388 protein-coding genes, 9 tRNA genes, 3 rRNA genes, 5 pseudogenes, 1 CRISPR repeat array and 2 riboswitches (2 of these 408 cut by a window edge) are annotated in these 461,373 nt (G+C 25.0%); of the genes and pseudogenes, 68 read left to right on the forward strand and 337 right to left on the reverse strand.

What is annotated here, in order from left to right:
• The 7 genes from SGLAD_RS02920 to SGLAD_RS02950 all read right to left on the reverse strand — a co-directional run.
• On the reverse strand, positions 1-577 hold the 5' portion of the coding sequence (locus SGLAD_RS02920; RefSeq protein WP_134297549.1) for a PfkB family carbohydrate kinase. Its footprint begins 275 nt before the window's first position; 577 of the gene's 852 nt are visible here — the first part of the coding sequence; its start codon is at positions 575-577; the stop codon falls past the left edge of the window.
• Positions 578-652: 75 nt separating this feature from the next.
• Complete coding sequence (locus SGLAD_RS02925; protein ID WP_134297550.1) at positions 653-1,426, reverse strand: hypothetical protein; 774 nt, start codon at positions 1,424-1,426, stop codon at positions 653-655.
• Between the two features lie 15 nt (positions 1,427-1,441).
• Entirely contained in the window at positions 1,442-1,957 is a 516-nt protein-coding gene (locus tag SGLAD_RS02930) for a hypothetical protein (protein WP_134297551.1), read from the reverse strand.
• A 100-nt stretch (positions 1,958-2,057) separates the two neighbouring features.
• Positions 2,058-2,849: a Pr6Pr family membrane protein gene (locus tag SGLAD_RS02935; protein WP_134297552.1), complete on the reverse strand. Its 792-nt coding sequence runs from the start codon at positions 2,847-2,849 to the stop codon at positions 2,058-2,060.
• Positions 2,850-3,092: 243 nt separating this feature from the next.
• Positions 3,093-3,323, reverse strand: a complete 231-nt coding sequence (locus SGLAD_RS02940; RefSeq protein ID WP_134297553.1) for a S1 RNA-binding domain-containing protein — start codon at positions 3,321-3,323, stop codon at positions 3,093-3,095.
• Positions 3,324-3,741: 418 nt separating this feature from the next.
• Positions 3,742-4,194, reverse strand: a complete 453-nt coding sequence (locus SGLAD_RS02945; RefSeq protein ID WP_243831609.1) for a dual specificity protein phosphatase family protein — start codon at positions 4,192-4,194, stop codon at positions 3,742-3,744.
• A gap of 58 nt (positions 4,195-4,252) precedes the next feature.
• Positions 4,253-5,650, reverse strand: a complete 1,398-nt coding sequence (locus SGLAD_RS02950) for a glycoside hydrolase family 1 protein (protein WP_134297554.1) — start codon at positions 5,648-5,650, stop codon at positions 4,253-4,255.
• 203 nt (positions 5,651-5,853) lie between these two features.
• Between SGLAD_RS02950 and SGLAD_RS02955 the strand changes: the two genes are divergently transcribed.
• The gene (locus tag SGLAD_RS02955) at positions 5,854-7,089 is read left to right on the forward strand and encodes a DUF2130 domain-containing protein (protein WP_134297555.1); all 1,236 of its coding nucleotides are present in this window, start codon (positions 5,854-5,856) and stop codon (positions 7,087-7,089) included.
• Between the two features lie 32 nt (positions 7,090-7,121).
• Here SGLAD_RS02955 and SGLAD_RS02960 read toward each other — a convergent pair whose 3' ends face one another.
• From SGLAD_RS02960 to SGLAD_RS02975, 4 genes are all read right to left on the reverse strand, one after another.
• A complete protein-coding gene (locus SGLAD_RS02960) occupies positions 7,122-7,895 on the reverse strand; it encodes an SDR family NAD(P)-dependent oxidoreductase (protein ID WP_134297556.1) in 774 nt (257 codons plus the stop codon).
• A gap of 15 nt (positions 7,896-7,910) precedes the next feature.
• Positions 7,911-9,332, reverse strand: coding sequence for a glycoside hydrolase family 1 protein (locus tag SGLAD_RS02965; RefSeq protein ID WP_134297557.1), 1,422 nt, complete (start codon positions 9,330-9,332; stop codon positions 7,911-7,913).
• Positions 9,333-9,420: 88 nt separating this feature from the next.
• Positions 9,421-10,206 (reverse strand): MurR/RpiR family transcriptional regulator, encoded by a 786-nt coding sequence (locus SGLAD_RS02970; RefSeq protein ID WP_134297558.1) that lies wholly within the window; start codon positions 10,204-10,206, stop codon positions 9,421-9,423.
• A gap of 256 nt (positions 10,207-10,462) precedes the next feature.
• A complete protein-coding gene (locus SGLAD_RS02975; protein ID WP_134297559.1) occupies positions 10,463-12,595 on the reverse strand; it encodes a PTS sugar transporter subunit IIC in 2,133 nt (710 codons plus the stop codon).
• Positions 12,596-12,785: 190 nt separating this feature from the next.
• Here SGLAD_RS02975 and SGLAD_RS02980 point away from each other — a divergent pair, with 190 nt between their 5' ends.
• The gene (locus tag SGLAD_RS02980) at positions 12,786-13,607 is read left to right on the forward strand and encodes an HAD family hydrolase (protein ID WP_134297560.1); all 822 of its coding nucleotides are present in this window, start codon (positions 12,786-12,788) and stop codon (positions 13,605-13,607) included.
• Between the two features lie 121 nt (positions 13,608-13,728).
• On the opposite strand, the gene SGLAD_RS02985 is transcribed toward SGLAD_RS02980, so the two are convergent.
• From SGLAD_RS02985 to SGLAD_RS03105, 25 genes are all read right to left on the reverse strand, one after another.
• Positions 13,729-14,397 (reverse strand): hypothetical protein, encoded by a 669-nt coding sequence (locus tag SGLAD_RS02985; RefSeq protein ID WP_134297561.1) that lies wholly within the window; start codon positions 14,395-14,397, stop codon positions 13,729-13,731.
• Between the two features lie 2 nt (positions 14,398-14,399).
• The gene (locus SGLAD_RS02990; RefSeq protein WP_134297562.1) at positions 14,400-14,609 is read right to left on the reverse strand and encodes a hypothetical protein; all 210 of its coding nucleotides are present in this window, start codon (positions 14,607-14,609) and stop codon (positions 14,400-14,402) included.
• Between the two features lie 61 nt (positions 14,610-14,670).
• Positions 14,671-16,440, reverse strand: a complete 1,770-nt coding sequence (locus SGLAD_RS02995) for a PTS transporter subunit EIIC (RefSeq protein WP_134297563.1) — start codon at positions 16,438-16,440, stop codon at positions 14,671-14,673.
• A gap of 106 nt (positions 16,441-16,546) precedes the next feature.
• Entirely contained in the window at positions 16,547-16,834 is a 288-nt protein-coding gene (locus SGLAD_RS03000) for a hypothetical protein (protein WP_134297564.1), read from the reverse strand.
• 9 nt (positions 16,835-16,843) lie between these two features.
• Positions 16,844-17,836: an NAD(P)-dependent oxidoreductase gene (locus SGLAD_RS03005; RefSeq protein WP_134297565.1), complete on the reverse strand. Its 993-nt coding sequence runs from the start codon at positions 17,834-17,836 to the stop codon at positions 16,844-16,846.
• Between the two features lie 13 nt (positions 17,837-17,849).
• Positions 17,850-18,983 (reverse strand): AEC family transporter, encoded by a 1,134-nt coding sequence (locus tag SGLAD_RS03010; RefSeq protein WP_134297566.1) that lies wholly within the window; start codon positions 18,981-18,983, stop codon positions 17,850-17,852.
• 83 nt (positions 18,984-19,066) lie between these two features.
• Entirely contained in the window at positions 19,067-20,551 is a 1,485-nt protein-coding gene (locus SGLAD_RS03015; RefSeq protein WP_134297567.1) for an Hsp70 family protein, read from the reverse strand.
• A gap of 3 nt (positions 20,552-20,554) precedes the next feature.
• Positions 20,555-22,078 (reverse strand): hypothetical protein, encoded by a 1,524-nt coding sequence (locus tag SGLAD_RS03020; RefSeq protein WP_134297568.1) that lies wholly within the window; start codon positions 22,076-22,078, stop codon positions 20,555-20,557.
• Between the two features lie 83 nt (positions 22,079-22,161).
• Positions 22,162-23,301, reverse strand: coding sequence for an AEC family transporter (locus SGLAD_RS03025; RefSeq protein ID WP_134297569.1), 1,140 nt, complete (start codon positions 23,299-23,301; stop codon positions 22,162-22,164).
• A gap of 2 nt (positions 23,302-23,303) precedes the next feature.
• Positions 23,304-23,918, reverse strand: coding sequence for an orotate phosphoribosyltransferase (gene pyrE, locus SGLAD_RS03030; protein ID WP_134297570.1), 615 nt, complete (start codon positions 23,916-23,918; stop codon positions 23,304-23,306).
• Positions 23,905-24,606, reverse strand: a complete 702-nt coding sequence (gene pyrF, locus SGLAD_RS03035; protein ID WP_134297571.1) for an orotidine-5'-phosphate decarboxylase — start codon at positions 24,604-24,606, stop codon at positions 23,905-23,907. The genes pyrE and pyrF overlap by 14 nt, the downstream gene beginning before the upstream one ends.
• A gap of 21 nt (positions 24,607-24,627) precedes the next feature.
• Positions 24,628-27,813, reverse strand: a complete 3,186-nt coding sequence (gene carB / locus SGLAD_RS03040) for a carbamoyl-phosphate synthase large subunit (protein ID WP_134297572.1) — start codon at positions 27,811-27,813, stop codon at positions 24,628-24,630.
• 1 nt (position 27,814) lies between these two features.
• Positions 27,815-28,891 (reverse strand): carbamoyl phosphate synthase small subunit, encoded by a 1,077-nt coding sequence (locus SGLAD_RS03045; protein ID WP_134297573.1) that lies wholly within the window; start codon positions 28,889-28,891, stop codon positions 27,815-27,817.
• A complete protein-coding gene (locus tag SGLAD_RS03050; protein WP_134297574.1) occupies positions 28,876-30,147 on the reverse strand; it encodes a dihydroorotase in 1,272 nt (423 codons plus the stop codon). The genes SGLAD_RS03045 and SGLAD_RS03050 overlap by 16 nt, the downstream gene beginning before the upstream one ends.
• Positions 30,147-31,043 carry an aspartate carbamoyltransferase catalytic subunit gene (locus tag SGLAD_RS03055; RefSeq protein WP_134297575.1) on the reverse strand — a complete coding sequence of 299 codons (897 nt, stop codon included), beginning with the start codon at positions 31,041-31,043 and terminating at the stop codon, positions 30,147-30,149. Before SGLAD_RS03055 ends, SGLAD_RS03050 begins: the two co-directional genes overlap by 1 nt.
• 12 nt (positions 31,044-31,055) lie before the next feature.
• Positions 31,056-32,006, reverse strand: a complete 951-nt coding sequence (locus SGLAD_RS03060; protein WP_134297576.1) for a dihydroorotate dehydrogenase — start codon at positions 32,004-32,006, stop codon at positions 31,056-31,058.
• Positions 32,007-32,041: 35 nt separating this feature from the next.
• Complete coding sequence (locus SGLAD_RS03065; RefSeq protein WP_134297577.1) at positions 32,042-32,359, reverse strand: hypothetical protein; 318 nt, start codon at positions 32,357-32,359, stop codon at positions 32,042-32,044.
• Between the two features lie 283 nt (positions 32,360-32,642).
• Positions 32,643-33,872 (reverse strand): serine hydroxymethyltransferase, encoded by a 1,230-nt coding sequence (locus tag SGLAD_RS03070; RefSeq protein WP_134297578.1) that lies wholly within the window; start codon positions 33,870-33,872, stop codon positions 32,643-32,645.
• Between the two features lie 104 nt (positions 33,873-33,976).
• A CRISPR array of direct repeats spans positions 33,977-40,351; the repeat unit is 36 nt; unit sequence GTTCTACTACTACATAATTTTACAGGGTACCATAAC.
• A 27-nt stretch (positions 40,352-40,378) separates the two neighbouring features.
• Positions 40,379-41,308, reverse strand: coding sequence for a hypothetical protein (locus SGLAD_RS03075; protein ID WP_134297579.1), 930 nt, complete (start codon positions 41,306-41,308; stop codon positions 40,379-40,381).
• Positions 41,308-41,631, reverse strand: a complete 324-nt coding sequence (cas2, locus tag SGLAD_RS03080; protein WP_243831610.1) for a CRISPR-associated endonuclease Cas2 — start codon at positions 41,629-41,631, stop codon at positions 41,308-41,310. Before cas2 ends, SGLAD_RS03075 begins: the two co-directional genes overlap by 1 nt.
• Positions 41,621-42,526: a type II CRISPR-associated endonuclease Cas1 gene (gene cas1, locus SGLAD_RS03085; RefSeq protein ID WP_134297580.1), complete on the reverse strand. Its 906-nt coding sequence runs from the start codon at positions 42,524-42,526 to the stop codon at positions 41,621-41,623. The genes cas2 and cas1 overlap by 11 nt, the downstream gene beginning before the upstream one ends.
• Before the next feature lie 125 nt (positions 42,527-42,651).
• A complete protein-coding gene (gene cas9, locus SGLAD_RS03090; protein WP_134297581.1) occupies positions 42,652-45,861 on the reverse strand; it encodes a type II CRISPR RNA-guided endonuclease Cas9 in 3,210 nt (1,069 codons plus the stop codon).
• A 280-nt stretch (positions 45,862-46,141) separates the two neighbouring features.
• Entirely contained in the window at positions 46,142-46,636 is a 495-nt protein-coding gene (locus SGLAD_RS05465; RefSeq protein WP_134297582.1) for a DUF7788 domain-containing protein, read from the reverse strand.
• Positions 46,600-47,163, reverse strand: a complete 564-nt coding sequence (locus SGLAD_RS05470) for a DUF2828 family protein (RefSeq protein ID WP_134297583.1) — start codon at positions 47,161-47,163, stop codon at positions 46,600-46,602. Before SGLAD_RS05470 ends, SGLAD_RS05465 begins: the two co-directional genes overlap by 37 nt.
• A gap of 91 nt (positions 47,164-47,254) precedes the next feature.
• Positions 47,255-47,515, reverse strand: a complete 261-nt coding sequence (locus SGLAD_RS03105) for a hypothetical protein (protein ID WP_134297584.1) — start codon at positions 47,513-47,515, stop codon at positions 47,255-47,257.
• 226 nt (positions 47,516-47,741) lie between these two features.
• On the opposite strand from SGLAD_RS03105, the gene SGLAD_RS03110 reads away from it, so the two are divergent.
• Positions 47,742-49,181, forward strand: coding sequence for a sulfite exporter TauE/SafE family protein (locus SGLAD_RS03110; RefSeq protein WP_134297585.1), 1,440 nt, complete (start codon positions 47,742-47,744; stop codon positions 49,179-49,181).
• Between the two features lie 50 nt (positions 49,182-49,231).
• On the opposite strand, the gene SGLAD_RS03115 is transcribed toward SGLAD_RS03110, so the two are convergent.
• Together SGLAD_RS03115 and SGLAD_RS03120 are read right to left on the reverse strand one after the other, a co-directional pair.
• Complete coding sequence (locus tag SGLAD_RS03115; RefSeq protein ID WP_134297586.1) at positions 49,232-50,884, reverse strand: PTS transporter subunit EIIC; 1,653 nt, start codon at positions 50,882-50,884, stop codon at positions 49,232-49,234.
• Between the two features lie 4 nt (positions 50,885-50,888).
• Positions 50,889-52,250, reverse strand: coding sequence for a glycoside hydrolase family 1 protein (locus SGLAD_RS03120; RefSeq protein ID WP_134297587.1), 1,362 nt, complete (start codon positions 52,248-52,250; stop codon positions 50,889-50,891).
• Between the two features lie 120 nt (positions 52,251-52,370).
• Between SGLAD_RS03120 and SGLAD_RS03125 the strand changes: the two genes are divergently transcribed.
• Positions 52,371-53,132: a MurR/RpiR family transcriptional regulator gene (locus SGLAD_RS03125; protein ID WP_134297588.1), complete on the forward strand. Its 762-nt coding sequence runs from the start codon at positions 52,371-52,373 to the stop codon at positions 53,130-53,132.
• Between the two features lie 1,537 nt (positions 53,133-54,669).
• Here SGLAD_RS03125 and SGLAD_RS05475 read toward each other — a convergent pair.
• From SGLAD_RS05475 to dndC, 8 genes are all read right to left on the reverse strand, one after another.
• Positions 54,670-54,798 carry a hypothetical protein gene (locus tag SGLAD_RS05475; RefSeq protein ID WP_279585899.1) on the reverse strand — a complete coding sequence of 43 codons (129 nt, stop codon included), beginning with the start codon at positions 54,796-54,798 and terminating at the stop codon, positions 54,670-54,672.
• 113 nt (positions 54,799-54,911) lie between these two features.
• Positions 54,912-58,340, reverse strand: a complete 3,429-nt coding sequence (locus tag SGLAD_RS03135) for an AAA domain-containing protein (RefSeq protein ID WP_134297590.1) — start codon at positions 58,338-58,340, stop codon at positions 54,912-54,914.
• A 167-nt stretch (positions 58,341-58,507) separates the two neighbouring features.
• The gene (locus SGLAD_RS03140) at positions 58,508-58,807 is read right to left on the reverse strand and encodes a hypothetical protein (RefSeq protein ID WP_134297591.1); all 300 of its coding nucleotides are present in this window, start codon (positions 58,805-58,807) and stop codon (positions 58,508-58,510) included.
• Between the two features lie 611 nt (positions 58,808-59,418).
• Positions 59,419-60,078: a hypothetical protein gene (locus tag SGLAD_RS03145; RefSeq protein WP_134297592.1), complete on the reverse strand. Its 660-nt coding sequence runs from the start codon at positions 60,076-60,078 to the stop codon at positions 59,419-59,421.
• 412 nt (positions 60,079-60,490) lie between these two features.
• Positions 60,491-61,435: a hypothetical protein gene (locus SGLAD_RS03150; protein ID WP_134297593.1), complete on the reverse strand. Its 945-nt coding sequence runs from the start codon at positions 61,433-61,435 to the stop codon at positions 60,491-60,493.
• A 5-nt stretch (positions 61,436-61,440) separates the two neighbouring features.
• On the reverse strand, positions 61,441-62,865 hold the full coding sequence (locus SGLAD_RS03155) for a Z1 domain-containing protein (RefSeq protein ID WP_134297594.1): 1,425 nt from the start codon (positions 62,863-62,865) through the stop codon (positions 61,441-61,443).
• Complete coding sequence (locus SGLAD_RS03160) at positions 62,855-64,636, reverse strand: ATP-binding protein (RefSeq protein ID WP_134297595.1); 1,782 nt, start codon at positions 64,634-64,636, stop codon at positions 62,855-62,857. Before SGLAD_RS03160 ends, SGLAD_RS03155 begins: the two co-directional genes overlap by 11 nt.
• The gene (dndC, locus tag SGLAD_RS03165; RefSeq protein ID WP_134297596.1) at positions 64,623-66,071 is read right to left on the reverse strand and encodes a DNA phosphorothioation system sulfurtransferase DndC; all 1,449 of its coding nucleotides are present in this window, start codon (positions 66,069-66,071) and stop codon (positions 64,623-64,625) included. Before dndC ends, SGLAD_RS03160 begins: the two co-directional genes overlap by 14 nt.
• 183 nt (positions 66,072-66,254) lie before the next feature.
• On the opposite strand from dndC, the gene SGLAD_RS03170 reads away from it, so the two are divergent.
• From SGLAD_RS03170 to SGLAD_RS03180, 3 genes are read left to right on the forward strand one after another with little or no spacing between them, the layout of a single operon-like run.
• Entirely contained in the window at positions 66,255-66,959 is a 705-nt protein-coding gene (locus SGLAD_RS03170) for a DNA-methyltransferase (protein ID WP_134297597.1), read from the forward strand.
• Positions 66,943-67,833 carry a DNA adenine methylase gene (locus SGLAD_RS03175; RefSeq protein WP_134297598.1) on the forward strand — a complete coding sequence of 297 codons (891 nt, stop codon included), beginning with the start codon at positions 66,943-66,945 and terminating at the stop codon, positions 67,831-67,833. The genes SGLAD_RS03170 and SGLAD_RS03175 overlap by 17 nt, the downstream gene beginning before the upstream one ends.
• Before the next feature lie 14 nt (positions 67,834-67,847).
• Complete coding sequence (locus tag SGLAD_RS03180) at positions 67,848-69,569, forward strand: hypothetical protein (RefSeq protein ID WP_134297599.1); 1,722 nt, start codon at positions 67,848-67,850, stop codon at positions 69,567-69,569.
• Positions 69,570-69,927: 358 nt separating this feature from the next.
• On the opposite strand, the gene SGLAD_RS03185 is transcribed toward SGLAD_RS03180, so the two are convergent.
• The 11 genes from SGLAD_RS03185 to SGLAD_RS03240 all read right to left on the reverse strand — a co-directional run bounded on the left by SGLAD_RS03185 (position 69,928) and on the right by SGLAD_RS03240 (position 83,164).
• Entirely contained in the window at positions 69,928-70,695 is a 768-nt protein-coding gene (locus SGLAD_RS03185; RefSeq protein ID WP_134297600.1) for an IS3 family transposase, read from the reverse strand.
• A 218-nt stretch (positions 70,696-70,913) separates the two neighbouring features.
• Positions 70,914-71,183: a hypothetical protein gene (locus SGLAD_RS03190; protein WP_134297601.1), complete on the reverse strand. Its 270-nt coding sequence runs from the start codon at positions 71,181-71,183 to the stop codon at positions 70,914-70,916.
• A 138-nt stretch (positions 71,184-71,321) separates the two neighbouring features.
• A complete protein-coding gene (locus SGLAD_RS03195; protein WP_134297602.1) occupies positions 71,322-72,320 on the reverse strand; it encodes a hypothetical protein in 999 nt (332 codons plus the stop codon).
• A gap of 202 nt (positions 72,321-72,522) precedes the next feature.
• Positions 72,523-73,266 carry a hypothetical protein gene (locus SGLAD_RS03200; RefSeq protein ID WP_134297603.1) on the reverse strand — a complete coding sequence of 248 codons (744 nt, stop codon included), beginning with the start codon at positions 73,264-73,266 and terminating at the stop codon, positions 72,523-72,525.
• A gap of 307 nt (positions 73,267-73,573) precedes the next feature.
• The gene (locus tag SGLAD_RS03205; protein ID WP_134297604.1) at positions 73,574-75,019 is read right to left on the reverse strand and encodes a hypothetical protein; all 1,446 of its coding nucleotides are present in this window, start codon (positions 75,017-75,019) and stop codon (positions 73,574-73,576) included.
• Entirely contained in the window at positions 74,979-77,522 is a 2,544-nt protein-coding gene (locus SGLAD_RS03210; protein ID WP_134297605.1) for a DEAD/DEAH box helicase, read from the reverse strand. Before SGLAD_RS03210 ends, SGLAD_RS03205 begins: the two co-directional genes overlap by 41 nt.
• Before the next feature lie 1,413 nt (positions 77,523-78,935).
• A complete protein-coding gene (locus SGLAD_RS03220) occupies positions 78,936-79,214 on the reverse strand; it encodes a hypothetical protein (protein ID WP_134297607.1) in 279 nt (92 codons plus the stop codon).
• An 80-nt stretch (positions 79,215-79,294) separates the two neighbouring features.
• Positions 79,295-80,092: a hypothetical protein gene (locus tag SGLAD_RS03225; RefSeq protein ID WP_134297608.1), complete on the reverse strand. Its 798-nt coding sequence runs from the start codon at positions 80,090-80,092 to the stop codon at positions 79,295-79,297.
• 1,101 nt (positions 80,093-81,193) lie between these two features.
• A complete protein-coding gene (locus tag SGLAD_RS03230; protein ID WP_134297609.1) occupies positions 81,194-81,463 on the reverse strand; it encodes a hypothetical protein in 270 nt (89 codons plus the stop codon).
• A 269-nt stretch (positions 81,464-81,732) separates the two neighbouring features.
• On the reverse strand, positions 81,733-82,446 hold the full coding sequence (locus SGLAD_RS03235; RefSeq protein WP_134297610.1) for a hypothetical protein: 714 nt from the start codon (positions 82,444-82,446) through the stop codon (positions 81,733-81,735).
• 265 nt (positions 82,447-82,711) lie between these two features.
• A complete protein-coding gene (locus SGLAD_RS03240) occupies positions 82,712-83,164 on the reverse strand; it encodes a lipoprotein (RefSeq protein ID WP_134297611.1) in 453 nt (150 codons plus the stop codon).
• Between the two features lie 493 nt (positions 83,165-83,657).
• On the opposite strand from SGLAD_RS03240, the gene SGLAD_RS03245 reads away from it, so the two are divergent.
• Positions 83,658-83,987 carry a hypothetical protein gene (locus tag SGLAD_RS03245; RefSeq protein ID WP_134297612.1) on the forward strand — a complete coding sequence of 110 codons (330 nt, stop codon included), beginning with the start codon at positions 83,658-83,660 and terminating at the stop codon, positions 83,985-83,987.
• A gap of 253 nt (positions 83,988-84,240) precedes the next feature.
• Here SGLAD_RS03245 and SGLAD_RS03250 read toward each other — a convergent pair whose 3' ends face one another.
• The 10 genes from SGLAD_RS03250 to SGLAD_RS03295 all read right to left on the reverse strand — a co-directional run bounded on the left by SGLAD_RS03250 (position 84,241) and on the right by SGLAD_RS03295 (position 99,214).
• A complete protein-coding gene (locus SGLAD_RS03250; RefSeq protein WP_134297613.1) occupies positions 84,241-84,549 on the reverse strand; it encodes a hypothetical protein in 309 nt (102 codons plus the stop codon).
• A gap of 109 nt (positions 84,550-84,658) precedes the next feature.
• The gene (locus SGLAD_RS03255; RefSeq protein ID WP_134297614.1) at positions 84,659-84,925 is read right to left on the reverse strand and encodes a hypothetical protein; all 267 of its coding nucleotides are present in this window, start codon (positions 84,923-84,925) and stop codon (positions 84,659-84,661) included.
• Positions 84,926-85,061: 136 nt separating this feature from the next.
• Positions 85,062-86,462 (reverse strand): glycoside hydrolase family 1 protein, encoded by a 1,401-nt coding sequence (locus SGLAD_RS03260; protein ID WP_134297615.1) that lies wholly within the window; start codon positions 86,460-86,462, stop codon positions 85,062-85,064.
• The gene (locus SGLAD_RS03265) at positions 86,440-88,950 is read right to left on the reverse strand and encodes a glucose PTS transporter subunit IIA (protein ID WP_166739169.1); all 2,511 of its coding nucleotides are present in this window, start codon (positions 88,948-88,950) and stop codon (positions 86,440-86,442) included. The genes SGLAD_RS03260 and SGLAD_RS03265 overlap by 23 nt, the downstream gene beginning before the upstream one ends.
• Before the next feature lie 87 nt (positions 88,951-89,037).
• Positions 89,038-89,817 carry a MurR/RpiR family transcriptional regulator gene (locus tag SGLAD_RS03270; RefSeq protein ID WP_134297617.1) on the reverse strand — a complete coding sequence of 260 codons (780 nt, stop codon included), beginning with the start codon at positions 89,815-89,817 and terminating at the stop codon, positions 89,038-89,040.
• 460 nt (positions 89,818-90,277) lie between these two features.
• Positions 90,278-91,054 carry a MurR/RpiR family transcriptional regulator gene (locus tag SGLAD_RS03275; RefSeq protein ID WP_134297618.1) on the reverse strand — a complete coding sequence of 259 codons (777 nt, stop codon included), beginning with the start codon at positions 91,052-91,054 and terminating at the stop codon, positions 90,278-90,280.
• Positions 91,055-91,176: 122 nt separating this feature from the next.
• Entirely contained in the window at positions 91,177-92,613 is a 1,437-nt protein-coding gene (locus tag SGLAD_RS03280; protein WP_134297619.1) for a glycoside hydrolase family 1 protein, read from the reverse strand.
• Entirely contained in the window at positions 92,603-95,032 is a 2,430-nt protein-coding gene (locus SGLAD_RS03285; RefSeq protein ID WP_134297620.1) for a glucose PTS transporter subunit IIA, read from the reverse strand. Before SGLAD_RS03285 ends, SGLAD_RS03280 begins: the two co-directional genes overlap by 11 nt.
• Positions 95,033-95,119: 87 nt before the next feature.
• Positions 95,120-95,854: a MurR/RpiR family transcriptional regulator gene (locus tag SGLAD_RS03290; RefSeq protein WP_134297621.1), complete on the reverse strand. Its 735-nt coding sequence runs from the start codon at positions 95,852-95,854 to the stop codon at positions 95,120-95,122.
• A gap of 1,353 nt (positions 95,855-97,207) precedes the next feature.
• The gene (locus tag SGLAD_RS03295) at positions 97,208-99,214 is read right to left on the reverse strand and encodes a hypothetical protein (RefSeq protein WP_134297622.1); all 2,007 of its coding nucleotides are present in this window, start codon (positions 99,212-99,214) and stop codon (positions 97,208-97,210) included.
• 958 nt (positions 99,215-100,172) lie between these two features.
• Here SGLAD_RS03295 and SGLAD_RS03300 point away from each other — a divergent pair.
• Positions 100,173-100,949 (forward strand): DDE-type integrase/transposase/recombinase, encoded by a 777-nt coding sequence (locus tag SGLAD_RS03300; RefSeq protein ID WP_134297623.1) that lies wholly within the window; start codon positions 100,173-100,175, stop codon positions 100,947-100,949.
• A 116-nt stretch (positions 100,950-101,065) separates the two neighbouring features.
• Here the strand turns inward: SGLAD_RS03300 and SGLAD_RS03305 are convergent, their stop codons facing one another.
• The 9 genes from SGLAD_RS03305 to SGLAD_RS03345 form a co-directional block, all read right to left on the reverse strand.
• Entirely contained in the window at positions 101,066-102,748 is a 1,683-nt protein-coding gene (locus SGLAD_RS03305) for a hypothetical protein (RefSeq protein WP_134297624.1), read from the reverse strand.
• 11 nt (positions 102,749-102,759) lie between these two features.
• Positions 102,760-104,484 (reverse strand): hypothetical protein, encoded by a 1,725-nt coding sequence (locus tag SGLAD_RS03310; RefSeq protein WP_134297625.1) that lies wholly within the window; start codon positions 104,482-104,484, stop codon positions 102,760-102,762.
• Positions 104,485-104,577: 93 nt separating this feature from the next.
• Positions 104,578-105,264, reverse strand: a complete 687-nt coding sequence (locus SGLAD_RS03315; protein WP_134297626.1) for a hypothetical protein — start codon at positions 105,262-105,264, stop codon at positions 104,578-104,580.
• A 489-nt stretch (positions 105,265-105,753) separates the two neighbouring features.
• The gene (locus SGLAD_RS03320; RefSeq protein ID WP_134297627.1) at positions 105,754-106,092 is read right to left on the reverse strand and encodes a hypothetical protein; all 339 of its coding nucleotides are present in this window, start codon (positions 106,090-106,092) and stop codon (positions 105,754-105,756) included.
• A gap of 75 nt (positions 106,093-106,167) precedes the next feature.
• On the reverse strand, positions 106,168-107,409 hold the full coding sequence (locus SGLAD_RS03325; protein WP_134297628.1) for an OLD family protein: 1,242 nt from the start codon (positions 107,407-107,409) through the stop codon (positions 106,168-106,170).
• Positions 107,410-107,519: 110 nt separating this feature from the next.
• Positions 107,520-108,920, reverse strand: coding sequence for an ATP-dependent DNA helicase (locus SGLAD_RS03330; RefSeq protein ID WP_134297629.1), 1,401 nt, complete (start codon positions 108,918-108,920; stop codon positions 107,520-107,522).
• Complete coding sequence (locus tag SGLAD_RS03335; protein WP_134297630.1) at positions 108,878-109,816, reverse strand: hypothetical protein; 939 nt, start codon at positions 109,814-109,816, stop codon at positions 108,878-108,880. Before SGLAD_RS03335 ends, SGLAD_RS03330 begins: the two co-directional genes overlap by 43 nt.
• A 178-nt stretch (positions 109,817-109,994) precedes the next feature.
• The gene (locus tag SGLAD_RS03340) at positions 109,995-111,134 is read right to left on the reverse strand and encodes a ComEC/Rec2 family competence protein (protein WP_134297631.1); all 1,140 of its coding nucleotides are present in this window, start codon (positions 111,132-111,134) and stop codon (positions 109,995-109,997) included.
• A gap of 16 nt (positions 111,135-111,150) precedes the next feature.
• Positions 111,151-112,521 carry an ISNCY family transposase gene (locus tag SGLAD_RS03345; RefSeq protein WP_134297632.1) on the reverse strand — a complete coding sequence of 457 codons (1,371 nt, stop codon included), beginning with the start codon at positions 112,519-112,521 and terminating at the stop codon, positions 111,151-111,153.
• Positions 112,522-112,842: 321 nt separating this feature from the next.
• Between SGLAD_RS03345 and SGLAD_RS03350 the strand changes: the two genes are divergently transcribed.
• Together SGLAD_RS03350 and SGLAD_RS03355 are read left to right on the forward strand one after the other, a co-directional pair.
• Entirely contained in the window at positions 112,843-113,877 is a 1,035-nt protein-coding gene (locus tag SGLAD_RS03350) for an alpha/beta hydrolase (protein WP_134297633.1), read from the forward strand.
• Positions 113,867-115,261 carry an amino acid permease gene (locus SGLAD_RS03355; protein WP_134297634.1) on the forward strand — a complete coding sequence of 465 codons (1,395 nt, stop codon included), beginning with the start codon at positions 113,867-113,869 and terminating at the stop codon, positions 115,259-115,261. Before SGLAD_RS03350 ends, SGLAD_RS03355 begins: the two co-directional genes overlap by 11 nt.
• A 28-nt stretch (positions 115,262-115,289) precedes the next feature.
• On the opposite strand, the gene SGLAD_RS03360 is transcribed toward SGLAD_RS03355, so the two are convergent.
• From SGLAD_RS03360 to SGLAD_RS03395, 8 genes and pseudogenes are all read right to left on the reverse strand, one after another.
• Entirely contained in the window at positions 115,290-116,546 is a 1,257-nt protein-coding gene (locus tag SGLAD_RS03360; protein WP_166739170.1) for an FtsX-like permease family protein, read from the reverse strand.
• Positions 116,547-116,616: 70 nt separating this feature from the next.
• Positions 116,617-117,327 (reverse strand): ABC transporter ATP-binding protein, encoded by a 711-nt coding sequence (locus tag SGLAD_RS03365; protein WP_134297636.1) that lies wholly within the window; start codon positions 117,325-117,327, stop codon positions 116,617-116,619.
• Between the two features lie 389 nt (positions 117,328-117,716).
• On the reverse strand, positions 117,717-119,027 hold the full coding sequence (locus SGLAD_RS03370) for a 3'-5' exonuclease (protein ID WP_134297637.1): 1,311 nt from the start codon (positions 119,025-119,027) through the stop codon (positions 117,717-117,719).
• A gap of 21 nt (positions 119,028-119,048) precedes the next feature.
• Positions 119,049-119,270: pseudogene (locus tag SGLAD_RS05550) on the reverse strand (UvrD-helicase domain-containing protein); the annotation flags it as partial.
• Positions 119,271-119,279: 9 nt separating this feature from the next.
• On the reverse strand, positions 119,280-119,543 hold the full coding sequence (locus tag SGLAD_RS03380) for a UvrD-helicase domain-containing protein (RefSeq protein ID WP_134297638.1): 264 nt from the start codon (positions 119,541-119,543) through the stop codon (positions 119,280-119,282).
• Positions 119,544-120,261: 718 nt separating this feature from the next.
• Positions 120,262-121,203, reverse strand: a complete 942-nt coding sequence (locus SGLAD_RS03385) for a 1-phosphofructokinase family hexose kinase (RefSeq protein ID WP_134297639.1) — start codon at positions 121,201-121,203, stop codon at positions 120,262-120,264.
• A gap of 18 nt (positions 121,204-121,221) precedes the next feature.
• The gene (locus SGLAD_RS03390) at positions 121,222-123,435 is read right to left on the reverse strand and encodes a PTS transporter subunit EIIC (RefSeq protein ID WP_134297640.1); all 2,214 of its coding nucleotides are present in this window, start codon (positions 123,433-123,435) and stop codon (positions 121,222-121,224) included.
• A gap of 51 nt (positions 123,436-123,486) precedes the next feature.
• Positions 123,487-124,221: a DeoR/GlpR family DNA-binding transcription regulator gene (locus SGLAD_RS03395; protein ID WP_134297641.1), complete on the reverse strand. Its 735-nt coding sequence runs from the start codon at positions 124,219-124,221 to the stop codon at positions 123,487-123,489.
• Positions 124,222-124,358: 137 nt separating this feature from the next.
• On the opposite strand from SGLAD_RS03395, the gene SGLAD_RS03400 reads away from it, so the two are divergent.
• Positions 124,359-125,207 carry a class II fructose-bisphosphate aldolase gene (locus SGLAD_RS03400; RefSeq protein ID WP_134297642.1) on the forward strand — a complete coding sequence of 283 codons (849 nt, stop codon included), beginning with the start codon at positions 124,359-124,361 and terminating at the stop codon, positions 125,205-125,207.
• 120 nt (positions 125,208-125,327) lie between these two features.
• Here the strand turns inward: SGLAD_RS03400 and SGLAD_RS03405 are convergent, their stop codons facing one another.
• From SGLAD_RS03405 to SGLAD_RS03430, 6 genes are all read right to left on the reverse strand, one after another.
• Positions 125,328-126,569 (reverse strand): PhnD/SsuA/transferrin family substrate-binding protein, encoded by a 1,242-nt coding sequence (locus tag SGLAD_RS03405; RefSeq protein ID WP_134297643.1) that lies wholly within the window; start codon positions 126,567-126,569, stop codon positions 125,328-125,330.
• 72 nt (positions 126,570-126,641) lie between these two features.
• Positions 126,642-129,257: a PhnE/PtxC family ABC transporter permease gene (locus SGLAD_RS03410; protein WP_134297644.1), complete on the reverse strand. Its 2,616-nt coding sequence runs from the start codon at positions 129,255-129,257 to the stop codon at positions 126,642-126,644.
• Between the two features lie 2 nt (positions 129,258-129,259).
• Positions 129,260-130,021, reverse strand: coding sequence for a phosphonate ABC transporter ATP-binding protein (gene phnC, locus SGLAD_RS03415; RefSeq protein ID WP_134297645.1), 762 nt, complete (start codon positions 130,019-130,021; stop codon positions 129,260-129,262).
• Between the two features lie 145 nt (positions 130,022-130,166).
• Positions 130,167-131,549: a lipoprotein gene (locus tag SGLAD_RS03420; RefSeq protein WP_134297646.1), complete on the reverse strand. Its 1,383-nt coding sequence runs from the start codon at positions 131,547-131,549 to the stop codon at positions 130,167-130,169.
• A gap of 39 nt (positions 131,550-131,588) precedes the next feature.
• On the reverse strand, positions 131,589-132,293 hold the full coding sequence (locus SGLAD_RS03425; protein ID WP_134297647.1) for a hypothetical protein: 705 nt from the start codon (positions 132,291-132,293) through the stop codon (positions 131,589-131,591).
• Between the two features lie 66 nt (positions 132,294-132,359).
• Complete coding sequence (locus SGLAD_RS03430; protein ID WP_134297648.1) at positions 132,360-133,142, reverse strand: hypothetical protein; 783 nt, start codon at positions 133,140-133,142, stop codon at positions 132,360-132,362.
• A 165-nt stretch (positions 133,143-133,307) separates the two neighbouring features.
• On the opposite strand from SGLAD_RS03430, the gene SGLAD_RS03435 reads away from it, so the two are divergent.
• Positions 133,308-134,780: a lipoprotein gene (locus tag SGLAD_RS03435; RefSeq protein WP_134297649.1), complete on the forward strand. Its 1,473-nt coding sequence runs from the start codon at positions 133,308-133,310 to the stop codon at positions 134,778-134,780.
• Positions 134,781-134,834: 54 nt separating this feature from the next.
• Here the strand turns inward: SGLAD_RS03435 and SGLAD_RS03440 are convergent, their stop codons facing one another.
• On the reverse strand, positions 134,835-140,294 hold the full coding sequence (locus tag SGLAD_RS03440) for an ABC transporter permease (protein ID WP_134297650.1): 5,460 nt from the start codon (positions 140,292-140,294) through the stop codon (positions 134,835-134,837).
• Between the two features lie 133 nt (positions 140,295-140,427).
• Between SGLAD_RS03440 and SGLAD_RS03445 the strand changes: the two genes are divergently transcribed.
• Complete coding sequence (locus tag SGLAD_RS03445; protein WP_134297651.1) at positions 140,428-143,016, forward strand: hypothetical protein; 2,589 nt, start codon at positions 140,428-140,430, stop codon at positions 143,014-143,016.
• Positions 143,017-143,042: 26 nt separating this feature from the next.
• Here the strand turns inward: SGLAD_RS03445 and SGLAD_RS03450 are convergent, their stop codons facing one another.
• From SGLAD_RS03450 to SGLAD_RS03525, 16 genes are all read right to left on the reverse strand, one after another.
• Complete coding sequence (locus SGLAD_RS03450) at positions 143,043-143,987, reverse strand: alpha/beta fold hydrolase (RefSeq protein ID WP_134297652.1); 945 nt, start codon at positions 143,985-143,987, stop codon at positions 143,043-143,045.
• 75 nt (positions 143,988-144,062) lie between these two features.
• Positions 144,063-146,180 carry a Vmc-like lipoprotein signal peptide domain-containing protein gene (locus tag SGLAD_RS03455; protein ID WP_134297653.1) on the reverse strand — a complete coding sequence of 706 codons (2,118 nt, stop codon included), beginning with the start codon at positions 146,178-146,180 and terminating at the stop codon, positions 144,063-144,065.
• 15 nt (positions 146,181-146,195) lie between these two features.
• Entirely contained in the window at positions 146,196-147,356 is a 1,161-nt protein-coding gene (locus SGLAD_RS03460) for an SGNH/GDSL hydrolase family protein (protein WP_134297654.1), read from the reverse strand.
• Positions 147,356-148,282 carry a hypothetical protein gene (locus tag SGLAD_RS03465; RefSeq protein ID WP_134297655.1) on the reverse strand — a complete coding sequence of 309 codons (927 nt, stop codon included), beginning with the start codon at positions 148,280-148,282 and terminating at the stop codon, positions 147,356-147,358. The genes SGLAD_RS03460 and SGLAD_RS03465 overlap by 1 nt, the downstream gene beginning before the upstream one ends.
• A gap of 181 nt (positions 148,283-148,463) precedes the next feature.
• Positions 148,464-149,531 (reverse strand): hypothetical protein, encoded by a 1,068-nt coding sequence (locus SGLAD_RS03470; protein ID WP_134297656.1) that lies wholly within the window; start codon positions 149,529-149,531, stop codon positions 148,464-148,466.
• Between the two features lie 246 nt (positions 149,532-149,777).
• Complete coding sequence (locus tag SGLAD_RS03475) at positions 149,778-151,802, reverse strand: ABC transporter ATP-binding protein (RefSeq protein WP_134297657.1); 2,025 nt, start codon at positions 151,800-151,802, stop codon at positions 149,778-149,780.
• Positions 151,803-151,837: 35 nt separating this feature from the next.
• Complete coding sequence (locus SGLAD_RS03480) at positions 151,838-152,482, reverse strand: hypothetical protein (RefSeq protein WP_134297658.1); 645 nt, start codon at positions 152,480-152,482, stop codon at positions 151,838-151,840.
• Between the two features lie 62 nt (positions 152,483-152,544).
• On the reverse strand, positions 152,545-153,843 hold the full coding sequence (locus tag SGLAD_RS03485; RefSeq protein WP_134297659.1) for a hypothetical protein: 1,299 nt from the start codon (positions 153,841-153,843) through the stop codon (positions 152,545-152,547).
• Positions 153,844-153,919: 76 nt separating this feature from the next.
• Complete coding sequence (locus SGLAD_RS03490; protein WP_134297660.1) at positions 153,920-154,657, reverse strand: class I SAM-dependent methyltransferase; 738 nt, start codon at positions 154,655-154,657, stop codon at positions 153,920-153,922.
• 73 nt (positions 154,658-154,730) lie between these two features.
• Positions 154,731-155,411, reverse strand: a complete 681-nt coding sequence (gene mtnN, locus SGLAD_RS03495; protein WP_134297661.1) for a 5'-methylthioadenosine/S-adenosylhomocysteine nucleosidase — start codon at positions 155,409-155,411, stop codon at positions 154,731-154,733.
• Entirely contained in the window at positions 155,404-156,519 is a 1,116-nt protein-coding gene (locus SGLAD_RS03500; RefSeq protein WP_134297662.1) for a nicotinate-nucleotide adenylyltransferase, read from the reverse strand. The genes mtnN and SGLAD_RS03500 overlap by 8 nt, the downstream gene beginning before the upstream one ends.
• Positions 156,516-157,373, reverse strand: a complete 858-nt coding sequence (locus SGLAD_RS03505) for a Cof-type HAD-IIB family hydrolase (RefSeq protein ID WP_134297663.1) — start codon at positions 157,371-157,373, stop codon at positions 156,516-156,518. The genes SGLAD_RS03500 and SGLAD_RS03505 overlap by 4 nt, the downstream gene beginning before the upstream one ends.
• Before the next feature lie 84 nt (positions 157,374-157,457).
• Positions 157,458-159,185, reverse strand: coding sequence for a hypothetical protein (locus SGLAD_RS03510; protein ID WP_134297664.1), 1,728 nt, complete (start codon positions 159,183-159,185; stop codon positions 157,458-157,460).
• A gap of 91 nt (positions 159,186-159,276) precedes the next feature.
• Complete coding sequence (locus SGLAD_RS03515; protein WP_134297665.1) at positions 159,277-160,647, reverse strand: ISNCY family transposase; 1,371 nt, start codon at positions 160,645-160,647, stop codon at positions 159,277-159,279.
• Positions 160,648-161,105: 458 nt separating this feature from the next.
• Positions 161,106-163,667, reverse strand: coding sequence for a hypothetical protein (locus SGLAD_RS03520; RefSeq protein WP_134297666.1), 2,562 nt, complete (start codon positions 163,665-163,667; stop codon positions 161,106-161,108).
• A gap of 145 nt (positions 163,668-163,812) precedes the next feature.
• Positions 163,813-164,532 carry a hypothetical protein gene (locus tag SGLAD_RS03525; RefSeq protein WP_134297667.1) on the reverse strand — a complete coding sequence of 240 codons (720 nt, stop codon included), beginning with the start codon at positions 164,530-164,532 and terminating at the stop codon, positions 163,813-163,815.
• A gap of 100 nt (positions 164,533-164,632) precedes the next feature.
• Here SGLAD_RS03525 and ispH point away from each other — a divergent pair, with 100 nt between their 5' ends.
• Positions 164,633-165,502 carry a 4-hydroxy-3-methylbut-2-enyl diphosphate reductase gene (gene ispH, locus SGLAD_RS03530; protein ID WP_134297668.1) on the forward strand — a complete coding sequence of 290 codons (870 nt, stop codon included), beginning with the start codon at positions 164,633-164,635 and terminating at the stop codon, positions 165,500-165,502.
• Between the two features lie 69 nt (positions 165,503-165,571).
• Here ispH and SGLAD_RS03535 read toward each other — a convergent pair whose 3' ends face one another.
• The 24 genes from SGLAD_RS03535 to rpmG all read right to left on the reverse strand — a co-directional run bounded on the left by SGLAD_RS03535 (position 165,572) and on the right by rpmG (position 191,146).
• On the reverse strand, positions 165,572-166,012 hold the full coding sequence (locus SGLAD_RS03535) for a GNAT family N-acetyltransferase (protein WP_134297669.1): 441 nt from the start codon (positions 166,010-166,012) through the stop codon (positions 165,572-165,574).
• Between the two features lie 68 nt (positions 166,013-166,080).
• Entirely contained in the window at positions 166,081-166,875 is a 795-nt protein-coding gene (locus SGLAD_RS03540) for a Nif3-like dinuclear metal center hexameric protein (protein ID WP_134297670.1), read from the reverse strand.
• Positions 166,862-167,563 (reverse strand): tRNA (adenine(22)-N(1))-methyltransferase, encoded by a 702-nt coding sequence (locus SGLAD_RS03545; RefSeq protein WP_134297671.1) that lies wholly within the window; start codon positions 167,561-167,563, stop codon positions 166,862-166,864. Before SGLAD_RS03545 ends, SGLAD_RS03540 begins: the two co-directional genes overlap by 14 nt.
• A 1-nt stretch (position 167,564) precedes the next feature.
• Positions 167,565-168,983, reverse strand: a complete 1,419-nt coding sequence (locus SGLAD_RS03550) for a sigma-70 family RNA polymerase sigma factor (protein ID WP_134297672.1) — start codon at positions 168,981-168,983, stop codon at positions 167,565-167,567.
• A gap of 1 nt (position 168,984) precedes the next feature.
• Positions 168,985-170,922, reverse strand: a complete 1,938-nt coding sequence (gene dnaG, locus SGLAD_RS03555; RefSeq protein WP_134297673.1) for a DNA primase — start codon at positions 170,920-170,922, stop codon at positions 168,985-168,987.
• Positions 170,923-170,937: 15 nt separating this feature from the next.
• Positions 170,938-172,311: a glycine--tRNA ligase gene (locus tag SGLAD_RS03560; RefSeq protein ID WP_134297674.1), complete on the reverse strand. Its 1,374-nt coding sequence runs from the start codon at positions 172,309-172,311 to the stop codon at positions 170,938-170,940.
• A gap of 108 nt (positions 172,312-172,419) precedes the next feature.
• Entirely contained in the window at positions 172,420-173,202 is a 783-nt protein-coding gene (recO, locus tag SGLAD_RS03565) for a DNA repair protein RecO (RefSeq protein WP_134297675.1), read from the reverse strand.
• 8 nt (positions 173,203-173,210) lie between these two features.
• Positions 173,211-174,113: a GTPase Era gene (gene era, locus SGLAD_RS03570; RefSeq protein WP_134297676.1), complete on the reverse strand. Its 903-nt coding sequence runs from the start codon at positions 174,111-174,113 to the stop codon at positions 173,211-173,213.
• A gap of 13 nt (positions 174,114-174,126) precedes the next feature.
• Entirely contained in the window at positions 174,127-175,314 is a 1,188-nt protein-coding gene (locus SGLAD_RS03575; protein ID WP_134297677.1) for a hypothetical protein, read from the reverse strand.
• A 14-nt stretch (positions 175,315-175,328) separates the two neighbouring features.
• Positions 175,329-176,000, reverse strand: coding sequence for a hypothetical protein (locus tag SGLAD_RS03580; protein ID WP_134297678.1), 672 nt, complete (start codon positions 175,998-176,000; stop codon positions 175,329-175,331).
• A 105-nt stretch (positions 176,001-176,105) separates the two neighbouring features.
• Positions 176,106-176,843, reverse strand: coding sequence for a hypothetical protein (locus SGLAD_RS03585; protein WP_134297679.1), 738 nt, complete (start codon positions 176,841-176,843; stop codon positions 176,106-176,108).
• 35 nt (positions 176,844-176,878) lie between these two features.
• A complete protein-coding gene (gene cdd, locus SGLAD_RS03590) occupies positions 176,879-177,289 on the reverse strand; it encodes a cytidine deaminase (protein WP_208338080.1) in 411 nt (136 codons plus the stop codon).
• Between the two features lie 8 nt (positions 177,290-177,297).
• Positions 177,298-177,702 (reverse strand): diacylglycerol kinase family protein, encoded by a 405-nt coding sequence (locus tag SGLAD_RS03595; protein WP_134297681.1) that lies wholly within the window; start codon positions 177,700-177,702, stop codon positions 177,298-177,300.
• A gap of 23 nt (positions 177,703-177,725) precedes the next feature.
• Entirely contained in the window at positions 177,726-178,190 is a 465-nt protein-coding gene (gene ybeY, locus SGLAD_RS03600; protein WP_134297682.1) for an rRNA maturation RNase YbeY, read from the reverse strand.
• Positions 178,191-178,218: 28 nt separating this feature from the next.
• Positions 178,219-178,596 (reverse strand): hypothetical protein, encoded by a 378-nt coding sequence (locus SGLAD_RS03605; RefSeq protein ID WP_134297683.1) that lies wholly within the window; start codon positions 178,594-178,596, stop codon positions 178,219-178,221.
• A gap of 1 nt (position 178,597) precedes the next feature.
• Complete coding sequence (locus SGLAD_RS03610) at positions 178,598-180,619, reverse strand: cysteine peptidase family C39 domain-containing protein (RefSeq protein WP_134297684.1); 2,022 nt, start codon at positions 180,617-180,619, stop codon at positions 178,598-178,600.
• Between the two features lie 68 nt (positions 180,620-180,687).
• Positions 180,688-181,179 (reverse strand): LSm family protein, encoded by a 492-nt coding sequence (locus SGLAD_RS03615; protein WP_134297685.1) that lies wholly within the window; start codon positions 181,177-181,179, stop codon positions 180,688-180,690.
• Positions 181,180-181,275: 96 nt separating this feature from the next.
• Complete coding sequence (locus SGLAD_RS03620; protein ID WP_134297686.1) at positions 181,276-185,709, reverse strand: PolC-type DNA polymerase III; 4,434 nt, start codon at positions 185,707-185,709, stop codon at positions 181,276-181,278.
• Between the two features lie 13 nt (positions 185,710-185,722).
• A complete protein-coding gene (rseP, locus tag SGLAD_RS03625; RefSeq protein ID WP_134297687.1) occupies positions 185,723-186,964 on the reverse strand; it encodes an RIP metalloprotease RseP in 1,242 nt (413 codons plus the stop codon).
• Positions 186,964-188,097 carry a 1-deoxy-D-xylulose-5-phosphate reductoisomerase gene (gene dxr, locus SGLAD_RS03630; RefSeq protein WP_134297688.1) on the reverse strand — a complete coding sequence of 378 codons (1,134 nt, stop codon included), beginning with the start codon at positions 188,095-188,097 and terminating at the stop codon, positions 186,964-186,966. The genes rseP and dxr overlap by 1 nt, the downstream gene beginning before the upstream one ends.
• A 3-nt stretch (positions 188,098-188,100) precedes the next feature.
• Positions 188,101-189,153, reverse strand: a complete 1,053-nt coding sequence (locus tag SGLAD_RS03635; RefSeq protein WP_134297689.1) for a phosphatidate cytidylyltransferase — start codon at positions 189,151-189,153, stop codon at positions 188,101-188,103.
• Positions 189,154-189,155: 2 nt separating this feature from the next.
• Entirely contained in the window at positions 189,156-189,863 is a 708-nt protein-coding gene (gene uppS, locus SGLAD_RS03640) for a polyprenyl diphosphate synthase (protein ID WP_134297691.1), read from the reverse strand.
• 19 nt (positions 189,864-189,882) lie between these two features.
• Positions 189,883-190,953, reverse strand: a complete 1,071-nt coding sequence (locus SGLAD_RS03645; protein WP_134297693.1) for an aminopeptidase P family protein — start codon at positions 190,951-190,953, stop codon at positions 189,883-189,885.
• A 49-nt stretch (positions 190,954-191,002) separates the two neighbouring features.
• Positions 191,003-191,146 carry a 50S ribosomal protein L33 gene (rpmG, locus tag SGLAD_RS03650; RefSeq protein ID WP_134297695.1) on the reverse strand — a complete coding sequence of 48 codons (144 nt, stop codon included), beginning with the start codon at positions 191,144-191,146 and terminating at the stop codon, positions 191,003-191,005.
• A gap of 152 nt (positions 191,147-191,298) precedes the next feature.
• Between rpmG and SGLAD_RS03655 the strand changes: the two genes are divergently transcribed.
• Complete coding sequence (locus tag SGLAD_RS03655) at positions 191,299-192,114, forward strand: lipoprotein (protein ID WP_134297696.1); 816 nt, start codon at positions 191,299-191,301, stop codon at positions 192,112-192,114.
• Between the two features lie 91 nt (positions 192,115-192,205).
• On the opposite strand, the gene SGLAD_RS03660 is transcribed toward SGLAD_RS03655, so the two are convergent.
• From SGLAD_RS03660 to SGLAD_RS03680, 5 genes are all read right to left on the reverse strand, one after another.
• A tRNA-Leu gene (locus SGLAD_RS03660) sits at positions 192,206-192,294 on the reverse strand.
• A 16-nt stretch (positions 192,295-192,310) separates the two neighbouring features.
• A tRNA-Lys gene (locus SGLAD_RS03665) sits at positions 192,311-192,386 on the reverse strand.
• 11 nt (positions 192,387-192,397) lie between these two features.
• Positions 192,398-192,472: transfer RNA gene (locus tag SGLAD_RS03670), tRNA-Gln, on the reverse strand.
• Between the two features lie 5 nt (positions 192,473-192,477).
• Positions 192,478-192,561, reverse strand: a tRNA-Tyr gene (locus SGLAD_RS03675).
• A 10-nt stretch (positions 192,562-192,571) separates the two neighbouring features.
• A tRNA-Thr gene (locus SGLAD_RS03680) sits at positions 192,572-192,647 on the reverse strand.
• A gap of 165 nt (positions 192,648-192,812) precedes the next feature.
• On the opposite strand from SGLAD_RS03680, the gene SGLAD_RS03685 reads away from it, so the two are divergent.
• Positions 192,813-193,643 (forward strand): hypothetical protein, encoded by an 831-nt coding sequence (locus SGLAD_RS03685; protein ID WP_134297698.1) that lies wholly within the window; start codon positions 192,813-192,815, stop codon positions 193,641-193,643.
• A gap of 461 nt (positions 193,644-194,104) precedes the next feature.
• Here SGLAD_RS03685 and SGLAD_RS03690 read toward each other — a convergent pair whose 3' ends face one another.
• The 9 genes from SGLAD_RS03690 to SGLAD_RS03725 all read right to left on the reverse strand — a co-directional run bounded on the left by SGLAD_RS03690 (position 194,105) and on the right by SGLAD_RS03725 (position 202,249).
• Complete coding sequence (locus SGLAD_RS03690; protein WP_134297700.1) at positions 194,105-194,386, reverse strand: hypothetical protein; 282 nt, start codon at positions 194,384-194,386, stop codon at positions 194,105-194,107.
• A 38-nt stretch (positions 194,387-194,424) separates the two neighbouring features.
• Positions 194,425-194,547: a hypothetical protein gene (locus tag SGLAD_RS05480; RefSeq protein ID WP_279585900.1), complete on the reverse strand. Its 123-nt coding sequence runs from the start codon at positions 194,545-194,547 to the stop codon at positions 194,425-194,427.
• A gap of 15 nt (positions 194,548-194,562) precedes the next feature.
• Entirely contained in the window at positions 194,563-196,431 is a 1,869-nt protein-coding gene (locus tag SGLAD_RS03695; protein ID WP_134297702.1) for an ABC transporter ATP-binding protein, read from the reverse strand.
• 245 nt (positions 196,432-196,676) lie between these two features.
• Positions 196,677-197,981, reverse strand: coding sequence for a thymidine phosphorylase (locus SGLAD_RS03700; RefSeq protein ID WP_134297704.1), 1,305 nt, complete (start codon positions 197,979-197,981; stop codon positions 196,677-196,679).
• An 18-nt stretch (positions 197,982-197,999) separates the two neighbouring features.
• The gene (locus tag SGLAD_RS03705) at positions 198,000-198,920 is read right to left on the reverse strand and encodes a lysophospholipid acyltransferase family protein (protein ID WP_134297706.1); all 921 of its coding nucleotides are present in this window, start codon (positions 198,918-198,920) and stop codon (positions 198,000-198,002) included.
• Positions 198,920-199,393 carry a dihydrofolate reductase gene (locus SGLAD_RS03710; RefSeq protein ID WP_134297708.1) on the reverse strand — a complete coding sequence of 158 codons (474 nt, stop codon included), beginning with the start codon at positions 199,391-199,393 and terminating at the stop codon, positions 198,920-198,922. The genes SGLAD_RS03705 and SGLAD_RS03710 overlap by 1 nt, the downstream gene beginning before the upstream one ends.
• Positions 199,393-200,262: a thymidylate synthase gene (locus tag SGLAD_RS03715; protein WP_134297710.1), complete on the reverse strand. Its 870-nt coding sequence runs from the start codon at positions 200,260-200,262 to the stop codon at positions 199,393-199,395. Before SGLAD_RS03715 ends, SGLAD_RS03710 begins: the two co-directional genes overlap by 1 nt.
• Before the next feature lie 11 nt (positions 200,263-200,273).
• The gene (locus tag SGLAD_RS03720; protein WP_134297712.1) at positions 200,274-200,594 is read right to left on the reverse strand and encodes a holo-ACP synthase; all 321 of its coding nucleotides are present in this window, start codon (positions 200,592-200,594) and stop codon (positions 200,274-200,276) included.
• A gap of 2 nt (positions 200,595-200,596) precedes the next feature.
• Positions 200,597-202,249, reverse strand: coding sequence for a hypothetical protein (locus SGLAD_RS03725; RefSeq protein ID WP_134297714.1), 1,653 nt, complete (start codon positions 202,247-202,249; stop codon positions 200,597-200,599).
• A 96-nt stretch (positions 202,250-202,345) separates the two neighbouring features.
• Here SGLAD_RS03725 and rnhC point away from each other — a divergent pair, with 96 nt between their 5' ends.
• Positions 202,346-203,248, forward strand: coding sequence for a ribonuclease HIII (gene rnhC, locus SGLAD_RS03730; protein WP_134297716.1), 903 nt, complete (start codon positions 202,346-202,348; stop codon positions 203,246-203,248).
• A 20-nt stretch (positions 203,249-203,268) separates the two neighbouring features.
• Here the strand turns inward: rnhC and add are convergent, their stop codons facing one another.
• The 21 genes from add to oppB all read right to left on the reverse strand — a co-directional run bounded on the left by add (position 203,269) and on the right by oppB (position 233,810).
• Entirely contained in the window at positions 203,269-204,279 is a 1,011-nt protein-coding gene (gene add / locus SGLAD_RS03735) for an adenosine deaminase (RefSeq protein WP_134297718.1), read from the reverse strand.
• An 18-nt stretch (positions 204,280-204,297) separates the two neighbouring features.
• Positions 204,298-205,785, reverse strand: a complete 1,488-nt coding sequence (locus tag SGLAD_RS03740) for an NCS2 family permease (protein ID WP_134297719.1) — start codon at positions 205,783-205,785, stop codon at positions 204,298-204,300.
• 220 nt (positions 205,786-206,005) lie between these two features.
• A complete protein-coding gene (locus SGLAD_RS03745; protein WP_243831611.1) occupies positions 206,006-206,503 on the reverse strand; it encodes a deoxycytidylate deaminase in 498 nt (165 codons plus the stop codon).
• Positions 206,481-207,815, reverse strand: a complete 1,335-nt coding sequence (locus SGLAD_RS03750) for a rhomboid family intramembrane serine protease (protein ID WP_134297720.1) — start codon at positions 207,813-207,815, stop codon at positions 206,481-206,483. The genes SGLAD_RS03745 and SGLAD_RS03750 overlap by 23 nt, the downstream gene beginning before the upstream one ends.
• A 9-nt stretch (positions 207,816-207,824) precedes the next feature.
• Positions 207,825-208,739 carry an RluA family pseudouridine synthase gene (locus SGLAD_RS03755; RefSeq protein ID WP_134297721.1) on the reverse strand — a complete coding sequence of 305 codons (915 nt, stop codon included), beginning with the start codon at positions 208,737-208,739 and terminating at the stop codon, positions 207,825-207,827.
• Positions 208,740-208,741: 2 nt separating this feature from the next.
• Complete coding sequence (locus SGLAD_RS03760) at positions 208,742-209,527, reverse strand: signal peptidase II (RefSeq protein WP_134297722.1); 786 nt, start codon at positions 209,525-209,527, stop codon at positions 208,742-208,744.
• An 11-nt stretch (positions 209,528-209,538) separates the two neighbouring features.
• The gene (ileS, locus tag SGLAD_RS03765; RefSeq protein ID WP_134297723.1) at positions 209,539-212,247 is read right to left on the reverse strand and encodes an isoleucine--tRNA ligase; all 2,709 of its coding nucleotides are present in this window, start codon (positions 212,245-212,247) and stop codon (positions 209,539-209,541) included.
• A gap of 293 nt (positions 212,248-212,540) precedes the next feature.
• Complete coding sequence (locus SGLAD_RS03770; RefSeq protein ID WP_134297724.1) at positions 212,541-212,882, reverse strand: hypothetical protein; 342 nt, start codon at positions 212,880-212,882, stop codon at positions 212,541-212,543.
• 1 nt (position 212,883) lies between these two features.
• The gene (locus SGLAD_RS03775) at positions 212,884-213,738 is read right to left on the reverse strand and encodes a MurR/RpiR family transcriptional regulator (RefSeq protein WP_134297726.1); all 855 of its coding nucleotides are present in this window, start codon (positions 213,736-213,738) and stop codon (positions 212,884-212,886) included.
• A 17-nt stretch (positions 213,739-213,755) separates the two neighbouring features.
• Entirely contained in the window at positions 213,756-214,805 is a 1,050-nt protein-coding gene (locus SGLAD_RS03780) for an ABC-2 transporter permease (RefSeq protein WP_134297728.1), read from the reverse strand.
• A complete protein-coding gene (locus tag SGLAD_RS03785) occupies positions 214,768-215,811 on the reverse strand; it encodes an ABC transporter permease (RefSeq protein WP_134297730.1) in 1,044 nt (347 codons plus the stop codon). The genes SGLAD_RS03780 and SGLAD_RS03785 overlap by 38 nt, the downstream gene beginning before the upstream one ends.
• Before the next feature lie 4 nt (positions 215,812-215,815).
• On the reverse strand, positions 215,816-217,195 hold the full coding sequence (locus tag SGLAD_RS03790; protein ID WP_134297732.1) for an ATP-binding cassette domain-containing protein: 1,380 nt from the start codon (positions 217,193-217,195) through the stop codon (positions 215,816-215,818).
• A gap of 15 nt (positions 217,196-217,210) precedes the next feature.
• On the reverse strand, positions 217,211-218,140 hold the full coding sequence (locus tag SGLAD_RS03795; protein WP_134297734.1) for an alpha/beta hydrolase: 930 nt from the start codon (positions 218,138-218,140) through the stop codon (positions 217,211-217,213).
• A 154-nt stretch (positions 218,141-218,294) separates the two neighbouring features.
• Positions 218,295-220,544 carry an ABC transporter substrate-binding protein gene (locus SGLAD_RS03800; RefSeq protein ID WP_134297736.1) on the reverse strand — a complete coding sequence of 750 codons (2,250 nt, stop codon included), beginning with the start codon at positions 220,542-220,544 and terminating at the stop codon, positions 218,295-218,297.
• Between the two features lie 31 nt (positions 220,545-220,575).
• Positions 220,576-222,807 carry an ABC transporter substrate-binding protein gene (locus SGLAD_RS03805; RefSeq protein WP_166739171.1) on the reverse strand — a complete coding sequence of 744 codons (2,232 nt, stop codon included), beginning with the start codon at positions 222,805-222,807 and terminating at the stop codon, positions 220,576-220,578.
• Positions 222,808-222,854: 47 nt separating this feature from the next.
• Positions 222,855-225,089 (reverse strand): ABC transporter substrate-binding protein, encoded by a 2,235-nt coding sequence (locus SGLAD_RS03810; RefSeq protein WP_134297739.1) that lies wholly within the window; start codon positions 225,087-225,089, stop codon positions 222,855-222,857.
• Between the two features lie 41 nt (positions 225,090-225,130).
• Positions 225,131-227,434, reverse strand: coding sequence for an ABC transporter substrate-binding protein (locus SGLAD_RS03815; protein ID WP_134297741.1), 2,304 nt, complete (start codon positions 227,432-227,434; stop codon positions 225,131-225,133).
• A 20-nt stretch (positions 227,435-227,454) separates the two neighbouring features.
• Entirely contained in the window at positions 227,455-229,623 is a 2,169-nt protein-coding gene (gene oppF / locus SGLAD_RS05485; protein ID WP_134297743.1) for an oligopeptide ABC transporter ATP-binding protein OppF, read from the reverse strand.
• A 15-nt stretch (positions 229,624-229,638) separates the two neighbouring features.
• On the reverse strand, positions 229,639-231,570 hold the full coding sequence (locus tag SGLAD_RS05490) for an oligopeptide/dipeptide ABC transporter ATP-binding protein (RefSeq protein ID WP_166739172.1): 1,932 nt from the start codon (positions 231,568-231,570) through the stop codon (positions 229,639-229,641).
• Positions 231,571-231,580: 10 nt separating this feature from the next.
• Positions 231,581-232,549: an oligopeptide ABC transporter permease OppC gene (gene oppC / locus SGLAD_RS03835; RefSeq protein WP_134297745.1), complete on the reverse strand. Its 969-nt coding sequence runs from the start codon at positions 232,547-232,549 to the stop codon at positions 231,581-231,583.
• 16 nt (positions 232,550-232,565) lie between these two features.
• A complete protein-coding gene (gene oppB / locus SGLAD_RS03840; protein WP_134297746.1) occupies positions 232,566-233,810 on the reverse strand; it encodes an oligopeptide ABC transporter permease OppB in 1,245 nt (414 codons plus the stop codon).
• 418 nt (positions 233,811-234,228) lie between these two features.
• On the opposite strand from oppB, the pseudogene SGLAD_RS05555 reads away from it, so the two are divergent.
• Both SGLAD_RS05555 and SGLAD_RS03855 read left to right on the forward strand, forming a co-directional pair.
• A pseudogene (locus tag SGLAD_RS05555) lies at positions 234,229-235,496 on the forward strand (transposase family protein).
• 111 nt (positions 235,497-235,607) lie between these two features.
• Positions 235,608-236,084: a hypothetical protein gene (locus tag SGLAD_RS03855; protein ID WP_134297749.1), complete on the forward strand. Its 477-nt coding sequence runs from the start codon at positions 235,608-235,610 to the stop codon at positions 236,082-236,084.
• Between the two features lie 8 nt (positions 236,085-236,092).
• On the opposite strand, the gene SGLAD_RS03860 is transcribed toward SGLAD_RS03855, so the two are convergent.
• The gene (locus SGLAD_RS03860; protein ID WP_134297751.1) at positions 236,093-237,349 is read right to left on the reverse strand and encodes a hypothetical protein; all 1,257 of its coding nucleotides are present in this window, start codon (positions 237,347-237,349) and stop codon (positions 236,093-236,095) included.
• A 204-nt stretch (positions 237,350-237,553) separates the two neighbouring features.
• On the opposite strand from SGLAD_RS03860, the gene SGLAD_RS03865 reads away from it, so the two are divergent.
• From SGLAD_RS03865 to SGLAD_RS05340, 3 genes are all read left to right on the forward strand, one after another.
• A complete protein-coding gene (locus SGLAD_RS03865; RefSeq protein WP_134297753.1) occupies positions 237,554-237,775 on the forward strand; it encodes a hypothetical protein in 222 nt (73 codons plus the stop codon).
• A gap of 252 nt (positions 237,776-238,027) precedes the next feature.
• Positions 238,028-238,237, forward strand: a complete 210-nt coding sequence (locus SGLAD_RS03870) for a hypothetical protein (RefSeq protein WP_134297755.1) — start codon at positions 238,028-238,030, stop codon at positions 238,235-238,237.
• 303 nt (positions 238,238-238,540) lie between these two features.
• A complete protein-coding gene (locus SGLAD_RS05340) occupies positions 238,541-238,693 on the forward strand; it encodes a hypothetical protein (RefSeq protein ID WP_166739173.1) in 153 nt (50 codons plus the stop codon).
• A gap of 466 nt (positions 238,694-239,159) precedes the next feature.
• Here SGLAD_RS05340 and SGLAD_RS03875 read toward each other — a convergent pair whose 3' ends face one another.
• From SGLAD_RS03875 to SGLAD_RS04000, 26 genes are all read right to left on the reverse strand, one after another.
• On the reverse strand, positions 239,160-240,611 hold the full coding sequence (locus SGLAD_RS03875; protein ID WP_134297756.1) for a glycoside hydrolase family 32 protein: 1,452 nt from the start codon (positions 240,609-240,611) through the stop codon (positions 239,160-239,162).
• 12 nt (positions 240,612-240,623) lie between these two features.
• A complete protein-coding gene (locus SGLAD_RS03880; RefSeq protein WP_134297758.1) occupies positions 240,624-242,264 on the reverse strand; it encodes a PTS transporter subunit EIIB in 1,641 nt (546 codons plus the stop codon).
• A gap of 123 nt (positions 242,265-242,387) precedes the next feature.
• Positions 242,388-242,789 carry a cell division protein SepF gene (gene sepF / locus SGLAD_RS03885; protein WP_134297761.1) on the reverse strand — a complete coding sequence of 134 codons (402 nt, stop codon included), beginning with the start codon at positions 242,787-242,789 and terminating at the stop codon, positions 242,388-242,390.
• Between the two features lie 3 nt (positions 242,790-242,792).
• Positions 242,793-244,076, reverse strand: coding sequence for a cell division protein FtsZ (gene ftsZ, locus SGLAD_RS03890; protein WP_134297764.1), 1,284 nt, complete (start codon positions 244,074-244,076; stop codon positions 242,793-242,795).
• Positions 244,077-244,097: 21 nt separating this feature from the next.
• Positions 244,098-245,528 carry a cell division protein FtsA gene (locus SGLAD_RS03895; RefSeq protein ID WP_134297766.1) on the reverse strand — a complete coding sequence of 477 codons (1,431 nt, stop codon included), beginning with the start codon at positions 245,526-245,528 and terminating at the stop codon, positions 244,098-244,100.
• A 1-nt stretch (position 245,529) separates the two neighbouring features.
• Positions 245,530-246,474, reverse strand: a complete 945-nt coding sequence (rsmH, locus tag SGLAD_RS03900; RefSeq protein ID WP_134297768.1) for a 16S rRNA (cytosine(1402)-N(4))-methyltransferase RsmH — start codon at positions 246,472-246,474, stop codon at positions 245,530-245,532.
• On the reverse strand, positions 246,474-246,905 hold the full coding sequence (gene mraZ / locus SGLAD_RS03905; protein ID WP_134297771.1) for a division/cell wall cluster transcriptional repressor MraZ: 432 nt from the start codon (positions 246,903-246,905) through the stop codon (positions 246,474-246,476). The genes rsmH and mraZ overlap by 1 nt, the downstream gene beginning before the upstream one ends.
• Positions 246,906-247,041: 136 nt before the next feature.
• On the reverse strand, positions 247,042-247,347 hold the full coding sequence (locus SGLAD_RS03910; protein WP_134297773.1) for a hypothetical protein: 306 nt from the start codon (positions 247,345-247,347) through the stop codon (positions 247,042-247,044).
• A gap of 98 nt (positions 247,348-247,445) precedes the next feature.
• Complete coding sequence (rpmF, locus tag SGLAD_RS03915; RefSeq protein WP_134297776.1) at positions 247,446-247,622, reverse strand: 50S ribosomal protein L32; 177 nt, start codon at positions 247,620-247,622, stop codon at positions 247,446-247,448.
• Between the two features lie 15 nt (positions 247,623-247,637).
• On the reverse strand, positions 247,638-248,141 hold the full coding sequence (locus tag SGLAD_RS03920) for a YceD family protein (protein WP_134297779.1): 504 nt from the start codon (positions 248,139-248,141) through the stop codon (positions 247,638-247,640).
• Entirely contained in the window at positions 248,142-250,559 is a 2,418-nt protein-coding gene (gene pheT / locus SGLAD_RS03925) for a phenylalanine--tRNA ligase subunit beta (protein ID WP_134297780.1), read from the reverse strand.
• A gap of 10 nt (positions 250,560-250,569) precedes the next feature.
• The gene (gene pheS, locus SGLAD_RS03930) at positions 250,570-251,622 is read right to left on the reverse strand and encodes a phenylalanine--tRNA ligase subunit alpha (RefSeq protein ID WP_134297783.1); all 1,053 of its coding nucleotides are present in this window, start codon (positions 251,620-251,622) and stop codon (positions 250,570-250,572) included.
• Positions 251,623-251,655: 33 nt separating this feature from the next.
• On the reverse strand, positions 251,656-252,240 hold the full coding sequence (locus tag SGLAD_RS03935; protein ID WP_134297786.1) for a hypothetical protein: 585 nt from the start codon (positions 252,238-252,240) through the stop codon (positions 251,656-251,658).
• Between the two features lie 112 nt (positions 252,241-252,352).
• Positions 252,353-252,458, reverse strand: a 5S ribosomal RNA gene (gene rrf, locus SGLAD_RS03940).
• Between the two features lie 107 nt (positions 252,459-252,565).
• Positions 252,566-255,474: ribosomal RNA gene (locus SGLAD_RS03945) — 23S ribosomal RNA — on the reverse strand.
• Between the two features lie 284 nt (positions 255,475-255,758).
• Positions 255,759-257,279, reverse strand: a 16S ribosomal RNA gene (locus SGLAD_RS03950).
• The 16S, 23S and 5S rRNA genes sit together here, the layout of an rRNA operon.
• A 390-nt stretch (positions 257,280-257,669) precedes the next feature.
• Positions 257,670-258,920, reverse strand: coding sequence for a polysaccharide biosynthesis protein (locus SGLAD_RS03955; RefSeq protein ID WP_134297788.1), 1,251 nt, complete (start codon positions 258,918-258,920; stop codon positions 257,670-257,672).
• A gap of 92 nt (positions 258,921-259,012) precedes the next feature.
• Positions 259,013-260,428, reverse strand: coding sequence for an NADP-dependent glyceraldehyde-3-phosphate dehydrogenase (locus SGLAD_RS03960; protein ID WP_134297791.1), 1,416 nt, complete (start codon positions 260,426-260,428; stop codon positions 259,013-259,015).
• A gap of 43 nt (positions 260,429-260,471) precedes the next feature.
• Entirely contained in the window at positions 260,472-261,215 is a 744-nt protein-coding gene (locus SGLAD_RS03965; protein ID WP_134297794.1) for a TrmH family RNA methyltransferase, read from the reverse strand.
• Between the two features lie 17 nt (positions 261,216-261,232).
• Positions 261,233-262,348: a hypothetical protein gene (locus tag SGLAD_RS03970; RefSeq protein WP_134297796.1), complete on the reverse strand. Its 1,116-nt coding sequence runs from the start codon at positions 262,346-262,348 to the stop codon at positions 261,233-261,235.
• 19 nt (positions 262,349-262,367) lie between these two features.
• Entirely contained in the window at positions 262,368-262,868 is a 501-nt protein-coding gene (locus SGLAD_RS03975) for a dUTP diphosphatase (protein WP_134297798.1), read from the reverse strand.
• Between the two features lie 99 nt (positions 262,869-262,967).
• Positions 262,968-264,524, reverse strand: coding sequence for a glycoside hydrolase family 32 protein (locus tag SGLAD_RS03980; protein WP_134297801.1), 1,557 nt, complete (start codon positions 264,522-264,524; stop codon positions 262,968-262,970).
• Between the two features lie 17 nt (positions 264,525-264,541).
• Positions 264,542-266,143 carry a glycoside hydrolase family 32 protein gene (locus SGLAD_RS03985; protein ID WP_134297804.1) on the reverse strand — a complete coding sequence of 534 codons (1,602 nt, stop codon included), beginning with the start codon at positions 266,141-266,143 and terminating at the stop codon, positions 264,542-264,544.
• Positions 266,144-266,163: 20 nt separating this feature from the next.
• On the reverse strand, positions 266,164-267,831 hold the full coding sequence (locus tag SGLAD_RS03990) for a glycoside hydrolase family 32 protein (protein ID WP_166739174.1): 1,668 nt from the start codon (positions 267,829-267,831) through the stop codon (positions 266,164-266,166).
• A gap of 119 nt (positions 267,832-267,950) precedes the next feature.
• Positions 267,951-269,231, reverse strand: a complete 1,281-nt coding sequence (locus tag SGLAD_RS03995) for a glucose-6-phosphate isomerase (RefSeq protein WP_134297811.1) — start codon at positions 269,229-269,231, stop codon at positions 267,951-267,953.
• Positions 269,232-269,251: 20 nt separating this feature from the next.
• Complete coding sequence (locus SGLAD_RS04000; protein ID WP_134297814.1) at positions 269,252-269,578, reverse strand: S1 RNA-binding domain-containing protein; 327 nt, start codon at positions 269,576-269,578, stop codon at positions 269,252-269,254.
• Positions 269,579-269,669: 91 nt separating this feature from the next.
• Here SGLAD_RS04000 and SGLAD_RS04005 point away from each other — a divergent pair, with 91 nt between their 5' ends.
• Entirely contained in the window at positions 269,670-269,909 is a 240-nt protein-coding gene (locus SGLAD_RS04005) for a NifU family protein (protein ID WP_243831612.1), read from the forward strand.
• A gap of 13 nt (positions 269,910-269,922) precedes the next feature.
• Positions 269,923-270,405 carry a hypothetical protein gene (locus SGLAD_RS04010; protein ID WP_134297817.1) on the forward strand — a complete coding sequence of 161 codons (483 nt, stop codon included), beginning with the start codon at positions 269,923-269,925 and terminating at the stop codon, positions 270,403-270,405.
• A 27-nt stretch (positions 270,406-270,432) separates the two neighbouring features.
• On the opposite strand, the gene SGLAD_RS04015 is transcribed toward SGLAD_RS04010, so the two are convergent.
• From SGLAD_RS04015 to sufC, 9 genes are all read right to left on the reverse strand, one after another.
• Positions 270,433-271,260: a lipoprotein gene (locus tag SGLAD_RS04015; RefSeq protein ID WP_134297820.1), complete on the reverse strand. Its 828-nt coding sequence runs from the start codon at positions 271,258-271,260 to the stop codon at positions 270,433-270,435.
• 31 nt (positions 271,261-271,291) lie between these two features.
• Positions 271,292-272,134: a hypothetical protein gene (locus SGLAD_RS04020; RefSeq protein WP_134297823.1), complete on the reverse strand. Its 843-nt coding sequence runs from the start codon at positions 272,132-272,134 to the stop codon at positions 271,292-271,294.
• Positions 272,103-272,897: a hypothetical protein gene (locus SGLAD_RS04025; RefSeq protein ID WP_134297825.1), complete on the reverse strand. Its 795-nt coding sequence runs from the start codon at positions 272,895-272,897 to the stop codon at positions 272,103-272,105. Before SGLAD_RS04025 ends, SGLAD_RS04020 begins: the two co-directional genes overlap by 32 nt.
• A 182-nt stretch (positions 272,898-273,079) precedes the next feature.
• Positions 273,080-273,838, reverse strand: a complete 759-nt coding sequence (locus tag SGLAD_RS04030; RefSeq protein ID WP_134297826.1) for a J domain-containing protein — start codon at positions 273,836-273,838, stop codon at positions 273,080-273,082.
• Between the two features lie 34 nt (positions 273,839-273,872).
• A complete protein-coding gene (gene sufB / locus SGLAD_RS04035) occupies positions 273,873-275,285 on the reverse strand; it encodes a Fe-S cluster assembly protein SufB (RefSeq protein ID WP_134297829.1) in 1,413 nt (470 codons plus the stop codon).
• Between the two features lies 1 nt (position 275,286).
• Entirely contained in the window at positions 275,287-275,724 is a 438-nt protein-coding gene (sufU, locus tag SGLAD_RS04040; RefSeq protein WP_134297832.1) for a Fe-S cluster assembly sulfur transfer protein SufU, read from the reverse strand.
• Positions 275,725-275,736: 12 nt separating this feature from the next.
• A complete protein-coding gene (locus SGLAD_RS04045; protein ID WP_134297835.1) occupies positions 275,737-276,951 on the reverse strand; it encodes an aminotransferase class V-fold PLP-dependent enzyme in 1,215 nt (404 codons plus the stop codon).
• Between the two features lies 1 nt (position 276,952).
• Positions 276,953-277,720 carry a SufB/SufD family protein gene (locus SGLAD_RS04050; RefSeq protein WP_134297838.1) on the reverse strand — a complete coding sequence of 256 codons (768 nt, stop codon included), beginning with the start codon at positions 277,718-277,720 and terminating at the stop codon, positions 276,953-276,955.
• The gene (sufC, locus tag SGLAD_RS04055; RefSeq protein WP_134297841.1) at positions 277,720-278,460 is read right to left on the reverse strand and encodes a Fe-S cluster assembly ATPase SufC; all 741 of its coding nucleotides are present in this window, start codon (positions 278,458-278,460) and stop codon (positions 277,720-277,722) included. Before sufC ends, SGLAD_RS04050 begins: the two co-directional genes overlap by 1 nt.
• A 157-nt stretch (positions 278,461-278,617) precedes the next feature.
• Between sufC and SGLAD_RS04060 the strand changes: the two genes are divergently transcribed.
• The 3 genes from SGLAD_RS04060 (at position 278,618) to SGLAD_RS04070 (ending at position 283,060) form a co-directional block, all read left to right on the forward strand.
• The gene (locus SGLAD_RS04060; RefSeq protein ID WP_134297844.1) at positions 278,618-280,846 is read left to right on the forward strand and encodes a lipoprotein; all 2,229 of its coding nucleotides are present in this window, start codon (positions 278,618-278,620) and stop codon (positions 280,844-280,846) included.
• On the forward strand, positions 280,846-282,552 hold the full coding sequence (locus tag SGLAD_RS04065; protein ID WP_134297847.1) for a lipoprotein: 1,707 nt from the start codon (positions 280,846-280,848) through the stop codon (positions 282,550-282,552). Before SGLAD_RS04060 ends, SGLAD_RS04065 begins: the two co-directional genes overlap by 1 nt.
• A 97-nt stretch (positions 282,553-282,649) precedes the next feature.
• Positions 282,650-283,060, forward strand: coding sequence for an HIT family protein (locus tag SGLAD_RS04070; RefSeq protein WP_134297849.1), 411 nt, complete (start codon positions 282,650-282,652; stop codon positions 283,058-283,060).
• A 36-nt stretch (positions 283,061-283,096) separates the two neighbouring features.
• Here SGLAD_RS04070 and SGLAD_RS04075 read toward each other — a convergent pair whose 3' ends face one another.
• The 9 genes from SGLAD_RS04075 to ftsY form a co-directional block, all read right to left on the reverse strand.
• Positions 283,097-284,062 (reverse strand): 3'-5' exoribonuclease YhaM family protein, encoded by a 966-nt coding sequence (locus SGLAD_RS04075; protein WP_134297851.1) that lies wholly within the window; start codon positions 284,060-284,062, stop codon positions 283,097-283,099.
• Between the two features lie 46 nt (positions 284,063-284,108).
• Positions 284,109-285,974 carry a biotin/lipoyl-containing protein gene (locus SGLAD_RS04080; protein WP_134297852.1) on the reverse strand — a complete coding sequence of 622 codons (1,866 nt, stop codon included), beginning with the start codon at positions 285,972-285,974 and terminating at the stop codon, positions 284,109-284,111.
• Between the two features lie 80 nt (positions 285,975-286,054).
• Complete coding sequence (trmFO, locus tag SGLAD_RS04085) at positions 286,055-287,347, reverse strand: methylenetetrahydrofolate--tRNA-(uracil(54)-C(5))-methyltransferase (FADH(2)-oxidizing) TrmFO (RefSeq protein ID WP_134297854.1); 1,293 nt, start codon at positions 287,345-287,347, stop codon at positions 286,055-286,057.
• A gap of 49 nt (positions 287,348-287,396) precedes the next feature.
• A complete protein-coding gene (metK, locus tag SGLAD_RS04090; protein WP_134297857.1) occupies positions 287,397-288,533 on the reverse strand; it encodes a methionine adenosyltransferase in 1,137 nt (378 codons plus the stop codon).
• A 63-nt stretch (positions 288,534-288,596) separates the two neighbouring features.
• Positions 288,597-288,689, reverse strand: a riboswitch (SAM riboswitch).
• A gap of 26 nt (positions 288,690-288,715) precedes the next feature.
• Entirely contained in the window at positions 288,716-289,672 is a 957-nt protein-coding gene (locus tag SGLAD_RS04095; RefSeq protein WP_134297860.1) for an alpha/beta fold hydrolase, read from the reverse strand.
• Positions 289,673-289,736: 64 nt separating this feature from the next.
• Positions 289,737-290,102, reverse strand: a complete 366-nt coding sequence (locus tag SGLAD_RS04100; RefSeq protein WP_134297862.1) for a hypothetical protein — start codon at positions 290,100-290,102, stop codon at positions 289,737-289,739.
• A gap of 97 nt (positions 290,103-290,199) precedes the next feature.
• On the reverse strand, positions 290,200-290,961 hold the full coding sequence (locus SGLAD_RS04105; protein WP_134297865.1) for a TIGR00282 family metallophosphoesterase: 762 nt from the start codon (positions 290,959-290,961) through the stop codon (positions 290,200-290,202).
• On the reverse strand, positions 290,961-291,278 hold the full coding sequence (gene ylxM / locus SGLAD_RS04110; RefSeq protein ID WP_134297867.1) for a YlxM family DNA-binding protein: 318 nt from the start codon (positions 291,276-291,278) through the stop codon (positions 290,961-290,963). The genes SGLAD_RS04105 and ylxM overlap by 1 nt, the downstream gene beginning before the upstream one ends.
• Positions 291,271-292,257, reverse strand: a complete 987-nt coding sequence (gene ftsY, locus SGLAD_RS04115) for a signal recognition particle-docking protein FtsY (protein WP_134297870.1) — start codon at positions 292,255-292,257, stop codon at positions 291,271-291,273. The genes ylxM and ftsY overlap by 8 nt, the downstream gene beginning before the upstream one ends.
• A 223-nt stretch (positions 292,258-292,480) precedes the next feature.
• On the opposite strand from ftsY, the gene SGLAD_RS04120 reads away from it, so the two are divergent.
• Complete coding sequence (locus SGLAD_RS04120; RefSeq protein WP_134297872.1) at positions 292,481-293,119, forward strand: hypothetical protein; 639 nt, start codon at positions 292,481-292,483, stop codon at positions 293,117-293,119.
• A gap of 35 nt (positions 293,120-293,154) precedes the next feature.
• On the opposite strand, the gene phoU is transcribed toward SGLAD_RS04120, so the two are convergent.
• From phoU to plsX, 8 genes are all read right to left on the reverse strand, one after another.
• Positions 293,155-293,856 carry a phosphate signaling complex protein PhoU gene (phoU, locus tag SGLAD_RS04125; RefSeq protein ID WP_166739175.1) on the reverse strand — a complete coding sequence of 234 codons (702 nt, stop codon included), beginning with the start codon at positions 293,854-293,856 and terminating at the stop codon, positions 293,155-293,157.
• A gap of 10 nt (positions 293,857-293,866) precedes the next feature.
• Positions 293,867-294,733, reverse strand: a complete 867-nt coding sequence (gene pstB / locus SGLAD_RS04130; RefSeq protein ID WP_134297877.1) for a phosphate ABC transporter ATP-binding protein PstB — start codon at positions 294,731-294,733, stop codon at positions 293,867-293,869.
• Positions 294,702-296,855, reverse strand: coding sequence for a phosphate ABC transporter permease PstA (gene pstA / locus SGLAD_RS04135; protein ID WP_134297879.1), 2,154 nt, complete (start codon positions 296,853-296,855; stop codon positions 294,702-294,704). Before pstA ends, pstB begins: the two co-directional genes overlap by 32 nt.
• Entirely contained in the window at positions 296,842-297,993 is a 1,152-nt protein-coding gene (gene ptsS / locus SGLAD_RS04140) for a phosphate ABC transporter substrate-binding protein (RefSeq protein ID WP_134297881.1), read from the reverse strand. The genes pstA and ptsS overlap by 14 nt, the downstream gene beginning before the upstream one ends.
• A gap of 27 nt (positions 297,994-298,020) precedes the next feature.
• The gene (locus tag SGLAD_RS04145; protein WP_134297883.1) at positions 298,021-300,972 is read right to left on the reverse strand and encodes an AAA family ATPase; all 2,952 of its coding nucleotides are present in this window, start codon (positions 300,970-300,972) and stop codon (positions 298,021-298,023) included.
• 134 nt (positions 300,973-301,106) lie between these two features.
• Positions 301,107-302,912: an ABC transporter permease gene (locus tag SGLAD_RS04150; protein WP_134297885.1), complete on the reverse strand. Its 1,806-nt coding sequence runs from the start codon at positions 302,910-302,912 to the stop codon at positions 301,107-301,109.
• 69 nt (positions 302,913-302,981) lie between these two features.
• Complete coding sequence (gene rnc, locus SGLAD_RS04155; protein WP_243831613.1) at positions 302,982-303,674, reverse strand: ribonuclease III; 693 nt, start codon at positions 303,672-303,674, stop codon at positions 302,982-302,984.
• Positions 303,674-304,681 (reverse strand): phosphate acyltransferase PlsX, encoded by a 1,008-nt coding sequence (plsX, locus tag SGLAD_RS04160; protein WP_134297891.1) that lies wholly within the window; start codon positions 304,679-304,681, stop codon positions 303,674-303,676. Before plsX ends, rnc begins: the two co-directional genes overlap by 1 nt.
• Positions 304,682-304,958: 277 nt before the next feature.
• On the opposite strand from plsX, the gene SGLAD_RS04165 reads away from it, so the two are divergent.
• Entirely contained in the window at positions 304,959-305,969 is a 1,011-nt protein-coding gene (locus SGLAD_RS04165) for an ATP-binding cassette domain-containing protein (RefSeq protein ID WP_166739176.1), read from the forward strand.
• Positions 305,970-306,000: 31 nt separating this feature from the next.
• Positions 306,001-306,876, forward strand: a complete 876-nt coding sequence (locus SGLAD_RS04170) for a hypothetical protein (protein ID WP_134297896.1) — start codon at positions 306,001-306,003, stop codon at positions 306,874-306,876.
• Between the two features lie 42 nt (positions 306,877-306,918).
• On the opposite strand, the gene SGLAD_RS04175 is transcribed toward SGLAD_RS04170, so the two are convergent.
• The gene (locus SGLAD_RS04175) at positions 306,919-307,134 is read right to left on the reverse strand and encodes a hypothetical protein (RefSeq protein WP_134297898.1); all 216 of its coding nucleotides are present in this window, start codon (positions 307,132-307,134) and stop codon (positions 306,919-306,921) included.
• 40 nt (positions 307,135-307,174) lie between these two features.
• Entirely contained in the window at positions 307,175-311,068 is a 3,894-nt protein-coding gene (locus tag SGLAD_RS04180; protein ID WP_166739177.1) for an FtsX-like permease family protein, read from the reverse strand.
• Positions 311,069-311,208: 140 nt separating this feature from the next.
• On the opposite strand from SGLAD_RS04180, the gene SGLAD_RS04185 reads away from it, so the two are divergent.
• Both SGLAD_RS04185 and rpmB read left to right on the forward strand, forming a co-directional pair.
• The gene (locus tag SGLAD_RS04185) at positions 311,209-311,709 is read left to right on the forward strand and encodes a hypothetical protein (protein ID WP_134297903.1); all 501 of its coding nucleotides are present in this window, start codon (positions 311,209-311,211) and stop codon (positions 311,707-311,709) included.
• A gap of 76 nt (positions 311,710-311,785) precedes the next feature.
• Positions 311,786-311,986 (forward strand): 50S ribosomal protein L28, encoded by a 201-nt coding sequence (gene rpmB, locus SGLAD_RS04190; protein ID WP_134297906.1) that lies wholly within the window; start codon positions 311,786-311,788, stop codon positions 311,984-311,986.
• A 68-nt stretch (positions 311,987-312,054) separates the two neighbouring features.
• Here rpmB and SGLAD_RS04195 read toward each other — a convergent pair whose 3' ends face one another.
• Together SGLAD_RS04195 and SGLAD_RS04200 are read right to left on the reverse strand one after the other, a co-directional pair.
• Positions 312,055-313,704, reverse strand: a complete 1,650-nt coding sequence (locus tag SGLAD_RS04195) for a DAK2 domain-containing protein (RefSeq protein ID WP_134297908.1) — start codon at positions 313,702-313,704, stop codon at positions 312,055-312,057.
• Positions 313,705-313,791: 87 nt separating this feature from the next.
• Positions 313,792-314,103, reverse strand: a complete 312-nt coding sequence (locus tag SGLAD_RS04200; RefSeq protein WP_243831614.1) for an Asp23/Gls24 family envelope stress response protein — start codon at positions 314,101-314,103, stop codon at positions 313,792-313,794.
• Positions 314,104-314,309: 206 nt separating this feature from the next.
• On the opposite strand from SGLAD_RS04200, the gene SGLAD_RS04205 reads away from it, so the two are divergent.
• Positions 314,310-314,394, forward strand: a tRNA-Leu gene (locus SGLAD_RS04205).
• 68 nt (positions 314,395-314,462) lie between these two features.
• On the opposite strand, the gene SGLAD_RS04210 is transcribed toward SGLAD_RS04205, so the two are convergent.
• The 10 genes from SGLAD_RS04210 to SGLAD_RS04255 form a co-directional block, all read right to left on the reverse strand.
• Entirely contained in the window at positions 314,463-315,080 is a 618-nt protein-coding gene (locus SGLAD_RS04210; RefSeq protein ID WP_166739178.1) for a thiamine diphosphokinase, read from the reverse strand.
• Complete coding sequence (gene rpe, locus SGLAD_RS04215) at positions 315,070-315,747, reverse strand: ribulose-phosphate 3-epimerase (protein ID WP_134297913.1); 678 nt, start codon at positions 315,745-315,747, stop codon at positions 315,070-315,072. Before rpe ends, SGLAD_RS04210 begins: the two co-directional genes overlap by 11 nt.
• Positions 315,747-316,643 (reverse strand): ribosome small subunit-dependent GTPase A, encoded by an 897-nt coding sequence (rsgA, locus tag SGLAD_RS04220; RefSeq protein WP_243831615.1) that lies wholly within the window; start codon positions 316,641-316,643, stop codon positions 315,747-315,749. Before rsgA ends, rpe begins: the two co-directional genes overlap by 1 nt.
• Before the next feature lie 2 nt (positions 316,644-316,645).
• A complete protein-coding gene (locus SGLAD_RS04225) occupies positions 316,646-317,659 on the reverse strand; it encodes a serine/threonine protein kinase (protein WP_134297921.1) in 1,014 nt (337 codons plus the stop codon).
• A gap of 52 nt (positions 317,660-317,711) precedes the next feature.
• Complete coding sequence (locus tag SGLAD_RS04230) at positions 317,712-318,470, reverse strand: PP2C family protein-serine/threonine phosphatase (protein WP_134297923.1); 759 nt, start codon at positions 318,468-318,470, stop codon at positions 317,712-317,714.
• Entirely contained in the window at positions 318,460-319,533 is a 1,074-nt protein-coding gene (rlmN, locus tag SGLAD_RS04235; RefSeq protein ID WP_134297925.1) for a dual-specificity RNA methyltransferase RlmN, read from the reverse strand. Before rlmN ends, SGLAD_RS04230 begins: the two co-directional genes overlap by 11 nt.
• A gap of 63 nt (positions 319,534-319,596) precedes the next feature.
• Positions 319,597-322,134, reverse strand: a complete 2,538-nt coding sequence (locus SGLAD_RS04240) for a hypothetical protein (protein ID WP_134297928.1) — start codon at positions 322,132-322,134, stop codon at positions 319,597-319,599.
• Positions 322,135-322,227: 93 nt separating this feature from the next.
• The gene (gene rsmB, locus SGLAD_RS04245) at positions 322,228-323,475 is read right to left on the reverse strand and encodes a 16S rRNA (cytosine(967)-C(5))-methyltransferase RsmB (protein WP_134297930.1); all 1,248 of its coding nucleotides are present in this window, start codon (positions 323,473-323,475) and stop codon (positions 322,228-322,230) included.
• Positions 323,475-324,359, reverse strand: a complete 885-nt coding sequence (gene gmk, locus SGLAD_RS04250; protein ID WP_134297933.1) for a guanylate kinase — start codon at positions 324,357-324,359, stop codon at positions 323,475-323,477. Before gmk ends, rsmB begins: the two co-directional genes overlap by 1 nt.
• A gap of 3 nt (positions 324,360-324,362) precedes the next feature.
• Entirely contained in the window at positions 324,363-324,929 is a 567-nt protein-coding gene (locus SGLAD_RS04255) for an RsmD family RNA methyltransferase (protein WP_134297936.1), read from the reverse strand.
• Between the two features lie 79 nt (positions 324,930-325,008).
• On the opposite strand from SGLAD_RS04255, the gene def reads away from it, so the two are divergent.
• Positions 325,009-325,617, forward strand: a complete 609-nt coding sequence (gene def / locus SGLAD_RS04260) for a peptide deformylase (RefSeq protein WP_134297938.1) — start codon at positions 325,009-325,011, stop codon at positions 325,615-325,617.
• Here the strand turns inward: def and SGLAD_RS04265 are convergent.
• Positions 325,612-326,058 (reverse strand): hypothetical protein, encoded by a 447-nt coding sequence (locus SGLAD_RS04265; RefSeq protein WP_134297940.1) that lies wholly within the window; start codon positions 326,056-326,058, stop codon positions 325,612-325,614. The genes def and SGLAD_RS04265 overlap by 6 nt on opposite strands.
• 334 nt (positions 326,059-326,392) lie before the next feature.
• Between SGLAD_RS04265 and SGLAD_RS04270 the strand changes: the two genes are divergently transcribed.
• From SGLAD_RS04270 to SGLAD_RS04300, 7 genes are all read left to right on the forward strand, one after another.
• Positions 326,393-327,124 carry a hypothetical protein gene (locus SGLAD_RS04270; protein WP_134297943.1) on the forward strand — a complete coding sequence of 244 codons (732 nt, stop codon included), beginning with the start codon at positions 326,393-326,395 and terminating at the stop codon, positions 327,122-327,124.
• Positions 327,125-327,630: 506 nt separating this feature from the next.
• Positions 327,631-328,350 (forward strand): ABC transporter ATP-binding protein, encoded by a 720-nt coding sequence (locus SGLAD_RS04275; protein ID WP_134297945.1) that lies wholly within the window; start codon positions 327,631-327,633, stop codon positions 328,348-328,350.
• On the forward strand, positions 328,325-329,194 hold the full coding sequence (locus SGLAD_RS04280) for an ABC transporter permease (protein ID WP_134297948.1): 870 nt from the start codon (positions 328,325-328,327) through the stop codon (positions 329,192-329,194). Before SGLAD_RS04275 ends, SGLAD_RS04280 begins: the two co-directional genes overlap by 26 nt.
• 190 nt (positions 329,195-329,384) lie before the next feature.
• On the forward strand, positions 329,385-331,172 hold the full coding sequence (locus SGLAD_RS04285; protein WP_134297950.1) for a ribonuclease J: 1,788 nt from the start codon (positions 329,385-329,387) through the stop codon (positions 331,170-331,172).
• 13 nt (positions 331,173-331,185) lie between these two features.
• Positions 331,186-332,730 carry an APC family permease gene (locus SGLAD_RS04290; protein ID WP_134297953.1) on the forward strand — a complete coding sequence of 515 codons (1,545 nt, stop codon included), beginning with the start codon at positions 331,186-331,188 and terminating at the stop codon, positions 332,728-332,730.
• 58 nt (positions 332,731-332,788) lie between these two features.
• A complete protein-coding gene (locus SGLAD_RS04295; RefSeq protein ID WP_134297955.1) occupies positions 332,789-334,099 on the forward strand; it encodes a hypothetical protein in 1,311 nt (436 codons plus the stop codon).
• 74 nt (positions 334,100-334,173) lie between these two features.
• On the forward strand, positions 334,174-335,064 hold the full coding sequence (locus tag SGLAD_RS04300; protein ID WP_134297958.1) for a hypothetical protein: 891 nt from the start codon (positions 334,174-334,176) through the stop codon (positions 335,062-335,064).
• Positions 335,065-335,099: 35 nt separating this feature from the next.
• Here SGLAD_RS04300 and SGLAD_RS04305 read toward each other — a convergent pair whose 3' ends face one another.
• Both SGLAD_RS04305 and SGLAD_RS04310 read right to left on the reverse strand, forming a co-directional pair.
• The gene (locus SGLAD_RS04305; protein ID WP_134297960.1) at positions 335,100-335,810 is read right to left on the reverse strand and encodes a hypothetical protein; all 711 of its coding nucleotides are present in this window, start codon (positions 335,808-335,810) and stop codon (positions 335,100-335,102) included.
• A 13-nt stretch (positions 335,811-335,823) separates the two neighbouring features.
• The gene (locus tag SGLAD_RS04310) at positions 335,824-336,630 is read right to left on the reverse strand and encodes a hypothetical protein (RefSeq protein ID WP_134297963.1); all 807 of its coding nucleotides are present in this window, start codon (positions 336,628-336,630) and stop codon (positions 335,824-335,826) included.
• Positions 336,631-336,748: 118 nt separating this feature from the next.
• Here SGLAD_RS04310 and SGLAD_RS04315 point away from each other — a divergent pair, with 118 nt between their 5' ends.
• Positions 336,749-337,159, forward strand: coding sequence for a hypothetical protein (locus tag SGLAD_RS04315; protein ID WP_134297966.1), 411 nt, complete (start codon positions 336,749-336,751; stop codon positions 337,157-337,159).
• Positions 337,160-337,199: 40 nt separating this feature from the next.
• Here SGLAD_RS04315 and SGLAD_RS04320 read toward each other — a convergent pair whose 3' ends face one another.
• The 17 genes from SGLAD_RS04320 to purE all read right to left on the reverse strand — a co-directional run bounded on the left by SGLAD_RS04320 (position 337,200) and on the right by purE (position 360,787).
• Positions 337,200-338,396: a phosphoglycerate kinase gene (locus SGLAD_RS04320; RefSeq protein WP_134297968.1), complete on the reverse strand. Its 1,197-nt coding sequence runs from the start codon at positions 338,394-338,396 to the stop codon at positions 337,200-337,202.
• 38 nt (positions 338,397-338,434) lie between these two features.
• Entirely contained in the window at positions 338,435-338,935 is a 501-nt protein-coding gene (locus SGLAD_RS04325) for a type II toxin-antitoxin system antitoxin SocA domain-containing protein (protein ID WP_134297971.1), read from the reverse strand.
• Positions 338,936-338,996: 61 nt separating this feature from the next.
• On the reverse strand, positions 338,997-340,010 hold the full coding sequence (gene gap / locus SGLAD_RS04330; protein WP_134297973.1) for a type I glyceraldehyde-3-phosphate dehydrogenase: 1,014 nt from the start codon (positions 340,008-340,010) through the stop codon (positions 338,997-338,999).
• A 119-nt stretch (positions 340,011-340,129) separates the two neighbouring features.
• Positions 340,130-341,032, reverse strand: a complete 903-nt coding sequence (locus tag SGLAD_RS04335) for a DnaA ATPase domain-containing protein (RefSeq protein WP_166739179.1) — start codon at positions 341,030-341,032, stop codon at positions 340,130-340,132.
• Positions 341,032-342,297 (reverse strand): DnaD domain protein, encoded by a 1,266-nt coding sequence (locus SGLAD_RS04340; RefSeq protein WP_134297976.1) that lies wholly within the window; start codon positions 342,295-342,297, stop codon positions 341,032-341,034. Before SGLAD_RS04340 ends, SGLAD_RS04335 begins: the two co-directional genes overlap by 1 nt.
• Before the next feature lie 151 nt (positions 342,298-342,448).
• Entirely contained in the window at positions 342,449-343,276 is an 828-nt protein-coding gene (gene mutM, locus SGLAD_RS04345) for a DNA-formamidopyrimidine glycosylase (RefSeq protein ID WP_134297979.1), read from the reverse strand.
• A gap of 13 nt (positions 343,277-343,289) precedes the next feature.
• Positions 343,290-345,989 carry a DNA polymerase I gene (polA, locus tag SGLAD_RS04350; protein WP_134297982.1) on the reverse strand — a complete coding sequence of 900 codons (2,700 nt, stop codon included), beginning with the start codon at positions 345,987-345,989 and terminating at the stop codon, positions 343,290-343,292.
• An 18-nt stretch (positions 345,990-346,007) separates the two neighbouring features.
• Complete coding sequence (dnaE, locus tag SGLAD_RS04355; RefSeq protein ID WP_134297985.1) at positions 346,008-348,986, reverse strand: DNA polymerase III subunit alpha; 2,979 nt, start codon at positions 348,984-348,986, stop codon at positions 346,008-346,010.
• An 82-nt stretch (positions 348,987-349,068) separates the two neighbouring features.
• Positions 349,069-350,355, reverse strand: coding sequence for a phosphoribosylamine--glycine ligase (gene purD / locus SGLAD_RS04360; protein ID WP_134297988.1), 1,287 nt, complete (start codon positions 350,353-350,355; stop codon positions 349,069-349,071).
• Positions 350,333-351,874 carry a bifunctional phosphoribosylaminoimidazolecarboxamide formyltransferase/IMP cyclohydrolase gene (gene purH / locus SGLAD_RS04365; protein WP_134297990.1) on the reverse strand — a complete coding sequence of 514 codons (1,542 nt, stop codon included), beginning with the start codon at positions 351,872-351,874 and terminating at the stop codon, positions 350,333-350,335. Before purH ends, purD begins: the two co-directional genes overlap by 23 nt.
• A gap of 1 nt (position 351,875) precedes the next feature.
• A complete protein-coding gene (gene purN, locus SGLAD_RS04370; protein WP_134297993.1) occupies positions 351,876-352,448 on the reverse strand; it encodes a phosphoribosylglycinamide formyltransferase in 573 nt (190 codons plus the stop codon).
• Positions 352,441-353,487 (reverse strand): phosphoribosylformylglycinamidine cyclo-ligase, encoded by a 1,047-nt coding sequence (purM, locus tag SGLAD_RS04375; protein WP_134297995.1) that lies wholly within the window; start codon positions 353,485-353,487, stop codon positions 352,441-352,443. The genes purN and purM overlap by 8 nt, the downstream gene beginning before the upstream one ends.
• Before the next feature lies 1 nt (position 353,488).
• Positions 353,489-354,868: an amidophosphoribosyltransferase gene (gene purF, locus SGLAD_RS04380; RefSeq protein WP_134297998.1), complete on the reverse strand. Its 1,380-nt coding sequence runs from the start codon at positions 354,866-354,868 to the stop codon at positions 353,489-353,491.
• A 1-nt stretch (position 354,869) separates the two neighbouring features.
• A complete protein-coding gene (purC, locus tag SGLAD_RS04385; RefSeq protein ID WP_134298000.1) occupies positions 354,870-355,574 on the reverse strand; it encodes a phosphoribosylaminoimidazolesuccinocarboxamide synthase in 705 nt (234 codons plus the stop codon).
• 1 nt (position 355,575) lies between these two features.
• Entirely contained in the window at positions 355,576-359,232 is a 3,657-nt protein-coding gene (locus tag SGLAD_RS04390; RefSeq protein ID WP_134298002.1) for a phosphoribosylformylglycinamidine synthase, read from the reverse strand.
• A complete protein-coding gene (locus SGLAD_RS04395) occupies positions 359,225-360,307 on the reverse strand; it encodes an ATP-grasp domain-containing protein (RefSeq protein WP_134298005.1) in 1,083 nt (360 codons plus the stop codon). The genes SGLAD_RS04390 and SGLAD_RS04395 overlap by 8 nt, the downstream gene beginning before the upstream one ends.
• On the reverse strand, positions 360,308-360,787 hold the full coding sequence (gene purE, locus SGLAD_RS04400; RefSeq protein ID WP_134298007.1) for a 5-(carboxyamino)imidazole ribonucleotide mutase: 480 nt from the start codon (positions 360,785-360,787) through the stop codon (positions 360,308-360,310). It abuts the gene before it with no gap.
• Between the two features lie 68 nt (positions 360,788-360,855).
• Positions 360,856-360,953, reverse strand: a riboswitch (purine riboswitch).
• 134 nt (positions 360,954-361,087) lie between these two features.
• Between purE and SGLAD_RS04405 the strand changes: the two genes are divergently transcribed.
• Entirely contained in the window at positions 361,088-361,753 is a 666-nt protein-coding gene (locus SGLAD_RS04405) for a copper homeostasis protein CutC (protein WP_134298010.1), read from the forward strand.
• 52 nt (positions 361,754-361,805) lie between these two features.
• Here SGLAD_RS04405 and SGLAD_RS04410 read toward each other — a convergent pair whose 3' ends face one another.
• On the reverse strand, positions 361,806-362,645 hold the full coding sequence (locus tag SGLAD_RS04410; RefSeq protein WP_134298012.1) for an aldose epimerase family protein: 840 nt from the start codon (positions 362,643-362,645) through the stop codon (positions 361,806-361,808).
• A gap of 118 nt (positions 362,646-362,763) precedes the next feature.
• On the opposite strand from SGLAD_RS04410, the gene SGLAD_RS04415 reads away from it, so the two are divergent.
• Positions 362,764-363,663, forward strand: coding sequence for a hypothetical protein (locus SGLAD_RS04415; RefSeq protein ID WP_134298015.1), 900 nt, complete (start codon positions 362,764-362,766; stop codon positions 363,661-363,663).
• 21 nt (positions 363,664-363,684) lie between these two features.
• Here SGLAD_RS04415 and SGLAD_RS04420 read toward each other — a convergent pair whose 3' ends face one another.
• Positions 363,685-364,128 (reverse strand): GNAT family N-acetyltransferase, encoded by a 444-nt coding sequence (locus SGLAD_RS04420; protein ID WP_134298017.1) that lies wholly within the window; start codon positions 364,126-364,128, stop codon positions 363,685-363,687.
• A gap of 102 nt (positions 364,129-364,230) precedes the next feature.
• Here SGLAD_RS04420 and SGLAD_RS04425 point away from each other — a divergent pair, with 102 nt between their 5' ends.
• Positions 364,231-364,572 carry a lipoprotein gene (locus tag SGLAD_RS04425; RefSeq protein ID WP_134298021.1) on the forward strand — a complete coding sequence of 114 codons (342 nt, stop codon included), beginning with the start codon at positions 364,231-364,233 and terminating at the stop codon, positions 364,570-364,572.
• A 35-nt stretch (positions 364,573-364,607) separates the two neighbouring features.
• On the forward strand, positions 364,608-365,084 hold the full coding sequence (locus SGLAD_RS04430; protein WP_134298024.1) for a hypothetical protein: 477 nt from the start codon (positions 364,608-364,610) through the stop codon (positions 365,082-365,084).
• 32 nt (positions 365,085-365,116) lie between these two features.
• On the opposite strand, the gene SGLAD_RS04435 is transcribed toward SGLAD_RS04430, so the two are convergent.
• Genes SGLAD_RS04435 through SGLAD_RS04450 form a run of 4 tightly spaced genes read right to left on the reverse strand, consistent with a single transcriptional unit; the run spans position 365,117 to position 368,780 of the window.
• A complete protein-coding gene (locus SGLAD_RS04435) occupies positions 365,117-365,509 on the reverse strand; it encodes a DnaJ domain-containing protein (protein ID WP_134298026.1) in 393 nt (130 codons plus the stop codon).
• Positions 365,510-365,530: 21 nt separating this feature from the next.
• Entirely contained in the window at positions 365,531-365,839 is a 309-nt protein-coding gene (locus SGLAD_RS04440) for a hypothetical protein (RefSeq protein ID WP_134298029.1), read from the reverse strand.
• Complete coding sequence (gene thiI / locus SGLAD_RS04445) at positions 365,793-367,013, reverse strand: tRNA uracil 4-sulfurtransferase ThiI (RefSeq protein ID WP_134298032.1); 1,221 nt, start codon at positions 367,011-367,013, stop codon at positions 365,793-365,795. Before thiI ends, SGLAD_RS04440 begins: the two co-directional genes overlap by 47 nt.
• A 9-nt stretch (positions 367,014-367,022) precedes the next feature.
• A complete protein-coding gene (locus tag SGLAD_RS04450) occupies positions 367,023-368,780 on the reverse strand; it encodes a septation ring formation regulator EzrA (protein WP_166739180.1) in 1,758 nt (585 codons plus the stop codon).
• Positions 368,781-369,053: 273 nt separating this feature from the next.
• Here SGLAD_RS04450 and rpsD point away from each other — a divergent pair, with 273 nt between their 5' ends.
• Positions 369,054-369,671 (forward strand): 30S ribosomal protein S4, encoded by a 618-nt coding sequence (gene rpsD, locus SGLAD_RS04455; RefSeq protein WP_134298038.1) that lies wholly within the window; start codon positions 369,054-369,056, stop codon positions 369,669-369,671.
• A gap of 84 nt (positions 369,672-369,755) precedes the next feature.
• On the opposite strand, the gene SGLAD_RS04460 is transcribed toward rpsD, so the two are convergent.
• The 3 genes from SGLAD_RS04460 to SGLAD_RS04470 all read right to left on the reverse strand — a co-directional run bounded on the left by SGLAD_RS04460 (position 369,756) and on the right by SGLAD_RS04470 (position 373,736).
• The gene (locus SGLAD_RS04460; protein ID WP_134298041.1) at positions 369,756-371,333 is read right to left on the reverse strand and encodes an ATP-binding cassette domain-containing protein; all 1,578 of its coding nucleotides are present in this window, start codon (positions 371,331-371,333) and stop codon (positions 369,756-369,758) included.
• A 43-nt stretch (positions 371,334-371,376) separates the two neighbouring features.
• Positions 371,377-371,997, reverse strand: coding sequence for a hypothetical protein (locus tag SGLAD_RS04465; protein WP_134298044.1), 621 nt, complete (start codon positions 371,995-371,997; stop codon positions 371,377-371,379).
• Between the two features lie 86 nt (positions 371,998-372,083).
• Positions 372,084-373,736, reverse strand: coding sequence for a dicarboxylate/amino acid:cation symporter (locus SGLAD_RS04470; RefSeq protein WP_134298047.1), 1,653 nt, complete (start codon positions 373,734-373,736; stop codon positions 372,084-372,086).
• A 260-nt stretch (positions 373,737-373,996) separates the two neighbouring features.
• On the opposite strand from SGLAD_RS04470, the gene SGLAD_RS04475 reads away from it, so the two are divergent.
• A complete protein-coding gene (locus SGLAD_RS04475; RefSeq protein ID WP_134298050.1) occupies positions 373,997-374,557 on the forward strand; it encodes a DNA-3-methyladenine glycosylase I in 561 nt (186 codons plus the stop codon).
• Positions 374,558-374,560: 3 nt separating this feature from the next.
• On the opposite strand, the gene SGLAD_RS04480 is transcribed toward SGLAD_RS04475, so the two are convergent.
• The 10 genes from SGLAD_RS04480 to ytpR all read right to left on the reverse strand — a co-directional run bounded on the left by SGLAD_RS04480 (position 374,561) and on the right by ytpR (position 382,333).
• The gene (locus SGLAD_RS04480; protein ID WP_134298053.1) at positions 374,561-375,364 is read right to left on the reverse strand and encodes an SDR family NAD(P)-dependent oxidoreductase; all 804 of its coding nucleotides are present in this window, start codon (positions 375,362-375,364) and stop codon (positions 374,561-374,563) included.
• Between the two features lie 8 nt (positions 375,365-375,372).
• A complete protein-coding gene (pgsA, locus tag SGLAD_RS04485) occupies positions 375,373-376,032 on the reverse strand; it encodes a CDP-diacylglycerol--glycerol-3-phosphate 3-phosphatidyltransferase (RefSeq protein ID WP_134298056.1) in 660 nt (219 codons plus the stop codon).
• Positions 376,033-376,089: 57 nt separating this feature from the next.
• Entirely contained in the window at positions 376,090-376,827 is a 738-nt protein-coding gene (locus SGLAD_RS04490; protein ID WP_134298058.1) for a hypothetical protein, read from the reverse strand.
• A gap of 16 nt (positions 376,828-376,843) precedes the next feature.
• Positions 376,844-378,088 (reverse strand): tyrosine--tRNA ligase, encoded by a 1,245-nt coding sequence (gene tyrS / locus SGLAD_RS04495; protein WP_134298061.1) that lies wholly within the window; start codon positions 378,086-378,088, stop codon positions 376,844-376,846.
• Position 378,089: 1 nt separating this feature from the next.
• Positions 378,090-378,587: a hypothetical protein gene (locus SGLAD_RS04500; RefSeq protein WP_134298063.1), complete on the reverse strand. Its 498-nt coding sequence runs from the start codon at positions 378,585-378,587 to the stop codon at positions 378,090-378,092.
• 17 nt (positions 378,588-378,604) lie between these two features.
• Positions 378,605-378,955, reverse strand: a complete 351-nt coding sequence (locus SGLAD_RS04505) for a hypothetical protein (protein WP_134298066.1) — start codon at positions 378,953-378,955, stop codon at positions 378,605-378,607.
• 116 nt (positions 378,956-379,071) lie between these two features.
• Complete coding sequence (locus SGLAD_RS04510) at positions 379,072-379,809, reverse strand: hypothetical protein (protein ID WP_134298068.1); 738 nt, start codon at positions 379,807-379,809, stop codon at positions 379,072-379,074.
• Between the two features lie 27 nt (positions 379,810-379,836).
• Complete coding sequence (locus tag SGLAD_RS04515) at positions 379,837-380,688, reverse strand: hypothetical protein (RefSeq protein WP_134298071.1); 852 nt, start codon at positions 380,686-380,688, stop codon at positions 379,837-379,839.
• 20 nt (positions 380,689-380,708) lie between these two features.
• Positions 380,709-381,752, reverse strand: a complete 1,044-nt coding sequence (locus SGLAD_RS04520; RefSeq protein WP_134298073.1) for a nicotinate phosphoribosyltransferase — start codon at positions 381,750-381,752, stop codon at positions 380,709-380,711.
• The gene (gene ytpR, locus SGLAD_RS04525) at positions 381,752-382,333 is read right to left on the reverse strand and encodes a YtpR family tRNA-binding protein (RefSeq protein WP_134298076.1); all 582 of its coding nucleotides are present in this window, start codon (positions 382,331-382,333) and stop codon (positions 381,752-381,754) included. The genes SGLAD_RS04520 and ytpR overlap by 1 nt, the downstream gene beginning before the upstream one ends.
• A 131-nt stretch (positions 382,334-382,464) precedes the next feature.
• On the opposite strand from ytpR, the gene SGLAD_RS04530 reads away from it, so the two are divergent.
• Together SGLAD_RS04530 and SGLAD_RS04535 are read left to right on the forward strand one after the other, a co-directional pair.
• Positions 382,465-383,307, forward strand: coding sequence for a DegV family protein (locus SGLAD_RS04530; protein WP_134298078.1), 843 nt, complete (start codon positions 382,465-382,467; stop codon positions 383,305-383,307).
• Between the two features lie 19 nt (positions 383,308-383,326).
• The gene (locus SGLAD_RS04535; RefSeq protein ID WP_134298081.1) at positions 383,327-384,190 is read left to right on the forward strand and encodes a DegV family protein; all 864 of its coding nucleotides are present in this window, start codon (positions 383,327-383,329) and stop codon (positions 384,188-384,190) included.
• A gap of 29 nt (positions 384,191-384,219) precedes the next feature.
• Here SGLAD_RS04535 and SGLAD_RS04540 read toward each other — a convergent pair.
• From SGLAD_RS04540 to SGLAD_RS04585, 10 genes are all read right to left on the reverse strand, one after another.
• Positions 384,220-384,295, reverse strand: a tRNA-Trp gene (locus SGLAD_RS04540).
• A gap of 41 nt (positions 384,296-384,336) precedes the next feature.
• Positions 384,337-384,412: transfer RNA gene (locus tag SGLAD_RS04545), tRNA-Trp, on the reverse strand.
• Between the two features lie 49 nt (positions 384,413-384,461).
• Positions 384,462-384,896: a transcriptional repressor gene (locus SGLAD_RS04550; protein ID WP_134298083.1), complete on the reverse strand. Its 435-nt coding sequence runs from the start codon at positions 384,894-384,896 to the stop codon at positions 384,462-384,464.
• Between the two features lie 2 nt (positions 384,897-384,898).
• On the reverse strand, positions 384,899-385,126 hold the full coding sequence (locus tag SGLAD_RS04555) for an acyl carrier protein (RefSeq protein WP_134298087.1): 228 nt from the start codon (positions 385,124-385,126) through the stop codon (positions 384,899-384,901).
• 18 nt (positions 385,127-385,144) lie between these two features.
• Positions 385,145-385,618 (reverse strand): hypothetical protein, encoded by a 474-nt coding sequence (locus tag SGLAD_RS04560; protein ID WP_134298090.1) that lies wholly within the window; start codon positions 385,616-385,618, stop codon positions 385,145-385,147.
• The gene (locus SGLAD_RS04565) at positions 385,590-386,846 is read right to left on the reverse strand and encodes a hypothetical protein (protein ID WP_134298092.1); all 1,257 of its coding nucleotides are present in this window, start codon (positions 386,844-386,846) and stop codon (positions 385,590-385,592) included. The genes SGLAD_RS04560 and SGLAD_RS04565 overlap by 29 nt, the downstream gene beginning before the upstream one ends.
• Positions 386,847-386,922: 76 nt before the next feature.
• Complete coding sequence (gene guaB, locus SGLAD_RS04570) at positions 386,923-388,392, reverse strand: IMP dehydrogenase (RefSeq protein ID WP_134298095.1); 1,470 nt, start codon at positions 388,390-388,392, stop codon at positions 386,923-386,925.
• A gap of 19 nt (positions 388,393-388,411) precedes the next feature.
• Positions 388,412-389,953 (reverse strand): glutamine-hydrolyzing GMP synthase, encoded by a 1,542-nt coding sequence (gene guaA, locus SGLAD_RS04575; protein ID WP_134298098.1) that lies wholly within the window; start codon positions 389,951-389,953, stop codon positions 388,412-388,414.
• Between the two features lie 82 nt (positions 389,954-390,035).
• Positions 390,036-390,111 (reverse strand) — tRNA-His (locus tag SGLAD_RS04580).
• Positions 390,112-391,008: 897 nt separating this feature from the next.
• Positions 391,009-393,999 (reverse strand): 2-oxo acid dehydrogenase subunit E2, encoded by a 2,991-nt coding sequence (locus SGLAD_RS04585; protein WP_134298101.1) that lies wholly within the window; start codon positions 393,997-393,999, stop codon positions 391,009-391,011.
• 134 nt (positions 394,000-394,133) lie between these two features.
• Between SGLAD_RS04585 and SGLAD_RS04590 the strand changes: the two genes are divergently transcribed.
• On the forward strand, positions 394,134-396,038 hold the full coding sequence (locus SGLAD_RS04590; RefSeq protein ID WP_134298104.1) for a M13 family metallopeptidase: 1,905 nt from the start codon (positions 394,134-394,136) through the stop codon (positions 396,036-396,038).
• 25 nt (positions 396,039-396,063) lie between these two features.
• Here SGLAD_RS04590 and SGLAD_RS04595 read toward each other — a convergent pair whose 3' ends face one another.
• Genes SGLAD_RS04595 through coaD form a run of 4 tightly spaced genes read right to left on the reverse strand, consistent with a single transcriptional unit; the run spans position 396,064 to position 400,000 of the window.
• A complete protein-coding gene (locus SGLAD_RS04595) occupies positions 396,064-397,347 on the reverse strand; it encodes a hypothetical protein (protein ID WP_134298106.1) in 1,284 nt (427 codons plus the stop codon).
• A 48-nt stretch (positions 397,348-397,395) separates the two neighbouring features.
• Positions 397,396-398,586 carry an acetate kinase gene (locus tag SGLAD_RS04600; protein WP_134298109.1) on the reverse strand — a complete coding sequence of 397 codons (1,191 nt, stop codon included), beginning with the start codon at positions 398,584-398,586 and terminating at the stop codon, positions 397,396-397,398.
• Positions 398,587-399,573: a phosphate acetyltransferase gene (gene pta / locus SGLAD_RS04605; RefSeq protein ID WP_134298112.1), complete on the reverse strand. Its 987-nt coding sequence runs from the start codon at positions 399,571-399,573 to the stop codon at positions 398,587-398,589.
• A gap of 1 nt (position 399,574) precedes the next feature.
• Positions 399,575-400,000 carry a pantetheine-phosphate adenylyltransferase gene (coaD, locus tag SGLAD_RS04610; RefSeq protein WP_134298114.1) on the reverse strand — a complete coding sequence of 142 codons (426 nt, stop codon included), beginning with the start codon at positions 399,998-400,000 and terminating at the stop codon, positions 399,575-399,577.
• A gap of 741 nt (positions 400,001-400,741) precedes the next feature.
• Between coaD and SGLAD_RS05560 the strand changes: the two are divergent.
• The 3 genes and pseudogenes from SGLAD_RS05560 to SGLAD_RS05565 form a co-directional block, all read left to right on the forward strand.
• Positions 400,742-401,161 (forward strand): annotated as a pseudogene (locus tag SGLAD_RS05560) (ABC transporter ATP-binding protein); the annotation flags it as partial.
• An 18-nt stretch (positions 401,162-401,179) separates the two neighbouring features.
• A complete protein-coding gene (locus tag SGLAD_RS05430; RefSeq protein WP_243831616.1) occupies positions 401,180-401,386 on the forward strand; it encodes a P-loop NTPase family protein in 207 nt (68 codons plus the stop codon).
• A 220-nt stretch (positions 401,387-401,606) separates the two neighbouring features.
• The gene (locus SGLAD_RS05565) at positions 401,607-402,020 is read left to right on the forward strand and encodes an FtsX-like permease family protein (RefSeq protein WP_134298117.1); all 414 of its coding nucleotides are present in this window, start codon (positions 401,607-401,609) and stop codon (positions 402,018-402,020) included.
• A gap of 698 nt (positions 402,021-402,718) precedes the next feature.
• On the opposite strand, the gene glnA is transcribed toward SGLAD_RS05565, so the two are convergent.
• The gene (gene glnA / locus SGLAD_RS04625; RefSeq protein ID WP_134298119.1) at positions 402,719-404,053 is read right to left on the reverse strand and encodes a type I glutamate--ammonia ligase; all 1,335 of its coding nucleotides are present in this window, start codon (positions 404,051-404,053) and stop codon (positions 402,719-402,721) included.
• Positions 404,054-404,360: 307 nt separating this feature from the next.
• Here glnA and SGLAD_RS04630 point away from each other — a divergent pair, with 307 nt between their 5' ends.
• Entirely contained in the window at positions 404,361-405,128 is a 768-nt protein-coding gene (locus SGLAD_RS04630; protein ID WP_134298122.1) for a type III pantothenate kinase, read from the forward strand.
• Here the strand turns inward: SGLAD_RS04630 and pflA are convergent.
• From pflA to rplM, 5 genes and pseudogenes are all read right to left on the reverse strand, one after another.
• Positions 405,125-405,895, reverse strand: coding sequence for a pyruvate formate-lyase-activating protein (pflA, locus tag SGLAD_RS04635; protein WP_134298124.1), 771 nt, complete (start codon positions 405,893-405,895; stop codon positions 405,125-405,127). The two genes, SGLAD_RS04630 and pflA, sit on opposite strands and share 4 nt — an antisense overlap.
• A 57-nt stretch (positions 405,896-405,952) precedes the next feature.
• A pseudogene (gene pflB, locus SGLAD_RS04645) lies at positions 405,953-408,328 on the reverse strand (formate C-acetyltransferase).
• Between the two features lie 80 nt (positions 408,329-408,408).
• The gene (gene adhE / locus SGLAD_RS04650; protein ID WP_134298132.1) at positions 408,409-411,012 is read right to left on the reverse strand and encodes a bifunctional acetaldehyde-CoA/alcohol dehydrogenase; all 2,604 of its coding nucleotides are present in this window, start codon (positions 411,010-411,012) and stop codon (positions 408,409-408,411) included.
• 133 nt (positions 411,013-411,145) lie between these two features.
• Complete coding sequence (gene rpsI, locus SGLAD_RS04655; RefSeq protein ID WP_166739181.1) at positions 411,146-411,553, reverse strand: 30S ribosomal protein S9; 408 nt, start codon at positions 411,551-411,553, stop codon at positions 411,146-411,148.
• Positions 411,553-412,005 carry a 50S ribosomal protein L13 gene (gene rplM / locus SGLAD_RS04660; protein WP_134298427.1) on the reverse strand — a complete coding sequence of 151 codons (453 nt, stop codon included), beginning with the start codon at positions 412,003-412,005 and terminating at the stop codon, positions 411,553-411,555. The genes rpsI and rplM overlap by 1 nt, the downstream gene beginning before the upstream one ends.
• A 195-nt stretch (positions 412,006-412,200) precedes the next feature.
• Between rplM and SGLAD_RS04665 the strand changes: the two genes are divergently transcribed.
• Genes SGLAD_RS04665 through SGLAD_RS04675 form a run of 3 tightly spaced genes read left to right on the forward strand, consistent with a single transcriptional unit; the run spans position 412,201 to position 416,718 of the window.
• Positions 412,201-413,757 carry a PTS transporter subunit EIIC gene (locus SGLAD_RS04665; protein WP_134298134.1) on the forward strand — a complete coding sequence of 519 codons (1,557 nt, stop codon included), beginning with the start codon at positions 412,201-412,203 and terminating at the stop codon, positions 413,755-413,757.
• Positions 413,735-415,600 (forward strand): PTS sugar transporter subunit IIA, encoded by a 1,866-nt coding sequence (locus SGLAD_RS04670; protein ID WP_134298137.1) that lies wholly within the window; start codon positions 413,735-413,737, stop codon positions 415,598-415,600. Before SGLAD_RS04665 ends, SGLAD_RS04670 begins: the two co-directional genes overlap by 23 nt.
• Positions 415,600-416,718, forward strand: a complete 1,119-nt coding sequence (locus SGLAD_RS04675; protein WP_134298139.1) for a mannitol dehydrogenase family protein — start codon at positions 415,600-415,602, stop codon at positions 416,716-416,718. Before SGLAD_RS04670 ends, SGLAD_RS04675 begins: the two co-directional genes overlap by 1 nt.
• 182 nt (positions 416,719-416,900) lie before the next feature.
• On the opposite strand, the gene truA is transcribed toward SGLAD_RS04675, so the two are convergent.
• The 38 genes and pseudogenes from truA to SGLAD_RS04865 all read right to left on the reverse strand — a co-directional run bounded on the left by truA (position 416,901) and on the right by SGLAD_RS04865 (position 445,997).
• Entirely contained in the window at positions 416,901-417,650 is a 750-nt protein-coding gene (gene truA, locus SGLAD_RS04680) for a tRNA pseudouridine(38-40) synthase TruA (protein WP_134298142.1), read from the reverse strand.
• The gene (locus SGLAD_RS04685) at positions 417,650-418,564 is read right to left on the reverse strand and encodes an energy-coupling factor transporter transmembrane component T family protein (RefSeq protein WP_134298145.1); all 915 of its coding nucleotides are present in this window, start codon (positions 418,562-418,564) and stop codon (positions 417,650-417,652) included. Before SGLAD_RS04685 ends, truA begins: the two co-directional genes overlap by 1 nt.
• Before the next feature lie 10 nt (positions 418,565-418,574).
• Positions 418,575-419,477 carry an energy-coupling factor transporter ATPase gene (locus SGLAD_RS04690; protein WP_425057122.1) on the reverse strand — a complete coding sequence of 301 codons (903 nt, stop codon included), beginning with the start codon at positions 419,475-419,477 and terminating at the stop codon, positions 418,575-418,577.
• Positions 419,478-419,782: 305 nt separating this feature from the next.
• Positions 419,783-420,985: an energy-coupling factor transporter ATPase gene (locus SGLAD_RS04695; RefSeq protein ID WP_134298150.1), complete on the reverse strand. Its 1,203-nt coding sequence runs from the start codon at positions 420,983-420,985 to the stop codon at positions 419,783-419,785.
• Between the two features lie 1,167 nt (positions 420,986-422,152).
• Complete coding sequence (rplQ, locus tag SGLAD_RS04700) at positions 422,153-422,512, reverse strand: 50S ribosomal protein L17 (protein ID WP_134298153.1); 360 nt, start codon at positions 422,510-422,512, stop codon at positions 422,153-422,155.
• 16 nt (positions 422,513-422,528) lie between these two features.
• Complete coding sequence (locus tag SGLAD_RS04705) at positions 422,529-423,482, reverse strand: DNA-directed RNA polymerase subunit alpha (protein ID WP_134298156.1); 954 nt, start codon at positions 423,480-423,482, stop codon at positions 422,529-422,531.
• A gap of 4 nt (positions 423,483-423,486) precedes the next feature.
• On the reverse strand, positions 423,487-423,879 hold the full coding sequence (gene rpsK / locus SGLAD_RS04710; protein ID WP_134298158.1) for a 30S ribosomal protein S11: 393 nt from the start codon (positions 423,877-423,879) through the stop codon (positions 423,487-423,489).
• Positions 423,880-423,899: 20 nt separating this feature from the next.
• Positions 423,900-424,265: a 30S ribosomal protein S13 gene (gene rpsM, locus SGLAD_RS04715; protein ID WP_134298161.1), complete on the reverse strand. Its 366-nt coding sequence runs from the start codon at positions 424,263-424,265 to the stop codon at positions 423,900-423,902.
• Between the two features lie 52 nt (positions 424,266-424,317).
• Positions 424,318-424,431: a 50S ribosomal protein L36 gene (gene rpmJ, locus SGLAD_RS04720; protein ID WP_020834730.1), complete on the reverse strand. Its 114-nt coding sequence runs from the start codon at positions 424,429-424,431 to the stop codon at positions 424,318-424,320.
• A 46-nt stretch (positions 424,432-424,477) separates the two neighbouring features.
• Positions 424,478-424,705: a translation initiation factor IF-1 gene (gene infA, locus SGLAD_RS04725; protein WP_134298164.1), complete on the reverse strand. Its 228-nt coding sequence runs from the start codon at positions 424,703-424,705 to the stop codon at positions 424,478-424,480.
• A 3-nt stretch (positions 424,706-424,708) separates the two neighbouring features.
• The gene (gene map / locus SGLAD_RS04730) at positions 424,709-425,479 is read right to left on the reverse strand and encodes a type I methionyl aminopeptidase (RefSeq protein WP_134298166.1); all 771 of its coding nucleotides are present in this window, start codon (positions 425,477-425,479) and stop codon (positions 424,709-424,711) included.
• The gene (locus SGLAD_RS04735; RefSeq protein WP_134298168.1) at positions 425,479-426,120 is read right to left on the reverse strand and encodes an adenylate kinase; all 642 of its coding nucleotides are present in this window, start codon (positions 426,118-426,120) and stop codon (positions 425,479-425,481) included. The genes map and SGLAD_RS04735 overlap by 1 nt, the downstream gene beginning before the upstream one ends.
• Positions 426,121-426,139: 19 nt before the next feature.
• Positions 426,140-427,564, reverse strand: a complete 1,425-nt coding sequence (gene secY / locus SGLAD_RS04740; RefSeq protein WP_134298428.1) for a preprotein translocase subunit SecY — start codon at positions 427,562-427,564, stop codon at positions 426,140-426,142.
• A gap of 13 nt (positions 427,565-427,577) precedes the next feature.
• Positions 427,578-428,015, reverse strand: coding sequence for a 50S ribosomal protein L15 (rplO, locus tag SGLAD_RS04745; protein ID WP_134298171.1), 438 nt, complete (start codon positions 428,013-428,015; stop codon positions 427,578-427,580).
• A gap of 16 nt (positions 428,016-428,031) precedes the next feature.
• Positions 428,032-428,727: a 30S ribosomal protein S5 gene (gene rpsE / locus SGLAD_RS04750; RefSeq protein ID WP_425057105.1), complete on the reverse strand. Its 696-nt coding sequence runs from the start codon at positions 428,725-428,727 to the stop codon at positions 428,032-428,034.
• A 19-nt stretch (positions 428,728-428,746) separates the two neighbouring features.
• Entirely contained in the window at positions 428,747-429,091 is a 345-nt protein-coding gene (gene rplR / locus SGLAD_RS04755) for a 50S ribosomal protein L18 (RefSeq protein WP_134298174.1), read from the reverse strand.
• A gap of 23 nt (positions 429,092-429,114) precedes the next feature.
• Positions 429,115-429,654 (reverse strand): 50S ribosomal protein L6, encoded by a 540-nt coding sequence (gene rplF / locus SGLAD_RS04760; protein ID WP_134298177.1) that lies wholly within the window; start codon positions 429,652-429,654, stop codon positions 429,115-429,117.
• Positions 429,655-429,669: 15 nt separating this feature from the next.
• Positions 429,670-430,059, reverse strand: a complete 390-nt coding sequence (gene rpsH, locus SGLAD_RS04765; RefSeq protein WP_134298179.1) for a 30S ribosomal protein S8 — start codon at positions 430,057-430,059, stop codon at positions 429,670-429,672.
• Between the two features lie 19 nt (positions 430,060-430,078).
• A complete protein-coding gene (locus tag SGLAD_RS04770; protein ID WP_134298182.1) occupies positions 430,079-430,264 on the reverse strand; it encodes a type Z 30S ribosomal protein S14 in 186 nt (61 codons plus the stop codon).
• A 14-nt stretch (positions 430,265-430,278) separates the two neighbouring features.
• Positions 430,279-430,836, reverse strand: coding sequence for a 50S ribosomal protein L5 (gene rplE / locus SGLAD_RS04775; protein ID WP_134298185.1), 558 nt, complete (start codon positions 430,834-430,836; stop codon positions 430,279-430,281).
• Positions 430,837-430,855: 19 nt separating this feature from the next.
• Complete coding sequence (gene rplX, locus SGLAD_RS04780) at positions 430,856-431,173, reverse strand: 50S ribosomal protein L24 (RefSeq protein ID WP_134298188.1); 318 nt, start codon at positions 431,171-431,173, stop codon at positions 430,856-430,858.
• 10 nt (positions 431,174-431,183) lie between these two features.
• Positions 431,184-431,552, reverse strand: a complete 369-nt coding sequence (gene rplN, locus SGLAD_RS04785; protein WP_134298191.1) for a 50S ribosomal protein L14 — start codon at positions 431,550-431,552, stop codon at positions 431,184-431,186.
• 19 nt (positions 431,553-431,571) lie between these two features.
• A complete protein-coding gene (rpsQ, locus tag SGLAD_RS04790) occupies positions 431,572-431,829 on the reverse strand; it encodes a 30S ribosomal protein S17 (RefSeq protein ID WP_134298193.1) in 258 nt (85 codons plus the stop codon).
• Positions 431,830-432,512: 683 nt separating this feature from the next.
• Positions 432,513-432,896, reverse strand: a pseudogene (gene rpmC, locus SGLAD_RS05570) (50S ribosomal protein L29); the annotation flags it as partial.
• On the reverse strand, positions 432,896-433,309 hold the full coding sequence (gene rplP / locus SGLAD_RS04800) for a 50S ribosomal protein L16 (protein WP_134298199.1): 414 nt from the start codon (positions 433,307-433,309) through the stop codon (positions 432,896-432,898). The gene rplP and the pseudogene rpmC, both read right to left, overlap by 1 nt.
• A 2-nt stretch (positions 433,310-433,311) precedes the next feature.
• Complete coding sequence (gene rpsC / locus SGLAD_RS04805; protein ID WP_134298202.1) at positions 433,312-434,031, reverse strand: 30S ribosomal protein S3; 720 nt, start codon at positions 434,029-434,031, stop codon at positions 433,312-433,314.
• 14 nt (positions 434,032-434,045) lie between these two features.
• Positions 434,046-434,381: a 50S ribosomal protein L22 gene (rplV, locus tag SGLAD_RS04810; protein ID WP_134298205.1), complete on the reverse strand. Its 336-nt coding sequence runs from the start codon at positions 434,379-434,381 to the stop codon at positions 434,046-434,048.
• Positions 434,382-434,409: 28 nt separating this feature from the next.
• On the reverse strand, positions 434,410-434,679 hold the full coding sequence (rpsS, locus tag SGLAD_RS04815; protein WP_134298208.1) for a 30S ribosomal protein S19: 270 nt from the start codon (positions 434,677-434,679) through the stop codon (positions 434,410-434,412).
• A gap of 16 nt (positions 434,680-434,695) precedes the next feature.
• Positions 434,696-435,538, reverse strand: a complete 843-nt coding sequence (rplB, locus tag SGLAD_RS04820) for a 50S ribosomal protein L2 (protein WP_134298211.1) — start codon at positions 435,536-435,538, stop codon at positions 434,696-434,698.
• Between the two features lie 58 nt (positions 435,539-435,596).
• Positions 435,597-435,881, reverse strand: a complete 285-nt coding sequence (gene rplW / locus SGLAD_RS04825) for a 50S ribosomal protein L23 (protein WP_134298214.1) — start codon at positions 435,879-435,881, stop codon at positions 435,597-435,599.
• Positions 435,881-436,507 (reverse strand): 50S ribosomal protein L4, encoded by a 627-nt coding sequence (gene rplD, locus SGLAD_RS04830; protein ID WP_134298217.1) that lies wholly within the window; start codon positions 436,505-436,507, stop codon positions 435,881-435,883. The genes rplW and rplD overlap by 1 nt, the downstream gene beginning before the upstream one ends.
• Positions 436,508-436,523: 16 nt before the next feature.
• Entirely contained in the window at positions 436,524-437,234 is a 711-nt protein-coding gene (gene rplC, locus SGLAD_RS04835) for a 50S ribosomal protein L3 (RefSeq protein WP_134298220.1), read from the reverse strand.
• Positions 437,235-437,293: 59 nt separating this feature from the next.
• Entirely contained in the window at positions 437,294-437,602 is a 309-nt protein-coding gene (gene rpsJ / locus SGLAD_RS04840; RefSeq protein WP_020834754.1) for a 30S ribosomal protein S10, read from the reverse strand.
• A 192-nt stretch (positions 437,603-437,794) separates the two neighbouring features.
• Positions 437,795-439,072, reverse strand: coding sequence for a Vmc-like lipoprotein signal peptide domain-containing protein (locus SGLAD_RS04845; protein ID WP_134298222.1), 1,278 nt, complete (start codon positions 439,070-439,072; stop codon positions 437,795-437,797).
• 38 nt (positions 439,073-439,110) lie between these two features.
• The gene (locus SGLAD_RS04850) at positions 439,111-439,809 is read right to left on the reverse strand and encodes a hypothetical protein (RefSeq protein WP_134298225.1); all 699 of its coding nucleotides are present in this window, start codon (positions 439,807-439,809) and stop codon (positions 439,111-439,113) included.
• Positions 439,810-439,919: 110 nt separating this feature from the next.
• On the reverse strand, positions 439,920-441,230 hold the full coding sequence (locus tag SGLAD_RS04855; protein WP_134298228.1) for a phosphatase PAP2 family protein: 1,311 nt from the start codon (positions 441,228-441,230) through the stop codon (positions 439,920-439,922).
• A 17-nt stretch (positions 441,231-441,247) separates the two neighbouring features.
• The gene (gene alaS, locus SGLAD_RS04860) at positions 441,248-443,920 is read right to left on the reverse strand and encodes an alanine--tRNA ligase (protein WP_134298231.1); all 2,673 of its coding nucleotides are present in this window, start codon (positions 443,918-443,920) and stop codon (positions 441,248-441,250) included.
• A gap of 97 nt (positions 443,921-444,017) precedes the next feature.
• Positions 444,018-445,997, reverse strand: a complete 1,980-nt coding sequence (locus tag SGLAD_RS04865; protein ID WP_134298234.1) for an ABC transporter ATP-binding protein — start codon at positions 445,995-445,997, stop codon at positions 444,018-444,020.
• Positions 445,998-446,141: 144 nt separating this feature from the next.
• On the opposite strand from SGLAD_RS04865, the gene SGLAD_RS04870 reads away from it, so the two are divergent.
• From SGLAD_RS04870 to SGLAD_RS05580, 6 genes are all read left to right on the forward strand, one after another.
• Positions 446,142-447,014, forward strand: a complete 873-nt coding sequence (locus SGLAD_RS04870) for a Cof-type HAD-IIB family hydrolase (protein ID WP_134298237.1) — start codon at positions 446,142-446,144, stop codon at positions 447,012-447,014.
• Positions 447,015-447,043: 29 nt separating this feature from the next.
• Entirely contained in the window at positions 447,044-447,484 is a 441-nt protein-coding gene (locus tag SGLAD_RS04875) for a peroxiredoxin (protein WP_134298239.1), read from the forward strand.
• Positions 447,485-447,637: 153 nt separating this feature from the next.
• Complete coding sequence (locus SGLAD_RS04880) at positions 447,638-447,988, forward strand: hypothetical protein (protein WP_134298241.1); 351 nt, start codon at positions 447,638-447,640, stop codon at positions 447,986-447,988.
• On the forward strand, positions 447,919-448,434 hold the full coding sequence (locus SGLAD_RS04885; RefSeq protein ID WP_134298243.1) for an IS3 family transposase: 516 nt from the start codon (positions 447,919-447,921) through the stop codon (positions 448,432-448,434). Before SGLAD_RS04880 ends, SGLAD_RS04885 begins: the two co-directional genes overlap by 70 nt.
• A gap of 29 nt (positions 448,435-448,463) precedes the next feature.
• On the forward strand, positions 448,464-448,715 hold the full coding sequence (locus SGLAD_RS05575) for a hypothetical protein (RefSeq protein ID WP_425057123.1): 252 nt from the start codon (positions 448,464-448,466) through the stop codon (positions 448,713-448,715).
• Positions 448,716-448,742: 27 nt separating this feature from the next.
• On the forward strand, positions 448,743-448,868 hold the full coding sequence (locus SGLAD_RS05580) for an IS3 family transposase (RefSeq protein WP_425057124.1): 126 nt from the start codon (positions 448,743-448,745) through the stop codon (positions 448,866-448,868).
• An 88-nt stretch (positions 448,869-448,956) separates the two neighbouring features.
• Here SGLAD_RS05580 and SGLAD_RS04900 read toward each other — a convergent pair whose 3' ends face one another.
• The 4 genes from SGLAD_RS04900 to pepF all read right to left on the reverse strand — a co-directional run bounded on the left by SGLAD_RS04900 (position 448,957) and on the right by pepF (position 452,748).
• Positions 448,957-449,283 (reverse strand): hypothetical protein, encoded by a 327-nt coding sequence (locus tag SGLAD_RS04900; RefSeq protein WP_134298245.1) that lies wholly within the window; start codon positions 449,281-449,283, stop codon positions 448,957-448,959.
• Between the two features lie 53 nt (positions 449,284-449,336).
• A complete protein-coding gene (locus tag SGLAD_RS04905; RefSeq protein ID WP_134298246.1) occupies positions 449,337-449,795 on the reverse strand; it encodes a lipoprotein in 459 nt (152 codons plus the stop codon).
• A 119-nt stretch (positions 449,796-449,914) separates the two neighbouring features.
• Positions 449,915-450,961, reverse strand: a complete 1,047-nt coding sequence (locus SGLAD_RS04910; protein ID WP_134298247.1) for an aminotransferase class V-fold PLP-dependent enzyme — start codon at positions 450,959-450,961, stop codon at positions 449,915-449,917.
• Positions 450,962-450,972: 11 nt separating this feature from the next.
• On the reverse strand, positions 450,973-452,748 hold the full coding sequence (pepF, locus tag SGLAD_RS04915; protein WP_134298249.1) for an oligoendopeptidase F: 1,776 nt from the start codon (positions 452,746-452,748) through the stop codon (positions 450,973-450,975).
• A gap of 178 nt (positions 452,749-452,926) precedes the next feature.
• Between pepF and SGLAD_RS04920 the strand changes: the two genes are divergently transcribed.
• On the forward strand, positions 452,927-454,741 hold the full coding sequence (locus tag SGLAD_RS04920) for a hypothetical protein (protein ID WP_134298251.1): 1,815 nt from the start codon (positions 452,927-452,929) through the stop codon (positions 454,739-454,741).
• A gap of 35 nt (positions 454,742-454,776) precedes the next feature.
• Here SGLAD_RS04920 and SGLAD_RS04925 read toward each other — a convergent pair whose 3' ends face one another.
• Complete coding sequence (locus tag SGLAD_RS04925) at positions 454,777-456,114, reverse strand: M17 family metallopeptidase (RefSeq protein WP_134298253.1); 1,338 nt, start codon at positions 456,112-456,114, stop codon at positions 454,777-454,779.
• Between the two features lie 161 nt (positions 456,115-456,275).
• On the opposite strand from SGLAD_RS04925, the gene SGLAD_RS04930 reads away from it, so the two are divergent.
• Positions 456,276-457,598 (forward strand): CoA-disulfide reductase, encoded by a 1,323-nt coding sequence (locus SGLAD_RS04930; protein ID WP_134298255.1) that lies wholly within the window; start codon positions 456,276-456,278, stop codon positions 457,596-457,598.
• 14 nt (positions 457,599-457,612) lie between these two features.
• Positions 457,613-459,280, forward strand: coding sequence for a dicarboxylate/amino acid:cation symporter (locus SGLAD_RS04935; protein WP_134298257.1), 1,668 nt, complete (start codon positions 457,613-457,615; stop codon positions 459,278-459,280).
• Positions 459,281-459,318: 38 nt separating this feature from the next.
• Here the strand turns inward: SGLAD_RS04935 and SGLAD_RS04940 are convergent, their stop codons facing one another.
• Positions 459,319-460,656, reverse strand: a complete 1,338-nt coding sequence (locus tag SGLAD_RS04940; RefSeq protein WP_134298259.1) for a M17 family metallopeptidase — start codon at positions 460,654-460,656, stop codon at positions 459,319-459,321.
• Between the two features lie 19 nt (positions 460,657-460,675).
• Positions 460,676-461,373: the 3' portion of a M17 family metallopeptidase gene (locus SGLAD_RS04945; protein ID WP_134298262.1), read on the reverse strand. Its footprint extends 646 nt past the window's final position; only the last 698 of its 1,344 coding nucleotides appear in the window; its start codon lies beyond the right edge, outside the window — the gene reads right to left on this strand; its stop codon occupies positions 460,676-460,678.

Below are 461,373 nucleotides of genomic sequence, written 5' to 3' on the forward strand. Positions count from 1 at the left end.
TTTTATATTTGTTTAATATTAAAAACTCTTCTTCACTAAGTTTAACAATTGAAGCATACTCAATAACTTCAAAAGTTTTTTTAGCAAATTCTTCTTCACTCGATCATAAATCATCACGATAATTTGGATCAAAAACAACAGTTTTATTTGCTAAAAATAATTCTTTCATAATATCAATATAATTTGGATAGCAATCGTTTAACATTCCAAATGCTGAACCAAAATGAGCTAAATCAATTTTACTAATATCAACATTAACTTTATTTCTCATATCCATTTTAATATCAAACTTAAAATTTCTTTCTCCACTTGGTTCTAAACTAACAACAGCTGTTGAAAGATTTGTATCATTGATAGTTGTTACAAAATCAGCTTTAATATCTTGTTGAGTTAAAAAATCTTTAATTATTAATGAGTTCTTATCATCTCCGACATTTGAACCAAAATAAACAGTATTATTAGAATTATATTTAATTGCAACAGCTGCATTAAGTGGTGCTCCACCAATTTTTGCACTTTCTTTGTCACCATCTTTAAAAACATCCATTAATGCTTCACCAATACATATTATATTCATACAATTTCTCCTCTAATCTAAAATTATTTTACACTTATTTTTGGAAAAAAATTTCAAAAAAAAAATTAAAACTTATTAAATTTCCATTTCATAAGCTCTAATTCTTGATGGTTTTATTCTTTTGTTATTTCTTGCTTCTAAATATGGAACAACAATATTTTTATATTTTAAACTAACTTCGTTAGTAATTTGTTGATAAATCATATCAAATGCAAGTGAATTATAATTAAAATGATTTAACAAAATATTTGTATAACATCTTTGAAATTCTTTATCTTTTGCTCTTTCAATAATTTTATAACTATATTTAATCGTTTTAAGTCCATAAATATTTGCAAAAATATTTACAAAATCAAAGTATTTATTTAGCTTTTGAAGTTTTATATTCATATCCACTTTATCTTCTTTTAATTTAAGCATTTTATTCATTATTGGCATAATAAAGTACATAATATATCTAAATCAGTCTTTAAAGTTTTTCATTTTTACAAAACCTAAAAAAAATATAATTTCAATTTTTTGATTAAATAAATTGATTTCTCTTAATTCTTCAACAGACATTTCTCTAATGTTTTGATTATCTAAATGAATTGGTTGGTTATAATTTATTACTAGAGAGGTTTCAAACTCACCTTTTCATTTCGTTTTAGCATTAATACTTATTTCAAAAAGTGGATGACTCATTTTAAAATTATTTGATTGGATATCTTTTGCTAAACATTTTAGTTGTGAATAAACAACTTCTTTAATTGTTTTTCTTGGTAAAAATCAATTAATTTTTATAACTACCCATGCTTCTCTTGGATCTATGGCTTCTTTGCATAGGATGCAACTTTTTTCTTCATACATATTTTTTTAACTCCTTTATAAAAATAACGGCAAGAATTCAGATAAGAACTTTTTAAAATTATTGAAATACATATAATCTGCTATTGTTGTTGATTGTTCAACAAGATTTTCATATTTTAAAATCTCTACATAAATATTAATTTCATTTTCATCTAAAGAATCTATGAATCGAATTGGATTTGATTGCATAGAATTTTTCATCATAGTAAGACCCATATTACTTTCTTTAGTTGAATAAAAATCAATTAAATCTTCTATTTCTCTTGAGTCTTTATTTGTAACATCAATTTCTCATGATTTTGTTTTTTTATTATCTACTTTATATAAAAACTCATTTTTATTAAACACAATAAAAAAGTTTATAGTTTTGTAATTATTATTAATATAACTTATTTTATAAACATCATTAATAATTCTTGTTTCATTTTTTGCTCTAAAAATTCCTTCTTGAGGTTCATAAAACTCAATTTGATCACATTCAGATTCTGAAAGTAATTTGTAGATTGATTTTAACATATTTTTTATATCCACATTCTCACTCCCTTAATAAAATAATTTTAACATTTTAATAGATTAAATATAACTACTAAATAAAAAAACAATTTATTATTAAAAATAAATTGTTTTAAAATTAGCGATTTAAATTTTTATAATAGTTTTTTTGAATAATAAGATTGCTAGAAAAGTTGTATAAATAACTTAAACCAATCATTAGACCAAGAATTCCAACAAAAGTCATAAAGAAAATTGCTATACCAGGAATTCCACCCACTCCTTTTTTATCATGAACATTTAAAAAGAAATAAGGATAGAAAAAGTTTTTCTCTTTTAATTCTCCATTAACCATCTCATAATATTTGTAAATTCCATTATTTTCAGATTGATATCTTAATTCTCCTCTGATTAATGCAAATATACAATATATAAAAATAATTAAAAATTGAATATAAAATTTTTTTAAAAAGAATTGATTTAATTCAACTTCTTTTTTTCTAGGCATTAAGAATAATACATAAACTATAAATCCAATTGGCATAAATACGTGGTTATAAATATTCGAAAGCTGAGGAATAACTCCTGTTGGAAACCCTGAAATTGGAATTAAAACTGCATTATAAACTAACATTGTAACAGTTATACAAGTTAATAAAGTACTTGCAGTTGTATAGCTTGTTGCTTTTGTTAGTCCTTCTCTTTTGTATTGAATTGCAGCAATTATAAATCACACTTGACAAAATACATTTGAAAGTAAAGTAAAAGTTGTAAAATGTTCTATTGTTAATAATTCAATGCTTCCATGATATTTATTGTTTAAATCAGCTTTATCAATTAATCTTCAGATTCAATATCCATAAATACTTAAAAATGAAAGAATGATAAATACCATTTTATAACTAAATAATATTTTTTCATATTTTTTCATTATAAATCTCCTTTAAAAGTTATTATAAATAATTTTTAATAAAAATAACTATACTCTAAAATTTTTTTATAATTTAAATAAAATTTTACAAAAAAAATATCTATTACTAGATACTTTTTTACTTCCAAAATTTTTCGCTATATTGATATGATTTATAATTTAAATTTTGCTACTGGTTTTATAAAAGTAACATTCTTTTAAATTTTATTTTTTATAATATATTGAAAAGTTATTTAGTTTAAACTAAGCTTTTTTCAAAGAAATTTTAGCTTGTCCTTTTTCATCATCAACTGACATTACATATCCATCAACTGATTGACCGATAGATAAGTGGTTACTTACGTTTGATACGTAACCATCAGTAATTTCTGAAATGTGAATTAACCCTTTGTATGTTTTTCCATTAAGATCAACATCACAAAAAGCGCCAAAGTTAACGATATTTGTTATTGTTACTTTTACAATTTGTCCCATTTAAAATTTAAACTCCTTTACATAAATACTATATAGTAAAAAGATGAAATAATAAATAGATTTTTGATTACAATTTAAAATTTTTTTAATTCATTTTAAGTTAATAACATAAATTGTAGTTTACATATATTATGTATAATCCTACAAAAAATAAGGTTTAACAGTTTTTGATATAAATAATTATCTAAGAGAACAAATTTTTAGTAATTATAGTAATAGCAAATTATCGTAACATTCAACTTGATTTAAAATAATTTATTAAAAAAATAGTTATTTATATTTATTAGCAAGCATGAATGTAAATAATTTTTATTTTAAGTATAAATTAAAAAATATTATGGCTTATTGCAATATTGTTTTAACCACTAAATGTAATAAGTAGTCCTACTAAATATATCGATTACATAAAGATTTTAAATTAGTTTTTTTTAAAATTATAAGGAAATTGATTTATTAAAAATTCTTGTCATCCAGGATTAGCACGATGATAAGGATAGATTTTTCAAAATTGACTTTGACATTCTTCATATGTATTTCCATTTAAAAGCTTATTTCTAACCATATACATAAACACAATTGAAGGACTTCGATTTATTCCTCAAACACAATGTACATAAATTACTTTATTATTAATATTATTTTCGATAGTTTTTAAAGCATCATCCACTAAATCAATATCAATGTCTTCATATATTGGAAAATCCTCAAAATTATAGTATTTAATGTCATTTTTTGCATCAAAACTAACTTGTAAGTTAGAGTTTTTAATATACTTTTTAAAAATTTCTTGAGCACAACTAATTCTTAATTGTGTTTCTTTAGGAGCACTTTTTTTATCTCCTAAAAATAAGTTATTCATTATTTTTCTCATATTTTTCTCCTTAAAAGTATTGTATCTAAAAAAACCCATTATAAATGGGTTTTTTAGTTTAAAAATCACTTCCATTGTTTTCAATTAAAGTTTTATATCAAAAGAAACTATCTTTTGGATAACGTTTTAAATCTTTTAAATCAAATTCATCACGATTTACATAAATAAATCCGTATCGTTTTGAAATACCTTCATGAGTTGAAACCAAATCAACAGCACTTCAAGGACAATATCCAAGCATCTCAACTCCATCATCAATTGCTTTTGCCATTTCTGAAATATGCTGATTATAGTATTCAATTCGATAATCATCATGAATTTTAAAATCACTAGTTAATACATCTCTTGCTCCAATTCCGTTTTCAGAAATCAATAATGGTAAATTGTAGCGATCATATAATTCTTTTAAAGTATTTTTTAACCCTATCGGATCAATTTCTCAACCAAATTGAGTTTTTAATAAATTTGGATTTTGTACTGTTTTTCCATAACCAGGAATTTCATACCCTTTTTGTTGATCGTTTAAATTAGTATTTTTTTCATCAATTCCCATATGTTCAACAGTCGATGATGAATAATAGTTAAATGATATAAAATCTGGTTTTGCGCTTCTTAAAATAGCTAAATCTTCTTGACTTGGATTAAAGTTATATCCTTGTTTTTTTAAAAAATTTAAATAAAACGGGTTATAACTTCCACGACAAATTACATCTAAAAATGTTCAATTCCTTAACATAGAAAAGTTAAATTTGGCATTTTGATCTTCTGGTTTTGAACTTGCAGGATAAACAGCGCTGATATTAGGAGCTGGACCAATTTTACCATTAGGAACAATATCTCTAAAAAGATTAATTACTTTTGCTTGTGCCATATTTAAATTATGTAAAACATCAAATTTAATACGATTTCATTCTTCTAAGTCATCAACCATATTTATAACATGACCTGATAAAATCATGACATTTAATTCGTTTATAGTAATTCAATATTTAACTTTATCTTTAAAACTAGTAAAAATAGCTTTTGCAAATTTTAAAAATCCTTCTGTTGTTTCTTTTGCTTTTCAACCACCAATTTTATTTAAATTATCAGGTAAATCAAAATGATACATTGTTACAATTGGTTCTATATTGTATTTGATTAACTCATCAATTAAATTGTTATAAAATTCTATTCCTTTTTGGTTAATTTCGCCATTACCATCAGGAATTATTCTTGTTCAAGCAATTGAAAATCTATATGCTTTTAACCCCATTTTTGCCATCATTTCAACATCTTCTTTATAGCGATGATAATGATCAGAAGTTACTTTAAAATCTGTTATGTCTTTTGGGTAGTGTTTACCAATAAAATCCTGAACACTTAACCCTTTTCCATCAACATTATATGCTCCTTCAAATTGATAGGCACTTGTTGAAGCACCTCACAAAAAATCTTTTGGAAATTTTGAAATCATATTTATTCCTCTTTTCTTAACAATATTATTATCTAATATTTTTTTTAAAAAATACTTTCATTATTAGAAAAAATTTTCATTTTTTAATGTTATTATAATCTTGTATTTATGCAAAAAACAAATAATTAGTTAAGTTACAATTGGTTATTACATTTAGCTTATTTACAAAAAAAAAAAAAAAATTAAAGAAAGGAGTTTCAAATATGGAACTTAATTTTACATGTCCAAAATGTCACCAAACTATTACAGAAAAAGATTTTAACGGGAGCGAGACTAGTTTAAAAAATTTACATGATTTTTTAGAATCTAAAAAACATGAATATCTTGAAGAACTAAAAAAAGAACTAAAAAGTCATTATGATAATCAAAAAAATGCAGAAATTACAGCTGCTCTTGCTAAACAAAGTCAAGAATTTCAAACAGAAAAAAATAAATTAGAATTGTTTATCAATGATTTAAAATCAAAAAATGATATAGAAATACAAAAAGTCAGAAATGAATTAGATGTTGAAAATGCTAAATTAAAAGAACAAATTCGAAATTTTGATGAGAAATTAGCAAGTGAAAAAGAGCAAGCAAAAATAATTGCTATGCAATCATTTCAAAAAGTTAAAGATGACTTAAATACAGATATATCTTTAAAAAATGAAAGGATTACAAGTTTAGAAGCTAACTTAAAAATTATAGAAGCTAACAAAAAACAAGAAATTTTAGAAGAAAAAGAAAACTTACGATCACTTTTTGAAGTTCAAATAAGAGATTTGAATGATCAAATTTCAACTTTAAAAGAAGCTAATTTACAATATAAAGTTATTCAAAATAAAACTAAAGGAGAAAACTTTGAACATGACGTTGAAGGAGAATTAAGAAAAGTATTTCCAGATGATGTTATTTCAAAAATTACAAGTCAATCTCAAAAAGCAGATTATCTTCAATCTGTTAAAGATAACGATGTAATTGTTGGAAAAATTGTTTATGAAGTAAAAAATGCTTCATGAAGTAAAACATGAGAAAAAAAATTAATAGAAGACACAGTTAAAGAAGGAGCGAAATACGGAATTCTAGTTGCAACCAGTTTCAATGATCAATATCGAAACATTCCTTTTAAAGTATCTGATGAAAATCCTAATATTTTTTTAACAGATGCAGATAGTTTTGCTTTTGTAGGACATATTTTAAGAATTTTAATAAAAACTGAAGCGAAGTTAAAAGAAAAATATACAAATGAAAATAACAATGAAAGAGTTGAAGCTTTTAATACTTGAAAAACAACATCTTTTGTTACAGTTTCTAAACTTTTTGAAGATCAATTTAAAAGAATTGAAGATTCAGAAAATGCAATAACTAATAAAATAAATGAAATAAGGATAGCTAGAGAAAAATTGTTTGGTAATTGAAAAACAGTTATAAAAAGTTTTATTGAAGGTTTAAATTTATAATAATAAAATCACAAGTAATATTACTTGTGATTTTATTTGTCTTTTTGCATTCTATAGATATGACTTAATATTATTTTTTGAGGAATTATTTTTACTAATAATTTATTAAATTTATTAACTATACCTGTTAATAAAAAATCTTTTGAATTAGTTTTAAGAGCTTTTTTTAAAGTTTTATTGACATATTTTTCAACTCTCATCCCGTGTGATTTATTTATATTTTTATAATCACTTCTTAACCAAAAATCAGTCTTAATAGGACCAGGACAAATTGTAACTACTCGTACTTTTGATTTTAGTTTTTTAAATTCTGTATTTATTGCTATACCTAAATTTAAAACATAAGCTTTTGATGCAAAATAACTCGAAAACATTGGTCCCGGTTGAAAAGCAGCAACACTTGCCACATTTATAATTCTTCCTAAATTATTTTTATAAAAATTTTTAGCAAAATGCTTTGTTATATAATGAAGTGATTTAATATTTAAATCAATCATATTTAATTCTTTTTCTAAACTTGTTTTTAAAAAACTCCCTCAAACTCCATAACCTTCATTATTAATTACTAATTGAATATCAAAATTTTTACAATTCTCAATCATATTTTTAACTTGATTTAAATCACTTAAATCATAATTTCATTTTTCAAGAATTATGTTTGTAAAATTTTTATTTAAATTATCAAGAGTTTGAGTATTTCTTGAAACTGCAATAACTTTATAGTTTTTAGCAAGCAAGTATTTTACAATTTCATACCCTATTCCCTTACTTGCTCCTGTAACTAATGCATAACCTTGTTTTTTCATAAATTTATTTTAATACTATTTTGAAATAAATTCTTTATAAATTAATTTATTTAATTCGATTTCGTTATCTTTTTCAATAGTATTTTTTATTCAATAACCAGATTTTTTAATTTTTCTTTCTAAATTATTTAAATTGATAGCAACAAAACCATAGCGATTTTTATATGCATTATTTCAACTCCAACAATCTGTAAAACTTCAAAGGTGATAACCGAAGCAATTAGAACCTTCTTCAATAGATTTGTGCAATCAATAAAGATGTTCTGAAATAAATCTTATTCTATAATCATCTTCAATATAAATTGATTTATTAGCAATACTTGATTCTTCTTGAACTCCCATACCGTTTTCAGAAACTAATCATTTAATATTATTATAATTATTCTTTAAGTTAATTGCAATATCATATAGTGCTTTTGGATATATTTCTCAACCTCTAGATTCATTCATAATTCTTTCTTTTCATATATAATTTTCAAAAAATTTTTCTAAACCATCACTTTCATTATTAGTTGGTTTTTTGAATCTTCTAGGTTGATAATAATTTACACCTAAGTAGTCAACCGTGTTGTTTTTAATATCCACAATTTCTTTAATTTTATAATGAGGTGATAAATTGTTATTATTCAATAATTTTAAAAATTCTTTGTTATATTCACCTTTTACAGATGGATCTAAAAAGGATTTGTTATAAAAATAATCTGCGATTTTAGATGCTTTTAAATCTTCTTCGTTATTACTAGAACTATAACAAGGAGTCAAATTTAAAATAACACCAATTTTTTTTTCTTTCTTATCTTTGAAAATTTTTTTGAACTCTTTTATTGCTCTAGCGGATGCTACTGTAATATTAAAACCAACTTGTATAGCTCTTTTTAAATTTTTTATATGTGGATAATGATTTCCCTCATAATAACCACACTCAGAATGAACTATAGGTTCATTGAAAGATGCTCAATAATCAACTAAATCCCCAAATTCTAAAAAACAAGCTTTTGCATATTTTCTAAATTCTTCAATTGTATCTTTATTTTCTCATCCACCTTGATCTTGTAAAGGCATTGGTAAATCGAAATGATAAAGATTTACAATTACTTTAATATTTTTTTCTTTTAAATAAGTGAAATATTTTTTATAAAAATCAACACCTTCTTGGTCTAATTTTTCAAAAGGGAATTTATTAACTAAACGTGTTCATTGTATTGAAGTTCTAAAACTATTAAGTTTTAGATAACTCATTATATCTATATCTTCTTTAAATTTAAGATACATATCATTAGCTACATCATTTCCAACTTTTTCAAAAAATTGTTCTGGTTCTTTTTTGAATCATTCATCCATTAAACTATATGATTTTTTATTTGTTCATCCTTCTGTTTGAGGTCCGCTTGTTGCTGTACCTCATCAAAAATCTTTTTTAAATTTAAAATTAATCATTTTCTTCCTCCAAAAAAATATTAACATTAGAAAAAAAATAATTACTATATTAATGTTTTTAAAAAATATTTACAAGTGATGAAAATATTTACTTTTCTTTTATTAACAAATAGAGAGCATTTGTAAAAAATATTTCGGAAGCTAAAAAATTTACTCTATTTTTTATATTTATTTCAGAATTGTAAGCAAAAATAACTACATCAAATTTATCTAAATATTTTGATTCATCATTTCCTGTTAAACAAACAATTTTTTGCTTATTATCAAGTGATATTTGAATTAATTCATCTAAATAAAAAGAAGAGTTAAGTGTATAAGAAAAAACAATGTTTACTGCTTTTTTATTTTTACTTTGTTTTATAAAAAAACGATTAGTATCTAATTCCGATGAATAGACAATATGTATATTATCGTTTAATGTTGAAAATAAGTAAGCAAAATATTTTTGAGCAATTGTATTTGTACCAAATCCGATTAAATTTATCTGTTCAATATTAAAAAAAATATCCTTCAATTTTGATTTATTTTGTAATAATTGTTCCATTATATCGTTAATATTAACAGTTAATAAATTTTTTAAAATATCAATATTTTCAGAAAAATTAAAATCATCAAGTTTTTCATTTGATGAACTATTTTTATTACACAATAATTTGCTAAACTTTTTTAGTTCAAATTGAAATTCTTTATAACCTTCAAAACCAACTGTTTTACAAAATCTATTTATAGTTGTAGGAGATACAAAAGTTTCTTTAGAAAGATTCGTAATCGACATATTAGAAACTAAAAATATATTATCTAAAATAAACTTTGCTATAAATGAATTTGTATTTTTTTGAGATCTTAATTGCTCTAACCTACTAATTAATTCCATACTTTTCCTTTCAAAAAAAAAAAAAAAAACACTTTTTATAATTTTAACAATTAATTAGCGTTTTTAAAATAATTAATAAATTACTATAAGTGTTATGATTATTGCTATTGCAATAATATAACAAGGTATAAAAGATAAATATATTAGCTTTTTCTTACAATTAATATATTTATTATAAACTTTTTTTAAAAATTCTAAAACAAATCATATTAGAAAAGGTAAAGTGAGAAATAATCCAGAAATCATGACTAAAATGCTAAACATTTTTACTTATTTTTTTGTTTTCTTTTTGTTGTTTTTTAAGATTTATTTTATTTCATTTATCTTTTTTACTTTCAATAATTTTATTTGCATAAATTTCATATTTAGCCTTTTTAATAATTAATTTATTTAAAAATTCTTTTAATTTACTTATACTTTTTTCTTTTTTTGAAGCTTTTTTGAACTCTTTTGATTTTAATTCATCAATTTTACTTTTTGTATCATATATATAGTCTTCTAAATGATACAATTTCTCGTTTTTATTAGTTATAAATTTATACTCTGGATTACTCCAATACTTTTTAACTTCATTATATTTATCTATATCATCTTTTTTTAATTTTTTCATATACAAGATATTATCCAAAAATACAAATGGTAAATAAATACCAAAAGATAATCCCAAGGTTATTGTTGTAGGAATGATTTGTTTTCAATCCGTTGATGTTATTATTGCTCCTAACATCCAAGGGGTTGTTCAAGGAACTGTTATGTAAGAATACTTAACTCAACCTAAAGTTGTAAATAGATAACCAGTAACTATTGATAGTATAGGCACCAAAAATCAAGGAGCGGCATACACAGGGTTTAAAACTATTGGAAATCCAAATACAACAGGCTCATTAATTTGAAATATACCACTAGGAGCAGCGTATTTAGCTATTTCTCTTAATTCTCTTCTTCTTGAAAACATTAACGTTCCTATAATTAAGCCTAATGTACATCCACTTCCACCAATCATATAATAAGATTGAACAAATGAATATGTAAATATACCTAAATCACCTGTTTGTGCTGCTAAATCATAACCTAATTTTGAAATTAATGTTACATTAATTCCGGCTATCATATATCAAATTGGTTCAAAAATTCCAGCTAGTAAATTAGAACCATGAATTCCAAAAAATCAAAAGAAACTTACAAAAAATACATAAACAATAGCTAATGCAAGTCCCCCATTACCTTTTGCAAAGCCTTCAAATCAACTACCAAAGAATTTATATATTCCAGCTCCAACTCCAAAAAACTCAGAACCAATTGATACAATTTGATATTTTACATTCATTAATAAAACTCCATCAGTTTCAACAAACGAGATTTTACCTCCACTTGTGATTGAATAAAGTTCATTTTCAATGTTATTTAAATAAGCAATTGCATTAGCAATTACACTTTTATCACTTTCATTACTTAATTCATAAAAAGATTTAATGTTTTCAAAAAACTCTTTACTATTTTTAGAATTTTTTAAAATATCAGCAACTTTATTAACCACTTCAGAATGATCTATAAAGTTTTGATTATTCATGATTTTGGCAACTATGTCTTCTGCACTCATATCTTTATATGTGTTTAAGATTTCTTGTATTTTTTCCTCAGTAAGTGTTGAATAATCTCCTTTACCCACACTCATATTAGTTAATAAAGCTGGTGTTAAAAAACACAAATTAATTAATACAAATACACCGAAAGTTAATATTGCAGGTATTAATATAGCAAATGATTTACCAACATTAGGAGGTACTCCTGCTGGTAATTTAATTTCAAATTTTTTAACATTTGATAACTTTATAAAAATTTCAACACCAACTATACTTGAAAAAATAGCGATAATTAGTCCTGTAGCACCCATAAAATAACTAACTTGACCCATTATACAAACAATAAATAGAGCAACTGACATTGTTGCAGCTAATAATGGTGATTTAAAATTTCTAGATTTAGCAATGAAAAAACCATATATAAATGCGAAATATAAAGACATAGAACCTATTGTTGCTGTATTTAAAACACCAAATGCTTGACCCGCTATTTGTTGTATTTTATATCATGAAGTATAACCACTAACATTAGTTGTTATAACTTTATGAACAAAATCTCATGATTCATTGGTTGCAAATTTACAAATTACTCCTAATAAAGATACTCTTCCACTACCAGCACCACCAAAAATAATTGCTTGAATTAGTAATCCGATTGAACCGGCTATTATTATTGCTAGCATTGTTCCAAAGGTATCTTTTAGTGCAGAGATGTGTCTTTCATTTCCCACCTTAGTTAAAGCAGGAACAAACTTGCTATTAAATCAATTTTTGAAGCTTTTTTTAACATTTTTTTCCTTATTCATTTTTTTTCCTCCATTAAGATTTTATATGGAAATTTTTACCAACTTATTATTAAAAATAAGTTGTAAATTTTTACAAATCATAAAAATATTAACTATAGATTAATGTTAAAAGTTATATTATTTGTTATTAAATTAAAATATATTATAATAATAAAAACTATAAATTATATCTTATGAAAAGGAAGAAATTATGAAAAATATTAAAGTTATTGTTAGTGATTTAGATGGAACTCTATTATTTAACAATAAATATTCAAGCGAACAACAAATTCAATATTTAAAAGAATTACAAAATAAAGGTATTATGTTAATAATATCAACTGGTAGAAGTTGAAATGAAACAGTAAAAATTGCAAAAGATTTAGAAATTGATAAACATTTAAATTATGTAGTTTGTGAAAATGGTAGTTATGTTTCAAAAGTTAGTGAATTTAATCCATTAATGGTAGAAACAATTGATAAAGATATTGTTAAAGAAATATATGAAACTTTAAACAATCAAAATTATAGTTTTTATTTTAAAAAATATACAGAGCAAAATGTTTATTATACAAACGAACTAGGAATGTCAAAAACTTTTTATACAAGGTCAAATAAATTAATTGATAAAAATAATGATCAACATTTTGAAAATATAAGTTATGGTTTTGCTCAATTTTCTTTTCAAAATAACGCTGATAAAATATTTTCGATGTTAGATGAAAAATATAAAGATAAATTATCAATCATTTGAGATGCAGATGATGAAAAAACTAAAATGCATTATATAGTTTCTTCAAAAAACTCAAATAAAGGAGCAAAAACTTTAGAGTTACTAAAAAATTTAGGATATACAAATGAAGAAGCAATTTTTTTTGGAGACAGTGGAAATGATATTCCTGCATTAGAAGCTTTTAAAAATAGTGTTGTTATGAAAAACGCAACAGAACAAGTAAAAAAAGCCGCTAAGTTTGTCACAAAACATTGCTTAGAAGATGGTGTTATGCATTTTCTAATGGAAAATAATATATAAATTTATAAAAAAAATTAATAATTTAAGTGATTTTAGTTTGTTAACAAACTATTGAGTTAGATATTAAGTTATAAAAAGATAGAAACAATGATTAGCTTATTAACATTGTTTCTATCTTTTTTTATTTTGTAAATTTTTTTAAGTCACTAATTTCAGGTTCTTCTCTTGAAAAGTTTCTTGTTAAATTATTTTCTTTACAAAAAATATCAAGTTTTTCAATAGCTTTATTTAAGTCTTCAATAGAAACTGATTTTGAGTTCTTATTCTCTAAATCGTATTTTATATTTCTTATATTATTTTCTAATTTAAATTGTTCTAAAATTAATTGATGAAATTTTATTTGTTCTTCTTGAGTAAAAAACTTGTCTTTTAATTCAGTGTCACCTGGATAATAATCAATATCTTTATGGGTACATCCTAAGTGATGATAGCCATTAGAAATAGCTTCTGCCATTGTTAAATAATTTTTATCGATAACTTCTAATGATAAAACTGTATTTTCATATTTTATGCATAATTCACAACTATTTTCTTTTGGTTCTACATATACCAATTTTTTCATTCTTACAGATTCACTCTTACCAATTGAGTTATAAATCCCCATAAAGTTAGGAATAATACTTTCAGAATTATTTTTATTTTTTTCGTCAATTGGTTTATTTATAAGATCTGATTTTTGTTGTTTTCTATTCTTAACTTTTTGTCAAGGAAAAAATAAAGATATTGCTAAAACTATTACTAAAATAATTACTATTACTACTCAACTAACATTTGTTCCAAATCAATTCATATTTATTTATTATTATCATTTAAATGACAATAATACTCCCTTGCCTCTTCTAAATTTATATTTTGACAATTTTTACAACTTATACAAAGTGCTTTTTGTTTTTTCGCTTTAAAAAAATTAATTGGTTTATCAAAAATGAATTTTTTATAGTCTCAACAACTTTTACAAAATGTAAAAATTCAATCAGTATCTTTATCAAAATTAAAGCTCATAGTTTTCTCCTGTTAAAAAAAATAAAATGGTTGTCCATTTTATTTTATTGTAAATTTTAAATTATTTTGCAATTTTTTGTAATTCTCTTGCAACATGTTCAACATCAGGTCCAATAACTATTTGAACACTTTCTGCTCCTAATAATTTAGTTCCAAATGCTCCTGCTGCTTTTACTCTTTTTTGATCTATTAAAGAATTATCTTTAACTTGCAATCTTAGTCTTGTTGCACAATTATCAATTAACACTAAGTTATCTTTTCCAATTGCTTCAAGAATTTCTGCTGCCATATTAATATATTTTTCACTACCTTTTGCTGGTTTTGATTTAGCTGTTGAAGATGAGTTTGCAACTGCATTTTCATCTACAGCCTCTCTACCAGGTGTTAATACATTCATTTTTACAATTACAAAATAGAATGTAAAGTAGTAAATAACTCCAGCAGCAACCGTTAAGACAAGTACCATTAATGGGTTACTTATAATTGACCATACCCCGCTTGATTCTCCACTATGTTTTGCTAATCCTCATGATTGAGCAAATGATATTGCATAATCAATAAATCCAGCACTAAATCCAAATCCAATTTGAATTTTCATAGCAGTTGATATCCCGACAAATATTGAAGTTAACACTGAGTGAATTCCTAACAATAATGGTGAGATAAATACAAATGAGAATTCTAGAGGTTCAGTTATTCCTGAAAGGAATGAAACTCCCGCAACTCCTCCAAGAAACCCTGCTACTTCTTTTCTTTTTTCTTTTTTAGTTGCAAAAATCATTGCAACTGCTGCAAGTGGCAATCCACCCATCATTATTGGGAAGAATCCTGATTGGAATAATCCGGAATTTGAAATTCCTGCTGTAAATGCATTAATATCTCCATTTACAATTTGGCTATTTCCTAAAACAGCTCCTGTAAGTGGTGCGATTTTATCTCCACTTATAGGCATTTGGAATCAAAAGAATGTGTTTAAAACTTGGTGTAAACCAAATGGTAATAACAATCTATTTAATAATCCATAAACCATTGTTCCAGGTATTGCTACTGCTGGATTGTCTGGTGTAATAACTTTTCCAAATGAAATCAATCCAAACTGAATTCATGGTCAAATTATTGCAAAAATTAACGCTAATGGAATAGATGAAGCCAATGCAACCATTGGAACAAATCTTCTTCCTCCGAAGAATGATAATGCTATTGGAAGTTTAATTTCTGATAGTCGATTATATAACCATGCAGATAAACATCCAGCAACAATACCTCCTAAAACTCCTATATTCAGAACATATTCTCCACCCTCAATAACATCGGTTGTATCCTTTGCTATTTTTGGAACATACAATAATTTTGAGAATACATTACTTTTAATATCTTCAAAAGTAAACACTTTACCATATAACATTTGTGGAATTGTTCCTTCAGATGTTAATGCAGTTAGTGATAAGTATAATACTGCACTTACAAGTGTTACTTCCCCTCTATGATCTTTTGCAAGACCAAAAGCGGTACCTAATGCAAAAAATAAAGGAAGATTATCGAATGGTACACCACCAGGTTTTTGGAATATTAAAGATATATAATATCCAATGTAGTTTGTTATAACAGTTTCGCCATTTTCAACAACACTTGTTAAAGACATTCCTAATGCACCAAAACGATTTAAAATTGCAGCGAATGGTAATATTGCAATTGGAAATTGTAATGCTTTACCTAATTCTTGAAGTTTATTCAAGAATGTATTTCACGAATTACCTTTACCACTACTTGTTTTTTGTTTTTTTTCAAGTAATTTTTCGCCTTTGCTTAATTTAATTTTAGCTTCTGACATATTTTTTCTACTTTCTATGAGTTTTTCTCATAAGTATTATAAACTAATTGGAAAAAAATTTTAAAATATTTTAAAAAATAAAATAAAATTTTTAAAAAAAGTAAATCTAAGAATTACTAATTAAAGGTGGCAATGATACAGCTAGTAAAACAATCGCTCCAACATAACCGACCAATGCAACAATAACAATTACATAGAATTGTCAAAATCTAAAAATTTTAAAAATACCTGTAACAACTTCAAAACTATCTTTTGCATTTTTTTTAGCATTTTTAAATCTTATAAAAAACCAAGTTGCAACGATTGCCATAACTAATAATGCAATTGCAATTGCAAATAATACTCATAAAGTGTTAGTTGATAATTTATTTGTGCTTTGAGCTAAAAAAGTCATATTTCTCCTTTATTTTATTTCATTTTTACAAGTGTTATTTTGAATATAACTTTTTAAATTTTCAAAACTTGTTTCTACCATATTTTTTACAGCTTCATCTGTATAACTACCTAAATGAGGCGTAAAAAGCACTCTTGGTTTTAAATCATATAACTTTTGATAAATTTCTATTTCAAAATTACTTTCATGTTTTTTAAAAAATATTTTTGCTTCATTTTCTAAAGTATCTAATGCAACTTGTTTGATTTTATTATTCAACATATATTCGTATAAATCATTATAGTCAATTAATTCCCCTCTTGCCGCATTAACTATTATAGTTTGATTTTTTATTTTTGAAAATAATGTTTTATTGATAAATTTATCATTTTGGCCTTTAATATAAGGACAATGTAAAGAAATTAAATCACAGTTTTTGAAAATATAATCTAAAGTTTGATATTCTAATAAATCATTTAAATCATTTCTAGGAAATACATCATATCCAAAAACTTGAGCACCCATTCCTTTTCATGATTTTGCACACTCAATTCCTATTCTTCCTGTTCCAATAATTCCTATTTTTGAGTTTCTAACTTCTTTTGCAAAAGAATATTGATCAACTCTAAAATCATTTTGATTCATTTTATCATACATATAAATTATATTTCTAAACATTGCTAAACCAGATGCAAAAGCTAACTCACTAACTGCATTTGGAGAATAAAACGGTACATAACCCATTTTAAATCCTAATTTTTTTGCATAATCAATATCAATATGATTTGTTCCAACAGTTCTTGTTAATAAGTAATTTACTCCATAACTTTTTATTATGTCTAAATTTTTTTTATCTGCAATACAGTTGGCTCTTAAAAGCACAGCATCATGACCGTTGATTTTTTCTACATTATCATGATTTAATAATTCGTCAAGTAAAGTTAATTCAAAATTAAAGTTTTTATTTACTTCATTAAAAATATCAACTTCAACATTTCTTACTCCAAAACATATAACTTTCATAAATTTTCCTTTCTTAAGAAAACATTGGTAATGCACCAATTGCTGTTGTAACAATTACTCATAAAGGTAATGTTATAATTGATAAAAATGTTGATAATGTTGTTAGATTACTTGCTATCATTGGCGCTTTATTATATGAAATTGCATAAGCAACAACAACATTTGCTGGTGGAGCTGCTGTCATTATCACCATTGCTGCTAGTGAAGTTACTTTAATTGAATAACTATTTGTATAATGACCAATACTTGCAAAACCAATAACCAACAATAAAATTATTGTTGGTGCAATAATTATTTTTAAAAAAGAAGCATATCATAAAGTTTTATCTTTCATAGCTGCTTTTAAATTCCCTTTATTCATTGTCATACCAATTGCTAATCATGCTAATGGTGTACAAATTGCTTGTAAAGTTGTTAATATTTTATCAATTGGTGGAAATAATAAATCAAATCTTAATGGTGAGAACTTTTTAGATCCATCGTAATCAACACATTGAATTCCTGGTATAAGTTGAGTTACTCAAATAATAAATCCTAAAAATGTTGCAATTAAAATTGGGTTAACAAAAATGTTTTTTAAAGTTTGTTTTTTGATTTTTTTTGCTTCAATAATTTCTTCTTCACTTAATTGTGCTTTTGTTTTTTTAACTGTTTTTGATAAAGTTTTTTTACTCATAATAATAAAAGCAAAAGAGTATAAAAAGATTCTATAAGGAATGTTAAACATATTTGCTGTATTTTGACTATCTGAATAAATTGCTGTAACAATAGGAATACCAAAAAATGTTGTTGAAGCAAGTGCTACACACATTGCTAATGTATCTTGAATATCTTTTTCGTATTTGTAAAAAAAATATTTTGACACAAACATCATAATTGCATAAAATAAAAATCCGATTAGTAAAACTACAAGTTCTGATTTAACTCCATCAACTGAAGCGTCAGATAAAAAGCCCTTTAACGCAAGAGTTGGCAATCCAACAACCATAACGATTTTTATCATAACTTTTTCTCATTCTTGCTTAAATATTTTTTTATAAGCTAATAAGTAACCTAAAAAAATAACTACAATAGTTGCTATTATTGCAGATCACATTTTTCAAGATACTAAAGTTTTTGTTAATGCATCTGTAATTGCTGTATACATAGTCCCTCCATATTCTCTTTAATAATATAGTTTTTTTATTAATAAATAAATAAAAAAATAAATAATAATTTTGTAAAAAAATATTATTTATTTTTCGAAAAATCTTTTATTAATGATTTTTTTTCATTTTCATCGATGTCTAAGTAATTTTCAACAACAATTGTTTTAGAAGCATTTGTACTTAAATCTGTTGCACTCGCATGTAATATTCCATCAACATCAATTTTAAATGTACATGAAATTTTTGGTGTACCTGATTCTGCTTTTTGAATTTTTTTCAAAGCAAAGTGTGCTATTAATTTATTGTTACTTGCTATTTGATCTTCACCTTGCCTAATATCAATTTCAATTTCATCCATAAAATCTTTAGCAGTAGTATATTCTTTTGTTATTGAAATCGGTATTGAAGTATTTTTAGGAATTAATATATCATATTTATCTTCAGCTAAACTTGTTCCCAAACTAATCGGAGTAACATCCATTAACATTATTTCAGAGCTACTTTTTTCATTATAAATACTGTCTCCAAGAATTGCAGCACCAATCGAGATAGCTTCATCAACATTTAATGAAAATGAAATTTTTTCACGTCCAAAAAATTTTTCTAAAAAATCTTTTACCATTACCATTCTAGTTGATCCACCAGCTAAAACAACTTTATCAATTGATTCAGTTGTTTTTTTAGATTCTTTTAAAACTTCAATTAATATTTGTTCTACTTTTTTCATAAGTTCAAAAGATAATTTTTCAAAAGTTGATCTTTCTAAATCATAATCAATATGAACAGGTTCGTTATTTACAATGGCTATAAAAGGAACATTTATTTTTGTTGATAAGCTTGAACTTAATTCTTTTTTAGCTTTTTCTGCTGCAACTTTTAATCTAACTTGCATTGATCTATCAATTTTTTCAATTTTTAATTCTTCTAGACAATGTTTTTTCAATATTTCAACAATAACATTATCTCAGTCATCTCCACCTAGTGAATTATCCCCTCCAGTTGCAATAACTTCAAAATCATTATTATCAACTTCTAAAATAGAAATATCAAAAGTTCCTCCGCCTAAGTCAAATACTAAAATATTTTGACCTTTATTATCTGGTTTTATTCCATAAGAAAGTGCTGCAGCAGTTGGTTCATTTACAAGTCTTAAAACTCTTAATCCAGCAATTTCTCCAGCAAGTTTTGTTGCTTTACGTTGACGGTCGTTAAAGTGAGCTGGTACAGTGATAATTACATCAATTATATTTTCTTTTAATTTTTTATTAGCAAAACTTGTTAAGTATTTTAAAATTTTAGCACTAATAAATTCAGGACGATATTCTTTGCCTTCTAATTCTACTTTTGCATCACTCCCTATTAATCGTTTAATACTTAGGACAGTATTTTTATTTGCTTCTAATTGTCTTTTTGCAACATCACCAATTAATCATTCTTTGTTTCTTACAGATACTACACTTGGTGTAGTTTTTAATCCTTCTTCATTTTCTAAAACATTAACTTCACCATTCTCACAAACAGATATACATGAATTAGTTGTCCCTAAATCTATTCCAAAAATTTTCATTACCTATTCATCTCCTTTAAAGTATTTATCTAAGATTAGCTTATATTTATTTACAATAAGCATTTGATTATCCTTTTTCTTGTTTAAATTATCTGGGTGAAATTTTCTTGCTAATAATCGATAAGATTTTTTATAGTCTTCATAATTTGAATATTTTGTTAAATTAAAATATTTTAATGCTACTTCTAACTCATCTAAGTCACCATCATAATTACGGTTAACATTTTTATTTGTTGTTTTATCATTTTTTGAATAATTATTCATATCTAAAACAATTATTTCATCAAACAATTCTTCAAGTTTTGCTTGATAACTATAAGCAGTACTTTGATTGCATTCAATTAAATCAACATAACTATCTAAATCTTTTTCATCTTCTTCTAAAAAATCTTTAAAAGTTTCAATGATGTTATTTAAAGCTATTGAAATAAATAATTTAGCATCATTTTGTAATCGATTAGATAACAAATTATCTTCAAATAAATTAAAATGAATAAACTTCTCAATTTTTTCAAGGTTTTTCGATAAACTTAATGAACAAATTCTTGCAAATTTATAAAAAGCACTTAAAAGCAAAACTACTTCATTATGTTTAGTTGTATATTGACTAAACATATTTCTTAATTCGTCTTTTTGAATAATAAAAGGTTTTAAAGCAAATGAAAAATACGAATTTTTAAAATAGTAATGATCTGTAAAAAATTCTTGATTTTTCATTAGATAATCAATATCTTCTTTTATATAATGTTGTTTATATAATTTTGTTGAGTTACCTTTTATTAAAAATTCACTATTTAAATCTTGTTTGATTCACTCAAAATATTCAAAATAATCTTTTTCAGAATAAGTTGAATAATTTAAACTATCTTTTGGCTTTTTATAAAAATTAAAATAGTCATAATAATTATTATTTTTTAATTTTTTAAACAGCATAACTTTTTTAAACTTAATCATTTCAATTGTAAAAACTAAAATAACAAAAAATACTGATAAGTAAAAAACTAAAGTTAAATCGTTTAAATACTTATAAAAATTTATATTCATATTAAATTTAACAAAATCACTAATATTTTGATTAGAAGAAGTTTTATTAATTTCTTCATTTAATAAGTATTTAACATCAAAACCTATTGATGAACTAAAACTTGCAAAAACTTTTAATATTTCAATTAAAAATCAAAATATTAAAATTGAAACTATAAATATTATGCTTGTGTATACTATTTTTAATATCAATGTTGATTTATTTTTAATTTTAAATTTTATTTTGATTGAATAAATATTATAAACAACAAGTAATCAAATCATTATTATTAATGTAAATATCAATGCAATACTAATAGTAAATAAACTTTTTGTACTAAAATTAATTATTGGTAATAATAATGAATTTTTTCCAATTCCATATAAATAATTAAAAAAATTAACTAATGAATGTGTTTCACCAAATAATGGCGATATTAAATAAATAGAGAAGTATAAGCATAAAAATGTCACTAATAAAGATAATCCCTTATAAATTTTCATCGTATTCATAGTGTCCTCACATATTTATTATACAAAATTAATTTTTATTTTAATAGTACTTCAGTACCTTAATAGTTGTTTTTTTAAACAAACATATCCATTGAACCAATTGCAGTAACAATAATAACTCAAATTGGTATTGCAAAAATAGCAAAGAAAGTTGATAAAGTAGTTAAGTTACTTGCAATCATTGGTGCTTTATTATAAGAAATTGAATATGCAACAATTACACTTGCTGGAGGAGTTGCTATCATTATTACCATTGATGCTAATGCTACTTTTTTAACACTAAATCAACTTGAATAATAACCAATCGCTGCAAATCCAAATGTTAATATTAAAACAAGTAATGGTGCTACAAAAATTTTGATAAATGATGCGTATCATATTGTTTTATCTTTTATAGCCTCTTTTAAATTACCACGATTCATTGTCATACCAATCGCTAATCATGCTAATGGAGTACATAAAGCTTGTAAAGTAATTAAAATTGTATTAAATGGAGGAAATAAAAGGTCAAATCTTAATGGAGAGAATTTTTTTGTTTCACCATTAATACTTAAACAATTAATTCCAGGAATTAATTGTGTTATTCATATAAAAAATCCGATTAGAGTCGCAATTACGATTGGGTTTACAAAAATATTTTTTAAGATTTGTTTTCTTAATTTTTTTGCTTCAATAATTTCTTCATTGCTATATTCTTTTTTAGCTTTCTTAATAGTTTTATCAATATTACTTTTGCTCATAATTATAAAAGCAACACCATACAAAAAGACACGATAAGAAATATTGAACATATTAGTTGAATTAATACTATCTGAATAAATAGATATTAAAATTGGTATTCCCATAAAAGTAGTTGATGCAAGTGTTACACTCATTGTTAAAGTATCTCTTATGTCTTTATCATATTTATAAAACATATACTTTCCAACAAAGGTCATAACTGCATGGAATAAAAATCCTATTAATAATGTAACTAGTTCTGATTTTACATCTTCAACAGAGGTATTAGATAAAAATCCTTTCAATGCAAGCGCTGGAATCCCAACAACTAAGACTATTTTTATCATTACTATTTCTCATTCTTGTTTAAATATTTTTTTATATGCCAAAAAATATCCTAAAAATATTATTATAATTGATGCAACTATTGCAGATCATAACCCTCATGATTTTAAAGTGCTAACTAATGCATCAGAAACGTTTGAAAAAATCATTATTAACCTAATGAATTAAAAAATAGATTTAAATCATCAATATTTTCTAAAGAATAATTTTGGCTTGATTTCATACTTTCAATTAAATCTTGACGATTTGCTAAAGTTTTTAGTTCAACATTTTCATTTGCAAAATTATTTGTAGCTTTTGAAAGTTGATAAGTAAATATTGCTTGAACACCTAAAACTTCAACACTTTCTTCTCTTAAAGCGTTACATACATTTAAAACACTTTGTCCAGTTGAAATTAAATCTTCAATAACAACTACTTTTTGATTTTTACTAAATTTTCCTTCTATTTGAGAGTTTTTCCCGTGATTTTTTGATTGTGATCTGACATAAATCATTGGTAAATTCATTTTTTGACTTATCATTGCTGCAAATCCAATACCAGAAGTTGCAACTCCTGCAATTAATTCAACATCTGGATAATTTAATTTAATATTTTCTACAAAAGCATCAATTATTACTTCTCTTTGCTTTACAAAGCTTAATAAAATTCTATTATCACAATAAATTGGACTTATAATTCCACTTGCTCATTTAAATTTTTGATCAAAGTTTAGTGATATAGCGTTTGTTTCGATTAATAAATCTGTAATTTTAGTTTTTTGCATTTTGTCATTCCCCTTTTATTTCTAAATATGTTTTATATGGTTCTTTTGCTGTAGTAATTTCTCTTCCTACAACAATATAATTTGATTTTGATTTTCTAGCAAGTTCAACACTTGCTACTCTTTTTTGATCACTACTTTGAACTTTATTTCTTATTCCTGGTGTTAAACAAATAAAATCTTTAGAAATATTTGTTTTTATTTTTTCTACTTCAAATACAGAACATACAACACCATCGATTTTATTTTGATTTGCTAGTTTAGCTAAATTCAACGCTGCTTGTTCAATAGATAGTTCAATTTTTAACTCATCATTTAATATTTTTTTATCAATTGAAGTCAAACAAGTTATAGCTAATATTTTTGTATCACTATTTAATTCTTTTTTTGCTTTATAAGCGTACTCTAACATTTCACTTCCACCAGATGCATGAACTGTAATTATTTTAGGATTTAAAGCTAAAATATTTTTTGTAGCTTTATAAACTGTATTTGGAATATCATGAAGTTTTAAATCTATAAAAACATCATGATTTTGTTTTTGAATTTTTTTAACAATACTTGGTCCATATTTATAAAATAATTCCATTCCGATTTTTACAAATAGTTTTTCTTTTTTAAAATTTTTTAAAAAGTTTTTTACTTCTTTATAGTTTGAAAAATCTAAAGCAATTATTGGTTTTGTTTGCATATTTTTTTTCCTGTTCTATTTTTATATTGTATTTAATGAAAAGTTTCTATATTCTAAAACTTCTAAGATAGCTTCAACTGTATCAAAAGAAGTAAACAATGGAGTTTGAGATTCAATTGCAGTTCTTCTAATAATTAAATCATCTTGACTATAAAGTTTTGATTGATCTTTATTTTTTGTATTAATTACTATGTTTATTTCTTTTGATTTTAATAAAGTTATGATATTATTTTCAACTTTTTTTTCTTCAATTTTACTAACAACACTTACTTCCAAATTATTATCTTGAAATTTTTTAGCAGTTCCTTTTGTAGCATAAAGTTTAAATCCTAAGTTTTTAAATCTTTTTGCAAGTTCAAGTGCATTATCTTTATCATCACCAATTGTAAATAAAATATTTCCGTGTTGTGATATTGATATTCCTGTTGCTTCAATTGCTTTATATAATGCTTTAAAATAATTTTTATCTCAACCCATTACTTCACCTGTTGATTTCATTTCTGGTCCTAAGTCAACATCAACTTCTTTTAGTTTTAAAAATGAAAACACTGGAGCTTTAATATAAATATTATTTAAAGGATTTTTATTTTTAATTTTTTCTTCTAAATCTTTTAAAGTTTTTTCAAACATTACACAAGTTGCTAAATTAACTAAATTAACATTTGTAATTTTACTCATAAACGGAACTGTACGACTAGATCTAGGGTTAACTTCGATTACAAATAAATCATTATCTTTAATAATAAATTGAATATTAATAATTCCTACAACTTTTAATTCTAAAGCAATTTTTTTTGAAGTAGTTAGTATTTTTTCTTCCATTTCTTTTGACAGATATTGAGGAGGATAAACTGCCATAGAGTCTCCAGAGTGAACTCCTGCTTTTTCAATATGTTCCATAATTCCAGGAATATAAACTTCTTTTCCATCACTAACTAAATCAATTTCATATTCTTTTCCTTGAATATATTTATCAATTAAAACTCCATTATTATTACTTTCATAAATTGCATTATCTATATAAGAGTAAAACTCACTTTGGTTATTTACAATATGCATAGCTTGTCCTCCAAGCACATAACTTGGTCTTAACAAAATTGGATAACCAATTTTTTCTGCAATTTTTAAAGCACTTTCTTTATCAAAAACTGTTTTTCCCATTGGTTGAAGTATATCTAATTTTTTTAATAAGTTTTCAAATTTTTCTCTACTTTCTGCTGCATCTAAACTTGCTAATGAAGTTCCTAAAATTTTTACATTTTTTTGGTCAAGTTGTTTTGCTAAATTAATTGCTGTTTGTCCTCCAAATTGTAAAATAACTCCAACAGGTTTTTCATTATTTATTACATTCATTACATCTTCAATTGTTAAAGGTTCAAAAAATAATTTATCTGAAATTGAAAAGTCAGTAGAAACAGTTTCTGGATTTGAATTAATTACAATCGCTTTATAACCATGTTCTTGAATTGCTTTTATACATTGTACTGTTGCATAATCAAATTCAATACCTTGTCCAATTCTAATTGGACCAGATCCAATCACTACAACTGCTTTACTATCAAATGCCATACTTTCATTTTCAATTTCATAGCTACTATAAAAATAAGGTGTACTAGATTCAAACTCTCCTGAGCAAGTATCAATCATTTTAAAAACAGGTGTTATATTATTTTTTAATCTTAAATTATATATTTCCTCTTCTGTTTTATTTCAAAGTTTTGCAATAATATAATCTGAAAAACCTTTTTTCTTGGCTTCTAACAAATTTTCTAAATTATTTTGATTATTTTTAAGTTCATTTTCTAATTCAATGATGTTTACTAATTTTTGTAAAAAGAATAAATCAATTTTAGTTATTTCATTAATTTTTTCTATTGAAGTATTTCTTTTTATTAATTCTGCTAAAATAAATAATCGATTGTGATTTGGAATTGCAATAAGTTTTAATAATTCATTTGTATTAAAGTTTGTAAATTCATTTGACTCTAAATGATATTTTTTTATTTCTAAAGATCTTATTGCTTTTAAAAGTGCTTCTTCAATATTTCTACCAATAGCCATTACTTCTCCAGTTGATTTCATTTGTGAAGTTAATCTAAAATCAGCTTTTAAAAATTTATCAAATGGTCATCTAGGAATTTTTGCAACAACATAATCTAAGGTTGGTTCAAAAAAAGCATAAGTAGATTTAGTTACAGGATTAATTATTTCATCAAGATTTAATCCAACTGAAATTTTTGCAGATATTTTTGCAATGGGATAACCTGTTGCTTTACTTGCTAAAGCAGAAGATCTACTTACTCTTGGATTAACTTCAATTACATAATATTGAAATGAATTTGGATCTAAGGCAAATTGAATATTACATCCACCCTCAATTTTTAAAGCTTTAATTATTTTTAAAGAAGAATTTCTTAACATTTGATTATCTTGGTCACTTAATGTTTGAGTTGGTGCAAAAACAATTGAGTCACCAGTATGAACTCCAACAGGATCAAAATTTTCCATGTTACAAACTATAATTGTATTATCACTTGCATCTCTTACAACTTCATATTCTATTTCTTTAAAACCTAATAAACTTTTTTCTAATAAAACATTTTTTAAAGGAGATTCTTGAATACCTTGAAGAACAATTTTTTTAAGCTCTTCATCGTTATTACAAATTCCACCACCTCCTCCACCAAGTGTAAATGAAGGTCTAATAATTAAAGGATAACCAATTTCGTTTGCAACTTTTAAAGCTTCTTGATAAGAGTTAACAACTTTACTTGGTGCAACTGGTTCATTTAGTTCTAACATTAATTCTTTAAATAATTCTCTATCTTCTGCTTGTTTAATCGCTTCAAGTTTTGTTCCTAATACTTCAATATTTAACTTGTTTAGTATTCCAGTTTTTTCAATTTCAACAACCAAGTTTAATGCAGTTTGTCCTCCAAGTGTAGGAAGTATTGCATCAGGATTTTCTTTTATAATAATTTTTTCAACAAATTCAACTGTTAAAGGTTCAATATAAATTTTATGTGCAATTTGTTTTTCTGTCATAATTGTTGCTGGATTAGAATTAATCAAAACAACTTCAAATCCTTCTTCTTTTAACGACATACAAGCTTGTGTTCCTGAATAATCAAACTCTGCTGCTTGTCCAATAACAATTGGTCCAGACCCTATTACTAATATTTTTTTAATATCATTTCTTTTTGCCATATTAATCTTGTGTTCCTTTCTTTACTATTTTTATAAAATTATCAAATAAATAGAATGAATCACTTGTACCAGGACATGAATCAGGATGAAACTGAACTGAGAATGCATTTAAACTTTGATATTTTAATCCTTCAATATCATTGTCGTTTAAACTTCTGTGAGTAATGATTGCTTTTTTTAGATCAACTGTATTTTCATCAACAACATATCCATGATTTTGAGAAGTTATACAAGATTTATTGTTTATTAAATCTTTCACAGGATGATTAATACCTCTATGCCCAAATTTCATTTTTTTAGTTTTAAAATCATTTGCTAAAGCTAATAGTTGGTGACCTAAACAAATTCCAAAAATTGGAACTTTTCCCATAATTTCTTTAATGACTTGTATTTGTTCTGTTAAAACTTCAGGATCACCAGGACCATTACTTAATAAAACTCCATCAACATTCATTTCTAAAATCTCTTTTGAAGAAATATTATAAGGAGCAACGATTATATTACAATTTCTTTTAAGTAATTCTTTTGTTATTGAAATTTTTAAACCATAATCAATTAATAAAATATTTCACTTTCCTCCATAAATATAATATTTATTTTTTGTTGAAACTTGTTCGACACTATTTGAAGGAATATTATAATCTTTTATTTTTTGTATATAAATTTGTAAATCTTTTTTGTTACAAACAATTGCAGCTTCCATAACTCCATGTTGTCTTATTTTTTTTGTTAACATTCTTGTATCTATATCACAAATTCCTGTGATGTTTTTTAATTTTAAAAATTCATCTAATGAAAGATTATTTCTAAAGTTAGATCCTTGTTTTGCGAATTCTTTTACAACAACTCCGTTACACTTTGGAGTTAAAGATTCATTATCTTCTAAATTGACTCCATAATTTCCAATTAATGGATATGTAAAAGTTATTATTTGATTATTAAAACTTTGATCTGTAATTGATTCTTGATAACCTGTCATAGCTGTTGAAAATACTAATTCTGCAATTACATCATTATTAGCACCAAGTTGTTTTCCTTCTAAAATTGTATTATCAGATAATACTAATCATCTTTTCATTTGACTTCTCCTTCAAAAATTGTTAATAAGTTTTTTGCAAATAATTCTTTATTTAAAAATGGTGTGTTTTTTGATTTAGATTTTATATTTTCTTTGTTTAAAACGTAACTACTTTCTAAATCTCATACTACTAAGTTTGCAATATGATTTTCTTTTATCTCATTTTGATTTAACTGAAATATTTTGTTTGGATTAGTGTGCATTTTTTTTATAACTTCTTTTAAAGATAAAATATTTTTTTTAACTAACTCTGTATAAATTAAATTAAAACTAAAATCCAATCCAATCATTCCAAAATTTGCTTTTTTAAAACTTATTTTTTTTTCATCTCAATGATGAGGTGCGTGATCTGTTGCAATACAATCAATTGTTCCATCTTGTAATCCTTTAATTAAAGCTAGTCTATCTTTTTCTTTTCTAATTGGAGGATTAATTTTATACAAACCATTATCTTCTTTAAAATCATTTGATTGTAAAAATAAATGATTAGGTGTGACTTCACAAGTTATGTTTAAGTTTTTTTTATACTTTCTAATTAAATCAACAGATTTTTTTGTAGTTAAATGTCCTACATGATACTTACAATTAATTTTTTTTAAAAGTTTTATATCTCTTTTTAATTGATTAACTTCTGATTTTTGACTAAATCATTTTAATTTTTTTTCTTTTGCTAACAAACATTTATCGATGTACTTATTTTTTTTTATTTTTTCTGTTTCAAGATGAATTGAAATTAATAAATCATATTTTTTTATTTGTTCTAAAACTTTTTTCATAGTTTTTTTATTTTGAATTCCATAACCATCATTAGAAAAATATTTTGCACCCGCTAATGAAAGTTTTTCAAAATCAACTAACTCATTTGTATTTAAATTTTTTGTAACTGCACACATTTGTTTTATGTTTAAAAAACTTTTTTCTTTTATTAATTTTTTTATATTTTCATAACTTTGTACATTATCTGGAACAGGATTTAAATTTGCCATTGCACAAAATGTTGTTACTCCACCTTTTAAAGCACTATTTGTAACACTAATTAAATCTTCTTTGTAATCATAACCAGGTTCTCTTGTGTGAACATGCACATCAATTAATCCTGGAGTTACAAAATTATTTTTTGCATCATACATTTCAAAACTATTATCATGTTTAATATTATTCTCAATTTTTATAATTTTTTTATTTTTTATTAAAATATCTTTTACAACTAAATTATCATTTTCAAAAAACTTTGCATTTTTAATTAATAAGCTCATTAAAATTTTTCCTTTAAGATTTCTTTTAAAATCGCCATACGCATATATAAACCATTATTCATTTGATCTAAAATTTTTGATTTTTGAGATTCTACTAAACATGATTCAATTTCAACATCTCGATTAACAGGACAAGGATGCATAATAATTGCTTTATCATTTAGTTGTTGATATCTTTTTTGATTTAATCCATATTTATTTAAATAATCAATTTCAATTTTATCTTCTTGTGATTGTCTTTCGTTTTGAATTCTTAATAACATTAAGACATCAATTTGTGAAATAATTTCATCAATATTTTTATACTCTCCATAAATTTGATACTCACTTTTATATCATTTTTTTGGACCAAAAAAGTATATTTTTGCACCCAGTGATTTTAATATTTTCATATTTGAATGTGCTACTCTAGAATATTTTAAATCTCCTAAGATTGCAATTTTTAAGTTTTTAAAATTTTTAAAATTTTCATAAATTGTCATTAAGTCTAACAAAGATTGAGTTGGATGTTCTCCTTCTCCATCTCCTCCATTAATAATTGAACAATTAATATTTTTACTTTCAATTAATTTTTCATAATATTTTTTTTGTTGATGTCTAATTACTAAACAATCAACTTCTAAACAACTAAAAGTTAAAACCGTATCATATAAAGTTTCTCCTTTATTAATTGAACTAGTTTGTGAATTAAAATTTATAACATCCATATTTAATTTTTTTTGAGCTATTTCAAAACTTTTATGAGTTCTTGTACTATCTTCAAAAAATAAATTTGCAACAATTGTTTTTTGTTTAACTCCAATTATATTTTTTGTAGCTTTTAATTCTAAAGCGGTTTTAATTAAGTTCAAGATTTGTTCTTCATTTAAATCACCAATTTGCAATAAATGTTTCATATCTTCTCCTTGTTATTTAATTTTTTGACTTTCAATATATCACTGTCTAGTTTGTTTAACTTTTAAAATTATTTCTTCTACTGAATTGTAATTATATTTTTGTAAGTCTTTTTCTAGATTAATAACCATTTTATATGCAGCTAATGGATCTCACATTATTGCACTTCCTATTCCTACAGCACTTGCTCCAGCTAAAAGCATTTCAATAACATCATCAGTATTTGAAATTCCTCCCACTCCAATTATTGGTATATCGACTGCATTTGAAACTTGATCAACAACTTTTAAAGCAACTGGTTTTAAAATTTTTCCACTCATTCCCCCGTATTGTCTTGGCAAGTTTGATTGACCAGAATTTAGATTTAAACTCATTCCCGAAGGAGAGTTTAATAATACAACTGCATCAATATTTTGTTCTTTACAAATTTTTGCAGTAGTAACAACATCAGCATTATTATTAGATATTTTTACAAATAAAGGTTTTTTACATACATTTCTTATTGATTTTAGTAAATCACCAAAACCTTCTACATCAGATTCAAAAATAATACTTTTATTTTGTACATTTGGACATGAAACATTTATTTCAATTGCACTGACACATTCAATTGGATTTAGCATTTCTACCATTCGTACATATTCTTCTTTTGATTCTCCTGCAATACTTACAATTGTTGGAACATTCATTTCTTCTATAAAAGGTATTTTCATTTCAATAAATCTTTTAATACCAACATTTTTTAATCCAACTGAATTAATATATCCGTTTTCAATTTCAACTAATCTAGGACTTTGGTTTCCTTTTCTTGGATTAAATGTTACAGTTTTTGTTGTAATTGCTCCTAAAATATCTAAATCATGAAAAGTTTCTAAATATTCTCCATGAACAAATGGTCCAGAAGCTATTGTTATAGGGTTTTTTAAGAATAATTGTGCTACTTTTGTTTTTAATTTTGTATCCATTTTTTTCTCCTTCTTATAAAAAAAGAACTAATTAATTAGTGAATATAAAAGTTCAAATGTAAAACATAAAAATATGTATTACTTAAACATTTATTTACTAATAAATTAGTTCTTATATTATTTAAATTGTTGTTTTGTTGCTCAGAAGTATAATCAACTAATGATCGTATTCTTTTAAGATAAGTTCTATTTTTAAAGTTAATATCAAAAATATCATTAGATTTTGCAAATAGTAACTTATAGCACTGATAAATACTATTTAAATATGCAAATTCAAGTTGATGAGAAATTAAAAAAGAATAATTGTTTGTAATTTTATTAGGATCTAAACCTTTTTTTATTATATTTCTCATAACAAATTCCTCAAAGCGAAAATATTTCATAACAAACTAGTTGTAAGTTATTATTTTCAAATAAGATAATAACTTATTATATTATCATTGTCAAACTTATTTTAAATTTAATTAAAATAAGTGTAGTTATACTAAATATATGATTTTTAATAAAAAAAGAAGGTTTTTCCTTCCCTGCATAGATATGTCCGTACTATTATTACGGTTAAGCTTTGCTACAAACTTCTATGTCTTACATAAAAATATTAACATTTTTTATGTAAGAATTAAATAAGTTTGATTTTTAGTATTTAATATTTTCATAAATAGGAAATTTATCACATAAATTTTTAACTTCGTTTTTTAATACTTCTAAATCTTTATTTTGATTTAAAGCATCAACAATTATACGACCTACTTCTTTAAACTCATTTTCTTTAAACCCTCTTGTAGTCATTGCTGCACTTCCAACTCTTAACCCTGAAGTATTAACTGATGATTCAGTATCAAAAGGTAGTAATTCTTTATTACATACAATTCCAATTGACTCTAAAATTGCTTCTGCTTGTTTTCCTGTAATATTAAATTTTGATTTAACTTCAAAATTAATTAAATGATTATCTGTACCATTAGTTAATACAAAAATGTCATTTTCTATTAAAACTTCACATAAAGCTTTAGCATTTTTAATAACTTGATTTGCATAATCTACAAAACTTTGATCGCTTGCTTCAATTAAAGCTTGAGTTTTTCCTGCAATTAAATGTTCTAAAGGTCCTCCTTGAGTTCCAGGAAATACTGCACTATCAACTTTTTTAGCATATTTTGCTTTACACAAAATCATTCCCCCTCTTGCACCTCTTAAAGTTTTATGTGTTGTTGTTGTAACAACATCTGCTACTAAACAAGGGTTTGGATGTGCTTTTGCTGCAACTAATCCTGCAATATGAGCCATATCTACCATTAAATATGCTCCTACTTCATCTGCAATTTTTCTAAATTTAACAAAATCTATTTCTCTAGAATAAGCACTTGCTCCAGCTAAGATTAAGTTGGGTTTAAATTCTAATGCTTTTTTTCTAACTTCTTCAAAATCAATATAATAAGTATCTTTATTTACTCCATAAAATTCAAAATTATATATTTCTCCTGAAAAATTTAGTTCAAATCCATGAGTTAAATGTCCTCCAGCTTTTAAATCCATTGCTAAAACTTTATCATTAGGTTTTAAAAATGCTTTATAAGCTGCTGCATTTGCTTGACTACCAGAATGAGGTTGAATATTGACATGTTCTGCTTCAAATAGTTTTTTTGCAGTTTCAATTCCTAAAGTTTCAACTTGATCTACAAATTTACATCCTCCATAATATCTTCTGTTAGGATAACCTTCTGCGTATTTATTTGTAAAAATTGATCCATTTGCAATTAATACTGCTTCAGATACATAATTTTCACTAGCAATTAATTCAATGTGGTTTTGTTGACGATTTAATTCATCGTTTAAAGATTGTTTGATAATTTCATTTAGTTTCATCTATTACTCCTATTACTATATAAAAATATTAACATATAAATAAAATAACTTATATTTGAAAATATTTTAAGTATATTTTGCTGTTTATTTTTTATTGAAACTTTGTTCTACTACTACATAATTTTACAGGGTACCATAACAGATGGAAGTTATGCAACAAGAACACTTACGTTCTACTACTACATAATTTTACAGGGTACCATAACTACCACCTCTTTTAGAAAATATGCCAAGTTGTTCTACTACTACATAATTTTACAGGGTACCATAACTCTTCCCTTGTTTCTGATTAACAGATCTATTGTTCTACTACTACATAATTTTACAGGAAACCATAACTACGGATTTGTTCCATTTGTCAACCATTAAGTTCTACTACTACATAATTTTATAGGGTACCATAACAAGGAGAAATATATGTTTAAAGCTTTATTAGTTCTACTACTACATAATTTTACAGGGTACCATAACCACTTTTAATAAATTCTTCTTTTTGATTTTGTTCTACTACTACATAATTTTACAGGGTACCATAACTAGAAGAATTAGACAAACAAGATGCTATTAGTTCTACTACTACATAATTTTACAGGGTACCATAACTTGTAAACTTGCATTTTTATATAGTCATTAGTTCTACTACTACATAATTTTACAGGGTACCATAACAATGAGCTACGTCAAGATGGTGGACAAATGGTTCTACTACTACATAATTTTACAGGGTACCATAACAACGAATATATTGCTAGTTTGATATTTGTTGTTCTACTACTACATAATTTTACAGGGTACCATAACTAATGAAAGATTGTGATTTATGTATAGAATGTTCTACTACTACATAATTTTACAGGGTACCATAACCATCCTTCTTAGTTCTTTCTAGTTTTTTGAGTTCTACTACTACATAATTTTACAGGGTACCATAACATGGGTCACAATGAAAAGTTATGAGTGTTTGTTCTACTACTACATAATTTTACAGGGTACCATAACTCTGTAAGTTACTTGCCTTACATTTATATAGTTCTACTACTACATAATTTTACAGGGTACCATAACATGGATATGTTTAAAACCAATTCTGTTGATGTTCTACTACTACATAATTTTACAGGGTACCATAACTAGTTTGCATTTCATTGTTGTCTCATTGTGGTTCTACTACTACATAATTTTACAGGGTACCATAACAATTTCTTTGTTAAATGCCTTTCATCTAAAGTTCTACTACTACATAATTTTACAGGGTACCATAACAACCTTTTTCAAATTTTCGATCTAGTCAAAGTTCTACTACTACATAATTTTACAGGGTACCATAACTCTGCAAGGAGTGAGTGACAATATTTTTATGTTCTACTACTACATAATTTTACAGGGTACCATAACTCTTGTTTTCAATTAAAATTTTTATTAATAGTTCTACTACTACATAATTTTACAGGGTACCATAACAATAAGTGGTGAAACTTATATTGATTTTTTGTTCTACTACTACATAATTTTACAGGGTACCATAACATGAAGATAGATTTAGAAAAAGATTTACAAGTTCTACTACTACATAATTTTACAGGGTACCATAACGCACTTGGAATATCGTTAATGTCAATTGTTGTTCTACTACTACATAATTTTACAGGGTACCATAACCTGTTGTGATTAAATTAAATGTATATACTTGTTCTACTACTACATAATTTTACAGGGTACCATAACTATTAAAAGAGTGAACATTCATTTTTTTAATGTTCTACTACTACATAATTTTACAGGGTACCATAACCTGTTTCTTTATTTTCTATTGATATTAATAGTTCTACTACTACATAATTTTACAGGGTACCATAACAATAAGTGGTGAAACTTATATTGATTTTTTGTTCTACTACTACATAATTTTACAGGGTACCATAACTAGCCTTTTGTTCTTCAAATTCTTTTCAATGTTCTACTACTACATAATTTTACAGGGTACCATAACTACACAAACTTTAAGATTAACCCATTTGTAGTTCTACTACTACATAATTTTACAGGGTACCATAACGAAGGAGCAATTTTAAGAATTGACGGAGAAGTTCTACTACTACATAATTTTACAGGGTACCATAACTATAACTTATATTAAAAACAACATTTTTTAGTTCTACTACTACATAATTTTACAGGGTACCATAACCCTCATTCGCTTCTTCTCAACTATCTTCGTGTTCTACTACTACATAATTTTACAGGGTACCATAACTTAATTTATATCTAATTTTAAACATTTTTAGTTCTACTACTACATAATTTTACAGGGTACCATAACAACACCTTGAGTTTTAATATAAGGTATATTGTTCTACTACTACATAATTTTACAGGGTACCATAACGTTGATTTAGCAGATAAATTAAAAGATTTTGTTCTACTACTACATAATTTTACAGGGTACCATAACTCTGTAAAGTACTTGCCTTACATATATATAGTTCTACTACTACATAATTTTACAGGGTACCATAACGCAAACGAGTTGGACAATGAAGTAAAGATAGTTCTACTACTACATAATTTTACAGGGTACCATAACTCACTAGAAATATTGTAATCAATTCCTTCGGTTCTACTACTACATAATTTTACAGGGTACCATAACTATCAAATATAATTTTTCTTCCTATGAACCGTTCTACTACTACATAATTTTACAGGGTACCATAACACTACAATTATGTTGTTTTACATAAAACTTGTTCTACTACTACATAATTTTACAGGGTACCATAACTCATTAATGTTTAACCTTTTTACTCTCTTTTGTTCTACTACTACATAATTTTACAGGGTACCATAACAAAGGCTTACTAATGTTTAAGGTATCTAACGTTCTACTACTACATAATTTTACAGGGTACCATAACTAAGAAATCAAATGGTTGCAAAGTCAATCGGTTCTACTACTACATAATTTTACAGGGTACCATAACAATAAACTCATTTGAAAACAAATTTGTCTTGTTCTACTACTACATAATTTTACAGGGTACCATAACGGCAAATTTAAATATGTTGGATTAGATAGCGTTCTACTACTACATAATTTTACAGGGTACCATAACAACAATACCCTAAATTTTTTTTGCTTAATAGTTCTACTACTACATAATTTTACAGGGTACCATAACTTGTAAGTCTTGGTGGAAACCCACTTGTTTGTTCTACTACTACATAATTTTACAGGGTACCATAACATGACTTTGTTGATTGTCATTGTGTATAATGTTCTACTACTACATAATTTTACAGGGTACCATAACTATCTCCCATTATATTTTATAATTTGCAATGTTCTACTACTACATAATTTTACAGGGTACCATAACATAAGTAGTATTTAGGCATAGTTTCTTGTAGTTCTACTACTACATAATTTTACAGGGTACCATAACAAGTGAAGAATTTTACCTTGATTAGGTTTAGTTCTACTACTACATAATTTTACAGGGTACCATAACTAGTTAAAGTCTTAATAACAGATTGAGCATGTTCTACTACTACATAATTTTACAGGGTACCATAACCAAACAACATATGTTTTGGCAAAAAGATAAGTTCTACTACTACATAATTTTACAGGGTACCATAACATCTAGTTGCAAAACTTTTTAAATTACAAGGTTCTACTACTACATAATTTTACAGGGTACCATAACTGAATAACAACTCATACTTTTAATTTTTTTGTTCTACTACTACATAATTTTACAGGGTACCATAACGTTTTTGGGTCAATATAAAAATAAACTCAAGTTCTACTACTACATAATTTTACAGGGTACCATAACTTATCTGATGATCGATTAGTATTTTCACAAGTTCTACTACTACATAATTTTACAGGGTACCATAACATACTATCAATAAAAGTTTCTTTTAGTTCTGTTCTACTACTACATAATTTTACAGGGTACCATAACGTATAAATATGTATATTTCTTTTTATATCAGTTCTACTACTACATAATTTTACAGGGTACCATAACCACTAGTTGGTGGTGAAATTGCTGCTAAAAGTTCTACTACTACATAATTTTACAGGGTACCATAACTGGTTTTGTATAAATCATAAAGCAAATATCGTTCTACTACTACATAATTTTACAGGGTACCATAACACATAACAACATCTAATAACTCAGTTAAAAGTTCTACTACTACATAATTTTACAGGGTACCATAACATAAAAACATATGTAATACACTATTTTTATGTTCTACTACTACATAATTTTACAGGGTACCATAACTATGAGATGATATTAATTGATAGGAGAAAAGTTCTACTACTACATAATTTTACAGGGTACCATAACCAAGGACATTAATTAGTTAATGTTCCTTACGTTCTACTACTACATAATTTTACAGGGTACCATAACTTTTATAATGAATTAGATAATTTTAAAAAAGTTCTACTACTACATAATTTTACAGGGTACCATAACCATCACTGTCTTCATCTATTACAATGCAGTGTTCTACTACTACATAATTTTACAGGGTACCATAACTATCTCATCAACCTAATTTGTAGTGATTGAGTTCTACTACTACATAATTTTACAGGGTACCATAACATAAAATGTTTTCATAAGCATCTCTTTATCGTTCTACTACTACATAATTTTACAGGGTACCATAACTTAGAAATAGTAAACACATGCAAAGAAAATGTTCTACTACTACATAATTTTACAGGGTACCATAACTAGTTGATATTAAAACCAATCGTGTATTAGGTTCTACTACTACATAATTTTACAGGGTACCATAACGGAAGGCCATAATATCAAGGAATAGCTTTTGTTCTACTACTACATAATTTTACAGGGTACCATAACTTAAAAAAGATGAAGATGACTTTGAATTTGGTTCTACTACTACATAATTTTACAGGGTACCATAACTCAATTTGTAGTTGGTTTGCTTTAATAAAAGTTCTACTACTACATAATTTTACAGGGTACCATAACAGAACAATTACAAAATATATTAGATATATTGTTCTACTACTACATAATTTTACAGGGTACCATAACTATTTTGATATTTTTTTACATTTAATTTTTGTTCTACTACTACATAATTTTACAGGGTACCATAACAACGAGCTACGTCAAGATGGTGGACAAATGGTTCTACTACTACATAATTTTACAGGGTACCATAACGTCCTGGCGAAGGTTATGCAATCCCAAAAAGTTCTACTACTACATAATTTTACAGGGTACCATAACTATCTCCCATTATATTTTACAATTTGCAATGTTCTACTACTACATAATTTTACAGGGTACCATAACTGTAGCAATTTTCTATACAATTGCTACATAGTTCTACTACTACATAATTTTACAGGGTACCATAACACAAAAGAGCAATTAATAGAAGCATTAACAGTTCTACTACTACATAATTTTACAGGGTACCATAACCCAACGAGCAAAGCCAAAATTTTTGAAAAAGTTCTACTACTACATAATTTTACAGGGTACCATAACTTGATATATGGTTGCTAAAAATAATAACGAGTTCTACTACTACATAATTTTACAGGGTACCATAACGATTGTATTTTTTGTTTAATGAATAAACAAGTTCAACTACTACATAATTTTACAGGGTACCATAACGATTTATATCATTTCTAATTGCTACTAAAAGTTCTACTACTACATAATTTTACAGGGTACCATAACAGATTGTAAAGTAACTTGATAGACTATCTCGTTCTACTACTACATAATTTTACAGGGTACCATAACAAACAAGGGATGAGTGAGTTTTAAACTTATGTTCTACTACTACATAATTTTACAGGGTACCATAACTTGTAATATATTGTTTTGCTAAAACTCCCAGTTCTACTACTACATAATTTTACAGGGTACCATAACAACAATGAAAAGGTAACAATCAAGGTATGGGTTCTACTACTACATAATTTTACAGGGTACCATAACACTCCACCATACAAATAAAAAGACTTGATTGTTCTACTACTACATAATTTTACAGGGTACCATAACAATCAACAATTTCCAGATTTTGATATTTTTGTTCTACTACTACATAATTTTACAGGGTACCATAACACCATTGTACTATCAATCATTAATGTTTTAGTTCTACTACTACATAATTTTACAGGGTACCATAACTAGCGAATGTACTTACAAATTAGTTATAACGTTCTACTACTACATAATTTTACAGGGTACCATAACACATTGTTTCATAATCTTCTGTTAAATCTAGTTCTACTACTACATAATTTTACAGGGTACCATAACGGTCAATGTATTGTAATATTTTCTTTGTTTGTTCTACTACTACATAATTTTACAGGGTACCATAACATGTTAATTCAACTGCTCATTCCATTTCATGTTCTACTACTACATAATTTTACAGGGTACCATAACCTCAAATCAAGTGTTTTTAAAAAATAATTATAAGTTTAAAAGGTAATGGAAAACAGGATAATTTATTTCTAAATTTTTACTATTATAACTACTTATTAAGTTTTTAGTATTTAAAAGTAGCTCATTATAAAAGTCATTTTCTAAAGTACAATTTGAAAAATTCATATAAAACTTTAAATTATCAATAATAACTGATAAATCTAGAAACTTATTATCTATTCATATTTTTAAATTTTCTAGATTTAAATCATCTTCATAAATAAACTTGTCACTAACAATTGTAAATTTTTTTAATTCTTTTATTTCATCAAAAAACTCTTTTATTTCTGTATAATTTAGCCCAAAAAATGGATTTACAAATAAAAAATGTAAATTTTTATCATCAATTATTAATAAATTTTTTAATATTTCAATATATATTATTCTTAACTTAGCTTGATTTAAATAAGTGTTGGTTTCATTATCATCATTATTTTGTAACTTTAAAATTGTTTGATCACAAATATAGTTTATGATTTGATCTTGAATCTCTATAGTTATTTTTAAACCTAATTTAGATTCTAAATTAGTAATTAAATTTTCAATTATTTTGAGTTCAGTTAAATCAATTGTATTAATAAACCCAAATAAAGTTGATAAACTTTGAGAAGAAAAAGCATCATAAGTTATACAAAGATTTAATAATTCTTTTAAAATAGTTTTACTTCCTCCACAAATACTTTTAGAAAAATCCATAAAGTTGGGTACCTTTATTAATTTAGTTGTTGATTTATCTATCATAATATCATTTTCTTGCATTTTAATTTCATAATCTGGACTTGAAAATTTGTTTAAAAAACTTAAATTTAAAGCTAGTTCTAAATCATTTATAGTATCTAAATTATTTATAATAAATACATTATTGTTTGTAAAATTAAAGTTAATACTTTTATTACTATTTTTATTTAAAATTTTCATTATATTTCTATAAGCCTCCTATCATCATTTATTAATTCATTATTATTTTTTTTACCAACAACAATCTTAATATTTTGATATTGTTTTTCTGTAATAATTAGAAACCTTACATTACCAAGCTTAGGTAAAAATTTATTAATTCTTTTAATAACAAAATCAACACTTTCTTTGTTGTAACAAATTTTTGAATAAATTGAATATTGCATCATGTGAAACCCTTCTTTAAATAAGTTATTTCTAAATTTATTATAAGATCTTACATTTTCTTTAGAATCAAAAGGTAAATCGTAAAATACCATTAATCTCATAAATCTATAGCTCATAATATTCTACTGATGAACTTATAGGATAAATTATATGATTATTGTATTTATCTTCAAAAAAGTTTAAAACCATATCAACATATTTATCAATAGCATTTGTTAAATAGATTTTATTATTACCATAAATAACTTTAGAGTTTAAAATATTTATTAATTCTAATTTTGTAGATCTAGAAAAATAATCAATTTGTGTTACATATTTATAAACATAATTATCAACAATTGGGCGAAATGGTTCCATTAAATCATCTGCAAGAGCAAAAGCATTGTACATATTATGATGAAATAAGGCTATGCTTGGATGAAGCCCTTTTGAAGTAATTGATCTGATAAATGCATTTCTTATAATTGTATAACCAAAGTTTAAAGCTGCATTTATGTGATTTTCTTTTTCTCTTGTAAAAGTGTTTCCAAATAGTTCTTTAAAATAAACCTTAGCAGCATGTCCTTCTCTATTTGTTGAATCACTAAATTTCATTTCTTCAATATATTTGTATAACAAGTTAACTTTTTCTAGACTTTTTAAGTTAACTTTTAATATATCAATTTGTGCTTCAATTTTTTGTTTTACAATTTGTGTTCATAAATATAATTTATCTTCTTTTTTTCAATTTAATTGATTATTAATAATTTTTAATTGTAAGTGATTTGCTTCAATTGGTTGAATAATCGATATTGGTTTTAACTCTACATCACAAATTAAAGTTAAAATCTTTTTTTGAGCAAGTTTATTAATAATTCTTGTAGTAACAACAGTTTTATAATTTTCAAATAATATCGCATTAATATCATCAAGTGGGATATGATACTTAACATTTGCACTTTCAACAACTAAATTATTTAAAAATAAATTTATTCTTTCTCCGTCTTTAATAATTATTGTTTTTCAAGACATTTTTTAATAAAAAAAGAGGAATAAATTCCTCAGTTACGGCATTAAAGCCTTATATATGATAGTCCTGTAAAATTATGTAGTAGTAGAACTCATATACATAATTAATATATCACATAATATTTTAATTAGTCAAGATATTTTATTTTTGTTCTTGTTAAATTTGATGTAACAAGTCTGATTTTTTTCATTTTCTTAATAGTCTTGAAAATTCTTTTACCTTTTTCAACACTTTTATTTAAAAATTTGAACTCAAAACTTTCTGAATTCTTATTAAATCCCACAACGATATAATTTAAAATTTCACCATCATATTCAAACATCAATTCATTATTTTTAAATAATGTGAATTTTTTCTTATATGTTTCATCAATTTTATATAATAATTTTTCTTGCTCATACTCTTTTGTTTTAAAATTAATATTTGAGTTATTTTTATTACTTACAAAATATGCTACTTTATGAGTAATTGGTAAAACTTTATACAAATTATATTGTTGTGAATAAAATAAGTCTCAACCTAAAGTATTTGATCCTGTCATTACAATTTCTTTACCTTTTTTAATATTTTTAAATTTATGAGTAATTTTTGTATATTGATTAACAACTCCATTATTGTATTTTAAATATCTTATGTTTGGTGGATTTTTTTCATTGGATTGTTTTAAAATCTTTTCATTTAATTCATAAACAAAATGATGAAATGGGTTTTTAACTGGTTTATTATCTTTATCAACATCATTTATATAAGTATCATATATTTTTTTTAAATGATTAAATGTTTTTGGATCTGACTCATAAACTAATAAATCTTTATAATCTATGGTAAATAACTTATTAATTTTTTTTATTTTTTCTGAATCTTTTGATAATAAATCTATTTTTTCAATTTTATATAGATTATTGTCAATTACTTTGCAACTATAAATAGTTTCATTAAACATCATTTTGTTTGAACTTTTTTCTATCTTTTTAGTAAATTTATAATCAAAACTATTAATGTCATTAACGATTAAGTTTATTTCTTCTCTTTTAATAATTTCTTTTTCATCTAATTCTCCAATTATTTTATTCATAGTTCTTCCATCATAAATATCAATAATTGGAGCTAATGCACAAATTGTTGCATCCACTGCATGATGTTTAAAATCATCACGATCTTTTTTAGGTAAATATAAGAAGTTATTTCTTATATAATTTGTAAATCCCCCATTAATTGTTTTAATTGAATAAGGTTTTTTTAATTCTTTTTTAAAAAAAGTTAAATAGTTTTTTACTTCTAAAGTTGCATATCTAGTATCATTTAAGTTTCTATTAATAAAACTTTTTTTAACTTCTGTGTCATTTATATCTTGTTCAAATATTAAATTTTGATACTTATTATAACCATACTTTCCAAATTTTTTACTTCCAACATAATTTATATACATTAATGATTTAAATTGTTCTCAATCACGATGTATTTCTCTAAAGTATTCATATGGTGTTTTTTTACCCTTTTGTTGATTTTCATTTTGTAATACCAATACTTTATTGGTTCTAGAATCGTCTAATGACACTGAAAAAGGAATAATATGATCAATTTCACAATAATTTGGATCATTAAAAAGTCTAGTTATATCTATTTTTTCACCAGAATACACACATTTACCATCTTGTTCATTTAATAAAGTTAATTTTAATCTTGTTTTAAAATCAATTCTTTTAGTGTTTTGATTATAATTTTTTTCAATTTCAGTTCTTTCTTTTTCATTTTTCTTTTGAATTTCATTAATATATTTTTTTCTATCTTCTGAATTTGATTCTCTTGCTAATTCAATTACAATATCTTTAATTTCAATATCAGACATTTTTTCAATTTCTTTAATGATTTTTAAACTTTCAATTAAAGATCTTTTAACAACTGGAGATATATACATCTCTGAAATTTTTTGTCTTAAAACAGGCATTTTTGTAAATTTTCTATCTATTTTGATGTTGTAATCTGGTTTTATATTATTTTCAGAAAAAATTTGCATGTGATTTTTATTTTCATATCACATTTCTTCAATAGCAATATTCATAGTTTTTGCACTTAGACTATGAGTACCTGTTAAACTTATTAAACTAATTGCTTCAATTTGTTTATCATCTAATAAATTGCTATTTATTTTTAAAAGTTGTTCTTTTCTAGAATCTGAACTTTGAAAAACAGTTAGTATTTCTACAATTTTATCTAATAAATCAATATTTTTTAAACTTATAAAATCATACTTTAAATTTGAACTTATTAAAATACTTCTAATTTTATTAATAGATTCAAATTTTGTGAAATTTGGTTTTTCATCTTTATCGATTCGATAACCAGTAATATCACTTTCTTTTACTTTTAATAACTTTGCAATAATTTTTAAAGTAATATTTTTACTTTTAGTACCATCATGGTTTATTACAGATTCAATTACTTCATACTTTTGATCATAAGTTAAACCGTTTTCAACACCATTAATCTTTAAATTACATAAATCATTTAAAATATTAAATAAGTATGAAGTCATTGAATGTTTTGGTGCTCTTTTTTCTTTACTATTATATGTATCATAACCAGAAAGACGTTCAAAAAATTCTGATTCATCTTTTCAGCCATACTCACTTTTAGTTGTTTTTGAACTAGTAGTTCATCCAGGACCATCAAAATATTGTCTTTTTCTTTCGTATAATTTTATAAAACTTTCTTTAAATTCTTCATTTATTAAACCATTAGCTATTTGTGTATCTAATATTTTTTCGACTTCTTTTTTATATCAATCATGAGCAATTAATGCATCTTCTGCTTTTAATCCTCGATACTTACCAAATGTTTTAAAATTGTTTGCTTGAATATCAACAGGAAGTTTATCTTGTTTTGCATTAATTTCATCTAAACTAACATCTTCTTTTTTTTCTTTTTTTAATTCCATTAAATCGTCTTTATAATTAAAACTTCCTCTTTTTTTAGTGTAATTATAAAGTATTAACATTAATTCTTGTAAACTTATATTATTTTCAAGTGATTTTTTTCTAACTTCTAAATAGTCAATATTAAAATCAAGTTTATAAAAATCTTCATAACTATTTAAAAAATCAAACTTTACAAATAAATTTAGTAAATCTCTTTTTCTTAAAACTTTTCTTCTTAGATTTCTTCTTCTTCCTCTTTGCATTCTTCTATCAGAAGTAGTAGAAGTTTTTTGACCTCCAGCATTTGCTTCACTAAATAAACGTGATCCTGCATTTATGATTTTTTTATTTTCTATATCATAAATTGATCATCCAACTGAAGCTATACCTATATCTAATCCTACATTTACTTTTTTCATACCATTACTCCTTTTATTCTTAAATATTTAACTATAAACTTATCTTATATTCAAGTTAAAAACAAAAAAACAACTCTTAAGAGTTGTTTTTTAAACGAGTTATTAATAATATAACAAGGTTCAAATAAATCGCTTTTACAGAATAAAATTCTGTCTCAACAATTATTTGTGTTTTTTTGCTGTATGAACCTTTAATGTAATTAATATATACCAAATAAACTCAAATAGTTTTCATAATTTTTAAAAGTTTCAATCATAAATATTTCTGGTGTAAATTCATTTAACTTTCTATGTTAAATAAATCTTTTAAAATATGTGTTGAAAATCCACTAATTAAAACTACATTTTTTTCATTTTTAACCACTGGAAAACTTTGATCAATATCAAAGTCAACATTTCAAAAAATAATTTTTGGCAACTCAAGATTATAACTTTTAAATTCGTTTTTTCAATGTTCAAAGTTACTATCTTGATTATTTGATGTAGCTTGGTTAAACTCCATATCACTAATAATTAAAATATATTTTGGATTATCAGAGAAATTATTATTATTTTTCATAGATAATATTATTTTTTTAAATACTAGATCGATATTAGTCGTGCCAATTGCATCATGCGTTTTTAAAATATTAAAATCATCAATAAAATTACCTTTTAATTTAATAAATTTAGGTTGACTTTCAAATTCAATCAAAACATTTTTAAATACGCCTTGATTTTGATGTGCTAAAAACATTCCTAAACCCATTGAATTGTATAAAGGCAACCCTTCCATAGAACCACTAAAATCACACACTGGTAAAATATTTGTGTTTTCTGAACTACAATTTTTTTCATATTAATTCAATATGCAGCAGCTTCATTTATATCATAAAAAGCATGTTCGATAATTTCGTATGCAAAAAAGTTATTAGCATTTAAATTATTTGAATCACTAATTGATTTATTTATAAAATCATTGTATTTATCAAAATCATTTCTACTAAAAGCATTTGCATATTTTTTCAAAGATTTACCTGATAAGTTACTATAATTTATACTTTGATAATCTTTGATTCTTAAGTTATTTTCAAAAAGGTTTAATTTAACTCTTAAACTTGTAAGTAATTTACGATATGCTTTGTAATCAAAGTTTTTATCAAAATTTAGTTTAACTAAGTTAACAAATTTTTTAGCTAAAGTTATTTGTTTATAACTTGAAGCGTTGATTGAAGGCATTCATTTTGAAATTAATGAAATACTTTTATCACTTCGATTAACTTCGCTAATTAAAGTTGAATAAATTAATTCAATTAAACGCAAATCTGTTGAATTAATTGCAAGATTAATTGCATAATCATATCTACCTATTTTAAAATAACATCAAATAAAACTTGACGATCAACTTTATTACTTAAAAAATTAATCATCTTTTTGATACTCTTCTTTCTCCTTTTCCTCCTCTTATATCTAAGTAGTTTAAAAAGTTAAGAATAAATAGTTTGTTATTTTCTTCTCAAGCTTCATCAAAAACTTCTTTTAATAATTCGACAGGATAAAATTGTAAATTTTTAGAAAAAAGATCTAAGTTTTTATTTAAAGTAGATAAATAAGCAATAGCATTTTTGGTATTTTTTATTTGGTTAAGTTGATTTTGTAATTCAGTTAAAACCATATAAATACCCCCTAAAAGACACAAAAAAATAATTTTTAAAAAATTAAATATTTTTAAGTTTTTATTATTTTTTACAAAGATTTTTAATACTATTTATAACTCGTTAATTTTTATTATACACTTATTTATGTATAAACATAAAAATAATATTTTTTTTATACATAAATAAAGTTAAAAAATTTTTACTCTTGTAAAGTTGTAAAATATTTATAGGAGGAAAATATAATTGATTAAAAATATTGATGAGTATTTGATTAAAATTGAAAAAGACATTGAAAAAGTCTATGAAATTTCAAATAATTTAATGAGTTTTAAAAAAACAACTAAAGAAATTAAAAAAAGCATAATTAAAGATTGAAAAGATAAAAATATTGATAATAATCAAAAAGTTAATTGCTTAAGTACTTTAAAAAAAAGTTATAAAGAATATTTAAAGATTTTTGATAAAAAGAGTAAAGATAACTTTATAAATTTAAATCAACAATATAATCAATACATTGATACTTACAACAAAGATAAAAAACCTTTAAAAAAGAAAATATCTGTTAAAGCAATGAAAATTTTAGGAATAAGTTTAGTTCCATTAATGATGTTATTAGCTTTATGTATTAGTTATTTATGTGTAAACAAAATTAATTTAACTAATCAAAATTCTATAATTGCATTTAGTTTATCAATGATTATTTTAGTAGTTTGTTTAATATTTTTAGTTTTTATAATCATATTTTCAACTAAAAAATCAGTATTAGATTACAAGAATAAATCTTATATTTGTGCAAGCATTGGATTTACAGCAAGTTTTTTTGATACATTAGGAATTGGTTCATTTGCAACTAACACTGGTCTTTTAAAAGCAACAAAAAGTTTAAAAGATGATAAAAAATTACCAGGAACATTGAATATTGGTATGGCAATTCCAAACTTATTTTCTGGTGTATTATTTATGACAAGTGTTAGTGTTGATTTAACAACTTTAATTACATTTGTATTATCTGCAATTATTGGTTCTTTAATTGGAAGTAGTATTGTTAATAAAATTAATAAAAAACTAATCGCTATTATAATGGGAGTAGTTCTTGCAATTACTTCAATTCTAATGCTTTTAACAGTCAAAGGAATTGAAATATTTCCATCAGGAAGTGCTATGGGAGTTTCAGATGTTTGATGAAAATTATTCTTAGGATGTCTTGCTTTTGTATTTTTAGGAATGATGATGAGTTTTGGAGTTGGTCTATATGCTCCAGCAATGGCAGTTATTTCATTTTTAGGAATTAACTTCTTAGTAGTATTTCCAATAATGACTTGTAGTGCGGGGTTAACAATGCATATAAATGGTTATAAATTTTATTTTAAAAATAACTATATGCCAAAAACAAGCTTTTTTATGACAATGGGAGGTATAATTGGAGTTTTAACTTCTTATACGATTGTATTTTTAGGTTTAATTACTTTATTAAAAGTTGATCAAACTTTAATAACAGATATTTTTAAATGATTAAGTGTTTTTGTTATTGCCTATTCTTCTTATACTTTATTTAGAAGTTATTTTAAACAAAGAAAAGTTGTAATAAGTGCTATACCAAAAATAAGTTATACTATTGATTATTTGGATTTTAACAACTATATTAATAGTTTTTATACAAATACTTTTGTAAAAAATATCTAAAAAAAATGTTTCTTAAATAATTTTTAAGAAACATTTTTTTATTTGGTTTGTTATACTCTATTAGTTTTTATTTTTTTATTTTCTTTATAAGTTTTTTTTAATTCAAATATATCTTCATTAAAATCTTCTAAAAGTAAATTTCTTGTTCTTTGAGAAAAATATTTAACTTTGCCTAAAATTATTGTCATTAAAAACGTTACACAACAACTTACTAAAATTGATATTGCTCCTCATAAAAATCCTCCACCAAATCAAGTTGATACTCCAGTAGCATCTGGTGCTTTATGTTGGAACATTAAATAACCAAATATAGAACTTGCTCCTTGTAAAGCATAAGTGTTAGAAGCAACTAATACAAGACTTCCACAAAATACACCAATCGAACAAGCAATTAAAGGATATAAATGTTTTAAATTAACAGTAAATAATGAAGGTTCAGTTATACCTCCTACTATTGCAGATACACCATTTGATATTCCTAATTCTTTTAACTGTTTAACTTTTCTATTTAAAACTACAAAAGCAATTGTTGCTACTCCTTGCGAAACATTTGAAAGTGTACATAATCCTTGAATGATTGTTGCTCCATACATTGCTTGACCTTGTAAAATAATTGGTGTTAATGAATGGTGTAATCCAGTAATCACTAAAGGACCATATAACGCTCCAATTAAAGGAACTGCTATATATTTTGCAATGTAATTTGTACTTAATCAATTCACTGAAATTGATAAATAATTTGTAAATAACATTCCAATTGGAGCAATAATAAATACTGAAAATAAGAATGTAACTGCAATTATTAATACTGGACTTAAAATGTTTCTAGCAGTAACATTTTTTATTTTAGAAGTTCATCTTTCCATATAAGCTCCAAAAATTGCAACTATAATCATTGGAACCATTAAACCATTAAAGTTGATTTTAAAAGGATAAGTAGTTCCTTCTCCAAATAAAGTTCAACCAGGATATTGACCAAGAATTGTTTGACCTTCTTCAGGTTTTACATCTCCCATATTAATTAAACCCGGAGCAGTTAATACAACTGCAATTAATATTCCGTAAATTGGAGTACATCTCATTGCTTTAAAAACAGTATAACCTACAGCAATTGTTATAAATAATGAAAAAGTACTAGTCAATACATTTAAGATATCTGCAAATTGTCCTAAAAAATGAACACTATCTCCAGCTGAAGTATTAGCTCCATTTCATTCTACAGTTAATAACGATCAAATTGTTAATAAAAGTCCATATCCAATTAAGGGATAAACTATTGGGGAAAAAACTTTACTTATAAAAGATAAACACTTATTAGTAATTCCTTTTACTCGAAATTTACCTTTCATTTTTGATATTTCATCATTTTGTTTAGTAACAAAATTTATATCATCACTTGAGACTTTTATGTTTTTATCAATTATAGTTTTTCCATCAATATCATAGTTATTAATCTTACAAAATGTTTCATAGAAATTTTTAACATCCATCCCAATTATGACTTGATATTCATTTCCTCCAACATTTTTTTTAATACCAGTTGAATAACTTGCTTTTTTTATCTCTTCTTCATTTACTATGTCTCAATTTTTAAGTTGAAATCTCATTCTAGTCATACAGTGCATAAATGAAATGATGTTTTCATAACCACCAAGACTATTAAATAATTCTTGAGCACTGTTAATATAATCTTTTTTAATCATTACTCTATCCTTTCTTAGCTTCAATCATTTGTTTATATCAATATGCTGATTTTTTAAATTTACGACTTTGATCTTTTAAATCAACTTCAATTAATCCATAACGATTTTTAAAAGCATTTCTAAAACTTCAACAATCAAGTGCTGCTCATAAATGATATCCAAAGCAATTTGATCCATCATCAATTGCTTTTTTAATTTGTAGTAAATGATCTGTTAAAAATTCAATTCGATAGTCATCTTCAATCATACCTTGTTGATTTCTATAGCGTTCTTCATTTTCAACTCCCATTCCATTCTCTGCAATATATCAAGGAATGTTATTAAAATCATTTTTTATTTCCATTCCAATTTCATATAATGCTTCAGGATATATTTCTCAACCTCTATGAGGATTAATTTTTGCATTTTCTGGTATTTTTATTTCAAATTTATCCATAACTCATCTATTTAAATTATTTTCTTTACATTTAACTCGACAAGGAAAATAATAATTTATCCCTAAAAAGTCTATTTTAGTTTGTTTAATAATATCAATTTCTTCTTGGGAGTGAGCTGGCAACATATCATATTCTTTTAAAGTTTCTATTAAAATAGGATCAATTTGTCCATTATACATAATTTTTAAAGGTCCTCTATTTACATATGCATCATAAATTCTTGCTGCATCAATATCTTCTTTACTTTGTGAATAAGCATAAGTATAGTTTCAATTAAATACAACTCCAATTTTTGCTTTTAAATTATGTTTTTTGTATTCTAATAAAACTTTTGAATGTGCTAAAAATATTCCAAATGCTTGGTTAACAGCTTGTTTTGGATCATTTAATGCAGGATAATGTTTATCATTTAAATAACCTTCATAAACTGGAACTAAAGGTTCGTTAAATGTAACATAATAATCAACTTCGTCATTAAATTCTTGAAAAACAAAGTTACAGTAGTTTACAAAACTATTAATCACTTCACGTGATTCTCATCCACCCTTTTGATGCGCTCATAAAGGCATATCAAAATGAAATAATGTCATAAATATTTTGATGTTATTTTTTTTATACTCGTTAATATAATCATGATAAAAATTTACAGCTTCATGGTTAAGGTTTTTACCATCAGGAAATAGTCTCGCTCATGAAAAACCAGTTCTTAATGAATCAAATCCAATTTCTTTAAACATTTTTATATCATTTTTATAATGTCTAGTAATGTCACAAGTTATTTCTGGTCCAACACGATCATAAAATAACTCTGGATGTTCTTGAAAGTATTTATCAAAAGTTAAATCCCCAATTTTTGTAATACCCTTTCCTTCTGTTTGCATAGAACTCATAGAAGCTCCAATTTGAAAATCTTTTTTAAATATAATCATATATTATTCCTCCTAATTTGATACTAACTATTAGAATTTTTTTTACAATTAAAATATCATAATAGAGAAATTTTTCATAAATTAAGAAGTTTTTTGTTAATATAAATAAGAGGTAAATTTATGTTTAAAAGTATAAAAGAAAAGCTAACTTTAATTAAAAATAATTTGGAAAATCAAACTCATATTTTAATAGCAAACTATTTATTAGAATGTATTGAAAATAAAAAAACACCCAAAATAAATGAGTGTTCTAAAAAAGCATTTTGTTCTGAATCAGTTATAACTGCTTTTTCAAAAAAATATGGATATGAAGGATTTAAAGAATTAGCTACAAGAATTAAAGTAGAAATTGAATATTATAACTATAATACAAAACATAATAATATTGAAAATGAAAAAAATAAATATTATAAAAAGTTATTACTTAATTCTTTTGAAATGATTGATGATCAATACTTAAAAACTCAAAATATAATTAACTCTATAAAAAATGTTAAACGCATTTTTGTATTTAGTAGTTATCAACAAATGTTTAATGCTGAATTATTTACAAGTGAATTGAATTTATTAGGATATGATGCAAGGTTTAATTTTCAAAGAAAGCTAAATCAAGCATGAATAAATATTATTGATCAAAATGATTTAGTAATAGTTATGGCATTTGGATTAGATAATCAATACTTAGTAAATCATTATGAATTAATTAAAAATAAAACTAAAAACATATTTTTAATAAGCTCTCCTTCTCAAATGCACAAATTTGAAATATATAAAGAATTAATTGTTGTTGATTGTTATGAAAGAGCAAATATAACAGAATCAACTAGAAGTATTTTATTAATGTATTTGTTAAGTCAAATAGTATTTGAATTAAATAGTTAACTATTATATTTATGTAGATAATAGATATATGAAATAAAAAATAATCTTGACTTTAGAACAACTTTTTTAAAAAATAAATTATCTATTTATTATTTAATTGATAAAACATTGTATTTTTATTATATAAAATAATTTACAATAGAAAATAATCATCTAAAATTGATAAATAGTAAAAAATAGATAAACAAAGTTCGTTTATATAGTTTCTTATATTTAATTCTATTTTTCCATCTAAAAAAATAATTTGTGTATTATGGGTGCTTAGATTCCTGATTTCATATAAAAAATTTGTATACAAACCAATTTTGTCAAAATAATCAACATATTTTGATTTTTTAAAACTAATATCTCTAATAAATTTTCTTTTGTCCTTTATATTTAATAATTTTATAAAGTCATTATTATGAGTTTCTATAGTTGTTTTTAAAATGCATTCGGTTATGTCATATCTATTAATAATATTAATTATCAATGTTTCAAGCTCAATTCTTTGTATATCTAAATAAAATAAATCAATATCTTTAATTTCGTAAATTTTTTTAGTTACATATGAATTAAAAAATAATAAGTCAGTTTTTATATGTTCATAATAAACTTTATTATTAATTTGAAAACTAATTTCTTCTATTAAGGATATTAGTGTAAATTTTATGTTTTCAATACTTGTATTAAAGTTTAATAATATATTTAGAAACTTAGATATTTTATCATTTAAATATTGACAAGAAAAAAATTAATTTTTTCTATATTGATATTAGAACTCAATAAAATCTTAAAAAACTTATTAATTTTTTTAAAGCATGCATATTGTTTAACCTCTATTTATTTGTAGAAATAGTTTTTTTATATTTCAATATTAATAAATTTTTAACATATTTTTTAAGATTTAAATATATTATAGTATGCTATAAATTTATTTTCTTATTTTATTTTTTAATTTACAATAATCATTTATAAGTTTTAACTATTATTATTGAAATTTGTTTAATATTTAATTCAAATGATATTTTGTCAATGATTTCTCTACATATATATCTATCTAAATCTTTTATAATTTTTAGATATATTTTCAAGTCATTTTTTTATTTTCTAATATAAAATACTGATTTTTAACCGGTCTGCTTAATTTCTTTATTTTTGGTTTATTGATAAGTTTTGTTATTTGTAAAATTTATAGATTTTATATTATTTATAAGTCTCAATTAAAAATTTAATTGTTTTATGTTCCTTAGCGATTATAAATACTTCAAAAAAATTTATCCGTAACTTTTTAATTAAATATATGTGATATAAGTTTTTTCATAATTAAATTGTTTTTTTCATCATTCCATTTATGTTTAATTAAGAATAAGTATTAACCGGTCCTACTGTTAAACTTATATTTTTAATTCATGAATTTTGTAAATTAAATTTAACTAATTATCCAGGTACTCCAACTATAGCAATATTTTCTGCAATAGATATAATTTTTTTGCCAAATCAAAAGTTTATTTTATGACGATTGCTTAAATAAAAAAGTTTGATTCTTGTTTATATTTTAATTTCATCATTTGTTGATAGCATTATCGCAAATTACACAAATTACATCTATTGGTTTTAAGATTGTTGATTTTTTATTTAAATTTAAAAGTACTTTAAGTTTTTTTGTTAAAACTTTCTGTTTCATACTATCAACCCTTATTGTTTTAATGTTTTTCATTATTTACTTTTAATTAGGAAATGTCTAAGTCATTAAAATATTAATAATATCCAGATATATGAATTTAGTAAATATAAAAATTATATTTCTTTGATAGCTTTTAAAACATTTTTTAAAAATTGTTCTTTGTATTTTTTATCACTACTTCATCAGTGAGTAGATAATATTCTTTCAAACTTTCATCCTCTTTTTTCTAAATAATATTGACGATCAATATCTCTTTTTCTATCAAAATCAGATGAATGATAAGTATAACCATCACACTCTATTGCTAAAGCATATTCTTCTTTTTGCTTATCTAAAATTGTAATATCAATTTTATAACCGCATGCATCTGTTTGATTTCTTAATTCATATCTATCTTTATATGGAGTAATTAATTTATCAATTTCATTAAACACTTCTACTTCAAACTCTGAATCAAATTGTTTTAATTCATTATTTTGATTATCATTGTAATTATTTTTAAAGATTAAAGCATTTGCATCTTTTATAGTTTCACGATTTTGTAGTAACTCTGCAAAACTTAAAAAGTCTCTTAAATCAATTGCTCCTTGTTTATTTGGATTCATTGTTCTTGAATGAATTGATTTAACAATAATCATTTTATGTTTTGCTCTTGTGATTGCTACATTTAAACGTCTTTGTCCACCTTCTAAGTTTAAAGGTCCATAGTTGTTAATAAATTTTCCATCTTTTTTTGGAGCAAAAGCAATTGAAAATATTATTACATCTCTTTCATCACCTTGAACGTTTTCAATGTTTTTAACAAATAACTCATTTCCTTTTTCTAAATTTAATAAGTTTTGAAGTTTAACTGAATTAATTGCTGCTTTATCAATTAAAGAGTCAATTAATTTTTTTTGATCTGCATTGAATGTAATTACTCCAATAGTTTTTCCTTCATAATCAGGATCTTTTAATAATTGTAAAATTAATTTTACAATTATATTTGCTTCTTCAACATTAACTCCATTTTCAAAGTTACCTTCTGCTGAAATTATTTCGATTGGTAAAAAACTTTTTTGATTTTTATTTACAACTTGTAGTTTTGATTCATAATATCTTGAATTAGAAAAATTAATAAGTTCAGTGTAATTGCTTCGATAATGATATTGCAACATACTTTTAGGATATCTTGAATTAGCAAAGTCAATTAAACTTTCTGCTTTTGCTAAATTTAATTTATCAATATCTTCTAATTGATTTTCTAATTCTTCTTCATCTCCTTCTAATTTATCACTAAAGAAATTAGTTGGAGGCAATTGTTTATCATCTCCTACAATAATATATTTTTTAGCTCTAAATAATGCAGGAATACATTTTTCTACAAAGATTTGTGAAGCTTCGTCAAATATTACAAAATCAAATTCTTTTTCATTTAACTTTAAAAAGTTTTGATTTGAAGCATTGTTAGGGTTTGTAATAATTATAGGAAATAATATTTTTAATAGTTCCATATAATTTTTAAAATAAGTTGTAAGTCGGATTTGTTTTCTACTATTAATAGCATTACCTAAACTTTTAAATAATTTAGAATATTTAATTCCTTCATATTCTCTTTTTTTACTTTCAAATAATTTATCAACAACATTATCAATATGTTTATTATAAATTCATTTAACATCATTTAAATATCTTTGGCTTGAGTCTTTTTTAATTAATTCAATTCATTTATTTGCATCTTTTAAGATACTTTGATATTTAATTTTATGATCATTTATATAAACTGCACATAAATAGTCATAGTCATAAATATTAATTTGATTATTATTATTTAATGCTAAAGCATATAAAATTTCAATTATGTTATCATATGTAACATTATTAATTGATTTAACTAAAAAACATAAATTATTATAATTGGTTTGATTAATTTTATCATTTAAAAAGTTTTGAAATTTGTTTTTAGAAAATAATGGCAATTTAGTTTTATATTTATTTTTTATAAATAAATTATAAAAAAATATTTTTCTTTTATTATCATCTAAATAAATTTGAGAAAATATATTTTTTTTATACATAGTTTTTATATCTAAAGTTTTAAATACATTAAACAAACTATTATATTTTTGATTAATATCATATTCATTTAATTCTTGTAACTTTTCAAAACTTGAATATGAAATACTATTTAAAATTATATTTTCATCAAATGTGTAATTATTAATATCATTTTTTAAATACTGAATGATTTTTAAATATATTCTTCCGCTTTGACTTGTAAAGTGTTTTTTATATCTTTTTGCTAAATTAATACTACTATCAATTTTATCTCCATAATTTATAAAAATATTTTTGTTATTATAATTATTTAATCTAGTTTGAGCTCTTAATTCAATTGCGTTATGAATTTTTTTAACTTGTTGATGAAATTGAACTCCTTCACTTTTATTAAATAACATTAAACAAAAATCTTTTAAATCTTTCATACGATCATAAACTACATCAGAAGCAACTTTTTTTTCTGTAATAAATAATGCTCGATTATTATTAAAAATAATATTTGCTAAAAGATTAACTATTGTTTCAGATTTTCCAGTTCCTGGAGGTCCTCAAATAAATTGACTTCTGGATAATGAATTTGCAATTGCAGTTTTTTGAGTAACATCTAAATCTGAAATTTGTACAATTTCTTTTTCATTTCATTCAACATCAGCTTCTAAAGCTGGATCAATATTATTTGTAATAATTTCATCAATAAAATCTACTCTATCATCTTCTTCAATTTTATTATATGCAGAAAGTATTGCAGATGAAGCAATATCATAAAGTCCAAAAGAAATATAATTATTTAAAATTAATTCATTACGATTTACTTTAATAACATTTGTAAAATAATTATATAACTCTTCTTTTGTAAACTGAGTTGCTTCTTTTAAATTATTTATATTAAATTCTTCTAAGTGATTATTTTTAATAAAAAATCCTGTTTTTTTAATTAAACTTAATACATATTCTAAACCATTATCAAAAAAATGTTCATCAACTTCACTAAACTCTCAATTTAAATTATTTTTTGCAGCCATTAATAATAAGATTGAGTTGTTTAATTGTGGTTCATCATAATTAATATTTTTGATTTCAATAACATTACCTTTTATAGAAATATCTGCACGATATAAAATTAAAGGTGCTCTAAATACATTGGATTTATTATTATCTAAAATTCCTTCTATAAAATATGATCCAACAAATAATGAGTGAATATTTTTTTCTTGAATGATTAAATTATTTTTTTTATAAATGCTTGAGAATTGATTTTTTAATAATTTATTGTTGTCTTTTTTATTATCAAGACTTTCAGCTATTTTAAATTCATAATTTTTTTTAACAAAATTAAAACCTTTGTTAGAACAAATAGTTGAACTACAAGCTTTTATAAGATCAATTGAATAAGAATTTTCTTTAAAACTATTATAAAAAACTAATGATCTTTTATTAGTTTGTAATAATCTACTTTTAAATATATTTAAAATTTTATCTTCTTTTTTGTTTAATTCGCTCATAGTTACCTTTCTTTACAATAATTTAATCATAATTTTTATGTTAATTTAAGAATGCTTCATCGTTTTTGTCTAAATTATCTTCTAATTTAAAATATAAAATTTTTTCTAATATTTTTTCAAAATCTGTAATATTTATTTTAATCTCTTCAATTTCTAATTTATTGATATTAAATAAAAAATATGTTTGATTTTATTCCTCTCTTAGTTAAAATATATCAGTTCATAATTAATTCAAAATACATATCATTACTTATCGCTTCATCTAACTTAAAAGATCATAATAATTTAGCTTTTTTATCATAAGCATCAAAAATTCCACTAATAATAATTTCTTCTAAAAAATAATTTTTTTTAAATCTATCAAGAATAGCACAATTCTTAGAACTAATATATAAACCTTCTTTAAAGATTAAACTTTTATTAATATTTATTTCTTCAATTAATTTAATAGAATTATCAATAAACACTTCATCTAATCAACAAAATTTAGAATTTTCTAATCGTGTGTATTTATAATTTCTACCTGAATTAATTGCTTCAATTATACATACAATTTGAGTTAATTCTGTAATGCCACACTTTTTTTATAAAATTTTCTTAATATTTTTTTGAACAAACTAAGAAGTTATTTTTGTCTTCTTCTTCAGAAATCATTATTTCTTTTTCAATTTCACTCAAAATTTTAGCTTTAAAATTTTCATTTTTGAATAAATAACTATATATACTTAAAGAACAGTTTATATTTAATACGTTTTCTTTAATTTTTTTATTTTTATAATCTACTACAATAGTATTAGGAATATATTCAAAACTTACATTACTCTCATTAGAAAAATTATGCTTTACTATACTTAAGGAATTTTTAAAGTCATATATGATATTTGATTCTACATAATCAAATAAGTTTGAAGATTTAAACCTTCTGCTTTTTATATTTGAGATATTTTTTTATTAAGCTGTATTAATTTAAAATTATTAGAAACTATATTGAAAGTTTCTAATAATTGATCTACATCTATAAAACTAGGTACATAATTATTTTTTGGTTGTAAAATTATTACTTTTTTCTTAGCTCTTGTTATTGCGATATAAGTTTATCTCTAACATCATCTGCTTCTTTACTATTTTTTGCTCTACTAAATCAGTAATCATCAAATCCATAAACAATAACTAAATCTGTTTCTCTACCTTTTGTTGAGCAAAAAGTCGTGATATTAATTTTATTATGTTTTAAAGATTTATCACCTCTAGTTTTATCATCTTTAATATAAATATGATATTCATTACTTAAAAAATTAAAAAATTTATTAAATGAGTTATTTTCGTTTTGTACCTTAGTTGAATTCATTGAAACAAAAGTATTTTCATGTCCATATTTTTCAATCTCTTCTAAGATTAAATTTTTAATCAGATATATAACAAAGGGATCAAAAATAATATAATCAATTTTTTCTTCATTTTTTAAATCATATGGGTAAATAAAATCTTTTTTGTAAAAAGAATTATTTAAAAAATTACATACATTTTTTGGAACTCGAAAACTTACTAATAATTTTAACTTTAGCCAAGGCTTTTTTAATTCTATAAACAAAGAATTAGCCATTGTTAAATATCTGCAATCTAAGCCTGGATATTTATTTAATGTTTGCTTTCTATCATCAAATAAACAAATTGAGATATTATCATTATTAAAATCTTTTAATACTTTTTTTATTAATTGATAATACAACATTTTCATATCTTGTACTTCATCTAAAATTAACACATCAGGTTTGTGTCACTACTATAAATAACATTATTTTTAATAGTTCTTATAATACCTTCATCATCAAAAATATCTTCTTCTTTATAAAGTTCTTTTGCTAAGGTATGATAATTTTCAACTTTTAGGTTTTCTAAATTTTGTTCTTCTACTTTTTTTGGGTATCATCTTTTAAATATAAATTGTAAACTACTAGTAAAAACTTTTTTTCAGGATAAAACTTAGCCATTTCAATTGCTTTTGAAGTTTTACCATTTCCAGTAACAGCTTCTACAATTAAATTGTTATTTAAAACTTTTTCAATAATTTCATTTTGTTATCGTGTTAATTTCATATTTTCACCCTTTTTAAAAAACCAAAATATTTAATTTGTTAATAAATAATACAACTAACTAAAAATATCTTCAAGCTTAACTTCTTCAAATGAGAATAAGTTAATTTTATAATTTATATCAGTTATTAAATTTGAATACTCTTTAATGTAAGGAATGTTTTTTGTTTCTATAAATTTTATTACAACATCGGTATTATCAAATTTGATTAAAGTTCTTGGCTCATGCGATTTTTTAATATCTTCTAATATATCTTTGGCTTCATTTGCTAATTGTGGTAATGAAAGATATCACTCTATCAAATCAATTAACGTTTTGCCACCTTTTTTTATAATTTTTATACTAACAGCTGCATAATAATCATTAATATTTTTATTAACTTGGTCATTTTTTAAAGTAAAAAGACCATCTTGACTAGTAGTTGTTTTTACTTCTATATTTATAACTTTATCATTGTTAATGATTTCAAAATCTGTTTTAGATGTCATTTTTTTTTCATTTAAATTTTCAAAATGATATGAATCAAGTAGCTTTTGAAGATACATTTCATTTTTTTGCATTACTAAAAGCTCTCCAATCATACCTATTTGAACTTTTTTATTTAATTTTCAAACTAAACCAAATATGTTCTCTAATTCACAAACAATATCATATATACTTTCTTCTACTGCTTGATGGTAAAAAATTTCAAATACCATTTTTGCCATCTTTTCTGGACAATTTTTTACCAAAAAGATTATTTCAGCATCAAACTCTTCATTATTTATTTCTAATAATAATTCAAGTTTTGGAAATCCTATAGTTTTTTCGTCTTCTTTTGATAATTCAGATAAGCCATTTAATGAAGGATAATAAGAAAAATTTGGTTTATTTAAATGTTTTATATTTTTAGGCAATAATGTATGATTGATAATTTTTTTTAAAATGAAATACTGGTTAGTTTCTTTTATCATTCCTCAAACAAAACCGTTTTGTTCTTCTATAATTTTTAAGTTTTCCATAATTTTTAACTCGTTCATTTTAAGCAATGTTCTTTAAACAAGTTTTCTATCCTTTCTTTTTTTATAGTGCTGTGTTCAAAAGATTCCGAATACATTTCTCTTATAGAATTTTCTACATAATAAATTTCTTCATAAAAATTGCTAGCAACATTTGAAACATATATTTTCATATCATTTATGTATGCTTTTCTATAACCAAATCATCTTGCTCTTTGCAATAGAGTATCTGATGATAAGTTCTTAGAAGAACCATGATTAATCATAATTTGAAATAATAAATCATCAAATGTTACACCCCTTGATAGTAAATTACCCCCTATTATTATTTCTGGAACATTTTCTCTAATATAGTCTATACCTTCCATGGTATATTTAACTTTTAAATTATTTATACAAATTCTAAATTCTTTTATTTCTTCTCTTCCAACAAAATTTAATAGAAATTCATCATTTTTGACTTTTAATTTGTTAACAATCAATCTAAAAAAACTTTCTAATCCTTTTATAGTATTAGTACCAGTATCAATATTAATTAAATACTGAAAGTTTTTTGAGTATCTAAAACATTTTAATAAAAACTCCATTATGCTATTTTCTAAAAACTCTTTTAAGTTTTTATCATACACATCTACTTCTTTTAGTGATCTAATTATATCTTCATTTAAAACAAAATATCTTTTTTGATCTTTAAATTCTTTTAGACCACAATAAGCTTTGGCAGATGAAAGTGGAACAAGATAATTTGGTATAAGAAAATCTGTATAACTAATTAGATTTGCATAAGGTGTTGCTGTAACAGAAAAATATATTTTATTTTTGGTTTTATATTTTAAAAGATTTTCTATATTACTATTAATTGTTCTATTTTGTTTATTTTTTTCAGAAGATGCTTCGTCAGATTCATCATCTATTATTGCAATTTTTCAATCTTCAAAATCTGTAGCAGAAAGTTCTTGAAAATTTTTTAATAATTTACTTATATTTTGTTTTATACCGTATAAAAATTGTGTTTCACTAGAATCTCTAAAAAAGTTTTTTTCTTCTCTAAAATCTAAAAAATCACATTCTTTATTAGCTTCTTTAAACCTTTTAACATTTTGAATATTTAAATTATTTTTTGTACCAGTAAGAATTATAAATTTATTAAAACCCATATCTCTTAGCACAGAAGTTAAAAAAATCATATTATTTGTTTTTCCAGACTGAACTTCTCCAAATAATAAGATTTTTTGTAATTCCTCATTTAGATCAATACATTTAACGATTTTTTCCATATTTACTTGTATTACATTATCAATAGTTGAAGTTCCATGAGTTGGATTTTTTTTAATAAACTCTTCTTTTGTTAGGTTAAATATTTTTTCTGGATTAAATTTAGTTTCTGCTTTCTTCTTTTTGTTATATATAAATTTAACAGTATTATTTGACATTATGAAACATATCCACTATATTGTGAATTTTTTCGATTCTTTCTTCATTGTTTTTACAATCAGAAAGAGAACAAAGAATTAAATTAACTATAGGGTTTATTAAAACCAATAAAGCTTCATCTTTTACACCTTTTTTGAATCCATAAAAATCTTTATTTATATTTAATACTAAAAGCTGGCGATTATCTAAAAACTTATTATCAATTTTAAATATTTTTTTATCATCTTCAAATTCAGAGTTATTAATGTTATAAGTTAAACTATAGATATTATCAGAATCTTTTTTATCTTTTATAATAAAAGAAGTTATGGTTCTTTCATCATCAGTACCTGGTTCTATCATAGTTAATTCTTCAGGTTCTATATCGATATTTTCAAGTGTATTATTTTTATTTAAAATTTTAGAAAATCTTTCAATCTCAGTTTTAATTTCTTTATCACTTCTCACTTGTTCATCCTTATGAAAAATTAATTCTAAAAAATTCCTAAATATTTCAGATAAGTTATTTTTAAATGTTTTTTCAATCACATATTCTATATCTTCTTTAACTGTACCGTGAAATCCCATTTTATTATTATCTACACGAAATATTTTTTTATCATTTAGATCAATTTCTCCAATAAATCTATTATTTACATAATGACTTTTACCACTCAGTGCTTTATCGTATTTCATTCAAGTTAAATTAGTTTGAGTTGTATTAGGTCCTGCTATAATTGCTCTATTATCTTGATAAACAGAAAGTCCATTATATTTAAGGAATATATCGTTTTTTCCTATAAACCCAAATGTAAATGGTATTTTAAATTTTTTATATTTATCATCATTTAAAACAATAAAGCAACTAAATTTTAATTCTTTTTGATTTTCAAAGGTTTCAAAAATATCACCATAAGTTAGCCCTTCAAAACCTACATTTTCGTTTAATTTGTTAAAATATTGTTCTTTTAATTTACCAAATATTTCTTTATACTCACGTGTAGAGTTAATATTTTTCCCATTAGAATATTCGTAATCATTTTTATCATAAGGTGAAATATAAGGATTGGGTATCATAGCTTGAGTTATATCAACACTTCTATTATCATTTCCCATTTCTTCTTGTCCTTTTTTGTTAATATAACTTAGGTTTATCGATAACATTCCTTTTCTAATAAATCTAGCGTATCTACATGCAAGTTGTTCTTCTAATGCCTTGCCGTTTTCTTTGCTACCTTTTTTATACATTCTTGACTCATATCTACCTGAGTGAACTGAATTTGTATGTAATTTATCAATTTTTATAATAGTTCCAGAATTATATTCAAATTTAAAACCAGATTCTTTTGACATATCGATATTTTTAATATCAGTAAAATAAAAGTCTTCACCTTCTAATTGATCAACATCTAATTTAATAGAGTACGCAAAATTATCATTTATATGTTTAGTATAAATTGTTAATCTTTTTCCAAATCATATTGCTGCCATTTTCATACCAACACCAAACTTGTTTAATGATTCGCCTTGTTCAAGTTCAGATTTACCATTTTTTATAGCAACATTTCTACTTTCGTACGGAATTCCACATGCATTATCAACTATATATATACATTCTTCTTTCATATTTATAATTACATTAACATTAATATGGTCTTTTTTATAATCTAATGCTGATTGTATAGAATTGTCAATAAATTCAGAGATCATATAAATGTGACTTGTTGTTTTATCTATATAACCTAAAAATTCTCTATTTGTTCTTGGTATTTTATTTTTATTCTCTAGCATCTTTATTCATCTCCATTATTTTTTTAATATCAGTATATTTTTTTATTAAATAATCATTTTTCTCTAATTCTTTTTTTACTAATTCAATAATATCTAATATTTTGATTATTTCTTGTTCTGATATTAGGCTCATATCATATTTTTTCATTTTTTTATTAAGATCGGTAATTCTTTCTAATAAGTTTATTCTATAAGATAGAGTGTAGGGACCCAATCCCATTATAGATAGTTTATTATTATTTAAATTTTTATCTAACTTTACAATAATATCTTTTATTAAGAGTTCATTATTTTCGTGATAAGGATTAATTTTTTTATCATCGATCATTTGTCTTGCTTCAGATTCAGAAAAAATTTTAATTTTCTTGTCTTCATTAATTAAATAATTTTCGTTATTGATTTGTCCAAATATAATTTTTTCTCTAATATCTTTTTTTGGCAAAAAATAAACACCGTCTTTTTCTTTTAAATCCATAAATCTGTACTTAATTAATGTAACTTTTTTACTAGTTTTATTTATTCTAAAAGAAGCATGGTATCTATTTTTAAATAAATCTCTTTCTTTAATTAATTCTTCTCTAAAATCAATTAATGGTTTTAATCAATTATTTCCTGAATTAATAAAACCTTGTAAAGATTTATCTTTAGTTACTACAGGACACAACCAACAACCCCATCGAGAACTTCCACAACCCTTTTGTAATTTATCATCCAAAGATGATGGGCATTCTTCTACACCAGTTGATGAGTCTTCGTATAATAGCGATAACTTCAAATTATTTGCCTTAAAATCAACAAGACTTGACTCGCCTAAATATTTTCAAATGTCAAATAAAGTAAAATCTTCAATTGGAGAAAATATTTTTCCTTTATTAGTAGTATTTTCCCTTAAAAGAGATTCTTCAATTTTGGTATTGTCCAATTTAATATCTCTACTCTTTGACTCTCCTTTTCTTACACCTAAAACAGTCAATATATTTGAACCGTTTTTTTCAATTTCTTCTACATACTTATTCATTGGTTTTATTTTCAATCTGTCAGTACATCATCTAAAACTTTGGTTAGGTAGTGGATATCCTCTTCCTATTAAGTTTACTCAAAATGACTCATCAAGATCTGGTGATACTTTATGAACTTCAATAGGAAGATTATATTTAATTGAGAAATTTTTTAAAAGTTTGAGCGATTTATTCAATTGTTCTAATACAATCGGATTTTCAATTAAAGTATCAGAACTAACAATATGAATTTTTTTATTAAACTCTTTAGTTTTTAATTCTAATAAAGCTTCAATAATTATTTGAACTAATACATTAGAATCTTTACCACCAGAATAACCAATCATTCATGTGTAATCCTTTTCTAAATATATTTTTTTAATATTATTTTTAGCTTCATATACTTTATTTAAGTACTTTTCTTTTACATTCTCCATAATTATTCTTTCTTTTTATACAATACACAATAATGATACATTAAAATTAAATAAAATAAAAATTGTCCTATAAAAGTGGACATCTTAATAGAAGATGAATTTTTAAAAAAAAATTAAATTATATTTGTTTATTTTTCAAGATATTTTAACTTTTTTATTTCATATGTTAGTATAATTAAGAATATGATAAATAAAATATACAATATTTCATGCTTTAATTTATTTGAAAAAATGAAGCATAATAAAGAATATGTTGATCTCATATTGACAGATCCTCCTTACAATATAAGTAAGGAGAACAACTTTACAACAATAGGAAGAAGCGGAATAGATTTTGGTTTGTGAGATTATGGATTTGATCAAAGTACTTGAATAAAAGAAGTAGCCCCCTTAGTCAAAAAAAATGGTTCAATAATAATATTTAATGATTGAAAAAATATGGGTGAAATTGCAAGCACTTTAGAAGAATGTGGTTTTGAAGTTAAAGACTTAATTAGGTGAATAAAAACAAATCCAATGCCAAGAAATACCGAAAGAAGATATGTAACAGATTTTGAATGAGCTATATGAGCAGTTAAAAAAGGTGCTAAATGAACTTTTAATATAGATAAAAATTTTAATAAATATTTAAGACCTGAGTTTAAAACTTCAATACCTGCAGGCGGAACAAAAAGAATTCATCCAACACAAAAGTCTTTAAATCTTATTGAAGATATAATAAAAATTCATTCTAATAAGGGAGATATAGTTTTAGATCCTTTTTCTGGTTCAGGAACAGTTGCTTTAGCCTCTAAGATAAACGAAAGAAACTTTATAGCTTCAGAAATAGATGAAAAATATTATAAAAAATCAGTTTTAAGGTTAAAGAAATATGAAAAAATATTATAAAAGTCCTATTAATTATTTAGGAAATAAATACAGAATATTAGATTCTATATTTAATAACATGCCTGTTTTGAATAAGAAAAAAAACTTTATAGATGTTTTCACAGGTTCAGGAACGGTTGCGATTAACTCGGATTTTGAAAACTTATATGTAAATGATTTTTGTCAAAATATGATCGATTTTTTAAATTTTTTTTATAAAAATAACTATGAATCTATTATAGATAAAATTGAAAAAGTTTTGATTGATTTTAAATTACCCTTTGGAGATAAAACAACATATAATAAAAGTTCAGTTTCTCTTTATTCAAAAAATTATTATAAATTGAGAGAAAGTTATAATAACGATAAAAACTTAACTAAATTATTATGTCTTATTTTTTATTCATTTAATAATCAAATAAGATTTAATTCAAAAGGTTTTTATAATATACCAATTGGAAAAAGTGTTTTTAATCATTTGGTTAAAGAAAAAATAAAATACTTTAATGAAACTTTAAAAGTTAAAAATTTGTTTACATATTCTTATAAATTTATAGATTTTATAGATAAAATATTAGAAAAAAATTTTAATTCTAATGAAACTTTTTTTTATTTTGATCCTCCATATTTAATAACAAATGCTACTTATAATGCAAATTGAAATGAAATTGAAGAAAATAAGTTGTTAAATAAAATATCAGAATTAAATAGTAAGGGGTATAAATTTATATTGTCTAATGTGTTGCAAAGTAATGGTAAAACAAATATTATATTATTAGATTGAGTTAAAAAAAATAACTTTAAAGTTATAAATGTGGATGTTAACTATAATAATTCAAATTATCATAGAAAAAATAAAGATATAACAAGAGAAGTTATTATTTTAAATTACTAATTTAAGGAGAAATTATGCCGATTTTTAGACTTGGAGATACATCCGCTAGAACAAAAAATCAACTAAATCCAAACTTAATGATTTTTGAAAAAATTTACAGCGAAAATGAGCTTAATAGTAAGGATATCTACAATTTCCTTTATAATGATGGCTATAAGAGAAAACCTATCCCTTCAAAAATCACTGACGTAGACCTATTTATGAAAACTTTAAAAAGATTAGATCTAGTCAAAAATAATGGGAATATCTATAATATAACAAATATAGGTACAAATTTTGGTGATAGTGTTTTTAAATTTAATCTTGATAGCAATCAAAAAGATTTTTTAAAATTTATTGGATTTGATTTATCAAGCTATGCTTTTTTGAATGCCTTTTTAAATATGAGCATTAGTAAAGCAGCTGGTTTTATAGAATTAGAAGCGGATTATTCTCCCTTTTCTTCATTGTTAAATCAAATTATTACTTCAAAAGATATAATTAGTTATGAGTGATTTAAGAATTGAATGATGACTTCAACAAAAAGCAATAATAAAATAACAAATAACTATAAAAATTTAACTTTAAATAAATATTCTTTTAGAAAAAAACCTACAAATTTTATATTATTTAAAGAATTAATTGATTCTATATATAGTAAAAACATCAATCAATTTATAATGGTTATTAATAAATTTAGTAAAACAAATTTTAAAAGTAGAGATAAAATATATGAGATTTTAAGATATTTAATTTGTAAATCTTGTAATTTAAAAATGAGTTATTACAATAAGAAAAATTTATTTTTCAAATATATAAACAGCAATATAAATACAGTTTGGCAAAACATAAACCTTATAAACAATTTTGATGAGTATATTTTGATGATTATTGACGAAATTACTATAGATAATGAGTATTTTGATATTAACAAAAGATGAATTGAGGATTTAAATTTAGGTACATTTGTTAATAAAAATTTACATATAAATAAAAATTTACAAATATTTCTTTTAGAAATAAATAAAAAAGAAAATTTTAGTGATAACAAGATTGGAAAAGATATATTCAAGTATTTACTTGATAAAGAATTTTTAATCAGTTTTTTAAATAATAATCCTATTTTAAAAGAAAAAGAAAATAACTCACCATATGAATTAGAAAAATGTTTAGAAGTAATAAATAAATATAATGATTACATTGTGAACAAAACAATAAATAGAGAGTCATTTGAAAATTTTATTATAAATGATTTAAATATAGACCCCACTATTGGTTTTCCTACAATAATTGAATATTTTACTTCTTTATTTATATGACATTTATTAAAGAAAAATAATAAAATAATATCTGATATAAAAAATTCATTAAATACAGCTCTTGATTCTGATTTAAAACCAATTAGGTTTGCAACCGGAGGACAACCAGACGCACAAATAATATTGGAGAATAAAATTTATACTGTTGAAACTACAACGTTAGTTAATTCTAAGGAAATGTTCAAAAATGAAACTTTATCTATATTGGAACACGGATATTTAATTTGAGATAAGTATCAAAAAGATATAGAAGTTTTATTATTTTCTCCTTTCATGGACGAAAATTTTAAAAATTTATTAAATTCAATTTATAACACTGAACTAGAAAAGACAAAAAACGAAGGAAACATATATAAAATAATTTATAGAAATTATATGGATTTAAAATTGAAAACATTTGAAGAATTAATAAAATTTAAACATCAAGTGCTTTTATAAAAATATTTAACAAGATTTAATTTATTAAAAAACCATTAAATCAGAACCTTAAAGTAACTAAGTTATTTATTTTGTTTAAATAGTTTGTTTTTATATACAAAAAATAATAATAAAATACTGTTGTTATATTTCGCCCTTATTTAGATAATTTAATAATAAAAGCTTATGGACATTTCCAATAAAATAAAATTAATAATTAAATATCTTAATTATTAATAAACTATTAAAAAATATAAAAAAATAATAATTTAATAATGATATATAAAAAGTAGGAAAATATAAATTCACCTATTTTTAAATTTTAAATATACTTTGTAGAGTTTAGTAAATATACTTTGTCAAGTATACAAAATGTTTTTTATAAGAATACTTCAAAATTATTTGAAGTATTCTTTTTATGTGAAATAAAACCAATATAAGCATATGCCGGAGGTCCATTATGTTTAATCATTATTCTTGTATAGTTATAAAACTCTACATAATTATCTATTACCTTTTTTAGATTGATAAAACTATTTTGTTTTAATTTAGTTTTTCATTCTTCTTTTAATGAAGAGAAAAAAGTTTCACACATTACATTATCAATAGAGTTACCAGGTCTAGATAATGATATTATCATGTTATTTTTTTTAGCATATTGTCTCGCAAATACAGATGTGTACTGAATTCCATTATCAGAATATATAATTAGTTTTTTAGATATATCTTTTCTATGTAGCGAAGCTTTTTCCTGTGATTTTTTATAAATATCTATATCGTTTTTTAAAGATACTTCATGACCGACTATAAACTCAGTATTTGCATCTTTTATAACACTTAAATATGCAAACTTTTTGTTAAACAGTATATAAGTGACATCTGTAACTCATAACTCATTTTTTGAGTATAAAGATCAATTTCTATTAACATGATTAGGACCGTTTGTTATTTTTTTATCTTCTTTAGGCTTTCTATTCATTTTTTTAATTCTTATAACTGAATATAATTTAAATATTTTCACAATTCTAGCTATCTTAGTTTGACTTGCAACAATGCCACTATTATTTAAAACTATTTTTATTCTTGGCGCCCCATAAATTCCATTATTTTTCATAAAAATCTCTTTTATTTTAGAAGCTAAATTCATATCTACTTTTAAGTTAAATTCTGACTTAATTTTTTCACATCATCGATAATAACTAGCTATGGTTATATTTAATAATTCACATAAAGAAAAAATTGTATATTTATTTTTATATTTATCTATTATTTTGTAATAATTAATTATTCTTTTTCTGAATCCTCCATTAGTTCATTGACTTTTTTAAAACCTCATTCTCCATTTCTAATCATCTTAGTTTTTTGTTAAGTTCAGCGATTTTTTTTATCTTTTGGAACTTTTGAATTAGTTATAATTTTTGCGTTATGTTTGTTATGTTTTCCAGTTTTTGAAATAAGTGATTCATCACCATAAACCACTCAATCTAAAGACATTCTTCTAACTGTTGAATATGATATGTTGTAAGCTTTTGATAAATCTCTAAAAGATAAATTTTGCTTAAAGTATTTATTTATTAATTCTTTTTTAGTATCAAAATCTATAATATTTGATTTGTTTCCTTTTAAATTTGCCATATAAAAAATTCTCCTTGTATAATTTTATGTTTTTTTAACATAATGTATACTTAGAGAATTATATTTAACACCAAAGAATTAAACATTTTTTTATTATCATAAATAGTTTTATACTTGTTTAATTAACAAACATATTAGTTATATAATTTTGTATAAATTAATAAAAGAGTTCAAATCTATTTCAAAATCATTATTTTCAATATCTTTAGAACAATAATAAATAAATTCAGGTTTAGAAAAGTATTTATGTACACTTAATATATACTTTTGAATACTACAATTTATTATTTCAATAATTTCATAGTCTATAATAAAAGCACTAGGTTTATTTTTATTAAATTTATTTTTATTAACGTTTAATTTTTGTATATCAGATTTATTTATATAAATTTTTGTATTAAATATTTGAATAGTTTCACAATTCTTTTTTAATATTTCTTTTTTAAATATAAAAGCTATTTTTTTTTCTATATCAACAAAAATACTATATGTTTTTTTAAGTAGGAATATAATTCCTATAGATGTTAATTCAATAATAACTCCAAAGTCATTTGGTAAAAATATAATAGGATTTGATGAAAAAACAGGTGTTGGATATATTATATTTTGTATATAATATTGATTTCAATCATAATTATATAAATCTTTATTATTTTTAAATTTGTTTTGTCTATAAAACGATAATTTAACATATTCAACTAATATATTAAATTTTTGATAATTTACAGTCCTTTCTATGTTTTTTAAACTTTTTATTAACCCCCCTACTTTTCTATCTATTTCATAAATTTTTTTATCAACAAGATTTTTTTTATTTTTAATATATTCATAATATTTATCATTAAATTTTTTATAATCTTTTATTCAAGAAGATAATTTATCACTTATTATTGATTCAATTTTTGATCATTCTTTTTCATTATAAATTCATTTTTCATTACACGGCACATCTATATAGAAATTATTGTCATTGCTTAAAAAATTATCAATATCTTTTATAAAACTTATATTGTATTTTTTGTTAATAACTATTGAGTCATTTATGCAATGAAGCTTGGTAATTATAAACTTATTTTCTTCCAATAATCCTTCTAAATATTTTTTTATTTCTGCTTTTGATATAAAATGACTTTTCATTATTTAAAATTCCTTTTACCTATTATAACAATATACTAATAATAATTTTACAAAATTGCTATTATATACTTATACATTGTATTGATTTATTTTTTTATAATAAAATGGTATTACATATAAAACCAAAACAAATAAAAATTATTAAGATCATTTTATTTATTTTTCCGCTTTATTTAGTTTATTATTTTATACAAATTAAAATTTATTTATTCTCCAATTTTTGTTTTATATCATCAAAAGCCATTAAACAATACGTTATTAGTTCTGTAATAATGTTATATAGTAATTGATTATTAAGATTTGTTTTCTCAAAACTATTGTAAAAATCATCATAGATTATAGCTTTGTGTACTATTATATTTCTTAATTCTTTTAAAATAAAATTTATATGAGACTTATTAAAATATTTGTCAATTATTGTTTTTCGTTTTAAAAAAAATAATTCATCATTTTCATAAATAAACTCTAAATATTTAGTTTCACTAGTTTCTTTTGTTATTATATTGTAAAACGCATTGTAAAAATATTTGTTAATTAATATTTTAGAACTTTGTTTAATTAATAAAGAAACATTATCATTTAAAATTGAAATTGAATATTCGACGTAACAATAATTTAAAATTGAGTACAATTTTTCAATGAGTATTATTAATGGGTCAAATATATCTATACTTTCTAAACTTTTTTTATAGTTTAAATCTTTATTAGAAATCCTTTCTAAAAAATATTTTAAAGCGTTTTCAAAATAAATTATTGTTCTTTTCGAAGAATCAAACTCACTCTTTACACAATTAAAAAAACACTTATCATTTTTTAATATATATTCTCTAAACTCGCAAAATTTTTTTATAAATTTTGCATATTTTGATTCTTTAACATTTTCAAAACTTTTTTCTAATAAATCATAATTTTTTTTAAAATCATGTTCTATTTTTGTTAAATTCATTTTTATTGATGTATTTTATTTTCAATTTCTTTAATAGTTAATTTACTTTTAAATAATTATTTTTTAAACTTTTCATTGTATAATTTAAAATCCTCTATGAGCTTGTTATTTTTTTCAAAAACGCTTGTATTTTTTGTACTATAAATATGTTTTTTGTATAAAAAAACAAGTTTTCTTATATATCTAATGCATTTATCCATTTTTTTTCTTACTTTCTTTGTTTAAATATCTTTAAAAAAATAAACAGCTAAAATACATTATCAAAATACGTTTTTTGATATATCATTTTTAAAACTGTTTATTATTTTTATTTTTTAATTTTATTTAAATATATATCATGTATTTTTTTATTTTCTTTTATGTAATTTAAAGATTTTAAAAGTTCACTTAAATCAACATTGTTTTTTTTATATTTTTTATGAGCAATATATTTATTATAAAACTTTCTAAGTTTTTTTAATTTTTCATCTTTCATATCTAATTTTTTTATCTCTTCTCTCATTCCGGATTGTGACATTTGTCCAATTAATAAATATATTTCTTCTTTAATTTTAGTTATGTCATTTAATTGTTTATTTAATAAATTTTTATGTTCATTAATTAACAAGTTTTTATCATAGTTATTTAAATCAAATAGTTGTAAAAATGAATAATCTAAATTAGAATTGATTTTATAAAGACTTGCTAGTTCTTTGATATTTTCTAAAATTTTAAACATTTCTTCTAAAGATTTTATATCTCAGTTAATATTTTGAATATTAGTATTTTTAACAATAAACTCTAAACCTAATTTGGCAATTTCAACACTACTTTTAATTGATAAAATCTTATTGATAATATTACCATTTAAAACTAAATCATTACTTATATTTAATAATTTAATTATTGTTTTATTTTTTATTTCATTAAAAAGATTTTTTTCATAAATATTTAATAATAAATTTTCAAATAGCTTTTGATGTATTTTATCACTATAATCAAAGCTTTTATCAATAATTCAATAGTTATTAAACTTTTCATAGATTTTGACTACTTTTACAAAATCATCATATAAAACTATTGAGTTTCCATCAATACTAAATATTAATCTATTTTTTAATGAGTCTAAATCTTTTTGACTTAATAAATTATATTTTTCGTTATCTTCAAATTCATTAATAGTAAATCCACTAATATCAAGGTTTTTATTATTTTCAATACTTTGTTCAAAAGTTTGTTTATCAATTTCAATATATTTATTTTGTCGATTATTAATCCTAATTTTAACAGTACTGTTTTGGATTATAAAATCATAATTATCAACTATTATTTCTACTTCATCAATTCCATCATAATCTGATCTAACATATTCTTCATTCTTAGTAAAAATATTTGATAAAAATTGTTCATCTTTAAATATTTCTCCTTCAAAAATTTCATTATTAAATTCTGTTATATTAAATTTTAAATAGTAATTAAAGGTTAAAGGATGAATCATCTTAACAGGGATTAATGATTGATTTATGATTTTTTGTAAATCTTCTTTTGTATATCTATTTTTCATATCTTTATAAAGGTCTAATAAAAAATAATACATACTTCCCTTCCCAGTTAAAGATTCAATAAAATTATTACTATTTTTTTCATTAGTTTCATTTAATAATAATGAAGCTATTAAGTAAGTATCTAGGCTTGTTTTTTCAAATTTATTTGTAATTATTTTTAATTTTTTATTAGCTTTTTGTAATTCTAATTTCGCTGTCCCTTGTATCATTTAAGATTTCTCCTTCTGTAGTGATTTTTATTTTTAAACCTTTATCTTCAATATAACTAATTATTTCGTTTAGATACTTTCTTTTTGAATTGTTTGGTGATTTCATTTCTAATTTTTTTAGGTTTGTAGAACCAAAAATAAATAATTTATCTCTAGCTCTTGATAAAGCAACATTTATTCTTCTAAAATCAACTAAAAAACTTTTTTTAGTTACATCAACAACAACTGTACTTACAAGCACTATGTCTGTTTCTCTTCCTTGAAATGCATCAACTGTATCGATTTCAAAATTTTTAAAAGATTTTTTAACTTCATTAATTAATTTATTATTTTCTTTAATAAATTTTTTTAATTGATCTTTATAAGAAAAAATAATACATAAACTTACTTCTTTTTTGTTTAAACAACTTTTATAAATCTCTTTTAAGATAATTGCAATTGATTTACATTCTTGCACATTTATTCTTGATGTAGATCCAGGTAAACTAGTGTCAGTTGCATTTAAAGAATCTATAAAAAATATATCTTTATTATTTAAATCAATATTTTTATTATTATCAAAATATACTTTTTTATCTTCAATTCCATTTCTTCTACCTATTAATTCATTGTCATAAAACACGTTGTATGAATTAAATATTTGTGGTGTTGATCTATAATTTTCATTTAACAATACCAATCTTTCACTTTGTTTAGCTTTTAAAATAGTTTTAGAAAAAATTGATTCTTTATAAGTTTTTTCTAATTTATCAAACATATCTTCATCATATGAACTTAAATGTTTTACTTGATCTTTTGAAAATTCTAATAATGGAGCTAATTGATAATCATCTCCCACTAAAATTATTTTATTTACATAAGGTAAGTATCTTAAAACTTCTGTTATTGGACATTTAGATACCTCATCAATTATTAATCAATCATAGCATTCAAATAACTCTAATCCTTTTTTTCCAGATATAGCTGTTGTTGTAGTTGTTGCTCCAGTTACAAAATAATCATTATTATTGTTAATAGTAAAGTTAATAACTTCTTCACCTTTATATTTTTTTATATCTTTTATAATTTTATTGGCTAACAACTTATCATTAGTTTCATTTAATCATTTTAATAAATTTAACCCTCAAGTTCTATATAAAGTTTTATCAATCATTTCTTCGCTATATTTATTTATTTTGTTTGTAATTCTTTTTGGAATTATTGGGTCTTTATTTTGAACTAACTTATCTAATACATTATCAATTGCAACATGCGTTTGAGAAGAAATAATAACTTTTTGTTTTAATTCTTTTGTAATATATTGAACAATTGAGTTAATAACATGGGTTTTTCCAGTTCCTGGAGGTCCTTTTATCAAAGTGATTGGAGAACCATCAATTGCTTTTAAAAAGGCTTGTTTTTGTGAATTGTTTAATTCTTTTGTATATGATAATACTTCATCATTAACTATTAAATTATCATGGTAATTTGGAATTTGACTATCACCAATTAAATATTCAATAAGTTCAATAGCGCTTCCACTATTTCCTTGATTTATTAGCTTTAACGAGTTATTAATTGATTCAATTTTTATTTGTTGTCCTCTGTCATATAAATTAATATATTTATAATTTAATTCTTCTTTAGAAATAATATATATGGTTAAATGTTTTTCTTCTTCTAATATATTTATTACTTCTATTTCCATGATATTTTTATTGTTGATATTATCAATTAATTCTAAATTACTAACAAATAAGTTGTCTTTTTGCTTTGTTAATTTGTTATAAATTTTATTATTATCTAATACTTTAATGCCTAAAATATTTAAAACATTATTTTTTAATTCATTATTTAATCTATCAAAAACATTTTCTGGTATTAAATAACCTATTATTGTTTTTGAGTTATCATAAAAAGGTTTAAACTCATTAAATTTATCTAGTAATTTATTATTATTATCAAAAATTTCTTTATTTTCAATAGAAATAAATTTTAAAGGTTTTGATATAGATTCAATTTTATAATTATCATTATTATTAATTTCATTATATAAAGTTTTATAAAAATCAAATACTTCCATAAATTCAGAAAATTGACCGATATTAAATTCAAACTTATTACTTTTAGATAATCTTGTTAAAAACATTCTTGCTTCTTCTATTGAACTTGGGTTTAAATTGTTAATTGCAATATTTTGTTTTACACCTTTAATTGTATTATAGTCAAGATCTTTTATTAATCTGTATCTATATACAAAAATTTCTGCACCAAATGGTTTTACAAAAGAACATCTAATGTGACAATATAATATAAAAACTCCAAGATTTGTATTTGATATAAGTTCTACATTTTTTATTTCTTTTAATTCTCTTTCATCTCTATTATCAAGTATGATTTCTAACTTTTTTGTTGTTAGTTTAAATTCATTTTCATCTGACTCTTTAATAAAATTTAAATATTGACTAAAAAATCCATCTTCTACAAGTTTTTCTAAAACTTTTAATTTAACTATTAAGCTCATATTTTTGCCTTTCTTTATCCAGTGTTTTTTCAATAATTTTGTTTTTTTTATACTTGTATCATTTTGTACTATTACTTTTTTTATTTATATATATCTTTTTGTTAGTTTTTATTTTTCTAAATCTCGTGTAGTTTGGCTCATCTTCTAATCTCTTTAAAAATAATTCTTTCCTACTTCTTGTTCTTGATTCTGTAAAATAAATATCATTAGTAAATTGATATTCTAATTTACAAAATTCTTCATAACAAATAATTTGGGGAATTTCTAAGCATCAATCTTTGTGATCTTTTTTTATACCTCTTTTTTTTAACGCTAAAGTGCTAGCGTGTTTTTTGTTATAAGCAAAAACAGGTATATAAATAGGTAAAAATTTATCTCTACCAACATGACCAAACTTACATTTAACTTTGTAATATTTTTTTATAAAAATACCTCTTTTTTTAAATAAAACAGGTATTTCAAAAAACTAATTATTGATATTTTATAAGGTGTACAACCTACTAAGATATTTCTACCTTTTTGGATGTATGAACTTATTTAAAAGTTCCTTCGTTTTGCATAAATATAATAACATAAAAAAATAAAAGTAAACTAAAAAGTTTACTTTTTTTCTAAATTAGTGGATGTACACCTTATATTTTGCAAAACGAAGAAGTACACCCGTGGTTTTAACGTTTTGCATAATAATTATATCAAATTATAGTAATTAAAATAATGTTTAAAAATAAACTGATAAAAAGTTATTTTTTAAATATACTTTGTCAAGTATACAAAATGTTTTTTTATAAGAATACGTCAAAATTATTGGAAGTATTTTTTTTATGTGGAATTAAACCGATATAAGCATATGACGGAGGTCCATTATGTTTAATCATTATTTTTGTATATTTATAAAACTTAAATATGCAAACTTTTTGTTAAACGGTATATAAGTGACATCTGTAACTCATAACTCATTTTTTGAGTATAAAGATTAATTTCTATTAACATGATTAGGACCGTGTGTTATTTTTTTGACTTCTTTAGGTTTTCTATTCATTTTTTTTAATTCTTATAACTGAATATAATTTAAATATTTTCATAATTCTAGCTATCTTAGTTTGACTTGCACAATTCCATTATTACTTAAAACTATTTTTATTCTTGGCGACCCATAAATTTCATTATTTTTTATAAAAATCTCTTTTATTTTAGAATCTAAATTCATATCTACTTTTAAGTTAAATTATGACTTATTCTTTTTACAACAGATATAATAAATAGCTCTGATATATTTAATAATTTACATAAAGAAAAAATTGTATATTTATTTTTATATTTATCTATTATTTGTAATAATTAATTATTCTTTTTCTGAATCATCCATTAGTTCATTGAACTTTTTTAAAACCTTATTCTACATTTCTAATCATTTTATTTTTTGTTAAGTTCAGCGATTTTTTTATCTTTTGTATCTTTTGAATTAGTTCTAATTTTTCCGTTATGTTTGTTGCTTTTTCCTGTATTTGAAATAAGTGATTCATCACCATAAACTTCTCAATCTAAATACATTCTTCTAATTGTTGAATATGATATGTTGTAAGTTTTTGATAAATCTCTAAAAGATAAATTTTGCTTAAAGTACTTATTTATTAATTCTTTTTTAGTATCAAAATCTAGTATATTTGATTTGTTTCCTTTTAAATTTGCCATATAAAAAATTCTCCTTGTATAATTTTATGTTTTTTTTAACATAATGTATACTTAGAGAATTATATTTAAAAATATTATATTTAAAATATTTGGTTTAATTCTTCATTTATATAATAGGTTACAACAATAGAATATAGTATAGAATACTTTATATATCGACAAAAATCAAAAGATATTCCAGATAATGATTTTTTTTCAACAATAGTTGCTGCTACTTGATTAAACTGATCTGTGTTGTAAAAATATGTTATCCTACTTCTGTGAGTTATTTCGTTTCTTTTTTCATATAAGTAATATGTATAAAATTCTGAAATATCGTACTTTAATTTAAATTTTTTGTACAGTACTGAATAAAAAGAAAAACTTTTAATTACAGTTTTTTTGTTAGGGTTAAAAAAATAATAAAGATTTTCTTTTTTTACTACATTTTTGTTAACATCATCAAATATTCTTTTTTTATCGTTTTCCAAAGTTTCTAGTATAATTTTGTAGAGAAAAGACATTTTATCTAAATTGTTCAAAATAGATATAAATATATTTTCAAGTTCTATAAAATTATGATTTAAAAAATCTATATTTTTATTAATATCTATAGATTTAAGTTTATTTAATAGTCAATTTAAAAAAGTATAAGTTTCTAGAAATATTAAATTATTTTTATTTTTTTCAAGCGATATAGACCAATGATCGACAAGTTTTACAACATCTATTTCGTAAATGTTGATATTTTTTTCAAATTCTTCTATTGTTTTTAAATATAAGATATATTCGCCGTTATACTCGCCATTTACATCAAATAAATCTTCAATTTTTTTAATTTCGGTATTTAATTTTATACAATAAATAAAATAATCAACAATTTCAGCAGTAATATACATTATTTTTTTCCTTTTAAAATATTATGTTTAATATTTTTTTATATAAATATTATAAATCAAAAATAATTATAATTTCTTTTTTAATCTAAATATACTTTGACAAGTATACAAAATGTTTTTTATAAAAATACTTTAAAATTATTTAAAGTATTTTTTTGTGTGGAATAAAACAGATATAAGCATATGCTGGAAGTCAATTATGTTTAATCATTAATCTTGTATAGTTATAAACTCTACATAATTATTTATTATCTTTTTTAGATTGATAAATTATTTTGTTTTAATTTAGTTTTTTATTCTTCTTTTAATGAAGAGAAAAAGTTTCACACATTGCATTATCAATAGAGTTACCATTTCTAGATAATAATATTATCATATTATTTTTTTAGCATATCGTCTTGCAAATACAAATGTGTACTGAACTCGATTATCAGAATGAATAATTAGTTTTTTAAATATATCTTTTCTATGTAGCGAAGCTTTATCTAGTGATTTTTTATAAATATCTATATTGTTTTTTAAAGATACTTTATGACCGATTATAAATCCAGTATTTGCATCTTTTATAACACTTAAATATGCAAACTTTTTATTAAACTATATATAAGTAACATTTGTAACTCATAACTCATTTTTTGAGTATAAAGCTCAATTTCTATTAACATGATTAGGACCGTGTGTTATTTTTTTGACTTATTTTGGATTTCTTTACATTTTCTTTATTCTTGTAACTAAATATAATTTAAATATTTTAATAATTCTAGCTATCTTAGTTTGACTTACCATATTGCCTTTATTATTTAAAATTATTTTTATTATTAGTTCACTATAAATTCCATTGTGCTCTATAAAAATATCTTTTATTTTATAAGCTAAATTCATATCTAATTTTAATTATTGTATTTTGACTTATTTTTTTGTATCAACGATAATAACTAGCTCTAGTTATATTTAATAATTTACATAAAGAAAAAATTGCATATGTATTTTTATATTTATCTATTGTTTTGTAATAATTAATTATTCCTTTTTTGAACCCTCCGTTAGTTCATTGAACTTTTTAAAACCTCATTCTCTATTTCCAATCATTTTAATTTTTTGTTAAGTTCAGCGATTTTTTTTGTCTTTTAGATCTTTTGAATTAGTTCTAATTTTTCCGTTATGTTTGTTGTGTTTTCCCGTTTTTGAAATAAGTGATTCACCACCATAAACTTCTCAATCTAAACACATACTTCTAACTGTTGAATGTGATATGTTGTAAGTTTTTGATAAATCTCTAAAAGATAAATTTTGCTTAAAGTACTTATTTATTAATTCTTTTTTAGTATCAAAATCTAAAATATTTGACTTGTTTCCTTTTAAATTTGTCATATAAAAAATTCTCCTTGTATAATTTTATGTTTTTTTTAACATAATGTATACTTAGAGAATTATATTTATTTATAATATGAATACTTTTTTATATAAATATCACTTTTTATAATGTAAAACTTTTATTTTTAAATTATTTTCTTTAATATTTTTAGGTATTGTTTTTTTATTGGAGTAATAATAAATTATTTCTAGATTAAATTCCACGTTAAGTAATTTTAGTTCTTTAATTATATGTTGATCATTTTCCAAAGAAATACCAAATAACTCTATAATAATTTTGTTTTTTTTATTATCTTTTTCAAAAGATTTTGCAGCATAATATTTAATTTTTTCAAAAAAATCATTTGTAACTTTTTTTCATATAAATTTACTTGAGGATTTGGAGAATTAGAATTTATCCCTGGACTACCATTGATTTCAAGGTTAATTAAGAATTTAGAATTAGAGTGTAGTGTAACATAAAAACGCATATTTTCTTTTTTCAATATTATATACAAGTAGTGTATTGAATCTGTAAAATTAGTGGTTCCTAATATATTATAATCATTTTCAATTGAGTCATTTTTTATTTTTGAAAAATGACTCTTGATTTTATCATTTTTTAAAAATCTTACTCTTTTGAAATAGGAAAAAGATATAAAATAAATGACGATATCTTTATATTTTTCACTTATATTATCATCTATAAATTTTTTCAAATCATTTAGAAAAAACTCTTCAATATTAATTTTATTTTTTAAAAACTGTGAATTTTTAATAAAATTTATAGATAATTCTATAGATTCTTTAGCATTATAGAAATCAATATCATCGTATTTTCTATTTTGAGAATAAAAAAGTATCGATTCAACTGTTTCATCAAAATTGATTTCATAATTAAAATTTTTAAAATATTTTAATATTTCATCATTATATTTTAAAATTGTTGCATCTATGTTTGCATCAAATCCATTTCCAAATAATAAAACCTTATAATTCATAGTATAATTATAAAACATTTTAAAACAATTATTGTTAATAAAAATTAATTAGTTATTGACAGTTATGAATAACAAGCGATTATGTCACAAGTAAAATATACTTGGAGAAAAAAACTATAGAAATTAAATCTAAGTTTTTATTAAAAAAACTCTTATAATCTTAAATAAACCAGTTATATTAAACTGGTTTATTTGTTATTCTTATTTATTGTAAATAAAAGTCTAAATTGTATTTACAATTAAATCTTTCTTATAAATATAATGACTATTTAGAGTATTTTTTAATAGCTGAGTCCATATATTTTTCAACTAGATCATAAACTGAACTACTAAAATATTCTTTTATATATTCTTTCATCTCTTTTAATCTTTTTACTAAATCATTAGCTGTTTTTATAGCTCTAAAACTATCATAATCAGGTAATAAATTTTCATCAATTTTACATATTTCATAATCCATTACATATAAATCTACTCCTAGTTTTATATAAGATACTACATCAGAATCACTTGCTTCTTTATCGTTAATTTTTTTCAAATAATCATTAAATTTTTTATACTTTTCTTTATATAATTCTACTTTTTCTTTAATATTTTTACTGTTAACTTCAGTTTCTTTTCCAGGACCAGAACTACTTTCTTGATTACATGAAATTACAACACTTGATACTGAAGTCATAAGACTAGTAGATGCTAATAATGTTAATATTTTTTTCATTTATTTTTCTCTTTTTACACATATCAATATAACAAAAAAAAAAAAAAACAAGATTTATTAAATTTAAAGAATAATTATTGTTTACATCATTTTTTTATGTTATTTATTATTTTTAATATTTAGATTATTGATAATATATTTGTAAGTATTGTATACTAATCATTTGCATTAATGGTTTTTTACTTTATATAACCACTTAAAGTGGTATAATCAAAAATAAAGAAAAAGGTGAAATAGTATGGGGTTAAGTGAAGAAATTTTAAAATTTATTAAAGATAATAATATTGATATTAGTGATAACAATTTATGAAGCTTATTTTAAAAAACTAAAAGATAAAGAATTAACAATCTTATTAGTGTATAAAGATCTATTATAATCTTTTGAAAATTGTATTATAAGCAACAAAATTTTTTTAAATATATAAATTTAAAATTTACTTTAAAAAATAAATGAGTACAAAAAAAATAATAACTTTAAATAAGGAGAAAAAATATGAAAGAAAAATGAAAAGGAAAAAGATTAACTGAATTATTAAAAGATAAAGATTTTTTAAATGCTACTGAAGAAGAAATAAAAGAAGTTGCAAATGATAGTGTTCTTTGTAAATTTATTAATGAAGATGTTGAGATAATTTTAAAAGAATCTGATGAGTCAATAAAAAGAACAAAAGAGTTAATAAAAAGTACAAAAGAGTTAATAAAAAGTACAGAAGAATTATTAAAAGAATCAAAACAAAGAAGAATAGAAATGAATTTAGAATGAGATAGATTTTGTAAAAAGTGTGAAAAAATATTTGAAGGTAAAAATTTTTATGATGCTTAGTTTATTGAAAACACTGGTCTGCTCCCCTATTCACTTGTTTAATTGTTATGAATTAGTTATTTAAAGAATTTAATTGATTTTTAAAAATTTGATATAATATAGTTATTAAGAAATAAGGAGAAAAAAATATAACGAAAAATCAGAAAGGAAAAAGTACTTTTATTGTCAAAAATTTATTTTAGACGTTTATATTAATGTATCATTTTTTGTTAACTAATCGCTAACGCTAAATAATGAATAATGATATAAACAATTAATGCTTTATATTTTTAGAATTTTCTAAAATTAATGAAGTTACTATATCGTTAAATTCTTCTTTATTATCTTCTAATCATTTTTCTATTTCTTGTTGTTTTTTTAAAAACTTTTTAGAATGGTATTTACATAATATTTCTTTAAAATTAGTGTAATCTAATAATTCATTATTTTTATTTACTACCTTATATGAAAAGTTTTTACATTTTTTTATAGTGCATTTAAATTTTTTAATAAAAATTTGTTCATCACAATCATCACATTTTACAAATTTATTATTAATATCATTATGTTTACAATTTTTCATATTTTTCTCCTGAATTAATAATACTAAATTTTTATATCGTTAAAAAACATTAAATTAATTTAAATAAATATATTTAAAAAAAATCTAATAAAAACATAATTTATTATGATTATTTAAGTTTATTTTCGGTTAACATGTAGTAATATTTTTTATTAAATCTTTCAAAAAGAAAAACCTCTCCACAATCAAGTATATCTATTTTTCATGTATTTAAAAATTGTTTAAATTTATTGGAGTTTATTTGTTTTAAATTTTCAAATAAATCACTTTTTAAAAAATTATATGCTTTTTCAATACTGTTAAAAATAGAGTCAATAGCTAGACTTATTTTATTATCTTCTTCAATAACAAGAATTCTTAATACATATATATTCATTTAAATCTTCCTATCTTTATTTTTATTTTACTAAAATTAGCGCATATTTGAAGCTTTTTATAAAATAATATACAAAAAAGAAATCACACTAATTTAAAGTGCGATTTAATGTATATTTTATTTTATTAATTTAAATCTATAATTCATTTGCATTATTTTCAATTAAATTTTTATATCAATAAAAACTGTCTTTTTTATATCTTTTACATTCTTTTAAATCAAAATCTTCTCTATCAACATAAATAAAACCATATCTTTTTTTTACCCCTTCATGTGTTGATACTAAATCAAATGCACTTCATGGATTATATCCAATAATATCTATATTATCTTGTAAAATAGCTATTTTCATTTGTTTTATATGTTCTTTATAGTATTTAATTCGATATTGATCATGTATTTGATAATTATTGTCAATTTTATCATAACCACCAATTCCGTTTTCTGTAATTAGCAAGGGTAAGTTGTATCTATCATATAGTTCTCTTAAAGTATTTCTAAATCCTATAGCATCAATTTCTCATCCAAAATCTGTTTTGTTTAAATTATCATTTTTAACTTGTTGATACATACCTTTTACACTTTTGATTTTTTGTTGACTTGGCATTTCATCAAATAACTTATCACTAAATGGAAATATTGCAGTTGATGATGTGTAATAATTAAATGCTATAAAATCTGGTTTTGCACTATTAATTTCATTCATTTCTTCAATTGTATATTCAAACATCGAGTTATTTTCTCTTAAATAGTTTAAAACTAGTTTGTTATATCTACCAAATACACAAGTATCTAAATAAAATCAATTTCTCATAACTTTCATATTAAATGCTGCAAGATTATCAATTGGTTTGCTTGTTCCAGGATATACACAAGCAATATTTGGTGCGGGACCTATTTTTGAATTTGAAAGTGTTTTATGACATAGATTAATAACTTTTGCTTGAGCTACCATCATATTATGATTTATTTGATATAAATATTTTATTTTATTTTCAGTTTCAGGGATTTTAATACCCACTATTTCACCAAATAAAATCATTATATTTTGTTCATTAATTGTTAATCAATGATTGACTCTATCACCAAAGTTTTCAAATAAAATTTTAGAATAATTTAAGAAATCTTCAATAATATTTTTATTATGTCATCCACCATCTTTATCTAATTTATCAGGTAAATCGAAATGATAAATAGTAACAATCGGTGTAATATTATATTTAATAAGTTCATTTATAAGGTTGTTATAAAATTCTAAACCTTTTTTATTAATATCACCTCTTCCATTTGGTAATATTCTTGTCCATGATATTGAGAATCTATATGATTTTAACCCTAACTCTGACATCATTTTTACATCTTCTTTTCACTTATTATAGTGATCTGAAGCTACTTCAAAATTTGTTGTGCCTTCTGGATAGTTATTTCTTACATCTTGTACAGAAAGACCTTTTCTATCAGCATTATAACCACCTTCAAATTGATAAGCACTAGTAGAAGCACCTCATAAAAAATTATCATTTATTTTTTTTGGCATTTTTTAAGTTCTCCTTACTCATTAAGTTAAGATACTCTTTTTTTGAATAATCAATATTCATAGGTTCAGCTATTGCAAATGATATATCAATTGAATATAAAGAGTTTCAATAATTATTATAAAAAGTTTTTAATATAGAATTATCATTCACATTTATTTTGTTAATAAAATTATTAATTTCTAATAAACTATTTTTGTTGAATTCACTTACAATGATTTCTGACATTTTATTTTTTTCTTCTAAAACTTTTATTTGTTGTACTATAATTTCATATTTATCTGATAATTTTAATTTATTATATTTAGTTGCGAGTATATTAAATTTATCAAGATTCTTATATTCGTATTTTTTTGCCTTGTTATACTTTTTTTCTTTTTTATTTTCAAATTTGTTTATCATTAATTGTTTTTTTAATTCTTTTTTTTGCAACTCTATTAATGATTTTTCATATTCTTTGTAACTAGGAATAAATTTTTTAATAACTTCATATTTGTTTTTTAACTCATTTTCATAGTTTTTTAATTCACTATCACTTAAATTTAAGTTTCTTTTTAAAACTTGTAGCAATATTTTGTTATTTTCTTTATATCCAATATGTTCAAATTTTCTATCTTTAAAAAACAATAGTGTAATTAAAAGAGCAAATACTAAAGCTACCAATCCAGAAATAACACCAAACGCTGTACCTCAACCGAGTTCTAGTCCCATATAAGACATAATACCTGTTCCTGTTCTTCTATATTGTTCAACTTTTAAAAATCCCGCTAATATTCCTCCTACTAGTCCACCTAAACAACCATATAAAAAGGGTTTAATTTTGGGTAAATTAACTCCATAAACAATGGGTTCTGTTATTCCAAAAATAGCACCAGGTAAAGCTGCAAAAACCGCTTGTTTAGTTTTTTGATTTTTTGTTAATATAGCAACAGCAATAACAGCTCCAATTTGACCCATTATTCCAATTTGACATGCAGCATACATAGCAGAAGGATCTCCAACGTTCATCGGAAGTGTAATTACAGCTATAACAGCAACATGAGTTCCAGTTAATATTAATGGTTGTCAAATCATTGCAAATATACCCATACCTAATCCAAATGGAATTTTACCTAATAGAATTACAAATTTAGCAATTAGTTGTTCAATAATTCTAAATAATGGTCCTACAGTAAATAACATTGTTACAAAAACTATTAAAAACACTAAGGCTGGTCTAAACACAATATCAACAGATGTTGGCATTCATTTTTTTATTCATTTATCTATAAATACAAGTAAAATACCAGCACATATCATAGGAAGCACTGTTCCCTCATATGTTTTTATAGTGATTGGATTATCAAATATAGTAAATAAAGTTCAACCATTACCAAATAAGTATCTACTAGATAAAGCGATTCCTAATCATATCGCTAGTCAAGGATCGCCTTTAAAGTATTTAACAGTACTAGATAAAAATACAATACCAACTAATTCTATACCTACTTTTGACATTATATACATGAGTGCACTAAATAAGTCTAGCTCCATAATTGATTGACCTTGTGCTGGGTTTACAATTACTTTTGATATAACAAGAATTGCTTGTATACCACTAATTACACCAGTTCCAATTAATATTGGAACTGTAGGAAAAACTATGGCAGTTATAGCACCCATAATTTTCTTTTTAACTGGTGTTTTATTTATTTTTTTTGTACTTTTGATTTCGTTAGTTTCACGATCTTCAATAATTATTTGACATTCATCTTTTACTTTATATACCTCTCCCCCAATAATTATTTGAAGTTCTTCACCATTTCAGTTTATACCTTTAGTAAGTTCTATTTTTTTAATAGCTTTTTCATTTACTAAATTTTTATTTATAATTTTAAATCTTAATCTTGTCATACAATTATGACATAAACTTTGATTACTTCTTCCACCAATAGCTGCTAAATATTCATAAGCAATTGTTTTATATTTACTTTCTCTTTTTTCTAAAATAACTTTCTTATTGTCAATTGGTTTTTGCTCTTTTAATTCATACTCAACTTCATAAATTAACTCACCTTTTTTAACTATTTTATTTATATTTTTATAGGTGATTTTAAAAGTTTTAAAATTACTAGTATCAACTAATATTGGAGTAGATCTACTCATTTTTTTTGAATCTATCAAGTTTCAATCAACATTTATTAATTGTTCATTCAACAAAATTTTTTCACCTTGTTTTTTTAATAATTTAAAAGGTTTACCTTCTAAATTAACAGTTTCTAATCCGATATGCATTAAAACATTAACATTATTACTACTAAAATAAAAAGCATGTAATGTATCTATTATTAATTCTATTTTCGATTCATATAGTGGTGAATAAATCAAATTTGAATTTGGTTCAATAAATACACCTTCACCTAAAGCTTTGCTAGAAAAAGCAGAATCACTTATTTCTTCAATTTTTTTAACATATCCTTCAACAGGTGCATATATCTGTATTTTTTCCATACTTTCTCCTTTCATAGTAGAATTTTTTCTACTATGAGTTAATATTAAAGGAAAAAATTATTTAAAGTATATTTTTGAACTTGTTTATTATTTATAAATATGTTTAGTGATTTTAAGTATTAAATTAGTTAATATGAAATTAATTTGCCCTATTCTTAAAAAACTTCTAACCTCACTATTATATTGAGATAAAGATTTAATAAGTAAAATATTACTGGTGTCATTATTTTTATATTTAATCTTTTCAAAGTGAGAGTCTGTTACTATAAATAATGATCTTAATTTATTTTCAAATGCATAATCAATATTTAATAAAATTTCTTCTATCTCTAACCCAGTTAGTATAAAAAAAGTTAAATCATTTTCTTTTAGTTTTTTAATAAATGTTGATTCGATTTTTCTTTGTTGGAAATAAAAAGTTTTTATATGCATATTTAAATAATTAGCAAATAAACCTATTTGTTTATAGTCATCTTCACTCGAACAAACTATTAAAACTTTTTTAGATATTAAAATTTCTTTTTTGAAAAAGTTTAATTTCTCATTTAATAAATTTATATCAAAAAGAGAATTTATTTTTATTATTTCCTCTACATCATTAATCAAATTTTTGTTTTCATTTTTATTAATGCCATAAAATTCCAACTCAGCCATTAGTGAATGGATCATCTCACCATAACCTTCATAACCGAGTTTTTTTGAAAATAATGTTAAAGTAGATTTTGAAATATTTAATTTAAAAGCAATTTCTTTTGATTTATAAAATATTTTATTTTCAGCGTTTTTCTTAATAAATTCTGCGATATGATAATCTAAGGTTTTTTCTTTTAGCTTGATAATATTTTTTAACTTTTCTCTAATTCTCATATTTAACCTTTCAATTTAGTAAATTCTTATTCAAATTTAATATATGTATTAAAATAAATAAGGAACTACAATTATTTCAAAAAAACTTTTTTATTTAATAGATATACTATTTATTTAAAAATATATGAATAATAACAAGCAATTATGTCACAAGTAAAATATACTTGGAGACAAAATTATAAAAAAATGAAATTAGACATAATAAAGCAAATAAAATTAAAAGCTATAAAAGGTTTAATTTACAACTAACATTTTTATTAAAGGTTACTTGATTTAAAAATTAACTCAATCGTTATTTGATTAGTTGATCTTTTATTTCTATATGTAATTAAAATAAATTTTTATAATAAAATTTTTAGATAATACTTATTTAAAAAATAATAGACCAGTCTTCAACCGGTCTACTTATTTTGATAATATTTCTTATAAAGCTTTAGTTATTTTACTTTTAATAAGAAAATTATTTATATAATTTTTTATTAATTTTTAAATTAAGATAAAAGAATAAATTTATTAGAGCAAAATGTCTTAGAACATGGTGTGAGTCGTCATAATTAAAACTTAATAAATGTTTATTTTGATAATTATTATCATAAATTTTATTAAACTTAAAGTAAGTTGTTATTAAATAAGTATTTTTAATTTTTTTATTTATTATTTTTTTAATATACAAAGAAGCCAAATTTTTAAAATCACTTTCAGATATAATTATTAATTTTATACATTTATTATCATCAAAGTAGGATTCTAAGTCTAAATAATCTAACTCTATTTTAACTACTTGACTGGAGATATTTTGCTCTTGTAATACTTTTTGAAAATAACTTACTGAGTCTAAATTTTGTCAAGAAGATAAAATCTTTATTTTTTTTTGTAATAAAATATTTTTTATTAATGAATCTAAAAAACTTTTACTTTGATTAACTCAATTATTCATACTTTTAATAGTTTCTAATTCTTTATTGATTTTGTTCTTTTTAATTTCTTCTTTTGCTTTTAATATTGTTTTTTCATATTCAAGTTTTAATTTAAAAATAAGTTCACGATAACCACTACATCCAGTTTCTTTTGCAAAACGAGTAACTGTTGCTTCTGAAACAAAACATTCTTTTGAAAAATCTTTTTCGCTTTTAAATTCTCCGGTTAAAAACATATTTAATAATTTTTTACTTATAATATGTTTTATTGTATTTTTTTCATCTTTTGACATTTCATCAATTTTTTCATATATATTCATAAATTTATCCTTCAATTTTTTAATAATATTTTTTTAACTTATCAATATTTGGAAGTAAATTTTAAGTTAATATTTTTATAAATCTATAAATTTTTAATTACAAATCAATTTTGTTTGATAGATTATTGTAAATGGTTTTTTAAATACTTTTGAAATCAATAATAGCTATTTTTTTTATATCTTTTTTTTGAACCATTACCATTATCATCTTGATCAACATATATCAATCCATATCTTTTTGACATTTCATTACTTGCAGATGAAACAACATCGATTGGTGTTCAAGTTATGTATCCAAACACGTTAACTCCATCATTAATTGCATTTTTTAATTCTTTTAAATGTAATTCTAAATAGTTAATTCTTCTATCATCTTTTATTGTTAAATCTTTTTCAAGCTTATCATTTATACCTATTCCATTTTCTGCTATAAACAAAGGTAGTTTGTATCTATCTCACAAATCATTTAATGTTATTCTTAACCCAATTGAATCTATTTGTCATCCTCATTCACTTTCATTTAAATATGGATTTTTTTCAAGTTTAAAAAGATTAGCTTCTGATGTTAAATTTTTATTTAAAGAATTAACTCCACTCATATAATAACTAAATGATATAAAATCAATTTTATTTTCTTTAATCAATTCAAGTTCAGACTCATCAAAAGCAATATTAATGTTATTATCAATAAAATATTTTAACATATAAGTTGGATACTCACCCTTAGCCATTAAATCATAATAAAAATAAACTTTTTTTTCTTGCTCTTTTAAATTATATAAAACATTTTCAGGTTTACAATCTAGTGAATAACAAGTTGCTTGAGCTAACATACAACCCATTTGAAAGTCTTTGTTAATTTTTTTTGCTATTTTAATAGTTTTTGCATTTGCAACAAATTGATTATGTAAAGCTTGATAACAACTTTCTAATAAATTATCTTCTTTGTCTGCAATTATTCCAGCACTTACAAAAGTTGTAAAAATAGTAGCATTGATTTCATTAAATGGTATTCAATATTTTACAAAATCTTTAAGCTCATTTAATACTACACTTGCATATTCAGTAAATAAACTAATAACTTTTTTATTTTTTCATCCTCCATATTTTTGAACAATTTTATAAGGTAAATCAAAATGAGAAATTGTAACAATGGGCTCTAGATTAAATTTTTTACATTCTTTTATAATATTCTTATAAAATTTTATTCCCTTTTGACATACCTTGCCATCATCAATATTTGGAATTATTCTTGATCAAGAAATTGAAAATCTAAAAGCATTCATTCCCATATCTGCAATTAACTTAATATCTTCTTTATATCTATGATAAAAATCTATTCCTTCTCTTTTGGGAAAGTATAAATCTGACTCATTTTGTAAAGCGTAGTCAATTTTTTTTGAACTAGTTGTTTTTAAATTTGTTATATCTTTTCGATTTTTTACATCTTCAAAATATTTTAAATCAGCTACAGTTAAAGATTTTCCATTAATATTATAAGCACCTTCAACTTGTGGCGCAGAAACACCACCTCCAATTAAAAAGTTTTTAGGAAACATGTTCTTTAACCCTCTTTTTATTCAAAGTTAATAAATTATTTTTACACTCAGTTAAATCAAAATGTATATCTAGAGAGTGAATTGAGTTAAAGTAATTGTTCATAATATTTTCAAGATTTTCATTTTTAATAAAGTATTTATTCAACGTATTTTTTATTTTATTAAGCATTAAAACTTGTAAGCCGCTTAATGTTTTTAAAGCTTCTTGATAACTATTTAAAAAGTTTTGCTTAATATTTAAATAATTTTCAAGTTTTGCATCATTTTTAATTTTTTTAATTTTTATTTCTAAATTATTCATTTTAATTGAGTTGTTAATTGCAAAATCTTTTTTGTTTTCTAATTTAATAATATCTTCGTTTTGCTTATCTGTTAAAATATTAATCTTAGAATCCATTCTAGAGTATTTTGATAATTTTTTTTCTATACTTTTAATCAACATTTTATCTTGTTTTGTAAATTTAAACTCTTTGTTTAAATCATTTAATAATTGATTATTTTTATCATTAATTATAATTTTATTTAATTTCATAAATTTTACAAAAATTTTGTTAACTTTTTTAGTTGAATGATTTTCTTCAAGTCTTTCTTTGTACATCAAAAATGTAAAAATATATGAAGCTCCAATAGAAATAAATGAACCTAAAAAGAATATTCCTATTTGATAAGCTCCTCCCGGTAAAAATCTTGTTACACCTAAAAACCCCATTCCTCCAGCTACCGAAGCATTTATTTTTAATAATCCTGTAACTAAACCTGCAAAACCAGCACCTAAACAACCTGAAATAAAAGGTGTTAATCTTGGTAAAGTAATTCCATAGATAATTGGTTCGGTAATTCCGACAAGTGCAGAAGGAATTGTAGAATATGCAATTTCTTTTGTTTTATAATTTGTTGTTCAATTACCTATACAAATAACAGCACCTAATTGTCCAAAGACCCCAAAGACTGTTGCTGCATATAATGGACTTGGTAAATTTTGAATCACAGTCACTATAACAGGTACATGAACACCTGTAAGTACAAGTGGTTGTCATAAAAGTGCAAACAACATAGTACCTATTCCATAAGGGATATTTCCAAGTCAATTGACACTAACACCAACAAAACCTTCTATAATTCCAAGAATTGGTCCTAATACAAACATAACTAGTAGCATTACTGTACTAAATGATATTGCAGTTCTAAAACATATATCTATAGAAGGTGGCATTCATGATTTTACTCATTTATCAATATATACATATAATGATCCTGCAACAACTTGTGGAATTATAGAATTATAATAACCTCCTAATTTAATTTTTAAAAATCCTCATTCGAATAAAGTATAGTTAACCCCTCACATTAAATAAGGACTAGCGATTGCAACTCCAATTAATGCTCCAACAATAATATTTCCTTTAAGATATTTAACAGTACTAATGCATAAAAATATACCTAACATTCCAATACCAACTTCTGATATTATGTATATAAAAGCTGAAAATATTTTTGCATTCTTCATTTGTTCATAATTTTTAATATCATCAATGACATTAAACTGAATTAATAATGATTTTATAGCCATTAATATACCTGCTGCTAAAATAATTGGTATAGTTGGGACTACTACTCCACTTATAAAACCTAATGTTTTATCTTTAAAACTTTTTTTAGTATTTTTAATTTCTATTTTGATATCTTCATTGTTTAGTTTATCGATTTCTTCTTTAACTTTATAAACCTCTCCTCCAATGATAATTTGCAATTCTTGTCCACTTCAGTTGACCCCTTTAACAATTGCTAATTTTTTAATTTTATCTTCTTCAACTAAATTTTTATTGTTTATTGAAAATCTAAGTCTTGTCATGCAATTATAATGGGTTAAAAAATTACTTTTACCCCCTATTAAATTTAATATTTCTTTTGCTGCTTTTAAAAACTTTGTTTCGTTTAGTTCAAATTTAGTTTGTACAATATCATCTTCTATAACTATATAACCTATTAATTCACCTTGTTTTACCTTTCCGCTTTTTTGCAATATAACTTTTTTTATATTTTCAAATACAACAATGGTTTCATTAGATAAGTTATTGTTTTTAATTTGATCATAGTCTATTTTTAAAATAACTTCATTTAATTTGATAAAGTCGTGTTCATTTTTTAAAAAATGAAAAGGTTCTCCCTTTAATTTAACTGTATCAATTCCAATATGAAATAAAGCTTTTGGACCATAAACTGATTTAACAAAAAATGCATGTTTAGTATCAAAAATCATCTCTATACTTGATTCATTAAATACGTTATGCAATTCGGTCCCATCAGGAATTATTAAAAAACCTTCACCCAACATTTTAGATTTGAATGTATTATCACTAGACTGTGTGATGTTTTTTAAATAACCTGAGATTGGTGCATATATTTCTACTTTTTTCATTCATCCTCCTACGAGTATATAATTACAAAATATAGAAATTTATTCTATAAAACCCATTAAATCAAAAACTAGTTTCTAAAAAAGAAACTAGTTGACAATATTTATTATTTGAGCTATTAAATAACCTACTAATACACTTCTCAAATAATAACTAGTTGATGAATTATTTAAATCAAAAATGATTTTAACTTCACATTTATCAATTCTAGTACTTAAAGCAGTACTTGTAAGGAAAATAATATTATTGTTGTATTTTATTTTGTGATAAACATTAAATATACCCCCAACTTCCATTCCTCCTACTAAAAATAAAACTGTAGAGTTTTTTAAATTTATATCTAAATTGTAGTTAGCAACAAGCATTTCTGTAAAAAATACTTTATAACCTTTTTTATTTAAATAAAAATAAAGTATTTTTGCTTGATTAATTAATTGATTAGAAGCAACAATATAAGTATCATTTTTAATAAGTTCAGCAATTGTGAGTAGTTTTTCTTTATAATTATCAAAAAAACTGATACAATTTATAAAATAATTTTTTGTATCATCATATGATTTAATTTCCATTTTATTATCTAGAATATTTAAATAGTTTTCTCTTTCAAATTTAAGTCTACTTACTAATTCTCTATAACCTGTAAAACCAAGTTTATTACAAAACTTAGATATTGCAGATTTACTAACAAAACAATTATTTGAAATTGTTTGAATTGGAAGAAAAATATTTTTATCAAAACATTCTAATAAATTGTTTATTATAACTATTTTTAATTGATTATGAGTTTCTTTTAAAACTAAAATAAGTTTTTCTCTGAGATTCATGTGATTACCTTCTTTTGCATAAGAGTTTATTGCTATTTTTATTTATTTTTAATGCATAAAATATAGACCAAACAAAAAAATATGTTAGTTTAAGTTAATCAGTTAGCATGAAAAACTAATTTGTTTATCTATTTATATTATATTGAAAATTATGATTAAATTACCAAAGTTTGGTTGAATTATTAGATTTTTTTCTAAATATTAAGTAATTAAGCAATAAAGAAAATATACTTTGAAGTAAAACTTTTAGAAAATTGAATTTGACATAATAAGACAAATAAAATTATAAGTTATAGAATATTGATTAAACAAACTTAACATCATAAATCCAAAAACATATTCTTTGTTAATTAAAAATCACACACGTTATAATTGATAAAATTTACAAAAAAATTATTAGGTTATTTTTGTAAACAATAAGCAACATAGTGTCAATATTATATTTACAAAGATCCTTCTACATATTGAATTTTACAAATATTTAACTATATTCAAAAATGTGTATCTCTAAAATAAATATAGACTTTGAAGGGTACGTACTTAATTGCAATTTATTTTTCAATTGTTGAAAATATCATCAAAAACTACCTCTATACCCCAAAAAATCTTTAGTTGAGAGAACTTTTGCTCCCTCCAAATAAAATGGCTAAAAAGAATTCGAACTAAAAAATTTGTTTGTTAAGTTATTAACCTATATTTAAACTAAAAATACAAAAATTATTGCTATGAAAATTTAAGATAAAAAATATTATTGTTTAATTGACAATGATATTTATAATGTAATATAAGTAGACAATCATAAACTTTATGGTAATGAATATACAATTAAAAAAGAATATTTAAAATCAAAAATATAAAATAACAACAAATAAATATAAAAAGCATTTATGAATATATTGTTTTGTGACATAATCGCTTACAATTAAAATTTTGATACATTAGCTTGTTAATTGCAAACATAATCATTAATATTAGTAAAATATTCAAACAGAAAGTTTGTAAGATCTTCTTATAAACATTCAAATAATAGCGTTAATTTATGTTTAATTGCCATAATAACGATTAATTAATCCAAAACAAAATGTAATGTTGTTATCAAAAATTAACCAATATAATAGTTAACAAATTAATAATTAATTACAAAGATTTTTTTGTAAATAATTAATTAATGTATATTCAGTTTGGTAATCTTAATGAAACTAGGCAGCTTAGTACTATTATAAATTTTATAAAGATGTATATTAATTTTTTTAAGCAACTTATATAATTAAATTAAAATAAAAAAACAATCTTTTTTAAGTCTATTATTTAAGACATAATTAAAAATTGCTCTATTATTTTATAAAAATATAATTATTTTTTTCTTGTATTTTCAATAATTGATCTGTCTCTATACATCTCTGATTCACTTTTACGTAATTTTCAAATTCTATCAGTAGTAAATGTAACATTTAAGAAGTTTAACTTGAATCTTATATCAGATGTATCATCTCCATGATAATAAATTGTGTCCATATAAAATCCATTTGTATTATGATTACCATTAATCTCATTTTTCAATATAAAACTTACTAATGTTTCTGTTAAAAATTCTCAATTATATATTGTTTGGTTACCTTCTTTTAATAAAATTTTTCTTGCTGTATCTTGAATTTCAATTCCATTATCATTTCTATTAGAAATATCAAGCGATAAAACTTTACTAATTTTTTTTAAAACAGATTTTCAATACATCATAGCAATGCCTTTATTTTTACCAGTATATATACCAGAAATATAATTTAGATCAAAACTATCTCATAGGTTTTTATCATATATTTCACCACTAAAAGCAGCAATTTTATATTCATCTGATGTATTCTCAATTCCAAAAGTTTTATGATAAGATTCTATTCCTTTTTGTAAGTTCGCAATAATTGATTTAAAAATTACAGAATTTTCATTTAAATCAGAACTTGTAATTTCTTCATCACTAACTTGATATCCTACTGCAATATAAAATTCATTTAAATCAACTGAAAAATTATTGATTTTTAGCTTTAATCCTTTAATATTAAATAATCCCATGTTTGTAGATTTTTTTAAAGCTTTTATGTCTTTTGATTCTTCATCATTTGACACACTTGCATAGTAATCAGCTAATCAAGTTTTGTAATTATTTTTTACATAATCATATAAAGATTTATCATAATTATCTTTTGTTTTTTCTATAGAAATATTTTTGAAAATATAATTATACAACTCTTCATTTTTTATCAAATTTGGAGTTATTGAATAATCATCATTGTTTTTTCATTTAAATTTACTATTAGTTGTAGCTTTTAATGAGTAATCTCAATACTCACCATCAGCATTTAAATTTTCATCATTTAATTCAACAATTTTTTGATTTGGATCATTACTAAAATCAATATTTATATTTTCATTTAAATTTGTATCTTCTTTAATTTTATCAGAAATTGCTTTTTTAAATCCATCCTCACTAAACTTTTCTTCTATTAAACTTTTTACTTCATCTTTATTATTTGTTATAAATTTATCATCATCAACAAAATTTGTTTTCTTAATTAAAGTGTTAAATTTATTAGCACCTAAAAATGCATATTTTAACTCCTTTACTTTTTTGTTTATTAAAGAAGTAAGTGCTTTATTTGAAGTAGAAATAAAATTAAAACCAAAATCTTTAAAAGTTCTATCTTCTTTAATTGACTGTGTTGTATCATTTTCAGAATATCTTAGTATAAAATTAAACTTTACATTTATACTAATATATGATTCCTTAGACTCATTTCTTATTTTAAAAATATTTGAGCTGCCTTGATCTGTTTCAGAAAATTTAATTCCACCCTCTTCATTTGTTAATAATTTATCTTCATCAATTGAAAATAATTCGTTTTCGTTAACATTATTTAACAATATACTATATTTTTCTTTTCATTTTAATTTTATAATACTTTCATTTATTCTTTGATGATTAATTAAACCTTTAAAATCACTTAAGAACTCAACTTTTTTATCATTGTTTTTAGGATTTTCAAAAATATTTTTTAATGATGTTGCTGTATCTTCGTTAATACCATCTATCATTTTAATTACTTTAGGTTTAATAAATAAATAACTAGAGTCATCATTTACTTCTTGAAATCAATTTTCACTTGCACTTTTAATTTCAGAATTAATAATTTCACTTACTTCTTTTAAATAATCTACAAGAGCTAGATCATAATTTGGCAGTTCTGGAAGTTTTTCGCCATCTTGATTGTTTTCATTTTGTGAACTTTTTTTAGGACAAGCAACAACATAAGATACAGTTGCTGCCGTTAAAGTTATAGTAGACAATAAGCATAATATTTTTTTCATTTGTTATCTCCTCTTTTCTAATGTTATTAATATGCATTTATTATATTTTCAATTTAAAAGAAAGTACTTTCACTTTACAAATACTCTTATCAAAATTATGAATAACAATTGATTATGTCGAAGTAAAATATACTTGCACATAAATTGTTTGAGAAATTGAAATAGATATAACTAAACAAATAAAATTAGAAGTTATAAAAGGTTTATCAAATAAACTTCATAATATAAATATAATTGCAGAAATACTTGGTTGATCAAAAAAACATATATATAGAAAGTAAAAAAAGTATAAAAAATATTGAATATAATCTTTTAATCATAAAATCACCTGAGAAATTTAAAAAAATAAAATAGATAATGATATAAAGAAAAATATAATTCTCTAAGTATGCATTATGTTAAAAAAAACATAAAATTATACTAAAGTGTCACCCCAACACATAAAAATTATGTAGTTTGGGGTGATTTTTTTTATGGCAAAAACTATTTTATTTAGTGCTGAATAAAAAAGAAAATAATAGATGAGTTTACAAATACAGATATAAGCGCAAGAAAGTTAGCTTTAAAATTTAATATTAAACAAACATCAACTATTTATATTTGACAAAATCGTTATAAACAAAAAGGAATTGCTGGGCTAATTGATGCAAAGAGAGGTAGAAAACCTAAAATAAATAAAGAAGTTGAGTTTGAAACAATGAAACAAGAGTTGGAACATTTAAGAAGAGAGATGCAAATTAAAGAAAAAGAGAATAAAAAACTAACAAGTAAAGTAGAAGTTATGGAAAAGTATACGTATCTCTAGTAAAGGAATGAAAAAACAAAAAGTAAATATCGAATTGTATAAAATAGCAAAAAATTACGAGCAAAAAATATAGCATTATCATGACTAATTAATCTTTTAAATATTAATCTAAAAGCTTATAATAAATGATTATCAAATGGTTCAAAAGAATATATGACCATAAGAGACACAAGTTATGACTTATTTATAAACCAAGTTTTTTACGATAAATATTCAAAATATGGAACTCATCGAAAATGAGGGCACAAAAAAAATGCACTAAAATTTGGTTTAGGTCGAAAAATGGTCTTGAGTTCTATGAAAACACAAAATCTAGTTACTGAAAATTGTGAAAAAAGTAGAAAATGAAAAGCTTATACTAAAAAAAGCAAAGATCCAATAAATACAGCTCCCAATTTATTAAAAAATCAAGAAACAAATAAAATCGAGTTTATTGCAAATAAAATGTTAGAAAAAATTTTTTTAGATATTTCGGAGTGCAAAATAAAAAACAAAAAAAATTACTTATTTGCTTATATAGATATATATTCTAGACTACCTTTAATAACATATTTTGCAAACAATCAAACAAACGAAGAACTTATTAATAGTATGAAACTTTTAGTTGATGAATATGATGTAAAAAACAGCATTATCCAAATGGATAGAGGATCACAATTTAGGAGCTTAATTATGAAAGAATTTTGTAACAATTACAATATTATTCAAAGCATGACAGATGGATATGCTTCTTGACAAAACTCGATAGTAGAAACATTTTTTAAAAGCATAAAACAAAATCATTATGTAGGTTATAAGTTTGAAGATAATGGAACTTTTATAAATTGAATGAAAGATTATATATGAAATTATTCTAATAATAGAATAATAAACAAATTAAAAAATACTCCCAAAGAAATTTTTGAGAGTAATTTGTTAAAATATATGTAGTTTGGGGTGACCCTTTATTATTCCAATTATATTTTTATATTTTAAAAAATCTTCTTTCGATTTATTATCAAAAATAATCTCAATATTTTTAAATTTCATTTCAATCTTTCCTCAAATTATTTTACATCACTTATGTTTATAGTAATTTTACATACGTTGTCCCCATACCCAAAATGTAATTCGGCAGTTAAATTATCTTCTAAGTAATCTTCTTTAAAACCTACAAAGCTTACTTTAACATCACAATATTGTTTACCCATTTGTTCAATACTAAATGAATAATAGTCTAGTTTTAAATATGTTTCTGATGAATAATATAATTTAATTTCTGAGTTAAATTTTCTATATTCTTCTGTTTTTATTTTTAAAATAAAATATTCTAATTTTGTTTTTACATTAAACACATTATTTGAAAGAGTATAATTTAGCTCTTTATCTTCTGATTCTATTTTAAAGGTATCATCATTAACATTTATGTCGTTTTTATTATACTTTTCTACTTCAAAGTATAAATTTTGCTTTAAATTTTTAGAAATAGTTTTATTGTTAATTAGAGTAAATTCATATTCATAATCTATATTAGCAAGAAAATATCGATTGCTTTTATTATAAATTCAACTGTCAATAATCATTCTATTAGTATTACTAAAGTCAATTACATCATTATTTTTAATTCCGTTTTTAAAAATTAGATAATCTTTATAGTTAGATTCAGTAAAACTTATTTTTTTAGATTTAATTTTTTTATTAAAATCAAAAGAATTATCTTCATTAACTTTTATAAGAACATTATGTTCTTTATAATTATTTAAAATATTTATTTTATTTATTGTAATAAAAACGATTGTTGGAGTAGCTACGTTGCTTGCTGTTATTTTTAAAGCAAATCTTTCATTTTCTAAAAACTTATTCAAATTATCGTCTTTAAAATATAAAGTTGATTTAAAGTTTCCATTTTTAAAATTAATATCATCAGCAAGTTCATAATTATCATACCAGTAAGTAATATTAAGATTTTCATATTTTGTATAGTTCAAAATATTAAAAATAAACTCATCACCTCAATGTAGTTCTGAATTATTATCAAAATCAGTTTCTATTTCACTTTTAAAAGTTTTATCTTTATAATTTATATACACAATAGAATCAGTTCAAGTATTATTTGCTTTAAAATAAATAGTTATATCATTATTTATAGCTTCTATACTAGAATCATATTTCAATTTAACATTAAATATGTTGTTTTTATTTGGATCAAAACCACAACTTTCAACTGCTTGTTTATTTCCATCAATTCTATAACTAATATTTTCTAACTTTTCTAAATTTAATATTTCTATAGAAATATTTTTACTATAAAAATCAGTTTCATAATTATTTTGTTTTACAACAACTTTATCAACGTATTTTAAATTTTCATATGTTTCATCAAAAAAAATATCACTATCTTCTGTAAAAACCCCGTCTTTTTTTATAATTTTTGTAGCATTAATATTAAATTTTATTTTTGAATTTGAATCGTCAATATTATTTAATTTAATTAAATAACCTTCTCTATAAGGATTTATAAAATTATTTATAAAAATATAATCACTATAAATCATAAATAATTGTTCTAGTTCATTTTTTACAGTATCAAATGATCAATAATAAATATCTTTTTTATCAAATTTATCTTTAATCATTTTTATAAGATCATTTTCAGAAATAATATCCCTTCTATTTGAACATGAAACAATTGGTATGGTAATTGATGAAGTTAATGATAAACCTCAAATCAGTTTTAATAATTTATTCATAATATCACCAATTAACTTTCTTTATAATGTATTTCAATTGTAAAACTCTCAAGATTACTATTCCCTTTATTATAAGTTAAAGAAGTTTTACCTACTTTTTTAAACTCTTCAATATTTTTTATTCCTATATCGATTGATTTTAAACTATTGTTAGGTTCTTTATCTTTTGGATAAATATTATACAAGTTAAAACGAGACTGTATAATATTATTATTTTCTACAATTAAAGAGTTAGGTTTATTAATTTTTCTAGAAAACTCACGATCAAAATAAAAACCCATTCTAACTGCATTTGTATATATATGAATAGTATTATTGTTATTATCAAAATCATAATTAAAATATTTTGGAGGACTTGAGGAAGCTTTTAAAGAAATTTGTTTTTCATAAGAAAAAATATCTAAACTTTTATCTCACTCTTTTACTGTAAAAGTCATATTATAATAATTAACTTCTTGATCAAAAATTTCACCATTAATATCAAATTTATAATTAATTAATAACGACGCTTCGAATTTATTTTCTTCACTAGCTTCTCAACCTTTTAATATTATTTGTTCATTTTTTTCATATACAACTTGACTATCATCTTTTATTGATTGTTTGTTTACAAATACAATATTTTCACGATTTAATTTATTCTTTTTTGATTCAGAAAAAGTAACTTTATCAACATTTTTATTTACAATTAATTTTGTTTCTTTTAAAGTTGAAAGATTTACTTCTTTGCTTGAAATATTTTCAAAAACATTCAATTTATTTATATTTATTGTGATTCTTTTTGGAATAAAACTAGTTGAATATAAAAGAATATTTTCAGTAGAATCTGTTAAAAGATAGTTTTCTTTTTCTTTTAAAGCATAACCACTTAATATACCTGTTTTAGAATCATAATTTAGTTTTTTCAAACTAGAATAGTTTTCATATAAAAGATTTTCTATTAAAGAAAAGTTTAATATTTTAATTTCAAATCTTTCTCCTCAATATACATTAATTTCATCAACATTTGTTTTAATAGTTTTATCTGCAGTATACATATTTTTAACAGTTATAATTTGTTTATCATTTGAGTTTGAAGCACTTAGCTCAAATTTGCTAAGTTCGGATTTATTATTTGCAACTTGTTTCATAGAAATACTAACAAAAGTATCGTCTTCATTTTCGCTATTTTCTGAAATATATCATTTATCAAATTGTTCTATATTTTCTATAGGCTTTAAATTAATACTTTCTAGTTTTAAGTAGTTTTTAATATATACTCTTGCATCATTGTATGAATCGCTGTTTGATACATCATTTGAATCTATCATTATTTTTTCGACATTTTCTAATTTTTTAAGAAAAGTAAAATCTGAATCATATGTAGAAATGCTGCTAAATGAGTAACTTGCTTCATGTTTTATTGATTTATAAAAACTTAAAGTTGTTTCAAAACTTTTATTGTTAGTTTTATTGATTTTTATATCAATTAAGATATCATCTTTATTTACATTATCATTTTGCTCAAAAAAAATATTGCTATCATTATTAGTTACTTTTATAATGTTTTTAATAATATCTTCTTTATTTAATGATCTGACTTTTTTATCTATAATTTCATTTTGTATTTTATTAATTGTATTAAAGATTTTATCATTTGAATTATAACTTGGAAATGTATTTCCACAAGCTGATATACTAGAAACAGAAATGAAAGTAAATGAATAAACATTTAAAAAAGCTAATAATTTTTTCATAGATATAATCCTTTCTTTTACTCATATAATTTTATTATATGAGTAAAAGTTATAAAACTAGTTTTGAGTTTATAAAATTAGTTTTATGTATTTTTATTTCATAAAAATAGCTCATATAGAAATTGCTAAGCTAATTACACTTAAAAAGCACGTTGCTAAATATTTCCAATTTCTTGTTCAAAAATTAATATTAATATAATCAATCCCTTTATTTGTTAAATCAACGTCTATTTCATATCAAAAAATTCTAATTACATGATCTTTTTTAATTAAAAGTTCTCTTACTAACCTGTCACTTGTACTAGATATAGAATATGTATTATTAGCTTCATATAATGAGTTAATTTTATCAATTATGTGATTTTCATCTAAATACAACACCCTTTCGATAAAAACGTATTTATTTTCAATAAAATTTTTATTATATAAAAAATTTGAAGTTTTTATACTTTTTAAAAATAAGTTAAAATTTAAGTCATATTCTTTTTCATAACTAACATAATTTTGAATAATATAATTTGAATTAAATTTATGCTGTTTATTTTGGCGTTTTCAATCTTTTTTAAGTTTTTCTAAATTTATTACTATTTTTAAGTCTACTCTACTTTCTTTTATTTTTAGTTCATTTTTACCAAGATGGTTATATAAAAACCTTTCATTATTTATTAATAAATTATTATTATTATTTGTATAACTCAAAGACAATAAAAAAAGACTATTTAAAATAGTATCAGTTTTAATTTTATGAATTTGCTTTAATTTTTTCTTTATAAAACTCATTTATTTTCTCCTAAAATACAATAATAGGTGCTTGCATATTCTTACATATATTATTTAAAATAATTAAACAAACTATATCAATTATTTTATAAAAAACTCTATAAAATAATTTAAAGTTTTAGTTCTCTTTTGATGCAGATAAAGCTATTACACTTCCAACAAAACCTAATATTGAAAAATTTAGTACTGAAATTACTATACCAAGTATTGAGCTGATTAAAATCATTTTATTATTATATTCTCTTAGACCTATAGAACTGAATATAATCACAATTAAAAAAGGTACTGTATTAAATACTATTATTAATGAAAAATATAAGAAAAAAGAAGATAACCTAGTAGCATCCAATTTACTTGAAACAACAGGGTTATTATAAGATAAAGAAGAATAAGGATTGTAAATAGTTAAGAATATAATAATAAATATAAACAGTGTTGCAATTAATGAACCTGATCTCCAACTATTGAAGTTATAAGTCCACCTTTTATTTATTTGTATTTATTAAAATTGACATTTCTTTCTTCTTCGATAAGAAAATTTTGAGATCATCTTTCAGCAAATGTACCTTCTCTAAGAATAACTTTAAAGAAATCTATTATTAAAGGGATTATTAAAATATAAAAAATATTTGCTAAGATTGAAAACCCATACAACGCCCCCATTGCATCAGGGTTTGAATATTTTATTTTTGTAGCTTCCATTCCAACACTTTTTTTACCTTGACAAAAAAACACTATATAAATTATAAAATAAATTCCAAATGTCAAATAAAACAATAAAGTGTCTATAAAATTACTACCAAATCTTCTTCAATAACCAGCTTTCATATTTCTCCTTTATATTTATATAAAACTATTAATTTAAACAAAAATATAATAACTATCTTAGATAATTAGTATTATTTAAATTTCTTTTTTATAAGTTAATCAAGTGAACTCATTAATTTTTTCACCATTATTAATACAAAATTCATAAAATTCGTTAACATCATGTTTGTCAATAGATAGGTTCAGATGTTTTTCAATATTTGGTTGAAATTCAATGTATTCATTACAATTTATTTTGATGTATTCATTTATAAATTTATTTAGATTAGAATCTGAATCACTATCAAACATTACATTTAAAAAAGAACTTTTATGGTTTTTAATCTGATTTACAATTGAAATATAAATTGGCATAACTCATTTACTAAAAGTAGTAATGATTATTTTTTCTGTTTTTTTTGATTGATCTAGTTTTGCTTCTAAAAATATTTTGTCAAATATTCCTTCTACAAGATATATTTTATTAGAAAACAAAATATCAATAAAATCATTTCTTCTTATTTTAAAATAAGTTTTTAATTTATTTAAATCATTCATGTATCTACCAATAATTTCAGCTTCTTTTTTGCCATTGTCAACTAGTAATGAAGAAATCTTTTTGAATTCTTTATCTTCTATAATTTTATTCAATTCTAACTTTTTAAAGTTATTTTGAACTCTTTCACCTTTATCGTTAAGTACAATTTCATTGAAAATAAATATATCTTCATAATTTCAATCTAATAATTTTATTAATTCAGGACTATGTGAAACTAAATATACGTTTTTTCCTTTTTGAAGAAGTTTATTTATTTCGTTAACTATTTCAACAAACAATGATGGATGACAAAATTTTTCTGGTTCATCAATAAAAATTTCTTCTTTAGAACTTATGTTTAATAATTTTAATATGTATAAAGAACCGTGACCTGATCCCATTACATTATCTATAAAATTGTTATTTATTTTTAATAATTTTTTATAAACTTTACTTTTTGAAATTCCTATAACATCTTTATCATATTTAATATCCATTGCTTTAGAAATTTCTTGAACAGTAGTGTTTAAATTATCTATATTTTCTATGACTATTTTATCGACTTTTTTTTCAAAAGCTTCTCTTTCTTGGATACAGTTGGGCATAATTATATCTTCTATTAAAATACTTAATGTTAAAGAACTATCAACTGTATCTTTTGTTTCATTTTTATAAACTATTTCTGATGGGATTAAAATAGAGTTTTTAAAACCTTTCATCTCATTGTATAACTTATTTAAATGATATGTTTTACCATAACCATTTGGTCCAATAAATAATTTTAGTTTTCCTTTTTGCATATTTTTATCTTCCTTTTTATTCAATCAACTTATTATTAAATATGTTCTTATATTATTTAATATTTATTTTTTATTTATATAAAATTATAAATTAGTATTTTTTACTTACACTAATATTCCAATTCATCTTTTAAAAATTCTACTAAACTAGTTTTTGGTTTAACAAAATCATTAGTTAATTGTGTTAAAAATACATCTTTATTACCACATATAATGATTTCTTCTTTTGCTCTAGTTAAAGCTGTATAAACGGTTCTTTTTGTATGAAAATTAGACGGTCTATTTGATCCTGATGCAATATAAATGATTTTCTTATATTCTCCACCTTGTAATTTATGAACACTTACACAAAATCCGCATTCTATTTTTATTTCAATGTTTAATTTATTTTTTAAATAGAATCGATCATCTTTAGAAAGATAACATTCTATGAAATTATTATCGATTAAAATTTTTACTTCTTTTTTATAAATTTTATTTAAATACTTATATTCACTTTTTATATCTTTAATACTACAAATATAACCAATATCACCATTGAAAATATCAAATTTTAAATAAGTATCTTTTTTAAACTTATTTCTTGTAAAAAGAACTCTTTGTTTAAAATAATATTCATTTAAATCCAAGTCATGATTACATAATCTTCTCTTTAAAAAATTATTAATAGTTTTAGTAGAATAAAAATAATCTTTTTCTTCTGTATTTATATTACTAATAATTTGTAAATTTTTTAAATTACAATTTTCATATGAACTTGTTAAATACTCACTTACTAAAAATTCCTTTAAATCATCTGTATTTTTGTTAAATAAAAAATTTATTCCTTTAATTTTATTTTCTTCAATTATTTTTAAAAAATCTTCTTTTGTATAAGTGTTATTATTTTCAATAATGTCATTTGCAAAGCGCAGTAAATCTTCATTTTCATTTTGTCTAAAGTTTTTAGTTAATTTACTAGTTGAGATTATATTACTTTCAATAAGATCTTCAAAAACAATACCAGTAGATATTGGGGGAAGTTGATTGCTATCTCCTACTAAAATTATTTTTTCAATTTTAGTACTAATAGCTTGAAATAAATGATAGAACATTCTCAAATCAATCATTGAACACTCATCAACAATTATAATATCTTTATTTAGTAATATTGTTTCATTATATCTGAATCTTCTTATACCATTTCCATCTAGTAATTTATGAATATTAATTGTTTCAACATTATTTAAATTTAATTTTAAACTATTAGAAATATTTTTAGTCGCCATTCCTGATAAAGCAGTTAAACCAATTTTAATATTAGGATTAACATTGTTTGATATTTTGATTATTGTATCTATTAATTTAGTTTTTCCAGTTCCAGCTTTACCTGTAATAATAGAGATTCTATTTTCAAAACATTTTTTTATAGAGTCTAGTTGTTCAATTGTTAAATTATTTATGTCTGGATTTTCTTTTTCAAGATTACTTAAACATTCGTTGGAAAAGTCACTAAATAATTCATTATTCATAATTTTTTTATTTTAGTAGCTAATTTATATTCATACATATAATACATTCATGGGTACACTTTCATATCTTTAAATTTTAAATATTTTTGTTGCTCACAATAATCAGTTATGTCATCAATATTTTCTATGATATTATTATCATTACAGATACATTTGTATTTTGATAAATTTATATAAGAACTACCATCTTCATCACATTCTTTAAAAATATTTAATAAAAAATATAATGTTTGTAATTCAAAACTATAAATATCTAAATTAAGAGAATTTACACAATCAAATATCGAAGAATAAAATTTGTTAATTGAAGTGAAGTCTTTATCACAATTCATATATTTAAAAATATTATTTACAAATATATCTAAAAAGTTGTCTAAACTATTTATAGTTTTAATTTCAAAAAATTCTTTAAGTAATTCGAAATCTAAATTATTATTAAAAAAGAATTTTATAATTTTTGAAAAACTATTTTCATAAAATGAATAAGTTCTAAAAAATCAATCGAAAATATTTTTTTCTTGTTTATTTGTCTGTTTATATTCATTAATAAAATAAGATTTTGAGTACATTGTATTATCATTATCCTTTTTAATTCTTTCGAATTGTCTACTATTTTTATAGAAAAAATAGTTATAATTTTCAAAAAACAAATCAAACATATAAATTTCAAAATCAATTAAATCATATACTTCAATAATTTTTAAATTAATTTCTTTAATAAATCACTGACTATTTGCTTTAATAACTACATCTATATATAATTTATTTTTAATAATATCGAAGTCTTCTATTTCGATATTATCTTTATTAAATGAATATTGCTTTTCAGGAGTTTGGAACAAAATTTCTTTTTCATCAAATGAAATGAATTGCCCTTTCATATATTGTTTAATCATAATTGTTACCTTTCTTCTTTATTATTTATTATACATTTTTAATTTTTTAAAGTAGTCTATTTTTTATTAATAGTATTTTTTTAAATGTTATTTTTTTAAATTTTATTTTTTAAAATTATTTATTTAAATAAAAAAACTCACACTAAATAATATGAGTTTTAAAAAATACTATATAAATCTATAAACTGTGATCATTTAAATATGTTTCATAATCTGGTTTTTTTGAGTTAATACTACTTAAAAAATTTGGATTGGAAACTGTTGGTTCAAAATAATACTTATTATATGAACCGTTTTTAAAAAATCGATACTCATATGAAGCGTTTTGGTGATCATAATCACTATTTTTTGCACCTTCTGCATTAACAAAATAATCATTTTTTTGCTTATCACTTGAAGAGTTACTTAATACTTTTCCTGTTAAATATCGATTTTGACAGCTTGAAATATTAGAGTAAGCTTTTGCAGTTGGAAAAATATGATCTCCTCCTCATTCTCTATAAGATTTTTCATCCCCATTAGTTCCTGAAACATAACATATACTTGGGTTCACTTTTTTTACAAAGTTATTTGATAATGCATTTTTACTACCATGATGAGGTACTTGATAAATATCAACTTTATAAAAGTTTGATTCTTTGTTTTTTAAAAGTCGATTTCCTAACTCTTGTTCTGCATCACCTGTGATTAAAATTGATTTTGAATTAACTTTAAAATAAATTATTGCTGAAGCGTTATTTTCATCTTTTGAAGATAATCCTTTCATATAATTTAGTTCTGAATAACTTCAATTATAAAAATCTATGTCTAAAAATCTATAAGTTTTTTCAAAATTATATAATTTTGTATTTGAATTTAAATAAATTTTTTCATTAATACTTGTTGATTTTTCACGATTAGATACAAATCTATTTTTTAAACTATTACCATTTAAAGGTAAAACTAGATTATTAATTTTGAAATTTTTTGCAATAGCATCTAAATTTGCATAATGGTCACTGTGATTATGACTTATAAATACAGTTTCAATTTCTTCTACACCAGTTCACTTTAAAAAATTACTAGCAAATTGGTTAGTTTTATGTTTTCTACCTTTTCAAATTGCAAATTGATCTAATCCAATTCCTGCATCAAATAAAATTGCTTTTGATCCAATTTTTAAATATGAAAATAAACCATTTCCAATCGATAAAGTATAGTATGAAATTTGATTTTCTTCAATTGTATTTTCTTGAATTGTTTTATTACATGCAAAAGTATTTGAAAAAGTTATTGAAAATAATGAAATTGTTCCTAAAAATGCAATTATTTTTTTCATATTATCCTGTCAATAACTAATTAATTTTTCCTAAAACTTTATTTTTTGAGTTTTTATAAAAGATTCAATTAGTATACTTTCAAGGACTGCTTGTTTTTATTGGCTTATAAATTTTATTTATCTCAGCCGGGTTTTTATTTTCATACACCTCTTTATAAGTAGAATTTTGTAATACTTCTAATAAAGGCATTCATTCGCTATATGAGTTTGAATATAGTTTTCCGTCAAATGTCTCAACAACCATTATTTTTGTTTTATTTTTATAAAAAACTGGTTCTCCATTTGAATGTGGAATATAGTACTTATTTTGGTATTTTATAGTTGAACCCTTATTTACGGTTCTTTCAAATCTTCTAGATAAATAAAAATCTATATTTTTAGTTTCTTCAAAAAATCTAAAAGAATTAGTGATATTCTCTATTTGAAGGGAAAACTGTGAATTATATTTATCTATATATTCATCTAAAAACAAATTAGCTTGGTTTATAGTTGATATATTATTTTCTTTAAGTTCCTTTGGTAGGCGATCTTGAAGTGTATTTCACAACCTTTCAATACGGCCTTTAGTTTGTGGAACGCTAGATGTTGTTAATTTTATTCCTAAGTTGTGACACAAAAATCCGTATTGTGTTAAGGAGTCAGAATGTAGATCTGACTCCTTTTCTTTTGGACTTCAAAATACCGTTCTTTTGTCTGTCAATATTTCTTTAGGAATCCCATAGTTAAGAAAAACTTTCTTTGTGATATTGTAATAACCCATAAGAGTTTCTTCAGTGTCAAAATATAAAGCCAATATTTTGCCAGTAGCATCATCAATAAAACCATGTAGATATCATTTTTCTTCTTTAATTCAGTAATGTACAGAAGCATCTGTTTGCAACCTTTCTCCAAACTCAGTTTTTCTATGTTGCATTGGATGACTATTTTCAATACTTAATAAAGTATTTAAATATTCTTTTTTTTCTATATTTTTTATATTTTGATTTTTTAAACTGTAAGCTATTTTTTGTTTAATTATTTTTTTAGTTACTTTATGTATTCTTGGAGAATACATGTTATTTTCCTTTAATAAACTAAGTAAATATGTATACGAAACTTTTATATTATAATTTTCTAGCAACTTTTCTTGAAAGTGTTTGTAATTGTAATCACAAAATTCATCTTTATATAATTTAATTATTTTTTGACTAATATCACTGCTTATTCTTCTGCAAGACAATCTGCCAGTGTTCTTATGAATAAAAGCTATGTAACCATTTTTTTTATATTTATTAATTAATATATTTACATTTCTAATTGTTTGACATAACTTTATAGAAGCTGACTCTTTTGTTATTTTTTGATCTATAACGTCTTTGATAATTTCCATTCTCTTTTTTTCATTCATTTTTAAATATCTCCTCATTTTAAACCTCCCAATAAAATAATTATAGTTTGGGAAATTTTAATTTGTTATATATAAGGAAAATATCATATGTTATTGACAAAAAATGCAATTATTTTTTTCATATTATCCTTTCTCTCTTACTATTTTTATTTTAATATTCTTATAAAACTTACTTTATAAGTATTTTATTCTAAAATAATTCATATTTAAAAATTTATTCATAGAGATTAAAAAATATAATAAATTTAATAATGAAAAAAATATTCAAAGACTTTAATTTAAAATTTTTTTGTAGTTTAAAAATGATAGAAAGATAAAGATATGTCAAAAAAAATAAAAAAATATACTTATAACTTATCAAGAATTATTTTGACCATTATTTTATTTCCAATTATTTATTTTAAGTCAAAAAATTGTTTTAACAGCTTTAAAGATTTTTGTTATACTTATCCTCGATTTGGCAAGTATACAGGAGATAGTAAATATTATCAATTAATACCAACCTTAACAAACACTTTAGAATATCATTATTGAGATCTTAAAAAAATGAACTTAAATTTTGAATCTTTTAAAGCAGAAGAAATTGTAGAATATGATATTAAAACTAAAAAAGGAAATATTAGTTGTATTAAAGCAACTGTTGATAACTCTAAAAAATGAGTATTTGGATTACACGGTTGAACAGAAGATAAATTTTTAGGACTAAGATTAGTTAACCATTTTTACAAACAAGGTTATAACATCTTAACATTTGATTCATTTGCTCATGGAAAAAGCTATGGCCAATATACAGATATTGGTTATTCATGTGTTGAAATGATAGATGAAATCATAACCGATTTAAAAAAAGAATATATAATTGAATCAATTGGATTAATCGGAAATAGTATGGGTGCATCTACTTCAGTTTTATATTCTCAATTTGGACGTTATCAAGATTTAATTAAATGAGTAGTTTCAGATTGTGGATTTAGTAGTATTAAACTACAATATCGCTACTATATTCAAAATAACTATTTTAAAAAACCTTGATGATTAGTGAGTTTAGGATATACTAAAAAGTTTAGTAAATTAACAAAAACAAATCAAAACAAATATAATTTATTAAAATATATGAATTTAAATAAAGATATTCCAATATTTTTTGTTCATGGCCAAGGTGATACTTTTATTGATTATCAAATGAGTTGAGATATGTATAATCAAAAAATTAAATTTGAAACTAATAAAAAAAGTGAAATTTGAACACCAGAAGGCTCAGAACATGTTTATATGATAAGTGATTATTATGATCAATATTTATCTAAAACTTTAAACTTTGCAAAAGAAAGTGAGAAAAATATAAATGAAAAATAAAAAGATGGGCTTTTGAACAGTTATAGCAATGACTTTAACTGCAACAATTGGAACTAGTATTATTTTAACTTATGGAAGTGTATTTGCTTTAAGTCAAAACAATCCATTATTAATGATATTTGCATGAATTATTGGAGGAATTATAATTTTACCTGAAACTTTTATAATGGTAGAACCAACAATTTCTTTTAAAGAAAATGGAACAGCATATAGTTGATTAAGAAGAGCGAATTGAAAAGTTATGGCTTTTTGATTAGGATGAGTTTTAATGCTGTTTGTATCAGCTGTTGCAATAGCAACCGCTAGTTTAGCAATTACAAATATTATTAAAGAATTTTCAGGATATGAAAATGAATATGTTTGAAAATTTGTATCAATTTTAATATTATTTACTATTGGAGGTAGTCAAATATTTATTAGAAACTTTAGTTATAATAGTCAAATTGTATTTCTTGTTATTAAAAGTTTACCAATTTTATTTATTTTAATATTAGCTTTAGTTTATGGAGTAAATGATGATTTATTAAGTTCTAATGCTATGAAACAAAACTTAAAAGATGCTTATATTGGAGGATCGCTATTAATTCCTGCAATTACTATGACTATGTTTTCGTATTCAGGAACTGAAATTCCAACTTATGTAGCAGCAGATACAAAAGATCCTGAAAAAACTACTCCAAGAGTTATTTTTGCTGGAGTAATTATAGTTACAGTCGTTTATATAGTTTATGCAGTTGCAATTTTATCAATAAGTAATATTGGAGATAATAAAATATTAAATGTTTTTGCCAATACTCCAAAATGAGCAAAAATTGTATTTAACTCAATTGCAATAATTTTATTTATAGGAGCAATTAACTCTTATTTAGTTTATCAAACAGTTTTAGTTAAAAAAATGGCAGAAGAAAAAGATTTATCTAAACACTTTTTAAAAAATTCAAAATTCTCAGATAAACCACTTAATTCAATGTTACTTTTAATGTTATTAGCAACTGTTTATATTATTTTTAATGATATTAGAGATTTATTAGGGTACTTTTCTCTTGCAGTTAGCGCTTTAAAAACATTAATGACAACAAATGTAATTTATTTAAGAATCAAAGATAAAGAGTATAAAAAAATATATAAAGATTGATTATTTTATACTTTTGCTGCATTTTCTTATTTAGCTTGTATATTAACATTAGTTGGATCGTTTATGTTATTACTTATGGGAATAAAAACAGAAGATATTTGAAAACCAATTGTGATGATTCTAATAGTTATTTTAATTATTCCAGTAGGATTTTTAAAATTTCATATTCAAAAAAAATTAGAAAATAAAAAATTACAACAAGTAGAAAATGATAATAAAAACCAAAAAGAAGTTACAAATAACAAATAAAAAATCATACCTAGTTAGGTATGATTTTTTATTTTACAATTTTATTTTTTAAATCTATTTTAATTAAAAAGTAAGAAAGACTTAATAAGTTCACTAGAACTAAAATTACAAAATTTAATAATAAAAAAGCTTTTATATCTCCATAAAATTTAAAAGTACTAAAATTATTAACACTATACATACAAACAAAAAAACTATAAATAATTAAATTAATTATTAATGTAAAAATTGAAATAAAAAGACTTGTATTAAATAACAATAAAAATATTTTACTTTTTGTATAACCTACTTTTCTTAAAATTATAAATTCTTTTTTTCTTTCAAAAAAATACAGTATTAAAGAATTGGTAAATATTAAAAAACTAAAAGAAAATATTACAACTAATAATAAATAAGATATATAAATAGAGTTATAATTTTCTTTATTACTTTCTGGCATAAAAGTTGTTAATGATACAACATAAGAACTAAACATCAAACAAGTTAACAGTAAAGTAATTGGAAAAATTAATTTATCACAATTCTTTAAAATAGATCCAAAAATTATTTTACAATTATAATTTTTAATCTTTAAATATAAAGTCTTTGTAACAAAACTTAGTAAGTACTTTCCAAAAAAACTAAAACTAATTAAAAAATTAATGATTGCTAAAACTATCAAACCAATTCCTAAGTCCCCTTCCATTGTGTATTGATTCCCAACAATTGCAAAACTTATTAATAAAAAAATAATTGCAAATATACTTTTAAAAACTAGTACTTTTTTATTTTCTTTTGCTTTAAGTTCTTTTTTTAAAGTTATATTTATATTTTTCAAACCTATTGTTGCAAAAAAAGTTATAGCAATGATTACAAATATTGTAATTAAAATATAAACTCATTGAAACTGAAACTCTTTAAATATTTTAAAGTTATTTTCAATCACATTTTTTGATTTTAAAAAATCTAACAATTTATTTGCAATTGGGTTTGCTAAAAATACAGATATAAAAATAGTTATAAATGAAATTATAAATATTTCTAAAAAAATATACATTTTGATTCTTAACGAACTAAATCCAATTATTCTTAATAAAATAAATTCTTTTAATCTTAATTTTATAGAAAGATTAATTATGCTGTACAAAGATAATATTGAAATAAAAAATGTAATTGCTACTAGTCCATTAAAAAATGTTAAAGGTTGAATAGCATCATTAATATTAAGTTTTTCTTTGTTAAAAATAACATAAATACTATTTGATAATAATAAACTAAAAGTAGATGAAAAAATTGATGTTAACATTAAAGCAAAAAACACTCCTATAAAAAATTTAAAATTACTTTTAAATTGTTTAAAAAATATATTTAACATATTAGTTTTTTAAATAACTTTCTAAAATTTTTTTATCTATATTTTTTTCTAAGAGTTTTAGTTTTTTATCTTTTATAAGAATAATTTGATCTGCTTTAAGTGCCACATTTGGATCATGTGTTACTATAAATAAAGTTTTTTCAAAAGCTAATGCATTTTCAATTAATAAATCAATAACATTTTCACTACTCTTAATGTCTAATGCTCCAGTTGGTTCATCTGCAAAAATTATTTGGTTATTTCCAATTAAAGCTCTTGCTATTGCAACTCTTTGTTGTTCTCCTCCAGATAAACTTGTTATATTTTGTTTTTCTAATTTTATTAAATCTAAACTTTTTATTATTTGTTCATACTTTTTATTGTCAATTTTTATTTTATTCAAAGTACTATTTATTAAGATGTTTTCTTTAATGTTTAAATAATCAATTAGATTATATTCTTGAAAAATATATGCAATATTTAAACTTCTAAACTTTGTTAGTTTAGGTTCTTTTAACTTTGTAATATCTGTGCCTTCTATTATTACAGAACCAGAACTTGGTTTATCAAGTCCTGACAAAATATTTAAAAAAGTAGTTTTACCAGATCCTGATAAACCCATTATTACAATTACTTGCTTTTTTTTAAAGCTAATTGAAGTTTCTTCTAAAATCGGTGTATTATTTATTATTTTTTTTACATTAATTAATGTAAAAGAATTATCTTTACTCATATTATTCTCCTTAATTAAATAAAATTTTTAGAAATTAAATTTTAAACCTTTCATTATTAATAAATTCTTTTTAACTGTATTTAGTAAATTATCTTATTTAGTATTTACATTTAAACAATTAATCAGATTAAAGCAGTTATTTACAAAATCATTATCACTAATTTGAATATTCTTTTGTGTTTTAAATTTTATAACTTTTTTTATTAAACTATTTAATGCCTCGTTGTCTAAATGTAATTCATAAATGTATTTATTTTTTAAGTTAAATAAACAAAATTTATAATCTCTATATATCTCATAATCTGAGTTATTATTGATAATAAAATTATAGGTCAAAAGTTGTAAGTAGTGCTCCATTTCTAACTTATCAACATATTTAAATTCTCATACTACTTTTTTTCTATATCAATGCAGTCAATAAATCGACTCAATTCTAATGTATCAGATAAATATGATACGGGAACTTCAAATAAACAATTTTTGCTTAATAATTTTTCAAATATTTTATTGGAAGCATATTTTTGTTCTTCACTAATTCAATTCATATCTTTAATTTGATTAATTCTATAAAACTTACCTTCATTTAATGCGTGTAAAAATACGACTAATTCTAGCAAATTTAATTTTTTATCATCATAAGATTTAATAATATTTTTAATCCTAGTTTTTTGTCTTTTTAATAATTTGATAATATTATTTTCTTCTTTTTTAAGTTCAATTTGCTCATAAAGATCTTTAAAGTAGTTTATTATTTCTTTTATATAACCATTATCATTTTGAAAATATAGTGGGAAAAATATTCCATTAATTGAACTTACATTTTCTAAATATTGAATTTGTTTATCCTTTTTAATTTTTGTAAAATGTACTAAGTTATTTAAACCTTTAATAGTATAATCACATTTTAGATTAGATATATTTTTTTTAATATTTGAAAAATCTTCTAATATATTAATTAAATTAAAATTATTAAATAAAGATGTGACATTTGTTATGATTTTTTCATTGTAGTTTTGAACTAATTGTTTATTAGTTATTTGTTTATTTAATTCAAGTCATAGATTTTTAAAATTTTCATCAACATTAAATTTTAAGTATGAATTGATTTTAGTTTTACTTAAAAAATTAGCTGCTTTATTCTTATAATGATTTATTATAATTGTTTGATGTGTAGCTCTTGATAAAGCAACATAATGTAGGTTAGTTGGTTTATTGCTGTCTTCATTTTTAGCAAAGTAATCAAAATAATCATTATTAAAATTAAATACGATTACAAGTTTTTTTTCTCTACCTTTTGATTTATGAATTGTAGAGACAATTATTTTATTCTTAGATTCTTCTTTGTTAATTTCATTAGACTTAGAATTAGTCATATGAATTAAATGACCTTTATTTGATAAATATCCAATAAACTGATTTAATGGTGAACTTGGACTATTGTTCAAAGTATTTGATAAAATAAATATTTCATCATCTTTATAATTGGAAATATAATTAATTATTGAACTATAAAGTTTTTCTTGTTCGAATACATTACAAACTAAATAAACAAATGAGTCTTTAGATTTTTTTGTACTTTTAATAAAGTTTTTTTCTTTAAAGTAAACATCATTTAAAAATTTTGCATTTTGACTTGTAATTCTATAACTTGTTGAAAGTTTTTTTGTTACTCATTGTCTTTTATTTAAGTTAAATGTCAAGTTTGCAAAACTTAAATATCGATTATCCGATCCTTTATAACCATATATTGCTTGTCGTGAATCTCCTAATATAATTATTTGCGATTCTCTTAGTTTAAAATAAATTATTCTTATTAATATTTCATATAAAACTTTATCTAAGTCTTGTGCTTCATCTATTATAATACAATCATAATTTTCTATATTTCCTACTAACTTATACTCATTATTTATAATTGAATTTAGTTTACTATCATTATTAATTTCTCCAACTTAATTATAGCAATGACCAAAAAAAGAATGAAAAGTGTATGATTTAATATTTGTTAATCCTAGTTTTTCGATTTTATGATTATTATCTGATGATAAATCTTTATTAAAAGTTAAAAGTAAAAATTTCTTATTTAAACAATTTTTTGCTAAATATAAACACGTTGTAGTCTTTCCACTCCCAGCAACTGCTTCTATTTTTAAGTTTTTACCTTCTTTTAAAGACTTTAAAATACTAACTTGTTCATCACTTGGTATAAAACTCATTTTTTTACTCCATTTTATCTTTAAAATTTAAATATTTACTTAAATATTACTATAAAAGAAAAAATAAACCAAATTTATAACTAGATTAAATAGAGCGACATATTAATTATCATTCTGTTTTGTTAAAGTATAAATTTAGTTTATTTTTAACAAAAATATTTTATCATTAACCGGCATTATAATGTAATTGATAGTTGCTAGTTTTATAATGAAATTCTCTGCCATTATCTCATGAAATATAATAGTCAACAAAACCTTGTAATTTAAAATCATAAAGATTATTAATTACTAATTTTCATTCTTTATCAATATACTCAAAACTTCATTTTGATTAAAGAAATATACAGTTGAACTATTATTTACTGAGTTTTGGCTTCTTACAAATTCACATCAATTTTATAGTAATTATTGATTAAGCCTTCATAGTTTTTTGTTTTTAAAATAGAAGCTTGTGTATTATTTTTTGTTATCAACGGACTTGATTGAAAGTATAGTTGGCATTTTTTATTTTAAGTGAACTAATAGCTTTATCAGTTTTTGCATGAAATATCCATACCCTAAACCAAGAGTTGCTAAAAATAATACAAAATAACTTGATACTAAAATAATAATAATTTTATTCATATCTTTTCTCTTTTTTTGATTAACAATACAAAAAATTATAAATATTTTTTAGATAATACTACTATTAGTGTTAAAAAAATAATGAGATTTCTCATTATTTTAATTTAGTAATTACTATTGAGTCCTTTTTTTTACTTAATTCTTCTATTAGTTCAATACTAGCAATCTTATTTGTAAAAGCAGTTGCACTTCCACAAATTATAGACATTATTAAGGATTTTTCAAAGTCATTAGTTTTTATGAATGTATTAACAAACCCCGCTAACATACTATCTCCTGCACCAGCTGCATTAATTAGTTTGTTACTTCAATTACCAATACTTGCCTTAATGATTGTCTCTTCATTTATAAACATTGCGCCATTTTTTCCTAAAGAAACAATTATGTTTTTTGCTCCCATTTTAATTAATTGTTTTGCTGCATTAATACAATCTAATTCAGAACTAATTTTTGTTTTTAAAGTTAAAGCTAACTCATTTTGATTAGGTTTTATTAAAAAAGGTTTTTTATCTAAAGTTAGTAATAGTGATTCTCCAAATGAATCGACTACAAAATTAGCTTTTAATTTATTTGCCAAGCTACATATTTTAGAATAAATATCTTCATTTACATTTTCAGGAATACTACCTGTTGCAATTATATAATCATCTTCATTTACATTTTCTTTCAAATATGAAAACATTTTTTCAAGCTCTAAATTACTAATAGATGGGCTTTTAACGCTACACTCAGTTTGGTTTTGATCTATTAGCTTTAAATTCACTCTTATATTTCCGTTTGATTGAAATTTTTTATAATTAATTTTTAAATCATTTAAACCTTTATAGAAATAATTCTCAAATTCACCACTTGAAAAAACTATTGACTCATTTTTCATACCTAAATTGTTTAACATCATTGAAACGTGAATCCCTTTACCAGCGGGATACATTTCTACATAAGTTGGTCTATTTGTTTGATCTTTTATGAGATTATCGAACTTTAAAATATAATCTATAGAAGGACTAAGAGAAATTACATAAACTTTATTTTTCATATTTTTCCTTTCATTAGTTTAAACGATTCTTGGTTTTAAAAGATTTTCTTTTATTTCTAAACAATGTATATCGTTGTAATATAAATTTTTAAAAATAGTTAGGTCTTTATTTTTAATACTTTCTATTTCTTTAACATATTTTTCAATAACTGAATAATATTTTAAAGTTTCTACAGATAAGTTTTTTCCACTTTCTTGTAAAGCTGTTTGTAATGCTGTAATTTTAGAGTTTAAAATTTCAATTCTTTTTAATTTATATTGATTATTTTTAGATGTATCTAATAATTGATTTGCAGTTTGTTTTTTATCTTTATTATTTGAGCTTAATAATTTTTGAGCTTTATTAAATAAAGATGCATTTTTATCTTCTCTTAATTGAGTAAATCTATTTAAAGAATATTCTAAATTAGATTTTTTTACACTTAAGTTATAATGTTTTTTAGTAACTACATTCAAAAGTTTTAACTCTTTTAAAGAGTTTTTCAATTTAATAATTTTATCATTTAAATTGTTTTGTCTATCTGATGTAATAACTTTTAATTTATTTACAACATTTTTAATTATTTGTTTAGTTAGTTGATCAGATTTAATATATTCAATAACTTTTATAATTTCATTTTCAATATTTACATTAATTTCTTTTAAATCATTTGTAATTGTTTCAATCGATTTAATCAATCATTGTTTATCAATATTTTTTTTATTTGCTTTTTTTAATATAGCAATTAATTCTTGTGCAGAATAATCAGTGTTCCCTTTTAAATGTTCTATTTTAATTAATTTATTTGTTGTTTTTAAAGATAAAGTTTTTTCAGTTTTTTCTTCTTTTCATAAAAAATATGTAATTAAAATTCCTAGTGCTAATGAAGCAATATCAATTAGAATTGCTGCTAGTAAATCATCAGTATAAGCTAAGAAACCAACAATACCACCAAGACCTGCAAGATTATCTAGAGTGACTTTAAAGATTCCAATTAATCATCCTCCAATCCCACCCGCTAAAACTCCAGTTAAGAATGGCATACCTTTTGGTAAATTTACACCATAAATACATGATTCTGTAGGTCCAGATATAACTCCTGGTAATGCTGCTAAAAATGCAGCTGATTTATCGATAGTTTTTTTTGTTTTTAATCCAACAGCAATTGTTGCACCCATTTGTGCTCAAGCAGCTGCAAATGCAGCTGCTAAAAATATTGATGGGTTATTATTAACACTTAAATCAGCAACAGCTGCAAAGAATAAAATGTTGTGTACTCCTAAAACCACCAAAGGTTGTCATGTTAGACCAACTATTAAAGCGCCTAATCCAAACGGCATATTCATAAATCAGTTAAATGCAGTTAATAATGCATTTTCTACAATTCCCATTATAGGCCCCATAACAAAGAATGCTAAAAATCCTCCTACCAAAATTGTTAAAAATGGATTTAATATGAAGTTTGCAACTGGATTAAAGTATTTTTCCATAGTTCTTTGTGAATATGCAATAATAACACCCATAACAATAAATACTAATATTGTTGAATAAAATGGTTTAATTGATATTTGTCAATCTCCTAATTTAAATAAATCTATTCCACTTTCTGGAATAATTGGAGAAATCATTAATAATGCTAAAGCTAAAGCTGTAGGTAATTTACCTCCTAAATATCTAACAACAGATCACATTGCAATTACACCCATCATTTTAAATCCGTTAGATGCAATTACATTTAATAAGTAATCGAAAATATTATAATCAGTTCCTAATACAGCTCCTTCTATAGTTGGATCAGAACCTATTTTTGTTCTTATTAAAAATTGTTGAAATGCCATAATAAGACCAACTCCTATTAAAAAAGGAATTAGTGGTCCAAAAAATGCAGAGACAGATTTAATAAATCTTCTTCATATAGATATATTATTTTCAACTACATTTTTTTTTGTATTAAAATCATTTTTAACAACTTCATTATTTGATACTAGATTTATATTTAATAAAGATTTTTTTAATAATTCTGTAATTTTAGAAACTTCAGCACCAATAATAAGTTGTAATTCACCATTTGATCATAAAGCACCCCTAATATTGGTGATGACTTTCAAATCATTAATTTTTGCTAAATCTGGGTTGATTAAACTTAATCTCATTCTTGTAGCACAATGGTAAACATCTTTTATATTGTCAACACCACCAACTTTTTCAAGAATATTTTGTACCATCACTTCTTGTTTTTCAATTTTACTCATTCATTTAAGCCCTTTCTATCATAAAAGACTTTTTAAAAAAATCTTAAATGACTATGCTAATATTAATTTTCCTTTGTAATTTGAAGGGCTTTCTTCGCTTATTAATGTAGAATTTTTATCAATATCTACTTTTATTCTGTTTTTAAAATTAAATTTACTTGAATCCATAAGTATAAAAGAGTTTTGAGAATTCTTTATTACTTTTTCTTTTATCATAGCTTCTTGTACATTAGTTGTATAAAAATTATTATCTTCAAGACTGTTCATACCTATGAAAGACTTATCAAAATAAAAACTATCAATAAATTTTAATGAAAGTTCACCAACTGTGGCATGTGTTGAAGGTATTATTGTTCCACCAATCAAACACACTTCAAAATCTAACTCAATTAGTTCTAAAGCTATTGAATATCCATTTGTCACTATACTTATTTTTTTGTTTTCTAAATGTTTAATCATTTGTTGAGTAGAAGAACCTGTATCAATAAATATTAGTTCTCCATCTTCTATAAGTTCTGCTGCTTTTTTTGCAATTTGATTTTTAGAATCAATGTTTATTAACTGTTTTTCTTCATCGAAACGTTCTTGCATTGGTTTACTATGAACTTTTAAAGATTTTGCTCCCCCATAAACTTTAATGATTTTACCTTCTTCATGAAGTTCATTAACATCTGTAATAATAGTTGCAATAGTTGAACTAGTTATTTTTGCTAGGGTTATATTTTTTACAAATCCTTTTTCATTTATAATATCTACAATTTTTTGTCTTCTTTCATCCTTAAGCAAAGATATTCCTCCTAACTTGATAATAGCATAACTTTTAAAAAAGTTTATAAAAGTTTATAATTTTTTATAATATATTTTTAAACTTTTATAAACTTTGTTATATTATCTTTATATAATAAGATTATAAGGAGAAAATTATGAAAGCGAGTTTAAAAAAAGAATTAATTAAAGCAAGAAATGGAAAATATGCAGTTCCAGCATTTAACTTTGATAATTTAGAAATGATGAAAGGAATTATTGAAGCTGCAGAAGAAGAAAACTCACCAGTTATACTTATGGTAACTGAGAGTGCAGCATTATATATGGGATTAGATAATGTTTTTGCATTTTCTTTGTCAGCTACAAATAAAGCAAAAATACCTGTTGTATTACATTGAGATCACGGATTTGACATTGAACTAATAAAAAAAGCAATTGATGTAGGTTTTTCAAGTGTAATGTTGGATTCATCTTTAAAACCATTTAATCAAAATGTTAAAGAAACTTTAGAAGTTGTAGAATATGCAAGAAAAAATGGAGTTGAAGTAGAATCAGAAATTGGACACGTTGGAGGTAAAGAAGATGATAGAAACTCTTCTTCCAATGGTTATACAGATATTACAGAAGCATTAGAATTTGAAAAATTGACACAAATTGATGCACTAGCAATAGCAATAGGAACAAGTCATGGTTTATTTAAAGGTGAGATAAAATTGCAGTTTGACCTTTTAGAAGAATTAAATCAAAAAATTAAAACACCTTTAGTTTTACATGGATCAAGTCAGGTTCCTTTAGAAGATTTAAAAAAAGCAATTAGTTTAGGAATCACTAAAATAAATATAGGAACCGATTTGAAGATTGCTTGTGCAAATGGAATTAAAGATTGATTTGAAAAAAATGAGAAAGGTTACGATGCTAGAAAGTATGGTAGAAGTGCAATTGATTTTGTAAAAGCAGAAGCAATAAAAAAAATTAGAGCATTTAATTCAAACAATAAAGGACGTTAAACAAATAACTTATTTGTTAAAAATTATTATAAAAATAACCATCGAAATATTAATGACTAAAAAACAAATACTACACTTTAAATTGGTGTAGTATTTGTTTTACTTATTTAATTAAATTTTTTAAAACTGAGAAACTAGTTCTTTAATTGATTTTATTTTTTCATAGTTTTTAGTTATAATTTCATCATTTGCAATTTCAAATTGATTTGCACTTTGATTTTCTTCTAAACCAATATAATTTGAGTGATTATAAACATCAAACAATTCTTTATTTTCAGATTGTCTTACTAATGAAATAAATGCACTTCTAACAACATTTGCAAAAGTTTCATCCATTCTTTTTCTTGAATACATAATTCCATCGTTCGGAATTCCATATGAAGTACCAATCATTACAGAGTTTTTAAATACACTAGGATTATCTTGTTTATAAATTATTTCTCTCATATCAGATCATCCAAAAACTATATCAAATTGAGGTTCATCATCTGTAACCCCTTTTGCAGCTGCTGCAGAACTTAATGCAATTAATTTATCATCATACATTTTTTTTAATTCTGTATCTTTAAACTGCATTGTGTTTTTTAATCACAACATTGGATATAATAATCCAGCACTTGAAGTTACATTTTCACTTAAAGAAATTCTTTTATTTGCTTGTGCTTGAGTAATTAATTTTTTTACTTCATCATGTTTAAATTCATGATTTAAAGGATCAACACTATTTCCTAAAGTATTTTTTACAAAATTTGAGTTTGCATAAACATATGATCGATAATAACTTACATCACTTTCTTTATTTAAAATAGTATCACTCAGTGCTTGTGCTGATAATTGTTTATCAACAACACTACTACTTATTACTTTGTTATAAGCATTAGCTAAACTAATTCCTGAATCATCTGATGCAAAATCATATTTACTTGCTAACTCATTGCTAAACTTATTATCTTTTTGAAACTTTTCAAAAGTACTTTCTGAACGAATTGATGGTCTAGAAGAAACAGTTATTATTCCTGCATCTTTATAAGTTCCATCATCTTGTTTTTCACCACGATAATTTTCATAAGTGTTTACAGATAAAAATGCTAAATCAGTAGTTCCTGATCTTAATGCTTCTCCTGCTGCTTCATAGTCGCTTGCCATAATTATTTCTACTTTTTTATTGAAACTAGAATCTAATTCTTTTAATTTATTTTCTAATTTTGCTTCTAAAGGTTTAATAGTTGCCATAGTTGCTGTTGGGTCAACTGAAGGTATAAAGTTAATTATTAATTTATTTGAGTTGCTACATGAGCTAACTCCAGATGCTATAGGCATTATCAATGAAATTGTTCCCATTAACATAAGTAATTTTTTCATTCTCTTTTTTATTCTCCTATATGTGAATATTAAATCACACCTTTATTATATAACATTAAAAAATAAATGAACTTATTGTTGATTTTGATTAAAAAATCAGTTTAAATTATTAACTTTATACTTATACATTGTTTTTTGATCAATTTTGCTTCTTTTATATTCTATTTTTAAATCTTTTTGATTCGCTTTTAAGGTTTTGTCTTCTGCATATTTTATATAATTCAAATGATAATTTTTTAAATTATTAGTATAGTTTTTTTTAAGAGTTTTTAAATAATTTTTAAAATGTAATTTTATTAACTTATAAACTTTTAAATATTCTTTTTTAAAATCAGTTAAATTGCTATATTTATTTAAACTAAAAACTTCTTGATACGCTTTTAATAAAGCAGTTTTTTTATTTATTTTATTACTTTTTTTAATAGCAAATAGTTTTTTATTAGTATATGAATATAATGCTTTTGATCGATCAAAACTTAAACCGTCTTTATTAAACAATAAAACTTCATTAGTTTTATATAAAATAAAGTTTTTGTTTTTTAGTTTTAAAATAATTCAATCAATTAAATATGGATTTTTATCATCTTTAATTTTTTGTCTTAAAATATTTGCAAGATACTCAACTAAAAAAGTACATATAATTATTCCAAACATTAATGCTCCAAATTGTTCAAAATAACCATCATTAAAATAAGCTACTAAAACAAATCCCATGTTTCCAGCACCAACAACTCCAAGAATTGTTACTTCTTTAAAATTAATATCAAAACGATAAACTATGTAAGAAATTATTCTACTTGATGTTTGAGGAATTATTCCATATCTAAACTTTTGCAAAAAATTAAAACCTGTTGCTTCTAATTGTGAAACTAATTTTGTATCAATTTCTTCAAATGCTTCACGACTATATTTTGTTAACATTGAAAATGAACCAATTGCTAAAGCAATCGCTCCATTAAATGGTCCTAAACCAATTATTGATACAAAAATTATTGCATATATATAAGTAGGAACAACTCTTATTAAAATTGTAAAACCTTTAAAAACTTTTGCTATATAAAAATTAACAATAGTTTCTGAACTTAATAATGCAAAAATATAAGCAAAAATAGATCCAATAAAAGTTGCTAACATTGCAATTGAGATTGTTTCAAATACTAACTTAATTACAGGAATAGAAACAATATTATTAGTTAAAAATAAAGAAGATAGATCCATATTTAGCATTCTTAAAATATTTTTATTAGTTGAGTTTATAATTGCAAATGGTTCAATATGAAAATCGATTAAAGTCATTGAATATATAAATAATGCTAAAAAAATAATTCCTACAATAACTCTTTTAATATATTTTTTTGGTTCTTTTTGTAAATAATTACTAATTGAAAGATTTTTTTGTAAATTATGTTTGATTTGTTTAATCTCTAAATTTAAATTATTAATATGATTTTTTTTAAGTTCTTGGACCTGAGCATTAAAATTAGTTACAAAAATCTTGTCTCTTCTAACTTTACATTTAAAATAATCATTATAAACAAATCACTTATTAATATTTATATTTTTTTCTTTAAATTCTTTAAAGTCATTTATATCTTTTTTAAGATTATATTTATGATCGTTTTTAAATTTTTTAATTTCTTTTTGCATTGCTAATTTTCGTTCTTTAACTTTAACTTTATTATTTTTATTTTCATTAATTAACTCTAAGTATTTGTTTTTAATGTGACTTTCAATAAAATAACTTTTATTTTTTTTCAAGTTAATGTTTTTAATTTGCTTATTTAGTTTTTCAATTTCTTTATTATCCACAAAAAAATCTTTATCTTTAATTACATATTTTTTTAAAAAATAAATTAGTGCTTCTAAAAATACTATACACAGCATTAAATTAAATAATATAAACCCTACTCTATCATATTTTTGTAAACTTTGATTTTTGCTAATTAATTGTCCAATTCCAATTCTTGAAATCCCTCCAATAATTGCAACATATTTTACATTTGATTCTAAACCATAAAAAAGCAATGACATTATACTTACAGATAATTGAGGTTTAATTCCAGAATTAAATGCGTTTGGTTTTTTTGAACCTGTTGCTATTAAAGTTGAATAAATTTTATAATTAATTTGTTGAAGTCTTTCTAAAAATAATTTACCTGATAAAGCAATACTAAAAATAACAATAGTTAACATAACTGTAAAAGTATTTTGACCAAAATAACCAATTAAGATTAAAACAAATACAAATGAAGGAATCGTTCTAAACATACCTAAAATAAATATACAAAGATTATTAATAAATTTATTTTTTGTTAATTTATTACATGCACAAATTGCTAAAAACAAAGCAATAATTATTCCAATAACAGTACCTGCAAATGACATTAAAAAAGTTTGTAAAAATGAAACAAAAGTTGTATAAATAAAACTTTCTCCAAAAGTGTTTTTTACAAAATAAGATTTTAAGTCTCATGTTAACATTTGTTTTATTCTTAAAAATAATTTTGGAAAACCATTAATTAATTGTTTTCAATCCCCATCAATAAAATAAATACTAAATATTAATAACCCTAAAATTAAACAAAAAAATAAGATTGCAAAATATTTTTTGGGTGATTGAACATAGTCATTATCAATTTTAAAAACATCTTTGCTAAATAAAGCGTTCATTCTTCTTCTATAATTCATTTTTACTCACCATCATAATTATCACCATATATATTTTTTAAATCTTCTTTAGTAATTTGATTTGCCAAACCATCAAAGACAACTTCTCCGTTTTTTAAACCAATAATTCGCTTTGCATATTTCATTGCAAGATCGATATGATGAATATTTATTAATATTGTAATTTTATCTTCTTGATTAATTTTTAAAAAATCTTTCATAACTTGATTTGCCAACATTGGATCTAGTGCAGAAACTGGTTCATCTGCAATAATTAACCTAGGTTCTTGAGCTAAAGTTCTTGCCAAAGCAACTCTTTGTTGTTGTCCACCGCTTAAATTTTCTACTCTTACAAATGCATATTCTAATAAATTAAGCTTTTTTAAATTTTTTAAAGCAATTTCTTTATCTGCTTTTTTAAAAATTCCAAAAAACGACATAAAAAAATTCATTTTAGAAACTCTTGCATTTAAAACATTTCTTATAGTAGTTTGAGTTTCAATATTATTGTATTCTTGAGACATTAATCCAACTTTTTTTCGATATGTTCTTAAAACTTTTCCTTTAATTAAATTTAAATCATAGTTAATATCATCAAATTTAATTTGTATATCTCCTGAATTAATACTAACCAGTTTGTTAAGTGTTTTTATTAAAGTAGTTTTTCCAGCTCCAGATGATCCAACAATTGCAACAAATTCACCTTTATTAATTTTTAAATTAATATCTTTTAAAGCATGATTTCCATTAGATCAGACTTTATTAACATTGTTAAAATTTATCATAAAAAGCTCCTATTTATTAAAAATATTAGTATTTTTAACTTATATTTATATTATCTACTATTTTTTAAATACTATTTAATTAATTGTTATTTCTTGTTTTAAATAAAAATCTACACATTATAATGTGTAGATTTTTATTTTTATATTACTTAATTTGATAGTTTAATTTAATTTCTCCTGAAACTTTATAACCTTTTGCTAAATCTATAATATTATCTTTAACTTTTATATCTATTGTTCCAGTTTTATTGTCAGAATTTTTATTTACAGCAAAATCAAATAAATTTTCTGCATTTTTTAAAAATTCTGAATAACTAAGTGTTCCTTGTTCGAAATTCCCAAATTCACTTTCTTTAGCTTTTTGCGAGTCAAATAAGAATTTATTATTATTTATACCCAATGCTATGTCTTGTTCTCAATAATCAACTAATTCTCCGTCTGTATTTGTTATGTAATCAAATAATTCTTTATAAGTTTCACTACTTAAAATATCTGAAGTTAAACTAACAAATGAGTCTTCTACTAAATAATCAACTATTGTTGTTAAACTCCATTGTATAGATTCATCTGCCAAATTCATTTTAAAAGTCACTTTAATAATTTCTGGAACATAATCTGAATTTATATTAGAAATTATTTCAGCTTCGTAATTTGAATCGTTTTTTTTATATGAATTCACACTAAATTGTTTAAGTTTATTTTGATCAATACCTACTTTAGTAGCAAATGAATTTAAAATAGCACTTTTAATCATATAATCACTATTATCAACAGGTTTTACTTCTCCTAAGTCACTATTTTTTCATCCATCTGGAATGGCGGTTTGTTGTTTTAAAGCAATTTTAGTTGTTCCATAAACATAAACACCTTGAACATCATATCCTTTTCCGTCAATTGAAGTAAATTGTAAAAAGTTTTTATCATTTTCCTTAATAACTTCAATTTTAATTGTTTTTTCTAAATCACTATAATCAATTACTAAGTTGACTAATTTAGCTTTATCTAATAAAGGTACTACAAATCGTTTAAACGCACTAGCTGCAGTATCTAAATTATAATTTTCAACCATTAAATAACCATCATTTCATTCAGGTTTACCAACAGCAGCTATTCCTTTACCGATTATAGCATCACTAAAGAAAGTTACGTTAAATCTAATTCTAAAGTTATAAGTAATTTCAACACTACCTTTAAACTTAGTTGAACTATCTGTAGCTTTTAGTTTTGCTTTTGTATTATTAGAACTTACAAATTGAACATCATCTTCAGTTAATCCATAATCTTTGTTTTTTTCATTAATTGCATTAACCAGATCTTCTAAAGTTAAATTTAAACCAATGTCTTCTTTACTTACAACATCTCCTAATTCTCTAACTTTTAAGTCATTTAAATCAATTTTGTTTTCATTATTATTGTTTTTATCGTCATTATTATTGTTATTTTCACTATTTTTAGGGCATGCAACAACAGTTGTAGAAGTACTTGCAACCATTCCAATCGCTGCTAATAAACTAATTAATTTCTTCATTTTTCATTTCTCCTATTGTTTTTTAAAACTTGTAAAGGTTTATAAAACAATACTAGGAGGAGTTGTTGCCTTCTTTTTATTAGTTAATAAAAGTGAAAAATAAGAGTTAATTTTTAAGTCATTTAATGGTTTTTGATTTAATAAAAAAATTGCAATATTTTTATTAAAAGAAATTTGTAATTCTATTAAATATTCTAAAAAGCTTAAATAATATGGACAATTAATTTGCAAATTGGATTGGAATAAACAAAGTTGTTCGTCTAATTTATTTTCTAAGTTTTTATAATAATTTCTTTTATATAAAAAATAATAATTTAAAAATAAAATATAACTTATAATTGCAAAAAGTAATGAAAAACTAGCAATAGCTATTAAAGAAATTAAGAAGTTATTCGAATTAATTTGTCCTTTATATTCTAAAAATACGCGAATAAGATTTTGTATCTCAATTAACATTAAATAAAATAAAGCTTTTGTTAAATGAATCAAATGAGTTGATTTTATATATCCAACAATTGAAGTGGTTTTTTGATAAGTATTATTATATTTAATAAAATATTTTGAAAACTCATATAACAAAATAAAACTAATTGCAAAAATAGTTAATAATATTAATGTTAAAACTACATTATATAGATTTCTTCCTAAAAAATAATCTAAATTAAAGTTCTTTAATGATAAATAAATCAGAGTTAAAAAGAATGGTAACTTTAAATAATGACTGAACTTAAAGATTAATTTCATATTAACTCCTTTATTCGAAATGAATATAGAAATATTATACAAAATTAATCTTAAAATTACTAATTTTTAATTTTCTTGGTTTTCTTCTTTTTGTAACTGTAATATATTAACTACTTGATTATCATCAAAGTTTGCTAATTGATTAATATAATTTATAAGATCAATGCCCTTTTTTAAATCATTTAAACTGTGCTTTTTAACCAAATCAAAATTTAAATCATCTGCTGGTTTTCCTTTTACTATTTTTTCAAAGTGTTTCATTCCATCTTTTCCAATTTCAAAGTTTTCATATTCATCACCATAATCATTCATTAAATCTTTTATAATATGTTGAGGTTTATATTTATAAGATATTATTTTAAAGTTATTAGCATTAAAAAAATAATCATATAATTCATACCCTTTTAATAGTAAATAATCTTTTAAATTTGATAAACTACTAAATGTTTCAACAAAAAATTCTAAAGCTTTTATTTCTAAAAACTTAGCCATATATAAAAACTTTTCAATATTATTTTCTTTTACATAATTTGCAATAAATATAGCAAATTCTTCAAGTTTTAATAATAACTCATTTTGATTTGATCAATCATCACAAAACTGATAAACAATTTCATTTTCACTTACAAACATATTTAAATTATTATCATAAATTAAGGTATTTAAACATACTGTATAAGGAATATCATTAATTGTAATTTTATCAAACTTTTCTTTTGTTCATTTATGAAATTGAAAAGCTTCAAAATCAATTACACAAAGTCGTTTTGGTTTTAAAAAACCCAATACTTCAATTGCTACTTTTTTGTTAAATGCTAAGTAATACTCATCTTTTTTAATTAAATGCATAAATCTTTCCATTTAATAAGATTATAGAATTAAAATAAAAAAAAGCAAAAAAACTAAATAACATAAAGTTAAATTATAAAAATTTTTTTATAATTTAAAAAATCGTTTATTATTTTTTAAATTATAATTAACTAGTATTTTAATAAATATAAAGGAGAAATAAAAATGAAAAAATTATTAAGTTTATTAGGAGCAATTGGATTAGTTGCTACTGCTTCAAGCACAGTTGTTGCTTGTCCCAAAAAAAGTGAAGAAACTAGTTCATCAATTAAAGATTTAAGTGATTTACCAGTAAAAGAATTGGGGGCAATAAAAGGAACTGGAGACACACCTAGTGTAGTTGATCTTGTTAAAGCAATAAATGCTAAAAATAAAGATTATGGATTAGATGATAAAGATGTAGTTATCGATGGTACTCCAAGCGATAAAACAGCTACCATTAAAGCTAGTGATAAATCAACAAACTTTAAAGGAAGTGTCACATTAACATACACTTATGAAAAAGACACTTCTAAAAGAGAAAAATTTAATTTATCTTTAGTAGAAGATGTTATTAATAAAACAGGACTTGCTGGAGCAGTTAGACCGAATGATTTAAATATAGGTTTTTTAACTACACCTGATTTAAGAAATAAAGAAAAAATTGTATCTTCTGTGAGAGATTTTATAGACGTTGTAGTAGAAGCTGCTAAAGCTTTGTATAATTTAAACACAGAGCAAATAATGGGTATGATTGAAATAGATTATCAAGATAATAATGGTGCTTCAATAGACCCGAATAATGATAATAAAGATACTTATCAAATTATTGGTAGTGTTAAACAAGGTCATGAAAATGATATTGATGGTTTTACAGCCGAAGGAAAAGCGACAATTAAATTAAAACAACAAACTCTAAAATTATCAGATATAGTTAAAACAAAAGCCTTAGGAAAAATAAATATTGATAGCGATGATGCTTATACAATCAAAAATACAATTATGATTGCTGCACAAAATTCAAATTCAGAACTTAAAACATACACTACTTCAATTAATCCTAGTGTTCAAATATTAAATTATGACTTAGATAAGGGTACAGCACGTATTGCTCCAATTATCAATAGTGATTTTATATCAAATGATATAGTAGAAATATCTTATGAGGTTGTTAGGCCAGAAGCAGGTAATTCTTTATTAGATTTCACTGTAATGAGTAATAGTTATGATCCTAATGCAGAATATAATTTGGGTTTACCTTTAGATTTATCTGAAGAACCTAAAGAATCATTAGATTCTTGAGAAGATAGTGATATTGCAAATGTAGTTAATTATTTAACAGAATTAGATGGAACATATATTGAATATTGATCACAATTTTATACTACTAATAAAAGATATTTTTTAGATAGTCAAAAAGATGAAGATAAAACAAAAGCTGAAAACCAATTAGTATCTTATGAACAGTTCAAAAAAGATTTTAAAGATATTTTTGAACTTACTTTAGAAGATTACACATCTTCAGAAGAAAGCGATAATGAAATATCTGGTATTATTACTTTAAAAGTTAAAAATGGTAAAGAAAATATTTACGCATCTCAAAAATTTAGTTTATCAGGTTCAATAAAAGTTTATTATAGTTTAACAGGAGGTTATTAATTTTAAATACAAAATTAAAAATCACTTTCTTTTTATAAAGAAAGTGATTTTTTTTTACATAATTAATAATGTTGGTGATTGAGTTCTTATTTTTCTTGTAGTTATTGATATAGCTACAACATAACAAACAACAACTAATAAAGATGATACTAATGGAGTTCACCAAACAAATCCCATTGGTATTGAAATTACATATAGCGATATAAAGTGCATTGCTAAATAAACTGTTAAATAACTTAAAGCTGTAGCTAATGCAAATAAGATTAACGATCAAATTGTTACAAATTTAAATGTATAAGTTATAACTTCACGATTAGAATATCCAAGCGCTTTCATAACAACCATAAACCGTTTGTATTGATTTACATATATATCTGAAATTAAAATAATTGATAAAGTTGAAACTATTATCATAAAGACAATAAAGAATGTTCCAATTGTAATTACAAGATTCGAAATCTGATTAATCAGATTTTTTTGATCTCCTAAGAATTTATAATCTTTTAATTCTACTGTTGCTAAAAAGTTATTTGGACCATTTACAGAGTAATCTCCTATATTTGGGTCCATTGCAAATGAAGCTTGTGTACTTATAAAGTAAGGTTCAATTGCATTTGAAAAACTTCCATTGTATCACATGTTTGGACGAATTGATTTTTCAAAATCATTATCTCCAAATACTCATTTTTCTTTATTAGCTGGATCGATTTGTGATTCAGGTTTATTTAATTTATAAGTATCAATCATTGTACCATCACCTGCATCATATTGACCACTAGGTTTTGACTTATCTTCATAACTAAATTCAAATGGTATATATCTTGAAACATTATATCCATTTACTAAGTTTACTAAACTTTGATCTGCAATTATAACACTTTCACCATATACTCCAACATTTTCATAGTTTAAAAGACTTATTTCGTTTACATTACCTTTTGAAAGTTTATTTCATTCTATTTCATAATCATTTGTAATTGAAATTGGATTATTTGTTCTTGCAAATGCATATTGAATGAAATTAGTTCTGATTGTTGTTAAATCTTTTGTTTCAGCACCAGTTAAATTTTCTTTTGGTTTTGAATATGTTTTTACTGGTTCGAAATATAGTGAATAAGGTCTAATTCACATAAATTTATTAGAACTATATCCTAAAATACTATTTCAATCTTTTTTAGTATCTTCAGGAACTTTATCACTAGAAACTTCTCCATATCATGCATCACGATTAATTGCATTTCCTTGATTGATTATTTCTTTAAATTCTTCGTATCTTTCCATAGGAATAAATAACATCATATTATCATATTGATAATAAGGTCTTATTTCTGCATTTAGAGTTTCTTGCCCATTAACTACTTTAGATTCTAAATTATAAAATCCATAAGTATTGTCAACCATTTTTTTAGCTGAATTATAACGATCAAATCCTTTTGTATAAAATCCATCCCCTACTTCATTTTCGCTATCACCTCTAAATACAGGTGAATAAGTAAATTTAGAATTACTTAAACTTGCAGGATCTAGTCAACTATTTTCTTTTGTTAATGATTTATTTTTGTATAGTTGATAATCTCTATCATCGTATTTTCAAGCACTATTTGGAATGTTTGCTCCATCTTTTGCTAATGTTAATCTCGTTTGATCTGTTTTTAAGTTTTTAATTTGATTGTCTTCGAATTTATAAATAATATTTGATTCATTGTTTACTAATGCAGGTATTGATATTTTTTTATTTTGAGCATCATAAACTTTAATATTATTTATTACTAAGTCTTCATTTTGAACAACATTACCATATAAAATATCTTGAATTTTTTTAATATCTTCATTTGTAAAGAAAATATTATTTGCTTTTTGAGATATTTTTAAAGCAGTTTGAGTTTTGTCTAAACCTGTAATTGTTGTAGGTTTTAAATTACTTTTCATATTTACTTTTGTATACATTGAATCAACTGTTGGAATGTAACTATTAAAGTTTCAACCAAAACGATATTGATTAATTCGATTTTGTGATTTATTTACATAGTTTCTAACATAAGCTGGAGTTTGAGCTAAAATTACATCAATAATTTTTTGCTTTCATTGTCCATTTGATGATTCAATATCAATACTTGAAAATAAAGTTTTAATAATTGCAGGTAATCCATTCGAAAGTAATGAAGAAAATTGTAATATTTTTTCTTTTCTTGCATCTAAATTTTGATATTTTTCATTATCTGAATGAATTATTCAATCCAGTAATAATTGAATATCTTCAATACTAATACTTTTTCCAATCATTTGAACTAAGTTATTTCCAAAGAATGAAGCTATATAAGAAATAACGTTTGAATCTGCAATTGGATTTCCGCTCTCATCTTTTAAACCTTCAGTAACTACATTATATGCTCAATCATAAGATAATGAATTAGTTTTAGATTCTGAAATTAACACTTTTGGAATGACTGAATGTTCAGAAATTGGTTGTACTGATGAAGTAGTTTTACCAACCATTCCAATATCTGCTTCTAATTTACTTTTTGTATCAATGTATTGATCTTCATAACTTTCAACACCTTTTCAAGCAGATAAACTAGTTTTTGATAATGGAGCATTACCAACAACCCCAATATTATCCATTGAGTTTTGATAATTAACATTTTTATAATATTCAGATAAAGTTTTTTTAACAATTCCAGGAATAGCCATAACCCCAGATATTAAAAATGTATTTAAAAAGATAGTTATTGCTGTTAATAAGGTTTTAGAAAAACCATTAATTGCTAGCTCAGTACTAAATCGACTTGAAAAACTTCTTTTAAACGTTAGTAATTTCTTTAATTTATTTAATATCTTATGCTCTTTTTCTAAACTTGCATCAACTGCAATTTCTAATACAGGTTTTTTAACCAATCGATAAGCAACATAATATGATACTCCAATTGTTAAAACACCAAATATACTAAACGAAGCAAGAATCGCTTCTCAGTCAAATGTAGCCTGCCAATAAGCTCCTCCGGTATACGAAATCAATAATGACACAATTGCTTCTTGACAAAATGCAGAGATAACTCATGCAATTGGTACAATTAAAAAACACGAAATAATACCATAAGAAATGTAAGAAACAGCAATACTTGAACTTCTTGCTCCCATTGCTTTTAATATTGTAATTTCACCAGCATTTAATTGAATAGTTTTTTTAATACCAATTAAAGTTGCTGCCAAAGCTATTAATGCGATGATTGAAGCGGCTGAGTAAGAAAATACTTGAAAGATTTGAGTTATTTTCGGAGCAACTGTTCAGTTATAAGAAAGACTTGAGTCATTAAAGGTGCTAAATTTTTCAAAACCAATATTAAATGAATCAATATAACTTTGTGCATCTTTAAAATCTTTTTTATTATTAGTTTGTTCTGCAACTTTTTGTTTTGCATTGTATGATTGATATAAATAAGATTCATTTGACATCATATTTGAATAATAATTTAACATATCATAACTTGCATTTTTATGCTTTTTATCTTGTTTTGAAGTTACAAACGTATTTAAATATTTTGTTGTAAATTTTCCATAATCACTTGTAATTATTTTTGATAATGTCGACTCTGTTCCGAAGGCAATTAATCCTTTTTTGCTATTTGGAATTGGAACACTAGCATCGGAAACTGGAAAGAAAGTTAATGGATCAACTCCAAAACCACTAATAATAAATGTAGATCCTCCAATTGAAATTGATGATCCTAATTTGATTTTATTTGCTTTAGCATATTGAGGGTTTATTAAAATTTCATTGTCAGCTTTTGGATATGATCCAGATACAACTGTAAGTCTAGATTTTCATAAATCGTCTAAAACAATAAGACGATATTTTTTTTCTTGTTGTGCATCTGAAAAGTTCATTTCTGCACGGTTTTCAACTTTTACATTTGTAGCTTCAGCAGAGATTTGAGATTTTAAATAGAATAATTTTATATCATTAATTGAATTTCTATTTAATTCATTACGGTTTGCGAAACTAAAAAAACCTTTTTCAGAAACAAGATTTTCATTTAAACTTGAACCTCTTTCTTCAAATTTTAATAGTTTTAGTACATCCATTCTACCAACACTACCTGTTGGTTTGTTGTTGTTTAAAGTTACTATAAGTTGGTTTAAACTACCTCTTAATCCTCTTGTAAATTTATCTGTTTTTGAATAACAATAGTAGTTTTGATAGTTTATTGAGTCTTCTTTATGCATTAAATCATAATCTAAATCAATTTGTTGTAAATAAGGCACTTGAAAATTTTGTCCTTCTACATTATATTGCATATTATTAATTTTTTGACTTTGCTCAACTTTTGAACTAGTTTGATTATTATATTTATTTCCAAAAATAAATGTAAATAATGTATTTGCAATTATTTGATTATTTGTTTTATCATAATAATTAAAACCAGAATTATCTTTTTTATTATCTACTATATTAAATTGGTTTTTAAGTAGTTCATTATCAATAATTTTGTCAGCATTAACTTTTGAAACTTCAGAAATTGCTTCATCAATATAATATTGAACATAATCAATTGCAGAGTTAATAATTTGTCCTAATAATGTTGTAAAGGCTGTTTGTAAATATAAGTCGTATTTACTTACACTATCATTTTTTAAAGAATTTGTAGATTTATCAAACAGTGTATCGATGTTATTATCATTGATTATACCAATTTCTCATAATTTATCAAAAGTTGTACCTTTTAAGTAAGATGCTCTGCTCTTTAAATCATTTAAAAAGTTTGATTTTAAAATTTGAATTCCTTTAACAATAAAATTTTCAAAAACTACTTTTTTGAAATTAAAGTTTTCATTATTTGCGATTGTTGAACCATCAACAAAATCAGCATACTTAGTAGTGCTTGATATTTTTAGTTTTTTAAATTTATCATATGTATCTTTATATTCAATTACTCCTGAAAATTGTTGATATTCATAGTGAAAAATAGTTTCTAAAAAGTTATCGCTACTTAATAAATTAAATAACTCACTTCTTAAACTGTCATCTTCAAAAGATTTAGATATAAAAGTTTCTTGATAATTTTTTAAGTATTGTTCTTTTAAACCATCATTAATTTTTTGTAAAGAAAACTTATCTTTTCCTTTTTTAGCTTCTCCTGTTAAATTTGTTGATTCTTTATCTACAGAAATTAAATTAAAATTATATCCAACCCCACTATTTAAATCACTTGTTGCAGGTTGAGTTGAGTATTTTTTAGCTAAAAATTGAAAATCTATAAAATCCATTAATGGAACAGTTTTTGAATCTTTATTATTAACTGTTCCTACCTCTCTTGTAGCAACATAATCAAATTTTTCCATTTTCGGAACAATTTCTTTATAGTTGTTAATTATTCTTGTTGAGGCAGAGAGAGAAATACCTAAAATAAGTGAAGAAATAAAAGTTAATATAACAATTACATAAAATTGTATTTTAAACTTGTAAACTCCTTTTAATCCTTGTTTTAGATATAGTCATAAACTAATCTTTTTCATATAATTCTTCTTCCTATAAACTTTATATTAAAGATTTTATATATAAATACAAGTAAAATATTTTTATATTGCTAAATTTATTTTTATAAATATTTATATATAATCTTACTAAGAATAAAATAAGGAGATTTTTATGAAAAAACTAATTACAATACTAAGTGTTGTATCAATTTCTTCAACAATGGCATCTGTTAGTGCATGTTCACTTGTAAATTATGAAAAACAATATATTAAAAATAAAGTAAATACAATAATGGATGTGGCAAGTGTTGCTTCTAGAAGTGCAATAATTAATGATGTTGAAGGTATTGATGTTGATTATTTAAATAAATACATAGGGAATCAAAAAATTAATAAAACTTTGCCAAAATTTTCTGCTTCTCAACAAACTATTACAAAAAGTGTTGTAGAATCTACTTTTGGTCAACTTTTAGATCGTAAATTCTATGAAGAATTAGATCAAAATAGCGCATATAGTTTAGAAGGTAAAAAAACTGCAGATTCTTATGCAGATTCAATAGTTACAAACGGATCTTTAATACTATCAACTATCAAAACTGCTGGAGGAATTAAACCTTCTTTAGGAGGAGTTATTGAAGGATTAATACCACAACTTTCAAGTTTGCTAAGTAATGTAAGTAATGAGTTTAATATTACAAACAATTATGTAAATAATATAAATAGTTTGGCTCCTTATGGACAATTATTAATAAAAGATTTAGACAATACAAAGTTAGTTTCAACTTTATTAAAACTTATATTAAACATTAATTTTATAAATGATAAAGAAATTGATGATTCAGTAATAAACGGACTATTACCTTTATTAGTAAAAGATAATTCTGGGGATCTTAGTAACACAAAAAATACAACTATTCCTTTAATTTTAGAACATTACATTAATAATGTTATGTTTAAAAATTTTAAAGGTACATATACTAATTCTAATAAAGCACCTGGAAATATAAGTTTAACCCCAAAAGTAGTTCAACAATCAGCTTTGGTAAAGTTAAATAAATTACTGATTCGTCTAAATGGTAAAAAAGATGATAACTCTAAAAAGCAACTATTAAGAGATGATTACGAACCAATCGAGAATGCTAAATGAATTAGAGAAAATATTGGAGAAAATTTAGGTTATTTAATAAATAATTTTAGTAATTTAAACTATGTTGGGATTTTAGAAAGTATTGATGATGTCTTTTATATAATCGGAGCTTTATTAATTAACCTAGGAATATTTGATTTTGAAACGGATTTTAATAAAAATCCAACAGCAAATAATTTATTTAATGATAGTTTGGATAATAAAACTTATTTTAAAAATATGAATAGTCAAGATAGTGACGATAAAATGGTTATAAAGTTTGATTCTCAATTACAACAAAAAAATGGTGTTAAAACAAATGGTGTTAAAAATACAGTTACTTTTAGTTCTTATAAAATGTTAAAAAATTTAACAAAAGCAACAGATCCAAATAATAAAGACGGAAGAGATATGCAAAGAATATTATTCTTGTTATTATATTCAAATTCTCCTCAAAAAGAAGATTATTCTTTAAAAACAGATATGAATATTTTAGACTTACTTCCTTTAGGGAGTTCTAATTCGCAATACGAAGAAAATGATATAGTTGGTGTTGATAGTTTATTAGGAGGAATTGTTCAAGGCTTAGGTTATAAGTTATTTGATATTTTAAAATCAGTGACTTTACCACCTAGTCTTAAAGATATTGCAGGATTAGCAGCGTCAAGATTATTAGGAGTAACTGTTGATTCTATTGCTAATGATAAAAACATTCAAGGCTTAGGTAGTTTATTAAATTCATTAAGCAGTTCGACAGGTTTAAGTATTAGCAAAAACAATATCAAACTACTAGAACATGGTTATCAAGCTTTGTGAGACGAAAAATCAACACTTTTAACAGACTTACTTAATATGAAATTAGGAGATAAACCATTAAATTTGAAAAATTTATTCAGTATGAAATTAACTGCCAGCATAACAATTAATACAGTTTTAAAAATGTTTTCTGAAATATATTCAGATACAAGTAAATTAAGAGCTCAATTTAATAGTAAATTTGAAACTTGAAGTAGTGGTGGTGTAAAAGATGGAATAGCAACTTTATCTAAAAGTCTTGGAGATAAACTAAAAATATATTATAGTGATAAAATCAACAATGATAATGGAGTAGTTAATTCACAACCAGATAAAAACTTAAACGATAAAAATGGAGAGTACAATCGTATAACAACTGCTTTATCTTTAATTAAATATCCAGGATTAGCTTTAAGAGATAGTTCTTATTCATTAGATAATAAAAAAACATATATTGGCACTAAAGGTGTTATGTACTCATTAGGATATGTAGAAGGTCAAGACAAATTTATCGATGAAACACCTTTAAAAGCATTAGAACAAATTTTTGATGATAGTAATTTCAAAAATTTAGAAAATGCTATTATTAATGATTTTAATTATATTGGATCAGTAAAAGAACAATATATTAAAGATAATATAGAAATATTTACAGATTATAAAAACTTTAATACAGAATTAGTTTCTTATTCAAACATTGAAGATGAAAGTAATCCTGGAAAAATAGAATTTAAAATTGAATATATTTCTCCAAAAGATAAATCAAAACATGTATATAATATTAAATTAAGTGAATATGCAAATTTAAAAAATTGAACAATAGAAAGTATTACAAAATAAAATCAGTTTAAGTTAAACTGATTTTTTTATAATTCAATATAATTATTTTTTAATTTTATTTGATTAATAAATTCGATAAAGTCTTTTCAAACCTTTTCTTTTCCAACTTCATTTAGTATTTCATGACGCATATTAAAATATAAGCGCAGTTTAGAATCTAAACCATTTTTTAAATATATTTTTTGTAATTTTTTTGGATCTTTTCCAAATTTACCAACACTATCATTTTCTCCAGACATAATAAAAATTGGTAAGTTTTTTGGAATTCTATCAATTGAATCTTGTTTTTGAATATTTATTAGTCCTGTAAACAAGTCTCTAAATCCAGAACTTGTAAACTTTTGTCCAGTTAAATAATCATCAACAAAATCTTGAACAACTTTACTATCATTACTTAATCATTCTGCACCAGTTTTTCCAAACTTTTTAAATTTAGAATTTAAAGGCTTATAACTTAATTTTCAAATAAATTCATCAATGTTTTTGGGTCCAAATTTTTTAATATTTTTATTTGCAACTCCAAGTCCAAAGTTTAAAACAATATTAGAATAAAGTGCAGTTCCAATTATAAAAGCCCCTTTTACACTGTCTCCATAACTTGAAATATAATGTCTAACCATAAAACTACCCATTGAATGTCCTGCAATTATAATATCAAGACTTTTATATGAGCTTGTTATAAAATCATTTATTACTTTTAAATCTTTAATTATTATATTTCAGCCATCTTTATCAGCAAAATAACCTAATTCATTTTCTTTTAAATTAGCAGTTTTCCCGTGACCTCGATGATCTGCTCCTACAACAATATAATTGTTTTTATTTAAAAATTTTGCAAACTCATTGTATCTTAACATATGCTCTGCACTACCATGAATTAAATGAATAACTCCAATTGGTTTTTTTACATCATCTCAAATATAAGTGTATAGTTGTTTGTTATCAAAACTTTTTATTTCTATTTCTTTCATAAAATTAATCCTTATCTTTTTTTATTTTACATAAAAAAAATACTTTATAAAAATTTATAAAGTATTTTTAAAAAACTATAACTTATCAATTGAACTAATTAGTAAGTAACTTTGTTCACTTGTTAATTTAATTTCAAACTTATTAACTGTATTTGTTTTACTATCAGTAATAGTATAAACAAAGTCATTTGTTTCTTTTAATTCTGTATCAACTTTTAAAGCCTTAAATACATCTATGGAAGCATCTTCTGCTACACTTAATTTTGCTTTAAATTGTTTTAGATTTGTATCTAATGTTTTTATCACAGCATTAATTCAATCAACATTTTCTTGAATAATTACTTGTAGTTGTTCTAAAACAGATCCAGCTTTAATTGTTCCATTGTCTTCTAAACCAAATACTTTCATAAAGTTATTTATATCGCTTGTAGCATTTTTAAAAGTATCATTAGTATATAGTCTTTTAAATATTTCTGCAAATGAATCAAACTTAATAACTGGTTTTTTATCTCCAAGATTGTCACTAATACTATTTACAATATCTTTTAAAGATTTTTCAGTTAAAAATTCCATTCCAAATACTTTTTTATCATCAAAAATATTTGAACTTTCTTTAGTGCTTGATCCAAATAAAGGTAAATTAGCTAAATCTTTTAAAGGATTTTGTAAAAGTTTTTTAATAGATAAACCTAACTTTTCATTTTTATTGTCATATAAATAATCAATTCATTTACCATAAGTTTTAAAATAAGTATCTCAATCATTTTTACTATTACCTTCAGTTGTATTACCAACTATGTTTTGCACTAAGTCTTTTAAAAATCCTGATAATGATTCACTATTATTTGGTATTTGCCCCATAACAATTGTGAATAAAAAATCGTTTTCATATCCGTAATTTATAAAACTTCTTAAAAATGAGTCTATATATATTTTTAATAAAGATGTATCAATAGATTCAGAACCTGCTAATTTTATAGCTAACTTAGAAACTATATTTATTAATCCGTTTTTTCTTCCCTCGTATTTTGAGCTAAAATTTGGATTTTTACCATTTTCATCCTTTGGTGTTACCAATAATAAACCTAAAAGATTTTTAAGAGCTGTGCTTCCTTTTTTATCTGTGTCATTGACAATTACACTTAGAACTTTTATAATTTTTTCAAAATCAAAACTATTACTTGTATTTGATATTTTTTCAATTCTTTTTTTGTTAATCTGATTTAAAGTAAATGTTTTTTCTGTATATTCTTCAAATGAAACTGAGTTTAAATAAACAAGTAAAGTTCTTAAAAAGAATAAAACATCTGGGATACTACTTGCATCAGTAGTAATGTCGAAACTAAATTTCTTACTTCCATCCATTAAACCACTTAAATTATCAGCTATTCTTGATGCTGCTTCATTAATATTTTTATCAATATCAGCACTATTTTTAGCTGATAATTTTTCTTGACTTTCTTCTTTGTTAATGATTTTATCTACTGAATTTGCTAATCCAATAATACTTGCATTCATTGCATCTTCATATGATAAAAATTGACTTTGATCATCTTTGTATGCATCAACACTGAATGCATGTTCAAGGTCTTTTAAAACATCATTAGATAAAATAGTTCCTAATGTTTTTAATAATTCTGGAGAAATAAAGTTTTTAATTTGTCCTTGCAATGCAGCTATAATTGAAGCAAAACTTGCTGGATTTGATAAAGAATTTAAAATACCAGGAATTGATCCCATCAATGAACCAATTGAATTTATTGTTGAATTCATTTCTGGAGTTATAACTTCTCCTTTATAAACACTATCTCCAACTTGTAGTTTATCACTTACAAGTGATTTGTCTTTATTAAAATACTTATTAGAAATGTCACTATATCTACTAAATTCATTTACATCAGCATCTTTAAAGTCTTTTAAACCTAATTCTGTTAATGTATTATTTCTAACATAATTTTCAATCATATAAGATGAACTGTAATGTATTTTTCCTAATCCATCACTTGTTGTATCAATTTCATTTTGATTTAAATATAATGATTTTGCATATTGTGATACTAATTTTGAAATATCTTGTTGTTTGTTAGGGTCATTAAAAGTTGTTTCGTCAGCTTTATTTTTACATGATACAACAACTGCCATTGAAGAGCTAGCTATCGAAACCACTCCTAATAAACTAATTAATCTTTTCATAATAAAATCCCCTTCTTATTCACTTATATAGTTTCAACTAATAAGTAAATCTCATATTTTTTTTGATACAAATTCGTGTCCTGATTTTGTTGGGTGAACATCGTCTATGAAAAAGTAGTTATTTACATTTTCTTCTGTTACTCCATTATCAAGTTCTGCTTTAATTTCAATAGTTCCACCAATATTTAAACCACCTAAGTCGAATGCATTTGATTTACATGCATGATCAGTAATATTGATATTTTTGTTACTACCTTTAAATTCATTTAAAATGTTTTTTAATTCTTGATATAAGTTATAAGTTTTAATAGCGTTATTAAACTTAGAATTTAGTTTTTCAATAACTTTTGTTACTTTATAATCAAATTCCTTACATAATAAATTTACTTTTGCTAAATAGTTTTTATCTCTCTTATTATATCCAGGAGTTAATGTAATGTCAGGAGGACTTGCAAAAACAATTTTTTTTGCTCCATTATTTAGCAAAGTATAAAATGCATTTGAAATATTTTCAATAGCATTATTCATAATTTTTGTTTGTGCATTGACATTATCAACAACTCCTGCTAATGCAAATAAGTCATTTCCACCAATCTCTAAAAAGAATAAGTCATCTTCTTTAATAACTTGTTGTTGCACAAGAGCTTGAGCTTGTTTATAAATTCCTGTGTTTCCCATTAACAGTTTTGCTGCTAATCCATCTGATTCATAAGCAGTTGCTCCACCAACCGAATAATTTCGCCCTCAAACTTTTTGATCTTTATAATCAATATCTGCTTTATGAATTAAATTAGAAGATTTAAAAGTACTATCTTTATCACTAATTCCTTTAAAACCTAATTTTTCGTTAATTATTTCTGCAGTTCTAGGACCGTTAGAAAAACCACCCTTATATTGACCTGTCATTACTACATTAGCATTAAGTTCGTCTTTAGCAATTGTTACAAGTCCACCATTATCACTTAAACTATCGCCAAGTGTATAAAAGTTAGAAACTCCATGATAATTTGAAGGATCAACGCTTGTGTCTTTTGCATTTGATTTGTCAATGTTTTTTCCAACATCTTCACTAAAATCAGTTTTGATATCAGCTTGAGCAGGCATACACGAAACTGCTGAAACACCTGTTGAAGTTGAAATTGATAATACAGAAAGTAAAGTAATCAATTTTTTCATTATCTATTCCCTTTCTTTTTGTTAATTATTAACATTGTTAAAATATAAGTATAACTAGGTAATACTACAATTAAAAATATAAAAAATAATATTACTCCTGCTCTTAAGTTATCTAATGTTTCTGTAAAGTGAGGAGTATAAAGTTCATCAGCTGTAACACTTGTTTTTGGCATATTACTTGCATTTAAAGATTTATCTTTAAAAATACTATGTCCAAATGTATTTAATCCAGATTTTAAACTTTCAATTTGTTTGTTTAAATACCATACTTTATTATTTATAAGTAAAGTACCTAATGAATCATAAACTTCAATTCCACTTATTCCTGATTCTGATGCATTCAATTTAGAATCGTATAATTCTTGATTGATAATTGTTTGATTTCTTAATAAATCATTTCTAATATCTTTTGAAAATATTTCATTTAAACCATTTGAGTTAAACATTCATTGAATTCCAGCATGAACGAATCCATAACTTAAAAATTCAGTTGAAACAGCTTTATCAAACTCGATTAAATCAAGACCTAATTCATATAAGTCTACGTCTTGTTTATTGGTTTTTACTTCTGATCATTTGTTTTCATATCAACGGTTTGCAAAATCTTGATACTCTTGTTTTTTAGTTTTATAATTACTATCCTCATAAGAATTTAATGTTGAAATAGCATCTGCTGAATATGATTTTTTGATAACAGATTCCATTACAACATCATATGTTGGATCAGTTCCATCAACAACATAAACTCCTTTGGGCATAACTTTAGAAATTTGTTTTTCAATACTGTTAATAAATCTTGAAGATTCGAGACCTACTCCTGGAGTTACCATTAGTAAGCTAAATAAAAAATATACTGAAAATACTACTGAAAAAATTATTAATTTCAAATTAACTTTTTTTGAAAAAAAATCTAAAAATTTATTCATTTATAAAGTACCCTTCTATTAATATATAAAAATTAAATGCACAATTTAATTAAAAATTGTACTATTATTTTATATAAAAATTAAGGTATTAAAAAAAATATCATTGATAATAAAAAAATTTTTAAAATATAATAAAATTTTTAAATAAAAAAAATCAACAAATTAATGTTGAAATTTATTGTTATTCAAAATTCTTGATGTAAAGTTCGGATAAATTTACAGAGTTATTATAATAATTATTATTATATGCACTTATCTTAATACTGAAATAATTTTTTAGTTTATTTTCTTTATAAGCCGCTTTAATAGAAATATATGTGGAATTATTTAATCATTGTTCAGACTTATTAGTATCATTCAAATTAAATTCCATAAATTCTTTTGAATCATCAGTTGTAGACTTTCTAAACAATAAACTTACACTTAAATTTTTTAAATTAAAACTATTTATGTGTTCATCATCAAAATATAAAAAGAATTTTTTATAAAAACTATTTACAATATCGTTTACAAATTTTGAAGAACCATCACTTAATTTTTCATAGTCACTTAAATTAACATCTTTTTTATTATTTTCTGGAGTAATTAAATTTCCATTAAGCATAGATAAGTCTTTTTGTTTGTTTAATTTGCTTGAATCTCTTTGTCAAAAAATCATTAGATTGTTTGTAGATAGCTTGCTTAAGTTTAATTCAAATTCTATTGACTCAGGAATAGCAAATAAATTCCTTCCAGTTTCTTGTCCAATATCATAAATTCTATAAAAATCATAATTCATTCCATAATCTTGGTAATAACCTTTAGTTGGTTCTGAAGATTTATATGAAAGTGAAAAGTATTTATCTATATATAGTTCATTTTTTAAAAAATCAGTTAATTCTTTATCACTTTGAGAATCGATAATTTCATAAAAAGATTTTTTAAAAGATTCCTTTGCTTTATCTCAAAACATATTATCTAAAAAACTTTTTCCATAAAATAAATTATCAAGATTTTTTAAAAAGACTTTTTTATCACTTTGGATAAAATCATATCTAAGATAAATAGCTTCTTCATTCTTGCTTAAATAATTCTCAGCATTTTCAGGAATATCAGGTAGTTCGAAATAAGCCATCAATTGATCATCAACTAATTTAAAACTTTTAATAATAATAGCATTAACATCTTTAGAATTTTCATTAGTTACAACCTTAAATTTTGCGTTTTTATTTAATAAATCAGCAATAGATTCTTTGCTTGGTGTACCCAATTCTCTAATATTATAAATATATTTAAATTGACCTATATAATGACTTGGACCTCTAAATTAATTATTACTAGCAGCATTTGGGTCACTACAAGCAATAATAGTACTTATTGGCATAACAAGAGATATAACACTCAATAAACTTAATAATTTTTTCATTATTTACATCCTATCTTTTTCTTTTCGTTAATATATTAGCACAAAAAAAGAGGTAAAAAAATAGGTTAATCTTATCAATTAACCTATTTTTTAATCCATTAATCCAGCTTCATAAAGTTTTTTAAAGTGTCCATCTTGTTTTTTAAGTTCTTCAAATGTTCCAATTTGAACAACTCCTTGGTCTCTTCCTAAAACAATGATTTGATCACAATTTTTTATTGTACTTAATCTATGAGCAATACTAATTGAGGTTCTTCCGACCATTAACTTATCTAATTCTTTTTGAATTTCTTTTTCAACAATATTGTCTAAAGCACTTGTTGCTTCATCAAGAATTAATAGTTCAGGATCTTTTAATATCATTCTTGCTATAACTAATCTTTGTTTTTGGCCACCAGATAACATCATTCCACGTTCTCCTAAAATAGTGTTATATTTTTCAGGTCATGACATAATTATTTCATCAAGATTAGCTTTTTTACATGCATCAATTACTTCTTCATCAGTTGCATCAAATCTTCCGTATTTTACATTGTCAAATACGTTACCATACAAAATTTGGGGTTCTTGTTCAACATAACCAACTTTATCTAGATAACTTGATAAGTTTAAATTTCTTAAATCAGTGTTTCCATTAATTAAAATTTGTCCATTACTTGGATCATAAAATCTTAAAAGCATTTTTGCAATTGTAGATTTTCCAGCACCAGTTTCTCCAACAAATGCATAACTTTTTCCATGTTCAAATTTAAATGAAAATTTAGGTAAGATAACTTTTTCTGGTTTTTCAGGGTAAGCAAATTCAATATCTTTAAAAATAATATCTCCTTTAATTTCTTTAAGTTTTAATCCTGCTTCTTTTTCATAACTTACATCTAAAATTGATTTAGATTTAATAATCTCATTTATTCTAATCGATCCAGCAGAAGCTTGTATTAAACCAATTATTAATCTTGTTATTTGCATAATTGGACCAACCATAGTTCCAATTCCACTTATAAATGAAGATAAAGTAATTGCTAAGTAAGCTGGTGTATCATAATACATAAGTGCAGCTGCAACAACTATAGCAACTTGAATTGAACTAATTCCAACTGTTATTACAGTAATAATACTTGATTGAGTAGCGATTAAAGTTCTTGATTTTTTATTATAATCAATATGAATTTTTTTAAAACGTTCAGTTTCATAATTTTCTGTTCCACTTGCTTTAATTAATCTAATTGTAGCGATTCTATCTGTAACATCACCATTAATATTTGTAATTGATTTTCTTACTCTTAAAGCAATTTTTTTTACAATTCCAAAAGTTGTTATTAAAACTCCAAAAATAGAGATCATTAATAAAACTACAACACCAGTTAATTTTAAATCAATAGTTGATAGAGTTGCTATTGATCCACAAAATGTAAATAATGCCCCCATAAATGTAACTGGCACTTGTTGAGCTTGTTCTCCAATAGTTTGAGTATCAGAAACTATTTTTGTTAAGATTTCTCCTATTTTTTTATCAGAATAATAGCTCATATCTTGTTTAACAAGTCTTTCTAAAGCTTTATTTCTCAAATCAATTTCAATATTTTTGCCCATTATTCCAGCGATAAATTGAGATAAGTAAGTAGTTATACCTAATAAAATAAATAAAGCAATTTGTACATATATTCAATCAACTCAACCTAAATCTAAATTACCTAATGAAGTGAAATAATTTTTTGAATTACTAATTAAACTTTCATCGTTATTAGAAAGTATATAATTTGGGTCACCTTTTAGTTTTACACCTGAGTTTGATTTATCTAATAAATCATTTAAATCTCCAATACTAAAATTACCTTTACTTACATATTGATGAAATAGTAATAATGCACTAGTTGGCACTAATAAGGTTTTCATCATATATTGAATTATTTTTGGTCCTAATACAGAAGTTGCAGAAGATATTGCAGCAATTAAAATTAAAATAATTGCTGTAAAAATATGAGTTTTTAAGTAATTACCAATTATTGCTAAAAAATTACTTTTTGGTTTTTTCTTAAAATATTGTTTTTCTGATTCTTTTGTTTCTTTTAAGTTAGGATCATCTAAACTTTTTTCGTTTATTTCTTTATTTTTCATTTTTCCTCCTTTTTATGTTTGATATTTAAAAAAAATTATTTGTAAATATTTCCTAAATTAAATTTCAACATTTTTAAAAATAATGTTTTAAAGTACTTAATTGATAATTCATTTGTTATTTTATAAAGTTTTATTATATTTTTGATTAAATTTTTAATAACGATTTTAAATAATATTGTTGAGTTAATTGATAATGTAATAAAATTTTTAAAAATTAGTTTAAAAATTTTAATGTTAAATTGTATAAAAGAAATAAAGAACTCCACTATGTTTACATAAATAAAAGCTAAAATAAAAGATAATAAAATTTGATTTAAAACAATCGAATTCAAAAATTGACTTATATTATCATTTGAACTTGTTAAACAAAATATTATTAAAATTGAATACAACAAAACAACATTAATTCTTTTAATTTTATTTTTTTTATTAATAATTTTATTTAAACGAATAAGAGTTTTAATATCACATTTTAAATAATAAATTATTAAATTTATTATAGTGTTAATATGCAAAAATACTGAATTTAAAATAAATAATAAATACATTCAAATTAAAAATAAAATTGCTAAATCATGTTTATAAAAAATAAACAAAATAAATGGTATTATAGAAAGTAGTAAAAGCAAAATAATAAAAATCAATTTTATTATTTTTTTATTATTTTTGTTCACTTTCATAATTTCACCTCTAGATAAACAAAAAATTATATCTTTTGGAGAAATAATTTTTTGTTAGATTGCTATTGAATAATAATTTCATTAATTTTATCACAAAATATATAATAAGCTTCTGAACCAACATCGACTAACGCATCTGTTAATTCATCATCGGTTTTATAACCATTTTTAAAAACTTGTTTAAAGTCAATTACAAATTTTGAAAGACTCTTTTCAAACCCTACTAAAATTTGTTTTTCAATATTAACATCAACTTTACTATCACCAACTAAATTAAGTTTGTAAACAAATCCATTTAATAATTGTAAACAATAAAACTTATACTTAATAATTGCAAATAGTTTGGCTAGCATAATAATTTTTTTAGCTTTAATATTTCCATAAAGTTTTATAAAGTCCATTTCATTAAAGTTAAAAAATAAACTTTCGATTTTAATCAATTGATCGTTAACAGTTAATAGTAAATCTTTTTTTATAAAATTTCTTTCAAGAGTTTCAAGTCAAACTTTAACTACTTTTTTGTTTTTATCGATTTGTTTTTGTAAGTACTCAAATCTACTTTTTTGATTTGTTAAAGAATCAAAACTTCAAAAACAAGTGTTTTCTAATATATTTAGTTTTTTGTTTTTTAAATCAGGAGTAATATTTATAATTGGTTTTAAAGGCACTAAATCATCTTTATTTTTAAAAGTATCATCTGGATTTTGAATTTTTAAATAATCAGTTTTAAATTTTTTTTGTGCTTCAATATTTACACTTGTAAATGATATTGCCAATATTGAAGATAGTAATATACTTACCAATGAAATAAACACTGATATTACTCAAAATGAACTTCAATTTAAACTATGATGATTTCCAATATTATTTCAATAATCTTTTGCAAAACTTATAAGCTCAAAATTTTTTGTAAAGTTATTATATTCAAAAGCTATAGTTGAAAAATATATTATCATTGAAAAGTTAGAAATGATTATAAAAAAGTTCAATATTAAAACTATAATACTTAATATAAAAATTGGATAATCTTTTAATCTCACTTGATTATCTTTTTGATTTGAATATTTAACAATATTACTTATACAAACATATATCATAAATACTGCAACAGCTATTTTAAAAAAATTAATAACTGTGTGTTCATTTATTCCGGATTGAAGTGTAATTTGTTTGTTAATCAAATCTTTTATATTTATATCTTCTAACATATTTACAAAAGAATTATAGTTAAACATCGCTAAATCTTGATACATACAAAAAAGAATTAGAAGTATACTAAAAACTAAAACAATAATATTTTGAGAGTTTTTAACATTAGTTTTTTTTGCACTACTACTTGTTTTTGCAACTAATTTATTCATTCCTTTATATTCCTTACATTCTCATACTATTATTCTAATATATTATTTATTTTATTTAGTTGTTTTTTTAATTAAATTAGTCTTTTTTAGCAATAAAAGTTATTGTTTTTAAGTTTATAAGTTTATTATTGTTGTAATTTTTAATAACATAAACTTCTTTAAAACCAATTTTTTCAAGCATAGATTTAAATTCTTCAACACCATATCAACTTAATTTAACTAATTGAGTTTCTAACAAAGTTTGTCTATCATAATATTCGATTTTATTAATTGTATATTGATAAAATCAATCTATTTCTTGATTGTAATTTTTTACATTTAAATTTAAATTAGGTAAATGATGTTCCATTGAATGAGATGATCCTTTTTTAAATTCAATAGGCAAAATTAAATCTATTGCAATACTTCCTTTTGACTTAAGACTTATAAAAAAATTATGTAAAACTTTTAAAGCGATTTGGCGATTTTCTAATAAGCAAAAACTAGCATTTGGCATAATTATAAATTCATAATATTCAGGTTTAATGAAATGTTCTAAATCTTGATCAATTAAAGTACATTCTAAATCATTAATTGCTAAATTTTTATTACAAATTTCTAGCATTGATTTTGATTTATCAATTCCTTCAATATCAATTTTATATTTTAAAAATGGTATTAATAATCTCCCATTCCCTACTCCAGCTTCTAACACTTTTCCTTCAATAGGCATTAAAAGATTTTTATAAAACTCTAAATCACCATCAATACTTGTTCCTGGTGGTTTTGTAAAATCATATAAAACACTACTATAATTTTCATATTTATTATTCATAAAAAAATCTCCTATAAGTTGTATTTAAACTTCTATAAGAGATTATATTAAATTATTTAAATATTTAAAATATTTACATAGTGTATTTTTTATCTTTTACAAATGTTATTAAATCAATTGCTAATTCTTTTTGAGCTCTATTTAAAATTTCACTAAATTGATACTCGTTTGATTGATTTGACATTGTATCACTTACAATTTTAAATGAAATGATTGGTTTATTTAAGTTATATGCAGCTTGAAAAAAACCAGTACATTCCATATCAACAACATCAATTTTATCTTTTATTTGAAAAATAAATTTTTTAACTTGATCGTTTTTACTAATAAAAATATCACTAGTTGCAATATTTGTGTATTCTACATTAATTAAACTTTTAAATTCACGATTAGCAATTGAATCGCTAGTAAAATATTCTGGCATTTTTGGAATTTGACCATAAGCGTAACCAAAACCAGTTGTATCTGCTGCTCCATAATACGCTTTGCTAACTAATAATTTATCTAAACGTTTAAAATCATCACTAATACATCCAACCAAACCAGAATTAATAAATAAATCAATATCATACTCACTATTGATAAATGTTAAACAACTTGATGCATTTGCAATACCAATTCCACTAATCGAAATTATAACATTGTCTTTTTTGTAAACTAAAAATGGGTCTGAATGAATTTGTTCTGCTTCTAACAAACCTATGAAGCTTTCTGCTTCTTCTTCCATAGCAAATAAAACACAAACTTTACTCACTTTTTAATTCCTCCCTAACTCAAAAATTATATGCATCAATTAATTTTTTACCAATATTTTCAATACCATGAGTTTTTATAGACAAATCGTATTGATTTTTTAATAATGCAATAAATCCTAGTTTTAAATCTTTATACACTAATGTACGTAATTTATCAACACCTTGATATGTTCTTTCTGAAGAAACTTTATCTGCACAAAAAACTATCATATCTAAAGTTGACATTTCTCTATCACCAACTGTGTGTTTGAAAACTGCATTAATAATTTCTTTATCATTAAATAATCAATCTCTTTTTAAATGAAACGCCCCAGCAAATGAATGTCATACTGGTTTTGGTTCACTTAATAAAGTTTTATCATATTGAGATATTATTTCAATTGTTTCTTGTTCGCTTCATCTCTTTGCAATATCATGTAATGTTCCTGCAATTAAAGCTTTTTGTAAATCATAGTTATTTAAATGCGCGATTTTTAATGCTTCTTGTCCAACATTTAAAGAATGAAAGTATCTTTCTTCATCCATTTTAGTTTCTAAACGCTCATATAAATATAGCAATGAGTTATTAATATAATCATTTACGGTTTTTATTTGAAGGTTTAGTTCTTTTAGATTTCTAATTTTAGTAGAACTTAAATAGTTATTGTCAAATTCAAATGTTTCTAGATTGTACTTTTCAATAATTTTATTATTAATGTGATTACAATCCCTTATAAAAACTTTAAATTTTATTAATTTAATTAGGTTTTCAAAATGATCTCATTTTTCAAAAGAATCAAGTTGATCAGATCCCATAATAAATGAAAAATCAAAGTTGGGATAGTTTTTAATATAATGCAAAATAGTATCATAAGTATAACTTCTAACTGTTTTTCTAATTTCAAATTTTTTTACTTTAACATAATCTAAATGTTTAACTGCTAAGTCAATCATTTCAAGACGTTGACTTACACTTGAAGTAGAAACTGTTTTAAATGGGTTTACATATGCTGGTAAAACTCAAATTTCATCAAAATCAAGATTGTATTTACAAGCTTTTATAATATTTACATGATCTGTATGAATTGGGTCAAAAGTACCTCCAAATATAGCGATTTTCTTCATTAATATATATTAATTAGCTCTTTCAAATATTTTCCAACTCCATTTTGATCAATACTATCTAAAACATGTTTTGCAACTTTTTTTAGTGGTTCAACTGCATTGCTAACACAACTTCCGTTATCTGATAATTCTACCATTTCTACATCGTTGTTGTTATCGCCAATTGTATGAATATCTTTAACATTTATTTTGTATAACTCAGCAAATTTTTTTAATCCAAATGCCTTATTAACACCATTATTCATAGCATCAACTAATATTCTATTTTGCATTCTTGTTGTTGGAAATGATAAATTTAATTGACTTAATAAATTATAGGTTTTATTTACTAAGGTTTCATTTCCATTATCTGGAAAAGAAAATAAAAATTTAACAGGTTTAAATTTTTGCTCAATTATTACTTTTTTTAACTCAACTAAGTTTTCAACAAAAACAATATCTGGTTGTAAAGTTTTTTCAAAATTTTTATATAAATTTTGAAAGTATAGTGCTCTTTCTGCGTTTTTTGGTGCTACTAAGTATTGTGCTGAATAAAATAATAAATCCAAATTATTATCAATTGCAAAATCAATAATTTTTTGACTAATACTTTGATTAATTATACTTTCAAATAAAACTTCTTTGGTAATTGGATCTGTAATAGTTGCTCCATTACATCCGATCAAAGGTAAAGTAATGTTTAATTGGGAGATATATACTTTTGTTGTTGCAAAAGTTCTACCTGTAATAATCATAAATTTAGAATCACTTTTTTCTTGATAATTTAGTATATCTTTAATAGTTTCGTTTAAGATAGTAAAATCTTTATGTTGAACAATAGTTCCATCCAAATCACTTGCAACAAAAGGTAATTTCATTTTATCCCCCTATTCTTTTATTATTAGTATTATACCCCATTATCACTTAAAAAATTAATGTTAAAGTCTTTAAGGATAATATCTTTATTTTTTATAAATGAAGCTTGTTAAAAAATATTCTAGAGTTGGATAAGCTACAATAAATAATTTAATATTATTATCTAAAATTACTCTAGGTTCAACTTGCAATAAATCGTTAACAACAAGTACCATTGCGAAATTTGCATTTTTTGGTATTTTTAATTGTTTTATAATTTTTTTATAATCATTAAGTATAATTGATAATTTTGGTTTGACAATTCTATCAATAATATTATTAAGTCCTTTATAAACTTGCAAACCACATTTATAAATATCATACGGTTCAGGAGATTGGTTAAAAAAATTATTTATAAAAAAATAACAAGTATTTATGTTTTTTTCATAAGCAATAGCATCAACATGACTAATTGATGCTTTTGATTTTTTATTATTAGATTTAGGTTCGAATAAAGGAATGTCGTTTGGTTTATATAATTCAATTACAGAGAATCTTTTTTTAACAACCTTTAATGTTTCATACATTAATTCATTAAGTTTTTTATTCATTTGTTGATTGAAATCAGATAAATAAGGTTCTTCAAAATTCATTCAATTTTTATGTGCATAAAAATTCATATAAATCATTTCAGCAAAACCTAATATAAATGAGGTTTTTCTAGAGTCTTTAAAATATAATAAACTTTTTTTATAAACACCATTTTGATAAAAATCTTTATAAATATTTGATTTTTTAGTTTGATCATTAATATAAATCATTTTTTCAATAATAGTTTGAACAAATTCAAAACTAATTTTGTTATGATATTTTTTTAATAAAGTGTCATAAATACCATTAATATAACTTTCATATTCATAAATATTATAGTATTCAAATGAAGACAAAATTATATTTACTATATCTAAATAATCATTTAAAGATAATTCTTTAGTAAAAGCAACAGAATTATAGATATTTTCACGATTATCAACAACACTTTGCTTTAACTCTTGATCCATTCAAATGTTATAATCACTTATAAATTCTGTTTTTTTATAGTTTCTTAGTTCATCTGAACTTCTAAATAAATTACTAAAATCTAAAGGATTTAAAACATTATAATTAACTTTTACAAAAGTTTCACTTTTTTGATCTAAATACAGATTGTAACTATTCATTTCTTTTGCTTGCATTGCATAACTTTGCATTCAAATAAGCATAAATAAGTCTTTATAAGCTTTTAAATCATATATTTTTTGATCAACAAAATTATCCATTTTAGAAAAATATAATAAGTGCTCAAAATCATTCTTAATTATTGCATAACTTCATGAACTTAAAGACTCAAAAAATGTTCTTAAACTTTTTAAATATAGACGATAATTATATTTTTCTTCTCCAAATTTAAAGACTTTTAAATCAACATTAAATTTACTACGATTAACAGTTGTTAATAATACAAATTCTTGAGCTAGTAGTCTTGAACCTAAATAAATCATTGAGCAAATAAAAGCATTTCCTGATTGAATCTTTTTTTGTTCACTTAGTTTAATAAAACCAGATTTTGCATCTCTTATATGTGAACTATAAAATGAAATTCTTTGAAATATTTTTTCTTCTAATTCATAGTAAAATTCTTTAATTCTATACTCATTTTTTTTTAATAGATCAAACATTATTTTAATATCATTATTATCAATCCCAAAATAATCAAAATAGTTTAATTGTGAATTATAATCATAAAAATTTCCTCTTCCAGAAAGTCTTTGATAATATCTTTTTGTTGAGTTCATCTAAACCACCTATTTACTTGTTTTTTTAATTATACATTATTTGTAAATAATATATTTATTTAAACTTTTTATTAAAAAATACTGTCAATAACTAATTAATTTTTCCTAAAACTTTATTTTTTGAGTTTTTATAAAAGATTCAATTAGTATACTTTCAAGGACTGCTTGTTTTTATTGGCTTATAAATTTTATTTATCTCAGCCGGGTTTTTATCTTCATACACCTCTTTATAAGTAGAATTTTGTAATACTTCTAATAAAGGCATTCATTCGCTATATGAGTTTGAATATAGTTTTCCGTCAAATGTCTCAACAACCATTATTTTTGTTTTATTTTTATAAAAAACTGGTTCTCCATTTGAATGTGGAATATAGTACTTATTTTGGTATTTTATAGTTGAACCCTTATTTACGGTTCTTTCAAATCTTCTAGATAAATAAAAATCTATATTTTTAGTTTCTTCAAAAAATCTAAAAGAATTAGTGATATTCTCTATTTGAAGGGAAAACTGTGAATTATATTTATCTATATATTCATCTAAAAACGAATTAGCTTGGTTTATAGTTGATATATTATTTTCTTTAAGTTCCTTTGGTAGGCGATCTTGAAGTGTATTTCACAACCTTTCAATACGGCCTTTAGTTTGTGGAACGCTAGATGTTGTTAATTTTATTCCTAAGTTGTGACACAAAAATCCGTATTGTGTTAAGGAGTCAGAATGTAGATCTGACTCCTTTTCTTTTGGACTTCAAAATACCGTTCTTTTGTCTGTCAATATTTCTTTAGGAATCCCATAGTTAAGAAAAACTTTCTTTGTGATATTGTAATAACCCATAAGAGTTTCTTCAGTGTCAAAATATAAAGCCAATATTTTGCCAGTAGCATCATCAATAAAACCATGTAGATATCATTTTTCTTCTTTAATTCAGTAATGTACAGAAGCATCTGTTTGCAACCTTTCTCCAAACTCAGTTTTTCTATGTTGCATTGGATGACTATTTTCAATACTTAATAAAGTATTTAAATATTCTTTTTTTTCTATATTTTTTATATTTTGATTTTTTAAACTGTAAGCTATTTTTTGTTTAATTATTTTTTTAGTTACTTTATGTATTCTTGGAGAATACATGTTATTTTCCTTTAATAAACTAAGTAAATATGTATACGAAACTTTTATATTATAATTTTCTAGCAACTTTTCTTGAAAGTGTTTGTAATTGTAGTCACAAAATTCATCTTTATATAATTTAATTATTTTTTGACTAATATCACTGCTTATTCTTCTGCAAGACAATCTGCCAGTGTTCTTATGAATAAAAGCTATGTAACCATTTTTTTTATATTTATTAATTAATATATTTACATTTCTAATTGTTTGACATAACTTTATAGAAGCTGACTCTTTTGTTATTTTTTGATCTATAACGTCTTTGATAATTTCCATTCTCTTTTTTTCATTCATATTTAAATATCTCCTCATTTTAAACCTCCCAATAAAATAATTATAGTTTGGGAAATTTTAATTTGTTATATATAAGGAAAATATCATATGTTATTGACAATATTTATTTAAACTTTTTATTAAAAAATACTTGCATATTAAAATAATTAGTGATATATTTATTTTGTCCTTTAGGGCACACTTATGGGGCAAATACTTTAATACATCACTTTCATTTAGTATTTGTTAAACAACATCCTTTCTTTCGACTCGACTTGTATCTCCGTCCATAAGTGTATAGTTGATATAAGTCTTATTCATTACTCATTCATATCTTTTTAATTATTAGTAAATCAACATTTATATTATGTGAAAACATACTAAATAATAAAAAAAAGCGTTCTACTCAAACGCTTTTTTTTTGCCAGAATTCAAAAAAAATAAATTAAAAACCACTATTTAAAGTGGTTTTTAATTTATTAAAGTTTTGGTTTTTTGGAATTTTCATAAGCTTGTTGGTTAAAATCTTTATTTTTATCATTGTATCTTACTAAATTATCTCAGTATGATGAGATTTTTCCATCATCATTCATATATATTTTTAAGTTAAATACAAAATCTGTTTTTTGAATTTTAGGATCTTCACCTTTTCATCAAGTTTTTTTATTTAAATTCTTATAATCTCCATAAATTTCGCCATAGTTATTTAAAATTTTTGAGTTAAACTGAATGGTGATATTAGCGTTAACACTATTATTATTAAATCCACTTAAACCGTCACTATAAATCTTATCATCAAAGTTTGATGCACCACTTCCAATGCTATTTACTAAAGTTGCATGGAAAGGAAGTTCTAAGTTATTATCTTTTAACCTTTTTAAATGTTCTGCAAATGCAATATCATCATCATTATGCTCTGAGATTTTATTAAAAATTGCTTTTTGAATAAAAGGGTCATCTGTTGCATTATAATGTTTCATAATTTTATTTCATATATAATTTCCTTCGCTATCATAAAAATCTGAAGAAAGGTTATATGATCATAAATTCCTATTAATTATTTTATCTCTGGTTGTATCACTATTTTGCAATTGATCGTTTAAACCAACTAATAAAATATTTTCAATTCTATTATCAATTTCATTTGTCATTATATTGTTTAGATGACGTATTCTTAAATTATCACCATTGTTGTCAACATTTTTATTTTTGTTAGTTAATAACTCTAAAAACTCAGATTCGCTATTTACATCACTTCCATCAGTTTTAACAAAAGGATCTACATAGAAATTACCTTCATTTGATGTGTTTTTTGAATCAATTTCTTCTTGATTACTTAGAATAAAATGTTTTAACATAATTGATATCCTTGTATCAATAAATACATTCTTAAACCCAACATCGCTAATAAACTCATTATCATTGATTCAATTTGCAAATTCATTTATATTACTTGAAGGCATTTGTAAAAGTTTTTTTGTATCAGGGTCATATCAATATTTGGCTAGTTGTTCAGTATCATTTAAATCTTCTTTAATAATTGATTTATAGAAGTAATTCATTCTAAATAACGAAGAAAAGTTTAGACCAAAATATTTTAAGTTAGATTCGCTTGATAAGACATTGTCTTTAAATGTTCAATCCTTAGGATCTTTGTTATTTTCAAAATCATCGAAATTAGTTGAAAAATTATGCATAGTAAGTTTGAAGTCAGTTGAAGTGAAGTCTTTTTGCTCTCCACCTTCAGCTTTTAAATCTTTACTTGCTCAAAATACTTCATCCATTTTTTGATCAATATCTTTTATTTCTTCGATTTTTACTAATTTATCACTATTTTTTTTACTAATATCATTGAAGTAATTTGCTAAATCTGTAAATTTATTTTTTGAAGCTTCTTCTGTTTGTTGTCTTGCAATTGATTTTGAGTTTGTTATTAATTGTTCAAAGAAGTAGTTTCACGCTCTTTCGCATTCAATTCTATCTTCATCTAAAATTTCTTCAAACCCTTCAAATTTATTGTTTCTTTTTATTAATTCAATAAATACAACAGAAAACACTTGATTTCTCATTCGATTATTAATATCAATTATATTAGAAGATTCAGACAATATTATTGGTTTATCTTTTAAATTTTGAGAAACTTTATCTTCAATTTCTTGTTTTTTATCTTTTAAAATTTTATTAATTAACAAAGAATTAATTAAAGTATTATTTACAAAATCGCTAATTGAAGGAGAATAACCAATAATTGAAGCAGGTAAACTATTATCTTCTTTATCAAAGATATCTGCTAATCTAATTAGTTGTGAGCAATTTGTAAAACCTTGATAAATCGCTCCGCTGTTTTTTGTGTGTGGGTGAGTTGACGCTTTAATTGGTTCAATTGCTGTTGGTGTTTTTCCAGTTTCTGGATTAGTTCAAATTGCGCCTTTAGTAGATTCACTTTCATCAACACTTGCATCATAGTTAACTGCAATTTTTCGATTAATATTAATTCTTGCAAAATAAGGAGCATCTAACGGGTTAACTCAACCTTCTAACTTATCATCTAAAAAGGTTACAGAAATTGATCATTCATCATTTTCTAATCAACCAGCTGCATTTCTTCCAAATGCTTGCTTTTCGCTGCTTGCTTTTACTAAGTCCTTAACATTTCAACGAGATGATTGTCATTGCAATTTTGAGTTTAATCAATCAAAACCAGGTACTTTTTGAGCAATTTGAGTTAATAGTTGATTTGACATTATGTATGTTCTGATACTTGAAGTCATAATACTTGCTGTAAGTTTATTACCATATTTTATAGCATCATATAAGCCAAGTGCTTTTAACATCAATTCTGCTTTTTCAAAATCAACACCAGAACCAATTTTTACTCCATAATCTACTAGCTTTTGCGTATTTAAAACAGTTAAAGAAAGAATTTTTTGATTATCACTATAATCAAAAGTCATACCAGCTCCACCTTTACATGAAGTTGTTAATGAAACAAAACTTGTAGTTAGTAAAGAAGACATTAATAAACTTAATATTTTTTTCAAAACCAGCACCTATCCTTTCTTAAATTATAACAAAAACAATTTATTAATTTTTTTTTAAATTACACTAAAAATGTTATGTTTCAACATATACATTAAAACCTTTACTTAATTTAATTAGATAATTACTAATTATTTGTAAAGGTTTTTATTTATTTTTTACTTTTTTTTCACCCATTTTTGAGATTTTTTCAGCTCTTCTTTGTTCTTTTTTTTCTTGCATTCCTGCCATAACTTTATTTCATCATTTTATAAATTGAATGTATAGTCATTTAATTCCCATTCCTATTGCTCAAAAAACAACAATTATAGTATAAAAACATCCAACTCCATAATATAAAAATGCAAAAATACCTGCAACGTGTTGAGCATAATTTTCACTAAAAGTTCCGGGAACTGCATAAAATGTTTGATGAGGTAAAATTCCTCCACCACCCATATAGCTCATTAAACCAGGAATTATTATAAAAACTGCTGCAAGAATACAATAATGAAAAAATTTAGATCATTTTAAATATTTATCTTTTGGTACATTGATAAATTTGTCACTTAATCACTCTTCTATAAATCATCTTGCAAAAGTAAAGTATAAAATCGGGATTAAAATAATCATTGGTATAAGCGAAACTCCTGCTGCAAAAATAAAACCATGTGCAGAATTTGGTTCTGAAACACTTTTAGCAAACATTCCTGTAAACCCAAAAAAATAGTAAGTAAATCCAGATTCTGTGTGAGCAACAATAATACTAAAAATTAACATAATTATTTGAAATAAAAATAAACTTAATAAAGAAAATGATAATCAAAATATTTTATATAATCTTTTATATGGTTTAAGTTTAACTATAAAATTTGAAATTTTTTTCATATTTGCTCCTTAACATATTTATTTTAAATTATTTTTGTTAGTTAAAGCAACAAATTATAGATATTTTTAAGTATTATTATCAATAGAGAGGCTAAATAAGATGAATGTTATAAAAGTTACACCAAGAGGATTTTGTTTAGGAGTTGTAAAGTCAATTAAAATGGCAAAAGATGCTTTAAAAACCTATCCAGACAAAAAGATATATATGATTGGATTGTTAGTTCATAATAAAATAATAGTTAAAGAATTAGAAAATATGGGCATAATTGCAATTGACGATTGAAAGAAATCAAGAATGGAAATTATTAATACCATTCAACCAGGAAGCGTTGTTGTATTTTCAGCTCACGGAACAAATAAAGAAGTTATTAAAGCAGCACAATTAAGGGGTTTGATTTGTATTGATACAAAATGCGAATGAGTTTTAGAAACAGAAGAACTTATTATTAAATATCTTTCATTAGGCTATAAAGTAATATTTGTTGGTAAATTAAATCATCCCGAAACTATTGCTTTGTCAACAATTGATACAAAAAATATTACTCTTGTAACTTGTGTTGAAGATGTTGAAAATCTTAATTTAATTACAAAAAAAATTTTAGCAACTAACCAAACAACATTATCAATTATTGATACAGAACTAATTTATCAAGCTATTTCAAAAAAATATCCTTTTGCTTTAATTAAAAATGACATTTGTGAAGCAACTTATATTCGTCAAAAAGCGATAATTGATTTAGACCCAAATTTAATAGATTTATTATATGTTGTTGGTGATCAAAGAAGTAATAATACTTTAAAACTAGTAGAAATTGCTCAAAATAAAAATATTAAAACATTAAGAATAGATTCAAAAGCAGATATTGATTTAAATGATTTAAAAAACGTAAGAAATGTTGCGGTTACAGCTGGAGCTTCAACTAGTAGTATTGTTCAAAATCAGGTTATAAAATTTTTAGAAGAATTTTAAAATAAAAAAATGTAATTCTAAACTATTGAAAAATTACCCAGTTTAACTAATTACATTTTTTTAATATTTTTATATAAGTGATAAATTCATTTCAATATGTTCTATTTCATCTTCAATAAATTTATCTCCACACTCAACAAAACCGATTTTTTTATAAAAATTAGCAGCATAACATTGAGCATGAATATTTACAGTTTTTGCATTCATTTTATTAATAGAGAATTCTTTTAAATAATCAAGTAATATTAATCCTAAATTGTTTTTTCTATAATCTATTTTAACAGCAATTCTACCTCAACGTAAAATTTCATCTTTATAAAATACTCTAGCACAACAAATAACTTCGTTGTTATTGTAACCAACAATATGATAAGCATAATCATCAATTTCATCTTGATCAGGTACGCTATAACATTCTTGTTCAACAACAAAAATATCATATCTTAATTTAATTGCATCATTAAAAACATCATTGTTTTTTCCTTTTTCAATTTTAAAATCTATTTTCATTATATATCTCCTTAAAGAAAACTTTAACAACTTTATTTGTTAGATAAGATTAATACATTTAAATGTATTTAAATGTATTTAAATGTATTTTTTATATCATAAGGAACAACAACAATACTGTCTCCGTATGTTTTGTTAATTTTGCTTGCTATATCATCAATAAAATGGTTTTCCATATAATGACCTAAACCAAGCATTGTATTATCGTTTTGATCTGCATATAGTCATTCATTTCATTTCGCTTCACCAGTGATAAATACTTCGCCGCTTAATTGTTCAAAAATCATGCAACTCGCACCAGCTCCTGGAGTAATATAAAAACGCTTAATCAACTTATCTAGATTTGCATTTCTAGATAATAAACAATTTGGTTTTCCAAAAATGAATTTCATTTTAGCAACAACATCTTCTAAAACCATTTCACTTAATAAAGTAATTTTATAACCTTCATTGACTTCACCAACTTTTTTGTATTTTTCAATGTTAAATTGGCTAAAAATTAAATCCATTAAATTGTTATTATTACTACTGTCATAATTAGTATGAATTGAATAAACTTGAATTTCTTTTTCAATCAATAATTCATACATTGCTTTTTTAGCTGGGTTATTTAATTCTTGTTCTTTTTCATTAAAAATAAAAGGATGTTTTGTAATAATTAAGTTTGCTTTAATTTCAATCGCTTTATTTAAAGCTTCTTTTGTCAAATCTAGACATACCAATATTTTATCTACTGTATCTTGACTTGCAAGACCATAAACTTCTTCAATTTGAAATCCTACTCTGTCTCATTCTGGGATTTCTTCAATTGGAAATAAATCTTTTAAATATTTAACTATGTCTGTCGTTTTAATTTTTGACATTGCTTAAATTCTCCTTTTTTAGCATTTTTGTGATCATTTTTTTTCTTTTCATAAATTTTTTATAATTTTTATCATTTTTTGGTACTTGATTTAGTAATGAAATTATTTTTTGTTCTTCATACATTCATTTTTCAATAAATAATTTTTTTTCTGTTTGTTTAGAAATAATTGGACCAAACATTATATCTTTTGTAGATTTAATTTTGTGACCTGCAAATTTATTAATTTTAAAAATTTCATAAATTATGTCATTATCTTTTATAATATTTTCATTTTCAATAAAATATTTTTTATCTTTAACTCATTGACGAATGTTTTCTGCATTTGTATTAGAAGAAATTACATAACAATCAATATTTTCATTATCATCTTGTAAAATGTTTAGAATTGTATTTGAACCCATTCCTGCAATAATGCATGAAGAAATTTTAATTTCTTTGCTTTTTGTTCAACTTATTCCATTTGCTAAAATGGTTTCAATTTTTTCGCTTACACCAAAACTTGCGATATTATTTTTTGCAACTGATAAAGGTTTTTCTGAAATATCAGTTGCGTATATTTTTTTTGCTTTATTATCTTTTGCTAAGTAAATTGCAATATAACCATGGTCTGTACCAATGTCTGCAACAACTTCACCATCAGAAATCATCTTTGTAATTGCTAATAATCTTGGGGTTAGTATGCTCATATTAACCTTTAAAGAAGTCTCTTAGTACTTTTGCTTTTGGATTAGAAGCTGATGGCTTAAATTTTCTAATTGTTTTCGCTTCAATTTGACGAATTCTTTCTCTAGTAACTTTTAATTCTTTTCCTACTTCTTCTAAAGTTTTTGGTGAATCATATTTAGATAAATGCGATTGAATCATTTTAGTTTTGTATTTTCTTGTTGCTTGAATTTTTTCTATAGTAGTATCGTAATGAATATCTAGTTCGTTGATGCTTTCTTTTAATTCTTCAAAACTTTCATCTTCACATTCTTCTGCAAGTCTAACCAAAGTTCTTAATTTAGTTGGTAAAATTCCAAAACGCATTCTTATAACTTTTTCTTCTCTTGGTTGTAAAATTTCTGCAAAAACATCATCAATAACTTCTCTTAAAGCTTCTTTTTCTGCATACTCATCTGGAGAAGCAATATCTTTGTCTTCTACAAAATCACCAAAGTGAGTATCATCTTCGTCACCAAATGGTTTTTCTAAACTAACTGGTTCTATTGATAATTTTTTAATTTCTATAACTTTTTGTGCAGTAAATCCCTTACCAAATTGTTTAGCAACTTCTTTAGGAGTTGGTTCTCTTCCCAATTCTTGTGTTAATTGTCTTTCAATTCTTGTTAGTTTGTTAATTGTTTCTACCATATGAACTGGAATACGAATAGTTCTAGCTTGGTCAGCAATCGCTCTTGTTATTGCTTGACGTATTCATCAAGTTGCATAAGTTGAAAATTTAAAACCTTTTGTGTAGTCAAATTTATCAACAGCTTTCATTAAACCAATATTTCCTTCTTCAATTAAATCAGCGAAGTCAAGACCTCTATTTAAATGTTTCCTTGCTACTGAAATAACTAATTTTAAGTTAGAAGTAATTAATTTATCTCTTCCTTCTTTTACAATATCTGGATCTTTATCTTCTAACATTTTTGCATACTCTACTTCTTCATCTTTTGTTAAAATTTTTGAATATCCAATTTGATTAAAATATGATTTAATAATATCTTGAATTTTAGTATCGTTACTAATTCCTCCAACACGATATTTTAATTGAGAACTAGCTTGATTACCTTCTTTTAATTTTTTAGACACTTTTTTTCTTTTTTCAAATTCCGCTGCAAGTTCATCAGCTGATTCATCATCATCGCTTTCTACATCTTCAATTTCAGCAAGTTTTTCTAAGTCCTCTTCATCGATTAGTTCATCTGTAAAGACAACATTATTTTTTGAAAGTTCCTCAAATATTGATCCCATTTCTTCTTCTTCAATATTTGGAAACTTTTTATTTACAACAGTGTAAATTTCTTCTTGAGAGATTTCGTTGTCATGTTTTTCTAAATAACTTATTAAGTACTCTTTAAATTCTTCAATTGTTTCAAATTTTTTTGGGTTTAATGCCATTTTAATTACCACCTTTATTGTATGTTTTTCTTGATAAAATGATTAACTTTTCAATTAATTCAGCTAATCTCTTTTTTGTTTCTAAATCTTTTGAATTATGTAATTCTTTATTCAGATTTGATATATCCCTTAAATATTTATATTGTTCAATATTTGAAAACATATCTTTAATTGCTTTTTTAGTTATATTTTTAACTTTATGCAAAAATAATTTATTGTTCATGTTAAATAAAGATTCATAATATTTTTTGTTAATAGAAAAAATTTTATTTGCAATTTGATCAAAACTATTTCCATGATAATTATCACTTCGATATTCATCAATAATTGTTTTTAAAATAGTTTTTACAGCTTGATCATCAATTAAACTAATATCATTTTCAATTTGTTCTAAATGTTCGTCGTTTTTAATTAAACTTAGAACAAGGGAGGCTTCTGCAAAACTCTTAGAAACTTCTGCTTGTTTTAATAAGCGATCAATATAAAACTTTTCATACTTATTAATGTTTTGTGTTTTAACTTCTTCATAAACATTATCTATATAAAAACCATTTTGATTGTTACCATATTGATTATCAAGTGATAAATCTTCGTAGTTTATATTAAAGTTATTATTTTCATACTCTATTGGTACATTTAATTCCCCAAATACTTTTTGAGGTTCTTTAATATATTTTCGAATAACTTCTTTATCTAATTTTGTTAAATCAGATAAAATAGTTAAACTAGATTCTCTAGTAACTTGGTCGCGTTCGTGATTTATTAAGTCTACTATAATTTCAACAAATTCTTTAACCTGACTTGGATTAGAAAAATCATATTGTTCTTTAAAATGATGTATTGCGAATTCTATTGGAGGATAAGCAAGTTTAATCATATCTTTAATTAAATTAACTTCTCCACCAACTACTAGTTCATCTGGATCTTTATTAGTTTTATTTTCTATAATTTTTACATTAATACTTTTATCCATTAAAAACTTAGCAGCTTTTAATGTTGCACTTAACCCAGCTTTATCTCCGTCTAAAAATAATTTAAAGTTTTTTGTATATTTAGACATTAATTTTATGTGATAATCACTAAAACTAGTTCCCATAATTGCAATTGAATTTTCAATACCAATTCTTTCTAGGCTAATCACATCCATAAAACCTTCTAAAATAATTACTTCATCATTAACTCGGATTTGCTTTTTTGCGTTTGCAAAATTATAAGCAAGTTGAGATTTTTTAAATACTAAATTTTCTGAACTATTTTTATATTTTGGTTGGTCTTCTTTTAAATAAGCCCTTCCAGAAAAACCAATAATATTATTATTTTCATCAGCTAATGGAAATATAATTCTATTTTCAAAAACACATCGATTATTAACGCCCTTTTTATAAAATAAATTAGAATTATCAATATCTTTTTTTTCGTAGCCTTTGTTAATTAGAACTTCGTAAAGATCAACATCTCTTGGACAATATCCAATTTCAAATTTAGAAAGTTCAGCATTAGTAATGTATCTTTTTTTTAAATATTGTCTTGCCAATTTTGCATGTTTTGTAATAAACATTCCCATAAAAAATTCTTGTGCAAACTTATTAATATTAAAAATATTTTGAACTTCAGCTGGATATCTTGGTTTAGAATCTCTAATAACAAGACCATCAATTTTAATTTTTAATTTATTTGCTAAAATTGATAGCGCCTTAAAGAAAGTAACATTTTCAAATTCTTGAATAAAACTAATTACGTTTCCCCCAGTCCCACAAACAAAGCATTTGAATATTTTTTTGTCTGGAGAAATATTTAACGAAGGATCAGAGTCGTTATGAAAAGGACAAACTGCTAAATAATTTCTTCCTTTTTTTTGTACAACAATATAGTCATTAATTACATCAACTATGTTTACAGTTTGAATTATATTATCAATTGATTGTTGACTAATAGCCATACACACACCTCCAAATTAACTTAATTGGTTTTTTAAGTAGCTATCAATTTTGTTTATACTTATTCTTTCTTGTTCCATTGTGTCACGATTTCTAATTGTTACACAATTATCAGAATTTGTTTCAAAATCGATTGTTATACAAAATGGTGTTCCAATTGCATCTTGTCTTCGATATCTTTTTCCAATATTACCTTTTTCATCAAAAGTTGAAGAATAACCTAATGTTTTATTTATTAATTCATAAACTTCTAAACTTTTATCAATTTGTTGCTTTTGTAAAGGTAAAATCGCTACTTTATAAGGTGCTAAATTAAAAGGTAATTGCATTAAAATTCTTTCACCATTATCAAGTTTTTCTTCTTTATAACTTTGACAAAAGATTGCTAAAAGTAGTCTTTCAACCCCAACACTAGGTTCGATTACATTTGCTAAATATTTTTCATTGGTAATTGGATCTAAATAAGTTAAATCTTGGCCACTAGTTTTTTGATGTTGACTTAAATCAAAATCACCTCTATTTGCTATTCCTCATAATTCTCCAACTCCAAATGGAAACTTAAATTCAATATCAACTGTTCTTGAAGAGTAATGAGCTAATTCTTCTTTGTCATGTTCTCTAAGAATGTAATTTTCTTTTTTTATTCCTATTACATTTGTTAAAAAATCTTGTACTTGATCTAACCAATATTCAAATCAATCTTTTGTATCATTTGGAGCAAAAAAGAATTCTAACTCCATTTGTTCAAACTCTCTTGTTCTAAAGATAAAATTCCCGGGAGTAATTTCATTTCTAAATGATTTACCAATTTGTCCGATTCCAAAAGGAAGTTGCTTTCTTAATGTTCTTTGAGCATTTTTATATTGAACAAAAATACCTTGTGCAGTTTCTGGTCTCAAATATACAGTTGAACTTGCATCTTCAACTACACCTTGATTTGTTTTAAACATTAAAGCAAACTTTCTAATATTTGTAAAGTTTGTTTTATTACATTTAGGACAAGTTATTTTTTTTTCATTAATAAACTCTTCAAGTTCACTATCTTGTCATCCTCCAACATTTAAATCAATAAATTTTTCTTCAATTAATTTATCAGCTCTTCAACGTGAATTACATTCTTTACAATCTAACAAAGGATCGTTAAAGTTTCCGATGTGTCCACTTGCTTCTCATACTTTTGGATTCATAATTATTGAACTATCAAGTCCGATGTTATAAGGATTTTTTTTAATAAAAAAATCTCATCAAAGTTGTTTTAAATTATTTTTAAGTTCTGCTCCTAAAGGTCCATAATCTCATGAATTAGCAAGACCTCCATAAATTTCTGAGCCTTGAAAAACAAAACCCATTGATTTTAGATGTGAAATTAATTTTTCCATTTCGATTTTCATTGAATATCTCCTACATAAAAATTTTCTAGCACTGACATAAATAGTCAATACTAGAAAAGCATTTTTATTTTGTTCTTTTAATGCTTGTTTGTCAACCCACAATAAGTGTTATTTGTATAGTAAAGCATTTTTGTCACTAATAAAAGTAGTTGCACTACTTTTTAAAAATTTAGCAGCTCCTATAAAAATACCTAAGTCATTTTCTAAATAATCTAGTAAAATTTTGTGCAAAACAACCAAGTCCATAGAATTATATTTTTTTTCAACTAAATAACTAAAGGTGTGTTTATTAAAATTAAACAAAATATTGACAAAAGAAAGTGGTTGAATTATTTCTCCTGGTCATAAGCATTTTTTACAAACTATTGTTTTATCACTATATTCAAAACGTACCATTAAATTTGTTGTACTTTTACATCTAGAACAACGATTTAGGTTAAATTTATAACCTGAATTTTGTACAAAAAATAGCAAAAATATTACATAGTTGTTAAAAGCATTTTTATTATTGTTTAAGTTGTCTAAAAAAGCTTTAAAAGCACTATATATTTTTTGATTACTAAGTCCTGGACTTAATAATTGATCAATTAAAGCAATTGATACACTTGCATAAACATAATTATTATAATATTTTGCAATATTATAAAACTCTTTTTTTAAGTTTCCAGTTTTTAATTTGCTAACTTTATTGTCACTGCTACTTTTAAAAATTTCAAACTCACTTAAACTTAAAGTTTGAACAGAATATTTATTTTTAGATGCTTCTTTATTTACTCCAGGAGCAAAAAATGAAAGTAGACCATATTGTTTTGAAAACACTTTTATTATTTTGGCAAAATCATCATAGTCTGTGTTTGTTAATACAATAGCTTCAATTCTAATAGCACCCATTATATCACCTAATAACTGTCTTTATCGTATCCAAGTTGTTTGATTAATGAAGCAGAGTTTCTTCATTTTTCTTTAACTTTTACAAATAATTCTAAATAAACTTTATTTGAAAATAAATCCTCAATTTTTTCTCTTGATTTAATACCAATTTGTTTAATTTTACTTCCTTTATTACCAATAATAATTCCTTTTTGACTACTTCTTTCACAAACTATTGAAGCAATTATTTTAATAATTTCAGGTTTATCTTCTAACTTATCAATTAAAATCGCCACACTATGAGGGATTTCTTGCTCAGTTTGCAATAAAATTTCTTCTCGAATAATTTCTCGAATAATAAATCTTTCTGGTTGGTCTGTGTATTGATCATCAGGATAAAATTTAATACCAGTTTCAGGTAAAACTTCTTTAATATCTTCAAGTAAACTTGAAATACTTTCTATTGAAGTTGCACTAGTTGTTAAAATTTTTGCAAATTTAAATTCTTGATTTTTTCAGCTTTTTACTTTTGCTTCTAATCCTTCTTGAGATACTAAATCAGATTTTGTAATCACTAAAAATACTGGGATATCTCTTTCTTTTAAGGTATTTAAAATAAATTTATCATTATCTCCAATAAACTCGTTACTTGGAGCTAAAAATAAAATAACATCAACCCCTTTTGTTGATTGAATTGCAATTTTATTCATATAACGATCTAATTCATTTTGTGCTTTATGAACACCTGGTGTATCAACAAATACATATTGACAATCTTGTTTTGTTAAAATTCCACTAATTTTATTTCTTGTAGTTTGAGCTTTTGGTGTAATAATTGATATTTTTTTTTCTAAAATTGTATTTAATAAAGTTGATTTACCAACATTCGGTCTTCCTATTATTGATATAAATCCTGATTTAATTTTTTCCACAAATTATTCTCCACTAAACACTTGTGTGTTCTACTTTTCTATTCTCTTTTCTTTGTTCTAAGAATTTTTCAAAATCATCTTTGTTTTCAAACATATTTAAAACAATTGCTTTAATTTCTTCTGCATCTTTTATTGTTCATGTGTATCTAATTGCTGCTTTTAAACTTATATATCAAGGAAGAATTAATAATGCATAAAAGTACATATATCAATTTCCACTTTGTCAAGCTTGATTTTGAATTAAGTATAATGCATAAATTAGTAGTCCTAATATAAATGTTTGGTTTAACCAAAAGAATATTAAACTTAACTTATTATATGGAACAACATACGCTCCTAAAAATACAATATAACCAAATATTAAAATTATATACTTAGTTGTTTCATAATGAGTTCCTAAAAATACATCAGTAATTTCAAAAACACTAGCTAATATAATAACAAATCAACCAGCTATAATCATTGCCCTTCTTGACTTTATTTCTCCAGGAGTAACTCAAGTTTTAAAAACAAATGCATTCTCTTTATCTTCAGTTTTTCTGTAACGATCAATTCTAATTCATTCTCTGTTTCACATATTAACGTGCTTAAAAATTCTTATTAATGGGCGAAATGATTTTAATAAAAATATAATTCCAATTAACCACATCCACTGAGTTTTTATCATTTCTCAAACATATGAAGCATCCTTAAACTTGTGTAAAATCCCAATTCAATCAAGAATAAAAATAAAACTTCCATATAATAAAATTTCACTAATAAATAAAAAATTATAAATTGCTGTAAAAATTGTTGTGCCTATTCCAAGTGTTTGATTAAGCATTACAATCATTGTTATTGAAAGAAGCAACACATGATATAGTTGAAGCACTACAAATATATTTAATAAGTTTATTTGATCTTTGAATAAATAATTATCTTCTCCAGGTACTACATAAGTTTTTGTTGATTCAATTTGTACAGCAAATCGTGCGTAAATAAAATAAAATACTCATATCAATTGAAAAGGTAAAGAATAAGTAGCGATACATAAACATCTAACTCTAGAAATAAAATCTCCTTCAGAAACCATGTTTACATGCTTAGATTTTAAAAATCTTTTAGTATACATATCACCCATTTTTCCGTGAACTAGTGATTCTTCGAGAGCTCTACCCCCAATTCTCATTGATCTACGATATCTTCTACTTCTCATTGACATTCTATTTTCTCCCTTTAAAATGCTAAATTAATCATTATAAATAAAAATCCAACCACTCCTGGACCAAATGACCCAAAAAATACTATTTTATAGTCTTTTCAAACTTTTTGTTTTTTTGCTAAATTGATTTGTCTAATTTCATCATTGACTACTCTTTTAATTTTTATAAACTCTAAAAATTTATTTAAACCACAAAGCATAAAAGCAAAGATTAATAAAACTCAAATTGAAGTTATTCCTGAGTCTTTTTCCATTGTTTTTTGTTCGAATAATCAGTGAAATATATCTAAATAACTTCCCCCTCCAATTATTAACAAAGTTATTATCATTATAAAAAAGTGAATAGTAGCTTTTTTAAAAATTATACTTTTAATAAACTTTTTAGCATGTAATTCATTAAAATATCAAACTAAATCTCTTGAGTTATATTCCATTGCTCCTTTAAAAATTGTTTTAGCATAATGTACATCTCGATAAAGTCTAACCTTATCAATCCCTGTAATTCTTGGTACTTTTAAATCATATTTAAGTTTTTCAAATAATTTCTCTCCATCAACTTTAGTATGTAGGCGAATATTTAAAACCCTTCTATGCACCGTCGAAAAATAAAGTGGAGTTATCACTATTAATATCATTCCAATTGCAGATAAAATATCAGTAATTATAGTTTTTTCTGAAAATCACATAACTTCACCTCTCACTAGAATAATTATATAAAATAAATAGTTAAAATAAGGTTTTAATTTTAAATAAAAAAATACATATAAAATGCATTTATTGGTTATTCAGTTTTATTTAAAATTTTTATTTTCAAAACTCGCATCACTCAACGATTCACAATTATGAATTCACAACCCTAAATAATATTTAAATGTGGGTAAATTAGATCATTGTGTAAATGGTATATTTGAAACTTCATCAACTAAATTATGATGAACTTTGATAATGTCTTCAATATCTCAAGTTCTTAATTCAAAAGAAATTGGAGCGATATTTTTATAAATTAATAAGCCATTAACAATCATAATTGAAAATACTTCTGTAAAACAACCAAGTGCTTTTTCAACAGATAATCTAATATGTCAAAGGGCTAACTCTTCAAGTACAGCTTCAACTGACAATTCTTTAAAAATTCTACTACACATATTTTTGTAATAATCTAATAAATTTTTATGATCTTTTGAAGTATCTATAAATGTACTTACAAAAGTTAGATTTGGATCTAAATACTTATAAACTTTAATAATTTCTTCTAACGTACAATCTCCAATGTTTTTTTCATTAATATCTTGATTCAATCGTAATTTTGTAACAAAAATTTTTATATAATTTCAAGCTTTTGCCGCATTAATAATTTCAGGTTCAAATTGTTGGTCTACTGTTTCATTTTCAAATTCATCATCATGTAAAAAATCATATATTTCTTGATGTGATGTTTTAATGTTATTTATCAATCCATATGTTTGAATCATTTCTGCACCAACTTTATTTCAAACATGGTCTTTATCGTTAATTTTATTTAAAAACATAAAAACCTCCTTATTTAATTCTATTTTAACCATTGTTAAAGTTTGATACTTAGGTCATCATTTGAAAAGCTAAAAGGTAAAAAATCTTCAACTTTAAACTCTTTTAAAAAGCCTTTTTTATTAAATATTCAAACGCTTTGATTTTTATTTAATAATTCAATCATAGTTTGTCTACAAGTTCCACAAGGAGAACCTAATTTATTAGAATCAGTGTATAGAGCAAAATACTCTACATCATCTTTATTATAGCCCTGAGCAATCATTTGAGGCAAAGCGTTTCTTTCAGCACAAATTGTTGGATTATATGCTGCATTTTCTACATTAACACCTTTTATTTTTATCCCATTTTTTAAATAAATTATACAAGAAACTTTAAAATTTGAATAAGGAGCATAGGCGTTATTTTTTAATTCATTTAATTCTTCAAAAACTACATCTTTATTCATAATAATTCCTAACTGACTAATTGTGTTATTTTTTCTATTAAAGGTTCTAAGTATATTAAAAAACCAATTGCAACAGAAATTATAGCATTTAAAATACTAGCCGCTGCACAAATATCTTTAATTTTTTTAGCTTGAATATTATATTCAAAACTTAATAAATCCACAAAGTTTTCAATTGAGGTATTTACAAATTCAAATCCAATTAATACACCAATAGTTAGTAAAATTATTGATCATTGAACCAAAGTAATCTTTACTCATATCCCTAACGCTATACAAAGTATAATGGCAAATAAATAAACTACTAAAGTGCTTTCTTCTTTAAATGCAGTAATTATACCTCTTGTAGCATTTCCAAACTTGTTTTTTACTCTAATTCCAACTTTGGCTTTTTTCTTAACTTTATCTGCCATTGTAACCTCCTAATTAAATTATACTACATGTCATATATAACATTTATTTCTTTTAAAATACTTTCTGTTAATTTAAACATAGTTTTTGCATCATTTTCATTTGTTTCGTGATCATAACCTAATATATGCAATAAACCGTGAACAAACAATCAACTCATTTCATCTTCGATTTCATGATTATAAAGGGTTGCTTTATTTAAGGCTTCGTTATAGGTTATAAAAATATCACCAATTTCTTTAAAATCTAATTGATCGTAAATTCCAATAGGATCATCAATTGGAAAAGATATCACATCACCAACATAGTTTTTATTTCGATATTTACTATTAAGTTCTATTGATTTTTCAGGCAATATGAAAAACACCGATAAACTCAGTGTGTTTGTTATATTTAATTTTTCTTTTGTTATAGTTAATAAATTATAAAAAATTGATTCATATTTGTTTAAATCGTTATTGTCTTCATAAATAAAACTTATTTCGTCCATTAAAACCTCTAAATAGAATTATACAATTTTATTTTAAATTGGACAATAAATAATTCAATAAATTAGAGTTTGAACCATATAATAAAACTTTATTATTTTTTTGATCTAATCCTTCTATGTCAATATTTTGAAGTTGTAGTATTCCTGATTCAAATTTAAGAAATTTTTTATCATAATGTCTGTAACCTGATTTATATTCAACTTTTATCGAAACTATTGAGTCGATATTAATTTTTTGTTCAACTAAAACATATATCTTTTTTTCAAACATATCTTTATCATTTAACTTGTCTTGAATAAAATAATTACCTCAATAAATATTTTGTTTTTTTATAATAAATAAAGATAAAAATAAAGTGGCTATTAGGAAAAATGCTAAAAAAATGTGACTAGTAATTCCTTTCATATTATATTTCCATCCTATTTTCAAAAAAATTTTGATATAAAGGATTGTGATCTGTCATTATAACCAAACTATTTTTTTTAATTTTTAAAAAAGTATCAAGCAAATAATAAGCAGTGTTTCTATCAACATTACTTAAAGGCTCATCTATTAAATATAAATCTTTTTTTGTAAAAAATGTAGATATAAAATTTATTATTTGTCTTTGACCTTTACTCAAATTTGCTCCATTTTCAATTACTCTTTTGTTGATATCGATATTATTATTTGCTAAAATTTCAAATAACTGATATTTTTTGAATAATTCTAAATCAATTTGGTTTTGAAATTGCTGTATATTAGCTCAAACACTTCCTGTAAATAAAAAATCATATTGTCCAATATAAAGTATTTTTTCTTTTAAACTATTGGGGTTGATTTTTTTAAATTCTATATCATTAAAAAATAACTCTCCTTCATAATTATTTATGTTACCAGAAAAAAGTTGTAATAAACTAGTTTTTCCAGAACCACTCTTGCCAAAAATAAATGTATTAGTCATAAACTTGTAATTAATATCACTAATAACTTTTGTTTCATTTTTATATTTATAAACTTTTTTACATTCTATAGAGTTTATTTTTTCTAAATTTAATTTAACTTCTTTTTTTAAAGTTTTTTCAAATAAAAAATTTATTTGTTTTATAGCGATTTTGTTATCTTCTTTACTTAAAGTAAAGTTAAAAACTAAGCTTGTAAAACCATATATATAAGTAGATGTAGTTACATAAAATAAAAGTTGAGTGAAAGTTAATTCTTGTTTAGTTATTAATAAACTTGAGATATAAAAAATTAATATATAAAAAAATTTAGAAACAACACTTAATAAAAAACTATTTAAAGACTCTACTCTAAAAATATCATTATCATTTTGAATATTAGTTTGATAAGAGTTTAAAAATTTTCTTTCGAAATGATTTTGTAAAGATTTAGTTTTTATTTCAAAATTAGCTTCAATAATTTCTCTAAACAAGACCGAAAACTTCAAATCATCATTAGTACTTTTTATTTTTTTATCTTTTATTCATAAATTAAAAACATAAGAGAAAAAAACACTTAACACATTTTCAACAAGTAATAAAAATAAAATAGTTTTTGACATGTATCCAATAATTGATAAAGCTAATATAAATAGTACAGATTGAGTTGGTAATACTAAAAAAATCTGAGCTGTTAAACTAATAACTTTATTTATATAAGCAATTTTTTTTATCCATTCTTCTTTAGATAACGTTTGATATTTTTCTATATCCATTTTTAGTATTTTATCAATATAAATTTCTACTATTTTTTTGGCTATATCATTTTTTAAAACAAGTAAAATTTTTGACATTATATAGTTTAATATTATTTGAAATAAAAAAAGCAATGCAAATCCAAAAAAAATAAGTTTTTGATTATTTATATCATCAATTGCTACATTGAAAGAAAAAACTTTCAAAAAGCTACTTGTGATTAAAATAATACAATTTAAAAAAATGGATAATATAAAATAATAAATTATTATATTTATTTTAGTAAAAAATAATGTAAATACATTTGATAAACAATTATTTTTAAACTTAATATTATCTAGTTTTTTAGCAACTCCAAAATAACCATCATAAAGTTTTATAAATTCTTCTATAGAAATTTCTTTTAAATCATTTTCAATAGGATCTGCAATTAAAAAACTCTTTTTATTTTTTTTATAAACAACTATAAAATGATCCTCTAAATCCTTGTTTTTAATTTTTATTATTAATGGTTCTACTATTTTTATTTCTAAAAAATCTTTTATATTACAAAAATATGATTTAAATTGTATTTTGTAAGTTGTTAATAAAGACTCAATATTATAAAAACTAAGTTCCCCTTCTGGAATGTTGTTATCAAATTTTATTTGCTCAATTGTAAGATTCTTTTTTTGTAAATAATTTATAATCATTGTACTAATAGCGATTCCACAATCAGAGTAGTTTTTTTGTTTTACAAATTTATATTCCATATTATCCTCCTAAATATTAAATCGAAAAAAAACTTACTAAATTTTAACTTTTAGTAAGTTTTTTTAAACTAAAATTTTATTGCAAATCTTATAAATTCAATATTTTCAAATTTTAACTTAACTTTTTTTGGTCTACCTTTAATAAAAAAACTAAATTTAAACTCATCACTTTCTTTTAAATAATCTTCAAGTGTAGCATTAAACTCATCTATGTTTTCAAATTGAATTTTACTTTTTATATAAAAATAACTGTTAATATTATTAATTAATGTTTCTTTTTCTTTTACTTTTCTTTCAGCACCTGCTGAAGATACTTCTAAAATATAAGGCTCTTTTATAACATCATCTTGATCTAAAATTGTTGATATAGACTCATTGGCTGAAACTAAACTATCAAATTCTACAAACTTTTTAGATGTATCTATATTTTCAACAAGTATTTGTAAAATATTAGACTCATGTTCAAAAATTCAGTTTAGTTCATAAAGCTTTAATTCATTTATTTTTAATGTTTCTAAAATTTGATTAAGATATTTCTTTTCAACGATTTCTTTTGACATGCTTACCTCTTTACTTACTAATTTTACATTATTATATCAATAGTTTAAAAATCAAAAAAAAGTTTATTAGAATAAAACTTTTTAAAAAATATTAAATTAAAAATTAAATGAAAGTTGTTCATCATCTCTTAAACTTTTTGTGATTTTTAAGTTTTCAAACATTTTAATATGAGTTTGAGTAACTTGAGTTCTTTGTTTTAAATCATTAACACTAACAATTTGCTTGTTTTCTCTTGCTTTAACAATTGAATTTGCAACAGCTTCTCCTAACGAATCTAAAACATTAAATGGTGGATAAATTATTTTATTATTATTTTCATCTACTATAATTTTAAACTTCATTGCATCAGATATGTTGAAATCAATATTTTTAATTGTTATATTTCTTTCAAACATTTCAATAATAACTTCATAAATTGATATCATCGCTGTTTCTTTTGCGCTTAATTTTTCTTTATCATTAATCTTTTGTTTTAAATTTTCTAATCTTTTTTTAACAGCATCTTTTCCATTTACTACACTTTCAATGTCAAAAAAATCAGCTCTAGTTGTAAATCAAGTAGCATAATATTCTTCGGGATAATAAAGTTTGAATCACGCCACCCTATAAGCCATTAGAACATATGCAGTTGCATGAGCTTTCGGGAACATGTATTTAATTTTTAAACAACTATTAATGTATCATTCTGGAACATTATTTTGTTTCATCAAATCAATTCATTCAGTTTTTAAACCGTTACCTTTTCTAACACTTTCCATAATAGCAAAACTAGTTGAAGCATCAAGATTTTTATTCATTAAATAAACCATAATATCATCTCTACAACCAATTACAGTAGAAATATTTGCAACTCCTTCTTTAATAAGGTTTTGAGCATTTCCAACATAAACATCAGTTCCATGACTTAATCCTGAAATTTGTACTAAATCTGCAAAGGTTTTTGGTTGAGTTTCTTTTAACATATTTTTAACAAATGCAGTACCAAACTCAGGCAAACCAATTGCTCCTGTAGTTTCACCATTTAAATCTTTTGGATTTAGACCTAATGATTCTAGATTTGAAAATAAAGAATATACTTTTTTATCATCAGTTGGGATTGTAATAGGATCAACACCTGTCAAATCTTGAAGCATTCTTAAAGCAGTTGGATCAACGTGTCCTAAAATATCCATTTTTAAAAGATTGTCATGAATTGAGTGAAAATCAAAATGTGTAGTTAATCAATCACTGTTATTATCATCTGCTGGAAAGTTTACTGGGGTAAAATCTTCAATTTCATACTCTTTTGGTAAAATTATAATTCCACCAGGATGTTGTCCTGTTGTTCTTTTCACACCTGTTGATAACTCAGCTAATCTTTCGATTTCTGCTTTAGGAACATTATTCATATTTTTCTTTTCAAAATATCCAAGAGTATAACCAAAAGCGGTTTTTGCAGCAACTGTAGAAATAGTTCCTGCTCTAAATACATTATTTTCTCCAAAAATTTCTTTTGTAAAGTTATGGGCAACTGGTTGATAATCACCTGAGAAATTTAAATCAACATCAGGTACCTTATCTCCATCAAAACCTAAAAAAGTTTCAAAAGGAATATCATGACCATCTCCAATTAATTTTTCATTACAATTTGGACAAAATTTTTCTGGTAAATCATATCCGCATTTATATTCTAGAGGTGTATTAAAATCAGAATATTGACAATTTTTACAACGATAATGCGGTTTTAAAGGATTTACTTCTGTTATTTTTGCAACTGTTGCTACAAATGAAGAACCAACCGAACCACGACTACCAACTAAATAACCATCTTCATGTGATTTTTTTACTAATAAATGACTAATTCAATATACAACCGCAAAACCATGCTTAATAATCGAATGTAATTCTTTTTCTAAACGTTTTTCAACAATTTCTGGTAGATTTTGACCATACATTTTCTTAGCATTTTTATAACATTCTTCTTTAAGCATTACATCAGCATTTTCAATTTTTGGTGGATAAGAACCTGACTTAATCGGTTGCAAGTCAAGTTCGCATTGATTTGCAATCAAGTTAGGATTTGTAACAACAATTTCATAAATTAATTCACTATCTTCAAGTCATTTAAACTCTTCTAGCATTTCATTTGTTGTTCTTAAGTGTTGATCTGGGTTATTTTTTACTCTTTGCTTAAAGTCGTATAATGGATGATATTTTCCACCAAGACCTTTTGTATTTATATAAATATCTCTAATAATTTTAGTTTCAGGATTAACATAATGAGAATCACTTGTAGCGACTATTATTTTATTTTCTTCTTTTGCTATTTTTATTATTTTTTTTAAAATTGTTTTTAATTGATCGTAATTCAAATCACCAGTTTGGATTAACTTTGTATAAACACTAAGTGGTTGAATTTCAATATAGTCTAATTCTTTAATTGAGTTTCTTAACATTTTAAATGTTCCAGTTCTTGCATTTTCAAAGACTTGACCATTTACACATCCACTTCCAATCAATATATTATTATTATCTTTAAATTTTAAAAGTTCTGATTTAAATATTTTTGGACTATTTAAAAAACTTTTTGTGTGTGATAAAGAAATAATTTTATATAAATCTTTAATTCCGGCTTGGTTTTTTGCTAAAACATTAATGTGATAACCTCGAGATCTATATGAATTTTCATTTTTGTATTTATCATTTTTAAATTTATTTCAATCAGAATCTAAATCGATTGTATGATATTTTTTAGCACCACTTCACATATGCTCAAAAACATTTGTTAAGACTTCTGCATCATAATCAGCACGGTGAGCTATTTTTTCGTCATATAAAATACCATATTCTTTTGCTACACTTCCAAGTCTGTGATTTTTAAGTTGAGGATTAACCAGTCTTGCTAATGTTAAAGTATCAATTACAGTATTTGTTAATTCACCATAACCAAATTTATTTGCACATACTTGTAAAAAATTAAAGTCAAAGTTTGCATTATGAGCAATTAAAATTCCATCTTGAATTATTTCCATAATGTTTTTAAATTCAATTTCAATTGAGTTTTTATCTTCAAGCATTTCATTTGTAATATTTGTAAGCTCTGTTGTAAAACTACTTACTGGTTTTTTTGGTTTAATTAAAATATCGTATTTCTTCGAGGTACCTTTTGCATAATCATATACATTTGCACCAAATTCTATAATTTCATCAAATTCAGGAGATAATCCTGTTGTTTCTAAGTCAAAAACAACGAACTTAGATTCTCTTAATTTTTGATTTTTTGGATTTTTAACCACTCAATAATCATCTTCAATAACAACTATTTCACTACCATATATTAATTTAAGTTTTTCATCTTGATTTAAATTTCTATTTATTTTAGTGATTTCATAAAAAGCATCAGGAAAAGATTGAACATTTAAGTGATCTGTAATTGCAATCGCTTTTCAATTTCATTCTTTAGCAGTTTTAATATAGTCACTTACATGACTTACTCCATCCATTACACTCATTTTTGTATGAGTATGTAGTTCTACTCTTTTATTTTTTGCATCATCAATTCTTGAAGTTTTTTTTGATTTAATTTTTTGAAAACTGTCTATGTAAAAAATAAGTTCGTGATCATAAGTTGAATATGTGTAATTACCATTAACACTTATTCAATCACCTTTGCGAATTATTTCATTTTCCATCCCAACTAAAATATTTTTATTTTCTTCTGTTATTTCATCAAATAAGGTTGGATTATTGTTTTTACAAAAATAAGTACAAGTGATTGAACTCGTACCATCACTAACTATTAAAGTATAAATATTTCGATTAGCTCTACTTACTCTAAAATTTTTAGAAATAACTTCTCCGTGAACTGTAACATTTTTTGCGTTTTCTTCTAAATCTACTATTCTTTCATATGATGGTGTTTCATGAATACTTTTTTTAGATCTAAATTTATTTTTAAATGTATTTTGTGAAACTTCTTTTTTTGGTTCAATGTCATACACAACTTTACTTGCTTGTTCATAGACTTTTTTAACTTCTTCAATAGTATTTATGTTTAAATCATTGATTGCTTCAACTTCAAGATCAATATTTTTAAAACCATATTTTATTAATTTATTTTTATAATATTCTTTATGTTCAATTAATAAATCTCTTTGTGTTTGATTTTCTGCTAAAAATTTTACTAACTTATACTCTTTAAAATATTTTACAGTTGCAGCACAAACCGTTTTAATAGCTCCAGTTTTTACTTTTGCTTTTGAGTCTTTTATATATTCAATATAATTTCAAATTAAATCTTGGTTATAATTTTGGTTTTCAACAACTAATGATAATTTACATGGAATTTGATTATTTGCTAATAAATTATCTTCTAAGTATTTCAAAATATTTATTGGTAAAAAGTCTTTTAATTTAATACAAATTTTTATTTTTTCAGAAGTTTTAGAAAACTCAGCATCAATGATTTTTGCACCTTCAAAATAAATCATTTCAGTTTCATCAAAAAAAATGTTTAGATTTTCTAAAAAATTCTTTAAATCATTATGCATTTAATCACCTCTGCTATCGTAAAAAATCAAGCAATGTAACAACTATAAATAGTCCTAACATCAAAATTGCTCCTATTGAGTAAATTCATATTTTATATTTTTTAGAAAGATCTTTTCTTATTATCATTTCTATTAAAATTTCTACTGTTTTATATCCATCTAATGGAGGAATAATTAAAAAGTTTAAAACAAATAAGTTAGCACTTAGCATAGCGACATAAGAAAAAAATGTTCTTGCATCACCAAGCATTGTTGCTGTTTGGGTTGCTATTCCAACTGGTCCTGTTAAATTTTTAAATCCTTTTGTAAAAATTGATCCAAAGCTTTTTAAAATATTTAATGATTGATCAAAAGTTTCTTTTCATCCTGCTCCATAAGCTTCTATTCTTGAAGAATAAAATCTGGTTGGAGCCATTATGCCGACTGCTAATTGTTTATTACTATATAAATCACTTGTAGAATATTCTGTTGTTTTTATTTGTTTATAGTCATCTAAAACTTTGCCATCATATTTATTAACTTTTTTATATGAAAACATTATTTTTAAATCTTCTTTATTTTCAATATCTTTATTAGATTTTAAATCATTCAAGTTGTTTATAAAATTATAAACAATCTTAGTGTAAGTTGGCGCTTGTAAAGAGTCAGAATCTTGTATTTTTTCGCTATTCAATTCTGGATTACTATTATCGATATTATTAAACAATACTTCTTCATTATTGATTAATTTTCAACCTCAAATAACATAAGTTTGATCAATAACAACTTCAGGATTAGTTTTTTGTTCATTTTTTAAAATTAATTTTTCTGCAACTGCATCTTTTTGAAATTTTTGTCCAAAAAAATCCATATCATTAGTTTTAGACTGAGTTGCTGCAAAAATTGTTGTGAATATAAACAAAGCAATAAACAAATTCATTAAAGGACCAAAAATTAAAAAGAAGAATTTCTTTCATCTTGCAATGTATTCCATTTGTCTTTCTTTTGGCACAACTTCATCTTCACGATCACTTGGGGGTTCAACTTTATCAGAAGCAATTGAACAATATCCACCAAGAGGAAACGCTCTAATTGTAACTCAAGTTTCTTTTCCTTTAAATGTAAATAATTTAGGTCCAAACCCAATTGCAAATTCATACACAAATGCTCCTGACAATTTAGCAACAATACAATGACCAAGTTCATGCAAAGTAATTAGTATTAAGACAACAACTATACCAATTAAAAAGCCCAGTAAAAACATTCCTGTTGACATTATTTTTCTCCTTCAATTAAATCTATTGTTAATTTTCTAATTTTTAAATCATAACTAACTATTTCATTATAATTATTGTAATTTATTTTTTCTAAACTATTAAATATTTTATTAACTATTTGTGTTATTTGATAAAAACTAATTTTTTTATTTAAAAAAGCTTCAACACATACTTCGTTAGCTGCATTTAAACCAATTGCTTTAGAATTAAATCCTTCAATACATTCATAAGCCATTTTAATTGGTATAAAACGGTTTGAATCAATTTTTTGTAGTTCTAAATTGATTAAAGTACTAAAATCTAAATTTTTTTGATTTTTAAATGGCATTCTATTTGGATAAAATAAAAAATAATTAATAACTTGTTTCATATCCGGAACTGAAATTTGTGCTTTTATTGATCCATCATTAAATTCGACCATAGAATGAATCAAAGAAGCTGGATGAATCAAAACTTCAATATTTTTGTTTGCAAATAAATAAAAAGCTTCTAGAATTTCAAATGCTTTATTGAGCATTGTGGCACTATCAATTGTTATTTTTGAACCCATATTTCAGTTTGGGTGATTTAAAGCGTCTTGTAATGTTACTTTTTTAGTATCATCTAATGTTAAATTCCTAAAAGGACCTCCAGATGCTGTTAAATATATTTTACTTACACAATTATTTTTTTCTAAACATTGAAAAATAGCACAATGTTCAGAATCTAATGGATATACTTTTGCTTGTCTTTTTTTAGATAATAAATTATTAATAAGTTCTCCTGCAACAACAAAACTTTCTTTATTAGCATTTAATAATATTTTTTCTTTTTCAATAGAGTTTAAAGTAATTTTTAATCCAAAAAAACCAGATAAAGCATTAACTACAATATCACATTCATCTAAAATCAATAATTCAATGTCACTAGTTATAAACTTAATATGCTGATATTTATTTTCAAAATCAATTAAGCGATTTGTAGAATAAACAACTTTTATTGATTTAAAGTTGATTAAAATATCATTTAATTTGCTCACATTTTTACCAATAGAAATGGCTTGAAGATTAAACTTATCTTGATGTTCTTTTAAAATTTCTAAGGTTTGTTGACCAATGTTTCCAGAAGCTCCAAATAAAACTATATTTTTCATAAATTATCCTATTGAAATAACTATAAAGAATAATACAAATAATGAAATTATTATTGAGTCTAGACGATCTAAAACTCCACCATGTCCTGGAATCAAGTTTGAATAATCTTTAATGTTAACAACTCGTTTTACTCATGAAAAAGCTAAATCTCCAAATAAACCAATAATTGGAAATATTGCAGCCAATAAAACATATATTAAAAATTCAATAATTGGTTTATTAAGTGATTCGATTCCTACATTCAATGGCTTAAAACTATTTAAAGAAGGAATGAAATAAAAGATTGCAACATAACCAATTCCAAATAAAAATGCAATTGTAAGTCCAAAACCAGCTCCTTCTCAAGATTTTTTTGGACTAATTTTTGGAGCTAATTTTGTTTTCCCTCAAGACATTCCTCCAATATATGCAAATGAATCACCAAGAATTATCATTACTCAAATTCATAAAATTGTATTAAATGAAAACATTGGTGTTTTTGAATCTAATAAATCCAAACTAACAATAGAATAAGTTTTCATTGCAATGATGATAATAAAATTAAATAATAGATTAATTAATGTATTTTTTATAGCAATATTTTTATACTCAATAGCTCCTAAAATAACATAAATTAGTGTAGATAATGATAAAAATAAAGCAAAATGTCAAGGTTGTAATCAACTATATAAATTCATTTCTAAATAAAATGAAAAGTTATATAACTTTGTTGTAATTGGAAAAATGTACAAAACTAAAGCAAGAGATATTAAAATTACTTGATAGTATCACTTTTTAAATCCTGTTGCTTTATTAATTTCATATGAACCAAAAGCACAAATGATCATTGTAAATATAATTGAAAGATAGCTTCATATTATAAAATTAGACACTTCATTCAAATAAGTGTATAAAGCACCAGAAGTAATATAAAGAGCAAGTATTAATAATAATACTACTGAAGAAATTAATCTAGTTCTGAATGTTGCTTTTCCTTCTTGAGTTTTAAAGTGATTTACCCTTTTTTTTGAGTTATTCTCATTTGTATTATTTTGATCAATACTTTTGTTTTGCATAATTACTCCTTAATTTGTCCAAATCTACGGTTTCTATTATTATATTCTTTAATTGCACTTTCAAAATGATTATTATTAAAATCAGGTCAAAAAGTTTTTGTAAAATAAAATTCTGCATAGGCACATTGTAGTAGTAAAAAATTACTAATTCTTTGTTCTCCCCCGGTTCTAATTAAAAGATCTACAGGAGGTTGATTTGCTGTGTAAAGATTATTATAAATATCTTTAAATTCTAAACTATTAATTACTTTTTTATTAACTACATAATCATTTAAAACATTTTTAACACTATTAACTAATTCTTCTGAACTTCCATAATCAAAAGCAATATTTAAAATAATATCACTTTGATTTTTTGTTTCATTTTCGAAATTTTCGATTACTTGTTTACATTCAATTGGAACTTTATTTCTTCTACCAATTCAACATAGTTTTATTCCATTGTCTTGATATTTTTTTAAATTTTTTTTAGAAAATTCATTTTTTGGAAAGTTCATTAAGTATTTAACTTCTTGTTCTGGGCGATTTCAGTTTTCTGTAGAAAAACAAAAAAGAGTTATATGTTTGATATTATTTTGTTTTGCATACAAAACAGTATCAAAGATTTTTTTCATCCCTTCTTTGTGCCCATAAGTTCTTGATTTATTTTGAGCTTGTGCTCATCTTCCATTTCCATCAAGAATTATAGCAACATGGTTTAAAGGTTTCAAAACATAACTCCTTTTCTATTTATTTAGTTTTAACAATTTGTAATTCTCTAAATGGTGTTGTTAAAAATTCATAACCATTATCTGTAACAAGAATATCATCTTCTATTCTTACTCCTCCAACTCCTGGTATATAAATTCCTGGTTCAACTGTTACACACATTCCACTAACTAAGGGTGTACTATCTGCTCCTGAATTGTAAGGTGCTTCATGAATTTCAATTCCTAATCCATGACCTGTTCCATGAGTAAAGTATTGAGCATAACCTTTATTTTCGATGTAATCATAACAAATTTTATGAATTTCTTTACCTAAAACTCCAGGTTTAATTGCTTCAATTCCAGCTTGTTGTGCATTATAAACAATTTCATAAATTTCTTTTAATTTTTGATTATTATCATTTCCTAGTGCAAAAGTTCTAGTTTGATCTGAAGCATAACCATTGTAATAACAACCCATATCAAGAGTTATAAAGTCTCCTTCTTTTAAAATTCTTTCTCCTGGAACCGCATGTGGTTTACTTCCATTTTCTCCACTTGCAACAATTGTATCAAAGCTTAATTTTTGAGCTCCATGTTTTAAAAAGTTATCAGAAACAAATCTTGCTAATTCAGTTTCACTCATTCCTGGTTTTACAAAATCTAAAACATCTTTAAAAACTTGATGAGTAATATCACAAGCTTTTTTGATTTGAGTAACTTCTCATTCATCTTTAATCATTCTTACTTTTTCAAAATCATAAACTTCAATATTTGCTTCAATTCTTTTTTCAAACATTTGTGCTTCTTTTACAAATACTCAATCAGATTCGATCAATACTTTTTTGATATTTTCTTGTTTAATGACTCTATTGATTGATTCAAAAACATTTTTAAATGTATCTAATTCATCAACATTTATTAGCATTTCACTTTCTCTGGCAGCTGTTATATATCTTCCATCTAAAAATAAGTAAGTTTTTGCTTTAGTATGAATTAAATAACCAAGACTTGAAGGAAATCTTGAATATCAATAACGGTTTTGTGGAGAATATAGTAATATGGCATCACTATTTGTTTCTTCTAAAATTTTATTTAATAATTCTTTTTTCATATCAATTTACCTCTCTTTAAAATAAAAATAAGAATGTGTAATCACATCCTTATTTTTTTTGCTTATGTACTTGATGTGCATTACATTTGAAACAATGTTTTTTTACTTCGATTTTATCTTTTCTTTTATCGTTTTTTGCAATGTAATTTTCTTCTTTACATGTTGTGCAACGTAAAATAACTCCTTCACGCATATTAATGTCCTCCTTTAATTTAATAGAAATTCATAGTGTTAAGCAAAATAATAATATCAAAATTTAAGGTGTTATTGTAAGTTTTTTTTAAAATCATAAAAAAAATTAATAATTGTGTGTAAAATAATATTAGTGATTTTAGGAGTGATTAAATGAAGAAATTATTAAGTGTATTGAGTGCAACAGCGCTTGTTGGTACATCTTCAATTTCTGTAGTGTCATGTAATATGAAAAATTGAAATCAATTTAGTGATTGAATTAAAAATGAAGATTCTTTTGTTTTATATCTTGGTGCAAAAGATTGTGAATATTGCAATAAATTTGAAGATGATTTAGCTAATTTAAAAGACATAAAAGGTGAAGATTTTGTAGCTAATAAATTTGACTCATTAATTAAAGAATATAAAAATACTTTATCAATTGAAGGCGATAATATTAGTAAAGATGAAATCTCTGGTTATGGAGATGCTATTAAATCTGACAAAATTGATTTTAGAGAATATGTAATTAATGAGAAAAAAGATAACTTTAATGAAAAATGAAGTAAAAAACTTTGAAAATGAGTTATTGATCAAGGTATTGATATTTATTTAAAAGTAGCTTTCAAAGATTATCAAGAAGACTATGATTCATTTTATAAAAAGTTTAAAGCAATTGCAAAAGAAAAAGTAACAAATTACTTTAATGGATCTGATATTAAAGCAACACCAATGTTTCTAGTTATTAGAAATGGCAAATTAGTTTCATGAGTAAATGGTTACAATTCAAATCCATCAGAAACTGCAGTAAGTGGTTTAAACAGTTGATATGAACAAATTAGAATTGATTTTTTAAATGCAACTGTAAGTAAATCAAATTACACAAAAATTAATACTTCAAGTAAAACTGATGAAGAATCTGAAGAAAAATCATCAATGGTTTCATATGACAAAATTAATTTAAATAAATATAGTAATTATATAAAATAAAAAAGGTTTTATAAGTATAAAACTTTTTTTATTTTATTTTAAAAAAAAAAAAAAAAACGTGTCTCCACGTCATTTAATCAAGTCCTAAATATGGTCCCCAGGGCCGGACTTGAACCGGCACGGCCTTTAAAAGCCGCTGGATTTTAAGTCCAGTGCGTCTACCACTTCCGCCACCTGGGGATAAATATAAAAATAATGGTGTCCCGTATAAGACTTGAACTTATGACCCACTGGTTAAAAGCCAGTTGCTCTACCGACTGAGCTAACGAGACGCTAATATAAATGGCTGGGCTAGCAGGATTCGAACCGGCGCATGAAGGAGTCAAAGTCCTTTGCCTTACCGCTTGGCTATAGCCCAATAAATGGTGGGGAGAGACGGATTCGAACCGCCGAACCGTTAGGAGATGGTTTACAGCCACCCGCGTTTAGCCACTTCGCTATCTCCCCATAAAATAAGTGGTGCTGACTAAAGGACTCGAACCTTCGACCTATTGATTACTAGTCAATTGCTCTACCAACTGAGCTAAGTCAGCATTCGTGTCCTTTCAATTTAAGAACCTTTTCAATTATACAAAATTTATTGCTTAAAAGTCAAGAAATTTTTAAATTTATTTTTTTATAATTTAAAGGACAAGATATATAATAACACTATATTTTAAAAAATACTTATTTTTTGAAAAAAATGAAGGAGTAGTTTTATGAAGTTTAATTTTATTGAAAGTTTTTATGATTTTGCAAATATTTTATATTTTGACTTTAAAAATAATTATCATAAATATTTTTTTACATCAAGAAATGTTACAAAGTTTTTTGACGAAATCGAGAAATTAACTGACATTTCAGAATTTCATAATATTATAAAATTTTTAATTAGTAACAAAGAGGAATTTAAGTTAATTGATAAATCAGATGAACATCAAGTTAAAGAGTCAATTGATGAGTTTATTGATATTTTAATATCTTTAAAAAATATCTATAGTATTTTAAATGATAACAGATTATCAAGACATCAAACAAGTATTGAAAATTTAAATTTAGAAGATGAAGATGAAGAAGCTGATTTTGTTTATACTTTAATTTATTTTGCCAAACACTTTAGAGATATAACTTTAAATGATTATAAAAAATCTCCTGTTTTCTTAGTATTAGACAACCCTATCAATAGATTTTATAATTTTGTAAAAAAAGATAGCAACTTTTTATTTGAAGGGAATCCTCTTGAAATAAGCGAAAGCTGACAAAAATATATGTTTTTCTTTAATGAAAACGATATTTATACTTTTCTTCCTTGTGAGCATAAATATGAGGATGACTATGCACAAGTTTATGAAGAATCAATTCGATCTACATTTAGTGATTTTAGAAGTTTGTATTATATCTTTAATTTTTCTTTAAAATTTTTAATATTATCAACTGTTGAAGATGACCTATCACAAATAAAATTTTTCATAGAAACATTTCCTGTTAATGTAAAAATATTTGGTTGAGATGATAAAAACTATGATGAAATAGAATTAAAACTTAATTAAAAATACTTTAAATTAAAATACTTGTCTATTGAATAGATAAGTATTTTAATTTTTTATAACTTTATAAATTTTTTCTAACTCATTTGTTTGTTTGTAATTAATTTAATGTAATTGAAATTACTTCCAAAGTTATTAATAATTGATGAATTGGCTATCAAAAGTTCACTAACTAAAGATTCTTGATCATCTATTATTTTAAAAATTTTTACTTTATAAGTTATAAGTTTTTAATGAAAATACACTTATTTTTATTTTTGGTGGTTCAATAATGAGAAAAAATTAAGCACTTCTATAATTGCTCCTTGAGAAATAACTGCAATTAAAAATACAAATGGTAAAAATCCAATAAATAATGATAGAATAAAAAAGTTTAAAAAATAAGCTCATATTCTTTTATTTACTTTATCAAGTTCGTAACTAATTTTATATTTATCAGCGTTTGTTTGTAAATTTATTATATATTAATTCTTACTAATTAGTTCTTCTCAACTATCCAATTCGATGTTAAATTTTTTTGCTTCTTCTATATAAAAATTTTTAAAATCAATATTGCTTAGATCATTTTTTAAATTTTTATGTTTTAAAATATATATTCCACAAATTAAAATCTTTATCGATTTTAAAACATAGTATAAAATTGTAGATATTAATCCATAATATAGCAAAATTATACATGCAAAAATAAAATTACTAATATTGCTTGGAAATTTTTCATTTGATATAATTTTTACTTTTTCAATCACAAAATATGAAGAAGCACACAAACCAATTAATAATAATATTAAAAACTTATAATTGTAATTGTTAAATTTTTTTGATTATAATTTTCATCTAAATTTTTTAATTTTTTTATTGGTAAAACTTCTTCGAAATTTTTTAAGTTATTTCTTTCTAAATCTTTCATTCAATACATCTTTTTTTAATTAACACCAGCATCATGAAGATTTTTAAAATGACCATCAATGCTAATCAATTCTTTATACGTTCCAGACTGAACAATTCCCTTTCCTGGTGATAAAACATATATTTTATCTACGTTTTTTATTGTTGTTAATCTATGAGCAATAATAACAGAAGTTTTATTAATCATTAACTCATTTAATTGCGCTTGAATTTCTTTTTCAACAATATTATCTAAAGCACTTGTTGCTTCATCTAAAATTAATAATTCTGGATTTTTTAAAATAATTCTTGCAATTACAAGTCTTTGTTTTTGACCTCCAGATAATAGCAATCCACGCTCTCCTAAAACTGTGTTATACCCTTCTGGCCAACTGGTAACGATTTTATCAATTTGAGCTTTTTTACATGCTTCATGAACTTGTTCGTCAGTAGCTTGAAAAAAACCATATCTTACATTATCATAGACATTTCCATAAATAATTTGAGGTTCTTGTTCAACATAACCAACATGTTTAATATATGATTTTAAATTTAAAGTTTTTAAGTCTTTGTTATTTATTAAAACACTTCCAATAGTTGGATCATAAAATCTCATTAAAAGTTTTGAAATTGTAGTTTTTCCACTTCCAGTTTCACCAACAAATGCATAACTTTTTCCTTTTTCAAAAACTAAGTTAATATTATCTAAGATGTTTACATTTGGTTTTTCTGGATAATTAAATTTGATATTTTTAAATTCTATTAAATTAATAGATTGATCAAAAATTACTCCATCTTCTTCATTATCAAATAAAATTGGTTCTTTTTTAATTACTTCATAAATTTGTTGAGTAGAAGCACCAGCTCTTGAAATTCCTGGTACTAAAGCTGCTATTTGTCACAAAGGTCTTGTCAAAATTATTGACGCTGAAGTTATTGGAATTAAGATTGACAAAAATCTTTCAATATCATTATTTCCATATAGTAAAATTGCAGTTATTAAAACTAAAATGTTACAAATTATATCAGAAGCTACAAGTGTTGCAAACATATGACCATCTACTCTTGTAATCGGTTTAAATGCATTAATATAAGGCCTGTGAATCTCTCTAATTCTTTTTTCTTCATAAGTTCTTGTTGCTGTTGATTTTATTAACTTTATGACCCCTAACCTGTCTATTACATCTCCATTTATTGAAGAAATAACTTCTCTAACTTTTTTATTTCTTTTTTTATAAGTTGATGAAAAAAAGAAAATAACTATTGTTAATAAATAAACTACTGCAATTGAAGTTGCAGCTACTTGTAAATCTATTAATAAAATACTAATTGATCCAAAAACTAATACAAAAGGAACTTGAACTCCTCAAATTAATATACCAGGAATCTCATTTCCAACAACATTAGTATCTCCAACTACTTTTGTCATGATTTCTCCAGTTTTTTTATCACTATAATATGAAATATCTTGATTTAATAATCTTTTAATTATTAGCAAACGCATTTCGACTTCAAGACGAACACCAAGTTTTAAACCTGTTATACTTCTTCAATAAGTTGTTAAATACAATAAAATTAAGTTAATTACACAAATTATCATTCAACCTCAATATGGAATATCTCAGTAATTATGGCCTCTATTTGCCAAATCATATAGCACTTGTTGAATAGTTATATTTATCAAATATGAATTTGCACTCATCAATATTGAATTAATTAATACTATTACAATTAAAAAATAAAAATAACCACCAAATTTATGTCCTAAAATAAATATTACTCAAATAAGTTTAAGCTTATTTTTTTCTTTTGCTAATTTTAATAGTTTATCGACTGCTTCTAGTTTTTTTTCTTTACTATTTTCTTTAACTTTTTCACTTTCTATTGATTCGTTATTTTTTATCATAAATACCTTTCTTTTATTTGTTATTATACATTATTAAATATTATTAAAACAAAAAAAGCACTCTGGGCGGAGTACTTATTTAATCTAGGAAAGGCATATTATATTATTTTTTTTAAAATAAATATGTTTATTTGATAGGGCTAAACAAACATTATGGGCTAATGATTTAACCTATCCCAGACATTCTCATTATAGAGTAAATGACTGATAAATGCAATATTTTTTATAGAATTTATTTAGTTGATTTAATCATTTAAAATTAGTTTTAAAATAACTTCTTCTTTATTATATTTATTTGTAATTTCAATAATTTCTAAAGCTTCATTTTTAAACTCTTCTACTTTATTAATATTAGTATATAAAGTCATAATTGTTTGATTTTCTTTAACATACTCTCCACTAGTTTTATTTAAATAAATTCCAGCAGCAAAATCAATTTTATCATCCTTTGTTTCTCTACCAGCTCCTAGATGCATTGATAAATAACCAAGACTATCTGCACTTTTAAATTTAACATAACCTTCAGATTTTGCTTTAATTTCAATAATGTGGTTTGTTTTAAAATTATTGTTATAATCAATAATTTTTGAAAAGTCTCCGTTTTGCGCTTCAATAAAATCTTTTAATAAGTGAGCGGCTTTTTTTGAGTCTAATAATTTAAAAAGTTCTGTTTGTGCTTCATTTATGTCATTAAAAATATTATTTGATACTAAACTAATAGAAGCAGCTGTTACACATAACTCTTTTAAATCTTCAGGACCATTACCATTTAAAGTTTCTCATGCTTCTTTAACTTCAATTGCATTTCCTATTGCTCTTCCTAAGGGTTTATCCATATTAGTTAACATCACACTGACTTTTCTATTAAATTGTTTACCTATATCAATCATTGTTTTTGCTAACAGTTCTGCTTGATCAATATTTTTCATAAAAGCTCCAGAACCAACTTTAACGTCTAATTCAATACTATCTGCTGGTAAAACTAGTTTTTTTGACATGATACTTGATGCGATTAATGGTATTGAATCAACAGAACCAGTTACATCTCTTAATGCATATAATTTTTTATCAGCAGGAACAATATTATCTGATTGACCCATTATAGACATTCCTACAGTATTTAAAATTTCTTTAAATTTTTGTTCGCTGATATTTTCATTTCAACCAGTGCAACTTTCAAGTTTATCAATTGTTCCTCCGGTTTGTCCTAATCCTCTTCCAGATAATTTTGAAACTTTTACACCAAAAAAAGCAACTAAAGGAGCATAAATTAAGCTAGTTTTATCACCAACTCCACCAGTTGAATGTTTATCTGCAAATGGACCTTTAACATCACTTAAATCAAATGTAGTTCCTGAATTAATCATTGCTTTTGTTAAATAATAAGTTTCTTGTTTTGTCATACCATTAAATCAAACAGCCATTAAAAAACTTGCCATTTGATAATCTGGTAATAATTCTGTTACAAAATTATTTATAAGTCAATTTATTTCTGATTCTAACAATTCTTGATTATTTTTCTTTTTATTTATAATTGTTGAAAAGTTCATTTAAATTCTCCAAGTTTTCTAATAATAATAAATATGATTTTTTTTATCATATTTTTTTGCTACTAATTTATCAGATTTTAAATCTACATCTTTGTATTTATCAATATTTTTTTGAATTTCTCTTTTTACAGTTTCAGTTAAAATATTTGTTTTTGCAGAAATAAATTTATTTGGTAACATTGGTTTTCCAAAAATAATTTTTATTGGTAATCTTCCTTTTCTTTTTTCATAAACTTTATATGAATCAATAATTGATACAGGAATAATTGGAGCATATGCCATTTGTGCTAATTTCATACTTGCACTTTGAAATTCATTCATTACAGGACCTTGACTTCTAGTTCCTTCGGGAAATATTACTATTGCTCTTTTATATTCATTTATAAGTTCTTTTGCTTCTTTCATAGCGGCCAAAGCACTTCTTGGACTTTTTCTATCAATTGGAACATTATCAGTTAGATTCATAAAATGTTTAACAGCTTTAGTTTTTCATGACTCTTGTTTTGCAATAAATGAGACTGGTTGTTGTTTACTAAAATCATTTAGAACAATCAACATAAGCGGGTCCAAATTTGATTGGTGGTTTGGCACAATAACTACACCTTTATCTAATCAATTTTCAATTCCTCAAACGTGCATTTCGATATTTGGGATTTTTAAAATTTTAGCAATTTTTTTTCTCATTCAATTATAGCGATATTCTTCTGAGTATGAGTTTGGATCACTTTTGATTCTTTTTGTCATTTTTTTTGCTTTAGAAATCATTCTTCATAAGCTAAACCCTGACATAAATAGTCTACCTTTGCTTAATACATATTTAAGTTTTGGTTTTGTTTCAATACTTTCTTCTTTTGAAACTATTATTTCGTTTTCAACTGCTTTTTCATTTTGATCCACATGCATAGTTTCATTTTTAATTTGATTTTCTTGTTTTTTCATTAATAAACCCTTTCATATGTTATTACATCAAACTCATCAAATTCTTGAGTTTGAGTTATTTTAAATTTATTTAAATCAATATTTTCAGCAAAAACATCACCTTTATAATCTTTTTTAATAAAACTTACAACTAATTTATTTGCAAACTCCAAAGTACAATCAAATATTTGTTTTCCTCCAATTATTATAAGTTCTTCATCATTATTTTGAAAGTCTTTTAAAATATTTTCTAAATTGCTAGAAATGATTACATCTTTATGCTCAAATTCTAAACCTTTTTTTGTAATTATAATGTTTTTTCGATTTGGTAAAGGTTTAAATTTTAAAGAGTTTCAAGTGTTTTTTCCCATTAAAACTGTTTTATTTCTTGTGAAATTAACAAAATGTTGCATTTCTTCTTTAATATCTCATGGTAATTGTCCATTCAGTCCAATTGCATTATTTTTAGATTGAGCTCAAAGTAAAGTTATCATTAAACAGCAACAGCTCCTTTCAAAATTGGGTGATGGTCATAATCATTTAATTGAATATCATTATAAGTTATTTCAAAAATATTTTTATTTTCAAAATTAATTTTTAAATTAGCTAGTTTTTTAGGCTCTCTTTGTAGTTGAGTGTTAATTTGGTCTAAATGATTTAAATAAATATGTCCATCCCCAATTGTATGAATAAAATAGCGAGGTTTTAAATTACATTCCAAACTAACTAATGTTAATAATAATGAGTAACTTGCAATATTAAAAGGAATTCCTAAAAAAATATCGCCGCTTCTTTGATAAAGTTGTAAATCTAAAAATCCATCTTTTGAAACATAAAATTGAAATAAAGAATGACAAGGAGGTAATGCCATGTTTTCAACTTCCGCTGGATTTCATGAACTTACAATCAATCTTCTTGAGTTTGGATTATTTTTGATTTCATTTAAAACTCATTTAAATTGATCTTTACCATTAAAGTTTCTTCATTGTTTTCCATAAACTGGACCTAGTTCTCCAAATTTATCAGCAAAATCTTTATCATTTTTGATTCTTTCAATAAATTGATTTAATGATTCTCCTTGAAAATCTTTTGATTTTTTAAATATTTCATAAGGTCATTCATTTCAAATATTTACTCCATTATCAACTAAATATTTGATATTTGTATCCCCTTTTATAAATCATAAAATTTCATGTACAATTGCTTTAAAAAAAACTTTTTTTGTTGTTAAAAGCGGAAACCCTTCTCTTAAATCATATCTTGTTTGTAAACCAAATTTTGAAATAGTTCCAGTATTTGTTCTATCATCTCGTTTTTCACCATTTTTTAAGATATCTTTTACTAAGTCTAAGTATTGTTTCATTTTATCTCCTTTTATAAATTTAATGCAACTGCTATAGCGTATTCTTTTTCGTGAGAAATTGATATCTCTATTGTATTTAAATCATTATTTAAAATTACTGGTTTGTTTTTTATATAACCAATAGAAATAGTATTAAAAGCAACATTTTTATTTAAAACTTTAAATATTGCTTCTTTTGCAGCTCACCTACCTGCAACAAATTGTTTTTTTGAATCTAAGTCAATAATGTCGTTTAAAAGATTAAATTCATCTTGGTGTAAAACTTTTTTTAAAAAACTAGTTTCTAGTGAAATTCTTGAAACTTGAACAATATCTGTTCCTATTTTTGCCATTCTTATTCTCCTAACTTAGCAAAATCAAAATAGTGTTGGATTCAATAACCGCTGAATCCTTCATAAGTTTTTCCACCATCCCTAGTAATTCTCGCTTGCGCTGTAGGATTTAGTAAGTCTCAATTATTTTTTAAATCTCTTGTAAAATAAGTATAAAGAGATTGAGTATAACTTAGTTCCATTGATCTTGCAAAATACATATCTGATCAAATCGAAGGTATAAAATTAGGAATTGTTGGATATGTTGAGATTTTATTTACATAAACCATATTTTTTAATAAATTATATGTATCCTCAGGATTTTGCAATACCTCTGCTAACCTTTTATCTGTAGTTTTTGCATTTTCAGAAGATAATGAACTAATATTTTTTAAAAAAGGATTTTTGCTAGCATCATTTCCTGCTCATTCATAAAATTGCTTAAATCTTTCTTTAGTCATAAAACCACTTTTGTCAGTATTATCTTCAATACCATTTTGTGCTTTAAAAGCTTCAAAAGCATTCATAAGTTCAATACTTGTTGTTCGATTAGCATATAGTTCATCTTCTATAATTGCTTTATTTTTTGTTTTTAATTGTTCAATAGAGTTTTGGTTTTCTCCTCCATTTTGTTCTCCTCCATTTTGTTCTCCTCCATTTTGAATGTAAGATTGAGCCATTTTAGAGCTAACAAGCGCCATTTCTGCAACCATTCTTAATAAAATTCTATTATCGTTTGGCATTAATTCAACACAAACAGAAATTGGAATTTTTGCCGGGTTTGTTTCAACATAACCATTTAACATTAATAAAGAATATGTTTCTAAAACTTCTTCAGGCATTTTTGATATTGAATCAACACTAAAACCTTTTTCTGAAAGTTGAGAAAATATTGTAGTCATTGGATTTAAAACATATTTTTTTAAGCAAGCATTTGTAAAAACATAAGAAAAAGTTTTAAAAACAGGTAAACTTACTCCAATTTTATTAGATACAGAATATCGACTGTATGAATTACCTTCTTTTGCCCAATTAATTTTTTGTTCTTCACTTAAACTATTGTAGTTTAAAATACCAAGTTTTTGAGTTTCTGTTGCAAAAAATGGAAAACTAACAATATAGTTAAATCAAATTACAAAAATTAATCCAAAAGCTAAACCGTTAAATCCCCCAAGAATAGCATCAGCTGCTGCATATATTTTTATTGCTCTTAATCTTCTTCTTACAAAGAAGTAAAATATAAAACCAATAAAGTTGATAATAAAAATAAATGCTATGCATGAAATTATATATATACCAAATGAACTAAGTGCTTTTAAAATGAAATTTCCTAATCCATCTCAAGTTAAATCTGGTAATTGAACTTGTTGACCATTTACTTTTGTTCCTTCTACAACAAATTTTAAAAATTGATAGAAAACATCTCCCATTTTTGCACTTGCACTATCAACAAAACCCGGAATTGGGGTTTTATTTCATAATTTCATAATTTCATCAATTAAAGCATTTGCTATTAAAGCTGGAATAAAAGTAATTACTATTACAGTAATCAACTCTAAAAATAAGATATAAAAAGCGGTGAAAAAACCTCTTCTAAGTCCAAACATAAATGAACCAATTAGCATTGAAAGAACAATAATATCATATACTCATCATGGACCTATATTTACAATCATGTTTTTTCTCCTTAACTTTTAAAATTATACCAATAATTAATCTATAAAGTGTATATATCTAATTTAAAAGTAGATATAATTTTAAAAAGGAAAAAAATGGCAAGTTTAAGTTTAAAAAATGTAAATGAAGATATTATTGATAAATTAATTAAAAATTATCAAAATAATATAGTTAAAATAAAAAATCCATATGTAAAAGTTTTTATTAAAACAAATAATAACGAAACAATTACAATATATAAAACAAACACAGTCTTAATTCAAGCAAATAGTTTAAAAAGTATTATTAATGAAAATGCATTTTTAAAAGAGTTTGATACAAGTTCAGTTAAAAAGCATCAAGATACAAAAAAATTTAATAATTTTAATATTATTGGTTGTGATGAAGTTGGAGTTGGTGACTTTTTTGGGCCACTTGTTGTATGTAGTGCTTATGTTTCTAATAATTTCAAACATGATTTTAAAAATTTATATCAACTTATAAAAGATTCTAAAAGTTTAAAAAGTCATCAAATCATTGATATATTTAAGCAAATTAAAGATAAAATAATTTATGATGTTTATATAATGAATAACGATGAGTATAATAACTATTATAAAAACTATAAGAATACACATATATTAAAAGCGTTAGCTCACAATAAATGTTTGAAATCATTGATTGAAAAAAATAATTTAAATTATGACTTTATTTTGATGGATCAATTTGTAAACAAAGACTTATATTATAAATATCTAAAAGATATCGATAAAAATCCAGTTGTTAATATTGAATTTGAAACTAAAGCAGAAAATAAGTCATTTGCAGTAGCTTGTGCAAGCATTATTGCTAGGTATTACTTTTTAAAAACAATAAAAGACTTAGAAAATTATTATCAAGTTTCTTTACCGCTTGGTGCATCAAATTCAGTTAAACAAAAAGTAATTGATTATAAAAAACATAAGCCTGAATATGTAAAATATTTTACTAAATTACACTTCAATGAAAAAATAAAATAAAAAGTTACGTAAGTAACTTTTTATTGTTTTTTGATAAAGTCAATAACTTCATCTTTATAATTTTGTTTTTGATCATCATCTAAAAATGTAGCATCAATTGAGTTACACATAATTTTTTGTCATTGTTCTTTTGTTAAATTAAATGTTTTTTGAATTAACTCGTAATTTTGATTTAAAGTTGATGGTCCAAAATATGCAGGGTCATCAGAATTCAAACTAAATGATACATCATTTTTTAAAAATTCTATAATTGGATAATCCTTAATATTTTTTCAAGCTTTTGTAAAAATATTGCTCATTGGACAAAGTGTTAAATGAATGTTTTTTTCTTTAATTAATTCAATAGCTTTTTTATTATTATAAATAAATAAACCATGATCAATTCTTGTTGGTTCTAAATGATTTATAACATCGATTACATCATGATCTGAGAAATTTTCTGCAGAATGAGCTATTATTTTTAAACCCATTTCTTTCGCTTTATTTACAACAGGTAAAAATTTTTGTACTCAATTATCACTTTCATTTGAATCAAATCCAATTGCAATTATTTTTTTATCATCAACAAATGGTTTTGCTAAATCTAAAATTTTTAAAGCAGAATCTATTGATTCATCTTTTAAAAAACACATAATAATTTTTGCATCTAAGTTTAGCGATTGATTAGCTTTTAAAATAGCTTCACATAAACCTTCAATACAATCTTTTAAAGCTACATTTCTTTTAAGATGTGCTTGTGGATCAAAAAATACTTCAGCATATCTTACATTTTGCTCACTTAGCTTTTCAAAATGTTCATAAGCAAGATCAAAAAAATCATTTTTAGTTTGTAAGACCTGCATATTTTCATAGTATCTTTCTAAAAATTCTGCTAGACTTTTAAAATCATATGATTTTTCCATTAATTTATAATCATTATATTTTATGTTTATATTTTTTTCTCTAGCTTTTTTTACAACCATTTTTGGAGTTAAAGTTCCTTCAATGTGTAAATGCATTTCTACTTTTGGTAATTTAGATAAGTTTTTCAAAATTTTATTTTCCTTTTTTTATTGAATAAATGCTAATGCTACAAAATACGCTATAAATATAATATCTAAAACTCATATAATTGGATGTACTTGTTTTGCTTTTTTGGTTGCTAAACATCCAAGAGTATAAGTAATTAAACCTAGACCAATTCCAACAGCAATATTATAAGTTATTATCATAAATAAGATAATAAAGAATGCTGAAAGTGAAATTTCTGGTTTTTTTCATTCAATTTGAGTAATATTTCCAATCATAATAATACCAATAAATAAAGTGGCAGCACCACTTACACAACTTGGTAACATTTGAAAGATTGGAAATAAAGCTATACTTAATAATAATCCAATTGAAGTTATAATTGCTGCAAATCCAGTTCTTGCACCTTGAGAAACTCCAACACAACTTTCTGCATAAACTGCATTGTGTGAAATTGACATAATTGAACTTAAAATTGTTGAACTCCCATCAATAATCATTGCTGATTTAGGGATTTGTCTTTCATATTTTTCTTCTTTGTTAATTTCAACCATGACTGAAGTTAAAGTTCCAGTCGCATCAAAGAAAGTTAATATTGTAAATACAAAAATTGAAATATACATTGTTGGACTTGTTCAAATTAATTTATTTCCTAAATTTGTAAATGTAGATTTAATATTATTTGCAAATCCATTAAACATTGATTTATATTCTCATTTTGATGAATCAAATTTTGCACTTCCAAATGAATCTGCAATTGGTTTATAATCACTCAAAGTGTTTGCAAATATTATTGCAATTATAAATCCAGCAAGCATCATTATTGCAATTGGTGCTACAAATTTTTTAAAATGTAAAGCAATTGCTCCAAACACAACTAATGTACCTAAAATTATTCCTGGATAATAGTCTTTAAAACTGTTAAGTTCAGCAGTTGGTACACCACCAAAACCATTTTCTCCGTTATTACTTACTCAACCCATGTTAGAAATTCCAACGTAAGCCACAAAAAATCCAATTCCTAATCCAATTGCTACATGTAAAGATTTAGGTAATGCTTTTATAAGTAGTTTTCTTAAATTAGAAATACTGATTATACAAAATAAAACTCCAGATATCATTGTTGCGATTAAAGCACCTTGATATCCAATTCCTTTTGTAGCAACACTAAATGTAAACATTGCGTTTACTCCCATACTTGGTGCTAATGCAACTGGAATATTTGAAACCATTCCCATAGTAAAAGTTGCACTAAAAGCAATAATTGCTGTTGCTAAAAAAACTCCTTTACCATCTAAATTTGGTTCACCGGTATTAACACTTTTTGATCCAGATAAAATAGCTGGTTCAACAGATAATATATAAATCATCGCAAGAAGAGTACTAATTCCTCCAATGATTTCTTTTTTTAAAGTAGTATTAAATTTTTTAAACCCAAAAAACTTTGCTAGTTTTGAGTTTTCATTATCAAACTTAGCTTTTGATTTGCTAGGTTCTTTAATTTTTACATCTTGATTGTCTTTTGACATTGTTCCTCCATTTTTTATTAAGGTGTAACTAAATACAATTTGTTAAGTTTTAAAAAGAAATTAATAGCAGTTAGATAGGTCTAACGTAGATACTCCAACCCTTTATGTTGGATTATACAATTTGCATTTTGATTACTTTTCTATTGTATAATAATTTTTAAAATACTAGTAATTTGTAATCAATTTTTATAAAAAAAACAAAATATAGTTAATATTTTGTTTATTCAATAATTACTTTAATTGCTTTTTTATAAACAAGATCAACTTTTGCAGTTGTTAGAATCTTTTTAGATACTTGATTTTGAATTGTATCTTTGTATTTATTATCAGAATAAATCACTTTAGTAATTCCTGCTTGAACAATAGTTTTAGCACATTCATAACATGGAAACTGAGATGTATACATCGTACAACCTCTGACACTAAAAGTTGCACTTAATATTGCATTTGCTTCGGCATGAACAACATAAGGATATTTTGTTTCTTCTCATTTTCCCTCTCTTGATCAAGGAAAATCATCATCATTTAGACCTCTTGGCAACCCATTATATCCAGAAGCAATAATGTGTTTTAAATCATTAACAACAACTGCTCCTACTTGAGTATTTGGATCTTTACTTCTCATCGCGTTTAATTCAACCATCGCTAAAAAATAAGTATCTCAGTCAATATAATTATTTCTTTTTTTCATAATTTTATATAAATGGATAGACTCCATAACCTTCTCCGGCAGATTTAATAAAGTAATTTCAACCATTATAATCATGAATAATTTTGTTTAAATATTCAGGAGAAAAGACTTTATTATTTGCATAAGCTAATAATGCTCTTAAAGTGTCTAAGTCAGGAGAAATACCATAAGCAGGAATAAATAAATATATTACAGGAATAATTATGGCAGCTGATAACATTAAAACCGGCAACGCAATATATCCATCAACACTTTTATAATTATAAGTAAACATTAAAGTTAGTGCTGCTGCAGTTCCAGAACCCATTACAATTAATAAAATATCATAAACATCCCCACTAATAAATAATGCATAAATTAACATCAATATTAATGGGAAAATAATACGATTTTTCGAAAATAGTGTGATTGTGTCACTTTTTTTAACTCAAGTAGTAACACCAAGACTTGCTATTACCATTGCTGGCAAAATTAAAGTTCCACTAAAAGTTGGATATGGTAGCAAAACAGATAAGAAGAATCCAACAAGTGGATAAGTTATAAAAATAATTAGTGCAAATCTTCATGATCCAATTATTCCTTCAGTGTATTTTGTAACTTTGAGCAACATAAATCCTAAAAAGAAAATTTGAAATAAAGCAGGAATAAGTCCTAAACCTTGCGCATTAAAAACGTAAGTAAAAATTCTTCAAAATTGTTGACCTACAACAGTTAAAGCGCGATTAGTTCCTCCAAAAAACATTGCAGTAGCAGCACCACCATTAACTCCAATTGCATTATCTTTAATAAATCAAGATAATCCTAAACATATTACTGGCATAATACAAAAAATGATTGATATTAAAATGGATACAACACTGTTAGAGTTCATACGACTAACTAATTTTTTTAACTTAACATTACTTGAATCATTTGGATTTCTTAAAGTTTCAAGAATTTCTTCTTCACTTAAGTTTTCTTCATCGTTTTCTAATCTACTTTGTTCTTGAGTTTGAAGTTTTAAAGCAGTTATTCTTGGAAAGTATTGTTTTAAAGCAAGTTTTGCATCATCTAAATTTGAAATACAAGCTACATCATTTTGAATTCCATCATAAATTGCTACTTTTAGAGTTTTGATTTTTTCTCTTTTTGTAATTTTTAAAGAACTAATTAAATTATCTAGTTTTTGATCATTTTCCAAAGCTTCTCCGATTGTAATAACAATTACTTTTAAATCAGCTTTTTTATTATATAAATAAACATTAAAGTCATCACTTATACTTGCATCTGCTTTATATTTTTCAACTTTAACTAAGTAATGAACTAATGTCAATTTTAAGTCATTATCGTTGTTAGCCATCCCAAACACCTATTTTTCTATTTCTTTTATTTTATCATTAAATTCTTTTGGTAAATCACAAGAAAGTTCAATTTCTTTATTATTAATAGGATGATTAAATTTAATTTTATGAGAATGTAAGTATTGTCCAAACTCTAAACTTTTATCTTCTTTAAAACTATATAAATGGTCTCCTAAAACTGGATGTTTTATAAAAGCCATATGCACTCTAATTTGATGAGTTCTTCCAGTTTCAATAACACATTTAATTAAAGTATGATTTTCAAATCTATTAATTACTTCAAAATGAGTTTTTGCATGTTTTGAATTAATATCTGTAACACACATTTTTTTTCGGTCCCTTTTATCTCTTCCAATTGGTGCATCAATTGTTCCTTTATTAGGTTCAATTACACCATGAACTATTGCAAGATATTCTTTATGAATTTTATTTTCTGCTAGCATATGAGTTAAAGCTTTATGCGCTTTATCTGTTTTTGCAACAATCATAATTCCTGTTGTTTTTTTATCTAAACGATGAACAATTCCTGGTCTTAAAACACCACCAATTGATGATAAATTTTTAATTTTATATAATAAACCATTAACAAGTGTATTATCTGGATTTCCAACAGCTGGGTGAACAACAAGATCATTTGGTTTGTTTAGAACAATAATATCATCATCTTCAAAAATTATTTCAAAGTCAATATTTTGAGCTTTTGCATCAAGTTGGGTTGGTTGTTTTGGATCGATATTAATTACATCTTTATCAAGTAAATTGTAATTTGAACTAACAATTTTATCATTAACCTTTACATAGCCTTCTTTAATCAAAGATTGCACATAACTTCTTGAAAAATCGTATTCTTCTTTTAAAAATTCAACCAAATATTTATCAAGTCTTTCACCTGAGTTGTTCTCGTTTATATATATTATTTCCATCTTTATTTCGCACTATTTTCTACTGTTTTATTTTTATAACTTAGTTTAGTTTTTTTTCAATTTTGTTTTTCTAACTTTGTTTTTGCTAAATAATCTTTGTAAAGAACAAATTGTTTTTTAATTGGTTGTTTTTTTACAGATTTTAAATATGTTTTTTCTAAAATTACTAAATTTTCTTTAAAGTTTTGATATAAATCGTACAAGTCACCCTTTTTTTTATATGTTGCAACAAAAACTTCTTGAACAATATAGATTATTAAACTTAAAACTAATAGTCCAATCGCAACATTTACATAAACATCTGCCATGTTAAATGTGTAATCTGTTAGTCCAAAAAAATCAAAGTCTCACTGTAAAAAGTCAACAACTCCACCTTTTATTCCACGATCTTTTAAAGCGCTATCAGGAACAGCTGGGCTTCAAGCTCTACCTAATAAATTAGCAAGACTACCTGCTAACATTAAGTTAATTGATTGACTTCATAACTTTGGATAACAAAATATTCAAACTGCAAATAAAGCAACAGTTACTACTGCTGCAAGACTAATTGCCAACGAAGGATTTCCTGCATTCATACTTAATGCAGCTCCTGGGTTAATAATGTATTGAAATTTTAATAATCCTGGAATGAACTTTGTAGGCTCAGCCATATAATTCATTTTCATAGCAACAACTGCTTTTGTAACTCAATCAAATGCACAAAACAATGTTAAAATCGGTATGCATCACAAGACTTTATATCTTCAAGCATAATTATATTCTTTGAAAAATATTTTGATATTTTCCATATAATCTCTCCTTAGTTAATAACATCATAACATCTTTGACATATATCTTCTACTAATTCCTCAAATATACCTCAACAACGTTCACATTTTAAACCTTGTTTTAATTCTACTTTTACATCAGCGACTCTATTTTGAATATCATTACTGTCATTTTCGAAAATAATTGAGTTTACTATTAAGATTTGATGTAAGTCTTCAATTTCTTTTATAAAACTAAATTCAGGTTTTAAACTAATAGTTAGTTTTGCTTCAAATCCTTTTTTGATTACTTTTTCACTTCTAGCTTTTTCTAAAGCCTCATTAACATCATCTCTTAATTTTAAAACAATATCTCATTTATTTACAAGCTCATTAGATTGAATAAAGTTTTGTTCTTTTAAATCTAGTAAGTGAATTGATTCTTCAAGGTTTTGGTTTTTAATATTTTGATATGCTTCTTCAACTGTATGAATTAAAATTGGTTTTAACATATCTAAAAGTGCAAAAAGTTGTTCATACATAACCGTTTGAACTTGTCTTCTTCTTTTTGAATCTTTTGCTTCAACATAAATAATATCTTTAATAAAATCTAAATAAAATGCGGATAAATCATTAATTACGTAATTATTTAAAGTTTTTAATGCTGTATTAAAGTTATAGTTATTAAATGATTTTATAAAACTATTTTTTACGAAAGTTAAATTATGCAAAGCATAAAGATCAACTTCACTTAAATCATTTTGGTAATTATTAATTGGCTCAAAATCACTTAAGTTAGATAGTATGAATCTTAAAGTATTTCTAAGTTTGCGATAGTTTTCACTAACTTGTTTTAAGATTTCTTTTCCTAATCTTTGATCATCTGTATAATCTGCAGAAGCAACTCATAACCTTAATATATCTACTCCTAAATCATTTGCAATTTCTAATGGGTCAATTGTATTACCAATTGATTTTGACATTTTTTTACCTTTTTCATCATTTGTCATTCCATGAGAAATTAACTCTTTATAAGCAGGTTTTCCATCATATACAACTGAGTTAATCATTGATGAGTTAAATCAACCACGATATTGATCTGTTCCTTCTAAATAAACATCATATGGTCTTTTTAGATTGAAATTATCTTCTAAAGCTATATTAGAACTTCCTGAATCAAATCAAACATCCAATATGTCTTTTTCTTTTGTTCAACCTTTATTTTGATTTTCAGGGGCAAGAAATTCATCTGCATCTAAAGTAAACCATGCATTAGTTCCTTTTTGCTCTAAAATTTTAACAGCATAGTCTACAACTTTATGATTAAAAACTGGATTTAATTTTTCATCATAAAAAGCAATAATTGGAACACCTCATAGTCTTTGACGAGATATTGTTCAATCATTTCTATCTCCAATTATATTTCTTAATCTTTCTTTTGCTCAACTTGGTTGAGTTTTTACTTCTTTTACAATCACATCATCAATTTGTTGTTTTACTTTATCTAGACTTACAAATCATTGACTTGTTGCACGATATATTATTGGTAATTTTGTTCTTCAATCATGTGGATATGAGTGTTTTACAAATTTTAACTTTAAAGCTAGACCTTTTTTTTCTAATTCAACACCAATTATTTTATTAGCATCTTCATAAAATACACCTTCTAGTCTTTCATCTTCAATTTTTGCATTAAACTTCCCTTGCTCATCAATCGGAACAAAAGCTTCCATTCCATTACTTGTAACGATGTTAAAGTCATCTTCTCCAAACCCACCAGCTGAGTGAACTAAACCAGTCCCTGCTTCATCACTAACATGTTCTCCTAAAAAGATTGGAGCAATTTTATTATCATATCAAGGATGTTGATAATATAGATTATTTAACTTATCTCCTTTAAATTCTTTTAAGATTTCAACATTTTCTCAACCAATTGTTTCTTTTACTTCTTCTAATAATTTTTTTGCTAAAATAAATTTTTTTTCTCTATTGTCAACTTTAACTTGAACATAATCGATTTCTGCATTTACACAAGTTAATTGATTAGCGGGAAGTGTTCAAGGAGTTGTTGTTCAAATTACAATTTGTGTATTTTCAAATTCTTTACTATTTATTAAATCAAATCCAACATATAAAGAAGGACTTCTAACATCTTTATATTCAATTTCTGCTTCTGCAAGTGCAGATTCACTTGAAGGAGATCAATAAATTGGTTTTAAGCCACGATAAATTAGACCTTTTTCTACCATTTTAGAGAATAATCGAAGTTGACTTGCTTCATAACCTTTTGTTAAAGTAATATATTTTGTATCATAGTCCGTAAAAATACCAAGTCTTTTAAATTGGTTCGATTGTCTTTGAACTTGTCCTAAAGCATATTCTTCACACAGTTTTCTAAAATCAGCTGGTGGCATTGATTTTCTATCAACTCCTGTTTTTGCAATTGCTGTTTCAATTGGTAAACCATGAGTATCTCAACCCATTATGTATGGTGATTTATAACCTGTATAATTTTTTCATCTTACTATAAAATCTTTTAAAATTTTATTTAAAGCATGTCCAACGTGAATATCACCATTAGCATATGGAGGACCATCATGAAGAACAAATTGTGGTTTATTTTTATTTAATTCTAATTTTTTATTATATATATTTAAATTGCTTCAATTTTGTTGTATGTTTGGTTCTTTATTTTTTAAATCAGCTTTCATATCAAAATCTGTACTTAATATTAATAAAGTATCTTTATAATTTTTTTGCATTGTTTTTTCCTTTCAAAATAAAAACGCTCCTTAAAAGGAGCGTTTTAACGCGGTACCATCCTTTTTATATAACCTAAAAATTAAGATTATATATCTTAATTTGTTTTTAACGCTTTCAGCGTGGAGTTCTAATAAGCTTAGCTGTTCTTCTCCCGTTATAGTTAAGTGATAAATTTATTATAATTTTATTAGTTCACACCAAGCACTAACTCTCTGTAAAAATTATTAATAAATTCTTGTCTTAACAACTTTAATATTAAATTTTTATGTTTTAATTATACAATATTTAGTAATTATTTACCCATATCTTCAACAATTTTTTTTGCAATATCTTCTATTTCTTTTTTATTATAAGAAAATATTTCACCATTATCAAAAAGAAACTTTTCTACAATTTCTTGATAATTATTTGGGTTTTCTTTTATTTGATTTAAACATTTTTGCATTTCATCTTTAATACCATAAGCTACTTCAACAGATTTAACAATTATTTTTTGCGCATTATGATTGGCTATTTCAAACAATTTAGTTGTTCTTTCTACACCATTTTTTATATAGTCATCTTTTAATTTATAATCTTTAATTTCTGCTTCTAAGCTTTTTATTTTTTTTAATAAATTTTGAATATCATCCATTTTATAAATGTCCTTCAAAGTTTCACATTAATGAAATTTCACTAGTTTTTTTAAACTTTTCACGATATTCTTTATTTTGCGTTACTACTATATTAAATAAAACGTCAAATATTATTAATTCTCCAGGTAAAGATGAAATTGTTGGATATTGAATTCGGTCATAACCAAGTGTTTGAGTTTCAATTGTAAAAACTAAGTTTTTATCAACATCTCCCAATAATTCAAGTGTAGTTTCTTGATCTGCAGTTAAAATTAATACAGGTATATCTCTACTTACAGCTCACTTTGCAGATTCAATAACTTCTTTTGTTCATCCAGTCCTTGTTAGAAATACACAAAAATCTTTATTTGTAAAAAACACTGCTTTTTGAACAAATACGTGAATATTAGAAACCGCAACTGCTTCTTTGTTTAATCTTGATAAATTTTGTACAAAAGAATTTGCAGAAACTTCTTGTTGTTCTACTCCAAAAACAATTATACTTCTTGATTCATATATTTTTTTTGCAATTGTATTTGCATATTCAGGATCTAAATTATTTAATGTTTCATTAATTGTAAATAAAGCGCTTCCTTTAACATTATGAATTACTTGATCGGGAGTTTTATCTTCTCCTAATTTATAATATTCAGTTTGCATTCTTGATTTTTCATAAACAAACATTTGTGCAGATTTAAAACTTTTAAACCCAAGTTTTTGACAAACTCTTGTCATTGTACTTGAACTAACATTGCTTGCTCTAGATACTTCTTGGATTGAATGCGAACAAAAATAATCAGGGTTTTCGTTAATTTCATTAACAATCGCCAACTCTGTACTGTTTAACTTATTTTCATCTAATTTTAAAATCTTCATACTAAACACCTCTTCTTTTATTTATGTTTAGGTTTGTTATGTTTTTTATCCTTAACTTGCCACTTATTTATTTTATCATATGTTAAGTTATCATTACTATAACCCATCTCTTTTAAATGGTTATTTCTTAATTCTTGTAGATTTTCTAAACTCGAACTTCTTTTAATATCACGAATGTATCGGTTTGAAAGTTTTAAAATCAAGCTTGCTCCATAACCGTCTTTAGTTCTTCTACGATGTTTTACAAGAAAATTTATTGACAGTAATGCCCCTAAAAATAAAATCATTCCAATCGTTACAAAATATGGGATTGCTAAATTACCACCTAAATTTCATTTAACACTATAATTTAAAGCTTCGGTATTAAAATTATCAATATAATTTAAATCTGGAGCATTTACTCAACCAGCTTGCATTACATTCATCATATATCTTGGTGGAAATGAATACATTATGTAGTTTAATCATTCATAACGATTAATAATGTAGTACGGATAAGCACATCCTAAAAAATATCAACTAAATATATAAATGATATTTGCTAGAATCATTGAAACCATTGGATCTTTGATATATAAATACATAATATAACACATTGTAACCATTAGTACATATAGTAATAAAATGCTTGATAAATACATTGCTCAATTAACTCCAGAAATTAATTCTTTTTGATGTTCAAAAGAAAAATAAGTAATTAAAATTAGTCCAAAACAAGCAAAAAATACAATAACAAAGTTTGCTAAAATATTTGCAAATAACACTAAAAATGGACTTACTGGAAGAAATTCAATTTTAGTACTAAAACCAGTTTCTCTATGTATATGTAAATTACGATATAACATATGAATTGCATTTCTGACAACAATTGCTCCAGTAGCTGATGCTAAAATAAATGGATCTGTACTACGAAATAACAACCAAATTAAAGTAATAAAATAAAATAAAAATATTCCTAAAAAAACATTAATAGGAGAACGTAAATAAGTTTTTGTAGAAAGACGATAAAGTTTAAAAAAAACTTTTATTCTATTTCTTTGATCTAGTTTTACTAAAACCTTTTCCATTCTTATTTTGTCTCCTTTCAACAGCTTGGTGTTTTAAATCTTTTAATGTATTATTAAGTTTACTTTTGTTTAAATTAATATTATCTCTAACTTCAATCAAACTTTCTAATTCTTCTAATGATGAGCTTCTGTTTATTGCATAAATTATTGCCATATGTTTATGCTGGTTTTTGAATTTTCTATATTTTCTATTTTCAAATTCAAAAACTTTTTTAAACATCTTATAAACAAGTACTGACAAGGTAAGTATAATAACGATACTTACTACATAAGGAATCCAAGCTTGTTCTCCATATCCAAAGTTAATAGCAGCGCCATTATTTCCAACGTATTTAAAATCAGGAGCATTAATTCATCCTGCACACATAATATTTACCATATAACGTTGTGGAAATAAGTAAGATACATAAATTACTCATTTTTCTGATACTAAAACATTATAAGGAATCCCTAAACCTAACAAATAAACTGATCCAAAATAATAAAAATTACCGATTGTAAAACATCATTCTAATGATTTAACTCAAAAAGCAATTAAAAATGCCATTAAGTTTGAAAGAATTAAAAGCAAAACATATCCTACTAAAAAAATTGGTCAATTAACATGCTTAATTGTTTCTCTTTGTTCAGGATAAAGCATGGCAATAGCTAAAGTAACCAAAGTAACAACTGCATTAGCTGTTAGATTAAACAATACCATAACCATAAAAATAAATTTTTTTGAAGTATTAGTTGAAAACAAACGATTAAAAAAGTCTTTTTGTTTAAACTCATGTATAGTTTTTACAAAATTGTACATACAATTTCTTATACCACAAACTCCAAGTGCACTTGCTAAAACAAATGGATCATAAGTTAAACTACTATTTGTTGTATCTCTAAAAGTAAGTCAACCAACCAAAGTGATTATTGTAACAAATCAACCTGAGAAAAGGTTAAATTTATCTCTTATGTAGTTTTTATATTGCATTGCAAATAATGTTTTAAATAAACTTCACTTTGACATTGCTCTAATCTCCTATTTTAATTTCTACATTTTGAGTATTTTCTATTTCTTGTTTTAAAGCTTTTTCTAGTTCTCTTTGTTCAATATCTTTAATTTTTCCATCAATTCTTAATTTTTGTTGACGTTTTAAAATTTTTGCTTCAAGTTTCATAATCCTAATCTCTTCTTGAATATATTTTTTCTTTAAAAAACGTAACTTTGTTAATTCTTGACTAGATAATTCTCCTGTACTTTCATTTTCTGAAAAAATTGTTTTTTTATTTTTAAAAATAGGATAAAAATCATTTTTTAAATATTTATAAAATGAGTCTAATTTTGAAGTAAATTTATCAAGATAAACTTTTCACTTATAATCATCTCGATTTTTCTTTCAAGTTTTTGCTAATTCTTTTATTCTATTAATAACATTTTTAATACTTAATTTTAATTCTTCGATTAAAGAACGGTTTAAAGCGGTTGAAGCCACAGTCATAAACTTTGTTTGCATTTCTTGTATGTAAAAATTAATATTTTTTACCATTACCAATATTCGATCTGTATCAAAAAAATCTAATATTTCTTCTTTTGAGTTTAATTTAGCATAATCTGCATTAAATTTTTCATAATGTTTTGAAAACTTTTTAAGAATTGGTTTAAATACAGGGTCTGGTTTTAAAACAGTTTGTTTTGCCTCAATTGCTGCTAAAATTTTATATGCATAATCATCATAATCAAATCCTTCTAACGATTCATCAATATAATCATCAGATAAAATCAATCCCATTTCCATAACAACAATACGATCACAAATTGCTTGAAAAATTGATTTGTCAGGCGAGACAATTACATAAGTTGCATTATGTTCTTTTTTATACTCTCTTAAAAAATCAATAACTTTAGTTTTCATATCTAAACCAATTGTATTTGAGACTTCATCAAGAACTATAAGTTCGGGTTTGTGTAAAAAAGCTAAAAATAAAGAAAATAATTGCAGTCATGAAGTTGCACAAGTTGCTAAACGTTTTTCTAAACGATTTTGAATTTGAAAAGTATTAAAAAGTTTATCAAGTCATTCTTGATCGTTTATATTATAAATTCCTTTGTATAATTCAATTACATCTTTAACTCTAAAACCATCAGGTCATGCGGTTTGACGAAATTGAAATCCAATAGAACTTAATGCATATTCTCTTGTAAAATTGTATTCAATAATACCACTAGTTTGAGGAATTTGATTAGCAATTAATCTTCCTAAAACTGATTTTCCAGATTGGTTTGGACCAATTATTGAAATACCTTCTCCTTTATAAATTTTTAAATTTATTTTCTTAATTGCTCAAATTTTTTTATCAAATATTTTACTTACATTTTCAAGTTCAACTAGCAACTCCTTATTATTTTCCATAACTTTTTCCTTTCTTTATTTTATTGATTTTAAAAACGCTTTAACTGCTAAAAGATAATCATTTGTGTGTTCTAATTGAGTTTGAACATGTGCTCCTGTATTGAAAATTAAAATTTGATCTTTTTTTGATATTTTAGTTCTTAAATCAAATAAACTTTGACTGTCATTTGCATAAGTCACTAAGTCTGTTTTTGAATGAATAAATAATGTTGGCACAGTTTTTTTATTGTTTTCAATTAATTTAACAATATCATATTTTAATACATCTATTTTATAATCTTTTTTATATTTTTCAATAATTTTATCCATAAAAGATTCAATATAATCTTGTATCATTTGATTGGAAAAATTTAAAACAGTTTTAAATACTTGTTTAATAAAAATATAAGAAGAATCTGAAATTGTAAACCTTACTTTAAATTTATCAATGTATTTTTTATCAAATACTGAAAATAAATTTACAGTAAATGCACCCATACTAAATCCCATAAGCCCTGTATATTTAACTTTGAAATTTTTTATTAAAAATTCTAAAACTTCTAATAAAGCATTTAATTCATTAACTCCAAAAGATACATAGCCATCAACTGATTCCCCGTGATTTATAAAATCAAAAACCATAATGTTATACCCTAAGTTGTCAAAAAAGAAAGTTGATAATGCACTTGATTCTTTTGAACTACTATAACCATGACACCCCACAAGTCATTTGTTCGTATTATTTTTATTTATATGATAAATAGCATGAATACGATCATTTATTATTACTTTTTGTCATCCATCAAAATTTGAAAAATCAATTTGGTTTAATCCATATTCTGCAACTAAAGATTGTTGATATAAATTTAAAAGTTGTTCTCAACCATAGTCTCGATAGAATTTTGCATTAGCAGCTTTTGTGTTATTTAGAACTTTAATTAACTTATCAATTATTAGATTATTCATACTATTTCTCCTTTAAATATTATTCTAATATATTTTTTTCTAGTTTTTAATAAATAAAAAAAGTCCTTGAGTAGCATAAATGAATTAAAGAATAAAAAAACTTATTCTACCGAGTATAGAATAAGTTTAGTTAATATTTTAACTAGTTTTTAAATTAGTTTTTTCAAGGCAATCTATCTCTATGAGTAGTTTTATCTTGAAGGACTTCTTGTCTATTTTTTAAATATTGCTCTTTTAACGATTGAATTTCTTCATATTTTAGATATGAGCTATTAAATCCAGCTAAAGCATATTGAAATTCACTTAAACCATAAGGTTTTTTAGACATTGAAAATGGAGTTAATTTTGAAATTGAGAAATTCATTGAAGGACTTCTTCTTATTAAAGGCATTGCAAAATAATCTCTATATAAAGTTTCTGCTTCTAATTTCGCAAAACCTTCATTTCTTTTGTTAGGATCTGATTGAGTTTGATCGATATTTTCTAAATCTCTTGAATAATTATATCTTTCTATAAATAATTGTTTAGTTTGATCTTTTATAAATAGATCATTAAATAAATCTTGATGACCTTTTTCTAATCTAGAAAAAGCATCTTCTGCAGTTTCTTCTTTAAAACTTTTTAATGGAGTATTTTTATCATCAAATCCAAATAACTGACTAGTTCTAAAATGCATATTATGATCACCATTTAATTTAAGTGTATTAGAATAACTCATAGCATCTGCATAATCGGGACTTCATCCAGAAATTGCTAAGTCTTCTGTACCTTCGTCTAAGACGTTCTGATAATCATTTGGTGTTTGAGAAACAACTGCTGATACTTTAATTGGATTATTTTCTATGGCATTAAATAACTCAAACATTTCAGTAATACTTGCTCTTTCAAGAGTTGTTTTTGATGGATCAATAAAAGTATTTAATGTTATTTTTCCGTTATTAGCTAATACCGCTTTTAAATCATTATCAGTTTCTAGACTTGCTCTTAATTTGTTAGCAGCCTCTTTTTGAGCTGATTTTAATTTGTTTTTATCACTTGAAACTTCTTGGCCATATTGTCTAACTTTAAAAAAATCTTTTCCGTCTTTAATATCTTCTTTAGTTGTTTCTTTATTTGCTAATCCATTATATTTATTTTTTATTTGTTCTGCTTCAAATTCTTGAAAATCTTTTGAATCAGTTTTTATAAAATCAGCAGTGAATGTGTTTCTAATATTTGAAGAAACATTATTATTATTATCAAAGATCTTTGAATAGTATTGACCTCAAACATTTCTATCTAAATTGGCAAAAAAGAATTCTCTAGTTTCTTTAAATTGTAATAATTTTGATTTAATTTTTGATGCTGCTTTTTTTGAACTATCACCACTAAAGTATTCTGAGTTTAAAAAGTTAAAAAATAACATTTGTGTATAAGCATCTTCTGGGCTTTCATCATATTTAACTAAACCATCTGTTTGTTTTGGAGAGTTTGCATCGCCGACATATTTTTCTCAACCAGCTGAATCATTTGAGTTAATTTGATACTCATTAATTGTACCTGACTCAAATAAATTTCTTGTTTGCGATACATCTCCAGCAACATAATATTCTCTAATTCTATCTATTTTAGTTTCACTAGAAAAATAGTAATTAGGATTTTTATCTAATACTATTTGTGTATCAATTTTGAATTCTTTTGGTGTATAAGCACCTGAGTAGTAACCTTTTTTGAAATCTTTATCAACACTTGGATCTGTTAAAGTGTTTTCATGAATTGGAGAAAACACAGAATAAGTTAATAAAGTTTCAAAATAACTAGCTGGTTTTTTTAGTTTAAATTTAATTGTATTATTATTTTCATCAACAATTAAACCTAATTTTGATTTATTTTCTTCAAAAATAGTTGAAAAATCTTTTGTAGTATCAGTTAATGCTGCATACCTAATTTCTTCTGCACCTTCAATAAAACTTTGTCACAAAAAATATGAGTCCGCACTATTAGATGGATCTAAAACATATTTTGCTGTGTTTATAAAGTCATTAACATTAATGTTCCTAATAAGTTTACCTGTGTAATCAGACCAAGTTGCATCACTTCTTAAAATATATGTTCATTCAGTAAAATCTGAATTGTGCTCCCCTATATAAGAATCTTCTTTTGAAAAGTTTTTATTTGTTAATTTAAATAGTTCTCCAAATTCACGTCCATATTCATCAGTTGATAATGGAGTTGCATTTGTATTTGCAAGAACTTTAAAATCATTTATAGTCATTGTTCTTGCAGTAACCCAGTGTAATGGGTTATTTGTGTAATTTAACTTTAATGTATTTTCAGGATCTTTATTTTTTTTACAAGCTACAATATTTGTAACAGGTAATGAAATTAAAGTTACTGACATTAAAGATTTTAATAAAAAATTCATTACTAAAATACCTTTTTCTTTCTTAAAATTTTTACGCTCAAATATCAGAGTCTCTATTAGTTATAGGATTTTTTTCTACTTCAGCTTTTTTAGACTCATATTGTACCCTTAAAGCTTCAATTTCATCTGCTGATAATAATTCTGTTTTATAAACACTATTGAAAAATTTAGCTGAACTGCTTCCAAAAGCAACTCTTGAAAGTCTAAATGGCTCAGTTTTACCAATAGAAAAACTCATTTTTGCACTTCTTCTTATAAATGGCATTACTAAGAAATCTTTATATAAAGTTTGTGCTTCAAGTTTTGCAAAACCTTTATATCTTTCTTCGCCTTCTTTAGTTTTATCGATTTCTAAAACATCATTTGTATAGTTAAATCTTGATTCAAATAATTCTGATATTCCATTTTGCTCAACTATTAACTCTTTATAACGACTTTCATTAGCTGATTTTAATTTTTTATAAGCTTCACTAGCTGAACCGTTACCTTTAATACTTTCAAAACCTTTAAATCCGAATAATTGTTGTTGTCTCATGTATTGTTCATAATCTCCATCAATTTTTAAAGTTGATGAGTATGTCATTGGATCTTGATAGTCTGGACTTCATGAAGAAAAACATAGGTCTGATTGACCGTTTTTTAGCATGTCTGTGTATCCATTTCAATCAACCGCTTGTTTCTCATCGATTCTAATTACTCCAGAAGCTAATTTATTAAACTGAGCAATCATTTCTGATTTATATACTCCAACACTATTTGCAGATGTTGGATCTTTTGCACTAATTAATACGATTTCGCCATCTTTTAAAGCAGCATCTTTTGATTTTATGTCTTTAACTTTATCTAATAATTCTTTAAAGTTAGTTTTAAAAGCGTCAGAGTTTTGATCATCTGATCCTGCTAATAATTTTCTAACAAAATCGCTTCCATCCTGTAAATCAATTTTTTTAACTTCAGAGTTGTCACTCATAGTTACTTTTAAGTCTTTTAAAGCTTCAACTTCATAATCTAAATACGATTTACCTTTAAAGTTAATGAAATCAGAAGGTACATAAGTATTTCTTAATTGAGAAGATATTTTCGCATCTTTTCCATCATAAACTTTTGAATAATATGATGCTCAATCAGTTCTATTTATTCCTGCTTCAATTAATTGTCTTACTTCTTTATACTGTAATGCTCTAGAAGCTCTTAAACCTCTTGTTTTAGCATCACCAGTTCCTGAAACATAATCTGCATCTAAGTAGTTATAAAACATTAATCATGATGATGCATCATCTGGAGAAGATGTGTATTTTACCATTCCGTTTGTTTTTAATGGATCATTTGGATCTCCAACATATTTGTCTCAACCTAATTCATCATTTGGGTTCACGCCAAAAGTATTAATTGTTCCCGCTTCATATAGTTCTCTTGTTTTTGATGAACTTCCTTCTACAAAAACCATTCTAACTCTTTCTAAGTCAGTTTTATCTTTAAAATGATAATTTGGGTTTATATCTAAAATTATAGATGAGTCTTTTTTAAATTCAGTTGGAACAAATTGTCCAGAATAAAATCCTTTTTTAAAGTCATTAACCGTATTAGGATCAGATAAAGTTTCTGATGCAATCGGTGAGAAACAACTGTATGTAAGTAAAGATTCAAAGTATGGAGCAGATTTAGCAAGTCTAAATACAACTTGATTTCCATCAATAGCTTCGATACCTAATTTTTTAGCACTATAGTATTTGTTAAATATCTCATCAAAGTTTGAACCTTTAACAGATGCTTCGTTATATAATTCGTTAGCTCCTTCTATAAATTCTTTTCAAATGTTTATAACTTCAGAAGCATTTTCAGGATTTAAAACATATTTAGCAGTATTAATAAAATCTTCATTTGTAACACTACGTATTAATTTTCCTTTATAATCACTTCAAGTTGCATTGCTTCTTAAAGTATAAGTTCATACTTTATTATCATCAGATTTTTTACCCACATTTACAGAAGCAGCTGAATAGTTTGTATTTGTGAAACTGAATAAATCTCCATAAATTCTACCATATTGGTCTGTTGCAAGCGGACTTGCATTTGTGTTTGCTAAAACAGCATTATCTTCTGCATTAAATGTTTTAGCAGTTAATCATTTTTGTGGGTTAGCCCCAAAAGTTGTAACAACAGTTTTAGCAGGGTCTTTACCTTTTTTACAAGCAACAACACTACTAGTTACAACTGTTGATAACAAACTAATTGACATTAGTGATATTAATAATTTTTTCATTTCTTTTTTCCTCATTCTTTATAATTATTTTTATATATTTTTTTATTTTATGATCAAATATCTGAGTCTCTGTTTGTTGAAGGATTTATTAAGACTTCATTTTTTTTATTTTCATAAATTTTTCTTAATTCTTCAATTTCATCATAAGTTAGTAAATTAGATTTATAAACACTGTTAAAGAATTTAAAAGAACTACTTCCTGCTGCACTTCTTGAAAGTCTAAACGGCTCACCTTTACTTATTGTAAATGTCATTTTCGGACTTCTTCTCATAAAAGCCATGACTACAAAATCTTGATATAAAGATTGTGCTTCAAGTTTTGCAAAACTTTTTATTCTTTCTTCTCCATCTAAATTTTTATCAATATTTAAGACTTCTTTTGTGTAGTTAAATCTTGATTCAAATAATTCTGATTTATTGTTTTGTTCAACAACCACCTCTTTGAATCATTCTTCATTTTTTTGTTTTAAATTTTTATAAGCATCATTTGCTGTAATTGTTTCTGAAGTGTTTATTGAGTTAAAATCTTCAAATTTAAACAATTGTTGTTGTCTCATGTATAAATCAAAATCCCCATCAATTTTTAAAGTTGATAAATAAGTCATTGGATCTTGATAGTCAGGACTTCATGAAGAGAAGTTTATATCTGAATCTCCATTTTTTAGCATGTCACTATAACCGTTTCAATCAACTGCTTGTTTTTCTTCAATTTTAATTACACCCTTAGCTAATTCATTAAATTGTGCTATCATTTCTGATTTATATACTCCAACACTGCTTGCAGATGTTGGATCTTTTGCACTAATTAGTACAATTTCACCATCTTTTAACGCTTCATCTTTTGATTTAATTTCTTTAACTGTATTTAATAATTTTGTAAAACTATTTTTATAAGTATCTGAGTTTTTATCATCTGAATTGGTTAATAATTTTCTAACAAAATCACCTCCATCTTGTAAATCGGTTTCATTTACTTCTTTATTATCATTCATAGTTATTTTCAAATCATTTAAAGCATCAACTTCATATTGTAAAAAGTTTTTACCTTTAAAATTAACAAAATCAGAAGGTACGAATGTATTTCTTAATTGACTAGAAATATTTGTATTTTTTCCATCATAAACTTTTGAATAATAAGTTGCTCAATCGGTTCTGTTAAGTCCTGCTTCAATTAACTTTCTAACTTCTTTATATTGCAATGCTCTAGAGGCTCTTAAACCTCTATTTTTGTTTGTACCTTTTGTATAATCTGAGTCTAAATAGTTATAAAACATTAATCATGATGCCGCGTCATCTGGAGATGTTGTATATTTAACTACACCATCTTTTTTTAAAGTTTCATTTGGATCTCCAACATACTTTTTTCAACCTAATTCATCATTAGAATTTAAATTGAAAGTGTCAAGAGTTCCTGCTTCATATAGTTCTCTTTCTCTTGAAGAACTTCCTTGTGAAAATACCATTCTAACTCTGTCTACATCAGTTTTGTTTTTAAAATGATAATTAGAATTTTTGTCTAAAACTACATATATATCTTGTTTATAATCGGTTGGGACAAATTGTCCAGAATAAAATCCTTTTCTAAAATCAGTTATTAACCTACTATCTTGTAATGCTTCTTCTGGAATTGGTGAAAAACAACTGTATGTTAGTAACGATTCAAAATATGGTGATGATTTTGTAAGATTAAATATAATTTTATTTCCCTCACCAACTTTAATTCCTAATCTATCGTTTTTACTATATTTTTCAAAAATTACATCAAAACTTTCTGAGTTGTTAGTCTTTGCTTCATTGTATAATTCATTCGCTCCAACAATAAACTCTTTTCAAATATTAATAAGTTCTGAAGCATTTTCGGGGTTTAAAACAAATTTAGCTGTATTAATAAAATCTTCAGTTGTAATTGCACGTATAAATTTTCCTTTGTAATTGCTTCAACTAGCTTCGTTTCTCAAAGTGTAAGTTCAAGTTTTATTTTTATTTGAGCTTTCTCCTACATAAGGAGCATTTGCTGAATAATTATTATTTGTAAAACTAAATAAATCTCCATAAATTCTACCATACTCATCTGTTGCTAATGGATTTGCATTAGTATTTGCTAATACATTTATATCCTCAGCACTAAAAGATTTTGAAGTTAATCATTTTTGTGGGTTTGCTTTAAAAGTTGTCACGATTGTTTTTTCAGGGTCTTTATTTTTTTTACATGCAACTACGCTGCTTGTAACAATTGTTGATACCAAACTAATTGACATTAGTGTTGTTAGTAATTTCTTCATATTTATTCCTCTCGTTGTTAATTGTTATATAAAAATTAAAATTATTGACTTCAAATAATAATATCTCTATTTGAAGTAAGATCACTCTCTACTTCACTTCTTCTTTCTTCATATTTTTTTCTCAAATTTTCAATTTCTTCATATGTTAATAAATCTTTTGTGAAATTACTATTAAAATAACTGCTTGAACTGCTTCCAAATGGAGATCTAGACCTTTTAAAAGGCTCGATATGAGATATTGAAAAGCTCATTTTTAAGCTACCCCTCATTAAAGGCATAACAAAGTATTCATCATACAATGTTTTTGCCTCCATTTTTGCAAAGTCACTATATCTTTGATCAAGTGTTTGATTATTATTAGTGTTACTTGAATCAATGCTTTCACCAGCATCAATTTTTAAAATATTTTTAGTATAGTTGTATCGTGATTCAAATAGTGGTGAAATACCTTCATTATTTTCAACAATTACATCTTCAAACTTTTGCTTATTAACATTTTTTAGTGAATTATATGCTTCTGTTGCATTTATACCTTGTAATGTGTCAAAGCTTTTAAAGTTGAAAAGTTGATTTTGTCTTAGATACATATCATAGTCACCATCAAGTTTTAGCGTTGTTAAATATCCCATTGGATCTCTATATCCAGGACTTCAACCAGAAAAAACTAAATCTGATTTTCCGTTTTGAAGCATATCGACATATCCATTTCAATCAGCAGCTTTCACTTCTTTAATTTCTATGAAATTATTTTCGATTTTATTAAATTTTTGAATCATTTCACTTTTGTAAGCACCCACACTTGCAGATGAAGTTGGATCTTCAGCAGATACCAGCAATATTTTTTTATTACTTTTTATAAGTTCGCTTAATGTTTTGTCATTTTCTACGGCTTTTTTAGCTCCATCAATAATTTTTGACATATTTCTGTTAAATGATGTGTCATTTAAGTAATTTGATGCAACTGAACCAGTATTTGCCAATCTTAAAAAATCGGTTTCATCTACTAAATCACTTTTTTCAACTACTTTATTGTTAACTTTTTGAAATTTCATTTCATTTAAAGCATCTACAACATAATCTCCATACTGTTTTTCGACACTTGTATTTACTAAATCATAAGGTACAAATGTATTCCTTAAATTTTTTGACATTTCAGAATTATTGTCATATATTTTAGAATAATATGTCAATCAATCAGTTCTATTTATACCTGACTCAATTAACTTACGTATTTCTTTGTATTGTAGTGCTCTTGAAGCAATTTTTGCTCTATTTTTACTTTCTGCATCACCAGAGATATAATCTTGATTTAAAAAGTTATAAAACATAACTCATGTCGTTATATCGCCTGGTGAGCTTGTGTATTTAATCATACCATTTGTTTTATTTGGATTATTTGGATCTCCAACATATTTGTCTCAACCTGCTTTATCATTTGAATTCACAGCAAATTCATTAATGGTGTTTGCTTCAAACAATTCTCTACTTTTTGAAGCACTACCATTTACAAAAACTTTTCTAACTCTATTTACATTTGTTTTTTCTGCAAAGTAATAGTTTTTATTTTTGTCTAAAATTAATGATGAATCTTTTGCGAAACTTGTTGGCAAGAAAGGACCAGAATAATAACCTTTTTTATAATCATTATTGATACCCGGATCTTCTAAAACAGCACTATGAATCGGTGAAAATGCACCAAAACATAAAATTGACTCAAAATAAGTTTCTGATTTATTTAGGGTAAATTGTATTTGATTAGCTCCAATTTTTTGGATACCTAGTTTTTTGACTCCATTTTTACCTGTATAGTATTTATTAAATAATTCATCGAAATCAGCACCTTTAACAGAAGCTTCTTTATATAAATCACTAGCTCCATAAATATGTTCATTTCATTGATTAATCAAATCCGAAGTATTTGAAGGATTTAAAACATATTTGGCAGTGTTTATAAAGTCTTCTATTGTGATTATTCCTAAAACATTACCTTTATAATCACTTCAAGTTGCATTATCTCTAAGATTGTACGTTCATTCTTTATAGTTACCATTGTGTTTACCAATATATGGATCATCTTTAGAATAATTTGTATTTGTTAATTTGAATAAATCTCCATAAACTCTGTCATACTCATCAGTAGCCAATGGAGTTGCATTTGTATTTGCTAATACATAGTAATCTTCTGCATTAAAAGTTTTCGCTGTTACTCAATTTTGAGGATTAGCTCCAAATGTTGAAACAACTGTATTTTTAGGGTCTTTATTTTTTTTACAAGCAACAACAATACTAGTTGTTGATGTTGATAGTATACTCATCATCATTAATGATGTTAATAATTTTTTCATCACTACTCCTTAATTAATAATTATTTTATCTTTTTAATTTTTGATTGATATTCTTTAGCTTCTCTATTGTTTAAATAAACAAAATGATCTTTTGATAATTCAATAAACCTTGGCAAATCAAATATATAGTCATGATGTTCTTTTTCAGGATCGTACACAAAACTTATAGTTTCTCTAGCTAAAGATGGTTCAGGTTGAGGTATAGCAGACAATAAAGATTTTGTATAAGGATGAATTGGATTTTTAAATAATTCATCTGCTTCTGCTAATTCTACAATTTGCCCATGATATATAACAGCAATTCTATCGGTTATAAACCTAACTACACTTAGGTCATGAGCAACAAATATAAATGTTATTTCAAGTTCTTTTTGAAACTTTTTAAATAAATTTAACACTTGAGCTCTAATTGAAACGTCAAGAGCCGATATCGGTTCATCTGCAATAATTACTTTAGGTTTTAAAATTAAAGATCTTGCAATTCCAATTCTTTGTCTTTGACCACCTGAAAATTCATGAGGATATCTTGAAAGATGTTCTGGAAGCAATCCTACAGAATTTAATACTTTTAAAATTAAATATTTCTTTACATCTTTTGCTTTAACATCCTTAATGTTATCAATTTTGTTTTGGTTATTTGAATTATAGTAATCCATATACTCTTTTTTGGCTTCATCAGATTTATATAGATCAGGATAATTGATAAGACCTTCTCCAATTATTTCTTCAACAGACATTCTGTCATTTAAAGAAGAACTTGGATCTTGAAAAATCATTTGAATATTTCTTCTGTTTTCTTTTTTTGTTTGATAACTTGATTGTTTATTTATGTAAGATTTTTTAACCAGTTTGTCAATAGAAGGTAGTTCTAAAAACTCTATAAATTGTTTTATATTTTTTTGCTCATCTTCAACTATTTCTATTGATAAGTTTTTTCAAGTATAAAACTTTTGCACCATTTCTTCATCTTTAACAACATCTTTTATAATAATCTTTTTGATATACATGGCCTCTTTAAATAAGTTATTTATTTCATTTTCAGTTAAATTTTTTTTAGTAAAAACTTTATTTTTTAAATCATTTTCAAAATCAGTGTTCAATAGTTTGTTAGCTAAAGCCTCTAACTTATTTCAATTAATAGTTTCGTTCTTAAATTCTTTTAAAATTTTAAAACATTCATTAATTTTGATATTTGATTTTGATCAAAAATCTCTTAAATATTCTTCTAATAATTTTTTTTCTTTTACACTGTTTTGATCTGAACTATTAGATATTTTAATTAACTGATTTTTACACTCTTCTAAGAATCATTTTCTTGAAACATAAACTTTTTTATAATACTTAGGTAACTGATTATTTTTAATTTTTTCAGGCGCAGTTAATAAAGTGTTTTCTTTTTGAATACTCTTAACAAAGTCTATTTTTTCTAATAAATCATTGTTTTTTGTAACAACATCATCTAACTCTATAAACAATTTTTTAAAAATATCACTTACTTTATAAGTTTTTTGTAAGTCTTTTTTTGAATCATTTAAAAGTTTATTTGTTGATAAATATATAGATTCTAATATTGATTTTAATTCACTGATTAATAAGTTGACTTGTTTTTGCTTTTTAATTATTGATTGTTCTAATTCTAATGGAATTTCTTTCACTTGATTACTAATGTTATTAACAAATCTCATAATTCGTTCTTGTTTTACAATGACTTCATTAATAATTATTAAACAATACTTATACATATCAGAAATGAATCTAATTTTATCAACTTGTAAATCTTTAATAAGTTTTTCTTTAATGATAGTTTGTGTTTGTTTATTTTTTTGTAATTCTTTTTTCAAATCAACAACAAGTGCTTTTAAGAACTTTGTTACTGAAAATATTTTTCTTTCAAAACTATTAAGTTTTAAAGAGATTGAACTATTTAATTTATGTAAACTAGAGCTTTTACCGGCAACAATAACATCTTCCATGTAAATTGTTCCGTCACTTAAACTTTGAACCCCAACAACACCTCTCGCAAGAGTAGTTTTACCTGATCCTGATTCTCCTACAAGTCCAAAAATTTCTCCTTTTTGAATATCAATTGTTGTTTCTTTTACAGCTTTAAGTTTTTTACCTTTATCCCTAAAAATTATACTAACGTCTCTTATTTTTAGAAAAGCATTGTTTCTTTTTGAATTTGTCATAGTCTTATCTTTCTATTAATCTTCTATTTTACTTCTTAAATCTTTTAACATTTCAGGTTTATTAGTTTTTGGAGCTCTTTGATCTAATAATCAAGTTTTTGCATAGTGTGTTTCACTAACCTTAAACATTGGAGGTTCATAAATTTTATCAACTTCTAGCGAATACTCACTTCTTAATGAGAACGCATCTCCTTCAATTTTTTTAAATAATGAGGGTGGTGCTCCTTTTATAGAAAAAAGTTCTTTACCTTTTTCTCCTAATTGTGGCAATGCCGATAAAAGTGATCACGTATAAGGATGCTTTGGATCATGAAATATTTCATCTGTTAGGCCATATTCAATAATTTGTCCTGCATACATTACAGCAACTCTATCTGCCAATTTAGCAACAACTCCTAAATCGTGAGTAATAAATACAACAGTAAATTTATATTCTCTTTGTAATTCTTTTATTAAATCTAATATTTGCGCTTGAATCGTTACATCTAATGCGGTCGTTGGTTCGTCGCAAATTAAAATTTTTGGTTGTGAAGCTAAAGCTATTGCTATAACAACACGTTGTCTCATTCCTCCAGAGTATTGTCCTGGAATATTTTTATATCTTTTTTTTGCATCTTTTATTCCAACTTTTTCCAATAATTTAATAGCTTCTTCTTTAGCTTTCTTCTTTGAAAATTTTAGTTTTTTTCTTAAAACTTCAGATATTTGAAATCCTACTGATAATAGAGGGTTTAAAGAAGTCATTGGATCTTGAAAAATAGTTGAGATTGTTTTTCCTCTAAGATTTCTTAAAGATTTTATTGCTTTTAATTTATTAATTATTTTTAATCCTTTTATATCTTTGTATCTACTAATAATCTGATTAAACTCTTCTTTATCTATAACAGACTTAGTCATTAAATTTATAATAAACTTTTCAATCATAATTTCAATTTCAAAATTATAGTAATTAGAGTTAAAAATGTCTAAAAAGTTATATATTTTTTTATTAAACAATTCATTTGTAGATGCGTCTTTAAGATTGTTATATTCTTCTAAAAGCTTATTTAATAAATCAAATCAATATTCTTTTGAAATATCTTTTAAAAATAATTGTTCATAAAAATCAGGCATTGCGCTCTCTAAATATAATTTATTTCTATTAATAAAATGATCATTATTACTTTTCTTTATTAAATTACCAATTAAATTAATTTTATAAGATAACATTAAAACTTTATGGAATTTATTATTAGATATTTTTTTTGCGTCAACTGAAGATACAATTCTTTTAAAGAAATTAATAGTATCACCAATAAGAATTTTATCAATCAGATTAAGTCCTCTTATTTTTCTTTTATTTACTTCTAAATTAAATATTTTTTCCTCATATTTATCATTTACTTCGTTTCAGTATTTAACATCTGTTGCACATTTTTTTTCATTTTTATAACTTTTTAGCTTTGAGTTTAAAAAAGAAATCTTAATATTAGTTGAATTATTAGAACTAAATTCGTCATTTTTGTTTTTTAATCCTTCAATTTTATTTTCTAATTTTAATATTTGATCATTAATATTGTCAATATTTAAAGAACTCAATTTTTTGATTTGTTTTTTAACTTGATTAATTTCATTTTTAGTATTTTTTACAATTGATTTAATGGTGTACTTATCTGCAATATCTTTTTGCAAAGATACTAAGTCAACTTGTTCTTTGAAATAGTTATTTTCTTTATTAAGATCACTTGGGTAATAAATAATAGATCCTTCACTTATAAATCCATTACTTTCTAACATTCCTGTAAATGTTTTTGTAACAACTGATTTTCCACTACCTGATTCACCAACAATAGCTAATATTTCTTGATCATAAATATCTAAAGATACATTTCTAATTGCTGTTAAAAATTTTTGTCTAACTTGAAATTTAACCTCAATATTGTTTAAAGCTAATATTTTTTTATTCATAATTTTATTCCTATCTATGTAACTTTGGATCTAGTGAATCAGCAAATATTTTCCCAGTTATGAAAAATAATAATGATATTCCCCCAATAAATGATATTGGAATTATTATTAAGTGTGGATAAACTTGTCATGCAGTATCTGCAATAACTTCATTTAAAATTGATCCAAGTGAAGCTTCTGTAATACTATTAGTTACAAAACCAAAGTTGTAATAAGCTAATAATGAATCTAAAGCAATGGCATTAGGAACAGCAAAAGAAGCTGTTTGAATTACTATTGGTAATATTTTAGGAAGAATGTTTTTTAGCATTATTCTAAATCCTTTTGTACCTAAAATTTTTGATGCTACATTGTATTCAGCATTTCTAACAAGAATTGTTTGAACTCTAATAACAGATGCTATTCCTATTCAACTTGTTATTGATATTGCGCCGATTAAAATACCTATTTTAGCTTCACCGCCAAACAAGAATATTACTAGCAATCAAAGTATTAAAGATGGAATTAATGAAAGAAATCTTACAAACTCAATAAAAAATAAATCTAATCTTGAGTAATAACCTCAAATTAATCCTATGATTATACCTACTGAAATTTGTACAATAGAAATTATTACTGTAAATACCAATGTAGAACGTGAGCCAATTCACATTTTATTTCAAAGATCTTCTCCTCTTAAACCAAGCCCGAATCAGTGTTCAGAATTTGGTTTTGCAGGTAACTTATCTGGTCTATCCAAAGGAACTGGAGATTCACCTCTAGCGATTGTGATAGCCATTATAATGAATATAATTAAAACCAATAATGTAAGTAAAAAGACTTTACTACTGAAAACTCTTTTCATAACAGATTTTCAATAACTATATGGTTTTGTTTCAATAGATTCAACTCTTTTATTGTCTTCATCTTTTGAAAAAACAAATAAAGAGGCATCAACATTATTTTTATTAAAATTTTGTTTAATATATTTAAATTTCATAATACTCCTTTACTAATTATTTTTTAGTTAATTTCACTCTTGGGTCTAAAACAACCAATAAAATATCTCCAAGCAATGAAGAAAATACTCCAACTCCAGCTGATAAAGTTATATAACCCAAAACAACAAATATATCACTTGAGCTCACACCATTTAATATAAATTTACTCATTCCAGGCGCAGCTCAAAATCTTTCTACAAGAATACTTGATCCGAATAATGATAATATTAATGCCGCTGGAACTAGTCTAACAATACGGATTCCAGCATTTCTAAAGATATGTACATAGAATATATAAGCCGAACTAAGACCTTTTGAAACTGCAAATTTTGTATAATCAGAGGTCATTTCATCAATTACATATCTTCTTGTTTCAATAACAATTGAAGGAATAATTAATAAAACTACTCCGAAAATAGCCATTAGATTAGTAACTTCACTTTCACCTCATATACCACCAGAACCTAAATATTTTAAAGATATCAATCAGAATATTGATATTAATATTGTTGCTGGTGTAGATATTAAGATTAAAAACAATCATGTTATTACATTGTCTACAGGTTTTTCTTTATTTTTAGAAGCAATAATACCAAGCGGTACTCCTAACACATAAGAAATTAAAACTGCTGAGAATCCAATAGTAAATGAAATTGGTATAGCTTCTTTAAAAGAATCCATAACAGGATAGTTAATTATTCCATTAGATTTATTCATAATTAAACCTAATCAAAATCATTTTCTAACGGGTTCATCTCAAACAATTCCCATGTGACTTACCTTAAGAGGTACTGTTATGTCTTTAGGTATGAAAAATGTAATATTTCTTCAAAAATATAGTATCTGTTTAATCATAGATCCATATATTCCTAAAGCTATTTTTTGATTTTTAACTCATTCATCTCACTCTGGGCCATCCAAAGGTATTGGTGGTTTTGAATAGTTAAAATCGTTCATAATAGCAGAGTCTTTAAGAGTTGATACCATTAACACATAAACTACTGCTAAGGCTAAGTATAAAGTTAAAAATGAATATGCTATTCTTTTTATCGAATAAGTAAGCAAGGGAGTTTTTTTAAAAAATTCCCTGTTAATATTTCTGAATTTTTGAAATGAGTATTTTATCTTTTCAAAAAACGCTGATTTACTATCAGAATTATTTAATTTACTTTCAATATTTTCAATCATTTCATCTAGATTATTTATGTTTTTAATTTCTAGATTAGTTTCTTCATTTAATTTAAAAACGTCTTTTTTCATAATTTTTTCTTTCTAATTTGATTTTTTAGTATCTTTTAAAATTACAATATAATTTTATCTTTTAATTGAATAAACTTAATTCAAATTTAAATAATTGTAATTTAATTAATAAGTTTAAACTTTTAGTTATGATGGTATTTAAACAAATAAAACTCCTACTTATGAACATCACAAGTAGGAGTTTTATTTTATTAAATCTAATAAAAAATAACTGTCCTATTTATAAATGTTTATTAAGAAAAGAATTTATGCAAAACAAAATATTAATGTGTTTAACATTATTTTCCATAAAAGGTTTGGTTTTTGTACTTAAAAACATTATAATTCCTCCACAACATTATTATTTTAACAAAAAAAATTGTTAATTTAATACTTTTTTAAAGTTTTTTTATTGTATTTATATGAATAACAAGCGATTATGTCACAAACAATTAACAAGCAATTATGTCACAAGCAAAATATACTTGAAGTCATTATAATGAAACAAATTAAATTAGTGGTTATAAAAGGTTTATCTAATAAATTACATGATATAAACACAAGTGCAGAAACACTTGGTTGATCAAAAAGATACACATATAGAAAATTAAAAGAGTACAAAAAAATTTGACCAAAAGCATTTATTCATAAAAACACTGGGAAAACGCCAAAAAATAAAATAGATCATGATAATAAAGAAAAAATAATTAGTCTTTATAAATTAAAATATTATGATTTTAGCATGTTAGATTATTGAGAAAATTGTTGAAAAGATAAAATAAGCTATTCTTCATTAAGAAATATAACGAAAGAAAATAATGAGTTAGTTTTTAGTATGCATAGAAAAACTAAAAAAGAAATTAGATTAAGAACAAAGCGTTTAAAAAATGATTTAGAATCATTAGTTATAATTAAAAATAAAATTCCATTATTAAAACACCCTCACCCAACCCAAAAAAGAGAAACAAACTTTGGAGCAATTTTTGAAGCAGAACTTCAAATCACGAGTGAATTAAAGGAGTAAAAAGTCATTTACACATTGTAATTAATAATCGAAATGTATTTAGCTCTAAAATAAATAGAGACTCTGAAAGGTATTCAGAGTCTCGTTCTTAATTGCAATTTATTTTTCATTCTTTAAAAGTATCAACAAAAACTACCTCTATACCACAAGAAAAAGTTTTGGTTGAGAGAACTCTTGGTACCCTTCAAAGAAGATGTCCTCAAAGAATTCGAATTAAAAATATTAAAACAATTGAAGAGTTGAAAGCTTATTTACCTACATTGATCAAAGAATATAATAAAAATATTCAACTCCTAATAATAATTGTAAATCGGTTGTAAGAAAATTCACAGAAAATCCAAATATTGTATTTCATACAAAACCACAAGGATTGTGAATAAAGGTTCAAGTATTGATTATGATAATAAAAAATGGTTTGTTTGTTTAGGATATGACCGCTGTATTTAAATCCAAAAACAAAAATTATGATTATGAAAACTCAAGATAATAAATATTATACTTCAATTGGTAATGATGTATATAATTTAATAGAAATAGATGACAATAGACTTCACGGTAATAAATATACAATTAAAAAAGAAAAACTAGAGTCTATTAAACCATCAAAAATCGAAAGTCCATGAAAATATAGTAATTGATACTTCTTTAATAAGAAAAGAATAAATACAAGAAGCATATATTAATATATTGTTTTTTGTGACATAATCGCTTACAATCAACATACTTTTTTAAAGTTTTTTATTGTATTCTTAAATAAAAGTAAGTAAATAATTTATAATTAATGAGAGGTAATTATGAGCAAAAAAAATGGAGTAAGACAACAGCTAAAAGATCTTAGTAAAAAAAGAAAAGAAAGTTTCAATGATCAAGTAAATGACGCTATTAATGAAATTAAAAGTGGTGGAATAGAAAGAGAAATTGAATACTTAGATGCAAAAAAACTTCGCTGATATGACTATTTAACATTGTTTTTCGCTTATTTAATAGTACTTGGAATTAGTTTTTTAATTGGAATATATGCTTTTAAAGATATTGTTAAAACAGAATATATTTGCACAGCAATATCTTTAATGGGGTTTTTTATATGATTAATAATGGGTTATATTAGAAATAGAAATACTGCAAGGTACTTTAATGATGCTAGAAGAAGATATGATTCAACAGTAACTCCTGAAGAAGGACATAATAGAAGAATAGCAAAAATTATTTTTTTATTTTCAATTTTAATGCTTATAACTTGCGTAGTTATGTTAATAGTTTGAAATGCATAAATTAAATTTTATTTATTTATAAACTTACTTGAAAAAACAGACAATATTCAGTATACAAAAATTACTGAAAAGTTAATTAAATATGTTTGGTTTGATTCTGTGTTAGTTATTGAAAAATAATTCAAAGTAAATGAAACAACAAATAAAATTACTGGAATAATAATATTAAATATTAAATTTAAAATATTGAATGTTCTATGTTCGAATAATTCTAATATACTTGAAAAAATATAACTCAATAACATGGCAGATAAAATTATATAAACCAAATAACACAAAAATGTTATTAAATCAGACTCGTATCAATCGTTTGAGCTTTTCATAATTGGTGAAAAAATTACATTTAAAAACATGTCTAAAAAAATTATGAAGATAAAAGCAAAATAAGTAATCAATTGTGGTCAAAATATTTTAATGTGATGTTTTTTTGAATTATAAATTAAGTTAATTATATAAAATAATGACGATATAAAAAATACACTTAAAGAAAATGACGCATAAAAATATCGGTTTAAAGTAACGTTTAAACTATATAGTCCAAATCCAATTGCTGCAAATAAAAATAATGATAAAAAAAATGCTGGATATAAAAAATATGAAAATCTCATTACATATAAACTTGTAACTTTTCATTTGTTAACAACATATTCTTCACAATGAGTATCACGATTAAATAAAGTCATATAAAAACTTATAACTATTCAGCTATTTTTGTTGTAATATTCATTTACTCTTCTAAGCTCAAATAAGTTTTCACTTTTTTTATAACCTAAACGATCTTTTTCTTTGTTATAAATTGTTCTAATACTTTCACTTATTAAATTACATGATTGAATTAAATCGCTATAATCATGTTCTGATAATAAACGACTAGTTAATTCGTCTAACAATAAGTTTAAATAAACCGGTCGATATTTTATATTTGCATAATATTTAACAAAATATTTGATTTTGTTCAAATCTTTTTCTTCAATACTATTTTTTAAATTATTAATATAATCTAAAACACTTTCAAATTCAAATAAAATATTATTTCTTAGATTTTTTTTATAATCTGATAAGTTTTTAATATTATAAAACAAGATTGTTTTTACAGCTCCATAAACAATTGTAAAAATTGATCCTAAAATAATTAATTTAAAAGGAGAAAAAATTTCATAGACTGTACTATTTGTATTTTTACTATTATCAATTCAAGCACTGTAGATGTAATACAAAAAAGTCATCAATGTTATAAAAACTATTTCATAAATTATTTTTTTCATAAATTATTCCTTTGCTAATTATTATTATAAATAAAAACACATAATAATGTAAAAATTTTATTATATATAAAGGTAAATCAAATTTTTTAATATTTTTAAAAAAATTTTTTAAAATAATAGTATTAATACTAATATTAACTTGCTCACATTTTATTAGAGTTATTATAAAATGATATGATAAAATTAATTTTGGAGGAATAAAATATGAGAGAAGCTTCTTATACACTTTCAATAATTGCAACGGTTATTTTTAGTATTTTTATAATACCTTTAGCATGAACAATTCCGATGACAATCATAACTAAAAATACTATTAATGATGGAAAAGAACATATTGCATTAGGAATATGTCACATATTATTTATGCCTTTAGTAGGAATAATATCAGGTATTTTGTTGTTATTACAAGAAAATAAGACTGATTAATTTTTTAAAATTGAATAAAAAAACAAAAAATTTAATTTTAAATAAATATAATTCTCTAAGTATACATTATGTTAAAAAAAACATAAAATTATACAAGGAGAATTTTTTATATGGCAAGTTTAAAAGAAAATAAGTCAAATATTCTAGATTTTAATACTAAAAGAAAGAATTAATAAATAAGTACTTTTTCAAAATTTATCTTTTAGAGATTTACCAAAAACTTACAATATATCATATTCAACAGTTAGAAGAATGTATTTAAATTGAAAAGTTTATAGTGATAAATCACTTATTTTGAAAAATGGAAAACATAACAAACATAATGAAAAAATTAGAACTAATTTAAAAGATTCAAAGGATAAGAAAATCACTGAAATAAACAAAAAACTAAAATGATTAGAAATGGAAAATGAGTTTTTAAAAAAATTAAATGAACTAATCGAAAACTCAGAAAAAAAATAAATAATTATTATAAAACAATAGATAAATATAAAAATAAATATTCAATTTTTGCTTTATGTAAATTATTAAATATAACTAGAGCTAGTTATTATAGCTAATTTAAAAAAATAAGCCAGAATATGACTTAAAATTAGATATGAATTTAGTTTATAAAATAAAAGATATTTTTATGAAAAAAATGGAATTTATTGAGCGCCAATAATAAAAATAATTTTTAATAATAAAGGCATTATGGTAATTAAACCAAAATACTTAGAATTATGAAAATGTACAGAAAACCAAAAGAAGTTAAAAATATAACATATGGCTACAATCAAGTTAACAGAAATTGATCTTTGTATTAAAAAAATGAGTTATGAGTTACATATATACCGTTTGACAAAAATTTTTGCATATTTAAGTGTTATAAAAGATGCAAATACTGGCTTTATAGTTGGTCATAAAGTATCTTTGTAAAACGATATAGATATTTATGAAAAATCACTAGAGAGAGCTTCGCTACATAGAAAAGATATATCTAAAAAACTTATTTTTCATTCTGATAATAGAATACAGTATACATAGATATTTGCAAGACGATATGCTAAAAAAATAACATGATAATATCATTATCTAGACCTGGTAACTCTATTGATAATGCAATGTGTGAAACTTTTTTCTCTTCATTAAAGGAAGAATGAAAAACTAAATTAAAACAAAATAGTTTTATCAATCTAAAAAAGGTAATAAATAATTATGTAGAGTTTTATAACTATACAAGAATAATGATTAAACATAATGGACCTCCGGCATATGTTTATATCGGTTTTATTCCACATAAAAAAATACTTCAAATAATTTTGAAGTATTCTTATAAAAAAACATTTTGTATACTTGAAAAAGTATATTTACCATTTAATGTTTTATTAAATATTCACACATTTTATTTTACAAGCATTGGTCTTATATCTGAAATTTCAAATTCTTGTTCATTTGAAAATTCAATTCTATTAAAGTTTTTCACAAAGAATCTTGAGCTAAATACAGTTTTATAATCATCTGCAAACAATTCTATTGATGAAGAATCAATAAAAATTTCTACAACTTGAGATTTTTGTTTTACTTTACGTACAGCATATCTTGGTGTTTCATAATCTCAATCAACTTTTTCACCTTGATTAGTTCTATCCATCATAATTTCTTCTTCATTAAATTGAACCTCTAAATATTCATTATTATCATTTAATATTTTAAAACTTGTATTACCAACTAATTCAAATTTTAAATGTTTTGCCTTTGAAACTTGAATTAAACTAGTTTTTTTAGTTACAGTGTTAGTTAATACTTGATCACAAAAGTCACTAAATGGTTTTTGAGTCAATTGTTCTCCATCAAATCCTAGTTCTCTTGGAATTGTTAACATTGAATGTCATGAATAACGATCAGTTGGATATTGAACATCAACACAACCAAATCATCCATAACATAATAATGAATTATCTTTTCAATAAGTTTGAGGAGCGTAATAGTCATATCCATAGTCCATTTGCATTAATGGAAATTTTTCATGCAATTCATTTGAGTCAAAATCAATTTTATCAAGTAAAGTATAAACAACATTTCTTGAATTGTTTAATTCATATTTATTACTGTCATTAAAATAACCTTCTGCAGAAATGAAGAATAAATATTTTCCATCAAGTTTATCTAAGTTAGGACATTCTCACATATATCCATATGTGTTTCCTTTGATACTTGGTCTTAAAATTGTTTTAAATTCAAACTTATCAAAATCATGCATTTCATAAACTGCTAAACCACCAAGTTCATCTTCTTTACATTGAACTCCAAAAATCATATATTTACGATGATTGTGTTCAAATATTTTTGGATCTCTTGCATGAGGAGTAAATTTTGTTTCGTCTCATTCAACAGCTACTTTTTTGTTAATTACTTTTCCATCAACAAAATCAGCTACTAATTGAAGTTCTTCCGACATATTTCCTTTTCCATCTTCCATATTACCAGTGTAATAAATTTTTACTTGATCTCCAAAGTCATATGCACTTCCTGAAAATGCTCCATATTCTTCTTTTTCATGATCAGGAGTAACTGAAACTCCATGGTCTTGATAAGTTATAAAATCTTTTGTTGTTAAATATCTTCAGTGTTTAAAACCATGAAATGGTTCAATTGGAGTTCATTGATAATGAATGTGATGAACTCCATCTTTAAATAATAATGCATTTGGGTCATTTAATAACCCATTTGGTGGGGCAATGTGATAAGTAGGTCTGAAATAAACATCTTCTTCTACTAATTTGTTTGCTTGGTCATAATATTTTTGATCAATTTGATCATGTTTTTTTCATTTAATTTCTTCTATTCTTTTCATAATAACACCTCTTTAATTACTTTCTTTCACTTTTTTTGGTTTTTCTTTTTTTTGTTTTTCATTTATTAAATTCTCTGCTCCAGGAATTGGTGAAAAATCTCTTTCTAATACTGATTTAGTTAAGTTTTTGAAATATTTCACTCTAGATAATAAAATAGTTGCCGCAAACGTTGTTGCAAATGTTGCAATTATTGCAACTGCCATTCATAAGAATCCAGTTCCAGGTCAAGTTGTTATTCCAAAGTCTTTATACAAAGGGTCTGACGCGTTAGTAATAACACTTAAAAATACTAATAATGAACATGGCCCCATTGTTGTAAGAACTCCTGAAGCTGTTGTGATAATTACTCCAACAGTTGTTCCAATACTTGTTGCAATAACCGGGAATAAAAATCTTAATGCTACTCCAAATAATGCAGGTTCAGTAGAACCTCCAACAAATGCTATTAAATAAGAAGGAACTGCTGTTTTTTGTAGTTCTTTATTTTTTTTGTTCATAATTGCAAAAGCAAGAACACTTGTTGCAACTGCAATATTTAATTGTGTAAACATAGGATTAATTGAAGTTGCTCCATATGTCATAAATTGTTGTAAAGCAACAACAACAAATATTTGAATAAATCCAGTTACAACTAATCATGGTAAAGTTATAGCAAATAATGGATTAAAAATAAACTTAGCTATTTCATGGGTTGTTGCCCATAAAAGTGCGATATTCATTCCATAAGTTATTAACATTCCAATTGGCGCTAACAATAACATTCCTACAAAGAATGCTGCAATAGTTACAAATGGTAAACCAAACAACTCTTTTACAACACCGTATTTGATTTTTCTTACCAATCTTTCTAAATAAACTGCCATAAATCCAATTAAAACCAAAGGAAGAATTTGACCTTGATAAGATATTTTTCAAGGATAACCGCTTGATAAATTAGAGAAGCTTCAACTTTTTACTCCTTCACCTTCTCAAGTACCATCTGAACCTCAGTCAAATAATCCTTTTCCTGAACCCATAAAGTCATTTGTACTTGCTAAATCTTTAAAACATAAAGCAACTCCAATGGCTATACCGATTGCTTGACTTCCTCTCATTAATTTAAATATTGATCAAGGTATTAAAACACTAAAAGCAAGTTGTAAAGCATTTTGTAAAGATAAAAACATTTTTCCAATTGTATTTGTAATATCACTTAAATCTTTTAATGCTTTATCATCAACTTTTATTCCATTAAAAATATTTTGTATAGTAGAAACAATTGATAATGTTATTAAAAATGGGATGATTGGTTTTACAAGTACCCCAATTCCATCAGTTAATGATTTGAAAAAACCTTTTTTTATAGTTAAATTTACATCAAATAAATTAGGAACATTCTTTAAAGAAACTCCTAATGTTTCTAAAAAATCTTTATTAAAATCTTCAATTTTTTGTTTTACAATAAATTGAACTAAATTATCTTTTAAAACAACACCACTAACAAGCTCGTTTTCTTTTAATTTATCAAGCTCCAATTTACTAACATCTTTTAATTTAACTCTTATCCTAGTAGAACAATGACTAACATTTTCGATGTTTTCTGCTCTACCTAATATTTCTGTAATTAATTTTACATTAGGATCAATATCCTTATTTTTAGCAAAAATCTTCATTTTATTCCTTTCTTAAATAGATTAATTATTTTTCCAAAATAATTTTTTTTTAGAAAAAATTTCTATTTTAATAATTAAACCACTTTTTTAATTCGAAAAATAAAAAAAATAAAAAAATAAGCATTAGTTGCTTATTCAAAATTGATATACACCGTCATCTACTTTTTTATAGTCACCATCCAGAGCGTACATTACACCTGTTAAGAAATCTATCAGACGTTTTTTTTCTTCTTTTTGAATTATTGTTAAATTAACAGTCACTCTTTTAAATCTAATCAAACAATCAACTATTGCTTTAGTATCTTTGTAAGATTCTGGCTTAAAATGATTTACATGTGCTTCATCAAATTCAGTATTATCTCTATTTTTTTCAAGTTCTAAAGGCTGAGCTTTTTCGTTGACTATATCTCTATATTGTTGAGAGTTTTGGTTTTGTTGAGGAACTTGCTGTTTTAAATTTTGAATTTCTTGAACTTTTTTGCTATCAACAATTACTTCTTGAAATTTCTTTTTAAAAATGGCCATTTTCTATCATTTCTTTCTTAGGAACGGTGGAAAATCACCGTCTTCATCATCGACTGTGTCTTCAATTTTTCTTGCTATTTTTGGGTTTTGATCAAATTCACTAGCATTTTTTAAATTATCCATTCTTTGACCAACATTTTTTAATTCTTCATCTGCTATGTTAGATTGTTGTTGAACATAACTTGATTTTCTTTCTTGATCTTGATTTAAAAAATTAGATCTTCTTTCATGAGCGGGTTGAATATAATTTTCATTAATTTTATTTACTTCTAAATTACTTTCTTTAACTTTTTGTTCACTCGATTGCTTAGAACCATCAACTTCAATATTTGGAGCTACATAATCTGTGTCAAAACCAGTCGCAATAACTGTAACAATCAATTCATCATTTAAGTGTTCATTAATAGCAATACCAAAGATTAAGTTAATGTCTTGTCCACTAGCTTGCTTAATAATATCTGCTGCATCTTCTGCATCATTTAAAGATAATCCAGTTCCACCAGTTACGTTAACAATTGCATCTTTTGCCCCTCTTATTGAAGTTTCAAGCAACGCACTAGTAATAGCCTTATTAGCAGCTTCAATAGCTTTATCAGGACCAGAACCAATTCCTATTCCGAATAAAGCATTACCTTTACCTTTCATAATTGTTCTTACATCAGCAAAGTCCAAGTTAATTATTGCAGGAACCGCAATTAAATCAGTAATTGTTTGAACACCTTGTTTCAGAATGTTATCGGCTTCTCTGAAAGAATCTTTAACAGGAATTCCTCCAATAATATCTAATAAACGATCATTAGAAATAACTATTACTGAATCTACATATTTTTTTAATTCGCTTATACCTTGGATTGCATAGCTATTTCTCATTTTTCCTTCAAATCTAAATGGTTTAGTCACAATTGCAATAACAAGAGCTCCAGTTTCCATAGCCATTCTTGCTATTTCAGGTGCAGCACCAGTTCCAGTTCCTCCACCCATTCCAGAAGCAACAAAAATTAAGTCTGCATCTTTTAAAGCTTCTTTAATTTCATTTTCTGATTCTATTGCAGCTTTTTTTCCAACCTCAGGGTTGGCTCCAGCCCCAAGACCTTTTGAAATATTAGCTCCTAAAATTATTTTGTTTTCTGCACTACTTGCAGTTAAAACTTGTGCATCTGTGTTTGCGACAATAAACTCAACACCTTGAACATTATCTTCTATCATTCTATTAACAGCGTTACATCCACCACCACCAACACCAATCACCTTAATGTTTGCAGCATCTTTTACAAAATTACTTGACATACAACTTCCTCCTTAAATTCTTTATCTACTTGTTTGCTTTTTTATAATACCATTTTGATTTGTTAAATTATTAATATTTTGATGATTTTGTTGATTATTTAAACCGTTTTGATTTTGATAAATTGGATTAGCAACGTATCTTTGATTGTTTATTATTGGTTGATTAAATCTTTGATTTAAAATTGGATTTAATAAACTTTGGTTTGTTGGTACTTGATTGTTTAAACTATTTTTATTGTTTAAATCTTGTCTATTTAAATTGTATTGATTTTTATCTATTTCTACAAGACTTGTTTTAAATATTTTAGAAACTTTATTTGCATAATGACAAGTTTTTATAGCGCCACATAAAGATGTAGATCAAATTTGATTTGCACCAGTTACTAAAGAATAATAAATAAATACTTTATTTTTAAACTTACTTCTTGTAATTATTTTTTCAATTCCAGAAAGTTCAGTTATTTTTCCATTAAAATAAATTTTAAAATCTTTTTCCACTTTTGAAAACTCTTTATTAATATCTAAATCAACTAAATCAATAATGTAAAATATTTCTTCTAAAATTAATTGCTTTAATAATTTTGCATTGATCTCAATTGTTTTTTTCTCAGTATTTACATATTTTCGATAAATTATTTCACCATCACTTTTATTAGATCCAAAATTAAGCATTTTAAATAAATACATTTCTACAACTTTATTTTTAGCATTAATTTTTTGAGCAATGTTGCTAATGATTTGATTGATTCCAACTTGTCTTGAAACCCTTTTTATTAAAGTTTCTCTTGTAAAAAAAGAAATGTCTAAACTATTTGTGTTTCAATCAACAACAACTGCTGGCTCTTTAAAATGTATTTCATCAATACATTGTTTTGCTAAGACATATGTTTGAAAATATCTTGTTAAAATATTTTTTCCAGCAAATCTAACTACTTGTTCATGTGAATCATAAACTTCTTTTGTAATTGTATAAACTTTAGCCATCATAGAAATACTTGAAGCAACAAAACCAGGTTTTATATTTGCTCTTCTTTCTTTATTATTAATTAAGAATTCATAAGGTCTAACATTTATAACTTTTGTAAATTCATTTTCATTAATTGATTTTGCATCAATATATAAACTTTTTATATCTTCACTAGTTACTATACTTCTTTCGTTTTTGATAAATTTGTATGGTGATGCATTTGCAATTTTTAAGGTTTTAACAGGATAAATAATTCCAACATTAATAATTTTTTGATTAAAGGTGTTTTCATAATTTTTAATAGCTTTTACTAATTTTAATTTTGCACTACTAATATCAAGCACAACATCATTATCATCTAATCAATTACCTTTAAAACGCTCTTTAAATATAATTTTTAGACCAAGGTGTTCACGATATTTTCCAACAACAAAACGAATATCTTTTTTTGTTATTTCTAAAAATGCATAAACTTCGTCTTTCATATTATCCCACCTTTTTTATTGCTCATAATTTTGCACTATGTGCTCTTCTATTTAAATTTAACTCTTCATTACTAGGTTTAATTGGTTTTTTAACAAGTAGTTCAAACTCTTTTTGAGTAACTAATCCTTGTACTGGTAATTTAGCTAAAAATTTATCCTTTTCATCTGTAGTTTTAGCTTTAAAAATATCTTTAATTATTCTTTCTTCTAAAGAGTGAAAGCTAATCACAACAACTACTCCATTTTCATTAAGCAGTTCTAGTGCTTGATTTAAAGATTTTTTTAAAACTTCAAGCTCATCATTTACATGTATTCTTAAAGCTTGAAATACTTTTTTAGCTGGGTGTTTTTTTTGCTTTAATATTTTTTGAGGTAAAGCTGATTTAATAATATCAACTAACTCAAAAGTTGTATTAATTGGTTTATTTTCACGAAAACTAATAATTTTTTTTGCAATTTGAAAAGCAAAGTTTTCTTCACCATAATTTCTAAAAATAGAAGTTAGTTGTTTTAAATCATAAGTATTAATAACAGTTTTTGCTGTTAAAACATTATTATTAGTGTCCATTCTCATATCAAGTTCACTATCATAACGATAACTAAATCCTCGGTCTGCTATGTCGAACTGTGGTGAAGAAACACCTAAATCATATAATATTCCATCAACTTTACTAATTTTTTTTAAAGCAAGCAAAGCTTTTAAATATGCAAAATTACCTTCTAAAATAGTAAAGTTATTTGAAACTGCCCTAAGCTTCTCTTCACTATTTTTGATGGCTTCTAAATCTTGATCAATTGCATATAAATGCCCTGTTGTAAGTTTTTTTAAAATTTCAAAGCTATGTCCAGCACGCCCTAATGTGCAGTCAACATATATACCATTTGGTTTTATATGCAATAAATCAATTGATTCATTTAATAAAACTGATATATGTTCTTTTGACATTACTTTTCTCCGCCCAATTTCTCTGCAGCAGCATAAATTTGATCTTCATCAACTTCAGATAAGATCTTTTCATATGTGCTTTTATCTCAAATTTCCATTCTATCTCCTAGCCCTAGGATATAAACTTGTTTTGAGACACCAATTTTTTCTAATAAATTTGTGGGTATTTTTACTCTTCCAGATGAGTCAATTGTTAATTCATCAGAATTAGATAATATTAATCTTTCGATTGTTCTTGTAGCTCCATTGAAACTACTTCTTTTACCTAGTTCAGAAAGTAACTCATTAAATTTTTCTGGGGTTCTAATTTCTAAGCAATTTTCTACACCTTTAGAAACAAAAATGATATCTCCAAGTTTGTTTCTAAGTTTTGAAGGGATTGTTATTCTATTTTTATCATCTAAACTATGTTCAAATGTCCCAAGCAACATAATAATCCCCCACTTTCTCCCACATAGATACAATTATATACCTAAATTTAATATTTTCAAGAGATTATAGCTTTTTTCTCCCACAATAGATGTCATTGTATAAAAAAACTTAACGTTTTTTGTAAAACGTTAAGTTTTAATGTATAACTTTTCTTTGTAGTTTATTTATACAATCTAGATAAACAGATTGCTCTAACTTTTGAATATCATAAGCAATTAAATCTTTTTTTAAAACTTTTATTAACTGATTTTTAAAATTGGTGTAGTGATAATATATTGAATTTGTTACATTCAAACAAACCAATGGGTCAAGTTTATCTAAAATATCTCCTAATTTACTAACCTTATCTGTTATTAAGCTTAAGTCAATTTTGTTTTCATAAAAAGCGAGACAAATTGAGGTGTTTAATATTTCTAATTCTATTTCTTCTAAGTTTTTCATTTTTTCTTCTCCTACTTATTAAATCGAACAATTTAAAGAAAAAAATACGGTTTTACTAACAAAATAAAAAAAACAAGCATTAGCTTGTTTTAATTTTATTAATCTTTTTTTACAACTTCTTTATTTTTGTAATATCCGCATTCACGACAAACTCTATGTGGTTTTATTGTTGCTCCACAGTTTTGGCATGACATAAGAGATGCGCTCACTAATGCCAAGTGACTTCTTCTTTTATTCTTTGCAGCTTTACTGGTCTTTCTAAATGGTACAGCCATGTTTACACCCCCGATTTATTGATTTTTGAACTTAAACTCTTTTAATTTATCCCATCTAGGATCTTCTTTGTTTTCTTGTTCTTGTTGGTATTCTTCTTCAGATATTAAAGTAAAATCTTTACCGACAAATGAGATTTTACCATAATTAATTGTGAAATTCATAGGAATATTTAAAACAATTTGTTCTATTGCATACTCTAAAATGTTAAATGATTCTCCAAAAACAATATTTGCTTGATCATTAATAGCACTTTCAAAAAAATATTCATCATCTCAAACAAATTCTTCCTTTTTTATATCCACAACTTTACCATCTCTAGCATCAATTAACTTTAAATCGCAAGTAATTATTGCATTAATATTTATAGCTTTTAAAGATTCTTGATATTTAATTTTACCTTTAATACCAATATTGTTAATATCTTCAATTAATGCATGATTAAAGTTTTTAGATTCGATATTTTTATAAAAGTTATCAAGTTCAATATTTTTTTTAAGTATAATATCTTTTTTTAACATCTATTTAACCTCGATTTTAAGTTTTTCGATATTTTTTAATACTTTATTTCACTCTAATGAAACATCATTGTCTGTTAATTGTTGTTCATTGTTATTAAACTCAAATCCTACGCTAATTGCTGTTTTATAATTATTTTTTAGTTCCTCATCTTGATAAATATCTAACAATTTATAACTTGTTAAATAATTAATATCTTTTGTGATAGTTTTAATTATTTCGTTATACAAGCAATCTTGTCCAAGTATCATTGTTAAATCTCTAGAAGTTTTTTGATATTTTGATATTTCTTTAATAATATTTTTTTTATCAAATAGTTTCTCGATTCTTGACAAGCTAAGTTCTGCTAAATAGGTATTATCTAGTTTATTTGCTTGTTCATATCTTGGACTTAATTTAAAAATAAACCCAATTACTTGATTTTTATAAGTTATTTCAGTGTTTAAATAAGGATGTATATCATCATTTTTTAAACTAATTGGTTTAAATTCTAAATCCATTATACTGATTTGATATTGATTTAGAATTTCATCAATTATACCTTTAATTAGACCATAACTTGCTTCAATATCAAGATTATAAGCTTTTTGATAATATGGTTTTCCACTCATTAATATTGCTAAGTGCTTTTCACGAACTAAATTTTTATTGTAAACATCAGCAATTTCATATAATTTTAAGTTCTTATTTCCTTTAGAGTAATTTGAACCTGCGATTTCAACTGCACTTTGAGCTAAACTTAATCGATAAGTTTCTCTTAAATTACTTAATGGTGACATTAAATTTATTTCATCATTTATATTAAATAAATCTCATTTTTTTACAACTTCTTTATTTAATAATGAATAAGTTTTGATATTGTTAAAACCAATTCCAATTAAGTAGTTTTCAACTTGATTTTTTAATTTATTATTTAAGTTTTTATCCTTTAAAGTAGCTTTTAAAACTTGTTGATGAGGTTTTATGTTGTCATAACCATATAATCTTGCAACTTCTTCTGCAATATCTGCTTTATTTACAATATCAGTTCTTAAAGGGTCGACATTAAAAATTAAGCTATTTTTTTCTGTTTTTTCAATTTTAAAGTCTAAATTTTTAAATAATTTTTTAATTTTTTCAAAAGTTAAATCTAACCCTAAAAACTCATTTAAATATTCTAAATTAACTTCTATAGAAATAGGTTTATCTTTTGGTTCAATTTGAACTTCAATATTTGTATTTGCAGAATAAAGATTATATTGATCAAATCAGTAATGCACTCTTTGACTAGCGCAATTATAAAGTTTAGAACTTATTGGTTTAATTCATCTTTGCATTAAAACGCTACTAATGTTATTTGATTTTTGATGTTTTCTCATTAATATAGGATTTAAAGCTAAATAAACTACTAAAACTTGTTTAGTGGATGAACTTGGTAAAAAATAACTATTAATTTGAGAACCTAATGAACAAATTACTTCATCTGCACACATCAATTCATAATTGAAAGGTTTTTTATCGGTTGAATTATTTTCTATGTACAATTGTGCTTTTATTTTTTCAGGATCTAAAAACAAAATTGGTTGGCCGGTTTCAATAGTTATTGCATTAGCTAAATCTAGTCAAAAGTTTTGTGTTGATTTAGTTCCACAAAATTTTAATCATATGTCTTGATTTGAATAAATTTGAGGTTCTAATAATGAATCGTTAAGATTTTTAACTTCTTTTAAATCAAATAATTCCATAGCACAACTTTTTACAAGCTCATCTGTTAAATTAGATTGTTTTAAAGATACTGAAACATGATAAATCGAAGGTATTTGTTTAAGTTTACTTGTATATTCTTTAATGTCTTTATTAAAGTAATTTGCTAATTCCTTTGCTAATTGTAAAGCGCCTAAAGCGTCACTTCTATTTAGAGTTAAATCTACATCTCAAACAACATCATTAAACCCAATTAAATTCAGTACTTCATTACTACCAATTAATGAATATAAGTCATTTTTAGTGTGAATTGAATAAATACCTTCTTTTTCAATATCTGTTTGTACATCTTGATCTAGTCCAATTTCAGATAACGAACAAATCATACCTTCTGAAGTTTTTCCTTTAATTTCTTTTGTTTCCAATATTTGACCTGTTGAAATTTTTTTACCAGGACTAGCTACTATAACATATTGCCCTTCTTCAACATTACTTGCCCCACAAACAATTGGACTTACTAATTCTTCACCTTTATCAACAAAACAAAAATTTAGTTTTGTACCTTCAATTGGAGCTACATTTCCAACATGTCCTAAAGTTAATTGATCATTTAAATCACGATAAACTCTTTTAAATTCGACTTCAAATCCTAATGAATTCAATGCTGAGGTAATTTCTTCACTTCTAATATCTTTTAAATCTATAAAATTTTTTAATCAATTTCTTGTTAATCTCATAAATTACCTCCTAATCTCCAAAAAATTTAAATTGCTCTAAAAATCTAATATCATTTTCATAAAAATCTCTTATATTTTTAATGCCATATTTTAGCATCGCTACTCTTTCAACACCAATTCCAAACGCTAATCCTCCAACTGTTTCAGGATCTAAGCCGTTTTGTTTAATTACTTCAGGGTCTAACATTCCTGATCCTAATATTTCAATTCATCCTGTATTTTTACAAATATTGCATCCCTTTGTAGAGCAATTTACACATGAAATATCTACTTCACAACTTGGTTCGGTAAAAGGAAAAAAACTAGGTCTCATACGAATTTTTGTTTCTTTAGAAAATAAGCGTTTACACATGTATTCTAAAGTTCATTTCAAAGTAGCAAAGTTAATTTTTTTACCAACAGCAAAACCGTCAATTTGCATAAACTGATGTGAATGAGTTGCATCATCATCATCTCTTCGATAAACATTTCCATAACTAATTGATGCAATATCAATATCTTTAGTTTTTAATTTAGCAAGTTCACTTAATTTTCTAGCAGTCATATTTGTACAATGAGTTCTTAAAACATTATTATTATCAACGTAAAATGTGTCTTGCATATCCCTTGCTGGGTGTCCAATTGGCATGTTTAATTTTTGAAAACAATATTCATCAGATTCATATTCAGTTCCATCAACCATTTCATAACCAAGTTCAGTAAAAATATCTGTGATTTCTTCAATAATCATGTTTAAAGGATGTTTTGAACCTCTTTTAAAATTGATACCACTAATTGAAATATCTGTTTTTTCTTTTTCTAGTTGTTTTTTAAGTTCTTCATATTTGAATTGCTCTTCTAACTCGTTTAAAGTTGAATATATCTTAGTTCTTACTTCATTTATTTTAATTCCAAAAGTTTTTTTATCTTCAGGATTTAAAGTTTTTAATCCAGCAGAAATCTCATACAATGCAGAATCTTTAGAACCATATTGTTTTTTAAGAGCTTCAAAGTCTTTTTTAGAATTTAGCGTTTTTAATTCTTTATTAAAATCATTAAGAATTTGTTCTAATTTTTTTATCATAATTTCCTCACTTGCTATATCAAATAAATTATACTAAATAATCGCTTTTAATTTTGCTGTCTTTATATTAAATATTATTTGATTAATTTCGTATTTTAGTTGATCAATTAATCATTGATATTCATGGTTTATTTGATGAACTGATCTTAAATAAATTAATTTCCTATCTAAAACACTTTTTTTGAGAACTAAAAATTTTCATTCATAAAACAAATCTATGTCATAAAAAGTGTTGTTATACAAAATATCATTGTGGATATGATTATAAAATAAGTAATTAAAAAATACTTCTTCAATAAATGTTTTAAAATTTCAATAAAAAGAGTTTAAGTATTCTTTGCTTACATTGATAGTTTTATTGTCAATTAATTTTTTTACAATATCAATGTGTGATTTAAATAGTTTTCTTGTGTTTGATATTTTTAAAAAAATATCATCACTTTGTTGTTTGTTAAATTGTTTTTTAAAAACATTTTCACAAAAAGTAATTAAGTTGTTTATATTCACAAGTTCTATAATGCCTTCAAATTCTCAACTAAATTTTAAATCGTTAATTTTATAAATCTGAGTTTTTTTTGTAAATTTTTTATTAATATCTTCTACAAGTTTTCCAAACATATTAAACTCCTACTATGTTAAACATATTTATTATATCAAACTTAACTTTAGCAATTTGGTGCTTAATTAAAATAAAAAAAACACCTTTAAAAAGGTGTTTTTTTTATTTCTGAACTGGCGACGTCCTATTTTCGCATGATACTATCTTCGGCGCAGCTAGCCTTAACTTCTGTGTTCGGCATGGGAACAGGTGTGACCCTAGCGCTATTGTCACCAGATCTGAAATTTTTTTGAGAGTTTTTGGTTTTACAACCCAAATCATCCTCTCAAAACTGAATATTAGATGTTTAAATTAATAATACAAAATTAGTTTTTTGACTTCTTTCTAGAAAGACTCTCGATCTATTAGTATTGGTAAGCTGAACACGTCACCGTGCTTACACACCCAACCTATCAACCATGTGGTCTACATGGGATCTTACTTCCGAAGAATGGGAAAACTCATCTTGAAGGAGGCTTCTCGCTTAGATGCCTTCAGCGATTATCCTTTCCGCACATAGCTACCCTGCTATGCCACTGGCGTGACAACAGGAGCACCAGGGGTGCGTCCATTCCGGTCCTCTCGTACTAGGAACAGCTCTTCTCAATTTTCCTACGCCCACAACAGATAGGGACCAAACTGTCTCACGACGTTCTGAACCCAGCTCACGTACCGCTTTAATGGGCGAACAGCCCAACCCTTGGAACCGACTACAGCTCCAGGATGCGATGAGCCGACATCGAGGTGCCAAACCTCCCCGTCGATATGAACTCTTGGGGGAGATAAGCCTGTTATCCCCGGGGTAACTTTTATCCGTTGAGCGACGGCCCTTCCACACGGGACCGCCGGATCACTAAGTCCTGCTTTCGCATCTGTTCGACTTGTAAGTCTCGCAGTTAAGCACCCTTCTACCTTTGCGCTCTTCGTACGATTTCCGACCGTACTGAGGGTACCTTTGAGCGCCTCCGTTACATTTTAGGAGGCGACCGCCCCAGTCAAACTACCCACCAAACACTGTCCCCGACCCGGATAACGGGCCTAGGTTAGAACCTCAATGTAACAAGGGTGGTATTCCAAGGATGACTCCACAGCCACTAGCGTGACCGCTTCAAAGTCTCCCACCTATCCTCTACATGTTACACCAAAATTCAATATTAAGTTATAGTAAAGCTCCACGGGGTCTTTCCGTCTAGTTGCGGGTAACCAGCATCTTCACTGGTACTAAAATTTCACCGAGTCTATAGCCGAGACAGCGAAGGGATCATTACGCCTTTCGTGCGGGTCAGAACTTACCTGACAAGGAATTTCGCTACCTTAGGACCGTTATAGTTACGGCCGCCGTTCACCGGGGCTTCAATTCAATGCTTCGTCGAAACTAACATCTCCTCTTAACCTTCCGGCACTGGGCAGGCGTCACCCCCTATACTTCGTCTTACGACTTTGCAGAGAGCTGTGTTTTTGCTAAACAGTTGCCCCTCCCTCTTCACTGCGGCTCACCATAAGTGAGCACCCCTTCTTGCGAACGTACGGGGTCATTTTGCAGAGTTCCTTAGCTATAGTTATCTCGCTTGCCTTAGGATTCTCTCCTTGACCACGTGTGTTCGTTATGGGTACAGGCACCAAATAAATTAACACTAGAAGCTTTTCTTGGAAGCGTGGAGTCATGGACTTCGCTACTAGCCGAAGCGTTCACTCCCCATCATACTTCAGAGTTAAAGCACGCGGATTTGCCAACGTACACTCCTTTGTATTTAGACCGGCATATCCAACAGCCGGCATCCACTATCCTTCTCCGTCACTCCATCATTTTACTTGGTGGTACAGGAATATCAACCTGTTGTCCATCGACTACGCCTTTCGGCCTCGCCTTAGGTCCTGACTAACCCTGGGTGGACGAACCTTGCCCAGGAAACCTTGGTCAAACGGCATGGAGGATTCTCACCTCCAAACGTTACTCATGCCGGCATAATCTCTTCTAAGCGCTCCACCAGTCTTCACAGTCTGACTTCATCGCCCTTAGAACGCTCCCCTACCACTTACATTGCTGTAAATCCTAAACTTCGGTAATACGCTTAAGCCCCGGTACATTTTCGGCGCAAAGGCACTCGACTAGTGAGCTGTTACGCACTCTTTAAATGATGGCTGCTTCTGAGCCAACATCCTAGCTGTCTGTGCACCTTCACATCCTTACACACTTAGCGTATATTTAGGGACCTTAGTTGTAGATCTGGGCTGTTTCCCTCACGAGCATGGACCTTATCACCCATGTTCTGACTGCCGAGTATGAAATTATGGCATTCGCAGTTTAATTGTAATCAGTACCCCTAGGTGGGGCCATCATACATTCAGAGCTCTACCTCCATAATTCTAAACCTCGACGCTAGCCTTAAAGCTATATCGGGGAGAACTAGCTATCTCCAGGTTCGATTGGAATTTCACCCCTAGCCACAAGTCATCCACGGTCTTTTCAACGAACGTTGGTTCGGTCCTCCATTAGGTTTTACCCTAACTTCAACCTGCTCATGGCTAGATCACCTGGTTTCGTGTCTACGACAACATACTAAACGCCCTATTAAGGCTCGCTTTCACTACGGCTCCGTATATTCTACTTAACCTTGCATGTTATCGTAACTCGCCGGCTCTTTCTACAAAAAGCACGCTATCACCCATTAACGGGCTCTAGCTTCTTGTAAGCATATGGTTTCAGGGACTATTTCACTCCCCTCACGGGGTACTTTTCACCTTTCCCTCACGGTACTGGTTCACTATCGGTAAAATGGTAGTATTTAGGCTTACCCAGTGGTCTGGGTAGATTCCGACAAGGTTTCACGTGCCCCGCCGTACTCAGGATACTCTATCGAGATCAGTGCATTTCGCATACGGGAGTATCACCCTCTACGCTTGTGCTTCCCAACACATTCTGCTATACACTGATTTTGTAACTCTAACAAGAGTCCTACAACCCCGGCCCGTAGACCGGTTTGGCCTGTTCCGCTTTCGCTCGCCGCTACTTACAGAATCACATTCGTTTTCTATTCCTCTAGGTACTAAGATGTTTCAGTTCCCTAGGTTCCCGTTATATAACCTATGTATTCAGTTATAAACACTATGAGATTAATCATAGTAGGTTTCCCCATTCGGACATTTCCGGATCATAGCTTACTTCCAGCTCCCCGAAACTTTTCGCAGGTAGTCACGTCCTTCATCGGCTCCATTTTCCAAGGCATTCACCATATGCCCTTACTATACTTTCTTAAAAAGAAATCCTATTTTTGCATTATAGATAATCTAATAAATATGAAATTTCAGTTTTTCTTAGTAATTTTTAAGTTACTGTTATACGTTTTTTTATGAAACGTAAGAAAAATTAAAATGTCTTTTTCATCTAATATTCAGTTTTCAAAGAACGATTCTCAGAAATTAAAGACGCTATAAAGCGTCCACAATCTCTGAAAACTAGATAGAACCAGATTATAACCAAAAGCTGTTTTATCGATTCGCTCAGCTTTTTATCATTTAACTATGATTAACTCCATAGAAAGGAGGTGATCCATCCGCACGTTCCCGTACGGATACCTTGTTACGACTTCACCCTAATCGCTAATCCTACCTTGGTACGCTCTCTCCTTACGGTTAAGATACGTGCTTCTGGCATTACCAACTCTCATGGTGTGACGGGCGGTGTGTACAAGACCCGAGAACGTATTCACCGCGACATTGCTGATTCGCGATTACTAGTGATTCCGGCTTCATGAAGTCGAGTTGCAGACTTCAATCCGAACTGAGACTGACTTTTTGAGATTAGCTCCCTCTCGCGAGATTGCGACTCTTTGTATCAGCCATTGTAGCACGTGTGTAGCCCAGGACATAAGGGGCATGATGATTTGACGTCATCCCCACCTTCCTCTAGCTTACACTAGCAGTCTCGCTAAAGTCCTCAACTTAATGTTAGTAACTAGCGATAGGGGTTGCGCTCGTTGCGGGACTTAACCCAACACCTCACGGCACGAGCTGACGACAACCATGCACCACCTGTCTCAATGTTAACCTCCACTACATCTCTGTAGCTTTGCACTGGATGTCAAGCCCTGGTAAGGTTCTTCGCGTTGCTTCGAATTAAACCACATGCTCCACCACTTGTGCGGGTCCCCGTCAATTCCTTTGAGTTTCACTCTTGCGAGCATACTACTCAGGCGGAGTACTTAATGCGTTAGCTGCAGCACCGACTAATGCCGACACTTAGTACTCAACGTTTACGGCGTGGACTACTAGGGTATCTAATCCTATTTGCTCCCCACGCTTTCGTGCCTCAGCGTCAATTACAGGCCAGTAGACCGCCTACGCCACTGGTGTTCCTCCATATATCTACGCATTTCACCGCTACACATGGAATTCCATCTACCTCTCCTGCATTCTAGTTACCCAGTTTTCAAGGCGAACTGGAGTTGAGCTCCAGGCTTTAACCTCAAACTTAAATAACCGCCTACGCACCCTATACGCCCAATAAATCCGGATAACGCTTGCCACCTATGTATTACCGCGGCTGCTGGCACATAGTTAGCCGTGGCTTTCTGGTTAGGTACCGTCAAACTAAAAGCATTTCCTCTTCTAGCATTTCTTCCCTAACAACAGAGCTTTACAATCCGAAGACCGTCATCACTCACGCGGCATTGCTTCATCAGGCTTTCGCCCATTGTGAAAAATTCCCTACTGCTGCCTCCCGTAGGAGTCTGGGCCGTATCTCAGTCCCAATGTGGCCGATCAACCTCTCAGTTCGGCTACGTATCATCGCCTAGGTGGGCTTTTACCCCGCCTACTAGCTAATACGCCGCATCCTCATCTTCTAGCGACCCATACGGGCCTTTTAACAACTTCTGATGCCATAATGTTGTCGTATGCGGTATTAGCAGTCGTTTCCAACTGTTATCCCCCACTAAAAGGTAGATTAGATACGTGTTACTCACCCGTTCGCCACTAGGTGCAAAGCACCTCGTTCGACTTGCATGTATTAGGCATGCCGCCAGCGTTTATCCTGAGCCAGGATCAAACTCTCATTAAAAAAATGCGAATATTTTGATTCATGGCTATATCTGTTTATTACTCAAAAAATTGAATGTATGTATGTACAATTAATTATTTGGTTGTTGTTCTATCTAGTTTTCAAAGATCGTTATTGTTGTGCTGCTATCAATTGAGCACATACATAAATATATAATATTTTAAAATTTAATACAAGTGTTTTTTGATTTTTTTTTAAAATATTTTTAATTTTTTTTGCGTCTTATTCAGCGGCTCTCTTAGCCCTAACTCGACGGCTTTCATATAATAATACTTTACATTCTTAAATACAAGTGTTTTTGAAAAATTTTTTCACTTTTTTTATAAACTTTGTAAAACAACGATAAATACGAGGTTTTTTTTTATTAAAAAATAAAAAATGAGATAAATTTTAATCATCTCATTCTATTGTTGTGCTTTTTTGGTCAGAATCATCATTTATTGGGTCAAAAATTTTATTTACATCAATTTCTAAAGTTTTAGTTTTTTCTCTTTGTAATTTATCAACTACATTAAAACTTTCATTCAAGTTGTTAGAATTCTTATTTTTTTGTGAAACTCTTCTTTTTTGATTTTTAATAACTTCTCAAATTCTATCTCCATCACCTAAAAAAACTTTTCCCTCATAATCAAGATCGATTCTAGGCTCTTTTCTTTCTCGTTGTTCTTTAGTTTTGATATTATTCACAACATTTCCGATTGGTTGTTTATAAAGACTAGCTTTTTGAGCTACTAATCTTCTCGGAATAATGGTTTGTTTATAAGGATCTTTAGGTTTGTCAAAATCCAAATACTCTTCAACAGTATTTGAATATTTATCTTCTTGAACGATTTCTTTTTCAATTGACTCACTTTTATCAACTGGTGTTTCTAAAACTTCTTCATGTTCTTGGGTTTCATAAACTTGTTGTTCTTCAGATTCATTAACTTCATCGGTTGCTAAAAATTGACTTTCGACATCCATGTTTTCAAAATCGTTTTCTGCTAAATTATTTCTTAATTTTTGAATTTTATCAGCTATATTAAATGTTTCATCATTTGGAGTTGATGTAAATGAAAGATCTGGTTCTGGTTCGTTTTGAGAATCAGCTTCTAAATTGGCTTGATTTTGAAAAGATGGTGAAAAATTATTTTGATTAACAAAATTGTTATTTGTAGACACGTTTTGTTGTTTTTGCACAACTGGTTTTACAACATTAGTATTGTTTGCGAAAGTTAAAGCGATGTTAATGATATTTAATACTAAATAAATTGCTATAAGAGCAATTGGTAAATAAACAAATAAAAATTTTGATAAATTTGTTATATTTGTTTTTGTATAATCCAGTGTTGTGTTTTTTGCCCAAATAGTATTTGAATTTATTAGTGTTATAAAGTGAAAAATCAATATAGCAATTAATCCTATATAAACAAATAAATTTATAACAATAAATGCTTTTTGTTTTTGTAGTAAAAAACTTAATAAGTTTGAGATAAATGCGATTATTGCAAATGTAAGTATGAGATATTGCGAAACATTAAATAGTTTAATCACAAATTTTGTTGAATTACTGACATTCATAATAAAGGCAACAGATGCTAAAATGAAAATTGGTGTTACCAAGATTCCCATAGCAAAATTAATTATTTTTGCTGTTCTCATAAAAAATACCCCTATCTTTTTGCCCTAATATACTATTATATTAGCATATTATCTATGTATATTTGTAGTATTAATTTATCAAAAAAATAAGTTTAATAATTAATAACAATACCACGATATCTTGTCATACTCAAAAGTGATTCTCTAATCCCTTGAACTCCTTCTCCAGAATCTTTTATTCCTAAAAACGGAAAACAATCAGGTCCACGTTGAGATTTTGAATTAATATTAATAGTTCCTACTTCAATTTGTTTGGCAACATTTAATGCAGTAGAAATATCTTGACAAAAAATACTTGCTTGAAGTCCGAAATTTGATTTATTAGCGATTTCAATCATTTCTTCAATAGAATTTATTCTTAGTATTGGTAAAACAGGCCCAAATGGCTCTTCTCAGGCGATTCTCATATCAGTTTTAACATGATCTAGTAATGTTGGTCACATTAGATTGTTTTGGCGTTTATCACCAATTACAACTTGTGCTCCTTTAGTTTTTGCATCATCAATTAATCCTTGAATAAAATCACTAGATTTAACATCAATTACTGGTGTAATTGATGCGTTATCTTCTGGATTTCCAACACTTAGTTTTGTAATTTTTTCTTTTAATATTTCTACAAGTTTATCTGCATAATTATCAAAAACAAATACTCTTTTAATAGCAGTACATCTTTGTCCAGAATAACCAAAAGCTCCACTAATAATTTCATTAGCATACTTTTCAAGATTAATATCATCAAGAACTAATGCTGGATCTTTTCCTCCTAATTCTAAAACAAGATCGGTGGTACTACCATTTTTTCTAATTTGATTACCAACATTAACACTGCCAGTAAATGAAATCATATCAATTTCAGGGTTTGAAGTAATTAAATCTCCTACTTCACTTCCTCTACCTGTAACTACATTAAAAATTCCCTTTGGAAGTTTTGCTTCAAAAGCTAGTTTTCCCATATATGCACCAACTAAACTTCCAGCAGTTGCTGGTTTAAAAACAACACTATTTCCCATAACAAGAGCAGGAATGATTTTTGCTAATGCAAGATTAAATGGGTAGTTAAATGGAGAAATAGCTAAAATAACTCCTTTAGCAACTCTTGAAAAAATCCCAATTTTATTTTTAGCCCCCATCCCTTCACCAGTCATTGCTTTAGGATCAATTCTTTTTGCTTCTTCTAATGTATAATCAATAATTTCTACAGTTCTTAAAACTTCACCTAATGAATCTTGTAAGTTTTTTGCAATTTCTTCACTCATTATTTGTGCAATTTCATTTTGGTTTTTTATAATTAAATTTTTAAATTCATTGATAAAAGCAATTCTTTTTAATAAATCAACTTTTTCTCAACTTTTTTGTGCATATCTTGCACTTTTATAAGCATTTTCAATATCTTTTTGTTTTAAAGCAGTCACTCTTCCTGCTGGTTTTAAAGTTGTTGGATTAATAATTTCTAATCATTGACCATTTTCAATAAATTCATTATTGATAAAAGCTTTGTATTCTCTCATAATCGATTCCTTTCTTGTTAATTATATATATTTAATTTAAAAATTAATTTTTATTAAATAATTTGTACATCAAAATTGATCCAGCAACACCAACATTTAAGCTATCAACTTCACTATTAATATCTAAAAGTAAATTATAATCACTTAATAAAGTTAATTGTTGTTTTACACCACTACCTTCGTTTCCTAAAATTAATCCATAATTTTGTTGTTCATCTAATTTATCCAAATTAAAGTTACTAGTTTGATTTAAACTAGTTGATATTATTTTTAATTTTTGATTTTTTAACAAATTAATTTTTTTTTCTAAATCACAATACTCAATATTTAATTTAAAATGATTACCTTGTGCTGCTCTTAAAACTTTAGGATTATAAACACTAACACAATTAAAAGAGCATAAAATATTTTTAAAATTAAAAGCTAATGCACTTCTTAATAATGTACCTAAATTACCAGGATCTTGAATATCATCTAAAATTAAATAATTTGAATTAGTAATTGGATTATTTTTTATATTACAAACAGCAAAAATCTCTTGACTAGTTTTTAAATCACTTAATTTTTTTGCAACATTATCACTTATTTCAATAATGTTTTTAAAATCAAAACTTTTAAAATGTTTTTTAGTAGTTAAAATAGTATCTACAACGTTATTTTTTAAAGCTTCATTAACAATGTTTAAACCTTCAATCAAATATTGTTGATTTAAAAATTGATTTTTTTTATCTTTAAGTGTTAATAATTTTAAAATATAAGCATTTTTAACTGATGTAATGACTTCCATATTTTTACCTTTCGTTTTTATTCTGCAACAAATGTAAATCCAATTTCATATAATTTGTTTTCTGGTTTTGAATAATCATTACCTTTATAATCGGGATTTTCAACAGGATAGCCATGCACACCTTGCGCTCTTCTTGGGGGGTCTAATAATTTCGCTTGAATCGAAACCAATGGACTTACTTTTTGACCACTTGCTTTTTTTTGCCTAGTTTCGTTCATAAGATCTTCATAGTCTTTAACTTTTTCTTGTTTAACTAGAATTCAAATTTTATTTTCATCTCATCATTTAATGATTTTTTTATATTCATTTCAAGTAAATTTAGTAGGAACATCTCCAGCAATAAAACGATTGTTTTGTTGACTTCATCCAGTTACAAAATCTTTTCAAACAACATCTCCTGTTCTTCCTGATGCCATTAACTGTTTTGTTTTTGTAATACATTCTTCAATGGTTTTATTTCCATACCCTATAAAAGTGTTCCCATTTCAAAAAGTAATATAAGAAAACTTTTTAGGATTTCAAACTTCTTCAAAACTAACAGTACTTACTCAATATCTACCATCAGCATGATTTTTAAATAATTCAAATCCATATTTACTATACTTGATAACAATTTCTTTTTTACTTATTTTTACAATTTTATATGTAAAAGTATTTACAATTAAATCTATTTCTTCTTGGGTGAAATTATCTCTAGCATGACGACTAGCATCTCTCAATTTAGTTCTTGGGTCTCTTAAAAAACGATTAATCGCTGCTAAATCAGGTTTGTATCTTCCATAAAGGCGATCTTCACTGTTAGGGTCAGGCATAACAACTTTTGAACCAGTTTTTTCTTTTTCAGTACGTTTTTCACGTTCTTCATTTTGTTGTTTTAATCTAGCAATAATACTTTTTGCATCACTTTTTGATTCTTCGTTTTGAGAATTACTTAAAGTTTCTTGTTTTTCATTTTTTACAACCTCATTTTTTACAGTAAAATCATTCTCTTCTAAATAACGCTCATTAACTAATTCTTCTTTTATATTTTCTTTTGTTTCTTTAACATCTTCTTTTAAAGATGGCATTTTTGGGTCATTAGGATTGTTTGGTTTGTAGTCTGTTAATTTTTTTTCAAATTTATTATCTTCCATAAAATCACCCCCTACTTTTTTAATAATTATTATCTTGTCTTTTAAAATTTATCTCATTTTTTTTATTATATGAAACAATTAAGTCTTCTTGACTAAAATTTAATATTTTTGCAATTGAAAAAAATGTATCAAGCATTATTTTATAGTTATTATGACTTTTATTATTGTTAAAATTAGCAATACTTTCAAAACATTTTAAATATGCAGTATTTATTTCATTTTCTTTAAAATCAAATTTATAATCTTTAAAATCATAATCAATCATAATCGCAATTGAAAAAATAAAGTGAATAGCATCTATATATTCTTCTAATAAAACTTCTTTTGAGCTTGCTGATTTATTCGATCAAAATTTAAAAGACCTTTGTTCATTGATAAATTCGCTAACCTCAACATATAAAGCTACTATTTTTTTTGATAAAAGCTCATCATTTTTAATAATTTTTCATTTATCTTCAATATACTTATCTAAAATTTTTTGTTTTTCAAAAATATAACTAATATCTGCGTTTTTTAACATTTATTTTCTCCTTATAATGATTTTAATTAAAAATAAATTAGTGTCAATAAAAGAAAAAAATAACTCCTTATAAAAATTATTAAAGAGTTATTTTACTTTTTAGTTTATTATTGTGTTTTTTAAATCAATAATTGAGTAATTAAAGTCAGTGTTGATTGAACTATTAAAATTGAGTTTTTCATCCTTTTTAGCACTATTAAATTTCAAAAATGTAAATGTATAATAATTAGATAATTTAATTTCAATAACAGTTTTATCTAAATAAACTTCAAAATTATTACTAATTTTATCACTATCAAATTTTAAACTTCTAGATAGATTAAATTCTACTGAATCTACTAATCTTTCATAATTTGTAGTTCTTTTAAAATCAATTGAATTAGTTTCATAGTTAATATGAAATTTTAATTCATAAATACTGTCTTTAATTTCTAAATCAATTTTATTATTAACTTTTTTATCAAAATTTAAGCTTAATTTGTAAGTCCCTCCGTTTTCTGTGAAGTTATTAGTATTATAGCTTTGAATTTTTTTAGTCTCTAAAAAATCTTTAAAACCAAAAATTGAAGATTCAATTGAATAATTGTTATTAGTTTTTTTCAAAACTAATTTTCTAGCTAATGACATTGCCCCAATTCTTCCATCATCTGGAGCATTATAAATATAGTTTCAATTTCCAACTCAAGCTGTTGAAATTAATTCATCAATATTTCGATTTGTTGTATTTTTAGTCATAAATTTTGCAGCATAAAAATCTGTTCCAAAGTCTAGTCTTTTTGTTTCTTGATTTTCATCTGGTTTAAAAACAAAGTTTTTATTAATAGTTCCAACTACATAATAAGTACCTGAAGAAAAGTTATCCGCATCAGGTCCTCATGAACCGTTACCACAATAAAATAAAACTCATTTTTTTTCATTTGAATCACTAACTTTCATTTCAAATAAGTTAGGACATTCTAACATAGGATGTTTAGCAACATATTTTCCAGTTTTTTTATAACCCTCAGTTGGATTGTCTGAAACTCAAACTCCAAAACTATCGTTTTGAGCTAAATACATAACATATTTGTTATCAATCTCAAAAAAATAAGGATCTCTAAAATCTCCTGGATTTTCAATTTCTTCACGATAATTAATAATTGGAGTTTGTTTTATTGCTGAAAAACTATAACCTCCATCAGTAGAGTAAAAACCTAAAATATTTTGCTCATTTTTTCCAAAAGTTGAAGTCATTGCAATTATTGCATCACTTCCATAACCAAATGAATTATTTTTATCTTCAAATACAGTTCCTGATGAAACATCATTATAATCAGTTGCATCATTTTTTAATGCAATTCCTACATAGTTTCAATGAACTCAATCAGTTGTGGTTATATGATACATACTTGAACCCCATTTACCTTTATTAACCCCATAATCATCAAATCTTGCTTGATCATTATAAAGATAGTAAATGTGTCAAACACCATCACGATAAAAACCACCTTGTATATCATTCATTAGACCAACTTTATCCATTTGAATGTGAAACTGGTTAGTATATCTTTCCTGGCGTTGATAAGGGTCTGAGCTTGTATTAAATATACTTAATACTAGAATATTTCAAATTATTAAGAAAGCCAAAAGAACTTTTATAATTCATTTTATTTTCATACAATTTTCCTTTATTACTATGCAACTTGATAATATTGATATTCAATATCAATATTATCAGCATTAAATTTAATGTCTTCTTTTGAAATTGCATCTATAAATTTAAGCATTGAAAATACAGTTCCATCAATAAATTTAAACTCAACTATTGTTTTATCTACATAAACTTCAAAATTTAAATCTCCGTTAAGATTACTTAAATCAGTTTTAAAAACTCTTAACTTTTCAAATTCTTCTTTACCATAATTAAAACTTATATTTATTAATCTTTTAACAGATATTTGATTTTGTAAAAAATCAAATAAAATTGTAATGTTATATTGATCATCACAAATTTGCATTTCTACATTGTCTTTATTATTTTTTTGAATATTTTTTAAAATGAAATTAGTTTTAAAGTACTGACCTTTTAAGTTTTCATGTTCTAAAAAATTAGTTTGATTAATAATATTTCCTGTTTTTAAAACTTGAAATTTATTAAATCCTAAAAAATTAGTTTCAAATGTATAGTCTGGTTTTTCTTTAGTTCCTTTATTTAAAAGTTTAATTTCTCTTGCTAAAGACATATTTCCAAGTCTTCCATCATTTGGAATAGAAAAATTATAGCTTCAATTATTAACTCACCCAGTAGTTATTAGGCTATCAATATCAGTATTTTTATAGCTTGTTGACATAAATTTTGCAGCATAATAATCTGGTCCAAAGTCTAATCTTTTGTATGCTTCTTCATTATCTGGTTTAAAAACAAAAGTTTTTTCATCTAAACTTCCAGTTACATAATAGGTTCCAGAAGATAAATTATCTGCATTTTCTCCTCAACCACCATTTCCACCATAAAGTGCTACTCATTTTTTTTCGACTGAATCTTTTATATTAATTTCAAATAAATTTGGACACTCTAACATTGGATGTTGCGCTTTAAAGCTACCAGTTTTTTTATATTCTCCAAGTGGATTATCAGAAACATAAACTCCAAACTCATTTTCTTCAGCTATATACATAATAAATTTATTATTTTTTTTAAAAAAATAAGGGTCTCTAAAATTTTCATTAGTTTCTTTATGAGGGTTTCATAAAATTGGTTCTTCTTTTACTGGATTAAATTTATAACCTCCATCAATTGAATAAAACATCATGATATTTTGACCTGCATCACTATAAGAAGTTGTTATTGCAATTATTGCTTCACTTCCATAGCCAAAAGAGTTTTCTTTATCTTCATAAAAAGTACCTGATGCTTGGTCACCATATTTTGTTGTGTATTTTGGAACAGCTGGTCCTTCATAATTTCAGTTTATTCAATCAACTGTTGTTACATGATATCAAACTGATCCAAACTTTCCGTGATTATTTCCATCTTGATCAAAAATTCCATCTGCATTTTGTAAAAAATATACATGTCATTTACCTTCGCGATAAAATCCACCTTGTATATCATTCATCATACCAGTTGTTGGATTTTGAGCGTGAAATCGATTAGTGAATTTTAAGTTGTCTATTTCTGGTAATTTATAACCTTGGTTATTTTTTGGTGTAAATGGATTTCTACAACTAATTACAGATACTGACAAAGTCGAACTAATTATAAGAGTTGATAAAATATTAATTAATTTTTTCATAGTTTTTTCCTTTTAAATAATTATTTTTGATAGTAATCAAAAGTGAAGTTGTTATTAGTTGATAATAATTTTAGTTGTTCAAAAGAATTTCCATCAATAAATTTCAATAATGAAATTGCAGAACCATCAGGCATTATTACTTCAATTGTTGTTGTATCAACATTTAAAGAAATTTTAAAATCTTTTGTCAAATCAAAATTTGTGTTATAACTTCTTTCTTGAATAAATCCATTATTTTGTTTTAAAGTATCATAATTTGAACTTCTTAGTGAAGTGATTTTATTTTTCTTTAAATCAATTTCGATTTTAGTTTTGTATTTTTTATCACTAAAAGAAAGTATGTATTTATCTGAATCAGTTACATTTTTAAAATTTAAATCGAGTTTGTAACTTCCTCCAGCTAGCTTATTTGAAATTAAGTCACTATTGTTTCCACTTTTAGTTTTTTTTCAACTGTCTTGACCTAAAAACTTTTGTTCAAATCCATACTCACCATTTTGATTTTGAGTTAGTCTAATTTCTCTTGCTAAAGACATATTTCCTCAATATCCAGTATTTGGAACAACTCTGTTGTAGTCTCAACTACTCATTCATCCAGTTCCTATTAAATGATCATTTAAATCACCGTTTTTATAATCATTAAAGAATTTTGCTGCATAAAAATCTGCTCCAAAATCTAATCTTTTAGCAGGTTGATCTTCAACAAAAACAAAATTGCTATCTAAATGACCAACTGCATAATAAGTACCTGTTCCTAAGTTATCTACAAGTTCAGGGTTTTCATTTGTATTATTACCGTTTCCACCATAAATCATTACATACTTTTTATTCTTTTGATCACCATTTACTTTTAATTCAAATAAATTGGCACATTCAACCATTGCATGTTTTGCAAGATATTCTCCTGTTTTTTTGTATTCACCAAGAGGATTATCACTAACATAAACTCCGAATCTATCAAGTTCAGATACATACATAATGAATTTATTATCTTTTTTAAAAAAATGAGGATCTCTAAAATCTGGATAAGTACCCTCAGCTTTTCCGTTTTCTAAAATTGGTTTTCCATTATTTAACAATTCAAAATTATAACCAAAGTCATTACCTACACCATTTTCATTACCTGGTGAAGAATAATACGCCATTATATTTTGTCCTTTTTCTCCTCCGTATGCAGTAGAAATAGCAACTCTTCCGTTTTTTATTTTATCTGGATTAAAATCTCCATCAACATCAAGATATAAAGTTCCTCCCGCTGCATCTCCTCAATCATTTCATTTTTTTACAGCTAAACTTTTATATTCATAAGTATTGAAGTCTTTTGTTTGAACATGGTATCATTCAGTACCATTTTTTCCAATTTGCTCACCATTACTATTATATTCTGCATCTTTATTGTATAAAAAATATAAATGCCAATAAGTTCCATCAAAAAAGGCACCTTGCATATCATTTAACATTCCTTTTTTATCTGGTGCATCAACATGAAAATTGTTTAAAAATTTATTTTGCTCATCTTTAGGTTGATATAAACTTTTATCAAAAAAGTTATATTCATCTAATTTTTTATTATCATTTTCTGTTTGATTATCATCTTTTTGTTTTGGTGTATTTTCACATGAAACAAGCATCATTGCTGAACTTGAACATATTGTTAAAACTCCTAATATGTTTAATAATTTTTTCATTTTTCTCCTAATTGTCATTTTTTATAAAATAACTTACTTATTTTATAATGAAATAAAAAAATATACAAAAAAATCATAGATAAAATATCCTATGATTTTTTTGTATATGAAGTTTGATATTAATATCCTGGTTTTTTTAATAATTTAAACATATTTTGTTTATAAATTTCTACTCCTGGTTGATTAAATGGATTTATATCCAATAAATAACCGCTCATAGCAACAGCTTTCATAAACCAATATATGGCATAACCAAACATTTTAGCATCCATTGATTCAAACTCAATAACTATATTTGGCACATCTCCAGAATTTGCATGAGCATCAATTACTCCTTTTAAAGCAGTTTGATTAATCTCATGAAACGAGTTTTTAGTTAAATAATTTAATCCGTCTAAATTTTCTTTATTTTCAGGAACTTTTAAATCATTTGATGGTTTTTTAATATCAATAATTGTTTCAAATAAAACATTTTTTGTTCCTTCTTGAATAAATTGACCAAGTGAGTGTAAATCTGTTGAAAATACACAACTAGATGGAAATAAACCAACCCCATCTTTTCCTTCTGATTCACCAAACAATTGTTTTCATCATTCATTAAACATTTGCATTTGCAATTCATAACTTACAAGTGTTTCTGCTTTATAACCTTTTTTAGTGTTCAATATGTATCTTGCAACAGCATATTGATAGGCACTGTTATTAATATCTTTTAAATCTTCATATGCTTGTTTAGAACCTTCAAACAATTTATCTGTATCAATTCCAGCCACTAATAACGGAAAAATTCCAACAGGTGTAAACACGCTAAATCTTCCTCCAATATCATCTGGAATTGTAAATGTTTGATATCCTTCTGAAGTTGCTAATTCTTTTAAAGCACCTTTTGCTTTATCTGTAACTGCAACAATTCTTTGTTTTGCTATTTCTTTTGACTTACTATCAACAAGTAATTTTTCAAATACTCTAAATGCGATTCCAGGTTCAGTAGTGGTTCCTGATTTTGAAATGTTTGCAATACCAAATTCTTTATCTTTTAAGAATTCAACTACTTGATGAATATAAGTAGAGCTAATTGTGTTTCCTATATAGATTAGTTTAACTTTGTCATTTGGAAATAACCCTCTGATCATTTCATCAGCTGCTCTTGCTCCTAAATAACTTCCACCAATACCAATTACTAATAATACTTCAATTTCATCACGTAATTTTTTTGCTACTTCTTTCATTTTTTGATATTCTTCTTTATCAAAGTTAATTGGTCAATCAACTCATCCTAAAAAGTCACTACCTTTTCCTGTTTTATTTACAATCATTTCATCAATTTTTTTAATTTTATTTTGATCAAACTCTTTTATATCTTTTTCAATTTTTGAATTTGAAAAATTAATTTTTATCATATCTTAAGCCCCTTTTAGTACTATTCTGTATCTGCTACTATATTTTTTAAGTTATCAAAACCTTCACCAGTCTCTTTTATTTTAGATTCATTTTCTTTTAAAAGTTCTGGTCTAATACGTTTATAACTTAATTTCACTTGATTTTTATCTTTTATAATATCAATTACTTCAACATCAACTTCATCACCAATATTTACAAATTGTGAAATATCACCAACAAAGTAATCTGAAAATTCAGAAATATGTATCAATCCTTTTACTATACTTGACTCGTCTGTAACTTCACAAAAGGCACCATAGTTAACAATACTTGTTATCTTTGCTTTAACTTTTTGTCCTTTTTCCATTTTTTCCTTGCTCTCCTTTACTAAAAATTATAAACTTATTTTAGGAAATTATAAATGCTTTTAAAAAGAAATAGTAAAGTTGGTGAAAATTTTGACAAATGAAAATTTAGAACAAAAAGTAAAAGATGTGATTGAACAATTAAAAATGTATGTTCGCCAAGATGGAGGAGATATGGAGTTTGTTGCATTAAAAGACAAAATTGTTTATATAAGATTACTTGGAAATTGTGTTGGGTGTGGTTTGACCAATCTCACTTATAAAGAAGGAGTAGAAAGTATTTTATTTGAAGAGTTTCCTTATGATATTAATGGTGTAGAATTAGTTTTATAAAAGGAGAGAAAATATGTTATATGATACATTTTATAGCACTAGATTTATAGAGGTTTATAGTGCAGTAATTGCAACAATTACAACTTTAACAATTTTAACTGGATCTGTAGTTTTACCTTTATTATTAAAAAAATACAACGACAATAAAACAAAACTTGACTCAGCTCAACAAGCTGCTGATGAAGCATTTAAATTGTATTATTCAGATGAGTCTAAAAAAAATGATTTTGATTGATATTATGCAGAAATTTGTGCAATTCAAAAAAGATATGGAATTACAAGTGTAAGATGTTTAAATTGTAAAAAAATTACTTCTTGCACTAAATATAACGATTGATTTAAAGATAGATTAAGAGAAATCCCAGAAGTTAATAACTTTTGTTTTAAAGCTGGTAAATTAGGTTTTAAAATTGAGCTTTCAGTATTACTTTGTTATAATTGTGTGAAAGATAAAAAAGTAGAACCTTTTATTGATAAAACAAGTATAGAAAAATAAAATATGAACGTCAAAGTTCATATTTTTTTATATATTATTTAATACTGGTTTAAAAATAATTTCTTCATCTTTATCATCTTTAATGTATCTTAGACGATATTTTGCAACATTATAAGTTGGCGAGGTAATTGTGATGATTGATTCGCCACTAACACTTGTGTTAAATTGATAAAAATGTTTTTCTCCACCAAGTGATTTAATTGAAAATTTTTCTTCTTGACTTTTACCAAAAGTATTTTGTTTTCAAAAATAAGTACCGTCTTCAGCTTTTTCTACAGATTGGTATTTTATGTAATAATTGATTATGTATTCATTGTCTAAACTAACTAAATCGTAAGTTAAATCATCAAATTTTATTTTATTTACTTGTTCTTGAGAAGCGACTGGATAACTTCTTTCATAACCATAAATTAATTCAGAAGAACTTACTTTTTTTAGAATATTTTCAAATAATTTACTTGGTTTTTCACTACCCTCTTCATCTGTTAATTTAAATATTGTTTCTATAAGTTCTTTTAAAGCGCTTATATTTTTGTTACTTATGTTCTCTCAGTTTGGTGCAACACTTTGGTCAATATCATCAATTGTGATAATTTTGCTGCCTTTAAATGATGCTACTTTTTCTTCTGATGATTGAATGTTGAAAATTGATCCTTTATCCAAAAAGAATTTACTATCTGTTTGAATATAATTTGTTATTTTTTGTGATTCTTCTGATTTAGTTTGACCATACTCAAAATTAACATAGTATTTTTTTGAATTATAAAATTCTTCAAAACCTTCACAAGCTACTAAAGATGATGAGCTTGTTGTTATTATCGACAATACACTTAACAATGAAATTATTTTTTTCATTTTTCCTCCCGTGATACATAGATATATTTTATTACTTAATATTATTATTTTTAATTATTTTTTTTATAAATAAGTTTGAAATAAAATTTAAAAATATCGCAATTAATCAAACACTTATTAATAAACCTAATATTCCCATTATTGTTATAATGATTGGTTTGTTATCTGGCATAATTGGTGATATTTGACCATAAGGAAATGGAGTAAAAGCTCCGCCAATTGTTTGTCCGTCTGGATTAAAAATTTGGGGATAATAAGTATTCAAAAATATTGCTCTTATTGAAATAAATAGCGAATAAATTGCAATCATTAAAAAATTATATCAAGAATATTTTTTAACATATGTTTTTGTAGCAATAATTTCTTTTGAATTTCAAAAATAAAACATTATAAACATTAAAGGTGAAATCATGTGTTCTAAAACTGATTTTAAAATCTTATATCAGTTATTAAATCCAACAATATTGTTGCTTCCAGATATTAAATCAATTATTGAAGTCAAGTTATATACTAAGAACATAATTAAATTTAATGTTGTTACTCTTGTTAAGTTATTTTTGTTTGATATTCATGATGGCATATTTTTATGATCTAAATTTATTCAATTTAATAGACCATAAGCAAAACTTGCCATTGATATTCAAGTTGATAAATAAATTAATTGATTGATTAAAGAAAAATCAAAGTTTATTGTACTTGTTCCGTTTTTTGGGTCTGCTTGAATAATCGATAAAAACAAATCTAAAATAATTGCAAAAAATGGAACAAAAGTTGCTCATATATAAAATGATTTTTTTAAATAATGATTAATTTTTTCTTTTTTACTTATATCTTTGTTAATACTATTTTTTAAAAGTTTCGTTTCATTTGACATTATTTACTTCCTTACTAACTTTATTATACACAAGGTTTGAAGTTCAATTAAAAAACACACCCATAACTCATATTGTAGCAAATAAACCAACTATACCCAATGTAAATAAACCGGGTCCAATTTTAGTTCAATCTAATTCTGAATATGGAAAAGGATTAAATCCTTCTTGAGGTGTTTTAATTCCTGGATAATATTTTAATTCTAATGCAGCTCTTACGATCGCAAAAGTAACATAAACTGTTACAACTAAAAAGTTCAATCAACTATATTTTTTAATGAAATCTTTATCATTCACATAATTTTTTGGAAAAACATAATAAAATGCGAACATAAAAATTGGTGTTAGCATATGTTCAAGTACAGATTTTAAAATATTGTATCAAGTATTAAAACCTATGGTTGGTTTCCCTGATGATTTAGCATAAATTAAATTTAAATTATAAACAAGAAATTGAATAAAAGTTATTGTAACAACCATAGTTATGTAATTTTTCTTTCTAACTCATTCTGGCATTGCTTGATGCTTAAAGAATGCTATTAAAGAAGTTGTTCCATAAATTGTAGTTAAAACACACACTCAAACAGATAGATAAATACTTTGACTCATAACAGAAATGTCAAAGTCTTTGGTTCTATCTGCAAAAGGACCTGGCGCTGGTTCTGTAACCGATAATATTGTGTCTAAAATTAAGCAAAACATTGGAATGATTGCAAACCATAAATAAATTGCAAACTCTAATTTTTTTGGTAATTTGAATTTCATATTACACTCGCTTTCTCTTAAAGTTTTATAAACGTTATAAATATCATTTTATAGTTAAAATTTAAAATAACCAAGTTAAATTTTTAATTTAAAAAACTTTTAGTTATTAATAAAATATTTTAATTAAAAAATAATCAAAACATTAACATACTTAATAGCAGATTTTATGTGGTTATTTTAAATTATTTATTTTTTAGTTTTTTTTCAATCTCATCAACAGCTCAACCTAATTGTTGATATTTAATTTTTGCTTGCATATTTTCTTTATCTTTGTAAATTGAAGATAACTCGTAATAAATTTCTTTAATTTCTTCAATGCTCATTTGAGAATCAACACCTAAAACAGAATATGGATCTAAAGTTCTGTCGATTTCAATTACTTCTTCGCTTTTTGTTTCTGGTGTTTCTTTTCAGTTTTTAATCTTTTTTTGTTTCAATTCATTTAATAATAAATAAATTTTATTTTCATTTTGCTCAAGTTCTTCGCTAAAAATATTATAATAAATTTTAAAATCATTAAAATATTTAAAATCTTTTAGTAAGGCTTTTCTAAGTTCTCAAATTTCATTAACTTTTTTTGTATCGCCAACTTCTTTGTAGTTGTATAAAATGTTATACTCTTCTTTAAAACTTTTTTTGTATCAAGGATGACTTGTAAAATCTTCATAACTAAATAAATATAAACGGTTGTTTTTTTTAAGAATTTTAAATCATTCTTCTTTATTTTCTTTTGTTAAAATTAAAATTTTATCTATATCCGTTGTTTTTTTATCTTTATGATCATTTTTATTTATTAACTTTTTTTTATTAATATATATTGTTAACAAAAGTAATACAACACCAATTCCTATCAACACAATTATAAAAGTTATTAATGAAGATTTTCAATTAAAGTTATCTAAAAAACTTAAATTATAGTTTAAAAACTCGTTATTTTGCATTTTTATACTCTTTTCTTTATAAAAATATTATAACTTATCCAACAGAACCTTCCATATCCATTTTTATTAATTGGTTTAATTCCACCGCATATTCTAAAGGTAATTCTTTTGTAAATGGTTCTAAAAATCCCATAACAATTAATTCTAAGGCTTGAGTTTCATCAATTCCTCGACTCATTAAATAAAATAATTGTTCTTCACTAACTTTTGAAACAGTTGCTTCATGTTCGATTTGAGATTGATTATTATAAACTTTGTTTTGCGGAATTGTATCTGAATGACTTTGATTATCTAAAATTAAAGTGTCACATTCAACTCTAGCTTTCGAAAACTTTGCTTCAGGACCAATATGAGCTAAGCCGCGATAATTTGCTGTTCCTCCTTGAAAGGTAATTGATTTAGAAATAATTTTAGATTTAGTCTCTTTTCCTAAATGAATCATTTTACTTCCAGCATCTTGATAAACACCTTTTTTAGCAACTGCAATTGAAATAGTATCTCCTTGAGATCTATCGCCTTTTAAAATACAACAAGGATATTTCATGTTGATTTTTGAACCAATATTTCCATCAACCCATTCCATTCTTCCATCTTCTTCAACAATACTTCTTTTAGTAACTAAGTTTAATACATTATCACTTCAGTTTTGTACTGTTGTATATCTAACATGACTTCTTTTTCCAACAAATATTTCAACTATTGCTGCATGTAAGTTGTTACTTGAATATATGGGCGCAGTACAACCTTCAACATAAAGTAATTCAGCATCGTCTTCAACAATAATTAAAGTTCTTTCAAATTGACCAGATTTTTGATAATTAATTCTAAAATATGCTTGTAATGGTCTTTCTACTTTAACTCCTTTTGGAACATATATAAAAGTTCCTCCAGATCATACAGCACTATTTAAAGCTGCATATTTATTGTCATTGTTTGAGACTAATTTTGAAAAATACTTTTTAAATAATTCAGGATATTTTTTTAAAGCAGAATCACAATCTGTAAAAATAACTCCTTTTTTTGTTAAGTCATCTTGAAGTTGTTCATAAACTGGGGCTGCATCTCATTGAGCGTTAATTCCCATAAAAAAGTTTTTTTCAGCTTCTGGAATTCCTAAACGATCATAAGTTTTTTTAATATTATCTGGTAATTCTTCTCAATCATTTACAACATTATCTGTACCTCTTGTGTAGTAGTAATAATCTTGAAAATCAATAAAACTTAAATCCGGTCCGAAGTTAGGTTGTGGTCTTTTGTTAAAATTTTTTAAACTTTCCAATCTAAAATTTAACATTCATTCAGGTTCTTCTTTTAATTTAGAAATTTGAGTTACGATTTCTTCATTTAAACCTTTTTCAACTTTAAAAGATGATAACTCCCCTTCGTTAAAGCCATATTTATACTTGCTTATTTCATGGATATCTTTTTCTTGTTTTAATTTTTTCATTTTAATTTATTTCACTTTCTAAAATTGTTTTTAAACCATCAGCTCCTAATAGTGCACAATTTATTCGATTACCTTGTTGATAAATTTGATGAAAAATAATTAATTCATCTAAGTTTTGTTCTTGATATTCTTTTCCAGTAATCATATTATGATAGTTTTTTAAAATTGCTAAACCTTCTTCTTTTGATTTGCCAGTAAGTTGAGAACAAAGAATATCAATTGCTGCAATACTAATTACACATCCTACTCCATCAAACTTAGCGCTTTTTATAGAATCATTTTGATAATCTATTTGCACATCAATAGAGTCAGCACAAGTTGAAGAATCTTGATACTTTACAATGGCACTTTTTTCTTCTACTAGTCCTTTATTTTCTGGATTTACAAAATGTTCCATAATAATTGATCTTAATAATATTTTGTCATTTTTATCTATCATAGTTTTTCCTCTTTATAAAATTTCTTCTATTCAACTATCTGCATCTTTTAAAGCAATAATTAATTTTTTAATATCTTCTATTGTGTTGTAAATTCCAAAGCTTATTCTTATTGTTGATTCTTCTTTTAAAAACTCATTTGATAATCTTGCACAATGCTTTCCTACACGAACTAAAATGTTATATTTTTTATTTAAAAAAGAGCCAAAATCTTGTGCGTTAACGTTTTTTAAATTAAACAAAATAATTGGTTCATTGTTATTTAAATTATAAAAATTAAATTTATTTATTTCAATCTCATCTAAGTTATCTATAAAATAGTTTTTTAAGTTTTGCAAATGTTCATTTATTTTTAAATAAGTTAAGTTTTCTATAAATTCAATAGCAGTTTTAAAACCATAAATTGCACTTAAATTTAAAGTCCCCGCTTCTAAACGCATTGGTAGTTTTGCTAATCTAAATTCATTATGAGAAATTAGCGAATTATTGCCTCCTCCATAAAAAATTGGTTCTAATAATTCTAATAAATTTTTTTTACCCCATAAAACTCCCAAACCAAATGGTCCATACATTTTGTGAGCAGAAAAAGCAATAAAATCAACATTTCATTGTTTTACATCAATTTTATGATGACTAACACTTTGAGCGCAATCAACAATAATAATTATTTCATTGTTAAAAGCTTTTATTATTTTACTAATTTTTTGAATATCATTAAAAGTTCCCATTGTGTTTGAATTTGATGCAAAAGATACTAATTTAGTTTTTGTAGACAAAGAGTTTTTTAGTTTATCAATATTAATCGAACCATTATCATTTAAATTAAAATATTTTAAATTTATTTTATTTTCTTTCTCTAAAACTTTTCAAGGTAACAAATTTGAAGAGTGTTCTAACTCAGTTAAAACTACTTCATCGTTTTCTTTAAAATGTTTTTTTAACCCGCTTACGATTTGATTTAAAGAATGTGTTGTTCCGCTTGTAAAAATTATTTGTTCGCTATTATTTTCATTAATAAATTTTGCACAAGTCCTTCTAGCTTCTTCTAAAACTTGATTTGCAATGTACGCATTTTTGAACAAGTTATTGTGTGAATTAGCACCAATTTTAACATTATATTCATATTCTGCATCTAAAACTACTTTTGGTTTTAAAGTAGTTGCTGCAGAATCAAAATATATATCATTTGGGTTTAAGTCAAAATAAGGAAAAAGATTTTTGTAATTCATTTTAAAGCATTCCTTTTAGCATTTCTTTAAGCTGTTTTACAATTTGTTCATCTTCAATTTCTATAAAAATTGGTTCAAAAAATCCATTTACTATCAGTTCTTCTGCAACAGATTTTTTTAAACCTCTTGAAAGTAAGTAAAACATTTGGTCTTGATCTAACATTCCAATTGCATTTGCGTGACTTGCGACAATATCATTTTCATCAATTAATAAAACTGGATCTGAATTTGCTTTTGCATGCTCGTCTAACACTAATAATCTTAACTCTTGATGAGCTTCACTATTACTTGATTTATTTTTTATATCGCTTATACATCTAATAAATCCTTTTGAATGACCTTTTAATATTTCATAAAGTTTTATATTTGAAAGTGTGTTTCTAGATATATGATCTACTTTCACAATTGAATTTTTATTTAAATTTTCGTTTAAAATTGTAGAACTATAGATATTAACATTGCTGTTTTCACTTAATAATTTAACAGTAATATTATCATTACAATTAAAATTTGCAAAATTTGCTATTTTTAAATTTAAACTTGAGTAACTTTCAACATTAAAGGTAATGTTGAAAGTTTTTTCTTCTAAATTACTTGACTGTAAAAACAATATTGTTAAATCAATATTTAAGTTTTTAGAAATGTTAATACTTAAATCACTATTTATATTTCCAAAAATCATAATATTTTTTGCATCATTTTTAAATTCATAAAGATTTTGTTGACTATCAAAAAAATTAATAATATTTTCGTTAGAAAAGTTAATCATTAAATCAACTCCTTAACTCAGTTGTATCCTTGAGAATTTATTTTATCAACAATTTCGCTTCCTCCACTTTTAATAATTTTTCCATCAATTATTACATGGGCATGAGTTGGTTTTACTTTTTTGAAGAAACGATCATAATGAGAAACAATTATCATTCCTAATTTTGAAAAATCTAATGTATTTAAGTTATTTGATACAACTTCAAGAGCATCAACATCAAGTCCAGAATCAATTTCATCAATTAAACAAAATAAAGGGTTTAACATTTTCATTTGTAAAATTTCATTTTTTTTCTTCTCTCCACCAGAAAATCCATCATTAACAAATCTTTTTAACATACTTAAATCAAAATCTAAGTCTTTTGCTTTCAATCTTATATCTGTCATTATATCTTTTAATTTTTGCTTTTCATCATTGTGAGCATTAACAACATATTTTAAATATTCTAAGTTACTTACACCTGGAATTGTTTGTGGATTTTGCATTGCTAAAAATATACCCGCTTTACTTCTTTGATCAACACTTAAATCTAAAATGCTTTTATTATCAATTAAAATATCTCCTTTTGTAATTTCATACTTTGGATGACCCATTATCGCCATAAGTAAAGTTGATTTACCATTACCATTCGGACCCATTAAAGCGTGAATTTCTCCTGATTTTACAATTAAATCTATTCCTTTTAAAATTTCTTTATCTTCAATTTTTACATGTAGATTTTTTATTTCAATTATATGCATATAAATATCTCCTATCTTTTTAATTATAAAGATAATTGTTGAAAATAAAAATCAAATAGTAAATGAATGTTATACTTAAAACTTTCAAATAAATATTACTTATTTGTTTTTTTTCTTTATAATTATTTTGATAAACAAAATTCAAGGAGTGAATAGTGTGAAAAAATTGTTAACACTACTCGGAAGTTTAACACTTGTAACAAGTGCTGCGAATGCTGCAATTGCGTGTGGAACTTACGATATTAAAAAAGACGGTAACTCAGTTATTGCAAAATTTTTAAAAAGTTTAAATGGAAAAGCAGAACTAGATGCATCAGATGTTTTGTGAGATTTGATTAGTAGTTCTGGTCCATCAAACAGAGAAACATTTCTAATTGAAATGCTTCAATTAATGAACGTTTCATTATTAGCTAATTCAAATACATATTTTGGAAAAGATGGCACATTAAAATTAGATGAAAGCAATCCTGTTTATAACAAAGGATTAGCAGACACTTTAATTTATAGATGAGATTCTTTAAATAAAGCAGTCGATCAACAAATTACACGTGAAAAAGAATCATATAAAGTTAAACACGGTAAAAAATGAGAAGATAAATGAAAAGATATGCTTTATGAAAAATATACTGTATATCAAAACAAGAAAAAAGAAATGGATCAAGATTTCTTAGAAAAAAAATATAAAGCAAATATTTTACTTACAGATACAAACAACAATGCAACTAAAGCTATTTTAGATGTTTTATTAAACACTGATAGTTATGGTGTTACATGAGTTTCTGTTCAAACTGTAAAAAATAAGTTTGATAAATTAAATGATGTAAAAAATGATGCTAATAAATTTAATGCAGTTTTTGATGCTGATAAAAAAGCAATAAGTCAAATTCAAAACTCAACTAAGACTAAAACAAGTGAGTGAATTAAATATGATGATAGCTTAACAGCAGATCAAGCAAAAGCTATCATATCAGGAATTGAAAAATCTAAAATAGTTTGTGATGTTCCCGAAGATATAGACCAATGAGTTGCAACTTCAAGTTCAACTAGAAAAGGAATGTTAAGTAATTCACAAATTTATTTTTTAGAAAAATTCTATCAAGTAAAAGCACCTTTAGCTATAAGTGAAATTACAGTACCTTTTGCAACTAATGGTAAATTTGATGATGGTATTAGTTATGAAGACTTTAAAGGTGATAATAATACGAATGCTATTGATTTATCAAAATTATTAATGAGTCTTCAAACTGGTGGAAACACATTTTGAACAGAAGCTGCTAGAAACTCAAGCAAGTTAAACACTGGATCAATGAAAAAATATGATAAATTGTTAACATTAAAATCTACAGATTTTTCTGATTCTTTAAAAAGTGTAGTATACGACTATGTTTTAGGTACAACTGTTAAAGGTGGTATAACAGAATTAAAATTTGAAGATGGCGAATATGAAAAGAATGTTACATCTTTAACTACTACTTTATCTAGAAAAGTAGCTGATGCTGGAAGCGAAAAAGCAGACAGCGAAAACAAAGAAGCTAATAACTTTTATGCGACTTTATCAGGTAATACTGGTAAATTACTTTTCATTGATACTGATGGTCTTCATATCGTTTCAATTGATGGATATGACAAATTAAAAAACGAAAAAACAAGCGCAAAAGAAGGTTTAACTACTTTAGATCAGTTACAAGCATACAATGAATTTCATAAATTAACAGATAATCAAAAAATTTATTATATGAATGAAACAGATAGTGATAAGTCAAAAGACTATATGAATATTTTAAATAGTTCAATTAAAAACGATTATTTAAGATATTTAGCAAATAGTTCATTGATTAGTGGAATTTCAGATGCTCCAGTTGCTTTTGATATTGTTGGAGAGTTAAAAACATGGGTTTCTGTAACAAGCTCAACAGACACTGAGACTTATTGAATGACTGCTGTATTTGATTACTTTAAAAAAATAACAACTAAAACTAAAGAAACTAATAGTACAGAAGAAATTGAAGGATTTATTGGAAAACTAATTCAGTTCAGTCAAGATGATGCGCCTAACGAGGAAGGTGACAAAACTGCAAAATCAATGAAACGTTGAGTTACAAATAAAGTTAAAGTAGCTCAATCAAACCTTTATGTTGCACCTCAAATTGCTTTTGCTGAAAAATATAAAACTTGAGTAAAAACTATTAGATCAAATACAACAACTGGTTATCCTAAAACTGTAATTGAAAATAGTAAATTTGGTGTTGAAAAAATTGGACAAGAAGTAGCGAAAATATGACCAGAGGATGGTAAAATTGTTGCTAAACAACCAGAAGCAACAAAAAATAGCATAAATAATAATTTATTTTATTACACTTTTAACAAAATTGGAGGTATGCAATAATGAAAAAAATACTTAGTTTATTAGGTGCAATATCTTTATTTGCTTCAAGTAGTGCTGTTGTTGTTTCATGTAAAAAAGATAGATATGATAAAGTTACTTTAAATCCAGAATTAGCAAAACAAATAATCGCTGCATTAGCAGGAGATCCCTCATTAGTTAATAAAGATTTTGGAGATATTTTTTCAAGTTCTGATGCAACAACAATTATTGTTAGAATTATTAATGATTTAATAGCAAGAAAATATGGTTATGATTCAACTAATAGTATTTTAAGTAAATTAGGTTTAAGTCAATATGAAAGCGAAAACTCTGAAGGTTATTTACCAGAAAAATTTACTAATACATACGAAGAACAAGCAGGAACTGTTGCTGAAGACTTATTATTTACTGAATATACAAAATCAATTTCAGGAACAAGACTTGATTTTAGCCAAATTAATACAAAATTATTCTCTTTAAATCCTATTGAAAAAGTAACTGTTAACACTTTAGATGGAGGTACAACAGAAGTAAATCCAGAAGCTACAATAACTTTTGGTTCTGATAACAAAGTTTGAGCAATATTAGCAGAAACTCAAAAAGATGGTACAAAAATTCAAAACTTACCTGAATTAAGTGATTTAACTCAACCGATTAAAGATAGCACATTTAAAGTAAACGGAGTACGTATTGCTCCAAAAACTGCTCTAAAATTAAGATTTCAAGATTACTTTAAAAATGAATTAATGAAAAACATTATTTCAAATCTATTAACTATGTCTTATATGGATTCAAGTTTATTTTCAATTTTACCTTCAGATAACGGTGAAATGAGTCCGTTTATAAACACAAGTTCAACTTTATTTTCAAAAACCCAGTCATGATTTACAACAAACACAACTGGAGAGAAAAGAAATTGAACAACTAATGTAAGAATGGTTTGATCATTAAAATTTAAAAAAGATAATGAAAAAAAAGTTAGAGATGAATTAGATAAATTAAAAGCAAATAATACATTTGACTTTTCAAACGGTCATTTGTCAAATACAAAAAAATTAAAAGATGTAATTAATCAATTAGGAACTGACTTAAAAGATGTAATTTATAACGATGATAACTCAAACGCTTATGATTCGTTCTTTGGTGTTCAAGGATACAAAGGATTTACAATCTTTGAAAATGGAACAGCAATTGGTAATAACCCAATTTCAGGAAAAAACTATGAAACTGCTGTTAAAGAATCTACAAAATCAAGTATATTATTAAAATCAGGAAGTCCTTTCTTTGAAGATAGTGAAGATAAAAACATTGAAGAAATAGTATTTTCATTACCAATTTATATGATTGAACTACTTGGAGCTAGTGAAGAATTAGGCGAAACAGCAAGATATAAAATTCAAGGCGCTGGAAATTCAAATGATGCTAAAGCTATTGAATATGGTTGATCTGGATATGGTTCAAGTAAAACAAAATATAAAGATATTTGAAATCAAGATAACAATAAAGAGTATCATTCTTTAGACGTTCAAGAAATAGCTGCAAATGATTCATTTAGAAATGCGATGATTAACCAAATTAAATATATGGTTTCACAAGATTCTACAATATCAGAGTTAGCAAAAACTGTACTTTATACTAAATACTTAAATGCAGATGATATTTACTATGCTGGATTATATAATTCAATTGGTAAATATATTAAAAACGACAAAGATGCAGATGATTAAAAAATATTACTAATTTAAAATTAGTAATATTTTTTTATTTCCCCTTACCTTTTCATATTAAAATTTAGTAAAATAACGTTAGAAAAGGTGAAAAGAAATGGAAAATTGTATATTTTGCAAAATTATTGATCAACAAATACCTTCAAAAAAAATATATGAAAATGAATATGTATATTCATTTTTAGATATTAGTCCAAATTCTGATGGTCATTGTTTAGTTGTTCCTAAAAAACATTTTAGTGACTTTCAAAACACAAGCAGTGAGTATTTACATCATGTTTTAGATGGAAAAAAAGAAGTATTAAAGTTGTTAGATGAAAAATTACCAAAAAAACCTTTAGGTTATAATTTTATATCAAATCAAGGAGAAGAAGCATTTCAAACAGTATTTCATTATCATGAACATATTATTCCAAAATATAAAAAAGATAAAGGATATACTTTTTTAATAAAAAAAGAAGAAAATGATTTAAGTGATATTGATGATATTCATAAAGCACTAAAATAAAAAAATATAGAATCTAATTTTTAAGATTCTATATTTTTATTTTTTATAGTGTTTTAAAAAACTTCTACCATCCTCAGTAATAATTCTAGAAGTTCATCCCTTTTGTTCTACTTTTGATAATTCTTCATTAACTTTGTATATTCTTGCGTCTAAAGCATCTAGTGATGAAACAATGACAGCTTCTATTAAACTTGGTTCTACTGGTGAACCATACTCATTTTTACCGTGACTTGAAAGTATTACATGTTGTAGTTTTACAGCATCTTCATAGTTTTCATTTTCAAGATTTAATTCATCAGCAACCGCTTTAACAAAATTGCTCCCTATACTAATATGGCCAATTAACTTACCTTCATCAGTATAATCTGAAGCGTTTTTACCATTCATCTCTACTATTTTTCCAATATCGTGTAAAATAGTTCCACAAATTACTAAATCTCAATCAATATTTGCATATTGATAAATATCTTTTAATCCTAAAGCTGATTTTAACAAAGAAAAACTATGTCAAAACAAACCTCCTAAAACGTTATGATGAATTGATGTTGCAGCTGGATAAGTTTTAAATTTTTCTTCATTTTCTTTAATTATTTTTAATGTGATATTTTTATAATTACTATTTTCAATATTTTCAATCACTTCAATCATTCATTCATAATATTTGTCAATATTTAAAGGCGCAGATATAAAAAAGTAATTTTCTTCAACTCCATATTTTTCGTATTCTTGTTCATCAATTATATGATATTTCATTATTTTTAGTTGAAGTTGTTGACGATAAAGGTTAACTGCACCTTCTACTTTTATTATTAAACCTTCTTTGATAATTTCTTCATCATTAGAATCACAATTCCACAGTCTTGCTTCAATTCTACCTGTTTTATCAACTAAATTTATTATTAAATAATTAGCTCCATTATTTCCAGTTGATATTGATACTTTTTCAATTCTTGCAATTATGTTTATATTTTTTGAATCATTTTTAATTTCTTTAATTCACATAGTTACCTTTCTACTACTTTCTTATAATAACAAAAAAATACCTATATTAAATTAATAAACCTGGATTTGATAACAAATTACTAAATTCATTAATAAATTTAACAGCATCTTTCAAAGATAATGCATTTGCATTATAATTCAAATTAATTATTACATAATTTGAAACTATCATATCATTTTTTAATTTATTTTGAACAGCTCCTAATGATATAGAAAGAATTGAATTATTGTCTAAAGTATTGTTAAATGAATAAATGTCAAAATCAGACAAATCATATAAAGCAATTGCTTCTATATTTTTATCAATACTACTTTTTTCAATACAACTTGCTATTTCGTTAATTGATTTTTGTTTATCTAAACTTATTTTCAAATATTCTAATTGATTCTCTTTGTTTTTAATAAGACTTATATTATTTTCTTCTTTTACATCACTTTCAAAGTTTTCTAGAGTTAATGCTAATGCTTTAACATAAAAACTGTTTAAATTTAAGTTAATATTTTTCGCTTTGAATGCATCGTACATTATAGTGTGTAAATTTAATAATGCTGTAATATCGACTTCTTTTGTTAAGCAATTATTATAAATTACTTGATTTTGGACATTATTGTTTTTATTTATAACATTATTTAATATCTGTTGTTTTGCATTAGATAAATCATGTTTTAATTCTTCAACTGCATTTTCAATTACTTCTAAAGCTTCTTTTTGATCTTTTTGCGCTTTGATAAGTTCTTTTTCTATAATTTCAATATTTTCTGTTTTTGCATCAATTGTATCAAGTTTATCATTTTGATTTGATAAATCTACTTTAATTCTTTCTAACTCTTTTTCATTTGTAAACCTAGAAAGAAACTCAGAATTTTCTACATTTTTTTGTAATTCATATTCACGGATTATTGGATCGTGCTTTTCAAATATCACTTTATCTTTTTCATCTTCTAATAAATGTGGAGGGTTTTTTGAGTTTATATTATCATTAAATTCTGATGCTTTTTTTGGAAATTCATGCTCGATATCAATAGTTTTTAATTCTGGTTTTTTAAATTCTTTGAATAATAAATCTTCTTGCTTATTATTTAAAAAATCTTTATTAATTTCATCTAATGCTTGAGTTTTTGAAACTTCATAATCGTTATTATTTAAAAATAAATTATTATTTATTTCTTGAGTAATGCTTTCAACCTGAACATATCCACCGCTTTGATCTTCTTTGTTTGAACTTTCTTCAATAAGAATTGTTTCAAAGTTAATATTTATTTTTTCTAACTCATCAGTTTTTGAAATATTATTATCATTAAAATCTTGATTAACCTTTTTTTCATTTGCATCAATTTCATGATTTGATAATTCTACATCTAAAAAGTCTTTATTAATTTGATTTAATGATTGGGTTTTTGAAACTTCTTCATCTATATTTTTATTTATATAGTTATTGTTTATAATTTCTTGAGTTATTCCTTCTACTTCAACCATTTTTTCTTTATTATTGTCAATTTCAAGGCTCGTTTTGCTAATAGAATTTGGTAATTTATCTGAGTAATCAACTGTATGGGTTGTTTGCTCACTGTCAATACTAAATTCTTTATCTTCTGTTACTTCTAAAAATCCAAAATCAGATAACGCATCTTTTAAAGTATCATTTATTTCATCAGGTTTTTTTAAAATACCTTCTAACTCTTTATTAGACATAATGTCAAAAACTAAATCCCCATGTGAAACTATTAGTGATTCAATCACATAAATATTTTTTATAACACCATCAATTGGCGCATATACTTTTACACTTTCAAGTTGAGTTGAAATTTGTGCAACTAAATCACCAGATTTTACTGGTTGTCCATCTTTTACAAAGACTTTCTCCACTATTCCTTTATATTTTTTTGAATTTTTAAATTTCACTTTTTCCATACATATAGCCCTTTTCTATGTAAAAATGTGTTTTGCCCAAAAACACTATACTATTATTTTATAGCAAATTGATTAAATACTTAAAAAATTTTTTTTAAGTATTCTTCTAAGTTTTTTATGCTATTTTTGTATATAAATTCATTTTTTTCTTCTTTAGTAGAAAATTGTTTGTCAATATTAATAATTCCTAAGTTTGCTTTCATTGGTTTTAATTTTTTAATTTTAGGATTCGTTATGTATTCAATTAGAGAACCTAAAATTGTTTCTTTTGGAAACGCTATAAACTTTTTCCCTTTATTATGACAATATAAAGCAAAAAACACTATAAAAGCTGACGCAAATGACTCAATATAACCTTCCACTCCTGTAATTTGTCCTGCAAAATATATATTTTTGTTTCTCATAACTTGAAGTTTTTTATTTAATATCTTTGGTGAATTTAAATAAAAGTTTTTATGCATTACACCATACCTAACAAATTCGGCGTTTTTAAGCCCAGGGATAGTTTGAAACACTCTTTTTTGCTCGCTTCACGTTAAATTTGTTTGAAACCCAACCATATTGTATAAAGTATCAATAGCATCATCTTTTCTTAGTTGAATAACAGCATATGGTTTAATATCGTTTTTTTCTAAATGATTTGGAGATAATGGTCCTTTTAATAAATTCTTTTTTGAACTTATAGCGATTTGTTCTATCGGTTGACAACCTTGAAAAAAGATCTCTGTTTCAAAATCTTTTAAAGTAACTTTTTTAGCTTCAATTAAATTACAATAAAATTTATCAAATTCTTTTTCGTTTAGAGGCAAACAAATATAACTATTATCATTTGAATGTCTCGAATTAAAATAAGCTATATTAAAATCAATTGAGTCTTTTTTGATAATTGGTGCAGAAGCATCTAAATAAAATAATTTTTGTTTACCAACAAGAGTGTTGATTTCCGCTCTAAATTCATCGCTTATAAGAGGACCGCTACATATTATATTTATTTTTGTATTATCAATTTTAACAAGCTCTTCTTCAAAAACTGTTATATTCTTTTGTTCTCTAATTAGCTTTTCTACAAGATTTGAAAACTCTTTTCGATCAACTGCTAAGGCATCATCACTTGGAATTGCAGTTTCATATGCACATTTTAAAATAAAAGAATCTAATAACTCAAGTTCTTTTTTTAAAATTCCTACTGCATTTTGAATCGATTTACTTCTAAATGTATTAGAACAAACTAATTCAGCAAAAGTTTCTAATTTTTGTATTTCGTTTTTATTAATTTTCTTTTTTTCATACAAGTTCACTTTGATATTGTGTTTTGCAAGTTGAAATGCCAATTCACATCCTGCAAGTCCTGCTCCAATTATATTTACTTCCATATTTTTCCTTATCTATAATAAATAAAAAATATTTACATTTTTGTAAATATTATAAATATTTTTTAAGTTCTCTTACTTTATCCAATTTTTCTCAATTAAATTCTTTTTTTCCAAAATGACCATATTTTGATGTTCTAAAATAAACTGGTTTTCTAAGTTCAAGTAGATCAATAATATCTTTTACTCTAAATGAGAATGTTTCATTTAATGCTTTATAAATTATATCCATACTTACTTTGTTAGTTCCAAAACACTCTACAAATATTGAGATTGGGTCTGCTTTTCCAATTGCATAACTTAATTGTATTTCTACTTTAGAAGCAAGTCCAGCAGCTACCATATTTTTAGCTGCATATCTCGCCATATAAGCTGCGCTTCTATCAACTTTAGTTGCATCTTTTCCTGAAAAAGCACCTCCACCATGTCTTGAATGTCCCCCATAAGAATCAACAATGATTTTTCTACCTGTTAAACCAACATCTCCTAATGGTCCACCAATTACAAAGTTTCCAGTTGGATTTATTAAAACATTAAAATCAGTATTTAAATTATGATTTTTTGCAATTGGTAACATAATGTTGTTTTTTATAAATTCTTCAAATTCTTTTTGATTGTAATCTTTGTCATGCTGAATTGACATTAGTATTGTAGAAATGTGTGGATTTTTAGGATTTGTATAATTCATTGTTACTTGTGATTTCATATCTGGTTGAGCGTACTTAAAAGCACCTGCTTTTCTCAGTCTACTTGCTAAATGAACAAGATCATGAGCTAATTGGATAGAATAAGGCATATAACTATCTGTTTCATCAATTGCATAACCAAACATTACCCCTTGATCTCCAGCTCCTAAATCACTGTCATCTTTTACTCCTCTAGCAATGTCAGCTGATTGTTCACTTAATTTAATCATAACTTCACAATTATTAGGGTCAATTCCTGTGTTTGGGTCGTTATATCCAACTTTATTTAATACTCTTCTAACTTGTTGTTCACAATCAACTTTTGCAGTTGAAGTAATTTCTCCTGTAACAAGTACGAAGTTTTTGCTTGCAACAGTTTCACAAGCAACTCTAGCAAATGGGTCTTGTTCTAAATAAGCATCTAAAATTGCATCTGATATTTGATCGCATAGTTTATCTGGATGTCCTTCTGAAACTGATTCACTTGTAAAATAATTTTTCATAATAATCTCCTTTTTTATATAAAAATGACCCAAAAGGGTCATTTTAAAGCATTTAGATTTTTACTCTTATTGCTGGTTTCCCCTGATTTGAGCACCTAATTTAATAGGTTGCTACTGCTTCTTTAAGTTTACTCTCTCAGCAGTTCTTAATAAAAATATTGTCTTAAATATAATAACAAATTTTAAATAGATTTTATAAATTTTTCAAAGTTTTGATCATTATTAACAGCAAATCAATAGTGTAATTGGTTTTCTAACGGTATAGATTTGACATTCTTATTTTTTAACTTCAATAATAACTTAGCAGCTTTTTTTGGTTTTGTATATATATCTTGTTTTGGCAAAAATAATAAAATTTCGTTAGTAGCATTATTGATGTTTTTAATAATTCTTTTTTTTAACAAGTAATTTTGTCAACCTTCCCTGTATAAGTATGCCCCTTTTTCTAGATGATTTATATCAAAATTTTTAGCAATTTCTTGATCATCAACAGTATCAATACCAATAAACTTATCTTTTAGTTTTATTTTTTGATTAATAAGAAAACCAAAACATAAAGCCATTATTTTTGAAAAATTGGTTTTATAACCATTATTTAACCTTAAACTTAAAGCAATTATTTTAGTAACATTTTGATTTTTACTAAATTGCATTATAATATGAGAGCCAAAACCTGAACCAAGCAATATTATTTGTTTTTTTGGGTATTTCTCTTTTAAAGTATCAATTAATTCTTCTATATCAGAAATAGTTGCTGCTTGTGTAGCGTTTTTAAAATCTTGATTTTTATTGCATCCTCTTTGATCAAAAGCTATTATATCAGTTTGTATTTTATTCAATTTAAAATAATTTATCAAGTTACTAAATTCTTTGTTACTAGATTTAAAATCATGCACACAAACTATTAATTTTTCATTTTCTTTTTTAATAAAACCTTCAATTTTTAAACTATATCCATCTTTTGTTGTAAAACTATTTAAATTTACAAAATTACCTCTTTGTTTTGCTTGTGATTTAAACTTTAAACTGCTCATTTTCACATAGCGATTTATAAAATAAAGTAAAATAAAAAAAATTGTTGTAGCACCAATTATATAAAAAATTGGTGTTATTAACTCCAATAAAGGTTTTCAAATCATTAAACACACCTCTTAGCATTAAGATTTTATCATAAAAAAATACAACAATAGTTGTATTGACTAATTAATCACCATGAGAAAGGTCTAGAGCATAAACATCAAATTGCCCCATAAATCAAAATGCAAATATTACGTTTTGTCTTCTAACAATAAATTCGTCATTCCCCATAACATTTATTGCTTCGTAGATTACATTACCAGCGTCTTGTTCTAGATTAATTCTCATTCTTTCAAAATCATAAATAGTTGATCTTCCGTACATTTCATTTTTACGTTCAAACTCAACTTCTGTTAAAATTCTTTCGTATGTATCTCTATACTTTGCAACTGTTTTTAATCTAGTTTCAAGCCCTCTACACACATTCTTTACTTCCTTATCTAAGGCAAATAACGCTTCATGTAAGTTTCTAAGTTTATCATGTCTTTTCATAATATACCTCTCTCAATTTAGGTCTAACATTAACCTTAATAATATATATTATAGCATAAATTGAAAATTTTTTTCACCTTTATGAGTTGCACGGGTATTAGATTATGTTAATTCTTTTGATTTCATAAACCTTATTGTTTTGAACTTTTATTAAAACCCCTCTAACTTGACCGATGTTTTCTGAAGGAATAAATTTTGTAGGTAATTTTGTTTTTTCTTTAAATATAACTTCATCTGGATTTGCACCAATTATAGAGTTAATTGGTCCTGTCATACCAATATCAGTAATATAAGCAGTTCCTTTAGGAAATATTTGTTCATCGGCTGTTTGTACGTGAGTATGAGTTCCAACTAAAGCTGTTATTTTACCATCATAATTTCAAGCTAAAGCCATTTTTTCAGCACTTGCTTCTGCATGAAAATCAACAATATGAACATCGCTATTATTTTTTTCAATTAATTTATCCATAATTTCATATGGATTATTGACATGATCCATAAAAGTTGTTCCCATTAAATTTGTTATTCTTATTTTTAAGCCATTTTTTTCAACAACAACACTACCATTTCCCGGTAAACTATCATACATATTTAAAGGTCTTAATAAATCTTTTGTTTCTTTTATAAACTCAATAGTTTCTTTAATTTTAAAGATATGATTTCCAGATGTAATCACATCCACCCCAAGGTTTTTTAAAAAATCATAATGATTTTTATTTATTCCTTTTCCATGTGAAATATTTTCTCCATTAACAACTATAAAATCTACTTGATTTTCATTGACTATATTTTTAAGATGTTTTTGTAATGCATCTCTTCCAGATTTTGAATATACATCTCCTATTATTAAAAAATTCATTAAATTTGTTCCTCTATTTTCTTAATTAATATATCTACATTAAGATTGTTATTTTTATAATCATCTATAGTATTTTTAATAATCATAAATTTTTTACTTAATTGTAATTTAGTTTCAAAATCTAATAGATTTAAGATAGTTTTATTAATACTATCATGAACAGCTGTTCTTGAAACTTCCATTTGTTCTGCTATTTCTTGTAATGTTAAATCTTCAAAAAAATATAGTTCATAGTATTCTTGTTGTTTTTGAGTAAGTAAATTTTTATAGTAATCATATAAAATATTTGTTTGTTCATTTTTAAAGATATTATTCATTTTTATCTAAGTCTTCTTCCATAAAGTCACTAGTTAATTCTCAAATATAATCATCTAAATCAAATTCTTTAATATCTTCTACTTTTTCACCAAAACCAATCAATTTTACAGGAATATTTAAAATATCTTTAATAGCAATTGCAATTCCACCTTTACTAGTACCATCCATTTTTGTGAGAACTATTCCAGATACGTTAGTTGCTTCTGAAAATGCCTTTGCTTGATTAACTCCATTTTGTCCAGTTTGAGCATCAATTACTAATAATCTTTCATGTGGACCATCAACAACACTTTTTTTAACAATTTTTGTCATTTTTTCAAGTTCTTTCATTAAATGCTCTTTATTTTGCAGTCTTCCAGCTGTATCAATCAATAATAAGTCATAGTTATTTTCTAAGCCTTTTTTTACACCATCAAAAACAACACTTGCTGGATCTGAAGAGTTTCCTTTTATTAAATCTACTCCATTTAATCTTTTTGTGCATCATTCTTCTAATTGTTCAACTGCACCTGCTCTAAATGTGTCTGCCGCTGCTATTAATACTTTTTTGTTTAAAGTTGAAAAATAATTAGCTATTTTTGCAATACTTGTTGTTTTACCAACCCCATTAACTCCAACCATTACAAAAATATTTAGTCTACCATCAACTCAATTTAATTTAGTATTGTACTTACCAGAATCATTATAAGCATCATACAATTCTTCTACTAAGATTTCTTTAACATCATTAAAAGTGTGTTTTGGTTTAACTTTTTTTTGCACTCTATTAGAAACTTCTAAAACCATTTTCATTCCCATATCAGTTTTTACCAATACATTTTCTAATTCTTCAAAAAAATCATTATCTGCATTTTTATATTTTTTGCTTAGTTTTTTAATATCATTTGAAAAAGTTAGAGTATTTTTATGTTCTTTAATATGTTTTTTTTGTGTTTTTTTAACTTGTCTTCTTTCTTTTAAATTTGACCAAAACCCCATATATTTCTCCTTTATATATATTAAATTGTATAGTATTTTTTATGCCATTTTATTAATTATGACTTTAATTTTTTTACTAAAAATTACACTAAAGATATTTTATAACTATAATTATTTTTTTATATTTTTTAATGATATTATAAAACAAATCATAATATTTATAAATAATATATAATAAATATGTAGTAATTTATTACTAAAAGAAACAATAAAGGTGGATTGTATGAAAAAATGATTTAAAATCTTATTTGCACTTAATTTAAATGCTACACCGCTTAATGAATTATATGGTGTAACTCAAAAAAGAAGTAGTAAATATAAAGATTTTTTAGATAATACCGAGATTGATTTTTATTTTAAAAAAGATTTAAGTTTTAAAGGTACAGATGATGAAGCTGTTATGGCTAATTTAGATAATATTGTTAAAGATAATTTTTTAGACTATGAATTTGGTGAAAAAATTTTAAATTTAACAAATTATGAATTTTTAGAATATAAAGACTATCAATTAACTTTAAAGTTTTTTGACAAAGAAGATCAGCATTGCTTAGGTAGTTATGTAACAAAAACCTTTGATATGTGAATTTATAATTATGATAATTTTGAAAAAATGCAAAAAGAAATAATTAATAAAACTAAACTATTCATCCCTAAAACTCTTGTTACTTTAGATCAAATTATTAAATATGTAGATAATTTTTATCAAGAACAATTTAATAAAATAGCAAGAAAAAATATGTATTTAAATGATGAAAAAGACTTTTTTAATTACTTAAGTTTTTTTGAAATTGATGATAATGGAAATTTAAAAGCTGAATTTTTAGGTTCTAATATCTTAACAATTCCTTTAAATCAAGCATAATAAAAACCTACACTATATCGTGTAGGTTTTTATATTTAATCTTTTTTGTTTTTTGATTCTTCTAATTTATTTTCAACACTTTCTCCATACTCTTCAAATTTACCAGTTCTTATAAACTCAAGTGTTTCATCAATATTTATAAGATGTTCTCCAGCTCTTTCAAGATTTTTTAATTGTCTAATAATAGTAATAATTTTTTTAGCTTCTCCTTGATCTTTAGTTTCAAACAATCTTTCTGCTAATTTTAAACTTAAATCTGAAAACTGTGAGTTTAATTGTTTTTCCATATTTGCCACTTTTTCATTTTGATCATCATCATAGTTTTCAATTAATGCAGAAACTATATTAAGCATTTCGTTTACTAAATCAAACATTCTAGAAATATAATCAATTTCTAAAGTAACAGGTTTATATTTTACAGTAAATGTACAGATATGTTTTGCTACATCAGCGATCCTTTCAATTTCTTTACTTATTAAAATCCCACCAACTGCAAGTCTTAAATCCCCTGCTACCATTTGTTGTTTTGCAATTTTTCATAAAGCCATACTTGTAAACTTGTTTTGCAAGTCATTTATTCTTAAATCTTCTGCAACAACTCTTTTTGCTAATTCATAATCCTTATTTTTTAAAGCATTAAATGTTCTTGCATATTGTGATTTAGTTGCTTCAACCAAAAAAATTAACTCTTTTTTTATTGTGTTGATATCATTGTCTAATATTTTATTGTATGACATTTTTTCACCTCTAACCAAATCTTCCTGAAATGTAATCTTCTGTTTTTTTATTTTTTGGATTAGTAAATATTTTTTTAGTTCTATCATATTCTACAAGTTCACCTTGTAAGAAAAATCCAGTGTAATCACTTACCCTTGTAGCTTGTGCCATTGAGTGTGTAACTATTACTATTGTATATTCTTCTTTTAATTTTAAAATAAGTTCTTCAACTTTAAGTGTAGCAATTGGATCTAGTGCACTAGTTGGTTCATCCATTAATAAGATTTTTGGTCTCATCGCAATAGCTCTTGCTATACATAATCTTTGTTGTTGACCACCACTTAATCCAAGCGCTGAATCTTTTAAATTATCTTTTACACTGTCTCAAAGCGCTGCTTTTTTTAAAGAATCTTCAACAATTTGATTTAAGGCATTTTTATCTTTAACACCTTGATTACGAGGCCCAAAAGCAACGTTATCATAAATAGACATTGGAAATGGGTTTGCTTTTTGAAAAACCATACCTACTTGAGTTCTTAATTTAACAACATCTACTCCAGATTCATAAACATTTAAATCATTTACAAATATTTCACCATCTGCTAAAGTTGAATCAACTAAATCATTCATTCGATTAATTGATCTTAACAAAGTTGATTTTCCACATCCTGAAGGTCCAATAAATGCAGTTACTGTATTTTCTTTAACTTTCATATTAATATCAAATAAAGCTTGTTTGTCGCCACCGTTGTAAAAAAAGTTAAAGTGTTTAATATCGATTACATTTTCTCTTTGATTAAGAGGAACTTTTTTTTGTTTTGTAGATAAAATTTCTTTTTTTATCGATTCAATATCTTTTTCATTATTAGTTATTTCTGTCTTTTTTAACTCTGCCATTTGCTTTTGCTTCCTTTACGATTTCTTTTAAGACAATACTTCTTGCTTTTGCATTTTTTCGATAAGCTTTTATTTTATTTTTATTTAAATTACTAAATAATTTTTTCATTCTTATTGAAAAATTGCTTCTTAGTTTTTTTAAATCATTTATATAATTGTGTTTAAATACTTTGTTAAATCTTATTTTTCATTTATTTGCAAAACTTATTCTTTGTCTTGTTGGATTTAATAGTGATGCTCAATACTTACTCAAAGCATTAAGCCCTAGAACTAAAATAATTGTTACTGTGGCTAGTTCGTAAGCAATTCCTAAAACTTCTGCATTACTTCCTTCTGAAGCCATCATATATATTTGTGTTGTTAAAGTTGCTCCTGAAGCGAAGAATCCTTCAGTTGGCATTCTTACAGATGTTCCAAGAGTTAAATAAATTGGTGCGGATTCTCCAATTATTCTTGCAATAGCAAGAATAACACCAGTTATCAATCCTTTCATAGCATTAGGTAAAACTACTTTTAATGTTACTTTAGTTTTTGTTAACCCCATACCATAAGCAGCTTCACGATAAGAATCAGGAACACTTGTTAATGCATCTTCAAAAGTTGTTATTAATGAAGGTAATACAACAATTGTCATAGTTAAACTTGCTGCAAATATTGACATTGGCAATTTAAGTATTACTACAAATAAACTTAATCCAAATACCCCAAACACAATACTTGGCGTTGAAGCTAAAACATTAATTGCAAATCTAGTTGATTTTGCAAACTTACTATCTTTATGAGCATATTCTGCTAAATAGATAGCAACAAATATAGCTAAAGGTATTGCAAATATAATTGTTGAGATTATTAATAAGACAGTTGTTAATAACGTTGCTAATATTCCTGATTTTTGTCCAGGTATTTGAATAAATGTTGAAGCATCAAAGCCCATTAAGCCTTTTGCTATAACTATTAATATTATTCATAATGTAAATGCAACAATTATTGAAGTTGAAATGATCATAAATAGTTTATAAACAAATGTTTCAATTACTTTGTATGTTCTTTTTTCAGTATAAGTTCTAACCAAAACTTTTAATTTATAAGGTTCATATGTATAAGAATTATGCAACTCATTAGATTTTTTTACTTTTTCGCCTTTTTTTAATTTGATTTTTCTAGTTTTTCTATTATTCAAATTACCAATTGCAATAATCAATAAATTAATTATTATAACTAAGAAAAATAATACTAATCCAATTGCATACAAAGCAGATTCATGAGTATTTCCATGGTTTTCTAACATTTCTAAACCAATTGTTCCCGCTAATGTTCTAATTGAAGAAAATAGAAACCCTGAAAAACCATCTGAAAAGTTTAAACCTTTTGATGAGTTACCAGCTATTAGTATCACAGCCATAGTTTCTCCAATAATTCTAGCAACCCCTGTAATGATGGCTGTAATTATTTTTGGCATAGCACTAACTAAAACAACTTTGTATGTAGTTCTTTCTTTTGTCATCCCTAAACCTAGTGAGGCAAATCTATAACTATCTGGAACAGCTTCTAAAGCGTTAACTGATAAACTGATCATTGTTGGTAGAGCCATAAATGCAAGAGTGAAACTTGCAGTCATCATATTTCCACCAGTTGGAGCACCCATTTTAACAAATAAAGGTCCTATTTGATCTAAAGCAAATAAACCAAACACAACCGAAGGAATACCTGCTAATAACTGAACAACTGTAATTATTGTTCTTTTTAATCTCGCAGATAAATACTCAGTTATAAAAACTGAACTAAAGATTGTTAAGGGAACAGCTATGATTAAAGATATTACAAGCATAACCATTGTAGATAAAATTATTTTTAATATACCATAACTACCTACACCATCTTTATCAGGCGCTCAATTACTAGAGAATATAAATTTAAAAAATCCTACTGTGTGTAATGCTGGCACCGATTTATAAATTATAAACGAAACTAGTATTGCTAAAATAACTAGTGTAAAGGTTGTAAAAATAATAATTGAAGATTTTGAGCAAACATCTGCTTTACTTTGTTTAATTTTAGGCATAGACTTTTTTAAATTAGCAATGACTTGCGAATTTACATCTAAATTTTTATTTAATTTCATAATCTACCTTTCTGATTATAAAGTTTGGCACTAGTCCTTCTTCAACAAAGTTTTTACGATAAGGATTTGTATCATCTTCTCCAATCATTGCTGAAAAAAAATCAATTAATAAATTTAGATTTTTGTAGTGTATATTAAATATTGCAATAAAAGGTCTTTTGAATCCGTAAGTTGCTTTTATAAACTGTTCATTTGTAACATCAGTTTTTTCAAATGAATTTGTTGCTTTATTTAATTTCATGCCATACTCTCAATCATCGTTTCCTAAATCTGCTGGATTACCTAATTTGGTATTTTTAACACCAGCAACTTTAACACCCGATTCTTTAGTAATTTGTTTTACAAAAGCATAAGAAATATAACCAATTGCAGTTTGCGATTTTTGAACATTTTCAAACATAGCTCCATTTGAGTTAACAACATTTGAATATTCCATACTTTTTATTCCTGTTAAATCTCCAAATGCACTTCTAGTTCCAGAACCATCTTCTCTTGTAAAGCTTACGATTTTTGTGCTTGAATTAGGAACATTTTCTTGACCTACTTCTTTTGCTAATTCTTCTCATGTGTAATTATTACTATAAATTTTTCCTAATGAAGTATTTGCAAAATCTTTTTTATCTAATGAAAAATTAATTTTGTTTGCAGAATCATCAGTTAATCAATCTGGTTTTTTATAAATTATTGCTATTGCATCTAATGCAAATTCAAATGCTAAATAACTTTTGTTTTTACTTGTGTTTTTGTTTTCATTTTTAATTTCTGTAATTTTATCAATAAATTTTTGTTTTTCTGTTAATGAAAATGTATAACCTTCTTTTTCGTTTTCTCCGCTATGGACTTTAACAAACTGGTTATCTCCTGTTAAAGTTGTATTACTAACATCTTTAGAAATAAATCCAGCACCATACATACCTTTTTCTACTCCTCCAACACCTGCTTGACTACCTGTTGAGTTATAGATAAAGTCTTTCTTTTCATTTTCTAAAAAATCCTTAGTGTAAGATTGCATAAAAGTATTGACACTTGTGCTTCCTCCTAAAACAACATGATTTTGATTCGCAGAAACAGATCATGCTCATAACCCTGTAATTAAAGCGATAATAATTACAAAGAGGATGCTTATTTTTTTGCTCATTTTTTTTCTCCTTGACAAGTTTGCCTATTAATTTGTATTACTTAATTGTTTGGCTTCTATCAATTTTATTTGTACTAATTTAGTAATTCCTTTTTGTTGCATAGTTGCTCCAAATAAAACATCACAGTTTTCCATTGTCCCCATTCTGTGAGTAACAATCATAAATTGGGTATTTGAAGTAAATGTTTTTATATACTTAGCAAATCTTTCAACATTAGCAATATCTAAAGGAGCTTCAACCTCATCTAATATTACTAAAGGAATTGGTTTTACTTTTAATATCGAAAACAATACAGCTAGCGCAACTAGCGACTTTTCACCTCCTGAAAGTAAATTTAAGTTTATAATTTTTTTACCTGGTGGTGAAATTTTTATATCAATTCCTGTAGTTAAAATATCTTCTGGATTTGTATAAACTATTTGAGCAGTTCCTCCTCCAAATAAAGTTGAAAAAGTAACTGGTAATGCACTGTTTGCATCTTTTACTATATTTTTAAATTGGATTGTCATTTGTTCATCCATTTCATTAATAGCATCTTTTAAGTTATTAATTGAATCATTAATATCATTTGATTGTTCAACATAAGTTTGATATCTTTCGTTTTCAGCTTCAAATTCTTCAATAGAGTCAAAATTAATATTTCCTAATGAGTTTATTTCACTTCTTAATTGCTTAATTTTTTCTCTTGTTTTAGTTTCATCTTCAACGTTGGCTTCATTAGTTTCTAAGGCTGCTTCAAAAGTTAAATTATAATTTTCAGACAATCTCTCAACAGCTGTTTCTTTTTTATGAACTATTAAAGTGTGGTCAGAGTTTATTTTTTGATAATTGTCTTTATACGCTGAAAGCAGCTTTCGTTCTTCTTCTAATGATTCATTTAAAACATTTTGTTTTTCTATTGCTTTTTCTTTTAAATTTCTAATTACATTTAATTTTTGCTGAACTTCTTCTTTTTTAGTTTCATAATCTAAAATTTGTTTAGACATAGAAATAATTTGTTCGTCTAATGATTGGAATTGTTGTTCGTCATTATCTAAATCTTTTCCAGTAAGAACACGATATTCATCTTTTATTTCTAACAATTGCTTTTCTAATTGTTCTTTAGTTTTATTTGACGCTCCATATGAAGTTTGAATCTCCGCTTGTTCTTCTCTTAGTTTTTCAATTTCATTATTTATAAAATTAATTTTTTGATTTTTATTATTTTCTTGATTTTCAAGTTCTAATTTTTTTTCTTCATAACTTTTTATCTTTGTATTATCTGTTAATTGAGTATTTTTAACTTTTCTGCTTCCCCCAACAACAGCTCCGTGGGGTAAAATTCTTTGCCCATCAAGAGTTACAATGTTATATTTAAATTTTATAGTTTTTGCTGTTTCTATAGCATTATCATAATTCTCAACAACTATGTAATTTGCTAATAAGTAATCTAAAATTATTTGATACTTTTTTTCTATTTTTATTAATTGATTTGCAAAACCTACAAAACCATCTAAGTTTTGAACAGCAAACCTAATATCGTTAGGTAAATACGATGCAGTTAAGTTATCTAGTGGTAAAAATGTTGCATACCCAGCATTATTTTTTTTCAAAAATTCTATTGCTATTTTAACATCATTTGAATTTTTAGCAACAATATTTTGTGTAGCATTTTGCATCACACTTGCAATTGCTGTTTCAAATTTTTGATCAACATTTATTAATTCTTGAACAGTTCCAATGATTCCTGGTAATACTTTTTTATTTTCTATTATATTTTTTACACCTTCAAATAAACCTTCTAAAGAGTTTTTTCTTTGAATGATAGTTTCTAAAAATGATTCAACTTTTGCAATTTCTTTTCTCAATACTTCTGCTTCTTTGTTTAAAAAATATCTATTTTTACTATGTTCATCTAAACTTTCTCGTTTAGAGATTTTTTCAACTAAAAGTTTTGCTAATTTTTGTTCCTCAGATTTTAGTTTATCTTCGAGTTGTTTTGCTTTAGATTTTAAATCACTTATTTTAAATTCTTTATCGTCAATTTCAGATGTTCTTTTTTTAGATTCCAAATTTACTTTTGCAACTTTTAGATTACCAATATTTTCAACAATACTTTCAAATTCTTTATTCAATAATGATATCTCTTTATCATTTTCAAAAGCCTTTGAAGATATTTGTTTATTTTGTTCTGATCGAATTGAAATGTTTTTTTCTAAATCTTTAATAAGATTTTTTAGTTCAAACTTTTGATTTGTTAATTCTTTCGCTCTTTGTTTATATAATTGAATATCTTTTACAAGCACTGCAACTTCAATACTTTTTAATTCATTAAACTTATTTTGATATTCTTTTGCTTTAATTGATTGTCTCTTTAAAGTCGGTAGTTTTCTTTCAATTTCATTAATTATGTCATTGATTCTATCTAAATTATCTTGTGTTCTAGAAAGTTTTCTAACAGCATCTTCTTTTCTTTTTTTATAAACTGCAACACCTGCTGCTTCATCGAATAGTCTTCTTCTTTGTTCTGGACTAGATTCTACAAAATTAGAAATTGATCCTTGTGAAATTATTGCTAAGCTTGATTTAGTCAATCCTGTTTCTAAAGCAACTTCTTGGACATCTTTTAATCTTACTTGTGAGTTATTTATATAATATTCAGATTCTCTTGTTGTTAAAAAATACTTTCGTGTTATTGATACTTCATTATAATCTAAGGTTTTAAACGCTCTAGAACTGTTATCAAAAACAAGAGTAACTTCTGCCATGTTCAATCCTTTACGATCAGAACTCCCAGAAAAAACAATATCTTCCATTGAATCTCCACGTAGTGATTTAGAAGATTGCTCTCCTAAAGCTCACATAATTGCATCGGTAATATTTGATTTACCTGAACCATTTGGTCCTACAATTCCAGTCATTGCAAAATCATAGTTAATAACTACGGGTTCTGCAAACGACTTGAAACCAAAAGCTTCAATTCTTTTCAAAAATATCATTTTGTATCTCCTGTTTTGTATATAGCAATCCTATATAATCTAACTTACATTTGTATTATATATAGTTTTTTATAAAAAACATTTATTTTTTTAAAATATTGAAATTATAAATAAAAAAAACTTCTTAAGAAGTTTTAACTTATATCTAATTTTCTAAATCTATATATTGATAAAAACATCAGTACTACCCCAATAAATAAAATTAAAGAAATAAAGTATGAAGGGTCAAAATATTTATTATAAGTGTCTTTAGCAACTTTATTTGATGAATCCATGTCTAAACTATATAAAACGTAAGGTAAAAACATGTTTTCTTGTTTTTTTGAATTTATATATGAATCATTATATGGTTCAAATCATATATCATCATTATAAAATCCTGAATATTTTGTATAGAAACTTCAAGTTCCATAAAATGGGTTTATTGGGTTTATCACTTTTAAAGTATTACTTACTTTTTGAAATTTTAAAAGCTCTGAATCGTTTTGTAACCCTAACTCTGTTGCGCTGTAAAATATTGCAGTATACTTACTAAAGTATTTTTCTAATATTCTTGCTGTGTATAACATTGGTTGATAAAAATTACTATCAATCATTGCTGTAAGTTTGCCATCAATTTTATCTTGATCTCTTGAAAACGTTAAAGTTTCATTACTTGTCGGAGGAGAATAAGAGTCATCAACAGCATATCTGTACATTGATACAACATCTTCTTTTGTTAATTCAACAACTTCTTCTTTTGACTCAATAATTGCAGTAACTGTACTTTTATAATTATTGTCACTAGATAAATATAAATAATTTTCAAAAACTGTTGCTTGTTGTTTTTTCATATTAATTAGTTTTTCTTCAAGTTCTGTACAAAGATTTAAAAAATCATTTAATATCAATTTTTTATCATTATCAATTGATTCACTATCAATCATTTCTTGAATTTTTTCTTTTGATTTAAATTTACTTTGCAAATGTATATTTGCAGTAGCTTGAACTTGAGATCATTTATTTTTATTATTTGCAGCTTTTGGAGCTTTAAAAATATTTCCAGTATAAGTAATGACTTGACTATCTAGATTCTCATCTATTACATCTAATTCTGATTTTCAAAAGTTATTGTATAATTCTGCAAACATTTTGCTATCAGTTGAAGTGTCAGAAAGATATTTTGTAATCGAAGAGTGAGTTCCACTATAATCAGTTAAGTAATTATTAATTGCTTTAGATAAATATTTGTATTTTATTGTGCCGTTGTTTGTGTTTTTTTGAAGATCAAAAGCTTCATACATATCTTTTACATTAGTTATCATATTATTAGTTGGAGTAATTTTTGTAGTCTCATTACTTGTTCAAATTAGTTTTGCAGGTATGTTTGCAATAAATGATAATGACATTAGTAAAGTTGAAATAATTAACATTGGTTGTGAGCCCAAAAATAATATTAAAAATATAATGAAATTTGTTAATGAAACAATAGCTAAAATTGAATACGCTAAGAATATACTAGTTTTTTTTAAAACAAAACTTGTAATTTCAAAGCCATTAACAAAAAAATACATAACATTAAAAATTATAAATGCAAAAAAAACTGAAATAAGTATTGTAATCATAATTGTAATGTATTCAGCTCAAAAAAACTTTGATCGCGAAATATGGTTTGATAAAGTTATAAATATTGTTTTATCATCTAGCTTTCTTACAAAAAAGAAGCTTAAAATCCTAATTATTAATAAGAAAATAAAAACATTGACAAATATTATTACATAAAAATCAAATAACTGATTCATCATTTGTCCAGAGCTTACTAATGAAAAAACAATAGACACTGCAAGACTAAAAAAATTTGCCAATAATATAAAAATTAAAAATGTTTTTTCAAAAAATAAAATTTTGAATGAAAATTTTATTAAAGAAAAAAGAGAAATGTTGTTTAAATTCTTTTTCATAATCCACCTATATATCTTATATTATAACATACTTTTATAAATAAATTTTTAGATAGTCTCTTTAAATATCTATTTAATATTTTTGACTGTTTTAATTTTTGAAAGAGCATTTTTTGCAGCTTGTTGTTCTGCTTGTTTTTTATTAAAACCTTCTCCAATGCCATAAATCATTCCATCTAAAATACAATTAACTGTAAATAGAATTTTATTTTCATGTATTTTTTCTTGGTTAGCAATTATATAGCTTAAATCACTTCTTTTGTCGATTTGAATTAGTTCTTGTAACTCAGATTTAAAGTCTCGAATTGAATCTAAAAAATTATTAAGATTATTTTTATTAAAAATTGTTTGATTTAATCAATTATTTAATGCATCATTTCCTAAATCTAAATAAATAGCTGCTGTTACTGACTCATAAACATCTGCTAAAATTGTATCTTTTTCATAACCTTTAGCTTCATGCTCTCCGATTCCAAGTCTAATATAATTACCTAGTCCGATTGCTCTTGATAACTTAGCCAAAGTTTCTTGCCTTACTATAGAACTTCTATATTTAGTTAGAATACCTTCATTTGATTTTGGATAGTTTTTAAATAAATACTCACTTACTTTTTGTTGTAAAATAGCATCCCCTAAAAATTCTAGTCTTTGATAATTTTTTGCTCGCCTATTTTCATTAGAGTATGAATTATGTGTTAAAGCTTCTGCATATAAATCACTGTTGATTTGTTTAATTCCGATCTTTGCAAAAAATGATTTCACTATTTAATATTTAATGATGTTTTTAAATTACTAATAACATCATTTTTTATTGCGTTATATGTCATTTTTAATGTTGCGTAGAATGAAATTACATCACTAGATCCATGTGATTTGAAAGCAATTTTGTCAACTCCTAACACAATTGCACCTGCATGGTTTTTATAATCAAACTTTGCTTTAACTTCATTAAATGCTTTTTTTAATCTTAAAGCAGCTAATTTTCTAAATAAGGTTTTTGTGATCGCTTGCTTTATTTCAAATAATAAATTTTTTGCCATACCTTCTGCCGCTTTTAAAGTCATATTACCAGTATAACCATCCGTAACAACAACATCAACAAAACCTGAAGTTACATATCTAGATTCAATATTTCCATAAAAGTTAATTTGTGAGTTATTTTTTAACAATTCATAAGTTTTCTTATGAACTTCTGTTCCTTTCGAAGGTTCTTCGCCAATATTTAATAATGCAATTTTTGGTTCCTTAACTTTTAAAATTGATTTTGAATAAGCATTTGCCATTAATGCAAATTTTTCTAAATCTTCAGGATCAGATTCCAAATTAGCACCAACATCTAACAACAAAGTTACTTTATCTTTTATTAAAGTTGGAATGACAGGCATAAAAGCAGGTCTTTCAATACTTTCTAATCTTTTAATTATAAAAATACACCCTGCGATAAATGGAGCAGTAGCTCCACCTGTTGTTATCGCATCTGCTTTGCCATCTCTAACTAGTTCTAATGCTTTCACCATTGAAGAATCTTTTTTTCTTCTAATATCAATTATGCCATCTGTCATTTCAATAATTTCTTTACAATCTAAAAAATCTACTTGCTCAATATTATATTTTTTATTTTTTAATGCATTTTTTATTAAATCTTCTTTTCCTACAAAAATTATTTTTAAGTCTTTTTGCTCGCCTAAAAGTTTAATAGCAGCATCAACTGCTGGAATTAAACCATTATCCGAACCCATAACATCAAATGCTATTTTTTTATAATTCATAAATACCTCCTTAAAAATTATATATGAATTTTTCAAGTGTTTATTTTTATAAAAACATTTTTACATTTTAAAAATAATATTTTTTATTTTTATTTTTATTTTTTTTAAAGTAAAATTTCATTATTAAGAGGTCTAATTTAGTATTTATAGTATATTTTTTCAATATATAGCAAAGAAACATTACATTTTTTTGTTATTAAATATTTTTGCTCATAATTACTAGAAATAAAGGGGTTTTTAGTGTAAAATAAATTTAATTAAATTGAGGTGTTTTTTTTTGAAAGATTATGTAATAGAATTTAAAAATTATGAAAAAAAATTTAAAAAAGGAAAGATAGGACCATTAGATTTTAATATTGAAAAAGGAAAGATAACAGCTATTTTAGGGTCAAGCGGTAGTGGTAAGTCTGTTGCTATTAAAACTATGATTGGTGCAATTTCAAAGTTTTCTGGGGAAGTAAAAGTTTGTGGGTACTCAAAAAAGAAAAGAAATGCTCATTTAGCAAATAAATTTATAAGCTTTTATACACAAATGGATTTTTCTCTTTATGAAATGAATGTTGTTACATATTTAAAAAATATGAGCATTGTCTTAGGAATAAAAAGTTCTCAAAGAGATGAAATAATCGATTATTGATTAGAATTTTTTGATTTAAAAAAAGATAAAGATAAACAAATTAAAAACTTTTCATGAGGAATGCAAAATAGATTGAGTTTAATTATTTGCGCTATGAAAAACTCAGATATATTTGTTTTAGATGAACCAGGAGCGAATTTAGATTCAGCTTGACGTAACAAACTAAAAAACTTGCTAATAGATTACAAGAAAAAAGGAAAAACAATTTTATTTACTTCTCATAATATTGATGAAGTAAATGACTTAATTGATTATTATGTAATTCTTGGTGAAAACGGGAATCAAATGTTTAAAGGGTCAAAAGAAGAATTAGACTTATATTCTAAATACAAACTTTACTTTTGTGAAGATTTTGATTATGAAGGTTTAAAAACGTTTTTAAACAGCAAAAACATTAAGGTCTTTAAACATGATAAAATTGAAAACTCTATTGTTTTTGCAACAAGATCAACAAAAGAAATCAATTGAGTATTCTTATATTTGATTAAAGAGACAAGTCCTGTGCAAAACTTAGTCAGATTACCAATTAATATGAACTCAATTTACAAAGCTATTGAGGGTAAAGACACTATAAAAAAAGTAGAAACAAAAGATAGCAATAAAGTAGAAAAAGAAAGATTTTTAAACAAGAAAGAGATAGTTAAAAACTAATAATGAAGTTTTTAATATAGGTGGGAGTATTATGTATTACATTTTATGAGTCAGAAATAATTTATTTTATGTTCTAGATCAAAACAGAATATTGTATGGAATGTACAATGATTATCAAAAAGCATTAATAGTTTGTCAACAATTAAATAGAGGATATAATCCAATTGGAATAAACTCACAACCTATCACTTATCAATATCCCAATAATAACTTTTATAGACAAATGTCAATTAATTCGCCAATGCTTCCTTATAATTATAATCAACAAGTTCAAAATTATAATCAAATGGTTATGCCAACTCAATACGGAGTTGTTCAACCTTATGATAATCAAATGATTAAAAATCAATTACCTATAAATAACAACTTAGGTCAAGCACCTATAGCTTATCAAGAAAGTATAAATTTTCAACCGAATTATTCTAACCAAGTGGCAAATGACATTAGCTATGGTACAAATAATTATTTAGAAGAACCTATTGTTCAAAACTCTAACCTTAATTCCGTTCAACAAGCAAATCCAGTTCAACAAGCAAATCCAGTTCAACAAGCAACTCCAGTTCAACAAGCAACTCCAGTTCAACAAGCAACTCCAGTTCAACAAGCAACTCCAGTTCAACAAGCAACTCCTGTTCAACAAGCAACTCCTGTTCAGCATTCAGATTCAGAAACTGTTCAAGCGCAATATACAGTTCAAAAAGAAGTAAGCGATGAGCAAAATCTTCAAAATAATAATGAAAATGAAGAATGATACATTGACTCAAGTAAAATCAAAAACTTTATTGATAAATTCTCAAATGAAGATTTTGATTCAGCATCAGAAGATCAAGAAGTTGTTGAGTTAGATAATAAAAACGAAAAAAGTCTTTCAAGAAAAGAAAAAAGAAAACTAAAAAAAGAAAACTAAAATATTAAAAAATCTGATCGTTTTTAAAAATGATCAGATTTTTTATTTATCGTACTTAGCTTTATTTTCTTGTTGTCTCGCACTTCCTTCAGAACAACAAGGACATTTTTTTTCTAAACACACTTGGCAACTTATACATTTCAAACAACTTTTACATCCATGAAACGAACCCGAACAAACTCTACAAGTGTAGCAATTATGAGCTCCTCCAGGACAACAAGCATCTGTTGATGATGAATTTTGCTTTGGTAAAGGCATTTAAATCCCTCCTTAAATTATGTAATAATTATATCAAAAATTAATTAACCAAATAAGTTAGTGGTTGTTTTTTTATTTGTCACATCGCAGCTAATCAGCCAATTAACATGATTCCTCCAATTGCAATAAATGAAACAAAAGGAATATAAACTAAAATTGGTAAAGAAATTAAAACTTGAAGTTTGTTTCAAATTACAATTTTTACAATTCACCACATTAATCAAGACATACCGTACGCACCAAAGAACGTAATTAGTGATCCTGTTAAGTACCGACCCATCACCATTCAGTTAACTTGAATATCTTTATAACCCATCGACCTCATAATCGTTATTATATTAATGGCATCTGTTACGACAATATTCATAATAACTATTAATAATATAACTAATAATAAAATATCAATTAATATATACATTAACATCGTATTTGACATTTCTGCCATTATGGCATTAATAGCTGCTTTTAAAAGTGGAAGTACAACTAAGCTCATGTTTAAAGAACTTGCACTTAAAGCATATACCATCTTATCATCTGCGTCTTTAACAAATTTACTTATAAATGTTTTGATTGGTTCAAGTATTGCGTTTGGAATTTGAATATTGTTACTTTTTAAAATACTTTCAAAATTTTTAAAATAAATATCTAAAGAAGGTCCTATCCATTCTTTTGCATTAACTCCAGATGAAGTTAAGACTGTTGTAGTTGTGAGTTTATTTTCTAAGTTTAACTGAGATTGTTGTAATTTTTTTAAGTCAAAATCTCCCTCTAAACTTTTATTAATACTATATTTTTTATTAAAGAATTGCTCATCGTTTGGTATTAATTCATCTCCAAATCTTTTAAGTAAATAATTGTAATCTACAAATATATTTTGTGACATATTATCTGCAGAAACAATTCCTACAATATTTGCTTTTAATCCAATTGTCCCTTCCCTACCAAGTTGAAGGTCAAATGTATCTCCTACTGAAAGATTTAGAATTTTTGCAATTCTTTGCGAAACTAATACATTAGTATTAATCTCATTATCGTATCTTAATAATTCTAGCTGATTGTCTCCAATATCATTTATATTAAATATAGTTCTAGGATTTCCAAATTTACCAGTGGTATCAATAGCTATTACGTTAGTATTATCAATATCAATATTTTGGTTATTTGTTACATAAGAACTAATTCCATATGCTAATAAATCTGTACTTGAATTAAATAACACAGTATTTGAAGCTATAAATTGTTCATTAGTTTTATCATTAGAATTAAAATCTTTAATAGCAAATTCAGATATTCAACTTTTTAAAATTGTATTTAAATACTTATCTACTTCATTAACCTGAGTTTGGTCGTCATCTGTTCCATTTTGATTTCAAGATCCAGAGTTAACTTTACCACCTAAATAGTTTTTTAAAATATTTTGACGATATCCTTCAACATTATTACAATCACTATAACCAGTTTCTGTTGATACACATATATATTTAGCAACATCACTTAGTTTTACAGCATTATTTAAGTTTTCGTCTTTATTTTTAATGTGATAAAGATTGTTATCACTATCGCTTCACTTAGATACATTATCAAATAAGTTTTTTGCAGCCATTTTTTTTTCATCTAAACTTGTTTTTTGATCTAAAATTTTATTTAAATTTAATAACATATTATTCATTGCATTTTCGAATTGATTATCAGAAAGTTGGTCCAAAGGATAAGTTAAAGAAATAATGTTGTAAAAAATTGGCACTATTCTTTTGTAACTATCTAGAACCATTTCATCGATTTTTGCTTTGTTATTTGTTCTTAATATTGATATTTTTTCCATTAAAATTGATATTTGATCATATTTATTAAAATATTTTTTTCCTTCTTTTTCAATGAAATCTTCTACACTTCCAGCTTCATTATAATCAACATAATTTATTTTTGGTGTATTTGAACTATTGTCAACTACAATTTTATCTTTAATAGCTAATTTAGAGTTTCTTCAATAATTATAAATATGATTCGTGTCCTTTGTATAAATATTAAAAGCTCCATTTATCATATTATTGATTATTGGTAATGCTCTCATTTGAATTGTAAATAAAAACGAGCTAAAACCTATTAAAATCATTATTAAAATAAATTTACCTTTACCAAAGCTTATAAAGTTTTCTTGCATTCGATAGGAAAAACCTAAATCCTTTTTTTTCAAAAAGTATAATAATAGTCGATTAAATGCAAAATAAATTAAAGTTATAGGCACAGTTATATAAATTGCAATAGAAAGTCATTTGTAATTTTTTTGTTTTGGAGCATTGTTCATTAAGTCTAAAGCACCCTCATTTAGATAAGAATATATAACAAAATATGAAACTAATGCAAAGATTAATGGAATAATAAAAATTAAAACAACTAAAAAGATTGGATTTGTGTAAATTTGTTGATAGTCAAAAATTACAATATTTGCATATACTTCACTTGCAGCTTTTATTTGAAAAGGTATTGATAAAATATAGCCAAATATAATAGCAACAAACATCGTCATAAAGGTTTTTATACTAAATATTCAAGTTAACTCTCTTGTTTTATAACCAAGGGATTTAAAAACTCCTAGTTGTTTTCTTGTATTGTTAATTTCTTTTTTTAATACAAAAGTTATAAAAAAGAAAGCTAAGAATAATAAAATCCCTCCAATAATACTAAATATTCAAGTCATAATTTTTAGATTTGTTAATTTATCTATTTGCTCATGTTTTCCCATTGCTTTAAATGGAGTAATACCAGCAGATATCATTCCTTCAAAATTTATAGTTGGATCTGATACGATATAAGAATTCATATTATATTTAGAATTTTTTACCATTCTATCTTGGTCGATAGAAGCACTATTTGGCAACATAAAATTCTCACCTAAAAAGTTATTTGAAAATAAAACTTCTTCATTAAAAAATGACTTATCTACATAGATTTGAGAATAGTTATTAGTAGAATCTAAATAGCTTTCATGGCTTGGGGTTAATGCTGAATACTTATTTGCAATACCAATAATCCTAAAGTTTAAAGAGATTTTGCTATTAGCTTTTGTTGGATAACTTACTGAAAATGTATCCCCTATTTTTAAGTTATTTGACTTTAAAAATAAATCATTTACAAACGCTTCAATTTCACCACTATCTTTTGTAACTTCTTCTAAAATTGTTTTAGTTGATTTTTGAATAACTAAATTATTTAAATTAGCATCTTTTTGACTAGTTAACAATGAGTTATAACTTTCAATAGAGTAAGTGTGGTTTACATTTCCTACTGCTGATTTTGTATATAACTTTTGAAATACATTATAGTTTAAATCCTGTTCTTTTTGATTAATGATACTTAATATTTTATTTGTGATATATGATTGAATATTTCTCGAACTATTAAAGAGTGCCATTTCTTCAAAGACTTCTGATTTGAAGACATTGGCAAATTTAATTGTTGTATTACCTTCATCGTCAACAACATACGAGTGTTCTTTTGAATTTTGATTTTTTTTGTCAGGTTCTACTTTTACTTTGTACTCGTAATCTTTTCCACCTCTTGAAAGGTAATAACAAAAGTTATAAATTATATCTGCTTTAAATTGCAAAGCGGCATTTTCATCTACTTTTTTAATTTTATTTGAATGTTCTACTCAATTGTTTACATAATCATCAATTAACTCATGTGCTTCATTTGTAAATCACCCAAAACCATCAGTATATTGTTTTGTAATTTTAACAGTTTCTTGTTCGTAATTTATTTTGTAAGGATTACCTTTATACAAAACATCATCCATAAAATTAGGATTATATCTAAACTTATATTGCATTTGAGTATCTCATTGATTTGTATTATTTTTAATGCTTTGTGCTTTTAAAGAAAGTTGCAAAGGAGTTGCTAACATACCCATAACTATCATTGTAAAGATAGACAAAAAAAGAATTGTCCCTAGGGTTTCAACTCAAGATTTTATAAAAAGTTTTAGATAAGATTTGAATATATTTCTCATACATTTCCTTTATAATTTAATTATATATAAAAAATAATAAATAAGTGTTTAAATTAAGGGGAATTATGGATTTTGCGTTATTATTTGAAGTAGTATTTGATATTTTATTTTTTATTAACTTTAGAAGTTATGCAAAAAGTGGGTTGTCAAATTATATAATAGATAAAAAAATTTTTAGACACTACTTAATATGAGGTTTAATAGAATTTATAATAATTTTAATTTTTTTAATATGTGCTGTGTTATTTATAACCTTAAAATTAGGAAGCGATTATGTCACAAGCTTTTATATTTATATTGGGGTTTTTAGCTTTTTTGCTTTACTTTTAGAAATTAAACAAGCTAGTTTTTCAATTAATTTAGTAATTTTAAGCAAAGAACTAAACAAAGTTTATAAGATAAAATTTAAAAATATTATTTATGTAATTTTAATTATTTTACTACCAATTATAGGATATTTTATCAATATAATTTATTACAATATTTTAAAAAAAATAGCTATAGAAAGCGGTTACTCTTTTGAAAAATATTTGAAAAATAAGAAAAGTAATGACAAACTTGTATAAAATCAATAATTATTTATAAATCTATTGTTTTTAAACTATAAATGATATATTATATTCTAGTCCGAGGTGAAAAATTATGGCAAGAAAAGACGACTTAACTAATAAAGGACCATTATCTGGAAGTTCAAGATCACATGCTATGAACTCAAATAAGAGAAAATGGAATTTGAATTTACAAAAAGTTCAAGTAATGGATGAAAACGGAAAAGTAATGACTTTGAAAGTATCTGCAAGAACCTTAAGAACTTTAAAAAAACATAATCAATTAGTTAAATAATAAGATCCTTTATAATATTGGATCTTTTTATTTGCTCAAATAAAAAAGAGCTAAAAGCTCTAAAATTATTATTCTATTCCTATAATAAACGAATAGACTTCTTGTCCTCCATCAACCACTTCATATTCAACATCAAAATTTTCATCAAGTAATTTTCTTAAATCATTAACATCTTTAAAAGTAGCATCAACTCCTGTAAATATAGTTATTATTTCAGTTTTTGAAGATATATATTTTGCTAAAACCTTAGTAAATAGATCAATTAGCTTATCAGCTGACATGATTACTTTTTTGTCAACTGTAATCATAAATTGACCTTCTTTTACAACAACTCCATCAATTGTTGCATCTCTTGCTGCTTTGTTAATTGATACTGATGTTACATTTTTTAATGATTTTACGATATTTGATTCATTTTTCTTAATTGATTCTTCTGGATCTAAACTTAAATAACCAGTCATTCCTTGTGGAATAGTTTTTGTATCCAAAACAACAACTTTTGATAGCTTTTCAACTTCTTTTGCTTGTTTTGCAGCAAGTAAAACATTACTATCATTTGGGAAAATGTATACAACTTCTGAATCAACTGCTTCAATTGCTTTTAAAAAGTCATTGGTTGAAGGATTCATTTTAGAACCTCCATCAATCACATAATCAATATTTAATTCTTCTTTGAAGTACTTTGCCATTCCTCTTGAACGAACAACAGCAATGGTTGCATATTTTTTTGATAATGTTCTTTGTTTTTGTGCAGCTTCGCTTGCACCACTTCCACCTTCAGATTCTGTTTTAACTTGATGTTCTGCTTGAATGGTCATATTTTCTACTTTAATAGTTTTAAATTCTCCATATTGTTGCAAGTAAGTTAAAACTTGTCCCGGCATAAGTGCATGGGTGTGTATTTTCATAATATCTTCATCAATAACAACAACAATTGATGAGTTACCATATTGTTCTAATTGAGATCTTATTGGATCTACTTTTAATTTATTTGTTCAGTCACTATTTAGCATAACAATAGTTTCAGTACAATATCCAAATTCATCTTCAATATTTAAATCTAAATTTCCACCATTATTTTCTTCTAACTTTTTCAATTTTTGAACCGGTTTAAAGTTAACAGCATAGTGTTGAACTCCTTCTAAAAATTTTACAAGTCCATATCCACCACTATCAACAACTCCAACCTCTTTTAAAGCTGGCAATAAATTCGGTGTGTTTTCTAAAGATTTATTAGCTACTTCAATGGTTTGTTCTCAAAATGTTTTAACATCAATTGAATTATCATTGATTGAATTTACAAATTCACTTGTTTCACGAACAACTGTTAACATTGTTCCTTCTACTGGTTTCATAACAGCTGCATAGGCAACTTCTTTAGCGTTTGTAAATGCTTCTTTTCAAGTGTTAATATTTAAAGTATCGCTGTTTTTCATTGCATTTGAAAAACCTTTAATGATTTGAGAAAAAATAACTCCAGAGTTTCCTCTAGCTCCCATTATTAATCCTCTTGCAAACTTTGCCATTAATGCTCCGATACTATCAAATTTTTCTTTTTCTATTTCGGCTAATCCATTGGTACAAGTTAAATTCATATTAGTTCCAGTATCTCCATCTGGTACTGGGAAAACATTTAACTTGTCAATGTGTGGGTAATTATTATATAAATTATTAACTCCACTAGTGATCATGCCTTTTAAAATTTCTACATCTTTCATAGTATTATCACCTTCTAGTATTTTTTTGTTTTTTTTATAGATAATAAAAAAATTGCAAATAAATTTGCCAGTTATATTAAATTGAAGTTACAAGATTTCTAGATCATCTATTGCAACATCAACCATATAATTTCGCACAAATTGGTTTTGTTTTTCCAACTCATACTTTACACGCGTTTGAATTTCACTAACAACTTCTCTTATATTTACACCATTTATTAAAATAATATGAATCTTTATTCTTATCACTTCTGCTGCAGAAGAAATTTCTACAGCTTGACTAATATCATTTGTTTTTATATCTTGGTCTAACTTCGCACTGCTGTTTGCAAAAGAAATTACACCAGGAACTGTAACAATAATATCTTTGATTACATCAAAAATAAGTTGATCAACCACTAAGATACCTCCAAACATGATTTGTAAATATAAAGTAGCTAGATGAAAATTTCAAACTAGTACAAAAATATTTTATCATTAACTAATAATAATAAAAAGTCTTTATTTAAGATTTTTTATGAATAAATATTTTTTATTTTTAAAATTGTAATAATTTTATATTTATTTTGGCAAAGTTCATTATTTTGTTTATAATTATCAAGTATGCCCTCTTGGCGGAATTGGTAGACGCAGCAGACTCAAAATCTGCCGAGTAAAATCGTATCGGTTCGACTCCGATAGAGGGCACCATTATTAAAAACAAGTTATCAAAATGATATTAAAAAATCTCCTATTTAAAAAAAGGAGATTTTTTATACTTATTTATTGAAAATTATTAAAATTGACTTATCTGTTTTTATAATTGCATCTTGATTGTTTAAAAAACAATTTGAATATGCTCTAGTCGAATAAGGTAATAACATTAAATCTTCAACTTCATATTTTAAACCTTTTATTGTAATTGATGTTTGATGAATAGGAAATAATGTTATGTAAGTGTAGTCTTGATATTTTTCAAATTCAATTTTATTCTCTCCTTTTTGTAAACAAAACATAAATGAGCTTTCATTAAACACTTTAACTCTTTCTTTTGTACAAAACTCAATTAAACTTAAGTTCATATCAACTCTTTTAGTTGGTTTTACTAACATTAATATTTCTGTTGCTCCAAGTTCATATGCTTTTTGAATAGCTTCTTTTCCATCTAAATAATCTTTTTCGTTATTTAATTGAATAAAATCTTCTGAGTTATTTTTAATTAATTCAAGTTCTTCGTTTAAAACATGATCAAAATCACTTATGGCAATATCAACTTTAAAACCTTTATTAATAATATCCAAACAACCTCTTTCAACTCCGATCAATCAATGAGTTTTAGAATAATAAGTTAAATTAATATTATTTTCACAAGCTATAATTAAAAATTTAGTTTTCAATTTCTCTCACCCTTTTAATTAATTCTTCATCAGATAAATTGTCAACAAGATAACTACCAGCAACCAAAATATCTGCTCCTGCATTTTTTGCAATCATAAAGGTTGTTTGATTTATGCCACCATCAACTTGAACGTTATATTTATAATTATTTTTTTGTTTTAAAGCTTTTAAAGCTTTTATTTTTTCTAAGCTATTGTCAATAAATTTTTGACCTCCAAAACCAGGATAAACACTCATAATTAAAATATTATCTAATTCGCTATAATATTTTTTTATTGAATCTATACTTGTATTTGGATTTAAAGCAAGTGATGCTCTAATTTGATTTTGTTGACAAACTTTTATAAACTCTTTAACTTGTTCGCAATTAATAGCTTCAATATGTAATGTAATTTGTTTGACATTTTCTAAAATAAAAGGTTTTAAATATTGTTCCACAGACATATTTTTAATTTCAACCATTAAATGCAAATCCATATTAAAGTTAAATTTATTTGTAATGTCTTTCAAGATTTTAGGTCCAAAACTTAAATTTGGAACAAAATGATAATCCATAACATCATAATGAATTCATTCAATATTAGCTTTTTGAAATTTTTTTAGTTGAGTCTCTAAATTTAAAAAATCAGCTGTTAATATACTGGGTGCTACAATAGTTTTTTTCATTAATTTTTCTTCTTTCTTTCTAAATCTAAAATTTCATTTTGCATTTTTAGATAGTCTTCATAGATAAATAATGGAAACTCTTTATTTTCTACAAGTTTTTTTATAGCACATCCAGGAGTCTCTCTAAAATGTAAACAATTATTAAATTTACAATCATTAATATGTTTTGCAAAAAAAGCATAACTTTGAGCTAATTCGCTTTGCTCGATTGATTTAAAGTTAAATGATGAGAAACCTGGTGTATCTCCTATTAAAGCTTTTTTATAAATGAATAATTCATTTTTAGTAGTTGTGTGTTTCCCTCTGTTTAAAGCTTTAGAAATTTCTTGAGTTTTCTCAAGTGCTGTTGGAATAATGTGATTTAAAGTTGTAGATTTACCAGCACCAGTTTGACCAGTGAATACAGAAACTTTTGATTCTAATATTTTTAAAAAGGCTTTTCATTCTTTATTTGTTTCAACCATATTGTTTATTAAAAAAATTTCATAACCTATTTTTTTGTAATCGTTTGCTATTTCTCATACTTTACTATCTTTTTTCAATAAATCTACTTTTGTAAAAGCTAAAACAGGTTTTATATTAACAAATTCAATAAAAGCTAAATATTTATTTAAAGTAAATGAGTTAAAATCTGGTTCTTTTACAGATGTAATAATTACTACTTGATCTACGTTTGCTATTCTTGGTCGATATAATTCGTTTGTTCTTTTTTTTATTTCTAAAATTGATCCTTTTAAATTAGTTTCGTCTAAAATTTCAAATCGCACATAATCACCAGTTATAGGACTTTGTTTTTGGTGTCTTAATTTCCCTATCGTTTTACATTCATATAATTTATTTTCAAAATAAACATATGCATACTCACTTATTATTTTTAAAATTATTCCTACTAACATAATTATATTAAAATAACAACCAAAAATAGAGCAATAAGAATAATAAGAATAATAGATATACCAACAAAAAAAGTTGTTTTATTAATTAAAGGTAACTTATCATATACTGAACCAATATTTATTTTACGATCTTTTTTTTCATCACTTAAAATTGTTTTTATATGATAATTATAAGGTTTTGGAGCATCACTTACTTTTATTTTTTGCAAATCATTATAAACATCTTTTGTAGAAGAATATCTATTTTCAGGATTTTTTTCAATCATTTTTAAAATGATGTTTTCCAAACTTTGAGGAATTGTAGGGTTAACTAGTCTTGGAGGTACTGGTTTATTTTTTACTTGTTTTCTTGCAATTTGATGAGCATCTTTTCCAGGAAAAGCAGCCACTCCAGTTGCACACTCGTATAACATTAATCCTAGTGAATATATATCACTTTCTGGAGTTGCTCTTTTTTTCATAATTACTTCAGGAGACATATATCTTGGTGTACCAATTGTTTTTGTTTCTTCTTTTGTATAACCTTCCATTATTGAGATTCCAAAGTCACCTAACTTAACTTCTCCTGCTTTTGTTAATAAAACATTATCTGGTTTAATATCTCTATGAATGATTTTTAATCTATGAGCTTCATATAGAGCTAAACAAAGTTTTCCAAAGTAATATTTAAGTTCACTTAATGTCATTGCCCCTAAATAATTAAATTTATCTTTTAAAGTTCCGCCTTCAACACATTCTAAAACTATATATCACTCATCATGTTGTTGAATAACATCAAAAAGCTTTATAACATTAGGGTTTTCTCCTAATTTTGCAAAAGCTTCTTTTTCTATTTCAAATCTTTCTTGACCAATTTCTGGTTCTTTAATTTTTTGAGTATTAATAATTTTTATAGCTACAGTTGTATTTGTAAAAATATCGATTGCTTTTACAACTGAAGCCATACCGCCAGACCCTAAGTTACTAATAACTTTATAACGGTCTGCTAAAAATTGTCCTTCTAAAATATCGCTCATGTTTAGTGCCCTTCTTAAAAATAATTATACAACAAAAAAAGCAAAGTAAATATTACTCTGCTTCAATAATCAAAATGGAAAGATTGTCTGTTGATACATTATCTTTTGCATCTTCAATAATCTCTAACCCTTTTTCTTTTAATTTCATTTTCTTATTTGCTAAAACAGCTGCTACTAAATCTTCATCAATATAATCATGAATACCATCAGTTGTTAAAATATATGTTCCTTCTGGTATTTCGATAAAATAAGTATCAATTTTTAAAGTCTTTTGAGGACCTAAAGCACTTGTTAAAACTTTTCAAAAAGTCACATCGTTTGCTCTTTCATAAAGTCCTGACATTTGTATGTCTCTTCTTTCTGCTTCTGGAGTTGAGTTTCATAGATTTTGATCTAATGTTATTTGAAATAACTTATCATCAACAAGTTTGTATGTTCTAGAATCTCCAATGTTAACAACAAAACCCCCAAGTTCTGTAAATAATATTGCAGTTAAAGTTGTGCCCATATCTTTTGTTGTGAAATTATCATTTGAATATTCCACCATTTCATTAACAATTTCACCAATACAGTTTCTCAATCATCTGTTCACAGTTTTTTGATTTTCACCTTTAAAACTATGGTTATTAAATAACTCCATAAACTTTTCAACTGCCATTTTTGATGCTATTTCTCCGTGAGCATGACCACCCATACCATCACAAACAATGCCAAATGCATCTCCATCTTTATTAATAGCAAAATCTAAGTAATCTTGATTTGATTTTCTATAATTACCAACATCAGTTAGCTTGGCATGTTTAAATTTCATTTTTGATTACTCCTTCTCGTTTTGCTCTTAACTGTCCGCAAGCAGCATCAATGTCTGCTCCAAATTCTTTTCTAACTATTGCATTAATACCTTCTTTTTTTAATACCTTGAAGAATTCATCAACTTTTTTAGATTTTTTGTATGGATTTTCTTCAACTTCATTGTAAGGAATTAGATTAACATAACCATTAATGCCTCTAATTAATTTAGCTAATTCTAAAGCATGTTCACGTCTATCATTAACATCATCAATTAAAATATACTCAAAAGTTATTCTTCTGTTAGTCATTTGAATATAATATTTTACAGCTTCTATTAGTTTTTCAATTGGGAATGCTTTATTAATAGGCATCATTGAATTTCTAATTTCATTATTTGAAGCATGTAAAGAAATTGCTAAATTAATTTGAGTTTTCATATTAGCAAATTCTATTATTTTTGGTACAACTCCACATGTTGATAAAGTTATATGTCTTGCTCCTATTTGAAAACCCTTAGGTTCATTAATGATATCTATAAATTTCATAACATTATTAAAATTATCAAATGGTTCGCCAATTCCCATTACAACAATATGACTAACTCTTGCTCTAGGACTTTCTAAATCATCTTTATACTTTTCTTTTAATAAGCAATTCATTGTAAAAATTTGTCTAACTATCTCATCTGTTTCTAAATTTCTTTCAGTTTTGATTAGGCCAGAAGCACAAAATTTACAAGCCATTTTACATCCAACTTGAGTTGTAACACAAACTGACTGTCCATACTTTTGGGGCATCAAAACAGTTTCAATTGTTCTTTTGTCATCAAGCATAAACAAAATTTTAATTGTTCCATCTTTTGATTCTTTAATAACTAAACTTGATAAAGGTTTTGCTTCAAAGTTTTGTACTAAAAAATCTCTTAAAGATTTACTCAAATTAGTCATGTTATTAAAATCTGTTTCTAATTTAACATAAATTCAATCAAATATTTGTTGTGCTGAAAACTTATTAAAATTATTATTTATTAAAATTTCTTGTAAGTCTTTTATTGAATATTTAAAAATACTATTTTTTTCCATATATATAACTCCAATAGAGATTTTAACATATTTATTGTTTTAATTTATTATGGATATTTGCAATTATTTTTTTATTCTTTTTTTTATGATTAAACAAATCGCTACTAAAAGTATAATCACTCCAGGAACAACAATAGAAGGAATTAATATTTTTTTAATATCTGTTTTTTCTTCCTTAGTTTTTTTATTTGTCTCATCATTAGATTCTTTAGGTTCATCTTTGTTGCTTTCTGTTTCATTTGGATTATCTTGGTCTTGATTTTTATAAACAAACTTTATAGGTTCATTTCTACCTGTTCTTGTGAAAAGATTTAAACGTGTTAAAATATTTTTATTTAGGTTAACAATAAGTTTGTTATTTTCTTTTTTATATGTTGTTTTAATTTGAGAAAGATCTACATAGTATTTGTTTAAGTCAATTGTATAAGTTTTTAAATCATCAGCTTCAATTTCTTGGACTGGTGAGTTTTTAAATTTATCAAATGTGTAGAAATCATAATATCATTTTTTACTTTGATAGTTAATAGTGGCTTTTACTTTTTTTTCTACTTCTGAACGATAATAAATTTTTCCTTTACTATAAACTAAATCACTATCATCTACATTAACAATAACTTTACTTAAATCAATTTTATCAACATTATAAAAACCAACATCTAATGATTCGCTTGAATTACTAATAAAAAAATTATTTATAAAAAACTCTTCAATATCTTGTGCTAAACAATTTATAGTTACTTCAATTTGAATTTTCAAGTTATCAGATATAAATTTAAATTTAAAAGAACCTGATTCTTTTGCGTAGACACTAAAGTTTTTTCCTTCAACTTTAACTTCAATTTCTTTATTTAAATTTATTACAGTTACTTTGTCTTCTGAGTGAAGTTTGTCAAATACATATTCATTTAAAGAACCTTTATAAACATCATATTCTTTTTTATTTAATTCAAATCCATAGTCTGAATTTGACATATCAACTTCTAATGTTGTTGGCAATAATGAGTTACTTGCATAAAAAGTAACTTTTTCTAACTTATCACTTTTTGCTTTAATTAAATATTTATTTTTGTCATATTTAATAACTTCTACTCCAGATGTGTTTTTAAAATAAATATTTTTTAATTCATTTGCATTTTCTATATAAATAACTTTTTCATCTCCATGTGATAATTGAATAAAATTATCACTTAAAATAATATTTTTGAATTCAATTTCATTATCAGAGACTGGACTTTCTTTTAAAGTTTTTAATACTGTTGAGTTTTTTGAAACGTGGAATCTTGTGTATTTAACTTCATCAAAGCTATTTATTTTTGTATTTTTACCATTAGATGTACAATAAGAGTTATAACTAACACTTAAATCATATAGTTTTTCATTATCTTTATTTTTTATAATGAACGGGAGTGTAGATACTCCAATACCTTCTTTATTAATAATTGATTTTAGTTTTATTTCCTCAGGACTGTTTTTAATTAATTTACTTTTAAACGTAGTAAAGTCAAAATTATAACCATTTTCTAACAAATGCTTTAAGCTAGTCATTGAACGCTCATAATCACTAAAAAAAGAAAATAAGCGCATAGCATTGTATCCATTAATCTGATCAACAATAGTTATTTTAACCATCCGATTGTCACTTTTTCTTCTTAAAAATAAATTAACTCGTTGAAACTCTTTAAAATTAGCACCTGTGTCTATGTAAGAATAGTCGACAAAATTATAATTATAGTATTTATAATATTTGCCAAGTTTTCCACCCTTGTGTTCTCAGTTTAAATATACTTTTTGATTAGAAAATCACCCTTCTTCTAAATTTCATAAATCATATTCATTAATATCTGCTTTTATATCTTTATCGCTTGTTATAAACCTTAGTTTTAAAGTTTCTAAAAATAGAGAGCTTAATAATGGATCTAGAAATTTAGTTCCATTATTAACCGCACTTATTTCTCTTTCGTATTTATAAGTTCCCGAAATAGTTAGTCCTTTTTTTTCTTTTGATTCTCTAGTGACAGTTAAGTTTATTGAGTATTGAGTATATTGAAAAACATAATCGTTAAATAAAGAAGCTTCATATAAAACATTTTTATATACTTGTTGTTTTTTTAAATCAACATCAAATGTGTAATCCTTATTTGCTAATGCTATATCTTCTATATCTATAACTCCATTGCTATCTGCATATTTTGTTATAGATATAAATTCTGAACTTAATTCCGAGAACTCAAAATAAGGTTCTAAACTATTAACACCTAAATCACTTAAAGAAATAAAGACATTAAAATCTCGTTTGGCGTAATAAGTATTACCATCAAAGTTAATCTCGTTATCTTCTTTAAGTCTACTATTGTTATATATACTTGTTACAAGTTGTTTTGGTTTTACAATAATTTCTTTTTCATAAGTACCATTTTGTAATTTTGTTTCCTTATTTTTATAAGTATGATCATATTTATAACGTTTATCGTTACTTACTATTGAATTAATATTATTAGTAGTTGATAAGTTTTTATCTTTTTTATTTGATGTAAACCCAAAAGCGAGTGATGCACCAAAAAACATTACTAAAGTAATTACTAATCTTTTAAGTTTTTTCATATTTCCTCCCTTAAATAAAATCGAAGAAAAAATTATAAATATGTCGTTAAATTATAAAAAAATGAAAAGAATAACTTTTCATTTTTTACATATCTATTTTTTTAACTTTGCTATATAAAACCCGTTGTTGTTTCCTTCGAATCCAAAAAATTGTTGTTGATATTCTAAATTTATATCAGGATAACTGCGAAGTAATTTTTCAATTTGATTTTGATTTTCTTTTTTATTAATTGTACAAGTTGAATAAACTAGAATACCTTTTTTATCTAAACTTTCAACCGCTTTTTTTAGTAAGTCGTATTGTAAGTCGTAAAGTTCTTGCATTTCTTGGTCACTATATTTTTTTAATTTTATTTCAGGTTTTCTTTTAAAAACTCCAAATCCCGAACAAGGTGCATCAAGCAAAATTCTATTATAAGTCTTATTAATATTTAAGGCACTCGTGAAGTTTAAATTTACATTACTAATTTGCAGTCTTTTTAAATTTTGATTAATGATTTTTTCTTTACTTTTATTTATTTCATAACCATCTACTAGATTATTTTTATTTATAAATGTTGCTATATAAGTTAATTTACCCCCAGGAGCACAACACATATCAAGGACTTTAGAGTTTTTTTTAACTTCTAATAATTCAACTGCAAGAATACTTGTCTCATCTTGAATAAAAATTAGTCCTTGTTCAAACTCTTTTGTTTTAATTATATTTTTATTTGTTAAATATCCATTATTTACAATATTCGATTTTTGCAAATCTCATTCTTGCATGTATTTTTTTTCAAATTCTTTTTGAGTTATTAATTTTAAATTAACTCGAAATGAAAAATTACATTGTTCATTTGAAATATTGACAATTTTATTAGCAACTTCTGTAGAATAATCTTTTTGAATTTGTTTATACAATCAAAAAGGAAAACCCATTTCTAAAGGTGTGATGTTTTGTTTATTTTTAATATTTACTTCTCATAGTTTTGTATCTTGTAATTTTTTGCTGACAACATTTACTAACCCTGATAAATTGGAGTTAATTTTTTTGGTTAACTCTACTGCTTCATTTGTTACAGAATAAATTGATGTTTTTAAAAATTTAATTTGATATAAATTCATTCATAAAAGAACTTGAATTTTATAGTCTGTTTTTAAAGGATTAATAATTTTATTAACTACATATTCTAAATATATTTTGTATTGAATTGTTCCGTATACTAATTTATAAATAAAAGCTATGTCAGAACTTGACATAGCTTTTGATTTTGAAAGTTCATTTAACATTTTATTTGCATGTTTTTGCTCTTTAATTACTTTATATAAAATGTTAAGCGCTTGTTCTCTTGAATTCATTATTGAAATGCATTTTGTTCAATACTAAAGAAATTTACATCAATCATTAAATGTTCCATTATTGATTCAATAAAGTCGCGATTTTCCAAAATTAATAATTCTTCATTCGCTAAGACATGTGCATAGATTTTATTTGTTAAAAGATCTACTAAATAATTTTTAAAATCAAAACCTTCTGGGATTTTAATTGTATTAATTCTTTCCACATTTTCTCTTCAATTATCTACAAAGAACATATAGTTTTCTTTTACTACGTTATTAACTTCATTTCTTAAAAGATTAAATTTACTTTGATTTTTAGAAATTAATAATGTACCTTCTTTTGTTAAAACGTCTTTTACTTTTGCAACAGCATTATCAACATTATCAATTTCAATAACATATTGATATTTGTGTTTCAAAGGAATTTCTAACAATGCTTTGTCTAATCTTTTTTTAATAATTTCTTCTTTTTCTGTACCTCTTCTTCTTAATCTTTGTTCTAAAGATTTTAAGCTTGGAGGCATCAAGAAAATAGAAACTAAGTTTTCTGGTTTTTCCTTTTTAAGAACTTGGGTTGCACCAATTACTTCAATTTCTAAAATTACATTTTCTCCATGATTAATTTTGTCATAAACAGTTTTTCTTGGTGTTCCGTAATAATTGCCAATAAATTCTGCGTATTCAATTAATTCATCATGTTGAATCGCATCTTTAAAAGTTTCTTTGTCAACAAAAAAATAGTCAACTCCATCAATTTCGCCTGGTCGAGCTGGTCTTGTTGTCATTGAAACCGATTGAACCAAATTAAGACTTTTATCTTTTCTTAATTCCTTGTTAATTGTACCTTTCCCAACACCTGAAGGCCCAGAAAGAATAATAATTTTACCTTTTTTGTTTTCCATAAATTACCAACTTTCTTTTTCAAGTCTTAATACATATAGGTTTTTGGTTTTATATTTTTTAAATTTTAGTAAAGCAAAGTAGTCAAAAGAACTTTCATCTAATTGACTACCTACTTCAATAATTAATATACCATAATTATTCAATATGTTTGAGTGTTTTAGGTAGTTTAAGGTATTGTAATAATATTCTAATTGCTCATAAGGAGGATCTAAATAAATTAAATCAACTTTGATATTGTTAATATTTAAATACTTTAAATAACTCAAATAATCATTATTTGATAGTTGATAAAAATTTTGTTCAATATTTTTTAAATTTGTTTTTATAACTTCTAGTGCTGGTTTATATAAATCGTTAATGTATGCAAAACCAATCCCTCTGCTTAAACCTTCGACACTTAAAGCGCCACTTCCAGCAAATAAATCCAAACTTATTTTGTTTTCAAATATAAAATAATTATTTAAAATATTAAACATATCCTCTTTAAATCTTGAAGTAGTTGGTCTTGTATTTTTCCCTTCAAGACTAATCAATACTCTTCCACGATACTTTCCACTAATAACTTTCATTTTTCTACCTATTTTCTTATATATTTAATATATCAAAAAAACTATTAAATAAGTTATAATCTATAAATGAGGTGGCAAAATGAAACTAGATTTAAAAAAGGATTTGTTACAAGATCAAATTCCAACAAATAAATGACTTTGTAAAGATACACAACCAGAAATCATTAGAGCAATGAGTTATGATGTTGAATTACCTTTAAATAAAGAAACTGAATTAGTAATGAAAAAGTTAATTGATTTTGTTAGATATTCTCAAGATCCAAATTTAAATGTTAAAGGCTCAGAAGACCATTTAAGACCAGCTGTTGGGCTTGCAGCGCCACAAATTGGAAGTAACATTAATATGTTTTTTACTCGTTTTGAGTGAGATGAAGAAAATAATGACATTGAAGAGTTTGCAATGGTAAATCCAAAAATTATTGCAAAGAGTGAACAAATTGGTTATTTAAAAGGAGGCGAAGGTTGTTTGAGTGTTGATAGCGACCATCCAGGTAATGTGCCAAGAAGTTATAAAATAAAAATAAGTGGTTATGATTGACTGACAAATAAAAATTTAGAATTAACTTTAAGGGGTTATCAAGCAATTGTTTTTCAACATGAAATTGAACATAATCAAGGAAAACTTTATTATGATCGAATCAACAAAGAAGAACCACAAAAAATTGAAGAAAATTGAATAGAGTTATAAACTCTTTTTTTTATGTTTATTAATATATTGTTTATACTTATAGATTAAAATAGCCTTATCTTTAATAATAAAAGTAATTAAAAATGAGCCAAAAAGCGGTATTAGCATAATTTTTTTTGATAAATTTTCTAGTTGTAAATCTGCTATTTTATCAAGTGTATCTAGACACATATAATTGATTAAATAATTATTTATAAATAAGTTTAGAGAGAAAATAAATATTGGCACACATAGAGTCAAAAATAAGACTCCAAGATGATTTTTTTTATAAGGAATTGAATTACTAAAATAAAAATATAAAAAGTAGATAACCACTAAAATAGTGGAGATTTTTAAAACGAAGTTGAATAATGATAAAACTATTAATACACTTGGTTTTGCATTATATAATTTTGTTGAAAAATTATTTTTATCATGTTTTTTGTATTTGCTTTTGTACATATCCTTTTTACCTTCTTTGTAATTATTATATATCTATATGTTTTATCAATAAAAAAATAATTTTATCTTAAAATTTATGCAGTTATTTAAAGGTATATAATTATTTTACAAGGATGTGATAATAAATAATGAAAAAGCTATTAAATATATCGGGATCTTTGAGCATAGCATCAGTAGTTTCAATAACTGCAATTAGCTGTGATTAATCAAAAAAGGAAAATGAAGATAGCAGAATTGATTAAATTCAACAAAACTTGATGAGTTTGGTTTTTTTTCAACAAGTAATGAAATTGAGTATATTAAAAAAAATATTATAAAAGCATATAAAGATAAAATGGATTTAATTTTAGTAGAAAATACTGATGTTGAATTTTTTGACTATGAAGCACCATCTTTAAAAAATGATGGTTCTATATCTATTAAATCCTTAGTTTCAAGCAAAAAGGTGAAAGGTGAAAGATTGTTTTTTTTATCTAAATCTTATATAGGTAAAATTAATTTAGATGAAATGCCTAATAAAATACTATTTCATCATGAAAACACTTATGAATCAGCTGAACAAAAAGCTACTTTGGAAATTAGAGAATATTTAAACAATATGAATTATAGTTTAAATGAGCTGTTTAAGTTTAGTGATTATGAAATGGCTCAAAAAATCAAGGTAGGACATATTAAAGCAGAATCGGTTGGCTATGGTAATACATTTGGTAAAGTAGATTTAGAAATTGTTTTTAATCACATAAAAGATGAATGAATAGATTTATATGCTTTTGATAAAAAATTAATTGATGTAAATAATAACGATGAAAAACCAGTTGTTGAAGCCGCTTTAAAAACCATTAAAGGTGAAAAAAGCGATTTAGTTTTACAAGAAAATATCGATTATACTTACAAATTTTATCAAGCAACAAAAGACAAATCAGGTACAGTTATAATAACTTCCCTGTCAAATTCTAAAAAAATTAAATCAAAAGCTGTATTTTCTAACACATTTTATGATAAAAGAATAAATTTAAGTTCATTAGAAAATAGAGATATTAAACCAGAACAAAACAATCTAGAATAAGTTGTAATTCATATAAATGCACTTATAAAAACATTAGATAATCGCGTAGTAGAAAATATAGATTATCAAATACATAAAGAAAGTTATCGTTCACCAACTAGCAATGGTATAAAAACACAAAAAAGAGTTAAAGCTTTAAAAAAATAGTTTATATTTAACAGGCAATGTAAATTTAAATATTTGCTATAGTGGTACACTTGCTTCATTTGAAGTTGATCAAAATAATAAATTAAACAACTACCTACTGATGTAAAAGTAAATTTCAACAACAGTTTGTTATAGAAATCAAAAATGGAGATAACATTACAAACTTAGGTTAGTTTTTTAAAGATTCATCAAGCCATTTTTAGAACAGCCAATTGAAATCTCACAAAGTGAAGGTAATAGAAATAAATTTATTCTTAAATACAAAGGTTTAAAACTAGGAGTATCTAATTTTGAATTGATTTATGGCAATATACGCTGCAAAACAAAAATAAACGTAGTTGAATAAAGAAAGGAAATGTATGAAAATAATAGAAATAAATAATTTAACTAAAAAGTTCAAACAAAAAGTTATTTTAGAAGATATTTCTTTACAAATCGAACAAGGAGAAGCTGTTGCGATATTAGGAAGAAATGGTGCTGGTAAAACAACACTAATTGAAATGATTGCTCAATCATCAAAACCTTCTAAAGGAAGTATAAAAATAAATATTGAAGGTAATTTAAAACAAGAAATAGGAATACAATTTCAAGAAGGTAATTGACCAAGTGGTTTGTGCGCAAAAGATGTAATCGAATTTTACGTATCTGTTTTTCCAAATTTCTCTATTGAAAAGTTTAATGAATTAAATAAAATTTTTGAAGTTAAAGACTTTTATAAAACACCTTTAAATCGATTGAGTGGTGGTCAAAAACAAAGATTTAATGCATTACTTTCAATTATTAACGATCCTAAAATTATAATTCTTGATGAGCTAACAACAGGATTAGATATGGAATTACAATTTAAAATACTTAATTTCTTTAAAGAAGTAGTTAAAAATAATAAAACTTTACTAATAGTTTCTCATCATCCTGAAGAAATTGAAGCTTTATGTAAAAGAGTAATTGTTATTGATAACAAAAAAGTTTTATTAGATAGTAGTGTTGAAGATATAAAAAATAAATATAAAACAGTTAGAGAACTAATGGAGTTATTTTACAAAGGAGGTCTAGATGAAAACAACCAAAACAAAAAATAGTTTTAATTTAAAAAATAAGTCAAAAATTGCTTTTCAGCTTTTTAGATTAATTTCTAAATCATTTTATAAAAACTTTAGAGGCCCAATTTTTACATATGTTGTTCCTGTGTTTTTTACTATAATTTTTTATTATTTATTTTCTAGTGATTTAGTTGTTAATAAAGGGAGTGCAATTTTAGGTTATGTAGTATTGCCATGTTTAACAACAATCATAAATTTATCTGGATCAATTGTGGAATGAAAAAACTCAATATTTTTAAAACGAATGGAAACTACAGGAATAAGTAGAAAAACTTTTATTCTTACAATTTGATTATTTTATTTTTTAGTTGGGTTTTCTGGGGTTTGTCTAGAACTAATAATTGGATTAATAATTGGTGGTAATGATGTGATTGAACTATATAAAAATATGAATTGAGGTTTTTTCATATTAGCAGTAAGTTTAATTTGTTTAATGTCAATTGGTTTAGCAACATTATTAGGTGGTAATTTAAATGATGAAGGTGCTAATCAAGGAATAGCTTTAATGATTTATTTTTTATGTATATTCTTTTCAGGAGTAATGTTAGACCCAAGACTTTATGAATCAACTACTGCATTAAGAATATTTACATACTTTATCCCTTTAAAATACCCAGTATTTTTACTACTATTTAGTCAGTATAGTGATGGTGATTGAAAAAATGCTGGATTTAATAATGGTATATGAGATAATAGGCAAAACCCTGAACCACTTTATCAAAATTTTACAAGTACATGACAACCAATAGTTGGTGCAATATTAATAATTGGTTTATTATTTTTAATAAGCACTCTAACTTTTAAATGACATCGAAAAAACTAGTTTAATTATTTTGAGTTGTTAGTTTATTGCTAACAGCTTTTTTTTATTAAAATAAACTATATATTTAACATTATTTTTTGTTAAAATAAAAATAATGAAAATTCTTTTTAGTATATCAATTAATTAAGTTTAATAAGTAATTAATATAAATTTTAATAATGAGTTTTCGTATATAGGAGAATGAAAGAAAATGGACACCAAAAATAATAAGAGCATAACTATTGTTGCTGATTTAGAAGCAAAAATAGAAATAAAAAAGGTTAAAAGTAATCAAAATCCAATTAAAAAGAAGTTTGATCAAGCACCCCACCCTACTAAAGTATTTGCTTTGGGTGGTTTAGAAGAAGTTGGAAAAAATACATATTGTGTAGAATATGATGATGAAATCATTATGCTTGATGCTGGAGTTAAATTTCCTGACGCAACCCAATTGGGAGTGAGTGCAGTTATTCCAGATTATAGTTATTTAGCAGAAAATAATAAAAAAATTAAAGGTTTGTTTATTACCCATGGACATGAAGATCACATTGGAGGAATTCCTTACTTGTTACAACAAGTTGATATTCCAGTTATTTATGCGCCAGAATTAGCAGCAGCTTTAATTAGAGATAGAATAAAAGAATATAAATTGACTAACAAAACAGTTGTAAAAGAATATGTAGAAGATGATGTTTATCAAACAAAGCACATGACTATTCAATTTGCAGCAGTAAACCACTCAATTCCAGATGCATTTGGGATTCACGTTACTACTCCAAACGGAGCAATTTTTTCAACAGGAGATTACAAATTCGATTGAACTCCTTTGGGGCATTCTGCAAACATTCAAAGATTGTCTAAATGAGGAAACGAAGGAATTGAATTGCTAATGTCTGATTCTACTAATGCAGAAATTGAAGGTTATACATTAGGTGAACGAAAAGTTATTCAAAACATTGATACACATTTTTTAAAAGCAAAAGGAAGAATTATTATTGCTTCATTTGCTTCAAACGTTCATAGAATTCAACATATTATTGAACTTGCAAATAAATACGGAAGAAGAATTGTTGTATTTGGAAGAAGTTTAGAAAGAATTATTAAAATTATTCGTCAAATGGGACATTTAAACATTAATGATAAAATGTTTATTAAACAAAACGAAATTGATAATTATCCAAAAAATCAAATTATGATTTTGTGTACAGGAAGTCAAGGAGAGCCAATGGCTGCTTTATCTAGAATTGCTAGACAAGAACATCCAGCAGTTAAATTGATTCCAGGAGATACAATTATTATGTCTTCTTCACCAATTCCAGGTAACAGAGCGGATGTTGAAAATGTTGTAAATAAACTTACAAAAATTGGAGCAACTGTAATCGAAAATAATGGTGAACAAAAAATTCATACTTCAGGACACGCTAGTCAAGAAGAACAAAAATTACTATTTACTTTATTAAAACCAAAATACTTTATGCCAATGCACGGAGAGTTTCGGATGTTAAAAGTTCACGGTGAAACAGCTGTAAAAGTAAATGTAAAACCTCAAAATGTTTTTGTGATTGCAAATGGTGATCAAATTTTAATGCAAAATGGGGTTGCTGAATTAGGCAAAAGAATTCCAGCAGAAGCGATCTTTATTGATGGAAAAGATATGACTGGAAAAGCAAGTAATATTATTAGAGAAAGAAATATATTAAGTCGTGATGGGTTAATGGCAGTAATTATCTCTATTGACTCACAAGCAAACAAATTATTAGCACCTCCAAGAATTGTTTCTAGAGGAAGCTTTTATGTAAGAGATAGTGGAAATGTGATTGCAGAATCAATTAATATTGTCACTAACGCGGTTTTAGGAGTTTTAAACTCTCCAAAACCTACTTTTGGTGCGATTAAATCAGCTGTAAAAGAAACTCTATCGCCTTTCATATTTAGATATAAAAGAAGAAATCCATTAATTATTCCAGTAATTTTAAATAAAAAAATGGATATTAAATAGAAAGAAAATAATAATGAAAACAAAGAAGGAACAATTAAGTTTATTTAACTTAATATGAATAGGTTTTAGCTTTATTGCAGGAATAACCTATACAGCAAGTTTTTCAACAATATTAGCAAGCGAAACGGGTGTTGGAAATCACATCTATTGAATATTTTTAATAGAAGGATTTGTAGCATATATGTGTGCTTGGACATTTGCGAGACTTGTCCAAATCCACCCAGAAGCAAATGGTGGTGGAGCCCAATATGTAAGAACTGCATTTGGTAAGTTTTGAGGGCTTTTAATGGGGATGATAAATTATGCAGTAATCCCAGCAATAGCAGTTAATTTATTAGTAACAATGGTTAGAGCAAATTTTGATAATTTAGCAGGTTTTGACTCACAAACAAACACATGAGGACTATGAGGTAGCTTTGGAAGTTTATATTTAGACTTGATAGCTTTTGGTTTATGCGGTTTAGCAACATCAATCTTATTTTTAGGTATGAGAAGATATCGTATTGCTTCAACTTGTATTGCATATATAACTTGAATAATAACTTTATTATTAGTAATATTTGGAATTGTTGGGGGAGCATTAAATTTAAATGCTGGTAACAACGGTTTAAAAACTTATGCATCTAAAATTAATGTAAGTAACTTTTCAAGTACATTTACAAGTATTTTCTTTGCGTTTTGCGGTTTAGAAATAGCAATAACTTCGGGTAAAAATATTAAAAATCGTCAAAGAAACGTACCAATTTCAATAATGGTAATAATGTTTGCATCAACTTTATTTTATATGTTATTTACTTTAATTGTAATGTTAGCTGTTTCTCCTGAACCATTCGGAGGAAACCCTAATTTACAAATATTTAAAAGTTTAAATAATGATTTTATTAATACAGCTGGTCGAATAATAGTAATAATATGTACCCTACTAATGCGTTTTAATTCATCACTTCAAGTATCACTATTTGGAGGATCAACTTTAGAACCACTTGCAAAGCAAAAATTTATATCAAAAATATTTGCTAAAGAAAACAAAGAAAGTATCCCAGTTGCAGGAGTTCTTGCGAATTGTGTTGTATTTATAATTGCATGTATAATGTTTATTTTTATACCAGATATTGTTCAAGGAATAACTCAAAAACAAACTCCATTTGATTATGCAACTTTAGCAAGTGTAGCTTCCATATTACTAATATCAATTTATATGATGATAATACCTGTTGCAATATATCAAGGAATCAAAAAAAATATGAAGGTCAGAATATGAGAGTATATTGGATGAAGTATTACAATCGCTTTTCTAATATTTGTATTAGGCACATACTTCTATAATTTAATATTAGATTATACAAAATTATATGATAGTGGATCATTAGATATACAAAAATTATTTAAATGCACTTTCCAATTAATATATTTTGTTTCAGTAGTTCTAATTTCTGTAATTCTATATCACGTTTATCATAAAAAACAAATTAAAAAAGTTCAAAACAACCCTGAATTATTAGCAGAATTAAAAGAAAACGAAAAAGTATATACAATAATTAAAAATGAAACCAAATAAATTTTGGTTTTTTTTATAGTTTAGTTATAATATAGATAATTGAAAGTTGGTGTTTTTGATGAAAAAGTTAATATCTTCTTTAGGAGTAATTGCATTAAGTAGTGCCACAATTATTCCTGTTGTTTATAATTATGCAAATAACTCTAACACTAATCAAAACGAATCTGATGATAATGTATTAGAAAATAACAATAAAATAAAAGGTGTGTTTATGGCTAATGAATTTAGTTATGAAGTGTCGCTTTTAAACAATAATAGTAATTTAACAATTAATGATATTAAAGAACAATTAGAAGAAAAAAAATCAATTGATATAGAATTAAGTACAGAAAGTTTACAAAAATGCATTGATAATATTTATAGTTATATTGAAAAAGAAAATATTGGTGAAGCGGGAGAAAAGTTTTCAAAAGCAATAGTTTCACAAATTACATCACCACAAAATTTAGATGTATATAACATTAATAACGCTTCAAAAGTTACAGGAGAAAAAGAAGGAACTTTACCTGAAAACTATGTTTATCGAAATGCAAATAAATACTTAAATCCAGATGCATTTTCTAAAGTAATAAGTGGTAAATACAAAAAAATAAATAGTTCAGAAAAGGTTGTTGAAGTCTTGTCTCAAACTTTAAATATTGAACATGACACTTATGAAGACAATAAAGATGAGTATAACTTTTCGATTTATGCAAAGTTTAAGGTATATGATGAACTTGATGGACAAAAGTTTAATTACTATTATTTAAAAATGTCTTCTTTCCCTACTTATTATTCATTCAAAAATATTAAAGATTTTTTAGGGACATTTAAAAATACATTTTATTGTATCTTTAATATGATTCTAGATATTGAAGGTACAGATAAAAACCCAGGTTCTGGTATTTATGGCCTTGGTTATTATGAATCGAGTATGCTTGGTAGCGGTTGAGTTGTTAATGATATTGCAGACGCTACAAACGGTTATGATTCAGATGGTAGTTATAATGTTGATAAATTAGCTGCAAACTCGGTTGGAGTTAGATTAAGACAACGACTAATCGTATATATTTTTACTAAAAGAGGTTATGGCGATATTGAAAAACTAAATTTAACTTATAAAGATATTGATGAAATTACATTTTATGAAGCAAATTTAATTGATTCATCTAGTGGATACGCGGTTGGAAATAAGTTCGATGGCGAACAAAGATTAATATACAAAAATATACCTTATTATTATATGAAAGTTAAAATGAAAGATAGAGCACTCAATGAATATAATGTTTTAACAAAAAATGCTCAGAAATGAAGAACTGATGATAACAAAATTGTTGAAGATTATGATCCAAACGATGAAACTCCATATGATTATTATAAAGATAAATAAAACTCTAAATTTTAACTTAGAGTTTTTTTTGTTAATAATAAGTGTATTATTAAGAATATGGAGGGAGGGATAAAATGTTTAACAGTATAAGATCAATAAAAACATTTACAATTATTGGTGCTGTTTTTGGAATTATTGTTACATTGGTTGGGATGTTTTTCCTACTATTTGATGTTCTTAAAGACCTAGATTTAGCAATTATTTTTGCTTCGTTAGTTGTGTTTTTTGGTTCATTAACAATTGGTTTTAGTATTTATATAATTGTTTTTGCTTCAAGAACTGACGATGAAACTTTTGCTAATAATCGATTTATTTTAATGTTATTTTCATTAAGTGTTGGAGGGTTACTAACTCCTTATCTTTTAATGAAATTACCAAATACAAATGTAACAACAACAATTCAACCAAGAGTTGCTATTTCAAAAGGTTATGGCACTTCATTTTTTGCAAGTGGACTAGCAACCTTAGCTACTTTTTTTGCACTTACTTTAACTAGCGAGACTGGTTTGGAAGCTGCATTAACAGGAACTAATAAATATGCATACATTGCAATAGTTGCTGTATCTGGTGTTGCTTTTCTATGAGGTTTAATTAATGTAATTACTTTTTTTGGAAAACAAGTAGATGAAAATTTTGAAAAAGAAGGAAACACTCATAATTGAATGATGGTAATTTCGACAATAAATTTAATTATTGGTACTATCACATTAATTTGAATCATAATAAACTCAGTTTTATCAATAATTGCTGCAATTATGGACTTATTTGACAGAAGAAGAGGTTTTTTAATGGCAATCCTAAATGGAGCCTTAATTGCTTTAAGAATTGCTATGTATTGTTTCATAATATATACTGCTTCTCAATGTATTAAAGGTATATGAAGCAAAAAAGGATATACTTATGGAAATTATCAAAATTTAACTTCAAGACAACAAGAATTTAATAATTCTAGAGAAAGAGGTTAATAAAAAAACGCCAATAAATGGCGTTTTTTTATTACTTATATTAATGTGTTTGTTGTTAAAGGAATTAAACTTTCTAGAATAAATATAAATTTAATCTTTTTATAGTCTTCTTTTTCAATAGTTGGTTTAATGAAATTATCAATATATTTATTAAATTTAATAAATATATTTACTCATCAAAATCAAGCTACAAACATTAATATAAAACCAATTACTATCATTAAAACATAAACCTCACCAATAAAATAAGATTGATAACCTGGAGAAATAAAATTTGCTACAATGTTTGTTAAAACAATAATTGCAATCCCAAAACTAAAAAGAAAGTTACAATAAATAGATTTACTATATATACTTGTTTTTGTATCTTTTTCATTTGCTAAATTAGCAACATCACTTGTAATTTTTTTAAGTGATTTAGTTGAATCAGAATCATCATATTTTTGTGCTAAGTGTAACTCATTATTTTTAAAATCATAATTAAAATTTGAGTTATATCTTTTTTTTGCTCCAAATATAACTTTTGATTTTTCATATCCCAATGAAATCATTGCTTTTTCAAATACATTTAAACTTTTTGTTTTTTTAGTTTTAGATGCTAAACTGATTGTTTTTAAAATAAAAATTAATAAGCAAAGTCCAATTGCTATTAAAGCAAAGCAAAGTCCAATTATTACAATAATTTTACATCACATTGGTATGAAACCTAATTGATCATTTCAAATTCCTGGTATTGACATTTTCATCCCTTTTCTTTCCTTAGTAAATAAATTTTATTAAACTACTCATATTTATATTATCACTTATATCATAAATACTTTTTGTTATTAGTATATTTTCTTCTAATAAAAATGCTCTAAAAAGAAATTCTTTAACAAAATCTGTTGATAATTTTGTTTTATAATTTAAAACTATTGTATTTTTTCGATCTTTATAACTTATTAAAATATTATTTTTATTTAAATAAAAAATGTTTTTAAAATTATTTGAACTATCTAACTTTTCTAAAAAATTTAACTCGAAGTCTGTTAGTCAAACGTTCATGTTTATATCTAAAACCACAAAGTTTTTTTCAAATGCTATTAAACTTATAATTTCTTTTTTAAAAGTTTTAACGATATTTAAATTTTCATCTAAAAAAAATACTTCCTCATTTTTTTTAGCAATCAAAAAATCATAGTTATAATTTAAAATTTGAAACTCTTTTGGTTCATTCAAATTAATGTTTTTTGTATATACTTTTTTATCAATTATAAAACTAATATATTCATTATTTTTAAACAAAAAATAATTTTGAATGTAATATTCTTCTTTTTTTATAAATTCAATTTCACTACTTGATAAAAGGACTGCATTATTGTTATTTTCAATTAATGGATTAGCTAAAAAATATCTCCCTAAATCATTTTTATTTTTTAAGTTTTCTAGAACAATCTTTTTTGAAATCTTGTACAAGCTAGAATATTTTGTATTAAAAATTGCATCTGTAAAATAAATATATTCTTTATCATTAAATACATTAGTGATTCACCCAGAATTATCTATACTTCTTATTTGTCTTTTCATTTTATCTCCATTTATAAGTATAAACAAAAAGCAATAGTGTTTTAAAAAAACTTCATAAATATTTAAATATAAAAACTTTTTTAGTTAAAATAAAAATATAAAGAAATGAGGATACAAAATGGATAAAAAGCTTGAAACAAATATTTTAAATAACATTAATAAAGAAAAATTAAATGTAATAATTGAAAAGTATGAAAAAATTAAAAGTTATGAATATTTAAAAGATCAATGCTATGTCGTTTTTAAAAACGGAAAAATTGACTCTTCTTTAAGAAGAGAATTATTTGATGATTGTAAAATCATTAATAACTATTTTAAAGATAATTTAAACGATGATATTTTAATAAATGATAACTTTATAAATCTTTGTCATGGAAGGATTAAAGATATTCCTAGTGTCGAAGATTTTACAATAGATGAAATAAAATTAAATAATCTAATACAAATGATTAATGAATCAATTAATGACAAATATCATAAAAATAGCAGGGAGTTTTTACAAAATCAAAATATGGAAATTGATGGTTAAAATAAAAATGTTTCACTTAGTGAAACATTTTTATTTTTTATTAAGCATTTTGGATAGCTTCTACTCCAGGTAAAACTTTTCCTTCCATATATTCAAGAGAAGCTCCCCCTCCTGTAGAAATATGAGTGAATTTTTCTGCAAAACCATTTTGAATAGCAGCAGCAGCAGAGTCTCCTCCACCAATTAAAGTAAATGCGTTATCTAAATTAGCAATCGCTTCACAAACTGCAACTGTTCCTTTTTTATAATGTTCGAATTCAAATACTCCCATAGGTCCATTTCAAGCAACTGTTTTTGCACCTTTTAATGTATCTTCAAATAATTTAATAGAATCAGGTCCAATGTCCAATCCCATAACATCATCTGGTAAATCAACACCTGAAAATGTTGGAGTTACATCTTTAAATTCTGTTGCATTAGCTGAATCGATTGGTAAAATAATCTTTCCATTTGATTTTTCCATATATTGTTTTGCTAATTCAACTTTATCTTCTTCACATAAAGATTTACCAATATTGTGCCCTAAAGCTTTAAAGAATGTATAAGCCATTCCTCCACCAATTATAATTTTGTCAGCTTTTTCTAATAAATTATCGATTACTCCAATTTTGTCTGAAACTTTTGCTCCACCAATTATAGCTACGAATGGGTGTTCTGGTGCATCTACACCTTTTGCCAACATTTCTAATTCTTTTTGAACTAAAAATCCAACACAACTTTCAGCGATATTTGAAGCTATTCCAACATTTGATGCATGTGCACGGTGAGCTGTACCAAATGCATCGTTTACAAATACATCTCCTAAACTCGCTCAGTATTTACCTAACTCTGCATTATTTTTTGATTCAAATTTTACTACTTCTCCGTCTTTTACGTCTTCAAATCTAGTATTTTCAAATAATAAAATTTCTCCACTATTTAAGTTTTTAATAGCACTTTCTAGTTTTTCACCTCTAGTTTGTCCTATAAATGTAACTTTTTGACCAGCAATTTCTTCTAATCTTTTAGCAACTGGTGCTAAAGATTTTTTAGCTTTATCTTCTTCTGCTTTAATTCTACTTAAGTGTGAAAATAAAACAACTTTTGATCCTTGTTCTACTAAATGTTTAATAGTTGGCATTGCTGCTTTAATACGGTTATCATCTCCAATAACTCCATCTTTTATTGGTACGTTAAAATCTACTCTAACTAAAACTGTTTTATCAGCAACTTTAACATCTTTTAATGTTTTTTTCATATTTCAATAATCTCCTTACTTATTTATTATTATAATATTTATTTTTGATTATTTACAATAAAGTCAATATAGCAAAAAAAGTTATTTGGATTTTCATTGTGAAATTTAAAAATATCATTGTCTTTGATTTTAATATTTTTATTTGGTCTATATAACTTTTTTCAAGGTGTTTGTTCATGACAAATTTGTACAATATCTCATGAATTTAAATTTAGCATAAAACTAACAATTAATGATGCTACATTATATTCGCTATAATCGTAGTTAATCTTGTCTAGATTTACATCAAAAAGTAGCGGGATATTTTGGTCTTTATATTTTGTTTGTTCTTTCCATAATTCATAAATTACAGGTCCTCATCTTCAAGTTTCAAAATCTATATTTGCTATAGGTTTTTTAAAAATTAAAAAGTAGGCATAAACAATATAAATTATTTTTTGAATTTGTATTTGAGTTATTTTGAACTTTTGATTTATATTTTGTTTTGCTAATAAATTAATGACAAAATTAATATAGTCTTTTTTAGAATAAAAAAACATATTATCACTCCCCATTAATATAATCGTAGTGAAAATATGTTTTATGCACAATTGTTTAATACTATAAACTTAGCATGTATTTAATTGTACGTACAAATTGTGATGTAAATGAATTTTCATTATCATATCATGAGAATACTTTAACTAATTGTTTTCCATCAACTTCCATAACTCTTGTTAGAGTTGCGTCAAAGATTGATCCATATTTTGAACCAATAACATCTCCTGAAACGATTTCGTCTGTACAATATTCTAAAGCTAATGCTAAATCTTTGTCAGATTTAACTGCTTCTTCGATTGCTTGGTTAATTTCTTGAACTGTTGCTTTTTTTTCTAATTCACAAGTTAAGTCTACGATTGATCCAGTGATAACTGGCACACGTAGTGCTAACCCATCTAATTTACCATTAAGTTCAGGTAATACTTTACCAACTGCTGCTGCTGCTCCAGTTTTACTTGGAATGATATTTCAAGCTGCTGCACGTCCTCTACGTAAGTCACTGTGTGGTAAATCTAATAATCTTTGGTCGTTTGTTACGGCATGAATTGTGTTCATTAATCCTTTAACAATACCAAATTTTTCGTTGATAACTTTTGCTATAGGTGATAAACAGTTTGTTGTACATGAAGCTGCTGAAACAATTTGATCACTTGAATCAATAGTTTTGTGGTTAACTCCAAATACTACAGTTTTTAAATCTCCTGTTGCTGGTGCTGAAATAATAACTTTTTTTGCACCTGCATCAATATGTGCTTGTGATTTTTCTTTTGAAACATAAAATCCTGTACATTCAACTACTAAGTCAACTCCCATTTCTCCTCATGGTAATTTACTTGCATCTCTTTCTGCTAAGATTTTTACTTCTTTTCCGTCAACAATAATTGCTCCGTCTTTATGAGAAACTTTTCCCTTCATAAATCCTCTATGAGCTGAGTCATATTCTAATAAGTATGCTAATGTTTTTGAATCTGTTAAATCATTGATTGCAACGATTTCAATATCTTTTTCTAAAAACAATTGTCTAAATGCTAGACGTCCGATTCTTCCGAATCCGTTAATTGCGATTTTTTTCATATTTAACTGTTTTCCTTTCACATTTTTATTATATTCCTATTGCTAAAAAACCACGATTATAAAATAACTTTTTTTTCCATAATTTTATTTTAAAATCTTACTGAATGGAAATAATTCCATTAACTTCTTTGATTTTTTCCAACAACTAAAATATCATCGCATAATCCTTTAATTCTTTCAACTATTCTTTTAGCTCTTGTACTCTTAATTTTTTGGGTTAAATTATTGCTACTATTTTTAGTACTAGTATAATATTTTTTTAAATCATCTAAAGATAAGTTTGATGTAAAAAAAGTTAATTTATTATTTTCTAATCTTGTATTTAACAAACCAAATAATAGTTCATCCCTACTTCACTCAGTAACAGGTTCAGAACCAATATCGTCTAATATTAAAACATCTACGTTAGTACATAAGTCTAAAAATTTATTGTAATCATTATTTATATAATTATTAAATGTTTCTTTCACAACTTTAATTAACCTGTTCATTGTAACAACAACAACTTTTTGATCATTATTAGCAAAACTGTTTGCGATTAGTTTCATCATATAAGTTTTACCAACTCCAGGTTCGCCATATAAATATATACCTTTAACGTTTGACTTATCGCTTACAAATATCTTTTGAACTGCAGTTATAAAAATATTTATTGATGGGTTATATTCTTCTGGATTTAGACTTACATAATCACTTATTTTTTTTGTAATCTTAAATTTATCATATTCAGTAAATAGTATATTTTCTTTTATTTTATAATCTGTATTTTCATACTTTCAATGAACACAATTTTCGCTAACCGTGTACAATTGTTTATTTTTGTATTCTAATTTTAATTGTATACCTTTAATTAATTGTTTGCACTCTTCTAAAGGACCTGGTTTATTGCATTTTATAAATTGTTCTATAAATCTTTTAATAACAAGATAACTATCTTCTAAAGTTTTATCATCCAATTTATATTTTTTAATAAAACTTTTAAGTTTTGGGTTGTTTTTTAGTTCTTCTACACGACTTGTCATTAATAATTTCCTCATAAATTAGGGTCAGGTTTTATATTTTCGTCAAACTCCATAGTATAACCGCTATCTTCGTTATATTCTTCATCCCTATTATCTAATACGTTATTTTCTTTAATATATTTTCCTAAATCTTTTTTGCTTACTTTACTTTTTTTATTTGCTAGTTTTAAATAATCCATAGCTTCTTTGGCATTTGAAATATCTCTTTCATTAAAAGTTTTGGCTATTTTTAGTATATAATTTTTTACAATTTTTGATTCATTTTTTAAATAAGAATATTCTAAAAGACAATTTATAACACCATCTCTTAACTTATACTCTCTTCTTAATGATCTAATTAGTTCTAAAAATACTAAATCTAAACAGTCAACGTTCATTAATAGCTCTAAAAAGTGAATTGGATCAATAGTTTCCATTTCTTTAATTTTAGCATTAGTTTTAGTTTTTTTATTTAATTCTGGATCAAAATCTAATGATGCTGTATCTTCATGAACTAAATATTTTGAAGATATAATTATATAAAATTTTTCAATATCTAAATCTACTTCTTGTTCGTCATAAGCCTTTATTAAAGCATCAATAATAGTCTCTTCTGTTAAATTATATGATAAATAAACTTCTTCAATTACATTTTTTAATTTTTCATTTTCCTTAGAAACACAAATGTTTTTATTTTGAAGATTTTTAAATATACTTTCAAAATCTAATCCTTCCAATAATACATTAGTTTTTTTAGGTCGAGTTTGTATTTTTGAATAAACTTCTTCTTTTAAGTTTTTATTAAATTCTTCAAAAACTTCTAAAAACTTTGATGAAGTATTTTTATAATCACTTTCGTTTGCACAATTATCTTCTTTAAACATTAATTGTGCAATTTCATAATTTTTTTTTCCAATTTTTTCTAAAAGAGCAGAGTTAAACAAACTATACTCAAAAAACTGTTTTGGTTCTAATGGGGGGTAAATATTAAAAATTTTAGCTTCATTAATTTTACTTTGTAATGTAACCACTAACCCCATTGCTTCTAATTTTTTAATAGCTCAACTTAATTGATCTGAACTTAGCATTGATAACTTTATTAATCTATCTTCATTATAAAATTCTTGCTTTTGAAGTTGTTTTATAACTTCTGCTTCATTAATTAGTAATTTATAAATAGCTAAGCTTTTTAAACCAATAATTGGTTGATATAAATAAGTTAGGACTTTATCATCTAAAATGTCTATCCTATTTTTTAAAAAAACTTTATATTCAAATTTTCTCATAACAGTCCTATCCTCCACTATTGATATTATTTAAATTAAAGAAAAATTAAATAGATTTGATAACTTTTAATAACTATGAATAATAATGTGAATAACTCGAAAGAAAAACTAGTATGAATACTAGCTTTTTAAGAGTTATCCACTTATAAAATTAATATTGACAAGTTTTACAATAATAAGTTCCTCTTCCATTCACTTTTAATTTTATAATTTCATTGCCACATTCATAACATTTTTTACCTTTTCTGGTATGGACTTTTAGCTCGTTTTGAAATTTTCCATCAATTCCTTGTTCTGGTTGATAACTATCAATTGTGGTTCCCCCAAGTTCAATTGATTTTTTTAAAATCTTTTTAGAAGATTCTATGATTCTTTGATAGTCCTTTGGTTTTAAAAAATTACCTGTAATTAAAGGACTTATTTTTGCATCAAATAAAATTTCATCTGCGTATATGTTACCAATTCCAGCAATAATTGTTTGATCTAAAAGCATTGTTTTTATATGTCTTGTACTTTTTGACATTTTTTCATATAAATAGTTGCTATTTGCTTCTAATACGAAAGGTTCAGGTCCTAATTTTTTAATAGGATTATTGCTTTTATAATCATTTAAATCTTGCAAATCAAAAGTACCAAATTTTCTAGTATCATGATAATTTAAAATTTTATTATTTGATAAATGAAACGTTGCTAAAACATGTTTTTTATCATAAACTTCGTTTTTATCATATAAAAATCATTTACCTTCCATTCTTAAATGGCTAATCAACACTTTATCTTCTAAAACAAAAATTATATACTTTGCAATTCTTTGAATATCGCTAATTTTTCTATTTTCAATTTGTTTTTGAAAATCTAATACGCTAATATTTGTTTTAATAATTTTAGGATAAAATATCTCAACTTTATTAATTATTAAGTTTAAAACTCGTTTTTTTAAAGATTTTACAACAGTTTCTACTTCAGGCAGTTCTGGCATATAATCACCTCTCTTATTTTAACTCATACCAAGTATGGCCAACTCCATCATTAACTTCTAATTTAACAAGGCTTTTTCTATTCTTTTTAGCAATACTTAAAAGTTTATCATAAGCATTAATCATTGCTTCTCTTACTAAATTCTTAACTTCTTCAACCGCATCTTCTTTTACAACTAAAATAACTTCATCGTGAATCTGAGCTACTAATTTAGCTTGGTAATTATTTGTATTTAATATTTTAAAAATATCAATCATTGCAACTTTTAAAATATCTGCAGCTGTTCCTTGAATTGGGGCATTAATTGCCGCTCTTTTTCCAAACTCTCTGATCATATGATTAGAACTTTGTAACTCATAAACATATCTTCTTCGATTAGCCATTGTTTCTACAAAGCTATTTTTTTGACACTCTTCAAGTATTTTATCTTTATATTCTTGTACCTTGGGAAAAGTTTTGTTATAGGCACTTATATACTCTTCGGCTTCATATTGAGAAATTTTTAAGTCTTTTGCAAGTCCAAATTTTGTTAATCCATAAAGAATACCAAAATTAAATACTTTTGCAACTCTTCTTTGGTCGCTTGAAACTTTTTCATCAGAACTTAAGCCAAAAATATTTCTTGCTGCAAGTTCATGAATGTCTTGATCATTTTTATAAGCTTCAATCAATGTTTGTTCGTTAGCAACGTCTGCTAAAACTCTTAGTTCAATTTGAGAATAGTCAAAACTTAAAAAAGTGTGACCTGGTTGAGAAATAAATATTTTTCTAACCTTTCTTTGTTCTTCGTCTCGTATCGAAATATTTTGTAGGTTTGGGTCTGTTGAACTTAGCCTACCAGTGTTTGTTGTTGTTTGATTAAAAATTGAGTGAACTTTGTTTTGATTATTAATATATTTTTCAAATCCTTTTAAATATGTAGAATATAATTTTGAATACTTTCTAATCTCTAAAACCTTTTCAATAATTTTATGATTACCCAGTAACCCTTCTAGAGTTTCTCTATCTGTACTACCCTTGTTTAAATTTCTCAAATTTAGTTTTGAAAATAATAATTCTTTTAATTGTTTTGGGCTACTGTAATTAATAGGTTCAATATCTTCTTCTTTTAATATATCGTTAGCTTCATTTTCTAAACGATTTAATAATTCTAAAATATTGTTGGTTTGTTTTTCTAATTCTTCTCTATTTATTAATACTCCTTCATATTCCATATCTAATAGCACATAACTAAATGGTAGTTCAATTTCTTGATATAAATCATATTGATTTGTTTCTTTTAACAACTCAATTATTTTTTCATGTGTTTGTTTAATTAAATCTGATTTTCTTAACAAATAGTTAACTTTTTTGCTTTCTTCAACTGCTTTTGTTTTTTTAACACCCTTACCAAATATTTCATCAAACGTTTCAATTTCTAAAGAAGAATCAACTAAGTTAATGTGTGATTCAAAATTTGATTTTACATTTGAGTTTAAAACATAACAAGCAATCATCATATCATAGATAAATTTATTAATATTTATCTCATATCCTAATTTTTTTAAAACGTATGCTGTTTTTTTAATATCATAAGTATAAAAATAATTTTCTAATAAAAACTTTTGCAGGTTGTTGTCAATATTTTTTTCTTGTCAATTAAAAATATTTACTTCTTGTTGATTTTCAAAATTGTAATAGAAGTTTCCTTTTTCATTTACAATACTCATTCCTATTACATCTGGATTATGATAGTTGTCATTTAAAACTTCTAAAAAAATAAAATTATTTTTATCACTATAAGAAGAATTTCAACTTGATACTTTTTGATAGTCTTTTGTTTGTTCTGCTGATTTTTCATTATAAAATTCGTTTAAGTATTTTTTTACCAAAGAAACCATTTCGTACTTCATAAAAAAATCTTTTAAGTTATTAAAATCGATTTTTGTTTCTTTAAATTTAAAGTCTTCAAGAATAATTTCTTTATAAATTGTTGCTATTTCTTTTGATAGAAATGCATCTAGTTTTCCATCAATTAGCTTTTGTTTTTTTACTCCTGAAACTTTATCGATATTTGCATAAATTTCTTCTAAGTTTTTAAATTGTTGTAGTAATTCTTTAGCGGTTTTTTCTCCTATTCCAGCAACACCTTTAATATTATCTGAAGAGTCTCCTCTTAAACCTTTATAATCAATTACTTGTTCTGGTAAAATTCCTCATTTTTCAAATAACTTTTCTCTATTATAAGTTGTAAGATCGCTTGTTCCTATTTGAGGAGCTATAACAAAAACATTATCAGAAATTAATTGATACATATCTTGATCACTTGTTAAAATATCGATTTCATATTCATAACTATTATTGATCATATGAGCAATTGATCCAATTATGTCATCTGCTTCATAACCTTCAAGCTCAAATCAATCAATATTTGCATTGCTTAGAAACTCTCTAACAATAGGAAACTGTTCAATTAGTTCTGGTGGAGTTTGTTTTCTTCCAGCTTTATAAGTTTTTAATTTATCATGCCTGAATGTTTTTTTACCTTTATCAAAAGCTACTTTAATATCAAAATAATCGTTTTTTTGCACAATGTTTAAAAGCATATTTATGAAAGAATAAACTGCATTAGTTGGCACACCACTTTTAGTTGTTAAATTTGCTCTTCCATAAGAACTGTAAAATGCTCTAAATATTAAAGCGTTTCCATCTACTAATAAAATTCTTTTTTTCATAATTTCTTTTCCATTCTATTAAAAAGTATTCATAACCTCTAATAACAAAGCGCTCATTTTATTGTTATAAACTTGAGTTTTTACTTTTCAAATTGCTTTTTTTGATAATTCAATGTTTTGTTTTATTTTTTCATACAATGAAGCAAAAATTGTTACTCTAATTTCTCCTGTTTCATCACTAACATCAACAAAACTCATTTGTCCACCGTTTTTATCTGCTTTAGTTACAATATTATCTATTGTAACTAATAAATCACATACAAGATTTTCTTTTTTTAGATTTGTTATATAAAACAAATTTTCTTTTTTTGCTAATTTATCTCTAATAATTGTTAAAGGATGAGAACTAATATAAAAACCTAAATACTCTTTTTCATAATAGGCTAATTCGTCTGGTGAGTCTTTTCTGATTGGAATATCAATATTTTCTATTTCTTTTGTGTTCATAAAACTAATACTATTAGCTAATCCTTTAATATGTTTATAAAATTTAATCAAAGACTTTCTGGGTACATTATAACAATCAAAAGCACCTGTATAGACTAATGATTCATATTTTTGATCTGTAAGTCCGTTATCAAAAAGTTTCGCTAAGATTGTTATCAAATTATTAAATGCTATTTTATTAGTTTTATAAATAGTTTTTATTTTATTTAAAAAATCATTTCCTATTCCCTTGATAACTGTTAAAGGTATATTTATCCCATTCTTAGAAAAATAATATATTGTGTTTGGATTTTTTATACTTGGTCCATTAATTTTGTAGTTGTGTTTTTTTAACTCATTTAAATATTTTGAAGTTTTATTTTCGTTTCTTAAAACACTATTTAAAAGTGCGCAATAAAATTGTGCTGTATGATTAGTTTTTAAGTAAGCCATTCAGTATCCAATTAATGAATAAGCAATTGCATGAGATTTATTAAATCCATACTCAGCAAATTTTTCAATATAATGTCAAAGTTCTTCTGCTTTATGTTGGTTATAATTGTTTTTTATAGCCGCACTTATAAAATCATTTTTAAATCGATCCATTAATTTTGCGTCTTTTTTTCCCATAGCTCTTCTAACTATGTCTGCTTTTCCTAAACTAAAATTTGCAACTCGTTTTAAAATCTCCATAACTTGTTCTTGATAAACAATAATACCATAAGTAGGTTCAAGTATATCTTCAATATTGTTATCAATTATATAATTTTTTGTTTTTGAATTTTTTCTTTTGATGTAAGTAGGAATATTTTCTTTAGGTCCAGGTCTAAATAATGAACTTGTAATTGCAATTTCGTCAATTGAATTTACTTTCATTTTAACAAGAACATCTGTCATACCTTCAGATTCTAATTGAAATATTCCTGTAGTTTCTCCACTTTTTAATAAGTCAAAAGTGTTTTTATCGTTTAAATTAATTTTATTAAGATTAATTTTTTCTCCTTTAGATAATTTAACAGCTTCAATAACTTCTTGAATTATCGATAAATTTCTTAAACCTAAAATATCAGTTTTTATAAGTCCGATACTTTCTAAATAGTTCATTGAATATTGTGTTTGTAAAATTCCATTAATACCAACTTTAGTTGGTACAATTTGTCAGATTTTTTCATCACAAAAAACAACTCCGGCTGCATGAGTTCCTGTTTGTCTTGGTAAACCAATAATTTTTCTAGTTACCTCAAAGATTTGAGGATATTTAGTTTCATATTTTTGTAATATTTTTGAGTCTTCTAAGGCTTTTTGTAAATCAATAACGTTTCTTTCGTTAACTTGTTTTGTCATATGATTAATATCATCAATATCAATTTCAAAAACTCTACCACAATCTCTTAATGCATTTTTTATTCCAATTGTTTGAAAAGTTGTAATTGTTGCAAAATGGTCTTTACCATATTTAGAATATAAATATTCTAAAATTTCTTCTCTTCGATCATCTTGAAAATCTATATCAATATCTGGCAAAGTAACTCTATCAATGTTTAAAAATCTTTCAAAAAGTAACCCGTACTGGATTGGATCTAATTTAGTAATTCCAAGCAAGTAAGAAACTAAACTACCTGCAGCAGATCCTCTTCCTGGACCCACTAAAATATTGTTTTGATTTGCAAAAGTTATCATATCACTTACTATTAAAAAATAATCTTCAAACCCCATTTTGAAAATAACTTCTAATTCCATATCTAATCTCTTTTTATATATTTCATTATTTAATTTTAGTTGTTCTAAATTTTCAATGCAAATCATTCTTAAATAATTATTTGAAGGCATATTTTTTGAGTTTGGATAAGTAAGAAAATGATTTTTATAATCATTAATAACATTTAATTCAACTTTTTTGATAATTTTTTCAATATTATAATTATGTATTTTCAAATCAATATATTTTTCTAGATCTTTACTCGCTAAATAATAATTACTTTCTAAATCACTAATTTCTTGCAAAGTTTTTGCTTCACCAATTGCATTGATAACTTTATAAACAAAATAATCTTTTTCATAAAGATTATTAATGCGACTTGCAAAAACTCTATTTTCTTCTTTTACATACTGGTAATTATTTTTTGTAACTCCTAAATAAAAATTATCTTTAATTTTTGTTTTTAACGACTCAATATAATCACTTCTATTTTCAGCATTAGGACTAAAAATTACAATTACATTTTCAAAATCTTGTTTAAAAATTTCTATTTCTAATTCTTCTATATTTTCTTTATCCATATTCAAAAGAAAAGAAGATAAGTAACTAATTACTTTATAACCCTTGTTATTTATTGCATAAAAGGTTATTAATCCATAAGTTAATAAAAAACAAACTCCAATTATTGGCTTAATATCGTTTTTTTTAGCTAAGTTTTCAAATTCTGCAGCTCCATACATTGAGTTTAATTCAGAATAAAACCCAACTTTTAAATTATTATTTTTTAAAAAGTCAATATAATCTTGAGGTTTTATTGTTGATTTTAAAAAATTGTAGCAAGAATGAATGTTAATTAAATTTGTATATTCCATAAAAAAACCTCTTTAAACTATATTTATTTTAACAAAATAACAAAAAAAACCTTATTTTCTTATAAGGTTTGTTACATATATTTTATTTTCCTATGTCTTTTCTGTAATAAAAGTTTTCAAATTCACAACTTATAACTTTTTTGTAAGCTTTTTTAACAGCCTCAGACATTTTTAGGTCTTGATTATAAACAAATAAAACTCTTCCACCATTACTGTTAAAAACATTATTTTCCTTATCAAATGTTGTTCCCATGTGAAATATATTACTATCAGCAAAAATGTTTTTATTTGTAAGTTTTAAGTTATTAATATGTGATTTTGGATATCCTTGACTCGCAATGGTTATTCCAACAACATAATTTTTACTCCACAGAAGCTGACTAGTTTTATTTTCTATTAAGTTTAAAATAATTTCAATTAAATCACTTTCTAATGCAGGCATTAAAACTTCAGTTTCCGGATCTCCAAATCTACTATTAAATTCAATCACTTTAACTTGATTATCTTTTGTAAGTATTAATCCAGCATATAGAACACCTTTATAATAAATATTTTCTTGTTTTAAAGCTTCAATAGTTTTTTTTATAATTTCATTTTTACTATACTCAATAATTTCTTTTGTAACATAATCAACTGGTGTGTAGCATCCCATACCACCTGTGTTTTCCCCTAAATCATTATCATAAATTTTTTTATAATCTTTTGCAGGTTGTAAATAAATTATACTATCTCCATTAACTAAAGCTAAATGACTAAATTCTTTTCCTTCTAAAAACTCTTCAATTACAACACCTTGTTTGTCATTGTTAAAAATATTTTTTTCTAAAATATTTTTAACAATGACAATTGATTCTTCTAAAGTTTTAGTAACAAAAACACCTTTACCACTTGCAAGTCCATCATTTTTAATAACAATTGGGAACTTATTATTATATTTTAAATACTCTATCGCTTCATTAGCAGAAGTAGTTGAAAAAAAATTAGCAGTTGGTATTTTATATTTTTGCATTAAAGTTTTTGAAAAAATTTTAGAAGCTTCAATTTGAGATGCTTGTTTTGAAGGTCCAAAAATTTTTAACTCATGTTTTTCAAACAAATCAACTACACCATTTGCTAAAAAAGCCTCATCTCCAACAATTGTTAAATCTATACTATTGTGTAGAGCGAACTCTAAAATTGAGTTCATATTATTAAAATCTATATTATTTTCAACAATAGCACAATCTTTAATACCATCGTTGCCTGGGATTACAAATACTTGATTACAAAGTTTAGATTCTTTACATTTTCTAGCAAGAGCGTGTTCTCTTCCACCTTTTCCTAATATCAAAATATTTTTTTTCATATTAATGTTTAAAGTGTCTAACATTTGTAAATATCATCACTAGTCCTTTTTCATTAGCTAAGTCAATTGAATCTTGGTCTTTTAAAGAACCTCCCGGTTGAATTATTGCTTTAATTTTATATTGACTTGCAAGTTCAACAACATCGTTAAAGGGCAAAAATGCATCACTAGAAAGTATGGCATCATTTGCTTTTGTTCCTGCTTGTTCTAAAGCAATTTTAGTAGAACCGATTCGATTCATTTGTCCAGGACCAACTCCAACAGTTTGAAGATTTTTTGTAATAGCAATTGCATTTGATTTTACGTGCTTAACTACACAAAATGCAAAATAAGCTTCTTCTAATTCTTTATCACTTAAATGATTATTAGTTACAGTTTTTCACTCACTGGTTTTATGTTTAAAATTATCTTTTTGTTGAACAAGCACGCCTTGATCGATTGATACATATTGATATTTATTAATATTTAAATTTTTATTTAAAAAATCTAGTTTTAATAAACGTAAATTTTTCTTTAGACTTAAGATTTCTAAAGCATCTTGATCAAAATCTTGTGCTATTATAATTTCTAAAAATATTTTACTTAGTTTTTCTGCAACTGCTTTGTTAATAATTTGATTTGTTGCAAGTATTCCTCCAAATATAGAAATCGAATCACTATCATACACTTTATCTCAAAGTTCTTCAACACTACCTTTGATTGCAACTCCACATGGATTTAAATGTTTTATACCAACCATACAACTATAATCATTTAAATCTTTTACAATATTAATTGCACTATTTGCATCTAGTAAATTATTATATGAAAGTTGTTTACCATGTAATTGAGTTGCATTGCTCAAACTTATTTCTTCAAAGTAATTATCTTGATATCATGCAGCAATTTGGTGAGGATTTTCTCCATATCTTAAATCTTCTTTTTTAGAATACGATAAAGTTATTTGTTCTGGTAAATGTGTATTTGAGCTTTTTGTAAATAAGTAGTTTGCAATTAGTGAGTCATAGCTTGAAGTATGAGCGAATGCTTTTTGTGCTAATCAAGTTTTTAATTCCTTGGTATCTTCATTTGATTTTAAAACATTTATAACTTTTTGATAATCATTGATATCACATATTGTTATTACATCTTTGTAATTTTTAGCAGCAGCTCTTATTAAACTCACTCCTCCAATATCAATATTTTCAATTATATCTTCATGTGTATTTTGCATGTTTTTAACTGTTTTTAAAAAAGGATATAAGTCAATAGCAACTATATCGAAATAATTAATTTTATGTTCTTCCACTTGTTTAATATGTTTTTCATTATTTCTAATAGATAAGATTCCTCCGTACAACATTGGATGAAGAGTTTTTACTCTACCATCTAAAATTTCTGGAAAGTTAGTTATATCTTCAACTTTGATAGCTTCAATTTTATTCTCTTTTAAATAATTATAAGTCCCCCCAGTTGTGATAATTTGATAACCTAGACTATTTAAATCTTTTGCAAACTCTAAGACATTGGTTTTGTCAAATACAGATATCAATGCATACTTCATTTTATATTTCTCCTTTAATTATTTTATTCATTATTTGTCAATAATATTTGTGTTCTTGTTTTTGAATTCTTTTTTTTAAAGAATCATGTGTGTCTTTTTTAAAAACTCTCACTGCTTTTTGAAAAATGATTTCTCCTGCATCCATTTCTATATTTACATAATGAATTGTAAATCCAGATAAATAAACTTTATAATCTAAAGCATATTGAATTGCATCTTTTCCTTTAAAACTTGGAAGTAGTGAGGGGTGTGTATTAATTATTTTGTTATTATATTCATCTAACAAAATGTTAGTAATCATTGTCATATATCCTGCTAAGAATATATAATCAATATTTTCTTTTTTTAGGGTCTTCAAAATGTCTCTTTCATATTCATTTTTATCTTCATAATCTTGTAGTAAAAAATTATAATTTTTAATATTATTAATTTTAGCTCTTGTTCTTGCATAACAATTTTGTTTATTAGTTATTAAAATTATTTTATCTACAATAAGTTTTTTTGTTTTAAATGCATCTATTATTGATTGAAAGTTGCTTCCATCACCTGAAGCAAAAATAGCAATATTAGTCATTTATTAACTCAATCTTTGTTTTGCTATTGTTTATAATTTCTCCAATAATATTTGCTTTGTAATCTTTAAATCCATTAATAAAGTTTGCAATTTTTTTAGCTTCTTCATTATCAGCAATAATTATAAAACCAACACCCATATTAAAAACATTGTACATTTCATCTTCTGAAATATTTCCTAGTCTTTGCATTAGTTTAAAAATATTTTGACTTTTAATTTTTGTTTTGTTAATTTTTGCACTTAATCCATTTGGAATTACTCTAGGGATATTTTCTATAAATCCACCTCCGGTTATGTTTGCCATTGCATTTATTTTAAAATTTTGATTTTGCAATTCACTAATTATGTCAACATAAATTTTTGTTGGTTTAAGTAATTCTGTTATTAAATTTGTTTCCAACTCTTCAAATTTATGATCATAGTTATAATTATGATCTTTAAAAAATATTTTTCTTACCAATGAATAACCATTTGAATGTATTCCAGAAGAATTTATAGCAATTATTTTGTTATTTTCTTTTACATTTTTTTTATAATCAATTAGTTTATCTTTTTCAACAACTCCAGTTATAAAGCCTGCTAAGTCATAATGATTTTTAATATACATATCTTTCATTTCCGCAGTTTCGCCACCCAACAAGGTACAGTTACTTTGAATACAACCATCAACTATTCCTGTAATTATATCTGTAATAATTTCTAAATTTATTTTTTCTACTGCAATATAATCTAAAAAATATAAAGGTTTTGCTCCGAGTGTTAAAATATCATTTACACACATTGCTACTAAATCAATTCCAATGGTTTTGTGTTGATTTGCCTCAATTGCTAATAATAATTTAGTCCCAACTCCATCAGTACCTGAAACTAAAACTGGTTTTTGATAATTTAAACTTGATAGGTCAAAAATACATCCAAAACTTCCAATATTATTTGAAAGCTTTGTATCAAACTTTTGAGCAACTATTTTTTTTATTCATTCAACAACTTCATAACCTTTATGAATGTCAACTCCTGATTTTTTATAATTATCACTCATTTTATTCTCCTTTGTTTAGATCATAAATATCTACAGGATATTCTCCAGTGAAAATATCAAAACATCCTTGACCTGATTCAAATAATTTTTTTAAATTATCAATTGTTAAAAATTCTAAACTGTCACACCCAATATAATTTTTCATATCTTCTAAAGACATATTAGCAGCTAAAAGTTCTTTATAAGTAGAAATGTCAATTCCATAATAACTTGGAAATTTAATAGGAGGTGAAGCAATTTTTAAATGCACTTCTTTTGCCCCATTATCTTTTAAAAGTTTGACAATGTACTTTGAAGTTGTTCCTCTAACAATCGAATCATCAATTAAAATAACTTTTTTATCTTTTACTACATCTTTTGTAACAGATAACTTTGTTCTTACACCAATTTCTCTTAACTCTTTTGTTGGTTGAATAAAAGTTCTTCCTGAATATTTATTTTTTATAAGACCAATGTCAAAAGGTAAATTAGATTGTCTTGCATAACCAAGAGCAGCAGAAGTTGAAGAGTCAGGAACGCCAATTACAACATCTCCTAAAATATTTTTTTGTTGTTGTGCTAGTAGTTCACCAGATTTAACTCTAAAATTATGTACATTAATATTATTTATAGTGCTACTTGGGTGTGCAAAGTAAATATATTCCATTGAACAAACTGTATTAAAATTATTTTTAGAAAAATAAAAACTTTCAATTCCTTTTTTACTTATTCTAACTATTTCTCCAGGATTAATATCTCTAATAAACTCTGAACCAGTTACATCAAAAGCATAAGTTTCAGAAGCAACAACATAACCTTCATTAAATTTTGCAATCGATAAAGGTCGCAACCCGTTTCTGTCTCTAATTGCATACATTTCATCTTCAAATAATATCAAAAACGCAAATGCTCCATTAATTACATTTAATGAGCTTTTTATTTTTTCAAGTCTTGCCTTTTCTTTACTCTTTGTAATTAAATGCGCTAATACTTCTGAGTCACTTGTCGCTTGAAAAATACTTCCTTCTTTTTCAAGTTTATTTTTTATAATATGAGCATTAGTTAAATTTCCATTGTGAACTAGACCAAAACTATTTTTTTTTAAGTTAAAAAAGAAAGGTTGAACATTACAATCGATCGAGCCACCAGTTGTAGAGTAAAGAACATGTCCAATTGAACTTGTTGCGTTTCAATTTCGAAAATCTTTTAGTTGAAACTTTTTAGTGACTAATCCCATTCCTTTTTTTAAAACAAATTTTTCATTTTGATCATAACCTAAAATTCCACAGCCTTCTTGTCCACGATGTTGTAAAGCATGCAATCCATAATAATTAATTAAAGCGGCATTATCAACATTAAAACAACCAAAGACTCCACACTTTTCTTTTAAACTTTCACTCATATTAAATATTTAAGCTTTCTAATTTTTCTAAAATAATTAAATAAATTGCGGTAATATCTTCTAAATCTTCTCTGAAACAATCTTTATCTAATTTACGATTATTTTTATCTCAAAATCTACATGTATCAGGACTGATTTCATCTCCTAAACAAATGTTATTATCAGCATCTAATCCTAATTCAATCTTAAAGTCAACTACTTTAATATCTACTTTTTTAAATAAATCTAAAAGTAACTTGTTTATTTTATGCGTAATTTTTTTTATTTCATTAAGTTGTTCTTGTGATGATAAACCTAAAACTACACAATGATCATCATTAATTAAAGGATCACTAAACTCATCATTTTTATAACATATTTCAAATATAGGTCTTTCAAAAACTGTAGCTTGTTCAATTCCTAATCTTTTTACAATACTACCTGCTGCGATATTTCTAATAATTATTTCAATCCTAAACATCTCTAATTTTTTTACTAAAACATTTTGATCATCTAATACTTTTATTAAATGAGTATTGATTCCATTGTTTTTTAAATATTTAAAAATTATATTTGATATTTTTGCTGTCAATACTCCTTTTGATTCATAAGTTGCTTTTTTTAAACTGTTAAAAGCTGTTACATCATTTTTAAAAAATATTTGTAGTTCGTTTTTACTTTCTGTACTATAACAAATTTTTGATTTACCTTCATATAATTTATTCATTTTATTTTTCTCCCTCGTTTGTTTTAAAAAAGTAGTTTAATGCGCTACTAAAAATATCTTGTTTTTTGTTACCATAAATATTTTTACAAATGTTGTTTCCAAATCTTTCACTATGTCCCATTTTTCCAAGAACTAATCCGTTTTTTGATACTATACCTTCAACATTGTAATAAGATCCGTTTGGATTATTTTTTTTATCAACATATTCAAAAGCAATTTGATTATCCTTTAATAGTTCTAAGTATTTTGTCTCATTAATTACAAATCTTCCTTCCCCATGTGATACTGCAATATTGTTTACTTGATTTTTTTCCAAGTCTTGAGTTCAAGGGGAATTGTTATTAACAACTTTACAATTAACATAAGTTGCAATATGTCTATTAACATTATTTTTTATAAGAGATGGGTCTTCTTTAGTAATTGGATTAAGTTCATTGCTATTAAAAATTCCTGATTTTATTAAAGCTTGAAATCCGTTACATATTCCTAAAATAAGTTTTTTAGATTCTAAAAACTCTTTTAAAGATTTTTTTATTAAACCATTTTTTAGTACACTAGCGATATATTTACCACTACCATCTGGTTCATCTCCTAAACTAAATCCACCCGGTATTACAAATATATGTGACTCTTTAATTTTTTTAGCTAAGTTATTTATAGATTTATTTAATTGTTCAGCATTTAAGTTGTTAAAAATAAATTCTTCACAATCTACATTTTTTCTTTTAAATGCCTTTTTAATATCATATTCACAATTAGTTCCTGGAAATATTGCAATTAATACTTTTACTAAGTTTATTTTGTCTGGGTAATATTTTTTCTTTTCTGTTACTTCTTTTATAGTTGTTTGTAAAGGTTGAGGGTAATTTTTAGAACCATCATAATATAAATTTCTAATTGGATTTAAATAATTTTCTAAACACTTTTGCTTGTTAATAATTTTGTTATTAACAATAAATTGTGAACTTGTTTTTCCTAAATAAATTAAGTCTTGATAATTTAAATTTTGTTTTGTTTCAAAAATTATTGATCCATACATTGGGTTGTATAATTCTAACTCCGTGTTTATTTCGAATCCTAAATTGTTTCCAAAACTCATCTTAGCCAAAGCTTCTGCTATTCCTGCATGTTGAATTGCAAATGCAGATTGAACAAGTTCTTTTTCAATTAAGTTTGAGTAATATTCAAAATTTAGTTTCAATTTTTTAAAATCAGGATAACCATATTTATAATCTAATTTTAATAAATAAATATTATTGTTTATATTTTTAAAATCTGAAGAAATAATTTTATTTGCATTACCTGTTGTTAAAGCAAAACTAACGAGAGTTGGAGGTACATTTAAATTTTCGTAAGTACCACTCATACTATCTTTTCCACCAATTGCTGGAATCTCAAGCTCTTTTTGTGCAATTAAAGCACCCAATAGAGCAACTAAAGGCTTACCTCATTTTAATTTATTTTCATTTAACTTTTCAAAATACTCTTGTAAAGTTAATTTAACTTTTTTAATATCTCCACCAACAGCAACAACCTTAGTCACACTCTCAATAATTGCTAACATTGATCCTAAAAAAATATTTTTTTCAAATATGTATGGATTATAACCATAACTCATTATTGTACATGTGTCTGTATTCTCTTTTATCGGTATTTTTTGACAACTCACTTGAGTTTCAGAAAGTTGATTAACTCCACCGAATGGAGCTAGTACTGTTGTACTTCCAATTGAGAAGTCAAACATTTCAATCATTTGTTTTTGCGACATCACATTTAAGTCTAAAAACATTTTTTCAAAGCTTTCATATTTATTTTGATAAATATCAGATTTTAAATATTGATTATCTATGTTAACTTCTATTTTATTTGTTACTCCACCTGTATCGATAAAATTTCTTTTAATATCTACAATTTTGTCTCCGTTAAATGTTACTTCAAATTTTTTTTCTTCAATAACTTCTCCTATTTTTATAGCTATAAGATTTTCATTTTGTGCTGATTCAATAAAATCGTTTAGATTTTGTTGTTCAATTACAACTACCATTCTTTCTTGAGACTCTGATATTAAAATTTCTTTTCCGGTTAAACCTTTGTACTTTAAATGCACATTGTCTAAATTTAATTTAACACCATCAGCAAGTTCGCCAGCTCCAACTCCAATACCACCAGCTCCAAGATCATTAGATTTTTTTATAATTTTGGAAACTTTTGGTATAGAAAATAGTCTTTGTAATTTTCTTTCTTCCACAGGGTTTCCTTTTTGTACTTCACTATAAGAGTTTTGCATAGAGTTTTTATCATGATTTTTTGAAGAACCAGTAGCACCACCAATTCCGTCTTTACCAGTTGCTCCTCCGACTAAAACTATTATGTCTCCTGGTTCAGGTTTTTTTCTAACTAAGTTTTCTAATTTACTTACTCCAACAACGGCACCTATTTCTAATCTTTTTGCTTTATAGTTATTGTGATAAATTTCTTTTACTAAAGTTGTAGGCATTCCTATTTGATTACCGTAGCTAGAAAATCCTTCAGCAGCTGTTTTTGAAATTTTAGATTGAGCTAGTTTATTTGGTATAGTATTTTCAAAACTTTCTAAAATATCTCCAGCACCAGTTACCCTTATGCCTTGATAAACATATGCTCTTCCAGATAACGGGTCTCTTATCGCACCTCCTAGACAAGTTGAAGCTCCTCCAAATGGTTCAACTTCTGTTGGATGATTATGAGTCTCATTTTTAAATTGCACTATGCATGTGGATTTATTTACATCTACAATTATTGAAGCTGCATTTATTTCATCAGAAACTTCTATATCATTTACTAAACTATTTTTAACAAGATACTTACCATAACTTGTTGCAATACTCATTAGTGTCAAGTTATTTTTTGTACTTATTTTTTTATAAAATTCTAATGCTTCTTCTATGTACACTTTTGTAAACAAGTTTATATCTTTGTTAAAATTAATTTTATTAATTATTGTTTCAAATGTTTTGTGTCTACAATGATCACTTCAGTATGTATCTAGTAAATATATTTCTGAATCTGTTGCATATCTTTTTAGCTCTTTTGAAAAATAATTTGCTATAAATGTAAAATCTTTAAAACTCATTGCCAAGTTTAATTTTTCATACAATCTTTTTAGTTCTTCACTTGATTTATTAAAATCATAGTTCAAAATAACTTTATAGTTTTTATCTTTTTCATCAATTTTTGAAATATTATCTAAACTTACTTCATAAGATTCAATTGGGTTTATTAAATACTTTTTGAATTTGTTTAGATTTATCTCACTTACATTTTTATCGAACACAAATAGTTTAAAAGTTTTTATTTTTATTTTTTTTGTTAAAAGTAAATTTGAGCACTCACTTGCACTTTCTTCTCTTTGGTTGAATTGACTATCAAATGTTTTAATTGCAAAGTATTTATTTTCGTTTAAATCAATTTCATCAAATAAATCATCAATGTTAATTTCAGAAAGTATATTATTTTTTATGATGTCTATTTCTTTTTCACTTACTTCACATAGATCGTATACATTAAAAACTTTTAAAAAATCAATGTTTATATTAAATACTTTTTCTAATTCATTAATTAAGTTTTTAGACTCAATATCAAATTCCTTTTTTTTAGATACGTAAATTCTTTTATTCATTTTTATCCTCCAAGATTTTACTTGCTAAATTCAAATTTTTTAAAACCTCATTTTTATTTTTACTAAAAATGTTGATATGTCCCATTTTTCTTTTTTCTACAACTTGATTTTTTTTATAATCATATTTATTGATTGTTGAATAGTTAAAATCTTTTTTGATATCTTCTCCTAAGAGATTTATCATTACAGATTTATAAATGAGTTTTGGTTTAATAATTTTTCTATTTGTTATTGCAAGAATATGATTTCTAAACTGACTAACATTACAACCATCTATTGTGTAATGACCAGTGTTATGAACTCTTGGAGCCATTTCATTGAAATAAAACTTTTTGTTTTTTACAAAAAATTCAAAAGCAACTGTTCCGACTATGTTTTCTTTTGTTAATAAGTTTTTAACTTTATTTAATATTTTTTTGTTTATTATGTTTTTTTTATTTAATACTTTTGATTCTCAAAGTATTCCGTTTTTATGTTTATTAATTGGTGTTGGAAAAAAATATATTTGATTTGATTTACTTCTTGTGACTATTAAACTTGTCTCAAAATCAAATTGACAAACCTCTTCTATAATAAAATTATTATTGGCATAATCAAGATTGACACATTCTTCTAAGCTTTTTAAGACGCTTTGACCTTTACCATCATACCCTCCTGAGTTAGTTTTTAATATTACAGGAAAGCTTATTAGATTTTTTTCTATTAAACTTTGAAAATCTTTAAAATAATTAATTTTAAAAAATTTAACAGGTTCTAATCCATAACTCTTTGCAAAGTTTTTCTCATCAAAACGTTTTTTAGAAACTTCTAAAAATTTTAGATTTGGATGTAATTTATTTTTAAAATCTTTTAAAACCGATTCACTTATGTTTTCAAATTCATAAGTAACAACATCACATAACTCAAATAGTTTATTAATTGCTTTTATATCATCATAATTACTATTAATTATTTGCACATTTAAGTCATTACAACTATTTTGAAGGTTTGGTTCTAAAACTACAAACTCTGTGTCTATTGAAGACTCAATTAGCATTCTTGCTAATTGTCCTCCTCCGATTATGCCTACTTTCATTTAAACAACCTCAGTTTCTAAAACCGATTTAGTTTGATTGTTAATAAAAGTATTTAGATTATTTTTTATATTATTATTATTTAAAGCCATGATCCTTGCAGCAAATAATGCTGCATTTTTTGCTCCACTTTCTCCTATTGCCATTGTAGCAACAGGAACACCCCCGGGCATTTGAACAATTGATAAAAGTGAGTCTACTCCATTTAAACTTTTTGATTGAACAGGAACACCAATTACAGGAAGTGGTGTTAAACTAGCAATCATTCCAGGAAGATGAGCACTGCCTCCAGCTGCTGCTATAATTACATCGAAACTATCTACTGCATTTTTTGCATAACTAAATAAAATTTCTGGAGTTCTGTGTGCAGAAACTATTTTTAATTCATATTCAATATCTAATTGTTTTAATATTTCTAATCCTGGTTCTAAAGTTTTTTTATCACTAATAGAGCCCATTACTATACCAACTTTATCTTTCATCTATTCCTTTCCAAACAAAAAGACCCCTTTAAAGGAGTCTACAACAAAAAAAATAAATAGAGATTTACTTGCTATATGACTCACTTTATAGACAATAATTTAAGGTTATTTGTAGAGACGTTCGACCATATTACGAACATATATAAAATGATATTTACAAAAATATTATAGCATAACAATTAATTTCAAATTTGTTAAAAAAGTAATAGTTTAAATTTTTTATTTCTAAATAATTTATCTAAATTATAAAAGTTAATTTGTTTTAAATATATAATCTATATATTAAATAAAGGAGTAAAAATGTTTTTAGAAGTTATTGCAAAATCAATGAAAGATGTAGAAAAAATAAACAAGTCACTTGCAAATAGAATTGAGTTATGTGCAAATCTTGAAGTTGGAGGTTTAACTCCAGATTATAATTTAGTTGTGAGTTCAACAAATCAATCAAAATTACCAGTAAATGTTATAGTGAGACCTACTCATAGAGATTTTATTTATTCTAAATCTGAAAAAAAACAAATTATAAAAGATATAAAATTTATAAGAAAAACAGAAGCAAACGGAATTGTTTTTGGGGCATTAAATAAAGATAATACAATTGATCTAAGATTTTTAAAAAAAGTTATTAAAGTAAAAAAACACTTAGAAATAACTTTTCATAAAGCCTTTGATGAAGTAAATGATTTTGAAAAAGAATACTCTATACTAAATGAGTTAAAAGTAAATACTATATTAACTTCTGGAGGACAAAATTTAAAAACAGGAATAAATGTAATAAAAAGGTTAATTGATATGAAATTAAATACAAATATATTAATTGGTGGTGGAGTAAATATAAGTAATTTAAATGATTTGCTTAATTTATGTCAAAATATTCATATTGGAAGATTAGCGAGAAAAAATAATAATTACAATGAAGATATTGATGTTAATTTTATAAACTCAATTAAAAACATGAACACATAAAAAAAGTATAATTCTAATATTTAAAAGAATTATACTTATAGTTATGAGTAATTTATTCTATTTCAATAGACATATTGATAACTTCACTCTCCCCTTTTTCAAGTTGACGCATTGCAAGCTTATCTCTAAATCTATTCCCTATTCTTGTTTCTAAATCTGGTAATCCTCAATATGGTTCAATACAAATAAAGTCCATATCATTATTAGGTTTTCATAAAACAAAGTATGGATTTTTATCAAACTTCATAGTTATTTTTTTATCTTTATATAAGTAATTTATTTTATCTAATTCAAATTCATCAAATAATAAAGATTTTGAGTCTCCAAAATCAACATTAGAAATAATAATTTCACTTACTCCTGTTCTTTCTTGATTTGGTAAATAAGTTCCGTTAGCTCCAGTTTTTGTAGTGTAATATTGCTCACTTTCAAAAATAACTTTTGAATCTTTATCAACTTTAAATGCAGGATGATGTCCAAATGAATATGACATCGTTTCATGACCAACATTAATAACTTCAAAAACATAATTAAGTTTATTATCTTCTAGATATAAATCAATTATGATATCAAAATCAAAAGGATAAATATCTTTAAATTGATCGTGTGCTCTAAACATACATTTAGCTTTTTTTTCATTAATTATTTCTATATCTCAATCTTTTATTTGAGTAAAAAATCCATGTCTTGGTGTGTGATAATCTTTTTCATTGTGCAAAAATGGTCCTGTAACATTTCCACAAATTGGAAATAAAACAGGTCATGTTTTTGGTCAAGATCCATCTTGTTGATATAAAACTTCTATTCCTTTATGCTTAATACTTGTTATTTCTAAACCTTGTTTTGCAATTTCAAATTTTACATTTAATAATTCATTTTTTAATTTGTACATTTTACTCACTCCTTACTTCACTCTTTTATATTACTCTTTTTTTCAAATTGTTAAAAATAAAATGTTAAGAAATAATTTTTAAAAAAAGATATAATTATAAAGAATTAAAAGGAGCATAATGAAAAAAATTTTTGTCATACTTTCAACAATGTTATTACCCTTAGGGGCCTCAAGTTATGTTATAGCTTGTCCTAACAAGATAGAAAAAAGAAAAAAAAATATAAAAGAAGTTGAGGAAGCTTTTCAAGAATTAACTCCTGCTAACAATTCCATTCAAGCTGCTGCTGCATCTGTAATAAAAAAAATTAATGACTTTTTTAATATTGAAGTTAAAGAAACCACTGATATTATTTTTAGTTTATATTCTAGAGCAAATGATATGTCATCAGGAGAAATTACTGGAGAAGCAACTTCTACAAGTATGTTAATAAAAGGAAAAGCTACATTTAAATTAAAATATGTAGATGAAAGAAATGATATAAAAGATTTTATAAAAAATAAAGATTTAGGCGATTGAAGCGGTCAAGGAGTTATTCCAACAATTAATGAAGCTATAAACCAAATAAAATTAAAAAATAGCGAGTTTTTTTTAAGTTCTAATTATTTTGAATTTATAGGAGTCCCTGATAAAAATAATTTAGAAATAAAAGTTAAGGATAATGTTAAAAATTATAGAGGAAGTGTTAAATTTAAACAAATTTATTCAATATCACAAGATCTAAAAATTCAAGCAATATCTGATAAAACTTTTTTTCAATCTAAAGATGGATTAGGAATAGATATAAAAGTTACAAATGTAATAGATGAAATGAATTTAACAGCAGGTTCAAGCGACGATAAAGTTGTTGAAGTTTTAGTTGAAAAAAAACAAAATACAATTAATGCAGAAAAAAAAGAAATTACTTTTTTATTAAAATTATTTCCAAAAAATGTTGGAGAAGTAACCATAACTTTAAATTATCCAGGTGCAGATTTAGTAGTTTTTAAAGTTAAGGTTGTTGAAAGTCCAGATATTTAAAAAACTAGCTATGCTAGTTTTTTAAATATCTAATTTCATATTGATATGTTTAATGTTTGCTTCTAAGAATTCTTCTCCGAACTCTTTAAAATTTAAGCTTTTGTAAAAGTTTAAGGCATTTATTTGTGCATGAATATATAAACTTCTTGCTTCTAATTCTTCTTTCATATATTCAATTATAAATAAAATTAATTTTTTACCGATGTTTTTATTACGTTGTTCTTTTATTACTCCTACTCTTCCTAAGAAATAACGGTTATCCTTTAAAAATATTCTTGCACAACAAATTGGTTCGTTATTTAAAAAACCAACAACATGATAAGCAAATTCATCATAATCATCAATCTCATTATCAATTGTTGTTGCTTTTTGTTCGTCTACAAAAATAATTTTTCTAATATTTAAAGCATGAAAAAATATAATATTATCAACACTAAATTCTACTTTAAAAGTTAAATTTGACATAAGTTAATCTCCTATCAAAATATTATATCTAAAAATTTTTAATATTTGCTTTATTCTTTATAAAATATATAATATGTTTAAGAAAGTAAAGAGGTTTAAATGATGAAAAAATTATTAGGTATCTTAGGTAGTTTTGGTTTACTAGCAAGTTCAACTTCAACAGTTGTTGCTTGTCCAAAAGTAGAACCAGGAGAAATTAAAGACGGAATTACTCCAAAAGATGTTAAATATTTAGAAAACGAATCATTTAATGTAGAAACATTGAACGGTGATGATTATTCAGGATTAAAAGCAGTTGATGAAACTAATAGCTTAGAATTAAAAACAGAAAGATCAAGTTCTAACCATAAATTATGAACAGTAAGTTATACTGCTAAAAAAGTTCCTGCAGATGGGGAAAAAATTAGTGTAAAATTAACTTATGAATCTGCAGAAAAAAAGTAGAAATAGCTGTTAATAAAAATAGTTTAGATAATTTTGTGAAAGAGACCAATTTAAAATGAATTGATTTCGAAGGAAATAAACCTTCAAATACTAATATTTGAGACGCTTTATGATTAAGAAATAATGTTACAGCTATAAAAAATGATATTGAAATAAATGAAAAAGATATAACTTTTAATGATAATTCAGGTACTGCAAAATTATCTACAAAAGGTAGCAATTTGGAAACTAAAACATTGGAATTAAAGTTTATTAAAGATACAAGAACAAAAATAGAAGACATAATAAAACAAAAGAATCTTGGAGAAATTACTGGAAAAAATGATAAAGTTACAAAAGACGATATATGAAGCGCAATCAGCAAACAAGTAACAAATAGTAATTTAAAAAAAGAAGACATTTATATAATGATTATTAGTGACTCTAGCGCAAAAATAATCACATCAAGTATAGACAATGAAAATTTTAGAGGCGGAGTTAGTGTAACATTTACTTATAAAAAGCTTATTTAAGCATTAAAAAAATAAGATTGAATCTTCTTTTTTTAATGCTTAATTTTTCTTTGTTCCATTATTAAATCATATGCATTATTTATTTCACTCATTTTATTTTGAGCCTCTTTTGAAGAGTTAACATCTGGATGATATTTTTTAGCCAGTTGGCGATACTTTTTTTTAATTTCTGCATCACTAGCATCACTATTCAAACCCAAACATTTATACGCATTTTTAAGTTTTATTTCAAACTCATTGGCAAAGTCTTGAGATGATGATCAATTATCTTGTTGTTGATTTTCTTGATAATATTTTTCTTCGTGTTGAGATTCTTCACGTTCTTCTCTTCTGCGTCTTCTTCCTCCGCCAAAAATAGCATCTATTATCATTACAATAAAAATATAATAAAATATTCTAAGTATTAATTCTAAAACTTTATCCATTAAATAACATCTCGCTTCTTTTTATCTTATAATTAAGTATACTATGATAATGATAATAACCAAAAAAATTATAATAGAAGCAATAATTTTATAAACTAATGAGTTGATCTTTCTTCTTTTTTTGATTAAATTTTCTTTAATAACTAGCTCTTCATCTTCTTTTAAAGTTTTTGTTTTAATTTCTGTAATAGTTAATGATTCATCATGATATTCTTCAACTTTAAATTCATTTTCTAATCCAAAAGTTTCGCTATTAATAACATTTCCATTAAAAACTCCAAATTTATTCGGGTTTTTGTTCTTGATTTTTTTGTTCTTGATTTTTTTCAACTAATTCACCATCTTTACAAACATATTGTTTAATACAATTATTTAAAGCATAATCTAATAACTCATCAATTAATAAGTTTTTTTCTTGGCCTTCTGCAATAAACAATTTTGGTTTTGTTATTGGGTTTTTAGGAACATATAATGAGCATACATCATCAAAAGGTAATATTGATATTTTATATGTATCTATTTTTTTTGCAATATCTATTATTTCTTCTTTATCATAAGTTATTAAAGGTCTAATAATAGTTAAATCTGATGTTTTATTAATAACATTTAAAGATTCAATTGTTTGAGAAGCAACTTGACCTAAGTTGTCTCCTGTTATTATTGCTTTTGCGTTTATTAACTGTGCTAATTTGTTTGCAATTTTTACAAAAATTCTTCTCATAATAGTAATACGATAAGATTCTTCTTTTATATGCATTAATTCTTGTAAAATTAAAGAAAAATCACATACATATAAGCTAAAGTGAGTTTGATTGTACTTTTCTAATGCTAATGCTAAACTAAATACTTTATTTAAAGCTTCTTTACTTGTATGTGGAGGAGTCATAAAATGTAAAAAGTCTACTTGCATTCCTCTTTTTAAAGTTAAGTAACTAGCAACAGGAGAATCAATTCCTCCACTTAACAGCGAAATTGCTTTTCCTCCAACCCCAACAGGAAGTCCTTTTGAAGCAACTATTTTTGATGTAAAAATATATGCCCCATCAATTTTAATAATAACTGTTATTTTATTTTCAGGTTTCTTAACATCCACTTTTAAGTTATTTGTATTTTTTAAAATATTTGATGCAATTTTAATTTTTAAATCACTTGAGCCGATTGGAAAGTTTTTATCTTTTCTTTCTACTTCAACTTTGAAAGTGTATTCTTTTAAGCTTTTTGCAATTTCTAAGGTTTTTTGCAATATTAAATCTTCATCTTTTTTAACAATATCAACAATTGAAATTGAATAAATTCCAAAAGTTGTTGTTAGTACATCGATTATTTCATTAATTTTAGTCTCATTAACTGTAATAGTTAAACTATTATAATCTTTTTTATACTCTACAAATTCTTTATATTTTTTCAGCTTAAACTTGATGTTTTGTATTAATTTTGTAATAAAGTATTCGCGATTGTTTCCCTTTAAAGTTAATTCTCCATATCTTACTAAAATATTTTTCATATATTCCTCTTATTTTCTAATTTTTTTTAAACCACCTAATGTATTTAAAGATAAATTAATTAGTTGTTCTAGTTGTCTTTGTTTAAATAGCACTTCACATCTATCAATCAATTCTTCCATGCCATTGTATTTACCAACATATCTTTCTAAATATACCATTATTTCTTGAGAAATATAATCTAAAAAAATTGCATCCTTTAAATCTCTAACAATTGTCATTATTTCATTAGTTACTTCTTCTATGTAAAGTGATGCTAATTCTTTTTCTTCATGAGTTTTTATTAATGCCACTCTTTGTTTTAAAAATTCTTGTAATTTATCTTGTTCATAATTAATAGATTCTAAAAATCTTGGCCCCAATTCTTTAATTGAGCGGTACTGATTAATTTTTACTTCACATTGATTTAAAAGACTTTGTAAAAAAATAACATGATTTATTAAACTTGCAACATTGATTGTATTTTTTTCAATTCATTTAGCTGATTTTTCTAAATGTTCAATATCTTCAATTGAGTTTGACAAAGCTTTTAAAAGTTCTTCTTTTAATTCCATTAAATTAATTTCTTTACCAGTTGATTCACTCACATCAAATCTTGAAAATATAAGTTCAATATTTTCTTTGGTTGAAATAAATTTTGATCTAGCCTCTTCAAATTGACTACTTTCAATTGTTTTAATTTTACTTAAAGTTTTTGCTTCATGAAGTTCTTTTTGAATTGCTCAGGTTGCTTTTCAAACTTTATCAAAGTTATTTTTGATATTTTCAGTATCTTCTCTAAAGTATTTTTTTAGTTTATCTTCGTACTCGACTGAATCTTTAAAGTTTAAAATTAGATCTTCAATTTCTTCTAATGTACTTCTTACTTTCTTATATTGTAAGTTTTTTATTTGATTTAAAGCTTTAATTCTTAATTGATCTACTTGATATTCTAAGTTTAAATAATTGTTTGCGTTTAAATTTAGCTTTTCTCTACTTGAAGTGCCAAAAGTAACATATTTATTTTTTATTTCAGCTAATTTTTCAGGAATAACAGCTTTAATGTATGAAAAGGTTTCAGGAATTGCTTCTAACAACTCTATTACAAATAATAAAGAAGCTTTAATTTTACCTAATAAATCTCATGAAGCTTTTAACCAACCTTCTTCCATATTTATGTAAAAATCTTCGAACAATTCTTCAATTTTTATTACTATACCATTTAATTTTTCATGATCGATTTCATAATCTTTAAATGTAACAATTATCACTTCTTCTTTAATAGCAGAAAAAACTTCTTTTAAATAAGTTACAAAATCACGTTGCAAGAATTCAACTTCAATTTTAGAATAAATTTCTACATATAAATCATAAATAGTATTATTAATTGAAGCTAAATTTTGATAAACTTTTTGATAATTTTTATAGTTTGATATCAGTGGTTTTGTTGTACTTCTATCTTCAAGTAGTTTAACAAACTCCAACATAATTTTTGAAACTTGCTTTTCATAAATCAACTCAAATTTTGTTCTTCAAACATAGTATTCTTTTTCAAGATCTTTTGTTTCATCATAAATGTTTGATATTCTTCTTATAAGGTTTTTTAAAGATGATTTAGTTATTGCATCATATAGATCAATTGTTTTTGCAATAGTTTGAATTATGTTTTTATGTATAATTAAAACTATTGTTAAAATTAAACTTATTAAAAATAATCCAAAAAAGATTGCTGTACAAGCAATCAATATTGGATCTGTAAACATATTATTTATATTTCATGTAAGTACCATAAATATTTCCTCGTTTTTATTATAGCACATAAGATATTACTCTTTAATTCATATAAAATACCGCAAAAACACTTTACATTTATTAAATTTTTATTAAAAACTATATTAAAAACATATATAATTATTATTGGTTAATCTGCAGGCAAACATAATAAAATAATTAGTCTATGATTTGAAAAGCGTGAGTAACCCTTGCAGATAAGGGCGAACATAGACTTCCTTTATTAGAGTTTGTATTTTAATAGCGATTTTCCAAAAAAATAAGGAGAAATAATGTCAAGATATACAGGATCTAAATTTAAAAAAGCTCGTCGTTACGGGTTTTCAATCTTAGAAACAGGAAAAGAGTTTTCTAAAGGTAAAAAAAGAACTACTGCTCCAGGTCAACATGGATCAAGAAGAACTAAATTGTCAGGTTATGGACAACAAATGCAAGAAAAACAAAAACTTAAATTTATGTATGGTTTAACAGAAAGACAATTTAGAAATACATATGCAAAAGCAAAAAAATTAGCTGGAATTACAGGTACTAATTTCTTACAATTACTTGAATCAAGACTAGATAATATCGTTTATAGAATGGGGCTTGCTTTAACAAGACAAGGAGCAAGACAATTAGTATCACATGGACATATTTTAGTAAATGGAAAAAAACTAGATATTCCTTCATATATTGTAAAACCTGGTGAAACTATTGCATTAAAAGATAAAATGCATAAAAATGATAAAGTAATTGAAGCAATTGCTTCAAGTGCAAAAACTGTTGAATTTGTTAAGTTTGATCAAAAAACTTTCTCAGGATCATTTGTTAGATTACCAGAAAGAAATGAATTAAATCAAGAAATTAATGATGCACTAGTTGTAGAATGATATAACCGTTTAATTAAATAAAAAATTGTGTTTTAAACACAATTTTTTTTATCACTTTATTAGATCTTTTTGGTCAAAATTTTTTATTGTATAATTTTTAATTAATTAAAGTTCAATTACTTTATCAAAATTGTTATTATTTATAGTATTACTTGTATGAGAAATATATAAAATTGTTTTATTCATACTTTTAATTATTTCTTCAATAATGTCTCGATTATTTTTATCTAAGTTTGATGTTATTTCATCAAATATCAATATTTGTCTATCTTGTAGTAATGCTCTAGCGATTGATATTCTCTGCATTTCTCCACCAGACAAGTTATTAGTATCAATACTAATGATTTTTTCTAAACTTTCTAAATTTGCAAGTTTTTCTAAATTTACTTTTTTTAAAACTTCAATTATTTTTTCATTACTCACGTCTTCATTAAATAAAGTTAAATTATTTTTTAATGTATCATTAAAAATAAATGTTTTTTGAGGCATATATCAAATTAAGTTTTTAATATTTTCTTTGCCTACTGATTTATAATTTAATTCATTGTTTAATAAAATCTTTCCACTATAATTATCAATTAAACCAAATATTATGTTGAATAATGTAGATTTACCTTTACCAGATTCTCCAACAATCAAATATTTTTCATCTTTTTTAAATTCTAGATTTAAATTATCAAAAATTTGTTTGTTATTTATTTCATAACTTAAATTTAACAGTTTTAAATTTTTAAAATCTATTTTTTCAATATTTTCTTCTGCTACATCATGAGGTTTAAATTTTTTTACAATTATTGATCCTGCCTTAATTACAAAAGCTGATCCAAATAAACCATTTACTCCATTAAAAAATGTACCTGAAATGTTTGCAACCGAAAGCACTGCACCAACTTCTGTATAATTATTTAAAGCTAAATAAATAGATACAAATAACATTATCATTTGACTTGCTATGAATAAAGCAAATAAAATAAATCCTTGAAATGAGTTTGCATAACCATATGAAGAAATGGCTTTTTCTTCTTTTTTACTTGCTAAATTAATTAAATTATAGAATTTTCTTTTTTCATTTGCATATGAAAAAACATAATATCCACTTATTAAATTTTCTACTCTACTAGAAAAGTTTTCTTTTGCAACTGACATTTTTTTAGTTGATTTTGTGACTCAAGATTGAACAAGAGAAGGAAGAATTATCATTAATAGAGTTGTTCCGAATAATGATAAACCAATTATTCAATGGAAAGTAAATATTGCATAAGTAGATAAAATTATTGCTGAAATACTTTTTACAACATTAAAAATATTATTTATACATAAGTTTTCAATTGAGTTAACATCATTTGTATATCAAGAAATATAATCTCCTTTTTTATATTTTTGAAATTCTATATCGTTAAGTGAATTTATTTTTTTTGATATTAAATCTTTTAGCGAAACTTTAATTTTATAAATAGCTTTAACTTTTATTAAATCTGAAATATAGTTTAATAAAATCGATATAATAAAAGATACTAAAACAATAATTGTGTTTTTAGTAACAATATCAATGTTATTTGCAACAACATTGTTTAAGACACTTGATAATTTATAACCTCCATAAACTATACTTGCGTTAGATAGGGTTGTTAAAAATGCGTACATTAAAATTAAGTACCAATATTTATTAGTTATTTTTGTCATATAATTCCTTTCAATTTTGTAGTTTAAAATTAAATTTTAATAATTAACAAAATTGAACGAATTGATCTCCATAAATTATTTTAATTTTTTTTATATATTTAGTTTTTATATAATTAATTTTAAAATTTGTGAATTTTAAAAAAATTATTTTTAGTTTAATTAATAAACTTTGCAATATTAATAAAAAGTTTAATTTTATTTTTACAAAATCTTTTAATACTAATTTTATTAAATGATAAATTTTTGTTTTTATTTTTTGTAATGATATTCATTTGATTTGAACTAGTAAAAAAACAATTGCTATAAAAGATAATAAAATGATTACTAGTACATTAAATAATGAAGACAAATTAAATTTAAATTTATAAATAAATATTGATATTACAAATAAGAATATAAATGTTAATACGATTTTAAAATAAAATTTAAGTCAATAAATTCCATCTTTATCTAATTTAGATAAAATTTTAGTTAAATTAAATAGTAAAGTTATAGTAGAAAATAAAAATACTGTACATAAAAAATTAAAAACAAAAGATATTATATAAAAATCTTTTGAAAATAACGTGTCTTTGTATAAATTAGTCAGTAAACTTGAAATAACAAATAAATTTATTATTATTAAGCTTCTTAAACTTAAAACTTTTTTTAATATTCTACTCATAATAAACCTTTTTAAAATTATATCAATTTTTATATGTAATATATTTATAAATAAAATAAAAAGCTTATAAATATAAGCTTTTTATTTTATTTAGTTTTTTTAATCTCTTGTTGTTTTTGCTTGTAATTTGTTTTAACAGTTTTCGAACTTTCAATAAAAGCTCTTTTATCAATTTTTTGTTCTTGAAACTCTACTTTTAAAACTCTATATTCTTGGTCAAAAGTATCTTTTAAGGTTTTTAACTCATTTAATTTTATTTGATGTTTTGCAGCTTTTTTACTTAATATGTCTGTATCAACACCAATCATTCCTTCGCTTAGAGCAACAAGTGTACTTCCTACCATTGCCGCTAATATATTCACTGAAGTTCTACCAATATCAAAAATATCTTCTAGTACCAACATAATTGACATTGTTGCATTTTTTAAACTTGGTACTCCTAAAGAGTTTGTTAAACTTGTAATAACAAGAGTAGAAGTTCCAGGTGTTCCTGGTATACCCAATGAAATTATTAAAGTCATGATTAATCCAAGAAATAAGAATAACCATATTCCTTGATCATGAATTACTGCAGAGTCTGTTCCTGTTCACATTAAAGCAACCAACAATCCTCCCTCTGCACCAGCTCCACCAATCATCCCCATAGTTGTAGATAACGGTATGATTGTTGAAACGCAAGTTTCATCAACTTTCATTTCATCAACTAATGATTTCATTGTATAAGGTAAAGTCGCACTTGATGATTGAGTAACAAGACCTTGATAACATGGTCTTCATCCTTTTTGTCATCATTTGTTTGGTTTAATTCTTGCTAATAGTAAAGTTATTGTTAAATAAATTACACATATAAATAAACTAATGTAAGCTGCACCCAACACTTTACCAACAGAAGATAATGCTGATAAGGATTGAGTAATCATAAGGTTAGTTACAATTGACATAATAGCTAAAGGAATAATTTTAATAAAACTGTTAACTATTTTTAAAACTATTTCTCAGCTTGCATCCATTAGTTTTGCAAAAGCTTCTACTTTTCTTTCATCTTTTTTAGAAATTGCTTTAACACTTAAACCTACTATTGAAGACATTATTATAACAGGAATAACTGCACTTCCCGCCAAACTACTAAATACGTTTGTAGGTAAATAGTTAATAATCATATCTGGTATAGAAGTTAAGTTAACTCCTTCATCATCACTTTGTTGTTCTCCAAACTTATCTAAAACTTTTGCGCCATCACTAGTTACTCCTATTTTTAATAAAATTCCTATTCCTGCAGCTATAAAAAATGCAAGAGCAACGTTTATCATTAAAAATGTAATTCCTTTTCCAGTAATTCTTCCTACTCTTTTAGAATTTTTCTTTGTAATAGCACGATAGATTGATAAAAAAATTAAAGGTATCATTAAAAGTGTAATTGAAATAATAAATATTTTTTTAAATATTACAGATCATTTGTCAAGTTCTTCGACTCACTTAAATTCTTCTAATCATTTTCTGTCTTTTGAGTCTTTTGATGTAAATGTTTCTGGAAAACCTACTATTGCTTGGATAATAACACCAAACAATAATCCTAGTAATAGTCCAGAAAATAAATGTAAAAACTTATTTTTAAACTTTTTTAGAAAAAATCACAAACCAATTTGCAATGAAAAAAATATAATTATTGCAATTAAAGATTTATAACTTCCAATCGAAATAAAATCTGTGATTTTTTCTCAAGTTGTAGCGTATATCATATTTTCCTTTCTACAAACAAAAAAAGAGTAATCCAAAATAAATTAAATTGTTTAATTTATCAGATACTCTTTTATTTATTTATTAATTTTTATTTTCTAATTATTTTTAAGAAAGACAAAATAAAAGAGCAGCTCTATTATTATCGTCATTATTATTTAATAAAGATTTGCTTTTCATTTTTAAGTCCCCCATATTTTTATAATATCATAATTTATTACAAATTTCATTTAATGTTAAAATATTTTTAGGTGTATGTATTATGAAAAGATGTGACTGAGCTAACCTTAATAAAACTTTACAAAATTATCATGATAACGAATGATCAATATGTGAATTTAGTGATTATAAACTGTTTGAAGTTTTATGTTTAGAAATAATGCAAGCAGGACTAAGCTGAGATATTATTTTAAAAAAGAGAAAGTTTTTAAAACAAGCTTTTAATAATTTTGATTTTTCTTTAGTTAAAAATTATGATAGTAACAAAATAGACAATTTGTTAATAAATGAAAAAATTATAAGAAATAAATCTAAGATTTTATCTATAATTAACAATGCAAAAATTTTATATAATTGAAAATCAATTTATAATTATAGTTTTTCTGAATATATTTGAAGTTTTACGAACAATAAACCTATAATAAACTTTCCTAAAACACATAAAGATGTACAATCTTTAAATTTTTTATCTATACAAATATCTAAGGAGTTAAAAACTAAAGGTTTTAAATTTATAGGTCCAACAATTATATATTCTTTTTTACAAGCAATTGGAGTAATAGATGATCATCTAATTGATTGTTATAAAAAAAATAAACAATAAAGTTTATTTTCTATTTTTTTGATATTTGTAAACAGAACTAAGCGTTATAGACAGTGGTGCTCATTTTGTGATTTTTTTAACCAATTTATTAGTTAAACCTGTTACTATGTAATCTTTTTTATTAGTTTTAAGAGCAGTATTTAAACTTTTTTTTGCATAAGTAGATGTACTCATTACTTTAATAGTAGATTTATATTTTGCTTCTTTTTGATTACTACTACGATTTCAAAAATCTGTTTTTAAAGGCCCAGGGCAAACTGTTAGTACTCTAGCTTTTGATTTTGTTTTTTTCAATTCAGTATTAATAGCTAATCCTAAACTAAAAACATAGGCTTTTGAAGCATAATATGAAGCAAAAACCGGACCAGGAGTAAATGCCGCCATTGATCCAACATTTATTACTCTGCCATATCCTTGTTCATCAAACTTAATTATCATTTTTTTTGTTAAATAATGCAATGATTTTATATTTAATTCAATCATATTCATTTCTTGATCAACATCACTTTGAGTAAAAAATCCTCATACACCATAACCAGCATTATTGATAAATATTTCAGTATCATAATCTTGGCATTTTTTTATTAATTCAACATTATTTTCAAAAACACTTAAGTCAAAATTTCAAGCTATAATTTTTTGCCCTACAAATTCTGTTTTTAAATTATTCAAGTTTGAAGCATTTCTTGCAACTCCAATTATGTTATATCCTTTTTTTAGTAACTCTTTGCAATATTCATAACCCAATCCTTTACTAGCACCAGTTACTACTGCATATTTATTGAGCAATTTTATTTTTTTAGCCATGTTTACTCCTATTTTTCAGTTCTTATATCAAATAAAGCTGTTTTATTTTTATGAACATAGTTGCAAGCTGATGCAATACATAATATAGTTGTAATATACATCGGAACTAAAGCAATTTGATTTATTCAACCAAATTCATCAAATTGTGCATTTCCTTTAATTTGCCCATTGAAAAATCTAAATCCTACAAAGAAAAGTAAAGTTAATCCAATCATTTCAAACGTAGCTCTATATTTTCCTAATTTATCTGCTGACATTACTACTTTGTTTGATGCTAAAATTTGTCTAACTACGTCAATTAAAAAATCTCTACAAATTAAAATTACACACATTCATACAGGAATTATTCCTGCTATAGAAAAAACAATTAAAACACTATTTGTAAGAAGTTTATCTGCAATAGAATCAAAAAACTTACCAAAAGTTGTTATTTGATTATACTTTCTTGCAATGTATCCATCAAGAGCATCAGTTAAACTTGCAACAATGAATAAAATACCTGCAATTAGATAAGCGTATGGTAAGTTATAGTTACCAAAATTTATTGAGTTGTTAAATACCCCAAATAATAGATTAGCTTGATCATTAAAATTACATATAATCATTAATATTATAATGATTGGTATTAAAAAAATTCTTATCATAGTAATTCGATTTGCTCAATTCATAAAAATATCCCCTTATTCTAATAAAAAACTCTCACACCGTGAGAGTTTATTGATTAATTACGCAACAGACTTTTGAGCTTTATAATAGTTTTTTGAAAGCACACCAGAATAAATATCTGCATTTACCAATAATCCAACAACACCAGCACTTACTCTTGATAATTTAACAACATCATGAACTCATCCATATTCTTCAACTAAAACATTATAATCAACAAATTGATCTAAATGTAATATTTCATTGTATTTTACCAAAACTTCTCTAGATAAATTTAAAACTCTATCCAAATCATTTGTGTTAGTTAAAACTTTTAATATATCAATTATAATTGAAAGTTCAGAGTTTTTTTTCAACCTTGTTGGTAGATGTTCGTATCGAGAAAGAATATTTGAAGCAAGAGACGACACTTTTTTAATCGCAAAATTATCATCAATTTCTAAAACCTTATTACCATTATGATCACTAGTTAAATAACTTAAATTTTTATAACATTCTAATATACTTTCAAACGCAACATTTGCAGAAGATAAAATTAACTCATTTTTTGCAAAAATTCTTACATCAAATTTATCATCAATTAGTTGTGATTGATTTTCTTGTCTTAAATTATTAATGTCAGAAATAATATCTTTAAGTACTTTTTCAAAATCTTCATCTTTGTTTAAAGAGTTAAAATGATTGTAGTCAAATTTGATTTTAAAGTTTTTATTATTTATTTTTTGATTTTTTAAACAATCATTATTGTAGTAGTTGATAATTTCTTCAAAAGCTTTTTTAAAAATATCTATTGTCATAATATGCTCCTTTTTCTTATATACATTTTACACTAAAATATTTTTTTTTCCCTTTTTTGACTATGATAATGCCTTCTTGGGAGATAAAATTTTCTTCTATAACATCGTTTTCTGAAAAATTATTTCTATTTTTAATAGTTATTGAATTATCTCTTATTAGCTCTCTTGCTTCACGGTTTGATGAAGCGATTTTGGCTTCAACTAAAAATTCTATTATATTTAATCCTAATTTAGATTCGCTGTTTGGAATTGATCTTATAATTGATTTTAATTCATTAGGTTCTAGACTTTCAATATCACCTGAAAAAAAAGCTTCTGTTATTTTAATTGCTTTTTCATAACCTGAATTACCATGCACTCAACTAACAACTTCTTTTCCAAGTCTTTTTTGCGCTAACCTCTTAAACGGTTCTTTATTGTGTTCTTCCATAATGTTTTTAATTTCTTCTAAATTAAGTGTTGTTAAATGTTTAAAAAAAGTTTCTAAATCATCGTCATCTTGATTTACAAAAAACTGATAAAATTCATATTCACTAGTTTTATCTGCATCCAATCATAAAGTTCCTGATTCTGATTTTCCAAACTTACCACCATCTTTTTTAGTTAAAAGTTTTAATGTTACACCAGCTGCTTTTGAGTTTTCTCTCTTTATTCTTGAAGCAATATAATCTGTTCCACTTGTTATGTTACCTCATTGGTCAGAACCTCCGATTTGAATTTTACAATTTTTCATTGTATATAATTTATAAAAATCATATGCTTGCAACATTGTGTAAGAAAATTCAGTAACACTTAGACCTTTTTCAACTCTTGAGGCAATATTTTCTTTTGATAGTAAATAAGCTAAATTAAAATCTTTTCCTATTTCTCTTAAAAAATCAATTAAGCTCATTTTGCCTAATCAATCATTGTTATTTATTACTTCAATTGAAGGAATAATTTTTTTTACTTGTTTTTCAATAGCCAAAACATTTGTTTCCACTTGTTCTGTTGATAATAAGACTCTTTCTGAGCTTTTGAAACTAGGATCTCCAATCATCCCAGTTGCTCCACCTAATATTAAAATTGGTTGAAAACCAAAATCTTGAAACCTTTTTAAGTTCATTAAAGGAATTATGTGTCCAATGTGCAAAGAGTCAGCAGTTGGATCAAAACCACAATATACACCTGCTTTTTCTTTTTGTGCTTCTATTATTTTGTTTTCATTTGTTGCTTGATTAAATAAATCTCTTTCTTTTAGTTCCACTAAAATAGATTTCATCTTATTGCTCCTCATTTTTCTTGCTATCTTTTTTACTATCTCCAATTACAGCAACATCTTCACTCATACTTGCACTAACATCTTTAACTTCTGAGTAAACTTGGTCTGCTTTGTCAATTACATCCACTGTTATTAAAGCTAAGTCTTTTGCAATTGATTGCATATTTTTAGAATTTTTCATTTCTTTTCCTATTTTCATAGTAGTTTGACCCATTTTTAACAAAATTTTATAAGCTAATTCTTTAGTTTGTGCTGAGTCTAGTTCATCGCTTGCTTCTTTTAACTTATCTAATTTCATTTCAATACTTGCAACAACTTCGTCACTCTCGTTACTTTGAGTTTTTTCTCAAGCTTCGTCAAGTGCTGATATAAATTTTTTTATTTGAGGACGATATTTTTTTAAATAGTTTACAAAATCAATTCTTAATTCAATTCCTTTTTTAGGAGCTAATAGCATTCCTATAAATGCAAAACCTATAAATTTGGCTAATCTAAACATAATTTTTACTCCTTAAATTAATCTTCTGTATTGGCAAAATCCCTTAATTTTTCTACCATTTTATAAAAAATATCTTTGTTTTTTGTTGCAACTTTAACTCATGATTTTACATTTCTTTTTGCAAATGCATCAAAAATATCAATGTAATTAGATACTCTTTCTACAGTATCAACTGTTGCACTTAAAATTTCTGATTTATAAGTTAAATCTTCAAAGAAATAATCAACTTTCTTTGCCGCAATTCCCACTTTTCTTAAAGTAATTATTGTGTATAAAACTAAAATAATTGCTAAAATCATTAATACAATTATTAGTCCTGTTTGAGTTGCGCTAAGCGCATCTGTTGCAAATAAATTAATTGTTAACATATAATTCTCCTTAAAAACAATTCATTATCATTATACATTATTAAAAAAGATAAGTTATTTATTATTTGAAACGCTTTTTTTATTAAAAAACAAGCTTAATTAAGCTTGTTTATCCATTATTCTTCATTATCCTTGTTATACTTTTCTACTTCTTTAGCTCACGAACCTTTTCTTCTATGTATAGAATTATCTTGTTTTTCTGGTTTAACAGATTCACTATAATCAACATGACTTTCTCAGTTGAAAGCCTTTTTGTTAGATAAAGCAGCTTCACGCATTGCTACAAGTTTTTGTGCTCTTCTTGTTTCTGAATTATATGCGTTGTCATAAATTTTTTTTCTTCTGTCTTTTAAACTCATATTTTGGTCAAAAGTTTGTTGTGGGTCAACCAGTTTTAAATTTTGATGAATTTGACTAAGTTTATTTTCATAAATTTCTTTTAGTTCGATTGTTTTTTCAACTTTTTCTTCACTAACGCCTTTATTTTTCATAACTTCAATTTTTTTAGAGTATTTATTTAATAATTTATTGACTTTATTTTCTTCTTTCATTAACATTTTTTGTTTTTTTATAATTTTTTCGTGTTTGTCTCTAAGTTCTGTTGTAAGTTCTCCAATAGTTTTTTCTAATTCATTTCTTTCTGGTGCTGAAAAGTTTGGTTCTTGTTTTTTTCTTGGTTTAATGATATTTACATCTTCATTCTTTTGACCATTAATTTGTTGGTCTAATCTAGAAGGTCTTATGAACTCTTTTTCATTAACTCCTTTGATTAGTTCGTCACTTTTTTTTATTTCTTCAAATCTTTTTTGTGGATCTGCTTTTAACAAACTTTGTGTATTTTTATCTTTATCCATAATTTTTCACCCTATCTTTTACCCAATTTATATTTTTTTCTTTATTTTTTCAGCTATTTTACTCAAATATTCGTCAATATTTTTAAGTTTTGATGTTAAAAATTTCTTTTTAGCATCACCACTAGAATATTCTTTATTTTCTATTTCTTCTAAACTAACATTTGTTTCTTTTTCAAAATCTATATCATTTAACTCTTTTAAAAAAGAGATCTTTTCAATTATTTCTTTTTTTAGTTCTTCAACTTTTTTATAATTTTTTTTATTATTAGTTTGTTTAAAATCAAAAACTCCTGTATATAAAGCACCATCACGTGCTTCTCTTTTTTCTTGAGCTTCTTTTGATAAACGCATTTTTCTTTCTAACTCAGATTCAATTTTTTTATTTTTTAAATTTTTATTTAAAAATTGTTTAGCTCTATCTGCATAATTTTCTATTTTCGATTTAGACAAATCTGTATATAGATTTTCATCAACTCCACCACTTCTTTTTAATTGCTCAATTTTATGCAATTTTGCAATGACTGGGTCGTTTTCTATAATTTGATTTTGTAATTTTTCTGAGTTATTTCTTGCGTTATTAATAATAGATCCCAATGGACCTGAGTTTTTTTTATTTGGTTTTAAAATATTTAACTTCTTTTTCATACTTGCTAATTTTTCAGCAATTTCTTCAGTTTCTTGATTTTGAGAATCTGATTCAAGGTTTAATTCTCTTGTTACATCTTTTAATGAAGGACCAGCATTTTCAGAATCAATAAATACTGGTTCTAGATTTAACATTGGATCATCATTGTAACTTCAGTGATTTAGTTGTCTATCTTCTTCTTGCTTTAAATAATCACTACTTAAATTTGATTTCTTTTTTTTAATTAAACCCATAAAATCATCTCCTTAGTACATTAATAATATTTTATACTTTTTATTCTTGATGAACTAATATTTTGTCTTCCATATTTAGCCTGGTTAACTCCATTAATTTGAACTAAATCACCAGTAAAATATATTTTATCTTTTGTAATTGCTTCTCCAACACCATAAATATCCACTGGTGTGTTTTGTTCTTCAAATAATTTAATTTTTTTACTATCAAAACCTGAAGAAACTATAATTTTTACGTGATTATGACCAGCTTTATCAAGTTCGTTTCTCAATAACTTTACTAATGTTGGATTAACACCGTGCAGTTCATTTTCTTTTTCTATTAAATTAGATAGTGATTTATCTATAAGTGAGTTTGATGTATCCAATCTAACAGCATATAGTTTTTCTTTAAATTCATTAGCTGCTTTTAAGCTATCATTTATACAATCATTATTATAATCAACAAGTGCTACTAAGTTATTTTCTGGAAAGACATCTTGATAAGCTTTTAAAGCCATTATCAAATCTCCATCAAACGAAGCGATTAGAGCATGCGGCATAGTTCCTTTTAAGTTTGGTTCTAAATCTATATATTCAAAATTAGCTTGTGTTACAAGGTTTGAGTTTCCTCCCACATACGAAGCATAGCCATCAATTTGTTGAGTATTATAAACATCCATTCTATCATTCATATTTAATATAATTTTATTATTTGCTACTTTTTTTAAATTGTAAACATTTGTAGCAATTGTTGATGCTCTTGATAATATTCCATCAAATAAACCTTCAAACTTTGCAAAATCTTTGTATTTTCCAGTTATTTTTAAAACCGGTTCTAATTCATTTGCAATTTGTCCATCTTCAAGAGCTTCAACTGTCAAGTCTTTTACATTACTTAAACGTAGAATTTCACATATTATTTCTATTCCACAAACAACAGTATTTTGTTTTCTTTGAAATCATTGCATAGTAACTATTTGATTTGGTTTAAATTTATCAAGAATTTCTCTTGTTTTTCTAAAATAATCTGCACAATAATACTCATCAAAAATTCGAGTATCAATGTTAAATTTATTTTTCATTAAATCACCTCTCAAATTGATTTGCCAATTTTATTTTGATCTATATTTAATTCTATTATTCCTTCATCATTTAATGAATCATTAGTGATGTTAAGTTCTTTTTTACTACAAAGCATTCCAAAAGAGTCGTAACCTTTTAAAAAACCTTTTAATATTTGTTTTCCATCAGGCATAAATGCACCAACAGTTGCCAAACAAGTTAACATTCCTTTTTTAACATTTTTTGCTCCACAAACTATTTGAATTATATTATTACCATCATTTACCTTGCATAAAGATAAGTGTGTATTTTTAATTGGTTCACATTCTTCTACTTTTGCAACAACAAATTGATTTTCTAAAGTATCAATTTTTATTATACTTTTTAGTGATTCTTTTACATAATCTTTTAATTCGTTTGCTTCTAATAAATATTTTTTGTTTTTATCAATTTCTGGGTTAAATATATTTATTCCAACGATTTCTGAGTCATTATATAAAACCTCTTTATTTTCTAAGGAAATCGTTTTATTAACAGGTTTATTAGAAATTAATGTCATTAAAACATCAAAGTTTTTATTATAATTTATAAAAATTTTCATAGTCAATTCTCCTTTAACACTTGGAAAGATTACAAAACAATTATATAATAAATTTATATTTTATATTACTATGCAACCAAAAAAGGTTTAATTTTGTAGAATATATAAAATTTGCTTATAGGAGAGTGAAAATGAAAATTGCAATACTTATTGATTCATCTGCAGGGATAAAAGATGTAAAAAATTATAAAGATATGTATTTAGTGCCATTAATGATTACAAAAGAAGATGGCGAACAAATTAGTGATGATGAAAACTTTGAATCAAATGAATTTTATCAATTACACGAAAAACAATTATTAAAAACATCAATGTCTATACCAGGAACTATGCTTGGTAAATGAGACGAATTATTAAAAGAATATGATAATGTTGTTTGTTTATTGTTATCTAAGGGTTTATCTGGACAATTCGAAACATATCGAATGTTTTCTCAACAAGAAGAATATCTAAATAAGGTGTTTGTTGTTGACACAAATGGAGTAAGTATTATTTTAAAACAACAAGTTTTAGACACATTAGAATTAGTAAAACAAGGTAAGACTGGACAAGAAATTTGTCAAATAATAGAGTCAAGAAATAAGAATTTCAACTGCTTTATTGTACCAAAAACTCTTGATCAACTAGTTAGAGGAGGAAGAATTTCAAAGGCTGCTGCTTCAATGGCAAAGCTTTTAAAGATTAATCCAATTCTAAGATATGATGGAGAAATTGACAAAGAAGATAAAACAAGAACTTTTAAAAAAGCTATAGAAACAGCAATAGATTTGTTAAAGAAAAAAACCAAATCAACTACTTTACAAGTTGACTTTTCTTATTCTAGAACAGAGGAAGAAACATTAGAATTTGTAAAAAAAACTATTATTGAAAAAGGGTTTACAATAAGATTGCAAGATGATATACCAAATACAATTACTTGTCATACAGGTAAAGATACTTTTGCAATAGCTATTTGAGACGATAATCTAAATTAATAATTAAGGGGGAATAAAAATGAAAATTGGAATTTTAGTTGATAGTTCAACAGGTTTAGAACCAAGCAAATTAACCAATACAAATATTGAAGTTATACCACTTCATATTATAATAAATAGCGAAAATGATATTTTAGATGTTAAAGAACAAAGAGAAAAAAATAAAATTTATGAACAAATACAAAACGGTGTAAATGTTACAACTAGCCAAGCATCTCCTGGTGAACTAATTGTAAAATATGAAGAAATGTTAATGAAATATGATCATATCATTCATTTACCAATTCCTTCAAATTTATCTGGTATGGCTCAAACAGCTGTTATGGTTTCAAAAGATGAAGAGTTCTTAGGTAAAGTTACTGTTGTTAATCATTTTTTAGCAGCTAACTTATTAGGGAGATTAGTATTTCAATTAAATGAAATGACAAAAAATGAAAATCTAACAATTGAACAGTATTTAGAAAAAATTGATGATTGATCTAAAAAGTCTGTTATATATTTAATTCCTAGTGATTTAAAAAAATTAGCTAAAGGTGGTAGAGCACAATCTTTATTGCTTTCTGTTTTAAAACTTTTAAAACAGAAAATAGCAATTCAATGAGGAGAAAAACCTAAAAAAGTAGCTATGGGAAGAACAATTGCATCTATAATTGATAAACTATTAGATAATATTAATACTAATTTTTCAAAAGAAATAAAGTTAATTTTTGTACACACAGAAATAATTAGTAACAAATTTTTAACTCAAATTAAAGAAAAATTAGAATTAATTAAAATAGATTATGACGATGAAATTATTCCTACTCCATTCCCTTGTCATTCGGGTCTAGATACAATAGGATTTTTAATTTATGAAAAAAGTTTGCAAAATAAAAATGATTAGTAACTAAACTAATCATTTTTTTATCTTATTGGCAGGGATAGCAGGACTTGAACCCACGACACTCGGATTTGGAGTCCGATGTTCTACCAACTGAACTATATCCCTAAATAAAAAACCTTACATTAAGTAAGGTTTTAATTCCTATTTGGCAGGGGTAGCAGGACTTGAACCCACGACACTCGGATTTGAAGTCCGATGTTCTACCAACTGAACTATACCCCTAAATAACCCTATAATTATACATTAAAATGCACAAGAGTTATATATTTATTTATTTTTTACAATCTTTACAAGTACCATAAACATCTAGTTTAAAATAATCTAACTTAAATTCAGCAGATTGCATAAGAGGTTTTAATGTTTCTGTAACTTTTTCATCAATTGATGAGTAATCAATGTGTTCAAATTTTTTACAATTGTAACAATTTATATGTATCAGTTTTGGCGCTACTGCTTCATATACAATTTGTTTTCCATTTATACTGTTTGCAAATAATAAATTTAAATTTAAAAGCAGATCTATATTATTATAAATAGACATCACGTTTACTGAACCCATTTGCATTTCTAATTCTGCTATTAACTCGCTTATAGTAAAATGTTTTCTAGAAGCTACAATTTTTAAAACACACTGTCTAACAAATGTGATTTTAATTTTGTTTTGTTTAAGAGTACTAATGTACTCTTTATAAAGTTCATCGCTCATAATTAGTTTTTAGCTAAAGTTTCAATAATTCCAACCAAATCATTTACTGTTTTGATTTCAAGTAATTGATCGTCAGACAATGTTATATCTAATTTTTCTTCTAAATATACAACCATGTCCATTAAGTCTAGAGAATCTAATCCCAAAGCTTTGAACTCTGTATCTTTAGTTATAGTCGCTTTTGTACCCTTACTTATAAGGGTTTTTTTTACTTCTTCAAAATAATTCATTTTAATCACCAACTTATATTATATATACTTTGTTTGATAATTCCATACTAAATATTTATTTGAAAAAAATACGCTATTATAAAATACTTTTACTAAGTTTGGTTTTGTTTTTTTATTAAACTCAAACTTCAAATGAAGTTTTTCACTTTTAGGACCTAAATAACTAAAGTGTTTTAAAAAATAATATTTAAATATCTCTGTTTTTATATAAGGTAAATTTATATCAAAACCAATTATGTCTGTCTTTTCTTCTTTTTTAAATGTTATTTTTTTGTTTTTCTCAACAAACTCGTCTTCTATACTTTTAAAATCATTATTTTCTTCTGTATCTTTATCATTATTGTTATTGTCGTTATTGTCGTTTGTTTCGATTAAATCCGATTTATTATTAAAAACAAACTTTACTAATACAGTTGATGTAATTGCTGCAAATGAGATGACAACCAAAAACGGAATTACTATTCTATATAATAATTTCTTGGTTTTTTTCAATAAAATCTAGGATCTTTTCTTTATTTTTGTCATCAAATTTTAACTCAGAAAAACTAAAGTTATCAAAATTAATCAAGTATGCTCTTTGTGTTTCGAAACTCAGATCATCAACTTCCACCAGAATATCAGACAAGTTATAAGGAGTATTATTTTTATAAAAGTTAATTTTTAAGCCCCCATAATTAATATCTCACTCAAAATTAAAACTTTTTTCTAAACTAGTGTTTTTCATAATACCTTCCTCACCTAAATCACTTTCAATAACTTTATTTTTTTTAAAATCTAGTTTTGTTTTCACATTTGTTTTAAGAGTATAACTTTTGTCATACTCTGTTTTTATTAAAGGGTTAGGTTTTTTTAGATCATAATATTCACTTAAATTTTCTAAATTTATAGAGTAATTAGCTTCTACAATTTTATTATCATTCTGCCCCATTTTTAAGTTAGTTAAGAATCTGTTTAATTCAATCCCTAATAAACTTTTTTGATTGTCATCAAATCTATCAAAAAAGTAATTTTTTGCTTTTAGTTTAACGTCAAAATCGATTCTTTTATTATTATCAAAAGTTTCGTATTCTATAAGTTTTTTAGCTAGTACAACATCTTTTTTAAAATTAATATCATAATCATTTTTTAAACTTAAATAAACAAAATCATGCAATAAAATTGCTTTGTTATCTACAGAAGTATATTGTCTTAAATCGATTCTTATGTGACCGTTTGCAATATTATTAAAATTACCAATAGTATTGCTACACTTCAATGAATAACTTATATTTAAGGAGTTATTATTTTCAAAAGATTTTGTTGGAATTAACACTTCTCTAAATTCAACATTAGACATCTCTTTTAGTTTACTATAACTAGTTTTAAACATCATACTTTTAATAATATTTTTCTCTGTTCGATCATTTTTAGGTCATTCTATTTTAATAGATTCAGACCCTTTATCAGAATCTATTGCCATATTTACTTCGGTTTTTTCAATTTTAAATGTTTTTTCATTATCTCTTGTACTTCTTAATCGTGATCAGGCATCAACACTAATTGTAGGTCTAACTAAAATTCTATAATGTTTTTCTTTCCCCACATAAAAAATTTGGTTAACAAAAATAACATCCATTGCCAAAAAATCATTTTGCTGAGATTGATTAATTATTTTGTTTCCAATATCATTGTTATTTTGTAATTCTCCAACATCATGTTGATTTTGTAATTGTGCATCCATAAAATACCTCCAATTAAATAATCGAAAAAAAATCAAAGTATTTTACAACTTTGATTAATTATTTTAATTATAAAAATTATTTATTATAATTTGGAGACTCTTTTGTTAATTCTACATCGTGGGGATGTGACTCTCTTAAACTTGCGGAAGTTATTTTTACAAACTTAGTATTATGTCTTAAGTCTTCAATGGTTTTATTTCCTGTATATCCCATTCCACTTCTTAAACCACCATTTAATTGGAAAATTACATCTTTTGCTTTACCTTTAAAAGGAACTCTTCCCTCAATACCTTCAGGAACTAGTTTTTTTGCATCTTTTTGAAAGTATCTATCTCTACTTCCTCTACTCATTGCTGCTAATGAACCCATTCCAACATAAGTTTTGTATTTTTTACCATTAGCTATTATTTCTTCTCCTGGCGATTCTTCTGTACCAGCAAATATGCTTCCTAACATTACACAATTTGCACCCGCTGCTAACGCTTTTACAATATCTCCTGAATATTTTATCCCTCCATCAGCAACTATTGTAACTTCTTTATCTTTTGCCCATTCATATATTTCGTTAATTGCACTAATTTGAGGGACTCCAACTCCAGCAACAACTCTAGTTGTACAAATACTTCCTGGACCTACTCCAACTTTTACGCAATTTGCTCCTGCTTCATATAAAGCATTTGCTCCTGATGCGGTACAAATATTTCCTCCAATAATATTTAATTCTGGATAAGTGGTTCTGATAATTTTTATTACATCTAAAATACTTTTACTATGACCATGAGCAGAATCAACAACTATAGCATCAACTCCTGCTTTAACTAAAGCATTTACTCTAGTTAAAGTTTCTTCGCTTACCCCAACAGCTGCTCCAACTCTTAATCTTCCTTGTTCATCTTTACATGCATTTGGATAGTCAATTGCTTTATCTATATCTTTTGTTGTAATTAAACCTTTTATAATCATATTTTCATTAACTATAGGAAGCTTTTCAATTTTATTTTTAATCATTATTTTTTTTGCTTCTTCCATAGAGGTTGTTGGATTACCTGTAATTAAATTTTCTTTTGTCATCACTTCTTCAACTGTTAAATTCGTTGTATCAATGTATTTTATATCTCTATTTGTGATTATTCCTATTAATTTACTAGAATTATCAATAACTGGTAAACCTGAAATTTTATATGTTGCCATAATTTTTAGAGCTTCTTCAATAGTTGTTTCTTTATAAACTGTAATCGGATCTTTTATAAAACCAGATTCGTTTCTTTTAACTTTAGCCACTTCTAATGCTTGTTCTTCGATTGTTAAGTTTTTATGTATTATTCCAAGCCCACCTTCTCTAGCAATTGCAATAGCTAATTCAGCTTCTGTAACTGTATCCATTGCAGCACTAATAATTGGTATGTTTAGACTTATTTTTGGTGTTAAGTTTGTTTTTAAACAAACTTGATTTGGTAATACTTCAGAATATGCAGGCACTAGTAAAACATCATCAAATGTAATACCTTCTCCAATTATTTTTCCATTTAAATTATCTTTAATCATTTTTTTCTCCTTTAAAATTTTATTCCCATTCGATTGTTCCTGGAGGTTTTGATGTAATATCATATACTACACGGTTTACTCCATTCACTTTATTGATGATCTCATTTGTAACTTCATCTAAAAATTCTCACGGTAAGTGGCTTGAAGTTGCTGTCATAAAATCAATAGTATTTACACTTCTTAAAGCAACAACATAATCATATGTACGATTATCTCCCATAACACCAACTGTTTTAACTGGTAAGATTGTAGCAAACGCTTGACTAACTTTATCATAAAGATTTCAGTCTAATAATTTTGTTATAAAAATATCATCCACTTCTCTTAAAATGTCTGCTTTTTCTTTTGTGACTTCATTTATAATTCTAACTCCAAGTCCAGGACCTGGAAAGGGATGACGATTTACAATTTTTTGATCAAGTCCTAATTCTTTTCCTACTTTTCGAACTTCATCTTTAAATAAAGTTCTTAGTGGTTCAAGAAGTTCAAATTTTAAATCCTTAGGTAATCCTCCAACGTTATGGTGTGATTTTATCATTTTTGAGCTATGCCCTTTCACAGAAGATTCAATTACATCTGGATAAATTGTTCCTTGTGCTAAAAACTTTGCATTATGCATTTCTTTTGCTTGATGATTAAACACTTCAACAAACTCTTTTCCTATAATTTTTCTTTTTTGTTCAGGATCATTGACACCTTCTAATGCCAAATAAAAAGTATAGCTAGCATCAACTAATTTTATATTCATATCAAACAAAGTAGTGTATGAATCCATTACTTTTTTTGCTTCATCTTTTCTTAATAGACCAGTATCTACAAAAATACAAGTTAGTTGCTTTCCAATTGCTTTTGATATCAAAGCAGCAGCAACAGAAGAGTCAACTCCACCACTTAATCCAAGTATTACTTGTTCATCTTTAACAATTTCTTTAATTTCTTTAACTTTTTGTTCAATAAATATTTCCATACTTCAGTCTTTTTTAGCTTGACAAATATCATAAACAAAATTTTTTATTATTTGAGTTCCTTCTTGACTGTGAGTGACCTCTGCATGAAATTGTATTCCATATAATTTTTTTTCTTCGTTTGAAATAGCGGCAATACAAGCATCTGTGTGAGCAGTTTTAATAAATCCTTCTGGCATTTTTATTAAATGATCAGCATGACTCATTCAAACTTGTTTTTTATCATTTATATTTTTAAATAATTTATCTTCTTTAAAATCTATGTTTAAAATTGCTTTACCAAATTCTTGATTGTCTGCTAATTCCACTTTTCCGTTATGCAATTCTGTAATCAATTGCATTCCATAGCAAACTCCTAAAATTGGTATATTTAAATTAAAAATTTCAATATCAATACTATATGCATCTTGTGCATAAACACTTGATGGACCTCCTGAAAGAACAATTCCTTTAAGGTTTTTATATTTTTTTAAATCAATTGCAGTAGTTGTAAAGTCTAAAACTTCACTAAACACACCTATTTCTCTTACTCTTCTTGATAAAAGTTGAGTATATTGACTACCAAAGTCCAATATTACGATTTGTGTATTTTCCATTAATTTCTCCTATAAATCTAAAACAATTTTAACAAATAATAAAAAAACTCACAATATTACTTGTGAGTTTATTTCTTATAAATGGGGCGTGTAAAGGGAATTGAACCCTCGAGTGCCGGAACCACAATCCGGAGCGTTAACCACTTCGCCATACACGCCATATAACAACTTTAATATTATACTAAAAAAAATAATTCTAAAAGAATTATTTTTTAATTTATATACTTAATTTTTTTAATTATATTGAGTAATGAATAAATTAATGAGAATTAATATAAAATTTATAATATTGGTATAAATTTTTTAGTAGAGTATTTAGAATCATATTCAATAACTATTCATAAAATTTTTGTTGATTTTGATTCAAACTGCAAAACAATATTTCAATGCATTATATTTTTAATCTATTTATTACCATATACTTCATAAAAGCTTTTTTAATGCTTGTATCATCATTAATTTTAATTTCTTCTTTATTTAAGTTAAACCCTAATGTCATTCTATAAGAGTGGTTTTATCTTTACAATTTGGTCCAATTATTGCAATTTTTTCGTTTTTTTGGATTTGAATGTTTTAATTCTTATAAAATAAATTACTTTTAAAAATTTAATATTTAAATAATTAGAATTTATAAACTATTCTCATTTTATATTTTTATAATCTTAAATAAATTCGGTTTTTTTAAATAAATGTCTAGATAAAAAATTAATAGTAATTAATGACAAAATAATGAAAATATAATACATAATTTTTTTTCTTTATTTGAAAATTTAACATATATTTGATAGTATATAGTTTTTTAAGCTTATCTTTTTCGTTATGGAAAGGTAACTGTAAATATTATTAGTAAATATGATTCTTAAAAATATTAAGTCGCTAGTTTTATTTTTAACTAAATCAAACAGCATCGATATAAAATAAAGTTATCAAATAAAATATAGTTCTTCTATTATTTCCTATATTTTTATGTTCATATTACTACTTTTATTGCATTATATCATTTCATATTTTTAAAAAATTAAACAAAAAAATCCTTTTACATTCTAAAAGGATTTTTACATTACAGTAAATATTTCAGGTTTTTCTAATATATCTTTTACTTTTGATAAAAATCTACCAGCTTCTGCTGCATCAATTATTCGTTGATCAACAGTTAAGCTCATGTGCATTATTGCTTTAATTGCTAATTTTTCATTATTAACAACAACTGGTTTTTTAACGACTTTTCCTACCCCAACTACTGCAGCGTTTGGATAAAAAATTGTTGGAGTTGCTTGAATTGCTCCAATATTTCCATAGTTTGCAATTGTTATTGTACTTCCATCAGCTTCGTAATTATATAACTCTCCAATTCTAAGTCTTTGAGTAATTTCTTTTATATCAATAGCAACATCTCTAATAGACATTTTTTCTACGAACTTCAAAACAGGAATTATTAACCCTTCGCTTGTTTCGGTTGCTAAACCAATATTGTGATATTGTTTTATAATTACTTCATTTGTTTCTGGATCATAACTTGAGTTTAATTTTGGATATTCTTCTAATGCAATACTAATTGATTTTGCAATAAAAGCAATTGTTGAAAACTTAATAGAGTTTTGAGTAGTTTTTAATAAGTGTTTTAATTTCAAAATTGAAGACATATCAATTTCTGTTGAAATTGTTAATGGAGGTATATAGTTTTGACTTAAAATCATTGATTTAACAGCAGGGTTTCGGTTTTCATTAACTTTTTCTCTAGTAACCATTTTGTTTTCATCATTATTTTCAAATTCCATATAACCAATTGTTTCTTCATTGCTTTGATTTTCAAAATTTACAGTTTTCATTTCATCAATATTTTGTTTTTGTTGAACATCATTATCATTTTTAACATTTTTAACAGCTTGTTCTAATAAGGATTGTAAATTTTGTTCATTGTTTGGACTATTTTGCATTGGATTTTGATTATATATATTTGAAAAACCTTGATTAAATTGATAAGGATTTTCAATATTTCTTTTTAAATCATATTTAAATTCATTAATTTCACGCTTAATGATGTCTTTAATATCATCATTTGAAACTTTACTTGAGCCAACTGGTATGTTTTGAATTAGATTTTGCATTAAAACATACTGCATTAACTGTGAGAAAGTATCGGTTCCACCATTAAGTGGAGTAATATTATTTATTCTTTGTGTCGCTTGATTTAGTTGATTTTGTTGAACTAATGCATTTTGTAATTCAATGATTTGTTTTTGTAAGTAATTAATTGTTTCATTGGCTTCACTTCCAGCGATATTTTTATATTCTCCCCCAACTTCTTCAAGTTGTTTTTCAATTTGTTTTTGCACTTTTTTAGGAGTTGTATCTAAAACTGGTTGTGATTGTTGATAACTTATTTCTTGAGTTGGTTCTTCGTATTGTTCAAATTCTTCATAAGGATTTTCTCTACGTTTTTGATTTGCAGAAAATCAATTTGCTTCATTTTCAAATTTTTGATGTGCTTGTTGACGATTTTCATCATAAACAATACCATTTCTTTGATCTTCTTTTGCTTCTAAATACGAAGTATAAAGGTTACTTGCTCTTAACCAAGATTCAAACTCTCTTTTTCCTTGTGGACTTTCTCCAAAAGGCACATATCTAACTTGACCGGTATTTTTGTCTCGATAAGGTACTTTTTGCATAAATTGTTTTGGAATTTTACCTTCTCTTAACATTTGAACGTATTTTGGGATACCTTCTTCAAGTCCTTTTTCTACCGCTTGACGTCTAGAATTTATTGTGTTTCTTTCATCACGATTTTTCATTAAATTTCATCTTTTATTAACATCATAAAGATTTGCTAATTTAGATTCAGCATATGTTTTATTTTTTTTATTATCAATTTCGTTAATAAGTTGTTCTGGTTTTTTTTGAGGCATAACAAAACCACCATAAGGATTTAAGTCATTTGCATCTATTAAAACAGATTCATCATCATCAACATAACTTCCCATAGTTACTCCAAAGTCGCCATCTTCACTGGCTCTTTGTCTCATAAAAACATCATCATTTCTAACTTCTAAGTTTTTGCTTCCTCTTTGAGCTCAACTTTGTTGCTGTGAATCTTGTTTTGGCATTTGACTTACCTCCTGGGCTTTTGGTTTGTCTTTATCCATAATTGCATTTTCTTTTGTTGCAACAATATCACGTTCTAAAACGCTTGGATCTCCACCACCTTGATTTAATTTTTCGATTCTTGAAGCAATAATATTACGCATAATTAAAGGACGACCTTTATCGTCTAATTTAGACATTGCATCAACATGTTGGTCTGCATTGATTTCTTTATAGTCGTTTTCTTGTAATAATTTTTCTTTTCTTGCTTGAATCATTTGACGAAATTTGCTTGGTCCAACTCCATCTTGTTTTTCAAAAATGTTTTTTCCGCTTTTTAAAATTTCTTGATTATCTATTTTTAATAAGTCTTCTGAGGACATATCTCCCATCAATTTAACTTGAGGAGAGTTTTTTATTGAATTTTGTATATTTGCTCTCATTTGAGCAAAACGATCACTTGCTGGATTATTGCTTTGTGCCATTTTCATATCCCTCTCTTCAAGTTTTTGATATTTTTCAACATTGTCAACAATATCATCTTCACCACTTGAAAAAGGTGTAATAGCTTGATTATACTTATTGTACATAACAGCACCAGAAAATTGGTCAGCATCAGTTTCTACTTGTTGTAATTTTTCAACTGGCACTTCTTCTGGGATATACACTTTTTTTACAACACCTTCTTGGATATCTTCTTTGTTGAAATGTCGATTTTTGAACTTAGCTATTTCTTTTTCGCCAATAGCTATATTTGCAAGTATGCTTCCGTTTTTTACAGGACTACCTAATTTAATAGTTTTAACAATAATTCCATTATAATTAGATTTAATAGTAACTTCACTACCATCATCAAGTCTTATAAGAGCAAAATCATCTCCAAAAGAGATGTTAGCGCCAGTAAATAGTCATTCTGTTAAAACACCTTTTTGAGGTAAGTTTCTTGCCCTTAAATGTACCACACTATCCCCGTTCTTTCATATTATACCATTTTTTACCCCATTTTATTAGGGTAATTAACCTTCCTATAATTATATAACATTATATTTTAAAACTCTAATTTCCTATATAATCAAAAAGAAAGGAGTTTATTAATATGAACAAAAAAACAAGAGCACAAGATGACTTTTACATGCATGTAAATGAAGAATGAATTAAAACAGCTGAATTCCCAAAAGGTTATGCAACTTGAGGTAGTTTTGAGCAATTATATAAAAAATCAATCGCCGATGTTGAAAATTTAATTATTGAATTAAACAACTTAAGTGATTTAGAAGAAGATCAAAAAAAGATTGTAGCAATTTTTAAAAATTATTTAAATTATGAAAAAAGAGATGAACAAGGAATAACTCCAATCTTACCAATGATTGAATTAATTGACAATTTAAAAGATAAAAAAGATTTAATAGACTTACTTATTAAAATGAATAAACAATTTGCAGTAGGATTTTTTGCAAGTATGGACTTAGATTCAGACTTTGAAGATAGTAATATAAGAGCTTTAGGTATTTATCCAATGGGGTTAGGTATGCGAGATAAAGATTTTTATGATGAAAGTCATAAACGTCACATAGAAATTAAAGCAGCATATGAAAACTACATAAATTCAATGGTTGAAGAAGTAAAAGAAGTAAAATTTGACTCAAATAGATTATTTGCTTTGATATATAATTTTGAATTAGAGTTAAGTAAATCAATGTTAAGAAATGAAGAGAAAAGAAATCCTGCAAAAATTTACAATGTTTTAACTGTAGAAGAGTTAGAAAAAATTAATCCAGAAATGCAATGAAAAAAATACTTAGAAGAAACTGGTTATATTAATGCTAAAAAAATAATCGTAAGTGAACCAGAATATTTAAAAGCTTTAAATGAACAATTAATGAAATTGTCACTTGAAGAAATAAAAGATATTTTAAAATTTGATATGATTTCAGGATTTTCAAGTTACTTAAGCACTAACTTATATAGAATTACTTTTGAATATAATTCTATATTTAGTGGAGTTAAAGAAATGAGACCAGTTAGAGAAAGAGCGGTTGGTTTTGTAAGTAACGTTCTTGGTGAATTAATTGGAAAAGAATATGTTAAAAGATATTTTTCTGAAGAAGCTAAGGCTGATGTATTGTCGATTGTTAATGGTTTATTTGAATCTTACAAATCAAGAATTAAAAATTTGGAATGAATGAGTGAAACTACAAAGCAAAAAGCATTAGAAAAAGTTAACTCATTTACTGTAAAAATAGGATATCCTGATAAGTGAGAGGATTATAGTAGTATTGAAATAAATGATTATGAGAATGATGGTTCATTATATAAAAATATTGAAAACATTAGAATTCATTTTAGAAATAAAGGTTTAAAAGAGATTAGCTTACCTGTTGATAAAACTAAATGACATATGTATCCTCAAACAGTAAACGCATATTACAATCCAACTTCAAATGAAATATGCTTCCCTGCTGGAATTTTACAATTGCCATTCTACAGTATAGATCAATCTAAAGCTAAAAACTGTGGTGGAATTGGAGCTGTCATTGGTCACGAAATAAGTCATGGTTTTGATGACCAAGGTAGTCAATTTGACAAAGATGGTAATTTCAAAAATTGATGAACAGAAGAAGATCATAAACAATACAAACTTAGAACTCAAAAATTAGTTGAACAATACAACAACTATGAAGTTGGGGGAACTAACGTTAATGGTAATTTAACTTTAGGTGAAAACATTGGAGACTTAGGAGGATTAAGTGCTGCTTTAGATGTTTGTTTAAAAGAAAATCCAGAAGATATTAAAGGGTTTTTTGAAAATTATGCATTAGTTTGAAGTAGAATTATTACTCCTGAAGAAAGAAACACAAGATTGGCTACTGACCCTCACTCACCAGAACAATTTAGATGTAACGGAATAGTTATTAATCTAGATAAGTTTCATGAAGTTTATGAAACAAAACCTGGAGATGGAATGTATAAGGCGCCAGAAGATAGAATTAAAATTTGATAATAAAAAATGCACTTATGTGCATTTTTTATATATCTTTTATCCTTCTAGTGGCATAACCTTTTTTAACTAATTTAGAATATCTAGCAGCATCTCTTAGGTTTTGCTTGATAAAGGCCCGGTCCTGAGTTTTTGCTAAGTTAATAAGTTTTTTAATATCTTGCCGATATTTTTTAACTTTAAGTTTATGATTTTTATGTTCTGCTCTTTTAAGACCATTTTTTAATGTTCTTTGATTTTTATAATTCATTATTTTTTTGATTTTTTCTTTGTATGGTAAAATTTTTAGTTCTTGAATTCATTCTTTATATTCTGTTTTTCTTCTAATTCTTAATAGTCTTTTTTCATTTTTTAGTTCTTGTCTTTTAAACTTTCTTACTTTCATTCAATAGTCACGTTCTGCTTTTGTAATTAAATTTCCGTCAATATCATGTCAGCGATAATATTTAATATTATTTAAAAATAAATATAAGTATTGAAAAATAACAACTAAAGAAAGAATTATAATGTAACCCATAATCACTTGGGTAAGCATTGCAGAATCACTTCGATAATAATTTTTTCAAACAACTTCTTCGCCGGTTATTACATCTCTTGCTTTTAGTGTTACATTGTGTAAATTCATAAATCAATAAGGATACCACATCTGACTTGAATAAGGAATTACTTTTTCTGAAAAAGCTATAATGTCAGTTGATCAAGGACCATTAGGATTTATTTTTCAAACACCGTTTTCAAGAATATAGGCTTTTTCGAAAAACTCTGAACCATAAGTTTCGAAACGATATTCCCCTCTAATAATTGCATAAAAAGAATAACAAACAGGATATGCCAATATTCCAAAAAGTGAGAATTTAGCATGTACTCTTGGACTATAATAAGTATCTCCACTTGATATAATAAAATTTCCAATCATTACAATAGGAACAATTAAGTGCAAGACTGTTGTTGTAAATCAATCACTAGGTCTTGTTGTTGCTGCAGCTTCTTCTGGACTAAAAATAATTCCACATCAAAATACAAACATTGTTAAACTTATATAAACTGTAACAGCAAGTTCAATTCCAAAAGGTGGTTTTTTGTTATAACTAAATTGAGTGAATAAACTGTAGAATAAATAAATAGCAACTAAATAATTTGATTGTGTTGTAAAAAATGCATAATAGTGACTAAATCTTTCTAATAAAGGTGTTCCTGTCATGGGTATTTTAGGAGCAATTAATAATCTTATAAAGTCAAACGCTAAAAAAGATACTAATCCAATCAGTACCATTAATTTTAAAGAAAACTCAAAGTTTTTATTAATTTTCATTGATAACTCCTTGCTATATTATTATTTATATTTAATTTTACTCTTTAATTAAATAAAGTTAATAGTTTCTTTACAAATCATTAATTCTTCATCTGTTCTAATTTTATAAACTTTTATATCAGAGTTTTGACTTGATATTTCTAGATAATCCTCATAATTTTGTTCATTTAAACTTGAATCTAATTTTATATTTAAAATTTTTATTTTATCAATTACTAATTCTCTAGTTATAATTGAGTTTTCTCCAATTCCAGCAGTAAATACAATTGCATCAACTTTACCTTCTAAATGATTTGCAAATTTTATTATATATTCAGCAATTCTTTGAGTATATAATTCAAGAGCACTAATTGCTTTTGGGTTTTTATCATTTAAAGCTGCATTTGATACATCTCTCATATCACTTGATATTTCACTAATACCTAGTAAACCGGATTGTTTATTTAAAATGTCAGTTAGTTCATAAATATCAAGATTTAGTTCTTTTGCCATATATTGAAGTATAGAACTGTCAATATCTCCGCTTCTTGTTCCCATCATTAATCCTGCTAGTGGAGTTAGACCCATAGTTGTATCATATGACTTACCATTTTTTACACAACACATACTTGCTCCATTACCTAAATGACAAATTATTAAATTTGTGTCTTCTAGTTTTTTGTTTAAAACTTCACTTGACTTGTGAGTAATATAGTCAAAACTAATTCCGTGAAATCCATACTTTCTTACTTTATGATTTTCATATCATTTCAAAGGTACAGAATATAGATAGTTTTTTTTAGGCATTGTTTGATGAAAAGAAGTATCAAAGCATCCTACTAATTTTGCATTAGGTAATCCTTTTTGAAAAGCGTTAATAGCAGTTAAAGCTCCAGGATTGTGAAGTGGTGCTAGTTTAATGTTATCTTCAACTGCTTTTTTATTTTCTTCTGTTAGTTCAACAGTTTTTACAATTTTATCTCCACCATGAACAACTCTAAAACCAATTCCTTTTATATCGTTTTCATTTTTGATTACTTCTAATTCTTTAAAATGCTTCAAAATTGAATTAACAGCCATTAAATGATTGTCATATTGATCTTTATATTCGTATTTATCTTCTCCTCTTTTTATAGTTAAAGCTCCATCAACAGCAATTCTCTCTGCTAAACCTTCAACTAGTGCTACGGGAGTTTTATTTTCAATTTTATACAATTTAAATTTTATCGAACTACTTCCTGCATTTACTACTAATATCATCTATTTTGATCCTTTCATTATTGCTTGATATATTGTTACAATTGAAGTTTTATATATATCATCAACCGTAGCTCCTCTTGATAAATCATTGACTGGTTTTTTCAGTCCTAATATAAAAGGTCCGATTGCTTCAAAATTACCTAATCTTTGTGCAATTTTATAGCCTATATTACCAGAGTTTAAATCTGGAAATACATAAACATCAGGTCTTTCTTTTTTTAATTTACAATTTGGATATTTTTTATCTCTAATCGACTTTATAAAAGCACTATCAAATTGCATTTCTCCTTCAAAAAGAAATCCGTTTTCGACTGTTTCTAATCCTTTTAATCTATCGACTGCTTTTGATACTTTGTCAACTGAAGGTCCTAATCCAGATCCAGCTGTTGAATAACTTAACATTGCAACCTCTACATCTTTAACATTTAGTTTTAAAGCGAATCTTGCCGCCATATAGGCAATGTCTGATAAGTGTTTTGGATTTGGATCAACATTTAAAGCACAATCTGTGAAGATATAATTTTCTTCCCCTCTATGCATTATAAATATTGATGATGCAATTGAATAGTTTTCAGAGGTTTTTACAACTTGTAAAGCAGCTCTTAAAGTATCTGCTGTTGTATAGTTTAATCCACAAACCATAGCATCTGCTAAATCCATATCAATCATTAATGCTCCATAGTAATTTCTTTTTTGAACCAATACTACAGCATCTTCTTGTTCTAATCTTCCCTTTCTGATTTCTAAAATTCTTTCTAGCATATCTTTGTTTAGAGTTTCTTTTACAAAAACGGTTTTTATTTCTGGATCAAGATTTTGCGGTTTTTCATGTGAACCGTTAAATAATAGTGTTACATCTGCTAATCCTTCTTTTTGAATCATTGTTGCAACTTCTACTATTTTGCTTTCTACCCCTTCAGGAAAAACTAATCTTATTTTTATGTTGTTATTTAATATTTTTGATTTTAAATCTTCAATAGAGTACATCTTATTTACCTTTCTTATAAATTTCTATTTCTTTTATACTTGATGAGGATATCGTTCTTTTTTCTGAATCAGCTATGAATATAATTGTCTCTAAATCATTATTTAAAAACTTATTTACATCATTAATTTCTCTCTCATAAGTAAAATCATTTTCATTTCTAACACCTCTAATTATGTATTGAACATTTAATTTCTTTGCTAATTCTGCTGTTAATTCATTTTCGTTGACTATTACTTCACAATTACTAAACTCTTTTACAAATTCTTTGACTTGTTCTACTCTTGAATTTAGGTTGGGATTCATATTTTTTGATATGTTTTTAGTAATAACTATATATATCTTAGTAAACAGTTTTTGTGCTTTTTTTAAAATATCTAAATGTCCTTTGTGAAATGGATTAAAACTTCCTGGATAAATAGCTATCATAAATACCTCATTTCAATATCTATATTATTTTATTCTTTTTTTAAAAAAAAGATTATAAATAAGAGAGTTTTTATAAATAGATAATATTTTTCATTCGACTTTTCTTTTTTCAAGATTGCAGCTTTTAATATGCAAGTATATAATAAAAACAACGAGGTTTATATATGGAAAGTTTAATGAAAAAACATAAAAAATTATTAATTTTTATTTGCGCTTCTTTTTTAAGTCCGATCATTAAAAGTTTTATTCCCTTTATAACCATAATATTGTTTATGACAATTTTGTTTAATCTAGCAAAACTAATATTTTTTAATATAAAATCACATTTAAAAAAATCAAGTTATTATTTTATAATCTTTTTTTAATGTGAACTTTAAGTTTTTTAATTATAAGTGCTTTTTTAGCTGTAACTATTTTTAAACATTATGAGAACAATATTTTGACTTTATTTAATAGTATAATTTTTTATACATTAATTTTAAAGACTATATTAATAGTAATTTTAATTATAAAATTAGTTTTTAATTTATATACTGTTAGTGAAGTCAAACTTGAAAAAGATTTATATAAATATAAAAAAACCTCTATTGTTTTAAAAACAAGCTCAAAAAAAATAGTTTCTTTTATTTACAACATTTCTGAGTTATAAAGCTTTTTTTATTTCAACATAAAGAGAGGAGAAAATTATATGGAAGAAATAATAAAAATAAATAACATAAATAAAAAAAGATTTTAAAAAATATTAATTTTACTGTTAATCAAAGTGAAAGTATTGCTATTATTGGAAATAGTGGTGCTGGTAAGTCAACTTTATTAAATATTTTATCAGGTTTAGAAAGTCCTAGTGAAGGTGAAGTTTTTATTAATCAAACTATAATAAATAAACTTAAAGAACCAAAACTTACAAAATTTAGAGCAAATAATATTTCATATATATTCCAAGATTACAAATTAATAGATTATTTAACAGTAGAAGAAAACATTTTATTTATTGAAAAAAACAAAAAAAGTAAAATTGAATATGCTAAACTAAATTATTTAATTAAAAACCTAGGATTAGAGGAATATAAAAATAAAGTTGTTTCTAAACTTAGTGATGGTCAAAAACAAAGAGTTGCCATTGCAAGAGCATTAGTTGGTGACTCTAAAATTATTTTTGCAAATGAACCAACAGGAGCTTTGGATATTGTAAATAAAAAAATAATAATTAATGAATTAGTTAAAAAAAGTAAAGAAAATAAAAAAACATTATTAATAATTACTCATGATCCAGAAGTTGCAATAAAAACAGATAAAATTTTAGTTATAAAAAATGGTGAACTTGTTGAAACTTATACAATAAAAGATTTGACAATAAAAGATATAGAAAATAAGTTATTAGACTAACATAAAAACATTTTTTAAAAGACTATGTTTTTATAAGGTTAATAACATAATTCTGGCTTTATCTGTTTTAATAATATCAACATTTTTAAACTCATCTCTATCATTGTTTATTAACAATATTAATACAATTGATAAAAATTCTAACCTATCTTTAATAACTTTAATATTATTTGGACTTGTTTTCTTAATTTCTATAATATTTTTTTGAATAATATTAAATATGAATTTAGAAATAAAAAGAAAAGAAATTTTAAATTATAGAACTATAGGTGTAAAAAATATATTTGTTTTTAAAAATTTCTTATTAGAAAATTTATCAATACTTTTACCTTGTTTTTTAATAGGATTTGCCATTTCGTTTGGTATAAATCATTTAATAGTTTTAAAACTAATTGAATATAAACTTTTAAGAGTTGATCTTAAAATTAACAATAGTTTTTTAGTTTTTATTTTTGTATTATTATTTGCACTAATTTTTATTTTTGTTATAACTTTTTTAATTACTTATCAGTATAAAAACCTAAATACTTATAAAATTAAAAACAAAAAAATTAACAAATGAAATTTTAAGAATTGTATTTGGTATATTTTTTATTGGTATCTATTTTTTACTAATCTTTTTAAAACAAAGTAATGTTTTATATTTATTTGGAGGTTTGTTTTTTATTATAGGGATAAGCTTATTATTAGACTTGCTATTTATTTATATATATAAAATTTTTTATATTATTTTTAAGAAAAAACATCTCTTAACAAGTGCATTTAAAAGCTTATAACAAAATAATAAAATTATAATAAAAATAATTTTATTATTAATATGCTCAACTCTATTTTTAAATTTTTCAATAAATGTTATTAGTATTAAAGGGGATAATTCTAATAGCGATAATATAAATTCTGTTTATCAAAAGGAATTTAAGTTTTTAGGATATTATTTAAATTTTGTTTTTGTAAGTTTTAGTTTATTCTTTTTAATTAATAGATATATTATTTATTTAAACTCTATTAAAAAAGAAAATCAAAAACTTAGAATGCTAGAAGTTTCTAGAACTAAATTATTTTTATTAATTTTATTTCAAACCATTTTTATTTGAATTATATTTGTAATATTAAGTTTTATGTCAACTATTTTTATGTCACTAATTTGAAATGATTTATTGGCATTACATAATTATTACATTTGATTAATAGAAATTTTTATTGTCTTAGCAATTCTAATAAACTTATGTTTTTTAAACTCAAGATTAAAGGTAAAAATATAATATAATTAATAAGTATAAAAAACTTCTTGTAAATATTATGGTAATCATAAATTTACAAGAAGTTTTTATTTTAATAAAAACTTAAATATTTTTTTATTTCTCAGTTTGTAACTTCTGTTTTATATTCGTCTCACTCTTTTTGTTTATATTCAATAAATTTATTAAATAAATCTTCTCCTAAAAAATTTTTAATAAATTCTGAGTTTTTAAAATGCTTAATAGCATCATTTAAATCTATTGGTAAGTTGTCAATTTTTAATTCATTTTTTTCTTCCTCAGAAAGTTTAAATAAGTTTTTTTTGATTGTTTTATATTCACTTACACTATTTTTTATACCATCGATTCCTGCCATCAATAAAGCGCTTAATGCTAAGTACGGATTACAACTTGAGTCAACTGATCTTACTTCTACACGTTTTGCTTGTTTGTTTGCAGCTGGGATTCTAATCATTGTTGACCTATTACAATCACTTCAAGCAATATAACAAGGTGCTTCAAAACCAGGCACTAATCTTTTAAATGAGTTTACTGTTGAATTAGTTAATAATGAAATTTCTTTTGCATTTTTTAAAATTCCATTTATGAAACTAATTGCTAAATTACTCAATCCATTAGGCATATTTTCATCATAAAATAAATTATTATTATCTTTATCTGCGATAGAACAATTTGCATGCATTCCACTACCATTAATTGACTTAATTGGTTTTGGCATGAAAGTTGCATGCATGTTATATTTTTTAGCTATATTTTTTACTAATACTTTGAAAGTTTGAAGTTTATCACATGTATCTAATGCATTTGAGTATTCAAAGTTTATTTCATGTTGTGAGTTTGAAACTTCGTGGTGAGATACTTCCATTTTAAAACTCATTTTTTGTAACTCAAACATAATTTCTCTTCTTACTTTAAAAGATAAATCTAAAGAAGGTGACTCAAAATAAGCACTACTATCAGTATGCTCTAAAACTGGATTTTTATTTTCATCTAATTTAAATAAGAAAAATTCTGGTTCTAGTCCAACATTAAAAGTATGTCCTATGTTTAAGTCCCTCATAGTTTGTATACAATTTTTTAATATACTTCTTGGATCGCTATGAAATGGTTCTTTTTTTGATGTGTATACATCACACAAAAATCTTCCTACTTTATAATCTTGAGTAGTTTCGCCTTCTAAAATTAATCATGTATTTAAATCAGGATATAAATACATATCTGCATCATCGATTTTTGAAAAACCTGTCACTGATGAACCATCGAAAATAATTTCATTGCTTAAAGCCTTGTTAATATTTGTAGCAGGAATTTCTAAACTTTTTAACATTCCTAACATATCTGTAAATTGTAATTTAATAAATCTTATATTTTCTTTTTTAATAATTGAAATAACTTCTTCTTTTGTCATTGTTTATTTCTCCACTCAAGTTTATTATAACCAAAATATATTAAATACTTATTTTCTATTAAAATAAATCAAAAAGCATCTAACTTTATATTGATTATTTTTTAAAATTTATAAAAAATAGGATTATTTTGAATTACATTGCATAATATAGGTAATCGAATCTTTACGGTTCGGGTTGGCGAAAGCCCATACAATGACAAGGTCGAAATATACTCGATGATAAAAAAGGAAACATAGTTTCCTTTTTTTGATTTAAAAGTTTTTTGAATATTTTAATTTGTTAAAATAATTTTAGAGGTAAAAGGTAATGAGTATTTTATTAATTGATATTGGAAACTCTACTGTTGACTTTAGAATATTTGATGATAAAAAAAAGAATATTATAAAAGTGTTTAGACCATCAACAAATGACAAAAGTTATAAATCAAGTTCAAAATTAAAAAAGAAACTTGAAGAGTTAAATCAAAATATAAGTTCTATTGTTTATTGTTCTGTAGTTCCTGAATGAAATGATATTATTAGAGCCTTAGGATCAAGTTTAAAAATTAAAGTTTATAATTTTAGAGAAAATCTAGTTATTCAAAAAGAAGATTTCGATTTAAATGGAGTCGAGAATATTGGGGCTGATTTTTTAGCAAATTTTATTGCTGTTAAAAATCAATACAATTTAAAAAACGGTTTAGTAATTTCTATGGGAACAGCTTCAACTATTTTTTTAGTTCAAAACTATAAGTTTGTTGGAGTAAGTATCTCACCTGGTTTAGAAACAAGCTTAAAAGGTTTATTTAACAATGCTTCTTTATTAAAAGACTTTTTATTTCACAAAACAAACGCTAAAATTGGTCAATCTACTAATGACGCTATAAACTTAGGATCATGTAATGGTCATTTCTTTATGATTATGGGTTTGATAGATCATTTTAAAAAACACTTCATAATTAAAAGTGTTATTTTTACTGGAGGAATCGCTAATATTTTTAAAGAAGATATTAAAAATTTAGATTATGTATTTGATGAGCAATTAATTTTTAAAGGAATTTTAGAAATATATAAAAATATAAAAAGAGAGAATTAAATACTCTCTTTTGCTTTTTTTATACCTTGTTCTACTATTTTTCTACATTCTACAACATGTTCTTTTGTTGGTGGTTCAACATCTCTTAAATAAAATTTAATTTTTAAATTTTCATACTTTGGAATCATCATATTATGATATGGTAGCATCTCTAAACGTTCCATGTTTTTTAAAGTGCCAACAAACTCACCCAATTTAAATAAATCTTCTTTATCATCAGTATAACCTGGAACTAAAACATGTCTTATTCACATTTTTGCATTATTTTCGTCTAAAAACTTTATAGCCTCTAAAACATTTTTATTTGGACGTGAAGTAAGATTTATGTGTTTTTCATTATCAATATGTTTTAAGTCAGCTAAAGTAACATCAGTATATTTTAATAGTTCTTTTCACTTTTCTTGAACTTTTGGTATATCTTGATAAGTACCAAAACAAGTATCTAAACAAGTACTAATACCTCTTTTTTTTGCTTCTTTAAAAACTTCAATACAAAAATCAATTTGAGTTGTAGCTTCTCCTCCAGATAATGTTATTCCACCATTCTTATAAAAGTTTTCATTTTTTTTATACATTTTCATAATGTCTTCGACTGATATTTCTTTATTCTTATTAAATTCAATAGTTTCAGGATTATGACAATATTTACATCTAAATAAACAACCTTGTAAAAATATTACTAATCTTATTCCAGGTCCATCAACTGCTCCAAAACTTTCAGAGCTACTATAATAACCTATTTTACTGTTTTTGATTTGTTCTTCCATAATTTTTATTATTAAAAAGAGAGTACTGTTGTACTCTTTTTTTTCACTTTCTATTAATTACATTGATTGATGGAAAGTTCTTGAGATAACTTCATCTTGTTGTTGTTTTGTCAATTTAATGAAGTTAACAGCATAACCTGAAACTCTAATAGTTAATTGTGGATAGTTTTCAGGATTTTTTTGTGCATCTAATAAAACTTCACGTTTTAGAACGTTTACGTTTAAGTGGTGCCCTCCGTTACTCATATATCCATCTAACATATTTACTAAGTTATCTTGTTGTTGTTTTGAAATTTTTTTGTCCATAATAATGTCCCCCTCTTTAAAAATTTTATTCATTTATATATTGTTATTATAACACATTTATTTTAGTGCATCTTTTGGTATGTCTCCAGAGATTTTAATTTCTCCAGAGATTACTAGATCTTCATCTTTTCCAAGAGCATTTGGTACAACAGAAAATGTATTTGAAATACCATCTGCTGCATGTTTGAAAGGAATTTTTGATACTGAAGCTAGTGAGTTTACTGCACCAGAGCAATCACGACCATGCATTGGATTTGCTCCTGGGGCGAATGCTTCAGGATATCTTCTTCCACAAGGAGTATCACCTGTTGATTTACCATAAACTACGTTTGAAGTAATAGTTAAAACTGACATTGTTGCTTCTGAATTTCTATAAGTGTAATGCGATCTAATTTTATTCATAAATATTTTTACAATATTTTTAGCCAAATCATCAACTCTATCATCGTTATTTCCAAATTTTGGGAAATCTCCTTCAGTTCTATATGAAGTTACTATTCCTTTTTCATCACGAATAGGAAATACTTTTGCGTATTTAATTGCTGAAAGTGAGTCTGCAACTACTGAAAGTCCAGCGATTCCAGTTGCAAAGAATCTATGAACATTTGTATCATAAAAACACATTTCTGCACTTTCATAATAATACTTATCGTGCATATAATGAATAACATTTAAAGTATTTACATATTTATCTGCTACTCAGGTCATCATATTGTCAAATTTAGCTCAAACTTCTTCAAAGTTCAATGGCCCATCACCTGTTAAAACTGGTTCAAATTTTGGAGATATTTGCTCTTTTGATAATTCATCAATTCCTCCGTTAATTGCATATAGCAATGTTTTTGCAAGGTTTGTTCTTGCTCCAAAGAATTGCATTTGTTTTCCAACTTTCATTGGTGATACACAACATGCAATTGCATAATCATCTCCATGAGTTGTTCTCATAATATCATCATTCTCATATTGCATTGATGAATATAAGATTGAGTATCTTGCACAAAATTCTTTAAATCCGCTTGGTAAGCTTTTTGATCATAAGATTGTTAAGTTTGGTTCTGGAGATGGTCCCATGTTTGATAGTGTATGAATATATCTAAAGCAACTCTTAGTTACTAATGGTCTACCATCTAGCCCCATACCTGCAATTGATTCTGTTGCTCAAACAGGGTCTCCTGAGAATATTTCATTGTAAGCAGGTGTTCTTGTAAATTTAACAATTCTTAACTTCATAACTAAATGATCTACTAGTTCTTGAGCTTGTTCTTCTGTTAAAATACCTTTTTCCATATCTCTTTCAATATATATATCTAAGAAAGTTGCAGTTCTTCCAAATGATTCTGCAGCCCCATTATTTTGTTTAATAGCAGCTAAATAAGCTAAATAAGTAAAGTTAAATGCTTCAATTGCATTAGATGCTGGTTTTGAAACATCATGCCCATAACCTTTTGCCATTTCAGTAATATCTTTTAAAGCTCTAATTTGTTCTGTTATTTCTTCTCTTAAACGAATCTTATCTTCGGTCATTTCTCCATCAATTAATAATGAGTCTTTAATTTTTTCTTGAATCAAATAATCACTTCCATATAGTGCAAGTCTTCTATAATCTCCAATAATTCTTCCTCTACCATAAGTATCTGGAAGCCCTGTAACAATATGACTTTTTCTTATTTTTCTCATATCAGGTGTATATGCATCAAATACTCCTTGGTTATGTGTCTTTCTATATTTTGTAAAAATATCTTTTACACGATCTGACACTTGAAATCCATATGATTCATTAGCTTGAATAGCCATATTTATACCACCTCAAGGCATTAATCCTCTTTTGAATGGTTTGTCAGTTTGTAGTCCTACAACTTTTTCTAAGTCTTTATCAATATATCCTGGTGCATGAGAAGTAATTGTTTGAGGAACATCACTGTCCACATCAAGTACTCCTCCAGCCTCTCTTTCTTTCTTAGTAAGTTCCATTACCATTTCTCATAGTTTAGTAGTATTCTTTGTTGGTCCCACTAAAAACGAGTCATCACCTTCATAGGGTCTATAGTTTTTTTGGATAAAGTTTCTGACATCAACTTCATCTGTTCATGCTCCCTCTTCGAAACCTTCTCATTCTTTGTATTTCATTTCAATACCTCCTATTTAAATTATCTCTCAAAAATAAAAAATTTTCTATAAAATATACAATTTTATAGAAAATTATACATTTATGAAAATTTTTTTATTGGGTTGCCATAATAAGCATCTAAGTAAATTTGTTTAATGTCTTCGATCAATGGATATCGTGGATTTGCACCAGTACATTGGTCATCAAATGCATCTTCTGACATCTTTTCAAGTGATTCTTGAAAATTTTTTTCATCAACTCCATAGTCTTTAAATGAAGTATGTAATTCTACTTCTTTAGTCAGGTTTTGAACTTCTTCAATCAGAGCATCTACCAATTGTTCATTGGTTTTACCTTTTAATCCAAGTTCCTTAGCTAATTGCGCATATTTTTCCATAGAGTTTTGTACTCCAAATTGTGAAAAGTAAGTTTGTTTACCACCTTCAATAACACATGCAGCATTATATCTTATAATATGTGGAAGTAAAATTGCATTTGCAGCTCCATGAATAACATTGTGATATCCTCCAACTTTATGTGATAATGAGTGAACTAAACCTAAAAATGCATTTGCAAAAGATATACCTGCAAAAGCAGCTCCATCCATTACTTTTGCTCTTGCTTCTACATCTTCTTTACCATTAAAATAAGCACTTGGCAAGAATCCAAAAATATTTTTAGCACCTTGAACAGCATAACTATCTGTATAGTCCGTTGCCATAACAGAAACGTAAGCTTCGATACAGTGAGTTAAAGCATCTAATGCAGGTGCGTTAGTTGCCCCTTTTGGTATGGTCATTGTCAATTCTGGATCAATTATTGCCATATTTGGAGTTAGAGAATAATCTGCTAATGGATATTTAGTATGTGTTTCATCATCTGTGATTACTGAAAAAGGTGTAACTTCTGAACCTGTTCCTGATGTTGTAGGTATACATAACATTTTTGCTTTTCTACCAGTTGTAGGGTATCTTACAATTCTTTTTCTGATATCTGCAAATGTAACTGCAAGATCTTTAAAATCTATTTCTTCTCCATCATTTTCATACATTAATCACATCAATTTAGCAGCATCCATTGAAGAACCTCCACCAAATCCAATAATTAAGTCTGGGGTAAATTTTCTCATTTCTTCTGCACCTTTTTTAGTTGTTGATAACATCGGGTTTGGTTCAACGCCATCAAATACTGTATATGTAATTTTTAAATTATCTAATTGTTCTGTAATTCTTTTCCCATACAATTGATTAATAACCTTATCTGTTACAATATAAACTCTTTTGATATTTCATTCTCTTAAATCTTCAAAAGCGTATTGTAATGATCCAAACTTATGATAAATTCTTTCTGGTAATCTCATTCACTGCATATTTTCCCTTCTTTCTGCAACAGTTTTAACATTTAATAAATTTAATGGTCCAACATTTTGTGAAAAAGAGTTTTTTCCATGTGTTCCACATCCTAAAGTCATACTAGGGTCTAATCCAAAGTTATACATATCTCCAACTCCACCAAGAGATGATGGTGAGTTTACAAGCAATCTTCCGGGATTTAATCCTTTAAATAATTCTAATTTATCTTTATGTTTATCAACATCACATCATAATGAAGCTGTGTGTCCAGCACCCATTAATAAGATTTTTTTAGAAACTTCAATTGCTTCAGCAAAAGTTTTAACTCTATATGCCGCAACATATGTTGAAAGTTTTTCATGCGCTAAAGGTTCATCATGTTCTGCGCTAGAAGCTTCAACTATAATAAACCTTGTAGTTTCAGGTACTTTTATACCAACAAGCTCAGCTACTTTTAATGCAGATCTACCAACTAGATCAGCATTTAATAAACCATATTTGCCTTCCTTAAACATTGTTTTTCTAAATTTATTTTTTTCTTCTTCAGAAGTAACTACATAAGTATTTTTTTTCTTAAATAATTCGATAGTTTTTTCATAAACTGAATCTAATATAACTAATGAGTTTTCTGTAGCACAAACAACTCCGTTGTCAAAAGTATTTGACTGAATTATTGAAGAAGTTGCAACATCTAAATTAGCTGATTCATCAATAATCGCAGGAGCATTACCAGCACCAACTCCAATTGCAGGAGTACCTGATGAGTAAGCCGCTTGAACCATACCCGGACCACCTGTAGCTAAAATAATATCTGCATTTTTCATAACATAACTTGTATTATCTAAACTTGGTGATTCTACTCAAGCAATGATATCTTTTGGAGCACCGGCTTTAACTGCAGCTTCTAAAACTACTTTTGCAGCTGCTATGGTACAATTTTTTGCTCCTGGGTGAGGTGAAATTACTATTGCATTTCTAGTTTTTAACGCCATTAAGCATTTAAATATTGCTGTTGAAGTTGGATTTGTAGTAGGAATTACAGCCCCAATTATCCCGATTGGTTCATAAACTTTTTGAATTCCTAAAGCTTTATTTTCATAAAAAGTTCCAACTGTTTGTAAGTTTCTATATTTGTTAAATATAAATTCACTTGCAAAGTGATTTTTTAATATTTTATCTTCAACTATTCCCATTGAAGTTTCTTGATGTGCTAATTTAGCTAAACTAATTCTATTTTCATTAGCAGCTAATGCAGCAGCTTTAAAAATTTTATCAACTTGTTCTTGTGAGTAAGTTGAAAATTGTTCATATGCTTCTCTAACCTTTTTAAAAATTAATTCTAAATCTTCCATTTATTATTTCTCCTTACTTGATTATTATATTCCTATTTGGAAATTTTTTTCAAAAAAATAAAAGCATATTGATATTTTTAGAAAAAAAATACATACTCGAGTATGTATTTTTTAATAAAACAAATATATGTAATTAACGTTTTGAGAATTGTGGTGCTCTACGCGCTCCATAAAGTCCGTATTTTTTACGTTCTTTAACACGAGCATCACGAGTTAATAAACCTTTACCTCTTAATTCTGGTTTGTAGTCTTTGCTTGCTTCTAATAAAGCTCTTGCAATCCCTAAACGAGCTGCACCCGCTTGACCTGTAAACCCTCCACCTTTTACTGTAATTTTGATTGAAAAGTCTTCTTTTGTATTTGTTGCTTCTAATGGTTGTTCCATATCTTGAACTAAAGTTGGGTATGGAAAGAATTCCAATGCTGGTTTTCCATTCACAATAATATCACCTTTACCAGGAGTTAAAATTACTTGAGCAACAGAAGATTTTCTTCTTCCAGTTCCTCTGTACATAACTGAGTCTTTTTTAATAACAGCCATTATTTATCTCCTTTTCTTAAATTAATCACTAAAACTTGTGGGTTTTGTGCTTGGTGTGGGTGTTCGCTTCCCGCATATACATGCAATGCACGATATTGGTTAGCTCCCTGTGTATTTTTTGGCAACATTAATCTTACAGCTCTTTCAATAATTCTTTCTGGGAATAAACTACGTTGTGTTTTAACATTCCTTGATTTTAATCCCCCTGGATACATTGAGTGGTGGTAGTAGTTTTTATCTTGTTCTTTTTTACCAGTTAAAACTACTTTTTCTGCATTAATAATGATCACGTGATCTCCATTATTAATGTGAGGTGTAAAGTCTGGTTTATGTTTTCCTCTTAATATTGTTGCAACTTGAGTTGATAAACGTCCCAAAATTGCATCAGTTGCGTCAACTACATATCATTTTTTAGCAATATCTGCTGTTTTTATTAGTGTAGTTTGTTTCATTTGTGCTTTTTCTCCTTCGCTTCCGGGGCTTGTGAGTAAGCACATATATTATATACTACTATTTTAAATATTTGTTATATTATTTTGTCTTTCTTATAGTTTTTTTGTCTTTGTGTGTGACAAAAAAATTATTTATAAGGATATCTTTTTTTATTAAATAAAATATAGTTTAAATTATAGAAAGGAGTTGTAATTATGGAAGAAGTAATTAAAGAATTAAATAAAAAAGAGAGTAAAAATAAGTTTGAATTATGATTTAAAAATAACTTCAACAAAAGAACCTCTCTTAGAAGAGTACAAAAATTTGGTGGTTGATTAAGTTCAATGATGATGCCTATAATTGGTATTATGATTGCTTGAGGACTATTAACAGCATTTTTTATACCAGATGGTTGAACTCCAGTTGCAGCGATTAATGATTATATCGTTGGTAATGTTATTACTTATTTAATACCAGTTTTGATCGGTTTTAATGCAGGTAAGTTAGTTCATAAAACTAGAGGTGGGTTTATTGCAACATTTGTAGTATTTGCTGTAATAGTTGGAAATCAATACAATCCAGGATTTATTGAAGGTTCAAGTCCCTCACCTCAGTTTTTATCAGCTATGATAGTTGGACCTATGGCTGCTGGAATATTAAAATTAATAGATAAGTTGTTGGAGGGAAGAGTTAAACAAGGATTTGAAATGCTTATAAATAACTTTGTTATGGGTTTTTTGGCTTTTGGACTAGGAATTGGGGCATTTTATGGAATGCCATATGTGTTTAATTCAATCACTTGAGCACTAGCAGAAGCTGTAAAGTTCTTAATAAATAATAAAATAATATTTTTAACAGCACTTATAGTAGAACCAGCAAAAATATTTTTCTTAAATAATGCCATTAACCACGGAGTTTTTTCAGCATTATCACCAAGTTTTGTTGCAGAAAAAGGAAAATCAATCTTATATTTACTAGAATCTAATCCTGGACCTGGGCTTGGTGCATTGATCGCTATTATGATTTTTGATAAAAAACAAAGAGAAAATGCAGCTGGTGCATCAATAATTCATTTCTTTGGAGGTATTCATGAGGTATACTTTCCATTTATATTAATGAAAATAGAAATGATAATCGCTTTAATTGTTGGAGGGTTAGTTGGAGATGCTGTATTTCAAATATTTGATGCAGGGTTAATTGCTCCAGCATCACCAGGATCAATTATAGCAATCTCAATATTTATTCAATCTAGTGCATTAAATTATGCTGGTGTCTATTTAGGCATATTCGCAAGTTGTGGAGCAGCACTATTAACAGGATCGCTTATTCATATTATAATGAGAAAAAAATATAAAAAAAATGCAGCTACTTTAGAAGAAGCTACTAAAAAATTAGAAGAAATTAAAGGAAAAGAAATTAAACATTTAAATAAAAAACTTTTAAAAGATTTAGACTTTAACAAAATAGATACTATAATATTTGCTTGTGAGGCAGGTATGGGTTCAAGCGCGATGGGTGCATCTGTGCTTAGAAAAAAACTAAAAGAAGCAGACATAAAAATCAAAGTTGTTAACTATCCTGTAAAAGAATTGCCAAGTGACGCTAAATTTGTAATAACACAAGACAAATTAACAGAGTATGCAGTTCAAAAAGTACCTAACGCAATTCATAGAAGCATATCTAACTTTTTAGATAAAAATTTCTATGATAAAATAGTTTTAGAATTTAAAGAAAAGTTAGAGAACATTAATGAAGAAAGAAAGACAACTTAGAATTTTATATACACTATTAAGTTATAAAAAACTTAATATTGATGTAATCACAAAAGCTTATGATATAAGCAAAAAAACATGAGAAAGAGATTTTGAAGATATAAATCTCTTTTTATCAAAAAAAGGCCAGTTTAAAATAATTGAAAGTGATAATGCAATACATTTTATTGGATCTGATATTAATTTATTAGAATATTTACATTTAGATGACTCATTTTTATTAAAAGAAGAGCGATTAATTTATATATTTATGATTTTATTAAGAGATATACATATATCAAAAACCCAACTTATTGATGATTTAGATGTTTCAATAAAAGTATTGGAAAATGATATAAATGAATTAAAAAATATATTTTTACTTAATGAAACTAATTTATCAATTAATAGCAGAGGAATTAAAATTTCTAGTATACAAAAAGATAAAGAAATTAAAATTTTAATAGATATAATAATTCAACATTTATCTTTAAAAAAAGTTTATTCTATTTTAAAGTTAAATAGCATCGAAAAACTGTTCTCAAGTTATATTTATAAATTTTTAGATAAAAAGTATAACATTAGTATTTATAATAAAATATTTATTTGAATTTTAGAACATACTTCAAATCAATATAATATCTCAAATTACGAAATAATAGTTTTATCAATAAAAATAACTTTATGGTTAAATCATCCGAATAATAAAGAGCTTATGATCGCTATTGTTTCACTAGATAATCAAAAAGATTTTTATGAATTAGTCAAAAAAATTTATTGCACTGAAGAATTAAAACTATTTACAATTAGTAATTATTCAAGTAATAATTTTAGTGAGGATATTGATTTGTTTATTGAACATTTAAATAAACAAATAAAGAAGTTATTTAAAAGTAATATGTATTTAAATCAAGACATTCAAAAACGAATAAAAGATCACATAAAATCTAATCTTGATTCTACTAATATTGATGAAATAATACTAGCTGAATATAATAGAAATTTAAGTCAATATATTAATTCTTATAATGATTTATGAAAAGTAATAAAAGATTGTGTTGCTAAGTTTTTTAACAATAGTAAAGTATTGAAACTGATTCAGTATGAAATTTTTATTCATATATTAGTATGATTCGATACTTATATTTATGAACTTGATATTAATATTTTAACAATTTGTATTGGCGGTATGGGTCAAAGTGCTATGATAAAAAATCATTTAGCATCTATGTATCGTAACGCAAAAATTGAAAATGCAGCTTTTTCAAATATTAACAAACAAGTTTTAAAAAGGTATGACATTATTATTTCTGCAGTTGATTTAAGTGAATTTAAAATTGAGAACTATATTTTAATGCCTTTAATATTAATTTTAAAAAGTAAAAATGAGATTCATAAAGTTATAACAGAAACGATTTATAAAAATTTAATAGGAGGAAAAATGCAAAATCAAATTTTAAAAAAAGAAAATATATTAATTAATCAAAAAGCAAAAGATAAACATGAAGCTATATTACAATGTGGCCAGTTACTTAAAAGTCAAGGCTATATAGAAGATGATTATATAAGCTCAATGATAGAAAGAGAAAAGAAGTTTTCTGTATACATAGGTAACTATTTAGCAATTCCGCATGGACTCGATGAAAAGGGCGTTATTAAAGACGGAATTGTAGTTATACATTATAAAGAACCTATTGACTATGATTCTAATCCTGTTAACTTTTTTATAGGAATCGCTGCAAAAAGTAATAATCATATTGACATTTTATCAAATATAGCAGAAAAAATGATGGAACTTGACTTTGTAGAAGAATTGATACAAAACCCATCAGAAGAAAGAATATTAGAGGAGTTTAATTTCTAATGAATGTAGTGCACTTTGGAGCAGGAAATATCGGAAGAGGATTTATAGCTCCGATCCTAATTGATAGTAACCAAATAAAAGATTTTTACTTTGTAGATAGTAATAAACAGCTGATTGATAGCTTAAAAAAGAATGCACAATATAAAGTAATTGAGTTAAATGAAGAAAGTAAAACAAAAGTATATAAAAATTTTAAAGCTTTAAGCTCAAGTGAAATTGATTTGATTGATAAAAAAATAGTAAGTATCATAACAACATCAATTTCATCGACTAACTTAAAATATATTAAAGATAGTGTAATTAGCATAATTAAAGCAAAAGAAGCCATAAATCAAACTTTAATAATAATGTGTTGTGAAAATGGAGAAAAAGTCTCTAGTTATTTTGCTCAAATTATTAAGCAAGAATATAAATATGATAATGATTTAATAAAATTTATAGATGTTATGGTTGATAGAATAGTGCCAAATGAGAAAGTCTTATCTTTAGACGTTAAAGTAGAACCTTACTTTTCTTGAGTAGTCGATAATAAAAACTGACCTGAAAATATCAGTAAAATTAAAGGTATGACTTTTACAAATAATATAGATGCCGATATTTGTAAAAAGGTTTGAATGTTGAACGGAACACACGCTTCTCTCGCTTGAAAAGAATGGCAACTTTCTAAATTTAACAATCCAATAATAGTTAATGTATTAAATTCTAAAGATAAAAATGAACTAAATGATTTTTTGAATAATTATTTAAAAGAGATTTCTAATGTCATTGAAGTTGTTTTTAACTATGATAAAAAAGAATTAGAAAGTTTTGTTGAAGCTGTAAAAAAAAGATTTAAAAACCCTTTTATTAAAGATGAATTTGTAAGAGTTGCTAGAAATACTATAAAAAAAATACAACTAGATGAAAGAATAATAAAACCTTTATTATTGGGAATTGACAATAATCTTGAAGTAAAATTTATAAAACAATCTTTAAGAAATGCATTATCTTACAATAACAAAGAAGATGAAGATGGTTTGAAAATACAAGATTTTTTAGATAAAAATTATACATTACAAGATATTGCAAAAGAGCTTATTGAAAACGTTAATGCAGATATTATAGAAAAAATATTATAAAAAAATAAAAGTGCGTAGCACTTTTATTTTTTTGTGGTTAAGGTAATTAATTATTAACTTAAAGTTTATCCTTATCACTGAAAGTTTATTCAAATAAACAAAATTTTAATATTTAATTACTTTTAAATATGACGTTATTTAATAGTTCTTTAACCACTTTAAATATAGTAATTTATTACTGATTAGTTGTCAAACTCATAATTTATTTTATATAAAATAAGTCCTTCAGGATTTGCCATATAGGGTAGTTTTTCTAACTTTAAATCTAAAACGTTTTTTATAATTTCTAAAGTTGTTTTACCACAAGCATAAGCTAGACAAGCACCAACTATAGATCTAATTTGATACCTTATAAAACCTTTAGCTTTAAAAATTATAATAATATCGTCATTTTCTTGTTTTACAGATATTGAATCTATTTTTCTTATTGTATTTATAAGTTCTAGTTCTTTTCCTTTTAAACCTGAGAAGTTTTTAAAATTATGTTCCCCTATAAATAAGTTTAAAGCTTGATCTAATTTTTTTAAATCATAATTTAGGTTTGAAAAAAATCAATAACGATTTAAAAATACGTTTTTAGGTTTTAAGCTAATTTGATAATGATAAACTTTTTTAACACAATTTCTAACTCTAAAATTTTTTTCTATTTGAATTGCTTCTTTTATTTTTATCCCAAGAGGTAGAGCTTTATTTAAAGCATTTAAAAAACCTGATATGTTTGGCTTAAAATTAAGCTCAATTCAGGCTTTTTGGTCTTTTGCGTGAACACCAGAGTCTGTTTTTGAAGCTCCAACCACTCTAAATACTGAATTTCTAGCAACAACACTAATAGCTGTTTCTATCTCACCTTGTATTGTAGATTGATTTTTTTGTTTTGCTCAACCACAAAAATCTGTTCCATCATACTCAATTGTAAATAAATAATAATACATTATAAACTTAAAATGTCATCAACTCTTGGGATTTTAATTTGGCTTAATTGATCAATATATGGGTAGCAAAATAAAGTAATAGCAATTGTTAAATAGATCAAGAAAATAAATCAATCAAAAATTCTAAATTTTACTTGTCTATATCTAGTTCTTCTTGCATGAGGATCATAACCTCTTGAGTCCATTGCATAAGCTAAATCTTCTGCTTTTTGAAATGATGAAACTAATAACGGAATAATTAGTGAAGTTGTTCCTTTAACCTTATCAGCAATATTTCCGTTTTTAAAGTCAATACCCCTTGAAGACTGAGCCTTCATAATTCTTCCTGCTTCATCAATTAAAGTTGGTATCATTCTTAGTGCAATTGATATAATTGTTGAAAATATATAAACAGGAATACCTATTAATTTTAAAGGTCATAATAAATCTTCAATTGCTAATGTCAATTCTAAAGGTTGTGTTGTTCCTGTTAATATTGTTGTTAAAGTTATCATTAAAAATATTCTTATTGTCATATAAATTGCACGATAAGCAGCTTTTTCAGAAAATCAAAAGAATTTAAAATTAAATATATATCCAAACTCTTTTGTAGAAGTATATCTTGCACCTTGGTCTGCAACTTTTACCCATTCAAACTCATCAGGATGAGTTGGTTTTAACATAAAAATATTTAATAAAATTAGCATGAAGAATATAAACATAATTGGGGTAAATAATTTGAAAAGCATTCTAAAGCTTAATTTACTCACAGAATACATTAAAATAATTCCAGTTCCAATAAGAACAAAACCAGTAAATCCAATAGGAAAAAACACAGCCGCTATTAATAAAATAATCATTAACAATTTAACTCTTGGGTCCATTTTGTGAATCACAGAGTTATATGGCATATATCTACCAAAAACCATTCTCATAATATATTTCCTACTTTCTTTCTTTTGCAGCTTTAATAGCTGTTGCTAATTGTTCAACTGTTCTAAAATTATGTTTTGTAATATCAATACCTTTTTCTTTTAATTTATATGCTAGTTTGTATAATTTTGGTGGTTCTATTTCAATAGTTCTCAATAACTCAAAATTTGAAAAAATCTCAAATGGGTTTCCTACCGAAATAACTCTACCTTTATGCATAACTATTACTTCGTCAGCAATTTGTAGAACGTGATCCATATTATGAGTTACAATAATTATTCTTTTGTTTTTTTCTCTATTTAAGTTATAAAACAACTTCATAAAATCTTCTTCACCTTGAGGATCTAAACCACCAGTTGGTTCATCTAACACTAATGTGTCCCCATCCATTGCTACAATTCCGGCAATTGCTACCCTACGCTTTTGTCCTCCAGATAAGTCAAAGGGACTTCTTTTTGCATAATCTTCAGGTAAATCAACCATTCTTAAAAGTTCTGGTACTCTTTTAAGAGTAGCTTCTTTTTCTGCCCCTAAGTTAATTGGTCCAAACGAAATATCTTTTTCGATTGTGTCTTGAAATAATTGATACTCAGGGAATTGAAATACTAAACCAATTTCTCTACGTAAGTCTTTAACTTCTTTAATTTTTTTTGTAGCTGCATACAATGAATAATTTCCAATAATAGTTCTTCCAGTTTCTGATATCATTAAGCCATTAGTTAATTGAATTAGTGTTGATTTACCACTTCCAGTCATACCAATTACAGCTGTTATTTTACCTTTCTTAATAGTTATATCAGTACCATCTAGTGCTCTAAATTCAAAAGGAGAGCCTTTTGAGTAAGTGTATGAGACGTTTTCAAAAACAATATCACCGTCAAAATCAAATGTTGGTTGTTTTGCTTTTTTAATTAATTTATTGTAATGTTTTTCTACTGATTTAGTTTTATCAACACCATCATATCATTCATTAATTTTTTTTATTCTTTCATCAATATTTTTTAATGATTCTTTTTTAACTTCTAAAAACTCTTTTTTATAGTTTTTTTGGTTTGCTCTATCATTTTTAATTAATTTAGATATTTCGCGGTGTCTTTTTTTTCTTTTTTTATTTTCTTTTTTTTGATGCAAAGCAAGTTCTTTTAAATGTTCTCTATATTTTGCAAGAGCTACTTTTTTTTCTACTATTAATTGTGCTTTTTGCTCTTCGTTTAAATTTTTTAGTTTTGACATATCTTTTCCACCAACTCTTCTAAACTATTGCTGTGTTCTAAATCAATACCAACATTTTTAAGCGCTTCTTCAACTTGCGCAACAAAAGGAATATCTAAGTGAATTGATCTTAAGAAGTTTTTATCAACTAAAATTTCTTTTGGTGTACCATATTTAACTAATTCACCTTTATTCATAACTAAGACTTTGTCTGCATTTAAAATTTCGTCCATATCATGAGTTATTGAAAAAATAGTTTTCTCTCTAGTATTTTTTAACTCAACCATGATATTTTTTACTTCTGTTTTACCTTTTGGATCTAGCATACTTGTTGCTTCATCAAAAATTAAAATATCAGGAGATAAAGCAAGTGCAGAAGCAATTGCAACACGTTGCTTTTGACCACCAGATAACATTAATGGTTCATGATCTAGAAAGTCATGCATATTTACCTTTTTAGCTGCTTTTTCAATAATGTCAGCCATTTTTGAGGGTGCTATTCTTCTATTTTCTAAACCAAAAGCAATATCATCTCTAACAGTTGAACCAATAAATTGATTATCTGGATTTTGAAATACTATTCCCAAGAACTTTCTAGCGATATTTATATTGCTAGAAGTTACCCTATTCCCATAAATTTCAATCGAACCAACAGTTGGTCTTAGAACTCCGATTATAATTTTAGATAGTGTAGATTTACCACTACCATTGTGACCAATTATTGCAACATACTCACCATGTTTAACTTCAACACTTACTCCATTAACTGCAAATGGATGATTTGGATTATATTTAAACTTAATATTGTTTAACTTTAGAGCAACATCGCTTAATCTTGAAAGTTCTCCACCATGACCTCTATCTTTCATAGCTATTTTTGATTCTTTAAATAAAAACTGAGCTAACTTATAATCTTCATAAGCTTTTCAATATTCATCTTCTGATTTCTTAAAATTAGAAAGGGTCTTAGCAGCATATTTTAGATTTTCTATAAATTTTTGGTTGTTTACTTTTTCTTTAAATTCTACTTTAGTGTTTTTGTACTCTTCTTCATACCTTTTTACAACATCAATAGTAATTTCTCCTTTTGAGAACTTTGATTTTGCAATAATAACTTTTTGACTAGAACGAACTAATTTATCATTATATTCGTTTAGTAATAATTTAAAATCGTTCAAATCTTTTGTTGTAAGTAATTTTTGTTCTGACATATTAAATTAGTCCTTTCATAAACTTAAAATAAAAATGAATTTACTCATTATTTATATTTTATATAAAAAAACCTTTAAATTAAAGGAAATTTTAAATAGTTATATTAAATAATTAAATCATTTGCTAATATTATAAATAGTGAAAAAACTAAAATAAAAAATTTAAGTATTGAAATTTTAAGAATAATAATGGCATAACTTATTGTAATATATCATCACTATCCGAAAACGACGAAGTTGCACCTTTATTGCATATGAAAATATTAGGACCTTTATTAATAATACACACATTAATCTTTATACTAATAACAGGTTATTTGAAGTTAGTCAAAAAAAATAATAACAGTACGTTATTAATAATTTTTTTTGCAAATATATTAAATTTTAATTTATTAAACAAAATTCAAAAAGTTACAAGTGATAATGTTGATTATAAAACATGATCTTAGCAAGGAGAGATTGGTAATATATTTGAGCTTTGGTGGTGCTCAATTTTGTGTCACCAATTTTAAACAAAATAGTTAAAAGTTTTAATAAAAACTATTTATTAGTAATTCTATTCATATTTTTTTAATAGCACAATATACTAGTAATTTTTCTTTTGGCCAAAAGTTCAGTATATCAAATTTAATTGTTATGATTATATTTTAAATGATTGATGGGATAATTAAATTATCGCCTAAAATACTCAAGAGGTTTTTTATTAGTAGGATTAACAATCTTAGTGCATTTAGCTTTATTATCATATTTTATTTCTATAGGATATGTTTCTTCTATAATGTTTAAAATTAAACTACATCATTAGTTTTAGCAATATTGATTTTTGTTTTTATATTTTTTTAAAACCAAGAAGTAATAAAATTACAAGTTATCTTGTTCGAGTGCGGTTTATGCCTACTTATATCATTATTTAATGCAAATTTTAAATGGTTAGTTTGTTGAACCATATTTATTTGAATTAATTACTGAACAAACTTTGAAGTACCGGTTTTTGCTATGATTAATGTAATTTCTTCGATCTCACTGGTTTAATTGTTTCTAAACCATTTCAATTTTTAACCAAAAAGATTAATAAGAATAAATATTTTCAAAAAATATTATGTATAAAATTAAATAAATAAAAAACCGGTCTAGATTATGATTCTAGACCGGTTTTTTTTATAAATATTAAACTAATTCAATAATACACATTGGAGCATTATCTCCACGACGATTATCTAATTTTAATATTCTTGTATATCCACCATTTCTTGATTTAAATCTTTTTGCAAGAGTGGTAAATAGTTTTTGCAAAGCAGTTTCTTTTTCGCTTGCATTGATGTGTCTTAGTCATGCAGAAGCTTGTCTTCTAGCGTGTAAGTCGCCACGTTTTGCAAGTGTAATCATACTATCAAAGTGCTTTCTTAACTCTTTAGCTCTAGTTTCAGTTATTTCTAACTTTTCTGAAATAATTAGTTCAGTAGTTAAGTTTCTCATTAAAGCGACTCTTCAAGCAGTGTTTTTTCCTTGTTTTTGAATGTATGACATACATTAACACCTCTTTCTAGTCTTGTTTAAAAGTTAATCCTAATTGAACAACTTTATCTTTTATTTCTTTTAATGATTTTCTACCCAAGTTTCTAATTTCTTGAATATCATCCTCACTACGTGAAACTAAATCACGTAGAGTATTTATATTTGCTCTTTTTAAACAGTTTAAACTTCTTTGAGTGAAGTCTAAATCTTCAATTAATTTGTCTAATTCTTTTTCATCTTCTTCGCTTGTTACACCAATTACATTTAAATCGTTAATCTCTTCATTTAGATTTACAAAGAAGTTTAGATGTTCTACTAATATTTTTGAAGCAGTAGCAACAGCATCACTAGCAGATAATGTACCATCAGTTTTAACTTTTAAGATTAACTTTTCTAAATCTACTGATTTACCAATTTTTGTTGCATCTACATCATAAGCAACTGAAATAATTGGTGAATAATTTGAATCAATAGTAATTGAATCTACTGTTAGTTTTTCTTTTTTATTATCTTTAAACGATCTATAACCTCTTGAGTTTTTAGCAAATAATGTTAAGTCTAACTCTCCGCCATCTGCAATGTTACAAATAACTAAGTCTTTATTAACAATTTCTACTCCAGTTGGTAATGGAAAATCTCCTGCTTTTACAGCTCCAACCGTTGAGGTTTTAATTGTAATTTCTACAACTTCATCTAATCCAAACATTTTTGGATCGATTCTTAAAGCTAATTGTTTTAAATTAAGTATGATTCTACTTACATTTTCTACAATACCTTCAATTGATGTAAACTCGTGAGCAGCTCCTTTAATTTTGATTGCATAAACTGCTGCTCCTGGTGTTGAACTTAAAAGAGTTCTTCTAATTGCATTACCTAAGGTAATACCAAATCCTCTCTCTAAAGGTTCAACTTTAAATTCCCCATAATTTTTGTTATTTTCTTCTTTTAATAAAGTAAATTCTGGTCTAGCGAATTGTTTCATTTATCTATCCTCTTGGGCGTTTTCTAGGACGCACACCATTATGAGGTATTGGTGTTGTGTCATTAATTGAAGTTATTTCTAATCCGATACCTTGTAAACTTCTTACAGCAGCATCTCTTCCTGGACCTGGACCTTTAACTTCTACTTGAATAGTTTTAACTCCATTTTCCATTGCTCCCTTACCGGCAGCTTCTGCAATCATTTGTGCAGCATACGGTGTTGATTTTTTTCCACCTTTGAACCCTAGGGCTCCGGCGCTTGATCAAGATAAAACATTACCTTTTTCATCAGAAACAGTTACAATTGTGTTATTGAAAGTCGCATGAATGTGAGCTATACCTTTTGCAATATTTTTTTTAACTTTTTTACGGTTATTATTTTGTTTATGGTTTGCCATTATTTTCTAAACTCTCCTAACTATTTTTTCTTGTTAGCTACAGTTTTTCTAGGACCTTTTCTAGTACGTGCATTTTGTTTTGTTGATTGTCCACGTACTGGTAGTCCTTTTCTGTGTCTCATTCCTCTGTAACTTCCAATTTCCATTAAACGTTTAATGTTTAATGCTGTTTCTCTTCTTAAATCTCCTTCAGTTTTAAATTTTGCAATTTGCTGTGAAATTGATTTTTGTTGTTCTTCTGTTAAATCTCTAACTCTAACGTCTTCACTAACTTTAGATGCCTCTAAGATTTTTTGTGATGTTGTTAAACCAATACCATAAATGTAAGTAAGAGCGATAACTACTCTTTTTTCATTAGGTATTTCTACCCCATTTATACGAGCCATATCTCTTTTCCTTTCTAAATTAATTTAAATTGTTAATTGTCTTTTATTAAAATTAACCTTGACGTTGTTTATGTTTTGGTTGTTCACAAATAATCATTACACGGCCTTTACGTCTAATTACACGACATTTGTCGCATATTTTTTTGACAGATGATCTTACTTTCATCTTTTAAACCTCCTGATTTTTGTATATTTAATTTTGTTATAATTACTTATTTACTGTTTTTAAAACGGTATGTAATTCTTCCACGCGTAGGGTCATAAGGTGAAATTGCCACAGTTACTTTATCACCTGGTAAGATGCGAATGTAATTCATACGGATTTTACCAGACACGTGGGCATCAATAACTATTTCATTTTCTAATTTCACCTTAAATGTAGCATTTGGCAACACTTCAAGCACTATACCGTCAACTTCTAAATAATCTTCTTTTGCCATATTTTAGTTGTCCTCCTTTGGTTTATATAATGTTAATATTTCTGGATCTCCATTTGTAACCAAAATAGTGTGCTCAAAATGAGCTGCCATACTATTGTCTTTTGATGATACTGTTCAACCATCTTTACTAACAACGGTATTGTTTGTTCCAATTTGTACCATTGGTTCAATACAAATTGCCATACCTTCAATTAGACGCATGCCTGTATCTTTTATTCCTGTATTAGGAACAAAAGGGTCTTCATGCATTTCTAATCCAATTCCGTGTCCTGAGTAATCTTTTGGCAATTGAAAACCAAATTCTTCAATATAATTTTGAACAGTAGAAGAAATGGTTCCGATGCGCACACCGGCTCTTACCTGTTCAATCGCCAAGTAAAGTGACTTTTCAGTCACTTCAACTAATTTGTTATTTACTTTGTTACTTGATTCTCCACAAATTTTTGTAAAGGCAGAATCTGCATGATAGCCTTCGTAGATACACCCTGCATCAATTGACACAATGTCTCCATCCACTAAAATACGATCATTTGGAATTCCATGAATAAGTTGCTCATTAATTGATATACATATATGAGCAGGATAATCATAATAACCTTTAAAGTTGCTTTGACATCCTTTACTTTCGATAAACTCAATAAAAAATTTATCTAATTCTAAACAATTAACTCCAGGATTAATCATTTTTTTTAATTTATATAGAGCTTCTCCTAATACTTGCCCTGCAATTCTCATTTTATTAGCTTGTTCACTATTTTTAATAGTTATTGCCATTACAAACCTAATTCTTTTAAAATTGCAGTATGAAACTCTTTAGGTGTTTTATTATTACCATCAACTTTAATTAATTTATTTTGTTGTAAATAAAAATCTATTAAAGGCTTGGTTTGATCATTATAAACTTGTAGTCTAACTTTAATTTTGTCTTCTTGATCATCTGGTCTTGTTATTAATTTACCATAATCAAAGTCACAAACTCCATCATTTAATGGTTTACGATTCACAATATGATAACTTCTTTTACAAATTTCACAAACCAATCTTCCAGTTAGTCTATTTAATAAAATACTGTCATTTACATCAATATAAATAACATGATCAATTTTTTTGTTTACTTCTAATAGCATTTTATCTAGTTCAATTGCTTGATCTAAAGTTCTAGGATATCCATCAAAAATTAAATTAGAGTTTTTTGTTTTTAAATATTCTTTAACCATACCATTAGTAATATTGTCTGGAACATATAAACCTTGTTCCATGAAATTTTTTGCTTCTAAACCTAATTGGGTTTTATTAGCTATATTTGATCTAAACAGATCTCCTGTTGATAGTTGAGTAAAACCATTTTGTTCACATAAAAGTTCAGATTCAGTACCTTTCCCGCTTCCAGGCGCACCGATTAATAAAATATTCATAAATATAGTTTTACCTTTCTTATCAAATGTGTGTGTTTAAATTTTCATCTGCAAACTTTTCAGATTTTTTATCAATAAATGATTGTTGAATTAATCTACCTTTTAATTGTTGAGTAGTTTGAATTGCAACAGAAATAATAATAATTAATCCTGTCCCCCCAATAGCCAATGAACTTGGTAGAGAGGTTAATTTACTAATAATATAAGGTAAAACAGCAATTCCTGCAAGGAAAGTTGCTCCAATTACACTTAATCGATTAATTGTTGCAGCTAAGAATTTCTCTGTATCTTTTCCTGGTTTAATTCCAGGAATAAATGTTCCAGATTTTTTAAAGTTTTCTGCAATTTTTTCAGGATTTATTTGTACTTGTGCATACAAGAATGTAAATAATAAAGTCATTACTCCATATATTCCAATTCCTCATCAAGTTCCAAATGATAGATAGTCTTGTGTGAATTTATAAAATCCACTATCTTGACCTACAATTTGTGCAATTGTAATTGGAGTTGAAATAATAGCTGATGCAAAAATAACAGGTATAACTCCAGCATTATTTAGTTTTAATGGTAAATATGGGGTGTGGTCTTTGGTATCGACGAGACCCGAACCGGTTTGCTGGATAGGTACTTTTCTTTCGGCTTCATTCATTAAAACAACAATAAAGATAACAAAAACATAGGCCGATACATAAATTGCGAATTTTAAAATCCCATCAAATAGTATTGAAGGATCATCTCCAGTTTTAATTCAGAAACTAAAAGTTTTTATAAAGTTATTTGGCATGTTAGATACAATACCTGTAAAAATTATTATAGAAACACCATTACCAATACCTCTAATTGTTATTTGGTCAGCAATTCATAACATTAAGAAAGTTCCCGCTAACATAACTAGTGGAACTAAAATGTAATAGAATCATGCTGGACCTTGTCCATCTGCACCAGTTGATCATTTTGCTGTGATCAATTGAGTGTTTTGAGAAGTTAAAGTAAAGATTGTTGCAACAGATTGCATAACTGCAAAAGGAATTGTTAAAACTTTTGTTAATCTATCAAGTTTTCTTCTTCCTCTTTCTCCTGATTTATTTCATCTTGTTAAAACAGGAATAACATCTGTTGAAAGTAGTTGAACAATAATTGAAGCTGTAATATAAGGAGATACTCCTAAAGCTAGAATAGAAAATTGACCAATTGAACCCCCTCCAAGAGTAGACAATAATTGGAAAAATTCTTGACCACTAACTGCATCACTAAAACCTGAATTAATTTGAATTCCAGGAACTGTTAATAGTGAACCTAATCTAATTAAGATAAGTACTATTAAAGTAAAAACGATTCGTTTTACAAGATCTTTGTTTCTAACAAAGAAATTCCCTTTAGCGAATTCGTTTTTATATTTAGTTTTTTTAACAGCTTTTTGAGCTTTTTTACTTGCTCTTGACATTTTTGTTGCCAAACTAAATCACCTCTATTGATCCCCCAACAGCTTCAATTGCTGTTTGGGCATTTTTTGATACTTTATTAACTTTAATTTTTACTGCTTTTGTAATTTTACCATTTCCAAGCACTTTTACTAAAGTTTTTTCAGATTTTATGAATTTTTTTTCTATTAAAGTTTTATGATTAACTTCACTTAATCCTAATTGTTCAATAGTATCTAAATTTAAGATTACAAATTCTTTTCTATTTAAACTTGTAAATCCAATTTTTGGTAATCTTCTAAATAAAGGAGTTTGTCCTCCTTCAAATCCAGGTCTTACCCCACCTCCAGAACGAGAGTTTTGTCCTTTATGACCTCTAGTGGAAGTTTTACCTTTTCCTGAAGCCATACCACGACCAACACGAGTTGAGCTTTTTTTGCTACCTGGTGTACTTTGTAATTCATGTAATTTCATAAACTAATTCCTCCTATTAAGCTTTTTTAGCTTCAACTTTCTTTTCTGTTGATAACACTGTCCCTCTTAATCTTGCGATTTGTTCTGCAGTTTGCATTTCTTTTAAACCTTCTAATGTAGCTCTAATCATATTAATTGGTGTATTTGATCCTAATGATTTTGTATAAACGTCTGAAATTCCTGCTAATTCAATAACTGCACGTGCTGGTCCCCCAGCAATAACACCAGTACCTTTTTTAGCTGGTTTAATTAGAACTCTACCTGCTCCAAAGTGACCAATAACATCATGAGGAACAGTTGTACCTGTAATTGGAACTCTTACTAGTGATTTTCTAGCTTCTTTGATTGCTTTTTTAATTGCATCAGGAACTTCGTTTGCTTTTCCTGTTCCTAGTCCAACTCTTCCTTTTTTATCCCCAATAACAACAATTGCTGCGAATCTAAATCTTCTTCCCCCTTTTGTAACTTTTGTAACACGATTAATTGTTACAACTTGTTCTTCAAAAGGATTGTCTTCTTTATTTCTTCCAAATCTTCCTCCGTTATCGCGACGAGGACGGTCTTTGTTAAATTCACGTTTTGCATTTGGTGCACCATTTTGTGTTCTTGGAGTGTTATTGTTTTTTACTTCCTCAGGGTTAGATGGTTTGTTTTCTTGTACTAATTTTTCAGCAACTGCTTGATCAGTACTTACTTTTTTATCTTCTGCCATTTACTTAGTTCTCCTTTAATTAGAATTTCATTCCGTTATCTTTTGCAGCTTGTGCAAACGCTTTTACTTTACCATGGAATAAATACCCTCCACGATCAAATACTACATTACTGATTTTTTTAGCTTTAGCTTTTTCAGCTATATCTTTACCAACTGCTATTGCAGTTTCAATATTATTAGGTTTATTTAATTTAATTGATGATGATTCTACTAAGGTAACTCCTTTAGTATCGTCAATTATTTGCGCATAAAAGTATGAGTTAGATTTAAATACATTAAGTCTTGGTCTTTCACTAGTTCCAGATACTTTATTTCTTACCCTATAGTGTCTTCTTTTTCTTGCTTCTGCTTTAGTGTACTTCATATTTATTTCTCCCTAGCAACAGCCTATTTACCAGCTGCTTTACCTTCTTTTCTAATGATTTTTTCACCTTTGTATTTAATTCCTTTACCTTTATATGGTTCAGGTCTTCTATATCCTCTAATGTGCGCAGCTACTTGTCCTACTAATTGTTTACATATTCCTGTAATTTTAATTTCAGTAGGTTTTGGAATTTCTACACTTATTCCTTCTGGAATACTATATTCTACAGGGTGTGAATATCCCAATGATAAGTTGATTTTGTTTCCTGCTAATGCAGCACGATATCCAACCCCAACGATTTCTAATTGTTTTACAAATCCTTCGTGAACTCCTGTTAACATTCCTTCTAACAATGAGTTTGTTGTTCCGTGTAATTGTTTTGTGTGTTTAAGTTCATTTTTACGAATTGTTTTTAATTCGTTTCCTTCAACAACAATTTCAATTAGTGGAGAAAACTTTTGAGTTAATTCTCCTTTTGATCCTTTTATAGTTACAACATTGTTTTCGTTTTTAACTTCTACTCCAGCAGGGATAGTTAATATTCTGTTTCCTATACGTGACATATTTCTATTCCTTTCCTATCAAACAAATGCAAGAACCTCTCCTCCAGAATTATTCTGGCGAGCTTCTTTATCTGTCATGATTCCATTTGAAGTAGATACAATAGCAATTCCTAAGCCGTTAAGTACATTTGGGATTTTGTTAGCATTTAAATAAACTCTTAATCCTGGTTTTGAAATTCTTTTTAACCCTTTAATAACTCTAAATTTACCTTTGTATTTTAAACTTATTGTGATTTCTTTTTTAAAGTCTTCTGAAACTTTGAAGTCTTCAATGAATCCTTCTCTTTTTAAGATATTTGCTATTTCTAGTTTGATTTTACTTCCAGGAATAACCACTTCTTTGTGGTATCTTTGGTTAGCATTTCTAATTCTAGTAAGCATATCTGCAATTACATCTGTTGTCATATTTCTCTAATTCCTTTCACTATCATGAAGCCTTTTTAATACCAGGTATTTGTCCTTTGTATGCTAAATCTCTAAAGCACACACGACATAGGTTAAATTTTCTCAAAACAGCATGTGGTCTTCCACAGTTTCCACAACGAGTATATTCTCTTACTTTAAACTTCTGAACTTTAGCTTGTTTTACTTTTAATGATTTTTTTGCCATTATTCTTGTTCTCCCTACTTAACGAAAGGCATTCCAATTTTTTGGATTAATGAGAATGCATCGTCTCTATTTGTTGCTGTTGTAACGATTGTTATATTCATCCCACGAATTTTTTTAACTTTATCATAGTCAATTTCTGGGAATATAATTTGTTCTTTAATACCTAATGAATAATTACCTTGTTTATCAAAACTGTTTTTTGGTACACCTCTAAAGTCACGAACACGTGGTAGTGCAACAGAAATCAATCTATCTAAAAATTCATACATTTTTTGACCTCTTAAAGTAACTTTTGCTCCAATTGACATACCTTCACGTAATTTGAATACAGCCAATGATTTTTTAGCTTTAGTTATTAAGGGTTTTTGTCCTGTAATCAAAGTTAGTTCTGCAACTGCATCATCTAATTTTTTAGAATCTGAAACTGCATCTCCTACTCCTTGGTTAACAACGATTTTTACTATTTTTGGAACTTGCATTACTGATTTATATTGTTTTTCTTTAAACAATTCTGGGACTATTTTTTCTTTGTAAAGTTTTTCTAATCTATTAAGATTTGCTTTTTTTGCCATAATAAACTATTTCCTTTTCCTATTTAAGCTCCGCTTTTGATTTAACGGCTACTCTAACTTTTTTCCCATCAGTAATTTTGTAAGCAACTCTAGATCCATTTCCTTTATTTTTTGGATCTTGTACTGCTACATTTGAAATATCTACAGATACTGGAATTTGACGAATCCCACCTTCTTGATCTGTTTGACTAGGTTTGAAGTGTTTAGTTCCTGTAACTCCTTCAACTCAAACTCTTGTTTTATCTTTTGATAATCTAGTTACTGGTCCAATAGTTCCTTTGTGATTACCTGAAATAACTTTTACTACATCACCTTTTAAAATTTTAGATTTAGTCATAAATTACCTCCTATAACACTTCTGGAGCTAATGATGCGATTTTTGCAAATCCTGCATCCTTAACTTCTCTTGCGATTGGACCAAATATACGCGTACCTCTTGGAGATTTGTCATCTTTTACAATAACAGCTGCGTTTTCTGAAAATTTAATATATGTACCATCAGATCTTCTTAACCCTCTTACAGTTCTTACGATTACAGCTTTAACAACTTGACCTTTTTTAACAACTCCACCTGGAGTTGCTGCTTTAACAGTAGCCACAACAATGTCACCAATATTTGTAAATTTTCTTACACTTCCACCTAAATTTCTAATTACTAAAATTTCTTTAGCTCCTGAGTTATCAGCGATTTTTAATCTTGATTCATTTTGTATCATTTCAATGTACCTTCCTTAATTAAATAACTGATTTTTCTATTACTCTTAATAATCTAAAGTTTTTAGTTTTACTTAAAGGACGTGTTTCCATGATTTCAACTTTGTCTCCCATTCCTGCGATTTCTTGTTCATCATGTGCTTTATATTTTTTAGAATATTTAACACGTTTCTTATAAGTTGGGTGGTTTTTGTAAGTTTCAACTAATACAGTGATAGTTTTGTTCATTTTATCTGAAACAACCTTACCAATGTATGTCTTTCTTATTTTTCTTTCCATGACTATTTAGCTCCTTTTGTTTTAGTTACTTTTTTTTCTGCTAATTTCTTGTTGGCTTCGTCAATTTGTTTTTTTGCTTCATCAGCATTTGAACCATAAGTATATGTTTTAACATCTTTTGGTTTTTTTGTTAATTTTAAGTCAATAGCTTCAATGTCTTCACCTTTAGCTATTTCAACTTTAATTTTTTTAGGTTTTACTTCTGCTAACGCAGCTTTACCTTTTCCTGTTGGTTTTGCTTCTCCAACTTCAACTTCAATTGTTTTTGCTTCACTAACTTTTGCTTTTTTTGTCGCAGTTGCTGGTTTACCAATTCCTACTGGTTTTGGTTCTTCAACTGATGTAGTTACAGATTTTTTAGTAGCTACTTTTGCTTTAGCAATTTTTAATTCAGTTTGAGCTTCTTCAACTTCAACTTTTGCAGTTTCTACTTTTGCTTTAGCTACTTTTGCTTTAGCTTTTGCAACTGGTTTTTCTTCTGAACTAACTTTTTCAACTTTTTGTTCAGCTTTTTCTAAATTAGCTTCTGCTTTTACTTCTTTTGCTTTAGCTTTTACTTCTTTTACAGCAGCTTTAGCTTCTTCTACAACTTCTTTTGGAGCATCAACTGCTTTTGCTACAGGTTTTTTAGCTTCTACTTCAACAACTTTTGTTTCGTTGCTATCAATTTGATTGTCAGCTGTTGCTGCTGCCATAGCTGCTTCAATAGCATTTTCATCAATATTTCCAGCACCATATTGTTCATTTTGAAGTTTTTCAATCATTTCTCTTTGTTTTGCTCTTACAGCTTTACCTGCTTTTTCAGCATTGTCAACTGCTTTTGCATAATCTGGTTTAACAACGATTTTTTCAACTGCTTCTCCAGCTCTTTTTCTTTCAGCTAATAATGTTTCAATACGTGCAATGTTTTTTCTTAATACGTTAATTTTGTGAGTTTGTTCTAAACTTCCTACTGCTGCTTGAAATTTTAAAGCAAATAACTCAGCTCTATGATCTTCATTTTGTTTTATTAAATCTTCAACTGATTTTGCTCTTAATTCCATAACAAGGTCTAGTACTTTAGACATTATTCATCACCTCTCTTAACGATTTTGCATCGAACTGGCAATTTGTGCATTGCTAAACGTAAAGCTTCGCGAGCTACTTCTTCAGAAACTCCAGCGATTTCGAACATAAATTGTCCTTGTTTTACAACTGCTACTCAATCTTCAGGTGATCCTTTTCCAGAACCCATACGTACCTCTAAAGGTTTTTTAGTAACGGCCATGTGTGGGAAAATTCTAATTCAAACTTTTCCAAAACGTTTCATATAACGTGTCATTGCAATACGTGCAGCTTCAATTTGTCTTGTAGTAATTCAAGCTCCATCAAGTGACATTAATCCATATTCACCAAAGGCAATAAATTTACCACCTTTTGCTTTTCCTTCGTAACTCACTCTATGTGGACGACGGAATTTAACTCTTTTAGGCATTAACATAATTATCTAGTCCCCCTTACTGGTGGTTTTCTATCAAATTTTTTATCCGCAATAACTTTGTCATTATTAACATGTTGTCCTGGTTTTCCAAGAATTTCTCCATGATTGATTCAAACTTTGACTCCAATTTGTCCATAAGTTGTTCTTGCTTCATATAAAGCATAATCAATATCACTTCTTAAAGTTGATAATGGAACTGAACCTTCTAAATATCCTTCAGTTCTTGCCATTTCAACTCCACCAAGTCTTCCTGAAACACTAGTTTTAATTCCTTTTGCTCCAGCTTTTAATGCTTTTCTAATTGCTAGTTTTTGTACAGTTCTAAATGAAGCACGATTTGTAATTTGTTCTCCAATAAATTGAGCAACTAATCTTGCATCAACATCTGGATTTTTAATTTCTATTACATTTACTTTCACTGCTGCTTTTTTATCTTTAATTGTTTTTCTAACAGTTAAAATAATGTTTTCGATGTTTTTGTTTTCTTGACCTAGAACGATAGTTGGACGAGCAGTACGGATGATAAGAACAATTTCTTTTTGTGTTCTTTCGATTTCAACTTTAGAAACAGCTCCATTTTTTAATTGTTTTAAAACTGCTTTTCTAATTTTGATATCTTGATGTAATCATTTAACATATTCGCCTTTTTCTGCATATCATCTGTTATCTCATGTTCTGATGATACCAATACGCATTGCATTAGGTGATACTTTTTGTCCCATACTTCTATTCCTTCCTATCTTCCGTCACTTACAATAATAGTAATGTGACTTGTTCTTTTTAAAATTTCATATGCTCTTCCGTGAGCTCTTGGTCTAAAACGTTTTAATGTTGGTCCTTCGTTAACAAATATTGTTTTAACAAAAAGTTGGTCAGCTTCCATACCGTTGTTGTTAACTGCGTTAGCAACTGCTGAGTTTAATAATTTTAATACTGGTTCTGAAGATCTTTTATCTTGATTTTGTAATATTGCTACTGCTTCTGAGATTTTTTTTGTTCTGATTGAATCGGCTACTAGTCTAACTTTTCTTGGTGATATTCTAATCATTGATAATTTTGCTGTTGCTTCCATATTCTCTAATACTTCCTCTTAAAAAAAACTATCTTTTCTTTTTCTTGTCATCACCGTGTCCACCAAACTTACGTGTTGGTGAAAATTCTCCTAGTTTGTGGCCAACCATATCTTCAGTAACATAAACAGGAATAAATTCTTTACCGTTGTAAACTCCAAATGTGTGCCCTACAAATTGAGGAAAGATTGTTGATCTACGTGATCAAGTTTTAATATTTTCTTTTTTATCGCCCAACGCTTCAACTTTTTTTAATAAGTGATCATCTGCAAATGGACCTTTTTTAAGTGATCTAGACATATATTACTTTCCCTCCCTATTTACTTGCGTTTCTTCTTCTTACAATCAATTTGTTTGAAGCTTTTTTAGCATCACGAGTTTTTACACCAAGAGCTTTTTTACCTCATGGTGTTAATGGAGCTTTACGACCAATTGAAGCTCTTCCTTCTCCCCCTCCGTGAGGGTGATCAATTGGGTTCATAACCGAACCACGAACTGTTGGTCTAATTCCACGTCAACGATTTCTTCCTGCTTTTCCTCAGTTTACTAAGCTATATTCTTCATTTCCTACTTCTCCAATTGTTGCATAACAATTAGCAAGTATTTTTCTTACTTCTCCAGATCCAAGACGAACAATAACATATTTACCGTCATCTTCTTTTCCTAATATTTGAACTGAACTTCCTGCACTACGTGCGATTTGTCCTCCCTTACCTGGTTTTAATTCAACATTGTGAATTAAAGTTCCTTCTGGAATGTTTTTTAATGGTGCTGCATTACCGGTTTTGATATCTGCATGTTCACCAGCAATAATTTCTTGCCCTACTTTCATTCCTTTTGCAAATAATATGTAACGTTTTTCTCCGTCAATATAATTTACTAAACAAATGAATGCGTTTCTATTTGGATCATACTCAATAGTGGCAATTTTTCCTGAAATATCATATTTATTACGTTTAAAGTCAATAATACGATACTTTCTTTTGTGCCCCCCACCTTTGTGGCGAGTTGTAATTTGACCGTGATTATTTCTTCCACCTTTTTCATTAACTTTTGTAGTTAATGAAGCTTCAGGTTTTGAAGTAGTTAGAATACTATAATCTAAGCTTGTCATATTTCTGCGACCATTAGTCGTAGGCTTGTACTTCTTAATTGGCATAATTTTCTTCCTTTTCGCCTTTCTATAACTTATAATAATTTATACATTTTGTATTTTTCTATAAGTCTGATAAGATGTCTAATTTCTCTCCATCTTTTAATGTAATAATTGCTTTTTTATAGGCATTTGTTTTACCAACAAATCTTCCCATTCTTTTATCTTGTCCGTCATAGTTAGCAGTTCTTACTGATTTAACCTTAACTTGAAAGATTTCTTCAAAAGCTTTTTTGATTTGAACTTTATTAGCTCTTTTATCAACTACAAATGTGTATGCACCGTTTTGTTGTCCTGCATATGATTTTTCAGTTAATAAAGGTTTTTTAATAACTTCTGTTAAATGCATTATGCATACACCTCCTCGATACGTCCTACAGCATCTTCTGTAAGTACTAGTTTAGTTGCGTTTAATAAATCAAATATATTCATTTTTTGAAAATCCAAAGTTTTTACACCAGGAATGTTTCCTGCTGATTTGACAACTACTTCTTCGTGATCTTTTGTCACGATTAGTGTTTTTTGATTATCAATTTTTACATTTTTCATAACACTCAACATTTCTTTTGTTGATGGTTTTGAGAATGTGAATTTGTCTAAAATTACTAAGTTTTCTTCTTTAACTTTTAAACTTAAAGCACTTCTAATTGCAAGTTGTCTAACTTTTTTATTAACTGCTTTTTTATAGTTTATGTTTGGTGTTGGTCCGAATGCTATTCCTCCACCTCTTCATTGAGGTGCTCTAATTGAACCTTGACGTGCACGACCTGTACCTTTTTGTCTTCAAGGTTTACGTCCTCCACCTCTAACTTCTGCTCTAGTTTTTGTTTTTCTTGTTCCTTGTCTTAAAGCTGCTTGTTGCGAAACTACTGTATCAAATATTGCTTGTTGGTGTGGTTCAATCCCAAAGACTTTATCGCTTAAATCGATTTCTTTGATTGATGAACCTTTAACATCTAAAACTTGTGCTTTCATGTTAATTTACCTCCAATTATTCAGTTGGAGCAACTTCTTCACTAGAAGCTGCTTCTACTGTTTTACTATTTGCATTTCTCACAAGCAATTGCGCTGCAGTTGTTTCTTTAACACCCTTAGCATTTTCTCTAATTACAACAAAACCTTTTTTTGGTCCAGGAATTGAACCTTTAACTAGAACTAAATTTTTTTCACTATCAATTTTGATAATTTCTAAATTTTGAATTGTCACTTTTTCATGCCCCATGTGACCTGGCATTTTTTTTGATTTAAAGATTCTATTTATAATTGCACCCATTGATCCAACTCCACGGTGGTAACCTGAACCGTGACCCATTGGTCCTCTTGCGTAATTATGTCTTTTAATAGCTCCTGCAAATCCTTTTCCTTTTGAAACTCCTGTAACATCGACAAATTGACCAGCATTGAATACGTCTGTTACCTTGATTTCGGCACCCATTTCGTATCCGTTCATATCTCTGATTTCTTTAACGAAGCGCTTAGGTTCAGAATTTGCTTTTTTGAAAGCTCCCATTTCTGGTTTATTGATTAAGTTAGCTCTTTTATCAATAGTTCCTAGCTTTGTTGCAACATATCCGTCTTTTTCAACTGTTTTTACTTGTAAAACTTTGTTAGTTTCAACTTGAATAACAGTAACGGGAATAAGTGTTCCATGCTCACTAAAAACTTGTGTCATCTCTAACTTACGTCCTAAGATTCCTTTCATGTGATATTTCCTCCTGTGTTATTAATATAAAATGATAATCATGTATACTTTGTTAATTTCTATAATTTGATTTCGATGTTAACACCAGTTGGTAATTGAACTCTAGTTAATGAATCCATTGTTTTTGGTGTTGGTTCTACGATTTCAAGTATTCTTTTGTGTGTTCTCATTTCGAACTGCTCTCTACTGTCTTTGTATTTATGAGTAGCTCTTAATATTGTTATGATTTGTTTTTCTGTTGGTAATGGAATAGGTCCACGAACTTTAGCTCCAGTAGATTCAGCTGCTTCAATAATTTTAGCAATTGATTGATCAACAATAGCGTGATCGTAACCTTTTAATTTGATTTTGATTTTTTGTTGAGCCATATTGGTCTCCTCCTTACACATTGACAACCGATATTAGTGTGTTGTCTTATCTACACAAAATATACATGCCAAATTATTATTACACAAAGAATCAAACTTTGCAATAAATATTCAAAATCTTTTTAAAAGGTTAAAAAAATCACTATATTAATAGTGATTTTTGATTCATTTTAAAATATTATTATAGATTTATTACTTTTCGATTGTAGCACTAATTGTTAATTCTCCATCGCTTAAAATAAATTTTGAAGCAATCAGCGGAACCATTTGGTCATGAGAGTATAACTTATTTGATCCAGGTAGTATTACAACAGTATATTTATTATCTTTAAAGCTAACTCTTGTAAATTTAGTAAATTCATTAATATCAACTTTTGCTTTTAAATCAGCCTCTAATTTTTCATATATAGCTTTTTTAACTCCTATGTAGTTATTTTTATCACTTACATCTGTTGTTTTAGGTAAAACAAAACTATTTTTACCTTTTTTAACATAAGCTCTTGTATCTTCTGCAAATTTGATTGTAAATCCAACATTGCTTTCTTGGGCAAAGATACCATTTAAAACCGGTACACTTTTAACGTTAAAATTATTCATTGTTATATCACAATTAAATGCAATAGATGCTCCTGCGCTTACCATTACAGTAGCAAAAGCTTCTAATGCAGGATTTTTAGCTCCAATAGCTTCCATAATCAAAGCTGCAAAAGCAAACTTATTTTTACTAATTGTATCATCTGTTAATGTATCTTTTGCTTCTTTATTTATATAAATGTTATCGATATCCTTATTTGATAAAAGACCTGAAAATGATACATCTTTATTAAGAGATAATGTTGCGCTCCCTTTTGCATTTGAATTTTCTTTTGCTTTAATTGTAGCTAGCGCCCCAAGTCCTTGATTACCCATATTATCAACAGTAATATCAACATCGTTAGTTGTTAAACTAGTTCCATTCATTCCATTTAAAGAAAATAATACTGACTCTGCGTTTATTTTATAATCTAATTGTGGAACAGTTTCTTCGTCTGGATCTTTATCTTGACCTAATCATTCTGCATTAGTTCTATCATAAACTCCATCAACCATATACCCAGCTGGCATATTTTTATACTTTAAAGCACTTAAGTCTGTTTTTTCTCTAACAGAATAAGTATAAGTTACTTCAACATTTCCACTAAAACTTGTAGAGTCTGTTTTTGCTTTTAAAGTTGCTTTAGAAGTTGTTGGTGTACCTTCAAACACTATATCTGTTGAGCTTAGTCAATAATTTAAATTTTTTTCATTGATTGCTTTTACAATTTCATCAATAGTTGGCAAAGTACCAGATCCAGAAATTTTACCTAATTCTTTTACACTTAATTTACTTAAATCTGTTTTTTCATTTTTACACGCTACAACTGTTGAAGCAACAGCTCCAGTTAAAGATACCATTCCCATGGCAGCTAATAAACTAATTAATTTTTTCATTTTTCTTTTCTCCTATTGTCTTATAAGCTTGTAAAGGTTTATAAAACAATAGTTGGAGGAGTTGTTGCCTTTTTTTTGTTATTTAATTGAATTGAAAAATATTTTTTTATAATTGGTTCAAAATCTCTTTTTAAATGAAAAATGTAAAATTTAACATTTTGGTTAAATGTAAAATATATTTCTTCATATACTTCCACTAATTTGACATTTGAATCAAACAGATCATTTAAGTCAAATTCGATCAAAAATAATTCAATTTCTAGTTCTTCTCTAATTATTTTTCTTTTTTTAATTTCGTATTTATAAGTTATTAATAAAATATAAGCAATTAAAGTCAATAAGATAGAAAATGATGTAAAAAATATTAAAAATATTAAAAAATTATTATTTCAGTAACTTAAATTATTTTTTTGAACACCTATAAATATGCGATAAACTGCAATTGGTAAAAAAACTATTATAGTTTTTAAAAGTGAAGCTATTTTTTTAGACTTAATAAAGTTTTTAAGAATTTTTGTGTGTTTTGATTCAATATTTAAATTATCAATATATCTAGAATACTCAATAATTAGTGCAAATGAACTAAAAAATAAAAATAAAGCAAGTAAACCAAATGCAACTTTATCAAGAATTACATTGTAGTCAAAATTATTAGTAAATACATAAAAAAATGTATATCCAAAATATATGAATAAAGTAATTTTTAATATGTAACTAATTTTTAAAAGAATTTTCATAAACACTTCCTTTTTCTAATTATATTTAGTTTTTAAATTTTTTTTTGTTTTATAAACAAACTAAAAATATTTTTAATTTTATAAAAATTTTTTATAAAAAAATCTATCTTTTAATTGATAGATTTTTCAATATTGATATTGTATTTATTAATAATTTTTTCGATTTTTGCTTGTTTATTTTTACCATAATAGAATTTGCAAATTACAATATAACCATAAGTAGTATTTACATAAACTTTAAATCCGTTTTTTTGCTCTTTAATAAATCCTGAGAATTTTTCAAAATGTTTTGCATTTCATTTATTTTTTCAATATCTAACATGACGATTAACAAAGTAATTAGCTAAAGGTATAAAACTAAGTGCTATTATATTTGAAAATTCTAAATCACTAGCTCAATGGGTTCTTTGAAGAATTAATGACATTTGCATTGTTGGCAACAAGAAGCCGATTATCATATAAATGTAAAATATTTTATATCATTTTAAATTACGCTTTTTATTCGGACCAATAAAATAAAACATTATTGAAGTCATTCCACAAACTGAGGTTGTGTGACCTGATGGAAAATCTCTATTTCACCAGCCATTATTGTCTTTTTGATGGGCATTAAAATCAAACCAGTATTTAATGTTTCCAAAAAAATCGTTTGGTTTTCATCATGGAAAATAAGTTGCATTTTCTCTTCCATCAATTCCTGTTCCAAAATAGCCCGTTTCAGGAGTGTATGTTCAACCTTTTTCTTCTGTTTTTCTTAAAATTTCATCAAAATTAACTGAGTATGGGTATGGTCTACCAAAAAAAGTTTTACCAGCACCAACAACCATGTACATAAAAGCAATATAACTTATCCCTTTTAAAGAATCCATTCAATATTCGTTAGTTAATATATCTTTTCTTTTAGAAAGTTTAAATCTTAAAAAAATAAATCCAGCTAACATTACTCCTAGTTCTAAGATTTTTATAACTATTAGAGCGTACACTCTATAATTTAGGTCTGCAAGTGAATAAGGATCATTGCCTGGGCCAAACCCAAAATCTTTTTTAAAACCTTCAACTATTGATGTGTAAATTGTTATAATTCATATACATAAGCTTATTAAATAATAGATATAAACTAATCATTTATTATTTTTAACAAAGTTTTTCTTTGAGTAATTTATTTGATAGAAATATAAAGTTTCTCAAATAACTCCTAAAAATAAAAATAATAAACATAGTAAACTGTATGTTCCAAATTCTTCCATAAAAACTGTAAAAATTTTTACAGGAATATAATCAATTCCATCTTTAAAAAAATCATCGATTTCTTGGTCGTATACTCCAGATAACAAAAAAGTAACACACGAAATAGACGCTATAATAACTCCCGGTACAAATAAAAATTTATACTCTCTACTTTTTTTATTTATATCAAACATTACTTTATTCCCTTCTTTTAGTCTATTATCTTACCTTGTGCAAAAGCTTCATTACCTCCGCCTTTAACTTTAAAGTTTGTTGTATTTTTAAATATATTTATTGCACTATGAGTAGAAGTTATACTTTGTCCGACACTGACAATATAAACTTTAAACTCATTATTTATTAGTTTTAAAATTAAATTATTATGTTGATTTTGTAAATAATCAGATAAAGCTTTCATTTCTTTCATTTCTAAATCTTCAATATTTAAATCGATATAATTTATTCCTTCTTTTTGTTCAGGAATAATATCTTTATATTTTGATAGTTTTTTAGCAATTAAAATATCTTCAACAGATTTTTGATATAACTTAAATTTATTTTTTAAATCAGATACTTTTATTTTTAATATTGCTAAGTTTCGTTTTGTTACAGGCATACTTATTATTTCTTTAATAATATTTTCAATTTCTATATTTTCTACATGTTTTTTAAACTCATTAAATTTATCTATTGTTGGACGAATTTCTGCTTTTTGTTTTAAAAATTGTTCATTTAAAACTTTCGCCACTTCTTTATGGCTGGTTACTGCATGATATCTATAAACACCACTACCTTTTGAATCAATATTAGTGATAAGTAAATCTTCAATATCTTTTGTATTTTTTACGTGAGTACCACCACACAATTCACAAGAAAAAGAACCAAATTTTACTACTCTAACTTTTTCACCATACTTATCTGTAAAAATCGCTAACGCATCGTGCTCATTTAATGCTTGATCTAAAGTACAATAAATTATTTCTCCTGGAATTTGTTGTTTAATTGCTTTTTCTATTACTGTATGTATTTTATCCACTTCTTCTTGACTTGGTAAGCGATTGTAACTAATGTCAAGTCTTAAACCTTTTTCATTGTTATAACTACCAGATTGTAATGCTGATTTATCTAAAACTTCACGAATAGCAGACTGTAAAATATGTGTTCCTGAATGGTTTTTCATAGTGTAAAAACGTTTTTCACTATTTATTTTTGCAATAACATTTGTACCGACCTTAAGTGTCCCGTTAACCTGAACTTTATGGATATGTTGATTATTTGGACCAACTTGAACATCAAGAACATTGTGTTTATTATCAAACTCATCAACAAGAGTACCTATATCAGATGCTTGACCTCCTTTTTCGGCGTAAAAAGGAGTTTTTTCTAAAGTCAAAAATACAATGTTATTTGAAATTTCTTCAACTTGTTTGTCATCAATAAACATGAAATTAATAGTTGTTTTACAATCTTCTAATTCATAGCCTACAAATTCACTTTTTACATCAAGACTAGTTAAAATTACAGATTGTTTATTTCAAGCTTTGTCATTTTTTCTTGAACTTCTTGCTAGTTCTTTTGCTTGTTCTAGTAAATTGTTAAATCCTTCAACATCAACTTCAATGTTTTTGTCATTTGCAATTTCAACAGTTAATTCGACTGGATAACCAAATGATTCAAATAATAATAAAGCGTTTTTAGCACTAACAATTTTTTCTTTATTAATAATCATTTCTAGATGTTCATAGCCTTTTGATAATGTTTGTAAAAAACGTTTTTCTTCATTTTCAACAATAGCTTTAATTGTTAATATTTTTTCTTCAATATAAGGATAAAATTCTTTCATAACTTCAGCAACTATATCAACAAGTTGATACAGAAATGCATTATTAATGCCAAGTTTTCTCCCATAAACACTACTTCTTCTAATAAGTCTTCTAATTATATATCCTCTATCTTTATTTCCTGGAAATACCCCATCACTAATTGCAAAAACAACCGCTCTTATATGATCTGCAATTACTTTAAAAGCTGTATTTATTTTTGTTTGTTCAATAGTTTCGCAAAAATAATTTTCAATTGAGTATTTAAAATCACATAAAGTTTCAACTTTATTAATTATTGGTAAAAATAAATCTGTTTCGAAGTTAGTTGGTGTATCTTGAAAAATTGATACCAGTCTTTCAAAACCAGCACCTGTATCTATGTTTTTTCTCGGTAATTCTGTGTAATTATTATTACCGTCGTTATTAAATTGAGAAAAGACTATATTTCAAATTTCAATATAACGGTCATTTTCAATATCATCAACTAAAAGTTTAGTTCCTAAATTGTTAGGATCTCATTTCTGTCCTCTATCAAAAAAAATTTCTGTATTAGGACCACAAGGACCTTGACCAACATCTCAAAAGTTAGTTTTTCTAGTTCCTTTAAATATATGATCACTTGAAACACCTATTTGTTTTGTTCAAATATCATATGCATCTTTGTCTTCTTCAAAAACTGTTATATAAAGAAGATTTTTATCAATATCAAATCATTCTTTTGAAGTCAGCAATTCTCATGCAAACTCTATAGCCTCTTTTTTAAAGTAATCACCAATTGAAAAATTTCCTAGCATTTCAAACATAGTTTGGTGTCTCGCTGTGACCCCAACATTTTCAATGTCATTTGTTCTAATTGACTTTTGTGAATTAGTAAGTCTTGGAGAAGGAGGATTTAATCTTCCATCAAAATAAGGTTTTAAAGTTGCAACCCCAGAATTTATTCAAAGTAAGCTTGGATCTTCAACAGGAACTAAACTAACAGGTTCTAAAAAATAATGATTTTTAGATTTAAAAAAATCTAGTCACATTTTTCTAATATCATTTGCACTTAATCTTTTCATTATTATCTCCTTAGAATACAATAGTTTTATTTTAACATAATAAAACTATTACTTATTTTTATGTAGTCAAATTAAAAAAGCAATTTTAGTTGCTTTTTTAATTTGAAGTTTCATATAAAGTTTTAAACATACCATTAATTTTTATTAACTCTTGGAAAGTTCCTCTTTGTGATATACCAACTTTTGGGTCAAGGACAAATATTTCATCAAAGTCTTTAATTGTTGATAGTCTGTGAGCAATACTTATTGTTGTTCTTCCAATCATAAGTTTATCTAGTTCTTCTTGAATTTCTTTTTCAACAATATTATCTAAAGCACTTGTCGCTTCGTCTAAAATTAAAATTTTTGGATTTTTCAAAAAAGCTCTTGCTATAACTAGTCTTTGCTTTTGTCCTCCAGACAATTGAGAACCTCTTTCATATAGTACGGTTTCATATCCTTTTGGCATTGACATAATTAAACTATGTAGTTTTGCTTTTTTACATGCAGAAATTAAATCTTCCATTGTAAAATCTTCTAATCCATAAGATATATTTTCAATAATAGTTCCACTAAATATTTGTGGTTCTTGGTCAACATACCCTACATGTTTTAATCAACTTTTTAAATTTAGTTCGCTTAAATCAGTATTTCCATTTACCAAAATAGAACCATCAGTTGGGTCATAAAATCTTAGTAATAGTTTTGCAATAGTAGATTTACCACTACCAGAAGGTCCAACAAAAGCATACTTTTTATTTTTTCTCAATACAAGGTTTAAATTATTTATAATTATTTTTTCAGGATCATCTGGATAAGAAAAGGTAATATTGTTAAGAATTACATCTCCATTAATTGTCTCTATTTCTTTTTCTTTATTTACATCAATTTTTGGTACTATTGAAGTTATTTTATCAATAACATTAAAGCTGTTTTTTGCTCTATTAACACCTTCTAAAATTTCTTTTAACTGAAATAGTGGCGTAATTACAACAAAAATTCCGGCTGTAAATGTACTAAATATTGTTAGTAGTTTTGCAGTTTCACCAGTATAAATAAAACTTCCAAATACAATTGAAGCCATTGTAAAACTGCCAATTCCTCCAACTAACAATGCAGCAATAATTGTAGTTAAAGCTAAACTTAATTTTTTATCTAAATCCAGTTTTTTGGTTTCGTTTTTAAAATAATCTTGTTCTTCATTTCAAGTTGCAGCTGATTTTACCAATCTAATTGCTTGAATTCTTTCAGCCATTTTATTATTTAAATCCTTTTCTTTATTGCTAATTTTTTTTGTTGGTTTAGAAATTAAAAAAACAACAAGCAGAGAAATTAAAACAACAGCTACAAGTAATGAAAGTGTACACAAAGTAATTTTTCAATCGATAATTCCAAGTGTTACAGTAGCTCCAACAAAACTACCGATTATGTATAAAATAATAATTGGTGCAATTTTTAGCTGTTCTCCAATAAAACCAATATCCTTTACAACTAAAGATACTAATCCTTGTGTTTTGTTTTCATGAAAAAAGTTTAAATCCTGAGAAATTATTTTTGTAATTGTATCTCTTCTTAAATCGCTTTCTTTAGTTTGAGCAATTATCCCTGTAAAAAAGTAACTTAAATACATTGTTAAAACAATTAAACCAATATTACATATTAAAACAATTATTCAATCATTAAATGAAAATCCAAATCCAAATAAGTCCACATAAACTTTATGCGCTTTGTATAAGACATCATCATTTCCAAGTTTTTTTAATATTTTATTAACAAGTTCTTCGTTTTCTAATAACTTATCAACATCAAATCCTGCATTTGGTGTTTCTGTTAAATAACCTTGTTCTATTAAATCTTTAAAAATATCATGAAGTGATCCGTCTTTATTTGAAATCATATCAATTAAGTTTTGTGCTGTTAAAATTTTTACAATACTTTCTGCAATTTTAATATTTAGTACTGTAAATCCAATAACAGCAATTATAAAAATTAAAGCAAAAAAAGCAATAATCGGTTTTTGTTTGCACCCTTGCATAAATAAACCAGCAATTGTTTTTTGTTTTGGTTTTGTTTGTCATTGTCTTTTTTGAATAGCCATTTTTAATCCTTTCTTAATATTTCTTTATACTATAAAAATAACATAACTAAATGCAAAAATTTTTTCTTTGATTAAATAATTAAAAAATAATAGAAAAAGATTATAATTAAATAATAATTAAATAATTTATAAGAAAGGAAAGTTATGAAATTACAACACTTAAATAAAAAACGATTAATTTTAATTGATTTGGATGGAACTGCTCTAAGAAAAGATGGACAAACAATTCACAAAAAAACCTTAGAAGTTTTAAAAAAAGCAAGTAGTGAAGGTCATACAGTTTGTATCATTACAGGTAGACCTCATAGAGCGACAATGCGTTTTTATAAACAATTAGGGTTAACAAGTTTGATGACTAATTTTGATGGAGCACACATTCATGATCCCTATAAAAGAAGATTTAAAAGAGTTGTTTTACCAATTAGTGAACAAGTAGTTTTTGAAATAATAAACAACCCCATTATTAAGCAATATGTAACTAACATTTTAATTGAATCTTATAATAAAGCTTTTGTAATGAAAAAAGATGAATTTATTGAAAACTTTTTTCACTTAGATGATGTTGATGATGATGAATATTTTATTGCTGATCCTTATGAAAACTGAGAAGGACCAGCTACAAACTTGTGTTTATTTGTATCAAATGAAGATGAAAAAGATATTATAACTAGACAATTAGAAAAATTTAAAAATACAGTTAAAATTCAATCAGGAAATGTTTATGGTAACTTAAGTAACTCATCAACTTTAATGATAACTTTAACTAGTAAAATTGTTAACAAAGGTTTTGTAGCAAGGATATTGGCACAATATTACAATAAAGATATTAGGGACGTTATTGCATTTGGAGATCAAATGAACGATTATGAAATGATAAAACAAGTTGGTTATGGAGTTGCTATGAAAAATGGGACAACTGATTTAAAAAACGTTGCAGATGGTATTACTAACTTAACCAATGATGAAGGTGGACTTGGCGAGTATCTAGAAAGGCTACTTAACGGAGAAGAAGTTTAGTGTTATTATATTAATATAAGGGGGCCAAGATGGTTTTAAAAGACGAAATTTATCAATTAGACACAGGAGAACAAAGTAATTTATCTAGATTAATGGGTTCAAGAGGACTAATATTGTTTTTTTATCCTAAAGCAGGTACTAAAGGATGCACTAATGAGTTATTAGAGTTTTCTAAAAGAAAAAAAGATTTTGATTACTTACACTATAATATTGTTGGTGTTAGTGCAGATAATGTTGAAGAGCAAAATCAATTTGCTTGCAACTATAATGTAGAGTTTCCTTTGATAGCAGATACTAATAAAGATTTAATTAATAAATTAGATTTAATAAGTCCTGATAGCAACAGCATAAGAAGATGTACTTTTGTTGTAAATTCACACTTAGAAGTTGTTAATTCTTATATGGACGTAGATCCTAAAAAACACGTTAAAGAAGTACTAAAATACTTACAAAAAAAAGTTGAAAAATAAATTCTCAGTGTATAAGTTATGTATGAAAAAAATTATACATGAAATTGTTTTCATAAATAAAAAAATAAAACCAAAAATTAAATTTCTAAATATAATTCTCTAAGTATACATTATGTTAAAAAAACATAAAATTATACAAGGAGAATTTTTTATATGACAAATTTAAAAGGAAACAAATCAAATATTCTAGATTTTGATACTAAAAAAGAATTAATAAATAAGTACTTTAAGCAAAATTTATCTTTTAGAGATTTATCAAAAACTTACAACATATCATATTCAACAGTTAGAAGAATGTGTTTAGATTGAGAAGTTTATGGTGATGAATCACTTATTTCAAAAACGGGAAAACACAACAAACATAACGGAAAAATTAGAACTAATTCAGAAGATCCAAAAGACAAAAAAATTGCTGAACTTAACAAAAAATTAAAATGATTAGAAATGGAGAATGAGGTTTTAAAAAAGTTCAATGAACTAATGGAGGATTCAGAAAAAGAATAATTAATTATTACAAAATAATAGATAAATATAAAAATAAATATACAATTTTTTCTTTATGTAAATTATTAAATATAACCAGAGCTAGTTATTATCGATGATGTAAAAAAAATAAGCCAGAATTTAACTTAAAAGTAGATATGAATTTAGCTTCTAAAATAAAAGAGATTTTTATAAAAAATAATGGAATTTATGGGGCACCAAGAATAAAAATAGTTTTAAATAATAGTGGCGTTGTTGCAAGTCAAACTAAGATAGCTAGAATTATGAAAACATTTAAATTATATTCAGTTATAAGAGTTAAAAAAATGAATAGAAAGCTTAAAGAAGTCAAAAAAATAACACACGGTCCTAATCATGTTAATAGAAACTGATCTTTATACTCAAAAAATGAGTTATGAGTTACAGATGTCACTTATATACTGTTTAACAAAAAGTTGCATATTTAAGTGTTATAAAAGATGCAAACATTGGGTTTATAGTCGGTCATGAAGTATCTTTAAAAAACGATATAGATATTTATAAAAAATCACTAGAAAAAGCTTCGCAACATAGAAAAGATATATCTAAAAAACTAATTATTCATTCCGATAATGGAATTAAGTACACATCTGTATTTGCAAGGCGATATGCTAAAAAAAATAACATAATAACATCATTATCTAGACCTGGCAATTCTATTGATAATACAATGTGTGAAACTTTTTTCTCTTCATTAAAAGAAGAATAAAAAACTAAATTAAAACAAAATAGTTTTATCAATCTAAAAAAGGTAATAGATAATTATGTAGAGTTTTATAACTATACAAGAATAATGATTAAACATAATGGATCTCCAGCATATGCTTATATTGGTTTTATTTCACATAAAAAAAATACTTAAATAATTTTGAAGTATTTTTTTAAAAAACATTTTGTATACTTGGCAAAGTATATTTAAAAATTAAATTTTTTCGTTTTATTTTTTTATTTTATAAATTAATTATTTTTGTAAAAATAATTTTTGCTTTAGCATCTGAAACGATTGTTTTTTGATCTACTGTAGTTGATTTGAAATCGGTTTTGTAAAGATTTAAAGTGAATTTATTATCATTTTTTATACCCTTTAAAAATAAATTGTATGAAGTTACATTTACTTCGTTTTCACTAATTTTTTCATGTTTATCTTTAAGATTTTTAGTTTCTTCAAAAATATAAGCGAATCTATCTAAAGATAAGTCATTCTCTTCTTCTTTTTTAGGAAGAAAGTCAATAAATTTACCTTGTAGAACTCCTAAAGCTTTGAAGCCTTCTTGCACATTTTCTTGACTTAAATCAGTATTGTCATAGTTTTCTGATAACTTATTATCTTCTACTTTAATTTACTTTTAACATTATTTCCCATAATTATGTCTATATTTTCTGAGTTCATAAAGTAATTTACTACGTCTGAATCAGATTTATTTTTTGTAAATGTCAATTCATCAATTTTTTCACTTACTCTGTAAACTACATTCACACTTCCAGTAAATGTTTTAGAATTAGATTTAGAGTTTAGTGTTGCAGAAGTTAGAGTTTGAACAGGTTCTGAAGAGATTTCTACATCGTTTTCTGTTAAATTAAAATTTTTATTTAAAGTATTTATTGCTTCAACAATTTCTTTAAGAGAAGGTTTAGTTTCTGCTGTTTCTAAAAAGAATTCACCTAAGTCTTTTTTTTCTAAATCGTTTAAATCAATTTTGGTTGTTGTTTTTTTAGGACAAGCAACAACGGCACTTGATGCAGTAGCTGACATTCCCAATGCCCCTAATATACTTAATAATTTTTTCATTTTAAAAGCTCTTTTCTATAGGTTCTCACCCAAAAAAAATTATATTATTCTAATTTTAGATTTTCAAAGTTATTACTCTCAGGTTTTAAAAATGAAAAAAAATTTCATTTGATTTTATATTATTTTAAGTTTTTTGTGGAGTTAATTAAAATTTTAACATCTGAGATATTATTATGATAATTAATACATACTCTTATAGAATTTAAATTTGCTTGATCTCCTCCAACAAATATATTGTTTTTATACATAAAAGATATTAATTCAGATGCTTTAATTTTCTGAGGACAAATTAAAACAATTAAGTTAGAGTTTATAATATCTTTTTTATTATTAACTAAAAAACCCAGTTTTGACATTTCTTCAATAAATTTATCTTTTAAAACATTTATCTTTTTAGTAATTTTATCTTTATTATTTAAAGTAAATTCTATATCTTCACAAACCACTTGTAAGTTATTTGTAAAATAAGTATGTGGCAACTGATTTATTTTTGAAAATTTATGCATTAAATGTAAAGAAAAATAATAATTATTTTCAAATATATCATATTCTTCAAATGACTTTGAATAACCCAGAAAACTAAAACCTGGGTTTGAGTGAAAAGATTTTGCTGAACTCATTAGCAGAAAATCACACTCTTGATTTAAATTATTTTCTTTTCTATAAAATATAGGGTAACTAACTGCATCAATAAATAAATATTTATTTTGTTTTTTTATTTCTTTGTAAATATTTTTATAGTCATATATACACCCTGTTGAAGTTTCATTAAGTAATCCAAAAACCAAAGTTTCTTCTAAACTTGCAATAAAGTTTTCTAACTCTGTTTTAGATTTATCAAAAATACTTTTATCAATTTTATTTACAATAAATTTATTAGATTCTAAAATTCTAACAATGTTTTCAGATCAGTTTCCTGTATCTATTACAGCAATTTTGTTATTTTTTGTAACTTTATTTTTTAAAGACAAAGAAAAAATATTAATTAATTCACTTGCAGAAGTTTGAGCAATTAAAACTTCTTTTGAGCCAAACTCTTTACATAAAACTTCTTTTGTTTTTTTAACAATTTCTTGACTCTCTACTGATCTGTGAAAAATCGATTGTCTTTTTATGTTCCCTTTTGTAGTTTGGGGTCCTGGTGTGAATATAATTTTTTTCTTCATATATTTCCTTTTTAAATTAGTTTTTTAAGTTCTTTTGTAAGTTTTTCTATTTCATTAATTAATGGAAGATAAGTTTCTTCTTTATCAAAATCAACACCACTATCTTTTAAAATTTCTAATGGATCTTTATGACCTCCTGCTTTTAAAAATTTTAAAATACTTTCTGGTCCTCTTTTTTTAAAGTCATCATACAATTTGAAACTTGCAACAATATCTATTGCATATTTATAAACATAAAATGGCGAAAAGAAGAAGTGTCCAATATATGGTCACTGATATGCATCTCTGTCTTTATCGTCGAATATATTGTAACCATAATCGTTTTCTACTTTTAAAAATAAATTCATTAAACTATCAGCGGTAATTGGTTCTCCTGCTTCAGCTAATTTATGAGCGTCATATTCAAACTGAGCAAATTGAATTTGTCTAAAAAATGTTGAACATAAATCAAAAATTCTTTGTTGTAACAAGTATACTTTTTCTGAGTCATCCTTTAGGTTTTTGTAAGTATAGTCAAACAAAATATGTTCATTAAAAGTAGATGCCACTTCCGCTAAAATCAGTGGATAATTTCCTAGCGGATAAGGTTGATAATTGCATGCTAAATATGTGTGAACTGAATGGCCCAATTCGTGAGCTAGTGTGCTTACAGAATTTAATTTATCATCCCAGTTCATTAAAATAATTGGGTCAACACCATAAGAACCAGATGAATATGCTCCGCTTCTTTTTGATTTGTCTTCATAAAAATCAATTGCATTTGGTCTGGTTGCTTTTTGTAAATAAGAAATATATTCTTCTCCTAACACATTTAATGATTCTTTAACTATTTTTAAACCTTCTTCTACACTAAAAACTTTTTTAAACTCTTTAGTTAAAGTTAATTCTCTATCCGTTGTATTAAATATTTTTAAATTATATTTATCTTTTAATGTTAAATAATATTCTTTTAAAACATTAATATGTTTTTTCCCAACTTCTAATAGTTTTTCATACACACTTACAGGAACGTTATCTTTTTTCAAACTCATTTCAAGACTACTAGAATAGTTTCTAATTTTATAATCTTCTACATCTTTTAATAAAATTCCTTCATAAATTTTTGCATAGGAATATTTTCTTGATTTATAATTACAAAATCTTTTTTCTCATATTTCTTTTCTTAACTCTTGATCATTTAATGGATCAGAGTCTTGCATTACTTTTCTAAAAACAGTTGAGTCTACAACCACTTCTTCTCCATTTAAAATTATTTTTTCTTCTATATTATCTGCATAAGCTAAACTATCATAAAGTTCGCCAATAGCATTCCTACTTCTGGACACTTTACTTAATATAGATTCTTGTTCTTCATCAAGAATATGTTTTTGTTTTGAAAACAATTTTTCAAAGCTATAAGTTTGTGATTCAAACTCACTATCCTTTAAAAAGTCTAATATATTTTCTTTACCTATCAATAATACTTCAGGACTAAAAAAACTAATTTTTGAAATGCTTTCTTGATATGTATTTGAAAACATAGAATTTAATTCTTGTAGTTCAGTATTAGTTTGATCAACATCATACATGTGAACATATTGACTAAGTCTATCAATTAGATAATCTGCTTTTTTATCAATTGTCAAATATTTTAAAAAGTTTTCTTTTATGTTTAATGTTCCTTTCAACTCTTCTAATTCATCAAACATTTTTTTAAAAACTTCTAAGTCGCTTAAAAATTCATCTTTACTTCTGTAAAGATGACTAAAGTCTCATTTATAATCTTTTTTTGCTTCATTTCTTTTCATGGTTAAATTATATAATATTATTTAAGTTATTATATAAGCAATAATATTTAAATTAAAAATTAGAATTTTTTTATAAAGTGTTAATATTTTACTAGAGGTTAAAATGGAACACTTAATTAAAAGTATGAATAATTTTCACTAGTTTCTCTAAATTATTTAATAATTTAGAGGAGGAACCATGGAAAATAATAGAGTAAAACTGATATTTAAAATCACAATATCTGCTCTTCTATCTTCTTTTTTAACTATTTTAAATTTACTATTTAGCTTTGTACCTGGACTTGATGTGTCTTTTTTAATGTTGGCACTACTATCATTAATGATGACCTGAGATATTGCTTTTTTTGTTACCTTAACAACTTCTGCTTTAGCTTTTCTTTATAAAATCCCCATTTTTGATGGTGTAAGCTTTTTATTAACAAATCTGCTAACTTTTGTAATATTTTTTTCTTTAAGAAAAATGCTTTTAAAAAATAAATGATCAATTTTTTTATTATTATTAATCATAAGTACTTTGTATGATACTTTTATATTTTTATTATGATTAGTAATTAGTGATTTGCAAAATGCGACTGCTATGTATATATCAAAAACAGCAGAGATGCATATAATATTTGTTGTTTATTTATTTTTACCTATCATTACTTTTAAAAAGTTAGAAATAGTTTTATTTAAAATTAGTTCAAAGTATAGTTTTATTATCAACCGTAATTATTTAGATTACTGAGATAAAGAGGAGATTGAGAAAATGAAAAAATATAGTGATAAAAAAAGCAACTATGTTGCCCAATTAATTTCTTTAATTATATCAATGAATATTTTAATGAGTTTTTTAGCGTTTTTACCATTTCTTATTAATAATTATTATGGATATAAATACATTTTGTTATTAATTATTCTTCCTATTGTGATGTTAATTATGACTCCACAGTGGATGAAGTTAAAAAAGAAAACTAATAATAAATTAGTCTTGACACACAATTGTGTTGGTTTAATTGTTGCACTTACTTTTGTTTTTTTAGGAATGATGTTGAAAAATTATAACTTAGCTTTAAGTTTAATGATTTTAGGAATAATTTTATTTGGAGTTTTTATTGCCGGATTTATTCCAATGAACATAGAAATTCTAAAAAGTTATAAATTTAGAAATGGACAAAAAAATAATGTAAATAAAATTATTACTATGAGTAGTTTTGTTTTAATACCATTTCCATTTTTATTAGAAAATTTTACTAAGTCAGTTTATACAATGACATTATATTTATTTCTTATTTTAATTGTCCTATTTATTTTGTGCTTGAATCGAAACATAATGAGTGATGGCAATGTTTTAAAAGTAAGCAAAGAAGATTTTAGAGACGCATTTAAAAATAAAAAGTTTTTATCAATATCTTTAACACAAAGTATCTTTATAGGTTTGGAAAAGTTTTTAGAATATGGGTTAATATTTTTCTTTTTTATATCATTTACAAATAAAAATTTAACTTTAGAGTTTTTTCAACCTAGAATATATTTATTTATATTTTGTGGTTTTTTACTTAAACATGTTGGAAGAGCTGCTGGGTATTTATTTAAATGAAAAAATAGTAATAATATTAAAATAAATTATTTATCAAATGTTATGTTTATGATGACTTTTTTAGTAATATTTACTTTTACATTAGTTGCATTATTTATAAGTTTTAATAATATTAATCTTGTTTATAAACTTATAATTATTTTTTCACAATTTGTTATGGGTTTAGCATATATCCTTTTAAAAAGATCTCAAGATCGAGTTTATAAAAATATGCTGAATGAAAAAGGAATTAATGGCGCATTTATTCTAGATCACTTAAATGGAAATGTTTTATATTCTTTAACAACTTATATATTATTTGCAGTATTTTTTGTAGCAATTCCATTCAATATTTATACTTTTATTGCTTTAAATTCAATTCTATTATTAACATCAACGGTAGTAACTATTTCAAATTTAATTATTAAAAAATAAAAAATCTTGATTATCAATAATCAAGATTTTTTTAATTACTTGTTCATAAGTTCGAACAAAGTTCTAGTCATAACTGCTTTTCCTCTTTTATCTTCATAAGCAGTGCTTGCAACATCTAAATGAATATATGAGTTATTTTCTGAAAAAACATTCAAAAATGCAGCTGCAGTTGAAGAACCTGCAAAACCATTTGTTCCTGAATTATCAAGATCAGCTATTTTTGAACCCTTCATAACCTCTAAATGCTCATCATCTAAAGGTAGCCTTCATACTTTTTCATGTGATTTTTTTGACGCATTTACAAATTCTTCATAAAAACTAATATCATTACTAAAAGCACCTGTATATCAAGGACCTAAAGCAATTCTTATCGCTCCAGTTAAAGTAGCTACTGTTATTAATCTTTTAGCATTCAATTCTCTTATTGCATAAGTCATTCCATCAGCTAGTACTAATCTTCCTTCTGCATCAGTATTTCCAATTTCAACTGTCTTACCATTCATAGAAGTTAGAACAGATTCTGTTAAAGTAGCTTTTCCTCCAATTCGATTATCAGTTAAAAGAGCGACTGATACAACGTTGCATTTAGCTTTGTTTTTTGCAAGAGCAAGAACTGCTGCACTAACAATTGCACTTCCTGACATATCAAATTTCATATTTGCTAGGAATTGAGAACCTTTTAAATTGTACCCTCCAGAATCAAAAGTAATTCCTTTGCCTATAAATGCTGTTTTTTCTACGTTTTTGTCTGTACAATATTCTAAGATAACAACTCTTGGGTCAATATAAGAACCTGCATTAACACCCAATAACAATCCCATTTTTTTATCTTCAATTTCTTTTTTAGTTAATACTGTCACTTTTAAATCCGGTATTTCCTTGGCTTTTGATTCAATCATATTTGTAATTTCAATTGAAGTTCCTAAGTTTGGCGGTAAGTCTTGCAAATCTCTTGCAAAATTTACATATTCTAATTTAATACTTGCTTGTTGATAATGTTCTTCTAAACTTTTATCAAATAAAAGGCTAAAGTTTTTAAAACTAGGTTTAGTTTCTTTTAAACTAAATTGCTGATGTGTACTAAATAAAATTATCTCTACGATTAATTTAAAAATTTCTTTATCATTGTTAAAAACTTTTAAAATTGAATTAAAATCAATATTTAAATCATACTTTGCTGAACTAACAATCTTAGAAAAAATATCTTGTATTTTTTTATCTTCTAAGTTTTTTTCTAAACATAAGTAAATTGTTTTTTCTTCGATTGATAAAGTTGTATGTCCTACTTCATTGATTATAAAATCTTTTTTTAAAGAATCTTTTTCAAAACCAACTAGTGTTAAGTTATATTTTTTTTCATTTACTATAATCATAATTATATTTCCTTTACTATATAAATGAATTATATTATCTTTATTAAAATAAAAGTTATTTATTTTAATAAAGTTTTTTATCAAAAAAATTAATATAATAATATTGCTAATAATTTTTTAAATTATAGCATTATAAATATATTTATTTTAAAGGAGAATATATGAAAATAGTTATATTGGGTGGAGGAGCAACTGGTATGGGTGTTGCTGCGAAACTTAAGAGAAATGATAAAAATAATGAAGTAATTGTTATTGAAACTGAAAACTATGTTTCTTTAGGAGCTTGTGGTTTACCTTATTTTGTTGGTAATCATTTTGAAAATAAAAATAATCTTTTTGCAAGATCAATAGAAAAATTTAATGAATCTGGTATTGAAGTAAAAATTAATCAAAAATTTTTAAATGCTGATTTTGACAATAAAAAAATAGATTTAGAAGATCAAACAATTTCTTATGACAAATTAGTTATTGCAACAGGATCAACTAATAGTGTTCCAAACATTAGCGGATTAGATGATATTAAATGACATAAATTAACAAAACTAGAAGATGCATTAGAACTAAAAGAAAAGTGTAAAGATACAGATGTAAAAAACATATTAATTGTTGGAGCAGGTTTTATAGGTTTAGAATTAGCAGAAAACTTATCAAAGTTAGGTAAGTCTATAACAATTGTTGAAAGAGATGAAGAACTATTTTCAAGATTATATGATGAAGAAATATCACAACTTCTTGAGCAGAATTTACAAAGAAATAAAATAGAATTAATTTTAAATAGTTCAGTTAGTGAATTTAAAAAATCAAACAATAATAAGGTTTTGGCAAATATTAATCAGACAGAATTTGAGTACGATTTAGTGGTTTTAGCATCAGGATTTAAACCAAATACTAAATTTTTTAAAGATAGCAAATTAAAAATGGATAATAAAGGTGCAATTATTGTTGATGAATTTGGGGCTACAAATATTGTTGATGTTTATTCTGGAGGTGATTGTTGTGTTATTAAAAACAAAATCACAAATGAATTGTGCTATTCTCCTTTAGCAACAGTTGCTTCTAAACAAGCTAAAGTTATTGCGAATAATATTTGTAATATTAATTCTAAATTTAGTGGCACTATTCAAAGCTCAATTATTAGAGTTTTTGATGATTCAGCAGCTAGAGCAGGAATTACAGAAAAAGAAGCAATAAGTATGACTATGAAAATAAAAACTGTTTTTATTAAAGATAAAGATCATACAAACTATTTAAAAGGACAAAAAGATATTTATTTAAAATTAATAATGAATGAAGACACAAAAGAATTAGTAGGAGCACAAATGCTTGGAGATCCTAACTCGATATTAAGATTTTATTGTTTAGTACCATTAATATGAAATAAAAATAAAGTTGATGAAAGTTTAGAGCAAATAGACTTACCTTATGCTCCACCTTTTTCAAGAACTTTTGATATTATTCATATTGCTTTATCAAAACTTGTTTAAAAGGAGAGATTTATATGTTTTTAGCAGAAAATAAAAACAATATTTTAAGAGATTTTTTAGCCATAAGTCAATGACAATCTGCGGTTGCGATTTTAGTTTTTGTATCTATTCAAATAGGTTTTTATGTTTTTTTAAAAAAAATTAAATTTGCATTTATGTTTAGAGTTATTATCGGAATGCTTCTAGGTTTAATATTTGGAATTATTGTTCAAGCTATTATTGGTTTTCCAGATCAAAAAACTTTAGAAGCTGGTTTTAAAGATAGTGGAAGTGATATTTATTGAGTTAACGAATTAAATATATGATCACAGTTTTTTAAAAATATTTTTATTAGAGGAGTTTATTTATTAACTATTCCTATTGTATTCATTGCCATTTTTAAAATAACAGCAAAACCAGGAGAATCTGGTTTAGCAAGAATTACTTTAAAAGGAATTGCTTTACTACTAATCAATGTTGGAGTAATGTTTACAATTACATTCTTTTTAGGTATTGTAACAAATGTAGGGGGTGGAATTTTTGATTCTTCACTTGAAGGAAATGCAGCAAATAGAGATAATGTTCCTTTGCCTCAAATTATTTGAAACTATTTACCCATGAACTTTTTTAGTGCTTTATCAAAAGATGCAATAATTCCAGTTATGGTTATAGCAGCAATTGCAGGAATGTCTGTGAAAATTTTATCAAAACGTAATAAAGTTGAAATGCAAGCAATCGTAAACGGAGCAGATACAGCTTGAAAAGTAACTTCTTCAATGTTAACTACTTTTATGAAAATAATGCCTTTAGCAGTAATGTCAATGCTTTCAACATCAATAACTTCAAGACCAATTGGAGAATTAGCAAATATCGGTAAAGTAATTGGAGTTGGATATTTAGGAGTTGTAATTGCAATTTTATGATTAACTTTACAAATATTTTTATCAAAAATAAAAGTTGGTGCGTGATGAAAACATGCTTGAAGACCTTTAATTCAAGGGTTTAGTACTCAATCTTCAAATGCAACTTTACCAGTTTCAATAGATACTTTAGAAAAAATGAAAGTTTCAAATAAAGTTTCACACACACTTGCTCCAATTTCAACAACAATGGGTTTAATAGCTTGTGCTGGAGTTCAAGCTGGATTAGCAACTAGTATTTTATGAACAGGATCAGAAGTTCCAAGTCAATCTATGGGTCTATTCACTTACTTTATAATTTCTTTGGCTGTTACAGTTATTGCTTCACTTGGTATTGCTGGAGTTCCAGGAACAGCAACAGTTGTTACATTTGGAGTAATTGGTGGTATTGGCTTTCCAGAATTTATAGATGCAGTTATTGCAGTTATTGCTCCTTTAGACGGTTTATTTGATATGGGAAGAACAGGTGCAAACGTTCTAGCTGGATTTACTACCTCTACTATTATTGCGAAGTCCGAAGGTTTAATTGAAGAAGGTTCGCCGATATTAACTTTAAAAGGTATTGAGAGGCAAAAACAAATCTTACAAATTAATAAGTATAAAGACGAATATAAAGAAAGTATATTGTTAAATAAAAAAGAATATTTAAAAAATATTAAGCAAAAAGATTTAAGCATTGATGATAAGAAAATATTGGAAATAGAGTTTAAAAATAAAAATCAAGAAATCAAAAATAATTATTTAGATCAACAAAAGAATTATAAAGAAAGTAGAAGAAAATAAAAACTTCCTTGCACCATAGCAAGGAAGTTTTTATTTTTTTATTTATTTAATAATTCAAACAACGTTCTTGTCATTGGTGCAAGACCACGACCATCACTATCTGCTGTTAAAGCAATGTCTAAATGTATGTATGGTTTTTCTTCACTAAATGCATTTAAAAATGCAGCAGCAGTTGAAGAACCAGCTTCTCTAATGTTACCTGTGTTAGATAAATCAGCAATTTTAGATGATTGCATTACTTTTAAATGTTCTTTAATTAAAGGTAAATTTCAAACAGGTTCGTTAGCTTTTTTTGCAGCTTCATTAAATTCATTTAAAAAATCTTCATTATTTGTAAATGTTCCTGTAAATCATCTTCCCAATGAGAAAATCATTGCTCCTGTTAATGTTGCAACAGTTACTAGTCTTTGTGCATTAAGTTTTCTAATTGCATAAGTCATTCCATCAACTAATACCAATCTTCCTTCTGCATCAGTATTTCCTATTTCAATTGTTTGTCCATTCATTGTTTTTACAATTGATTCAGTTAAAGTAGCATGACCACCAATTCTGTTATCTGTTAACATACCTACTGAAACTACATTTGCTTTTGCTTTTGCTTTTGCAAGTGCCATAACTGTGGAACTCACTATTGCACAACCTGACATGTCAAACTTCATACCAACCATTGAAGATGAAGGTTTTAAATTGTACCCTCCAGAATCGAATGTAATCCCTTTTCCAACATAAGCTGTTTTCATAAGACTTTCATCACTACAATATTCAAGTACAACAATTTGTCCTTCAACATATGATCCATCATTTACAGATAAGAATGATCCCATTCCTAATTTATCTGCTTCTTTTCTTCCCATAATAGTTACTTTTATACCATCAATTTTTTCAGCTTTTTCTTTGATACGTTTAGCTATTTCGACTGATGTACCTACATTTGGAGGTAAATCTTGTAAATCTCTTGCAAAGTTTACAAATTCTAATTTAATTTCTGAACTATCATAGATAGCTTGATATTTACTATCAAATAATAAATTAAAAGACTTTTGTTTTGATTCTTCTGATTTCATTTCAAAAGGCTTGTGAGTAACAAATAATATTTGTTCTACAATAATTTGAAATGCTTCTTCTTTGTTTTCTAAAATTTCTAAAAATGAGTCTATATCAATATTTAAATCGTATTTAGCAGAAACAATAATTGAACTTATTAAGTTTGCTAAACCTCTCATATCTATTTTTGAATCTAAGCAGTAGTAAATAGTTTTGTCTTCTGATACTAATGTTGAAGCTCCACTTTCTAATACTACAACTGAGTTTACTTTTGAATCTTTTGTTATTGCTTTTAATGTTATTTCATAATTTTTTTTATTTGTTGATATCATAATTTAATTCTCCTTTTTTTTAATTATTTAGTAATTCATATAATGTTTTTTGCATTGGTGCAAGTCCGCGTTCTTCGAAATCTGCTGTTCCTGCTATGTCTAGGTGAATGTATGGTTTATTTTCGCTAAACTCGTTTAAAAATGCAGCGGCAGTACATGAATAACCTCCGTCTTTATTTGATAATTCACAACTTGCAATATCTGCAATTTTTGTAAATTTTAATGGTTCTAAATGCTCTTTTAATAAAGGCATCCTTCAAATTTTTTCTTGTGATCTAGTAGATGCTAGTTCAAACTCTTCATAAAAACTGTCATTTGTAGTAAATGCTCCTGTTTGTCATTTACCTAGTGCTGAAAAAATTGAACCTGTTAATGTAGCGATTGTAAATAATTGCTCAACTTTAGCTTCTCTTATCGCATAAGTCATTCCATCAGCTAGTACCAATCTTCCTTCTGCATCAGTATCTGCAATTTCTACAGTTTTTCCATTCATAGACTTTACAATCGATTCTGGTAAAGTTGCTTTACCTCCAATTCGATTATCTGTTAGCATAGCAATTGAAATAACATTACACTTAGCTTTTCTTTTTGCCAAAGCCAAAACTGTTGCACTGGCAATTGCAGCACCAGACATATCATATTTCATATTTTTTAAATAATTGGCTGGTTTTAAGTTGTATCCTCCAGAATCAAATGTAATTCCTTTACCAATCAATC

The organism is Spiroplasma gladiatoris (genome assembly GCF_004379335.1).
In the GTDB taxonomy this organism is placed as follows: Bacteria; Bacillota_I; Bacilli_A; order Mycoplasmatales; family Mycoplasmataceae; genus Spiroplasma_A; species Spiroplasma_A gladiatoris.